This is a genomic window from Rickettsia sibirica 246, assembly GCF_000166935.1.
Taxonomy (GTDB): Bacteria; Pseudomonadota; Alphaproteobacteria; order Rickettsiales; family Rickettsiaceae; genus Rickettsia; species Rickettsia rickettsii.
Window position 1 is genome coordinate 461107 of the sequence record NZ_AABW01000001.1, and the last position, 461373, is coordinate 922479.

Below are 461373 nucleotides of genomic sequence, written 5' to 3' on the forward strand. Positions count from 1 at the left end.
TAACCTTTATTAATCCAATTTTAGACTTAAAAACATTTCTTTATAAAGACTTTACTTTTGGTTGCCTTTATTCGTTCGTTATGGGTATCGGATTATACGGGGCAGTATATATATTACCGCTATTTCTCTTTACTATTGCCGGATATGATACATTACAAATCGGGGCTACTATGATGGTGACGGGCGGAGCACAATTTTTATCTGCACCACTCGCCGGTAGAATGTTAGGGTTAGGGGTAGATTTACGCCTGATGCTTATTATAGGTCTTGGAGGGTTTGCTCTTGGATGTCATTTGAATAGTTTTCTAACGCCTGATTCTAAATTTGCTGCATTTGTGCTTCCTCAATTTGTTAGAGGGCTTTCATTAATGTTTTGTTTTATACCGACTAATAATATAGCTCTTGGCAATATGCCGAAAGAAAGAGTAGGTAACGCTAGCGGGCTTTATAATCTTACTCGTAATTTAGGAGGAGCGGTAGGGCTTGCAATAATCAGTACTATACTTACTAATGATACTAAAACCTTTATGCAATATTTATCGGAAAATATCTCGTCTACTTCTATAATGGCATTAGAACAACTAGATTCTTATACTGAATTATTAAGCGGAAAAGTTTTAAATCCCGAAAAAGCATCATATTTGTTATTAGCAAACAAATTAAATCATGATGCTTTTGTAATTGCAATAAATAATATATTTAATATGATAGGGCTGTTATTTGTATTTATAATGCTACTAATACCTTTTACTTCAAATATCAAATTAACCGAAAATGTTAATGCTCACTAAAATTAAATTTATATTATATTTTCCTTGGTTATTATTAGAAATATGGAAATCGGCTTTCGCGGTTATTAAAATAATTTGGCAAAGAAAGATAGGAATAGAGCCAGTTTTTGAATGGGTTGACGCAGAAGGGCTAGAAGAAATAGGCGAAATAATTTATGGTAATTCGATTACTCTAACTCCAGGTACAGTAACACTTGATATAAATAATAATATGTTATTAGTGCATGCACTCAATAAATCATCAATTACCGACCTACAAAGAGGTATAATGATTAAAAAAATTAAGCAGATATTAAAAACAACTTGAAGCAGAAAATGATATCAGATATAAACGCTCTAAAGTATAAAAAAGTTTTACTTAAAGTGTCAGGGGAAGCTTTAATGGGAGATAAGCAATTTGGGCATGAATATGACGTAATAAAAAAGATTGCCATCGATATTAAAGAAGTTATCGATTTAGGAGTAGAAGTCGCTATTGTAGTCGGCGGTGGAAATATTTACCGCGGGATTAATGCAGCACTTGTCGGTATGGACCGAGCTTCAGCGGATTATATAGGTATGCTTGCAACGGTGATTAATGCTTTAACTTTACAAAACGTTATGGAAAGCCTCAATATCTATACAAGAGTTCTATCGGCTATTCCTATGATGAGCGTGTGCGAACCTTATATTCGCCGCAAAGCTAAAAGACATATGGAAAAAAAGCGTGTAGTAATTTTTGCCGGCGGTACGGGTAACCCGTTTTGTACAACCGATAGTGCCGCAGTACTTCGCGCAATCGAAATGAATTGCGATATTTTATTAAAAGCAACTCAGGTTGACGGTGTATATGATTCCGACCCTAAAAAAAATCCGGATGCTAAAAAATATTTCACTATTAGCTATAAAGATGTTATAACTAATAACCTGCAAGTCATGGATACGGCAGCTATTGCAGTTGCAAGAGAAAATAAATTACCTATAAGGGTATTTTCGATAAAAGAACAGGGAAATTTTGCTAGAGTAATACAAGATAAAGGGGAATATACGACAATTGAGGAATAATATATTGTAGTGTGAATTGTTGTATGATTTTTATGTCATTTCCGCATAGGTGTTATTGTGTAGAGACTAAATCGTCATTGATTCTGTAGATCAGAATTTTTTACTAGATTGCTTCGTCAAAACTTATAGTTTGTCCTTGCAATGACGGAAAAACCAATCTACGCGGGAATTACATCGGGGACATTTCCTAATACATATAACAATGTCTCAATTCGTGTACTAATAATATATGGATAAATAAAGATGGATAAAGAGCATTTAAAGAAAAACTTACAAGAAAAGATGGAGAAAGCTCTAAAAGTTTTAGATCATGAGCTTAAAGGGCTACGTACCGGTAGAGCTTCAGTGAATTTACTTGATAGCGTAACCGTGGAAGCTTACGGGAGTAAAATGCCGCTTTCACAAGTTGCTTCTCTATCCACCCCTGATGCACGAACAATTAACGTGCAGGTTTGGGATAAATCTATGGTATCATCGGTAGAGAAAGGAATTACGATAGCAAATCTTGGCTTAACTCCTGCAACGGACGGTCAATTAATCAGACTGCCGATACCGGCTTTAACTGAAGAAAGACGTACAGAACTGGTAAAACTTGCTCATAAATACGGTGAAGATACTAAAATTTCATTACGTAATATTAGAAGAGACGGCAATGAAGCACTTAAAAAGCTAGAAAAGGATAACGTTATCGCAAAAGATGAGCATCATAGCTTATCTGAACAAGTACAAAAGCTAACCGATGATTATAGTAGTAAAGTTGACTCGGTAATAAAACAAAAAAAACAAGAAATAATGACTGTTTGATTTTCTATGTCATTCCTGCTTTAGATTTGTTTCGTGGATACTAAATCATCATTGCGAGGAGGCCATTGTTGCGTGGACCGGTAAAATCCACTGTGTCACCCCGTGGCTTGACCACAGGGTCTATAAAAACAATAAAAAATACTAATAATTTTATAACTGGATCCCACAATCAAGTCGCGGAATGACAGCAGTGGAATTGATCCATGCAACAATGCTACGCGAGAATGACATACATTGAATCTATACTGACAAAATAAAATGACAAAATTAGTTAGAGATTTAATTCCAGAAATTATCTTAAAATCAGGCAGGATACCAGTTACTCATATTGCTGAATCATATGAGTATAAAGAATTATTAAAAAATAAACCACTAGAAGAAGTAGAGGAAATTTTACAAGATGAGTATATGGAGAAGTTACCGATATATTAGAAATACTTGAAACAATCTGCAATATTAATGGCTATAAACTAAAAGATATATTAAAAATTAAAAAACAAAAAAAGAAAGTTAATGGTAGTTTTGATAATAAGATAATTTTAGAAAAAATAACTAATTAGCTTTTTTGCCTTAATAAAATAAATGAGTCATGCAATAAAATCGGCTATAGAACCTTGTATCATAGGCTGTATCCAGGATCTAGCTCACAAGTCGCAGGACGACAGAAATACCGTTACAAACAGGCAAGCCTTCACAGGAATAACATCAGACTATACCACTCAAAATAATAAAACTATGATAACAAAAGAAGAAGCACAGAAAATAGCAAAATTAGCTAGATTAAAATTTGAAGAAGATACTGTAGAAAAATTTTTTACTCAGCTTAGTACTATTATGGATATGATCGATATTTTAAATGAAATAGATTGCAAAGATATAGAGCCTTTAACTTCGGTTTGTAATATGAATGCTAGAATGCGAGAGGACGCCGTTACAAGTTCTGATTTATCAAGTGAGTTATTTGATAATGTAAGTGGAAATAGTGCTCAGCTGGCTAAAGAAGTAAAATATTTTATCACTCCAAAGGTTGTTGAATAATTATGACGGAACTAAACAAACTAACAGTAGCAGACAGTATAAAAGGTCTCAAAAATAAAGATTTTACAAGTACGGAATTAATAGGTGCACATATTAAACAAATAGAGAAGCATAGAAACCTAAATGCTTATGTTACCGACACTTTTGACTTAGCTTTAAAACAGGCTGAAGCAGCCGATCAAAATTATGCTCAAAATAACGCAAGAACCCTTGAGGGTATCCCGTTTGCCGCTAAAGATCTTTTCTGCACGAAAGGAATTAGAACTACGGCATGTTCTAATATACTGAAAAATTTTATACCTAATTATGAATCAAGTGTTACACAAAATATTTTTGATAAGGGCGGTGTGATGCTCGGCAAAACCAATATGGATGAGTTTGCTATGGGTTCAGCAAATATCACTAGTTGTTTTGGAAATGTAATTAGCCCTTGGAAAGCAAATGATGATAATGCTGATTTAGTTCCAGGCGGTTCTTCAGGCGGTTCAGCTGCAGCAGTTAGCGGGTTTATGGCATCTGCTGCTCTTGGTAGCGATACGGGCGGCTCGGTACGTCAACCTGCAAGCTTTACAGGTTTAGTCGGTTTTAAACCGACATATGGTCGTTGCTCAAGATACGGAATGATATCATTTGCTAGCTCCCTTGATCAAGCAGGAATATTTACTAGAAGCGTTTTAGACAGTAGCATTATGCTTGAAGCGATGATGGGGTTTGACGAAAAAGATTCTACTTCGATTAAAACAGAAGTTCCAGAGCTACAATCCGCTATCGGAAGTTCTATGAAAAATATGAAGATAGGCGTACCTCTTAGCCTTGGTGAGGGCAGTATTATTGAACCTGATATTATGAAAATGTGGCAGGATACCATAGAACTACTTAAAAACGCCGGTGCTGAAATAGTTGATATTACTTTGCCGCATGCTAAATACGGTGTTGCTGTTTATTACGTAATAGCCCCGGCTGAAGCTTCTTCAAATTTATCTAGATATGACGGCGTTAGATACGGTCTTCGAGTAGAACATGAAAATATGACGCTTGACGAAATGTATGAAATGACTAGATCAACTGGATTTGGGGAGGAAGTAAAACGTCGTATTATGATTGGAACATATGTGCTATCATCTAGTGGTATGGATGCATATTATCTAAAAGCTCAAAAAGTACGTCGTTTAGTTGCAAACGATTTTAATAATGCTTTTGCAAAAGTTGATGCCATTTTATTACCGGCTGCCCCGACTGCAGCTTTTAAGATTGGTGAAAAACAAAATGATCCGACTATTATGTATTTAAACGATTTATTTACTATTCCTGCAAGTTTAGCCGGTTTACCTTGTGCATCGGTTCCTGCTGGATTATCGGCACGCGGTTTACCTCTTGGGATACAGATTATAGGTAAACAATTAGACGAATATAATGTTTTGAAAGTAGCATCGACAATTGAGTCAGGTGTAAAACATATTAAATTTGAACCAAAGGGTTTTTAATTATGGCATATATTGAAGGTAATACGGGGAAATGGGAATATGTAATAGGGCTTGAAATCCATGCTCAAATTTCCTCAAAATCTAAGCTTTTTTCAGGAAGTAGTACTATTTTTGCAGCAAATCCAAATTCGCAGGTTTCCTATGTCGATGCAGCAATGCCCGGGATGTTACCGGTATTAAATAAGCATTGTGTACACCAAGCAATTAAAACAGGGCTTGGACTTAAAGCTAAAATAAATAAATATTCGGTATTTGACCGTAAAAATTATTTTTATGCCGATCTGCCGCAAGGTTACCAAATTTCGCAATTTTACTATCCTATAGTACAAAACGGCACTATGGAAATACCGACTAGTACCGGCGATCTTAAAACTATTCGTATTAACCGTTTGCATTTAGAGCAAGATGCGGGTAAATCTATTCATGATCAATCACCACATTACAGCTTTATCGATTTGAATCGTGCCGGTATTGGACTTATGGAAATTGTGACCGAACCTGATATATCATCACCGGAAGAAGCAGCTGAATTTGTAAAAAAGCTAAGAAACTTGTTACGTTATATTGGCAGCTGTGACGGTGATATGGAAAAAGGCTCGATGCGTTGCGATGCTAATATTTCAGTAAGACGTAGCGGCGAACCACTCGGCACAAGATGCGAAATTAAAAATATTAATTCAATTCGTAACATCATTAAAGCAATAGAATTTGAAGCTAAAAGACAAGTTGACTTGCTTGAAAGCGGTGAAGAAATAATTCAAGAAACACGCCTATTTAATGCCGATAGCGGCGAAACAAGAACTATGCGTTTAAAAGAAGAAGCACTTGATTATAGATATTTTCCTGATCCCGATTTATTACCGCTTGTTATTTCTGATGAGTTAATAAATGAGCTAAAAGCAAATTTACCTGAGCTACCTGATCAAAAGATTGAAAAATATACGAAGGAATTTAGCTTAAGTAAATATGATGCCGAAGTAATAGTAGCCGATGAATCGGTTGCTGAGTATTTTGAGAAAGCAGCAAATGAATGTAACCCTAAAATGCTTACTAATTGGCTAACTAGTGAATTATTTGGCCAATTAAATAAAGCATCGATAGGAATAAATGAATGCAAAATTACCCCCAGTAACTTTGCAAAACTGGTAAAATTAATAGAAAATGATACTATTTCCGGTAAAATTGCAAAAACCGTTTTTGAAATTATGTTTGAAACCGGTAAAGCACCTGATAAAATAGTAGAAGAAAAAGGACTTGTACAAGTTTCGGATAATAACGTGCTAAACACGGTAATTGACGAGGTAATAGCTGAAAATCCTGAATCAGTAGAGGGTTATAGAAGTGGTAAGGATAAATTATTCGGTTTCTTTGTAGGACAGGTAATGAAAAAAACCGGCGGTAAGGCTAATCCGACGCTTGTGAATCAGCTTTTAAAGGAGAAATTGAGTTCTTGATGCTATTCCTTTGAAGATATTGCCCGAGTGGATAGATTTTTCTGTCATTGCGAGTAGCCATAGACTTTGTTGCATGGCTCGGTTTCATCGTCATTGCGAGCAGCCGTAGGCTACATGGCAATCTCGCCAAATATCCTGAGATTGCTTCGTCAATTACTACGTAATTTTCCTCGCAATGACGATTTGATATCCGTACAACAAGGGCAATGCCTCGTAGGATGACACAGAACATACTCAAACTTAAAACATTATTTTTATGAAATTTCTGAAAATATTTTTACTATCTTGCTTACTAGTTGCTTGTGAAAAAAAAGAAACAGAAAAAACTTTAATAGTCGGTACTGCCGCAGATAATCCTCCTTATGAATTTATCCAAGACGGAGAGATTGTTGGGATTGATATTGATATTATCAAAGCAATAAGCGAACGTCTAAATAAAAAAGTTATCATAAAAAACTTCGACTTTAACGGTTTACTTGCAGCTTTGGTTAGTGAAAATATTGATGTTGCGGTGGCGGAGCTTTCCGTAACACCGGAGCGTGCTGAATATATCAGCTTTTCCGATAATTATGCTACTGCAAGATTTGCCATAATATATAGAACAGGTGATAATATACAAAATAGCAAAGATCTAGAAAATAAAATAGTAGGGGTACAGCTCGGTAGTGTTTTAGAAAAAAAAGCACACGATCTATCACAGACGATAAATATTAAAGTTCATTCTTTAGCAAATCATTTAATGTTGGTTGAAGAATTAAAAGCCAGAGTCATAGATGCTATTATTTCTGAGGAATTTCAAGGCAAAAAATTAAAAGAAAATAATTCAAATTTAGAAAGCAGTACTTTAGAAGAATTTTCATCCGATTTTGCTATAGGCATGTCTAAAAACTCAGGACTAATTAATGAAATTAATGAGGCAATCGATTCATTAAAAAAAGACGGAACCATTAACAAAATTATGAAAAAATGGCTGGGACAGTAACAGAAAGTCAATTTAAAGATGCTATGAGCCGATTCCCTCAGGGAGTGACTATTATAACAACAAATTGCAATAACGAACTTTTTGGCTTTACTGCTAGTTCTCTTACTTCCGTATCTTTAAAACCGCCGTTAATATTATTTTGCCTTAATAAAAATTCTTTTAGTATCAACAGTTTTCAAAAAAGTGATAAGTTTGCAATTAGTATTTTAGCAGAGAATCAAATGGATATCTCAAAACATTTTGCTAAATCACAATCTAATAAATTTACAAAAATTGATTATGAGCTTGGTAATAAAACTGATTGCCCTTTAATAAAGGGTGCAACTTATCATATAGAGTGTAATAAATATGCTTCTTACGATGCCGGTGATCATGTTATATTTATCGGTGAAGTAATAAATACCACTATTAAAAATGATTTAAAGCCTCTATTATATTTTCATAAATCGTATACAAAGATTTAATTTTGGTTATTTTTTGCTGCAAATTATAAGATTTTTTGAAATATAAGTAACTATTCCAGCAAAAATCTTATTAATTTTCGCTAAAAAATACCTCAAAATAGCCAATCAATTAGAAATATTCACAGAACCTAGTTTACTTTGAAAAATTGGCGTCGTATAATAAGATCTGCGGTTCAAGGACTTGAGATGCCTTGCTCTTGTCCAAATTAAACTTCGTCTACTTACTGTTCATTTATTAGGAGTATACATTGCCAATATGTTAAATATCGGTCTTAGTGGTTCTACCGGTAAAATGGGAGAAACCATTCTAGAGAGAATAGATAAATTTAAAGATTGCAAAATTGCAGCAAAATTTAATAGTACTAATAATTTAGATGATTTAGATAATTTTTGTAAAAATTCTGATGTGATCATCGATTTTTCTACCCCTGAAATATTAGAAAAATTAATTAATTATGCATTAAAACATAATACAAAATTAGTAATCGGAACCACAGGTCTCCAACCTCAACATTTTAAGCTTTTAGAAAAAGCAGCTCAAACTTTACCTGTTTTATATTCTGCAAATATGAGTATAGGAGCTAATTTGCTTAGCTATCTAGCTAAAGAAGTAACAAAAATACTAGATGATTACGATGTTGAAATTCTAGAAACGCATCACCGTAATAAAAAAGATTCACCCTCAGGAACTGCTATTATGCTTGCTGAAACAATTGCCAGCAAAAAAGGATTAAATATAACATTTAATCGTGGTAATAGACTAAGAAGCGAAAAAGAAATAGGTATTTCCTCGCTTCGTGGTGGAAATGTTCACAGTATACATGAAATATCTTTCCTAGGTGACGATGAAATAATCACCTTAAAACACGAAGCTCTGAATAAAAATTCTTTTTCTATTGGTGCAATTAAAGCCGCTATTTGGCTACAAGATAAACCTTCTGCTTTATATTCAATGCAAGATATTTATAAAATATAATTAATATAGCTTGAAAAAATACCTTTAAGAGGCTATATTTTATTATGTAAATAACATAATCCTAAGGTTACTTATGATCGATTATACAAAAACTTTAACTGCCGCCTCAAAAAATAAAACTTTTGATGAAGGCTTAAGACAATACATGCTTAAAGTATATAATTATATGGCTTTAGCACTTTTACTAACCGGTGTAGCAGCCGTAACGACTATATCAGTTGAGCCTATTTATAATTTAATGTTTCAAACAGGTTTCGGTACTATTATAATGTTTGCTCCGCTCGGTATTGCTTTATATTTCTTTATGGGCTTTGGACAAATGAACCTGCCAACGGCACAAATATTATTTTGGGTTTATGCCGGTTTAACCGGTATGTCGCTTGCATATTTAGCTCTTATTTATACCGGTGCATCAATAGCTCGTACTTTCTTTATTTGCTCTTCCGTTTTTGGAGCAATGAGTTTATACGGTTATAGCACAAGTAGAGATTTAACATCTATGGGTTCATTTTTTGCAATGGGTCTTATAGGTCTTATCATTGCTTCATTAGTCAACTTGTTTCTAAAAAGCTCGGCTCTTTCTTTTGCTACTTCTCTTATTGGAATAGTAATATTTATGGGATTAATTGCTTGGGATACTCAAAAGATTAAGTCTATGTATTACATGGCAGGAAACGATGAAGTAGGACAAAAGCTTTCTATTATGGCAGCCTTTACTTTATATTTAGATTTTATAAATCTTTTCCTATATTTAATGAGATTTTTAGGCAATAGAAGAGATTAATTGGTATCATTCTTGCAAAGTCATGATTTTTATTTCATTGCTTCGGTTTTTTCATTGTTATATCACGATCAAATCTATAGTACTGAATAGTTTTTAAAAAGACCTGGATGTCATATCCCCGCAAAAGCGGGGGCTTTGTTGCACGGCTTCAAAAACTTATTCAATGTCATTCCCACTTGGCATTGTTGTGTGGATACTGAATCATCATTACAAACGGCCGCAGCGAACTCGGCAATCCAGAAAAAAAATCAAAATGTTTACTGGATTGCTTCATCAATTACTGCGTGGTTTCCTCACAATGATGAGGATTTTGACCCACGCAACAACACTTTTTCACTATTAGTTAATATTAAGCAGGTTATTTTTATGTCTCAAGAGAAAACTCAACAAGAATTATTATTACAAGAGCAACTTTTTAAAGCCCTGAAAACTAATGATACAGAATTGAATGCCAAAATATCTAGAACCTGCAAAGGCATTGCCGAATCTGTTATTGACCTTTCTAATGACCGATCTCCTACTGCTGAAAGCCTATATATTAGCTATATGACCCTAGCCGATTTAAACACTAAGGATTTAGCTAAAGTTACAACAATAATAAAAAACTCGTTTCCAGGAGATAAAAACAAGAAATTAAGGGAAATAATCGATGCACCTCTTTTAGAGCACTTAGTTATGATAGAGGCAATCGAACGACAGGTTGGATTAGATGATAGCCGATATAACGCAGATTACAGAAAACTTGAAGAAATAAGAAATCCTAATGACCCTAAAAAAGTAATTGATGCTATGCTACGTGATAAGAGGGTGGCACAGCAAACTGAGTTTGAGGAGAAAGGAAAAAAGGCAGCAGGCGTCTCAGCCGGTTATGTTGCTAAAGATAACGCCGGTAATACTTTTATTTTAAAACATTTTTATAAAACTCATGCTGCATGCCAAAAAATACAAGGTAAGCATGAACAAAGACAGGCTATGGCTGACCGAAGAGACGGAGTACAAGAATTAATAGGCTCTACCATGTATCAATTTTTATTATATGATCGCGCACCAAAAGAAGGGCTGGTAACAGCGGATGAACAACACCCTGATTCACTTTATGTACGTTCTAAATTTTTTGATAATGCTGTAACACTAACAGAATTTTCTGGTTTATCAGGTGAAACTAGAGTCAGAGATAATGATCAAAATTTAAAAAAGTTGGAAGGATTTGAAAAAGCCATAGCTGCTTGTCATATGCTGGGGGAAGTAGATTATCATGCTGGTAATTTAATGGTACAGGATGGTAAAACAGTAACCAAAATTGATCATGGTCGCTCTTTTTTAGCATTTCATAAGAATTTTAGCAGTATGATTCAATCAACAGCTGAAATGTTTACACATCCTGGTGTTGGCTACAGTGCTGCTATTAAAGCAGGTAATTTCTCATTTAGTATCGATAAATATAGCGAATCATTAAATCAAATGATAAGTCAATTTGATGAGAAACAGATGGAAGCAATAGTTGATCAAAAAATTGATGAATTAAAAAAAGCTGGGTTTGATCCAAAAAATATTATGTTATCCACTAATATTCAAAATTTTGATGATTTGAGAAAACACTATAAAAGCAGTATAAAAGAAAATCTTGTTAATATGCAAGAAGTGGCCAAAGGAGCTGAGATAGTAACAAAATTCAGTAATGTTTCACCTGAATTTAAAAATGGTGGTTGGTTAGAGGCTTTCGCTAATTCACCTGTAAAAGACCCGGTACTCTATGCAATAGATAATAACATTACAATTGAAGGTAAAGATGCTAAAGAGTGGGCGTATGAAAATAATTACCAAATTAAAATTTCTATAGGCTTGAAAAAAGAAACAATCAAGGAACAACAATGGAGCAAAGATTTGGACGGAAAATGGAAAGAAAAAGAAGTTGAGGTTAAGACAGATAAAGTAGAAGTACAAATTTCTGATCCTGCAAAATCAATGCGTATACAAGACAAATCTACAGGCGAAAAATTGGCATCATTAATTGTTGATTTTACAAAGCAGATAACAACTAAAAACGTAACCGATAAAGCAGTAGCAAAATTCTACGACAATATAATGAAAGTGCTAAAAAAAGAAAATTATCTTACCGAGCAAGATATTAAGGGTATAAAGAAAAATTTAAAATATCAGGATAACATCGAAAACACGACCAACTTATTAAATGCTAAATCTTTCAAGTTAAATTCTAAAGATACTATATATTACAAGGTAGGAATTTTTTGTGAAAAGAGAGGTTTACCTAGTATCTCAAATTATTTTATGAAACAAATTTCTCCTGAGCATTTAAATAAAATTCATAATACAGAAAAACTTATAGCAGAAAGTATAAAAATTGGTAATATACTACAACAGAAGAAGCAAGAAAGACTCCAAACAAAAAGAGTAGAAACGGTAAAAGCGATCGCATTCTCTCAATTACAAGCTAGGAAGGAAAGACATCAACAAAGATAAGCATTGTTGAGTATATGCCTTAAACGTCATTGCGAGCAGTCACAGAGTCGTTGCATAGTCCTAATGTCATTTCTAGCTAAAAGCGGAAAGCCAGTAACTATTAATCTCATCCTGCGACTTGATCGCAGGATCTAGTCTTGTTTAAATTTTTTTCTCGATACCGTGGTCAAGCCACGGTATGACAGCGAAAAGTACTGGATTTCCGCTTTTAGCTAGAAATGACATACTATAGGCCAAGTGGCGGTATGACATAATAACATACAACAACTATAAATTCTTATTCTTTTTCTGCCTTTTTTCTAGCAGACGGTGAGAGCATAATGCTTAGCTCTTTTAGAGCTTTATCCTCTACATAGCTTGGGGCGTTCATTAGTAAATCTTCAGCCTGCTGGTTTAAAGGAAACGCAATTATTTCCCTTATATTTGTTGCTTCCGCAAGCAGCATAACGATTCGGTCAATACCGGGGGCTATTCCACCATGTGGTGGAGCTCCAAACTTAAATGCTCTAATCATCCCTCCAAATCTCTTATCAACTTCCTCTTCACTATAACCTGCTATGGAAAATGCTTTATACATAATTTCTGGCTTATGGTTTCTAATAGCACCGCTGGACAGTTCAATACCGTTACAAACAATATCATATTGGTATGCGGTAAGTTCTAATAACTCTTCAGTGGTTTTAGCTTGCTCTAAAGCATCTATTCCGCCCTGCGGCATAGAAAACGGATTATGGCTAAAATCAATTTTTCCTGTTTCTTCATTTAACTCATAGAATGGAAAATCGGTAATCCAGCAGAATTTAAAACAATCTTTTTCAAGTAAATCAAGCTCTTCACCAAGTCTTATTCTAACCTTACCGGCAAGTTTAGCAGCTTTCTCTTTCTTATCGCTAGCGAAAAATACAGCATCACCGTTACTAATACTAGCTGTAGCTTTTAGACTCTCTAATTGCTGCGGGCTTAAGAATTTTACTACCGGTCCCTTTGCTTCACCGGTTTCACTAAACTGAATATAGCCAAGTCCACCTGCTCCTTCTGATACCGCAAACTCTATCATTTTATCGAAGAAACTACGAGGCAGTGCAGCTGCCTTAGGTGCAGGAATTGCACGCACTATGCTACCTTTTTTAATATTCTCTCTAAAGATTGTAAAATCGGAATCTCTAAATATCTCAGTTACATCGGCAATTATAATAGGGTTACGCAAATCAGGCTTATCAGAGCCGTATTTTAGCATAGATTCATTATATGGAATACAAACAAAAGGAGTCTCTGATACTTTCTTATCCGTGAATTTAGTGAATAAATCATACATCACAGGCTCAATAGTACTAAATACGTCTTCCTGTGTAACAAACGACATTTCTACATCTAGCTGATAAAACTCGCCGGGTGATCTATCGGCTCTTGCATCTTCATCCCGAAAACAAGGAGCAATTTGGAAATAACGATCAAAGCCTGATACCATCAATAACTGCTTGAATTGCTGAGGTGCTTGCGGTAATGCATAGAACTTACCCGGATGCATTCTACTAGGTACTAAAAAATCCCTAGCCCCCTCAGGTGAGCTTGCTGTTAAAATCGGAGTTTGAAATTCGGTAAAACCGCTTGCCGTCATCAAATGACGAATATGAGCAATAATTTGTGAGCGGAGTGTTATATTATTATGTAATTTCTCACGCCTAAGATCTAAAAAGCGATGTTTAAGCCTAGACTCTTCGGGAGCGTCTTTTTCAGTATTAATAACAAAAGGTAGAGTGTCCGCAGCTGACTCAACACTAAATTCCACAGCTAGCACTTCAACATGACCTGTCGGAAGCGTATTATTAATCGTGTCCTCTGATCTTGCTACAACTGTACCCCTTACCGTAATTACCGACTCATAACGCAAACGACTTGCATCCTCCATAAGCTGAGGATTTTGATCGGTAAACACGATTTGAGTTATACCGTAATGATCACGTAAATCTATAAAAACTAGATTCCCGTGATCTCTTCTTCTATGTACCCAACCGGATAGCTTAACTTCTGTTTCTACATCGGATATTTGTAATTCGTTACAATTATGAGTTCTGTATTTATGCATTTTTATTTTTTTATTATACGATTTCCCCATTATATACATAAAATCACAAATTTTCGCAAATAAAAACTAAAAATTTATCTTGCCAAAGTTTTATCTTGATATTGCAGCAGCTTTTGGCTTTGATGGGCGTTGCTGATAATTTTGTTGTTGAGGTTTTACTTGATTTAACTCACCTTTAATCCATTCATATATTGCTTTCTTAGGATTTTTAATTATCTCTGCAACATTTTCGACTAGATTTATTATTCCTTTAACTAACGATAATACATCTTTTGCTATTTCACCTATAGAATTATTACCTGCTTGTAGTTTTTCTTGGTCTTGCTTAGACAAATTACTACGTATCCTATTCATTCTTGATTTAAGCTCATCTTGTTCTAGCTCTTCTTTTGTAAAATGTGACTTAAGTTTTCTATCAACAATTTTTTGTTCTTCCGGAGTTAAATTTTTATATTGATCAACAAGCTTATTAACTTTCTCTTGTTCTTCCGGTAGTTTTGAAATATTTTCAGCAATATTTGACATTTGTTTCTCTTCTCTTATAAAGTTAAAACATATTAATTTACATTATATATATTTTTTTATACAAGAAAAACTTTAATAGAAATTAACCTTTGAACGCAGCCTTAATACCTAAAAAGTCTAAAAAATTTCGTAATTCTTGACGTGCAAGCACGTGTGAGCTATTAAATGCTCTATCATATTTTGCAGTTTTTAGATCAAGTAATGTTAGACCTTGTAAAAATAACTCCCTATATATTACACGTTCACTAAATCCTTCTGCGAGTTTAAAGTTAATTCTTTTAGCAAGTTTAGCTAATACATTTCCTACACGTCTTTTATTTAATGCATCAAGATTACTTAAACGATTACGAAGTATGACCCAATCTATACTAATTCTATCACGACTAGCACGTTCCATTTTCTGCTCCCAAATCATTTGACTATATATTGATGGGCTAATAATTTCATCCTTGCTATCGACTTTTGCTATTACGTCTAAATCTAGAAAGCTATCATTAATCGGTGTAATAATTGTATCGGCGTAAGAATGAACAACCCTTGATAAAGGAGTATGACTGCCTGGGGTATCAATCACTATATAATCGACATCCTGATTATTTTTGAGTATCGGCTCAAAACTCTTTGCTTGCTCTTCTACTTTGCTTTCCGATATATGAAAATGTTTCGGTACTAATACAGGTTTATCAGGATTGTGTTTATTATATAAATCTCGATTTTTTAAATAATTCGTTAACGAACTTTGACGTGAATCGGTATCTATACTTACTACCGAATAATTTTGATAAAGCAGAGCGATTATTAGATGCATAGAACAGGTAGTTTTACCTGCTCCGCCTTTCTCATTACCTATAACAAATATATAAGGTTTATTTATTGTGTTCATAATTATATTCAGAATAAACGAATAGTAAATAGACGAAGTTTAATGTCATTCTTAGCTCAGTATTACACATGTGGATAGTTTTTTCCGTCATTGCAAGAAAATGACGTAAGTAATTGACGAAGCAATCTCAGGATATTTGACGAGATTGCCACGCAGCCTAAGGCTGCTCGCAATGACGACTCGGTATCCATGCAGGCAATGCAACGCAAGAATAGCATTTAAGTATATTCTTTGATAAATTTCTCTAGTAATCTCACGCCGTATCCTACTGCCCCCTTAGGACCGAGTGCTGAAGCTTTATTACTATTTGCAACGCCTGCTATATCTAAATGAGCCCAATCTACTCCATCTTTAATGAAACGTTTAATGAAATGTGCAGCTATGCAGCTTCCGGCAGCTCTCGGTACGTTCCCGATATTTGCCATATCGGCTATGTCGGAGTTAATCATTGCATCGTACTCATCATGCAGCGGCATTCTCCAAAGTTTTTCATTAACTTCTTCCCCTACTTTTATTAACTTATCAGCTAACTCATCATTATTGGAAAAACAACCAGCATATGTATTACCAAGTGCTATGGTTATTGCTCCTGTTAGAGTTGCAACGTCAATCACGCATTTAGGCTTAAATTTTTCTTGTGCATACCAAACAGCATCAGCAAGTACTAACCGCCCTTCTGCATCGGTATTTAAAACTTCGGCAGTTTGCCCTGACATGGTAGTTACTACATCCCCTGGACGCTGTGCATTACCGGACGGCATATTTTCGACAAGCCCTACAACACCGACTATATTTATAGGTAATTTTTGACCAGCAACTGCAATGATGGTACCCACAACTGCTGCAGAACCTCCCATATCGTATCGCATTAAGTGCATATCACTTGACGGTTTTAATGAAATACCGCCTGTATCAAAAATCACTCCTTTACCGACCAAAGCAATAGTCGGAGCATCTTTACTGCCACCTTTATATTCCATCACCACTAACTTTGACTCGTTTTGTGAACCTTGCCCCACACCAAGTAATGCTCCCATACCAAGGTTTTTCATCTCACGTTCACCGATAACATCAACATCTACCCCTAGCGGTTCAAGTCTATCAACTATTCTTTCGGCATAAACTTGAGGAGTTTTAATATTTGACGGTTCATTACTTATATCTCTTGTAAAAAATACTGCTTCAGCAATTAATTTTTTGATTTCAAATAATTTTGCCGTTTCAGTGCTATTATCAGTAAAAATTTCAATTGACTCTACTGCAAACTTCTCTGCTTCTTTTAAGGTAGTTCTATATTTATCAAATCTGTAAGAAGCAAGAAACGCACCGCTAGCAACTAAAGATGCAAATGTTTGAGATGTAAACCTGCTAATTCTATTTGTAAGTTTTAAGCCAATAGTAGAAATTTTACAACCGGTTGCATACTGTAAGATTTTGCCGCCTAACTCTTCAATTTTTGCTTCAGTTAATTTTTCTTCATTCCCAAGACCTGCTATTATCAAATATCTAACCTCGCCTGATTTAATGACGGACGGAATAACCTTGATCTGTCCATATTTACCGGTAAATTGCAGTTTATTCTGAATAGTTTTAGAAATTAATCCATGATGTTGTTGATCAAGTCCTATTAAATTACTATCAAGCTTTAACTGTTCATCAATAAAAACTACTAGACCTTGATTAGTAGATGATTCTTCATTCACAAAATTTACGTTAAGCATATTTACTCCTTATATTATTTTTGACTTTGATTCTATTTATCTTGATAAAACTTTGCAAGTATTATATATATTGATTTAAAATAAAGTCTCATTAAATAGCATTTGACAAATGTTAACGTTTTTTATATTTTACTGACGAATTAGTTAAATTTAAGTAATAATATGCCAGTATATGACATCACTTCTCATTTAATTAAGCAGAAGTATACAATGATTAAAGCATCATGTGAGTTAAACCAAGATATGGGTAAGATTTATAGTCTCACTCCTCATCCAATACGATATAATTGCCTTAACTATTTAAAGTTATTATCTCTACCTATATCGCTAGCATTTTATATAACAAAGCTTTGTTTTACGGTTAATCCGTCATGGACATGGATCGGGGTTAATATTTTGCATGAGAAGATGGGCCAAGCAACAGCAAAAAAAATACTACACGGCTTACCTGACGAAGTAGAACCAAATCAAAATATACCTAAAATTGTTGAGTATGTATTTAGACAATATGAAGAAAATCCTACATTAACCCCTATTATTGAACCTACATTTATACAAAAATTTTTAGCAAAGGCCAATAAATATATTCCTGTTTTGTCTAGAATAGTAAAGTTTTGGAATGAAGGAGGAATTAACTATTCTGATGAAATACAAACAAAACGAGCATTAATTGACGTTATTTATAAACAGATTATTACTAAAGCTTATGAAGTAGGTAAAAAAGGAGGAAAACTTGAAATAACGGATGTGACAGCACTTTTCCCAGAGATAAATTTTGAAGAAAAAGTCAATACTGCATCAGCAAATCTTGAAACAGAGAAGGTAGAAGTAAGCAATGAAGAGTCTTTAATTTCTGAATTGCCTGTTAGACATCTTTCTAAACCAGCTTATAGAGAGGAGTTTAAAAGAGATACGGAACACAGCACCGCAGCGTATATAGACATACGTGAGGATGCGAGTACCGGATCGACGTCTAAATTACCTCTAGAAGTGAAGTTTGGAAAGATGTCTATTGATCAAAAACACGAAGAAGCTACGATTACTACTAATGCAAATAATAGTATTAACCCATTAGTAAACTTACTCATGTTAAAAGCTTTACATGATGCAATTCGTCAAGAAGTACTGAAAACTTATGTTGAACATTGTTTAGCAGAAATTCAGATATCTAAAAATCAAGAAACACTTAAAAACTTCCAATATGACGATTCTCTAGCAAAATTACAATTATACGGTAATTATGATAACAATAATACGTATATCTTTGAACAACCAGTATCTTATTTAGGTCAAACCTACGAGCATTTAACAGCACCGATTGCTTGTTATTAAAGCGTCATTTCTGCAAGTGGGCAATAAGGAAAAGCCTATAAAAAACTTGGTTTTTTATAGGCTTTTTTTTGTCAATAATGCGTAGTAAGGTTATTTTTCTGGATTCCCGCTTCTGCTAGGAAGGCATTGTTGCGTGGATACCACCTCGTCATTGCAAGGACATTACAAAGTAATTGACGAAGCCAGCTCAGGGGAGTTTGTTATTATTTCATGAGATTGCCACGCCAGCATAAATGTTGGCTCGCAATGACGGGTTTTTTATAAACTATCCGGTACGTACGAAGATCAACTTGGAAAAGAGCAAAGGGTCTGTAAATCGAGGAGCGGAGCGTATATTAAACGTTCAGCATCCTACGACTTACAAAGACGACACAGCCAATTTTTCAAGTTCTATCTTAGTATATTTATACATTCTCTTCATCAAGCTTTGCGGCTGCTTTACGCATTTTATCCATAAAGTAACCGGTTCCAGCAGGTACTAATCGTCCAACTATCACGTTTTCTTTTAGTCCTCGCAACTTATCTACTTTACCAGCAATAGCTGCTTCAGTTAAAACTCTAGTAGTCTCTTGGAATGATGCCGCGGAGATAAACGATCTAGTTTGCAGAGAAGCTTTAGTAATACCTTGTAATATTAATTGTGCTTCAGCAGGTTTTAGACCATTTTTCATAGCTTTTTCATTTATCTCATCAAATTCATGTCTATCTATTTTTTCACCTACTAATAACGTAGTTCCGCCTGAATCCGTAACCTCTACTTTTTGTAACATCTGACGGATAATAACTTCTATGTGCTTATCATCAATCTTTACACCTTGTAGACGATAAACGGCTTGAACCTCATTAACAATATAATTTGCAAGAACCTCTACGCCCATTACTTTTAAAATATCTTGAAGTACCGGATTACCGTCAATCAATAAATCACCTTTTTTAACAAAGTCACCTTCGTTAACTACAACATGCTTGCCTTTTGGTACCATATACTCAATAGACATTGTTTCATCAATCGGATGTATAACAATACGTCTTTTAGATTTATAGTCTTTACCGAATTCTACTCTACCGTCAATTTCGGCAATAACTGCATGATCTTTAGGGCGTCTTGCTTCTACAAGCTCGGCAACTCTTGGTAAACCACCTGTAATATCTTTAGTAGTGGTTGATTCTTTCGGTATACGTGCAATGATATCACCTACCGATATTTGTACTCCGTCTTCTACGCTTAAAACTGCTCCAACCGGCAAGTAATATCTAGCTTCTAAACCGTTTGATAAGGTGATAACTTCACCTTTAGCATCTAAAAGCTGTATACGCGGACGTAATTCTGCACCACGTGAATATTGCTTTGATTCAATAATAACTTTACTCGGTATTCCGGTAGCTTCATCAGTTACATCACGAATAGAAATACCCTCAACCATATCTTTGAATAAAACTTTACCTGACTTCTCCGTGATAATCGGTATAGTATAAGGATCCCATTCTGCTAGTTTTTGAGTTTTAATCACCATATCACCGTCATCAACAAGTAATCTAGCACCGTATGGAATTTTATGACGAGCCTTTTCATTACCGTTATTATCAAGCAATAATAATTCACAATTTCGGCTCATAACAATTTTGCGTTCTTCAGAATTAATCACAACGTTACGACTGATAACTTTCACTTTTGCGTCATAGGAAGCGTCTACGGAAGAAACCTCAGCACCTTTTGTTGCCGCTCCTCCAATATGGAAAGTTCTCATTGTAAGCTGCGTACCCGGTTCACCGATAGATTGAGCAGCAATAACCCCGATTGCTTCACCCTCCGATACTAATGTACCGGTAGCAAGATCCCTACCGTAACATATGCTACATATACCGGTAGTACTTTCACAGGTTAATACGGATTTAATCATAATTCTGTCGAATCCTGCCGCCTCAATCTGCTCTAACTTTGCTTCATTAATAAGCTCGCCTTTATTGAGAATTAGATCATTAGTTACCGGATGAAATATATCAATAGCAGCAGTACGACCTAAAATCTTTTCCGCTAAAGGTACTATAACTTCTCCACCTTCAATAACACTCTTAACTTCAATTCCTTTATCAGTTCCACAATCTTTTTCAGTAATAATACAATCTTGTGCAACATCTACTAATTTTCTTGTTAAGTAACCTGAGCTTGCCGTTTTTAAAGCCGTATCTATTTGCCCTTTACGCATTCCGTTAGCAGAATTAAAACACTCAAATTCAGTTAATCCTTCCTTAAAGTTAGAGATAATAGGAGTTTGTATAATTTGACCGTTTGATTTGGTCATTAAACCTCGCATACCGCCTAGCTGCTTAATTTGCTGGAAAGAACCTCTTGCTCCGGAAATAGCCATCATATATATAGCATTTATTTTCTGATGATTTGGAGCATCATTAACCGGCGGCATAGCAATCTCTTTCATCATGTCGTTTGCTACTCTATCGGTACATCTTGACCAAGCATCGACTACTTTATTATATTTCTCTCCGTAAGTAATTAAACCGTTTGAATATTGTTGTTCAAATTCTTTTATTTCAAGCTGAGTTTCGTTGATATGAGTACTCTTAGATTCGGGTACTACCATATCGTCCATTCCAAAAGAAATACCTGAAGAACAAGCATATTTAAAACCTAGTTTCATTAGCTGATCGGCAAAAATTACCGTAGCTTTTTGACCGCAGTGACGATAAACTAAATCTATAACTAATGATATGTCTTTTTTAGTTAGTTGTTTATTAATACACTTGAATTCTATATTAGGGTTAGAAGGCAACAACTCACCGACCATTAACCTACCGTAAGTAGTATCAATGATAACAGGGACCATTTTACCTTCGGCATTTAACTGATTTCTGCGATATTTTATCTTTGTATGAATAGTTATAAATTTATTATATAAAGCATGTTCCATCTCAGCTAAATCTGAGAACATCATCCCTGCACCTACTTCATTATCAAATGCAAGGGTTAGATAATATAAACCAAGCACTATATCTTTATCCGGTACAATGATAGGACGACCGTTTGCGGGGCTTAAGATATTATTTGTAGACATCATAAATACCCTAGCTTCAAGCTGTGCTTCAATCGATAACGGGATATGTACTGCCATCTGATCACCATCAAAATCCGCATTGAACGCAGCACACACAAGCGGATGAAGCTGGATCGCTTTACCTTCAATTAATAGCGGTTCAAATGCTTGAATACCAAGCCTATGTAACGTCGGAGCCCTATTCAGTAAAACCGGATGCTCTCTAATTACCTCTTCAAGCACGTCCCACACTTCGGATTTTTCAGCTTCTACCATTCTTTTAGCGGCTTTAATAGTTGTAGCGATGCCGTACAACTCAAGCTTAGAATAAATAAACGGCTTAAATAACTCCAGAGCCATTTTTTTAGGTAAACCGCACTGGTGAAGTTTAAGCTCAGGTCCTACCACGATAACCGAACGTCCTGAGTAATCAACCCTCTTACCTAGCAAGTTCTGACGGAAACGCCCCTGCTTACCTTTAAGCATATCACTTAATGACTTAAATGGACGCTTATTAGCATTTTTCGCTGCTCTACCGCGACGACCGTTATCAAATAATGCATCCACCGCTTCTTGTAACATTCTTTTTTCGTTTCTGACTATTATATCAGGAGCTTTTGACTCTATTAATTTCTTTAAACGATTATTTCTATTAATTACTCTTCTATAAAGTTCATTTAAGTCTGAAGTAGCAAATCTTCCGCCGTCAAGCATAACAAGCGGTCTAATTTCAGGAGGAATAACCGGTAAAACATCCATAATCATCCATTCCGGCTTGTTTTCCGACTCTAAAAAATTCTCTACTAATTTTAAACGCTTTACTAATTTTTTCTTTTTGACTTCTGAAGAAGTGGTTTGTAATTCCTCGTATAACTCTTGCTTTAACTTTGAAAAATCAAGCTCTTTAAGCATTTGTTGTATTACTTCTGCACCTATAGAGGCAGTAAATGCATCTTCACCGTACTTATCTTTTGCTTTCTGTAATTCTTCCTCTGTTAAGAGTTCGCCTTTTTGTAAAATCGATAGCCCTGGGTCAACTACTACATAATTTTCAAAATAAAGAATCTTTTCTACATCTCGCATTGTCATATCAAGAAGTGTACTAATTCTTGAAGGTAGCGACTTTAAAAACCAAATATGAGCAACGGGAGCTGCAAGTTCAATATGCCCCATTCTTTCACGTCTTACTCTAGAAACCGTAACTTCAACGCCGCATTTCTCACACGTAATGCCACGGTTTTTCATCCGCTTATATTTACCGCAGAGACATTCATAATCTTTTACCGGACCAAAAATTCTTGCACAAAATAAACCATCTTTCTCAGGCTTAAAAGTTCTATAGTTAATTGTTTCAGGTTTTGTTACTTCACCAAAAGACCACGAACGTACCTGATCGGGACTTGCTATATTAATCCTTATCTGATCAAATTGTTGAGTATTACTTAATTGTCCGTAAAAATTTACTACGCTCATAAATACTTTTCCTTAAAAATTACTCGTATATACTCAGTGAATTTCAAAAATTGGCGTTGTCGTTCTACAAGTTCTGCGGTGCTCACGTATTAAGTATACGCTCCGCTCCTCGCCTTGTGAACTCCTAGCTCTTTTTGAAATTGACCTTCGTCTACCCAGAGTTCTTATTGCACCCTATATGTCATTCCTGCAAAAGCGGGAATCTAGTAAAACAGATAAAAAACTTGTTTTTTATCTGTTTAAATGACCTGTCTTTCTTAACTTGAAGTTACTTCAAGCTTTACGTTAAGACATAAAGATCTAAATTCTTTTATCATAACATTAAATGATTCAGGAATGCCTGATTCAAAATTATTTTCACCACGTACTATAGAATCATAAGTTTTGATCCTACCGTTTACGTCATCCGACTTAACCGTTAACATTTCCTGTAACGTATAAGCTGCACCGTAAGCTTGTAATGCCCAGCATTCCATTTCTCCGAAACGCTGTCCGCCGAAATGAGACTTACCTCCAAGCGGTTGCTGCGTTACTAAGCTATAAGGTCCTATAGAACGGGAGTGAATTTTATTATCGACTAAATGATGCAATTTCAGCAAATATTTCTGTCCGACGGTCACTAGACGGTCAAAATATTCACCGGTTCTACCGTCAATTAATTTCACTTGTCCTGAAGGGTCTTGACCGGCAAGCTTTAGCATATCTTTAACGTCCTGAACTTTTGCTCCGTCAAATACAGGAGTTGCAAAATGTACGCCTTTACTTACTTTCTTACAAAAAGAGATAATCTCTTCTTCCGGTCTTTCAAGTATAGAATTAATATTTTCTCCATACAGTTCAATTAAGAATTTCTTAATCTGCTCAATACCTATATGTTTATTTTTATATTCCTTTACTAAGGTAGATATTTTTTTTGCTAAATTTATTGATGCCCACCCAAGATGCGTTTCTAAAATCTGTCCTATATTCATACGGGACGGAAGACCTAGAGGGTTAAGAACGATATCTACCACAGTTCCATCTTCTAAAAACGGCATATCTTCTTCAGGTACGATACGTGAAATAACACCTTTATTTCCGTGTCTTCCTGCCATTTTATCCCCGGGTTGTAATTTATGCTTAGTTGCAATAAATACTTTTACTACTTTTAAAGCTCCCTGAGGTAAATCATCACCACTTTGCAATTTCTCTACCTTAGTAGCAAATCTTTTATCAAGAGCCTCTTTTTTCTCATCATAATGAGTCTTTATCTGCTCTATTTCATTCATTACATTTGCATCTTCCACGATAATCTGCCAAAATTGCCCTTTAGATAAGCCTTTTAGCATTTCAGTAGTAATAGTTTGTCCTACTTTTACTTGCTTAGGACCGTTAATAATCACCTGCCCTACTAAAAGCTTTTCAAGCCAACTAAACACAAAATGCTCAATAATTTCTAATTCATCGTCTCTGTCTTTTGCGAATTTTTCAATTTGTTGTTTTTCAATAGCAATAGCTCGCTGGTCTTTTTCTACACCTCTACGAGAAAATACCCTTACTTCTACTACAGTTCCGCTCACTCCGGAAGGTACATGCAGCGATGAATCTTTTACGTCAAAAGCTTTTTCCCCGAAAATAGCACGTAGTAGCTTCTCTTCAGGAGTAATAGGCGATTCACTTTTTGGTGTTACTTTTCCAACTAAAATATCACCAGCTTTTACTTCTGCACCTATATAAATTATTCCGACCTCATCAAGATGACGCAACGCTTCTTCACTTACATTCGGTATATCACGGGTAATTTCTTCAGGACCAAGGCGTGTATCTCTAGCGATTACTTCAAACTCTTCAATATGAATAGATGTAAATACATCCTCTTTTACTATACGTTCGGATATTAAAATGGAATCTTCAAAATTATAACCGCTCCAAGGTAAGAAAGCCACAAGCACGTTTCGACCTAAAGCAATTTCACCGTTATCCGTACTAGGACCGTCAGCTATAATATCGTTTTTCTTAACGTAATGACCGACCTTAACTAAAGGCTTTTGATTTATACAAGTATTATGATTGGATTTTTGGAATTTTAGTAAGTTATAAATATCAACCGAAGGAGAACCGTCAACTTTTTGTTCTAGAGTTCTAATCACGATTCTATTTGAATCTACCTGCTCAACAATACCGTCATGTAATGCAAGCACTGACGCTCCGGAATCTTTAGCTACTACCCCTTCAACTCCGGTACCTACAAAAGGTGCATCCGTTTTAATTAAAGGAACGGCTTGTCTTTGCATGTTTGAACCCATCAAAGCACGGTTAGCATCATCGTTTTCTAAGAAAGGTATAAGAGAAGCCGCAACCGATACTACCTGCATAGGAGTCACATCAATGAAGTCTACCTCATACGGTTCTACCATTACAAAATTACCGCCTTCAACACGGCAATTAATAAACTCTCCTTGCAGCTTTCCGTCTTTATTAATTTTAGAATTTGCTTGTCCGATTTTGTATTTACCTTCTTCAATAGCAGAAAGATATACCACTTCATCGGTTACACATCCATCTTTAACTCTTCTATACGGACTCTCTATAAAACCATGTTTATTTATTCTAGCATAAGTAGCCATAGAGTTAATTAACCCGATATTCTGACCTTCAGGTGTTTCAATAGGACAAATACGACCGTAATGAGTCGGATGTACGTCACGCACCTCAAAACCTGCTCGATCTCGACTAAGACCTCCGGGACCGAGTGCCGACAGCCTTCTTTTATGAGTTATTTCCGATAATGGATTTGTTTGATCCATAAATTGGGATAATTGGGAGGTACTAAAAAATTCTTTTACTACTGAAACTAAAATTTTAGAATTTACTAAATCATGAGGCATTACGGTATCAACATCACCTGCCGACATCCTTTCAATTACAGATTTTTCCATTCGGACTAAACCTATTCTAAATTGATTTTCTATCAATTCACCTACCGATCTAACCCTTCTATTACCTAAATGATCAATATCGTCTATGATACCTTTACCGTCTTTAAGCTCTACTAAAACTCTTACGATATTTTTAATATCATCAACTGTTAAAACCGTAACTTCTTCAGAAATATTCAGCTCTAACCTAGAATTCATTTTTATTCGCCCGACTTCTGACAGATCATATCTTTCCGTATCAAAGAATAAATTATAAAACAGGCTTTCAGCCGCTTCGATATTAGCAGGTTCGCCTGGTCTTAGAACTCTGAAAATATCATATAATGCTGCCTCACGATCCTGATTTTTATCAGCAAATAAGGTGTTCCTTATATATGGACCGGATTGAGGATTGATTACTAATACGTTAACATTTTTAATTTTAAGATCATTAATAACATTTAGCATATCAGCAGTAATCACTTCACCGATTTTTGCTAATACTTCATCGCTTGCAGGATCTCTTAAATCTTCGGATAGATATTTGCCGATTAAAGTTTCATGAGCTACTAAAATATTATTAAGCCCTTCCCCAAAATATTTTTTAGCCAAACGCGGAGTAATTTTTTGTCCTGCTTTCAGTAGAATATTTCCGGTATCTGCATCTACTAAATCACTTGTTAAACGATGAGCAGTAATATGCTGAGGTATAAATTTAACCGCCCAACCTTTATTTTTAACAAGCTTATAAGTTACTGAGTTATAATAAAATTTTATAATTTCTTCAGTACTCATACCTATAGCTCTAAGCAAAGTAGTAGTATAAAGCTTTCTTTTTCTATCAATCCTGAAATAAATCACATCCTTAGCGTCGAATTCTAAATCAAGCCAAGACCCTCTATATGGAATAACACGAGCAGAATATAAAAGCTTGCCGGAAGAGTGGACTTTTCCTTCATCATGATAAAAGAATACACCAGGTGAGCGATGCATTTGTGATACAACTACTCTTTCCGTACCGTTGATAATAAAAGTACCGTTTTTAGTCATTAATGGGATATCACCCATATATACTTCTTGCTCTTTAATTCCTTTAATTTCTCTAGTACCGGTATCCTCATCTATATCCCAAATACTTAATCTTAAAGTAACTTTAAGAGGAGCAGCATAACTTAAACTTCTTTGACTGCACTCTTCTACATCATATTTTGGAGTATCAAATTCATATTTTACAAATTCTAAATTAGCAATATTGGAGGAATCTGAAATAGGAAAAATCGAGTTTAATATAGATTGTAAACCTTTGTTTTTTCTTTCAGAATCTTTAATATTTAACTGTAGAAAGTTTTTCTCATATGAATTTTTTTGAATTTCAATCAAATTCGGTATATCTGCTACTAAATTTATGTGACCGAAATTTTTTCTTATTCTTCTATTATGTGACAAGGGTTGTGCTTCTATATTATCCCTTAATGAAACCATATAATCTCCTGACTGATAAAATTACTGCCCGTATTACAGTGATTAGGTCCTATGCACTTTTAATAGAATAATCATAATTATGGCTCTTTTTAGCTGTAAATCATAAGATTTTTTTGAAATAGTAATAAACTCTCCTCTCAAAAATCTTATTAATGTTCGCTTAAAAATATCTCCTAATTAATAATCATTAATCAAAAGTGTTCAGAACCTAGGTTCTGTATATAAAATTTAAATTATTTATATTTTAAACAATAAAGTTTTTATTGGAATAGATACCTATTTCAATAAAATACTTATAATTTGCAGTAAAATACAATATACTGTTTTAAAATTTTTCACATAAAACTTAAATTAAAGAAACCTAGTAAGTTTCTTATTTAGATCTTGTGTAGGCTCTACGAACATTTCCAAAAAGATTTGATTTTGGTTATTTGTTTGTTGCAACAAATTATAATATTTTTTTAAAATAGGTAGCTATTCCTTCAAAAATCTCATTAATTTTCACTAAAAATCAATTATAAATGTTCACAGAACCTAGAAAATTTCAATAATTTAAACTTCTAGACGTATGGTACATTAACAAAATTATTTTAATCAATAAGATTGTTAATGTAATAGCTTTATCCTATTGCAAAAAAATAACTTAAATTAGCTTTAAATTAACCTCTTAAAATCCAAAAAGCCTTATTTAGTAATTAAATTTGAATAAGGCTTTTTGGATTTTAAGAAGTTAATTTAAAGCTATAAAATATTTCATCTGTAATGCAAAAACATTAGGTCCTGTAAAAAAATTAATCTATACTTAGTTGTTTTTGATTGAAAATTATAAGATTTTTCTTGGAATAAAAACAACTGTTTCAACAAGAATCTTATTAATTTTTACTTAAAACTATCTAAAATACGAATAATTCAACTTTTCTTTACAGAACCTAGTGCAGAAATAATTATTTTAATTCAACTTTTGCTCCAGCAGCTTCTAACTTACCTTTGATTTCGTCTGCTTCTGCTTTTTTCACATTGCTTTTAATCGGCTTTGGAGCTTCATCAACTAATTTCTTAGCTTCAATTAAACCAAGACCTGTGATATCTTTCACAACTTTAATTACTTCAACTTTCTTATCACCGGCAGCTGTTAAAACTACTTCAAACTCAGTTTTTTCAGCTACTGCTTCAGCTGCAGGAGCTGCAGCACCGGCAGCTGCTACAGCTACAGGAGCTGCTGCAGATACACCCCATTTTTCTTCTAGCATTTTCACAAGCTCAGCTGCTTGCATTAACGTTAATGATGATAATTGTTCTTCAATTTTAGCTAAATCTGCCATAATTTTTTCCTTTTTACTTTTTTTATATTGAGAGATTACTACATCAGGCATTTTAAAGTTAATTAAATTCTTTTGTGCTTCAAATTATAAGACTTTTTTAAAATAAGAATAATATCCTATAAAAAACCTTATTAATTTTCACTATAACAGCTCTTTAATTATCAATTAAAATACCTGATGCAGTAACCTTTAAGTTAATTTTTACTAGCATGTGCTTGTATTACTCTCGCCATACTCGAAGATGGGGCTTGTAAAACACCTACAACCTTAGTAGCCGGTGCTTGTAATAACCCAACAATTTTACCCCTAAGCTCATTAAGTGTAGGTAGCTTAGAAAGTTCTTTTATTGAATGTTCATCTAATACGTGATTATCTACTATTCCACCAATAATCTTAAGATTATCATTAGCCTTAGCAAAATTAACTACTAATTTTGCCATCTCAACCGGTTCTTTAGAATAAACAATAGCAGTAGGACCCGCAAATAAATTAACAATACTATTAAGCCCTGTTTGATTTGCAGCTATTTTTGCTAAAGTATTTTTAACTACTTTAAAACCTGCTTCTTTAGATTTAAGTGATTCTCTAAGCGAACTCACTTGACTAACGGTTAACCCGTGATAATGAGTAATAATTATAGAGGGCGATTCTTTATAAATATTTACAATATCCTCTACTGCTACCGGTTTTTCTGATCTTAACACCTTTTAATTCTCCTTTTATAATACAGTTTAATATATTTAAACTGATACAAATGCTTAAAATAACCGTTAAACGGCTATAAAAATTATGCTATACTAGTTAAATCTATTTGTACCGATGCTCCCATAGTAGAAGATAAATACATTGCTTTTAAATAACTTCCTTTTAATCCGGCAGGTTTTGCTTTAATTACTGCCTCAATAAACGCATTTAAATTTTTTAATAAATCTTGGTCTGAAAAAGATAATTTTCCAAGCCCTGCATGAATTATACCTGCTTTCTCTGCTCTATATTCTACCTGACCGCTTTTAGCATTTTTAATAGCATTTTTAATATCTAAAGTTACGGTACCAAGTTTAGGGTTAGGCATTAAACCTTTTGGTCCTAAAATTCTTGCAACTGAACCTATAGCTACCATCATATCGGGAGTAGCTATACATACATCAAAATTAATTTTCCCTGCTTTAATTTCATCAATAATATTTGTTGAACCTACTAAATCTGCTCCGGCACTTTTAGCTTCTTCTTCTCTTTCTTCTTTACAAATAACGGCAACTCTTACGGTTTTGCCTGTACCGGCAGGTAAATTAACTACACCACGTACCATTTGATCGGAATGCCTAGAATCAATTCCAAGCTTCATAACTATTTCTAAGGTTGGATCAAATTTAACATATGATGCTGATTTTAATCGTTCAACTGCATTTGTTAAATTATATAAAGTATCTGATTTTACTTTTTCTCTAGCTTCTCTTATTTTTTTACCGCCGCTAATTTTTACAGCAACATCTTTCTTATTTGACATAATAATTAATTCCCTACTACTTCAAGTCCCATAGATGCAGCACTACCACAAATAATTTTTGTTGCTGCTTCAATATTTTTTGTATTTAAATCAGGCATTTTTAACTTTGCAATTTCACGACAATCATCCATAGTAACTTTACCTACTACGGCTTCTTTTTTAGTAGCACTAGAACCTTTAGTAATTTTAGCATATTTCTTTAAAAAGTAAGAAGCAGGAGGAGTTTTTATTTTAAAAGAAAAACTACTATCTTCATAAACGGTAATTACGGTTGGCAGAGGTATTCCTTTTTCCATACCTTGCGTAGCATCATTAAAATCTTTACAAAATGCTGCAATATTAACTTTTCTTTGTCCTAGGGCCGGTCCTATAGGAGGTGCAGGAGTGGCTCCAGCAGCTGGAATTATCAAGTTAATATAACCTTTTATTGCTTTCTGAGACATTTACAAATATCCTTATTTTTCTCTTAAATTAATATTACTTTGTAACAATTGCATGGATCTTGTTTCCCATCATTGCAAGAAAAAGCTGTAAGTTTTGACAAAACAAGGAAGAAAAAAAATTCTGTAAATCAGAAGTTTTTTATTATTTCTCCTAGATTGCCACTCAGCCTACTGCTGCTTGCAATGACGACGCATTATCCCGCAACAATGACATCCCGAACATTCGTACAATACAGCTTAAGTAATTTATAAACCGTATTTAGTCCAACTTTTAATCATTTTTCTTTACTTGATTAAAATTTAGTTCTATTGGAGTTGCTTTACCAAATATTGCAACTGAAACTTTTAACCTATTTTTTTCTTGATCTATTTCTTCTACTGTACCCATGAAAGTTTCAAAAGGACCGTCTGTAACAGTCACTATTTCACCAACTTCATACAATTTAGAATTCTTTGCTTCTTTAGCTTCTGCTTCCAAATTATTAAAAATATTTTGTATTTCACTTTCTGTAAGAGCTTTTGGTGTGGTTTTGCTTCCTAAAAAGCCGGTTACTCCAGATATATTTTTTACTAAATGCCAAGATTTATCAGTCATATTCATCTTTATCAAGATATAACTCGGCATTAGTTTTTTTTCTACCTTGACATCTTTACCGCGTTTAACTTCAGAAACTCCAAAAACAGGTATTAATATATCTTCAAAAAAATCCGTCATGTTCTGTTTAGCGATTTTTCTAAGCATATCTTCTTTAATGCGTTTCTCTACCCCTGATGCCGTATGTACTACATACCACTGCTTTACATTTTTTTCAGAAGAAGGCAATATATTATCTATACTCTGTGCTGTCACAATTTATTCCTTATACTATTTGCCGATATTAAGCAAAAGCTGCATTATGTTATGTATACTATAATCAAGTACCAAACAAATTAGGCTAAAAATAAAAACTGCTACTACCACTACTAATGTTGAAGCAACAAGCTCTTTTCTAGTTGGCCAAACTACCTTATAAGTTTCTTGTTTAACTTGTTCAAAAAACTTATAAATTTTATATTCTTTAAACATATTTTTGTAGGTAATTTATTAGACTTCTTACAAAATGCTACTTCTAGAGGCAATTGAGACGATAATCCAGCACTGGAATTCTCACATACTAGTATGTACGCTGCGATTCGAGGTGAAGTACCTCTTTCAAATTTCTCTCTATAAGCAAATTTTGTAAAAATTCTATATTTTATAGCACAAAAGCTCTAAGCCTATAATGGCAGGAGCGACAGGTATCGAACCCGCAACCTCCGGTTTTGGAGACCGGCGCTCTACCAATTGAGCTACACTCCTATCATATTTTTAATAAAAAATCAATAAAAGTTATTAAAAATATTTGTTATTATTAAAAAATTACTATAATAAACAGTACTGTTAATTTATAAGCTGCCACGGCAAAACAACATTTATTTCTGTAAGACGTGACACCTCACCCCTAAATTATTTTTTAGCTTTAATAATATCAGCTACTTGACTCGGCACTTGATCATAATGAGAGAATATCATACTAAACTGAGCTCTACCTTGAGATAAAGACCTAAGCGTATTAACATAACCAAACATTTCCGCTAAAGGAACATTCGCAGTAACTACTTGAGCATTCCCTCTTGGATCCATGCTTTGAATTTGTCCTCTACGACTATTTAAATCGCCTATAATATCACCCATATATTCATCAGGAGTGATAACTTCAACTTGCATAATCGGCTCAAGTAATTTAGGATTACCTTTCGGCATCCCTTCTCTAAATGCTGCCTTTGCAGCAATTTCAAACGCAAGTACACTAGAATCTACATCATGAAACGCACCGTCAACTAAAGTTGCTTTAAAATCAATCATAGGATAACCGGCAATAACACCGGTTTCTCTAATATTATTTAATCCTTTTTCAACACCTGGTATATATTCTTTAGGCACGGCACCGCCGATGATTTTACTTTCAAAGACAAAATTTTTATTTTTATCTTCATCTTTTAGATCTTTTACCTCTTTTAGAGGCTCAAAAATAATTTTTACACGAGCAAATTGTCCTGCACCGCCGGATTGTTTCTTATGGGTATAATCAATTTCACAAACTTTTGTTATAGTTTCACGATATGCTACTTGAGGAGCTCCAATATTTGCTTCGACCTTAAACTCTCTTCTCATACGATCAATGATAATTTCTAAATGGAGCTCTCCCATTCCTTTTATCACTGTTTGTCCTGTTTCATAATCAGTTGACACTCTAAATGATGGATCTTCAGCTGCTAAACGAGAAAGCGCGAGGCCCATTTTTTCTTGATCGGCTGTTGATTTAGGTTCTACCGCAAGCTCAATTACCGGCTCTGGAAATTCCATTCTTTCTAAGATTACTTGCTGATCAATATCAGATAACGTATCACCTGTGGTAGTATCTTTAAGACCTGCTAAAGCTACTATATCACCTGCTGATGCTTCTTTTACGTCTTCACGATTATTAGCATGCATTAATAGCATTCTACCGATTTTTTCTCTTTTATTCTTTACGGTATTAATAACAGTTGTTCCTGAAGTAATTTTACCTGAATATATTCTAATAAAAGTTAATGAACCGACAAATGGGTCATTCATAATTTTAAATGCTAAAGCTGCAAAAGGCTCAGTTACCGAAATAGGGAAATCTTTTTCTGCACCGGTACTTACTTCCATACCTTTTACTATACCTATATCAATAGGCGAAGGTAGGAAATCTACTACGGCATCAAGTAAAGGCTGTACCCCTTTATTTTTAAAAGCACTACCGCATAAAACCGGATAAAATGCTGCTGAAATAGTACCTTTTCTGATTAATCTTTTAATTTCTTCTGCTGTTACTTCTTCACCTGATAAATATTTTTCCATAACATGATCATCTAACTCAACAACCATATCAAGTAATTTAGCACGATATTCTTCAGCTTTATCTTTCATATCAGCAGGTATATCTTCTTCAAAATACTCAGCTCCAAGTGCTTCATCTTTCCAAATCACTGCTTTCATTTTAATAAGATCAATGATACCTTTAAAATTTTCTTCAATCCCTACAGGCAACTGAATAACAAGCGGTTTTGCTCCTAAACGATCTTTGAGCATTTCCACGCATCTATAAAAATCTGCTCCCATTCTGTCCATTTTATTGACAAAACACATTCTAGGAACATTATATTTATCTGCTTGCCTCCAAACCGTTTCTGACTGCGGTTCAACACCTGCTACACCGTCAAATACTGCAACCGCACCGTCAAGAACACGAAGCGAACGCTCTACTTCGATAGTAAAGTCAACGTGTCCAGGAGTATCGATAATATTAATTATTTTATCTTGCCATCTACAAGTAGTAGCAGCTGAGGTAATGGTTATACCACGTTCTTGTTCTTGTTCCATCCAATCCATGGTAGCACCGCCCTCATGAACTTCACCTATTTTATGCGATTTACCGGTATAATATAAAATACGTTCGGTAGTTGTAGTTTTACCGGCATCAATGTGAGCACATATACCGATATTACGAATATGCTCAAGTTTATTTATTTTACTCATTATACCCTACCTTATTTCATTTTTTTAGGGCTAAAATGAGAGAAAGCTTTATTAGCTTCGGCCATTTTATGAGTATCTTCTTTCTTCTTAATGGCAACACCTCTATTATTAGAAGCTTCAAACAGCTCTTCGGCAAGTTTATCAATCATCATTTTTTCAGAACGTTTTGACGCAGCATTAATAATCCAACGGCTAGCAAGGGCATATCCTCTTCTTTCATCAACATGCGTCGGAACTTGATAATTAGCTCCTCCAACCCTAACCGAAGTTACTTCTAAATGCGGCTTCACGTTATGCATAGCATTATTAAAGGTTTGATACGGATCAACTCTATGCTTCTTTTCAATTTTATTAAAGGCTGAATAAACAATTTTCTCTGCAAGGGCTTTCTTCCCTTCTTTCATAATATTATTGATAAATCTTGACAGTAAAATACTGTTATATTTCATATCAGGTAAAATTACTCGCTTCTCTGCGGCATGACGACGTGACATTTTATTTTTTCTCTCTAACTAATAATTTATTTTTTTGTAACTGCAACTTGTTTACGAGGAGCACCGTAACGTGACCGACCTTGCTTACGTCCTTTAACTCCGGCAATATCATAAGCACCGAGTACGATATGATATTTCACCCCCGGAAGATCAGGAACCTGACCGCCTCTTACTAACACCCTATCATGTTCCTTCACACTATGCTTTTCACCAGGAATATATGCATTTACGGTTCTTTTATTACTTAAACGCACCGTTGCAATCTTACGAAGTGCAGAGTTAGGCTTTTTAGGGGTAACGGTTTTTACAACTAGGCAAACACCGCTTTTAAAAGGATTGGATTCTAAGGCAGGAGATTTGGTCTTACGAGTTTTTGACTTTCTCCCAAAACGTACTAATTGATTATATGTCGGCATTAAAAAAAATACTCCAAAAAAAACTTATATATACGATAATTAAAGGGTGAAAAATACTTCCACCCTTTATTTTCAATCATTTCTAAATACAAATTATAAGAATTTGTAAATTACACTAAATTTAAATTATAATTACTTTTTCCATAAAAGCAAGTATGTTTTAATTAACAATCATTTTTTTCTCAATTATTTTTGCTATAAAGCTGATTAACATCACTAAAATATAGTAACAGCACGCAGCAATAAGCATTGGAAAAAAATAATTATATGTTTCAATTGATACAATTTGTGCTCTACGCATTAAATCCATTTCTCCAAGCATAGAAATAATGGCTGATTCTTTAATCAAATTTACAAGCTCATTTACTAATGACGGAAAAATATTTTTAACTGCTTGCGGCAGAATTATATCTTTCGTTATTAAAAACTTTGGAATAGCAAGAGCTTCAGCCGCTTCAAACTGCCCTTTATCAACTGCATTAATCCCTGCCCTGATTACTTCGGAAACATATGCTCCCGAATTAAGAGAAAAAGCAATAGCTCCCGCCATAAACACACTAAATTTAATGCCTATGATATAAGGTGAAGCAAAATAAATAATACTTAATTGAATTAATAAAGGCGTTCCTCTGAAAATAGAAGTATAGAAATTTGCAAAAAGCCTTAAAGCACGATTTTTATTTACCTTACAAATAGCGAGCAGCATCCCTATTACTAAACCGAATATAACGGCAATAACGCTATATTTTAAAGTTACCAAAGTTCCCTCTACAATAAAAAAGATTTTTGGATAGAATTTTATTAAATACTCAAACATATTTTATATATATTTTTTTCTGTCATACCGCGGCTTGACCGCAATATCTAAAAAATAAGCATTTTTGGATCCCGCGATTAAATCGCGGGATAACATTAAAGGTTTCTAGATTCCTGCTTTCGCATGAATGACATAAGAACATTAATCAGTACACTCTCTTCACCGGCGGGACTGCTGTTACTTCATCGGTTAAAGTAGTTAAAGTCACAGGTTTATAATCAAGAACTACTTTACCTGCTTCATCGATAGAGCTAAGAGTATGCTTCATCCAATCCTCATCATTACGATCAGGATAATCTTCACGTGCATGAGCTCCTCTGCTTTCTTTTCTTGCAGCTGCCGAATATACCGTTACTAAAGCTTGATCAAGTAGATTATCTAGCTCTAAGGCTTCCACCAAATCGCTATTCCAAATTAAAGATTTATCGTTAATTTTTATATCTTTATAGCCGCTTCTTATTTCGCTAATCATTCCTGCCCCTTCATCTAGTACCTCTTGAGTTCTAAATACCGAAGCATGGCTTTGCATAGTTCTTTGCATTTTAAGCCTTAACTCTGCAACTAAAATATTACCGTTAGCGTGACGGACTTTATCAAATCTATTTATAATTTTTTCAAGGCTTTCTTCTTTTATAGACTTGTGGGGACTCGCAGACTTAATAAGCTCGGCTGCTTTTAATGCAGAACTTCTACCAAATACTACTAAATCAAGCAAAGAATTTGATCCTAATCGGTTAGCACCGTGTACCGATACGCAAGCCGCTTCACCGATTGCCATAAGCCCTTTTACTACGCTATTATGATTTTTACCGTCTTTAATTATGACTTGACCGTGATAATTCGTCGGTATCCCGCCCATATTATAATGTACCGTAGGAAGTACCGGTATCGGCTCTTTAGTCACGTCAACACCGGCAAAAATTTTAGCCGTCTCAGAGATACCGGGCAAACGACTATGTAAAATCTCCGGCGATAAATGATTTAAATGTAAAAATACATGATCTTTATGCTCGCCGACTCCTCGCCCCTCTCTGATTTCTATAGTCATTGCTCTTGAAACTACATCTCTTGAAGCTAAATCCTTTGCAGCAGGAGCATAACGCTCCATAAAACGCTCACCGTTTGCATTAACGAGATATCCCCCTTCGCCTCTTGCCCCCTCGGTAATAAGACAGCCGGCCGAATATATACCTGTCGGATGGAACTGTACAAATTCCATATCTTGCAGTGGAAGACCGGCTCTAATCGCCATGCCGCCCCCATCACCAGTACAAGTATGAGCAGACGTCGCCGAAAAATAAGCACGCCCGTATCCGCCCGTTGCAAGCACTACATTATGCGCTCTAAAACAATGCAGACTACCGTCATCTAAATTCCACGCAACTACACCTCTACATTCACCATCTTCCATCAATAAATCAATAGCAAAATACTCAACGAAAAACTGTACTTTATGTTTTAGTGACTGTTGATATAAAGTATGCAGTATGGCATGCCCTGTACGATCTGCCGCAGCACATGTACGCTGAGCTGCTTTTCCTTTGCCGTACTCTGTTGTCATTCCTCCAAAAGGACGCTGATAAATTTTTCCCTCTTCAGTTCTTGAGAAAGGTACGCCGTAATGCTCTAGCTCTAAAATCGCATCGGGAGCGTTTTTGCACATATACTCAATGGCATCCTGATCGCCTAACCAATCAGAACCTTTGACCGTATCATACATATGCCAACGCCAATCATCTTCGCCCATATTCCCAAGAGCCGCACTAATTCCGCCCTGAGCAGCCACAGTATGACTACGGGTTGGGAACAGCTTAGTTATACAAGCGGTATTTAGCCCTTCTTTAGCCATACCGAATGCAGAACGAAGACCTGCTCCGCCTGCACCTACAACTACTACGTCAAATTTATGATGAATGATATTATACGCTTTGGTCATTAAATTAATTTTTTACTATTTTGATACGTGAATTGTCTACCTCTGTCACCCCATGGCTTGACCACGGGGTCCAGTAATTCAATACACAATATTGTTTTCTGGATACCGCGGTCAAGCCGCGGTATGACAATTTTTATCCTTTATAAAACAGCACTACTACAAAAGCTACAATAGTAACAATACAAAATAATTGCACTATTATAATCAATGTATTACGTAATTTGTGATAACTTATATAATCTTCAATTACTACACGCATACCAAGCATCGCATGATACAACGAAATAACCACCGTAATTAACAAAGCTACTACATTAAAAGGCTTTTTAAGTTCCCACAACATAATAATATTTATATCATTATTTTTGTTGGTTAACGTAAAATATATTAGCCACACAGAACATAAAGCTAATATAATCCCCGTTACTCTTTGCAATAACCAATGATGAGAACCGCTTTTAGCAGAACCGCTATTTTTTGCTTTTACAATTTCTGCTTTAAAATCATATACCATTAATTTTCTCTATTATTTGTTTTAGCTTTTCGTCATTGCGAGGAAATTGCATAGCAATTGACGAAACAATCTCAGGCATTTGTTATTATTTCTGAGATTGCCACGTCGATGCTACGCATCTCCTCGCAATGACATTTTTAATTACTACACCCATAACAATACCGTTAATAATACAGATCCTACCACTACACACCAACCGGTGATATTAACCAATTTTATAGAAAAACCGTAACCGATATCCCAAAATAAATGCCGAATGCCGTTACATAAATGATAAAACCAAGCGTAGCTAACAGCTACTAAGCATATTTTTATAATACAGCATTCAGCAAGCTGTAAATAATTATTGTCATATTGACTAAGAATCAACCACCACACCAAGATTGACACCGCAAAAAACAAAGCTACGCCGGTCATACGATACAAAATTGATAATGTAGAACTTATTTGCGGCTTATATATAGTTAAATGCGGTGAAGTTGGACGCTTATTATAAATTTCTTGTTTGGTTTTAGTCATATATTTCTAATAAATAAACAAAGGGTTATGTCATTCCCGCGGAAGCAGGAATCCAGTAATTAAAAAATACAAATATACTGAATTTTTAAAATTAAAAGCTCTCTTTTTTCTGGATGCCCGTTTTCGCGGGAATGACATACTACACGTTTCAATCGGTCAACGACATCTATCTCTGCAACCAATGTCTTTCTACAGGCGATAAATCATCTGTCACTGCTCTCCTATCATCGAAGACAAAACATTCACCTTGCCATAAATTGTTCTTGTTTTGTGTATCTTCTAGATATTGCAGTATTCCACCCTTTAAATGATATACCTCATCATAACCTATGCTTTTAAGTAAGCTGGTGGATTTTTCACACCTGATACCACCTGTACAAACCATAGCAATTTTCTTACCTTTGAGCAATTCTTGATTCTGCTGAACCCAAGCAGGAAATTGTTTAAATGTTTTGGTATTAGGATTAATTGCTGATTTAAATGTACCAAGCTCTACTTCATAATCATTTCGAGTATCTATTACTATAACATCTTGTTTTGTGATAAATTCATCCCAATCTTTCGGCTCTATATATTCGCCTTTAAACAAATCAACATTTAAATCATCAACGTTCATTGCTACGATCTCTTTCTTCAGTCTGACTTTCAATTTCTGAAAAGGATGAACATCACTATAATTTATTTTAACGTTAACATCTTTGGGACCGGTCAGCTTTATCAATTCTTCAAGTACAAGATTTACATTTTCATATGAACCTGAAAAAGAACCGTTAAAGCCTTCATTAGCTAATAAAATAGTACCTCTAACATATTTTCTTTTACCTATAAGTAAAAGTTTCGGTATCAAATTCGCCGGTTCTTCTATATTAACAAAACTATATGCACTTAAAATTGCTATTTTTTCATTCATACATAAATTATTTAGGTATTATTTTTACATTCTATGTCATTCCCGCGAAGACGGGAATCCAGCAAAAGCTATAAAAAACTTATTTTTATAGCTTTCTTTTATTCAATATGTAATTTTTGTATCAATGTTAAGATTATTTTTCTGGATTCCCACCTTCGTGGAAATAACATAGAAAACTACATAACCTGCAATGGTACGAACATATTACTACTCCCCCTTTCAATCAAGAGCAAAATATTTTGCTTATCTGATTTTTTAGCATTTTCATATAATTCTTCTAGCTTACTTATATCGTCTATGCTTTTCTGATTAATATTGGTTATCAGATCACCAATTTTGAAGCTACTTTCTTCTTCATCAATATTGGTTATCACTATTCCCATTTTATCTTGAGGAATAGTATATTTTTGTCTTAGTTCTTCAGTCAAATTACCAAAAGTAATATTATTTTTAGTAATAGATAAATTATTTTCTTCTTTATTTGTTATTTCTTTCTTATTGGTCTCTTCTGTAGAATCTTTGGTAACCTCTTCATTATCCGAAGTAATTTTAATAGGTAACTCAAGCTCCTTTTTATCGCGAAGTATTTTTACTTTTACTTCCTGATCAATAGGAGCATCTGCAATAATTACACGTAATTTTTTAGTATTTTTAACCGGTATATCTGCAAACTCTATTATTATATCACCTGTTTTAATTCCCGCTTTATCACCTGGACCATCTTCTTGTACTTTAGCTACTAACACCCCTCTAGTATTTTTAAGTCCTAGCCCTTCAGAAATTTCCTCGGTTAAATCTTGTATTGTTACTCCAAGGCGCCCTCTACTTACTTTTCCATCTTTCTTAAGACGTTCGATTATAGGCTTTGCAGTATTTGACGGTATTGCAAAACCGATACCTATATTAGTACCGAGCGGTGAAAAAATTGCCGTATTTACGCCGATTACTTTCTGATCCAAATTAAACATAGGACCACCAGAATTACCGTTATTAATTGCAGCATCCGTTTGAATAAAATTATCGACTATATTATCCGTATCTATATCGATATCCCGCCCTTTAGAAGAAATAATACCACTTGTCACCGTACCACCTAGATTACCGAACGGATTACCGATCGCAATAACCCAATCTCCTACTCTTGCATCATTTGAATCTCCAAACTCAACAAAAGGTAGAGGTTCCTCGCTATCTATTTTTAAGAGAGCTAAATCGGTTTTAGTATCGTTACCTATTAATTTAGCCGATAATTCGGTATTATCTGCAAGTTTTATATTAATTTTATCAACATTTGCAATTACATGATAGTTTGTCACTATTAAGCCGTTAGGTTCAATAATAAATCCTGAACCAAGCGGGACACTTTTTGGAGTTTGATCAACCTCTTCCAAATTCAGCGGTATATTAAGCTTTTCTAAAAAATCATTAACTTTTTCTTGCAGAGGATCTTTCTCGGCGTTTTCCGATTTACTATTAACATATTCTATTGTTGAAATATTAACGACTGCAGGAATTAACGGTTCAACTATATCGGCAAAGCTATAACGAGCGGCTTCACTTACTTTTAAAGGAGCAGAATTTATTTCCGTAAATTCATTCTCTTCTTGAGCTGCTACCTTTAAAGACCTACTATTTTCTTTTGCTAGAACAACGTTACTTGATATTAAAACTATTATAACAATAACTATTTTCAGATTAACCATATACTCCAAGTAAATAAAAAGTAAATAGACTAGTATACTACTTAGTGAGATTTAGATATTTTAAAACTTCAGCATCCGGTGAAATTACAAAATTAGTATTCTCTTTCTTTAAAGAATTTTTATATACTAAAAGTGATCTATAAAATTTATAAAATTCCGGATCAACTGAATAAGCAGAATTATATATTTTTGCCGCTTTCTCATCGCCGTCACCTTTAATAATTTGTGCATCTCGATAAGCTTTAGCAAGTATTATTTTACTTTCTTTATCTGCTTTTGAACGAATACGCACGCTTTCTTCTTGTCCTTCCGCTCTAATTTGGGTTGCTTCTTTTTCACGTGCCGTTTGCATACGACGATAAATAGCCGCACTATTTTCTTTTGGTAAGTCTGCTCTTAAAATTCTAACATCTACAACATCAATACCGAAGCTTTTAGCTTCACCGTCCACTTGATTTAAGATATTTAACATTACATTACTACGTTCCTGACTTAAAAGGCTACTTAGCGAGATTTTACCTATCACCTTACGCATTGACGATTCAAGATTACGAGTCAGCCTAATTTTCACACCTTGATAATCATGTACCGTTTTATAAAACATTACGGGATTATTAATTTGGAATTTGGCGTAGGCATCAACAATAACTCGTTTACCGTCAGCAGCCGTTAATTCTTTTGCCTCAACCTCAACATCTAAAAGACGCTTATCAAAAAATTCAACATTTTGAATAAACGGGATTTTAATATTCAGTCCTGGATTTTCTATAGTTCTAACTGCCTCACCAAACTGGAATACTACTGCAGATTGGCGTTGGTCAACTGAAAATAAGGAGCTAGAAATCAGTATCAGCCCAAAAACAATTGTAAAAATTATATAATAAATCTTTTGTTGCATTTAATATTCCTTGTTGTTTAGATGTCATTTGTGTATAGCGTGAAAAACACGCTTGATGTCATTCCTGCAAAAGCGGGAATGACATAGCACCCCTATGGTTTAATAGCCATGTGCGGCAGTAGTGCATTATTAATAATCGTTTTATTTGAACCGCCTAATATCTCTTCGACTACTTCTAAATATAATCTATCTCTAGTTACTTGCCTACCTGTAGCATATTGTTTATAAATAGCATTAAATCTTTGGCTATCACCTTCTGCTTTCGATATAACTTCTGCTCTATAACCTTCTGCTTCTTGTATAATCTTTGCAGCCGCTCCTCTAGCTTCCGGCAAAATCTTATTATTATAGGCTTGAGCTTGATTTATTTCTTTTTCTTTATCTGCTTTTGAAGTTTGCACGTCTCTATAAGCGTCTATTACTTCGGCAGGCGGCTCGGCTTTTAATAATTGTACTTTCTCAATCATAACGCCGGCATTATAACTATCCAATATCTTCTGTGCTAATTTCTCTATTTTATAAGTAATCTCCTGCTTTTGATCGGATAATACCCAAGAAATAGGAGTATTGCCTATGACTTCCCTAACGGCACTCTCGACTGTTGCTTTTACTGTTTCTGCAGGTCTTTGTACGTTAAAAATAAAATCTTCAAGATTATTAATATGCCACATTACGTCACAATTTAAAGCAATGATATTTTCATCACCGGTGAGCATTATACTTTCACCGGCAATATTTTTAGTATTATCGCCACCGCTACGCAGAGAGCTATTTGTACGATAACCAATCTCAATCCGACGTGATTGTTTAACTTTCTCAACTATTATCTTTTCAAAAGGTGCCGGTAAATGATAATTAAGCCCGGGGTAGCCCTTACGCACAAAACGCCCAAATCTTATTACCGCTGCTTCTTCGCCTTCTTTTATTTCATAAATACCCGAAGCGAGCCATAAAGCAACCACTGCAACAACAGCTAAAATTATTGTTTTAGCATTGAAATTAAACGGGAATTGAAATTGATCAAAATTAAATTGATTTTTACGCGGTCTTGTGAATATGTTATCTTCTTTATCAGAATCAAAATCTTTCCATGGGGATTTTTTTAAAATTGAGATATGTTTTTTATTAAGCATTTGCTTTATTGTTTTATATTATTTTTAAAGATGAGATGATTATATATATTATAGTATATAACGTCAAGTTACGAGCTTAAACAGCTTTAAAAAGGAAATTTAATATGGCGAATTTACACCAACGACAAATTATAGATAAAATTCAGCATATTACCTTTAAAGACGGTACTTTTTTAAATGAAGTTATATCGGACATTATAATTAAAGGTAATAATATCGGTTTCTCAATAGATATATCAGGTAAAAACAAGTTAGAAGCCGAAGAAATTAGACTTAAGGCAATTAATAAACTTAACGAGATTTCGGCAGTAAATAAAATAACAATTGTTTTTACCGAAAGTAAACCGATGGAGAAAAAAGTTCAAAAACCAAAACATTTTGTAGAAAATGTAAAAAAAATTATCTTAGTAGCGTCAGGTAAAGGCGGAGTCGGAAAATCTACAATATCGGCTCTTATCGCTCAGCAGTTAAGTCTAGCAAATTACCGAGTCGGGATAGTAGATGCGGATATTTACGGTCCGTCAATTCCGCATATATTCGGCATTAACGAAGTACCGCAAACGAAAGATGGACGAATAATACCGGTACTTGCTCAAAGCATCGAAATTATATCTATAGGCTTCTTCGTTAAAGACCACTCGGCAATTATTTGGCGTGGTCCTATGGCGAGTAAGACTATTTATCAATTATTATCGGTAACAAAATGGGATAATTTAGATTATTTAATTATCGATATGCCGCCGGGAACAGGTGATATTCATTTAAGTATACTAGAAAATTATCATTTAGACGGCGTAATAATCGTAACTACACCACAAAAAATATCAGAAATAGACGTAATACGTTCTATAGATTTATATCAAAAACTAAATTTACCTATTTTGGGAATAATTGAGAATATGAGCTATATGCTTAAAAATAATAGTGGCGGACATTTATCACAAAAATATAATATACCACTAATCGCTCAAATTCCGATCACACCACAAATAGCCGAGGCTTGCGATAAATCACTACCTCTAACAAACTTATTAACATTACCTTTAGAGAAGTATTTACAATGAAAATACACGTATTGGAGGATGATAGAACAGGCAACACCCATCAGGCTATTGCACTTGCTGAAAAATTAACGGAAGAATATACAACAATTAAGCTTGAATATAATTGCTTAGCTAAGCTACCGAACTTTTTACTAAAATATTATCCTATTCATATAAAAAGTGAGCTATTGCAGTATCTTTTGGATAAGTCCCCGCCTGATATGATAATTACCGCTGGAAGAAGAACGGCAGTACTAGCATTTTATTTAAAAAAGAAATTTAAAGATATCAAGTTAATACAAATAATGCAGCCTAATCTTCCTTACAATGCATTTGATGCCGTTATTCTGCCTTATCATGACCAACGTCATTGCGAAGCCACAAAGTGGCTGAAGCAATCTCAGGGCTTTTTTACTAGATTGCTTCGTCAATACTTCGTATTTCCTCGCAATGACGACTTTAAAAACATCATCCCCATCAACGGAGCTATCAACAACGTAACTGAACAGTTCGCCGCAGCGAACTTGGAACTCCAAAAACATTATCCTAATCTTAAACAGTTTATTGCAGTGATAATCGGTGGGAATAATAAAAAATTTAATTTCCATGAAGATGAAGCAGTTTTATTCGCTTCATTATTAAATAAAATATATACTAATCAAAAAATACCTTTTTTCATTAGTTTTAGTAGACGTACACCACACACTGTAAAATCAATTATTAAAAATAATATGCCGTCCTCCACAATTATTTATTACCCGAACGAAGACGCAGGCTATAATCCTTATATAGCTATGCTCTCCAAGGCAAAATATATAATCTCTACGGCCGACTCAATCTCAATGTGCAGTGAAGCAGCTTCAAGCGGCAAGCCTCTTTATATATTCTGCCCACCAAACTTTAATTCGTCAAAGCATAAGATTTTTATAAAGCAGTTAGTAGAACAGAAGATAGCAAGAATTTTTGATAAGTCGGCTATTGCTCTAGAAGAATATAGCTACAAACCCTTAAATGAAGTAGAAAGAGTAGCTAAAATTATTAAATCTTTAATCAAAAGCTGGTAATTATATGGATAAAGATATACAATCATATATATTCATTAATAAGCTAAAATCTTTACCGTTTGTCAATGAAATATGGCTTTTTGGTTTCTCGTGCTAGAGGGGATAACGATGAGCGTTCTGTATCTGCCCTAATATTCCAAGATCAAGAATGGCTAGCAGTTATTTCTACTATAGAGAATGCCGACACGCTTTCAAAAATAGATTGTGTAAGGTTTGAAAGTACTAAAATAAGCTCTGAACTTTATAAAAATATATTAAAAGAAAAAAAATTATATATGTCAAAAATAAACCTTAAACTTGAAAAATTTCGTAAAGCTTTTATGAAGCTTGAAGATATTTATTTAAAACCGACAACAGAAGATAGGGCTTATATTGATGCCACTATACAAAGATTTGAATTTACTTTTGAACTCGCTTGGAAGTTTTTAAAAGAATATTTTTCTCAAAAAGGCACATTTCTTCACTATCCTAAAGAAGTGATAAAGGAAGCTTTTGTTGCCGGTATTATAAATGATGAGAGTTTATGGATTTATATGCTTACTGATCGTAGTAATATGATATCTTATACTTACGATAAAAAGCTTGCTGATGAAATATATAACCGAATAAGAACTTATGTTCCTGAACTTAAGAAATTACTAAATATCATTGATTTAAAGATTTAATAATACCTTGCAGAGTTTGGACTTCAGGGGAAGAGAGACTATTTATACGTGTAAATATATTAGTGATATTTTGTTGCATAACAGTTTTTTTGTCGGGAGCCTTGAAGAATCCAGCTTTATCGAGTTTGCCGAATAAATTTACTAAAAAATGCTCTATTTCTTCTTTAGTAGCTAATTTTTGAATGTTATGTACATCCTATCCTCTCTGGGCGTAGAATTACGCAACAACTCATAGCATATAATAATAACCGCTTGAGCAATGTTTAATGAGCTAAATTCGGTTGTATTAATAGTGATAATCTTAGTAGCAAATGCGATTTCTTCGTTGCTAAGCCCATTATTTTCCCGTCCGAACATTATCCCAACTTTTTCAGAATTTGGATAATCTAAAGGTAAATTTTGTGAAAATACATAATCTTTATTCATAGCCCTTTTAATGCAAGTAGTAGCATATAAATATTCGAGGTCTTTAATGCTATCCTCTAGGCTATCAAAAATTTTTGCATGATCTATAATATTAACCGCTCCGACTGCATTACTACGTGCTTGCTCATTAGGCCAGCCGTCTCTTGGAGCCACGATTCTAAGCTCATTTAAGCCAAAATTCTTCATTGCTCTTGCAGTAGCACCTATATTCGCACCCATTTGCGGGGTAACTAATATTATTATTGGATTCATTTTAATAATTTTTTGTAACTAAGCAGGTATAGGCAATCGCTACGGCGTCAGCTTCATCAGAATTGGTAATTAAGGCAGTGCCAGACAGCAAAAGCTTTATCATATGCAACATTTGGTCTTTCTCTGCATGCCCATATCCTGTTACGGTTTTTTTTACCGTATTTGGCTTAAACTCTCGCATGTCCAAATTATATCTACCGATCAGCGACATTATCGCCCCTCTAGCATATCCAAGCTTTAAAGAAGTCACGCTATTAGTATTAACAAATGTTTCTTCAATCGCTGCCATATTTGGTTGATATTCTAATATTACTTTTTCTAATGTACTATTAATAAAAGCAAGTCTATGATGAATTGCATCCTTACTATTTGTTCTAATAATACCACTAGCTAAATATTTCAACTGTGCGGTCTCCTTTGCCACTACTGCCCATCCAAGACTCCCAAGTGCCGGATCAATCCCAAGTATTATCATGATTATTTAATGTTATTTTTATTGGCATTATTATATGGCTTTTATGTCATTCCCGCTTTCGGGGGAATGACATCGAAAACGATCCAACAAAGCCTGTCAAGCCACAGGGTGACAGCTTTATATCTTCATATACTGATAAAATTCTTGATTATTCTCCCACATCTCACGCACCTTAACGAATAAAAATAAATGAACAGGAAATCCAAAAAATCTCTCCATTTGCATTCGGGATTTTGCTCCTATTTCTTTGATTTTAGAGCCATTTTTACCGAGTATTATAGTTTTATAGCTCTCTCTTGAAACTACTATAACTTGATTAATCTTTACGGATTTGTCTTTAAGATCTTCCCATTTTTCGGTTTGTACGGTTAATTTATAAGGGAGTTCTTTCTGCAAATTTAAAAATAACTGCTCTCTTGTAATTTCTGCTGCAATAAAACGCATAGGTAAATCCGTTATGTCGTCTTCCGCATAAAGCCAAGGAGAAATTTTGGCCTTACTTGTTATATATTCAAGTAATCCATCAATATTTTTGCCTGATAAAGCAGATATAGGAAAAAGCAAACTATCAGGATGATTTTCTGTTAAAAAAGCTTTAATGTCATTTAGATATTTTGATTCGATGTCTATTTTGTTCAATAAAAATATCGGAACAATATTAAGTGAGCGAAGCTTATCTACAATATTATGCGTTATATCATCAAACGACTTTAGACTATCAATAATTAACAGAACTAAATCCGCACTATGCAAACTAGACCACGCACATCTTACCATTGCTTTCTCTAAGCTCCCTTTCGGCTCAAATATACCGGGCGTATCGTATAAAATTACCTGTGTATCTTTTAAGGTAATAATACCAGTAATAATTGACCTAGTAGTTTGAACTTTTGGGGTAACGATTGAAAGCTTCTCACCGATTATTCTGTTTAATAAAGTTGATTTTCCGCTATTAGGTCGCCCGATTATACAAACCGATACCGTTTTCTGATTAGACATCTTCCCAAACTGCACTTCTAGAGGTAATTGAGACGTCGATCCAGTACTCGCATCCTCGCGTACTGCAGCGGCCAGTGCTTCCGTGTCTCCTTTAAATTCCTCTCTATAAGCAAATTTGGCAAGATGTCTATTAGTCATTTTTAAGTCTATGCAATAAGCTGCGTGCTGCGTTTTTCTCTGCTTCTTTTATTGCGTGACCAGTGCCTGTTTGTTCATAATCTTTTACTTTTACAAGAACCGTAAAAGTCGATGAATGGGAGGCTCCTTCTCTTTTTATCAGACGATATATAGGTAGGTGATGATCACTAGCTTGAGCCCATTCTTGTAAAGCAGTTTTTGGGTCATAATCCGTTAAATTCTGAACTTTTATAAATTCTGCCCATAACTTCTCGATAATATCATGGGTTGTTTCAATATTGCTATCAAGATATATAGCTGCAATTAAAGCTTCCGTGGCATTTTCTATATTATTAAGATTATCACGCCCACCTGCTACTTCTTCGCCATGAGTCATAATTATATAATTTTTTAAAGTAAGTTTAGCTCCAACCATGCATATTGTTTCTTTGCAAACCAAATATGATCTAATTTTAGCTAAATTCCCCTCATTATAATTTGCAAAATTTCTAAATAAAATTTCTGTGATTACTAAATTTAATACAGCATCACCTAGAAATTCTAATCGTTCATAATCTTTATCATCCTTGTACTCGTGATGTTGCCTTAAAGACGGGTGACTCAACGCCTCTATTAAAAGCTCTTTATTTTTGAAACTATAGCTAAGTAGCTTTTCTAACTTCTCAAATGATTCCATTACGCATCCGTGTTATAAAGATTTCTGAAAATTCGATTTAACCTAACAGATTCAATCCATGGCTTTAACTTTAGTACTAGATTAATAACTCCTATATCATTATCCCACCAAGTTATTTTTGTTGAGAACCAAATAAATTGTGCTTTAGCAATAAAATTTTCAAACGGTACAAATCCAAGATTTACTCTACTATCATTTGACTGATCTCTATTATCCCCTAAAAAGAAATATTGCCCTTCAGGTACATAAAAAACATCCGTATTACCGTATCTATCATTATATATAACGCCATAAATAGGAGCAAGCTTATAAGAAAAATATGTTCTACCGTTTGGCAGTATTTCTTTAAACTTTAAATATTTTATTCCCTCTTCGCTTATATAAGTTCCAACTTCCGTGCGTTCTATTTTTTTGTCGTTAATATATATTACGTCATCAATCAATTGAATTTTATCACCGGGTAGCCCTATTAAACGCTTTATATATCTAACACTCATATCGTTAGGCGGACGAAAAACTACAATATCGCCACGCTCCGGTTCACGAGCAAATATGCGCCCTTTAAAAAGAGGAATAAAATCAAAAAAAGATAAAGAATAATTACTATAACCATAACTATATTTCGTAGAAAATATATAATCATTCTCAAGTATGGTTGCTTTCATAGACCCGGTCGGAACGGTAAACGGCTCCATAATAAGTATTCTAATAAGTAAAGCGATACATATTACAAAAGCAAAAGACCCCCACTCTTGCTTAGCTGTTTTATTAGTGTTTGATTTTGTATTATCTGTTTGCATAATCTCTTAATTATTTATAAATTGGAATCGTCATCGCGAGGAAATTACAAAGTAATTGACGAAGCAATCTCAGGAGTTTGTTATTATTTCATGAGATTACCACACTCCTTTCTCCTTTCAGTCGCTTGCAATGACGGCTTAGTATCCACGCAGGCAATATCTCCTCGCAATGACGATAAAAAGTCAAACCACACTATCACTCTTTATCCTTGCCTCAATCTCGCTTCTAAAATGGCGTATCAGCCCTTGAATCGGCCAAGCTGCCGCATCACCTAAAGCACAGATAGTATGCCCCTCTATTTCTTTCGTAACGTTAAGGAGTTCGTCTATCTCAGATTTTTTGACATTACCTTTAACTAGTCGCATCATAACTCGCCACATCCAGCCCGTACCCTCACGGCAAGGAGTACATTGCCCGCAAGATTCATGCATGTAAAATTTACTAAGCCTTGCTATTGCATAAATAATATCGGTAGATTGATCCATAACTATAATACCGCCTGTACCAAGTCCAGAACCTGCTGTTCTTAAACTATCAAAATCCATATCCACTTCACATAATGACTTAGGAAGTAAAGGCACGGAAGAACCGCCCGGGATTATGGCTTTAAGATTATCCCATCCACCACGAACACCACCCGCATATTTCTCAATCAATTCTTTTAACGAAATGCCCATTGCTTCCTCAACATTACAAGGCTTGTTAACATGCCCTGATATGCAGAAAATCTTAGTGCCCGTATTGTTAGGTTTACCTATACCAGCAAACCAGCTAGCTCCTCGTCTTAAAATGGTTGGCACTACTGCGATAGACTCAACATTATTTATAGTAGTCGGACAGCCATATAACCCAAAGCCGGCAGGAAAAGGCGGCTTTAAACGAGGCATACCTTTTTTGCCCTCTAAGCTTTCAAGCAATGCCGTTTCTTCGCCACAAATATAAGCACCCGCCCCACGATGTAAATAAATATTACAATCAAAGCCCGAACCGCAAGAATTCTTTCCTATTAACCCTTCTTTATAGGCTTCATCTAAGGCACGCTGAACATTAGAGGCTTCATTATAAAATTCACCTCTAATATAGATATAACAATTATTCGCTCCTATAGCAAAGCTTGCAAGCAAGCAACCTTCTATTAATTTGTGCGGCTCAAACCTTAATATATCACGATCCTTACAAGTGCCAGGCTCAGACTCGTCGGCATTTACTACTAAATAGCAAGACTTCTCTAAATTTTTAGGCATAAATGACCATTTCATACCGGTAGAAAATCCGGCACCTCCTCGCCCTCTAAGCCCTGATTTCTTAACCTCTTCAACGATGAAATCTCTACCTTTATCAAGCAAAGCTTTAGTATTCTCCCAATCGCCTCGCTTCTTGCTAGATTTCAAATCATGGCTTTGCTGCCCATGCAGGTTAGTAAAAATTTTGTCTTCTTCTTTTAGCATAAACTATTCTCGTTATGGCTTAAAAACGTCATTGCGAGGAAAAATTGAAAATTTTGACGAAGCAACCTCGTGCCAAAATCCTGAGATTGTCATGCAGGCCACGGCCACTCGCAATGACAATAAAGCCGGCCCAAGCAACAATGCCTGCTCGCAATGATGATTCTTTACCTTTCTATTACTTTTTTATTAAACTTCCTATTAACAAACATTGTAAGTATCGGAGCAGAGATAAAAATTGAGGAATAAGTACCGGCTATTATCCCAAAAAATACAAGTACGCTAAAACTACGGATTGCCTCACCGCCAAAAAGAATAAGGGCTAAATTGGCAAGTAGCGTGGTAATGACAGTTAAAATAGTTCTTGATAAAGTCTCATTAATACTTAAATTTATAATTTCCGTGATATTTTTTTTATGATATTTACGTAAATTTTCTCTAATCCTATCATATATTACTACCGAATCATTAACGGAATAACCTATAATAGTTAACACTGCAGCAATAGTACTTAAGTTAAAATCAAGCTTTGTCATACTCATAAACCCAAGAGCGAGTATTACGTCATGCACTAAGGCGATAAGTATACCAAGACCAAAATACCACTCAAAACGCACCCAAATATAAACCATAATCGCTAAGAAAGAGAATAGCATCGCCATAGCCCCCGCTTCTATTAGCTGCCTACCGACTTGCGGACCGACAAAATCTACCTTACGATATTCAAACTTATACGGAAAATTACTTTGCAAAAATCCTTTAATTAACTCAATATTTTTCATGAGATTTTCTTCACTACTACTACCGAATCTAATCGATAAATCACGCTCACTACCGAAATTCTGTAAGACCACCTCACCTATTCCAAGCTTGCCTAGAACCCCACGCATTTTTGGCAAATCAGGAGCTTGATCAAGCCTTACTTCAATAACTATACCGCCGGCAAAATCAATACCGAAATTAAATTTATATATACCGATCGAAATAAAGCTAATGAGTGATAAAATAATTGAGAAAGTGTAACTAACTTTTTTAAAATTCATAAAATCAAAATCGATTTTATTAGGTAAAAGTCTTAAAGGATAAATTTGCATTATTATATATTTTGTTGAATAAGGATTATATTTGTATTATATAGTAAATTCAAAAAGGTTAAATGATTTTTTATGTCAGAAGTAGTAGTAAAAGAACAATTAGAGCAATATATAAGCAAAATAGAAAGATTAGAACAAGAAAAAGCTGATTTATCTCAAGAAGTAAAAGATATCTTCCAAGATGCTTCTTCACATGGATTTGATGTTAAAGCTATGAAATCTATATTGAAACTAAAGAAATTGGATAAAGATAAACTTGCCGAGCAGGACGCTATGCTTGAGCTTTATAGAGATACTTTAGGGATTTGAGGCATACGTCATTGCGAGGAAATTACGCAGTAATTGACGCAGCAATCTAAGGAGTTTGTTATTATTTCATGAGATTGCCATGCAGCCTACGGCTGCTTGCAATGACGTATTTAGTATTCACGTAGCAATGCACTCTTTCGCAGTAATGACATAAGAGATACAAATATATTTAAGCTTTTGCTGCCTTAGTGTTAGCAATAGGGATATGTCTCTCTTTAATTCTAGCCGACTTACCGCTTCTATTTCTTAAATAATAAAGTTTAGCACGACGAACTACTCCGTATTTTACTACATCAATAGAGTGTACTATCGGCGAGTAAGTCATAAAGCGTCTTTCGACTCCTTCACCGTGGCTAATTTTACGTACTAAGAAAGATGAAGTAATACCGCGATTTCTTTTTGCGATAACTACACCTTCATAAGCTTGAAATCTTTCCGTTAATTTTTCCTTACCGTCTTTCTCAATCGATCTATCAATAATTTTAACAGTTACCTTAACTGTATCGCCGGCTTCAAAATCAGGAATTTTTTTATTTGCAGTACGCTTTGAAATATTTTCCTGTTCAAAGCGGTCAATAATATTCATTTTTTAACTCCTTAACTCTATAAATCTTTAAGTAACTCCGGACGGCGTAATTTAGTAATCATATGTGATTGCTCTTTTTTCCATTCATTAATTAGCCTGTGGTTACCGGATAACAAAACACTCGGTACAGCTCGATCACGCCAAATTTCAGGTCTTGTATATAGACTGCATTCAAGCCCGCCCTTAAATTCCCCGTCTTCTTCAAAAGACTCAGAAGATAAGGTATTTTGGTTCATTAAAACACCTGGCAGTAGTCTAATTAAGCAATCGAGAATGGTGAGGGTAGGTATTTCTCCGCCGGATAAAATGTAGTCGCCTACACTAATTTCTTTAACATTATACTCTTCAATTACACGTTCGTCAATCCCTTCGTAACGTCCACATAAGAATATGAGGTTTTTATTTTTTAACATCTCTTTAGCAAAGCTTTGGGTAAAGACTCTACCGCGAGGTGAAGGATAGTACATTTCAGCATTAGGATTTAAAGCAAGAGCATGATCTATGCTACTGCCTAGAACATCAGGACGCATTATAAGCCCGTTACCACCGCCATAAGCCTCATCATCAATATTTTTATGCTTAGTTAAACCGAAATCTCGAATATTAATAACGTCATATGACCAAATATTTTTATTTAGTGCTTGTCCTGCTAAAGAATGTCCTAGAGTCCCAGGAAACATTTCAGGAAAAACGGTTAAAATTGTGGCATGAAGTATAGACATACGTTTAAAATAGTAGACAGTACTAATTAACGCAATAAAATTATAATTTAATTATTTATCCCACCCACCTGTCCTATAATCTTCTTTTCTTTGTTTTTTAGCAGCAGCTGTTGTACCACTCCTAAATGCTTCAGCTTTTTATTGATGCGTTTTATGAGCTTGATCACTTTGAAATTTTTGAAATCCTGCTTTCTTAGCAGCTTCTATATTAATGGACTTGTTATTTTCTCTAAGCATCTCATAGCATCTTTATCTAAACTAATACCTGCTTCTTTTGCTTGCTGCTCTATTTTTAATGCTGTCTTATAACCTGCTGCTGCGTTTTTAGCTATAACTTGCCTCTGCATCAACCCACTTTTCTAGAATCTTTCTTCATTGCATCATTATATGGATTTATCTTATTATTTTTAATATCCTTTATTTGTTTTTCTGCTTTCTTTTTATCAAAAAATCTTCTGGCATAACTTCCCCCCAAATTTAAGTTAAAAATATATCTATAGTTGCATATATTTCAAAAAAAGTTAATAAAGAAAAATAGAGGTATAAGTAATTAAAAATTAACCAATTTGTGTTATAAAAACTTCATCACTTCCTCAGCGATGATTAGCTCTTCGTTTGTCGGCACAGCGAAAACTTTAACCTTACTGCTTTCAGCACTTATTAGATGCTCATTTTTTTGGTTTTTTGTATCATCTATTTTAATGCCTAGCCATAAAAAGTTTTTCAGTAATCATTTCTCGTATTACAGCGGAATTCTGTCCAACACTGGCAATAAAAATTAGACAATCAACTCCCTCAAGTGCAGCAGTTAGCTTACCTATTTCAAGTACAATGCGATACACAAATAAATCTATAGCAAATTTAGCATCAGGTGAGTTATTGGCAAGCAAAGTACGCATATCGGAGCTTTCACTGGACATACCGAGTAATCCTGATTTCTTATATAGTAACTCGGTTACTGCTTTCGTAGTCATTTGCTCATGATCGATAAGATATAACACTACTCCAGGATCAAGGTTACCTGTCCTTGTACCCATCATAACACCGTCAAGTACGCTAAAGCCCATGGAACTTGTTAAACTAAGACCGTTTTTAATAGCACATAGACTACTACTGCGTCCTAAATGAGCTATAATAGTCTTTGTAGGTAAATCTTCCTTTGTCATTTCGTTAAAATGGCTGCTAACATATTTATATGATAACCCATGAAAACCGTAACGAATTATCCCTTTATCATAATATTTTTTCGGTAAACCGAAAGCTTTTGTAATAGGAGGATTGGTAAAATGAAACGACTTATCAAAACAAGCTATATGTGAGATTTTATTTTTGAAGAAATAAAGCCAGTACCTGCAAATTATAAGGTTGATGCAAGGGGCTTAGAGGTATTAATGGTCTTAAATCTTCACTAACTTTTTCATTAACAATAACCAGTTTATTAAAAATTTTCTCGCCATGGACAATACGGCGACCGGTTGCAATTAACTTGAGATTTTGTTGTTTTTTCCACCAATCTTCAAAAAGATCAATAATCATTTCAATAGCATCATCTTTAATGTCGGTAGCAGATGCCTGTGTTTTATTTATATGAAATAATATTTTATTATCATTTTTTCTAAAAAAATATTATAAATTTTATCCTTAACTTTTTCATTCTGCATTTCAAAAATAGAAATTTTCAAACTAGATGAGCCGGCATTAGCTATTAAAATAACATTTTTCATTATTTACCTGCTTGGATATGTAGCTTCACCTTAGTGTGATTATAAATAAATGAAGCAAGTACACAGGAAATAAATACGTATATCCATAGGATCGGCTCTACTTGTTAAAATAATAGGCACACGGGCTCCAAGAACGATACCCGCCATAACCGCTTGACCCAAATATTTTAGCTGCTTTGCAAGCATATTGCCTGATTCAAGATCAGGTACTACTAATATATCAGCATTTCCTGAAACTGAAGAGCTAATGCATTTTGCTTCTGCAGCAAATAAAGAAATAGCATTATCAAACGCAAGCGGTCCGTCAACTATAGCATTCGTAATTTGCCCTCTATCTACCATTTGCGATAAAGCAGCAGCATCAAGGGTTGTAGGGATTGCAGAAGTTACCGTCTCAACTACCGATAATACCGCAACTCTAACCTGCGTGTCTTCTCTGATCATATGCATTAAATCAATAAGCATTCTGCACTATATCACGCTTATCTTCTAGAGTAGGACGAATATTAATAGCAGCATCGGTAATAATGAACGGTTTTGGAAATGTAGCAACTGCCATTAAGAAAGCATGGCTTATACGACGTTCAGTACATAGAGTCCATTCTCCTTATAAACTACCACAGACATAAGCTTATCAGTATGAAGCGCCCCCCTTTGGCATAATAGCCGCAACTTCCCTTTTCTTCGCAAGCTCTACGGCTTTTTTTGCTGCTTCGTGGCTATGCTCAACATTAATTACTTGATAATCCTCAAGATCGACATTATTAACTTTTGCTACTGATTCAATTTTATGTTGTGGACCAATCAAGACCGGTTTTATTACATTAAATTGTGCCGCTCTAACTGCACCAAGTAATGATTCTGTATCGATCGGATGAACTACTGCAGTTTTAACAGGCTTAAAGCCGTCGGCTCTAAATAATAGATCGATGAAATGCTTTGCTGCTTCATCACAGTCAGGATCGTTGATTTCTTTTGGAGGAGTATAAGTAGTACCTAATTTCTTAGCTAGAATGGCATCTAAAAAAGTCTCGTTTATTATATGTTGCTTCTTCATAAACCCCTTAATAAATTAATCACTAACTTAATTAGATCGTATATAAGTTAATTAATAAAGGGAAAACTAATTATTGTTTTTAGCGGGCATTTCTTAAATGCTATTAACGCAACAGTGTATATTCGAATTCCGTGTAGGCATTGTTGCGTAGTTCGGAAAATACCCTTATAATGTCATTCCCGCAGAAACGAGAATCCAGTCAAACATAAAAAAACTTGTTTTTTTATATGCTTATTTTATCAAATATGTAACTTCTGTATCAATATTGAAGTTATTTTTCTGGATTCCTGCTTTCGCAGGAATTACATAAGAGCTATATATCAATCATTTAAATAATTTCCAATTTCGTTCTTGCGGTGGAGAATCTTCTCTTCCTTCAAAAAAAAAATCATTAGTAGGATTTGAGCTTAGTTCTGTAAATAGTTCTTCCCAACTTTTTGCGGTTTTAAGCTTTTATCTGATGATAAATACTTGAGTTCTTCAGAACCATTTTTAGTTTAATCGTTCATCAATATGTTTGTTTTTACATATTCTATATACTGTAATTGTTTAAAAAAACAATTATTAGTTATTCTACTTCATATTTCTTAAATGATCTTCTAATTTTCTTAGCTTTCTACCCTCGTTTACTATAGGCTTTACATAGGTTTGCATTTTGGCATTTTCTCTATATTTATTAATCTTATCGATCTGAGCATTGACTTCATCGGTAATGACTTGCTTTCTATCCTCTATTTTATTTAATACTTCAGTACTATATTCATAATTTTTAACATCAGCATTAAAGTTATTAAGCTCTTCTGTAATCTTTTGGTCTATTTCAGCTCCCTCGGCGGTATCTTTAACTTTTTGTGCTATTAATGCCGGCATTTCTTCGATCTTGATATCATCTCTTTTGAAATGATCTTTAAGCTCTTTATAAGTTTGCTCTAAATTTTCCTGGGCTTTCTCGTGCATAATATCATAATGCTCTTGGCGACGAATATATCGATCTCCATCTATAAATTCTGCATATTTTCTATGAGCGTTATCTATCATATCGCGCATCTGAGAATCAGTAGCTTTCTCACGCATAAATCTGTCGCCCATCATTACCGGTTCACCTTCCTCAAATAACCTACCATGCACCTCATGAATAAGCTTTCTTTGAGCTAATTCTTGATAATATTCCACATCACTATGTCTACCTGCTTTTTCTAGTCTTGCTAGATATTCCGGTGATAATATATCTGCTTGAACAGCTAGCGCCTCCTTATTAATATGCATTTGGAGCTCTTCATGTTCTCGTGCTTTTTCATCATCTTTTAATTTTTCGCTATAAGTTCTAAGCCTTGGATCGTTATATTCAAAATCATGCCATTCGGCACTGGTTAGATTACCCTCATAAGCATCACGTAAATCTTTACCGACTATTGCAGTTAAAGCTCCTCTTTTTATTCCTGTATAACCTGCATATATTTTTTCGCCTATACCTACACGCTTTTCTTCTTTTAATTTACGTTTTGTATCAACACGATGCTTTATCTCTTGCCAACTTCTAAGCACTCCTATATTCTTACCGAACAGACCAACACCTCGCCCGGACATTTCTTGGTGAGCATTTTTATAAGCATCTTGATAATCTCTAGTAAAGTTTGCATCGCTAGCGAGTTCACGTAAGTTAGCATCTTTTAATGACTTATCAAGCTCAGCTTTTTGTTCTTTACTTAAAGCAGCGTAATCTTTCACTCCATATTTATTTGCAGCAATTTTATCTCGAAGCTGAGTAAACTTCATTTGCGATAGTTCTTTTGCTTTTAATTCATTCCCCTTAGGTAAATTCTTTAATAATCCTGCAATACCGTTTTCATAATCCGTAATAGCATTCATTTTTACATCTTTAGAATCTATACCGTATTTTCTTTTAACCTCATTTTGTACGGTTTTATTTGCTGAAGAACCGAGAGCTTGCTTTTCAAGCCTTCCCATCATCATATTTTCAAATTTCTCGGCAAAAAACATACTAACTTGCTCTTTCCCTGCACTTACACGGCTAGTTACAGGTGCACTTACCGTCTTAGCCACATAATTTAGCGGTCTATTCATTTGTTTCGCTGCAGATTCATAAGATTGCTGATTAACTTTTTGTATTTCTGTTAAATTACCTGAAGTACCGGCAATAAATTGTGCCGTCGATATAGCAGTATCGTTAAATTTACTTAGCAAATAAATAGACACAAAAATTAGTAATATCCCGTCAAGTTGGACAAATTTCCCATTTATAAAATTACTAATTCTTTTTGCATCTTTAACTAAATCTAAAAACGGTAATTCAATATAGCGTTCATCTATACACTCATACGCAGCACAATGCTTACATTTATCAGGGTCATTCTTACAAGAATCATCTACTATTATATGATCTTTAGGAACTAATATATTTGCTTTGTGGAAATTATTTATACCGCCTTTCATCGGTACTGGGAACCACCAATAAAATATTGAATGACCCAGGCTTGGATCTATATCCTCAAGGAAGCTACCGAATATTTCATTTATCGGACCTAAATTAGGAAAATCATGTTTACATACTGCAAAACCAAGCGTTGAATATATTTCGGTTCTGATGATCATTGAAATAAAAGCGATACCGGTAAATAAAATTATAGGCTGTAATGCATATGATATTAATTGTCTTAACCAATTCTCAAATAACGAACGAGTTATATTAAACAACATGAAACAAATAAATATCGGTCCCATAATTATAATCATACCGATAGTTATAAGAGCGGTTAGATAGGTAATAGTGGCTTTAAATATAAGAAAGAAAATAAAATATAAGGCTATTAAATATAGAATTATATATATAAAACCAAGCCAATCAACAAATAGTAAAGAAAATAATTTAGATAAAGTTTGAGGAGAAATAAGTAACCCAAGCAAGCTTTGAGAACCGGGACCGGTAGCCGAAGCTTCATTAATTATTTGCAGTATTTGCTGAACCCCATCAATAAAAAATACGAATAAATAATCATGAAAAAATGTCCAAGCTTTATCAGTACTTAATAATATTGAGACTATACTAACTTTTAATATTCTAACTATAAGTTCGACATGAGTAAGGTTTATATTACCTATTAAAAAGGAAAAACCTGTAAACATTATGTATAGAGTTAAAATAGCCGAGACACTCATCCTATAACCCGACGTATCAATTATTTGTTGATAAGTTTTCTTTATAATCCCATCCTTACCAAATAATACTCCTTTTATTAAATCCGTTAAAAATTGTAGCGGATCGGGTCTAGTATCAGTAACTCCAGACTTTATTACTAATCTATATTGCCCGCTATTATCATTATAAAATTTATCTATAATCTTAAAATAAAGAGGAGATTGAGCATATTTTGACTTATCTTCACCTTTATATTGATAATTTATACCGCCGGCTTCCAAGAATTGTCCTGTACTACTAGTACTATAAAATTCATAGCCCGAAGTAAGCTCCTCTCCTAAATGCTGAGTTATACCTTGCGGTTTACTCTGTGAGTCCGGTGAAATATTGGGATCGGTATTTTTAGCGGCAATAAGAAAATAAAGCCCGACACCGTTTGTCATTATACATGGAGCATTACTAATCATTGCATCATTTTGATTTGCGGGATTAGGAGTACACATATCAAGTCTAGTATTATCCCAAAAAGTACACGGTTGTAGCTTAACGCAAAAAGCAGCCAAAGTAGTTGTGTTATTTTTTTGACCATACCATGGACACCATGCAGATAACTGACCTGAAGTATTTTTATCGCCAAGTATATAACTCCACGGTCTTACCATAATGGTTAAAGGATAGCCGTTTACTTTATAAGTACTATCACGCCATGGTGCTACCTGATTACCTTCCTGTCTTGAAGTAATTTCTTCCGGATCATATCTAGCAGAGACATTGAATTTGATAAAACCGAAATCATCAGGGTCAATACAAGTATCGCCGGTACAACCGGAAAGCAGCAATAGCGATATTAATAATGTAATAAAAATATTTTTGTTCATTTATTATGTGTTATTTCCATATGTCTTAATTTCAATGTCATTGCGAGCGACCATAGGGAGCGTGGCAATCTCATGAAGCAGTACTAAATTCCTGAGATTGCTTTGTCAATTGCTATGCAATTTCCTCGCAATGACGGTGAAAATATTTACAATTATTCTTTCTTCTCTCCTTCCTCTTTCTTCACATCATTACGCTCAGCAAGAAATTTATTTGTAAATTCACCACCTACTTCCGGTTTTCTAGCTTTATAATTTTGATCAATTATCTTGTCTTTGAAAACTCTAGCCGGAGCCATTGCAACCTTTTTAATCGGTTTTGTTACTGAATCTATATCCTGCATAACGGCTCCCACAGGATCAGAACGTTCTTGATAATTTCCTGATATTCGTGCCGGTGTAACATTTGTAAGCATTCCAACTACTATATTTACAAAAGTTACTAAACTATATGACATCAAGCAATATGAATAAAATAATAAAGCCGTAGTAAATAATACTAAGAAAGTATTAGCATTGTTCGTTAGAATATTCGAGCTACTAATTTCTGGAACATCCGGTACATAGAAAGGTATTCCGGGTAAGAACGGTAATGTAAAAGAGAAATTAATCGGAATACCAAGATGTGTTAAATCAAGCCCTATTTTTATTGGTATAAGAGTATCCCAACAGGCTCTAACTACCACTTTTAAAAGCTGCTCAGATAAAACCTGATCTATCAATAAAAAGAAAATCAATAATATTGTCGGCTGCACTACATAGCTAAGCAATGTCGATATCCAATTATCAAATAAACTTTTAGTTTTTTCAAATAACATTAATATTATAAAAAACGGTGCCAATGAAATCATAACAGTTACCCCTATGAATGCAATCACATAACCTATTATAACTTCTAAAATAGCTCTAAAATAAGTAATAAGTGAATAAATGGTTATAATAGCGATAAATGCTAAACCATTATGTATTTGTAATAATTCAATAAATAGTAATCCCCAAATCCTACCGTTAGTATATTTATCAAATATAGGATCAATAAAGCCAAAAATATTAGATCTAGAGCTTGTAGCACCTACTACGTTAGTTACAAAGAAATCAATACCGTCAGTAAATGCACTAAAGAAGTATGTATTAAAGAAGCTCCAACTTTCTTCTCTAATTAAAAAAGCTACTATAGCTATTTTGCATATACGTGTTATTACTTCTACGGCAGTTAATTTTAATGCTCCTGTAACGAACATTAGCCCAAATATAGTAACATAAAGGGTTAATGCAGTTTTAGCTAAATTCTGCACTGCAGAATTTTTAACTAACTTAATATAAAAGTTTTGACTAAAAGTTCTAAACTGATCGGTAATAGGTTTAATAGCACCGTTATATATTATATCAGAAAACCAAGTTGTACCGGTATAATTAGCATAATTTACACTAACTACCCCTTGTATATTACTATTAGGATTTACCACCCTTAACCATAAATATCCATCCTGCGGGGCATCAGTCGCAAAGTTATAATCTACCGGCATACCATGAACAGATGGATCAGGTAATGTACCATCAGACGTTATTAAATATTCTAACTTTATATTTTGTTGATCATCAGGATTAATTAAATTTGCCCCATTACCTATTTCAACAATCATCGAATAACAACCAAAATATAAAAAATTAGCTGACCAATCATTCTTATTTATATAATCTACAAAACTAGCATAATTTGAAAAATTTCGGCTCCAATCACTCATTAAAACTGAATTACTAAACATGTTACTAACTTGCCAATCGCTAGTAAAATCCATAGTACCACCGCTAGTGGCTTGATAATATATAAAGCTACTTTGAGTACTGCCTGAATTTACAAAACTCTGATCTTGTCCCTTAATAACCTGCCCGCCTACTTTAATTATCATCCCTCTACCTTGATCGTAATAGCAAGCAGGGCTAGTATTTATACCGGCATTAGCAGGACAAGCCTTAATTAAGCCCATGAAATACTGTACCGCTCCCGTTATCATAGGCTTACCGACTATTACTCCATTATCGGTATTTTTATACTTTGTAGCAGTACCCGTGCCGCTACATACACTTTTTCTTTCCTCATCTATCATATTACACACCTGCTCTGCAGAAGAGTAAATTATTCTATTATCAAAATCTCCAAGGTTACTTTGAGTATAAAGTGCAGAAGCAGCGAATATCGAGCTATCAAGTTCCTGTGTTAAAATATTATCTACGGTATTAGGAAGTTTTAGAGTATTAGGGCTAAAAAAATTATCTTTACCAACTAAACTAATATTTACTACATCGCCGGCCTTAACTTCAATTCTCGAATTACCGTTAGAATAGTTAAAATATTTAACAAAATCAGACATTTTAGTAAATGAAAGTGCATCAAGGTCTTTATCAGGCGGTATAGTCCCCGGTGTTTCACTGTTATTGTCCGTAACAAAACGAGGAAATCCTAAAGCTTCAAATTGTAATTTAGAATAATTATAAGTTTTAATGAAAACTTGCGGCATACTAAACCTTGGATCAATTCTATATAATACTAGATATTTTCTAGGTTCAAGAGTAATACCTGAAGTAGACCAATTTATTTTTAACAATTTACCTTTCTGAACAGTATTACCTGTTGATTGCCAAAGTCCGGCTGTAGATACACTAATTCCTATATTACCCTCTTTAAAACTTGTAAATTTAGGCACTTCTAAACAACCGAATAAGCTTTTTAACCCGCTAAAACTGGTTGACATCCATGAAAAAGCATCATCGGCTTTAGCTGGCATCGCCATAAACAAAACTAATAAAACTAAACTCTTAAGAATTTTCATAATTTTAAATTGTTATCCAACACGTCATACCGTGGCTTGTCCATAGTATTAAATAGTAAACCCGTCATTGCGAGCAACTGTATGGCTGCGCGGCAATCTCATGAAATAACTCCTGAGATTGCTTTGTCAATTATTTCATAATTTCCTCGCAATGACGATTTTCGATTCACCCTCTATTTCGGTGTTTCAGGTTTAGGTGGTTCTTCATTTGTCTTCTCGCCCCCTTCTTTTGACGTATTTTTCCTATTTTTCTCAGCCTGATCTAATATCTTATTGCGTTGTTTTAATCGTGCTTCCGCTCTGCCGGTAATACCTTGTCTTGTTTTATCATCCATTCCTATTGAACTTAATGCTTTTTGTCCTGCATCATGAGACATTTTACCACCAATTTCAGTAGCCGAAGGCCCAACAGCACTAGTTAATTTTACTACCATACGTCCTGAAAATTCGACATAACCATACATACCGTAAGCAATAATAACTAGAGCTACGATATTTTGCATATTTACTCCCATCATACCCGACATATAATCCATTCCCCAAGGGGCAAACCAATTAATACAGAAGATAGGTACATTCAGCAAGGCAATAGGTAAAATAGTACCGATAAACGGAATTTTTATCGGTAAAGCACATTTCCAACACACGCTATAACCTAAAACAAAATCTAGATAAATGGTAAAGAGTTGTGTTAGCACTATAATACCTGCCATCATAACTACCGGTTCCATCATATAGCGGATCGTAAACCTCACCCAATTATCAAATAAATACCTAGTAAAATCAAATAATAAGAAACTAATAAATAAAGGAGCTATACTGATTAGTATACAAGTTGCCATAAATGCCATAATATAAACGGCAACAGCTCTAAGCGCCGTAATAATTACTATACAAACCGCAATAAAAGTAATTATAAAATATATAATACCGCTAAGCCCAAGAGAAAGAAGTGCAAGTAATTGAGCGATAAAGGTTTGACTAAAAAATATTTTACTCATTACTGCATCTAAAAACATGAAAGGATTAGAAATAGTATTAGTAGAAGTAAACAAACTATATCCACTCATATTAGCAATAATTGAGTCTGAAAAATTGGTAATTGCATCAAAAAGATAGTTATTGAAAAATTCAAATGTATTACCGTTCATAAGTCCGCTAACTACCCCGATTTTTGCTATTCTAATTACTAGCTCTTTTTGGTTTATCTTAGCAAAACCAAGTAAAAACATTGCTCCGTAAGTCATCACATACAGAATTAAAATTGCTTTAATATAGGTAAAAAAGTTAGTACAGGACGAACTATCATTAGCTTTATAACATACCATATTTTTAAAAATAGAAGTAGCAGCCCCTTGCACTTTAGTTTTAAATAACTGAAGTAACGGATTCATTACTTTAATAGTAAAACTTCCTACTTTTAAGGATGTTGAGAAATGTACTTTATAGCTACCTTCACTATCTTTATAGTCCCTTAAATTATTACCCGGATCATTTAGAATTTTCATCCATATATAACCCGCCTCATTTGCGTTAAAGCTATATTTACCTTCACTATCAACGTTAATTCCTTGAGGTGAATAGGTTTTACCGCTAGTATTCGGGTTTTCCGAAGGCTTTACTATGATGTATTGCACTCGTCCTCGATCATCAAAAGTATCGTTAAAACTATTACCGTTTTCTCTATAGCATTTAGTCTGTTTAATATTTAAAACGTATCCTCCCGTATTCTTACTACTATCTTGTGAGGTAGGCGACCACAGCCTATATTGTAAATAACTTTTTGCAATATTACTGTTAAAAGGTATATTATATATAACTTTATATAAATATTTACCGTCTTTATCTTTATAGTCAGACGGTTGATCTGTATCTGCAACAAATTTAGCAAATTCTAGCTTAGAAGGCAGAGCTTGACTTACAGAACCCGCATCATTCATTTGATATATTAACCCAGTTGGTCCTTTGCCTCCTTTACCGTCCGCCGTATACCAAAATCTCCGATTCTTTTGAAAATCTCCATCGCTACATATGCCCGAAGTACAATGTACACCTCCAATATAATCTTTATCTTTTGTACGACGATCGTGAACAGGATCAGGACATTGATCAACTGGAGGAATATTAGCATTATAAGAACATTGAAGGGCTGAATAGTCGATAAATAATTTACCTGTGTTGTCAGACCACGAAAATGTAAAACTCCCATCATCTAGGTAGTTTTCTGGTGCTGGTCTCGTTATATTAACCCAAGCCATACATTTCGTTGTACATTCTGGTATCTTTTGACAAGACGCAACACAGCCCAATGCTCCCCAGTCGCAACCTGCTTGCTCATACCAGTTAGGGCACCTCCATGTGACGTTACAATTCCAATACTGCTCTTTTAACTCGCAAGCATTGACATACTTACCTGAATAAACAGAATATTTTCCACAAATTGGATTATAAGTAGTTTTATTCTCTGAACAATCTTGCGTAACTTCAGCACCTTTAAAAGCATCTTTAACTGTCGCATCCGTATTGGCAAAATTAGGAGATACGGAAACTAAAACTCTATCATTGGCGTATAATTCGGCAATATTACGCCATTCATTATTTTTTGCATCCATTATTAGAGAGACAGGTGGATTATTTGTATCGTTAATACGAGGAATCGGGATCATTTGACCGTTATCGTCTAAATTAGATCCAGCCCCTGTACGTTGTAAATTATCTTTCGGTATATAAGCTAAACACAAACTAACCTGACCGACCACTTGTAAATTCACCGGTTGGCTGTTTTCTACTAGCACCTGAGTATTTAGCCATTCACCGTAACGAGTAGGATCAGGAACAAGCAGAGTCGTGCCGTCGGACAACATCTTAGTAGTGTTTACATAATTAGCATTAGCATTAAGGGTTACAGTACCGGTTATTGAATCCGTTCCTCCTTGACCGTCCGACGCATATCTCATGTAGCAGCTGTCACCGACTTTTACTGCTCCTATCATACCAAGTGCTGCAAAAATAAAGCAAACTAACGTTGCTACTATAGCAAGTACTCCTAAAACTTTTAATAAGTTACCCTGCATATTCTATCATTTACCTCCACCCGAACCGCTTGCTAAATCCCCGCCTTGCTGCTCTCCCTCTTTACGCTTACCTCCAACACCCGGCTTATCTCCTACCAGCGGCTTACCTCGCAAAGCCATAGCAGCATCCTTAAGGAAAGCTGCTCTTTTCTTTACTAAACCAACGATTTTAGTGGGACTTGCCGTTACTGCATCCATATTAGGACCATTAGTTAAATCAGAAGCAAATCGCCCTATAGATTTAGAGAAGTAATAAAAAATAACCGAAAATACTAATACGCATAAAAGTTCTGCTAAAATAGATACAACATCTCTAACAATTGATTTTATTGGAAAAAGTATCAATAAATGCTCTTCCCAACCTTTACCTGCATAATATTCTAACATTTTATATCCAAAACTTTCCTGACATTGATCTGCCCCGCCAACAGGAAGCCTTAACTCAAAAGTACTAAATCTAATATCCCCTTTTTCATAATCATATCTAAGGAATTCACAATTTTTAAATATTGCGGAATCATACATAGTTATTAATAAAGCTATAAAACCTGCTACTACTGCCGGCTGCAATGCACATGAAATACATACTTTTAGCCACCCGTCAAAATAAGCTTTTGTACGAGTAAATAGAGCCATAGGAATGAATATAGGAGAAATATATGTCATAACGTAAATAGTAATCATGCAAACTAAATAATGCGTAATAAAATATAAAAGTATAGATAAAAATATTACAGAAAATACTAAACCTGCTGCAAGTATAATAACATTTCCGGCCATAAAGAATCCAAACATAACGGTAAAAAATCTAAGTGCTCCTGCTTTACTTAAATCCTTCGGTCTGTCATTTTTGCCTTCAGGATCAAAATTAGGTATAGGTGTATTATTACCACGGGGACCATTGCCGACCACATTCCCTAACACTCCATTCTTATCTATATTATAAAGTAAATCCAAGCCAAGATAATAACCTATACGGCAATCAATCGCGTCCCATAAACCGTAAAATTTATAACCGTCCTTATACTTTGAATTATCAAATTGACATAATCCTCTAGAACCTGCTGCATTAAAGATCATCTGTGCAAAGTCCGGTGCTGCTCCTGTCAAAAGAGGTAATCCATATTTTAACATACCGTTTTCTTTTGTCGGCTGACCGCCGCTAAAATCTAAAGGTCCAAGACCGATAGAAAAATAAGCAACAAATAAGAATTTTATTACAAAAAGAGCTATTTTTTCAGTACTTGCATATTCTGTATTTAGAGCCATATTAAAGGCAAAAAACATAGTATAAAGAATTAATGCCGCACCTATAATTCTCTTTAAATAACCTTGAAACGTAGAAAAAGCAGCAAGATTAGTTATTCTAGAATTTTGATCTTGAACACTACAACTCTTTCCAGCAAAAAATATTTTATTAAGCGTTTCACTCAAACACTGAACTGCAAGACCGGAAAAATTAATTAACGATTGACTATAATTTGCTCCCGTATAGCAACTTTTTCCTATATTACAATTCTCATCCTCAGAAGGAGGTGGAGTCGGTGTAGCACTCAAAGATTTACATGCTACCGGCATCGGTCCCCTTGACGTAGGCATAACTAAACATAGATCATTATCCCATTTTTTAACCGTTAAAACGATATTCTTTAATACAGGATTTGCTCCAAGATCAGGATTATTATCGGTACTTAAATCACTAATCTTTTTAGATTCACCTTCATTTAAAGTATACATGGTGCAAGGGCTACTACTACCTTCTACATTTTTAAAACAAAACGTTATACTAGACGCAACTGAGTTACAATTACCTCTCGGATCCTTCATATCAATATTACGAATTATATAGCCATATGCCGTGTCCGTTTCTAAATACCCATCTGAAGTAGTCGGTAAACTAGAACATGATTCTCCAAAGCCGGCAAAGCTAGCTAAGCTTACAGATGCTATACAAACTGTAATAAATATCTTTAAGGTTTTAAGAGTTTTCATTAGAACTATTATCTTTTTTTTCTGTTACTACGCCGCTTTTTACTAACTCATCCCATGCCTTTTCAGCATTTGCACGTCGTTCTGATATTTCTCCTCCTTCTTGTTCTCTTACTCTTCCTCCTCCGGTTGCTACTAGTTCATTCCATGCTTTTTCTACTTTTACACGTTTATCTCGAATCTCTGCATTTTCCCGTATCTGTTTTACGCCTGTCGGATTATCATGTTCCTTTAAGTTAAAACTATAATCAATTACTCCTGTACCTTTACTTGTGCTGTCAACTTTTTCTTGTGGAGCTGCATTATCAACTTTTTCCTGTGAAGGCGGAGTATTATCAATCTCTTTTTTACTTTCTTGATTATTATCTCTTATGATTTTTCCAACACGTGGTGCAGGTGTAGAAATAGAAGTTCTAATACTAGCAGACGGTGGTGCAACAGCTTCTGTAGGAGCAGGAGGAGTAACAACATCTGATGCTTCACTACTTACAGTTTTTGGGCTAGAAGTTGCTACAGAAGACGAAGCTGTCGGCGTTGTTACCGCAGGTGCCGACGTACCTCCGCTTGCAGCAATATTATCATTTGGTAGTCCGCCTTTCCCTACCTCTAAATCACTTGCTCCTCCACCTTGACCAGCTTTTAAATCACCAATTCCTCCTCTACTTGCTATCTGATCGCCCCCCTTAGTTGCAGCACCCGCAGTAGCAAGTACTGCCATAGCTGCCTTAAATATTGCTTGCGGTTTTATAGCAACATTATTAAGAGCTACTCCTTCCGTCATATCTGCAGCAAATTCAGCTAGCTGACTACTAAAATTATACATCAAATACAATGTAAAACATGCCATAACTAACGCAAGCAAAATATTTTTAATTTTCTCAAAAAGCACTTTTGGAGACATGAAAAACATTCCGGGCCCTAAAACTACTCCTGATAAAAACTGGAATTTAGCAAGAAATTTATCGGTAGGGGTATTACCCGGTTTACTATCGACAATTTCACTTACACTATCTTTTGTAAAGTTAAATACCGTGGTAATAGGGTTATTTAACATATAACCTAAACTATTTTGACAGCTTTCTACGGCATCTTTATCAGGATACTGTGACGTATCATCCCAATCATTATTAATGTAAAATATTAAAACATCCCTCTTAGAAGTAATGCCACCTTGAATTTTGTCTTCTATACTATTGTGAATTAACTTGCTCTTATATTGACATTTACCGTAGAAACCATAATCATATACCGAAAACATCGTGATCATAAAAGTAACTACCACCATAGGTTGTAGCAAGAACGAGATCATTAGTTTAACCCAGCTCTCAAAATAATTTCTTGTATATGCGAATAAAAACATAGGTACAAAAAGAGGAGCCAAAATACCGAGTATTACTATAGATATCATACACATAATCGTTGCATTAACCATAAAGGCAGCAACCGAAATCACAAGTAACGGATAAGAAAGAGCGAGTGACACCAACATCATATTACCGGAGATTATCGCCGGAATTAGCAAATAAATATATGGTGGAGCACTAAAACTAAAGAAATCAAAATTTAAAAAATCATGACTGCGATAAGCATTTTCGACAAGTAACGTAGATAATATATCAAGCCCTAAATAATGAGCTACCCTACAATCTAATGCATCCCATAATGCAATATAAGAAACGGTACCGTCATAAGAAAGATTGTTAAATTTACATAAACCGGACGGAGCAGCATTCATAACCCAACTTGCTAAACCGTTTATACCGTCAAGTAAGAAAGGAAACGCCCACTGAATCATGCCGTCTAACCGGTCATACGGAGAACCATTACCAGGGGTTATATTAATTCCTATTGAAAAATAAGTTACGAATATCATTTTCAATATAAAATTTATATACTCACTTTTTGGCGGCACTTCACCTGCAAGTAATAGTTTAAAGCCAAAAAACATAACATATAAAGTTAGAAAAGCCGTAACTATTTTATACATTCCTACTTGAAACTGAAAGAATACACTATCTTGCCTTGAAACCAAATTAACCACTTGGCTTACATTATCAAAACTACAAACATCTTTACTAATTAGTAATCTAGCAATCATTTGCCTCATACATTCTATAAGAGGAGAAGTCATGACTACTGCAGTTTTTGAAGCATTATAAGCTTTTTGATAACATCCATCACCCGCTGCACTACAGGAAACTAAAGCTAAAGGATCGGTAGGAGTTTTATTTGGATCCTCAATAAAATCCTTATCTGCTACATCCATAAAGCTATTATACATGGATTTTGGAAACGGCTCTTTCATATATTTACAGCCAACGGGAACGTCTCCTGTAAATCCTTTTGTCGATACGCATATTCTATCTTTATCTTGAATAACTTTCCAATATATTACAGGAAAGCCTAAATCAAATGCAAAACCGTCATCACCGGGCTTACCACTATATGGAACATGATATTCCTTTTTTTTATTTGCCCACGCTGTCTTTATATCATCCCAAGGGTCGCTCCCTGTTAAGACGGCTTTAGCAATAGCAAGTGCCGATTCTGCAACAGATTTTGCCCGAGATACAATTAATTTAGCATTATTACATAAAGCAAAGCGTAATTCTGGATTTTTAGGATCAATTCTGTTTTCACGAGTACATTGACCTCCGGGAAAATTCCCAAAGTTACTATCGTTAAATAAATCACTGTCGTTTATTTTAAGCTTTAAAAACGTATTCATGTATAAAACGGGAGAGACAAGATTCATTACCGCAAAAGTAAAGAACGGAGCAACAATACATGTATGAGAAAATTCAGTACGCAGCAAATCACCCACGCCTTGGGTTTCGCAAGTTAAGCCACTCAAAATATCTACAATGCTATCAAGAGTATCTTTAGCATGAGTTTTAGTAACTATCCCTAAATTTAGGGCAAAGCTTAATACTAATGTTATAAGTATACTACGAGGAAATAATTTCATAACTAGTTACTTGCCTCGCATTGTAAAAATGTCATCCCGTGGCTTGTCCACGGGATCTCAGAATACAGTCTGTGAGACAAGATCCCGCGGTCAAGCCGTGGGATGACAGACAGGCATTTATAATGTTTTAACTGCTGCATAAAATATAGGTAACCATTTATCCGGATCATTGCCGTGTTTCTCTCTAATTTGATCGAGCAATATTACAGTCTCAACTCTACCGGATAAAATACTGATTATGTTATCCATACCATCCAAGCTAACTTTTGCCACTACGGCATCTATTCCTTGTTTTATTAAAAAATAACGTGTAGTAGGGTCGGTAGTTTTAATTAAAATATATTCTCGTTGACTTAACATAAATGCACTACGATAAATATCCGTAGCTTTCAAATTAGGTAAAAAAATCTGCGTAGCTGTTTGTTGAATCAACGTATCACTAATTCTACTTTTTGCAGCATCTTCGACACTCTGCGTAGCAAATATAACAAAAGTATTTAATTTTCTCAACACTTTTAACCAATCTTTGATCTTAGGTGCAAATACCGGATTATCGATTAAAGCCCATGCTTCATCAAGTACTATCATAGTTTTCTGCCCATCTAAAGAGATATTAATACGATGGAAAATATATAGTAATACCGGTGCAAGACTTACAGGATCTTTAAGTAATTCAGTCATATCAAAACCGAATACTCTTGCTTTTTGTAAATCAATATCATCTATTTCATTGTCAAATATCTTAGCGTGTGAACCTTTACCAACCCACATTGCAATCCTACTTGCCAAACTATTCGGTGTATCAATACCAAGAAATGCTATAACATTACTAAGCCTTCTATCTTGTTTTGCTAATCTAAAATTACCGCTTACCGCTTGAGATAAGATTTTATTATCTTGTGCAGTTAAACTTTCACCGTTAGAAGTTACAAGCACACGAAACCACTCTAAAATAAACGTTCTATTCTCACTAGTATCTTCAAGCTGTAAAGGGTTAAAGTTGCATTTTAAACCCGGATCAATTACTGTATAAACTCCGTTTAAAGCACGTATAAATATTTCTGCTCCTCGATCTTTATCAAAAAAGAACATACGAGGTTTGAATTTTTGTGCTTCAGCACATAAGAAATTCATAAGAACTGTTTTACCGGCACCGGTTGGACCGATAATGAGAGTATGTCCAACATCCCTTACATGGAAATTAAAATAAAACGGTGTACCTGAAGTAGTATCAAGTACTGTGACATATTCTCCCCAATGGTTATCGCTAATTTTACCAAGCGGATAATTATGTTGTGAGGCAAAGCTAGCCATATTAAGAGTATTTATAGTGGATTTACGCACTATATAATCCATATTTCCCGGCAACTGTCCCCAATAGCTAGGTTCCATGTTAACTTTTTCTCTAACCGGCTGAATTCCTGAATTAGAAAGCTCAACTGCTGCCATTGACAATATATCTTCCAAAGCTTTAATATTATTTGCGGAACATAAAAGCGATAAATGATGCTCACCGAAAGCGATATCACCGCTGGTGGCCATATCAAGGGCCGTATTAATTTCAGCAATTTGTGAAGTAGCTTTATCACCGGATTGTATCATTCTATTTTGCTGTAATTGCATTTTACCGATCGCTACTGTTCTATTAACAAAGACAAAGCTTTGCGTCATAACAAATTCAAAAGGCATTTGCAGGAATCCGTCAAAAATTCCTGCCGAAGTATTAGGACCGTATTCAAGTATACTGATCATTCCAGCATATTTCTTGCCAAGCGGACTTCTTACTTCAATAGTACGAGAATCAAAAAATAAGCGATGAGTCGGTAAATACTCGTCAATAGTACCACGCGGTAATGCTATAGGACCCGGTGAATCGCCGCAATTGATTAAAGATGAAAGGAATTCTAAAATTTCACAATAACTACCTGACTGCGTTTGACGAACTCCAAGTAATCTTGCTCCGTAACTTCTGAATGTATTAATCACTCTAGTTGACATTTCTTGAAGATTTTCTTTCATCTCTTTCATGTCGTTTTCCCAAGCGGTTTTATTAGATTTCTGTCTAAGCTTCTTTAGAAAATACTCAACTATAGCAACACCGCCAGTATCAGGCTTATATAAAATACTAACATATAATTCATTAAAAAACGACCTAGCCCCAGCATGTTTCTTACGCCATTCTGCACCTAAATAAGTAATAAAATCATTAGGGACTTTTACGGTAGGATCATAAGTAAATTCCGTATCGTCAAATATTACTGCTTTACGTCTTCTAATAGTATGGAAATACATAACGATATTTCCCGAGGCCATATTTTTAAGTAAGGCATTTCTGATATTCTTTTTAATGTCTAGATCTTCATCATCAGCAGTTTCAAAAGAAAATCCATTTATTTTAATAACTTGTAATAAAGAATTATCTTTTGTTAAAATAGTATTACTATCCCAATGACATTTATAAGGAATAAAATGCGAAGTGGGTCTTTCTTGTTTAGACCTTAATTCTTTAGCGGCTCTAGTTCTAAATAATTTCATTACCTCACCTGATTTAACTATTTTGATTTATTTTGTCAGTTATACCTCTTTTTTTGTCATTCCCGCGTAAGGCGGGAATGACATAAAACTCAAATATTATACGAATTTGCTCCGTAGTAAAATTTATTAGGACATTGGCTAGTTCTTGACATTTTATTTAAATATAGCTCTATGAATCTCGGTTCTTTAAAACATATAATATAAGCTACCACATGCAAAGCAGCTGCAATGAATAAAATCATAATGCCGTTATTCCAAATAAATACTATCATCGTCATTATCATATTTAATGCAGCAAACTTAATACTTACTCCAAATATCATCGGCGGTCTAGTTAACCCTACAAATAAAAGATCGGATGCTAATGCTCCTGCCATAAAAAACCTCTATTAATTTATATTAATATCAAACATAGTTGACAATATTGAATGCGGTGCTTCACTATTCACAAAATGTACGTAACCATTATTATTTTCAAGGGCATTAACTGCTATCTTAATTAATGCTTCTTCGATGAAATTATTACTATCATCTAACATTGATTTCAACAAGTTAATATCTCGTATTTTTATATTATACGGAAACGTCTCGGATACCTGTAATATCTCATATGGCAATATTAAATGTTCTGCACTTAATGCAGAAGCAATTGTTGCTAACGTTAAGTTAACATTTAATAAATGCGTTTTCTCCTGATCGCCGCTCGCAAACGGTGCTATCACGGGTATAATATTATTATCTGCAAAATTTAATAAAATTTCTGGATTAATCATAATAGGCTCGCTTAAAAAACCAATATTTATAACATCATGATTTACAATTTTTCGGTAAGATAGTTTTGATTTTTTTGCTTGCAGTAAATTAGCATCCTTACCTGAAATACCAACTGCATAACAACCTATACTACTTAACTTTGTTACTATAAGCTTGTTAACGTAACTGGATAAAATTTCCATAATAATAGGATTATTTAGAGAACTATAGTCGCTTATTTTACTAATTTTTTGACTAAAATTTTCATCTATTTGTGATATTAAAGACGAACTTCGTAAATCAATATGATCATGTACTATATATATTTTAGCACCGCACATCTCAAGCAATCTAACAGATTCAATAAAAGCCGTAAATAATTTATCGTCAATAATAATAGTAGCAGGTAATTTTAGAACTATTGCTTGATTCTTCAACTCACTACTACACTTTATTATATTCTTAATTATAGCAATGTTATTTAATGAAGAAATACTATCTACCTCTTTATTTTTGAGGTTTGATGCATTTTGCCAAACTAGCTTTAAGTTCTCTTGCACCTTCTTTACTCCTATTGCTTACATACATAACATTACATGAGTAGTTTAAAGTTGCAAGAAAATTCTGTGCTTCATCGTGAAGGTTTTTATGATCCGTAACTTTATCGGATTTTGTGAAAATAATTTGAAATTCTCTTTTATTTGCAAGTAATAGATCAGCTACTTTCTTATCATTTTCTTTTATACCCCTTCTTGAATCAATCAATAAGTTAACTAACCTTAAATTATAACTATTTCGTAAATAATAACTAATTAACACTCCCCACTGCTCTTTGACTGATATAGGAACATTAGCAAAACCATAACCGGGAAGGTCAACTATAATAAGTTTATCTGCAAGGTTAAAGAAATTGATTTGCCTAGTACGCCCTGGAGTATTAGAAACTTTAGCAAGATTTTTATTATTACATATCGTGTTTATTAGGCTTGATTTGCCGACATTTGACTTACCGACAAAAGCAATTTCCGGTAATGAAAAATTGGGGATTTGATTTATATTCATAGCACCGGCTACAAATTTAGCTTGATGACGAAAAAGCTTACTGCCATCAGTTGATTTTGTAGGCACTATTTTCTGAGTAGTCATAATTTGCTTTCGTATCGGATATAAGGCATTGCCTGCGTGAATACCAAGTCGTCATTGTGAGAAGGCATTATTGCGTGGTTCGGTAAAATTCGCTGTGTTACCCCGTGGCTTGACCACGGGATCCAGTTAAAAATACTATATTAGTATTTTTTATTGTTTTTATGGACCCCGTGTCAAGCCACGGGGTAACACAGCGAATTTTACCGAACCACGCAATAATGCCTTCTCACAATGACAGGAAAACCAAACCATGCAACAACACTGAGTTAGGAATGGCATCAGCAGACTTCAATAACGCTATAAGTGAGCTAGCATGACATTAAAAAATATGGTAGCGGGGGCTGGATTTGAACCAACGACCTTCAGGTTATGAGCCTGACGAGCTACCGAGCTGCTCCACCCCGCAATAATTGAGAATTGACGATTTATCTGTGTTATATTTTGTTGTTAGTGTCATTCTTGCGTAAATACCGAGTAGTCGTAGACTGCACGGCAACCCAGAAAAAATAATAAAAAAATTCTATAAATCAAAATTGTTTACTGGATTGCTTCGTCAATTGCTATGCAATTTCCTCGCAATGACGATTTGTTATCCACAAACAAAGCCTAGCTAGCTTCTTTCTTACTACCGAAAGAAAGACCTGAGAATCTTTTATTGAAATCACTAACACTTTTGTTCGATTGATTTACTACATTTCCGGAATCTTTATTCCATGCCGGATGCTTTCTAAAATCAACATCCATTAAAATTTCACCTGTAGGATGAGTAGACATTGTTTCAAAAACATCGCTTCCTACTTTAATCAAAAACTTTTTATATTCTGGATGTATACCGCTTTTCATAATGATTTTGCTGTTTTAGTCTGAATTATTTTTTTCTTAATAGCTCTAGCGTTACTTGATAAAACATTATCATCGGCTTTTAGAATATATGCATCAAAACCCCCAGCTTTTTCCACTGAACTAATACATCTAGCATTAACCGATAATCTATATTCCCCGGCTGTTATATCACTTGTAAACTTAACCGATCTTAGGTTAGGTTCAAAACGTCTTCTAGTTTTACGCTGAGAATGTGATACATTGTTGCCGTATAAAACACCCACACCTGTGAGTTCGCACTTACGAGACATAAGCTAAATACCTTAAAACTTATAAAATATACTTCAAGTAAATGAAGAGTCATATACGAAGATCAACTTCAAAAAGAGCTAAGAGTTCACACGCCGAGAAGCGGAGCTTATACTTAACAAGTGAGCACCGCAGATCTTGTAGAACGACGTAGCCAATTTTGAAGTTCATCCAGTATATACAATAGATAAAGAATATAAAGCAATACTCCCCTAGTGTCAAGAGATAATTATTTTGTAGCTAAGTATTAGCTAATGCTTGATTTTTATTAAATAACAGAGTTTTATATAAAAATATAAATTAATTAAACTATTATAAATCTATGCTTATTAATGGGAAGCCAGTTCAAGGTAATATCACCAGACTAATTACCGGACTAATTAAAAAATTAAAGTTTTCCTGAATATATTAGTAATCTTAATCCAAAACCATTAAGTACAAAGGAGCAAATTGATCATAATCAAGCAGCTTTTTGTATAATGAAGGATTAAAATTATCTTATTGCTCTTAAACAACTATAACAAGCTGAACAAATTGCTATAGGTCAAACTGACAGTAATTTTCTTTCCTACTTTCCTATATTAATACTATGATAGGACGTAGCTATCAACAGCTAGGACTGTTTGATAATGTTATTCAACAATTTCAAGATAGCATAGAGAATTCTTTTGAAGCAAAACAATATTATAATGTCGAAAATTCATACAAAGAATTAGTCACTGCACATCAACCACAAGGAACATTAGCCAAGCTAAAGAATTAATGGCAAGATTAGCTTTAGGAGCTGCTTATAAAACTCAAAACCGTAAAGAAAATTCAATAGCGCAGTATGCATATGCTTACTCATTACAGCAAGGTATAGTTGATTATGAAGCTGTTCGTGTGGAACAGCATAAAGTTGGTTTTTCTGATAAAGAAAAGATAGGCACTGATAACATTCAACAATGCGTTGCTGTAATTTTACATGATCCATTAACTAAAAAAACTGCATTAGCCCATGTTGACAGGTTTACTGATGCTGTTTCTTTAACACATGATGTAATAAGCAACTTTCCTCCTAATACTCAATTAGAAGCTTATTTAGTAGGAGGGCGTGATAGATCTGCAGTATCAATTTCGGTATCAGATGGTAATATTCGTAAAGTAACACAAGAATTAACTAACCACTTTAACGTAAATATAAAATCTGCAGATATAGAAGACAAGGGAGCCCCATTAGGAATTATATTTGATCCAATAACAGGTAACTGTTCCGGATAGAGAGGATAAAACAACCACTGCTAGACAAGTACATTTAAGTATAGGAAGTAATACTCCTGTACTTTATAAAGCTTTTGATTTCACTAAAAATAAAAATATACCTAATCGCTCTTTAAATGAAATCCAACAAAAACATATTATTCAGCAATATTTATTAGGATCTAATCAAAATCCTAATTCTATGGACACATGGCAATCTAATCAAATATCAAGACCACTTACTAAAGTAGCAGAGGAAATTCAAAAAACTAATCCAAAATTAGTAAAAAATGTAGTAACTAAAAATATTAGTAATCGAGTTCACGCATTGAATCTAAAGGATCAAGAACAAACAAAAATTGTAAATAATTTAATAGCTAAAACTGATTATTTATTATCTAATAATTTAAATCCGTTGGAAAGTGTACGTTCAGAAATTAATAAAACATTAGCCTTACTCATTCTACCTACCAACAAGATAGTAATATTAAAAAATCCTGGATACAAAAAAGTATACAAAAAATAAAAGATTTGTTCATAAATATTTTTAGGTAGTAATAAAACCAAAAATGAACCAAAATTAAACTTAACAAGTGATAAGATATTAAAAAAATATAAATACTAAGACAAAAATAGCTGCACCTAGCTATACTCTCCCCAATAAAAATATTGCTTTACACAAAAATAATCAACAAAGTAAATAAACTATGCAAGTTGAAATTAACTCACAAGAATATAAAATTTTTGATATAAATGATGATTTAGTAATTTATACTAAAGATTTAAATGAAGAGATTGCCTGTAGTTTCTTTTCCGTAAAATGAAATAAAATAGCATTAGCTAGAAATATTAATTCACAACAGTTAGAGCAATTAATTACTGACTTTAATCAGAATGAATTGATAGAACAAGATTTAATAAAAGTACGAATAATTGGAGGTAATGATTCGCCTGAATCATCTAAATACTTGGAAGATATTCGTACTACTTTAAATGGTATTGATAATAATACTAATATGATTAATATAATAGGTTTAGATGCATGTAAAAATATACATCCCAATTCTTTTGAATTAGATGGCTATCACGGGGGAGTTAGAGCTTTAGATTAATTGTAGAATATTAAATTGATACTATTAGAAGAGAAAATAGCTGAGATGTGGGGCGTCACTAATAGCAATATTTATCTTTATGGTCCATTTAGTAAAGAAATAAAGATAGGTACGATGTATTTATACGTGAAATAGGCACAAGACAAGCCTAACATAGTACCGATAACGATTATACGGAATTTTGCAGGACTAAAAATTAAAATAACTATTCCAAGAATAATTACTATTTTTATTATATCATCTGTCGTATAAGAGCTAGAATTTATAGCATAAACATTTAGATTTATACCTAGAAATATTATTATACATAATAAGTTCTTAAACATTTTATACCTCTATAGGCCCAGTAGTTAATCCATTTATAAATTGTTTTAAATAAGGATTATCACTATTACGCATTTCATCTTTACTACCGTACCATTTAATTTTTCCTTGATAAATCATAGCTACTTCTTTAGCTATTTTTGCGGCACTAATCATATCATGAGTTATAGTAATCGTAGTTGCCTTTAACTCTTCTTGGATTTTTATAATTAATTCGTTGATAACATTTGCCATGATAGGATCAAGGCCTGTGGTCGGTTCATCAAGAAATAAAATCGACGGTGTACTACAAATAGCCCTAGCAAGGGCTACTCTTTTTTGCATTCCTCCCGATAATTCGGCAGGGTAAAGCTCGAGTATTCTAGGAGATAAACCAACGGCATTAAGCTTTGCACCGGCAAGGTCGTTTTTTTCTTTCTTAGATAATTTTTTAGTCTCGAAAGTAATATTATCACGTATATTTAAGGAGTCAAATAATGCTCCGCCTTGGAATAAAAAACCTATACCATCCATAATCTCAAATTTTTGTTTACTTGAGATATCTTGGATTTCTACATTATCAATAAAAATTTTACCTTTATCAGGTTTAATCAATCCTACTATATTTTTAATTAGAACTGATTTGCCACTACCAGAACCACCTAAAATCACTAATGAACTGCCCTTTTTTACATCCAAATCTATTCCGTCTAACACCTTATGATTAGCAAATGATTTATATAATGACCGAATTTTAATTTTAAATTCTTCTACACTCATGCATACTCCAAATAAACAAAAAAAACTGTATACTCGTTTAATTTGGAAAAGAGCTAGGCGTTTTATATTTTTTGACCGCAGCGTACATAAACGTACGTGAGGATCAAAAAATATAAAACAACAAAACCAATTTTTCAAATCAAACGAGTATACCTATACTTTAAAAAATAATTCGGTTATTAAATAATTACTGATTAAGATAAGGATAGAAGAATTCACTACTGCCGAGGTAGTTGCTCTTCCAACTCCCTTAGCCCCTTTACCTGAATAATAGCCGCTATAGCAACTTATTATAGAAATAATAAACCCAAAAACTCCCGCTTTAACAAGACCGGAAATTACGTCAATCGGTTCTAAATACTGAAAAGTACTGGTTAAATAAGCTGCACTATTAAAATCAAGTTTATATACCCCTACCAAATAACCGCCCATAACACCAATTATATCCCCGATTAAAACAAGACAAGGCATTGTAATAATAGCTGTTATTACTCTTGGAAAAACTAAATATTTAATAGGATCGGTAGATAAAGTATATAAAGCATCTATCTGCTCCGTTACTCTCATTGTGGCTATTTCGGCGGCGATTGATGCCCCAACTCTTCCCGCTACCATTAGTCCAGCTAAGACAGGTCCAAGCTCTCTAGTCAGCGACAATACTACTACCGTTGCAATAGAGCTTTCAGCTGAGAAACGGGAAAAACCGATATAGCTCTGTAATGCAAGTACCGCCCCTGAGAAAAAAGTCGTCATCGCAACAACCGGAAGCGAGTGAAACCCGATAAATAATAATTGTCTGATAATTAAACTCAAATATAAAGGCGGTCTTATGATACTGCTAACGGCAGCAAAGCTAAATAGAGAAAAACTACCTACACTTTGCGCAAACTTTACAGTACGTTTACCGACCGAATTAGCTATATTGAATAACATTTGTATTTTTTCTATTTAATTTAAGTACGCTATGTCATTTCTGCGCAAGCAGGAATCCAGTAACCTCTAATGTCATCCCGCGACTTGATCGCGGGATCCAGTCTTTTTTAATTTTTTTCTGGATACCGTGGTCAAGCCATGGTATGACACAGATATCTACCCGATATACTTTCTTTTATATCTACTACCAAGGTTAGTTAATACCTCATACCCGATAGTACCTATAATACTCGCTATTTTATCGGGCGTGCAATAATTTCCGATAATTTCCGCTTCCTGCCCTAGAAAAATCTCGGATGGTGGTAGATCGGTAACATCGATATTTATTAAATCCATCGATACTCGCCCTACTATAGGAACGCTGCGACTGTTAATAAATACTTCGCCTTGATTGCTAAAATTACGACTAAACCCATCGGCATAACCAAGCGGTAACGTTGCAATGACACTATCACGCTTAGTTGTAAAAGTCATATTATAACCGATATGGCTATCTAGTGTCAAATTCTGTAAGTGAATTATAGGAGCTTTTAAGGTTACGGGATTCTTTGTTAAGGGATTAAGACCATATAAGGCTGCCCCTGGTCTTGCTAAATCAAAATGGTAATCCTGTCCTAAAAATATGCCGCCGGAATTAGCAAGGCTTGCTTTGACGTTTGGGAAATATTGTAAATAAGCTTTAAATCTGTTTAATTGTTCTAGATTATAAGGATTATCTATTTCCTCGGATATAGCTAGATGGCTTATAATATATTGTAAATCTAGCCCTTTTAACAAATCACGATCATTAATGAGCTGCTCTATCTCATCAGAGCTCAAGCCAAGACGATTAATCCCCGTATTGAAATGTAAATAACAAGGCAATAATCGGTTTTTCAAATTACTAAATTTTTGCCAAATTTCTATTTGTTTTAAGTTATTTAGGACAGGTGTTAAATTATATTCTATCAGCTCTAAAGCATCATGTTCAAAAACGCCGTTAAGAACTAAAATATTAACATCTAATCCTAAAGCGTTGCGTAAATTCACTCCTTCTTCACTTGAGGCCACAAAAAAATGCCTACAATTTGCTTCTATTAAAGCTTTAGAAATTTGTACTGCTCCAAGACCGTAACCGTTAGCTTTAACGGCAGCACCGACTAATGAGGTTTTGCAAATATCTTGTAATAAAAGGTAATTATTTTTTATTGTAGATAGATTTATTTCTACAGTACACAAGCTCATAGTATATTTATTAACTCTTTTACAATGATAGACAATACGGGTATTATATGAAATTTTGTAGATAAGTCACTTGTTTCTAGTATCCGTGATAAAAATATTGTCTATTAGACCTCTTGCATAACTTGCTTCTAAAGGTAATTTGTACGTCAATCCAGTACTCGCATCCTCACGTACTAAAGTGTACGCTGCGGTGCTGCGTTCCGTGTTTCCTATAAATTCCTCTTTATTAGCTTCGTTCTCCAAGAGGTCTATTATCGAATTTTTAGAACCGGCCGGCAGAAAACACTGCATGAGTTATAAAAGCACTAACCGATAAAGCCGAATGTTCTTTTAAAAATCTCGCTGCTTTTACGATTGTTTCTCCACTATCTATAATATCATCAATTAATATGCAATTTTTGCCCTCTACACTACTTGTGATTGATATCAATCTCGCAATTATTATTTATATCCCTTTCTTTGTTTATATAAGCTGAATCTATATTTAGTAAATTACTAATTTTTTGAACTCGATTGATACTTCCTTTATCAGGTGTAACTATAACGAAATTGCTATAAGTGCTTAAAAACGGGATATATAAATTTATAGGTTCAAGATTAGAAACAGGAATATTAAAAAATTTCTCTATTTTATCGGAGTGTAAATCAATAGTATAATTACATGGTTTACTCCGAACTTCTCTAAAAAATCTGCTATTAACTTAGCAGGAATTATATTTTGAGAATTTATATTATCTTGCCTTGCATAACCAAAATAAGGCATTACTCAAATTATTCGATTTGTGCTCCCGCTTTTTTTGCTGCATCTACTAGCAAAAACAACTCAATTAAGCGATCATTAACGGGTTTTGATGTGGATTGTACGATTATATCTTCATTATGAAACGATTTTTGAATTTCTACTTTTATTTCGGAATCATTGAAATAGGTAATTTTCGGCTCAATATATTTAATATTTAATGCTATAGCTAAACGCGTTGCAAGTAACTTATTACTACTTGCCTGCTAAGATTTTCATGTGAGTGATTTATGTTGTTCAACGCTATTAGCGAGCGGGCTTTGTTGCGTGGATATCTAATCGTCATTGCGAACAGTCGTAGACTGCGTGGCAATCTCATGCAATAATAACAAACTCCTGAGATTGCTTCGTCAATTGCTACGCAATTTCCTCGCAATGACGACGAGGTGTCTACGCAACAATACCTCCTCACAATGACGATTTAAGATGAAAGTGAAATAAGCTTAAGAACGACTTTCTAATTTTTGTATTAGTGCCTTAAAGCCTTGATTTTTTAAAGTATCAGTAAACTCGTCTTGTTGAGCTCCAATAAGACTTACACCTTCCGTAATTATATCAGAAACTTTAAAAACGTCTTTTCCGTTTCCTTTCATTTCACGTACAAGATATTCTACTTTAATAGGGTCTTGCTCTTTATTACTAATGATATTCATAGCAACCATAAAATCGGTTGAGCTTAAAGGACGAACTCCTACTATTTTAGGCTGTTTGCCTTTATAATCTTTTATTAAATCAGTATAAGATTTAGTAACATATTTAGAGTAAACTTTGATGAATTCCTGAACCTGCCCACCTGATAAAGTTTTTATCCCATTTCTGCCTAATGTATATTTAGCCATCCAATCAAAATCTAGGTTCTGAGACATTAACTCACGTGCTTTAGCAATTTTTACTCGCTCAGATAACTTACTATCGTTTAATATACTAGAAGCTTCATTTACTAAATTAGTAACGTAACTGTTCAAACCAGCAGGCACTTTTTCATTAGAATAAGCGTAAAACGTCATAACTAATAAAAATAAACCTGTAATAATTTTTTGCATATAATCCTCTTTAATTTCATTAATTCTTGGGTTTAGGACATTTAAAATTTTCAGGATATTGAACCGATGCTTCACGAACACGATGTAATGCTGATCTAATAGCCACATAAGGATCGGTAGAATTCTTCATCACATAATCACTAAACGGTAATACAACATATCGATCGTTTATTTTACTAACTGCTAGTACTCCTAAGTCAAAATCATTATGAGTGTAGTACATTAATGGATTAAGAGCATAATTAGTAATTACCGAATCCATCATATCTCTTGCGTTAGTACTACCGATTATCGGCAATACTAAATAAGGACCTGGGGCAACTCCATAATGTGCGAGGGTACTACCGAAAGTTTGACGATCAGACGGCAAACCTACTTTACCTGCCACGTCAAATAAACCGCCTATGCCAAGCGTCGTGTTAATGAGAAACCGCCAAACGCTTTTCATAGTTTTATCGTAATTTAACTGAAGCCCGTAATTTACCGCCGTAAGTGGTGTATCGACATTACTGACAAAACTATTAACGCGTGCTTTCACGTAATCATTCGTGATGTTCTTATAACCTATCGCTAAAGGACGCAATATTATATAATCTAACACAGAATTAAATACAAACACTTTACGGTTAAATTTTTCATATGGATCATAAACTTCCACGCAACCATTTTCATTGCTTCCACCATTATAGTTATATATTTCATTATCAATATATTCAAGATCAGCTCTTATCGATAATGAACATAAAATAATGGATAATATAATTAATATTCTCATTGATTTATGCTGTTTTCTTACAAACAATAATACTATATTTATTGTTTTCCGCTAGTATTATTTCTTCCGAAGTTAATATAGTAAAATTATTTTTTTGTAAAAAATTATTTATTTCATTCAAGTTAAAAATAAATTCTTTGCGTTTTACTGAAAATTGTGTCTTCGTCGCATTCGGTAAACAAAGGGCAAAATACCCTTGTTTATTAAGAGATGAGTATATTAAATTAAAATATTCTATTAAATTGTTAGTAAACGATAATCCGCAAAAACTAAAAATAATATCAAATTTATTAGAGTTTTGTTTTAAAAATTCATCGATAGCAATATTATATATTTGATCGTAAATTTTAGTGTTCGGGTAATATGTTGCTTGTAACTTATTCATTAAAGCAGAAACTTCTACACCGGTTAAAGTCAAACGTTCCGGAAAACGTTTTTGTATTTCATAACCTACAAGCCCTATATTACTTCCCAGTTCCAAAATAGAGTAATTATCCGGTAAATCAGATATCTGCTTAAGTGCTTCATTAACAAACCTATACGGAAGATGGATATTTTTATCGTTATTAAAAATAGTAGGATAATATTGTGCAGTTAAATCACGATATTTTCCATAAATTTCTTGAGGTATTTCAGCAATATCCTTATAATTTTTCAAAAAATTTATAAATATAGGTTTATATTTTTCATTAGATTTTTCTAAATATTCTATAGCTTGACTGTAATTATTTTTTAAAAAATAAACCCATCCGAGTTGAGAATATACTTTAGAATCATTAGGATTAAAAAATTTATTGACTAGTTTAAACCTAAGTAATGCATCACTTAAATTACCTCTATATAAATGATCGAGTCCAAGTTGATAATTAGTTTCGGTTAAATGAGAGAATTTATATTTACAATCACTTATATAATTTTTAAATTCTAAAATTTTATTCTTAATAAAATTCGGTACATTTATTATAGTTAAGCAATAATGTTTGATTTTGTCTTTTATTTTACCGAGCATAGTTTAATTACTAAATTAATATTACTTACTATAATAAAGCATATCTTGATAAATTTTTAAATAAAATAATAATTTTACTTGTGAATTAATGGTATTGAAGCTAGGATGTACATGTTATTATATGTACATCAGTAGGTAGCTCATGAACTCAATTAGCGGCACTTCATTTAGAAAAAACTTAAGCTCTGTACTAAATACCGTAGAAAACGATTATGTCCCTTATCTTAATTAAAAGAAAGAATCATAAGAATATTATTCTTTTAACCGAAGAAGAATATGAATCTACAAAAGAAACATTATATTTATTATCTAATCTGGGGCTAATGCGAATCGAATAAAAAAATCTATCGAACAAGCAAAAAGAGGAGAGTTTGCTAAAGTTAATTTAGATGATTGAGATTGAGTAGACACTAGAAGCAGCGGAGGATTTAGCGTATTGGAAAAAATACGATATTAAAAAATATGAACGTATTAAACTTCTAATAAAAAATATCCAAGAAGCACCGGTTACAGGTATAGGTAAGCCCGAATCTTTAAAACATATATTATCAGGTTTATGGTCACGTAGAATTAACCACGAACATAGACTAATATATTCTGTCAATACTAAACAAATTATAATATATAATTGTAGCTTTCATTTAATACGGACTCAAATTATGTCAATTATTTCTACGAGGCTAAGTTCTATAAAACCGTCGCCGACCCTTGCAATCGTTAAAAAAACTCTTGAACTTAAACAAGCGGGAGTTGATATTATCACACTCGGTGCCGGTGAGCCTGATTTTGATACGCCTGACAATATTAAGGAAGCGGCGATTAAAGCTATTAAAGACGGCTTTACTAAATATACTAACGTTGAGGGTATGCCTCTTTTAAAGCAAGCAATAAAAGACAAATTCAAACGTGAAAATAATATAGATTACGAACTTGATGAAATAATAGTAAGCACCGGCGGTAAACAAGTTATATATAATTTGTTTATGGCATCTTTAGACCAAGGGGATGAGGTAATTATTCCAGCACCCTATTGGGTTTCATATCCTGATATGGTTGCACTTAGCACAGGAACACCTGTTTTTGTAAATTGCGGAATTGAAAATAACTTTAAATTAAGTGCAGAAGCTTTAGAACGTTCAATTACGGATAAAACTAAGTGGCTTATTATTAACTCACCTAGTAATCCAACAGGTGCAAGCTATAATTTTGAAGAACTAGAAAATATTGCTAAAGTTTTAAGAAAATATTCACATGTAAACATAATGTCCGATGATATTTACGAGCATATTACTTTTGATGATTTTAAATTTTATACATTAGCCCAAATAGCACCTGATTTAAAAAAGAGAATATTTACCGTAAACGGAGTATCTAAAGCTTATTCTATGACGGGTTGGCGTATAGGCTACGGTGCAGGCTCTAAAACTTTGATTAAAGCAATGACTATTATTCAGTCGCAAAGTACTTCAAACCCTTGTTCAATAAGTCAAATGGCTGCTATTGAAGCATTAAACGGTCCTCAAGATTATATAAAGCCTAATGCTTTAAATTGTCAAAAAAAGCGTGATCTTGCTTTATCAATTTTGAAAAGAGTAAAATATTTTGAATGCTATAAGCCGGAAGGGGCGTTTTACTTATTTGTTAAATGCGATAAAATATTTGGGCATAAAACTAAATCAGGAACAATTATTGCAAATAGTAATGATTTTGCCGAATATTTACTTGAAGAAGCAAAAGTTGCCGTAGTACCTGGTATCGCTTTCGGCTTAGAGGGATATTTTAGAATCTCTTATGCTACTTCTATGGAAGAGCTAGAAAAAGCTTGTATTAGAATTGAGAGAACAATTGATGTCATTCCTGCTTAAGGCTTTACATGGATACCAAATCGTCATTACGAGCAGCCATAGGCTGCGTGACAATTTCGTCAAATATCCTGAGATTGCTTCGTCACTTACTTCGTAATTTCCTCGCAATGACGGAAAAGTTAAAAAGCCACCTAAACCAACAAAAAAATAATGCGGAAAGTTTTTAAAAAATTTTTAAAAAATAATAAATACGTACTTAGTATAATTACTATTTTACTATATTGGTATTTGCGTTTTGTTTACTTTACTTCAAAGCAGAAATTTATATTTTACGATAACGGCAATAAGGAAAAATTCCTAAACGAACAAGGGGTAATCTTTGCATTTTGGCATAATATGCTTGCCTTAAGTCCGTCTATGTTTATAGGACATAGAAATATCTATGCTTTAATATCACCGCATTTAGACGGAAAAATTTTAAACGATCTAGTAGGAAAATTCGGTTGCAGAGTGATAGTAGGTTCTACTAATAAAAATCCAATTGGAGCTTTACGTAATATTATAGGTAAGTTATCTCAAGGTGCAAATATAATAGTCACGCCGGACGGTCCTAAAGGACCGGTATATAAAGTAAATAGCGGTATTACCGAAATTGCCTATAGATATAACACAAAACTTATTACCATAGTCAGCTCCACTTCTAGATGTTTCAGATTAAAAAGTTGGGATAAATTAATAATACCCCTACCGTTTGGTACCATTAAAATCATAGTTGGCTCGCCTTTAGAACTCACAAATGATAAAATACAAAACCATATAAACCTTGAAAAACAATTAGCAAGCTTAACAGAAAGTTTAAAGAAATGATGTTATTATATTATGCTTTAAGCTTTATATTATTACCTGTTTATTTTATCATAATTCTTATACGTTTATTAATAGGTAAAGAAGATATAAGACGCATCCAAGAGCGTTTTGCTATTGGCAAACACAGACAAGACGATTCATTAGACTTCATGCAAACGTCCGCTAATAAAGAGAAATTTAAAGGAGACACTTCACTGCGAACCACAGCGTATACACTAATACGTGAGGATGAAGGGTTAGGATCAACGTATAAATTACCTTTAGAAGCAAGTGATGCACGAAGGCTGATATGGATTAATGCAGCAAGCATTGGCGAGTCTATGGTAGCTTTAACATTAATACATAATATAAGTAAACGCTACCCTGACGTTCGTTTTCTAGTAACTTCTTGGACTAACAGCTCCGCTAAAATATTAACTGCCAAATTACCTAAAATAGCAGTTCACCAATTTTTACCGATAGATAATATTATTTTTACTCGAAAATTTTTAAGAAATTGGCAACCTGATTTAGGCATTTTTATAGAATCGGAATTATGGCCGTGTACTATTAATGAGGGAGCAAAGCAGTGTAAATTACTACTAGTTAATGCTCGTATTTCCGATAAATCGTTTAAAGCTTGGCTACAAAGAAAAAGCTTTTTTCAGCTTATTCTCAAAAATTGCAGTAAAATTATCGTGCAAAGCGAACGTGACTTACAAAAATTCAATGAACTTGGCGTATCAGATGCAGTGAATTTAGGCAATATTAAATTTGCCAACGAAAAACTTCCGGTTAATCAAGACGAGTTATCAAAATTAAGCTTACATTTAGACAATAAGCGAGTCGTGCTATTTGCCAGCACTCACCCCGAAGATGAAGAGGTGATTTTGCCTATAATCAAAAACCTAAAAGAGCAGTTTTTAGACTGCTATATTATCTTAATTCCAAGACATCCTGAGCGAGTTAAATCAATTATCGATAATTGTAAGTCACATAATTTATCCGCTACCGCTAAGTCGCAAAATGATTTACCTGTTTTAAGCGATGATCTTTATATAGTTGATAGGTTCGGCGAAATGGGACTATTTTTTTCTGTAGCTACAATTTCTTTTATCGGCGGTTCTTTTAAACAAGGCGGGCATAATATTTTAGAAGCAGCATATTTCTCTAATTGTATTATATTCGGTCCCGATATGAGCAAAAACACCGATATCGCTAAAGGCGTACTGCAAAATGAAGCAGCTATCCAAATCAAAAACGGTGAAGATTTACTAACTAAACTAACATATCTACTCAGGTCTAATAATGCTCTAGAACTTACAGCTTACCGCGAAAATGCTTTAAAATTTATTAAGGACAACCAAAAAGTCCTAGATGAATATTTAAACGTAATTACGCAGTTTCTTTGATAGAATTTAACTAAAAACTCTTATTCTTCTAAAAGCCCTATAGTAAATTCAGGATCTACGTGACTGATTTCTATACTTCCGTTATTTTCTAGTATTTTCTTATTCAAATACCTATAATACCCACTATTTATAGGCAAAGAACATCATTCACCTTTATAAACGGTTAAGGCCGGATACCATTGGTTATGAAAAATTATAGGTGGGTTTGGCAACGATAACTTATTTAATTTTCCGTCTCTACCGTAATGTATCTTTAAAAAAGCAGGATCTGCTTTAGGCATATTTGCCCCATCAGAATATTTTAAAATTAGCGAAATATCAAAAGTTTCTCCTGTATCTTCTGTAGTATCAGGGACAATCATGCTTCTAAATTCTTTAATCTTAACTATACGCTTGTTATTTAATCTTAATGTTAAGGAAGCTTCAATTGTCTCTTCCAACACAATACCGCACTTATAACCGTTTTCGGTTTTAAATTCTTTTTGAACAACTTTAAGCTTAGTAGGTTCAGAAAATATAAATTTTTCCTTACCGGTGCTGTTAAAAATCACTTCCTGGACCGACGACTTCTATTGTACCGATTGTCACTTTATAAGCGTTTGAAAGGGTTTTAGCTCCAATCTTTGCACTATCTACCAGTTTTTTTCCGTATATTTTAGCCTTTTCTCTTTTAGAGGTAGGAGTATTAGGGGAAGTTTGCTCTAAAGGATCTACACGATTAGTTGTCATCGACTGAGTGGGAGTACTCGTATTACCTCGAGACGAAGGATGCTTTGTTATATAAGTTATTTTACTTTCAGCATCAATACCAAGTACTGCTATTTGTCCACTTCCTATCTTATAGGCGTTTTCTATAATTTTACTTCCTGTGACGGTAACTTTTACTGCCCCTTCTACTGCTTTATAACATGCATAACCGACACATACTATAATAACTTCAAGCAATTCAGCATCATTATCACTATAATTAGCTTGTTCTCCTACGATGCTCTTCGGCAGCATAAATTTGTGCAGCATATTCCTCTTGTGTCCTTGACATAAAATGCTCTTCATTTAAACTAATAATAACAATTAATGTAAGATTTTCTATGATTAAGTCAATATAAATCTTTTATTATAAAGTAAAAAACCGAAAATTATTTATTAATAGATAGTTTTGTAGTTAGAGAGATATTATAAATACGAGTTTAGAATAAGCACTTATCCTAAATTCGCCTTTGTTTGCTTTGAAAAGGTGTGAGTGAGTATTCACGAGTTTTTTACTGTCACCTAGTTCAATTGACCACGGGAAGGTATTATTGCGTGGATAGAAAAACGTATTCGGTGTCATACCGTGGTTTGACCACGGTATTCATAAAAATAACTAGTATTAGGTGTTTTTATATTTTTACTGGATCCCGCGATCAAGTCGCGGGATGACAGGATAGAATTGTGTCTGCACAACAACGCATGCTCACAATGACGATTTGGTATCCACGCGGGAATGACATTGAAGCTATGAAACAAGCCCATTAACCTTGCGTAATGGCAGCTACTTCATCGGCAAAGTTTTTTTCTTCATGTTCTATACCTTCACCAAGTTCGTATCTAATAAATTTGGCAATTTTAATTTCTGCACCGAGTTCTTTTTCAGCATTTTTAATTACTTCCGCAACGGTAAGTTTAGGTTCAAATAAGAAATTTTGCTGAAGTAATACAACTTCCGAGAAGAATTTACGTATTCTACCTTCTACCATTTTTGCTATAATATTATCAGGCTTTCCTTCTTCTTTAGATTTTTCAAAAAATACTTTTCTCTCACGCTCTACGAGTGCTTGATCCAAGCTTGAATCATCTATACTTTGCGGGTTATTTCCTGCTACATGAACAGCAATTTGTTTAGCTAAAGCTTCTAGTTTTGCTTTATCTTTTGCGTTAGACGCAAGACCTACTAATACGGAAATTTTTCCTAAATTCGGTACAACTTCATTATGCACGTACGAACCGATTGCTCCTTCAGATATCTCTAATATATCCATACGACGTAATGTTAAATTTTCACCGATTGTAGCGATATTTTCTATAATTTCTTCTTCAACTGATTTACCACTTTGCATTTTAAATGTTTTTAGCGTGTCTATAGTTTTTGCAATTACTGCAAGATTTGCAATATCTTTAACTAGATCCTGAAACTGCTCATTTCTAGCAACAAAATCCGTTTCGGAATTTACTTCAATTACCACTCCGGTAAGCCCATCAACTTTTGCAGCCGTTAAACCTTCAGAAGCAATGCGTCCGGCTTTCTTTGCAGCAGCAGCTAAACCTTTCTTACGAAGAAAATCAATAGCTTCTTCAAAATTACCGCTGGTTTCTATTAATGCTTTTTTGCAATCCATCATACCTGCACCGGTTTTTTCTCTTAATTCTTTAACTGCTGCAGCACTTATATTTATTTCACTCATACCTTACTTTCTCCTTAATTATTATATTTGGCTTGGGTTGTAGCTCGAAGAACGACCCCGGTGTCACCCCATGGCTTGCTCCTGGGGTCCATAAAAACAATTTAAAATACTAATATTAATAATATTAGTATTTTAAGCTGGATCCCGCGATCAAGTCGCGGGATGACAATGGGAAATCCGATCCATGCAACAACACTTATGCATTATCAGAATTTTTATTTTCATCGGCATCATTTAATGCTTGCTCAAATTCTGTATTTGTCTCTTCATCAATATTTTTCGTTTTAGAGAATTTTTTAGCTTGTTTTAATTTAGAAACATTTTTAGAAGTTAACCCCTTATCTGTATGCTCTTGCATAGCACCCATATCAACTCCTGAAGCTTTCATTGATTCTTCAAGTCCTTGTAATGCCGCATCTGCAAATAAACTACAATAAAGTCTTATTGATCTTATAGAATCATCATTACCCGGAATAGGATAATCTACATTATCAGGATTAGAATTAGTATCAACTACTGCAACTATAGGAACATTAAGCTTTACCGCTTCATTAATTGCGATATGCTCTTTATTAGTGTCAATAACTACTAGAAGATCAGGTTTAGAATTAAGATTTCTAATACCAGCAAGAGATAGAAGTAATTTATCTTTCTTACGGCTCATATTGAGTATCTCTTTCTTAGTATAACCCATAAGTGCTTCTTCGTTTTCTAAGGTTTTATCTAACTTATTTAGCTTTTCTATTGAACCCGCAATAGTTTTCCAGTTAGTTAGCATACCACCAAGCCATCTATGATTTACGTAATACTGCCCGCATTTTTCGGCATATTCCGCTATAATATCGCTTGCCTGTATTTTAGTACTTACAAATAATATTTTACCGTCTTTTTTTACAGTTTCATATATTGCATTCAAAGCAACGCTCATTAAAGCGACACTTTGTCTTAAATCGATTATATGAACATCATCACGTTCACCATATATATAAGATGCCATTTTAGGATTCCAGCGTGAGGTCTTGTGACCGAAATGCACGCCCGCATCTAATAATGCTTTAATGTTAACAGATGGTATTTTTGACATTTTTAAATTCTCCTAATTGTTAGTTTATACCTCCGTAAGATGTCCATTCTAATGAACTAACATATATCTTACGTGTGAATTTTTTGCTTAAGTTTTGGATAATCGTCATTACGAACAGCCGTAGACTGCGTGGCAATCTCATCAAATATCCTGTGAGATTGCTTCGTCAATTATTACATAATTTCCTCGCAATGACGACTTACAAGCCCATAAATTATATACGCATATTGCGTAATTTACAAGCTTTTATTCTTTTCGCCAAATAGTAGTACCATCAGATCGATCTTCTAGAATTATTTTTTCCTCTAATAACTGGTTACGAATTTGATCGGCTAATAACCAATTTTTTTGTTTTTTTGCTTCCAAACGCTTATTTACAAGCTCATTTACATAGAGTTCATCCACACCGCTATTAAACCACTCGTGTGGAGTCTTATTCATTAAACCAATAAAATTAGCACAAGTAATAATAGCAGAGGCGTTAAGCTGCCTTTCTTCTTCAGTTTTAGAACTAAAAACACCTTTAGCGTAGTCATTAATGATTTTAACGGCAAGCGGCGTATTCATATCATCAAGTAAGCTTTGCATGAAATCATGAGGTAAATCTATTTTCTGCACATTAATATTTTCTATAGCTCTATACCAATAATCTAAAGTTTTCTTAGCATCTTCTATAGCTTTATCATTATAATCAAGAGGACGCCTATAGTGACTACTTAATAAAAATAACCTTACTACTTCTCCTTGAATTTGTTTATTCATTAAATCCCTTACAGTAATAAAATTACCAAGAGATTTACTCATTTTCTCACCGTTAACCGTTAGAAACCCATTATGTACCCAATATTTAGCATAGGTAGAACTTGGAAAAGCACATCTACTTTGAGCAATCTCATTGGTATGATGCGGAAAGATTAAATCTGCTCCGCCGCCGTGAATATCAAAATTCTCACCTAAATATTTGTAGCTCATGGCTGAACATTCAATATGCCATCCAGGGCGACCAAGTCCCCAGGGGCTTTCAAAATTCATATTTGCCGATTCATTTTGCTTTGCCGGTTTCCATAATACAAAATCTTGTGGATTTTTTTTGGTTTTACTATTTTCTACATGCACTCCCTCAAACATTTCTTCTAAATTTCGGTTAGATAATTCCGTATAATTTGGCGCTGATAAAACATCAAAATAAACATGATTATCAGCAATATATGCGTGATCTTTTGCTATTAAGCGTTCTATTATTGCGATCATTACATCAATATGCTTTGTAGCTTTCGGCTCAATACTAGGTAGCATACAACCTAAATATGCCATATTTTTATGAAACTCTTTCGTAACTTTATCAGTCAACTCATCAATAGTAACACCAAGTAGTGCAGCTCTATCGATAATTTTATCGTCAACATCCGTAATGTTACGTACATATTTTACTGCCTTCTCACCGAATATTTTTATAACTATACGATAAAGTAAATCATATACTACTCCCGACCTACTATTGCCTATATGAGGATTATAATAAACAGTCGGTCCACATACATACATTTTTACGTTAGCTTGATCTTGAGGATTAAAAACCTCTTTAGTACGACTAAGAGTGTTATATAAGTGAAATTGAATTTGCATATTTTATATTTACCAAAAACTGAAGTACATTTCTTTCAAAAGTAGTATTACATACTCCTTTTGAAAAAAGTTTAAAATTCGGAGTATACATTAGCTTGTGATATATTAAACACATTTTGGCTAAAAAATTTATTGGTTAACAAAAATTAGTCATTAATAGTTCACATAAGTTAACAAAAATTATATAATCCGGCTCGTTTGTATTTAAAAAATAATAACTAATCGAGGTTTGAATGAATCTACAAAATTCCCACTCAAAAAAATATGTTTTAACTTTTTTTATGTCAACATGTTTGTTGACTAGTAGCTTTTTAAGTACAAGTGCTAGAGCGGCAAGCTTTAAAGATTTAGTTAGTAAAACCCCGGCATGGGAAAAGCACAATTCAACACAGCAACAAAATATTTGGAAAGATTTGACTCCAAATGAAAAAATCAAAAAATGGCAAGAAGCAGCTTTAGTTCCTAGTTTTACTCAAGCACAAAATGATCTAGGAATAAAGTATAAGGAAACAGATTTATCAAGTTTTTTAGATAATACTAGACATAAAGCAAGACAAGCAAGAGCTGAAATTTTATTATACATCGAAAGAGTAAAACAACAGGATTTTGATACAAAAAAACAAGAATATATTAATCAAGGTGTAGTTCCTACAGATATAGAAGCAGCAACAAATCTTGGAATAAGTTATGACCCTAGCAAAATAGACAATAATGTAGAACACGATCAAAAGGTACGTCGTGCAGAAAAAGACAAAAAAGCAGTAATCGAACTATATATCAGCTCAATAAACAGAGATATTAAATACAAACATTATGTTGATAATGATATTATCCCTGAAATGCAAGAAGTAAGGACTGCTCTTAACATGAATAAAGATGAGGCACAATCTTTTGTTGCTTCAATAAGAACTGAAATTATGGAAAACGCAAAGGGACAATATATAGCCGATAGCCATATTCCTACAGAAAAAGAGTTAAAAAAGAAGTTTGGTATATCTCGTGATGATAATAGAGACGGCTATATTAAGTCAATAAGACTTAAAGTTATGGACAAAGAAAAGCCACAATATATAGCCGATAGCCATATTCCTACAGAAAAAGAGCTAGAGCAGAAATTTGGTGCTGATAAAGGTGAGGCAACAAACTATATCGCATCAATAGCAACTCAGATGATGCTTGGTAAAAAATCGTACTATATAGATAATAATATTATCCCTAACGCTGACGAATTAATGAATGAATTTAAGATAGGGCCAGTAAAAACAGCTTCTTATATAAACCAAATAAGAGCCGGAATAGAAGCAAACCAGTTTCTAAACAACAATGATACTACTAAACCATCTACCGGACGCTCTCAAAAAAAGAGCGGAAGCAAAAACGACCATTGGTATATGTCAAATCAAAGTATACATAATACAGGAACATCTTCACGGATTTTCACGGGTAGAGAAAAGAAACAACGATATTTTTTTGATCCTATAAGTACTTTTAAAACTCACTTTAATACTAAAGCAAATAAGGGTAATTTAACGCAGTCTCAACACAGTATAAATAGAATAATACAACAAGAAGAAAATATTGAAGAATTTAAAAATCTTATTAAAACAGATCCTATAATAGCATTAACTCTTCAAGTAGATAGTAGTTATAAACAAGAAGCAGTAACGACTATCTTAAGTGATTTTAATGATGATACTATTCAAAGGGTATTATTTAGCAATGATAAGGGACAATTAGATTTCAATACCAATATTGACGTTAAAAATAGACCTATTTTACAAGAATTACTAGAAAATAGTTCTTCTGAAGAAAAAACTAAATTTGCTGAAAGAATTCAAGACTATGCAACACGAAATATATCTAATAGTCAATTTGAAGAAAAGGCACGATTAGATCTTATCAAACTAGCAGCAAGTAAAGATAAGAGTTCAGTAGAAAACTTTTTAACTCTGCAATTAGAGTTAAAAAACATAATGCAACCCTATATTGTAAACAGCGTCTATATTTTAACACCAGAAATAGTAAAAGAAATAAATATAGAACTAAAAAATAAAGGGCTAATAAGAGATAGTTTAACTAAAGACTATATGATTAAACTAGCAAAAGAAGTAAGTAACCACACATTAAATTCAGTAATTAAAGTAATATTATCTGATAGTAACATACTCAGCAATGAAACCAATAAAATTTTAGGGTTAGCAGTAGGTAATAATGCAAATAATTTAGAACAAACACAAAGCGGCATTCCGAATCCACCACCTCTACCGCTAAATGGGGGTATTCCAAATCCGCCTCCTCTACCGCTAAACGGAAGCATGCCACCACCACCACCCTTACATTCTCAAGGCTTTAGTAGCAACTCTAAACATTTTGATTTAAATCAGTTACAAACAGAATATCCTCACATACATTCATTATATATTCAGTTTACTCACAATACTACTGTTCAATCAAAAGCACCACTTCAACCTACAGCTTCTAGTGCAACCAGCACAGTCAGAAGCACGCCAGAGACAGCTTATGCCAAACTATATGCAGAATATAGAACTGAGACAGGAGGTACAAAAGCTAATGATTTACAAGATCAGCTTATAAAAAGACAAGCTGATCTTACAAATGTTATACGTCAAATATTAACAGAATCATACGCCAACCAAGGAGCTGACGAGAAAACTCTTTTAAATTTATTTAGCATTTCAACCCCTGAAATCGCAGAAAAAGCTAAAGAAGCTTTTAACACCCTTGCTCAAGACCAGTATATAAAAGATATAACCGTAAATGGTAAGAAAACAATAACAAGCGAAGAGATAATTAAAAATCTTTTCAATGAAGACACTGATGATGCAGTAAAACGTATTTTATTATCGTCATGTAAAATATCTGAAGAATTAAAGAGACCTATTAAACTTCAATTCAATCAATCAGAATTGATTAGAGAGTTACAGGGCAAACAAAATCCGTTTGAACAATTAGAATTTGCCTATATTAATGCAAAAAACTTCGATCAAGATATATTTGGCAATAGAGTCGACGAGTTAATTAACAACCCTAATATATTAACTATAGTACAACAAGCTACTTTTTTAATAACAGAAGATACAAACTTAAGAAAAACAATTAATTCTGATCAAGCACAGGCTAAACTTGATGATTTAAGAACAGCTATTTTAAGCACAATAAAATTTGAAGAATTAATTACAGCAAATTTACCTCAACATGATTTTATTGCTATAGTAAAGGAAAAAGACCCCGAATTATTAAAAGAATTTTTAAAAGCTACTACTCTCAAAGTAACAGGTAATAATAATTTAGATCAATTAAGATTAGCTTTGCCTTCATTTAAAGGCATGAGCAATGAACAAATAAGAATTCTTTCTAATAAATTAAAGATGCCTATAATATTAAAAGCTCTTAAAGAGTGCTCGCAAGAAAAAGCTACAAAATACATACATACCGGAAACATGCCACCACCGCCACCGCCACTGCCTGATTCACAAGATTTGGAATTAGCTTATCTAACAAGTTTAGGGATTACTAAATTCAATGCAAATACATCTACTTTAAAAACAACTCCAAAAACTTATCACTTTAGCTCCGATATAGCTTTAAGATATAAAGAATTTACTTTATCAGGACAAAAATCAGCAGGATATAAAGCAAAATACTCCGATGCCGATTTATTGAAAAAAGCTATAGTGGAATCAGTAGCATTTGAGCATTCAAAAAATTTATCTAAAGCTCATCAAAATAATAAGTATTTTGAACAAATCCAAGAAGCAGTCGACACTATGTACTCTAGCTTTATAGGTCCTAGAACTGAAATAGGACAAAAAATACATAATATTTATACTTCTAAACTTTTGGAATTAACAAAAGATAAAGAATTTATTAAATATGTTGAAGATAATATTATACTTAGCAAAAAATTAACGGAGGCGTTTACTTCCGCTGACTCTGATTTTATAGATTCTAGAACTGGACTAGGACAAAAAATACATGATATTTATATACAGCAATTGACAAAATATCCAGAGGAAGAGGTAAAAGAGGCATTTAATACTGCTAACCCTGATTTTATAGGTCCTAGAACTGAAATAGGGCAAGAAGTACATAATATTTATAAATCTCAACTTTTAGAGTTAACAAAAGATCAAGAATTGTCTCTATTTACTCAACAAGTACTAGCAGAGTCTACTGAACTAGAACGAAAATATGGTAGTGATATTCAATCAGGAAATAGTAACAATGAAAAGAAAGTAGGGCGTTTAGATCAGGAAAAATTACAATCATTCAAACAAGAAAACGAAGCTACAAATGACGCATCCTCAACAAAGGATGATACACAACCTGAAGATAGCAATAAAAAGTCAGAGCAATCTGATTCAAAAACCGCTTTATCACCGAGATTATTGAGTTCTAACGATAGCAAAAATGATAAATCATCAGATGACAAAAAATCACTTCTAGCATTAAGATCTAGTGATGAAGACGATACAGGGTATGCAACTGATGAAGAAGAATTAGAAGAAAGCAATAGCACCACTAACGAAGAATTAGAAGAAAGCAATAGCACCACTAACGAAGAATTAGAAGAAAGCAATAGCACCACTAACGAAGAATTAGAAGAAAGCAATAGCACCACTAACGAAGAATTAAAAAAAGATGTAGTTTTAGAAAGCGAAGATGAAGCTATCGATGTGTCATTCAAAACTGAAGCAATTACAGAACAAGATGAGGTGACACAGAGACAACAGATATCTGATGATACTAGTGGGAAAGTAGCAATATTAGTTCAGGCGACTTCAACTCTTCACAAACCTGTTCACTATAATATAAATGATAGATTAACGGTTGCTGCAATAGGGGCCGGTGATGAAGAAACTAGTATAAACAGAGGGGTATGGATTAGCGGCTTATACGGCATCAACAAACAAAGAATTTGGAAGAATATTCCAAAATATCAAAATCGTACAACCGGCATAACCATCGGGATTGATGCTGAATTCATCAATAGTCATGATGTTATAGGAATAGCTTATAGCCGTTTGGAATCCCAAATTAAATATAATAAAAAACTAGGGAAAACAACAGTTAACGGTCATCTTTTAAGCATTTACAGTCTAAAAGAACTAATTAAAGGTTTCTCATTGCAGACTATAACATCTTACGGTCATAATTATATTAAGAATAGATCTAAAAATATTAATAATATAATTGGAAAATATCAAAACAATAATTTAAGTTTTCAAACTTTATTAAATTATAAATATCGTACAAAATACGATTTACATTTTATTCCTAATATCGGTTTTCAATATGATTATTCAAGAGCTAGCAACTATAAAGAGTATAATGTAGATATAGAAAATCTCATGATTCAAAAGAAATCAAATCAATTATTTGAAAGTAGCCTTGGCGGTAAAATAGTGTTTAAGCCTATAGTGACCACAAACAATATAGTATTAACACCAAGTTTGTATGGTAATATTGAGCATCACTTCAATAATAAAAATACAAAAGTTAATGCAAAAGCGACTTTTAAAGGACAAACATTACAAGAAACAATTATTACACTAAAACAACCTAAGCTTGGATATAATATTGGTAGTAATATACTTATGAGTAGAAAAAATATCAATGTTCTACTTGAGTATAATTATTATACGCATAGAAAGTATCAAAGCCATCAAGGACTTATTAAACTAAAAGTCAATTTGTAAATCACCAATAGAAAATTTAAATAAGGATAAGCTTTTCCTAAGAGCTTATCCTTTCTTAATGAATAAACTTATTAACCAAACTCCTGCATAGAATACTGGAGTACTAAATATAGTAAAAAATAAAATGAATAGCTATTAAGTACAAGATGACCTAATTGGTCAATTGTAATTGGTATAAGGAAAAATATTAAATAAGCTCATAATACCAATTACAATAAAAGTATCGATAAATAAAGAAATTGCCGTACTAAAATTATTTCTGATCCATAAATAGATATTAATATCAACAAGTTGAGCTATATAACAGACAAAAGTTGATACTAAAAAAGATATTAGTAGCTTCCAATTTATCCATGAGACTTATTATTAAAACTACTATTATATTAAAAATAATAGCAAGCTTTACACAAAAATTGGCTCTTTCTTTACCGTAAAACTCAGCTATTAAATCCGTTAATAAAAAAGTTAACGGGTAAAAAATTGCTCCTATAGATAATTCAAGAATATAAAAATTAAAAATATTAAGGTAAACAAATTTTTGCTATATTAAGTTTCCTACTATAATAAGGACTGTAAAAAACGTACATAAAATGATATAAATTTTTTCTTTTATATTAAATTCTATAGACATTTCTAAAATTATTTTAGGTGCAAAAATATTGCTGTACTCTAATAATATATATTGGGAGTTCTGAAAACTATACTAAATTCTCTGATGTCATGCCATTGATCCATAGGTGTTGTTACATGACTCCTGTTATGTCATTCCCGCAAAAGCAGGAATCCAGTACTTTTATCTGTCACCCCGTGGCTTGACCACGGGGTGACACAGTGGATTTTACCGATCCACACAACAATACCAACAAAGGTAGACAATGACAAGTATGAGAGATATTACTAAGATAAAACTGTAACTATTTAGCTATAGGTAAACTATTTTCTGCTTGATTTTCTTCAATTTCATTAATCTTAGAAACTAAATCAGATTTCTTTTTTGAGGAAAGGTTAGCAAGTACTATTGCATTTATTAAAAATAATGTTGTAAGTATTATAGTGCTTTTAGTAAGAAAATTACCGACTGTTTTAGCACTGACTACTCCCATATTATTACCGCCGCTTATACTACTAATTCCATCCGATCCACTACGCTGCATCAGAATAACTATAATTAGCAATATTGCAATAGTAATATGTACAAAAAGAAGAATGTCTATCATATAATAAAATAATCGTTACCGTATTTTAAATGTAAATCATACATTAGTTTTATATTATTTGCAACTTAGCTTTTAAAATAAACATAATACTATAATAGTATCTGACAGAAACTAGACTAAAATCAGCATATGAGTTTTTCAAGAAAGGTTAAAAACTCACAAAGCTTAGGATGTGTGGTGGTGCTACTAGGGGGAATCGAACCCCCGACCTCTTCATTACCAATGAAGTGCTCTACCCCTGAGCTATAGTAGCAAGATTATTTCAAACCCTTTTTGCCACATATTTTTCATTAAATCAAGAAAAATTTTGGAAATTCGTTTACTCTTTACAAAAAAGCTCTTATTCGATCTCTTCATTCGCTCCACTTATATGTACCCCATCATAAGATGCTACTGTAGTTTCATTAGCATGCATCCCAAATTCTTTCTGTAAATAATCACTTAAAATCTTTAGTGTTGTTTCTTTGGTTGGGCATGCTTTTTATTATCTTGTACTAACTTGTGTAATTTGGGTATCTCTTCTGCAGTAACAAGCCTCATTGCCAAACAACCATTTTCTTCTTATTGTAGAAGGTCAGCCGTTACACTCGTAGTAACTCTATGACATGTACCGAATAAGTCTAGATCTATCCTTGAAATTGCTTCGTCACTAGTTACTGCTTTAAAAGTTCTGGAATGATTGATGTATCCTCAGAAATACTGGCAAAGACTAATCCCTTTTCAGTTATTTTATGTTCACAAGCATCGCCATAGTAATAACTCTTTTAAAGACTACAATTTTGTTATTAAATTCAACTAGGTTTGCAGGTTTTGTAATTTTTTTCATATTTTATCTAAACTTCTATTTTTGTAAAAAAATAAGGCAATCAATGCAAAAATACAGCTTAATATGACATAATAAACTGCTGAGGTTACATGCCCTGTTTTGTGTAGTAAATATTCAAAGACAAGAGGCGTAGTACCACCAAAAATACTTGTAGCAGTGTTATATGAAATAGAGAGAGCAGTGTTACGTATATTTGTAGGATACAATTCTGCTTGTAATGCCGGTTCAGGACCGATATAGCTAGCAGCAAGTATAGCAAGTATCAATTGTGAGATAATTACACTTGTGAAGGCTCCATGCTCAAAATTATTAAGTAAAAATGGCGTTGTTACAATAATTATTATCAGATTAATTACAAAAATTTTCCTGCGACCTATAATATCGGATAGATAACCACTTAATAAAGTTACGGCTATCATAATCACGTAACACACGCTAGCAAGGCTATTTACCTCATTTTCAGTAAAGTTGCGGCTGATTTTTAAAAACGATACCAAGTAAATTGTAGTGAGATAGAATATTATCGAACCGGGAGCATTGATAAAAATCGAGATTAATATATCAAACCAATAATTGGTAATGACTTTTTTTAACGGTGATTGTAAAATCTTTTTCTGCTCTCTTAGATTTTTAAAATTCGGTGTTTCGTGTGTATTTTTTTTAATATAAAATGCTGCAAAAAGAATAAAAAAACCAAGTAAAAAAGGTATTCTCCAGCCAAAACTATCAAATTGTAAAGCTGTTAGGATATTCTTAACGATATAAGAAACAAAAGAACCAAGCAATAAACCGGAGCATATACTAGACATTGAAATACTACCGGTGAAGCCTTGGTGTTTATGACTAGTATGCTCAATAACAAAGGAAATAGAGCCGGTCAAAACTCCCCCCATTGATAATCCTTGTAGAATTCGTACACAAATCATTAATATAGTCGCAGTTATACCGATAGTATGGTAAGTTGGTAATATTCCTATTAATACGGTTGGGGCAGACATGCAAAATAACGCACTAGTTAAGGCTACTTTGCGTCCAAATCTATCACCGATAACACCAAAAAATATGCCGCCCAACGGTCTTGCCAAATAACCTATAGCAAATACTAAAAAAACTTGCAGTAAAGAAGTATTAGCATCATCATTTGGAAAAAATTTTGTTCCTATTATGGGTGCAAAATAACCGAATAATACATAATCATACCATTCAAAAGTGTTAGCGATACCGCTTGAAAATACCAGTTTACTGCGATTCATGTTTTCTATTCATAGCTTTTTTTTCGGAATATATTATAAACAAGGTGGTAGGAATTATTATTACTGCTCCATGAAGTGTGCTTTTATCAGGAAATTCGTTAAATATGAAATATGCCGCTATTACCGAAATCACCAGCTCTAAATATCTATAAGGAGCGGTAGCGGTTGCATCTACCATAGAAAAAGCTTTAAGCAGAAAGAATAATATTAAGCTTCCGCTACTACCGAGTACAAACAATAAAGCTAATTCAAAACTACTAGGAGTTAGCCAATACTGCGATGCTACAGGTAACGACACTATAGCAGTTACTATTGCCGAATAAAATAGCATGCTAATCATCGATTCTTTTATTACGAATTTTTTATTAATAATATCAAGCATAGCAAATGAAATAGCGGCTAATACAAAATACAAAATTTCTGGGTTAAAATCCTCGGCATGCGGTTTAAGAGTAACAACAAGTCCTATAAATCCTACTACGGTAACTACCCATCTTGGCCAAATAATATTTTCGTTCAGAAAAAATACGGCAAGTATTAAAGTAAATAAAGGAATAGAAAAACTTACGACTGTTGCAGTAGTAACGGGAGCTATGGTAAGACCGTAAGTCCAAGAAGTCATACCGAAAAATAATAATAACCCTCTTAATATATGTACAAAAGGACGACTTGTTTTTAAAGTATTTTTACCATAATAAACAACAAAAGGTAGTAAAACTATGCTACTGAAAAAGAAGCGGAAAAAAGCTACTTCAAAGCTATGTAAACGAGTCCCAAGATATTTAGATATTACATCATTGGCACTACTACTTACTAAACTAAGTAAAAACCAACCTATACCGGTTAAATATGTTTTTAATGCATCATTCATTAATATGTTCCAATAATTTCTATAATTTTACTTAAATGTCTTGACTTTTAGCATAAAAGAATTCTATCTTTTATGACAATGGTATAAATATATAAACAAAAATTTTATATAATAATACGGTAATCAATTTTAAGCAAGTAAAGGTTATAATTATATGTTAAGAATAGTGAAAAAATTAGGGATAATTTTGTTTGTATCCACCATAAGTATTAATAGTTTTGCTAAAAGTATGTATGATGATGTAGACTCTGCTTCTGACTATGATAGTACACCGTATTACGAAAACGAAGGCAGTTTAGTTTTCAAGATGCGTCTAGGAGGTGTTGTTTCAAGTGCTAAGCAAAAAGGATTACCTACTCCTACCTCTCCTCAACCTGTTTCAGTAGGAGAAGTGGCAAAAAACGGTTATGGAGGTGATGCGTCCACTACTATATTCTTTAATAATTATTTAGCTACTGAATTATCACTTGGCTTTAATGTTTTACGCACTAAATATACATCCCTTGCAGCCGTTGCTCATAATTATGGCGTTGATAATGTTAAACTAGGAAAAAATAAACCTATTCATATGATTCCTGCAACAATTACCGGACAATTTCATATAGCTCCTTACGGTGGAATAAGACCATATATAGGTATAGGTTATCACGGTTCTTATATGCTTACTCAAGCTACCGGTCTTAAAATTAGAAACGGACACGGTGCCGTAGGACAAATAGGTGTAGATTTTTATGCTAAAGACGATACTTTAATCAATATTGACGTAAGACAATTTTTCTTAAATCCTAAACTTGAGTATAAACCGAATTTAGTAGGTAATAAAACCATGACCTCTAAAGTTAAACTTAATCCTTTAATAGTTTCTATAGGTATAGGATTTACTTTTTAGCCTTGTTGCATGGTTCTTGAAGCGTATTTGTCATCCCGCGACTTGATTATCGCGGGATCCAGTTTTTTTATTTTTTTTGGATACCGTGGTCAAGCCGCGGTATGACACTAAATAGCTAATAATATAAATATACATTCACCTATGTCCCTACAAATTATCCAGTTATTATACTTAGTTGCGGCTGTTTGCTTTATTCTATCACTCAAATTCTTATCCTCACAGAAACAAGCACATCTAGGCAGTACCATAGGTATTTTGGGGATGGCGATAGCAGTCATCGTTACTTTTTTCCTACCGGATTTTACTCATAAATTACCCATTATAGCAACCATCTTATTAGGTGCTGTAATCGGCGGGATTATCGCACTTAAAATCTCCATGACGGCAATGCCTCAATTAGTAGCGGGATTTCACTCTTTTGTCGGTCTTGCTGCGGTATTTGTAGCTTATGCTACAGTACTTGCTCCTGAAAATTTTTCTATAGGAATAGCAGGAAGTTTACCGATTAATGCATTAATAGAAATATCAGTAGGCGTCTCTATCGGTGCTTTAACTTTTAGCGGTTCGATTATAGCTTTTCTAAAACTACAAGGCTTAATGAAAAGTAGCCCGTTAAAATTCTACGGTCAACAATATATATGCTTATTAACGGCAATAATATTGGTTATTCTAGTAATATCGTTTATTCGTTCAGAGAATATATTTTTATTTAATCTAATAGTCTTTTTATCACTGTTAATTGGAGTATTACTAATAATACCGGTAGGCAGTGCAGATATGCCTGTTATAGTCTCAATGCTAAATTCTTATTCAGGTTTTGCGGCAGCAGGTATAGGCTTTACGCTTAGCAATAGCCTACTTATTATTACTGGAGCATTAGTCGGTAGTAGCGGAGCTATACTTAGCTATATAATGTGCAAAGCGATGAATCGCTCATTAATTAAGGTTATTTTTGGGGCGTTTTTGCCTGCACCTACTGGAATTAACAAGGATATAGACGACGATAAAATAGCAAAAACAAGCTGCCCTGAAGATGCGGCACATTTACTACTTAATACATCATCGGTGATAATTGTTCCCGGTTACGGTATGGCAGTAGCCCAATCTCAGCATATCATAAAAGAGATGGTTGATATATTAGAACGTTCAGATATTAATGTACGTTTTGCCGTACATCCGGTAGCAGGTAGAATGCCGGGGCATATGAATGTTTTACTTGCAGAAGCTAATATAGATTATGAGAAAGTACTTGAGCTTGAAGAAATTAATAGAGATTTTGCTACCACTGACGTAGTGCTTGTGATTGGTGCAAATGACGTAACTAATCCTGCTGCTAAAAATGATCCGAACAGTCCAATTTATGGTATGCCGGTACTCGATGTCGAAAAAGCACGTACGATTTTGTTTATTAAACGTTCTATGGCATCAGGATATGCAGGTATAAAAAATGCGCTATTTTATCACGATAATACTTTTATGTTATTCGGCGATGCTAAGAAAGTAGTTGAGGAGATAGTTAAGTTTCTAAATGAAGATTGACTTAAATAACTCTATTTGTTATAACTTCTTAAATTAAGCCAAAAAACAATTATCATGAATTCACAAAAAACATTACCGCTTCTGCCAAAAGCCACGGCTATATGGTTAATTGAAAATACTTCTTTAACTTTTAAACAAATTGCCGATTTTTGCGGTATTCATGAATTTGAAATAAAAGGTATGGCTGACGGTGAAGTAGCACAATCTATAAACGGTTTAAATCCAATTGCAAACGGTCAGTTAACTTTAGAGGAAATTGAGCGTTGCAGTAAAGATCCTAATGCTAATTTACAAATTTCATATAGCCCTGCTTATGAATTGATGAAAAATCAGAAAAAAAAACGTGCTAAATACACTCCTATAGCAAGACGTCAAGATAAACCGGATGCTATATATTGGTTATTGTCTAATTATCCGAACATCCAAGACCATCAAATAATTAAATTAATAGGTACTACTAAAATTACTATAGATGCTATTAGAACCCGTAGCCATTGGAATATGAATTCTATTCGTCCTCGTGATCCCGTATTACTGGGGATCTGTAGTCAAATAGACCTAAATAAAATAGTAGAAAGCCTAAAGCCTCCACAAAATCCTACAAAAGAATCATAAAATTATACTAACTGCTATCCTGCGAAAAGCTTGCTTACGTGAATTATTTTTGATTGTTACCCCGCCTTGATCAGCGTTATTGCGTGGCTTGTTTATGTCATTCCTGTATAGTCAGAACATTGCTGGATAGACCGGTAAAATCCACTGTGTCAAGCCACGGAATGACAACGGATGCGTTTTTCAATCCACACTGACAATACTTTTCGCACAAACGGATTTTTTTATGGATTAGAAAAGTGATTATTGCCTAATAAATCGTTTATCGCTAGGTAAAGTATAACTTTTATCGGTAGAACGATAGGGACAAATATCAATGCCTCCACGCCTAGCATATACTATATAAATAGAAAGAAAATCAGGACTTATAGCATTTTTAATATCTGTAAAAATACGCTCAGCACACTGCTCTGCAAACTCATTACAATTTCTAAAAGATATTAAATATTTCAGAAAAGAATCATATTTTAACTTTTTTCCTTTATATTTTATAACGATTGTACCCCAATCCGGTTGACCGGTTACTAGGCAATTTGATTTAAGTAAATTAGAATTAATCTCTTCTTCTACCAAAACATCTTCATACTCAATTAAACTATTATCGGGTGCACCGTAATTATTGCATACTATATCTAAATCATCGATATTTTTACCGCTTGGAACACCAAATTCTACTTTTGTATTTATAGGAAATATACGTCCTGTTACTTTAGCGTGTGTAACATTACTTAGATCCTGCAAGATAATTCTTTCTAGTTCTTTTACTGATTCAACAACAAAGTTATTAAAAGAATTTAGATATAATTTAAATGATTTTGATTCTACTATATTTTCAGAATCCGTCGGTATATAAAAAGTGCCTACTCCAACCCATGGCTTACCGTTCTTATTAAGACAAGATAGTTCATATGTATTCCAAACATCTACACCATAAAACGGAAGATTATTACTATTTATTCCAAGTTCGTTTCGATTATTTATACGTGGAATTTTAAATAATAAAGTTACATCATAACTATCTTTATAAGTACTTTTTTTACCAAGTAAAGAAGTAGATAAAGGCATTAATTATGCTCCTTGTGCTAAAATTTCTTTTTGTTGTAACTCATCATATTCTTTTAGCATATAACCACGTCCCCATACTGTGTCGATATAATCTCTACCACAGGCAGCATCACTTAACTTTTTACGAAGTTTACAAATAAATACGTCAATAATTTTCATTTCTGGTTCATCAACACTACTATATAAGTGATTTAAGAACATTTCTTTAGTTAAGATAGTTCCTCTTCGGAGTATTAATAGCTCTAAAATAGCATATTCTTTGTTCGTCAAATGTACTTTTTTGCCGTCAACTTCTACACTTCTAGTATCTAGGTTTACGCTAACCTTATCAAACCTAAATACTGATGCTGCATGACCTTTAGAACGTCTAACTATAGCTTTAATTCTAGCAATTAATTCCTCTCTCACAAACGGCTTGGTTAGATAATCATCGGCTCCGGAAGAGAAACCAGTAATCTTTTGATACGTATCCGTTAAGCTAGATAAAATTAAGATTGGGGTTTTTATTTTTGCAGCACGCAATCTTAGTAATATCTCAACACCATTAATATCCGGTAACATAAGGTCTAAGATTACTAGATCATAACCACCAACTTTACCAAGTCTTAAACCTTCTACACCAACTGAAGCTTTATCGCAAACTATCCCTTCTGAAGCTAAAGTTAGTTCAATTAAGTTAGCCATTTTCGGCTCGCCTTCAATTAACAAAACTCTCATTATTTTTCTCCATAAAATTCAATTTTTATATTGTGCTATAATTTAATTACAGTTAATTATTGTTAACTAAATTATAATTTTTTATCTAGTGCTTTATACATTCATTAATAACATAAGTAAAGAATATTTAATCAAATTGATAAAATTTTTACTATCAAGTTCTATCTGTGGTTTAAAAACCATGGCGTTTAAAATGAAATTTATTAAATAATTAAATGATTTTCTTAGTTTTGATGCTCTGACATTTTCTTATGATATAAGGCACCAAAATCTATAGGATCAATCATTAAAGGCTGGAATCCTGCATCTTGAGTACAGCTAGCTATAATTTTTCTGGCAAATGGAAATATCATTGCCGGACAATGAACGGATAATAAAACCGGATGTTGTTCAGAATCAATATTAATTAAATTAAATACTCCAGCATATTTTAATTCTATCTGAAATAATTTATATTTCTCATTTCTTGCAATTGCCTCGATATTTAACTCTACTTCATAGAAATTTTCTTCCGATAAATTAGTAATATTTATATCTAGAGATAAATCAATTTGAGGGCGTTGATCCAAAGCCGCAAGAGAAGACGGGGCAGAAGGGTTCTCAAGAGATAAATCTTTTATATATTGTGCATTAACGGAAATATGCGGCATTGTCTCATTAGTATCAGTGTTTATTGTACTCATAAAAATCCTTATTAAAAATTTAATATAATTTTCTACACAAAAAAGTTATGTTAGCGGTAAAGTTACGCCTACTTGTTTCATATATTTTCCTTGGCGATCGGCATATGAAGTATCACAAATTTGATCACTCTTTAAAAATAAAAATTGACAAGCTCCTTCATTTGCATATATTTTAGCAGGTAATGGAGTAGTATTAGAAAACTCTAAAGTTACATGTCCTTCCCACTCCGGTTCTAACGGAGTCACATTTACTATTATACCGCATCTTGCATAAGTAGACTTGCCGACACAAATAACTAATACATCACGCGGTATTTTAAAATATTCTATAGTTCTGCCAAGGGCAAAGCTATTAGGTGGGATAATACACACATCTACTTCTCTATCAACTAAATTATATTCACTGAAATTTTTTGGATCAACCGTAGTAGAATTTATATTGGTGAATATTTTAAATTCATTAGATACTCTAGCATCATAGCCGTAAGAAGATAAGCCGTAAGAAATAATCTTTTCTTTATTATGCACTCTTACCTGCTTTTCCGCAAAGGGCCTTATCATACTGTGATTTATAACAGCCTCTTTTATCCACTTATCTGACATTATAGCCATAATCAAAACTTGATTTAATTAGTAAACTAATGATTATAAATCATAATTATTTACAATACAAAATTTTTCTTTAAAACTATAAGTCTGAGACTATTTGAATAATGATAGTGATAATAATACAACCTTATATACTTAAAATTAAATTATTACAAATTAAAATAGTTTTTTATTGTCAATTCTGAAAAGTATTATTATATTATATTATATTATAGCATGGTTGATTTATATTTATTAATACTAAAAACTTACTTTGTATAGTAAATATTTATTTAAATTTATAGGAGCTTATATTAAAGTGAAAAAATTATTATTAGCTGCAAGTATTATTTGCCTTGCATCGGCTGGTCTTGCCGAAGAAAATCCAACACCTGTTATTTCTAATTCTGATACTGAAATAAAATTAGAAGGATTCTATTTATTTGAAAACGGTTATATTAAACAGGATCATTTAATTTTATTTGATAAAAATGTAACTGATAACAGGAAAAAGTTGGGGTTTTACACGGAAGCAGCGTTTGCGGCCACTATTGCTAAAACTATCAATGATGTAATAGCAGGTGCTAAAATAGTCCTTCAGCCTACTACAAGAGCAAAAACCTCTACAAGTTATAATGGATCACATATATTTATTGAAACTAGTTACGGTAAAGTAGAACTAGGCTCTCCTGCTGATGCAAGCGCTAAGTTGCGTATTACCGGTAGTCAAGTAACTGCAGGTACCGGAGGATGGTCTAGATATGCTCTACTTGACGGTCAATATATGCGATATAATAGTTTAAAATCGGATTTTGATACTAATGCTAGCTTTTATCTTGAGTCATACTCTAATTCTTTTGATCAAATCAATGATAAAGCTGAGAGAGCTAGAAGATTGAATTTTTTCACGCCTAAAATGAAAGGCTTCCAAGCCGGAGTTTCTTATACTCCCGATACTGCTAATACAGGCGGTAATAGAGATATAAATAATTTAACGCTTGCAAGCTCAGGCAGAAACGGAGTTAGTGTTTCTAAAACTGGAATAAAGACGGTTAAATTAGAGAATAACGAAACCATGACTATTAATCAGAATATTAGGGATGCTTTTTCTGCTGGCTTAACTTATGAACATGAAATTAGCGAAGATGCAGACTTAAAACTATCTGTCACCGGAGAATACGGTAAACCTGCTCGTCGTCTTATTCATGCTAAAATGGACGGAACTACAATTCAAGTGCTTAATACCTATAAACTTTCTAATTTAAAAGCATATAATCTTGGAGCTGTATTTACTTACGGTAATTTCTCTTGTGGTGCTTCTTACGGTAATTTAGGTAAAAGCTTAACCGCTAAGGAATATTATAAAGTCGGTCGTGATACCTATTATTACAATGGAGCAGTTGCTTATGGGCAAGGACCTATAAAAACAAGTCTTGAATATCTTAAAACTTCAAGATATAAAAACACCGTTGATGCTGTAAGCCTCGCTACTGAATATAAGATCATGCCTGGTTTATTACCATATGCTGAAATTTCTCATTTCCAAGCTAAAGGTAAACCTGTATATTACCCTGAAGCACCTAGTAAAACAACACGAGGTACTGTTGGCCTTATAGGTACAAAACTTAAGTTTTAATTATTTACAAATTAATTGCCATCACTATTATAATCAAGGCTTAGAGTAATCTTATGCCTTGATTATTATATTTTTTTTAATTGAACTATCAATAAACTTTATAGTTCCGTCGTTGTAATAATCTTGTTTTCTCTTCTGTTAAATCTTTAAACCATTCTATTAGCTTACAGTGCTCTAATTCTTGTCAAATTATGCTTAGCTTTTGTACTTCAAGTACCGACCCCAAACCTTGAAAAATTTATGCTATACTGCCTTTTGATTAAATAAAATTATATATTTTACTTTTTTTATTTTTAGATATTGATTTTCTCTGATTACCATATATTGGCAACCACAATATATGGTAATCATGTGATATATGATTTTTATTATTTTAAAACAGAAGTAACACTATGAATCATGCTCAATTTACAAGCTCAGGATATTCCTTTGTAAATGGATTAAAAGCAGTTACAAGATATGCAACCGCTTCTAAATTATTATTTAAAGATGCATATAATTTTGTTTCTAGTTCCAACTTAAAAAATATTTACAATATTACATGCTTTAAATATTCAGAAAGTCTATACAAAAGACAGGGATTTTGAGACAGCATTGAAGTTTTTTAATATGCAACAGGATAATTCTCTAAAGATATGTAACTCAGAACATCGAAAACCAGCAGCAGAGGAAAATGAAAATCTTTTCCCTCCTATATTAATATGATGAAAATCTATTATTTTTTGGGAAGCCCATAGGAGGTAATTTACCGGTACTACCTCTTTTGCCTAAAAATGCAACAATGTTTTTCTCAAGTTTTACTTTTCCATTGTTATTCCAACCTAAGCCGTCTTCTTTATTGAATATTTTAATATCTAGAAGCTTAGCATTCTTAAATTTTTGCAGCGTTACACCTTGCCCTTTTTTCATTTCAGGTATTTCATCTATATTAAATACCAGTAATTTACGACTTTCACCGATACAAGCAATACTATCACCGTTTACAGGTAAACAAGCTATACACACATGACCATCCGGTACATTCATAATTTGCTTTCCTGTTTTTGTTTGAGCCATTACTTCATTTGAATTAACTAAAAACCCCTTACCTACACTACTTGCAAGTAATAAAAGCTGATCAGGTTTATAGACTAAAATATTCGTAATATCGTTATTACCTATATCCACAAGTAGTTTTATAGATTCCCCTGTTCCTTTACCTTTGGAAATATTATCGGCAAGCAAAGTAAAAAATCTGCCTTCTGAACTAACTATTAATATTTTATCAGTCGTGTAAGCTTCTAAAATAAATTTTTCTGCATCACCTTCTTTATATTTGATAGTCGATAAATCGGTGTTATGACCTTTTAACGAACGCACCCACCCCATTTTTGAGCAGATAATAGTAATCGGCTCTTTAATAATGAAAGCCGTTATATCAACTACTTGATTGGTAAGTGTTACTTCCTCAAAGCTTGTACGCCTTGCTCCTATTACCGTATTTAATCCAAATTTCGTTTGTACTGTTTTGATTTCTTTTTTAACTATTTTCCATAGTTCTTTAGGATTATTTAGAATTTCTTCTAATATAGCTTGTTGCTTCTGCAAATTACTATGCTCATTAATAATTTCCTGCTCTTCAAGCTTACGAAGCAAGCGAAGACGGGTATTTAATATCGCTTCTACTTGTATTTCGGTTAGTTTAAACCGCTCCATCATTATCGCTTTTGGCTCATCTTCTTCACGAATAATTTTAATTATCTCATCAAGATTTAGATAAGCTATCCTAAGCCCTTTTAGAATTTCTAAACGATGCTTGATTTTGTTTAAAAGATAAGTTGATCTGCGAGTAACAATATTTTGTCTATGATATAGAAACTCTTGTAAAATCTCTAAAATATTCATTACTCTCGGCACGTTATTACTGCCGATCACATTCATATTTAACTGAATGCGGCTTTCTAAATTCGTTAGCTTGAATAGAGATTCCATAACTATTTGCGGATCACATCCCCGATCTCGCGGCTCTATAACCAACCTTATAATGTCTGTTGATTCATCTCTAATATTGCTAACAAGGGGAATTTTTTTATCCTTTAGTAATATTGCTATTTGTTCTATAAGTTTTGATTTCTGAACCTGATAAGGTATCTCGGTTACGACTATCTGATATGTACCGTAACTTAGCTCCTCTTTTTCCCATCTGCTTCTTACTCTAAGACTACCGCGTCCAGTAGTATATGCAGCATTAATAACTTCAGCTTTATCAATAATTATGCCGCCGGTCGGGAAATCAGGACCTTTGACAAAGTTTATTATATCGTTAATTTCAGCTGTCGGATGGTTGATTAAATGTATTAGAGCATCACAAAGCTCATGTAAATTATGCGGCGGTATATTGGTTGCCATACCGACTGCTATCCCTTCAGAACCATTAGCTAGTAAATTCGGAAAACTTGCCGGCATTATTACCGGTTCTAAATCGGAACCATCATAAGTAGGGCGAAAATCTACCGTATCTTTATCGATGTCCTTCATTAATAACGTACATATGTCCGTCATACGTGATTCGGTATAACGCATAGCTGCTGCATTATCACCGTCGATAGAGCCGAAATTACCCTGCCCATCAATTAAAGGATAACGCAACGAAAAATGCTGAGCAAGGCGTACCAAGGTATCATACACTGCCACATCACCGTGCGGGTGGTATTTACCTATTACGTCACCGACCACCCTCGCACATTTCTTATAGCCGGAATTCGGCTCAAGCCTTAACTGTAGCATTGCGTATAATAACCTACGATGTACAGGCTTGAGTCCGTCACGTACGTCAGGAAGCGAACGTGACATAATTGTTGATAACGCATAAGCAAGATAACGCTCTGATAATGCATTACCAAAGTCAATATTTTCTACTTTAGCTTCTTTCATAAGTTATTTAGTTTTTATTTATAGTCGTTGTTGCGTGGTTCTCTATATCATTCCTGCGAAAGCAGAAATCCAGAAAAAAAGTATAAACACAGCAAATTCTTAAAATTAAAAGCTCGCTTTATGATGGATTTCTGCTTTCGCAGGAATGACATAAGAGTATACAAATATCACTTCAACACACAACTCTGCTTATTATAAGCTAATTTCTTACAAACCGCTTTAGCTTGACTAAGACTACCATAATCACCGGCTAAGATTAAATAGAAAAATTTGCCGTCGTCATATTTAACTTTTTTGGTTGTGATAACAACATTTTTAAGAATTTTCGGGAATTGCTTTTTTATTCTTTCCCCTTCTTGCATTGCTTCTGCTTCAGATTTTACCGAACCTAGTTGTACTTTATAACTTTCATTATTTTTACAATTTTTAGCATTACTAACCTTATCTTTACTTACTTTTTCAAGCTTTATTATATTTAAATCCGTTTCATTTTTGGCGTTATTATTTGGCTCTATTAATGCAATAAGATTAGATATTTCATCAAAAGATTCATCGCTTTGACTTTGGTTGCGAGAATCTATACTCATAGGTTTCTCAGGGTCAGGAAGCAATTTTACGGTTTTAATATTTGTATCTTTAGCAATAAGATGTTCATATATCGTACTATGTACTGCGGCTATTTGGTTATTTTCTATTATAGACGGTTTTATTTTTGTAGGCAGCTCATCAGGATAAATAGTAATTACCGGCTTGCTATTCTGATAATATTGATAACCAAAATAAATAGCGGACATACATACTAAAAATACTAGAAATATTTTAATAAAAATATTATTGATCATATTTAGTAATTTGATAATAGAAAAACGTCATTGCGAGGAAAAATTGTAAGTTTTGACGAAGCACTCTCAGGAGTATTATTTCATGAGATTGCCACGCAGCCTACGGCTGCTCACAATGACAACTCGGTATCCACATGAGCAATACCTCCTTGCAATGACGATGAAAACCTAACTACATTTTGTTCATTGGTTCTACACCTATCACTTCGAGACCGCTAGCTATAACTTTCTGTATGGCACTTGCAAGAGCAAGGCGTGCTAGAGTTAATTCTTTATTGCTCTCAATTACAAATCTATAATCGCTATTTTCTTTACCGAAATTCCACATAGAATGAAATTTTGAGGCTAAATTTATTAAATAAAATGCGATGCGATGCGGTTCAAAATATTTTGCAGATGCTTCTAATGTTTTTGTCCAGCTAGCCAAAAGTTTTATAATCTCAATTTCTTCTTCAGAGGATAATAAAGATAAATCATACTTACCTGATTCAAAGTTATTATAAGATTCAGGCATTAATTCTTTAGCTTTTGATAAAATAGATATCGTTCTCACATGTGCATATTGTACATAAAAGATAGGATTTTCTCTTGATTGTTCTTTCACTTTTACCAAATCAAAATCAAGTGGCTTATCATTTTGTCTAGTTAACATCATAAATCTTATGATATCTTTCCCCACCTCATGATTTACGTCTTGCACACTAGCAAAGCTCCCAAGACGTTTTGACATTTTAACCGGCACACCGTTTTCAACGAAATTGACCAATTGACAAATTTTAACGTCCACTTTAACCTGCTCCTTACCTAAAGCTTTAACTATTGCTTCAATTCTTTTAACATATCCACTATGATCGGCACCAAGTACATAAATTAAGTGATTCGCTCCCCGCTCTATTTTATCCTTAGCATATGCAAGATCAGAAGCAAAATAAGACCAACTTCCATCAGCTTTTTCTATAGGACGATCTTGACTATCACCGTACTTAGTAGATTTAAATAATTTTTGAACTCTATTATCCCACTCTTCGTGAATTTTACCTTTAGGGGCAGGTAACGTACCTTCATAAATTAGCCCCATACGCTCCAGTAGTTTAACTGTTTCCTCTATCTCACCTTTATCATGCAATGATTGCTCAGAAAAAAATATATCATGTTTAATCCCTAAATCTGCTAAATCTTTTCTATTTAAATCAAGCATTTTTTCTACGGCAAAACTTTTAATTATTTTGAACCTTTCAGCATAGTTCATCGTTAATAATTTATTGCCGTATTCTTTCGCTAAAATTTGTCCAAGCGGAATTAAATACTCTCCCGGATATAACCCGGCAGGGATAGTAATTTGCTCACCTAAAGCCTCTTTATAACGTAATAATACCGTACTAACTAAATCATTTATTTGTGAGCCTGCATCATTAACATAATATTCTTTTGTAACGGAATAACTTACCTTTTGCAAAATCCTTGCTAGCACATCACCATATACCGCACCCCTAGCATGCCCTATATGCATTGGACCGGTGGGATTTGCCGAAACATACTCGATGTTAATATTTTTGCTTTTATCTATATCAATTTCAAAAAACTTTTCTTCATGCTGTAAAATATCCTTTATTGATGCCTGCCAACTATCAGCTTTTATAGTAAAATTAATAAAGCCAGGTCCTGCTATTTCTATACTTGCAATATAAGGTAATGTTATAAGGACTTCTTTAAATTTTAAAGCTACTTCCCGAGGAGCAATACTTTCTTTAGCTGCAATAATCATTGCAATATTACTTGATAAATCACCGTTAAAACTATCTTTCGGTATTTCAATAGTAGCAGTATTTGCTATTTCTTGATTATTATATAATTGCCTGCTTGCCACAATTATATCTTGTTTCAATTGATTAAATATATTCATAATTATTAAATGTTATTAAAATTCAGCGAATAGCATTCTTACAAACACTTGCTAATAAGGAGAAATTTGTAGGAGACACAGAACGCAGCACCGCAACGTACACTTTAGTACGTGAGGATGCGAGTACCGGAGCGACGCACAAATTACCCTTAGAAGCAAGTTATGTAGGAAGTCGAGCAGAGCTGATTATATTCCTGAATGGCAAAACGGTCAGTCATCCCTGCTATATAATCAGCAACAACTCTAGCTTTACTATATGTTTCATTAGAGTCTATTAGCATTTTCCAATTAACCGGCAATAAATTAATATCATCCATATAAACCTTAAACAGCCCTTGTACGATTTTAGTACATTTAAGGCTGATGGCCGTAATTTTATTACTTTTATAAACTCGCTCATGAAGAAACTTCTTAGTTTCCTTAATATTTTTATTAGTTTTTTCCGTAAAATCCACTATCTGATAATTTAAGTTACGTATCTCATCTATGTTAGTAATTTTTTCTTTATTTAAATTTTCTTTTGTTTGCCATAATAAATCGGTAATTAACTCATGTATTAGCTTACGTACTAACTCATAAATCAGACATGAGGAACTAATATTTTTAAATTTTGACTTGAGTTCAACAACATGTTGATCAATATATTTAAGTTCAGCAAGACTATGAAAATCGATAATTTTAGCACCGATACTATCTTCCAAATCATGCGAAATATAGCTAATATCATCGGCAAGAGCTGCTATTTGAGCCTCTGCTGATGCATAGGTACTAAGTTCTAAATCATTTTGCTTATTATACTCTGCTATATATTCATTTATCTCGCCTAGTATAGGACCGTTATGTTTTACTATTCCTTCTAAAACTTCCCATGTTAAATTTACTCCATTATAAGCCGCATATCTTTTTTCAAGTAATGTTAGTATCTTTAAAGATTGAGCATTATGAGAAAAGCCGTTATACTCTCTCATACATTCATTTAAAGCCCGCTCTCCCGCATGACCGAAAGGCGTATGCCCAAGATCATGAGCAAGTGCTATTGTCTCAGCTAAATCATTTGATAAATTTAAAGTACTAGCGACCGAACGTGCAACAGTCGAAACCTCTAGAGAATGAGTTAGCCTATTTCTGTAATGATCTCCCTCGTGATTAATAAAAACTTGAGTTTTATATTGCAAACGCCTAAATGCATTAGTATGTATAATACGATCACGATCACGTTCAAACTCGTTTCTATAAGAGGTCGGGATTTCCTTATATAATCTTCCCCTACTTTTAAGAGGATCAGAAGCGTATGAAGCAAGCATCGTTATCCTTTATTTTGAAAGACGTTGTTGTGGTTCTAACTTTTCGTCATTGCGAGGAAATTGCATAGCAATTGACGAAGCAATCTCAGGAGTTTGTTATTATTTCATGAGATTACCACGCAGCCTACGGCTGCTCGCAATGCCGATTGGGTATCCACACAACAAAGCCAACTTGAAAAATATCAAGATATACTATATAATTTATGAGACTTTTACAAGGTAATTTTAAGTGACGATAACAATTACGGATAGAGCTTTTGAACGGGTTTGCGAGTTAGTAAAGCTAGAAAAAGATAAGAATTTAGTACTGCGAATTTCGGTTGATAGCGGCGGTTGCTCAGGACTTATGTATAATTACGAACTAGTCTTAAAAGATAATATAGAGCAAGATGATTATGTCATTACTAAACATAATGCTACAATTATTATTGATCCTATCTCTCAAAAATTTATGCTAGATTGCACTCTTGATTTTATAGAAGAACTAGGCAGTTCATATTTCAACGTTAGTAATCCGCAAGCTAAAGCAAAATGCGGCTGCGGTAATTCTTTCTCGGTGTAAATGCAAGTATTGCGAGTGGACATTGTTATTAGAATGCCGATGTCATTCCTGCAACAGCAGCAATGACATCGCAACGTCAAACTTTTAATGTTAATCATTAAGTTGCATAGTTGCTCCACCTACCTCAACTTCGTCATTATTATCATAAGGAGGACGCTCTACTTCATTACTATTAACGTTATTATCTTTATCTTCTTCGTTATCTGAAGTATTACTATCTAATGTTAATATAAACATGTTGTTCTTGGACTTGTTGAGAGCTATTAAACTTTGTTTTAATGTTTCAGCTTGAGATTGTCTTATTAAATCATCGCATACCAAAACTCCGTAATCCTAAGTATTTCCTTCTTCTTGTTGTTGAGTTTTTAAATCCATTATTTCTGCATCAGAGCAAACCTCGGTAATAAGTTTTATTAAGTCAGGACGATCATTTAATGATCTGCCCAAAGGATCATTATAAGTAAATATTATCTTATTTGTATCATTATCTCATATTTACCCAATGCCTATGTCCTGTATTAATTGGCATTTGTTTACTTCTTGTTGATTATTAGTCAATTGCTCATTTTGATTTTGTTGTACTTCTGGCCACTCCTTGGCTTGCAGCTCCGGCAGTGAAACAAAATCATTCATTATAGTCTGTGTATCACTTAAAAATTTTGTTCTGTCAGCCTCTTTAGTAACTATACTCAGATCTTCCATCTTACCCCTTTGTCAAGCATTGAGCGTATAAAAACAGTATTTTCCTCCATCTCCGTACTATAAACTTTATGAACTTTTAACAATAATTTTTGTTCTTCCTGAGGGCTAGCTATACTTGCAGCCTTTAAATATTCAAAAGCAACTAGCGGTATTAAATTTAATTTAAATAAAAATTCTTCTAAAGATATATAAAGATCTTTTTTTAAAGATAGATACTTCTCTACTTCTTTTTTATTCTTAGGGATGTTAAAAATTTCTCTAAGAATAAAACTACACTCTTCTATCGGGTCTATACTTAAACTTACCTTGAAATATTGTATTGCTTCAAGAAGCAATTTAATTACTATTTCGCTTTTATTTTCGTCCTTATAGAATCTCCCTAAATTTAAAATAATCCACCTATTTTTTTACAAATATTGCTAAAAATGTACGGAATTGTATCATGGTTATAGAGAAAGTTAAAATCTTTCTCAATTTCCAGAGTACTAATATATTCTCTTATTGCTCTAAACCAATCTAATTCCGATTTACTATTTTCATAAATCATACCTAAATAATAATGAGCATTGGCTTTTATTTCATTTATAGATATAATAATATACTCAGCTTGCGATCCCGTAAGTTTATCAAGCCATTCTAATGCTTCTTGATAATATTTTTTTTGTTCTTTATTAGATTCTACATTATCGGTTACTTGATAAGGTTTTAATTTTATATTATTATTTACTCCGTCAAAAAATCATTTATATTTTTCTGTTTAGGACTACTAAGCAGTGTACTGCCAACTGCTTTTATTTGATTCCATATAATAATTATACCTATAAATTATTTGCATTTATACAAATAAAAACATTTTTGATCTATAAGCTGAATAAATTAATATTAATACTATTTAAAAAAATTCTCAATAAGTAAATTTACAACAAAGATTTAAAGGCGAATTTGTGAAATTCTAACGATAAGAAAGTTCTATTTTTTTATATTGTAAAAAATTATTACTTCTATTTTAAAATTGAATTAATAGGGGATATTTATATATATTTTGAAAGGTAAAATTTAAAGTTATTTTTCTTTTGTAATTTTATCATATTTTTTTAGTTTGATAAGAATAGACTCTAGATTATCCAACTTCATCATACATGGACCATCGCTTGGAGCGTTATCGGGGTCTTGATGTACTTCCATATACATACCGGCGATACCTACAGAAGTTGCTGCCTTTGCAAGTAACTCTACATATTTTCTTTCTCCGCCGGTACTGCTTCCTAGCCCGCCCGGTTGCTGAACGGAATGTGTGGCATCAAAAACTACAGGTACATTTAACTCTGCCATTATTGCAAGACTACGCATATCAGATACCAGGTTATTATAGCCAAAACATGCTCCTCGCTCTGTAAATAATATATCCTTTACTCCAAAAGCTTCTAGTTTTGTTTGTACATTTTTCATATCCCACGGAGCTAGAAACTGTCCTTTTTTTACTTTTACTATTTTACCTGTTTTTGCTGCAGCTTGAAGCAAGTCGGTTTGTCTACATAAAAATGCCGGAATTTGTAAAATATCTGCTACTTCGGCTGTTTCAGTACATTGACTCTCTGAATGAACATCAGTAACAATAGGGCAATCGAATTCAGATTTTACTTTTGATAAAATTTCTAAACCTTTCTCAATACCAACTCCTCTAATCCCATGTACGGAAGTTCTATTAGCTTTATCAAAAGAAGATTTATAAATAAATGGAATCTCAAGCTTGCTAGTTAATTTAACAAGTTTTTCTGCCATAAACAACGCATGATCTTTTCCTTCAATCTGACAAGGCCCTGTAATTAGAACAAACGGTAAATCATTTCCTATTTTGATATTGTTAAGTTTTACTACTTTTTGCATAATTCTTAGATTTAATCAATTGAACGAGGTACGGATTAGTGTTTCTCTGTTATATCAGGTACTGATTCATTTTCTATTAAGTCATTATTAATTATTAGTGTATAATATTTTTCTTTTATTGTCGTTAAATCATAACTACCATGATAATAACCTTCTAGGTTAATAATTTTTTTTAAATAAAAATTTACCTGCTCTGTTTCTAACGGTTCATCTATATTTTTTACAATAGATGACTTAATATTAATTAAATACGCTTTTATTTTTTTTAATTCTTTAATAATTATAAAAATATCATGCGGTTTTGTTACCAATATTCCTACAAACAAAATTAATAATATTTGTGTTAAAGACATATTTATATTAATTTCTTATGTTTATATTTTGGATTTAAAATACTTTCCCCATTAGTACTTAGCATATATTCATGATAATCTTGATAATTTCCTTCAAACCATGTAGCATTATTTTCTTTATCATATGATATAATATGAGTGGTTATTCTATCTAAAAACCATCTATCATGACTAATCACTAATACACAACCTGCAAAATCTAAAATAGCATCTTCAAGTGCTCTTAACGTATCAATATCTAAATCATTAGACGGCTCATCTAATAATATAACATTTGCTCCTTCTTTTAGTAATTTTGCCAAATGTACTCTGTTACGTTCTCCACCTGAAAGTTGTCCAACTTTTTTTTGTTGATCACCGCCTCTAAAATTAAAAGCTGCACAATAAGCTCTACTTTTAATTATTCTATTACCAAGTTGTAATTCATCTAGACCTTCTGAAATTTCTTCCCATATAGTCTTATTATCATCTAAATGATCCCGTGATTGATCGACATAACCTAATTTGACCGTTTGACCAATTTTAATAGAACCACTATCTGGCATTATTTTACCTGTAATAATATTAAACAAAGTAGACTTACCTGCTCCATTCGGTCCAATAATTCCTACAATAGCTCCACGTGGAACTTTAAAACTAAAATCTGATAATAATATTTTATTATTAAATTTTTTAGCTATATGTTCTGCTTCAATAACAAAATCACCTAAACGAGGTCCGTTAGGTATAATTATTTGAGTAGGATCAGTTTTTTGTTCTTGTTGTTTATTTAATAACTCTTGATATGCTGTAATACGTGCTTTATTTTTTGATTGTCTAGCTTTTGGAGTTTGACGAATCCATTCAAGTTCACGATTCAATTGTTTTTTTCTATCATCGTCTTCTTTACTTTCTAAAGCTAATTTTTTTTGCTTCTGCTCAAGCCAAGAACTATAATTTGATTCCCACGGTATACAATTTCCACGATCTATTTCTAATATCCATTCTGTAACATTATCTAAAAAATAACGATCATGGGTAATTACTATTACAGTACCTTCATAATGCTTTAAATAATCCTCAAGCCAAGAAACTGATTCTGCATCCAAATGATTTGTAGGTTCATCAAGTAACAACATATCAGGTTTCTCTAAAAGCAATTTACATAAAGCCACTCTTCTTTTTTCTCCACCGGAAATTTTTGTAATATCTGCTTCTTTTGGTGGGCAACGTAAAGCAAGCATTGCGATCTCTATTTCACGTTCTAGATTCCATCCATCACAATTGTCTATTTTTTCTTGCAATTCTGCTTGTTTATCAAAAAGCTTTTGCATTTCTTCATCAGCGATTTCAGCAGCAAATTTGTTACTTATATAATTAAATTCATCAATAAGTTTTTTCTTTTCATGAAGACCTTCTATGATATTATCAAAAACATTTTTACTAGCATCAAGATACGGTTCTTGAGGTAAATATCCTACTTTTATACCAATTTTAGCTGTTGCTTTACCTTCAAACTCTTTATCAATACCTGCCATTATTTTTAATAAAGTCGATTTGCCTGCTCCATTTGGACCTATTATACCGATTTTAGCTTTTGGTAAAAATGATAAATTTGTTTCTTTTAAAATTCGTTTACCATTTATAATTTTGCTTAAACCAACCATTTCATAAACATATTGATATGACATAAATTACTTATTTCCTTATATTATTATTTTACACTGATATATATATTTACTACTGTATTGTATGAATTTATTGCTCTATGATCATATAATTCAAAATTAGACATTGTAATTTCTATCATTGTGTTTCTCGTTTAGATATTTATTTTAAGAAATAAAATGCTGTATATATACTTTAATTTTAGCAGCTTGAGGATTGTGTATACTTTTATACTTATAATTTTTCCATATGCATTTTAATTTAATTTTAACAATATCAAGTCTAATTCTTCCAAATCTTTATAATGAAATATTAATTTTCCACCTAATGGATAATTTTCTATTGTTATTTTTATACCAAATTTTTCTGATAAAGCTTTTACTAATAATTCTAGATCATTATCCGTAGCGTTGTCCTTTAAAAAACGCTTTCCTATTTTGTTATTATTGTTCGGGGATTTTGTATACTCATTTTTATACCATTGTCTTACTAGTTCTTCTGTTTGACGTACATTTAAATCATTATTTATAATATAATCGGCTATTACTTCTGCATGTTCATGATTTACTAAACACCGAGCTTGACCCATACTTAGTATATTTTCATTTACTTTATCTTGAATAGACTGCGGCAAATTATTAAGCCTTAATAAATTAGCTATATGACTACGACTTTTACCAAGCCTTTCAGCTAATTTTTCTGCCGTATAATTAAAATTTTCTATTAAATATTTAAAGCCACGAGCTTCTTCCATCACTGTTAAATCAGTTCTTTGTATGTTCTCAATTAATGCTATTTCCATACTCTCTCTAGCATCTAAATTTTTTATAATTACCGGTATCTCTAAAACTTTTGCTAATTTACATGCACGCCAGCGTCGCTCTCCTGCTATAATTTGGAAATTATTATCAACAATAATAGGCTGTAATAAACCATTATTCAATATAGAATCTGCTAATTCTTTTATTTTATCATATTCAAAGTTTTTTCTAGGCTGATTCTCGTTTGGTCTTATTTTATCAATATTTATTATTTGTACTATTTCTGATTCTATAGAAATAACTTCTTCTCCAAGTAATGAAGATAATCCTCTTCCTAGTCCTTTATTTTTCGCCATATCTTTCTAAGATTTCTTTTGTAAGTTCTATATATGCAACTGCTCCCGAACATTTATAATCATATATAATAGCCGGTTTTCCATATGAAGGAGCTTCAGATAGTTTAATATTTCTTGGAATAACGGTTTTAAATACTAATTCTCCTAAGCATTTTCTAACATCATCTTCTACTTGTTCCGTTAAACGATTACGCTTATCATACATTGTAAATAATATACCTGCAATCTTTATCTTAGGATTTAATTTTTTCTCTACAATTTCAATTGTTTTTAACAAATGACTTAATCCTTCTAAAGAATAAAAATCACATTGCATTGGAATCAGTACTTCATCGCTTGCAACTAAAGCGTTTACCGTTAATAAATTTAATGAAGGAGGGCAATCAATAATTATATAATCATATAATATTTTTATTTCTGCCAATAGCTTCATTAAAATATATTCTCGGTCCTTTAATTTTGTTAAGTCTAATTCAGCCGCAGATAGATTAGTGTTTGAAGTAATTATTTCTAAATTTGGTATATCTGTAGAAATTATTGCATCTTGCAATTCTATTAAATTTGTTAATACTTGGTATATAGTATTTTTGCGTTGTTGCTGACTAATTCCAAAACCGGTACTACTATTCCCTTGAGGATCAAGATCTATAACTAAAATTTTTTTATTTATAGCAGCAAAAGCTGTAGCTAAATTCACAGTAGTTGTAGTTTTAGCTACCCCTCCTTTTTGATTAACAATAGCAATTACTTTCATATCATTTTTGTTAAATTACTAACTTCTAGAATTTTCCCTTCTTCACAAGTAATACTTTGATGTATTAAATAACCAAATAACCATCTCTCTTTAGCTTCTACTATTTCAGTTAAATAATTTTTTCCTTTTAATAACAAAAATTTTTCTCGTACTGAAATATTTTTTATGCAATTAAATATTGTATTTAAGTTAGAGAAAGCTCTACAAGTTAATATACTACAATCTATTTCTACTTTTTCTATTCTTTGATTGATTATTTGTATGTTATTATTTGATATCTTTGATGCTTTTTCTAAAAATATACATTTACGTAAATCAGCTTCTATTAAACTTACTTGCGCTACCCCCGCTATAGATAATACTATACCAGGCAAACCGGAACCGCTTCCTATATCAACCAAATGTATTTCTTTATTATCAATATATTGTATTAATTGTAATGAGTCTAATATATGACGTTGCCAAAAATTATGTATAGTATTATCCGATACAAGATTGATTGATTTATTCCATTTTTTAACTAACTTTTGAAAAATTTCTAACTTTTCAATTATTTCACGTGGAACTTCCATCACTATATTTAGTTTTTAAATAAATTATAATAGCCGTAATTGCTGCAGGTGTAATCCCTGGAATTCGACGTGCTACACCAATAGTAGTAGGTTTATGGGAAGAAAGTTTTTCCTGTATCTCTAATGATATACTTGGTATTTTAAAATAGTCAATATTTTTAGGTATGAACTGCGCCTCTTCACTTTGAAATAAATTAATATCTGCGTGTTGTCTAGTTAAATATGAAGCATATTTTGCTTCAATATAGAGTAATTGCAAAATGTTATTATTTTGTGTTTCTTTAAGCATAGGAAAAATTTTAATAGCTTGTTCAACATTAAAATTAGGTATTTTAAATAAGTCTAATACTGTTTTATATGTACCATCCTGTGCAACCTGTATACCCATTTTAGCAAGTTTACTAGTAGTTAAAGACAAGGTATTTAATAATGATTTTATTTTTTCTATGTCTTCACATTTTTTTGTGAATATTTTTTTACGTTTTTCTGATACGACTCCAATGTTCATCCCTAATTCCGTTAAACGTAAATCAGAGTTATCTGCTCTTAAAGATAATCTATATTCTGAGCGAGAAGTAAACATACGATAAGGTTCTATAGTACCAAATGTTGTTAAATCGTCAATCATTACTCCAATATAACTGTTTGCTCTTGTTAACATAAACGGTGCTTGATCTTTTACTGCTAAAGCAGCATTTATACCGGCTATTATACCTTGCCCTGCGGCTTCCTCATATCCTGTAGTACCGTTAATTTGCCCGGCCAAATACAATCCAGCTATTTTTTTTGTCTCTAGCGTAACACTTATTTCACGTGGATCAACATAATCATATTCTATAGCATAACCTGGACGTAAAACCTTTACATTTTCTAATCCTGGTATTGTTTTGATTAATTTATGTTGCACATCTTCAGGCAAAGAAGTAGAAATACCGTTTGGATAAATCGTATAATCATCTAACCCTTCAGGTTCTAAAAATATACGATGTTCTGATTTTGTACTAAATCTGACTATTTTATCTTCAATAGAAGGACAATATCGTGGTCCTATTCCTTCTATTTGCCCTGAATACATTGCGGATTTATCAAGATTCTCACGTATAATATCATGAGTTTCTGAGGTTGTTTTTGTGATAAAACAATTTATCTGAGAAACATTAACAATATTTGTTAATTCAGAAAAAGGACGAGGAATTTTATCACCGGGTTGTAAAATTGTTTTACTATAATCAATAGTACGTCCATCAATGCGAGGCGGTGTACCTGTTTTTAAACGAGCCAGTTTAAAACCTATTTGTTTTAATGTATTTGATAATCCATACGAAGGCTCTTCATCTACTCTACCTGCAGGAATTTTTTTTTGTCCAATATGAATAAGACCTGATAGGAAAGTACCTGTAGTTAATATAATTTTTTGACAAAGAATTTTGCTACCGTTATTTAAAATAACCGCTTCAATTTTAGAAGATTTAATTTCTATATCTTCCACTTTTCCATATAATATATCTAGATTAGGATAATTTGTTAATATTTGATACATTGCTTTTTTATAAAGCTTTCGATCAGCTTGAGCTCTAGGTCCCCAAACTGCTGGTCCTCTAGTCTCATTCAGCATTTTATAATGTATACCGGCTTGGTCTATAACATAACCCATTAACCCATCAAGTGCATCTATTTCTTTAACTAATGTGCCTTTTGCAATGCCACCGATTGCTGGATTGCAAGACATTTCGCCTAAATTTTCCGGTTTTAACGTAATTAAGAGAGTAGGAACTCCAAGACGTGCAGAAGCAGCGGCTGCTTCTACGCCTGCATGTCCACCGCCTATAACTATTACGTCATATTTTAGCATTAATTATTCTATAATTTCAGATTTATTAAAGAAAAATTCGATTTCTCTTTTCGCACTATTTTCACTATCTGAACCATGAATACTATTAGCCTCAATTGATTCGCCTAAATCTTTTCTAATAGTGCCTGCTTCAGCTTCAGCAGGATTAGTTGCACCCATAACGGTACGGTTTAAAGTTATAGCATCCTCTCCCTTAAGCACTTGAAGTACTACCGCTCCTGAAGTAATATATTCAACTAAGCTATTAAAAAACGGTCTTGCTCTATGCTCATCATAAAAACATGCAGCTTCATATTTAGTTAAAAATTTCATTTTCTGAGCCACTATTTTTAAACCGGCATTTTCTAAGTAAGTATTAACTTGCCCTATTTTATTCCTTTTGATAGCATCAGGCTTAATCATTGAAAAAGTATATTGTATTGTCATTTTGTAACCTATTTATTATAATTATTAAATATATTTTTTAGCTGAACGATTCCATATTAAAGCAAATAATCCTCCTCCTAAAAGAGCAGAAATACTGAAAAATATAAATACCCCATTCCAACCATAATTATCGCTAATCCATCCTACACCGACTCCCGCAATAGCCGCTCCTAAATAACCAAATAACCCTGATAATCCATTAGCCGTACCGACAGCCTGACGGGTACTAAAATCAGCAGCTGCTATACCTACAAGGAGCTGAGGTCCTGAAACAAAAAAGCCTATTAAAGAAAGAATTACTATACTTAATAATTCACTGTGAATAGGAAGTTTCCAAAACAAGACTAACAATAAGCTAAGCAATACCATACATATGGATGCAACAGGACCTCGACGACCTTGAAATAGTTTATCAGATAAAACACCTGCTATTAATGCCCCTGGGATACCTATCATTTCATATAAACCGATTTGTAAGCCTGCATTTGCAAGACTTATATTACGTAAATCTTTTAAAAATGTTGGAGCCCAATAAATTACTCCGGAACGTATTATATAAACAAACATGTTTGCTAAACAAACATACCATATTAGCTTATTACAAAAGACCATTTTAAGTAATTGTGGAGTTAATAGCTTCTCATAATCTCCTATAGCTTCAAGCGGATATTCTTTATATTCCTCTACGGTAGATAAACCTACTTCTTTTGGAGAATTACGAAGCCTATTATATAAAAACAGCGATACTACACAAGCAACTACACCTGGAACAAAAAAGGCAGCTCTCCAATCAAATTTATCGATTAAATAACCGCAGCTTATCATAGCAAGGGCACCACCTATTTGATTAGAAGTTGCACCCATAGCCCATTTAGTTCCAAGTTCTTTTGAAGCGAACCAGTGAGTAAGCATCTTTGTTGCAGGAGGCCAGCCCATAGATTGAAACCAGTTACTGGCTATCCATAAAATTCCTATAAACCATAAAGAATCTGAAAAACCTATTAGCATAGTAATGATCCCGACAAATAAAAGACCCAAAACCATAAATATCCGAGCATTAACTTTATCGCTAATAAATCCGTTACACGCTTTACTAACTCCATACATAATAGATGAAGCAGTTAATATCCAGCCAATTTGCGTTTTAGTAACCCCAAAATATTCTCTTATAGCAGGAGTTGCTATATTAAAATTCTGACGACAAAAATAAAAAGTTGCGTAACCTATAATAATAGAATACAAAATCCTTACTCGCCAACTATTATATTTTTTTACATATGGCGATCTTGGAGTTTTAATTTTGGATCTTGTATTTGTCATATTATAAACTCTCCGATTATAAACAAAGCAAGTTTAAGAGTCTAGCAGNAAATAAATTTTCATTAATAATTTTTGTTTATAAAATTAAATTTTAACAAATTCTATTTTCGGTTTTATTTACCAAAACTTTATACTCTTTATTTAAACCTTTAACGGCATACATCCATAATATTACTATTACAAAGAATATAGAAGCAAAATAAGGAGTTGCCTCTACAAAACCAAATGCAGGAAATAAAATAAAGAATGTAGATTGAATAATAGCACCGCCTGATTTACCAAATCTTCCTCCGATAACTTCAACAGCAGCTTGCCCTTTTACTCGTAAATCCTTATCAAGCGGAATATACGCCATGTTTTTAGTGGCATCAAATAAAGAATATTTTACACCTTTACTTAAAACATTTTGAATCATACCGATCATAACAGCAAGTGCTAAAGGACTTGAAGCAAGAATACCTGTTAAATGCATAGCAATAACACTATCAAAAAAGATAAATGCAAAAAACGCTGCACCGGTAATTAACATCATTAATGGAGTTATCATAGCTGCAGTTAGCCATGATACTTTTCTTAAAATATTACTACCTATAAGCATGAAAGCAATTGCAACCCAACCCTGATAAAATTGGAACTTCCCCATATATATAGTGTAAGCCTCTTTCGTCGGATATAATTCTTTTACTTTGGATTTCCAAACACCTTCAACTAAATTTACTGAAACACCATAAGCAATAAGTAACAATGCAATATAACCTACATACTTAGAAGTAAAGATCATTTTAAAACTGTCTATTAATGACATTTTAGCTTTAGCTTTCTTTTCTTTTACTAATGCCGGATCATAAAGTCTAGGATCGGTTAGAACGTTTTTATTCATCCATCTATATGTTAATATTACCAAAAAGCTACTTGTTATCATTATAACAAATAAAGGCACAAATTTTAGATGTTCTGCAACTATTTGAGTTTTTTCATGCAAGCAATATCCAATAATTACGGATGTTACAGGCAATGCTAAATTAGCAAGTAAACCAAACATTGAGTAAAAACGTTTAGCTTCATCGGTTTTAGTAATTTGGTTAGCAAATTGCCAAAATAATAAACTAAGCATCATTGTTCCCCAAAGCTCTGCCATAGTATAAAAAGATGCAAAACTCCATTTCCCAACTATTCTTATAAACCATTTGAAATTAGGATAAGCTACACTCCAAGATTCTATGGTTTCAGGATCAGGATGAACTAAATCAGGGTAAGGGTAAAGAACAAACGCAAATAATGCAAAATACCCTAAGAAAAATGAAGTAATAACATAAAACACGTTTTCTTGCTTTAAAATATCGCAGAGCTTAACATAAATTACCATAGCGATTACGGCAGAAGGTAGTACTATATATGTTTTTAAGAAACTTATTGCTTCTGCTCCTATATCCGTTACTACAAACCCGTCTTTAATTGAACGAAGCGTTGAGTAGTTTAATAAAATACAGAACATCATAAACGCCATAGGAAGAAACTTCTTATTTTCATATCTTTCTATAGGCCAAATTACCTTGCTTAGTTCCGAGAGATAATTGTCATTTTTGGGAGTATTCATAAATTAAATTTTTCTACTTATTTTGAAGATGAATATTATACTAGAATATGTTAGAAAAGTCAAACTTATTGATTTTTCTCAAAAGAAATTAAATAAAATTATTAACTATAGGATGCGTAAAAGAAATATGACAATTTATTTACTTGATTTTAGTTTCTATCTATAATTTTCTATTTATAAATTATTATAATAAAATATATGTCCAAATTAAAAACAGCTCTATTATTAACTGCTATAATTTTTATAACAGGTTGTAAAAGTAATATGAAAAATGAAAACAATATTTCATTACCGCAATATGTAACTTTGAACATTCAAACCTTAAATAGTTCAGAGGATAAAACTATTAGAATAAAGGCAAAAACTTTAAACTTTCCGTTATCTTCAGAAGATTTACGTGATATATCTATTTTAGAAAAGAAATATGATCAAGAAGACAATTGTGCAGGACTTGCTGCACCGCAAATAGGCATATCAAAATGTATAATAATATTTGCAGTACATGAAGATGCAGAGTTAAAAAAATGGCATCCTGACCTTAAGGATACAATGCCTAAAACTATTTGGATTAACCCCTCATATAAACCGATAGGTATTGATAAACATGAAGATTACGAGGGATGCTTTTCTGTTGAAAATGCTACAGGACCGGTAGCAAGATTCAAGAAAATTCATTATCACGCATATGATATAAATGGCAATCAAATTCAAGGTATCGCAGAAGGATTTTTAGCAAGAGTTATCCAGCATGAAATCGATCATCTAAACGGAAAAGTATTTTTAGATTATGTAGCTCCCAAAAAAATAATGACTAAAGAAGAATATTTAGAAATGCGTAAAAAAGCAATGGAGCAGGAAAATATAAAATCTTAGAGTTCTCTAAATCTCAAATATCATTCTAGCTAAAATTTGAGTATGTCATTCCCACGAAAATTTACTTTATATTATTTGGTATAATACTATTGAATCGGATACGGGACGCACGCGATGTTCGCCTAAAGCTTCATCTTCATCACCTGTTACATTATTTATAATTTTTCCGCCCATGAATAATGTAGAAGAACCGCCACCGTCTCAATTGATTGCCGATTCATATCCAAGTTAACATATAATCTGCAAGTTCTGTTTTAGTTAATCCTATCACAGTATAATTAACAAGGTGTTGTTCTAAAATTTTCAAAGCTTCAGGGATTATTAATTTATCAACATTTATTTCTTTCTCTTGCCGTAATATTGATCTTACTTGCACAAGCTTAAGGTCTTTTACATGTTGCTTATAAATATGCTCGACTACAACTATAACTATAGTGCCGTCATTACACACTCCTAAGGCAGTACGAGCATGAGCCGGATCATCTTGCTTTGAATTATCTACAACATTTTTACCGTTTTGAACCAATAAGGGAATACCGGTTACTATTGAAGCAGTGTTACTTAAATTTATAAGCTTACCGTCTTTATCGATAAATTCCAAAATTAACTTTACAGAATCATTTATATTTACTACCGGCAAACTTGTTGCTTGTGGAAAGGACCAATATAAAGCCTTTCTGTAGGATTTGATTATCACCATGCTTACTTATTGCCGTAACAATAAAATTAGACCTATTCTGATCAATCAAAATTTCTTTGTTAGTTATACGACGTTAATGTGGTAGACGCCCAAACATCATTATAGAAAGTAATATCTTTTAGGTTTGAAAAATAATGAACTTGATTTGGAATAACAGATTTATCGCCTATTGCTACTAAAATTTTTGCACTAGCCTTGGTAATTTGAATATTGCCCTGATCTATAATTAACAAACTTTGTAGTTGTTTTCTAAGGCTAAATAGCTTGCTATCTATCATTAAAGTAAGACTTGGTCTGCCGTCATCACCACCAGCGATTTCAAAGAATCCGACATTAATAGCAGCAGCTGCATTAGTGCGGTATACCATAACGTTTACTGTTTCTCTGCCTTATCACCTGATTATGAGCTTTAACTAGTTTTAACCCAAAATTCTTAGGATCAATAGTTAAGACATGAATCACATGCTTATCTTTTTCATAACGATTATATTTTAAGCCTTTATATTCCTTTATATTTTAAAACTGATTATTAAAGCAAGCAATAAGTAAACTAATCTAATCATATTGTTTTACTTTTTTTAACAATAAAATTTAACCATAATGCCTCTTTACTTGGAGAGAATCTCTTACTCTTTCAAAAAGCCTGTTAAAATAAGGTTTTATTGTATCTTCATGCATATTGTAAAAATCGCGATCATCACGTTGTATAATATCTGAACCGTATCCGTAAGAAACATAAAAAATGCCTTCCGGCTTTAATGCAGCATGAATTTTTTATACACATTGATTGTTTCATTATAAGGTACATAAAGGAGAGTTGCTTGAGCCCAAACACCATCAAACGACTCCTTAAAATCAATATCTTGAAAAGTGGAGTGCAGTACATCTATTCCGGTTGCTTTTGTAGCTCATTTAACCATTTCGGTTGAACCGTCAAAAGCAGTAACTTGATATCTTTGACTTAAACAATATCGTGTATCACGACCAACTCCGCAACCTGCATCTAAAATATAAGCTTGTTCAGGTAAATAGCTAGTAAATGCTTTATAGTTATCAGACAAATCTGCATTGATTGTTCTGCTATAAAACTCTTGAGCGTTATTATTATAATATTGTATATTTTTCCCAACTATTAGTATATTTATACTCACCAAACAATAACATACAAATAGAAAATACATATAATTTCTATTATATAATAGACTTCTTTTCGAACTCGCTTATAGGGAGGAATTTGGAGGAAACACGGAACGCAGCACCGCAGCGTATAAAAAAGTACGTGAGGATGCGAGTACCGGATTGACGTATAAATTACCCCTAGAAGTAGAGTTCGAAAAGAAGTCTATTGACTATTAGACTTAAAAATGGTCTACTTATCAAGAATAAGTCTTAAGGTTTATATGATAAAAAAAATAATATTTGGAATAGCTATTTTACTTAGTACAAGCTGCTTTGCCAATAGTACAACTTCTGACGGCTCAAAAAAAGATGCAGCAAAAACTAACGATATTACAACACAAAAAATTATAGATGATTTTTCTGCTTACGCCGGTACTATAAAACCGGAAGTACGGGAGGAAATACAAAAATATAGAGTAGCAATAGTCAAGATTAATAAGAAGAAACGTGAACTATATAACAGGCTTTCCAAAGAGGCTCAAAATTTTTTAGCAGAGCAACAAAAATATAAACAAAAACTATCTATCTCTAAGCTACGGGTAGAAAACAACCAAAAGAATAATACTGCTGATTCTAATGATAATAAGAGCCAAAATACAAAATAAATTACTTTTCTTAGCCGTTATTGTGCGGGTCAAAAATCGTCATTGCGAGCAGCCGTAGGCTGTGGCGGCCATCTCATGAAATAATAACAAACTCCTGAGATTGCTTCGTCAATTGCTACGCAATGTCCTCGCAATGACGGATAAACCTATCCATACAACAACTCCACTTTTAGCTAGGTATTTCATAAATCTGCTCTACTACACCATCAAGACCCATTAAAAAAGTATAAACTTTTAATTGGGGGAATTTTTCTTTTATTATATCACGGGCCTTGTTTAAAATTGCTGCATGTGCTGCCGTTTCTTTTTCCTTGGTATTTAGCTGTTCCTGACCTATAAGTATTTTATAAGCTCCACATTCTCTATGATCAAGAAAAACAATTTGTTTTATGTTATGTAATTCTTGCAAAATCTCAATAGTATCTTCTATTGTTTTTCCCCAATAAGTATATTTGTCGTTAATGAGAGCAAGCGATGCACCGGGCAGTGATACTTTATCAAAATTATCTTCTAATCCTAATTGCTTCATTAATTTATCTGTTTCGTCTATTAATCTAAAATCTACACAACTAATTAAAAGAGTAGAAGCTTCATTTAATGTTTTTAAATGTTCATTACTTACTTCTACCTTCACAACTTTCTTATTGGCAATTATATCATTGTTAGCAGCGTAAAGATTTAAACTAGACACCATAATAAACCCTAAAATTATATATTTTACATGTATCATAAAATTCTCCTATTTAAAAATATTTCTTATAGGCTTTAAAATAAGAATAACCTGTAATGATTGTTAAAAAAGCGGCAATCCATAAAATTATTTCCCCTACTATATCTAAATAAATAATTCCTGAACCTTTTGAGCCTAGTATCAATATCGATAAAGCAAACATTTGTAAAAACGTTTTTACCTTAGCAAGTCTCGATACAGGCACACTAACCTTTACTAGAGTTAAAAATTCCCGAAGACCGCTAACTAAAAATTCTCGTGCTAAAATTAATAAGCAAGGTATCTCATCTACATTATCTTTTTTTAGTAGCATGATAATAACGCAACCTACAAGTAGCTTATCTGCTATAGGGTCAAACATCTTACCGAAACTTGTAACTAAATTATATTTTCTTGCAATATAACCGTCAAAAAAATCCGTAATACTAGCTAAAACAAATAATAATGCCCCAAGTGTACGTGCAAGTGAATTATTTATATAAAATACCAGTATAATAACTGGAATTACCATTATTCGAGCAATAGTTAAATAATTAGGTAAATTTTTATCTATTCTCATTAATTAAATTTATTAATATAATATTGTTGAATGATGGATAGAATATTATTCCAAGACCAATATATTAAAAGTCCCACAGGAAAACTACTAAACATAAATAAAAAAATTAGCGGCATAAATTTCATTACTTGAGCTTGCATCGGATCCGCAGGTTCAGGACTCATTTTTTGCTGTAAGAACATAGTAATAGCCATTAAAATAGGCCATGCTCCAATCATTAAAAATGACGGCGGCGAAAACGGTAATAAGCCGAATAAATTAAAAATAGTAGTAGGGTCAGATGCAGATAAGTCTTTAATCCAGCCGTAAAACGGTGCTTGCCGCATTTCAATAGTTACATACAATACTTTATAAATGGAGAAAAATACCGGAATTTGAACAAGTATAGGTAAACAACCAGCTACCGGATTTACTTTTTCTTTTTTATATAAAGCCATAATTTCTTGATTTAAACGTGCTTTATCATCACTGTATAAATTTTTTATCCTATCGATTTCCGGCTGTAAATTTTTCATTTTTTTCATCGAACGATAAGACTTATTGGCTAAAGTAAACATTAATAGCTTAATTATAACCGTAACAATTAATATACTAACACCGAAATTACCGACATAGCCATAGAAAAAATTCATGGCGTAGAAAACCGGTTTGGTAATTATATAGAACCAGCCGAAATCAATAGCTCTATCAAATAATTTAATATCATATTGCTTTTCATATTTATCAAGCAAGTCTACTTTTTTTGCTCCAGCAAAAATTCTGCTTTTAATTGAAAAATTTTCGCCAGGCTTTATTATTTGTACCGGTGAAATAAAATCTACCTGATATCTTTCAGTCCCTTGCTTAAGAGCATAATTAAAATTCGAGCTGTAATTACTTGATTTATCCGGAATCAAGGAAGATAACCAATATTTATCGGTAATCCCTATCCAATCAACCTTACTTGCTGCAAATTTTTCACTTTTCTTATCTTTAATATCATCATAAGAATATTCTTTAAGATTCTCGTCTATACACCCGATAGGTCCTTGATGTAATATATTCACCGCTTTCTCTACGGCAATATATTTACGATTTATTAAACCGTAAGATTGCACAGGAAGTTCTTTATTACTATTATTAACGATGGTTTGCTCTATAGTAAATAAATAGTTTTCATCGACAGCAATAGTAACTAAAAATTTAACTCCGTCTTCATTAACCCAAAATAAATGCACAGGTTTTTCAGGGCTTAATATTTCACTATCACTATTCCATATAGTATCGTTGTTAGGGAGTTTTACACTAGATAAATTACTAACTAAACCAACTTCAGCAAAATATGCATTTTCTGTATTAGCCGGTGAAAATAATCTCACTTCAGGACTATTTTTAGATAAATCTTGTTTATATTTCTTTAATATTAAATCATCAAATCTAAGTCCTTTTAATGAAATAGAACCGGTAAGTGATTCAGATTCTATTTTAATACGCTGTACTTGACTTTCTGCTTGCACAACAATACCAGTTGCAGGTTCGACTAAAGCTTTTAACTGTTGTTTCTTTAAATTTTCTGCTTTCTGCACTGTTATTTGCTGTTGCTGTTTTTTTTGTTCAGGTTTTACAACAAAATACTGCCAACCGAAAATTATACTTAAAGACAGTATAATAGCGGCTATTAAATTAATTATATTATTATTCATTCCTAGGTCTTAAATTTTAATATTTTTAAAGCTTTAAGTTTTAAAACATTTAAAGCAAATAATCAAGTAGTATAATATACTTCTTTGCTTTCAAAAGTAGTAAATATCCAAGCTGAAAGACAACTTCCATCTTGGATACAAATTTAATTTATTTTTACTACTTTTCATTTTACTTCGGATATATTATACCACTCCTACATTCTGAAATATTTTTAATTTAAATTCAGGAAGTATAGAAATGAAATGTTCAGAAATATTGTCCTGTATATTTTCATAACCTACTAAATTTACTTCTTTAACAAAGATATATATTTCTATAGGCAACCCATTAATCGTAGGTTCAAGCTGTCTTACTAGAAAAGTAAACCCTTCGGTATAAACTGCTGGATTATTTTTTAGATATTCCTGAATATATAATTTGAATAGTTTAATGTTGGTTAAATCTTTCTCTTCTTTATCAAGAGTGATTTTATCTATTACATCCTTTGATATATAAGGAGATTTTTTTAGTGCTTGTAAAATAGTAGCATCACAGAAGTTAATAGTTGCCATATTAATATTAAATACTCTCTTTATCCTTCTTGCTCCTGATTCACTAATTCCTCTATAATTAGTTACGTTAGAATTTAAAATGCTGTAAGTAGGAACTGTGGAAATAGATTGGTCAAAATTCCTAATTGTTACTACGGAAATAGTAATTTTTTCAACTGTTCCTTCAATTGCGCCTATACGTACCCAGTCTCCAATATTAATAATTTCTTGAGTAGTTAGTTGCAAGCTTGCAAGTAATCCTAAAACGGTATCTTTGAAAACAAATGTTAAAAGAGCTGCGGCTGCACCTAAGCTTGTTAAGAATGTACTAAGCGAAATATTTAATATATATGAAATAGTTACCATTGCTGCAATAACTATGATAATAATTTTTAATATTTGAAAATATAAGCCAAGCGGTGCATTTTTTGTAACGGCTTTGATTCTATTGTGATACAGATCCGCAAAAGCATCTATAAGCGTTAATAATAACATCGTCACAGATATACCAGTATATAAGATTACTATAGTATCTTTGATTCCCAGTAATACATGTGCTTTAAAAGAAGTAGGATGAAAAATCTTTCCCCAACATACAAAGTAAAGTGCTAATAAAGTATGTAATAAATAACGAAATATAGGATATTTTTTTATCCTTTCATAATCATCATAATGATGTCTAGTTAAATAATTTTTTACCGGAATAAAAATTAATCTTTTAATTAGAAATATCACCGGTATAAGAGATACTAACATAACAAACAATAATACTAACTCAGTACTTGAGGTATGATATAGATCCATTAAATATTGCATATTTTACCTATCATTATTATTATAAATATAAATCTTTTTTATTATTACTAAGAATTTTATTTTTATCAATAATTTTAACTCAAAAGAATTTGGTATTGCTAAGCAAATATAGATACTGTCATTGCAAAGCCACGAAGCAGCTGCGGCAACCCATAAAAATAATAAAAAACTGAATTGCCTAGTCAATTACTTACGTAATTTTCCGTAACTCAGACTTTAAATGAATTAAATAACTTATTTATCTATGACATTTCCTAATATCAATCCAATTATTTTCTCTATAGGTCCACTTGCTATCTCTTGGTATTCTCTTTCATATGTAATAGGAATTTTGCTAGGCTGGTTCTATGCAAATAAAATTATAGAAAAATTTAAGCCTCAAATTACCAAAAAAAATCTAGAAGATTTCATTACTTATGCCGTTATAGGCATAATAGTCGGAGGCAGACTAGGGTTTGTTTTATTATATAACCCTTCTAGATATTTTTCAAATCCAATAGATATCTTAAAAACTTATGAAGGCGGGATGTCTTTCCATGGCGGAGCTTTAGGGGGGATTATTACTGCTTATTTGTTTTGCCGAAAATATAAAATTAATTTTTTAAGTCTCACGGATATAATAGCCCCTGTAGTACCTATCGGATTATTTTTAGGTAGAATCGCTAATTTTATTAACGGCGAACTATACGGACGTATTACAAATTCTTCTTTTGGTATGATTTTTCCGAATAGCGATTTGATGCCAAGACATCCTAGTCAATTATATGAAGCTTTTTTTGAAGGTTTAGTATTATTTAGTATCTTAGCATATACAACATTTAAGCACAAAACTCTTAAAAAGTGCGGTTTAAACTCAGGAATATTTTTCACATTTTACGGTCTTTTCCGAATCACTATTGAAATATTTAGAGAACCCGACATACAAATCGGGTTTATTTTAGATAACTTAACTATGGGACAGATTTTATCTGTACCTATGTTACTTTTAGGAAGTTATTTAATATGTCAATCGAATCCAAAATAAGACAATTAATTGATCAAAACGGTTATATTACTTGCGATGTCCTCATGCAGGAGGTATTAAACTTAAATCCTACTTCCTATTATAAGCAAGTAAAATCATTAGCTAATGAAGGTGACTTTGTTACGGCTCCTGAAATTTCACAGCTATTCGGTGAAATTATCGGCTTATGGTGTATCAGAGAGTGGCAAAGAATTGGCTGCCCAAAAAGTCTTAGTTTAGTAGAGCTTGGTCCTGGTCGAGGTCTATTAATGCGTGATTTACTACGTACTGCAAAATTAGTACCGGAATTTTATAAAGCCTTATCAATTGAACTAATAGAAATTAATAAAAATTTTATTGCTTATCAAAAGGCTAATTTACAAGATATTAATTTACCGATTAGTCATCAATCATTTGTAGAAGATATACCAAAAAAACCTACTATAATAATAGCTAACGAATTCTTTGATGCTATACCGATAAAGCAATATATTAAAGTCAAGGAATTATGGTATGAAAGAATATTTGTAGTGCAGCCGGTAGACGAAAGAATTAAATACGATAAAATAAGCGTTAATAAGCAACTACAAGAATATCTGCTGCGTACTCATATTGAAGCAAAAGACGGGGCAGTACTTGAAGAATCTTATAAATCGATAGAAATTATAAAATTTATAGCGCAGCATCTAAAAAGACTAAGCGGCAGTGGCTTAATAATAGATTACGGCTATGATATAGCTCCGAATGGTAGAACTAGATATCAATATAATCAAACATTACAAGCGGTTAAAAACCATAAATATTGCCCCATCCTTGAAAATCTTGGAGAAGCTGATTTATCGGCACATGTGGATTTTTATGCATTAAAGACGGTAGCTAAAAACAGCAAAATAAACGTAATAGATACAATATCGCAACGAGATTTTTTAATAGAAAATGGAATCTTATTACGTAAACAAACATTGCAAGACAAGCTTAATGATAGACATCTTGCCAAATTCGCTTATAGAGAGGAATTTAAAGGAGACACGAAACGCAACACCGCAGCATACACTTTAGTACGTGAGGATGCGAGCATCGGATCGACGTATAAATTACCTCTAGAAGTAGAGTTTGGAAAGATGTCTGAGCAGGCACAAATAATAGAAAGACAGGTAGAAAGACTAATATCACCGAAACAAATGGGAGAATTATTTAAAGTATTACAAATTATGAATTAATTTAGGTTTTGTGGACATTTCTAAAAAGATTTAATTTTGGCTATTTGTTGCTGCAAATTATAAGATTTTTTTGAAATATGACTAACTATTCCGCAAAAATCTTATTAATTTTTGTTACAAAATACCTCAAAATAGCAAAGCAACTAGAAATGTCCACAAAAAAACCTAGGTTCTGAGTCTTGATTATAAATGGACAACTTAAGTCCCCTTCTTCACATTTCAGCATGGCTTCAAATTCTTTTTTATACGCATCTCGGTACTTAATCCATAAATTTGGGGATTTTTTAAGTAAATTAACTTGTTCTCGTTTGTCTGAAATATGTTTTAATATTTCTTGGTATATTTGATTTAGTTTCGTATCAACTTTCTTATATTCTGCAGCGACACAATAATTCATATCACCTTGTATCATGGTATTATTACAATCAACAGAAAATAATTGCTTTTTTCATTATTTTATCATTTTTAAAAATAATTAATTAAGAATCACAAACCGTGACGTTCTGCAATTAAACTTTTTATTTTACCGATAGCTTTAGCAGGATTTAAGCCTTTCGGGCAGGTCTTAGTACAGTTCATAATCGTATGACAACGGTAAAGCTTAAATGGGTCTTCTAAATCTTCAAGACGTTCACCGGTATTATCATCCCTTGAATCGGCAATCCATCTATATGCTTGTAGTAAAATCGCAGGACCCAAATATTTATCACCGTTCCACCAATAGCTAGGACAAGAAGTAGAACAGCAAGCACATAATATACACTCATATAAACCGTCAAGCTTTTCTCGGTCTTTAATCGACTGTAACCTTTCAGAGTTTGAAGGGGTAGGGCTATCGGTTTTGAGCCAAGGTTCTATAGATTCGTATTGTGCATAAAAATGCGACATATCAGGTACTAAATCTTTCACTACTTTCATATGAGGAAGCGGATAGATTCTGATATCGCCTGATATATCTTCTATTGGTTTTATGCATGCTAAAGTATTTGTACCGTCAATATTCATTGCACAACTACCGCAAATTCCTTCCCGACAAGAACGCCTAAAAGTTAAAGTAGAATCGATTTCGTTTTTGATTTTAATTAAAGCATCTAAAACCATCGGTCCGGTTTTGCTTAAATCTATCTCAAAACTATCGATAGTAGGATTCTTATCAAGATCAGGGTCATACCTATAAATTTTTATCTTTCTAGGTTTAAGCATTTCCTCTTGTTCTTTATGCTCTCTACCTTTTTTTACTACTGAATTTGGCGGTAATCTTAACTCTGCCATTTTAAGTACTCTCTTAAAATTTGTTTTTAGAACTATACAAAATAATTAGCTAATTCACAATCTTTCATACCTGTTACGTGGATGACATTAATGTCTCTAGGTTGCCATGCTACTTACAGTTACTCACAAGGTATTGCCAGCGTGGATACCGATGTCATTCCCGCAGCAGCAGGAATCCAGAAAAAATAGTCTTAGTACTAACAAAATAAACCTAAAAAAACAAATTTTTTGTAGGTTTTACTGGATTCCCGCTTCTGCGGGAATGACATCAAGAGCATTTACTGGTCCACGTAACAACGCCTACTCACAATGACGATATTTATAGTTAGCAATCCATATACGAAGATCAACTGCAAAAAGAGCCAGGAGTTCACAAGACGAAGAACGCAGCATATACTTAATACGTGAGTACCGCAGTACTTGTAGAACGACTTAGCCAATTTTTGAAGTTGATCGAGTATATTACATTATCCATTAAACTGCTCTTTTATTGAGTCATATATATTTTATAATCTCATCTAATTTTTTAGTTTCAATTACGCTGCCATTATTAATATTCAGAATATTTTTAACATTCTCAAGCAATAATATATAGGGTTTGTGATATTGTACTATTCTGATTACTTCATACAAAAGTCTACATCTCCTATACCAAGCCTCTTACCTGAAATACTAAAAGATTGGCAAGGAAAACCGGCACATAAAATATCATGTTTAGGGATTTTGGTTTCTGATATTTCCGTAATATCACCGTATGGCTTATCACCGAAATTTCTTTTATATGCTTCTTGTACGTCTTTGTCTATGAAAAAACACATTCAAGACCCTTTATTTCCAAGGCTTTTCTAAAACCACCGATACCACAAAATAAATCTATAAATTTATACATAAATTATACTACTAAACTTAGGAAGCGTAATTTTCTTTTTTAGCTTTAGTTGTTTTTGTTTTCTCAGGTGATTTGTCTTTATCTATTTTTATAGTAGATGAATCATTAAAAGGAAATTTATTCTCCTCTTCTGAATCTAAAGCTCTACCACTAAGTAAATTTTTAATTTGCTGACCGGACAATGTCTCATATTCAATTAAAGCATTTGCTAAGGTATGAAGTTGATCTATATGTTTTGTTAAAATATCTTTTGCAAATTCATATCCTTGCGTAATAATTCTTTTAACTTCAGCATCAATTAACTCTGCAGTAGCTTCCGAGGTTTCATTATTAGGTTGTCTACCATACATATCGTCACCACTTGAACCGTGAAATATTGGTCCTATTAAATCACTTAAACCTGCTTTTGTAACCATCGCTCTGGCAATATTAGTTGCACCTTTTATATCCGACGAAGCTCCTGAGGTAACTTTATTTCTACCGAAAATAATTTCCTCCGCTACTCTTCCTGCCATATAAACTGCTATAGATGATTCCATCTGTTCACGATTCTGAGAATATTCATCAGTTTCAGGAAGTCTTTGTACCATCCCAAGAGCATTACCACGCGGTATAATCGTAGCCTTATGAATAGGCGATGCTGCAGGACAATAAAGTCCTACTAATGCATGGCCGCCTTCATGATATGCAGTCAACCTTTTTTCTTTCTCCGACATTGCAATGGAGCGACGTGCAACTCCCATCAGCACCTTATCTTTTGCCTCTTCCATGTCGTGCATATCTACTTCTTTCTTACCAAGCCTTGCAGCAATAAGAGCAGCTTCATTAACTAAGTTAGCAAGTTCAGCACCGGAAAAGCCCGGGGTACCGCGAGCAATAATTCGTGCTAGTACCGTACTATTATATTTAATTTTCTTTAAATGTACTTTTAGAATTTGCTCACGACCGTTTATATCAGGGTTTGCAACGGCAATTTGACGATCAAACCTACCGGGACGCAGTAATGCACGATCAAGAACGTCAGGACGGTTTGTAGCTGCAATGATCACAACTCCCTCGTTTGCTTCAAATCCATCCATTTCGACTAACATTTGGTTTAAGGTTTGCTCACGTTCATCATTGCCGCCACCCATACCGATACCTCTATGACGACCTACCGCATCAATTTCATCGATAAAGATAATACAGGGAGCATTACGTTTACCCTGTTCAAACATGTCACGCACACGGCTTGCACCGACACCTACAAACATTTCAACAAAATCAGAGCCGGATATGCTAAAAAACGGAACATTAGCCTCACCTGCAATTGCTTTAGCAAGAAGTGTCTTACCGGTTCCGGGAGGACCTATAAGTAAGCAGCCTTTCGGTATTTTACCACCAAGCTTTTGGAACTTGCTTGGATCCCTTAAAAAATCTACTATTTCAGTTAATTCTTCTTTTGCTTCATCGATACCTGCTACATCTTTAAAGGTAATTTTTGGTCCTTTATCTGATAGCAACCTAGCTTTAGATTTTCCAAACCCCATGGCTTTCCCACCTCCATGCATTTGACGCATGAAAAAAACCCAAACACCTATCAATAAAAGCATAGGAAACCAAGAAATTAAAAAGCCTAAAAAGGTATTCATTCTTGTTTCAAGAGGCACTACTTCAATATTAACGTCATTGCTAGTAAGACGATTTACTAAATCAGGATAATCAGGAGCATAAGTATTAAAAGTAGAGCCGTCATTTGAAGTGCCTTCAATTACTCTACCCTGAATTTTTACTGAATTAACGGTCTTTTCATCAACTCGTGTTAAAAAATCCGAGAAAGTTATATTATTTCTTCCACCAAGTAAACTGTCAGATTGGAACACATTAAAAAGTAATATTACAAAAATAAAAAGTGCTGCCCAAGCTAAAATACTTCTACCTTGATTATTCATCGATATAAAACCTAATAAAAATTTTTATTGGTATAAGAGAGGTCTGTAAATAAATTTTATCGTTAAAATTTATTCACAAATAACCTCTTAAATACCGGTGTTAGCAAAAATGGGTGAAACGAGATACAAAATTTGGAGAAAAAGATACTTCAAAGTTCCACATGTCATTATCATAATATGATATATGTGGTATTGCTATAACTTTTTCAAGTATTTTAATGATAGGTAAGGTCAATAAAACTGCATTGTGGTTTTTGCAGGATAGATTTTTCAAAGGTTCTAAATCTAATTGTTTCTTTATTATTTTATAATCTTTTAACGATAGATGAGTTACAAAACAATTTGGAGTTTCTTGATTTTTTGTGATACAAAATCTATTATCCCAAATAACGGATTTATCTAGTAATATTTTACTCTCAGGCAATTTTTTGCCGAATTCCCTGTATATAAGTAACTCGTTTTGTATGCGCTTAATTATACAGCCATGAAGTGTATTCTTAAAGTTTACGTCTTGAGTAATTAATTTCAAAATAGGTTCTACCGAATAAAAACGAGCTGCTCTAGATTGTCCACTAATTATTATCAGTAAAAAATTAATTATTTGTACTTTCACCTCATTTGAAAACTTATCAAATTTAACTAAATCAAGAAAAGCAAAGCCATATTCAAAAATCTTGACCGCTTCAGCTATCGCCGATATTAATTCAGGCTTAAACTCGTTTTCTATAAGTTTGTTGGTTTTAAGTTGTTGTGAGATTATTGCGGCTTTAGACATCTTTCCACACTTCGCTTCTAGAGATAATTTAGACGCCGTTCCGGTACTCGCATCCTCACATACTACAGTGTACGCTGCGATGCTGCGTTCCGTGTCTCCTTTAAATTCCTCTCTATAAACTGGTTTGGAAAAATGTCTAATATAATCTGCACCTTTAGCTAATTTTTGCCTAATAACATTTCGTCTATATTTATCAGATGAATTTGACTCATCTTCAAACCATTTTATATTATGCCTGACTAAATATTCTACTAATTCACTTTTTGGAATATTATATAGCGGTCTAATTATTTGTATATTATTATACCAATTGATATTACTGCTACTAAGTCCAAATATACCGCTATTACGCTCTAATCTTAAACAAAAATTTTCTACGTAATCATCTTCATGGTGAGCAGTTAAAAGTACTAATATATCGAGTTCTAGACATAGATTTGTCATCAAATCATAGCGTCCTTCTCTTGCTCTTTCTTGTAAATTGGAAAAATTATTTTGATGGTCAAAAGATAAACTATAATGCTTGCGATTTAGACTATTACTGATATTTTGGATATAATGGGTCTCTTGCTTCGACTGTTCCCGTAAGTTATGATCAACCGATATAACAAATAATTCTATATTATTTTTCTCTGCCCAAATATTAGCAAGATAAAGAAGTGCTACCGAATCGCTCCCACCAGATACTGCAATCGATATTTTAGATAAGCCAAAATTACCTATTAGATTATTGATATTATACTCAAATTTTTCATATAGCATGGTTGAAAAATGTTAGTATTGTAAAGTGTTTGGATATTGTGGTCAAACTTAGTAGTATGTCATTTCCGCGTAGGCAGGACGTTGTTGCATGGCTCTTATGTCATTCCTGCGAAAGCAGGAATCCAGAAAAAAAGTATAAATACAGCAAATTCTTGAAATTAAAAGCTCGATTTATCTTGCTTTATGCTGGATGCCCGCCTACGCGGGAATGACATCGAGCAAGTTTCTCAATCCATACAACAATGCTCTACTTTTGCAATGGTAACAAAAAACTACACAATTAGATGATAAAAAAAATTTATGCTGACTCAGCTAAATCTTCTGAAGTTTCAGTCTTTTGTTCGCGTAAATAATCTTGTGCTTCTGATTCTGATCTTGCAACAATAACCGTAACTATAGCATTAAGCTCTGCATGGAGTCTTATTTCAACTGTATAAATTCCGGTAGATTTAATTTGTTTATCAAGAATAATATTTGAATGAGAAATATTATAAGATATATTTTCAGATAATTTATCGGCTATTTCTTTATTAGTAACCGAACCGAAAAGTTTACCATCATTTGATGTTTGACGGATAAAAACTAATTGTTGATCTTTAATAAGAGCATTAATTTTTTCTACTTCTTCTCTTATTTGCTTATCTTTTGCTTCAAATTCGTGTTTTTGTTTAACTATTAGCTCTTTATTAGGCTCAGTAGCTCTAATAGCTAATTTTTGCGGTAAAAGATAATTACGACCAAACCCGTCTGCTACTTTGAGTATGTCGCCAATTTTACCTAATTTTCTTACGGGTTTTATTAATATAATTTCCATGTACTATGCCTTTATTTAGCTTGAAATACAAAAGGTAATAACGCTAAAATTCTTGCAATTTTAATAGCATTATTTAGCTTTCTTTGTTTCTTTGCACAAACATTTGTGATCCTGCTTGGTAACATCCTACCGCCTTCAGAGACAAATTTTATTAAAAGCTCAGGGTTTTTATAATCAATAACAGGTGCATTAGGCACAGAAAGAGGGCATCCTTTACGTCTTCTAAAAAATACTTTTTTAGCAGTTTTATCTCCTACCTTGTGAGCAGCTGTTTCACTAGCATTATTACTTTTTAACATTCTTTAACCTTAATTCTTACAAATTTAACTATTAATCGTTACGTCAATTACCGGAGTATTCTCTGTACTTTGATTTTTTAATATCGGTGAAGGTTCACTACTAATTGAATCTGCTTGAATTGTAAGAAATCTAATGATATTTTCGTTAAGCTTCATTTTTCTTTCTAGCTCTTCTTTTACATTACCAGTAATATCTAGACCTAAAAAATAATAATGTCCTTTTTTGTTATTACCGATTTTGTAAGCTAAAGTTCTTAACCCCCAATATTCTTTTTTTATGATAGTGCCATTATTATCTTTAATAATTTTAGCAAAATCATCAACGATTTTATCTATATCGTTTAATGATACGTCTTGACGTATAATAAAAACTGATTCATAAAAGCTCATGATATATAAGAATCTCCAACAAACAAACTTTAAAATAAAGCTACTTATAGCAACTAAAACTATTAAATTCAAGTATTATCTTTAAAAAATTATTATTTCTGTTTCTTTTTATAAAAAGTTTGCTATAAACCCTAATAAATTAGAAAATTATTACAAAAATTTTTAATTATTTACTAAATATTAATGAAGATTAATTCAGTGTTTGATAAGCTATTACCTGAAGTTTTAATTATAGAAGAAAAAAATAAAAAAGTATTAATATTTCTTTAAGTAATTGATATAAGAGAGAGCAGGATTTAATATAATGAGGGCTTCAACTCTAGAAAAAGCATTAACTTATTTTTTTTAGTCAGCTGCTTGTTGTCATGATTATTAGTGCAGAATTACAAGAAAATCCTTTAATAACAATAAATAACTAACAAAAATATAACGTACTATTTTTTTATAAGCCCTTCTTATCTGAGCAAATAGTAGGTGTAGGTACTTTAAAGAGCTTATTGAGACGTTTCAAGTCAGTTGTACAAGATAATATTATTAAATTTAAGAATCTAAATATTGACTTAAATACTGAAAAAGTATACAAAGACGGACTGAATATTCCTCTAGGTCCTACTGAGTTTAAAATTTTACAACTTTTTTTTCAGGTTCCAAATGAAGTATTTTTGCGTCAAGAAATAATAAAATATTTATGGGAAAGTGAAGAGACCTTTAATGAACGTCTCATAGATGTTCATATAAATAGGATTAGAGAGGTCTTAGGGAAAGACAATTTAATTATTACAACCGTTCGTTTATCGGTTATTGTCTAAATAAAAGATAACTAGAATTTTATTGTCAAAATTTTCTTTGTATTTATGCATTAAGTATGTTAATATCTATTAATATTGATGTATAATAATTTTATTCGTTGCCGATTTATATATTTTATAACTAAAAATTGTAAATTTTATGTTAAGTAAACTAAATAAGCCCGCTTTATTTGCTTTAATATTTTATCCTATTTTTATTATATCTCTTGTAGTTAAATATTCGTTTGATTATGGAATAGGGCTAACTGAAGTTATTTTTATAATTGCTAGTTATTATATTAATAATATTACCGTTGGGATCGGTCTGCATAGGTTATGGTCTCATAATGCCTATAAAATAAATAAATATGCCGAGTTTGTCTTAATTATGCTGTCTGCAGGAACATTACAAGGACCAGCTTTATCTTGGGCATCGAATCATTATAAACATCATAGATATACGGATCAAGACCAAGATCCACATACTCCTTTAAAATTTGATAATAAATTTTTAGGCTTTATGTGGTCTCATATAGGATGGATGCTAGTCGGAAGCGGTAGCTATAAGTCTATTGATCGCATTACTTGGGCTAAGCACGGGAAAAACAATTTATTAAAATGGCAGCTAAAATATTATTGGCAAATAGCAGCTTTTATGAATATTGTCGTGCCTTTATTTATCGGTTACTTAGTCGGTGGTACTATGCAATCGGCATATGCAGGATTTTTATTTATGGGGCTCGGTAGATTCCTACAGCAGCAAGCAACCTTCTGCGTTAATTCTTTATGCCACTTTGCCGGTAGTAAAAAATATTACAAAGGCACTGCTGGAGATATTTGGTGGATGGCATTATTCTTACTCGGTGAAAATTGGCATAATTACCATCATGCTTTTCCTTCAGATTATCGTAACGGTGCAAAATGGTATCATTTCGACGTTCACAAATGGATAATATTTTTAATGAGTAAAATCGGTTTAGCTTCAGAACTTGAACGTACTACAAAAGTACGTATACAGGCAAAAATGCAAGAAACTTTAAGCTATCTTAGTGAAAAACAAAAGCAAAAATTGACTTTAATGCAAACTAAAATAGATCATTTATTAGAAAATCTATGCTTAAAAATTAAAGAGCTTGAAGAATCATCTATTACTATCAAAGAACAATTTAAAAAATCTTTTGTAGAAATACAAGAATCACTTAAAAATTTAGCGGAGCAAGTAAGTGCTGCAACGCAAATAACAGAAAAATCTTCGGAAAAACTATTAAAAATAATTAATAAAAAAATTATTGATGCCGAACAATCTATTTATAAGCTGTATAATAAATTAAATACCTTAAAGGTATCTAATTAGGCATTATTAAATAAAGATAGATATCGTGATTGTAAGCGGGTGTTGGTGTTGTCACAATGACGCAAACTATCATTTTTTACTTAACAACGCCTCTAATTAGTTTCAATTTAAATGATAAAAATTTTAGGTATAGAATCAAGCTGTGATGATACAGCTGTTTCTATAATCACCAAAAATCGAGAAATCTTATCTAATATAATCATTTCACAAAATACAGAACATGCAGTTTTTGGAGGGGTAGTACCTGAAGTTGCTGCACGTTCTCACTTATCGCATCTAGATAAAGCATTAAAAAATGTTTTAAAAGAAAGCAACACTAAATTAACGGACATTAGTACAATTGCTGCAACTTCCGGTCCAGGTTTAATCGGCGGTGTTATAGTTGGCTCAATGTTTGCAAGATCACTAAGCAGTGCTTTAAAAAAACCCTTTATTGCAATTAATCATTTAGAAGGTCATGCTTTAACCGCAAGACTAACCGATAATATTCCTTATCCTTATTTACTCTTGTTAGCTTCGGGCGGACATTGCCAATTTGTAGCAGTTTTAGGTCTCGGAAAATATAAAATACTAGGATCTACTATAGATGATGCCGTAGGCGAAGCCTTTGACAAGGTAGCCAAAATGCTAAACTTAGCTTTTCCCGGAGGACCTGAAATTGAGAAAAGAGCAAAACTTGGCGATCCTCATAAATATAAATTTCCAAAACCTATAATTAACAGCGGTAATTGCAATATGTCCTTTTCAGGACTTAAAACTGCCGTGCGTACTTTAATAATGAATTTAAAGGAAATTAATGACACTGTAATCAATGATATAGCGGCAAGTTTTCAATTTACTATAGGAGAAATTCTAAGTAGTAAGGTACAAGATGCTATTAGAGCATATGAACAAATAACAAATAATTTTGATAAGCAGAATATAGTTATTGCCGGCGGTGTCGCTGCTAATAAATATTTACAAAAAATATTAAGTAGCTGTGCTAAAACATATGGTTATCGGCTTATTTATCCACCTATCCACTTATGCACCGATAATGCTGCAATGATTGCATATGCAGGACTTGAGCGTTACAATAATAAGTTATTTACTCCTTTGAATTTCTGTCCAAAAGCTAGGTGGAGTTTAGAGGATATTAGTAATTAAAATTTATTTACTGATATCCTCTAAGAAGAAATATAATTTTTTAATATTGACACTTCTTAATTTAGTAGTATGATATGTAATTACCATGAAACATGGCAATTACATATATAAAAAAGAGGTAAGTTTATGAGCAATAGCAATTATGAAAACATATACAAAGCATTTTATTGTTTTTCAGAAGCAACCAATTCTGCCTATTCAGCCATAAATACTTTTTTAGAACTACCTAATGTATTTAATAAATATCCTACTGTTATTTCTTTAATTTTTTCTAAAACAGCAACATTAGACTCTAATATAACCAATATAATTAAAAACGGTGTTATTATATATGATATATCAACAGCCTTAATAGGGGCCGTAAATACTTTTTATAAAGATAAAAAACTAGTCGATAAAATATTAAAAGACGGACAGAATGCTATTGATAAGCTTATTGAAACAACAACCTATTTATCGCCAATAGTTACAGATATTACAAATTCTTACTTAGTTGATCCGTATAAAGAAGAAAACGCACTATTATTTGACTTACAAATTCCTAACTCTACTAGTAGTGATTATTATAAATTATCAGGTACTGAAAGTATAACATTATCTGAAATTGAATATTAATACTAATTTATAGAATTTTCGTTTTGTGTCATTCCCGCTCCTGCAGGAATGACATCAAACGCGGTTTTTGAGCTATGCAACAAATCTTTTAATAGCTCGCAATGACAAAATCAATAATTATTAAACAGTGCCTTTAACAAGAATAGTGGATTATGCGATAATTCGTTATTCGGAAAAAATTAATCAACTTATTGTTACCTTCAATTCTTTATCCTTTGAATTTATTTTAACCGTTTTACCGCTACTTATTTCGCCTGCTAAAATCATTTTGGCTAAATTATTTTGTATTTCCCGCTGGATAAGACGTTTTAAGGGTCTTGCTCCAAAGCTTGGATCATAACCTTTTTCGGCTAAATAATTTAATGCAGATTCATCAAATTCAAGAATAATATTTTGTGCTAGTAAAATTTTCTTTAAACTTTCAAGCTGTATCTTAACTATATCATGAATATTATTACGATTTAGGCGATGGAATAATATAATCTCGTCTAGTCTGTTTAAAAACTCAGGTTTAAATACTGCTTTTACATATTCCATAACCTCATCCTTTACTTTATATGTATCTTCGTCCTCTTTCTGATTAACGAGTATCTCAGCACCTAAATTAGACGTTAAAACTATTATAGTATTCTTAAAATCAACCGTTATACCTTGACTATCTGTTAATCTTCCCTCATCAAGTATTTGCAGCATAATATTAAATATGTCGGGATGGGCTTTTTCAACCTCATCAAATAATATTACCTGATAAGGACGGCGTCTTACTGCCTCCGTCAACACTCCGCCTTGATCATATCCGATATAGCCGGGAGGAGCTCCTATCAGGCGAGAAATAGCGTGCTTCTCCATATATTCCGACATATCTATACGAAGTATTGCATTACGGTCATCAAAAAGAAAACCAGCTAAAGCTTTGGTAAGCTCGGTTTTACCGACTCCGGTCGGTCCTAAGAATAAGAACGAACCAAGTGGGCGGTTAATATCTTGAATCCCTGCACGTGATCTTCTTACCGCATCACTAACACCTTTAATTGCCTTATCCTGCCCTATTACCGATTCTCGTAATTTCTGCTCCATCACAAGCAGACGCTCACGTTCACTTGATAGCATCGTATCAATTGGAATACCAGTAATACGAGAGATAATACTTGCTATATCGCTTTCCGATACAATTTCTTTTAACAGCCCTTTATTATCCATACTTTCGGCTTCCTGAATCTTTTTCATAATCTCAGGTATAATTCCGTATTTTAGCTCACTAGCTTTAGCGAGATTAGCATCACGTTCGGCACGTTCAAGCTCGTTTCGGCTACGGTCTAGTTCTTCTTTGAGCTTTTGTGTTTGCTGTAGTTTAGCCTTTTCAGCTTGCCATTTAGCTCCCATATCATAGGATTGAGACTCTAATTTTTCTAATGCTGTAGTTAAATGCTCTATTTTCTTTTTAGAATGCTCGTCATTTTCTTTTTTAAGTGCTGCAAGCTCTACTTTTATCTGAATAATACGACGGTCCAGCTCATCAAGCTCTTCTGGTTTACTTGATAGCTCTATTTTCATACGGCTACAAGCTTCATCAATCAAATCAATAGCTTTATCAGGTAAATAACGATCGGTAATATAACGGTTTGATAACGTCGCTGCTGCAACTATTGCACTATCGGAAATTCGCACTGCATGATGCAGCTCATATTTTTCTTTAATTCCTCTAAGTATTGATATAGTATCCTCAACCGTCGGCTCACTCACGTAAACAGGCTGAAAACGACGAGCAAGTGCCGCATCTTTCTCGATATATTTACGATATTCATCTAGAGTAGTAGCACCGATACAATGCAGCTCACCACGAGCAAGCATCGGCTTTAATAAATTCGAGGCATCCATAGCACCGTCGGTTTTTCCCGTACCGACTAATAGATGCAATTCATCGATAAATAAAATAATTTCACCGCTTGATTCTTTGATTTCGCTAAGCACTGCTTTAAGACGTTCTTCAAATTCGCCTCGATATTTAGCTCCCGCTATTAAAGCTCCCATATCAAGCTCAATAATACGGCAATTAATAAGCGATTCAGGTACGTCCTTACTAAATATTCGTTGTGCAAGCCCCTCTATTATAGCAGTTTTACCGACTCCAGGTTCTCCAATCAATACAGGATTATTTTTCATACGTCGTGATAGTACCTGCACCGTTCTTCTTATTTCTTCATCACGTCCGATGATCGGATCAAGCTTACCGCTTTCGGCAAGCTCTGTTACATCTCTGCCATATTTCTTTAAAGCATCGTAACTATTTTCTGCCGATTCGGTATCTGCTTTTTTGCCTTTACGAAACTGTAAAATAGCTGTTGCTATTTTTTTATTATTAATTCCATTATTCGTTAAAATTTTACCGGCTATAGTATTATCATACGTTAATGCTTCAAATATACGCTCTATGGTTACAAAGCTATCCCCACTGTCTTTAGCAATGCTACTAGCTTTTTCTAAAACTTTAAGAGCTTCAGCAGAAGAATAAACTTGTCCCCCTCCCTCAACCTGAACTTTTGGGATTTTATTTAGTTCTAGCTGAACTTGATCTTTTAATAAGTTTATATTACCGCCAGTATTATTAATAAGGGTTTGAATTATACCTGTTTCTTCACTTAAAAGACTAGATAATAAATGCAAAGGTAATATTTGCTGATGATCATTTTTAGCAGCAAGTGATTGGCTACTAGCTATCACTGATTTAGCATGTGCAGTAAATTTATCAATATTCATATAAATAATATATTTTAATTAATAAAGTTAAATATTTTTAACTAAACTATTTTTATATAATAATTTTTAATTAAAATAACAAGAGATGCACAACTACATATAGAATTTTATAATGCTTTCATCATTAAAAAAACAATTTGATAACGATAAGGAGTTTTTATTAAATCATACAAAAGAATTTTTAACCACACCCGGAGTAGGCGTTACTTTAGAAACAAATAGAGCGAAAATTGAAGGAAAAAACGGTGAAACTCCAATATTAATACGTGACGGTCGTAACAATCCCAATGAAAAAATTGTTTTAGGCACTAAAGCTTTTGAAATGCAATATTTAAATGCTATCAGAGGAGCGATAAACATAGCAAAGGGCAAAATAAACCTGAGCTTGTGCTGAAATTAAATAAAAAAACAGTAAAATTTATTAATAGTTTTAATGCTTTGAATATGGAAAAATCACAAGAAAACATCTCAAAAATAGGCAAGCTGAAATTGACAGTGTTGCTGAATTGCTAGGAAAAAATGATATTAAAAATGCTCATAAAAAATTAAATGTTGCTAAAGATTTTCAAAATTTCAATGATGAGCATTGTAATATAGTCACTTTGTCAAAAGTCATCAATGATGAGGGAAAAGAGCATATTGTAGTCGAAGCGGAAGTAGCTTTTAAAGACTTGACAGAAGAACAAAAGCAAGAATATCAAAATAGAGACGGTAAAAACTGGTATAATGTAATGCCTGAATGCGAGAGGAAGCTTGTTGATCAGTATACTGATACAATTTAAAACGGTAGGCATGTTATCCCAACCCAGTTACGACAAATTGTTGGCATGAAAAACGCCTTTGAGAAAATTGGGGCAATAACCGACAAAGACGGTAAAAATTTTGAAACATTGCTTATATCTAAACATGCAGGTACATTAGCTTCGATTTCAAATGATATAGATTCTAGACAAAAAATTACCAAATTAAATGCACGCCAAGTTCAAGAATGGCTTGAAGACGGCGTTATTCTTCATACTAATACATTAAACTCAGGTCCTATAGGAGCTGGCAATGATCCCACAATTGCTGATCAGACAAAAAAATCTATGGAAAATGTCGGTGGGAAAAATACTAATACTCCTCTTAATTTATTTAGGCTTATAGGAGTAACAAATAACTTTGCAGGAGTGAGTGATACTTTAAACAAAATAGCAAAAAATTTACCGACTGAAAAAGGAATTGATGAATTAAAAGCACATATTAAACCGAGAAGCAAATTTGAACATTTTTTTAGGATAAATAAACCTAAAGGAAATGCAGCAGAAACAATTAACAATGCAAATTTAACGGATCAGGAAAAAGAAATATTAAAAAAAGCTGTAACATTAAGAAAAAATATTGAACAAGCAGATATTCCTTTTAGAGTATCCTTCGAGACAAAACTTCCTGTTATATCTTTTGATAAAGAAAATATTAATCTAAATATATCAGATGTCTTAAGTAATTTAACAGCAAAAATAAGACAAAATAAACAAGAAACTAAAACCACTAGTTTAATAAATTTACCTCAGGAAGAAATATGCACAATGTGTGCCAGCGGTAAAGATAGAGAAGGGCTTAATGAACATAATAAAATATCTCAAGCAGTATCAAAAAATATACCGGTATAAAAAGAAACAGACATCGATAAACAATTACTTAAAAACTGTCATATTACTCAGCAAGCAGGTAGTATTTATGTAGGCGGTGCAACAATAGGTTGTTACGGCACTATAAAAAAGAAAATAAAAGAGTCATTCCAAAAAGTAGAAAAGAAACACTTGCTGCTATAATGGCATTAACTGCTAAAACTAATAAAATTGCAGACAAAAAAAAGATGGATAAAAGATAGATGCAGAATATGAAAAAAATCACCCTAGAGAATCTATCGCAATACGCAGTGATAGGAAAGTTGTTAAACCGTTAACTAAATCGGTATCACAGCTTAAACTAAGTATAACCCCACCGGTTAAATTTAATAAAAGTCAAAATATAGGTATGGAGCAATAATGTTAGAACTTACAATTGTAACAGGTGGTACTAGAGGAATAGGTAAAGCTACCGCTTTAGAATTAAAAAATAAGGGTCTTACGGTAGTTGCTAATTTTTTCAGCAATTACGACACTGCTAAAGAAATAGAAGAAAAATACAGTATAAAAACCAAACGCTGGAATATTGCGGATTTTGAAGAATGTAGAAAAGCAGTAAAGGAAATTGAAGAGGAGTTTAAAAAACCGGTAAGTATTCTTGTAAATAATGCCGGTATTGCCAAAGATAAAATGCTACATAGAACGAGTCATCAAGATTGGAATGATGTGATTAACATTAATCTCAATTCTTGCTTTAATATGTCTAGTAGCGTAATGGAGCAGATACGAAACCAAGATTACGGTCGTATAATAAATATCAGTTCAATTAATGCTCAAGCAAGGCAGGTTGGGCAGACTAATTACTCTGCTGCTAAAGCTGGAATTATCAGCTTTACTAAGGCCCTTGCTCGTGAAACTGCTTCTAAAAATATCACCATTAACTGTATAGCTCCAGGGTATATTGCAACCAAAATGGTAGGAGCAGTACCCGAAGACGTGCTTGTTAAAATCGTTAATAGTATCCCCAAAAAAAGACTAGGACAGCCGGAAGAAATAGCTAGAGCCGTGGCATTTTTAGTTGATGAAAATGCCGGATTTATCACAGGTGAGACTATTTCTATCAACGGCGGCCATAATATGATTTAAACAATTAACTAATAATAGATTAGAATATGAAAGAGATCGTAAACCAATTAATCTCTAAAGGAAGAGAACTTTTAAGTAAAAATGAATATAAAGAAGCACTTAATATATTTACCTTAAATTAAATAATATAAAGGTTTTCTACACATCTATTATTATGAAGGCATCACTTACTTGTGTTGGGGAGAGTATTATAATAATGTTGAACAAACAGACCTTTTTACCTTAAGGCAGTAGCTTCATTACGACAAACAGCTCTATATACATCTAAACCTAAAGATACTGATATTTTATTAGGAAAAGCTTTTTATAAAGCAGGCAAATTAAGCGAAGCTGGTACTGTACTTAACAAATATATATATATCTTGTCCAGAGAATGAGGAAGAATTTCAGGAAATTCTCAGTCAAATAACTCCAGAACTTAATAAAACTAATAATTCACCGATGTTATCGAGAGATAGTAGTCAATTAACTTCGTTTAATAATAAAGATTCGCATGATATAATAGAAGTGAGTCAAACATTAAATGCATTAATAAGCATAATAGCTAAACATGACCACGATATAGCTCGACATGCGCAAGCAATTGCAGACATAAAAAAATGTTACAATCTGCAAATGTTGGGTATACTGCAGATATAAACAACCAAATTAAAGAATTGAAAGTCATTAACCCTAAATTAGAAGAATATTATAAATGTTTTAATATGGCTTTACAACAATGTATGTATTGCTGCTAGTGCTGTAAGTAGCGGTCTAGTAGTTCCTGATGCAGGGTATTTAACGTGTGAGTGCCTCTTCTCTTATAAAATGGGTTTGTTATCTTGGCGACATAGCAGCGTCTGGTTTTTTAAATTCTATTGCCACTGCTCTAATAGCAGTTCTGCATGATGCCGGTGATAATATGTTTAACTCTAAGGAAGAAAAAAAGCTAGTAGATGTACTTACTAAATTTTGTAAAATGATTAATAAACAATCTGATATAACCGTACCTGTAGGACAAGATCTACAGAAATTAGCTTTACTTTTTGCTAATTTAAGGAGTGTAGAAATCAAAAAAAAATAATGAGACAGATTTCAGTAATTTCTTTACGACTAAATTGCCAATGCACAATAAATTTTTTCGTTATGATACCAAATAATATCAAAGAAATGAATAGTAATCCTATGGAAAAATTAGCGTTTCAAGATGCTATTTCTTTGATTAGTTATATGTATCATCATGCAGAGGATATATTAAAGAGTTCTAAATCGTTGTTAAATCAAATTTTAACTACTACAAAAGAAGAATTAAGCACATCATGGGATGATATAAAGAAAACTACTTCCGGCAATGTAGAGTACGATTTATGGCAAATGGAAAAGCAAGTACCTGAATCTGAAATAATAACTGAGAAAGCAAAAAGCGGACAGCTGCGAAGTATAAAGATATCTTGCTTTTCGGTTGATTGCTCAAAACCACTTTAAAAAAATAGCGATTTCTTCAACCGGTATCAGAAGAGGAGTTGAAGATTTTCTTAATCAAAAATATTTTGCTGATAAATTTACTGAAGAAGAACAAGGTTGTTTTGTCTTATTCTTAGCATATAAAATATTTAGATATGGTAATAAGGTATGTCTCAAATATTTTAGCGAGCAACAGCCGGAGCTAATTACAAAAATTTTCGATGATTATCCTCATTTATTTTTTAGGAGAGAGGCAATTAACATATATATTAAAAATAAAGATGGTAGACAAAAAGCATTAGATGCAATAAAGTTAAAATCGTCAAATAAATTTTTTAAAGATTGCTTTGATACAGTATTCCCTAAGGTAGATGTTGTTGTAAACCTCATATTTGAAGAAGAACCTAAACCGAAGCACGTACCTAATGAACCTGAGCTTGTATTTAACTTAGAGCTCATACCTTTAAATATAGACGAAAATGATGATGTACTACCAACAAGTAATGTAGAAAATAACCACTAAATTTTTAAAATGACTAGCATATATCACATTCTTGACCGTGTTCCTGCTATTTATAAGCAGGACATGGAAATAGAGTATGAGCATTTGGCTATGCAATTAATTAAGTCCGGTAAATTACGGATAGATACCGATGATTGCTGCAATTTTGCAAGGTTTACCGAACCTGCTCTTAATATAAGCTTAATGGTTAGTCAAGAAGAGCTAACAAGCCCGCATTTAATCCCTGAAACTACCAAGCTTTTTCAAAATTTATACAAAAATTCCGCTTCAGATCAAAAAATAAAATCAATTTTCGATAATTTAAAAAAGCAAATACAAAAGCTACAGCCGGTTAAGAAAGAAGTAACCGAAATGCTAGCACGTATTTTTGTTCAGTCGGCTCATCCGATCGTAATAAGGTGGCTTCTTCTTAATAAGACGGAAGTATTTCTTACCTACTCACATAATATCGGCGATATGATGGATATGGTTAGCTGGCAACGAGTAGGCGGTAATAGCGGTATGCAAAGCACTAACGGCAAGGACGTAGCTATTTTTGTTTCATGCGGCGGTAATCCTTTTGCTGAAAACAATAAAGATCATCCGACTTACGGCAACGGCTTTGCTGCGGCAGCAAGACTTCAGATTATCGCAGCCCAAGAGCTTGGGCATTTTGCCGATATAAAGAGAGATGATAAAGGCAGGCAAATAACTCGCCATTCGGCTAATTTTTCCGGTACTAAAGCTACCGATAAAGTACGAATTGCTAGAAAAAATGACATAATACATTGTCATAATTTGCTGAGTAAGCTCCTTAAAGCAGGTATGAAAAAGCAATTAGATTATGAAACGAAACTTAAATTTTATAATGCAAATAAAGTTAGTGGCTTAAAAGTTTATGCTATAAAATTCATGATTTTTATATATAAATTTCAGCTTCTAAATTATAGCAGTAGGAATAATCTAATATTTGTAAGAAAATTTAAAACTGATGAATATATGGCATTAATGATTGATGCTATGTTTAAAGATATGCAAGCTAATTTATCACCGGCAGCTGACGTGTATAAAAATAAAAACCCTGAAATTGAAGAAGCGATAGCCTGCATTGAAGCCTTAGCAAGAGTACCGCAACAAACCGTAAAATGGGGATATTTAACTACCAAAGAAACTATGCATGACCTTTATAAAATATATTATAACGAGGTTATACCTTCTTTAATTACTAGCTATAATGCTATCACCGGTGAAAATTATCAACGTGATTTTAAAAAGCCAAAAAGTAATTTCTTTTCTAAAATCAATATCTTTAGTAACAAAAAGTTAGTACTAAAACCGGTTAGGGAATTATGAGTATACTGATGTGAAATGAAGAATGGTAGACGAAGATTAACTTCAAAAAGAGCAAGGAATTCACAAGGCGATGAGGCATTGCTGCGTGGATATTTGTTTTTGCGTCATTGCAAGGAAAATTACAAAGTAATTTGACGAAGCAATCTCAGGAGTTTGTTATTATTTCATGAGATTGCCACGCAGCCTACGGCTGCTCGCAATGACGATTTGGTATCCCGCACAGGAATGATATTTTTAGAACAATATCTTTAACTTTATGAACCTTTGGTGGCTAGTATATTTGCTGTGTAAATTACAGTTATACGTTGCAAATAGCTCAATATTCTTATGAGCGGTAAGTAAACTTGTACCTACATTATAGCCGACTTTCGGTGTGCTGCTACTTGTAGTGTTCTCAAAGTAATTATCTACCCAAATAAATCTAGCTTTCACCTTAGGTTGCTTATTGCTAAAGCTATTTTCTACAGAAGCATGTAGTCCCGGTACTATTTGAGTATCGTTTGATAATCTCTTAGGAGCGGTTAATTTTATGCCTGCAATCCCTGTAGTTAAGTTACCGGACTTACCAGTGACATACATATCATTCACACCTGTACCGGTTTGCTGCAGTATAAGTATATCCATTAGGAACAAATCCATCTCCATTACTCATCCTCAAAATTGATAGGGCGGCTACATCATTCGCCGTGTGAACCCTATTAATATTAATCACAATATTTGTACCGAATGCCGTAGGGAGATTTTGAAAAACTATACCGCTTTCTCCTAAAGCATTTATAGTAATATTACCTTCAAGTACTACATCACCGGTAAGAATTACGTTACGTCTAAGATCGAATGTCGAGCCATTAACGTTACCGTTAATTGTAATATCCTGCGTGCAAATATTATAAGTTCCCGAATCAAAATTAGTTTGTCTAGAATGAATATCATTATGCAATTTGTGTTCATGATTACCTTCAAACATCACTTTAGAAACTTGTTTGGTTTGTGAGCCGATTTCATAAATATCAGGAATCTTTACGAAAGTTACCTCTCCTCTCATACTAATAGTTTTAGTATTAGTAATATTACCGGTAAAACCTTTATTAACCCTTACCTTCCCAAAACTTATAAACTCTAAATTCCCTGTATCTATTACACTGCCGTTGCGATGTTTCATATCAACTTTTTCTTTAAATACAAGCTCAATAGATTCAACGGCACTAATATCATTACCGGTAATGGTTAGCTCAGAACCTGTTCCATTACCGCTTATAAGCTTTAGCTTTGCTTTTGCATTATTATTATTGGCGCCATATGCAAGAGGTGCTCCTAAAGCATTTTGAACTGCCCTTTGAGTTTGCAGATTGTCAACGTTAGTTATATTGTTAATACTAACTCTTGTAGTTGGATTGCCTTCAATAATAGTAAATACCCCATTAAAACCATAAAGATTAATATCATTAATATTTGGGGCAAAATTAACCATATGGTTATTTTCTGCGATAATAATATTGTCATTATCTTGTGGAAGATAATGGTTGTGATTATATCTTCAATTATTCATCGTACCTATATTAGAAGATGGATTTCCCGCCGGAATAATATCCGCCGCAAAGCCTCCCATGCTTGCAAGCAGCCCAATAATACTACTGGTTGCTAGTAAAAGTTTATTAAAAAAAATTTTGTTCTTATTAGTTATAATTTCCCCTATAACTTATTGCTTTTAATGATTTTACCACTTAACTTATCAGTCATTATACACTATTTATTTACAACACATAATAATTAATGAATAAATTTACTATTAGTTAATATTTATTAATTATTTACGATGGCGTGATTTATGAAATTTAAGGGAAATAGGCTGGTTTAATGAAAGGTAGGGGTTATGGTGTTTGTTTGGTAGGTAATCATCATTGCGAGCAGGCATTGCCCGTGTGGATCAGTTTTCCGTTGTCATCCCGTGGTTTGACCACGGGATGACACCGAGTGCGTTTTTCAATTCGCACAATAATGTCGTAATTTCCTCGCAATGACGTCAAAATAACATCCTATTCATCATCATCATCGTTAGAATCATTCGATTTCTTAAGAGAGTTTTTGAAATTATTTAGGTCTTTATTTTCAAATATTTCAATAGATTTTAAAGTCTCGTTTGGAATTATAACTATAATATTTTTACTTAATTCATCTAAATAATCAGTGGTAACGGCAACTTTCAGTACTCCTCCATATTTGCTCTGTTTGCTACTTACTACAAAATCTTTTAAAGATTTACTTTTAAAATAGTTTTCAGAAGTAAAGATCATTGTTATAAAAAATAGTACTAACGAGATAGTAGTACCTACGGCAAATCCTGCTAATAGCCCTAAGAATCTGTCAATAAAACCGTTTCTCATAAATGAAATTATAGCAAGAAATTTATAAACTATAAAAACACATAAAATTAAAGCAATAACATAAGATATAACACCGGCAATAATTATTCTTATAACCTCATTATCCATATATTTCCCGATTAGGTCAGAAATATATGGATATAAAAAATATCCTAACATTATAGAAGTAATAAAACCGAGTATTCTAGTTGCAAACCCGATTATGCCTTGATATAAGCCGAAAAATGAGAAAAGAGTAATAATAGCAAAAATAGTAATATCAAAAAATGTGACCATTATTGTTAACTTCTATTGAATAATTGGATTTAAATCTTATATATTATATAATTAAAGTTTAATTTATGGGCGATAAAATTTTTCATAACTTATCCGGTAAAACACTAGTTGCTACACCGCATGTAATTACAAAAGGCATTTACCATAAATCCTTAATTTATATGTTATCACACACGGAAGAAGGAGCAATAGGATTAATATTTAACCGCTTAGTAAATCATATAGATTTAAAATCGTTTTTTAAAATAAAAAATGACAAAATAACAACCCCGGTTATGGTTCCTATATATCTTGGCGGACCCGTAGAACATGAAAAAGGGTTTTTTCTTCATTCTAGCGATTATAATAAAAATTTGTTATTGGATTTCCATAATGATTTAGCAGTAAGCTCTAATTTAGAAATTTCAGAAGATATAGCTTTCGGTAAAGGACCTAAAAATAGCTTATTCATTGTCGGTTATACAGCATGGAAACCAGGGCAACTTGAAGAAGAATTAGAGACAAATCTATGGCTGGTTATGGATTGTAATAAAGAATTTATTTTTGCCGATAATCCTGAAAGTAAATGGCATAATGCATTAAAACACTTAGGCATTGATGAAATACATTTCTCATCACAAATAGGAAATGCTTAGAGATTATCTGTTAACCATTTTTCGGTAAGCCTAAGTAATAATGCTTTAAAAATTTTCCCTGACTGCTAATTAAATACACAAAATTAGAATGTTGTAATTCATATTTGTTTGTTTTTACATCAAATATTTTGGATGTATAGAAGACCTTAAGTTGATCTGCTAATTGTTCAATATCTTGGACTCTCCCTGTTAAACCTATAAAATTATCATCTATTTTTTCTAAATATTTTTTTAATACTTCACTTGTATCATGCTCAGAATCTAGAGTAATAAAAACTACTTGTACTAAAATATTCTCTTTCTTCAAAATCTTAATAATATCTTCTACTCTTTTTAGTGTTTGATTGTCATATAAGGAATAGGTAGTACCAAAATAAATCAAACTTAAATGACCTTGCAAATGGGTACTATCAAATTTCTTTCCTTCTTGATCTATAAGAGTAAACTTAATTTTAGGCGAATCGTCCATATTACTAGTTTTCGCACCAATCTTAAGCTGAGACGGAGTTAATGAAGAATACAATAAACATAAAAATATTATGCCCGTAATCATAGCTAGGGCTATAAAAATTTTTATAATATACATTTGGTTTTTATTATTTCTCATAACCTAAGTAATTATTAATATTTATTTATAATAAAACTTATTCTTATCATATATGCAATAAAAATCATCTTTCAGTATATTAAATATCGTAATATCTAAATTGTGATATTTTTAGTTAAAATTAATTAATTTATTAACTAAATTGAAATTTTTTGAGTTAAGATTATTAAATAAAAAACAACTAAGAAACGGATTAATTATGTACAATTATACCGTTTATGTAAAACGTTTAAATGATAAATTTAAAAAACAAGAACATACGGAAATAGTAGATAGTACTATTTCAAATACTAAATGACAACAACAATGCAACTCAACCGATACAAACACACTCCTAAATCAAAATTCGTTTGAAATAACAAATAATATTGAACACAATAAAGCAGAAAATATGAGGGATATAATGATGTTGAAAAAAGAAGAAATAAAGGAAGCAGAAATGGAACATTTTATATCCAATATGTAAAGGATAAAAATTTTATCGACTTAATAATAAAGATAATGAGAAATATGAATCTATTATTGATAGGAGTAATAAAGCTATAATTATATTAGGGCAAGAGAAAGAAGATTTAAAGCTCATAGCTAATTTTCTTAAAGACGGTGAATTAATATTAGAAAGTAATGAGTATGGAGATTGGGACTGCTCAAAAAAAGTCTAACCACAAGTTCAAATATTTTAGATAGTTTTTATATAAAAAACGCAAAATATTTAACATATAACAGTTCTTATTTGGATGCGGCTAATTCATCCTCTGAATCTACTATTGACAAATTTTTCCTACAAAAAATTCTAACTTTTCCCTTGTCAAAGCCAATGTCGGTATATTTGAACAATTTACTAAATTATATTGATATAAATGAAGGTAATTTATCTATAGTAGTGACTGATAGCCCAAACAAGCAATAATCATACTCGTATATCTAAAATTATTGATGAAACTATAAAACTCGGTAATTTTAGCGATGAACAAAAGAGTATCATTAATAAAATAAAAGATTCTATTTTTACTTCAAGCTAGCGAGCAAGCAAAAGACTATACAAAGCTATTAAATATTAGAGATGATAATTATATCATTCTAGATGAATATAATAAAATAACAATCGACGGCGAAAATTTAACATATATTTTAAATTCTATAAATATAATTAATAAAGAAGTACCAATTAGTATCAATGAGCTTAAAACATATATAGAAAATAATTTAAAGTTTTGAAGATGTTTTGCCTAAAACAGACAAATTGAAACAATTAATAGATATAGTAAATTATTATAAACAGTTAGAAGACAATGCCAAAACTATAGGAAATTTCTTAGAAACCGTTAAAAAATTAAATCAGCTTTTAGAAACACCGAAATCAGAAAATAAATTAGAGAATCTTCTAAATCACCTTAACTATATTTATCTAACATCAAATTTTCCGAAAAAGAAAATTTGGTTACACTTAATTCTGCAAAATGGTTTAACGATTTATTTACCTCGGGGCATATAATATAAAAGAAAAGTTATTAGAATCATTTAAGCATACAATATGCAAAGATAAAGATTCATTTTATAACAAATTAAATGAGACTATTGAAAAATTTTATGAAGATATCAAAAATAACGATGTTTTAGACTTAAAAGCAATCAATAATATATATAAAAACTTTTTACAGCATATTAACAATTCTAGCACTGATGTTGAAAATTTAGATAATATTAAATTATTTTTAACAAAGAGCTTTAAGAATTTTAATAATATATTAGGTATAACTATAAATAATAGCATTAGTAATTTAGAAAAACTAATAGGCTCAGTCAGCAAGCAAGAAGCTAAATCTCTTTGGAAGTATATTACCGCCTCTAAATCTATTACAGAAATATCTCAAAATCTCGATAAAGTAATATATGATAAGCTTTTACATCAGCCTGTGTTACCTGATCAAGCGCTACCTATTTATAATTTATTAGGAAAATTACTAAAAGAAACTCACAAATCTATTAATGATTGTTATAAAAACGAAAACTTATATAAACATCAATTAGCAAAAATTTATTGTCAACAAGCACAAATCTGTACACCTAATGGCTCAACAAAACTATCTAAAAACTCAATAGGATTGTATGAAAACGCTGCTAGCCTTGGTTCTGAAGAGGCAAATATAAAACTTGGGAAGATTGAATTTAAGAGCGGAAATTATGTAAAAGCTTTAGAATATTTTAAAAATACTACTCATATATCTTATGCAAAAGAAGCTTTTAATGAATTATTACATCTAAAAGAATCAGAACTAAAAAAGAAAATACAGCAAAAGAAAATACAGCAAAAGAAGCTAAATTAGCATCAGAAATAATTGAATTATATTCAAGCCAAGGTGATTTTTATAACCAATATAATCTAGATATATCAGAAAAAAGTCTGCAAGATTCACTAAAAGTATTTTGTCTTAATACGAAAGCTCTCATAGAAGAACAAGGAAGACCTAAACCTTATGGAATATTATATGATTTGTCTAAAGAGTTAACATCAATAATTTCTTCACCGTGTAGTCAACTTAAATTTATACAAAAAACTGAAAAATATAAAAATTTAACAGAAAAATTATACGAATATTACGACAAACCGGTCACATGATTCATACTTTAAAGAACCTTTACTGAAGTTCGATGATTTACACCTTAATTCTTCATTTAGACCATATTATAATAATAATGAAGATTCTAGCAATATGTTAGGTGCTTGTTATAATTCCTCAGAGTTAGCCTCAATGAGAAAAATTTAATATCTCTTAATACAATTTTTATAGACAAGCAGAAATGTGGTGCTAGTATAAAAATAGCTATATTTAACGATGAATTAGATTATGACAAATAATCAATTTTCTGAAGATACCAAAAAAATTGCTGATCAAATAAAAGATGCATTAATGGGTATTAGTGACGATCTTGTACTTGAAAGTAAAGAGGTAGAGGAAATTTTTGAAGAATTAAGCCAAAATGAAGAATTTGAGCATGAGATGGAACGAATGCTTTCTATCTTAAATGAACAAACTATGGATCTAACTCAACTGCAAAGTCGGATTATCTTATTAATCCGTAAGTATTTAGGTAAAACTAAAAACTTAAAGCTTAAAATGCTTAAAATGGATGAGAAACTCATTAACAAGAATGTTGCCGAAGTCAGTAATTATTTAATGCATCAGCATTCTAAAATAGTTAGAGATGCTAATAAAAACCTTACAAACCCAAAAGACAAATTACAAGGTTTAACCAAACAAGCTAGAATAGACTTAAAACGTTTATTAAAAAGCTTTGCCGTTTACCAAATTTATATGTTTATGAACCCAAAAAGAATAGCAGGCGAAACGAAGCTAATGAACTTCGCCTATAATATGATCAAAGGGGGCATGAAACTCGCTAAAAAATATGAAGGCGGCAAGGAACAAGAAATTAAATCATATTCACCTAGACTTATTAAAAAACTTGAAAAATCTCATGTCGGCTTTAAAAAAAGTGGCGGTATATCAATTTAACTATTGTATCTTTTTATAAAGAGCTTATACTAAACTAACATTAATATTATGATAGGTATTAAGCTTTCAACTTAAATTATGTAAACTTAATATTGCGGAACTAATAACTTGGGTACATCTTGGCTGCAGTACTCAAGAAAAACACCACGCTCAACCTGTAAAAATTAACATAAAACTCTTTCTCTCAACTCCTCCCCTTGCTACTGTAACGGATAATATAAATGATACTGTTTGTTATGCAAAAATCGTACGGCTAGTACAAAAACTTTCTCAAGAAAATCACTTTAATCTTATCGAGTATTTAGCCGCACAAATATATGTGATATTATTTATCAAAATTTTATCGAATCTAAATTAGAAAAGATTTTTCTAAAGTAACCGTTACTAAATTAAAATCACCGGTTTCAGGAGTGCATGGCGGAGTTTCTTTTTCTTATTCAGGAAAGGAGACACTATGATTTATATTTCTATAGGCAGTAATTTAGGTAATAAACTTTTAAATATTAAAAAAGCTCTAAATTCACTAAAAAAGTTGTAATTTTATATCGCTTAAGCAAGCTATTATTTTTGAAACACAAGCTATTCTACAACCTAATGCAGATAAAGCTTGGGATAAATCATATTTAAATATGGTGGTGCAGGGCAAAAGTACTTTAACGCCTAGTAAACTTCTAATTGAGCTTAACAAAGATTGAAAAACAACTAGGTCGAGCAAGCTCTTACGATAAATGGTCTCCAAGAGTTATTGACTTAGATATCCTACTTTGGAATAATTGCCATATAGATTTACCTGATTTAAAGATACCGCATCCTGAAATATTAAACAGACCGTTTCTTATTCATCTAATTGCAGGTTTAAGCTTGGAATGTCGTTATTCATGTCCGATCAATAATTTTTACAACAATAAAACCTTTGCAGAAATAGCACATTTAATTGAACATCAAGGAGTTATACGCTCTCTTGTTTTAAATCCTCAATTTGTCCTTATTTTAAACATTACTCCTGATTCTTTTTCTGATGGAGGATTGAGTTTTCATAAAGAAGATGCCGTTAGAAATTTTGTACGCTTGATAAATGAAGGGGCTACAATAAATTGAGCTTGGATCACAATCAACACGTCCTTCTGCTTTAATTATTAATGAAGATGAAGAATATGCAAGGCTTAATAATGTTCTTGAAGAGCTTAAGGAAGTTATAAAGGAAAAAAAAGTTATAGTCAGTATTGATAGTTTTACTCCTGAAGTAATTAAACGTGTTTTAAAAAAAATACCCTATTTCCTGTATCAACTTGGTTAAAAATAATCTAGATGATTATACATTACGATTAATTGCCGATTATAATTGTAAAATTATTACTATGCATTCATTAACCGTTCCACCGCAAAAACAAAAATGTCTTGATTTCGATAAATCTCCGCTTGCTAGCTTAAATATATGGACAGAGCAAGAAATAACAAAATTAGAAAAATGTGGATTTGATAGAAAAAATATCATTCTTGATCCTGGAATTGGTTTTGGAAAATCCGTTTATCAAAATTTATATATTACAATATATTAAAGAATTTAAAAATCTAGGATGTGAGATATTGTTAGGACACTCACGAAAATCTTATATTTCCGCTTTTTATAATTCCAAAGCATCGGAAAGAGACTTAGAAATAATAGCAATATCAAAATATTTAATGGAAAACGTAGTTGATTATTTACGAGTGCATAATGTTATAGAGCATCAAAAATTTTTTGTAGCAGACCATATGATTAACTATATCTTATGAAAAATAGAAAAATCATCGGTATAATGGCATGTGACCCACAAGGGGTGATAGGTAATAAAGGTCAGATGCCTTGGTCTTATACTAAGGAGTTTGAATATTTTTATCAGACGGTAAAAAATAATATTATAGTCATGGGACGAAAAACCTTTGACTCTATACCTACAAAGATTTTAAAAAATTGTATTTGTATTGTTTTTTCAAGAAATACACCATTACAATCTTATAATAATATATTTTTTATTAAATCCTTAGATGATTTTTGGCAGGTAATAAAACCTTTTACTGATAAAAAAATTTTTATGGTTGGAGGGACAGAAATAGCAACTCTTTTCCTAGAACAAAATCTTATTGATGAATTTTTACTTACAAAAATAAATAAAAATTATGATGGAGATACTTTTTTGCCTCTTAATCTTTTAGCAGAATGGCATTCTGTAATAATAGATAAAACAAACAATTATCAGATTTATAAATTTACTAAGAGGAGGTAAGATGAAATTTTTAGCACAGCTTAATATAAAAATCTTGAGCAATATAACCTCTTAAATCATCCATTTTTCAATTATGGCATATGGGAAAACTTACTCATTCTACTTTACAAATTTACACAAAAGAATATTATCATCACGTTACAGCTTTCCCACGTTATATTAAGTGCAATACATTCCAAATGTAGTGATATACTACAAGCTAGACAAATATTACTTGGTAATCTTATAGAAGAAGAACAAGGTGAAGAAAATCACCCGGAACTATGGAAACGTTTTGCTAAAGGACTTGGATGTTTAAGAAACCAACGCACTTCAGAACCTAAATTAGACTCAACTCAAAAACTTGTTCAAGGTTATTAAATTAACAGAGGAATCTTTTTCTATAGGTCTTGGAGTACTTTATGCTTATGAGCGTCAGACTCCTAAAGTATCTGACTCTAAAATTCAAGGATTACAAAAATTTTATGGAAATTCAGATTACAGAACTTTACAGTCCTTCATTGTTCATAGTAAAGTTGATCAATGGCATACACAAGAATGTGCAAATTTGATTAATAATTTAAGCTCAAAAGAACAAACATTAGCATATCAAGGAGCAAAACTACTATGGCAATTTCTAGAGGGTATAAATGCAACGTATCAATAATTTAACTATTATTCTTTCATAAAATGAAAAATATCTTCCTACATTCCTTAAGTCTTGAGAATTATCGTAATTTTAAAAATCTTGAACTAAAAACAGATAATACACCAATAATTTTAATAGGTGAAAACGGTAGCGGTAAAACTAATATTTTAGAAGCTATATCGCTATTTTATCCAGGAAGAGGGCTGAGATCAGCAAAACTTGCCAACGTATGCAAAACTTCAGAAGATCATTGTCTAGTTAAAGCTCTATTGCAAAGTAAGCTAGGACTTGCAGAATTTACCACCCAATTTAAACGTAGTTCTAATAGAAGGATAACTGAGTATAACGAAAGTAAAATAGCCAATAATGAGTTAAATAAATTCACTAGCATGGTATGGCTGACTCCACACATGGAAGGAATCTTTACAAGCGGTAGCAGTGATAGAAGAAAATTTCTTGATAGAATAGTTTATAATTTTGATCCAAAGCATGCAGAGCTAGTTAGTAAATACGAATATTACATGCATGAGAGAAATAAAATTCTAGTAGAAGATATAAGAGATGATAATTGGCTTAAAATTATTGAAGAAAAGATGGCTGATATTTCTAACCATATTGCTAATAATCGCTTAAAAACCTTAGAATTTATGCAGCAAGCAATAGATGACCTTGAAAATGAATTTCCAAAAGCCGATTTATCGATTGACGGCATTGTTGAACAAAAAATATTAAACGGCAAAAAAAATATTGTTAGTTTTATTACTGCAGAACTTTATCAAACAAGAAGCAAAGATAAACTACTTGGTCGCACTAGTTTTGGAGTTCATAAAAGTGACTTTTTAGTAAAGCATCAAAAGAAAAATATCTTAGCCAAATTCTGTTCTACCGGTGAACAAAAAGCTATATTAATTGCAATAATCCTTGCTGAAATGAATTATGCTATAAAGCTAACTAAAATAGCACCGATTTTACTTTTAGATGAGGTCTTTGTGCATTTAGACGACAAAAGACGTCAATATTTAATCGAATTTTTGACCGGCTTAAACATGCAACTATGGGTTACCACTACCAATCTAGAGGGAATAGAAAATTTTGCAACTAAAGCACAATTGATTAAGTTATAGTTTGTTTAATAATGTCATTCCTGCGAAAGCAGGAATCCAACATAAAGCGAGATAAATCAAGCTTTTAATTTCAAAAATTTGCTGTATTTAATACTTTTTTTCTGGATTCCTGCTTTCGCAGGAATGACATTGAACACTTTTCTCACACCATGTAACAACGCCCGCTAAAAGCGGGAATGACATCAAGTGTATTTTCTGATCCATACAATAAAGCACTATCCCAATCAGATTCACAAGAAAAATTTCATCCTTCTTGATTTTTATCGCACCTCTTAAAAAACCAAAATAACTATTATTATTTTTCATAAAATAAACTTACACTTCACTTACATATTATTAGTTAAATTTAAAGTTTTTTGTATATAAATATATTGCTTAATCTTTTGAAACTGCTTAAAATTGATTTTTAATTTAATGTAAATACTATGACAAAACAAGCTAATAAAATATCCTATGATGAAGTACCTTATTCTCCATTTACTTTCAGTTATACCTCCCCACCTTATTTAAGAACTATCGGCAAGCTATTCGGGCTAAACCCTCCACCTCTTGAAACTGCTAAAATACTTGAACTCGGTTGTGGAATCGGTGTTAATCTGCTTAACTTTGCTGAAACATATCCTAAATCACAATCTCTAGGTGTTGACTTATCCAAAACACAAATAGAATTAGGTAAAAAAATTATCAGTGATTTGAAAATAAAAAATGCCGAACTAAAGGCATTATCTATATTGGACCTTGATGAGTCATACGGTAAGTTTGATTACATAGTTTGTCACGGCGTATATTCATGGGTACCTGAAGAAGTACAAGATAAAATACTCAAAGTCTGTAATAAACTGCTAAATCCGAACGGCATAGCTTTTGTAAGCTACAATACGCTCCCGGGCTGGAATATGCAGAGAACAATACGTGAAATGATTATGTTCCATTCAGAGCTATTTAATACTAGCCATGATAAATTACAGCAAGCTAAATTACTTTTAAAGTTCATCAATGACTCATTAGAAAGCTCCACAACGCCTTATTCTAATTTCTTACGAGATGAAACAAAATTATTATCTGCATATACGGACTCATATGTATTACATGAATATTTAGGCGAAATTAATACAGGTATATATTTTCACCAATTCATAGAAAAAGCTCAAAAAAATCATCTAAATTACTTAGGTGATACGTCGCTTACTGCAATGTTTATCGGTAATTTACCTACTCAGGCAGCAGAAAAGCTACAAGCCGTTAATGATATTGTTCGTACTGAGCAATATATGGATTTTATCACTAATAGAAAGTTCCGCTCGACATTATTATGTCATCAAAACATACCTATAAACAGAAAAATTGAATTTAATAATTTAAAAGAGTTTTTTACTAGCCTTAATATTAGACCGGTAATTCTAGAAAAAGCTGTTGATTTAACTAACGAACAAGAAAATGTTAGCTTCTATTACGAAAATTTACCTGAGCCTTTTATTTCAACCACTTCGCCAATCATGAAAGCTATTTTATATGTATATGCCGAAAATATTAGCAATCCGATAAGCTTAGAACAAGTAGCAAAAGAAGCTTTTAAAAAGCTTGGTAAATATCAATTACAAGATTTCTTAGCAGCATTAGAACAGCATTTTATCATATTCATTTTTCAAGGTTATCTCAAAATATTTGAGACAAAACCTCATGCTATAGCAACTATCACCGAAAAACCTAAAACTAGCGAATTTGCAAGATACCAAGCAAAACAAGCATATTTTAATAATGTAACTAGCGTGTTTAGCGTCACTAATAGACTTAACGATATGGTAGGTATACCGATACATGAAAAATATATTTTAGAAATGTTAGACGGTACGCATAATATTGATGATATTAAGAAAGGTGTTCTTGAAAAAATTAATTCAAAACTTTTAACTGCTCGTGACGATAAAGGACAGGAAGTAACAGATCCAAAATTATTAAAAGAATTTGTTGACTATGTAGTTAATACATCCCTTGAGAAATTCCGGATAAATTATCTGTTAGTAGAGTAATTAAAATGTTCGTGATCAAGTCTGCTTTGTTGCATGGATTAGCTTTTTCGTTATTGCGAGTAGTCGTAGACTACAGCCAATCCATAAAAATATAATCTGAGTAAATGAAGGGTAGCTATACGAAGCTCAACTTGGAAAAGAGCAAGGAGCCTGTAAGCCGAGGAGCAGAGCGTATACTTTTAATACGTGAGTATCCGAGGACTTACAAAGACGACACAGTCAATTTTTCAAGTTGAACGAGTATAACTATGCTACTAATTTTTCACGCAATACTTCAACTAACTTATTAATTGCTTCGGTTGGGTGGATGTTTTCAAGGATAGCAAGCTCGCCTGCAAGTCTATTTAAAGCTGATTCATAGAGTGTTCTTTCACTGTAAGAACGATCATTATCAACATTTTTATGTAAGTCCCGTAATACTTCGGCTATAGCTACAATATTACCTGAGTTAATTTTGCCTTCATATTCTTGGGCTCTTCTACTCCACATTCTATTTCCTTGTTTTGGTTTACCTTGAAGAGTTGAATATATGACATCTAAATCTTTTCTGCTTGCAACCGCTCTAAGACCAACAACCGCAGCTCTACTAACAGGCACTTTTAATGTCATTTTATCCTGCGAAAAGGAAATTACATATACTTTAATTTCAGTACCTGCAATAGTATAATATTCTATATTTGTTATTTCACCAACTCCATGTGCAGGATAGACAATTCTCTGCCCTATTTTAAACTCAGATTTTTGTTCGGATTGTGTTGTATTTGCCATTATTAATTCCTCCGTAGTGGTTTTAGTGCCTAAGAACTTAATGTTAGACTATTATTTCTATAGCATAGCACATTTTGCTTTTATTATAAAGTAGAGATTTTTATTGAAATAAAATTGATACGATCTTATTGTAGATAATATTAATAAGTTAAAGGAATAAATATGCGAAGTATTTTTATTATACTAATATTTTTATTATTTTTGAGTAGCTGTTCAGAAGAAAAAGCACAAGATAAGAACCATGAGGAAAAACAAATAATAGAGCACGAAACTCAAAATAACGAAACTTCTAAAGCAACGAATCAGGAAGCCGTAAATTCTGAAAATACGGCTGAATCAATAGTTCCTGCTAATGATAATAATCAGACTGATGAAGTATCAACGCCGGCTTCACAAAAACAAAAAAATCCTGCAATAAAACCTGTTAAAGTCACTTTTAAAGTTGATGATAATGATATGGTTCTTGGTAACAAAAAATCAAATGTTATAGTAGTCGAGTATTTTTCTCCTACCTGTCCGCATTGCGCTTATTATCATCAAACAATTTTTCCGGAACTTAAGAAAAAATATATTGATACTAACAAAATTGCATATGTGGTTCGTGAATTTATTGCTACTAAACAAGATTTAGATGCTGCAATTTTAGCCCGCTGCAAGGGGGATACAAATAGTTTTACACAACTTCATAATATCATATTAATACAACAAGATAAGTGGGCATATAGCAATAAATACAGAGAATTATTAACTGATATAGGACAACTTGGCGGTATTTCTCCGGAAGAATATAAACAATGTTTAAATAATGATAAAATTACTGCAATACTAATTGCTAATACCAATTTTGTAGCAAAAGCACCCCAATTTATAGGTACTCCTTCTTTCTTCGTTAACGGAGTACAAACAGGAAGTTATAGCATAGATACTATTTCCACAGCAGTTGATAAAGCTTTAGAGGAGCAGAAAGAAAAAGCAAAAAATGAAATGAGCTTGTAATTTAGATCGTCATTGCGAGCAGTCGTAGACTGTGCGGCAATCTCGTTAAATATCCTGAGATTGCTTCGTCGACGGCTATGGCCTCTTCTCGCAATGACGGAGATAAACTAATGAATACGGAAAAACTAAAAGATATCAAAGCAAGAATTAAAGACTTAACAACCCCTAAGTTTTCTAATCCTAAAATTCGGCAAGAAATTAGCCCCTTCACTATCGCTGTAGATTTAGTTTCAGGTACAATGATAGGTGTCGTAATTGGAATATTTACGGATAAAAATTTTAATTCTAAACCTTTATTTCTTATTATATTTACAATAATAGGAATGATTGCCGGCTTTAACATTATAAGGAAAAAAGTAAATAATAAAAAGTAAGGAAATGACTCATAGCCCTTTAGCACAATTTGATATCAAAAAATTAATAGACATCAAAATGTTCGGTTTTGACGTCAGCTTTACTAATTCGAGTATCTATATGTTACTTGCTAGCATCTTAGCTCTAACTTATTTTTACTTAGCTTTTTATAACCGGAAATTAGTACCTTCTAGATTACAAGTGAGTGCTGAAATAGTTTATAATCTTGTAGCTGATATGTTAAATCAGAATATAGGAGTAAAAGGACGTAAATTTATTCCGTTAGTTTTTAGTTTATTTATTTTCATTTTATTCTGTAATTTACTTGGTATGATACCTTATAGCTTTACTACTACTAGTCATATTATCGTTACTTTTACCTTGGCAATTCTAGTATTTTTAATGGTAACTATAGTCGGTTTTGTAAAACACGGCTTACGTTTTTTAACCCTTTTTTTACCACATGGTACTCCTTTATGGTTAGCACCGTTGATGATAGTAATTGAACTATTTACATATTTAGCAAGACCGGTTAGTTTATCATTGCGACTTGCCGCTAATATGATGGCAGGACATGTTTTATTAAAAGTAATAGCCGGTTTTACCGTGTCATTAATGATTTACTTGAAATTTCTGCCAATCCCTATTATGGTGATACTAATTGGGTTTGAAATTTTTGTTGCAATACTTCAAGCTTATATTTTTACTATTTTATCTTGTATGTATCTTAATGATGTTATTAATTTACACTAGGCTTTTTGCACAACTTGCTTCTAAAGGTAATTTGTACGTCAATCCGATGCTTGAATCCTCACGTACTTTTTTGTACTCTGCAGTTCTGTGCTTCGTGTTTTCTGCAAATTCCTCTTTATTAGCTTCATTGTGCAAAAAGCCTATTATACAGATAATTAGATAAAATTTTTTGATTAATTAAAAGTGAGTTTTTTTATGGACATGGTTTCTTTAAAATTTATTGGTACAGGACTTATGGCTATCGGCATGTATGGTGCAGCTTTAGGCGTTAGTAATATATTTAGCTCTCTACTTAGTTCAATAGCACGAAACCCTTCGGCTACAGAAAACTTACAAAGAATGGCTCTGATCGGTGCAGGTCTTACTGAAGCAATGGGACTTTTTTCCTTTGTAATTGCTATGTTACTTATTTTTTCTTAAAATTCATTTTTAAATAAGATGCCTCAATTTGATATTGCTACCTATTATTCACAAATTTTTTGGCTTATCATTACTTTCGGCTTATTGTATATCTTTGTTTATAAATTTATAACTCCAAAAGCTGAAGAAATTTTTAATAATAGACAGACAAATATTCAAGATAATATTACGCAAGCCGATACATTGACCATAGAAGTAGAAAAGCTAAATAAATATTATAACGAGGAAATAGACAAAACAAATGCTGAAATAGATAGACTAAAAAAAGAAAAAATAGACTCTTTAGAATCAGAATTTTTAATTAAAAAAAAGAATCTAGAGCAAGATTTAAAAAACGCTATAAATCAAAACATTGAAGATATAAATTTAGCTGCTAAGCAATTTAGAACTAATAAAAGCGCAGCAATCATAAAGCTTGCCGTTAATATTATTGAAAAAATAGCTGGCACTAAAGCAGATATGAATTTACTACAAAATATAAAAGTAAAATAATGAATTTCCTAGATGAGAGCTTCTGGCTTGCCGTTAGTTTTGTAATTTTTTTATATTTAGTTTATAAACCGGCAAAAAAAGCCATTTTAAATTCTTTAGATGCTAAGATTTTAGAAGTCCAAGAAAAAGTTCTACAAGCTGAAAAGTTAAAAGAAGATGCTGCTTTGCTCTTTAAACACACCAACGCACAAATAAAGAAATTAGAAACTTTACGCTCTCAAATGATAGAAGACAGTAATGAAGTTACCAAGAAAATCATTCAAGAAAAAACTAAAGAAATTGAAGAATTTTTAGAGCATAAAAAATCTGATGCTATACAGTTAATGCAAAACCAAAAATCAACCGCAAGTAAAGAGCTACAAGATGAATTTTGTGATGAAGTGATAAAACTTGTATCCGAATATTTCCAATCAGTTAAGCTTTCAGAAAGCAACATTGCTAAAAATTTAATGGATAAATCTGATTTTCCTCAGGATGAGGGTAAAGCTACATAGCCACACTAACCACTAGCTAGCAATTTATTTAAAATTGCTTCATCATTAACACATACCCGTAATATTGAGCCATCAATAAAATATTCAGGATGTTCGTTTGTTATCTTATTTGTTAATTCAGGATAGGCTCTAACAAATTCTTTTACACAAGTGAAGTTTTTGCTAGAGCTGTTAATCGCTACTAAGCAAATCGCTTCAAAACATAACATTTTAGCTATTTCTATATTTTTAAGGTCAGATAAAACTCCTAGTTGTTTTGCTATAAATATCTATCACCTAAATAGCCTTGCACCCCCAATTTCCTAAGATTGAGAACTTACTATTCCACTTATCTTTAGCAACATTAATATATATTTTATTTAAAACATTCTTTTGTATTTTTTGTTTAATTTCTAATGTAACTTCCTCAAAATCGCCTCTTTACAATATAAACTCTCTAGTTTCATTATTTTTTATAAATTCTGGTGCAATTTTTTTGAGATAAGTTTTTAGCCTTGTAGTGGCCTAAACCTAAAGTTTGACGTACATTAAATAAGGTTGTTTATAGAACTCTATAGCTTCGTATGTATTATCTAATTTTCATAAATCACTCCGATATTGAGAGCTAGCAATAAAAGAAGGATGAACTAATTCTTGATCGATTTTTAAAGCTTTCTTATAATATTTTAACGATTCTTCAAATTTACATAATATATATTCATTATAATAACCCATTTTTTGATATAAATTTGCCTTTCTACATTTATCCATTTCAATATCATCATTTAATATTTTTACTACATGGGGATAAAATATTTTAGAATTTTCCCAGTCTTCACTTGGAACATCTGTTAATATTGGAAATAAATCATCTAAGATTTCTACTAGTCTTGTATAAATCTCTTTTTCATCTATCGCATGTTCTTTATTTTATTTATATATTGCTTTGTTATAAATTGCATTAATCTATGTAATTGTAAGCCGGCTTGTCTATTTTGGTATGTTAGATTCATTACCGATAATGCTTCTATAACCTTTTTATAGGTTCTTGTAGCTTTTCTTCATCTATTAAAAATAATTCTTCGAAAATCTCTATACTGATAAACTCAGGGTCTAAATCTGCAGAATATTGTAAAATATCTGCCAAGCTAAAGGTGATTTTTCTAATAATTGTAGTAATAAAACGGTTTCTATATGATCATCTTTGCTATTTTTAAAGTAATTAATGTTAATCATTTACTTTAAGTAATTTATTTGCTTTTAAATATGCTACTGCTTTAGATAGCCTATAAGGTGATGCAGCATCGTTACTACCAAAGTCTTCTACTAATTTATCAATATCTTTCTTGTTTAATCTATTTTTTAGAGATTTCTTTAAATATAATATCGCTTCTTTTTTACTAAAAGACTCTACTAATATAATATTTTCTATATCATCACTTAAATTATTATTTTTAGTAGTAATTATCACTTGTGCCATTAAGTATATTAATTATACTGTTAAGATAAGGCTCTATATCTTTATGATCTTCAACATTATCAAAAATAAATAATATAGCTGAATTTAAATTAGCAATCCTTTCATGGACTAATCTTATTATGTTTTCTTCCTTTTCATCTATTACGTAAATAGTAAATTCTTTAGCAAGTTGTCTATATGCTTCAAGGACTTTGTCTGCAGAATCTACGTTAATAAAACGTACTATTTTCTTTTTCGCTTGTGTTTGTCTATCTCCATATTTTATAGCTAGAGTGGTTTTACCGGCTCCAGCGAAAGCACTAATTGTTACAAATCGTTTTTCGTTTAAAGTTTCTTCTATTTGTTGTAATATTTCAGTATGGACAATCAAATTATAAGTTGATAAACTTACTTCAATTAACCTTAAAATTTGCTCTCTTAAATCATCTACTTTAACTTTAGGTAAGTTTGTAAAGATATAATATTTGCCATATTGAGGTTCATATAGTTTTTTTATTACTTTTAACTATTGTTTTATTAAATTTGGTATTTCTTTTTTATCTATACTCAATTTGCTCAACTGTGCTAGATACCACTACTGCCCTTATTATTTGTATTTGCTATATCTACAGACAAATTTACTTCTTTTATACGATAATGACCTTCGTAAAAAAGTTCAAATGTTCCCTCAGGGGTTATGATCTCTTTTGATGGGCAACCTTGTACGGCATTATTTTCTAAATGCTTATAAACCTCTAAAAATTGTCCGGTTGCAATATTACCCGCTTATAGGCTGATCGATTACCTCTAAGAAGCTTCCAAAGGTAATAAATATCAAGTGCTTTTATTAATATGCGGATTACAGACATTTACAAAATTTGGAGCTGATAAATAAGTTGTTATATTTAAAATTTTTACGTCAAAGGTAGTTTCATGGCTATACATCTGCGGCTAAAGATTTTCTGTAGCTAAATCCGGGCTATCAAATGTAATTGCCTTTGCTTTTGGATAATGAAAATCTCTATGAGCAAAATATAAACTAAGCTCTGCGAGCCATACACCTAAAGAATGACCTGTGAAAGATAAATTATAATTATTCTCTTCAGCATATTTGGTAATCTCCTTTGTAGCTTCATATGCGGCCGCTTGCTGTGCCACTATCTGTCCACCTAAAATACTTTTAAAATGAGCTTTAAACGGTGAATTAGTTTTGAGCAAATCTAATTTTTCAAATGTAGTACCTCGATAGGTAAGTACAATTTGTTTTACTTTTTCATTTACATATGCTACTGCGTAATATCTACCTATTTCAGGCTCAAGTCTTTTAATTGTTCATTTCGGGTTTTGACCTTTTCATTATTTTCTTTTTCTACAGCAAACTCTACAATATAATTTTCCGTAGAATCCATATAAGCATGTAAACTAAATAACCCATGGACAAAGTCGGTAGGGTGGTGCTTTATAGTTTTGATTATTTAAGATCTTATATTATAGGAAAATATAGAATGGTGACCCCTACGGGACTCGAACCCGTGTTCCCACCGTGAAAGGGTGGTGTCCTAACCGCTAGACGAAGGGGCCTTAATTTTAAAGTAAGCAATATAGTTAGTCATACCGTGGCTATGACCACGGCATGACATTAAGTTAGAAGTTTTATATAACACCTTTGCAAATATTGCAAGTATAAAAATTATAGGTTTACCTTAAGCTTAACACTACCTTGATGACTTCTATAATGTTTATTTAGATAATAATTATAATCCAACGAAATAGTAGTATTTTTGATACTGCCTATAATACCCGTTCCTAAATTATAGGATGTTTTCGGTTGCTTCGGTATTAGATAATTATGTTTGAATGTATTATCAAATATTTTAACAACTCTATTTATTCTTTGGGTTTTCTCTTTAAAATTATGTTCTACCGCTCCTTGGAATGTTAGACCTAAATTATTAAATTTTAGAGCATCTTTTAAAGGTACTGTGACTTTAGTACCGACAATTCCAGACAATATATTATTCTCTTTCATTGTAAGAGCTATTTCTTGTACGTTAACACCGGTTTCATTATATACCCCGTCTCGTGACTTCCCGTATCTTAAGCCGATATTCGGGGTAATAACGAACTTGCTCTGCAAAAGATAATTATAATGCAGTAATGCTTCCGCATTATAACTATGATTACGATGTTTTACATTACTTTTAATTTTAGTATCACCATATGAATAAGTTGTTTTATCTTTAATAAAGTTTTTAGAAGCAGATACTAAAGCTTGTAGTGCAAAATTCTTCGGTAATTCTTTTTGTCCGTAAATAGAAACCACATGACTATTAATAAGTTCTTTATCATTATTTTTACTATTTTTAAATTTAAATACTGAATGAACATTACTATAAGCTATACCTACGATATTATTGTCGATTTCAGCATCGAACCCGATAGTAGCACCTTTGTTAGTACCTCTATAACCGGTCATATTCTCAACGCGTCCATGATTATTAGTGCCATACATACCACGCATCCACAAACCTCTTTTTATATGAGACTCTTCTTCATCACCGGCTCCCACTGCTACCATATTATTAGACATATTCATAGATGCATCTAATCTGTTACGAATCATATTATTTACAATAGTATTAACAACTTTCGCTTGATTTAAAGTAGGAGCGTTTTCTGAAATTTGCGTTTGCATTTCTTTTTTTGCTTCCTGTTCAAGAGGAATAACCGTATCAACTTCTGTTATTTTAAGATTACCCCCATCGGAATCGGATAATTGCCCTATTGTTTCTTCTTCCTCTTCAAACCCTGAATCATAACTTTCTTCATCTTCGCTACTATCGCCTAATGCTAAACATTCCTTTTCTCTATCATCACTTAATGCTAATGCACTCTCATTACTTGATGCAAGTGCAGGTAATGAAGATAATTGTCTACTTACTTCTGTGTCTTCTTGTTCTTCATCTCCTGCAGGTAAGGTAGATTCTGATTTACCATCCGACACTAACATTTCTTGTAGCAATAACTGAGCAAGAATATCTGTAGCTTCTTCGCGAAGTAACGAAGAAATTTTTTCATCATGTTCTTGTAATTGTGCATTTATTGCTAAAAGCATTTTTTCATCTAATTCCTCTACATCCTGTATACGATTACTTATATAAGCCATTGCTTCTTTAATATGATTAAGTTCCTCACTTCTAGAACTTGAGCCAGACAATTCTTCTATTTTTTGTATTTTATTGCTTAATACTCTTATATAGGTATCTACATAATCTTTATTAATTTCTATATTTAGAGTATCTACCGGAGTTACAACATCACGACTACTCAAATCATCATCATTAGAGAAGCTGTTTATGCTACCAACTGAAGATGAACATGAAAATACCGGCTTACTCTCAGTTACCTCAGGTTTAGATTCAGTATCTAAATGCTTTATCTTCCCTTCTAACAAAATCTTTTCTTTATTTAAAGTATCTAACTCCAATTCCTTATTATAATCATTGGCTATTTTTTCATGTTTAGATTTTAATTCCCCTAATTGCATAACATTAGAATTGTTTAAATCCTCTAAGCCACTAACCGAAGGTGAACGGGATAGATTTGATTCTGCATCACTAAGTACACCGCTTATGTCATCAATTGAATAGGAACGTAATATTGATACATCTGTGCTTGAAGACTTTTCATTTAAAGAAAATTCTGCTTCTATGGCTTTCCTTTTTTGTTTTAATTGTGATTCTTTTGAAGATAAGTCTAGTGCTTCCATAGCTAACCGCTTAAATTCTAGGTTTTCTGGATCTTGATATTGATTCAATTTGGCAATAGCTTGCTTTTCCTTAACTATTCTAGCTTCCTCTACTTCTAATAGTTTATCTTCTAAATCCAAATACTCTAATTTCTTCTCAAGCTCGGCACTTCTGAATAATGGTATAGGTAATTTTCGTTTACTAGTATTCGTGTAACTTATAGATGGCTTAGGTTGCTCTGTCTTATATATTGTTTCTGATGCTAAATTCTCATAACTAACCGACTCATATATAGTAGATAAATTAGATAATGGCTGTGTACCTTTTTTAATGGTACTATCAACCAAATTTAGTCTACCTTGTGATCTATCATTTATTATATTTTTATGATCTTCTCGAAATTGTTGAGCTTGCGGAGAGTTATATAGTGACCCTACATTTATAGGTGGGGTTACAGCTAAATTTTTTGGTAAGCTATCCATATTAGCAGTCGGCATAGAATGACTATTTCCCCCATTTGGATTAAATCCAACATCTACATCTGTTTCTATATTATTAAAGTGTTTATCTGCTCTGCTTTTAATAGCATCCAATTTTTTTTCTGCTTTTGCATTATAAGCTTTTATATCTTCCGGTTTGCGTATTAATACCTGCTGTAATTTTTGAGAGACCTTAATTGCTTCTCGGTAATCATTTTCTATTTCCTGTAAAACTAAACTAACTGATCTTCTTTGTGAAGGACTGGTTGTTTGCAGTATTGCGGTTCTCTTTGCATCTAAAAGGCTTATAAGCTGAGTTGCCTTTTCTATGCATCCACTAACTACACTTAAATTAGACTCCTTATGATTCTCATTTCCCCAAGCGTGGCCAAATTCTCCCTCTTGATCTACTGTTCTTTGCTTTGAGGTTTCTCCATCTCTTTTCCTTCTTCTGTTCTCTGCATAATTTGTTTGCAAAATTGAATCTACTTTTGATAAAGCTCTCTTTATTATATTACCTTGTTTTTTCTTACTAGAAACTAAATAGGTACTTTCTTCAGTTAAAGTGTCTTGAGGTGCATAATATAAATCTAGTCCTAGATCATCCTGCACACCTAAAGTTTCTGTACGCATTTTTTCTGATTGCAGTTGTTGTATCTCCGAAATACTTCCACTTACATTATTTTTCCTCGATGAGTCACTTTTAGCAACAGTTGTATTTTGTGTTGGCGTTATTAAACCAAGAGTTTCTATAGTTAACGTATCAGGTTGTTTTAGATTCTGAACGAACGCGTCGCCAGCTAAATCTAAATATTCTAATCCTCTTTTATCAAGCTTTGGACTTGAAGAATATGGTGCAGAATTTTTCCAATTGTTGTCAGATCTCAAGCTTTCATCTGTAGTTGTGGTTTGTAACAATGCTGATTTTTCTTCAAAATTTACACTTTTAGCTGAAGACGAGCGTGATAATACTGGAGTACTGCTTTTTCTTGAATTCTGTTCATACTCTGCATAAGACTGAGATATTTCCGCTTGCTCATATACTTTTTGAGTTTCTAGAATTCTAGCTTGCTGAATTTCATATAACTTATCGAACAAACCTTCATATGCCTTTATACTGGCAAGATGTGCAATCTCACCTAATTTTTGACTAAATTGATCCGCACTAAACTTTCTCATTTCTGTTGCTAAACTATCTATTACACTATCTATTTGAGCTTGATTTGACTGATTTGGCTGTATGCTATTCAAATAATTAATGTATTGTGAAACCTTAGCCTCATAAATATCTTTTGAATGACTTGGAATAGGGTCCTCTATTTCTTGATAAGGTTGCTGCTGAACTTTTATTGCCACTAAGTACCCCTCTTCATCCTCTGGTTGTTCACCTAAAATTCTCTGAACCCCATGACTTAATGGTATAGTTGGCTTTGCTTTTGGCGACTGCTTATAAGTAGGACCGGTAGAACTATTATAAACAACAGGAGTTAATAACTTTAGATTTTCCTCTATCTTATTTAATTGTTCAGAATCACCATTCATTTTATCTTGCATGGCTCGTAATGCCGTTCTACTTGTTTCTTTTTTCGCACTAGCAGCTACTTCTTTAGCTTTATCTGATGCCGTTTTTATAGATTTTTCTTGTTTCTTTATTTCTAATAACTGCTTTTGTGCTTCTTGTTTTTTCTTTTCTCTTTTTGTTCCAGCACTACTTTTTCTTACATTATCTCCGCTTAATTTATTTTTATTAAATACACCTTGCCGAGCCTCATTAATTCTTGCTTGCTGTGCTTGAAACGCACTAACTTTGGTTGACGCCGTTGTAACCGGAACTGTTTCCTGTGATTTTATCGAAACTTTATTTGCTGGAATATCTATTTTTTCTATTTTCTGAAATAATCTATCTGCTTTATTGTTTTTACTTGTTAACTCTTTTTCAAGTTTCTTTATTTTACCTTTATTTTCACCTATTTTGATTTTTGTTTCTATCTCTTCAGCTCTTGACTTGAGTGTTTCTGTTGTTTTTTGTGTTGAAGTTAGCTGCGTATACAACTTCTGCAATCGTTTTTTATCTTTTTTATCTGTGGTATCTTTAATAGCCTGTGTTACTTCAGCTAACTTGATTCCTATCATCTCATTAACTCGTGATATATTACTTACCATTCCTGCTACAATTTCAGTACTGCTTTTTTTTATAGGCAACGGTACAAATGTCGGCTTCGGAGGAACTTCTGATTTAACCTGTGAGCTAGATTGCACTGCCTGTTGTTGCGGGTCGCTACTGCTAAACAATAATCTTCGTGCTGCCTTTGAGTTTGTGTTTATGTTTGGTGGTGTATTAGCTCCTAAACTATCATTTGGTTTAGAATCTGAAGTAGACTGATACGGAGTCGCCGGTGTTGATGATGGAGTACCAGGTGCCGTAGTATAATGTTCAGGTGATGTCAGGGTAGTATTTGGTGTATTAGGTGCAGTGATAAAACTATTTGAAGCTGGGCTAACAGTAGGCGAAGACGCTGTTATTATAATCTCTGGTTTTTGAGGCATTTGTTCTGTCGATTCAGGAGTATAAGTATTTTGACTTTGTTCTGTTTTTTCAATGCCTGCAAATGTTTTGCATCTAGTAATTGGTCGTACTTTTCTTGATTTCCTGACATCAGACTTACTACGTGCTACCACTTTATAATGATCCTCTATAGGAACATCTTTTAATGGATTATATGCCTTAGGTTTGTTAGATATTTTCATTTCTCTTATTTCAGATGGAGTATATGTGTTTATTTCTGGTTCCGATACAATTACTGTTCCTATCTGCTGCGGGGTATTTGTCGTATCTTTGTGTCTGTTTAATTGTGACACGTGATTCAACAATTTATTACTGAGATCGATACGAAATGCTTCTTTACTCATCGCCATACCCTCAAAAGGTATTGCAGCTCCTACTGAAATAGAGGCAAGCAGAGAATATTTTAAAAATCTTGATTTTTTTAGTAAATGTTGTTCTGTTAACTTATTCATTACAAATATCTCAATTTAAATTAAAATTTCATGTACATAACGTTGGACATTATAATAAATAAGTTAATAAAAAGCAATATATAAGTTAATTTATCTTAACTTATAATTACAAGAGAATTTTGTTCTAATTATTGAAAATATAACTGATATAACGTATAATGCATTTTTTATAATGCATTTTTAACTTTTGATAGAAAACACTATGATCTTTTAAAATAACTTTGGAAACAAAGTATAATAATTTAAATATTTGGTATTTTGTTAGTTTTATTTACGGTATTATTGTTTATTTTTCGCTTGATTTTGAGCTTTCATTTACAACAATTTTTTTCATTTTTTGTGTTTGTTTAATATTAACCTTTACTAGAAATTCTAATATATTTTTACAGTTTACTTACTGAATGATTATTGCTTTTATTTTTGGCATATTCATCTCTAAATATCGTGTAACAAATTTACATAGCGAAATGCTTTATAAACCTATCATCACTAAAATTAGCGGTAAAATAGAATCGATAAAACCGACTATTATAGGAGGATAAGTAGTATTAAGTCGCATAAAGATAGAAAAAATTAATCGTAACTTACAAAAAGTTAAAAAATTAGTATACCGAAAAAATATATACAAGAAATTAGGGTAAATAACCGAATTACTTTGCTTGCTAAGCTCTATAAGCCGCAAAATAGTATACTACCCGAAGGTTATGATTTTGGTTTTTACGCTTATCTATCGGATATTGGAGCAAACGACTATGCGATGTCTGAGCCGCAAATTATAGAACGTAATGAAACAAATTTTGATAGTTTTACTTATAGAGTGCGTTCCTATATTTATAATAATTTAATAGAAAAGATAAAGGGAATTTTGCAGCTGCAATATTACTTGGCAAGACAAAAGGTTTAAACAGGCAAATAATGCAGGATATGAGGCAAAACGGTATATCACACGTGCTTTGTGTTTCAGGATTTGCATCTATCTTTAGTTGTGATGATTATTTTCCTTACTACAAGGTTTTTATTAAATCTTTCAAATTATTTGGCATATAATTTCAATATAAAATTAATCTCTGCTTATTGTTCGCTAATAGGAAGCTTTGGTTATTTAGAACTAAGCGGTATGCAAATAGCAGCGACTAAAACTTTTATTACTGCTGCAATTTTTATTTACGGTATTATATTTATCGGACGCTCTTGCGCTTTCCCCTTCATTCACTTGCAATTGCGGCTTTTATAATATTATCGTTAAATCCCGAATATATTTTTCATCCAAGTTTCCAATTATCTTTTATCGCCGTATTATCGCTTGTTGCCGGTTATGAATTTTACTTAAAGAATTCATGGTTACTTGGAGAAAAGAAAGGCATTTTTGGAGCAGTAAAATTTTATACAGCCTCAAATATTTATTCAAGCTTCTTAGCAAGCATCATAACGGCACCTGTAGTAATTAATCAATTCTTTATATTTGCTACTTACTCAGTACCAGCTAACCTCATTGTCGTTCCGATAACGTCATTTTTTCTTATGCCTCTTGCTTTGTTATCTCTGCCTTTTACCATGATCGGGTTTGATAACTATATCCTAAAGCTTATAGGATTCTTTATTGATATAATAATAAAATCAGCCACCTATTTTAATAGTTTACCGGCTGCTGTATAGTATTTCAGTTATATTACCAATTTCAGCATATTACTCTTTTTTATTCGGCTTTTTTGGCTTTATATATGGAAAACTGCTTGGCGTGTGCTTGGTCTTGCAATCATGGCAATATCTTTTATATTTATGTCCTACTCGCCAAAGCCGGAATTAATATTTGATGCAAATCATATGGCGGTAGGCGTTAAAGATAGAGAAAATAAACTAGTAATACATGCTGATAAAACACCTGCTTTCAATAGAACTTACTGGGCTAATTGGTTTAGACCAAAAGATAGTATGGTGTTACCTTTAGAGAATAATATTTTTTAACCAACTACGGACAAAAAATTGTCATTAATAAAGATAATCATTGTGAGAAAGCCGAAATTCATATTAATCTCAATTATAAATCTAAATGCCGCGAGAGCTTAATAACGATTAATAAAGATTAAAAAAAAAGCCCTATTATACTTATCTTTTGCAATAAAAAGGAATGTACGTAAAATCTTAGTACCGGACTGTTCTTGTTCTATGTCATTCCCACTTGGCATTGTTGTGTGGATACTGAGTCGTTATTGCAAGCAACTGTGTAAGGAGCGTGGCAATCCAGAAAAATAATAAAAAAATGTTAAAAACTAGCATTTTTTACTGGATTGCTTTGTCAAAACTTACAGTTTTTCCTCGCAATAACGACTCAGTATCCACACAACAATGCCAAGTGGGAATGACATAAACGAGCCATATAACAAGGTCCAGTTTTTAGCTAGGATGACATCAAAGTCTTTTTAAAAACTATCCGATACTTTAGGTAAAATCGAATAATGCAAGTTACACACAAAATACTAAAAATCCCCTCAAAAGGATATAGAAAAATCTTGAGTCTCTTAAATGAAAAAGGACAAGCAAGGCTTATAGGCGGCTGCGTACGTGATGCGTTACTAGATCTCTTGCATAACAAAACTAATAAAGAGGAATTTGAAGGAGACACGGAACGCAGAATCGCAATGTACATAAACGTACGTGAGGATTCGAGTACCGGATCGACGTACAAATTACCTTTAGAAGCAAGTTATCCAAGAGATCGACTTGAGAAAGGTAGCTGCGATATAGATATAGCTACTAATTTGACACCTAGTGAAGTAACAAATATTTTATCTGGAGCTAAAATAAAAACTATTCCGACCGGTTTAAAATTCGGCACGATTACGGCTATTTTAAATAATGAAAAATTTGAGATCACGACTCTTAGGAAAGATATTGAATGTAACGGCAGACATGCCAAAGTAATATTCACCAACGATTTTGCCGAAGATGCCGCAAGACGAGATTTTACTATTAATGCTTTAAGCTATTGTCCCTTTAAGAACGAGATATATGATTATTTTGAAGGATTTAAGGATTTGCAGCAGGAAAAGGTTGTATTTATAGGGGAAGCTCTATATAGAATTAAAGAAGATTATTTGCGAATTCTACGCTTTTTTCGGTTTTCTAGCTATTATGCGAATCAGCTTGATGATGGCAACTTTAAAGCATGTAAAGCTTTAAAAGACGGCTTAAAAACTTTATCACGAGAGCGAATTAAAAGCGAAATGGATAAAATTATTGTTTCAAAAAGAGCAGCACAAATTTTAAAAGCTATGTTTGAAATAGGAATATTAGAACTAATATTCTCTATCCAAAATTATGAAATAAAATTTTTTGAGCAGGCAAATGATTTTAAATTAGAGTTAGTTACTCGATATGCACTCTTATTATATTGTCAAAAAGATTTAAATTTAAAGGTCTTTCTAGATTGGAAATTCTCAAAACATGAAGCAATGCAAATATTATCAATAACGAACTTTCTGAATGACGCTAAATTTAACATGAAAAAAATTTGGTTTGAAAAAAAGAATTATAAGGAATATTTATTAGCAGCTAGAATAATCGGTAAATTAAATCATTCACAAGTAAAAGAATTTATTCTTAAATATGATGCGTTATTACGTCCTAAATTCCAACTAAACGGTAATGATTTGTTAAATATGAATATAGAAAAAAAAAAAATAGGAGCAAAACTAGAATATCTAAAAAATTTTTGGATAGAGCAGGATTTTAAACCTAGTAAATTAGAGTTGTTGGCGAAATTATGAGAGCTAGTACGTCAAACCGTCATTGCGAGGAAAAATTGAAAATTTTGACGAAGCAATCTCGTGCCAAAATCCTGAGATTTCCACGCTCCTTTCAGTCGCTAGCAATGACGATTTGGTATCAACGCAAGCAAGCCTTCACAGAGATGACATACCTAGCATTACTATTCCTTACATTCCTCAGCCTTACTAGCTATGCTAAGCCTAAGATAGTTGTAAGTATTACGCCAATCGGCAGTATTGTTTCGATGCTTGTTAAGGATAAAACGGATATCGAGAGCTTAGCTATTAGTAGTGACTGTCCACATCATTATAATTTAAAACCTAGTGATTTAGTAAAAGTCAAAAATTCTGATATAGCAATTTATATTAATGAACAATTTGACGGTTTTGCCGAGAAATTAATTGATAATCATAGCAAAAACATTATAAAAATCAGTGATATTAAATCTTTAACCACTATAAAAGATAATTGGCATATTTGGCTTGATCTTAATAATGCTGTGATTTTACTACAGGAATTTGCACAAATATTTAGTGAAAAATTTCCTGAGCTACAAGAAGATATTAATAATAACCTTTCAACAACACTTAAAGAATTAAATAAGCTACAAGAGATTAAAAATAATGAGCTTGCAACGATAAAAGACGTAATTTTATTAAGTGACAGTAGCGAGTATTTTTTTCTTAATACTAATATTAAAACTGCAAAATTATATAGCGAAAGTCAAAAAAGCCTCCGATATATAAGCAAGCTAGAAGATTTAATTAAAGAGTCTAATAACAAATGTCTTGTTTTAAGTAATGAACAAAATTCACGATTATACGACAAATTAAACGCTAAAATAATAATATTAAATAGCGAAAACTGGAATGTGCAGAATATAGGTTCCAACACTTTTCAGAATCAATATTTACAAATGATTTATCAAGTTAAAAAATGCATACACTAAATAGCGAAGAAGAGACAAAGAAGCTTGCAAAGCTTTTAGCACAAAGCTTAAAACCAAATGATATAGTTTTACTTAACGGTGACCTTGGAGCAGGTAAAACATTTTTTTGTCGTGAAATTATTAAATATTTTTGCGGTGAAAATACAAGCATTATAAGCCCTACTTTTAACTTACTGCAAACTTATAAAGCATCTAACTTCACTATATATCACTATGACCTGTATCGTCTTAAATCACCTGAAGAAATTTATGAACTTGGATTTGAAGAGGCATTAAACGGCAATTTAATTTTAATAGAATGGTCTGAAATTATTAAGCATTTACTTACTCCGCCTTTAATCGAAGTAAATCTAGAAGTATTAGATAATAATAAACGTTTATGTAGTATAATAACAAATCATAAAGAAAATTCACAAGAATCTTCCCTTATTGATTTTTTACAAGATTCTCCGCTATTCGATACAAAACTTGATATTCAAAGAGATAAAAGCCCTACTAGAAAAGTTAAGTTATAATTATGAACTATTTAATTTTTCTTTTAACTAATTTATAAACTTTTCCATCATTTCTTTTTCCTATAAGAAAGATATTTAATATCTTATTTAAAAAATCCTTACTCTCTTCCTCTGATAAAAAACCACTTTTACTCGCATTTTTTGCTTGCATTGCCCAATACATATCTTCAAGCTGATTAATTTTCTCATATTCTTCATGTGATATAAGAACAACTATGAGCTTACCGTATTATTAATATCTAACTAATCAATTGTCATGTAATAAAAACGCCTTTTCAATAGGAAGTAATTTTAATTCCGGTAACATCGGCATAATTAAATCTATTCCGGCTTTTTCGTTACTATTACCGTGTACCAATATAAAAGAACCATTTTGAACTTTTTCGCCTTTAGCAAGCCATGCATTACTCCCAAGCGGAATAAATCCCAAATCTTTTAATTTTTCTATTAATGTTTGATCGGAAACTAATCCAGGAAAACGAAAGAAAGGTGACGGAGCAATATTATAACTTACTAATATTTTCCCTGCTTCTAATACTTCATTTTCAAAATCATCTTTATTGGAAAGAAGGAAATTATCTTCAAGAGGTTTATCTTTAAAATAAGGATGACTAAATGAATGATTAACCCATGTTATTTGTAAATAACCGTTTTCTTGTTGTTTTAATAACCATAAGAATTCTTCTGTATGCTTATTAATCCATAATCCTGAAACACATATAGCAATCGGAATAGGTTTATTTAGTTTGATCGATAATCCTACGAGCTTTTTAAAAAAATCTTCTTCAAAGCTTTTGGAAGAAGGACACATGTCAATTGTCAAGAACTGTCCTTTTACTTTATACATGCTACTCGTAGCACCGTAATTTTGTTGTATATAAGGTGTAGAGCTAGAGCTATATTTATTTAAAACTTTAATATACGGAGTTTTACTTAATTTTTTTAGAAGATTTTCTTTTTCTATTTTATTCGTAGGTAAAATTACCAGCTCTTGTAGGGCTATTTCAGTTTTAAAAGAATTCGGATCTACTAAAACGAAATATGATTTTTCATTATTTAAATAAGAACGAATAGCAATTCTTATTTTTTTATTTTCAGCAATTACAGGCAAAAATACCGGTTTATAATCAGTTATAATTACTGCTTTTTCACTTGCATAGCTTAAACTAAAAAACAATATTACAAAAATAAAACTTAAAATTCTTTTAATTTATTTGTCTCCATAACGCTCGTATAAAATTCCGCAATTTTCTCTTTTACAGCTAGAGGATCGTTCATTAAATTAACAGCACCTCTAAACTCTGCTGAATTCGGTAAACCGCTACTATACCAGCCAATATGCTTACGTGCAATAGGTACGCCCACAGATTCACCATAATAATCAAGTATTGCCTCATAATGCTCGGTTACGATATCTAGCTGCTCTGCTATAGAGGGAGCAGATTTTTCTTCACCTGTTTTAAGATAATGATCAATTTGTGAAATAAGCCAAGGTTTGCCATATGCTCCTCTACCGACCATAATACCGTCTGCACCAGATTTTTGTAGGGCTTCTTTTGCCTTAGCAAAATTAGTAATATCACCATTAGCAATAACCTGAATCTTTACCGATTCTTTAACTGATCGTATAAAATCCCAATCGACATTACCGGAATAAAACTGGCATCTAGTTCTACCATGAACGGTAATCTCATCTGAACACCTGAGCTTTCAGCAATTTTGGCTAAAGTCGGAGCGTTTTTCGTATTATCATCCCAACCCATACGCATTTTAACAGTTACCGGCAGCTTAACCGCTTCAACGGTAGCTTCAAAAATTTTAGCTGCCAGCTGCTCATCCCTCATTAGAGCCAAGCCTGAATAACCCGCCTACTACTTTTTTCGCCGGACAGCCAAAATTAAGATCGATAATTTTTGCTCTCACACCCTCATTCATTTTAGCAGCTTCTGCTATCACATTTGGCTCACAGCCTGCTAGCTGTACGCAATCACTTGTTGCATCATCACGCATAATGGCGCTTTTTTTTAGTGACTGCCTAGATTCCACAATCATTGCTCTACTTGCTATCATTTCAGAAACTACAAGCCCTGCACCAAATCTTTTCACTAATCTTCTAAATTCCAAATCCGTAACACCTGACATTGGAGCTAGTATAATATTTGAAGAAAGCTCAATATTGCCGATTTTGATCATAAAAACCGTTATAAAAATAAACACTCATGATATCATAATTAAGTATTTTTGTCTAATATTACTAATTAAGAATAGACAAAAGCCGATTAATCTATTATAAGCTTAAGTTATATTTCCTTACACCCTAATAAATGAAAGAATAGTATAGACGAAGATCAACTTGGAAAAGAGCAAGGAGTCTGTAAGCCGAGGAGCGGAGCGTATACTAATACGTGAGCATCCGAGAACTTACAAAGACGACGAAGTCAAATTTTCAAGTTCATCGAGTATATACGGCCACGTAGCTCAGTCGGTAGAGCAAAGGACTGAAAATCCTTGTGTCGTTGGTTCAATTCCAACCGTGGCCACCACTATTCCTTACTTTAAATCCCGTTATTTTATATCTTCAATTAAATTTCTATTGCATCTGTAAACTTATTTTTGTAATTTTAATTAACTTTAGGTTAATAAGGATAAATTATATTGATAAGATTTGTACTAAAATAGCTACTTCTATTTCAAAAAAGCTTTATAATTCAGTAACAAAAAATAGCTACAATATATTAATTTAATTCTTCTTAATAAAACGTAAATTAATATTTGTGACTTTTTATCTATTTTTTTCCTAGATCTTACAATCAAGTAGACGTTGTTGCGTGGATCGGTCTTTCCGTCATTGCGAAGAATTTGCATAGCAATTTACGAAGCAATCTCAGGAGTTTGTTATTATTTCATGAGACTGCCACGCAGCCTACGGCTGCTCGCAATGACGACATCATTCTTTACTTAGCAATACCTTTTATTCCACCTGTAAATTTTGTTGCATAATAAAACTATCACTTATATACTGTCGCTAATGATTAATTTGCTTAAAGTTATATGGTAAGTAGTAATTTTTATAAAAATCTAGGGCCACGAAAACTAACAGCAATTATAGATTTTTTACACGATATTATAGCACCTCCTAAGATTCATGAAGATATAGCTATTCATGATATTAAAATTTTGCAGGAAGCATCACCAAATGATATTAGCTTTTTAAGCAATCCTAAATACTCCGAATTTTTAAAAACTACCAAAGCTGCTGCTTGTATAGTGCCGAAAAATTTTACGGGAGAAGCAAATCCAAATACTGTTTTATTACACGCCCAGAACCCATATTTTGCTTACGGCAAATTAATAGATTTTTTTTATGTTCCTATTAAATCATACCCTGCTAAAATAATGAAATCCGCTATTGTTGCAGATTCGGCAACTATCGGAAAAAATTGTTATATAGGTCACAATGTAGTTATTGAAGACGATGCTATTATAGGTGATAATAGTATTATAGAAGCTGGAAGTTTTATAGGTAGAGGAGTAAATATCGGCAGAAACGCTAGAATAGAACAACATGTTTCAATAAATTATGCAATTATAGGCGACGACGTCGTAATACTTGCAGGTGCAAAAATTGGACAGGACGGGTTTGGATTTTCTACCGAAAAAGGCGTACATCACAAAATATTTCATATAGGAATAGTTAAAATCGGCAATAATGTTGAAATTGGTGCAAACACTACTATTGATAGAGGATCACTTCAAGATACAATTATAAAAGATTTATGCCGCATAGATAATTTAGTACAAATAGGGCATGGCGTCAAAATAGGTAAAGGCTCTATTATCGTAGCACAAACAGGTATAGCAGGAAGTAGCACGATCGGTAAATATTGTACTCTTGGAGGGCAAGTAGGAATCGCCGGACATCTAAATATAGGCGACGGGGCACAGGTAGCGGCACAAGGCGGTGTAGCACAAAATATAGAAGCAGGTAAAATTGTCGGCGGCAGCCCTGCAATTCCTATTATGGATTGGCATAGACAATCTATTATTATGAAACAATTACTAAAAAAGTAGCTTGCTATTGAAAAGAGCTTTGTTGTTGCATGAATACCTGAGTCGTCATTGTGAGCAGCCATAGGCTACGGTGGCAATCCAAAAAAATTAGCAAAAAGTGCTGATTTTAGTACTTTTTACTAGATTGCTTCGTCAATTATTTCATAATTTCCTCACAATGACGGAAAATTTACATTAAAGAAGAGATCTAAATAAATGATCATAGATATTACCGAAATCATGGATTGGATACCTCATCGCTATCCATTTTTATTAGTAGATAGAGTACTTAAAATCGATCCTAACAAATCAATAACAGGTATTAAAAACGTTACTGTTAACGAACCGCAATTTACAGGACATTTTCCGGCAAGGCCTGTTATGCCCGGTGTTCTAATGGTTGAGGCTATGGCACAATTAGCTGCTATATTAGTTGCTAAATCTTTAGGTTCTACTAAGAATAAAGAAGTGTTTTTAATGACTATCGAAAATGCAAAATTTCGTAGAATTGTTCAGCCGGGGGATACTATGCATATCCACGCTGTTATTGATCAGCAAAGAGCTAACGTATGGAAATTTTCAAGTACGGTTACGGTCGAAGGTGAAATAGCTGCAGAAAGTAAGTTTACCGCAATGATTAAAGATAAAACATAGGGACAATAGTGTCAAATTCTAATATCCATACTACAGCTGTAATTGCAGAAGGTGCAAAGCTTGGTAAAAACGTAAAAATCGGACCGTATTGTATTATAGGTCCTGAAGTTGTGCTTCATGACAATGTCGAGCTAAAATCCCATGTAGTAATTGAAGGGATTACCGAAATCGGCGAAAATACCGTAATCTATCCTTTTGCATCAATAGGTCAACCTCCACAAATCTTAAAATATGCTAATGAGCGATCAAGCACGATAATTGGCTCTAATAATACTATTAGAGAATATGTTACGGTACAAGCAGGAAGCCAAGGAGGCGGAATGATGACAAGAGTAGGAAATAATAATTTATTTATGGTCGGCGTCCATATAGGTCATGATTGTAAAATCGGCAATAATGTAGTATTTGCTAATTATGTAAGCCTAGCAGGTCATATTGGGGTAGGTGATTATGCAATAATCGGCGGACTGTCTGCCGTACATCAATATGCTAGAATCGGTGAATACTCGATGATCGGCGGGCTATCGCCGGTCGGAGCAGATGTAATACCGTTTGGGCTTGTAAGTAGCAAACGTGCGGTGCTTGAGGGCTTAAATCTAATCGGTATGAATAGAAAAGGGTTTGATAAAGTAAAGTCTTTAAGTGCTTTAAAAGCTATCGAAGAAATCTTCTCAGGTGAAGGTAATTTTGCTGAGCGTATAAAACAAGTTGCTGAGAAATATAACAATAATTCTATAGTAATACAAATTATCGATTTTCTTAATCAAGATAGTAGTAGAGCATTTTGTCGTTTTGAGAAGTAAATTTATTTAACTAGCGATATGTAACACTTTGTGTTACAATTAAATATTATAAGGAGGATAAAAATGACAAATAAGTATTACGACTAGTATACGCTTAGAAATAAATTTAAGTAAAAAACTTGAAAAAGCAACTTATGATTTACACCGTGAAAAAAGCTGGATAATTAGTAAAGCAATACGTATATATCTTAAACAACTAGAAAATTCAGACCTAGCCAAAGAAGCTAAACGTCAATCCTTATTAGCTAGTAAAGAAAACAATCCTGACGCCAACTTATGGTTAAAACACAATGAAGAAAGTTGGTTAGATGAATGGAAATAATAGAAATTAAAAAAAGATATATTGTTGCTTGGTGTAATATCTGGAGATTATGGTAAACCTCGCCCCGCTGTTGTTGTTCAATCTAATTTATATAAAAATCATCCCAGTATAACAGTTTGCCTTCACAACGGATTTAATAGATGCCCCACAACTTTTCACCTGTTATTAACTCCTACAGAGCTAAATGGTTTTAATTTAGAATCTCATATTATGGTTGATGAAATTAGTGCTATAAAATTGGTGAATTATTACCTGAACAACTAGAAGAGTTAATTGAAGCTTTATATTAAATTATGGATGAATTAGCCACTAATTTTCTCATTTTTTCTTGCAAAGAGTTTTGGCGTAAACGAGTTTTCAAGCTCTTAAAATCAACTATTTCTGCATTTTGATTTTGCTGGCTACATGCAAAAATATATTTCTGCTCTCCTTTAACTTTTTGAATACATTGTCCGCAAATTCCTTTCATCATACATTGCATCGATGAATTAACGCTAACTATTATTTTTGTATTTTCACTGAATATTTCATTTTTTAGACTTTGCAATTCTTCTATTATTTCAGGAGAAGCATTAATTATTACTATATCCACTGAAACTAATTTACGGATTTTTATATCAGGATAGGTAACAAATATAACTTCATTATTATTTTCTTTTAGAACTTTTAATAAGCCTATATTACCGACTTCGAAATCAACAATAACTATTTTTTTATTTTGAGGTATTTCTAGCGGCGAACCTGTCGGTCCCATTAAAACTACTTTCTCATTTTCAGATAATGTTTTACATAAGCTAGTAGATTTACCGACTTCAAAAACTATAAAGTTAATTAAGCCTTTTTCTACATCAATATCGATAGGGCTTAAGGCTACAGGCTCTATTAACTTAGCAGCATCTTCAGAATAATTTTGTAAGCGAAAAAACTGTCCGAACTTAAAATTTTTAGCAGCAAGCGGCGAATGAATTATCAACTCAAAAGTTTTATCATCTAAAATATTTATTTTATTAACCCTAGAAGTCAGCAAATAATCAAGCTGCGTACAAAAATCTTTATAACTACCTTTAAAGCTAGGATTATTACTTATAAGCTTTTTGTTAATAGTGTCGTACCCTTCTTTGGTACTAGCAAGAGCCTTCACTACACTACCCGAATATTTAGGATTACAATCACCGAAATAGCTATATTTATCCTCATTGAATTGAGTGTTATTTTCTATACCGATTGCCATAATCACGGTTTTGGTTTTGATGTCATTGCGAGGAAATGCGTAGCATTGACGCGGCAATCTTGTTAAGCCAAACTCCTGAGATTGCCACGCAGTCTTTGACTGCTCGCAATGACGGTTTCGATTCTCAAACTCCACAGATTCCACATGACCGTATTTATCAACATTAATCCTTAAAGGTTGCATATTTTCCTTAAAATCAACACCGAGTGCTAATGTATATATTAGCTCCTCGTGATTTAATTTATATGCCGGCGAATCTTGCAATCTTCCACGATAGTAAACAGTAGCACCCCCAAGCTTATTAAAAACCTTTCTTAATTCTTCATTATTCTTAGCTTCTTTAAACAATTTTGCATGAGCAATAAATTCTTCAGCTATTTCTTTATCTTCCTCCGTTAAATCTTTTTCTATATAATCTTCGGCAAATTCCTCTACTTGTTTTTTATAGTAATATAAACTTTCCGCTGCTGCGTCTAAGGAAGTAAGACCGCCGCCTATTACCGCAATCGGCATCCTAATTACCATATTAGTACTAGAATTTTTCAAAAATGCCCCTCCGTTTTGCAAAGTCATTAAGAAATCAGAAGCCGTTTTTACGCCCTTAGCTTCAAAATTTTCTATATCCAAAACTTTCGGCTGACCTGCTCCAATGCAAAAAGCTATATAGTCAAAACCCAAATCGAAAGCTTGTTCTTTCGTTATATTAAAATCTAAAGCTACTCCGTCATAATATTTGAAATTATTATTTCTCTCTAATATTAGCCGCAATATATCGAGATTGTTTTTATCCCACCGAACGGTAATCCCATATTCCGCTACCCCTCCAAATCCTCTTGGCATTCTTTCCGATAACAAATTTTTATATTCATGCCAAAATTTTATAGGCTTATGAACGTCAAAAGGCAGTAGAGTAATTCTTAAACCGTCAATAGCCACAACATTATGACCTGACCGTAATAAATAATAGCTAAGACTAAAACCTGCAGGACCAAGACCGGTAACTAAAATATTATAATTAGTAGGTTCTTTCGGAAGCGGTGCATAAATATTAAGCGGATTCCAACGAGTAAGCAGTAAATATATCTCTAAGCCGTAAGGTAATTTAAGTGTTTCTTCTAAAATATTTGATTCTATTAATGGGATATTTACCGGATCTTGCTTTTGGTAAATACAAGCTTTTGAGCAATCATTACAAATTCTATGACCTGTTGCTGCAACCATCGGATTATCAATAACGATAATAGCAAGAGCACTTAGGTTAAAACCTTGTGCCTTAACATAGTTCATTTCAGAAATTTTTTGTTTTAACGGGCAGCCTTGTTTTAAATTCGTCATTGCGAGCGACTGCAAGGAGCGTGACAATCTCGTCAAATCTCCTGAGATTGCCACGTCGCTTCGCTCCTCGCAATGACAATTCTGAGGTTGCAGTAATCCCTTAGAACAGCTATCCTTATCTTGCTTATGGCAATAAATACAATAATGAGAATGGTTTAAAGCTTCATCTAGATTTAAAAAAGAATCTGTATAGTCAAAATCTACTCTCTCATTTTTTTGATATTTTAATATTTTTTTATCGTCTATTAGATTTTCTTTATCTAGTTTTTGTGGGAGGTTAAATAGGATGTTATCCTGTGGCTTGATACCCTCACACAAATAAACCCTATACGCAGCATACCTAGCTGCTATGTCTAATTCTTCTGCAAAACTTTCTTCTGCCTGTTGCCATATAATTATTTGTTTGGCAAATTCTCTAGAAGTAAAATTCGCACCTATTAAATCAGTTAGTTTTAAATACACATCTTCAAAATCAATATCTTTTATTTTTTCCGGTGGATATTTTTTTACGGCAACACGTTGAACAAATTTTCTTTTACATTCATAAATAATATCAAAATCTTTATGTTTTAACCTTGATATCGTTATTTCTTTTGAAATACAAAATAACTCTGCTAAAAAATCGTCTAAATGAGGGGAAATTTTTAGCAAAAATTCGGAATAATCTTTTGGAATAATGGAGAGAGGAGTCGATCTAAATAACATTAAATCTTTATGCAAAGATCTATCAGCTTTAAAGAGATAATCTAAAAATATTTGATCTAATTTTTTAAGTCCGGTTAAATCTAATTCATTAAAATCTAGATTAAAACCAAGTTTCATAAATAATAAATAACTCTTTTAGAAAATTGTCTATAAATTAAATAACTGATACAAACAGTAATAAATGCAACTATAATAGACTTAACTATCAGCATCATATCCGGTAATGTTCCGTCAATCACCAACGCTTGTACGGGTCTTATAACTAAAAAGAACGGATTAAATTCAAAATATATCTTTTTAGACTCCGGAATTAGCGAATATGGATAAACTATCGGTATACTCCAATAAATAACTCCAAGAATAACACTCAACATTTGCGGAATATCTCGAATATACGGCGTTAAAAATGCTACTGCGATAGAACCACTAATCACACATATTATTAAGGGCAAAATTAATATCGGCATAAATATTATTTGCCAAGAAAATTTTTCTGGAAATAATAAAATAAAAGCAAAATACATTGCCGAAAATGAGCAAATTAAAGTATATAATTGCCCTAAACTATCCGCAACAGGAAAAAAAGTCTTAGAAATTCTAACTTTTTTTATTATTTGATCACGTGTAACTAAAGAACTTGAACAAATCGTTAAGCTGCTTACTATAAAACTCCACAAAGGAATACCGCCGACTAAGTTCATTACCATAAATTCTCTCGGCTGTCTTAATAAAAAACCGAAAAAATATGAAATTACCATTATGTGAATAAAAGGCTGAATTAAACTCCATAAAGAACCTAAAAAAGAATCTTTATTTTGCCTAATTATAGAAGCTTTAACTAGTAATGCTATTGCTCGCCAGTATTTTTTAGAAAAAAAATACTTTATCATTTATGAATTTCCTTGTTGTTGGTTATAGATTTTAAACATTTCCGATGGTGTACCATCACCTATAATATTGCCGTCTTTTAATAAAATACATCTATCGCAATTATCTTTTATAATTTCTTCTTGATGGCTTACTATTATTGAAATAGGAGTATTTTTAAATTTATTCTTCATTAAACTAAGAGATTTTTCTATAAAATAGCTATCGCCTGCCGCAAAAACTTCATCAAGTAATAGAATCTGCGGATTTTGAAATATCGATACAGAAAAAGCAAGACGTGATAACATACCGGAGCTATAAATTTTTATCGGTAAATCAATTTTACTACCAAGTTCTGAAAAATCTATAATTTCTTTTTCAATTTTTTTGCTATATTTATCCAGCATATTATTATATAGCATTAACATTTTTATATTTTCACGACCAGTTTGCTCAGACTCAAAACCAACTCCCATATCTATAATTGCCGCAATATCTCCATGAACTTTGACTGTACCGGATTTTAACGGATATATTCCGGCGATTAACTTTAGAAACGAACTTTTTCCCGAACCGTTACTCCCTATAAAAGCTATTTTTTCTCCCTCATAACAAGAAAAATTAATATTGTTTAATATAGGTATATTTGGAGAAAGAGAGACTCCTTTTTTCAAGAAGAAATGCTTTAAACCTTGAGCTCTTTTATGAGTATCAATACCTTCAACATAACCATTAGTTATCTCTATAAATACTTTTGGATAGCTAAGTGACATAAAATAAATATTAAATAGATTTATTAATCCAATCTAAAAGAGAATTTTTTTGTTGCAAACCTATTTTAGTATCTTTTTGTTCACCATTTTTAAATAACATTATCGTTGGAATACTACGAATACCGTATTCTGAAGGAGTGTTAGGATTTTCATCAATATTCATTTTAAGTACTTTTACTTTGCCTTGTAATTCTTTACTGATTTCATCTATTATCGGTGTTAACATTTTACACGGTCCGCACCATTCTGCCCAAAAATCAACCAGTACAGGTAAATCCGATTCTAATACTTCCTTTTTAAAAGAGCTATCCATTACGTTATTTGCCATAAATTCCTCTATGTTTTTGTAGCATTGTCCATATAGCTTTTATGTCATTCCCGCGTGTAGGCGGGGATGACATCGAGTAGGTTTTTCAATCTATGCAACAAAGTCACTTTTAGCTAGGAATGACATAGTGTTGCTTTCGGATTCATATGGACAACATCTATATTTATAAATAAAATTATAAAGTACAGGCTTCTACTTGTAAATAATGAAAATCTTTTTATTTATTATATTTATTTTTTCTATTATAATATATTCGCATTATTAAAGCTGCTGTTTCCTCTATTGATCTAGTCGACACATCAATTACCGGCCAATTTCTTTGATCACAAATTTTTCTGACTTTTAGACACTCTTTTTGTACTATATTAAAATCCGTATAGCTTTTATTTTCGTTAATTTGTAATAGATTTAATCTAGCTTCTCTTATCTCAATTAACCTATTTGGATTAATAACGAGTCCTACTACCAATTGATCTATATCTTTTTCTATAAAATCAGGAAAGGGGCAATTATAAACATAAGGAATATTGGCAGCTTTTAAACCGTTATACGCTAGAAATACGGAAGTCGGTGTCTTAGAAGTTCTAGAAGGACCTATTAATATTATATCAGCCTCTGATAATTCATTAAGCATTTGTCCGTCATCATGTCTTATAGCATAATCTATGGCATTAAGTGTATCAAAATAAGTTTTATCAAATTTATAATTGTAATTCTGTTCTTTTTCTATTTCAATACCTGAAAAAACAGACATTTCTTTAATAATTTTACCTATTACAGAAATACATGGAATTTTTAATTCATAGCAAAATTTCGTTAAAGTTTTTCGGAGTTCTTGATCGGCAATCGTGTATAATACTATCCCATGTTTATATTCTATTTTACTTAATACTTCATTTAGCAATTCCAAATTTCTAATCATTGGCCAATGATATAATTTTGGTTTTACGGAAGTAAATTGTGCAAGGGCAGAATTTGCTGTACATTTTGCAGTTTGCACGGAAGAGTCTGAAACTAAGTGAATAATTAGCTTTGTCATACTTTACACATGTAATTGTGGATAAATTTTTTAATAACTTATTATTTTTCCTATTAAAACCTATTAAAAATTTCCTCAAATCCTTATTAAATCAAGTAAATCTAGTGTATTTTCTTTTAAATAAATAGTTTGTGGATAAAATTGTGAATAAATATCATTTTTCTTTGAAAAAATAGTCTTTTCTAAGCTATAAATGAATTTTACACTTAATTATCCACTTGTATAAATTCATTACAAACTTATGTGAATAATAATTAAAAATACCTATATTTTTAAGAAAATTTTAATGAAAATTTTGTTGATAACTCTGTTTAAAACACTTAATCTACATAATTCTATTTATATAAACAACAAATAATAAATATATTTATTATTTTAATATTTTTAGTAATAGCATGAAGCAAATTATAAATCCGTTAAAAGGAAATAATAATAAAGTACCTATTTGGTTTATGCGTCAAGCAGGTAGATATTTGCCGGAATATAAAAAAGTAAGAGAAACAACAAAAAATTTTCTAGATTTTTGTTATGATGTTAGCAAAGCAACAGAAGTAACCTTACAACCGATAAAACGTTATGGATTTGATGCAGCTATTATTTTTTCCGATATATTAGTTTTACCTCATGCTCTTGGATGGGAAGTGGATTTTAAAGAAAATATAGGGCCTATATTAAAGCAGTTCAAATCACAAGAAGATTTTAAATATCTGCAAATCAATCCGAATTATAAATTAGAAAAGGTTTATGAAATAATAAAAAAAGTAAAAAAAGAATTACCATCCCCCATTTCTTTAATAGGATTTGCAGGTAGTCCTTGGACAGTGATGAGTTACATGCTAGAAGGGAAAGGAAAACAGGATTTTAAAACGAGCAAAAAATTCATATATGAAAATAAAATACTTGCTGAAGAATTATTAAATTTTATTACGGAAAAAACAGCTGATCATCTTATAAATCAAGCAAAATCTGGAGCAGATGTTTTAAAGCTTTTTGATTCATGGTCAGGAGTACTTGCAGAAGAGGAATTTACTGAATTTGTAATAGAGCCGACAAAAAAGATTATACTAAAAGTAAAAGAAGTTTTTCCAAAAACTCCTATAATTGCTTTTCCTAAAGGAGCAGGATTATTGTACGAAAAATTTATAAAAGAAGTACCGATAGATGTTTTAGCCGTAGATCAAATGGTCCCTCTTGAAAAAATGAAAGAGTGGAGTGATAAAGTAATAGTACAAGGTAATTTAGATCCGGTTGTATTATTAACTAATAAAGAAATTATTAAAGAAAAAACTTATAAAATTCTTCAGGTAATGAAAGGAAAGAATTTTATCTTTAATTTAGGACATGGTATTTTGCCTGAAACACCTACGGAAAATGTAGAATTTTTGACAGAATATGTTAGGTTATATGAAGAAAAGAATAGCAATAGTACTTTTTAATTTAGGCGGTCCAAAAAACCTTAAATCAGTGAAGCCTTTTCTATTTAATCTATTCTATGACAAAGCTATAATTAATCTACCAAATCCTTTGCGTTATATTATCGCTAAAATAATTTCTATTACTAGAGAGAAAAAATCTCAAAAAATTTATTCTTTAATCGGTGGTAAATCTTCTTTACTTCAGGAAACAGAGGAGCAGAAATTAGCACTAACCGAAAAGCTAAAGCAACTTATAAAAGAAGATTTCGCTATTTTTATAAATATGAGGTATTCAGCACCGTTTGCTAAAGAAGTAATAGGTCAAATAAAAAAATATAATCCAAGCGAAATAATATTATTGCCTCTATATTCTCAATTTTCAAGTACTACGACAGGATCATCGGTTAAAAATTTTTTACAAAACCTTGATATTGATATTCCAATTAAAACAATTTGCTGTTATCCTCTAGAAAAAGATTTTATAAAAGCCCATGTTTCATTAATTAAAGAAAAACTATACGATAAAAATTTTCGTATATTATTTTCTGCTCACGGGTTACCCGAAAAAATAATAAAAGCAGGCGATCCTTATAGTTTTCAGATAAAAGAAACAGTACAAGCAATAGTTAAAGAATTAAATATAAAAGATCTAGATTATAAGATAACTTATCAAAGTAGAGTAGGACCTATAGAGTGGTTAAAACCGAATACGGAAGATGAAATAGAGCTAGCAGGAAAGTTAAAAAAAGACATAATTATCGTACCTATATCCTTTGTATCCGAGCATGTTGAAACACTAGTAGAGCTTGATATTGAATATAAATTAATCGCAGATAAATATGAAATTCAATATACCCGAATTCCGACACTTGGAACAAATAAAATTTTTATTAATAGTTTGACAAATATATTGCTGCGATTTATTAATAAGGTTGATACTAATTTAGTTATGAGTAGCTCTAGTACAAGAATATGTCCAAACGAATTTACTAAATGTTTGTGTAAATTAACAAGTTAATAAGGAAAAGAATGGCAAGTTACTATCTATGGTTTAAGTCAGTTCATCTGATATCTGCTATATGTTGGATGGCAGGGCTTCTTTATTTACCTAGAATATATGTTTATCATATCAAAGCTAAAATAGGTAGTGAGCTAGATAGTACTTTACAAGTAATGGAACTAAAATTACTCAGGTTCATTATGAATCCAGCAATGATTAGCACATTTATTTTTGGTTTAATAAATGCTCATATTTACGGATTTGTTGCTCTTGATACTTGGTTTCACATTAAAATGTTTGCAGTATTAGTTTTAGTGATATTTCACGGTTTACTTGCAAGATGGCGAAAAGATTTTGCAAATGGTAAGAATGTCCATTCAGAAAAATTTTATCGCATAGTTAATGAGATTCCGGCTATTTGCATGATTGTTGCAGTGATTATGGTTATAGTGAAACCATTTGACTAGTATACTCTTTGTTATTTGAAAAGGGATTGTTAAAGATATATCGTCATTGCGAGCAAGAAATAATAACAAACTTCTAAGATTGTGTTTCGTCAATATTTTCTTTTGAAGTAAACTCTGCTACGAGTTCAGGTAGGCTCTTGTTAGTTTGGTTGGATATGTAGTTACTCCCGATTAATTAAACTAAAGCATTGCTTTTAAGCTCTGGACATTCCTATTATAGCTGACTTTTGGTAGAGATTGCTAAACCCCGAAATAGTGTTTTACTATTTCAGTTAAAGTTTATACCTAACTTCCTTTAAAAGTCAATCTATAACTTATTTTAAACTAATAATTTATTTATCTAAAAGATTTTTTATTTCTAATGTAAAATTTATTTAGAATATCTATAATTCATAAAAAATAATATGGAACATTATGAATAATAGCGATAAACTTAATAAGTTAGTAATCTTTAAAGATAAAACCATTAGAAGAATTTTGCATAATAACAAATGGTGGTTTTCAATAGTCGACGTAGTAGGAGCATTAACTGATAGTAGTGACCCTGGAGCTTATTGAAGAAAACTAAAACAAAGGTTAAACGAAGAAAAAAGTGAGGTCATGACAAACTGTCACGGACTGAAATTAACTGCCACAGATGGAAAAAAATATATAACAGACTGTATTACTGGAAAAACCATGAAGTAACAAAAGAGAATGAATTTGCTATATTAACTAATATTATTTATCAAGAATGGGCTGGTATAACTTAAAGAACACAAAAAAATATAAAGGGCTTAACAAATCAAAATTTACGTGATTACATGAATGAAGTAGAATTAATTTTTACTGCTCTTGCTGAATTATCTACTCGTCAGATAGTAGAAACTAATAATGCAACAGGAATGGAAGAAAATAAGGTTACAGGTAAAATAGGAGGAAGTATAGCTAAAAACGCTAAAACGGTCTTGGAAAATAAAACTGGTAAAAAAGTAATCTCAACAGAAATGGGTTGGCATTCGCTATATCCTTAAAAAAATAAAATATTTCTTATAAATATCACCTATTCAATGTATTTCACTATAAACCAAGGATTGCATTGGTTTTGTGGAAAATACTCTCACTTTTGACAGAAGTTTCAACACACCGAAATAGCATTTTGCCATTCCGGTTATGATTTTAAAAAAGTCAATTAAACTTTACTTCAGGTGGCAACGACATTAATATTGCTTCGACATTTCCATCGGTCATTAAGCCGAATTTAGTACCGCGGTCATATAGCAAATTAAATTCTACATATCTACCTCGCCTTATAAGCTGGTATTCTTTCTGCTCAGCTGTCCAAGGTAAAAATAACTTACTTCTAACGATTTCAGGATATACCGACAACAAAGCCTTACCTACGTCCTGTGTAAAGGCAAAATCCTGTTCAAAATTACCGTTATTTAAGTAATCATAGAATATTCCGCCTACTCCTCTCGGCTCTTTTCTATGCTTTAGATAAAAATATTCATCACATTGCTTTTTGAATTTAGGATAATAGCTAGAATCATACTTATCGCATGCTTCTTTAAAAGCTGCATGAAACTTTACAGTTTCGTTTTTTTCCGGATAAAAAGGTGTTAAATCGCCACCGCCGCCAAACCAACTTTTAGAAGTTTCTATATAACGAGTATTAAAATGCATAGCGGGAATTAGCGGCGATTTAAGATGTGCGACTAATGAAATGCCTGTTGCAAAGAATTTCCCGTCTAGCTCTGCTCCTGGAATTTCGTTGCGGAATTCGGGAGAAATTTTACCAAATACGGTAGATATATTAACCCCGACTTTTTCAAATACTGCTCCTTTCATGAGAGACATGACACCGCCACCGCCGCCATTACGTTGCCAGCTTGAGCGTACAAACTTAGCCGGTTTTAAACCTTTGGTTTGTGCATATTCTTCTTCGATTTTTTCAAATTCTTTGCACAATAAATCACGTAAATTAGTAAACCAACTACTTGTTATTTCTTTATTTTCTATGTTCATAATTATTAAGCAACGATTTAATTACTTTCCTCATAATATACATAATCACTAAAAATACGGCAGCAATGATCATAATATAAAAAGCCGGAGCATAAAATAAGCCTGTGCACTCTACAAGCCAACGAGAAATAATAGGTGAAGTTCCGCCGAATACCGCTATTGCAAAATTGTAGCTGAAAGCAACACCGGTAAATCTTTGTTCTGCCGTAAACAAGGATATAACGAGTATATAAGCTGTACCTGCTATGCTTCCTGCGAGCATACCAAGCATTGTAAGAGCTATAATTTGTTGCCACATCTCTTCTGTCGACATAAGTAACATGGTCGGTAAAATCAATATCAAGATAGCAACACCAACAAGTATTGCCATTTTAAATTTTCCGATAATATCGGCAGTACCGCCGGCAAGCGGCATCGCTATCATCGCAATAAACGAACTATACGCTAAATATGATAAAGCAATAGTATTACTAAGATGCATTACATTATAATAGAAAACATTTATATATGTTTTTACTAAATACATAACGCTGCTAGCGATAGCACCTATACACATAGTTAAAAACATCGATCTCCAAGCAGTTCTAATTACATTGGAAAAAGGTGCTTTAAGAACTTGTTTCTTTTTCTCAAGCATTTTAAAAATCGGTGTTTCCGATACGCGCAATCGCAAGTAAAATCCTGCAAGACCCATAAATCCGCCAAGCAGAAAAGCAAAACGCCAAGCAAAATCTATATGAGAGAAATAACGTTCTATTATAATACCGATAAATGTTGCAATTAAGGTACCGGCGATATTTGAACCATGTACTAAACCTGCCGTAAAACCCGGTCTTAAATTTTGACTATGTTCAAGGATAAAAATAGCCGCTCCCGTTCCTTCACCACTAATACATAAACCTTGAATAAGCCGCATTATAACTAGAGTTATAGGGGCATAAATCCCAATACTTGCATATGAGGGTATGAGACCCATAATAAAGGTCGGAATAGTCATACCTAGCATCGAGATTATTAAAGCGATACGTCTACCGTATCTATCACCGATATAACCGAATAATATGCCTCCTATCGGTCTTGTCAGAAAGCCAACCGCAAATACTCCAAGGCTTAGAAGAATTCTAATGAATTCTGATTCGCCTGGAAAAAAAACTTGTCCAATAATCAGCGAAAAAACTGAATATACCGTAAAGTCATAATATTCGAGTACATTACCTGAAATAGCAGATAAAAAAATGAACTTAGACCTATTATTCATCGAGCTTTAAATAACTTAATTACTAATTAGTTATTATAGACAAGTTACATAATTTATAAAGTGTAATTTATAATATTTAATTGTCGGCATTTTAATTCTTGTGGTGATAGTAATATGTTTTTGTGGTTATAAGTTCTTGTTTAATAAACAACCTGAATCAGTTGCAAATGATTTTGAAAAAGAATTAGCAGAATGTGATAAAGCTATAAAACAAAATCCGAATGATGCATATATTGGATATGGATTTAGACTAAGAATACTGGGACTTAGATTTCCTGAAAAATATGAGTTGGCCCTTGAAGTTTATAAACAAAGCAATTGCACTAAACTCCAATCATTTTCAGGCTTATCTTAATAAAGGAGCGGTAATTAATCCTTATGCTTATAACAATAAAGCAGAAATATTAAGAAAGCTTGAAAAATACGAACTAGCACTTGAAGCATACAATAAAGCAATTGAAATTGATCCTAATTATTCCGATGCTTATTTTAATAAGAGTAAATTATTCGATGAACTTGGAAATTACGAAGTAGCTCTTGAGGCATATGATAGAGCACTCACATATAGGCATGATGACGATTTAGATTATTCTGACATATATATAATATAGGAACAATTTTGAGTAGGCTTCAAAAATATGATTTAGCTGTTAAAATGTATAATAAAACAATACAGCTTAATCCTGATGATTTTAGAGCTTACGTGAATAAAGGAATAGTTTTAGGAATTCTTAAAAAATATAATTTAGCATTAAAATGATGCAGCACTTAAATTAAATATCAATGATTATAAAGCACATCTTAATAAATGCCTTACTTTGGAAAAATTAGGCAAATACGATTTATCTCTTGAATCATACAACAAAGCATTAGACATACAAAAGGCTAAATAATAGTCATAATTTATTATGACTATTATAACGTACATATTAATTTGGTCATAATTATTATAATATACACGTTATAATGGTCAAGCACTTATAACCTAGTTATCCTCTAGTGGTACCGGAATTTCTACTTTTGTAAGTTTAGCTCCTTTTGGCTTTTTAATTCCTGCAAATTTCTGTTCTTCTTGTTGTTTTCGTAGTTTTTTTCCTATTTTTGCAGCTTCTCTGCTACCTTTAAGAGCACTTTTTCGGGCTTTGTGTTAATATTCGTAACACCTTTTGAAGTCTTAATACTTTAAATCTTTATCAAAATATTTTACGTTTGTAGCAATACTTAAATGGTAAACTCCGCTACCTTTTTGTATAAACTGATTTTGATTTTGTAAAGCTTTACCTTCTAAATCTAAGAATTTACCATCTTTACCAAAATCACCTACTTCTCCAACTTTTGTACCACTAAGATCATATGCGTAAAGTTTTTCTTCATAGAAATCTAGGTTGTTTAAAAAGTTCTCTATAGAATTCTTATCATTAGTAAAATTGCCTAATTCATGGGTGCCTATAATTTTCTCTTCTTTGCTTACTACTTTTTAATAATTCCAAGATAGGCTAGAGCTTTTTTAAACTTACCCAAATTACACTTTACCTCAACTTCTACGGGTCTAGAAAATTCTTTTTCTTTTACTTCTTCAACTTCTCCTATAACTAATTGCCCATCTATGGGGCTGCCCAGTTCATCTTTAAAATGAATTAATTTGGCATTTTACTCTATTTAAGTCAGTTTCTTCAGTTTGAAAATGTAGATGTTTTTTTCTGGCATAAATTCCTCCTTGAATAAATTGTGGTTTATTTCAAATGTAAAGGAGTAAATTAAATTTTTGCAAGAAGTTTTTATTGTTAGTTATTTCTCAATAAATAACAAATATTAAGAATTAAAAACTACTGTGCCATCCAGCCGCCATCTATCAAGAGTCCACTACCTGTTATTGATGATGCTTTTTTGTCACATAAGAATATTACTAAGTTTGCTATTTCATCAGCTTCTACAAATTTTTTCGTAGCTTGAGATTTAAGGATTACATTAACGCTGATTCTTCACTGATATGTCTAGCTTTAGCAGTATCTGCTATTTGATTCCTTACTAATGGTGTGTTGACGTAACCAGGACAGATAGCATTAACTGTAATATTATTCTCAGCCACTTCTAAAGCAATGGTTTTGGTAAGTCCAAGGATACCATACTTTACTGCTACATATGCCGACTTGAAAGGTGATGCGACATATGCATGAGCGGAAGCGATATTAACAATTCGCCTGAAGCCGTTTTTTCATAATCTGTATTGCGTATTTTATAGTATAGAAAGATGCTATTAATCTATACGCAAAATTTGCTCCCATTTATCTTCAGGAAATTCATCGATAGGAGCAACATGCTGAATACCTGCATTATTTACTAATATGTTTATTTTACCGAATTCTTTTATTATCCTCTCAAACATAGAATGAATTTCATCAGGTTTTTCCAAATTTATTCCTTGATAAAATACAGCCCTTGCCCCAAGTTCTTTCAATTCTGCTGAAATTGTGGCTACTTCATCTTCTTTTGCAAAACCGTTTTTGCAAAATGTTTTGCTATCTCAAGCCCGATACCGCTAGTAGAATCGGTAATAACTGCTACTTTGTCTTTCATTTTATCTCCTTATAAAATATGTACTGTCATACCGTGGCTTGTACCAGCCAGCTAAATCGTCATTGCGAGCAGAGCCATAGGCTGCGTGACAATCTCAGAACTTTGGTACTAGATTGCTTCGTCAATTACTTACGTAATTTCCTCGCAATGACAAGAAAATTAGAACCATGCAACAAAGCTGATCAAGTCACGGGATGACATATTTAATCAAGTAATATTTGTCTTTTATTTAAAAGTAACTTATATTAGATTACACTTAAAGAAATAATGTATAAATCTATGGAAATTGTTAATAGCGTTGATGCATCTGTATCTTGCCAGGGCAAAGAACTTCCATATGACCATCCGAAAGTTTATTTAGAGATAGATAAAAAAAAAAAAGAAGTTATCTGCCCATATTGTAGTAAGAAATTTAAACTAGTAACAAAATGACTATAAAATTTCTGTCAGAAAGTACTATCAACCGAATTGCTGCCGGTGAGGTTATAGAAAGGCCCGCATCGGTAGTAAAGGAATTAGTTGAAAATGCTGTTGATGCAAGTAGTACTAAAATAGATATTATTTTAGAACGTGCCGGTAAAAATCTAATCATTATTTCCGATGACGGTATCGGTATGACTGATAAGGAATTAGAAATTGCTGTTGAACGTCATACAACTTCTAAGTTTGATGAAAGCGATTTTCTAAATATTAATACTTTTGGTTTTAGGGGTGAAGCACTGCCGTCTATTGCTGCTATTAGCAAAATGCTAATTACTTCTAAAAAACGAGATGCCGACAAAGCATTTCAGATTAAGTTAATCGGCGGCAATGAAAAACAAGTTACTATTTCTGTTCATAATGAAGGTACTAAAATAGAGATACGTGATTTATTTTTTGCAACACCTGCACGTTTAAAATTTCTTAGAGCCGATAAAACAGAGCTTGCAGCAACTGTAGATGTAGTTAAGAAAATCGCTCTAGCACATCCTAAAATTTCTTTTAGTTTAACACATGACGGCAAGAATTTATTAAAACTAAAGGGACAAAATAAAGATGCTGAAACTAACCTAAAACAGCGTATAATTGATGTAATAGGTGATGATTTTATAAAAAACGCTGCTTATATAGACTTCAAAACACCTGATTTCTCTATTTGCGGCTATACTAGTAGCCCGACATATAATAGAGCTTCAAGTGAAGATCAGTTTTTATTTATTAATAATAGACCAGTAAAAGATAAATTATTACAGGTAGCTTTAAGGGTAGCATATCAAGATTATTTAGCTCGTGATCGTTATCCGATATGTGCTATATTCTTACAAATCGATCCGCAACTTGTTGACGTTAACGTACATCCGGCAAAAGCAGAGGTTAGGTTTCATGACCCGAATTATGTGCGAAACTTATTAATAGAAGCAATTAAAAATGCTTTAACAAATAAAAGCCATGTTACTTCTACTACTATCGCCTCTGATGCTCTTGAGTTATTTAAAAATCCTTTAGTTAACAAACAATCGCCAGTAAGTAAAGTTATAAATGTTAATAGTAAATCGGCAGATTATAGACCTACTACTCATTCTACACTTAATATAGTTCCTCAAAATCATGTTTGTCAAAAATTAATCGATACATTATCACATGCTAAAATAGAACAAGAAGTAGAAAATCGTATAGAACATGAACAGCAAACCCGTAAACAATATAAACTTGGGGCAGCTAAGGCACAACTTCATACGAATTATATTATTTCACAAACCGAAGATAGTATAGTGATTACCGACCAACATGCAGCACACGAACGTTTAGGGTATGAAAAAATAAAAGATTACCTTAAAACGGAAGAGTTAATCAAACAGCGTTTGCTTATCCCTGAGATAGTAGAACTGCCAAATGAAAAAAAAGCAGATTGTTTATATGACCATAGAGAAAAACTATATAAACTTGGTTTAACTCTAGAAAAATTCGGCGAAAAATCTATTATAGTAACTGAAATTCCAAATATCCTTGGAGATGTAAACGTACAAAAGTTAATTCAGGATCTCGCCGATCATTTATCGGATTTTGGCAAGAATATAGCTTTGACAGAGTTAATCGAGCATGTAACGGAAACTTATGCCTGTCATTACTCTATTAGAGCAGGACGAAAATTATCGGCAGATGAAATGAATGCCTTACTGCGTCAAATGGAAAATACGCCGCTTTCAGGTCAATGTAATCACGGCAGACCTACTTATATTGAGTTGAAGCTTAAGGATATCGAACGCTTATTTGGACGGTAACTCGTTTAATTTGAAAAATTGGCGTCATTGCGAACGACTGCAAGGAGTGCGGCAATCTCGGGAAATTAAAACTGGATTGCCACGCTCCTTATTAGTCGCTCGCAATGACTTATCTCTCTTTATTTTGCAATGCCTAGTTTTTACTTGACTATTTTTCAATTTCATTTTATTCTGCTTTTCTTAGAATAATAAAATAATATCTTGATTTAAGGTGTCAGCTAATGGCAAAGAAAAATAAAAATGTTTTGGTAAGGCTAGTAAGTACTGCCGGCACAGGTGTTTTTTGGGTAAAGAAACGTAATCCGAAGACCCAAACCGAGAAGCTTTCTTTTCGTAAGTATGATAAAGTAGTTAGAAAACATGTTCTTTTTAAAGAAGAAAAAATAAAATAATTGTAAGTAATATAATATGGCAGTAAAAATTCGTTTAGCTAGAGGCGGTGCTAAAAAGCGTCCTTTTTACCGTGTAGTAGTAGCTAACGCAACAGCACCTCGTGACGGTGACTTTTTAGAAAAAGTCGGAACTTATGATCCAATGCTTGCTTCAGATAATAGTGAGCGTGTTGTTTTAAAAAAAGATCGTATAGAATATTGGCTTGGCACCGGTGCTAAACCAACTGAGCGAGTCGCAAAATTTATTGAGCAAGCGGGTGTTACTCTTCCTGAGAAAGTTAAAAAGGAAATGGAAGTGAAAGCAAAAAACCGCAAAGCTAGACTAAGTAAAAAGGAAGCTAAAGAAGCTTAGTTTATAGTGTATTTTCGTCATTGCGAGCAGGCATACTGTGTGGATCAATTCAGCCCCTGTCATCTCTCGCTATTTGATTGCAGGATTTAGTAAATTTGACTATTACAAGTTATTTTTCTAGATATTGTGGTCAAGCCACGGGTATGACAGCACATATCTCTTCTCTATAATCATATTAATATGCCGGATTAGCTCAGTGGTAGAGCAACCGCCTTGTAAGCGGTAGGTCATCAGTTCAAATCCGATATCCGGCACCATCAAAATTTTTCTTGTTATACTGGGACTATCTTTATATAGATACCAAATCGTCATTGCGAGCAGCCGTAGGCTGCGTGGCAATCTCATGAAATAATAACACACTTCCTGAGATTGCTTCGTCGAATTACTGTGTAATTCTTCTCGCAATGACGATTTACCGATCCATGCAAGCAAGCTTTCACAAGAATTATATAGAAAAAAACATACAATAGTGACATCCTTTAAAGTTTTTATATATGATAGTAATCGATAAAACATCTTATAGAGCTGTGGGATTTGATAAACGTATTAAATTCCTAGTGCTACATTATACACAGTGTGATTTTAAGCAGTCTTTAGATTTTCTAACCGGTGAAAAGTTAAGTAGTCATTATTTAATAAACAATGAAAACCCTGAACATATATTTCAATTAGTAGAAGAGCGTGATAGAGCATGGCATGCTGGAGTAAGTTACTGGCAAGGTCATGAGCGTATTAATGATACATCAATCGGTATTGAAATCGTAAATCCTGCTTTTGAAGTAAATGCAGAAAACAATGATATAGTTTGGCTACCCTATTCGGAAAGGCAAATTAATAGTGTTATAAGTTTGTGTAAACAGATTATTGCTAGATATGATATTAAACCTACTAGAGTAGTTGGGCATTCTGATATTGCTCCAGGTAGAAAACAGGACCCTGGCCCGCTATTTCCTTGGAAACTATTATATGATAACGATATTGGAGCTTGGTATGATGAACAGGTGTTTAACGATCTATTGCCGCAAGTCGACATAACCGATATTGCAGCAATTCAGCAAAAATTTATTACATACGGTTATAAACTTGAAGTTACCGAAATTTTAGATTCTAAAATGAAAGATATTATAATTTCGTTTCAAATGCATTTTCGTCCTAGTAATTTTTCTGGCGATTTGGATGCTGAAACCATAGCAATTTTAGATGCATTAATATTGAAATATAAATCTGAATTAATATGATAAGATTTATAACTATACCGGATTTTGTGGATTATCAAGTTACTTTGAAATTAATGGAAGATTACGTTAACAAAGTAATTAGTGATCATGAGCCGGAAATTATTTATTTAGTTGAACATTTGGAAGTATATACAGCCGGTACTAATTATAAACAAGAAGAATTATTAAATTATGGTGATATTCCGGTAATTTACACAGGACGTGGCGGTAAATTTACTTTTCATGGACCGGGTCAGCGTGTTATTTATCCAATTCTTAATTTAGCTTCACCAAATCGACACAAAGATTTAAAGCTATATATAAAAATGCTTGAAGAATGGATTATAAGTAGCTTAAATTATTTTGGAATTAAAGCATATCTTATTAAAGATAAAGTAGGAATTTGGGTAAAAGTAAGGAAAGATGAATTTGCTAAAATTGCTGCAATAGGTGTTAGAGTAAGAAAATGGGTTACATATCACGGTGTAGCTATAAATATTTCAACAGATTTAAGTAAGTTTAGTGGGATTATTCCTTGTGGACTTGAAAATTCTTTAGTAACATCTTTAAATCAGTTAGGGATTCATGTTGAAATGTCTGAATTTGATAAAATTATTCAAACTGAATTTAATAAAATATTTAAATGATCAGAAAATTTTTACTCACAATTTTTGCCCTTTGGGTCGGTGGTTTTGGTTATTATTTATATTTAATAAATTCTTATAAGCTTAATAGTAATACCACTAATGCAATAATAGTATTTGCAGGAGGAGGACATAAAATTGAAACCGGTATTGCTTGGCTTAAGGCAGGTTATGCACCTATATTATTTATTACTGGTATAGAATCTACAGAGCAATTAAAAATTTTGTTAAAGGAACGTAATGTTATAGAACAGCAGGTAATATTTGCTCCGAATAAAATAATGTCTGAAGAAGATAATATTAAGAAAGTGGTTGATTTTATTGTAACTTACAATCTTACTTCAATAATTTTAGTAGAGCATAATTATAATATGCCTTTTATGCTAAATAAGCTTGAAAAAGCGATTCCTTCTTCTAATAATATCTATATAGTACCATATCCTGTTTTTTTCAAACAAAAATATGATGTGTTATTAAAATCCTATCATCGTTATTTAATGAGTATACTCGTTTAATTTCTTCTTTACTCTTTTCCAGTACAATATTTTAGAACGGCTACGCCAAATAATGCAGAAATTAAAGAGTCTATTATTACTGCAGCTCTCATAGAGTTTGAAGGGCAGCTGCTCTCAAACGTAAAATACTACCTATAAATAAACTTAGGGTAAATCTAATCCCTCCAAGTATAGCTATAGAATAAAATTTTAACCATGAAGTATCACTTGGTAAGTTACAGAGTTTAAATTTTACAAATGGATATGAAAATAGCATAATACCTAATTGCTTACCTACAAATAAACCAAATATTATCCCATAAATTAAAGCAAGTATTGAGTTGGAACAAATGCCTTTAAATGCAAAATATTCTAAAAGGATACCGGAATTCATAAATACAAAAAGCGGTAAAATAAAGTAATTTACAAAAGGACGAGTTAAGTTTTCAAGTTTTTTAAAAGAAGTGTTAAATTCTCCTTTTATATTAACAGGTATAAAAAGTGCTATAATGGCTCTGCATAAGGTATCGTGAATACCTGGCTCCACCATACTAATCCATAATAATAAACTATATAATAAAATAATTGTTTAACTTGTCGATAATTCAATATAAACAAGATGAATATAATTATAGAGGAAATTAATAATGCCGGAGTATTGATTGTTTTAGTATAAACTAGCATAATTAACGCAAAAGCATCGTCAATTAATGAAAAACCTATAATAAAAGCTCGTAATTCTAAAGATATATGTCGGCTGAAAAAAGATAAAATACCAAGGACAAAAGCAGTATCAGTTGCGATAGGAATAGCCCATCCTTTTATTAATCCCGGTTTATCGTAATTAAAAAACATGTATATTAGAATTACCACACCTCCAAGGGCTGCCGCTGCAGGTAATATTAGTTTTTTTATTTTTATATTCACCTTCTATTAGGTGAAATTTCATCTCTAAACCTATTAATAAAAAGAAGAAAGTCATGAGACCGTCATTAACTAACTCTATAAAAGTTGTTTTTTGTACTTTTATAAGCTTGTATAATAAGTGTAAGAAGATATAATTATTAATTACAAAAAAATATCTAAGCAATTCTTATGTTAGCAGAACAGCAAACCGAATGGATTATCAGCAATAACCTTGTAAATAAGGGATTGCATATAGATAATGATACTAAAAAGAATGTTTATTTCCAAAAACCAAAATCAAAAACAGAACAGACAAGATTAAACGGAAAAAGACCTGATCATATCTTATATGAAAGTAATAATGATAAACCTATTGCAATAATAGAAGCAAAAAAGCAGGAGTGGATTTAAGGCAAGCTTTAGATCAAGCAACGGAATATGCAAAATTGCTTGATGTACCTATAGTGTTCGCAATGAATGGAGCTTACTGCGAAGCTCGTTTTGTTGCTAATAATAAAGAGCTTATATTAAATCGGTGATGAAGTAAGGGAATTACTACATGAAAAAGAATTATTATCTGCTTTTTTAGAAGCAAGCAGTAATGAAGTTTGGACTATACCGAAAGAAATTAAAATATCACGTGAAGAATTAATATTAATATTTAAAAACTTGAATAATCTTTTAAGAAATGAAGGGCTCCGAGCAGAAATAGAAAGATTTAGCGAATTTGCAAATATATTATTCTTAAAATTATTAAGTGAAAACAACGAAAAATCCTGGTGGAATAATATCAAAGCACAATCAAACGATGATATTATCGGTTACATTAATAGCTATGTTATAGAACAAATTAAGAATAAATACGGTGGTGATGTTTTTACGCCTATTTCTCTAGGCAATTACATTACTCTCCGCCACATTATCGATGCAATTGATCCTCTGATTTTATCTACGATAGATACAGATATAAAAGGTGACGTATTCGAGTATTTCTTAGAAAAAACTACATCAACGGAAAAATGATTTAGGCGAATATTTTACACCGAGAAATATCGTTAAAACCATTATTAATTTGGTTGATCCTAAATTTAAAGAAACAATTTATGATCCTTTTTCGGTATCGGTGGGTTCTTAACTGAAGCTTTTAATTATATCAAAGAAAATAATATAATTAATACCGATGAAGATTTAGAAAAATTAAGATTTAATACATTATATGGGTGAGAGTTAACCAAAACCGCTAGAATCGCTAAGATGAATATGATTTTGCATGGTGACGGACATAAATAAATAGTCTTGAGAACCCTAATGATGTTAAACCCTTAACTGATCAGCAGTTAAAGTTTGATGTAATTGTTACTAATTGCCATTTTCTCAAATTATCACTAAAAAAACTAGCAAAAACGGCAAAACTATAACAGAAAATCATATAACTTCTCTTTTTAATAACGGCATTGCAAAAAATAACGGTGATGCTGCTTGTGTTTTGCATTGCCTGCAAAATTTAAAAGAGGGTGGTAGAATGGCATTGGTAGTACCTGAAGGGTTCTTATTCAGAAAAGACACCGCTGCTGTTCGTCAATTTTTACTATCAAAAGCAAAGCTGCAACTCGTTATCTCTCTACCGCAAGGTACTTTTTTACCTTATACAGGAGTAAAAACGTCAATACTTTATTTTATCGATGTACATAAACCGAATAATCAAAAAGAATATTGGTTTTATGAGGTTAAGAATATCGGCATTACGTCTAGACAATAAAAAAAGAAAAATTGTCGGTATAAATGATTTAAACAGGCGAGGATGGAAAATTAAATTTATCTAAAATTCCTTTTATAGATCTCGATTTTTATCAAATAGCTAAAAAGGGTTGGTGAAAAACAATGATATTTTAATGTGTAAAGACGGAGCATTAACGGGTAAAGTGTGTTTTGTAGATAATAAAATTTTACCGCAAATAGAAGTAATGGTTAATGAACATGTTTATATTTTTAGAGGGAAACCGAATATTATACATCAATCTTATTTATTTTATTGTTTAAATAGCGATATAATTCAAAATCAAATTTAAAGAACTTAGCTTATAATAAAGGTGCTCAGCCTGGTTTAAATAGAGAACATATAAACTCAATTTATATTCCTCTTCTGTCTCTAGAAAAACAACAGAAAATTATTGAAGAATTGAATAGCTATCAAAAGATAATAGAGGGGGCAAAACAGATAATAGATAATTGGCATCCTTATTTTGAAATAAATAAACAATGGGAAATTGTTAAATTTGGCGATATCGTTATCAATAAATTAAAAAGTAATATTTTATCTCTTGAGCATAAGGAGTATACAACATTAATAGTAGGTAAAAAAGGTAAAATGATTAACATTAATACTGCAATTAAGGGGGATATTCCAGTAATAGCATCTGGTAGGGTTAGTCCTTATTCACATAATCAATATAATTTTAACGGTAACATAATCACTATTTCTTCATCGGGAGCATATGCTGGATATATTTGGTATCATAATTCACCAATGTGGACTTCAGATTGTAACGTAATCTATTCAATTAATGAAAAACTATTGTTAACTAAATATCTATATTATATTTTAAAATCTCAGCAAAATATAATATACCAAAAGCAAGCTGGATCAGGTCAACCTCACGTTTATTTGAAAGATTTAGAGGATTTACAAATTCCTATCCCGCCTCTTGAAGAACAGCAAAAAATGGTAACAGAGCTTGATAATAATCAAAGTAAGATTGACAACCTTAAAAACTATATAAAACAATTTGAAAACAAACTAAAAACCACATTAAATTCTCTTTGGCAATAATTGATGTACATTAACTACTTAAAAGATTTGATTGGTTTTAAGTCTGTAACTCCTAAGAGCGATGGGGCTATTGAGTATATTAATGATTTGCTTAAACAGCACGGCTTTAAGACCGAAATAAAAATATTCGGTGATTCTAAAAGTGAGCAAGTCACTAATCTTTATGCTGTTTTCGGTAGCAATGAGCCTAATATTTGCTTTGTTGGTCATGTAGATGTAGTGTTGGCAGGTAATCATGAGCTTTGGCATAATGCGAGTCCATTTAAAGTTAGCCAGCAAGATGGTAAGATATATGGCAGGGGTGCGGTGGATATGAAAGGGGCTATAGCGTGCTTTCTAGCTGCCAGTTTAGATTTTATAAAAAATAATACCGATTTTAAAGGTTCCATTAGTTTCTTACTTACTAGTGATGAAGAGGGAAAAGCAAAGTATGGTACTAAAGAAATGCTGCAATATATTTATGATCAAGGATATAAGATAAATTTTGCTATTGTCGGTGAACCTACTTGTGAAAAAGAAATAGGCGATGCAATTAAGATTGGCAGAAGAGGAAGTGTTAACTTTAAATTAAATATAGAAGGCTTAAGCGGGCATGTAGCTTATCCTCATAAAGCAAATAACCCATTGCCTTGCTTAATAATAATATTGAATGAGTTAACAAATATAAAACTTGATGAAGGTACTGAATTTTTTCAACGTTCAAATCTTGAAGTAACGAATATCGAGGTCAGTAATAATACTTCAAACGTAATTCCGGCAAGTACGGAAGCATCTTTCAATATACGTTTTAATAATTTACATAGTGCAGAAACTTTAGCAAAACAGGTAGAAGAAATTATTAAACAGCATTGTAAAGAATATAAAGTAGATTATAAGTTAGAATATAGTAGTTCTGCTGAAAGTTTTATTCAGAACCCTAGCGATAAAATAAAAGAATTTGCTAAAGTAGTAGAGCATACGCTTAAAATAAAGCCTGAATTCTCTACAAGCGGCGGTACGTCGGATGCAAGATTCGTCAAAAATTATTGTCCGTTAGTAGAGTTTGGTTTATTATCCGAAACGGCACATAAAATAAACGAATACACAAAAATTAGCGATTTACAAAAATTATATGATGTGTATTATAACTTTTTGATGGAAATACTTTGATGTCATTCCCGCAGAGGCAGGAATGACATAGAATCCATGCAACAAGGCCACCCTTTTACAGGAATGGCATTACCATACGCGGATGTGATGGAACTGGTAGACATGCAAGATTTAGGTTCTTGTGCCGTGAGGCGTGGGGGTTCAAGTCCCTTCATCCGTACCACTTAAATTTTCTCATAAAAAATAACATAAAATTTTTATGCAGCAATTTAGTATTTATCAAACAAGCGATGAATTGCTTCTAAAATCGATATTGCTTCTGATAGAAAAATGCTATCACTCTGATCTTAAAAGCGTGATATTAACTGCAGATGCAGATCAACAAGAAATGCTCAATAAAAATCTTTGGACTTATTCACGTAAGCAATTTATACCTCACGGTAGTAAACTTGACCCGCAGCCTGAAAAACAGCCGATTTATATTACTGATGAGTTACAAAATCCTAATAATGCTAGTGTGCTTGTTATTATTTCGCCTACAGATATAGGAAAAATTTTACAAGCAAAAGAGTATATAAGAGTTTTCAAAAGGATAATTATAATAACTGATTTACCGGAAGATTTAAAAGAATTAACAGTTAAAATAAATAAATTTACCGGACAGGAAAACAAAATAGATTGTTTTACTCAAAATCCTCGTGGAGCTTGGAATAAAGTAGTCTAATAAATTTATATTCTTTTACGTACAAATAAATATAATCCGATCGTTAAAGCAATAACCAAATTGAAATAACAAGCAAAAATAAAATCTAGATTTTTTGAAGCAAAATTTTGTAATATAAAATGAATTGAAGTAACTAGCAATACTGTTAAGGCAGAAAATAATACCGGCATAAAAGTTGTTTTTTTTCTATAAGGATATCTCAAAAAAACTGCAAGTGCTACAAAAGGTAATACAAAATTGTATAAAGGCCAAATTATTCTTTGATGTGCTTCAGCAATTAATTTAATTTTTTTAGTAATAGCTAAATCATGAGGAGGGGCAAGTAATTCGCTTATATAATATTCGTTTGCTTCTTTATTATGTTTAGTTCTTTGCGATACTAAAGGATTATCATTTTGCAGTTTTATCATTAAAGAATCGAAAGTTAACTGAGTTAAATTACCGTTTACGTCATATTCTTGTCTTATGCCTTTATTAAGTTCAAAAATCGGGCTATTATCATATATATTAAGAGTACCTGAACCCGCAAATACTACTGATGGGTTATCAGCGTTGCGATTATCAAATATTATTACGCCGTTCATAATATTTCCTGCTGATTTTTTATCTATAAAAACAGTGATATCTTTCGTTACTTTATTAAAAGTTTTCTCTTCAATCATACTTGAGATATAATTATTCTTTATAAAGTTTAAACGTGATTTTAAGTTTATATGAGATAACGGCAGGATGTTAGAAGATATATAATAAGCAAGTAGCATAACTATTAATGCGACATATAAAGCAGGCAGTGCTAGCTGTACATTATTAACTCCTGAAGTTTGTAATATAATTAATTGTCGCTCGACTTTTAAATTATTATAGATATAGATCACGGTAATAACCATTATTACCGGTAACAGAATAAATAATAAAGTAGGAAGTACTAAAACTATTAAACTGAAGAAGTCCATAACTTTTATACCTTTATCAAATAAATATAAAAGTTTTAATATTTGCGTTATCCATACTATACTAGTCACTGAAAAAGTAACGACTATAAGCAGCGGTAAGATATTTTTTATAAAGTATTTTCGGTATAGTAGCATAATGTTTGTTTGGTTTTTTGATGTCATTCTCGTTTTTAGCTAGGAGCGACATCAAACGCTTTTCAAAAACTGTCCAGTACGTTTAATCGTTCTCATTTAAATCAGATAACAAATTATTGATATTACCAACATGAACTAATTTGCTGCTTCTTGCAGCTTTCATAGCTTTAATTGTTTCATCATTTGGGATAAGTGGCTCAAACGGCAATGCTTTTTCACGAGCAACACGAAATAACAGCATACGAACAGCATCAGATAAAGTAAGTCCCATAGCAGCAAGCACTAAAGCTGCTTCTTCTTTCACGTCTTCATTAATACGGGCTCGCACAATAGAATCAGCAGACATAAAAATCTTCTTTCAATAATGTGGCTACATTGTAGCGTGCATATTAAAAACTTTCAAGATTAAAAAACAAGTTTTTTATATGTTTTTTCTTAATTACTGCCTCATTAATAGAAAATCCCCGATCTTTCTTATTATATTATTATATGATTTGCAAAGATGCGATAAATTAACTTACCTATCAGTATTGTTATAAATGTAATAATAATGCCGTAGATTATATCACTTGGGTAATGCATAGCAAGGCTTATACGAGATAAAGACACGAGCATAATAACACAAATCATTAAGATTTTTAATGGTAATTTTATATAATTCCAAGCAAAATACGTTACTAACACGCTAAGAGCTGCGTGGCTGCTTGGAAAGCTTGAAAAGCATCTTTCGTTTGCAGTATTTATTATGGTCATGAAACTATCTACAGGAAGACTGCAATAAGGGCGAGGGAAATTAACTGAAAATTTAAGAGCGGTAAAAATTAAACCGAATACCCCGTATATTATACCGATTTCAACTAACTTATTATAATTGTGCCAGAATTTATTTTGCCGCTTCTTATCATTTTTGGTTTTCTTTAATTGAATATAAAAATATATACAGTATAAAATATATATTAAAGCGAAATTAGCGATATTAAAACAAAACGAAATTATTTTAAAAAAATAAGGTATAAAGCCGATATTAGTAATTTTATTCAAAAATAAGAATATTTCTTGATTTAAGCCGCAAAAATTATAAAAAACTTCAAACATTATTTTAAATATTTATGTTACAAGTAACAATACTTGGGTGTGGAGCATCTATAGGCGTACCGGTGATCGGGTGCGATTGTAGTACTTGCACATCTCCTTCAAAGTACAATAAAAGGACTAGATCAGCAATATATATTAACGATGAAAATAGTCAAATATTAGTTGATTTCGGTTTTGATATTAGAAATCAACTATTACGAGAAAAGATAAATAAGCTCGATTGTGCTATATTAACACATTATCATTCCGATCACGTTAACGGCATCGATGATTTACGAGTATTTACTTTTATGCAAGGCAAGCCATTTGAAATCTATACAGATCACGATAGTACGGCAAAGCTCCATACAAAATTTGATTATCTATTTAACAATAAGTTATTTAAGCTTGGGCGACTATTCACAACTCAATCTGTTAGTTTTTTTGATAAAATTAAGGTTAATACTATTGAAATACAATTTTTTAGACAGCATCACGGTCCTATAGATAGCTTGGGCTTACGTATGGGTGATTTCGTTTATTCGCCCGATTTAATCGATTTTCCTCCTGAATCAGATAAATTTTTAAAAGATATAAAAATATGGATATTAGATTGTATGGATTATAAATCAAATCCGAATCATGCAGGGCTTGATAAAGTTCTAGAATGGCGTGAAAAATATAAGCCTGAGCAGATATTATTAACCAATATGAGACACACGATAGATTATCATGAGATTACGAAAATGCTTCCAAATAACGTTAAGCCGCTTTATGACGGTTATAAATTTACGGTTTAGTTTATGATTATTTTAGAAAAAGTTTGTAAGCGTTATGGCAAGAATTACGCAATTAAGAATATTGATTTAAGTTTTACTACTAAGGAAACTACTGTAATAATCGGTCCTTCGGGAAGCGGTAAAACTACTCTGCTTAGAATTTTAAATAATTTAGAAGAACCAAGTAGCGGTACTTTTTTGGTAGACGGGAAGAAGCTACTGCTTAAAAATAGAAGAAAGCTTCTTTTAAAAGTTGGTATGGTTTTTCAAAATTTTAATCTATTCCCGCATTTAACGGTAGGAGAAAACCTAATCTATACGCCGGTAAATGTTTTAAATTTGCCAAAAGAACAGGCAATTTCTATGGCAAAGGAATTGCTTGCAAAATTTAAGCTAACGCAAAAATTTGACTCATATCCGGCAAGCCTATCAGGAGGGCAAAAGCAACGCACCGCAATAGCAAGGGCTTTAATGATGAAGCCGAAAATTTTGTTATTTGATGAACCGACTTCGGCACTCGATCCTGAAAATATTAAAGATGTTATAGAGAATATAAATTTATTAAAAGATCAAATGAGCATGGTAGTGGTTACGCACCATTTGAAGTTTGCAAAATTAATAGCGGATCGTGTTATTTTTATGGATCAAGGACAGATTTTAGCAAATCAGCCTGCCGAGGATTTTTTTAATAAACCGGCATCGCATCGAGCTAGGTTGTTTTTAGAGAATATCAGCGATTTAAGGTGATTTTCTTGATAAAGATAAAATGATAGCCTATAATTAGTATTAATTATAGGTATCCTCAATGAACTTAAAAAAAACTGGCTACGAAATAAGTTCGCAGGTAGCCACGTATTAAGGATACGCTCCGCTCCTAGTCTTGTAGACTCCTTGCTCTTTTCCAAGTTGATCTTCGTATAACTTTCTTCGTTTACTTGGAGTCAATAATGGAACATATTTATGCAAATCTAGCAGTTAGTATATCAGAATTTAAAAAGCCCTACTGCATTATTGGATAAGGCAAGTGGTGAGCCTGTTGCCTTATTAAATCATAATAAACCGACTGCTTATCTAATTCCAGCTGAATTATATGAGCAAATTATTGAAGCTTTAGATAACAAATATTTATTAGAGCTTGCTACTATTAGATTAAAAGATAAAGAAAAGGCAATAGCGGTTAATTAGTATATAATTTGTTTAGAAAGCTGGATTCCTGCTTTCGCAGGAATGACATAGAATCAATAAATAATATCGCCATATGAATAAAAAGCTTATCCTATTTTTTAGTATAATGTTACTATTATCACATCGTACAGTTTTGGCATAGACATGAGTATAATGACCGCAAAAACTAAAAAGCTTGAATTACAAGGAGGAGCAATTGCAATTTTATACAAAGGTGAAGTTATTTATAAAACAACGTTTGGAAATCAGAAAGGTAATAGTGGAGTTATTTATGGATAAAACTTTATTTCCTTTAGCATCGGTTTCAAAAGCTGTTTCAGCAACGGCAATTGCATTAATGGTAGATCAAGAAAGTTGAGATTTTGATGAAAAATTCAAATTACCATACCTAAAAATGCTATTAGTCTTAATAATATTTTAAGCCATACAACAGGTTATCAATTCTCAGGAAATATTGAAATTGAGCAACGTTGCTAAAAAAACAACAAGCTAGTTGTAAACCCGGGCAATGCTATAAGTATAGTAACATATTTTAGTTTACTTGAAGAAGCTTTAAATTGTAAAAAATCAAGTTTAAATGCTGCAATAGATAATTTGCGTACAACGCTTAAAACGCAAGATATACAAATATTACCGTTAGGGCCGAATGTACAACTTGCTTATCCGCATTCTAAAGCAATAATAGACGGACAGGAGGTAATAACATTGCTGTCGTTTCCGCCTTATTACTCAAAGACGGTACCTGCATCTGTCGGTATTTTTGCATCGATAGATGGAATGATTGAAATATTCACACTTAGTTTTGGTTATAAACCGAATCTTATTGCTAAAAGTACTTTAGATCGTATGTGTAAAATAGTAAAATCAAACAAAGATGTTTTTGGATTTAAATGGTAACCGATTTGGCCTATTGATCAAAAAATGATTGAGTCATATTATGATCTTGGATGGCGTATTCTTAAAGTAAAAGGATGCTCAAATAAGGATTTAATTTTTCACTTAGGCTATATAATTAACGGTATTAATTCTTTTATTGGCTTTATACCGTCAGAAGAACTTGGAATTATTATTCTAGTGAACCAAGAAGGTAGTTTTCCACTTAAAAATGGGCTGGGACTTTGGTTTGATTATATAGATTAAAATTTATATACTCAGATAGAACTTCGTATACCTATTCTTTATTTACTTGTAGTATATTATATGAATAAAAAACTCATAAAACTTATTTTTATCATTTGTAGCACCGTAATTGTAACCGGTTTATTATACAAATATATCAATCAACATTATCCAAAATTTTTTAAAGCACCACAAAATATAGGGAGTTTTTGTGCGTCATTATTAATATTATTTAGTATAATTTACAGTACTATTAGCCAAAATGAAATACGCAGATTTTGTTTGCAATTAGCAATGTGGGCAGTAATTTTCTTAGTTATAATAACCGGTTATGCTTTTAGGTTTGAGCTGAACTACGCTTATCATAGAGTAATGTCTGCTTTAATTCCATCATATAAATGGTCTACTGAAGTCGGAGAAATTATTATAGCCCGTAACAGAGATGGGCATTTTTATATCAATGCTTTTGTAAATAACGTTAAAATAAAATTTATGGTAGATACAGGGGCAAGTGATATAGCTTTAACTAAAGAAGATGCTCAAAAATTAGGCTTTGACTTAACTAAATTAAAATATACTAGAACTTATCTAACAGCTAACGGCGAAAATAAAGCCGCCCCTATAACCTTAAATAGTGTAGTAATCGGTAAGGAATTTAAGAACATCAAAGGACATGTAGGTCTTGGTGACCTTGATATTTCGCTTCTTGGTATGTCGCTACTTGAGCGTTTCAAAGGTTTCAGGATTGATAAGGATTTATTGATCTTGAATTATTAAACTTCTTGCATAACTTGCTTCTAAAGGCAATTTGTACGTCGATCCTAATCCCTAATCTTCACGTATGTCTATATATGCTGCAGCGGCAAGTGCTTCCGTGTATCCTTAAATTCCTCTCTATAAACTGCTTTGGAAAGATGTCTATTTTTTACAAATTTCCTTTTTATTAAGAAATAGTTAATTTATTAATTATTTCTTGGCCTTTATATCAAAAAGTGCTAACATGCCTTTTTTAAATAAAAGGGGTTTTGTGTATAAATCTAAATATGACGAAATCAATTTGTTTAATGCTATTTACAATGAAGACATTAAGAAGATCAAAGAACTTGTCAATAATAAGATTATAATATTGATGTTGTTAAACTTTATCTACAAGATGCTTGTAATTTGAAAAATTTTTTAGAAATCGGTAAAAAAGAGCTAACAGAAGAGTAAAAAGAAAAATTAGATAAACTAAACGATATGATTACCCCTTCTCTTAAGGATAAAATAGGGATAAAACGCTATTGAAATATAAATAAATATATAATGATGACAACAATGAAGAATATCTCAAATATTAAAAGAGAAACTTAAAGTTTTGCCTGAGATAGTGCAAACAGAGCTTAACGAGATGTTGGGGATAATACATCTTATTGTGATGATATTTTGTGAATAAATATGGATACCAAATTGTCATGAGCTAAGGGACTAAAGACGTTGTTGCGTGGAGCAGTTTTTCCGTCATTGCGAGGAAATTTACAATAGTAAATTGACGAAGCAATGGGAAGAATTCCTGAGATTGCCACGCTCACTAACGTTCGCGTGCAATGACGACTTGTATCCACTCAACACGATCTTTGCAAGAATGACATAAGAGCCGTGTTAAAACGGCATTTTAAAGCCTGGTGGTAATCTCATACCGTTTAAAGCTCCTGATAAAGAATTTTGAGAATCTTCATCACATTTTTGTTGAGCATCATTAAAGGCAACTTTAATTAAATCCTCAAGCATTTCTTTTTCTTCTGCTTTTAATAAAGATTCATCAATTGAAATCTTTTCAACTTTGCCTTTACCGGTTGCAATAACCTCAACAAGTCCGCCGCCGGCTTTACCGGTATATCTTGCATTTGCCATTTGCTCTTGAGCTTCTTGCATTTTCTTTTGCATTGATTGGGCTTGCTTTAGAAACTGATTAAAATTTACCATAATTCTATCCTATATATTTTTAGCTTTTAAGTAAAATATCCGAAATTGTTATATTTGGGAAATGTTTTTTAATTAAACCAAAATCGTTACTTGCTTCAATCTTACCAATTAACTGATTCTTTAAGGTTTGCTTGTTCTGCTCTTTTATTATTACTATCTCAAACTTTTCATTAGTAAAAGCAGCTAACAAATCGTCTATTTGTCTTTTTATTTTGCTTGTAACTTCAAGACTTACGAACTCTAATCTATTATTACTGAGATTTTTAAGTTCCGTATGATTGAGCAGGAAATAATATATATCTATCTCATTATTTTTATATAAATATTCAAGAAAATCTACAATTTCAAATTTTTTTTTTATTTCCGGATTAATTGATTGATTTAAATTTTGATTATTACCGTCAAAATCTGTAAGCAAGGGTAGCGACGTCGAATATATAGATTTTATAACTAACATTTCCGTTTCTGTTAGTTGGTTATAGGAAATTTTTATTTCCCCTACTCCCTTATTATATATTTGCCATAAGATTGATAAGTGCGGCAAGCTGGTTTTATCTAATATGTTTTTAGTTCTATCATTAAATGATTCATATATAGGCAAACTATAATTAGGTAACATTTTTACTTTATTAAGATAAGCAATAAAATCTGATGCCGATTCTATAAACATCTCAAGATTAACCGAAGAACCGTAAAGTTTATTTATTAAATTTATAGCTTTTTCCGTCTCTCTGTAGATAATACATTCGACAAATTCTATTATAACCGAACTATCGACAAGCCCAAGCATTTGATTAATTACTTGAGGACTAATTATATTGTCAGATTTCACCGACATACTAGCTGCTTGATCTAAAATAGAGACTGCATCACGTGCCGACCCTTCCGATTTGTAAGCTATAATTCTTAGTGCTTCTATATCGGTTTTTAAATTTTCTTGCTTAGTTATATATTCAAGTAGCTTAAAAATCTCTTCAAAACTCAACCGCCTTAAATCATAACGTTGACATCTTGAGATAATAGTTGCAGGTATCTTTTGTACTTCCGTCGTTGCAAAGATAAATATTATATGAGGTGGTGGTTCTTCCAGTGTCTTAAGAAGTGCATTAAATGCCCCTTTAGAGAGCATATGCACCTCATCAATAATGAAGATTTTATGCTTACCTTGTAGGGGCTTATACTCGGCGGATTCTATAATTCTACGTATGTCATCTACGCTAGTTTTACTTGCCGCATCAATTTCGATTATATCAGGGTGATTATGATTATTAAAGCTGATGCAATTCGTACATTGCTCGCATGTTTTAATAGTCGTATTTTCGGTAATTAAAGCAGAACAGTTGACGGCTTTAGCAATAATTCGGGCGGAAGTAGTTTTACCGACTCCTCTAATACCTGTTAAAAGATAGCCTCCGGCGAGCCTATCGTTTAAAATAGTATAGCTTAAAACTTTGACTAATACCTCTTGCCCCTGAAGCTCGGCAAAGTTACTAGGACGATATTTCCTTGCAAAAGGAATATATTGATTTGATGAATTTATATCTAGCACGATAGTTATAAGACTTTATAAAAAATTTATTTTGTACATGTTTTACTGAGAATTCCTGCTTTCGCGGGAATGACATAAAACGAGCCGCCTTGTTGTAGGAATGACATCAAAATTAGAATAATGCTAGTAATGACCCATCGAATCCCACTCTGGCTGCTTCTTTTCAGACCTGACCGACTAAACAGGTACAATGCCCACTACTAGCATAATTAACATAACCTGTTTATTTTCAAGAAACAATATATTTTTTTTCTATTTCCGATTTTGTTAATCTTTTAGGAGGACCGAATATTTCAGGGTTTTTTATTTTAAACAAATCATCGGAAAATTTTTGTACTTTAGCTATTTTATCAAAAGTAATAGTGACTATATTATTATCTTCAAATATTTTTAATGCTTCAATTTGTTGAGTAGCGTTATTAAAAGTAATTTCGCTACGTTTTTCCGTTAGAGTATGATAGATAGTAATTTTAGAAATATTTCTTGCGTTAATTACCGCTTCAAAAACAAAATCCTTGTCAAAATGCTCATTATCTTCTAATAAAAAATTAAATGTATTTTCGCTTCTATTAATACGGCTTACTTGCTCCATATCATAATCATACATCGATACGAAATTTTTAGTACCTATTATAACTAAAGGGAAAGGAGGATAATAATTACATCTAAAATTATAAGGTTTATGGATCAGTAATTTTCCTTTAACTATTTTACCGTACGAATCTTCTTGAGTAAAATCTATCGCAACCGATTTTATCTTACGTAGATAAGTTTTTAGTTCCGAAATAGCTGTTTTATCATCTGCCCCAAATGTTAAGCTTGAATTCACAAAAAGATAAATAATGATTAGAAAAAATATTTTTTTCATTTTCGTTGTTTTATATTTTAAATTATGTTTAAAATACCTTATGTATTCAGTTAATGCAAAATATAATTAGTATTTATGAAAATCGTTGCTTTAAAAGAAAAAGCCAAGCATGAAACACGAGCCGTAATAACTCCTGAAGTAGCAGGATTGTTAGTCAAAAAAGGCTATACGGTTATGGTAGAAAAAGATATAGGGCTTCATGCCGGTTTTCTTGATGAAGAATATGTTGCTCTAGGTGCTAAAATATCTTCGGTACCACTCGAAATTATTTCTGATGCTGATATTATATTAAAGGTGCAACCTTCATCCGTTACGGATAAATATAGTGAGCTTGAATTTGCAAAAAAAGGAGCAATTATTGTAGGATTATTATCGCCTTATTTAAATCATGAATATATAAAAGCGGCAGCTAAAAAAAACCTTACGACTTTTGCTATGGAGTTTGTGCCGAGAATTACTAAAGCTCAAAATATGGACGCTTTATCTTCTCAAAGTAACTTAGTAGGCTATAGAGCGGTAATTGAAGCAAGCTATCATTATACAAGGGCTTTTCCTATGATGATGACGGCAGCAGGGACGATTTCACCGTGTAAAACTTTAGTGCTTGGTATCGGTGTTGCCGGTCTTCAAGCTATTGCAACGGCAAAAAGGCTTGGTAGCATTGTTGCAGGATATGATGTAAGAGCTGCTACCAAAGAGCAGGTAGAAAGCTTAGGAGCTAAGTTTGTTTCACCGGAATTACAGGAGGATTTACAAGATAAATCAGGCTATGCTCACGAGAGTTCGGAAGATTATAAAGCTAAACAAGAAGAGTTTTTAGCAAAAATTATTAAAGGATATGATATAGTGATTACTACTGCACAAATTCCGGGAAAAAAAGCACCTCTGCTTGTTACGGAAAAAATGCTAGAATCTATGAAGCGCGGCTCAGTGATTGTTGATATAGCGACTAGTACAGGCGGGAACGTGGAAGATTCAGAACCGGATAAGATCGTTACTAAGCACGGAGTTACCATAATAGGTTTATCAAACCTTGCTACTAAAATTGCTACCGACAGCTCAAAATTATATGCTAAGAATTTGTATAATTTTCTAACCTATGCATTGCAAGACGGTAAGTTTAATATGGATGATGCGTTAGTACGTGAGATGTTGATTACTAAAGACGGAAAAATTGTGAGTGAGAAATTAAATATATGAATCAATTACCGACGATGGCTAAACAGGCTGCTGAAATTGCCCATAATGCCCAAGAATTATCAGATAAATTAAAAGATTTGGTAATAGATACTAGTTGGCAAACAAACACAAGTACTATAGATCCGCTAGTATTTGCTATAACTATTTTTGTATTAGCTTCTTTTGTGGGCTATTATGTTGTGTGGAAAGTAACGCCTGCACTCCATACTCCGCTTATGTCTATTACTAACGCTATTTCAGGTATTATAGTTCTTAGTTCTATGATTGCTGCAAGTAGCTCTGCTTTTGGGTTTCCCGGTCTACTAGGGTATTTTGCAACGCTGCTTGCTTCTATAAATATCTTCGGCGGATTTATAGTAACAAAAAGAATGCTCGAGATGTTTAAGAAGAAGTAATTAATAATGTCATACCTGCGTTGTTGATATCCAAATCGTCATTGCAAGGAGCAGGGGAGGGGGTGTTGCATGGATCGAAAAACCTACTCGATGTCGTTCCTGCGTAGGCGGGAATGACATAACAAGCCATACGGTTAACGTTTATAGTGACAAAAAAATCAAATTAAAGTTCTAGTTCTTTATATTCAACGGTAACTACTTCGTATGATTTAGATCCTTTCGGTGTTGTAACTTCTACAAAATCACCTACCGATTTTCCAATCAAAGCTTTTGCTATAGGAGAAGCGATTGAAACTCTTTTTCTAGTTATATCAGCTTCATATTCTCCTACAATAATATATGTTACTTCTTCTTCAGTATCGTCGTCGATCAAAGTAACCGTAGCCCCGAATTTTATGTTATCTCCCGATAATTTACCAATATCAATAATTTCCGCTCTTGCCGTCATATCTTCAAGCTCTTTAATACGCCCTTCTATAAATGCTTGTTTCTCACGTGCCGCTTCATATTCCGCATTCTCGGATAAATCGCCGTGTTCTCGTGCTTCGGCTATATCTGCACTAATTTTTTTACGTTCTACATGTTTTAAATGTTTAAGCTCGTGTTCTAATTTTTCAAAACCTTTAGCAGTGATAGGAAATTTTGTATTCATAATTATATTGTATAGATTTAGTAATTTTAGTATACTATTTTCAATAATATAGATTTCAGCAAGTATATTTGTAATAGTGAAATTTGTCAAATAAGCCTTTTTAATTATTTGGCATTGCCTAAATATCGTCATTGCAAGTGGTCCTTGTCTAAGCGGATTCTGTTATGTCATGCCTGCGAAAGCAGGAATGACATCGAATACTGTTCGCAATGATGTTGGCATTATTTTTCATATAACAATAGCAACAAATTAGTAATCTTATGGAAATTAAAGATTTTGACTTTGAGAAAAAGCGTAAAATTTTCCACCTATCGGCTATAATATTTCCGCTGCTTTATTTATTTATTCCAAGAACCGCTATTACGTTATTATTATTTATAATAACGGCTATTACATTATATTTAGATGTATCACGTCATAATAATGCAAAAATTAGTGAATTTGTAACTAGATTTTTTTCAAAAGTTATAAGGCTTGAAGAAAATAACGGTTCTTTTGCTTTAAGCGGCGTTAGCTTTATGATGATCGGTTTTTTCTTAACTGCTCTTCTTTTCCCTAAAAATTTAGTGATTTGTTCGTGGTTGATTTTAATTATTTCAGATTGTTTAGCGGCTCTTGTCGGCGTTAAAATAGGAAATAGCTTAGGTAACGGTAAATCTATAGCCGGTTCTATTACCTTTTTAGCTTCTGCAATTTTTATAAGTATATTAGTGTATTTCTATTTAGGATATAATACAAGTTTTATTATTATTATTATAAGCTGCATAGGGGCTACAGTAGCTGAATTTTATTCAAAAGATTTAAGAATTAACGATAATTTGTCTATACCGCTTTCTTATTGTCTTTCTACAGCTATTCTTTCCTACATATTGTAATATAATGAGAGTTGCACCGGAATTTTATGAGTTCTTAAGAAACCGTATTAACATATCGGATGTAGTGCGGCAAAAAGTAGCTTTAACTAGAAAATCCGGTAACTATGTAGGTTTATGTCCCTTCCATCAAGAAAAGACCCCATCTTTTACGGTTAGTAATAGTAAGAGATTTTTCTATTGTTTTGGTTGTAAAGCAGCCGGTGACGTTATAAAATTTACTTCTAATATTAGCGGTTTATCTTATAATGAGTCTGCTATAAAGCTTGCAATCGATTACGGTATAGAGATACCGAAATTAACTGCAAAACAGAAAGAATTTTATGAAGAATCCGATGAAATTCTAAATATTTTAGAACTCGCCAATAAGTTTTTCAGGACACAATTAACACCTGAAATATTACATTATCTACATGAAAGGGGTATTACCGAAGAAACAGTAAAAGAGTTTTCAATAGGTTTTGCCCCGAAGAATAATAAATTTGAAAAATTTTTTCACGATAAAAATATAGATATTATAAAGCTTGGTAAAGCAGGGCTAATTGGCAAGCGAGAAAACGGTGAAATATATAATTTATTTTCTAACCGTATTACTATTCCAATTAGAAATATTTACAATAAAATTGTAGGCTTTGGCGGTAGAGTACTAGGGGAGGGGCTGCCTAAATACTTAAATTCACCTGAAACTACAGTATTTCAAAAAAGTGAAACTCTATACGGTGAGCATAAAGCGATAAGCAGTAGCTATAAAAAAAATCATTCGATTTTAGTAGAAGGTTATTTTGATGTTATAGCACTACATCAAGCAGGTTTTAGTGAAACGGTTGCGAGTCTCGGTACTAGCGTTACTGAGAATCACTTACATAAATTATGGCGTGCTGGCGATGAAATTATATTATGTCTTGACGGAGATAATGCAGGCATAAAAGCTAGTATAAGAACTATTAACTTAGCATTACCGCTTATTAATAGTGAAAAGAAAATTTCTTTTATTAGGTTACCAAGCGGACTTGATCCCGACGATGCAGTAAATAAAAACGGTGCTGATTTTTTTGCAAAGCTTATAGATAAAAGAATAAGCTTATCAGAAATGATTTGGCATATTGAGTATAGCGGCAAGAGTTTTAAAACTGCGGAAGAAAAAGCTAATTTAGAAAAAATTTTAAAAAATTATTGCAGCAAAATATCGGATAGTGATTTAAAAGTAAGTTATTACAGGTTTTTTAAAGATCAAATATGGCAAAATTTAGTTACAACGCAGAAGAAAGCTACAACTAAAAACTCAAATTTGGCTCCTATAATTTCAAGTCACGGCTATTCGGAGCTTGAAATACTAGAACACGCTTTTTGTGCTTTGTTGGTTAAATTTCCTATAATACTTGAAGAAAAAGATATTAGAGATTTCATCTCAAATTTAAATTTTAATAATAAATCGCTTGAAGAATTCCGTAATTGGTATTTAAACGAGATTATAGATAATAACGTAGAAGCAAGTGAAATTACTGCAATTGTGGAAAAAACTAGCTTTTTTGATATTTTTTTATTATTATCAAAAACGGATAATTTGTTTTTAGATATCTCATTTAATAAAAATAATATCAGACTGGATTTATTATGGCAGTGGCTACATAAGAAATATTATCTAATAAATTTACAACAAGAATACGCTATTATCATAAACAGTACTGACAATCACGACTTTGAAAAAGTTTTACTATATAAAAAAGAAATTCTGAAGATTGCAAATGAACTGCAAGTTTTAAACGAATCTTTTATTAATCACACGATAACTTAATTATTTCAAACTTCTTTTAAAAGAAAAAAGCATATAGGTATTTAATGAGCAATAGCAATATAGACAATGATCTAGATAAAATAGATAGTTTACTTAAAAAAGCTAAATCTAAAAAGATACCGGTCACTTATGATGATATAAACAACGCTCTTCCTCTTAATAAAAATCCTTCAATAAGACAATTAGAGGAAGCTATATTAAAATTTTCCGATGCAGGAGTAGATATTTTAGAATCTAATGAAGATGATGAAATTAAGCTTGATATCGGAATGGATGAGGAATTTAAGCTATCTACCAATGTTGATAATGAACCTGAGGATGAGGTAGAAGAAGAAAATATAGGTACTACCGATGATCCTGTAAGATTATATCTTAAGGATATGGGGGGAGTCGATCTTTTAACTCGTGAACATGAAGTAGAAATAGCAAAAAGGATTGAGGAAGGACATAAAACAATGACTGCTTCCTTATGTAGAAGCCCTATTGCTATGCGTTGTTTTATAGTATGGTATGAAGATTTAGTTAATGAAAAAATGTTACTACGTGATCTGATAGATTTAGAAGCTAACATGTTACATGACGAAACACCCGAAAATGATGAAGAAAATAGTAGTGAGACCGAAGGAGAAGAGCATGAGGATAATCACTTATCTATGTCTAGAGTAGAAACGCAGATATTACCTAATGTTATAGAGCGTATGAAAAAGATTGCTTTTATCTGCGAAGAGCTACTCATTGAAGCTAAAAAATGTTATGAGAAATCTTTTGAGCCGAAGGTTTTACAAAATAGCAAAAAATATAATAATTTGGAATTATTAATAAATGAAGTTTCGGAAATACATTTTAATTCTAAAAGAACGGAAGAAATTTTAGGTAAGATGTATGGAATAAATCGTGATTTAATTAATAAAGAAACAGCTTTTTTAAAACTTGCTGAAAAATATGGAGTAACTCGCCAAAATTTCCTTGATGAATATATAGGATCGGTTATCAATGCAGCATGGAAAGAAAAAATGCTGAAAAATAAAAAAGTCGCTTGGAAAGAGTTAATGACTAAAGAATCGGATTATATAGATCAAATGATTGCTGAATTATCGGTTATAGAATCTAAAACCGGTCTTTTAGTTAATGATTTTAAAAAACTAGTGAATACTATACAAAAAAGCGAGAGACAAACGCTACAAGCAAAAAAAGATATGATAGAAGCGAATTTACGTTTAGTTATATCTATTGCTAAAAAATACGCTAATAGAGGATTGCAGTTTTTAGATTTAATTCAAGAAGGTAATATAGGACTTATGAAAGCGGTGGATAAATTTGAATATCGCCGTGGTTATAAATTCTCTACCTATGCTACGTGGTGGATTAGACAAGCTATAACAAGAGCTATTGCCGATCAAGCAAGGACTATACGTATTCCTGTGCATATGATTGAAACAATTAATAAGATACTACGTACTTCAAGACAAATGCTTAATGAACTCGGATACGAACCAACAGCAACGGAAATCGCTAACCGTCTTTCAATGCCGCTTGATAAAGTGCGTAAAGTCATGAAAATAGCTAAAGAACCTATAAGTCTTGAGAATCCAGTAGGTGATGATAGTGACGGCGGTCAATTAGGCGATTTTATCGAAGATAAGAATGCAGTAGCACCGATTGATGCGGCAATTCAGTCAAATTTACGAGAAGTTACCACTAGAGTACTTGCAACCCTTACGCCTCGTGAAGAAAGAGTGCTTAGAATGCGTTTCGGTATAGGTATGAATACTGACCATACATTAGAAGAAGTAGGGCAGCAATTTAAAGTAACTAGAGAACGTATAAGACAAATCGAGTCAAAAGCTTTAAGAAAGTTACAACATCCTATTAGATCCAAAAAACTTAATAGCTTTAGAAGCGGAGGAAAGCGTGGTGACGGTAATCCATCGGATTTACTAGAAGCATGATAATACTTATACTGTCATCCCGTGATTTGGGGTCTCAGGACACGGGCTGTGATACAAGATCCCGTGGTCAAGCCACGGGATGACAGCGGGCTATTATGTATCGATATAAAATTACCATTGAATATTTAGGCACGGATCTTGCAGGTTGGCAAAGACAAGCAGGAGTAATGTCGGTACAGCAGATATTAGAAGAAGCGATTTATAAATTTTCCGGTGAACAGGTGATATTGTTTGGGTCAGGAAGGACAGATGCCGGTGTTCATGCTATAGGTCAAGTAGCACATTTTGATCTTTCAAAATATTTAGAACCTCACAAAATTATTACAGCTATCAACTATTTTGCAAGACCGTATGCCGTAGGAGTATGGAATTGTGAATTAGCCCCCAATAATTTTCATGCTAGGTTTTCGGCTACTTCTCGTTATTATATATATAGAATTATTAATAGACCTTATCCATCGGTAATTGATTTAAATAGAGCATGGTGGATTAGTTCACCTTTAGATGTTCCGGCTATGCAACAAGCTGCCGTTTATCTATTAGGCAAACATGATTTTACTTCATTTAGGGCTAGCTCATGTCAATCAAAATCATCGATTAAAACTTTAACTGAACTTAATATTATTAAAGAAGACGAAGAAATAAAATTATATCTTTCAGCCCCGTCATTTTTGCATCATATGGTACGTAATATTGTCGGCAGTTTAGTACTTGTTGGTAAAAATATTTGGCAGGCAGAACAAATTAAAGATGTTTTAGAAGCCAAAGATAGAAAAGCCGCTGGTCCTACTGCTCCCGCCTCCGGTCTTTATTTTGTGAAAACAGCGTATTAACAACCATAAATTTTGTCATTACAATGCCTCCCTGCATAGGCATTGTTATGTGGATACCACCTTGTCATTGCGAGGAAATTACGAAGTAATTGACGAAGCAATCTGAGGGTATTTGACGAGATTGCCACGCAAGTACTACGGTTGCTCACAATGACAACCGGGTATCCATCTACAAAGCACACTCGTAATGACGTCCTAAATTAGTACACTACGACACTGTCAATAAACTGTATAATTTTTCATGGATGTTAGTTAGCTTACCTATATCATTTCCACCGGCTTGAGCAAGGCTTGCTTGTCCACCTCCGCCGCTGCCACCTAAGAATAAAGAAAGTTTTTTTGCAATTATATCTGCATTGTATTTGTCTGTTATAGCTTTACTCACCGCAACCGTAATAGATAATTTACCAATTCCCTCGGCAATATATACCATTATCAAATCTTCTACTTTTTTTGTTAAATTTTCGGCAGCTTGACGTAATATTTTATTGTCTATATTTCCTACTTTTTTATATAATAGTTTTATTCCTGTTATTTGTGCAGCTTGCTTTTCAATTTGCTCTATACTTAAATCTAAACTAGCTAAAAGAGTTTTTTCTAACTCTTTCTCAACTTCCTTGTTACGCTCTAAGATATTATTAACCTTAGTAATAAGTTCATTTTTATTAGTTTTGAAACTGCTTTCTATCGATTTAAGTAAACTATCCTTTTCTCTCATTAATGTAATTACGAATTCACCGCAAACTGCTTCAATTCTACGAACACCTGCTGCTATAGCACTTTCGCTTGTGATTTTAAAGCAACCGATGTCACCGGTACGTCTGACATGCGTACCGCCGCATAATTCTAAAGAAGTCTCACCCATCTTAACTACTCTTACTTCAGAGTCGTATTTCTCGCCAAAAAGTGCCATAGCTCCTTGTTTAATTGCATCTTCAGTTGCCATTAATGTAGTAGTTACTTCATGATTATCTCTAATAATCTCATTTACCTTATCTTCGATTAAAGTGATTTCTTCATTAGTCACAGCTTTAGAATGGCTAATATCAAAGCGTAAATAAGTCGGAGCGACTAACGAACCTTTTTGAGTAACATGTTTCCCAAGTACCTCATGCAGTACTGCATGTAATATATGCGTTGCCGAGTGATGAATTCTTAAATTTTGCCTATATCTTATGTCTATACTAAAATTAGCATTCTCGCCTACGTTAATCTGCCCCTTTTTCAAAATACATTTGTGGATTATAATAGAACCTAAATATTTTAAAGTATCTATTACTTCTACTTCAGAATCTTTTGCAAATATCGTTCCGATGTCACCTATTTGACCGCCTGATTCACCGTAGAAAGGAGTTTGGTTGCTGATTAGTAGGAATTGTGTATCTATTTCTTTTATATCATTAACTAAATTATTATTTTTGATTAATGCAATTATTTTACATTTTGCTTCATTAAGTGTATATCCTAAAAACTCCGTGCTACCATGTTGCTCTTTGATATCAAACCACAACTGATCGGTTTTTGATTCACCGGAGCCAAGCCAAGATTTTCTAGCACGTTCTTTTTGCATAAGCATTTGCTCTTCAAACCCTTTGTGATCAACGGCAATATCACGGTTTTTTAGAATATCTTCGGTTAAATCAAGCGGAAATCCGTAAGTATCGTATAGTTTAAATGCTACTTCTCCTGATAATTCATTACCTTTTGTTAGTGTTTCTGTTTCTTCGGTAAGAAGTTTGAGACCACGTTCTAATGTGGCTTTAAATCTAATTTCTTCTTGTTCTAAGATACTGCTTATAAAGCTTTCTGCTCTTTTAAGTTCAGGATAAACATTCCCCATTAAATCAACAAGTTTTGGCAGTAATTTATACATTAACGGTTCTTTTGACCCAAGCATATGAGCATGCCTCATGGATCTTCGCATAATGCGGCGAAGTACGTAACCACGCCCCTCATTTGAAGGAATAACGCCGTCAGCTATTAAAAAGCTACTTGCTCGTAAGTGGTCGGCAATAACTCGGTAAGAAAATTTAGCTTCTCCCTCTACTTTCACTTTTACTATATTTTCGGTAAAATTAATTATTTCCTGAAATAAATCTATATCATAATTGTTGTTAACATGCTGTAATACTGCCGTCATACGCTCAAGACCCATACCGGTATCGATAGATTTTTGCGATAATTCTATGCTAGTATCTTTATCGATTTGTTCATATTGCATAAATACCATATTCCAAATCTCGATAAATCTATCACCGTCTTCATCTTTAGTACCAGGAAGTCCGCCATATATTTGTTCACCGTGGTCGTAAAAAATTTCGGAACAAGGACCGCAAGGGCCAGTATCACCCATTGACCAAAAATTATCGTTTGTTTTGATCTTTATGATGCGATCATCCCCAAAACCTGCTATTTGTTTCCAATAAGCAGCTGCTTCGTCATCAGTATGATAAATTGTTGCATAAAGTTTGTCTTTTGGGAGTTCAAATTCTTTAGTCAATAAATTCCAAGCGTAATATATGGCTTGTTCTTTAAAATAGTCACCGAATGAAAAATTACCTAGCATTTCAAAAAAGGTATGATGTCTTGCCGTATAACCGACATTCTCAAGGTCATTATGCTTGCCGCCGGCTCTAAGAGACTTTTGACTAGTTACCGCTTTGTTATAAGGTCTTTTTTCTTGTCCGGTAAAAACATTTTTAAATTGTACCATTCCGGAATTAACAAACATTAAGCTAGGGTCATTGTGTGGAATTAACGAGCTAGCCGGTACATGTATATGATTATTTGCTTTAAAGTAAGTTATAAATTTACTTCTAACTTCTTCGGTGGTAAATTTAGTCATGGTAAGATATATTATTTAATGTTATGTCATTCCGGAGAGGATCATTTTTCGTCATGGCGAGGAAAATTACGTAGTAATTGTACGTACGCAATCTCGTACCAAAGTCCTGAGATTGTCACGCTCCTTATCAGTCGTTCACAATGACGGTTCGGGTATCCACGCAGAAATGACGTCCAGTATAGTAAAATACACTGAATTATGATTAAAATAAATTTATTTATGAAAAATATTTTTGATTCGATCAAATTACATTTTGTTCAATTTGCTACAAAATTAAAAATATTTTCTTTCAAAAGAAAAAAGATTGTGGTGTTACTAGGTAATAAAGGTGTATTTCTTAGTACTTTTCTCGATAATAAATTATTAGATAAATTATTTATCCCTACTCGGGAACAGATAGACTTAAATCCTTATAAAAACTTTTTTAGTAAATTTCCAAAAAGCGATATTTATTTTTTACTTGACGGCAGTGAATGTAAAACACGGCACGATCAAATACCTATATTACAGTCAATAGTTAAACTTGATCCTATTGAACAATTTATTGAAGGTTATTTTAATAAAGAAGACATTATAGCACATTGTGTTTACGAAATTACTACTACCCCAAGTGAAATTTGGTCGACTTTAATTATGTCGTGTCCATTTGAAACACCTTTAAGTGATATAATTTCATGCGTTATAGATAACAGATCTCTTGATTTAAAAGGAATTTACTTTTTAACGTTAGAGCTAAAAGTTATTATAAATAAAATAGTGCAGAATATAGAAAATGATAAATATAACGATTATTTTCAAATTTGTGTATATGTATCACAAGCTAGCGGTATAAAATTTATTATCAAACATAAAAATAATATAATAACAATTAGAAATCTTGAGTATCCATTTGATAAAACAACCGGCTATGTTCAAGGTATTATAGAACAAGAAATTAATGATTGTTTGATATTATTTAAAAACTATATAAGTAATCTTGACCAAAGAGTCTGTATAATTCTTATAGTAGATGAAGAGTTAAAATCTTTATTAGAATCAACAAACTTTGAAGAACGCCCTGTAATCTTTATACCGGTTGATAATATACTAAATAAGCCAACTCTAGAAAAAGAAAGATTTATAGATACGAATATTAGTAGACTGTTTCTAGAATATAAGAGTTTTCCCGCTTATAATAATAATTTAAAATCAATAAAAAAACTAGTTACTATAAAGGATCTGACATTTAAATTATATAGTGCATTACTTATAATATTAATATTAGTGGTCGGTATTATCAAATATAATACAAAACAAAATTACAAAGACATAAACTCTATTAATGAAAAATATTATGCAACAAATCAAGAATATGATGATATAAAATATAAATATCCTTATATTAAAAATACTACTAGCCTAGCTGATTTATATGTAATAGAAAAATTACTAGAAGCACCGGTACCACTGCCGTTTGATTTACTTAAAAGGCTAATAATTACTTTAAATCCGGCTTTTAAATTAGAAGAAATTAAATGGGAATTAACAAATATAGATAATATTTTGTTAGTTTCTAAGAGACAATTAATAATCAAGTTAATACTTAAATATCATACTAATAATCTATCGGTGGATGAATCTCTAAAGATGCTAGATGATCATATAACAAACGCAAAAAATAAATTATCTAATTTGCAGATAGATTATGTTATATATAAGGATAAAATACTTGATATATTCGGTAAGGTAGTAATTCCTTTATCGGTTAATATAGTTGATAATAAAACGTAATATTCCATGTCATTCCCGCCTACGCGGGAATGACATAAACCATGCAACGGCACTAATAACCCAAGGTAAAAATAATGTTTGAAAAATATATTATGTATTTAAAGAATCTTATATTTTTTCAATTTATTATATATTTCTTCTTTATTTCCTTAACTATTTGGATAATAAAAATTTTTCAGCAAGAATACAGTAAATCTATTCTTGATAAACAAGTTTTACAAGAAAATCTAACAGAGGAAGTTTTAAAGCTTTATTCTGTCATTAACTCTAAAGAAGAAATATTAGAATTATACAAAAAATATGTAGATTTAAGCGTGCCAAGTAGTGTGAGTTGTTTAAATTATCAAGAACTAATTCCTAAAATAAAAAGCTTAAGCAATAAATATGATTTAGTAGAACCTATAGATGTATTTATAAATTCAGTATTTTTTAAAAATAATGTTCAGGCGATTGAAGGAGAAGGTGAATCGATTCATGTAAATAATTATAGCATAAATATAAAATATGCATGTGCAGATTTTTTGACTTTTCTAAAAATATTCTCTGAAATTTATTCTTATATGCCTCCTAATACTCTTATATCTTTTGTACGAGTACGTAATGAAGAAGTGTTAACACCTAAGAATATATATAAACTTTCAGTAAATCATGCTCCTAATCTTATTTATGCTAAATTGATATTATATATCAGAGAATTAGCCTCAAAATAAATTACCAAAATGAATAATGCAATAGTACTTAATAACGTAAATACTAATTTATTTAAAAAAGAGATTGTTAATAATTTTGTCAATAATCTTATGAAATCTACTTGCTCTACTATTGCAAATATGCTTGCTATAGATTATACGCTAAGGCTTAATTCTAAACCAGAGGCTGAAAAATATATTAATAAATGTATTTCTAGACTCAAAAATTATTTAGGTATGCGGGTTATTAACGATGATAATTTTTCCGTAGCATTAGAGTTATTTGCAATAATGATTACTTCTGAAGACGAAAATGAGCAAAATAAGAATAATATTTTAGAGCAATCACAAGATATAATAGCAGAAAATCTTGTAGAAGTTTATTTTGGAGATGAAATAAATAGTACCGAAAAAGAAAAAATTAAAAATATATTTAAAACTCTTTTAAAAGAGAAGAATTTTGATAAAATAATAAATTATGCGGAGTCTCACAAAAAATTATTTAAGGTTTCTGTAATGTATGCCATGAAGAAATATAATAATATTGATAAAGCAACCATCTATATAAAGAAAGAATTTAATAAAATATTAGAGATGTCTTTAGTATTTACACAAAAAAGTAATATGTTTAAACAAGCAACTGGAAAAATCGCCGGTGCTGTTTGTGCTTTATTAGTCGGAGCAATCAGTGTTGCGACTGCAGGAGCGGCTTTTTCTATCATAGTTGTACCGGCATCAATTTTTGCCGTCAGATATGCACCTGAACTTGGTGAAAAAATTGGAGGATTAATTTTGAATAATGATAATGCAATAAAACTAGAACAAAGCAATATAGATAAGTTTATGAAAACATTACAAAATGATAAAGAAAGTCTTCTATCTCAAGAAAAAACAAAAAACATCAAACAAAATATTAAAGTTTCTCCTTTTCAAATCAATGTTAAATTAACTAAGAAAGTGGTTAATGACAAACATAGATAGGGTATAGTCATTGCGAGAAGAATTACGCAGTAATTCGACGAAGCAATCCAGTAAAAATTCTGTAAATCAGAATTTTTTTAATTATTTTTCTAGATTGCCACATCTCTACGCTCCTCGCAATGACGACTACGGTATCAACGCAAGCAAAGCTATTTTTACTTGAGAATATAAAATATTTAGTATCTTTTTTTTAAAATCAATAAAATAACTTAATGAGAAAAGTAGTAATATCCGGCATGATCGGCAACGCTTTAGAATGGTATGATTATACATTATATGCGCAATTTGCTTTATTATAGGGCAGCATTTTTTTCCGGATCCAGAAATGCAAGAGACGTTAACTTTTGCGGTATTTGCTGCAGGCTTTGTAGTACGACCGCTCGGCGGTATTATTTTCGGTAATATAGGTGATAGATTCGGTAGACGTACTGCTTTGGTGATGGGTATTATAGCTATGGCAATACCGACTGCCGGGATAAGGGCTCTTACCACGTTATAAAACTATTGGAATTGCCACTCCTATTATTTTAACTATTATCAGACTCATACAAGGTTTTTCTTTAGGAGGGGAATTTAGCGGTTGTATTTCGTATATTGTAGAACATGCTTCGTTCGAGCAGTGAGGACTTGCGGGGAGTAGCTCATTTGTTAGTATGTGCGGCGGTATGCTGCTTGAACTTGGTACAGCAGCCGGTTTTTCTTATTTTATGCCTGCCGATATGCTATTTGAATGGGGTTGGAGGATACCTTTTATTGCCGGTTTATTTATTAGCTCCGTAGGTTTATATATTAGAAAAAACCTAGCAGAAAGTCCTATTTATAAAAAAGCTAAGGGAACAAGGCGTTGAGTACGTTTTCCTTTACGAGAAACATTAACAAAATACCCAAAAGAACTAATTATCGCACTTGGTCTGTATATTACCGTAACTGCTTCTTTTTATACTTCTAGGGTTTTTATTGGTAATTTTATGCAAACACTCGGTTATACTAATCAGCAAAGCACAATTGTTAGTAGTATAATATTAATCGTAATAATGATAGTATTTCCTATATCTGCGTATGTTTCGGATAAGGTGGGGCGACGTCCTGTACTAATATTGGGGATTATCTTGTTAATTTTATCAGTCTATCCTATTTTTGTAGCCTTAGGGTCGATGAATTTTACTTTAGCTATAATATCTCAAGTAATATTTGCTGGAGTTATTAGCATCTATATGGGGCCTATTCCAACGGTTTTAGTAGAGATATTTCCGACTAGCATAAGATTTACCGGTGTTGCACTTTCATACAACCTTGCAGCTGCTATATTTGGCGGTACTGCTCCAATGTTAGCAATGATATTAACGAAAGTTACCGGAGACAATTATGCTATTGCATATTATTTAATTGCACTTGCCTTGTTATCTTCTATAATTCTAAAATTCTATAAAGAAACCTATAAAAAGAATCTAGTAAATTAATATGAGCGAAGTTTTTGAAATACCAAACGGTGAAAGCAAGGTTTTACTCCATTGTTGTTGTGCTCCTTGTGTTGGCCCTTTAATGGAAAAAATGATCGATACCGGCATTAAGTTTATGCTTTTTTTCTATAATCCTAATATTCATCCTAAAAAAGAATATGAGCTTCGTAAAAACGAAAATATTAAATTTGCCGAGAAACATAATATAGAATTTATCGATGCAGATTATGATCCACAAAATTGGTTTAGGCGTGCTAAAGGGATGGAGCTTGAGCCTGAGAGAGGTATACGCTGTACAATGTGTTTTGATATGCGTTTCGAGCGTACGGCTTTATATGCTTATGAGAACGGCTTTAAAGTTATAACTAGCTCGCTTGGTATTTCTAGATGGAAAGATATGAACCAAATTAATGAATCAGGAACTAGGGCGGCATCTCATTATGAAGGGGTGACCTATTGGACTTATAATTGGCGTAAAGATGGCGGTGCTAGCAGAATGTACGAAATTGCAAAAGAAGAGCACTTTTATAAACAAGAATTTTGCGGCTGTGTTTATTCTTTCCGTGATACTAACGATTGGCGAGTAGCAAACAATCGTCCTAAAATCGAGATCGGCAAGGAGTATTATTAAGACCTCAAATTAATAAAAAAATATTTTATTTTTTTGCATCTTTATATTATAATAATCTGGACAATCTAGCTATATGAGGATTTTATATGAATAAATGGCAGTTACACGAAGCAAAGAATAAGTTAAGTAATATTATTGATATTGCAATGCATGGTACCCCTCAATGTATTACAAAAAGGGGTGAAGAAGCAGTTGTAATTATTAGTATAAAAGACTATAAACAACTTACTAAACAAAAACCTGATTTCAAAGAATATTTATTGAGCATACCTAAGACAGATAATTTGGATATTCAGAGAGCAAAAGGATATGCTAGAGATTTTGAATTATGAAATATTTATTAGATACTAATGTTGTATCTGAAATTCAAAAGAAAAAATCCAATTCTCAAGTAGCAGCATGGTTTTCAATTATTCATTCTAGCCAGTTATACTTGAGTTGTATTACTATCGGCGAAATAAGAAAGGGAATATCAAAATTAGCAAAGAAAGATAAAATAACAAGTTTGAAATTAGAAAAATGGTTAGAAAGAATAATAATAGATTATAATGAAAGAATTCTTAATATTGATAAAGAAATATGTGAGGAGTGGGGTGAATTAATGAGTATTGATAGTACAAATGCAATCGATGCTTTAATAGCTGCACAGGCAAAACAAAGTAATATGATACTAGTTACTAGAAATATTAAACATTATAATATGTTTAATATAAAAATATTTGATCCTTTTAACTGATCAAAATTTTCTTTCCCAATAATAATACCCTATGAAAAAACTATCATTTCAGCAAATTATTCTGACATTACAAAATTATTGGCAGGATTATGGCTGTGCAATATTGCAACCTTACGATGCCCATGTTGGAGCCGGTACGTTTCACCCTGCAACTGTACTTCGCTGCCTTGGTACTAAACCTTGGTCTGTTGCATATGTTCAGCCATCAAGAAGACCAGGGGATAGCAGGTATGGCATGCATCCTAATAGAATGCAGCATTATTATCAGTTTCAAGTTATCTTAAAGCCGTCTCCAGATAATATTCAAGAGTTATATCTTAAAAGCTTAGAATGTTTAGGCATAGATTTAAAAATTCATGATATCAGATTTGTTGAAGATGATTGGGAGTCGCCAACCTTAGGTGCTGCCGGGCTTGGCTGGGAAGTATGGTGTAACGGTATGGAAGTATCGCAATTTACTTATATGCAGCAAATCGGTGGTATTGAATGCCGTCCCGTTGCCGGTGAAATCACTTATGGACTCGAGAGGCTTGCTTTATATATTCAAGGTGTTGATGCAGTAAGAGAGCTTGATTGGAGCGGGCAAGTAGGCGAAAAAGCTTTAAAATACGGTGAAGTGGATTTCGAAGCTGAAGGGCAATTTTCAAAATATAATTTAGAGCTTGCCGATAGTGAAATGTTACTGCGACATTTCAAGGATAGCGAAGACCAGTGTGAGAGATTAATCAAAGCTAATTTACCTATGCCGGCTTATGATGAATGCCTTAAGGCAAGTCATGCATTTAATCAACTAAATGCACTTGGAGTAATCAGCGTCACTGAGCGTGCTTCTTATGTTTTAAGAGTGCGTCATTTAGCTAGAATTTGTTGTACAAAATGGTTGGAGATGAACAAGTGAGCGAGTTATTATTAGAACTATTTAGCGAAGAAATTCCGGCTTTTATGCAAAAAAATGCTGAAGAGGGTTATTTAAATATATTCACGAAAATTTTTGAAGAAAACGAAATATTTGCAAAAGTACAAGTATTCGCGGGACCTCGCAGGATAACGCTGCATGCTACCCATTTGCCAAAGATAACTTTGCCAAAAGAGGAAGAAATTAAAGGACCAAGCATAGAAGCTCCGGAAGCCGCTATTAACGGCTTTTGTAAAGCTCATAATGTTAGTAAATTAGAGCTTCCTACTAAATTAATTAGTAATCAGCTATATTATTTCTTTGTCAAAAAAACAGAAGAAAGAGAAATAAAAGAGATTTTGCCGGAGATTATTATAGAGGCTATTAATAAATATAGCTGGGCAAAATCGATGTTTTGGGGTGATTACAAAATAAAATGGATTAGACCTCTGCGAAATATTTTATGCATATTTGACGGCGAAATATTACCGATGCAATTTGGGCATTTAACCGCTAATAATATTACGTATGGGCATCGTCTTACTGATAATAAAAAATTAGAAGTAACAGATTTTGAAGATTATAGAAATAAGCTTTTAGAAAATCATGTTATTTTAGAAAGAGCAAAGAGAGAGGCAATAATTAAAACCGGTTTACTGGAACTAGCAAATTCTCATGAGTTAATTATAAAAGAAGATAATCGTTTAGTAGAAGAAGTAGTAGGGCTTAGCGAATTTCCTGTTGTGCTGCTTGGAAAAATACCACAAAAATTTTTAGAGTTACCTAAAGAAGTACTTATTTCTTCGATGCGTACGCATCAGAAATATTTTTGTTTATTTGATAAAACAGGAAATTTCACACCGTATTTTCTCTTTGTCAGTAATGGCAGATTTACAAATGCTGAACTAGTTATTCAAGGTAACGAGAAAGTTCTATCGGCACGTCTTTCGGATGCTTTATATTTTTGTAAGCAGGATATAGCTAAAACTTTAGAATCAAGATTAGGCCAATTAGAAGCCGTAACATTTCATGCAAAGCTTGGTAATTTAAGAGAAAAAATTGAACGCATAACCGATATTTGTAATTATATAGCTCCAAATAATAAGGATTTGATTACAGCAGCTAGACTTTGCAAAAGTGATCTTGTTTCTGAGATGGTTGGAGAATTTCCTGATTTACAGGGGATTATGGGTTATTATTATGCAAAACATGAAGGGCTAAATGCAGAAATAGCCACTGCAATTAGAGACCATTATAAACCGCAAGGTTTGAGCGACAATTTACCAAGTGGAAATGCGGCTTTACTTGCTTTAGCCGATAAGCTAGATAGTTTAGTAGGTTTGATGATAGCAGGGGAAACACCAACAGGCTCAGGTGATCCATATGCCTTAAGACGTCAAGCTCTTGGTATAATAAGAATAATACTTGAAAATAAATTAGAGCTAAATTTTGATGATTTAATTAATTTTTCTATAAACTTATATAAAGATTCATCTGACGAAAATAAGAATTTAATAATATCTTTTTTTGAAGAAAGAGCAAAATTTTACTTTAAAAATGACTATGATATTGTGTTAATTAATGCAGTTCTTGACTTAAATTTAGTAGATACAAACTTTAAGCTTGATGCGTTAAAAGAATTTTTAATAGAAGACGCAGGCAAGCAATTATTAAATGCTTACAAACGAGCTAGCAATATAATTGGTGATCAGAAAATTACCGGCTTAGTTGATGCGAGTCTCTTTAGTACACAACCTGAAAAAGAATTATTTGAAGTAATCCAAAAAATTTCTCCGCGAATTATAGATAGTATAGCTGATAAAGATTATAAGAAAGCATTAAATTTATTATCGTCTCTATTAACTCCCATTACTAGCTTTTTTGATAATGTACTCGTTAATGACTCTGATCCAAAGATCGCTCAAAATCGTTTGTCGTTATTACAGAATATTTGTGAATTATTTGATAAAGTAACTAAGTTTAACCGCTTATGATAAACAAAGCAGTTCAATTTATAAAATCAGGTAAAGTGGTTGTTTTTCCGACTGAAACAGTCTATGGGATTGGTGCGGATGCCACAAATAATGAGGCGTGTTTAAAGATTTTTCAGTTCAAAGAGCGTCCTGCTATCAATCCGCTTATCGTGCATGTCTCCTCCATAGAGCAAGCAAAGGAAATAGGGGAGTTTGACGATTTAGCTACAAAAATAGCAGAAAAATTTTGGTCTGGGCCATTATCTATAGTTGTCCCTTTAAAAGAGAATGCAAATATTGCTCCTAGCGTAACAGCAGGACTAAATACCATAGCACTTCGGATACCATCTTATCCTGTAGCGTTAGAGCTTATCAGACAATCAGGCATACCTATAGCTGCCCCAAGTGCTAACCCTTCAAACTATATTAGTCCGACTAACGCTGAGCATGTCACAAAACATTTTAAGGATAATCAGGAAATTTTTATTTTAGCACCTGAAATCTATCAATCTAAATATGGGCTAGAGTCAACGATAATTGATACAACAACTGTTACTCCTACTATTCTTAGAGAAGGGTTTATAACTGCTGAAATTTTAGGAGAAATACTAGGGATAGAAGTTTTAAAAGCATCAGAGACAAGTACTATAAAAGCTTCGGGAATGCTTGCAAAACACTATTCACCAAAAGTACCGGTTAGGCTAAATGCTATAAATTTAGAGGATAAAGAAATCGGATTAAATTTTAGCAATAGCAATCTTACAGGAAGATTTTCATTAAACTTAAGTGTAAAAGGTGACTTTATAGAAGCCGCTGCAAATCTTTATGCTTATTTAAGAATACTTGACGATTATGCTGCATCTCATGATGTAAGAGGTATAGCAGTTAGCCCTATACCTCAAGTGAATATAGGGGTTGCAATTAATGATCGCCTAAAACGTGCCGCAAAATCATAAATTTCGGCGTTCTATTCGCCTTAATAGCTTTTTGATGATATTTGGTAATTACATAGTTATTGTGCGGTTTTAAATAATCATTTTTATTTATAATTTCAAAATTATCGTTCTGCTGTATTAACTCTATTGCTTCATAAAAATAATTTTCGATATCGGAAGCAAATACTAAATTACCGTTGTCTTTTAGCTTATCTTGTAAAAGCTTAAGTCGTTCTTTATTGAAAATACGTTTCTTTTTTTGCTTATTTTTTATCCATGGATCGGGAAATAAAATATAAATTCCATCAAGGCTATTACTTGGTATCTCATTTAATATTAAATCCAAATTATTAGGGAATAATAAAAAATTCGTGATATTTTGTTCGCCTGCAAGCTTTAAAACATTTGCAACTCCGTTTAAATATACATCTATCCCAATAAAAAGTGCATTAGGATTCATTTTAGCTTGATTAATGAAATGCTCACCCATACCAAAGCCTATCTCAAGAAATACTTTACGTTTTTCATTTACAAGCTTTTCTTTAGAAAATAAATATTTTGGTAGTTTGTTATCTAATAAATTCTTTTGCACTCCTGATAAGCTTTTACCGATACGTCTTGCATATGACCGATTGAGATTAATAGGAGAAAATAATATTACCCTACTGTGACCTTGTAGATCCTTATAAACGCTTTCAATATTATAACCATGATCTAAGAAAATTTGGGTTACCGCTTCTTCCTGTTTAAACCCTATTTCTAATATAATCTTACCGTTTGGTTTTAAGAATTGTTTGGCATTTTCGGCGATGAGAAAGTAAGCTTGCAGTCCGTCTTTTTCAGCAAATAAAGCAATAGACGGTTCATAATTGATTGTTTCAATTGCCATCTCTGATTTTTCGCTGTGAGCTATATATGGCGGGTTGCTAACGATAAAATCAAATTTCTGAGTTTCAATATTCTCAAACCAATTACTGTGAATAATCTGAATGCGATCCGTTACCTCATATTTTGCCGCATTACTTTTGATAATGTCTATAGCATCAAGACTTATATCGGTTGCAATTACATTAGCATGCGGTAACTCACATAATAGACTGATAGCAATGCAGCCGCTACCTGTGCCAAGTTCTAGGATATTTAAGAATTTGTCATTGCAGTTTTCGCTTATGTCATTCCCGCGAAAGCAGGGATTCGGTTGCTTTTTTTCTGGATTCCCGCTTTCGTGGGAATGACATTGAAATACAACATCCACCAAAACTTCAGTATCGCTTCTTGGAATTAATACATGTTTATTAACAATAAATTCACGTGAGTAAAATTCTTTAACACCTGTAATATATACTATCGGTTCATGCTTTAATCTTCTCGCTAACAGTTTTTCAAAAGCTTCTATCTTGGCTTCATTTAACTGTTCATCAAGATTAATAAGTAAATACTCAATAGGTTTATTTATAACATGCTGTAGTAAAATTCGTGCTTCTAATTGCGGCGAACTAATACCTATTTTATTTAATTTATCTGTAGCGTCACTAAGAATTTGCTTTATAGAACATTGCATGGAAAGTTTTATTTTCTGCCAAAATTTTTCATTTCTAAAATCTCATCTACACTACCTAGCGGTGCTCGTTTTTTAAGTTCAGTAAATTCACGAAATATATTATTACCAAATTTATTCTTATAATATTCGGGTTCCAGAGTTATAATATCTATTTTAAGATAATTTTTGGTTTTAGGTATTTTAATTATTTTCATAAACCGTTTTATGTTATTATATCACCAATTATTTCTGAATAATATCTATATAGCTATTTTTAAAGCTAAGATTTGCTAATGTTTCTAAATCACAAGTGATTAAAGGTTCTTGTTCGTGTTGATTTTTTAATAAATAAGGACTAGTACAAAATCAAGCGAACTCTCCTTTTATCTGGTCAGCAGTTAGTTTATTTAGTACTTCACCATTTTTCCCATACAAAACCAAGTCAGAAAAAGCACCATATCCTGCTTCGGTAAATTTTATGGGAGCTTTCTTCTCACCTAAAATTTGTTTTTTCTCATATTCTTTAATAATAATATGAGTTATATTTTTTGTTGGAACAGTAATCATATATTCTTTTTTGTTAGGATAAATAATCTCTGCACATTTAGCAATAAAATTATGAAGTTTAAGCGAAAGACTAGAATGTTTTTTAGTATTATTATAGTCATATATTGGAGCTTTAAATAAAATTTGCGTTCTAGAAGTTGCCATAGTTGTGATCATTTCTACCGATGGTATATCAATACTACTTTTCTGTTCCCATGCTTTATTATAGGTAAAAACTACATATACATCTGTTAAATCTTGGTCATGATATTCTATTGCTAGAGTCAAAAGCATCTAGGCCCATAAAAGCTTTGCTATATTCTTTTTCCCGGACTGGTTTATAAACTCCCCCTGTTTCTTTGAGAAATTTTGCCAAGTAGTTACATTTACTCCATTAACTTTTACCATATAAAAATGTAAATCATCTTCTACTTCATAATGATAAATTTCTGATTTCACTTCTTGTGCTTTATATAGCTTTGTAAAAAGATGTTGTAAATTAGAATATTTTTCATCTATTTTACTGAAATCAAATTCAGAGAAAATCCGCAGAGCTTGCATATATTGCATGTCTATATTATCAGGTGCTTTTGCTTCTTTGCATGCAACTTTTATAAATTTATTTAATTGTTCTTCTTGCTCATTAAAATCATTTTTTTTAAATTCTTCTAAAAATTTTTTTAATAAAAGTTCTTTCCTATAATTTGCATCATCAATATACGTACTATTATTAATATCTATACCTGTTTTTAATCTTAGAGAAAGAATTTCATTGACGAATTCAGAAATTTTAATTTCATGTTCTGTACTAATATTGGGAAGAGCTAGCAATTTTTATAGATTGCGGTTTAAAAGATAAATTATTACCTAATTTTAAAATAAAATCTTTTACTTCTGGCCAATCTCTATAATTTGATATATCTAAGGAAATAATTTTGTCTGTGGCGGTACTTAAATCTTGCAGAAAAGTAAAAATCTTTTCTAAGCTCGCTTTTTGTTTTTAAGGTTTAAAATACCCTCTTCCATAGAATAATAGAATATAAGACTTCTTCTAATTTAGCATTAGCTTTTTTCATTTTATAAATAAATATTAATTTTTAATATAATATTAAGGATTAATATTTTGTCAATTATAAACTAATTATCTCTTCCATATCCCTTGGCAACTCACAAGAAAATTCCATAATCTCATTACTAGTCGGATGAGTAAAACTTAAATACCAAGAATGCAGGGCTTGACGTTTAAAATCAATTAATTTTGCTTTTAGTTCAGGGGGAGAATGAGCAATTTTTCGGTCGTTATTGCCGTAAGTTTGGTCGCCGACTACCGAATGCTTTAAATGGCTTAGCTGTACTCTAATTTGGTGAGTTCTACCCGTACTAAGCTTGCACTCCACCATACTAATACTACCTTTATAAAATAATTCTAGAGTCTTATAATGTGTAACGGCTTCTTTGCCGCCATATTTTAATATGGTCATTTTTTGGCGATCGCTTCGGCTGCGACCTATATTATTCTTAATGATTCCTTCTAGCGGATTTATTACTCCCCACACTAACACTTTATATTTCCGTATTACCTGCCTTTGTTCTATCTGATTTGCAAGTAGCATATGTGCTTTATTATTTTTAGCAACTACCATCAAGCCCGTAGTGTCTTTATCTAAACGATGTACTATCCCGGGTCTTTCTGATGAGCCGATATCCGATAAGTTTTTTGTATGATGTAATAAAGCATTAACAAGCGTATCGTCATGATGCCCTGCTCCTGGGTGTACAGTCATACCTGCAGCTTTGTTAATTACTATCAAATCATCGTCTTCATATATTATATCAAGTGCTACATTTGCTGCTGCAATTTTTAGCTCTTCAGGTTCTTTAAAAGAAAATAATATAATATCATTCTCCTTGACCAAAACATCAGGATCAGAAATAATTACATCATTAACTAGTACTTGCGAATCTTTAATAGCTTTTTGGATTTGATTCCTTGAAACATTTTCAAGAAGCGATGATAGAACTTTATCAAGCCTTATGCCATTTAGTTCGTGTGGTACGGAATATTTTAACATATTTTATTTTAAGATAATGAATAATACGCTTAAATGGTTAAGTGCAATCGGTGTTGAATATTATTGCCATGAACATCCACCGCAATTAAAGGTACGTAATAATACTGAACTAACTGAAAAGCCACAAGTAAAACTTATGTCTACAAAAGAAACTGCATTCAATATGAATGATAAAGTTCATGATAATATAACCCTAGCAAGATCTCTTGCTGATAAAGCTAATAATATCGAAGAACTAAAAGAATCTCTACTAAATTTTAATGGTTGTGAACTTAAGAAATTTGCTACTAATACGGTTTTCGGTGACGGTAATTTGGAAGCTAAAATTATGTTAATAGGCGAAGCCCCGGGAAGTACCGAAGATTTGAAAGGAATACCTTTTTACGGCGAAAGTGGCAATTTACTTGATAATATGCTACATGCTATCGGAATTTCACGAAAAAATAACGCTTATATTACTAATACGGTATTTTGGCGTCCTCCTGCTAATAGACAGCCGACGTTCGAAGAAGTCGATATTTGTAGACCTTTTGTCGAGAAGCATATTGCTCTTATTAACCCGCAGCTAATTATTCTAGTCGGTAGCACGGCTGCAACTAGCTTACTTGGAAAAAATTCGGGTATTACTAAAATTAGACAAGAATATTATTTTTATACCAATAAATATCTATCCGCTCCTATTCAAACTACGGCAATCTTCCACCCTGCCTATTTACTCCGCCAACCTATGCAAAAACGCACCTCTTGGTATGATTTACTCAAGATTAAGGAGTATTTAGTCAATAATAGACTTCTTGCATAACTTGTACATTAATCTAGTACTAACAACTTCACGTACTTTTCAAAATAATTTTCTACTGGACAATTAGTCGTATATATGCGACAGTGTAATCATCTCTAGTTAAGCTTAATATGCAAAACACTAAACAAATACAATTTTTATAACAGATATTCTGCTATTAAATGCAGGTAATAAAGATACTCAAGGTAAAGATATTAAAAAAGCCTTAGAAATAATAGAAGAAGTTTATAAACGAAATTGAGGGTGTTATATGGAAAGTTTACAGATTATTTAAAAGAAAAATTACAACATGAGGAAATATTAGTAGGGTATATTAATGAAGCGTTAGAGCAATGGATCATAATAATGAGCTATAATGGCTATTTTAAAAGAAGCCATTATAGCAAGAGGAGGTAAGCAAAAATCTCTAAAGAAGCTCATATAAATAGGCAACATACATACATATATATATAATATTATCTAGCAAAGGTAATCCAAGTGTCGACAATATAGGATCTTTATTAAACGCTTTAGGCTTGCAGTTGAAAGTAGAAGCATGTGCGTTTTTAATTTTCATTAACCTTGCAAGTTGAGCAAGATATCAAAGAAAATTTTTAAATCCTAATAAATCATAATGCATTTCTAATTTCATTAAATTAGGGTTATACTTACTGATGTATTAAAAATAAGGTATATCCATATGACCAATGAAAATAATAATGATTCAGAATTTGCTGAATTAAAAATCAGAGGAAAAATATTTAAATTACCTATACTTAAAGCAAGTATCGGTGAGGATGTAATCGATATAAGTAGGGTATCTGCGGAAGCCGATTGCTTTACTTACGACCCGGGTTTTATGTCTACTGCTTCTTGTCAGTCTACTATCACCTATATAGATGGTGATAAAGGAATCTTGCGGCATCGAGGATATGATATTAAAGACTTAGCTGAGAAAAGTGATTTTTTAGAAGTGGCATATTTACTGATTTATGGGGAACTACCAAGTGGCGAGCAGTATAATAATTTCACTAAACAGGTTGCTCATCATTCATTAGTGAATGAAAGATTACACTATTTATTTCAAACCTTTTGTAGCTCTTCTCATCCTATGGCTATTATGCTTGCGGCTGTCGGTTCTCTTTCGGCATTTTATCCTGATTTATTGAATTTTAAGGAAGCAGATTACGAACTTACCGCTATTAGAATGATTGCTAAGATACCTACCATCGCTGCAATGTCTTATAAATATTCTATAGGACAACCGTTTATTTATCCTGATAATTCGTTAGATTTTACCGAAAATTTTCTGCATATGATGTTTGCAACGCCTTGTACGAAATATACAGTAAATCCAATAATAAAAAATGCTCTTAATAAGATATTTATCCTACATGCCGATCATGAGCAGAATGCTTCTACTTCAACAGTCCGAATTGCCGGCTCATCCGGAGCTAACCCTTTTGCTTGTATTAGCACGGGTATTGCCTCACTTTGGGGACCTGCTCACGGCGGGGCTAATGAAGCGGTAATAAATATGCTTAAAGAAATCGGTAGTTCTGAGTATATTCCTAAATATATAGCTAAAGCTAAGGATAAAAATGATCCATTTAGATTAATGGGTTTTGGTCATCGTGTATATAAAAACTATGACCCGCGTGCCGCAGTACTTAAAGAAACGTGCAAAGAAGTATTAAAGGAACTCGGGCAGCTAGACAACAATCCGCTCTTACAAATAGCAATAGAACTTGAAGCTATCGCTCTTAAAGATGAATATTTTATTGAGAGAAAATTATATCCAAATGTTGATTTTTATTCGGGTATTATCTATAAAGCTATGGGTATACCGTCGCAAATGTTCACGGTACTTTTTGCAATAGCAAGAACCGTAGGCTGGATGGCACAATGGAAAGAAATGCACGAAGACCCTGAACAAAAAATCAGCAGACCTAGACAGCTTTACACCGGTTATGTACATAGAGAGTATAAGGGTATTCGGGAGAGGTAAACATTTTCGTCATTGCGAGCGACTGCAAGGAGCGTAGCAATCTCAAGAGATTTGATGAGATTGCCACGTCGCTTTGCGCCTCGTAATGACGTTGAAAATATAAATCATATGCATTTTATTGATGAAGTTAAAATATATATAAAAGGTGGGAACGGCGGCAATGGTTGTGTTAGTTTCCATCGTGAGAAATTTATTGACAGAGGCGGACCGGACGGTGGTGATGGTGGACGTGGCGGTAGTGTTATTTTCAGGAGTAATCACCATCTTAATACGCTAGTAAATTATCGATATAAACAGCATTTTACCGCAGAAAACGGCGAAAACGGTAAAGATTCAAATAGAAGCGGTAAATCAGGAAAATCATTAGTTCTTGATGTTCCGATCGGTACTCAAATCTTTTCCGAGGACGGCAATATATTATTTTATGATTTCACTGTGGATGATCAAAGCTTTGAAATAATTAAAGGAGGAAGTGGTGGTCTTGGTAACAGCCATTTCAAATCGTCGGTTAATCAAGCTCCAAGAAAGCGTACGGAAGGAGAAATTGCCGAAGAAATGTGGATTCATTTAAGTTTAAAACTTCTCTCTGATGTTGGGCTTGTGGGGCTTCCAAATGCCGGTAAATCTACTTTTTTATCCGTTGTAACGGCAGCCAAGCCTAAAATTGCCGATTATCCCTTTACTACTTTAGTGCCAAATCTTGGAGTGGTATATGTTGATGACGAAGAGTTTGTCATAGCCGATATTCCTGGTTTAATTGAGGGGGCTCATCAAGGTCACGGACTTGGCGATAAATTCTTAAAGCATATAGAAAGATGTAATGTATTAATACATTTAATAGATGGCTCTAGTAATGATGTAGTTGCAGATTATAATACGGTACGTCTTGAGCTTGAATTATATTCCGATTATCTAAAAAATAAAATAGAAATCATATGTCTTAATAAATGCGATGTTCTCACAGATGAGGAAATACAGGAAAAAATAAATAAGCTGCAGAAAGTTACTAATAAAGAAATTTTTCCTATCTCTACCTGCACTAATGCTGGAGTAAATAAAATAGTTAAACTTGCTTTAGAGACTATAAAAAATCAGGAGTAATACTACTAGGTATTGCCTGCGTGGATACTGAGGATTGTCATTACGAGGATTCCTGAGATTGCCACGTTCACTAACGTTCGCTGGCAATGACAATGAATAAGCTTTAAATTAAAGTAATACGTTGCTCTTCTGCTTCTAGATATTTCTCTAGCTCTTCCTTAGTATATTTCTTTTCTTTAAGCTTTATTTCGTGATTAAATATATATTGTACAGCTTTATCTTCTAAGGCAGGACCTTTAAGTTCTTCAATTGCTCTAGGATTATTTTTATAAAAATCAAATATCATATTTTCCTGCCCAGGAAAATTACGTGCTTGTTGCATAATAACTTTTCTTAAATCATCAGGCTCTAATTGCAAATTTTTAGATTTTGCATATTCAGCAAGTAATAAGCCTATTCGCACACGGCGTAGGGCTAATTTATTATAATATGCTGTTATTTCTTTAGAGGATTTATCTTTCAATAATGATTCATCTTGTTCATTTTTATCGGTTCCGGACTTTAGAATATTTTTTTCTTGCTCTAATAAAGATTCCGGTACATCAAAATCTAACAATTTTTCTAACTTATCAAATAAGTTCATTTTCATTATAGTATTAATAGCTTCTTCCGACTCATTTTCTATTTGTTTAGTAAAATGTGTACGCAATTCTTCAAGGCTATTACTTTGGAATTTTTTAGCAAATTCGTCATCGATAACGGTAGGTTCTGCAGTATGTACTGCTTTAATTTGTACTACAAAACGAGCATCCTTACCTGCTAAATCTTTAGCATGGTAATTTTCAGGAAAAGTAACATTAACATCTACTTCACTACCTGTTTTAGACCCTATTAATTGTTTCTCAAAACCGGGAATAAGTGCATTACTACCTATTATTACCTTAAAATCATTTAATTTACCGTCCTCAAAAGCTTTCTCCTTGATGTACCCGATTGCATCAATAGTAACCTGATCTCCGTCTTTTATTTTTGCTTTACTTTCTTTAGTATAATTTTTTGTTAATGCAGCAAGTTTTTCTAGTTGTTCTTCAACATCTTTAGAGTTTACTTCTAATTTTGGACGATCTAGTGAGATTTTTTTTAAATCCGGAATAGTAATTTTAGGTAATAGCTCTATTTTTACGGTAAATTCTAAAGCTTTATCAGATTCGTTTTGTAATTCTTCAATTTTAGGTCTACCGATTATATTTAGATTATGCTCTTTAATAACGTGATTTACTGAATGGTTAATTCTTCTTTCTATTATATCATTCCTGACGGAAGTACCGTATTTTTTCTTAACAATTGAAACCGGTACTTTACCGGCTCTAAAACCTGCTATTTTAACTTTTTTGGTTAAATCAAGTAATTCTTTTTGAATATCGTCATCTATCTCACTTAAAGGAGTAGAAATTCTTGCATGAAAATCCAATCCTTCGTTTTTTAATATGGTAATTCCCATTTTAATAATCCATTAATTCTGTATATAGTTTGCTAATCAAAATAAACTAAAGAGCTGCAATATGCAATAGTTTTTGTAAAATCCCATTAGGATTAGGCATTGCTAACTGTGAGTTTCGCAGAACTCACCTTTGCTGGCATATAGTCGTCTATTTTTGCAATCACTAACTATTTCGCGTTAGCACTTAACAGCAATTGAGCCATTTCCATAGCAGTAAGCTCCTGCTTCTTATAATTTTCAATGGCTTTAATAATTTTGGGTATATCAAATATCTTATCGGTATTATTAATATAACAATATTTAGCCCGATTTCCCTTTTTTATTGTATTAATGTTCGGTTCGATGTTATAGTACGTAATAACCTTAATTTGTGTCTATAAATCATTATGATAATTTTTTTCTGCTACTTTATTATTAGTGCTAAGTAATCGTTTGCCGTTGCTTGTTTGTACTTTTCGTTTTGTTTCATCAGGATAAGTATTAAGCAATCCATGTAGGCTATTTGAGCATTACTAAATTCTTTCCCTGGATGAGCTTTAAGGAACTCAATAACTGCATTTTTACGGTCAAATTTTTTATTATAATATACCTCATTATAATTAACCGCTCTATTAGTATTATTAACATAACAATATTTAGTCAAAAGCCCTTTTTTTATTATCTTAATGTTCGGTTCTATTTGTTGTATAGCGTTCAATAGCTTATTCAATTCATTTCTATAAATCATGATAATAATTTTTCTCTTTCTTACTTTGCTTTTAGCATTAAGTAATCGTTTATCATTGTTTGCTTCCTCTTTTTTCTTTGCTTCTTCAGGATAAGTATCAACTAGCTAGGTTGCTATTTTAGAAGCAGTAAACTCTTTGCCGGCATGAGTTTTAAGAGTTTAATAATTGCAGTTTTGCGGTCAAAAAAAGACATATTCGGTAATTATATTAAGTTAAAATTCATATTACTTTATTTTTTAGACATTGCTAAATTAAAGATGGATATTGTCATGAGCTAAGCGACTAGCCGTAGTCGATTTTGTAGAAGTACTTTTTTCTTTTTTGTTATTGCTCTTTTGTTCTTTATCTGAGTTAACTTTAAAAGCTCAATAATTACAGCTTTGTATTGAAATTTTGCAGAAAAAATAAATTATAAATTCTTCAAAGTAAACAAATTAATTATATAGAAATAAAAAATTAATATTATAGTGGTATAAAAATACAACTATTTTTTAAATTATATAAAGATAAGGTATTTATGGGGTAACCCTTTATTTTTTAAAAAGAATTTAAAGGGTTATATCTTACTTTTTTAGAGTATATTGCAATAAACTAGATGATTTAGGAGCAAAAGCAAGTAAATAAATTGGGTATAAGATTTGTGGCATTGTTAACCAAAGATAGATATCGTTATGAGCTAAATAACTGAAAGTATTGTTGCGTGGAGGCCAAATCGTCATTGCTAGGCGCGAAGCGACGTGGCAATCCAAAAAAATAATTAAAAAAATTCTGATTTACAGAATTTTTTACTGAATTGCTTCGTCGAATTACTACGTAATTCTTTTCGCAATGACGGAAAACCAATCCACGCAACAATGCCACGCAGGAATGACATTAAGAGCATTTTTTATTAGACCGCTTAGTCAATTACTGAGTAATTTTCCTCACAATGGTGTTAAGCAATAAGATTTAAGCGTACTTCTTCGTTCAGTTCTTTAGCAGAAGATAATTCTATATCAAGTTCGGCAAATATCTGCACTAAAGCTACAGATAAATCATTGATCATTTTGTCGGTATGGGCAGGGGTTGGGATGATGCGGAGGCGTTCCGTACCCCTCGGTACGGTTGGAAAATTGATATGTTGAACGTAAATACCGTATTCATTAAGGAGCATATTTGAGGCTTTCGCCGTTTTAATCGGATCACCAATAATTATCGGCACTATATGACTTTCATTTTTCAAATAAGGTATATTAAAACGTTCAAAAGAATTTTTAAGTTTTGTAACTACTTCTTGATGTTTTATTCGTTCTTCATTCGATTCTTTAAGATGTCTAATACTATGCGTTGCAGCGGTAGAAATTACCGGCGGCAATGAAGTAGTGAAAATAAACCCTGGAGCGGTTAGTCTTATAGCATCGACTAAATTATGGCTGCTAGTGATATAACCGCCGATAGTACCATATGCTTTGGCAAGTGTCCCTTGAATAATATCGATTTGATCACTACAATTAAGAAGCTCGGCAATACCGCCACCCTGTTTACCGTATAAACCGACCGTATGAACTTCATCGATAAAGGTTAAAGCATTATATTTTTTGGCTAAGTTGATTATATCTTTGATAGGTGAGAAAAAACCGTCCATAGAGTAAGCCGATTCAAAAACAACAATTTTCGGTCTATTAATATCGACTGATTGTAAAAGCTCTTCTAGATGCTTAACGTCTAAATGTCTATATATATATTTCTCGGCTCTTGAACTTGTAATCCCTGCAATTATTGATGCATGATTTAGCTCATCGGAGAAAAATACTATATCCGGCATGATTTTAGCAAGACTTGCAAGCGTTGTATCATTTGCAACAAAACCGGATGTAAAAACTAAAGCTGCTTGCTTTTTGTGTAAATTTGCAAGTTCTTTTTCAAGCTCAAGAATGGCAATATTATTACCGCCGATATTGCGAGTTCCACCTGATCCAACACCGTATTTTAGCAAGGAATCTATAGAAGCGTGCATTACTTTTGCATGTTTACTCATACCCAAATAGTCATTAATGCACCACATAACTATTTGTTTATTAGCGTGTTCTGCAAAAGGAAAATTATCGGCTTGTCTTTTTAAGGCCTTAAATTCTCGATATCTTCCTTCGCTTTTGATCTTATCTATATGTTTGCTAAATATAATATCGTAATAAGACATTTTCTCGATGTCATTCCCGCGTAGGCGGGAATCCATTTTATTAATTATAAAATTCTATAATCAGATATTTTGAATGTTCTTTCTAGATTCCCGCCTACGCGGGAATGACATCGAACAGAACAATACTTCCAAACTCACGTTTGCAACTATTCTACATTAAAATTAAAAAAGTTTAAAGTTATAATATGGCTTTTTGTACAATATCGTTTAATCTCTTTGAAAATGCACCTGTATCAGCAACCGGTTCACCCTCTAAAATACAGGCTTGATCAAATATTAGATTAACCAATTCTTCATTATTTTTATTATTTGCTTTTAAGTCGTTAAAGATTTTCTCTATGATTTTATTTTTAGGGTTTAACTCTAGATTTTTAGCTGAGGCATTAGCTATTTGTTTCTGTTCAATCAAAAATCTCTCCATACGAATATCCATAGCAGCGTCGCTAACGGCAAGACAAGCAGGACTTGAAGTAAGTTTTTTAGAGATCTTAACTTCTTTTACCAACTCCCCTAGTGTCTCTTTAAAATAATCTGTTAGCAATTTATATTCATCATCGGATTTTTTACTATCTGTATTTTTCTCCTCAGATTGTGAAGTAGTTTGCTCTACATCGATATCGCTTCTTGTCGCTGATTTAATAGCATGTTCTTTATATTTGCTATTAACATTTACCCAAAAATCATCCACTGTATCGGTAAAAAGTAATACATCGATTTTTTTACTTAACAACCCTTCGATTTGTGGGCTTGAAAGTAATTTATCGGGGTTATCACCGCTTAAATAATATATAGTACTCTGCCCTTCTTTAAAATTCGCTATATATTCGTCAAGGCTGATCATTTTATTATGCAAGGCACTTCTGAATATGCATACCTCTAATAATTTTTCATGGTTGGTAGTAGCCTCACATAAACCCTCTTTTAAAGCACCGCCGAAATTAGCCCAAAACTTATTATATTCTTCAGGTGATTCCTCTTTCTTTTTTCTAAGCTCGCCAAGCACTCTTTTTGTAATAGCATTTTTGATTTTCTCAAGCACGCTATTATGCTGCAGTGATTCACGGCTAATATTTAGTGGTAAATCTTCTGAATCAACCACGCCTCGTAAAAATCTTAAATATGACGGGATTAAATCTATATTCTCATCAGATATAAATACTCTTTTTATATATAATTTTACTCGCCTTTTGCGATCAGGGTGGAATAAATCAAATGTTTTGCTTGATGGAATGAAAAGTAGGTTAGTAAATTCTATAGCTCCCTCGTTTTTATTATGCATAGTTATCCAAGGGTCATCAATGGCATAAGATAGACTTTTGTAGAATTCTTTATATTGTTCTTCCGTAATTTCCGATTTCGGTCTTGTCCATAATGCAGAAGCTGAATTAAGCTGGATTTCATTATTACCAGCTTCATCAAAGAAATATATTGGTACTGCTATGTGATCGGAATAGCTTTTAACGATGTGTTTTAATCTAAAATGATCAAGGAATGTATCTTCTTCCTTTTTGATATGTAAAACGATTTCCGTGCCTCTTGTGAACTCTTTATCTGAATCTGAGACAGTATATTCACCAAGCCCGTCTGATTCCCAAATATGGACTTTATCTTCCCCAGCTTTTCTTGAGGTTACAGTCACTTTATCGGCTACCATAAAGCTTGAATAAAATCCAACACCAAATTGACCGATTAGCATATTGTCTTTTTTAGAATCACCGGATAGGCTTTTAAGAAAATTTGCCGTACCCGATCTTGCAATAGTACCAAGATTTTCAATTAAATCGTCTTTATTCATGCCGATGCCATTATCACGGATAATGATTTGTCTGTTATCTTTATCGACTTTAACCGTAATTTTAAAATTGCTATCGCCAGCTACTAATTCACTATTACTTTGAGATAAATAACGTAATTTATCACAAGCATCCGAAGCATTGGAAATTAACTCCCTCATAAAAATCTCTTTATTACTATAAAGAGAGTGAATCATTAAATTTAAAATCTTGCCAACCTCGGCATCAAATTTCTTTTTTTCTTGTATCATAATTATTCCAGTTAATAAATTATTTTTTTGTCATATGACTGCTTATGTCATTCCTGCGGAAGCAGGAATCTAGAAAATAATAAATATAAACTGGATTCCCGCCTATGCGGGAATGACATTGGAAGTCTAGCAACAACTGCACCTTATTTAATATAGGAATTAATAATCAAATTTAAATAGTCTTCATTAATATTTTTTATCAATATCGTTTTTAAGCTATGAGTATGACCTTTAATAATTTCGATATTACTACGTGATAATTTCCATTCTTTTGCTAAATAATTTATGATTTCTTCATTCGCTTTACCTTGTTCCGGTATTGCTTTTATAGATAATTTTAGATATGGGATATTATTAATAATTACAAAATTGCTAATTAGATTTTGTTTAGAATTAGGCTTTACTTTAAAACTAAGTAAAGCCTGATGTGAAGAAGAATTGTAATTGTAGAATTTATCCATGAATATTTTTTATCATATTTGCTTATTATTTTTAATAAAAAAATAATCCTTGAAAAACTTTGCTTAAACTGATATTATGTTTACCATAAATGTTTAGCACCCTTAGCTCAGCTGGATAGAGCAACAGATTTCTAATCTGTGGGTCAGAGGTTCGAATCCTTTAGGGTGCGCCATTCTGCATTTCTCGGTACTTCTACAAACGTATCAAACCGCAGATGCAGCATAAAATCAAGCTTTTGACCGTTTAACTGAATATTAATTGTCTTTCACCAAGTCTCTAAACTAAGCAGCTTTTCTCTTTCTGCTAAATAGTAAATTTATCACCTTATAAAACGAAATATTAAAAACATTTCTCAAGTTTATTAATTAAAGCTTTAATTTCTTTTGTGTTAACTAATATTTAATAATCATGATATCACAAGTATCGCTCCATATTTAGACATAAATATGAAAATTTGCTTAATGGAGCTAATAATGGATTAAAAGAAGAAATGATTATTAATACCCTCACAGAACTATCATCAGACCATTCTGGTGTAATGCTTAATTTAAAACCGAGTAATAACGAAAAAGAGTTTAAAGAAAAATTAGAAAAGATTATTAATACTTATGAAAAATGGAAGGAAAATCCTGAAAACAAAAAAGCAATTTCTCAATAACTCAAAAAAGAATTAGAGAATCTAGATATATGGTGCAAAGAAACAGCTAAAAAAGATAATTCGCATGTTTTTAAAAATATTGGACAAGTTATAAAACATAGTTTTAAAGCTTTGGCTAACATAGGAAATAAAGAAGCTTTCAAAAAAGAACAGAAAGAAGTAGGTATTTTATATGGATGCTATAACACATGCTAATAAAAATACTAAACAAACACTAGATAGAACGCATAAGGGCTACTATTAACAAACATAAATCTTCACTTCCTCATTTCTTATTACTACTCCCAAGAATATATCGCAAAAAAGCAAGCGAGGATCTGTAGAAAGATAAATAATAATTACTCGAAGCTGGTAAATGTATCGATAATCGTCCACTAGGGTGTGCCATTAACCGAAAACCAACAAGCCGCCTTAATCTCGTTTATTTTCAACTGTGGGGCTGGGGCATTTCAAGCATCAACATTGCAGCAAAAGCTAAACTGAGGTGAATATGCAAACGCTGCTAACGAGTTATTGCGATGGATGTGTGCTAAAGGCGGTCTTAAGCTGCAAGGCTTAGTGAAACGTCGGCAATATTATAGATTATAATTATTACTAATTATTAAAACTTTTGATTATTTCCTGTGATTCTCTAATAATACGCTTAAACTAAGAGATATTACAGGAAACCTGCTATAAATATTTATCAATTAAGCAGACATCACCGGAGAAGGAGCAAAAGATTTTGTCGGATAATTTCCACTTTCTTTCTCCAATTTTTCAAAATGAAATATACCAAATCCAATACTTGTTGGAATCATAATAATTAATACTTCCCAGTTTCTAAAGGTTTTTATTAAATGAGGAAAGCCAAAAGAGCTAATAACATACATACAAGCAGCTGATACAGCATATGTAAATGTTACGGAAGTAAAGCGTTTAAAGATTGGAAAATGTCTAAAACAATTTGGTACAGCCGGCATAACATTAAGGGCAAAAGCCATGATAAGTGCTTGAATATAAATTAATAATATTTCCTAATGCCTAATTACAAATCAGAGGAATATCTAATATATTAGACCAAACTTTATCCCAACCTTTTGTATGAGAAATATTAGGAAAAGTTTGCTTTTTTACACACGGTGAGTTACTTGTTTTTACGTAAAGTGCTGCTATGAAAGGTGGGACTCTTTTGTCATCCATGCCGGAGAGATGTAATTGAGGGATATTATTAACCTGTTTTGCATAATTTATCGGGTTTAAGGATTTAACTAAGTAACCACGATAATTATGATATTTATCAAACTTTTTAGTATCTAAATTACCGGCAATCGTTATAATATCTTTAACATTACTATTTTGAGCGGCAATTAATATTGTAAGCCCGCCACCACCGGAGAAGCCGACTAAGCTAAATTTTTGTCCGTTATTGATAATATTTATGACATTGTTAATTGAATCTACGACTTCCTGCCCCATTCTTTTATCTAACCAATAATCGCTAATGCATTTTGAGTTCATTTCTAAAGGAGTATATTGGCAAGGTCTTGCTATATAAACAATATTCGGTCTTTTATCCATTGTAGCAAGCTTTAAGAGCATCGGATTAACGGGAGTAGGGTTGTCGGAATTAGCAGATCCATCCGCAAGATGTCCATCTCCCTCAATATAGAATACAAAAGGTAGGTTACGGTCGGTAATACGCTGATAAGTCGTAAGAGTAAAATCACCACCGTTTACTAGCCTCATCTGAAAGTTATTTTGAGTTGCTATATCTTGCGAATGCTTTACCCTTCTAGCTACATCATGAGTAGTAGAACACCCTGAAAGAAATATTGGTATTAAAAATATTATTGCCCAAATAAAATTTTTCATAACAATTTTGATTAAAACGGTATTTCGTCGTCTAAGTCGCTATGGTCAAAGGAATGATTTTTAGTTTCAGGATATTTATATTCGCTATGCCCTGAATCTTGATTATGATTATTAGAGTTTTTACTATCTAATAATATTAATTGTGAATTAAAGTTTTGTAACACAACTTCCGTGGTATATTTTTCTTGACCTGAATTATCATTCCACTTACGGGTTTGCAATGAACCTTCAATATATAATTTGCTACCTTTTGTGACATAGCGTTCTACAACAGATACTAACCCTTCACTAAATATCACTACTCTATGCCATTCAGTTCGTTCTTTTCGTTCGCTGGTAATGCGATCTTTCCAAGTTTCGGTTGTTGCTAAGGAAAGATTAATGATTTTTTTTCCTTCGCCCGTAGTTCTCATTTCCGGATCACGCCCTACATTACCTATTAATATTACTTTATTTAAACTACCTGCCATAGATTACTACCTACTTTAAAATATTACTATTGCAATAATAAAATAAAAGAGCCTATAATACTACAGGTTTTTTAAAAAATATCTCAAAAATTTTGTAGTGAAGTGATTATGAACCAAGAATATATTAAGGTACGCGGTGCTAAAGAGCATAATCTAAAAAATATAAATGTTAATATTCCAAGGAATAAATTTGTTGTTATCACCGGTCTTAGCGGTTCAGGCAAGTCTTCTTTAGCGTTTGATACTATTTATGCAGAAGGTCAAAGGCGATATGTTGAAAGTTTATCTTCATATGCAAGGCAATTCTTACATTTACAAAATAAACCTAATGTAGAATCTATTTCCGGATTATCGCCTGCTATTGCAATTGACCAAAAAACTACTTCCAAAAATCCACGTTCTACGGTTGGAACTATAACGGAAATTTACGATTATCTTAGGTTATTATATGCAAGGGTGGGTATTCCTTACTCTCCGGCAACCGGTCTTCCGATACATAGCCAAACAGTTTCCGAGATGGTAGATATAATTAACGAACTACCTAAGGGTACGAAAATATATTTACTCGCTCCTATTGTTAGAGGACATAAGGGTGAGTTCAAGCGTGAAATTATGAATTTGAAAAAGCAAGGCTTTCAGAAATTAATAGTTAACGGGGAAGTTTGCGAAATTGATGATTTACCGAAACTTGATAAAAATAAGAAGCATAATATAGAAGTGATCGTTGATAGAATAGTTCTAGACGAAAGTTTAGGTAATAGACTTGCAGATAGCTTAGAGAGTTCGTTAAATCTTGCCGAGGGTATTACTTATTTGGAAATTGTAGAATTACCGCCGGCAGTTAAGAGCGAGTTTGAAAAAAATCAGCGTATTACTTTTTCCGAGCAATATTCTTGTCCGGTATCGGGTTTTCAGCTTACTGAAATAGAGCCTCGAATCTTTTCTTTTAATAGCCCTTTTGGAGCATGTCCTAAATGTGAAGGGATAGGTAAGGAGTTTTTCTTTGATAGAGATTTAATAGTTCCGGATCAAAGAATTGCTATTAAAGACGGTGCAATAGTGCCTTGGGGTAGTACAGCTTCTAAATTTATCCTAGAGACATTAAAGGCTCTTGCCGATCATTATAAATTTTCTATTGAAGTACCTTTTGTAAGTTTATCACAAAATGTTAAGGATATTTTATTTGAAGGTTCAGGAGAAGAGGCAATAAAGTTTGAATTTCACGATGGTTCTAAAACGCAAATAATAAAACAACCTTTTGCCGGTATAATACCAAGTTTGCAAGAAAAGGACCGTACTATAGAATCGGTTTTAATTAAAGAAGAACTAGCTAAATTTAAGTCAGAGCATAAATGTACTGCTTGTTCAGGGTTTAGATTAAAAGACGAAGCATTATGCGTTAAAATAGCAAATTTGCATATAGGCGAAGTAGCAGGTATGAGTATTGCAGCCTTGCAAAAATGGTTTAGTCACTTAGAAGAAAAATTAAATAAAAAGCAATTATTTATTGCTGAGCGTATACTCAAAGAAATTACCGAGAGATTAAAATTTCTTATGAATGTCGGGCTTGATTATCTAACGTTATCACGAGAAGCAGGTACTTTATCGGGGGGGGAAAGTCAGCGTATTCGTCTTGCATCTCAAATAGGTTCAGGACTGAGCGGTGTTTTATATGTACTTGATGAGCCGTCTATTGGTCTTCATCAACGAGATAATACAAGATTAATTGAGACACTAAAAAGGCTTAGAGATTTGGGTAATACCGTTTTGGTAGTCGAGCATGATGAAGAAACAATATATGAAGCAGACCATATTATTGATATAGGACCGGGAGCCGGTATTTACGGTGGTCGTGTTATTGCGGAAGGAAATGTTGAAGAAATAAAGAATTTTGAAGAAAGTATCACAGGTAGGTATCTAAGTGGTCGTCAAACAATCAAAGTGCCGTCTGAAACAAGAGTAGGGCATGATAATAGGGCAATTGAATTACTTGGGGCGGTTTCCAACAATTTAGATAATGTTGATATCAAAATTCCGCTTGGTACTTTTACCGCTATAACGGGAGTATCGGGAAGTGGTAAATCAAGCTTGATGATTCATACTCTGTATAAAGCGGCTCTAAAGCATTTAGAGCCAACTAGCAAAGTATTTCCTGGCAAATATAGAGAGTTAAAAGGACTTGAATATATTGATAAAATTATCGATATTAATCAATCTCCGATAGGTAGAACTCCTCGTTCAAACCCTGCGACTTATACAGGTGCCTTTACCCATATTAGGGATTGGTTTGTGGAGTTACCTGAATCAAAAGCTAGAGGGTATAAAGTAGGCAGATTTTCGTTTAACGTTAAAGGTGGTAGATGTGAAGCATGCCAAGGTGATGGGCTAATAAAAATAGAGATGCATTTCCTACCTGACGTATATGTAAAGTGTGATATTTGTAACGGGCACAGATATAATAGAGAAACGCTTGAAATAAAATATAAAGGTAAATCTATTGCCGATATTTTGATGATGACTGTAGAAGATGCGATGCAGTTTTTTGAAAAAATACCGTTAATCTATGAAAAATTAATTACCTTAAATGAAGTGGGTCTAGGCTATATTAAAATCGGTCAGTCTGCTACTACTCTTTCAGGTGGTGAAGCACAACGCGTTAAGCTTGCTAAAGAATTATCAAGACGTTCAACCGGTAAAACGCTTTATATACTTGATGAACCGACTACGGGATTACATATCGACGATATTAATAAATTGTTAAAAGTGTTACATAAACTTGTTGATATGGGCAATACCGTTTTAGTTATCGAGCATAATTTAGATGTTATAAAAACTGCAGATTATATTATTGACGTCGGTCCTGAAGGTGGCGACAAAGGTGGTAAGATAGTTGTATGTGGCACCCCTGCCGACATCGCTGCCTGTGAGGAAAGCCATACCGGTAGATATTTAAAGCAATATTTGGTGTGATCTAATATAAATAGCAAGTTACTCTATATAATTTGCTATTTGATATATTTCTAAATTATCCTTAACACTCATCCCTTGATTTCGTTAAGAAAAATTAATCTAATCCTTGCTATTTTCTAAAAATTATCATGTTTTATGGTTTTCTGTAGAATAATTATAAAAGAAGAAATTAATGAAAGTTATATTTAATAGTATTGAAAAAATTTATAATTTATTAACTACCGAGGAATGGATAGATAAATAAGATCCAAAGCAACGCTTGGAACAATTAAACAAAAAACTAGCAAAAGCTAGTGATCCAAAAGAAAAAATTAATTTAGAAAAGGCCATAACAACCTTAGAAGAAAATGCTAAAAGTAATCCCATGACTTTAAAAAAAGCTGGAATAAACCAAGACGATGCTGAAATATATTATATAAAGAGGGCTTTAATAAAAAGTCTAGTGATACATTAAAAGCATTATTAGAAAATAATTTTGATCAATTAAATACTAATGATGTTTTTGAAAAAATACATAAGCAATATTTAAGTACAAATACACACCTTAAAAAAAATCTTATTAGTAAAGACTATGTAAGGAATATTGCCATATTGTTGAAAATCGCTGACTTATATACGGAGAATGGCGGTTTAAATTCTTTAGAAATGGCTAAAAAAGTATCTACTTACTTTGGAAATTTAGAAGATATAAAAAGTTACTTAAAAACTGTTAATTATGATACAAAAGAAACAATAGAATTGAGTTGTCAATTTAATTTACCACAAACATTGTCTTCCAAAACATTAGAATTTTTTCAAATTTTAAATAAAGCTGGAAGAGACTCATTATATATTTTCAGTAATGCACACTTACTGGAAAAAACTGAAAAATTTCAAAAAATTCTTAAAGAAAATAAATTAAATGATTTTCAGCAGATAACTAAAAATGATTTAAAGAATTAGTAAATCAAGTAACTGAAATAGTAATTAAAGAATCTTATAAGTACAACGAAGAAGAATTATCAGAAGAAAATAAATTACATGCAAAAAATTTAGCTAATTTTTCTTTAAAAGGAAAACTAGATAATAATAGTTTTCAAAAAGCATTGAACTTTATAAAAGAATATTATATGCCTGATATTAATTTTGATATAGAGGTAACAGGCAAAAAGTATAATTTTCCTAAATTACCTGCCGATGATATGAAAGGTTTTATGCTTGGTAAATTTAGTAATTCTTGCCAATCTATAGGACATGATTCCGAAAGATGTATTTTAGACGGTATGAGTAAAGCAAATGCCGGTTTTTATATAATTACGGATGATGAAGGAAATATAAGAGCTCAGTCATATGCTTGGCTTGCTGGAGAGGGAAAAAAGAATGAAAAAGCCACTTCTATGTATGGTACTTAGATTCATTTGAGCATTTAGGGAAAGACGATAAATTATTATTTGTACCTATAATAAATAAATTGAGAGAAGCATTACAAAAACAACCATTAAATTTATATGTAGGATGTGGCGGACAAACTCCTAAACTTGATATAAACACTATACTTCATCCAAAACCAATTGAGCAAGATTTATATATATGGCGATGCAACAAATGTGTATCCTATTACAAGAGAAGTACCAACAATAGAATTAAACTTAGGAAAAAATGCTAATAGCCAGGTTAATCAATATTCTACTATTGAAGAGCTAAAAACTGATAGTAAATTACTACAACAAATTATAATAAGTAAGCAAATTAACCGAGATTTAACAGAAGAGGAAATATCGTTGCTTAACATAGGTTTTACTTTTGCACAAATTTCGAATATAGAAAACAATAAACAAGAATTCTTTGTTGAAAATGACGATAATATAAAAAGTTTGACTGACGCCGGTGTTAGTGTGAAAGAATTACTTGCAATGGAACCAAGTCAGCAGAAACTCTTTATTGAAAATAGTTATAAGGTAAAAAGCTTATCTAAGGCCAGGCTCATTACGAAAGAATTGTTTAATGTGATAACAGGCCAACAAGAATCAGGTAATACAAATGAAAATGATTTAACTCAGTTCGATAATACGGATCACAATGCATTAAAAGTAGAGTTGATAGGTGATGCTACAGAACAAGCTTAGGTGAGCGTGGAATACAATTCAAGTATAATAGAATGCTTGCATAACATAGCTAATAAGGAGAGATCCTTTTGGAGACAAATAAGTTATGCAAGAATTCTAATGCTTATGGTCATGGTGGTGGGTATAGAAGCCTAGAGCAGAAAGTGCATTTGAGAATTTAGAGTTAGGAGTTATTTCATTTGGTATTCCGCTGCAACATATGTGACCGTTTAAGCATATCACTTGATCAGAGTTTTTTATTACGGTAAATAAATCATGAGAAATCATAAAAACCGTAATATTGAGCTTTTTACGAATCAAATTAATAAGCTGATAAAATTCTTGTTGGCTTGTTACGTCTAAAGACTGTAACGGTTCATCTAAAATAATTAAGTCGGGATTATTAACTATTGAACATGCAAGAACTACCTTTTGAAACTGTCCTCCTGAGAGCTTAGAAATTTCTTGATCTTTTATATGTTCCAAATCAATAAATGAGTTAATCTCTTTAATATTGTTATTAAAATTACTCGGTGCTAACAACTCTAAAAAATTTTTTACTGTAATAGGTAAATCAGGGGGTAATCCGAACTTCTGCGGTACATATCCAATTTTTAGTTTGGGATCAATTATAATCTCGCCGCTTGTAGGTTTTTCAAGTCCAAGCATTAAGCGTACTATGGTAGTTTTACCTGCACCGTTAGGTCCGATTAAAGTAGTGATATTATTTTTTTTGACAGTGAAACTAACGTTATTTATCGGCAATTTATTACCGAATTTTTTAGATACGTTACGAAACTCGATTATAGGTTTTTGCATGTGTCAGTTCACTTCTGTCATCCCGTAGCTTGACCACGGGATCCAGTAATAAATACTAAAGTTATTAATGTTTTAAGTTATTTTTCTAGATCCCGTGGTTAAGCCACGGGATGACACAGTGGGCAATAAATAGCATTCATTAAATAGAATAAATGCCGATTAGTGCTGCCTTGGCAAGTAAATGCTTTTGCAGGGCAATACTAAATCTGGCTTGCTAGCATTCTCATCAAGCTCAAGATAATCATTTAGGGCATATAGTTTAAAAAAATAACGATGAGGCTTGCCGGCAGGTGGACAAGGACCGCCGTATTTTTTTTCTTGCCAGCTATTATTTAAAATTTTAATACTACTATCTATTTGTCCTTCTGAAAGTAGTAATAGAAGCAGAAATATTATATATTACCCAATGATCCCATATACCGTGTGGCGGTGCTATTTCTACCGGTGCATCCGGATCTCATCCATTATAAGTGCAAAAGATTTAGTATCTGAAGGAGCATTACTCCATTCTAGATGCGGTGAAACATTTTGTCCTTTACAAGTAAATTTATCAGGAATGCGATCATTATGTTTAAATGCCGTATTTGTTATTATGAAAGTCATAGGTTGCTCTTTTTGTTATAACGTCATTGCGAGCAGCCATAAGCTGCGTGGCAATCTCATGAAATAATAAAATTCCTGAGATTGCTTCGGCAATTACTTCGTAATTTTCCTCGCAATGACGTTTTGTCTATCAATTCACAACTTGCCATTGTCCGTCAGGTTGGCGGCATGCATTACCGTATGCTTTTTGTTGTTTTCCGCCTATTACAACTGTTTGAGTGTACTCACGGCAATATTGACCAGTGCTATTTCTATAAGTTTTATTAGGTGTTACGTAACCGTAATTGCCGTTATCCGGATTACGCCATTCTACGTTACTACCACTAGGAGCTGTTTCTAAAGCTCTCTGTGAGGTAAGCTCTGCAAGTCTTCTATCCTGTTCATCCATACCTGCACCGATTTGTCCACCAAGAACTGCTCCAAGTAATGCACCTACACCTACTCCAACAAGCTGTCCTTTGCCCTTACCGAATTGAGAACCAAGTAATGCGCCGCCAGCACCGCCAAGAAGTGTTCCTGTACCTTGTTTATTCATACCGCCTGGACCGTTACAGGCTTGTAACATAGAAGTTGCAAGAGCTATAATCATAATTTTAGATAATAGTTTCATATAATTCTCTCTAAATTAATATATAATTAATAAGTATATGGTTTTTAGAATTTTGTAAAGCTAAAACTAGATTCTGTAAACAAAATTTAAATTATTTGTATTTTAAAATATTATTTTTAATTTTGTTCACAGAACCTCATTATAATTGAATTTTATATTTTCTTTGTTAAACTACAAATAAATAAATTGGAAAGATTTGTCATGGATACTAATAGCCGTAATCGGTTAATAAAATCGGCATCTTATTTATCGGTTACTACGGCATTAATTATTTTAAGTATAAAATTATATGCTTGGGTTGTTACCGATTCGCAATCAATCCTTGCTTCTTTAATTGATTCAATGCTTGATATAACTTCCTCCTTTATTAATCTAATAGCTTTAAGATTTGCCCTGCAACCGCCGGATCATCATCATCGATTCGGGTATGAAAAACTGCAGGATTTAACAATTTTTTCTCAATCGATATTTTTCTTTGCTTCAGCTTTTTTTGTAGGCTTTTCTTCGGTTAAATCTTTATTTGAAAAAACAAACCCGGAGAATATTAGCGACGGTACTACTGTAATGTATGTATGTATATTCTTAACAATTATTTTAGTGTTTTACCAAACTTGTGTAATTAAAAAAACAGGATCGGAAATAGTAAAAGCCGATAAGCTTCATTATTTCACGGACTTACTAACTAATGTTATAGTAATTATCTCTATAAATTTAAGTGATTATTTTTGGTTTGTTGACCCATTATTTGGTGTAGTTATTTCGTTATATATATTTCACTCTTCTTATTCTTTATTTAAAAAGGCATTTAAAAATTTAGTAGATCATGAATTACCCGAACAAGACAGACAAAAAATTATCTCGATAGTTAATAACCATTTAGGGGCAAAAGGTATGCACGAAATGAAAACTAGATATGCTGGTCAAAAAGCTTTTATCCAGTGTCATCTGGAAATGGACGGCAATATGTCGCTTTATAGTGCTCATAAAATTAGCGATGAGATTGCTTTTGAAATATTGCAGGAATTTCCGGAGGCTGAAATAATTATCCACCAAGATCCTTTTGGAATCGAAGAACACGTAAAGTACCGTGAATATATTGTTAGATAAAGAAGCTAATTTTAATAATTTTTTCATGGAGCAAGCTTTAAAACAAGCAAAGATTGCTTTTGATAAAAATGAAGTCCCGGTCGGAGCGGTAGTTGTAGATAGGTTAAATCAGAAAATTATTGCTAGTACCCATAACAATACGGAAGAAAAAAATAACGCTCTTTATCATGCTGAAATTATTGCTATTAATGAAGCATGTAATCTTATATCTTCTAAAAATTTAAATGATTATGATATTTACGTTACTTTAGAACCTTGTGCTATGTGTGCGGCAGCTATAGCTCATAGCAGGTTAAAACGTTTATTTTATGGGGCTTCTGATTCCAAGCACGGAGCAGTCGAAAGTAATTTGCGATATTTTAACAGTAGTGCTTGTTTTCATAGACCGGAAATATATAGCGGAATTCTTGCCGAAGATTCGGGGCTATTAATGAAAGAGTTTTTTAAGAGGATAAGAACTGTTATTTCTAGCCACAGAATGACATAAAGAAGTAAGAAAACATGCTAAAACTATTAACCCCCTATTATTTTAATAAATTATCAAAGGTTATAATACCTATATTAGCTATATCTACTTGTGTAATGATGATTATAGGTCTTTATTTAGCCCTCATAGTTTCGCCGGTAGATTATCAGCAAGGTGATTTTGTACGCATTATGTATGTTCATGTCCCTGCCTCTTGGATGGCTCTTGGTGTTTATGTTTTCATGGCAGTATGCAGCTTTAGCTATTTAGTATGGAAAACTACTATTAGCTATTTGCTAGCCGTAGCTTCTAGTTACGTTGGGGCTACTTTTACTTTGATTAGTTTAGTAACAGGTTCTTTATGGGGAAAACCTATATGGGGGACATGGTGGGTTTGGGATGCAAGACTTACCTCCATGCTCATATTATTTTTATTATATTTAAGCTATATTATTATAGTGAATAGTGCGGATAATATAAGAAAGGCACAAAATCCTTCTTCTATTATTGCTCTTATCGGACTGATTAACATACCGATAGTAAAATTCTCGGTAAATATTTGGTATAGTCTGCATCAGCCTGCTAGTGTTTTAAGGCTAGGGAGTCCAACTATTCACTCTTCAATGCTAAAGCCTTTAATTATCATGTTTATTAGTTTTATATTATATTTTCTATTAGTATTACTTTTAAGAACTGCTATATTAATCGACAAAATCAAAAACAGATAATAAAATGACTTATGTTGTAACCGATGAATGCGTAAAATGTAAATATACCGATTGTGTTGAAGTATGTCCTGTAGATTGTTTTTATGAAGGTGAAAGGGAAGATGATTTTATGTTAGTCATTAACCCCAATGAATGTATAGATTGCGGCGTTTGTGTTCCTGATTGTCCTATAGGTGCTATTAAACCTGAATCACCGGGGTTAATAGAATGGGTAGAACGTGCAAAAGATTTTATAGAAAATAAAGGATGGAAAAATATTACAAAAAAAAAACTGCTTTGCCTGATGCCGATAAATTTAAAGATGAGAAAGATAAGTTTAATAAATACGTATGAATTAACTATATGTGTTTATTTTGTCACAAAACTTAATAAAAGCTTTATTATATGAATCTAATTGCCGATTAAATATAGAACTAAAAAATATAATATGTTATATATGCCATTAAGATAATTTAATTATTTAATTTGAGGTGCTAATCATGAAAAAGTTACTTTTAATAGCTGCTACAAGTGCAACAATTTTGTCTTCTAGCGTATCATTTGCTGAGGGCGTGGATCATGAGTGGTATTTAAGAATAGATACCGGTGCAGCAATGTTTAATGAAGAAAAAGATAAGGCAACCGGTGTTAAATTAAAATCTAATACAACTGTTCCAGTTGCTTTAGGTATCGGTTATTATATTTCCGAAAACTTTAGAGCCGATTTAACTTTAGGTACTATAATCGGTGGTAAGTTAAAGAAATCCGGAGCTGCGACTAATGCACCTTTTACCCGTACTAATGTTTCAGCAAGCCATAAACCTACTATTACACGTTTACTTATTAACGGTTATGTAGATTTAACTAATTTTGATATGTTCGATGTTTTTGCTGGTGCCGGTGTTGGTCCTGCATTAGTTAAAGAAAAAATTACATATAATGGGATAACCGGTCTTTCATCTAACACTAAAAACAGAACTAATATTTCTTACAAGCTAACTTTAGGTACTTCTGCACAAATTGCCGACGGTGTTAAAGTAGAACTAGCTTATAGCTGGATAGATGATGGTAGAACCAAAAGTAAGAATGTAATTTACCAAGGAACAAGTGTACCAACCGGTGGTATGCATTATCAAAGCCATAACTTAACAGCAGGTATAAGATTTGATATATAATTAACAAGAATATATTAATAGTTTTAGGTAATAACCTAATATCATACCGTGGCTTAACCACGGTATCTAGAAATAAAAAAAAAGACTGGATTCCGGTGGTTAAGCCACGGAGTGATATTAGATGACAACTCAGAAATGTCACTTAAAGCTGTTTTTTATCGAATTTAGGTAAAAATTGTAAAATTATTATCTAATATCGTTTTTACTAACAACTAATAAAATTTAAAGGAAAAATTTAACAATATGAAAAAATTACTTTTAATAGCAGCTGCAAGCACAGCACTTTTAACTTCTGGTCTTTCATTTGCTGATTGCGATATGAATTCTTCTGTAGATTCATCTACTAATTCATCGATGTCATCATCTGTGGAAAATCAATGGTATTTAAAACTCAATGCCGGCGGTGTGATTTTTAACAAAACAAAACCTAAAGGAGCAGATTTTAAGTTAAATAATATAAAGTCTAATACAGGATTTACAGGTGAGATCGGTGCGGGTTACTATATAATGGATAATCTAAGAACCGATTTAACAATTGGAGCGGTAGCAAGTAGTCATTTAAAGAAATCAAAAACTTATCCAGACGGTAATTCTTTCTCAGTAAAAAATAAACCTACTATTGTAAGTGTATTACTTAACGGTTATGTTGATTTCGTCGATTTAAGCATGTTTAAAGTATTTGCAGGTGCAGGTGTTGGTGCTGCTTTTGTAAAGGAAAAAATTAACTCTAAAGATATTAAAGGTGGTGTAACTGACACTTTCAACGGTACTACTAAAAACAAAACTAACTTTGCTTATCAATTATCTTTAGGAACTTCATTTGAAGTTGCACAAGGTGTAAAAGCTGAACTAGTTTATAGCTGGAGAGATTACGGTAAAACAAAAAATACCACCAAAACTATTAACGGGGATAAAGTTAAATTTGGTGGAACCCATTATAAAGGTCATAACTTAATGGCAGGATTAAGATTTGATATGTAATTAGTCTTAAATCTTTTTACAAGCTATTAACACGAAAAAGGAGTCTGTATTAAAGGCTCCTTTTTTTGTTTGTATGTCTTGGTATTGCCTACGTGGATACTGAGACGTCATGAGCTAAGCGACTGCAAGGTATTATCGCATGATTCAGCTTTTTTGTCATTGCGAGGAAAATTACGAAGTAATCCAGTAAAAAATTCTGATTTACAGCATTTTTATTATTTTTCCTAGATCCTACGGTTGCAGAGTTGTTGTATGGTTAGCCCGTACGATGTCATTCCCGCTTCCGCGGGAATGACATAAACTGAGCCAGGCAACAACACCTACAAGTTTGCAGAGTTATAGTAGAGATGGCATTGGATATTCATGCCAACAAACTCTTAATCTAAAGACTCTTTTTGCCTTTATAAAACGTTACGTTCATTTGATGTATTGCTGCAAAGCCTAAATAAATTTTAATACGTTCTAGAATAATATCTTGATAATAAGGTAATTCTGCTGCAGTAGCATTATCTTCAGCTTGTATAAACAGCGTATTAATCTTTTGTTTTTTATAAGTATAGGTGGTGATTTTTAAAGGTAATGCTTTAGTGCTGAAGTTAAACCCGACTATTTTATTCCAGTTAATCATGATTTCAGGCAGCAATGGATGTTGTTTAGCAAATATACGTCTAACTATTTTATCGATATCCTCTTTAATTAGCTTCATTTTAATAAACTCTGCACTGTTAAAGTTATGACTGCTAAAGCAAGCATTATAGATATTACGGGAAAATGTAAAGATGTAACCGATATGATCATTAAAAATATATTACAAACTGCTATAATCGATACTACTTGTTTATGAGATTTACCTTTTTGTACTGCTTTTTGAAAAAAATGTTTTAAATGAGGCTGCCAAATTTTTTCTTTATTGAGTAGCCGAATTAATATGGTTAGCACTGCATCAGTGATGTAATATAAGCTAGCAATAGCACAAGCTATAAATAAATTAGTGCTTGTAAGAGCCAGCAGGAGCAAACAAAGACCCGTTAAGAACCCAAGACTAATACTTCCCACGTCTCCTAAAAATATTTTTGCCGGATGCCAATTAAATATTAAAAAACCACAAGAGCCACCAAGAATAATAACATTTACACTAGCTATAAAATATGGATTATTAATAGTCGGAAATTGTAAAAAACATAATATAAGCATAGTGCTAGATAGATGGATAGATTCCACACAACTCATACCGTCTATACCGTCCATAAAATTATATATATTAATAAAACCGCTTAAAGCTATAACTAAAATAGAATATATTAGTATATGTACAGAGTTTAGCTGCGAAAAAAGAAAAATAGCAAAAGCTGCACAAATTAAGTGGACTATTAAACGAATTAGAATAGGTACGGCTTTTAAGTCATCTAAAAAGGAAATCGAAGCAATTGCCAATAATAACGGTAATATTTTTATTGAATTAACAAAGTTATTGCTCGTTATATATTCAAACCCGCTCAAAGCAATCATTACAACAACTACAATAGCAAGACCGCCGCCGCGCGGTGTTATCTTATCATGAGAACGACGGTTACTTGGTATATCAACTAAACCGATAGTAGGAAGATATTTAGTTAATATATATGTTAATATAGCGGTGGATATAAAAGAAAAAATAAATAATGTGCTGTAGCTATTTATATTCATAGGAACATATTAGATTTAAAACTATAATATTTACGGTTTGGCATGTCTCTACTATCTTATTTGTCATATGAATGTTGGCTTTTGAAGGTTCAGGGCTACCGCTTGGATGATGATGCACAAGTATAAGGCTGCTTGCTTCGTTAAATAAAGCTCGTTTAATTATCTCACGTGGATATACCGCAGCTTGGTCTATAGTTTCTTGACTTAAAACCTCATCAGCAATTAAAATATTTTTCTTATTCAAAAATAATATACGAAATTGCTCGAGTCGCATATTGCCCATATTAACTTTTAAATAATCAATCCAAGAACTCCAAGAAGCATTAATATTTTTATTTATTATTTTTTGTTTCAATACTCTAATTTATCAGCTCACGTAGAGCAAAATTGATATATAAATTTTCATTGGTGCCTTTAATACTAAGTAGCCTTTCCTTATCAAGGTTAATTAAATCCGTAATATCAAAATGATCAAGTAATTTTTTAGCAAGAGGTTTTATGTCTTTATGAGGGATAGCCGAAAATAACATTACTTCAAGTAATTCGTAATCAGAAAAATGTTCTGCTCCAGCGGCAACGAAGCGTTCTTTTACTCTTTTACGGTGACCTATATAATGAGGCGTATCTATTATTTCATCATTACTAAATTCTAACAAATTATTTTCTAACATTTTTTATGTTTATTCAAATTATAAATAAGTAAAATGTTGCTGATGTCATTCCTAGCTAAAAGCGGGAATCCAGTAATCTTTAATGTCATCCTAGCTAACTTGATCGCGGGATCTAGTCTTTTTAAATGCTTTTTGGATCCCGTGGTCAAGCCACGGGATGACACTGAGTGCGTTTTTTGATCCACGCAACAATGTTCCGCGGGAATGACATAGATAGCCATACAACAAAATCAAGTTTTACCCTACAGTTTAGTATGGAGGATAATCAAGTTTTTTAGGTGATAACGTAAATATTTCAAAACCGTCTTTAGTCACGCCTATAGTATGCTCAAATTGAGCCGATAATGATTTATCACGTGTAGTAACTGTCCATCCATCTAGTTTACTTAATATAGTGTCATAATTACCGGCATTTATCATAGGTTCAACGGTGAAAAACATCCCTTCTTCTAACGTTAGACCCGTGCCGCTGCGACCGTAATTTAATATTGACGGTTCGTCATGAAAAACTCTTCCGATACCGTGACCCGTATAATCTCTAACCACAGAATAATTATGTTTCTCGGCATAGCTTTGAATAGCATGTCCGATATCACCGAGTTTAGCACCGGGTCTAACTACTTCAATCCCTTTCATCATTGCATCATAAGTTACTTGAATAAGACGCTTTGGCTTAATTGCTACGTCACCGACATAATACATACGGCTAGTATCACCGTACCAACCGTCTAAAATTACCGTAACATCAATATTTACTATATCACCGTTTTTTAACGGTTTATCGTTTGGAATGCCGTGACAAACCACATGATTTATAGAAGTACAAATCGATTTCGGAAAGCCTTTGTAATTTAAAGGTGCAGGAACGGCATTATGAGAAGTAATAAAATTATGACAAAGGCCATTTAAACTATTAGTAGTGACATTCGGTTTTACGTGATCAGTAATAAAATCGAGCGTCTCTGCAGCTAATTTTCCTGCTGCCCGCATCTTTATGAAATCTTTTCCCGTGTGGATTTTTATGGTCATGAATTTTGGTTACCTTTCCCTCAAAAAAATATATTTTCATAATACAAAATGGCTCTTTTAATGTAAATAACTTATCCTATTATTGTGAGAAGTGCTGCTATGTTACTTGATGTAGGTTTTGGATATTATATAATTGCTAATATAATTATTATTTAACATAATGGGTGTAGTGAGGTTATTATTTGCTCTTTCTGTTGTGGCTGCACATTCAACTTCTCATCCATTGCTTAAATTTATAGGTACAACAATTGCAGTACAATCTTTTGTCATGATTTTCGGCTTTTATATGGCTATGATTCAGAGCAATTATACAAGCAAAATAAAATTTTGGAAACGTAGATATTTAAGGCTTTATCCTACTTATATCTTTTGTATTTTAGTTACTTTCTTCTTGCAGCAAAAATTTTCTTTTTTAAGCAATTGTGTCATCTTCCATTTCCGGCTGGTTTTTTTAATTTTTGCAAACCTAACAATGTTGTTGCAAGATGTAACAATGTTTATTGGAATTAATAATAATACAGTACATTTTACAAAATACTTTATTGACTCCACGCCTCCTCTTTATCAATTTTTGTTGATACCTCCTGGTTGGTCAATTGGGCTAGAAATTTCTTTTTATTTAATGGCACCTTGGATTCTAAAAAAGAAAAATATCTATATTTTATCCATAATTTGTATATCTTTAATTACTAGAATTATTCTTCAGTTTAATGGATTTATAGGAGATTCTTGGTCTTATAGATTCTTTCCTTCTGAACTTGCAGTTTTCTTAATTGGTAGTCAAGCATTTTATATTTATATTAATCAAGAAATAAACGAAAAAAAGTCTTGGCTTAGTCAATTACTCTATTTATATATTATATTAATAATTATTACTTTTCCGTTTATCCCAATAGAGCCTCAACTAAAAAAATTACTTTTTTATTGTTTATTTGCTCTATCTTTAGGAAAAATATTTGACTTAACCAAAGATAATAAGTTAGACAAATTAATTGCTTTACTCTCTACCCAATATATTGTTGTCATTTAATTGTCTTGTATAATAGATTACCTGCTATTTCATATTGGGCTGATAATGGGACATTTCTTAATACGTTGGTTACTTTTATAACAGTAATAATTATTTCTTTATTGAAAAGCCTATAGAGTATTATAGAAAAAGATATAAAACTCATAATTTAGCTTAATATTTAAAACTATGCTATATTACATAAATAAAATTCTTTCAAACAATAAGGTACAAGCGGTTATCTTAGGGATAATCGGGCTTGGGATTGTTACTGTTCTCACGTCATATAATATAGACGATCCGTCATTTAACTCGGTCACAACAGAGTACCATAGTAATTTAGTAGGAATTTTTGGCTCTTATTTATCGGATTGTTTATATCAATTTTTTGGGTTGGCTGCTTTTATCATACCGCTTGCTTGTTTTGTTTGGGGGAGAAATTGTTGGTATGGAAGATATCGCGGCTCATTTATCCGTATGTTTGTAATGTTGCTTGCTCTCGTTAGCAGTAGCACATTATTATCTAAGATTAAGCTAGAATTCATACCGGCAAATGCAGGTGGAGCTATCGGAATAATAGCTTCTAATTTTCTTGAGCGATTTACAAATCAACTATACTTACTATTAATATTTTTTACCTTTATTATATTAGTTGTTTTATTTGAAATTAAATTTACTTTTTTAAGTAATTTTATTATTAAGCTAGGGAAATTTTTAATCTATCGGATACAATCTTTTTTACATAATATATTTTCACGATTGTCGTCAATAAGATTATTCCCTACTAAAAACAATGATAAGATAAATATAACTTCTTCTTACCAAAAGTCTGTAAGTGAAAAAGTAAAATTTCCTGAAGAAGCGAGATCCATACCTGCAAATCCTATAAAATTCTTTAGCAAACCTGTTAGCCCTAAAATATCTCAAAGCGAAATAGCAGAATTGCCGCCTATTTCGTTATTACGTGATCCTGAAAAACATCATGTAAAAGGAGCTTCGTCCTCAGAGCTTAAACAAAAGGCTGAAGAGTTATTAACCGTGCTGAATGATTTTGGAGTTAAAGGGCAGATAATTAATATCAATCAAGGACCGGTGGTAACTCAATATGAATTTGAGCCGGCAGCAGGTACGAAAACATCAAGGGTAGTAGGATTATCTGACGATATAGCACGCTCACTATCTGCTTTATCAACAAGGATAGCAGTCATACCCGGCAAAAATGTACTTGGTATTGAGCTTCCTAATAAGCAGCGTGAATTCTTTTGCTTAAAAGAACTTATAGAGACCCCAGAATACCAAGACAAATCAACTTTATTGCCGTTAGTCTTGGGTAAAGATTTAGCAGGTAAGCCGCTGATTGCCGATCTTGCTAAAATGCCTCATTTATTAGTAGCAGGAACCACCGGCTCAGGTAAATCCGTCGGTATTAATGTGATGATTGTGTCGCTCTTATACCGCTATACTCCCGAAGAATGTCGCTTTATCATGATTGATCCGAAAATGCTTGAATTATCGGCTTATGATGGAATACCGCATTTGCTAACTCCTGTGGTAACCGAGCCTTCTAAAGCGGTAGTTGCTCTTAAATGGGCAGTTAAGGAAATGGAAAACCGTTATAGAATGATGAGCAATATCGGTGTTAAGAATATCGCAGGTTATAATGCAAAAATCTTAGAAGCGGTTAAAGAGAATAGGGTAATTGAGCGTTCGATTCAAACTGGTTTTGACCCTGAAACAGGTAAGCCTATTTACAAAACCGTTACAATGAACATGGCAAAACTGCCTTACATAGTGGTTATTGTTGATGAGATGGCTGATTTAATGCTAGTTGCCGGTAAGGATATTGAAATGCTGATTCAAAGGCTTGCTCAGATGGCAAGAGCGGCAGGCATCCATATTATTATGGCAACGCAAAGACCTTCTGTAGACGTTATTACTGGTGTCATTAAAGCCAATTTTCCAAGTCGTATTAGTTTTAAAGTTACCTCTAAAATCGATAGCCGAACGATTTTAGGAGAGCAAGGCTCCGAGCAGTTACTCGGTATGGGTGATATGTTATTTATGGGGAGTACTTCCAAGATAAGTAGGGTACACGGACCGTTTGTTAATGAAGCCGAAATTGAGCAAATTACGGAATATTTGAAAGAGAGCGGTACGCCTGAATATATTTCTGCCGTTACCGAGCAACCTGAAGAAGACGATAGTAGCATTGATATCGGTGACGGCACCTCTGATGAAGTGCTTTACAAAAAAGCTGTGCAGATAGTGCGTGACGAACGCAAATCTTCCATTAGCTATATCCAAAGGTCGCTTAGAATTGGCTATAACAAAGCTGCCAACTTAGTTGAGAAGATGGAGAAAGAGGGAATAGTCTCATCACCGAATCATACAGGTAAAAGAGAGATATTATTGCCTGAGAGGTAGGGTATTTTTTCGTCATGCGCTACGCAGCCGTAGGCGTTGTTGCATGGCTCTTATGTCATTTCTGCAAAAACAGAAATCCAGCATAAAGCGAGCTTTAAATTTCAAAAATTTGGTAGAAACTTTATTTATATAGTAAAGGTGTTGATGCCCAGTACAAAGACCAATTAGGACGTATAGCTCTGCATCATGCTATAAAAGCTAATTGCGGTGAAGAATTAATACAGTTTTTAATTAAACACACTGCGTATATTAATTATCGTGATAAATCAGGTCTAACACCGCTGGCTATGGTGAAGAGTAATCATTGTGTCCCGGCTACAGAATTATTGCTCAAAGCTAATGCTTCTGAATATTATATGTATGATGTGTTATTAAGGTGTTAGGAGAATATGGATACTAAATAGTCATTGCGAGCGGGCATTGTCCGCATGGAGCGATTCCCTTTCCCTGTCATCCCATGGTTTGTCCACGGGATGACACCCAGCAGATTTCTCGAGCCATGCAACAAGGCCAACGTCGCTACGGAATGACAATCTATACATAAAAATATCATCTATGTTATTAATTATAGACATACTAAAAAAGTTGCGTTATAACACTTTTTAAGTGAGTTAATTTTTATTAAGGTTTACATATATGGCGAATATTTCTCCAAAATTATTTCAAAAAGCAATACAACAAGGTCTTAAAGCCGCTTTATTCACCACCTCAACCGCAGCGATAATGCTGAGTAGTAGCGGGGCACTCGGTGTTGCTGCAGGTGTTATTGCTACTAATAATAATGCAATATTTAGTGATAATGTTGGCAATAATAATTGGAATGAGATAACGGCTGCAGGGGTAGCTAATGGTACTCCTGCTGGCGGTCCTCAAAACAATTGGGCATTTACTTACGGTGGTGATTATACTATCACTGCAGATGCAGCTGATCGTATTATTACGGCTATAAATGTTGCGGGTACTACTCCCGTAGGTCTAAATATTGCTCAAAATACCGTTGTTGGTTCGATTATAACGGGAGGTAACTTGTTGCCTGTTACTATTACTGTCGGCAAAAGCTTAACTTTAAACGGTAATAATGCTGTTGCTGCAAATCATGGTTTTGATGCTCCTGCCGATAATTATACAGGTTTAGGAAATATAGCTTTAGGGGGAGCGAATGCTGCACTAATTATACAATCTGCAGCCCCGGCAAAGATAACACTTGCAGGCAATATAAATGGGGGAGGTATAATAACTTTCAAGACAGATGCTGCCATTAACGGAACAATAGGTAATACAAATGCATTAGCAACAGTGAATGTAGGAGCAGGTGTAGCCACGTTAGAGGGAGCGGTTATTAAAGCTACTACGACTAAATTAACGAATGCTGCGTCGGTATTAACCCTTACAAATGCAAATGCAGTATTAACAGGTGCGATTGATAACACCACAGGCGCTGATAATGTAGGTGTCTTAAATTTAAATGGTGCATTAAGTCAAGTAACCGGGAATATAGGTAATACAAATTCATTAGCAACAGTGAATGTAGGAGCAGGTGTAGCCACGTTAGAGGGAGCGGTTATTAAAGCTACTACGACTAAATTAACGAATGCTGCGTCGGTATTAACCCTTACAAATGCAAATGCAGTATTAACAGGTGCGATTGATAACACCACAGGCGCTGATAATGTAGGTGTCTTAAATTTAAATGGTGCATTAAGTCAAGTAACCGGGAATATAGGTAATACAAATGCATTAGCAACAGTGAATGTAGGAGCAGGTGTAGCCACGTTAGAGGGAGCGGTTATTAAAGCTACTACGACTAAATTAACGAATGCTGCGTCGGTATTAACCCTTACAAATGCAAATGCAGTATTAACAGGTGCGATTGATAACACCACAGGCGCTGATAATGTAGGTGTCTTAAATTTAAATGGTGCATTAAGTCAAGTAACCGGGAATATAGGTAATACAAATTCATTAGCAACAGTGAATGTAGGAGCAGGTTTGCTACAAGTACAAGGCGGAGTGGTAAAATCGAATGCAATAAACTTAACGGATAATGCGTCAGCAGTGACATTTACGAATCCTGTAGTGGTGACCGGAGCGATAGATAATACCGGTAATGCAAATAATGGTATAGTAACGTTTACCGGTAATAGTACAGTAACTGGCAATATAGGTAATACAAATGCATTAGCAACAGTGAATGTAGGAGCAGGTTTGCTACAAGTACAAGGCGGAGTGGTAAAATCGAATGCAATAAACTTAACGGATAATGCGTCAGCAGTGACATTTACGAATCCTGTAGTGGTGACCGGAGCGATAGATAATACCGGTAATGCAAATAATGGTATAGCGACGTTTACCGGTAATAGCACAGTAACTGGCAATATAGGTAATACAAATGCATTAGCAACAGTGAATGTAGGAGCAGGTTTGCTACAAGTACAAGGCGGAGTGGTAAAATCGAATGCAATAAACTTAACGGATAATGCGTCAGCAGTGACATTTACGAATCCTGTAGTGGTGACCGGAGCGATAGATAATACCGGTAATGCAAATAATGGTATAGTAACGTTTACCGGTAATAGCACAGTAACTGGCAATATAGGTAATACAAATGCATTAGCAACAGTGAATTTAGGAGCAGGTATAACATTACACGCTGGAGGAAGTCTAGATGCGAATAATATAGATTTTGGAGCCAGGAGTACTTTAGAGTTTAACGGACCTCTTGATGGTGGTGGTATCCCTTATTATTTTAAAGGAGCTATAGCAAACGGCAATAATGCTATATTAAATGTTAATACAAAGTTACTTACGGCATATCATTTAACTATAGGAACAGTTGCAGAAATCAATATTGGAGCCGGTAATATTTTTGCAATTGATGCAAGTGCTGGTGATGTTACTATATTAAATGCTCAAGATATTCATTTTAGAGCTCTAGATTCTACTTTAGTACTTTCTAACTTAACCGGAGTCGGAGTAAATAATATATTATTAGCAGCTGATTTAGTAGCTCCCGGTGCTGGTGAAGGTACGGTAATCTTTAATGGTGGGGTTAATGGTCTGCATATTGGGAGTAATGTAGCAGGTACCGCTAGAAATATCGGTGATGGAGGCGGTAATAAATTTAACGCTTTACTTATTTATAATGCCGTTACAATAACTGACGATGTAAATTTAGAAGGTATACAGAACGTGCTTATTAACAATAATGCAGATTTTACTAGTAGTACAGCATTTAATGCTGGTGTTATACAAATACAAAATGCTACTTATACGATTGATGCAAATAATGGTAATTTAAATATACCGGCAGGAAATATTCAATTTGCACATGCGGATGCTCAATTAATATTACAAAATAGTTCAGGAAACGACCGTACGATCACACTAGGTGCGAATATAGACCCTGATAATGACGATGAGGGTATAGTAATATTAAATTCTGTAACTGCAGGAAAAAAATTAACGATAGCCGGAGGCAAGACGTTTGGTGGAGCTCATAAGTTACAAACTATAGTTTTCAAAGGAGCGGGAGATTGTGGCACGGCAGGTACCACTTTTAATACAAAAAATATAGTGCTTGATATTACAGGTCAATTAGAACTTGGAGCTACTACGGCAAATGTAGTTTTATTTAAGGATGCTGTTCAATTAACTCAAACCGGTAATATTGGAGGTTTCTTAGATTTTAATGCAAAAAACGGTACGGTAACATTAAATAACAATGTAAATGTTGCGGGAACAGTCCAAAATACCGGTGGTACTAATAACGGTACGTTAATAGTTTTAGGTGCAAGTAATCTTAATAGAGTAAACGGGATTGCTATGTTAAAAGTAGGTGCAGGAAATGTAACTATTGCCAAAGGCGGTAACGTTAAAATCGGCGAAATCCAAGGTACAGGTACAAATACTTTAACATTACCTGCACACTTTAACTTAACAGGCAGCATAAATAAAACCGGTGGTCAGGCTCTGAAGCTAAACTTCATGAATGGCGGTAGTGTTAGCGGTGTTGTAGGGACTGCGGCTAATTCGGTTGGTGATATCACAACGGCAGGTGCTACAAGTTTTGCAAGCAGTGTTAACGCAAAAGGTACCGCGAAACTTGGCGGTACTACAAGTTTTGCCCATACATTCACTAATACAGGTGCGGTTACTTTAGCCAAAGGTTCTATCACTAGTTTTGCTAAAAATATAACGGCTACCAGCTTTGTAGCTAACAGTGCTACTATTAATTTCGGCAATAGCCTAGCCTTTAATAGTAATATAACAGGTAGCGGTACTACACTTACTTTAGGTGCAAATCAAGTAACATATACTGGTACCGGTAGCTTTACCGATACGCTAACCTTAAATACTACTTTTGACGGAGCAGCTAAGTCAGGTGGTAATATCTTAATTAAATCAGGTAGTACTCTTGATTTATCAGGGGTTTCAACTTTAGCACTTGTTGTTACTGCTACTAATTTCGACATGAATAATATAAGCCCAGATACAAAATATACGGTAATATCTGCAGAAGCAGCAGGTGGTTTAAAGCCTACTCCTAAAGAGAATGTTAAAATAACTATTAATAATGACAACCGTTTTGTTGACTTTACTTTTGATGCATCGACTTTAACGTTATTTGCAAAGGATATAGCTGCAGATGTTATAGATAAAGATTTTGCACCGGGTGGACCGCTTGCAAATATCCCAAATGCTGCAAATATAAAGAAATCGCTTGAGTTAATGGAGGATGCTCCCAATGGTTCAGATGCACGTCAAGCTTTCAATAACTTTGGTCTAATGACACCGCTACAGGAAGCAGATGCTACAACTCATCTCATGCAAGATGTTGTAAAACCTAGCGACACTATAGCTGCCGTTAATAATCAAGTTGTAGCGAGTAATATATCAAGTAATATAACTGCTCTAAATGCTAGAATGGATAAAGTACAAGCAGGGAATAAAGGTCCTGTTTCTTCTGGTGATGAAGATATGGATGCTAAGTTTGGTGCGTGGATAAGCCCGTTTGTCGGTAATGCAACGCAGAAGATGTGTAACAGTATAAGTGGTTATAAGTCTGATACAACTGGTGGCACTATAGGTTTTGACGGCTTCGTTAGCGATGATCTAGTACTCGGACTTGCATATACAAGAGCCGATACTGACATTAAGCTAAAAAATAATAAAACGGGCGATAAGAATAAGGTAGAGAGCAACATCTATTCTTTATACGGTTTATATAGTGTACCTTATGAAAATCTCTTCGTTGAAGCTATAGCATCTTACTCAGATAATAAGATAAGAAGCAAATCAAGACGTGTTATTGCAACGACACTAGAGACTGTCGGTTATCAAACTGCAAACGGTAAGTATAAATCCGAAAGCTATACAGGTCAGTTAATGGCTGGTTATACCTATATGATGCCTGAGAACATTAACTTAACACCGTTAGTTGGGCTTAGATATTCGACTATCAAAGATAAGGGCTATAAGGAAACCGGTACTACTTACCAAAATCTTACCGTTAAAGGCAAGAACTATAATACTTTCGACGGTTTACTCGGTGCTAAAGTATCAAGTAATATCAATGTCAATGAAATAGTGCTAACACCTGAGCTTTACGCAATGGTCGATTATGCATTCAAGAATAAAGTTTCGGCGATTGATGCAAGATTACAAGGTATGACTGCTCCTCTTCCAACCAACAGCTTTAAGCAAAGCAAAACAAGTTTTGATGTTGGTGTTGGTGTTACTGCTAAGTATAAAATGATGGAATACGGGATTAACTACGATACCAATATCGGAAGTAAGTATTTCGCTCAGCAAGGTAGTGTAAAAGTTCGTGTTAATTTTTAATTAACCGTTCTATAATCATAAAAAAAGCCTATATAGTTTGACTATATAGGCTTTTTTGCTTTATAATGTAGTTTTGAGAGGCGTCATTGCGAGGAGCGAAGCAACGTGGCAATCTCGTCAAATATCCTGAGATTGCTTCGTCACTTACTTCGTAATTTCCTTGCAATGAAGATAAAAACTTAAATAAAAAATTATGTTAGATAATATTAGAAAAACTGCCGATAGTTTTATAATGCGGGTTTTATTCGCAATGATAGCTTTTGCTTTTGTCGGCTTTGGTATTAAAGATGTATTAAATGGAAGAAGAAGCGGCGATATTGTTACTTTTTCTCATGTGAAAAATATCTCCCAGGAAGATTTTTTGAGAGCAAAATCTTTAGAAATTAATGTTATAAGTAAGCAAACGGGAACAAGTTTAACGGATGAAGAAATAGCACAGTTAAATATTGATAACCGAATCCTAAAAAGGCTTGTTTACGATAATGTCTTAGATTATTTAGTGAGTTATTATGACTTAGATCTAAGTGATGATACAGTTAAAATTTTAGTTAAAGAATCACCGGTTTTTAAAAATGAGCAAGGTGTTTTCAATATAAAAATTTTTAAAACTTATTTTAGAAATTCTTATATGGATGAAGAAAAATATTTATTAAACTTCAAAGAAAAAGCTCTAAAAAATATTTTTGTTGGTACTTTTATAAAAAGTTTCTATGTTCCTAAAGCTATGATTGACAATATAGTAGATTATATGGCTGAAAAAAGAGAAGTAGAATTAATACAAATAGATTTACAAAATAAACCGAAAGATTTACAAATCCCTACTCCTACCGGTCAGCAATTAAAGGATTTTTACCAAGATAATAAAACCGCGTTTGAGGTACCTGAGAAACGCAGCTTTTCTTATATTAAAGCTAATATTAAGGATTTAAAAGTCTCAGTTACTCAAGATGAGTTGTTAGAATTTTATAATGAAAATAAAGATGAATTTGGTGATCAAAGTTTTGAAGCGGTACAAAAACAATTACATGATTTATTAAAGGCTCAAAAAATCGACATACTTAATATGGAGTTTGCTAAAAAGCTGGAAGATGAGACGGCAGCTGGTTCTAGCTTAGTTGAAATTGCCGAAAAATATAAGCTACCGATACAAAACGTTAACTATATCAGTTATGCAGAGCTTATTGAAGATAAAATAATTGCTGAAAGTGCCGATAGTATTTTTGAGCTTTCGGAAGGTGAATTATCTTATCCTATAGAAACAGAGGATAAAAGCTATCTTATATTGGTAGAATTAAAATCTATTCAGCCGGCAAAAATACCTGAATTTGATGCTATTAAAGAGCAGGTAAATAAAGCTTGGATAAAGTGGAATATTGCAGATGTAAACTTAAAAATTATCAAGGATTTAGCAAAGGAATATAATTCAGATCAAGAGAACATAAAAGAGCTTAAAGCTACCGGAATAAAAATAAGCAAAAAAAGCTATATTAGATCCGAAATGGAAAATGATCTAACACTAACTCCTGAAATATTATTATCAATTTTTAATACTACAATAGGAAGTAATACGCCTGTATTTCAAGTAGGTGATGAAGTATATTTTGCACATATTAAATCTAGCAGTATCGATGAATTAACAGCTAAAAATATTCATGTCAATTCAGAAAAAAATATAATATATAATATTAAAAATTCTGTAATTGACGAGCTAATTAACTACACAATTATTCAGAATGATATGCAGGTAAAAGCTAATTTTAGTAAGTAGCGAAATCCATCAGGTCATACCGTATCGTCATTGCAAGGAAATTACGAAGTAATTGACTAAGCAATCTCAGGATATTTAATGAGATTGCCACGCAGCCTATGGCTGCTCGCAATGACGATAAAATAAGCCGCACATTATAAAAAAAAACTATGAGCTTTAAAGATTTACCGGAGTTTTTAAAATTTTTAGAAAAAAATGGTGAGTTAAAGCGTATTGCTCTTGAGGTTAAAACTGACTTAGAAATTACTGAAATTAGTAGAAGAGTATTAGCACAAGGCGGACCTGCATTACTTTTTGAAAATGTTATAAAAGTCGACGGCATTAAGTCCGACATACCTGTTCTAACTAATCTTTATGCTAGTATAAATCGTATTTGTATGGGGCTTAAACTTAAGTCACCCAAAGAATTAAGAGAACTTGGCGTTTTACTAGCATTCCTTAAACAGCCGCAACCACCCGCATCTTTTAAAGAAACATTGTCAATGTTACCGCTTGCTAAGCGTATATTTGCTATGTCTCCTAAAACCTTATCAAAAGCAGCTTGTCATGAAATCGTCATTGACAAACCGAATATTAATATATTGCCGATCCAAAGATGTTGGCCGGATGATATTTCGCCTTTAATTACTTGGGGTATAGTATTTACTAAAGGTCCAACAAAAGATAAAATCGATAATTACAACCTTGGCATATATAGAATGCAGGTTATTTCAGAAAATAAGCTATTGATGCGTTGGTTAAAGTTACGGGGGGGAGCAGAGCATCATAAACGTTGGAAAGAAGCAAAAAAAGAACCTTTTCCTACTGCTATCGTTATCGGGGCAAATCCAGCGGTAACTTTGGCAGCAGTTATGCCGATACCTGAGAATATCTCGGAGTATAATTTTGCTGGTTTACTCGGTAATAAAAAAGTAGAGTTGGTACAATGCAAAACTATTGACCTCAAAGTACCTGCACATAGTGAAATAGTTCTGGAAGGCTATGTAAGTTTAGAGGAGTATTTGCCTGAAGGTCCTTTTGGGGATCACACCGGATATTATAATGATGTTGAGGAATTTCCTGTATTTACGGTTACCGCAATAACGATGAAGAAAAATCCAGTATATTTAAGCACCTATACAGGAGAACCGCCTGATGAGCCATCAATCTTAGGTGAAGCATTAAATGAAATTTTTATTCCTATATTACAGCAACAATTTCCGGAAATAGTCGATTTTTGGCTTCCACCTGAAGGTTGTTCATATAGAGTTGCGGTAGTATCGATTAAAAAATCCTATCCCGGTCATGCTAAAAGAATAATGCTTGGGATTTGGTCTTACTTACGGCACTTTATGTATAGTAAGTTTATTATAGTTGTAGATGACGATATTGATGTTCGTAATTGGCAAGAAGTAATTTGGGCAATAGCAACAAGAAGCGACCCAAGGCGTGATACGAGCTTTATAGATAATTCCCCGATAGATTATTTGGATTTTGCATCTCCTGAGTCAGGCCTTGGTAGTAAAATGGGAATAGATGCAACCGATAAAATATACCCTGAGACAAATAGAAAATGGGGTAAAAAAATAGAAATGAGTCAGGAAGTTATCGACAAGGTTAATAGTATGTGGAATAGTTTAAAGATATAAGATATACTCGTTTAATTTGAAAAATTGGCGTCGTTGTTTCATATTTTTTGATCCTCACGTAGGGCTAATGATTTAATTTGGACGTTTTTTGTCAATAATTACTTACTCGGTAAAAAACGATGCCTTTTGATTTGCTATATTGGAATGCGGATTCTACTAATTTGCTGGCAAAAATGTATGAGGAATATTTACAAAATACATATTGCAATAACTTGCTAAAAGAGTCTAATAATTTAGAGGTACTCTGAACAAAAATAGATCTTGGAAAAGTTAATTGTAATTCTTTTTTCGTAGCCGCAAAAGAAGATCATATAACTCCATGGCGTTCAATATATGATGGAGTAAAATTATTAAACGGACATAAGATTTTTTGTCTCACGGATTCAGGGCATGTAGCAGTTGTAGTTAATCCTCCCGCTAGTGCTAAATATAATTATCGGTTTAATGACGACTTAAGTTTAAGTAGTCATGAGTGGCTTATGAAAGCTACGGAATATCAAGGCTCATGGTGGAATTATTGGCTTAATTGGCTTATAAAAAATAATGATAATAAGCTAGTAGATTCTTTAGATTATCAGAATCTAGAGGTTATTGAAGAAGCTCCAGGAAGTTACGTAAGGAAGTAGGTGTTGTTTGTGGGGATACTAAATCGTCATTGCGAGCAGCCATAGGCTGCATGGCAATCTCATGAGATTTTGCTTCGTCAATTACTTTGTACTTTTCCTCGCAATGACGGAAAAGCCGATCTATGCAATGCCTAAAATATAAATAAGTCATGAAGAGAAAAAATAATAAATTTATAGAAATATCTATTGCCTTTATTTTGGGAATTGCTTTAGGTCTTTATGGACAGAATCCGGGTTATTTTATTAATTTAATAAGTCAAAAATCATTAGCTTTATCTGCTCTGCAAATAAAGCATTACAATATTTCAGAACTTTCAAGAGGTAAAGTTAGTACATGTTTTACTCCGCCTGCCGGTTGTACTAAGTTTATAGCCAATCAGATAGATAAAGCTGAAGAATCTATTTATATGCAGGCATACGGTATGAGCGATGCGTTAATTACTACTGCACTTATTAATGCACAAGCGCGAGGAGTAAAGGTTAGAATATTGCTTGATCGTAGTAATTTAAAGCAAAAATTTTCTAAATTACATGAATTACAACGAGCAAAAATTGATGTAGATATAGATAAAGTACCGGGAATCGCTCATAATAAAGTTATAATTATTGATAAAAAGAAAGTAATAACCGGTTCGTTTAATTTCACGGCTGCTGCCGATAAACGTAATGCTGAAAATGTAATTATTATAGAAGATCAGGAGCTAGCAGAATCTTATTTACAAAATTGGTTAAACAGAAAGGCGAGCAACTGAGAGGAGATTCCCACTATGTCATTCTTGCGAAAGCAGGAATCTAGTAGCTAAAAGATATAAATAGATTTTAAACATTTTTGATGACATTCACTAGCTTGTTTGAAATCTTTAGAAGTTGCTGCTTCTTTAGTAGTATTCAAAATAGTATTAACATTATTTTGTATAATTTCGGAATTTTTCTTAAGCAAAGATTGCATGCTTTCTGTAGCAATTTGGTTAGTTATTAAAAGAATATTCATAGCTCTTTGCATTGTATTTGTGATAGATGCAAGATCTACACTAGGGATATTTTTCATAGAACTCATATAAAATTCTGGATTCATATAGGATTTCATTAAAAATTGTGTATTATTTCACATTATTCATTATCCTAAAAAATTTTTTGTGTTTTATATGTAAACATAAACCCTCAATTCATGCTCACATTTATAAAATTATGAGTCAATAATTGTTAGCATTAAGAATAATATTAAAAATAGTTAAGTTTTTATAAATGTTAGATACATCAATTCAAGCATTAATAAATAAGTGGCAAAAATACCTCGTTTTGCAAAGAAATTACTCTAATCATACAGTAATTTCTTATAATAATGACCTTAAGCATTTTCTTGAGTTTATGAATTATTATAATTCAGAGCTTGTAACGATAAATCATATTAAAACCGCAGATATCAGATTAATCCGAAGTTGGCTTGCAAAACGTAACTGTGATAATTTTACCGCTTCTTCAATTTCACGTGGTTTATCTGCAGTAAAAAATTTTTATAGGTTTTTAGAGAAAACAACACAATTAAATAGTCATATAATTTTTTCTATAAAATCTCCTAAAAAGACTAAATTGTTACCAAAAGCTTTATCGGAAGATGATGTAGTAATATCACTTGAACATATTGAAGAATACGGGAATGTTAAGTGGGTAGAACTTAGAAATAAAGCCCTACTTGTCCTTATATATGCTTCAGGTCTACGTATATCGGAAGCATTATCAATTACGAAACTTCATCTACAAAATCTAGAATTTATAAGAATAATAGGTAAAGGTAGTAAAGAAAGAATAATTCCGTGGTTACCGATTGCTAAAAATTTAATTACCCAATATTTAGAAATATTGCCGTATAAGTTAGGTGATAATGAACCCATATTTAGAGGAAAGCAGGGTAAGAAATTGCAACCACCGGTATTTAATCGTGAATTAATTAAATTAAAGCATTTTTATGGTTTACCGCAGCATTTAACTGCTCATTCATTTAGACATAGTTTTGCTTCACATTTGCTTGAGCATGGTGCAGATTTACGCTCTCTTCAAGAACTATTAGGTCATAAAAGTCTATCTACTACACAAAACTATACTAAAACAAGTATAAAGCATTTAGAAGCTGTATATACTAACGCATATCCAATTAAAAAATAAAATATATTAATATTCATAATCTTCTTGCATTAATTTTAAGTTATATATTATTTTAAAAACTTTATAAACATAATATATTAAAGTTAATATTGAGATATTAATATGCTAGAAACACCTAAATTACCTATGGGATATAAACCTTCTCAAGATGAAGAATATATGTGTCCTAATCACCTAGAATATTTTAGACAAAAACTTTTAAGATGGAAAGAGGATTTATTAAAGGAATCTCAAGAGACTTTAAATCATTTAAAGGAAGCAAATTTAAAAGAATCCGATCTTAACGATTGTGCTACTCATGAAACAGAAAGAGCTTTTGAGCTTCGTAGTAGAAATAGATATTGTAAATTAATGAGTAAAATAGAAGAAGCATTATCACGTATTAAAAATGGAGAATATGGTTACTGTGAAGAAACAGGCGACCCAATAGGTATAAAAAGATTAGAAGCACGACCTATTGCTGCATTATGTATTGAAGCTCAAGAGCGTCATGAAAATTATGAGAGAAGTCATTTGGATGAGCCTGGGAATTAAGTAGCTAGGTAATTTATGTGCGTGGATCACAAGAATCCAAAAACATTTAATGCCACCCCGTGGCTTGACCACGGGGTCTAGAAAGAAAAACAAATTATTATATTAATAATTTTAGTATTTTTAACTAGATTCCGTGATCAAGTCGCGGAATGACAATAATTCATTTTTGCAGGCATGATACTTGAACATCTAAAACCTAAAGAAGTTAGAGCATTTACTGTTTCAAATAAAGGTAATCCCATAACATTTGAATATGAGCCGGAAATAAATGAGATAAAAGCTTCTGCATAACCGGAAATTTTACATCCGCCGACTTTATCTATTCCCTCATCCAAAGAACAATAAAAATTAATCTCTTCATCACTTAATTTTTTGAACTTAACAATAGTCTGAACTATTTTTTGTCTAACTGTAAGCTGATCATTCTCTTTTTTGATAATACATAAACCGGTATAGACACGATGACGACGCCCGGATAACATCTTAATACAATTCTTGACTTCTTCATAAGTAGTAGCTTTCGGCAATATTCTTCTACCTACTGCCGCTACGGTATCGGCAGCTATAATTATAGCTGATTCCTCTATTTGAGGTGCAATTTTTATAGCTTTTTCGTAAGCAAGTCTTATGGCTAAGGGAGTGGGTAATTCACGCAAATTAGGTGTTTCGTCTATATCTGCCGGAATAATTTGTGAAGGGATAATTTTGATTCTGTTTAGTAACTCAATTCTTGCAGGAGAGTTTGATGCTAATATAATCGGTAGGTTTTTTCTGTTCTGCTTCATACTTATAAAGACTAGTGACGATGAATCACACGCCCCTTAGTTAAATCATAAGGAGTCATTTCTACCATAACTTTATCTCCTAGTAATATTCTGATACGATTTTTACGCATCCTACCGGAAGTATGAGCAATAATTACATGATCATTCTCAAGCTTTACTCTGAAAGTAGCATTAGGTAAAAGTTCAAGTACTGTACCTGTAAACTGAATGAGGTCATCGTTTGACATTATAATTTATGTTTTTATGGTCGGGGCGGAGAGATTCGAACTCCCGACCCTCTGGTCCCAAACCAGATGCGCTACCAGGCTGCGCTACGCCCCGATAATTAATTATGTCTATACTATATACTCTATTATTCGTAGCAAATCAATTTGTTTATATAAAAATTTATAGATTTTACCTAGAAAAAGTGGTTTTGTTAGGTTCTAAGCGTCATTGTATTAGTCCTGCGGCTTTGTTGTATGGCCCTTATGTTCATACCCGTGGAAGCGGGAATCCAGTCTTTTTTGCTGTTATACTGTGACTTGACCCCGATCTTGTATAACAGACTGTGTCCTGAGATCCCGCAATCAAGTTGCGGGATGACAAAGATTACTGGATTCCTGTTTTCGTAGGAATGACATAAGAGGTACAAAAATTAATAAAGTTTTGCGGTTTTCACTAAGAAGCTAAAATAGATAGGTTTTACCATTGTATTTCTTAAGTTTTATATACGATTTACCGAATTTCTATAAAGAGTACATAAAGTTTAATTTATTTTAAACAAGAAAAAGTAACCATAAGTTACTTTTCTATATAGAAAATACCTTCTTTATAAGTATTTTTTATAGATATTTTTAGTATTAATTGATGTTTTTCAATTAAAAGTAATATGTTATTTATATAACAAAATCATAAGTTAGAAAAATTAAGCCCAAATTTAGGAGATATTATTTCAAGTCAACGATAAAAAATTTAATAAAAAAAGGCATGTTTACATCAATTGCGGCATTGATGCTTGCTAGCACTAGTTAGTGCCCTTGGTATTGCTAACCGAATCGTAACAGTAGGAGGTGGCTCAGTAGCTGATGGTAGTGCTTTTGGCGGAGGAGCATATGTACCAGGTTCATTTGTAACCCTTGGCGAAGTAAATAATTTTACTGCAGATGTGCCAGCAATGCCTGCTATATATTGAGATACCTTTAATAATGCAACAATGACTGTGCCAAATAACATATTTTGGACCGGTTATACCTGTTGATCTTACTAAAGAAAATGTCGGGCGTGTTGTAGATGTCCCTAACGCTATAAACATCACTTTAACAGGTACGCCAGTTACAAATGCACAAGCACTTGCAGTGGTTTCTCCTTTTGCTCCAGGACCAGGAGAAGCACCAGGGAATACTTACTATTTTAACAGCTTTAATTTTAACGATTTAGCTAGTACTTTGATTTTTCAGGCTACATCACTTTTTCCTTCTACTGGTGATAATAGAATCGCCTTTATCTCAGGTCCAGGTAGTATAGTAACTTCTGTTCAAGGCCAGGCAGATCTTACATTACAGATTGACACTGACTTTCAATTTAAACATCCAAGTTGGATTAAGGCAAAAACTTTTAATATTGCAAATAATAAGCTACTTAATTTTGCTACTGATACTTCACCAGCCGCAGGTCTTTACGTTAATGAAGTTATGGATATACAACCTATAGACATAGTATCAAGTGCTGCGGCCAAAATGCTACTTATGACGTAAGTAATGAATCGCCAAATGCTGCAGAATTTGTGGCTAGCTTCAACCTAGTTCCAGCAAATGATGTAGATGGTCAATTAAGAGTACACGTGGCTTCCGGTAGCCGAGAAATTGCACTTAATGCAGGTAGCGGTAATGGAACAGGAGGGACAATAAGGCTTAACAAATTTTTAACCGATGGGATAGGAGCTCCTCTAAATCATACTCCAGCTACAATTACAGGAACCATCTTTGCCCAAACTATTCAGATAGGGCACCAGTATCAGCCTATTAATATAAGAGTAGACACGCCGTATGGTGTGGATTGGATACCGGCGCGGGAGGATTAGTACAATTTACGCAGAACTCGTTAGTACGATTTCAGCAAGATGTAATTTCTGATATAGATTTTAACGGTACGGCCGCACAAGTAACAATCGCTGATGGTAAGAATGTTGGTGGGGCTACCGGTGGTAATATAGATAATAAATTAGGAGGAGGTGTTAAATTTTGTCGGTAATAGTACGGTTATCGGTAATGTAGGAGCTACAAATCCGGTTAATATATTAAAATGTTCAAGGAAATAATGCCGGTACAATAAACCTTGCTGCGGGCGGTAATTTAGCGGCAGTAACAAGTAGCGGAGGTGTTAACGGCATTGTTAATGTTTTAGGAGTAGGTATGCTTGGACCTGTAACAGGTATTGTGGCTTTGAATCTTAACGGAGCAGGGAATGTTATGATAGTCGGAGCATCTAGTGCAACTACTCTTACCATAAATAATGCAGGTGTGGTAGCTACAGCTGCGGGTGGTTTTACCAGTAATGCTGCGGTCGGAGTAGGCCAACTTACAACAAATACTATGGGTAATGTTACTGTCGGAACAGGAACATATACAGGCAATATTACCGGTAATGCAACTTTTGGCGGGGCCGGAGAACTATTAACACAACAGTTATTACAGGACAGACTGATTTTAAAGGGTCTGCAGGTACGGTTAACGTTAATGATACCGGTACTTTAGCAGCAGTGACAAGTAGTGCAGCAACTAACAGTAATTTAGTATTTTTAGGAGGCGGTAACGTTACCGGAGTCATAAATAATATTGGAGCAATTACTGTTAATGCAGCGGGTAATAAAACGGTTATCTTGCAAAAAAGTGTATCCGCTACTTCTTTAACACTTGGTAACAATGCTGTGGCGAATTTACAAGACTCGCTTACAAAAAGCGGTAACGTGGATTTTACCAATGGCGGTGTTTTAGAGTTTTCGGGAGCAAATCCTGCAGGTTATTTACTTAACAGCCAAATCAAAAACGGGAACACAGGAACATTAAACGTTTATACTACCGGTACTACTTTAACGGCTACTGATTCAAGTATAGGTATGGTAAACACAATTAATATCGGGCAGGGAAATGCAGTCGCGGCATTTACGATAGATGTATCTAACAAGGCTTTAACGCTAGGAAGTGATATTAATTTGAATTAAATCCGTATTTGGTTTAACTACTAGCAAAAATCAACAAGTTACCTTTATGAATAGTGTCGATGGTTTTGCCGGTGGAGGCGGTAGCATCAATTTAAGTAGTACTTCTAGTACTATACCTAATAATAATGTGTTAACTTTGCAGGGTAATTTGGGTAATGAAACTCTTGGCACAAAGGCAAATCCCCTTGCTGTTATAAATGTTAGTGGTAATGTCGGCGTTGTTGGTACTAATGCTATGTTAGGTACAAATGGACTTGATATGAGTAATACTGCAGTGCTTAATATTGCTGCTGGCGGGGTTTTTGCCGATGCATCACTTACCTCGGCTAAGATTGCCAAAATTAATATTGGTGAGGTTAATGCTGGACCAGTCGTTTATGCCCTTGATGCATTAAACGGTGATTTTCCATTAGATGCACCAGGTGTTACATTCGTGAATTCCGCATCTGTTTTAAAGTTAATGACTACCGTAGCTAGCTAGCGGCAAAAACAGTACTATAGAGTTAACAGGTAATATAGAGCCAGTTGTTCCAAATACCGGTGTAGTTGAGATAAATGCAAGAAATGCTAATACCAAGTTAACAATAAATGGTATGGCTAATAAGTATGCTACCGGAACAAAAGCAAATCCGGTGAGTAAAGTACAACTTACAGGGCACGGAACACTGGTAATAACTGCTCTTAATACCCCAAATATCGACGTATCCGTTGCAAAAGTTGCTATAGGATCACAGTTTGGATCAAATTTTTTTCTCCACTCCTTCCGGTTCTATTAATAGCGAGCTTGGGGCTGTAAAGATTGACGGTAATATGAATTGCCAAAATAATGCCGGTACCGTAGCAATATTTGCTAGTGATATAGCAAATAATATAACATCAGCTATTACCGGTAATATAACAAGTACCGGAGGTACTAACGGTACTATAGGTACAGTTGACGGTAATGGAAACTTAACGAATACAATTACGAACCTTGCAATGTTAAAAGCGGGTGTTGACAACAGCACCGTTACGATTAACACCGGCGGTAATATGTCAATTGCTGAAATCCAGGGAACCGGCACGGGTAATAAGTGTTTACTCAAGCAACTAATTTAACCAGTGGTATTAACATCACAGGCGGTAAAGATGTGGATTTAATGTTTACACCGGTCCAAGCAGTGTTAGTGGAGCTATAGGTAGCAGTACTTCAAAAGTGGGTGATATAACTATTAGCGGTGATGTATTAAATTGTACCGGAGGTATTAATGCAGGATATGTAATATTAATAAATGGTGGCGACATAAAATTTAAGGGAACAACGAATAGTTTAGATATTTCTAAAGGATCAAGCTTTTCTCCTTTTGCTTTTAAATCCTGAGGATAGAGCATGGTGATTTTTGATGAATTTACTGCTATTACTTATTCCGGTAGTATAGGTACTAAAGGAATGGTCGATATAGTTCAAATAGACAGGGGTGATGTTATACAATTCAAGGTACCGTGAAAACAGGCTCGATTTCATTTACTACTGCTCAGTCTGCAACTTTAAGCCTTAATAATACAAGTATAATAAATGAATCAATTACGACCACAGGTAATAAAATCCATACTCTTGCAATATCAAATGATTTAACAACTGGAGCTAGCGGTAGTGGTTCGGTAGGTTCAGACTCAAATCACCTTAAAACCGTTCAGTTCAACGGTGTAGACAGTAAAATCACAATCGATAGCGAAGATTTTTACTCGAGTATAACAACCAAGACTAATAATCAAGGTACGGCAATATTTAACGCTAATAATGGTTTGACCGATGATTTAGGTGGTGAGAATTTAAACCTTAAACTAGTTCAGTAGTAATAAAGACACAGTAAAAGGGGATACCTATGCTAAAACTATTGATGCCGGTAAATCAGCGGTATTTACCGGTTATAACAGTAGAAGTTTAGACATTTCGTCAGCCACGGTCGGCGGTGTTAAAGTGCCAAGAGCAACAACAAAATTTCATTACAAAACAAAAATCGTTTCAGAGAACTTCAAAGGGAGTAGCAGCAACTCTTCAGCGGAATACATTAATGCTGCACTTGTACAAGCACCGATTAATGGCGGTAGTCATAAATTCGATGATGATGTATGGTTACAAAAAGCGGTAACAGGCACTAATACTATTACTTTTGCACCGAAGAAAATCGGTTTTATTATTGCATCGGATTTAGGAGCAAATACTATAAGTTGCCGATCAAGCAACAATGATGTCTACCTGTGATAATACTAGTGTAAATGTCGGGGGCAATATCTCAGGAAGTAATATAACTTTCGATCTTGGTAATAATAAAGTTACTTATACAGGCTCTGCTACTCCTACCGGTGAGCTTATTATAAATGTCTTCTATGATACTATAAATGCAGGGCAAACAGGCAATGCTAATAGCGGTAATATAGTACTCGCAAGCGGTAGTACCTTTGATTTATCAAATGTTTCTTCAATTAAAGTATTTTTAACTGCACAAAATAATCCGTTTGCTATTGAGCAAGGTAGTGCTTATCCTATCATCACCACGGCAGGAGGTAATATCATGGTTGGTAATGCTGTAAGCTTACCGTTTAATGTAACCGCTAATGAAGGTGGTTTTGTCAGATGGCAAATTACAGGTAATTCCTTTGTACTTTTGATGATAGAACCAACAGGAGATGTAACAATAGATAATATCATCAAAATTTTAATAAATACTCCTGTTGGTAATGTTATAGTAAATACCCTTGTAGGGCAAAGATGAGAAGTCGTTGAACATCTATTACCTATAATTCAAAGACCTTCAAATGAAATACATAGAATAACTACTCCGCTTATTACCCCAATGGGGTCCTTCCGTCGGTTCGAGTGTTGGAGGTTTTAGCCCTCTACAGCCGCCACCAACTAGCGGTAGTGTAGTTAACAATATATATGTTCCGCCTACCACTCCGGGCGGCTACGACGTAACACCTAGCAATCCGGCAGGATATAATACTCCGACTACTCCGGTTACAGGCACAGGCGGATTTGGTTCTAACGGACCTGGTACAGGAGGTAATATTGGTACAGGCGGCGGTAGCCCATCAGTTGGTACCGGTGGTTTTGGTCCTAACGGGTCTGCTAATGTCGGAGGCAATCCTTACGGTCCGAATGCTTCGGTCGTAACGATTCCAACCTCAAACGTAGGCGCTAACCAGTTATCAACTGGAGGAGGCGGTAGCTTTGGAGGTACTACGGGTTATGACAGTCCGTCAACAGGTGGCTCAAGCTACAATAGTCCAGTTTTCGGTTCGGATGTATACAGTCCATCAACGGCTTCTAGTGGTTAGAGTGGTGCCGGTGGCTCAAGTTATAATAGTCCTGCTGCAACCGGTATTGCTCCTGCTAATAGCAGTAACTCTTCAGCACAAGGGAGCAGTTCTAGTTTGGGAGGTACAACTAAAGGCGGTGTAACCAACAGCGGAAGTAGTCCATACGGTAATAGCTATAATCCTAAAGCAACAGGTATTTCTCCCGCTAATAATAGTAACGGCATGGGAAGTAGTTCCGGTAGCGATATGTCTGCTATAGGTAGTAGCCGAGATAATTCTGCAGGTACAAGTAGCGGTGGAAGCTCAGGTAGCGGAATAAGTCGTGCTAAAGCGAATGACGGCTTTAATGTTGCACAAGATAATACTAGTATCGGTAATCAGAAAGTAAGGGAGAGAATTAAGGCTCTTGAAGATGAAAATAACAATGCTACGAATCCTACAGCAGAAGATGCTATATCACGTAAGAGAGGTGTAGCTGTCGGAGGCGGTGATTGTGAACTTGATGAAAGTAAAGCTAATAATTCCATTTACGGGGTATGGGCTAGCCTATATTACGGTAAGGCAGTACAAAAAGCCTTTAACGGACTTTATAAAGCTAAATCTACTGGTGGCTCAATCGGGATTGATACCGTTATAAACGATAATATAGTTCTGGGTGCTGCTTATTAGAGTCGATACGAAGTTACGTAAAATGCTAAAGCCGGCAATACTACTAAGGTCGGAACTAATATGGGCTCTATATACGGTTTATATAGCTTTATAAATAACCTATTTATAGTAAGGCGTAACCACGCACGAAGTGATATTAAAACTAATGAACTACGTAATATTATAGGCGGTTATGAAACAGCACACGGTAAATATAATTCAACTTCTTATAGTGGTCAAGTAGTTGGGGGTTATAATTATCTATGGAAAGAAACTTCATTTGCACCGATGGCAGGAATCAGGCTTACTAAGATTAAAGATTCCGGTTATCAGGAATACGGTACTTCTTTCCAAAACCTAACTATTCAGAAACGTCAATATAACAAGGTTGAAGGTATACTCGGCGGTGAAATTAAGACAACCTACTATAAGGATGAATTCATAATTAGACCGCAAATTCATGCCTTTATTAATTACGATTTCAAAGGTAAAACACCGGCAATTGTTGCAGATCTTAACGGTCTTAATGAGCCTCTACCGGTACTGGCACCTAAACCTACTAAAATGCTATATGATTTAGGGGCAGGTGCAGTAATTAAGAAGGGTAGAATGGAGCACGGAGTGCAGCATTACAGTCTGAACTTAGCTAAAAAATACCATGCCCAGTCCGGTACGCTAAGATTTAAAGTAAACTTCTAAAAACCCGTATCAATTAAGAATAAGGATTTTAAAATCCTTATTCTTAATTACACACCGAATAGCGGATTACTATATAATCAGCTGTTTGCATAAAATTAAATAATAAGTTGAATTTATACAAGGATTATCATATTAATATTTGTAATTATTTTTCGGGAACTGCGATAGTTTTTATGGTAATTGCATGTAGTTTTTTATTTAATATTTCAGACAGGACGTTTTTTACTAATTTATGTTGATTAATTAAAGAAAGTCCATTAAATTGAACATCTGATATTTCTAAGGCATAATGGTCTTGATCTCCTACTAAATCAGTAATTTTCATTGTACTGTTCGGAAATGATTCTTTAAGTATTTTTTCTAACTCTTCTACAGATATTGCCATTATTTTATCAATATTAATTTAAGTATTAATTAAAGTTTTTTTGCTTAAAGTAAAGCTTTATATGAATTTTTATTATAGAATTTTAAACATTCATTGATAAAATCGACTCTTATGCATATAATAATTAATATTATTATGTCATTCTATTAATTATTATGAAAAAAGAAACTGAAGAATTAAAATTATTTATCTTAGAATGTTTAAGTGAGAAAAAAGCAGAAGATATTGAGGTAATTGATTTAACAGGAAAACATAAATTAGCCGATTATATTATATTTGCTAGCGGTCGTTCGACTAAAAATGTTGGAGCAATTGCTGAATATGTAGCTTTAGAATTAAAAAATAATGCTGGTATAAATAGTAATATTGAGGGGCTTGGTAAATCAGAATGGGTACTAATAGATGCAGGTACTATTTTAATTAATATTTTTTATCCTGAAGTACGGGAGCATTTTAAGTTAGAAGAAATTTGGAAAAGATGAACGATCATATTCTTATTAACGTTATAATTTTACTCGGTACTGCGGTTTTTATCGTGGCTATACTTAAGCGTCTTAGATTAAGTCCGGTACTTGGTTACTTAATTGCCGGAGCTGCAATAGGTGATCACGGTTTAAAAATCGTAACATATGACCAAACTAAGTTACTAGGTGAACTTGGTGTAGTATTTCTATTATTTGCGATAGGACTTGAGTTATCCTTCGAGCGATTAAAAGCTATGAGACGATATGTATTTGGTCTCGGTAGTTTGCAAGTTTTAACAACCGCTATAGTAATTGCCGGTGCAATGGTGCTTATAGACGGCAATAGTAGTGCGGCTATTATTACCGGCGGTGGTCTGGCCCTTTCATCTACAGCACTTGTTATGCAGGTTATTGAGGAAAATCGTAGTCAATCAACGCAAATAGGAAGAGTTTCTTTAGCTATTCTGTTACTACAAGATTTGGCCGTAGTGCCATTGCTTGTGATAGTTCCGTTACTTGCCGGTAACAATAAAGCCTCGCTTGTAGCGGCTCTTGGTATTGCACTCTTAAAAGCCGTAACGGCCTTACTTACAATATTTATTGTCGGTCGTGTTTTTCTTCGTCCTGTATTTTCATTCATTTCATCAGAAAGTAATAATACAAGCGAGTTACCTATTTCGATGACTTTGTTAATAGTACTTTCTGCTGCTTGGGCTACCGAAACATTTGGTTTATCTTTAGCTCTAGGGGCATTTGTTGCCGGAGTATTAGTTGCAGAAACTGAATTTAGATTGCAGGCAGAGGAAAGTATTTATCCTTTCAAAAGTTTATTTTTAGGATTGTTTTTCATGACCGTGGGTATGAATATCGATGCCCTAGAAATGTATGAAAAAATATCTCATATTCTTACTTTATCTATTGCTTTAATAGGTATAAAAACCTTAATCATAACGGCTTTTTGTATTTTATTCGGTTTTAATAAAGGAGTGGCTTTTTATTCAGGCTTATTATTATCGCAAGGTGGAGAGTTTGGTTTTATATTATTCAGTTTAGGTAAAGATAGTGGAGTATTAGAAGAAAGTACTGCCGATATATTATTACTCGTAGTTACTTTTACTATGGCACTTACTCCATTACTCGCAGCTTTAGGGCAAAAGATTGCTGAGAAAGTTGATAAAGGACTTGGTAAAACTCCGACTCAAATGATTGAGCTTGGGGCAAGAGATTTAACAAACCATATTATTATTGCCGGACTCGGTAATACCGGTAAAATGGTAGCAAGAGTTTTGGAAGCGGAAGGTATAAGTTACGTAATACTTGATTTAGATGATGATAGAGTAAAAGAAGAGCTATCAAACGGTTTGCCGGTTTTTAAAGGTGATGTATCGCAAGCCGATACTCTAAAGGCATTAGGTACGGAAAGAGCATTTGCTATAATACTTACTATGAATAATCAAGTAACTATCAAGAAATCGCTTAAAACAATTAGTGGTAATTATCAGGATATACCGGTTGTCGTTAAGTTAAAAAATTTAAAAAATGCTAGAGAGTTTTATGATTTAGGTGCCACAACTATTATTCCAGAAAGTTATGAGACTGGATTACAAATAGGTGGAACAGTCCTAAAAAATATAGGTATTAGTGAGCAGGAAATTAATAGAATAAAAGTACAATTTAGGCTTGGTAATTATATAATAGCAAAAAAAGAGGATGCTTTATCTGAAGCGGAAGATAATGATTAAAATTCTTATTACGTTAATTATTGTAATATTATCAACAACAATTAATGCCGATAATAAAAAATTGCCTATTCCGAGATTTGTTTCAATAAAATCTAATGAAGTAAATGCAAGGAGCGGACCAACTACTAAATCTGCCGTAGAATGGGTTTTTGTTAAAAAAGGCGAACCGGTAGAAATAACTGCAGAGTACAAGCAATGGCGACAAGTACGTGACATTAACGGCGAAGGCGGTTGGATACATTCAAGCGTTTTATCAGGTAAAAGATCAGTAGTTATTACTTCTGATAAGGAAATAGAACTTACCAAATCCGCAGACCATAAAAGCCGAGTTATAGCAAAATTAATGCCAAAAGTTCGTTGTAGTTTAAAAAAATGTAAAGAACAATTCTGCCAAATTACATGTAAGGATTACACAGGTTGGATTTCCAAGAAAGTAATTTGGGGAGTGTATGATGATAATGATAGGTATTAATAGGCTTCTTGCATAACCTCCTTCTAAAGGTAATTTGTATGTCAATCCGGTACTCGCATCCTCACGTACTTTTATGTACGCTGCAGTGCTGTGTTCCGTGTTTCCTTCAAGTTCCTCTTTATAAGATAGGTGATGCAAGAAGCCTAGTACCGATAATAAATTGTAAAAGTAATTTACTGCCTGAAGTTAATTTGCTATGTATAAAAACTTACCAAAGATATAATTATTTATCCAAAGATATTTAGACGGTACAAATGATGTCGCATTTAAAAAACTATTTAGCGATAAAGTAAAATTAATAAATTTATTGAACTCTCTTCTTAGGTTATCGCAAGGAGATAGAATCATAGATTTAAGCTATATAACTACTGAACAGTTACCTGTATTTCTTGAAGGGCAAAGAAGTTTGTTCGATATAAAAGTTAAAGATGAAACCGGTAGATGGTATATAATCGAGATACAGCGTAAAATGGAGAAAGATTATCTTAATAGAACGCAGCTTTACGTTTGTTATACCTACGTTAGTCAAATTAAGAAGGGTATGAAACATAAGGATTTATTGCCGGTAGTAATAATTTCTATTCATAGGAGCAAAAGCTTTGCCTGATGAATTGCCGTATATTAGCTATCATCATATAAAAGAAAGCAATATACATAAATAATATTTGTTTTCATTAACTTATGTATTTATTGAACTAGGGAAGTTTAAAAAAATGATCTTAAAGATGATACCGATGAATGGTTGTATTTATTAAAATATGCTTCGCAAGAACAAGAACCGCCAAAAGAGATTAAAAATGAAATTGTGTTATCGGCATATGCAAGTTTAGAGCAATATAAATGGACAGAACAAGAGCATGATGATTATTTTAGAGCTGAAATGGCTATATAACAAGAAATAGACAAGTTTGAAGAAAAGTTTAATGTCGGGATGGAGAAGGGCATAGAAAAAGAGAAAATTGAAATTGCAAAAGAAATGCTAATAGAGAATGAACCTATAGAGAAAATAGCACGATATACTAAGCTTACAATAGAAGAAATAAAAAAGCTAAAAGCAGAAAAATATAAAGTATAGATATTTAAATGAAAACCACCTTACCCGAACGTTCTCTTAAAATTAGAGTAAGGCTTAATTTTATAGTGCAGCAGATTTTAGATATTGCACAGGAAAAATCGCTATGATTATCTTGTACGGCTCTTTTGCTAGAGGCGATTGGGTACATGATCTACCTTACGGCTATCATAGCGATACTGATATTTTGATAATTCTGAAAAAAGGTAAATATAAAGGATACACTGCTTTAAGATTAAAAGATAATATAAATATATAAGATTAGAAAACACAGGAATAATAAACCCTAAGCAAATTATTCCGTATGATTCAAGAATATCGATAATTCTAGAGTCAATAGAGGAAATAAGTAGGCAGTTAGAAAAAGGACGTTATTTTTATACCGATATAAAAAAAGAAGGGAATTTATACTTAGCGAGGCTAAAGATTTATCTTGGAGCGATTGGTAGAGGTAAAGGTTTTTTAAAAGGGGCAACTACTTATTTAAGCGATTTGTAGTATGCTTTTTATCAGCCTTTGCCCTTCATCAAGCTACGGAAAGTCTTTACAGTACTATTTTATTAGTTTCCTCAAACTACAAACCTAAATTACATAATTTACAAGAACTAGGTAGTATGGCAGGAAATTATGACAATGAATTATGGAGTGTATTTCTTCAATTAACCGAAGAACAAAAAAAGTGTTTTGAGTTTCTTGAAAAAGCTTATGTTGATGCAAGATATGATAAAAACTATAAAATTACTAAAGAACAGCTGCTTTGTCTTATTGAAAGAATAGAAAAATTAAAAGAAATCACCGCAAGAATCTGCACAGCAAGAATTAATCCGTAAGGATTGAGTGTCATTCCTAACTCAGCATTACCTGCGTGGATACCGAGTCGTCATTGCGAGCGACTGCAAGGAGCGTAGCAATCTAGCAAAAATAATAAAAATCTAAATATTAGCATTTTTAACTGGATTGCTTCGTCAAAACTTGCAGTTTTTCCTCGCAATGACGGGGCTTTTAAAGATATCTATAGTTATTGAGCAATGCCCATCAAGGTTTTAGTTTAAAGATTGATATAAATATAGTATAATATAAAACTTTAGTATATTCGATGAACTGCAAAAATTGGCTGAGTCGTTCTACAAGAGCTTCGGTTCTCGCGTATTACGTTATACGCAGCTCATCTTGCCTTGTGAACTCCTCGCTCTTTTTGAATTTGATCTTCGTATACTAGGCTTTTAGTTTAAAGATAGATATATATATAAAATTATGAGTAAGAAGCTTTATATTAAGACCTACGGATGTCAGATGAATGTTTATGATTCCGTTAAGATGCAGGATTTGCTTTATCCCTTTGGCTATGAACCTACTGAAAATATTGAAGAAGCAGATGTTATTATTCTAAATACTTGTCATATCAGAGAGAAAGCAGCTGAGAAAACTTATTCTGAACTCGGTCGTATTAAGAAACTACAAGATACCAGAACAAAACAAGGTTTAAGTTCTGCAATAATAGTTGTAGCCGGTTGTGTTGCACAGGCGGAAGGGGAGGAGATTTTTACAAGAACTCCTTATGTTGATATTGTTGTCGGTCCGCAATCTTATTATAACCTACCGGAATTAATCTCAAAAGTTGTTAGACACGAAAAGCACTTAATCGATCTTGATTTTGTTGAAGAAGCAAAATTTGATCAGCTACCTGAGCAATTATATCCGCAAGGAACAAGTGCCTTTATATCGGTACAGGAAGGGTGCGATAAATTTTGTACTTTCTGCGTAGTACCTTATACTAGAGGTGCTGAATTTTCAAGAAATGTAGAGCAGGTTTTCAGAGAAGCACTAAAAGTAGTTAGTAGCGGTGCTAAAGAAATTATGTTACTTGGACAAAATGTCAATGCATATCACGGTAAAGGTCCTGCAGATAAAATATTTAGTCTAGCCGATTTACTCAAACATCTAGCACAAATTCCCAATTTAGAGAGATTACGTTATACCACCTCACACCCGATAGATATGAATAATGATCTAATAAAGCTGTACGGCACCGAACCTAAATTAATGCCGTTTCTACATCTACCGGTGCAGTCAGGTTCAAATAAAATATTAAAAGCCATGAACCGCAAACATGATCGGGAATATTATTTTGATATAATTCATCGCTTAAGAGAAGCAAGGCCTGATATAGTTTTATCCTCTGATTTTATTGTCGGGTTTCCCGGTGAAACAGATGAAGATTTTGAGGGTACATTAGATTTGGTCCGTAGAGTAAAATACGGTCAGTGTTATTCGTTTAAATATAGCCCACGTCCCGGCACACCTGGTGCAACTAGAACCGACCAAATACCTGAACATATAAAATCAGAGAGGTTAACTATATTACAACAAGAACTCATGGCTCAGCAACTAGCTTTTAATACAAGTTGTGTTGGTAGTACTATGAAAGTTCTATTTGATCGCAATGGTAAATTCGACGACCAGATAATAGGTAAAACTCCATACATGCAGTCCGTATATATCCAAAACCCTAATAAATCTTTACTTGGTAAAATCATTGATGTAAAAATTACTAAGGCTTCACTTAATAGTTTAACAGGCGAAATATTATAAGTCATGTATAAATCTCTTCTTTTTTGTTTAAAAATTTTTGTCTTCCTTATTTTAGTAGGTTGCGGGATTACTGCTTATATAATATACCACTATTCACGTGATTTGCCTGATTACTCACAGCTTGCACGTTATTATCCGCCGTCGGTAACGCGTATTTATTCCCGTGACGGCAAATTAATGGAGGAGTACGCTTTTGAACGTCGTGTATTTGTACCGATTAATAGCGTACCGAGTTCGCTAATAGAAAGTTTTATTGCAGCTGAGGATAAGAATTTCTATAACCATCCCGGCGTTGATTTGTTTGGAATAGTTAGAGCGGTATTTTTAAACATATCTAATTATTTACATCATAGGCGTATGGAAGGAGCGTCTACCATTACTCAGCAAGTGGTTAAAAATTTTCTGCTAACTAACGAAGTTTCTCTTGAACGTAAGATTAAAGAAGCGATTCTTTCTTATATGATTTCAAGAGTATTTACTAAGGATCAAATTTTAGAATTATATCTTAATCAAACATTTTTTGGTCGTGGTGCATACGGTGTTGCGGTAGCTGCACAAAATTATTTTAATAAATCCGTAGAGGAACTTACTATTGCAGAATCAGCTTTTATTGCGGCACTGCCTAAAGCCCCTTCCGAACTTAATCCTGAGAGAAATTATGCTAGAGTAAAAGCTCGTCGTGATTACGTAATAGCACGTATGTTTGAAGATGGTTATATAACAAGAGACGCTGCGAAAGAAGCTATGGATAGCCCGATAGTTTTACGTAAACGAGCTAAGGAAGAAACTGTTACGGCAGATTATTATGCTGCACAGGTCAGAGAAGAAGTAATTAGGATGTTAAATAGTAAGGAAGAATTTTATACCGGAGGTCTTACTATCATTACTTCTTTAGATGCAAAGATGCAGCAATTAGCTGAAAACTCTCTAAGAAAAGGTCTAAGGGAGTTTGATAGAAGGCGTGGTTTTAGAAAGCCTATAGCTAATATTTCTCTTGATAATTGGCAAGGAGAGCTAAAAAAACTACCGACTCCTCCATCGCTTTTAGAGTATAAATTAGCTGTAGTTCTAGATGTAGCCGATAATCATGTAGAGATTGGACTTATAGACGGCAGCAAATCTAAGATGCCTATAGCTGAAATGAAATGGGCAAGAAGTAATTTTAAATCAGTTAAGACCTTGCTTAAAAAAGGTGATGTGATAGTGGTTGAGGCTATAAAAGAGGGGTATGCTCTTCGTCAGATTCCTGAAGTAAACGGTGCTATTATGGTTATGAACCCAAATACCGGACAGGTACTTGCAAGCGTCGGCGGTTATGATTTTTCCACAAGTAAATTTGATAGAGTAACTCAAGCACTGCGTCAACCCGGTTCTTTGAGTAAAACCTTTGTTTATTTAGCAGCTCTTGAAAACGGTGTTAAGCCGAATCAGATTTTTAATGATGGACCTATTGAGATTTCGCAAGGTCCAGGGATGCCTAGTTGGCGTCCTAAAAATTATGAGGGTAAGTTTTTAGGTGAAATCACTATGCGTACTGGTCTTGAAAAATCTCGTAATCTTATAACCGTAAGAGTTGCAACTGCCGTAGGACTTACAAAAATCGTTGATATAATTAAGCGTTTCGGTATTAATAATGAACCAAAAAAAGTTTACTCTATGGTACTTGGTTCCATTGAAACCACACTTAGCAGAATGACTAATGCTTATGCAATTATTGCTAACGGCGGTAAAAAAGTTGAGCCTCATTTTGTAGAATTAATTAAAGATCGTAACGGTAAAATTATTTATAGGCGAGATGATAGAGAATGTCTTGCTTGTAATGTTTCGGATAGTAATTTAGATACCGCAATATTAGAAATACCGAAAGAATATATCTATAGAGTTACGGATGAAGCTAGTGATTATCAAATTACTTCGTTTTTAACCGGAGCAATAGATAGAGGTACCGGTTATGCTGCGAAGAAGTTAGGGAAAATTATCGGCGGAAAAACCGGTACTAGTAACGATAGTAAAGATACATGGTTTGTAGGTTTTACACCCAAAATAGTAGTCGGCAGTTATGTGGGTTATGATACACCGAAAGAGCTTGGAAAAAGAGCAACAGGCTCAAACGTAGTATTACCGATTTTTATTGATTTTATGAGTAATGCTTATAAGGATAAGCCATCACTGCCTTTCAAAGTTCCAGATTCAATTAAGCTAATCGCCGTAGATAGCACAACTGGTAAAATTACACCAAGCGGTACTGTTATAGAAGCATTTAAAGTAAATAATGTTCAGATGCTTGAGAATGAAGATATGATTGATAATCAAGATAATAATGATATTTTTGATTATGTACCGAGTAAGGAAGATCAATCGCAGGAAATTTACTAAACTGTATAATTAGTTTAAGCCGATGTCATTCCCTGTTCTCTATGTCATGCAACAAAACCACCTATTTTTATTTGAACCTATGAAAAAATTATTTTATATCTCACTGCCCTAATATCACTTACTATAACTTTTATAATTCAAGCGGATTGTTTTTTAGTTAATGAAAATTATAAAACAAGAAGGTGATTGTGAGTCTCGTTATGCTCCATGCTCAACATTTAAAATTGCTATAAGTTTAATGGGTTATGATGATGGGTTTTAATTGATGAAACTCATCCAAAATTACCTGTTAAAGAAGGATATGCTGACTATCTTGAAGTTTGGAAACAATCCCAAACACCTAAAGATTGGATGAATAATAGCTGTGTTTGGTATTCTCAGATTATTACTCAAGAATTAGGTATGGAAAAATTTCGTGATTATGTAACATAATGTGATTATGGTAATCGTGATATTTCAGGAGGAGATAAAGGAAGGAATAACGGTTTAACTAATGCATGGCTTTCTAGTTCTTTAGAAATTTCACCGTAAGAACAATTAGCTTTTCTTCAGAAACTGGCAGAGAATAAATTGCCTGTAAGTGTTCAAGCCCAAGAAATGACTAAAAATATTTTGTTTATTGCAGATTTTGTAGATTGTTGGAAGCGTTACGGTAAAACAGGCAGTGGTAATAAACTTAGCCAAGATAGAACTGTAAAGTTAAAGGATCGTAAAATCGGATGGTTTATAGGTTGGCTACAAAAAAATGACAGAACAGTTTTCTTTGTACATTTCATTGAAAATAATAAAAATTATGATTCTTATGCAGGGCAACGTTCTAAAGAAGCAGCGAAAGAAAAGCTAAAAGAATTGATAAATCAAGAATTGAAATAAATCTCGATTTTTATTTTCGAGGAACAACCAACAGTGAATTTGCTATTGGTTGTTGATTAAAAAGCAATACTCTAGGTTATCTATACTAAAGTACCTTCTTCTTCATAGGAGACTCCGGTCATATCTACCACAGCATGATCATTATCAAGTAGAGTGTTATTTTCAGTAGTAACATCTTCATTAATTTCAGCAGCAAGTTTTTCAGCTTCAATTTCATCAATATATTGTTTTAATTTAGCGTTTGTTGCGTTTTTATTTCTAACATACCAAGTTACCACTACACCTATTATAACAGCTATGGAGGCAACTACAGCTGTGCCAATGCTTATATGTTGAGCAACCAAGGAATTATCGTTATCACGCTCATCAAACATATTTTCTTGAGAGTTGTAAGTTGTATTGAAAGCACAGTATTAGTAAGGTTTGCTACGGTGTTATTAATTAAATTTATTCCCGTTTCAGTCTAACTTTCGGTGTTATCGGAAAAGATTGATTCAGAAATTTCGGCAGTAGAGCTTGTTATTGTGTTATTAATCGGATTAGCTGCGATTTCAGATAAGTCTTTTGTTATGAGTTCTAATAAGTTTTCTATTGTGTTAGTACCTTGAGTAGTGCTAGATATCGGGTTAGATATTAAATCCTTTATTTCTGAAGAAATTCCATTCAAATTATTTCCTTTAAGTACCTCAAATATTTTGCATCCTTTACTATAACCTATAGTAATAGGGTTATTAGTTGCTGCAGTATTAAGTATATACTCAATAGTAGGGTTTTAAATTTTAGTATAATTTTGTGGATCAAAATAATAACGAAAATTTTCTTGACATATTTTCATCAATGCTTCCTCATACATAAAAGTATTATCACCTTGTTTTTTTTATATATAATCTTGTATATCGTCTCCATTATCATTAACTGCAGTAATAATAGCCTCGTCTATAGTTAGTTAACGCTTTCTTTATTTTGAAAAACCCTCTAAATATTAGGTTCATGATATCGTTATTTAATAATTCAATTCTTTTGCTATACTCCATCGCTGCCATATTATTTTTAGGACAATTTGATACAATTAAATTTTTTGTAGTAGGATCTATATAATAATTTTCTCCGTTATATCCTATTTGAAGCATATTATATTCTTGATCTCCAATTGTTGCTCTTGCTGTTTGTAGTAATTCTTGCCACAGTGGTTAAAAATGAAGTTAATTGATGTATCATTTTGCTATTCCTTTGGATTTTTAAAATTGAAGGGCATAATCAGCAGTACTTATTTGATAGTCAAGAAATTATTAACAAAAATTAATAATTAATATATAATCATTGCAATTAGGTGAAATTATATAAATTTCAATATCACTTGAAGTATCTAAAGAAATGTTATAAAGTCAAAAAGTTCATAGAAATTTAAGGGTATTATGCAAGTAGTAAAAGCTTTAGAACAAATTTTAGCAGATAGCTATGCTTTATATTTTAAAACACAAAATTATCATTAGAATGTAGAAGGAGCAGAGTTTAGAAGTCTACATTTATTATTTGAGGGGCAGTATGAAGATTTAGCTGAAAGTTTAGATGAGCTTGCTGAAAGAATAATTTAAATGCTAAAGTTCCCGCATTATCAGATTTAATAAAACTTGCATCTATAGATGAGGCAAATCTAAACGCAACGGCAAATGAAATGCTGAAAAGTCTAACAAAAGATCAAGATATTATTAGAGATACCTTATATAAGGGACTCAAAGTAGCACAAGCAGAGGGCGATGAGGGTACAGCCGATATGATTATTGGACGAATTAAGGTGCATGAAAAGAATAGATGGATGCTGAAGAGTAGTATACTCTAGTGTCATTTCCATTTTCGTCATTGCAAGCGACTGAAAGGAGCGTAGCAATCTCAGGAGATAGTGTATGATTCCTGAGATTGCTGCGTCGATGCTGTGCATCTCCTCGCAATGACGTTAATGTGCATAACAAACTAACAAAATAAAAATAAAATGGAACAATATGATGTAGCCGTTATAGGCGGTGGTCCAGGTGGATATGTTGCAGCAATTAGAGCAGCACAATTAAAGAAAAAAGTTGTATTAGTAGAAAAAGAGCATTTAGGTGGGGTATGTCTTAATTGGGGTTGTATACCGACTAAATCCCTGCTTAAATCTGCTGAGGTTTTTGAATATATAAAACATGCTAAAGACTATGGAATTGATGCTAAAGGTGCTGAAATCAACATTAAGAAAATAGTCGAACGCTCAAGAGAGATTTCAAATAAACTTGCAGGCGGTGTTAAGTTACTACTGAAAAAAAACAAAGTGACCGTGATAGACGGAGTAGCAAGTCTTGCAGGAAATAAGGTAATAAATATAAATGATAAACCTACAGTAAAAGCAGGAAATATTATTATAGCTACCGGCGCAAGATCTAGGGTTTTAAAAGGCTTTAAGCCTGACGGTAAACAAATTTGGACTTCTAAAGAAGCTATGATACCGCAGCATGTGCCGAAATCTATGATTATTGTCGGCTCAGGTGCAATCGGTATAGAATTCGCTTCGTTTTATAATAGTATTGGTGTGGATGTTACCGTAATTGAGGCACATAATAGAATATTGCCTGCTGAAGATATGGAAATTAGCGGAATCGCTCATAAGAACTTTGAGAAGAAAGGTATAAAAATTATTACAAATGCTAAGTTAATTAAGCAAACAAAATCAAAAGATAAGATAGAAGTTGAGTTAGAGTTAGCAGATAAAACACAAAAATTACAAGCTGAAATTTTACTTATGGCAGTAGGTATTACAGCTAATACGGAAAATTTAGGTCTTGAGAAAACAAAAATTAAAGTAGAAAACGGCTATATAACTACTAACGGGTTAATGCAAACTGCGGCATCAGGAATTTATGCTATAGGCGATGTAGCAGGAGTGCCTTGTTTAGCTCATAAAGCAAGCCATGAAGGTATTATTGCAGCGGAAAGCATAGCGGGCTTAAAACCGCATACTATTAATAAACATAATATTCCTGGTTGCACTTATTCTTCGCCGCAAATAGCAAGCGTCGGTTTGACTGAAGAAGAAGCAACAACCTTAGGTTATGAACTTAAAATAGGCAGATTTCCTTTTATAGCTAACGGTAAGGCTTTAGTAAGTGGTGATAGCGATGGCTTAATTAAAACTATATTTGATGCTAAGACGGGTGAGTTGCTTGGAGCTCATATGATAGGTTCGGAAGTTACGGAATTAATACAAGGATATGTGGTTTCAAAAAATTTAGAAGGAACGGAGTTGGATTTAATTAACACTATCTTCCCGCATCCGACTTTATCGGAAATGATGCATGAATCAGTATTCTCTGCTTATGATAGGGCAATACATATATAATACTCGATGAACTTCAAAAATTGCCTACGTCGTCTTATAAGAGTTGTGGTGCTCACGTATTAAGTATATGCTCCGCTCCTTGCCTTATAGACTCCTTGCTCTTGTTGAAGTTGATCTTCGTATATACGTTTCATTTTACTTCGGAGATATAAATTAAGAAAATGAACAAAGGTAATTTAATCAAGAATTATGCAGTAGCGTTATTAAATAACGCTATGGTTGATAATATACAAGATAAGATCTTTGAAGAAATTACTTCTATAAACCGTATAATTACCGATAATTTTGATATTAGAGAGTTCCTATTTTCTCCTATAGTAAATAAGAACGACAAAATTAACGCAGTCAATTCATTAGCAAAAAATATCAAAATTAGCACAATAGTACAAAATTTTTTATTGTTATTGGTAAAAAATTCTCGTACTGCTATTTTATCTAATATAGTAGATGCTTATAATACTTTACTATATGAAAGTAAAAACATAAAGATAGTTCAGGTTATTTCTGCAAATAAATTACAACCTAAAGAGCAGGAGTGGATTAAATCTCGTATAGAAAAAGAATTAAATCAAAAAACAGAAATATTATTTGATATAGATAATACTATTATTGGCGGTATTGTAATTAAATATGATAGTATGTTGCAAGATTACTCAATAAAAGGTAGTTTAGAGAAAATAAAGAAAGCTTTAAAGACAGTTAATATTGCTGTATAGATATTTATATAGTCATTGCGAGGAAATTACGAAGTAATTGACGAAGCAATCTCAGGATATTTTATAAGATTGCCACGAGGCCTACGGCTGCTCGCAATGACGACTCGGTATCCACACGGGCAATGCTCGTTCGCAATGACAAGAAAATTAGGAGACATAAACCACATGAAACTAAAGCCTATTGAAGTAGCTGAAATATTACAAAAGGAAATAGCTAATATTAATTGCTTAAGTGAGCTTGAGGAAGTAGGGCAGGTAATAACCGTCGGTGACGGTATAGCCCAAATTTACGGTCTTGCTAATGTAAAATCCGGTGAAGTAGTAGAATTTAAATCCGGTGTTAAGGGCCTTGTTTTAAACTTGGAAAACGATAGTGTCGGTGCTGTAATTATGGGGGATGATAACCAAGTACAGCAAGGTGATAATGTCAAAAGAACTAAAGCAGTTTTAGAAGTACCGGTAGGAAACGCTTTGCTTGGTCGTGTTGTTGATGCTCTAGGTAATCCTATTGACGGCAAAGGCGATATTGCAAGTAAAGAGTACAGACATATCGAGATGAAGGCTCCGGGGATAATAGAAAGAACGAGCGTGAGTGAACCCGTACAAACCGGAATAAAGGCTATAGATTCGTTAATCCCAATAGGTAGAGGACAAAGAGAGTTAATAATCGGTGATAGGCAAACTGGAAAAACGGCTATAGCCGTTGATACTATTATTAATCAAAAACAAGCTCATTCACTTACTAATGAAAGTGATAAAATTTATTGTATTTATGTAGCTATTGGGCAGAAAAGATCAAGTGTTGCACAAATAGTAAAAAAACTAGAAGATGCCGGAGCCATGGACTATACACTTATTGTTTCGGCTACTGCTTCGGAAGCTGCAGCTCTTCAATTCATTGCCCCTTATTCTGCCTGTAGTATGGGCGAATATTTTCGTGATAACGGCATGCACGCACTTATTATTTATGATGATTTAAGTAAGCATGCCGTTGCATATAGACAAATCTCATTATTACTTAGAAGACCTCCCGGGCGAGAAGCCTATCCCGGCGACGTGTTCTACCTGCATTCAAGGTTGCTTGAGCGTGCTGCTAAAATGTCAGAGGAAAAAGGCAGCGGTTCACTTACTGCTCTTCCTATAATCGAAACGCAGGCAGGTGACGTATCCGCATATATCCCAACAAATGTTATTTCGATTACCGACGGTCAAATTTTCTTAGAAAGTGAGCTATTTTATAAAGGCGTAAGACCTGCCGTTAATGTCGGTATTTCGGTAAGTCGTGTTGGTTCTGCAGCACAAATAAAGGCTATGAAGCAGGTAGCAGGTTCGGTAAAGCTAGAGCTTGCTCAATTTAGAGAGCTTGAGTCTTTCTCGCAATTTGGATCAGATTTAGACCCTGCCACTAAAGCACAAATCGATCACGGTAAAAGATTAGTTGAGATATTAAAACAAGCTCAATATCATCCTTTTCCGGTAGAAGAACAAATAGTAAGTATTTATGTCGGAACTAAGAAATATTTAAATGATGTCCCGCTTCAGAAAGTAAAAGAATTTGAAGATAAAATGCTTACGGAGATAAGGTTAAATAAAAAAGATATTTTGGAATCAATAAAAAACGAGCAACGTATAACCGAAGAAACCGAGCAGAAACTGAAAGCATTTTTAGAAAATTTCGTTAAGGAATTTGTTAAATAAGATGATGTTGTTTTTGTGTGGATACTAATCGTCATTGCGAGTGACTGAAAGGAGCGTGGCAATCTCAGGATATTTGACGAGATTGCAACAAAGCTTCGTTCCTCGCAATGACATAAAAATACTAAATAAATATGTCAAATTTAAAGCAGTTAAGAACTAGAATTAAAAGCGTTAAATCTACACAAAAGCTTACTAAAGCAATGCAACTAGTATCAGCTTCTAAAATGGCAAAAATAAAGAGTCAAATAGCCAATTCAAATTTTTATATTGAGGCTGTTAGTAAAATGATGTCTGCTATATTATCAATTGATATGTATGAGTTATCTATAGAAGAGCAGAAATTTTTTAATACCGTGCCGAATAAAGCAAATTTATTGATAGTTATGACATCACAGCGTGGTTTATGCGGAACGTTTAATTACAGTATAATTAAGCAAGTTAAGAATGATATTAAAGAGTTAGAAAATAAAGGCGAACAAATAAAACTTATCATTATTGGAAAAAAAGGTTACGAAGCACTAAAAAGGCAATATGTAAATTATATTGATAGTTATTTTGAGTTACCCAAAATTCATGATGAAAATCTGATGCTACAAGTAAAACAAAAAATTATGTCGGCAGTAGAAAATCTAGAAGTTAGTAATTGTGTTATATATTTTAATAAATTTAAGAACGCAATGACTCAAATTATGACTAGACAACAGATTTTACCAGTAGCAAAATATCAGGATGATTCTATGATAGATAATCCTATAGTTAATTTAGTCGGATTCGGATACAAGGAACGAGGAGTGAAGCCTATAAATAATAGGAGAGCGACGAGTGACATAGTAGGCGAGTCCAAATCAATTGACTATAATTATGAATATGAGGGAGAAAGTCTCATTTCTAATCTAATTAATTTATATGTGAATTCCCAAATAAATTATGCTTTACTACAAAGTAGAGCAAGTGAGGAGGGAGCTAGAATGACCGCTATGGAAAATGCAACAAATAATGCTAATGATTTAATAAGCAAGTTAGTTTTAAAGCTCAATAGATCAAGACAGGCTATTATTACTACGGAATTAATAGAGATTATAGCCGGTTCAGAAGCAGTTTAGATATACTCGTTTAATTTGAAAAATTGGCGTCGTTGTTTCATATTTTTTGATCCTCACGTACTAGTATATACGCTCAAAAAATATGAAACGCCTTGCTCTTTTCCACATTAAACTGCGTCTATCTGTTCTTCATTTTATTTGTATTATATTTTTTAACAAAAGAAAAAATCATGACAAAAAATATTGGAAAAATTACTCAGATTATTTCAGCGGTGGTGGATGTAAAATTTACGAATAACGGTAAGTTACCGGAAATTTTAAATGCTCTAGAGTGCTATAACGATAAACAAAGGATAGTCCTGGAAGTAGCACAACATATAGGTGATGATACAGTGCGTTGTATTGCTATGGATTCTATGGAAGGGTTAGTGCGGGGCGTAGAAGTAATAGATACAGGCAGTCCTATTCGTATTCCTGTAGGTACTGAGACGCTTGGGCGTATTATGAATGTTGTAGGTGAGCCGATTGACGGTAAAGGAGACATTAAAAGCTCAAATATTTCTTCTATATATAAGCCTGCTCCTGATTTTACCAATCAGTCAACCGAGCGTAATATATTAGTAACTGGTATTAAAGTTATTGATTTACTTGCTCCTTATACTAAAGGCGGTAAAATAGGACTATTCGGTGGTGCAGGAGTCGGTAAAACCGTGCTTATAATGGAGCTTATTAATAACGTGGCTAAAGCACACGGCGGTTATACGGTATTTGCAGGAGTTGGTGAGAGAACTAGAGAAGGTAATGATCTTTACCATGAAATGATTGACTCGGGTGTTATTAACCTTGCAGAGCCTGAAAAGTCAAAAGTAGCTTTAGTTTATGGACAAATGAACGAGCCGCCGGGAGCAAGGGCAAGAGTTGCGTTAAGCGGTCTGACCATTGCAGAGAGTTTTAGAGATATGAATGAAGGGCAAGATGTTTTGTTTTTTGTAGATAATATTTTCCGTTTTACTCAAGCAGGTTCTGAAGTATCGGCGTTACTCGGTAGGATTCCGTCAGCGGTAGGGTATCAGCCTACTCTTGCAAGCGATATGGGTGAGCTACAAGAGCGTATCACCTCTACTAAGTACGGCTCAATAACTTCCGTGCAGGCTATATATGTACCGGCGGATGATTTAACTGATCCTGCTCCTGCTACTTCTTTTGCACATTTAGATGCTACAACGGTACTTAGCCGTCAGATAGCTGAGTTTGGGATTTATCCGGCAGTTGATCCGTTAGATAGTAATTCGCAGGTACTTGATCCGATGATTGTTGGTGAAGAACATTATAGTGTAGCAAGACAAGTGCAGCAGGTTTTACAAACTTATAAATCGTTGCAGGATATTATCACTATTTTAGGTATGGATGAGCTATCCGAAGAAGATAAACTAACCGTGGCACGTGCTAGAAAAATACAGCGTTTCTTATCGCAGCCTTTCCATGTCGCTGAAGTATTTACCGGAGCTGCAGGCAAATTTGTTAATCTAGCCGATACTATTGCAGGCTTTAAAGGACTTGTAGAGGGTAAATACGATGATTTACCGGAAGCTGCTTTTTATATGGTCGGAACTATAGACGAGGCTATAGAGAAGGCGCAGACGTTGAAGTGACGTTGATGTCATTCCCGCGTAGGCGGGAATGACATAGTAATTTTACTATATTATTCTATGAACGCAACAATTCTAGTCAAAATAATTACTCCTTTAAGTATTGCATTGGAAAAGCAAGCTAAAATGGTAACAATGTCGGGTGAGGAGGGGATGTTTGGAGTGCTGCCGAGTCACGTTCCGATGATTGTTAGTTTAAAAGCCGGTTTAGTGCAGGTTTATATAGATGATATGCATAAATCCGAAAACACTTATCTTATTTCCGGCGGTGTAACCGAAGTAACGGCAAATTATATTAATATAGCTACGGAAACGGCTATTAACGTTACGAATTTAAGTGAAGCGGAAATAGCAACTAAGCTTCTCGATCTTCAAAAAACTTTATCAGATCAACATTAATTTGTTTGAAAAATCTACGTTTTGGGATAAGGTTATTTTAATGTCATTGCAAGGCTTTTTGCCGTCATTGCGAGGAGCGAGAAGCGACGCGGCAATCTTGTCAAACTTCCTGAGATTGCCACGCAGTTCTACGGCTGCTCGCAATGACGATGTTTATTCCACATAATCAAGTGAGAAACAAATGTCAAAAGTACATAATTCAGAATATATACAAGAGTTATCAGTCGATAATACTTCATACAAAATTTACGATATAAATAAAGCGGCAAGCGATATAGATCTTCCCTTAAAAAAGCTTCCATATAGTTTAAGAGTATTATTTGAGAATGTATTACGTTCTAATGGTTCAAAGCAAAGCTTACTTGTATTTAAAGAATGGCTAAAAACTAAAAAATCTGATGCGGAAATAGATTTTATGCCGGCAAGAGTTTTGATGCAGGACTTTACCGGTGTGCCTGCTATTGTGGATTTGGCGGCTATGCGTGATGCGATGAAGAAAATAGGAGGTGATCCGTTAAAAATTAACCCGCTTATTCCTGTTGATTTGGTAATAGACCATTCCGTAAGCGTTGATTCTTATGCAGCTAAGGATTCATTCAATAAAAATGTTCAAATGGAAATGAAACGTAATATAGAGCGTTATGCATTTCTTAAATGGGGGCAGCAAGCATTTAATAATTTTAAAGTAGTGCCGCCGGGTACGGGTATTTGTCATCAGGTAAATTTAGAATATTTAGCAAAAGTCGTGTGGCATAAAGACGGCACCCTTTATCCTGATAGTTTAGTTGGAACGGATAGCCATACAACTATGGTAAACGGTTTATCGGTGCTTGGTTGGGGAGTCGGCGGAATAGAGGCAGAAGCTGCCATGCTAGGTCAACCTCTTACTATGATTCTGCCGGAGGTAATTGGGGTAAAACTAACAGGAAAATTAACAGGTATAGCTACCGCAACCGATTTAGTTTTAACCGTTACCGAGATGTTGCGGAAAAAGAAAGTAGTAGGTAAATTTGTCGAGTTTTTCGGTGAGGGTCTTAAAAACCTAATGATTGCCGATCGTGCTACTATTTCTAATATGTCGCCTGAATACGGTGCTACTTGCGGTTTTTTCCCGATTGATCAAGAAACTATAAAATATCTAGAGCTAACAGGTAGAGAAAAAACGCAAATCAGATTAGTAGAGCAATACGCAACCGAGCAGAATCTTTGGTATGATTTTGAACATGCGGTAGAATATACTGAGGTTTTAGAGCTAGATTTATCTATGGTACATAGTTCACTTGCCGGTCCAAAACGTCCGCAAGATCGAGTAAACTTAAATGATGTAGCAAGTAATTTTAAATATGAATTACCGAATTTTGCTTTAGACAATAAAGACATTGATAAAAAATATGCCGTAGCAAATCAGAATTACGAAATTGGTAACGGCGATGTGGTAATTGCAGCAATTACTAGCTGTACTAATACTTCTAATCCTTCGGTTATGATTGGTGCAGCACTTCTTGCTAAAAAAGCACTAGAACACGGGTTAAAGGTAAAACCTTGGGTTAAAACTTCTCTTGCTCCTGGTTCAAAAGTCGTAACGGAATATTTGAAGCTTAGTGGTCTTGATAAATATTTAGATGAATTAGGGTTTAATCTAGTAGGGTACGGCTGCACTACTTGCATCGGTAATTCCGGGCCTCTAAATCCAGAAATAGAGGAAACTATTAACAAAAACGGGCTAGTTGTTGCTTCTGTTTTATCTGGTAATAGGAATTTTGAAGGGCGCATTAATCCGCTTACTAAAGCAAGCTATCTCGGCTCGCCTATTTTAGTCGTAGCATATGCACTTAGCGGCACTCTTAATATAGATCTAACAAATATGCCCATAGGAGAAAATATTTATTTAAAAGATCTTTGGCCAAGCAAAGAAGAGATAGATGAAGTTATTGCAAATTCAATTAATTCCTATATGTTTATAGAAAAATATTCTGATATATTTAGCGGAACGAAAGAGTGGAAAGATTTACAGGTTACTAATAGTTCTACTTATAACTGGAATAAGAATAGTACCTATATTAATAATCCGCCTTATTTTAAGGATATAGGCAGCAAGAATAATATACAAGATATAAAATCTGCAAAAATTCTAGCAATTCTCGGTGATTCTATTACTACCGATCATATTTCGCCGGCAGGTAGTATTAGTAAAACCAGCCCTGCTGCTAAATATTTAACGGACCATCATATAGAGCCTCTAGATTTCAACTCTTACGGATCACGTAGAGGAAATCATGAAGTAATGATGCGTGGCACATTTGCTAATATTCGTATAAAAAATGAGATGTGTAAAGGTGTAGAAGGCGGGTTTACCATAAACCAGTTAAACGGCACGCAGCAAACTATCTACGATGCAGCTATGGACTACAAAGCTCATGATGTATCGGTAGTGATTTTTGCAGGTAAAGAATATGGTAGTGGCTCATCTAGAGACTGGGCAGCAAAAGGACCTGGGTTGCTTGGTGTAAAGGCAGTGATTGCCGAGAGCTTTGAGCGAATACATCGCTCAAATTTAGTAGGTATGGGTATTTTACCGCTAACTTTTACCGGCAATAATACAAGATTAGATTTAAAGTTAGACGGTTCAGAAACTATTGACATTACAGGCTTAAGCGAGAATATAAGCTCTTATCATCCTGTTAAATGCGTGATAAAAAAACAAACCGGTGCAATAAGAACAATCGATTTAATATTGCAAATATTTACGGATAATGAGATAAATTATATAAAGCACGGCAGTATTATGCATTTTGTGGTAGAGAGTTTGAAGGGGTAGTTTGCTGGTATCGTCATTGCGAGGCAATTGCGTAGCAATTGTACGTACGTAATCTTGGGAGTTTGTTATTATTTTATGAGATTGCCACGCAGCCTACGGCTGCTCGCAATGACAGCTCAGATAGCCATGCAACAACGCCACATGGGAACGACATAAAGAGGTAAAAATATGGACAAGCATCTTAAAGAATATACCGAGAGTGGTAAGAAAAATTTAATAGTGGTATATATATTATATTTATGCGGGATCGTAGCTCCGATATTGCCGTTAATCGGGGTATTTTTTGCATATCTTAACAAAGATAAAGGCGATAACTTTGCAATTAGTCATTACGTGTTTTTATTTCGTACTTTTTGCCTTGGGGTTCTTGGGTGGATTGTATGTTTTATATTTACGTTTATCATGATTGGAGTAGTACTATACGTTATACTCGCTGTTTGGTATATACTGCGTGTTGCCATCGGTTTTAAATATATGATAGAAGACAAAGCATACCCAAACCCTATGACTTATTGGATAAAATAAAAATGATAAAGCTGAACGTAGACGGTTCTGAAATAGAAGTATCAGAAGGTAGCACCGTTTATCAAGCCTGTACACAAGCAGGAAAAGCAATCCCTCATTTTTGTTATCATGAGCGTCTAAAAATTGCTGGTAATTGCCGTATGTGCTTGGTTGAAATGGAAAAATCACCAAAGCCTATAGCTTCTTGTGCTATGCCGGTAAGTAACGGTATGGTTATTCATACCGATACGCCGATGGTAAAAAAAGCACGTGAAGGGGTAATGGAGTTTTTACTGATTAACCATCCTTTAGATTGTCCTATTTGTGATCAGGGCGGAGAGTGTAATTTACAGGATCAGGCTTTCAGATACGGCAAAGGTACTAATAGATTCCACGAAAATAAGAGATCTATTAAAGATAAATATATGGGACCGTTGATTAAAACAGCGATGACTAGGTGCATACAATGCACAAGATGTATTAGATTTGCGAGCGATATAGCGGGAATAGAGGAAATAGGAGCTATTCACCGTGGAGAACACATTGAAGTAACTTCATATTTAGAGCAAACTTTAGATTCCGAAATTTCCGGTAATATGATCGATATTTGTCCCGTCGGTGCTTTGAACTCTAAGCCTTATGCTTTTAAAGCTCGTAAATGGGAGCTAAAACATACCGCTAGCATTGGAGTGCATGATGCCGAAGGCTCTAATATTCGTATTGATAGTAGAGGCGATGAGGTAATGAGGATATTACCTCGTGTTAATGAAGAAATAAATGAAGAGTGGCTTTCGGATAAGAATCGTTTTAGTTATGACGGTTTAAAATATCAGCGCTTGGATCGTCCTTATATCAGAAAAAACGGTAAGTTAGTAGAAGCTAGCTGGAGTGAAGCTTTAAAGACAGTAGCGGATAAAATAAAATCCGTAAAACCAGAAAAGATTGCTGCTATTGCTGGTTCTCTCTCTTCTGTCGAAGCAATGTTTATGTTAAAAACATTATTGCAAAAGCTTGGCTCTAATAATTACAGCGTTAATCAGTTTGACTATAAACTAGATACCATGCAGCGAGGTAATTATTTATTTAATACTACTATTGCAGGGATAGAAAAGGCTGATTTATGTCTGCTAATCGGAGCAAATCCAAGGCAAATAGCTCCAGTATTAAATAGTAGAATAGGTATGCGAGTACGTGCCGACTCACTAAAAGTAGCAAGAATAGGTGGGGGGCATAACCAAACCTATAAAATTCAGGATTTAGGAAGTGATATTAAGATTATTGAGGAGCTAGCCATTGGTACTCATGAGTTTACGAAAGCCTTAAAAGCAGCAAAATATCTGATGATTATAGTAGGTGATGGTGTATATGCAAGAGATGACGGATATGCTATATTGTCGCTTATTCATAAGATAGTGACTGAATATAATATTATGCGTGATGATTGGAAAGGTTTTAATATATTGCATAATCACGCTTCTATAGTTGGCGGTCTTGATATTGGTTTTAATACTCCTATTAAGCTCGAAGAGTTGGAACTCGCTTATTTACTTGGAACGGACGTCATCCCATTTGATAAGCTGAAATCGACTTTTATAATATATCAAGGACATCACGGGGACGCAGGTGCTAGCAGTGCTGATGTAATTTTACCTGCGGCTGCTTATACCGAGCAGAGCGGAATTTACGTAAATTTAGAAGGTAGACCGCAAATAGCAGAAAAAGCAGTATCGCCTGTAGGGGTAGCTAAAGAAGATATAGAAATTATTAAAGAGCTTGCCGGTTATCTAAAAATAGATATCGGAATGGATAATTTGCAAGAAGTAAGAGTAAGACTTGCTAAAGAATATAAGGTATTTGCTAGTATTGATAGAATTATAGAAAATAAATTTAGTAAGTTTAGCTCTAAAGATAAGTTATCAAAAGAGCCTATAACTGCAGAACCTATTAATTATTATATGACTGACGTGATTAGTAAAAATTCGGTCACTATGGCTAAGTGCGTTGAGGCTAAGGAAGCAAGAGACGAAGAGGTGGCATGATGAAAAATATGCTATTCTCACCCCGTATTTCATTCCTGCAAAAGCGGGAATCCAGCTCTTTTTTTGTAAATTATTTTCTGGATTCTCACTTTTGCGGGAATGATATAATAAGAGTACAACCATGCTAGAACTCTTTTTTGAATATATTTTTCCGTTAATTATCATCGCTCTAAAGGTAGTTGCAATTACTATCCCTTTAATATTGTGCGTTGCGTATTTAACATATGCAGAGCGTCGTGTTATTGGATTAATGCAGCTTCGACGAGGACCTAACGTTGTCGGTCCGTTTGGATTACTTCAGCCTATTGCCGATGCGGTTAAGCTCTTATTCAAAGAGCCGATCATTCCAACCAATTCCGATAAAATATTATTTATTTTAGCACCGATGATAACTTTTATATTAAGTTTAATCGGCTGGGCAGTTATACCCTTTGCAAAGGGCGTAGTTCTGGCAGATATTAATGTAGGTGTTTTATATATTCTTGCTATTTCTTCTTTAAGTGTTTACGGCATTATTATTGCTGGCTGGGCTAGTAACTCAAAATATGCTTTTTTAGGAGCTATACGTTCCTCTGCCCAAATGATTTCTTATGAAGTGTCGATGGGGCTGGTTATTATTACCGTGCTACTTACTACCGGTACTCTCAATTTAAGTGAGATCATTGAAGCACAAAGAACAATGCCGTGGTGGATTGATTTAATGCTACTACCTATGGGTGTCGTGTTTTTTATCTCGGTGCTTGCCGAAACAAATAGATTACCTTTTGATTTACCTGAAGCAGAATCGGAGTTAGTTGCTGGCTATAATGTTGAATATTCCTCTATGGGATTTGCTTTATTTTTTCTAGGTGAATATGCTAATATGATATTAGTTAGTGCAATGACTACGACTTTCTTTTTAGGAGGTTACTTGCCGCCCTTTAATATATCGTGGTTAGATTGTATTCCGGGGTTCTTTTGGTTTGTATTTAAGGTCGGATTCTTATTGTTTTGTTTTTTATGGATTAGAGCGACCTTACCAAGATATCGCTATGATCAATTAATGCGACTTGGCTGGAAAGTATTTTTACCTCTAACTTTATTTTGGGTAGTGTTAGTATCAAGTGTGCTTGTTTATACAGATAATTTACCGAGTATTTAGGTGTTATTATCATTGTTGCTTGATCGGTTTACCCGTCATTGCGAGGAAATTACGAAATAATTGACGAAGCAATCTCAGGATATTTGATGAGATTGTCACGCAGCCTACGGCTGCTCGCAATGACAACTCGGTATCCATGCGGGTGATGCCCCGCAGAAATACATCGATCTTTAATATATAATTTTTATGATACACTATTTAAAATTGTTTTTTCTATATGAGATAGTAAGGGGGATGGCTTTGACTTTAAAGTATTTCTTTAAGCCCAAAGTTACCATAAATTATCCTTATGAAAAAAGCCCTATTAGTCCAAGATTTAAGGGTGAACATGCCCTGCGTCGCTATGAAAACGGTGAAGAACGCTGCATTGCGTGCAAACTCTGTGAGGCGATTTGTCCGGCACAAGCGATAGTAATTGAAGCGGACGAACGAGAAGACGGCAGCAGGCGTACTACTCGTTATGATATAGATATGACAAAATGCATTTATTGCGGATTATGTCAGGAAGCTTGCCCTGTAGATGCAATAGTTGAAGGTCCTAATTTTGAGTTTGCAAGTCTAACTCATACCGCACTTATTTACGATAAGGAAAGATTACTGCAAAATGGCGATAGATGGGAACAGGCACTCGCTAGTAAACTACACAAAGATTACGAGTATAGGTAATATACTCGTTTAATTACTCTTCATTTATTCGGAATATATACGTATATTATGCTATTGTGATTCTGTTAATAGGTTCATTTCAAAAAAGTTAAATTAAAAAAATATATCATGAAAATTCGAACCTTGCATTCGAGATTTCATAAACCTTTGTAATTTAATTATTGCTTTTCTTTTTTTTGACTTTTATTCTCTTAATTATAAAAACTAAAAAACTATATTCCTACTGGAATAAGAGGAACTCATAAAATATATAGTACTAATGAGCAATATTTAAAGCTAAAATCATATGATAAGGATTTATATGAACAATTAAAAGCCTCCAAAAGAGCTAGAAGACAAGAGAATTAGTTATAAGAATAATATATAAAGTTACTAAAACACATGCTGTAAGTACAATAATTAATTGTTCAATTTGGATTATAGTAGCCTTATATTTTTTATTGTACATTGGGAGATTTATAAAAATACGCAAAACAATAATAATTAATCAAGCCGTAATATCTGTGCAGATTTTATAGAGCTTTCTAGATGAGAGGATAGAAGAACAATACCGCCGCTATTTGCTTTCATGACAATTAGATTATTGAGTAAAGCCCTATTTTCTTTGCTTAAGTTAGTTTCAACTTCATCAAGTAGCCATAGGTCAGATTGGCAAGCAATAAGCCTTGTTATGGCTACGATTTTCTGCATTCCGCTAGACAAACTATAGCATTTTTTATCTAATAAGTCGTGTAATTTGAAGTAATGAATAGCAGCATATAGGGTTGCAGCGGAATTATAAATTTCTGACCAAAATTTTAGATTCTCAAAAACAGTCATTTCTGATTTTAGACCTAAATTATGACCGATATAAGTGCAGTAAAGTTTAGCGATATTGTTAATATTACAGTTTCTATAGTAGATATGACCGCTACTCGGTTGCATAATTCCTGCTATCATTCGTAGCAACGAGCTTTTCCCACAACCGTTAGCTCCTTTTATATATGTTATAGAAGAAGGAAGAAAAGTAATATTTAGATCAAATAAGTTTTTAAAGTGTAATTGATGAAGTGATAGCATGTCCTTGTTATACCGTAGCTTGACCACGGTATCCATATAAAAGCAATTCAAAATACTAATAATTTCACTAGATATCGTGGTCAAGCCACGGTATTACATCTGTTGCTTTTTAATAAATTTAATTTTCATGATGCTCTTCTGGTGTGGTCCGTTAATTCTGTATTATCTTGTTGATTATTATGACCAATTCCAAGTTTCTCACGAGCATCTCTTCAAGCTTCTTTATGATCTGATGCATCAGGATTTACCACATGACTTATATCTATGCCTGTTACCTTATTAGCTTCTTGACCTAGTTTTTTAGTTGCGTTGTTTAATTCATGGTTTATTTTTTTAGGTTCTTTTGCTATTTTTCATATAAACCTCACTTTTAAGTTCTATAATTAGAGTAGCATTTATATTTTTTGTAAGCAATTAAAATTTTACCAGCAAATTTCCCACCGATAAGCTAAATACATTTAAAATAGAACTCGGCATTAGACCAAAGTAAATAATTAATAATATTAAAGGAGCTATTGAGATGATTTCGTATTTATATAAATCTCTGAAATGCATAATTTCTTTATTGGTAATTTCACCGAGCATTACTTCTTTGTATAATTTCAGCATATAAACCGCCCCGAAGATTATGCCGAGAGCTGCTATAAAGGTTGCTACTACATTCACCTTATAAATCCCAAGCAGGCTTAAAAATTCTCCAATAAATCCACTAGTTCCGGGTAACCCGACAGAGCCGAGCATTGCAATCATAAAAAATGCGGCAAGCACCGGCATTTTACTTGCTACACCACCATATTTAGCTATTTCTTTTGTATGTAATCTTTCGTACAAAGTACCGACTATTAAGAATAGACATGAAGAAATCACACCGTGGCTAAGCATCTGAAATATTGCTCCGCTAACTCCGGCTTTAGTAAAGCTAAAAATACCTATCGTAACATATCCCATATGTGCAATAGATGCATATGCTATCATCTTCTTCATATCTTTTTGAGCAAGCGCAACGAGTGATGCATATATTATAGCAATAACGCTAAGGTAAATTACGTAAATTGCAAATTCTTGTGATACACTCGGACATAGAGGTAGTAATACTCTTAAAAAACCGTAACCGCCGAGTTTTAGCAAAATACCGGCAAGAATAACCGAGCCGCTGGTTGGAGCTTGTACGTGTGCATCGGGTAGCCAAGTATGAAAAGGAATAATAGGGATTTTAATGGCAAAAGCAATAAAGATAGCCCACCATAAAATTTGCTGAGCAAATAATGGAATATTATCGGTAAGCTGAAAGATATAGGTTAAATCAAAGCTATGCATTTTGCTATAAATATAAATTAATGAAAGTAGGAAAAATACAGAACCAAAGAACGTGTATAAGAAGAATTTAAGAGCCGCATATATTCTATTCTTGCCACCCCATACGCCGATAATAATATACATCGGCACTAATATTGCTTCAAAAAACAGATAAAATAATAGTAAATTTACCGAGGTAAATGCCCCTATACAAAAAGATTCCATTAATAAGAAACATACCAAATATTCTTTAATATATTTTTTAACGGTAAATAAGCTTCCAATTATACAAATAATAGTAAGAAAAGAAGTTAGAACCACAAAAAATATTGATATACCGTCAACGCCTACATGGAATTCAAGCCCGATCTTATCAAGCCAAGCGTAGCGTTCAACGAATTGATAAGCGGGGTTTGAGGAGTCAAACTCTATTAAAATATAGATAGTTGAGATGAATGTTAAAACAGAACTAAGCACTGCAACATACATTAAATATATCGGTTTATCTGCTTTTTTACTTTGACTAATAAACAGCAAAATATATAGCACGCTTATTAGCGGCAGAAAAATACTGATAGATATAATAGGTAATTCTAACATTCTTTAAGATTTTATGAGTTTTTTTCGGTCATGGCGAAGCAAATTACGAAGTAATTGACAAAGCAATCCCAGGAATTTGTTATTATTTTATGAGATTGCCACGCTCTTTACGTTCGCTCGCAATGACGGTTTTAGTTTTTAACGCAAATAACATCAATACATTATGTTTTTCCAAACAAAATAACTAATTGTTACAACAATAAATGATACTATATACAAAGCATAATTAAAAACATATCCTGTTTGTATTTTGCCGGTAAGAACGCTAAAGCAATTAACGACTCGTGAAAAACCGTTTGGTCCAAAACGATCGATTATTTGCTGATCGCCAAGATAAAATAAAGAAGCTAAACAGTTAATAGGTTTCACAATTAAGCAATTATATATTTCATCGAAGTAATATTTATTGCGTAATATGTTGGAAATTAATACAAGGGGTGTCATCCCGCGGCTTGACCGCAGGATCCAGGCGTTTTTAATATTTTTACTGGATTTCCGCTTTTGCGGGAATGACATAACAGTACTTGACTTATATAAGTAAATCCCAGTAACAATTCCCACTATACCGACTGCCATAGGTAGTAGCTTAATATATAAAGGCGGGTGGCTAATTAGTAATTTATAAATATGTAAATTAAATAGGCTTGCATGGAAATAACCGTTTGGTTTGTCCATAGCAAGTAAATAATAGCCGATCATACCGCTAAAAAAGCTCCCGGCGACAAGTAATATAAGTGGATTATTCATTACTTTAGCCGGTTCGTGAGCATGCTCAAAAACATCTTTTTCTAGCTTAGTTTTGCCATGAAATACCAACATAATAATCTTCATTGAATAAATAGCGGTAAGTATTGCTGCTGCTATTCCAAAAATAAACATAAACGAGCCGCTACTATAAGCCGCTTCTAAAATCGAGTCTTTAGAGTAAAATCCTGCCAAAGGATAAATCCCTATTAGTGCAAGTGAGCCGATTAAGAAGTTGCCATAAGTTACCGGCATTTTATTTCTTAAATCACCCATTTTAAAAATATCCTGTTCGTGAACGGTATGTATTACGCTGCCGGCTGATAAGAATAATAAGGCCTTAAAAAAGGCATGAGTTACTAAGTGAAATATTCCGCTATTATAGGCAGATACTCCGCACGCCATGAACATATAACCAAGCTGACTGCAAGTTGAGTAAGCAATAATCTTCTTGATATCGCTGTGCATAATAGCAATGCTTGCAGCAAAAAGACAAGTAACACCGCCGATAATCGTAATAAATTGTAGAATTAAAGGGCTATATTCAAATAAATATGAGCAGCGTGCTACTAAGAATACTCCTGCCGTTACCATGGTTGCTGCATGAATAAGTGCAGATACCGGAGTCGGTCCTTCCATCGCATCAGGAAGCCATACATGTAAACCGATCTGTGCAGATTTACCCATACAACCGATGAATAATAATAAACAAATAATGTCTAGAATAGAAAAATGTAAAAATATTTTTATATTAGATAATAATTCTGCAGATGACAATACATCTTTGTAATTTGCTGAGCCACAATAAACAATAATCGTCATTACGCCTAAGATAAAAGCAAAATCGCTGGCTCTATTTATTATAAAAGCTTTAATCGCTGCTTTATTGGCTGATTCTTTTGAATACCAAAAACCTATTAGTAAATATGAGCAAACGCCGACGCCCTCCCAACCGAAAAATAACTGTAAGAAATTATCGCTAGATACTAGCATTAACATAAAAAAAGTGAATAAAGAAAGAAAAGACAAGAAGCGTATAATCCCCTTATCTTCGGCCATATAGCCAAGCGAGTAGATATGCACGATGCTTGACACCCATGTTACGGCTATAAACATTATGCTAGTTAGCTGATCGATGTAAATCGACCAATTTATTTTAAAATTTCCAACCTCAATCCATGGTAATAATTTAATATGGATTATATTCCCGTCTAAGCCTGCATCGCAAAATATTATTAATGAGAATAAGGCAGATAAAGATAAAAAGCCGGTTGCAATTACTTGCGCTAATTTTTTGTCTATTACCCTTACGAATAACCCGTTTATTATGCTAGATGCAAGCGGTAACATGATGATCATTATGCAAATATTTTGATACATCATTATCCCCACATCTGATTAATGTCAGTAATTTTAATGGAGCCTTTATTACGGAAATATATTAGTAATATTGCAAGCCCGATTGAGGTTTCGGCAGCTGCTACGGTTAAGAGTATAATACTAAAAATTTGTCCCGATAATTCTTGCATATGTACGGAAAATGCAACAAAATTTATGTTAACTGCAAGCAGCATTAACTCAATAGACATTAATATATTGATAATATTTTTGCGATGCATAAATAATCCAAACATTCCGATAGTAAAAACTAAGCTGCTTAAGATTAAATAATGATTAAGCGAAATATATTCATTCATATTTAATATTCTCAACACCTTTATTTAGAATAGGCTTTGTCATTAATACGGTATTTTCTTTATTGTGACGTAGTTGTTTTGATATATCTTGACGTTTTACTCCCTCACGCTTCTTTAGTGTTAACGTAATACATGCAATCATAGCGACAAATAATATAAGGCCCGCCATTTGAAACGGTAGCATAAAGTCTGTGTAGAGTATGCCTCCTATTGCTTTGGTATTTGAGATATTATTTGTTATGGTAAACGATACATTGGAGTTGAAATTAATATTTTTAGTACCAAGTAAAATAATTATTACTAAATCGGCAAACATAATCAAAGCTATAAAAATACTTAAAGCTAGATTTGCTTTTAGCTGCGTTATTGTCTTATTAAAATGCATATCTAGCATCATTATCACAAATAAGAATAATACTGCTACAGCTCCAACATAAATCACTATCAGCATCATAGCTAAAAATTCTGCTCCAAGCAAAATCATAAGCCCTGCACCGTTGATAAATGCAAAAATTAACCATAATACCGAATATACGGAATTTTTGCTTAAGACAACGCATACGCTACTGATAGTTATTAATGTTGCAAATAAATAAAAAAATATAGGCATGGTGTTTATATAGGTTGTGTCTTATCTCTATTTTATCCTCGTAAAACTCGTTTCACAACATTAGGTTCTTTCTCAATAATCTTAAGAAGTAATTTTGCAGCTCCGGTAGGTAATCTTCTGCCTTGTTCCCAGTTTCTTAAAGTTGCAACACTCACTCCAAATGTTGTAGCAAATTGTTGTTGTGTTAATTTTAACTTATCTCTTGCTTCATGCACGTCTATATTAGATAATTTTATATCATGTTTATTTGCTTTTAATTTTCCTTTAGTGTATAAAACAGCCTCTTGCATTCCAATTAATATATACTTTTGTCGGTTTGATTAGTATTTTTATTATTTATTTTTGCCTCGTCCGACATATAATTTTCCAATTCTTCAGTTAGTTTTTTTAATTCATTACAACTATTATGATTAATATTTTCCATCTTACTTTTTATAAAACCGGTTATTAAAAATACCGGCATATTTTCATTGTAGTAAAAATAAATTATTCTTATACTGCCACTTTTACCTTTATTATTACTACTTAAAGTAAATCGTAACTTTCTTCTTATACCTCCAGTGCCTTTTATTATATCACCTTGGTCAGGATTAGCAGCAATGTAATGTATTATTTCAAAGCATTCTTTTTCATTTAAATTATTCTTAGCGAATTTTTGAAACTCTAGAAGCTCAACAACTGAAATCAGTTTTTTACTCATAATAATTATACGCCATTGGCGTAGGAGAATCAATAAATAATTTTTGTTTAGTATCATGGATACCGTGGCAAGACCACGGTATGACAGAGTGCAAATTGGCTACACCAACAAAGCATTAGAAGAAAATTTCTTGATCATCGGAATAAATAAGCTTTCTAGTTCTTTGCGTATTTCTTCCTTGTTTTCTACTTTTTGACCTTCTTTACTTAAAGTTAGCTCGCCTTTTTCTACATGACCAAGTACAGCCTCAATGATTGCTTTTTTATCATGTTTACCATCCATATATCTAAGTGCAAACTTCTCAAAGAAATTAACGCCGATCGGTTCATGTTTTAAATTTGTAACCCACATAGAAGGTGTATGGGTTGCTTGATGTATCACCATTTTTGTTGTTTTAGGCTTATCAAGCTCAGGGTTATTTCGATGCTTCTGATTTGTAATACTAATATAACCTTGTAGTACTAGCTTCATTGCATTATTTAAAAGCTCAGCTTTGATTTCGTTTAATTTAGTATTATGTAGCTTTTTATTAGCTTCAGTGGTTATTTTCTCAAAGCTTAACGGATTATTTAGATTTTCGCTGAAAGTGTATAAAATAGCTTTCATATAAGGCGAACTAGTTGTTAAGTTAGAGTCTTGATTGCCGTTTAAGAAGAATTTTAAATTTTCGGAAGCATTATTAAGATCTACTTCTTTGAGTGGTTTTTCAGGCACTATATTAAAAATTATATTAAATTTCGTTATATCATCATTGTTAATATTTCTATTAATTTTCACATCACTATGACATAGTAAAGTGGTTCTAAAACGACGATTCGTAATGAAATCCATATATTGTTCGGTTCTAACTATATCGTTTACCGCTTTTAACTGCTCTACTACTTTCGGCGGCATATTACCGAGATACATAGTCGAAAGATTACAATCGGCTAAATATTGTAAATTGTGCTTTCTTGCTTCATTCATAAATTCATGGAAGTAGAATTGAGCATTTTCTTCTTCTAGATGATCATGACGTAAATAATGATCGGTTTGTTTAGCAAGTAGCCCTGCTTCGGTTTTTAATGCTTCTGCATAAGGAGTTTTAGAGTTTTCTAAGCTATCCTTAACAAATTCTAGTAACAATCTAGATTGAGCTATTCTATCCCGTACATTTGCAAATGAGCTAGAATGATACATCATCATATCTCTAATAGTACGGACCATATTCCAGCCAGGGAGGGTATTATAGCTAATATATGCTATTCCGTTTGGACTAAGATTTTTATTACAAACTTCAAAAATTTTATCTCTAACGGTTTTTGGTACCCAAGAAATTACGCCATGGCAAATTATATAATCAAACTTACCGAAAGAATCGTTAATATCAGTTATCGAACAATGATGGAACTCTATATTTTTTAATCCTAGTGCTTTAACATTTTTATTTGCTTCGTCAATTTGTACCTTAGACAAATCAACCCCAACAAAATAAGCTTTTGGATAAAGAACTGCATGTGGTATTAAATTACCGCCTGCTGCACAACCAAGCTCTAATATTTTTGCATTCTCGACTTCAGGAGCATTTACACCGAAAAGAGTTGCAAGTGTACTTAAGTGATAAGGATTTGTAAGAGCATATGGGTAGCTTTCATACGGTATTTCATCATAAGTGTTATGATCTGAAACCGCACCGTTAACAACGGATTGTGCGGAATGTGTTTTTTTTGCCATCTTATCATGACCGTTAGGGGTAGAAGAAGAGTTAGTAGCTTTTGGAGACATATTTTTCCCTTATGTAGTTGAATTATTCGTGTCATCCCGCGGGATGATGACATTTGTAGCTTTCATATAAATATTTCACAGAATTATTAAAATGGCAATCTATAAGTAAATCCTATGCCAAATTCTCCAACGGCTATAGTTTTTTTGATAGGATTTGTTGGCACGAATTGCCCCGTTTTCATATCAAGCGTATCATAATTAATTCTTACTCTATATGCCGTTTGTAATTTTGCAGTTGCATCAATACTTAAATTTGAAGTTACATCTTGTGAAATTCCAAGACCTGCTTGCCAAGCAACACAATTTTTATGAGTTTTTCTTACTTTAAAATAATCGCTATTTATAACACTCCACCTAGAAGAGGTAGGCTTAACTTTTACTTGTGCTATTCCACCTCCAAGTATTACAAAAGGTGTGAAAGTTTTTATTTTTTCTAAATCATAAATAAGATTTAGCATATATAGATTTGATAATACGGTAGTATTACCTGGGGTTTTAGGAATAGTGAGACCATTACTTAAATTTTGCTGAGGTAATACGTAATGCAGACTATATTTAGGTTGATAAGTTGCTGAGAATTCAATAGCTATCTGTGGATATATTATATAGCCTATTTTTCCACTATACATACTTGATTTTTTTAAAATTATTTCGGTATTTGAGTGTTTATGTCGGAATTTACTAACGACCGGTTCAATTATTCCGCCTTCTACTCCTATATAGAACCCTGTTTCTTTTGCGAAAGCAATGTTATTAAAAATGATGATAGTAATAAAAAATAATTTTAGTAATTTAGTCATTATAATTGCTTAAAAAATAAAAAAATATTATATACCCCCTTTATTAATGGTCAATCATATTTTTCCTAATTATGGAAGCAATTATACCAAATAGTAATAAAGTAATAGTTACAGTGAACGCAACATATTCCGGAATCGTTATATAATGATGAATAAATATTTTAAAGCTGATAAATATTAAAATTAAAGCCAAAGAATATTTTATATAACTGAAACGTTCTACAATTTCTGCTAAACAAGAGAATAACGCTCTAAGCCCTAAAATAGCAAAAATATTTGAAGTATAAATTATATAAACATCATTAGTAATTGCGAATATTGCCGCTATACTATCTATAGCAAAGACTAAATCTATTGCTTCTATCAGTACTAGAGATATAAAAAGGGGGGTGCAATATAGTTTGTTATTACGTTTAACAACAAATTTATCCCCTTCAAGGTTAGGGGTAATATTTAGATTTTTTATTATTGACTTGTAAATATAAGAATTCTGTATATCAAAAGTTTTATGTGATACATAGAAAGTTTTTATACCTGTAGCAATAAGTATTACGGCAAAAATATATAATAACCAGGCAAATTTATTTATAAGAATAATACCGCCGTAAATCATTACAGCTCTGAATATTATTACGCCTATTATACCGAAAAATAAAACACGATGTTGATATTGCCAGGGAATTTTAAAAAATTGGAAAATAATAGAGATAACAAAAATATTATCAAGTGACATAGCTTTCTCAATGAGAAAGCAAGTATAATATTCACGAGCATGATCTGCCCCCGTATTATAGTAAACATAGATACCGAATAAACAAGCTATTACAAGATAGAAAAGACTAAAAAGTACGCTTTCTTTAAAGCTCATTATGGTATTTTTTTTGTGTATTATTCCCAAATCCAGAATCAGTAAAGCAGCGATTACCGTATAAAAAATAATCCAACTCATTTATTTATCTCTTCATTTTATATTGCATGTGGAAATATAGTCCTCCATCAAACATAACTCTTAGCTGGAATCTTATAGTATTTTCTCCTTGTTTTAAATAACGCTTTATATCAATCGGTAAATTTTTAGCTTGTAATGCTTGACCTTGGTCATTTCCATTGTTACAGTACCTTTTCTCATCTAAAGAATCAATGTTAGTAGGGAAGCTAAGTAACTTTGTGCCGTTGACATATATTAATGTGCAATCATCATACCATAAATCTTTTACTTTAAAATACTCAATATCGTCCATTATTGCATCTAAAGTTACTTTGAATTCTACAGTATGCAATATTGTATTGTCCGGTTTATTTGTTGCAGTTATACGTGCTCCATCCTTTGGAAATGCCATAATGCTCCCATGTGGTACCGGTTTTTTGTTGAAGATATAGTCACCTATTTGAGTTACCGGATTATAAGGGGTCTCAAGTAATTGGTCTGATGGAAAGTCGTTATAACCAACTTTTATGGGGAATCCTTTAAATTTTCTACAGCCGACATTGTGGCCTAAAGGTTCAAACTCGACAACCTTTCTATCAAAATATGATAAACAATGGCGTTCTAAAGGTTTATTAGGATCAATAGGTATCCAATTCGTCGGGCATTTTCCTTTTGCAAGTTCTCCTATATCGCTTTCAGGCCATTCTGCATTACCGTGATTGTTACCGGAAGGAGCTTTCTCTGTGCTAGGAATTTTAGCACAAGTAGGTACTAATATAGGAGCACAAAGATTTAGCTCTTGCCAAGTTTTATCTCTTACATCCTCAGTCTCAGCGTTATATGTCGGCTCAGGAGGAGTATTGTTATCTCCTTTTGTATATGTCACTGTATAATATTTTGAAGGATCTACCGGTACTAATATTGGTCCTATGTTAGGTTTCGGCTCGATTCTATCTGTATAATCCCTACTTAAAACACATATTGGAGTATTAGCCTTGTCGTTATTGGTATAGCATTTACTCGGAATCTTATTTATATTGCAAGTATAAATTGTAATACCTCTTCCTGGACCTGACACTGTTTCTTCTAGAGTACAGCGCGTTAGATCTATATCTTTTTTACATAAGCTAAGATTTGGATATTTAACGTTATATTTATTTTTAAAATCTTTGCAATTTATAGTATCGTTGTTGTTGAGTTTAGCAAGTACACAATTTGTTGAGTCATGATTGTAACCGGGCATAGGTGATCCATCAGGTAAAGTAGGACGCAGCATAGGGGTACAATGTTGGAAATTTTTCGGCATCAAGCAGGCATGCGTTCCACCTTGGATATATTTACCATTTATATATTCTAAATATTTTAAATATACCGCACTTGAGTCAGGATTTCCATTACTATCATAAGGTGCTTTATCGTCTTTATATTTACCGTGAATAGTCAACTGATTTAGAGCATTCTCTCCTGAAAACGGCATAGCAATATATTTATCTTCCTTTGGATCTTTAGGTATAAACACAACGGAAGAACTATACTTATAACCGGCAAGCATTACTATGCTTTCTGTGTCAGTGGGGTTGGGAGGTGGAGGTCCGGCGTATGCTAACGGCGTTACAAGAGTGCTTGTTTCATCTATGATATTGTCGCCTTCTCTTACTTGTACTGACGCAATGAATTGCGGTTTATAATAAGCATCGTTGGGATTGCTATTATTAGTACAGGTAATTCCGGCATATTGCTTTGCACATTCATAAGCAGCTAAGCTGTAAGAATGATTTACTCGCGGTACACAATCTATTAAATTACCGGACTCAAATAAGCAAATATTATTAGGATTTTGCTTATCGTCTTCGGTATTACTAATAGAGACATAAAGCTTTCTATCTTTACCGTTGTTGTCTTTTAAGATGACATCTGTCTTTATAGGCATTAAGCTAGTTATATCTTGCTTTTGTACCTCAGGAAATTTTACGCTTACATCCTTAAATTCACCGATATTAACTCCCCACACTTTTTGACAGGTAGTTGAATTAGAACTTGGACAGTCCGGTATATCGCTTATGTAGTAATCGCTGGGTGTTTCTACATTTCCAATTTTCTGCGAATATACTATTCTAAATCCCTCATTACAACCGTTAGCCGTAACACTACATGGCGTAGAAATTTCTGTATTAATACATGGAGTGTTGCCTGAAGTATTCTTACACGATTTAATTAAATCTTTAAAAGCCGTATTAGTATGAGTAATTTTTGCTGAAGAAAAATCTATATTACGTGGTTCTACACAAGTTTTGAGGTCAGAACGAGAACTCGTGCAAAGCGGAACAAGATTGCTAAAGCTAACACGTATGGTATTATTAACAATATTGTTTTTAACATTAATATTAGATGGCACTACACAAGCCGGATTAGTAGAAGATTGGTCAAACTGGCCGCTTGCATCTTTTATGCTACATACATTATGAGCACTCGCACTAGTGCTAATATAATCTAAATTTGGACAATATGGTGGTGGAAAAGGCCCTAAAGGTAATTGTACACAACCAAAAGAATAGCTATCTACAGCACCGTTTAATGACCCAAGTGCTTCAATAATTTTTATTATTAAAGTAGGAAAAAAATTAAAAATCTCTCCTATTGCATTAAGTATTGATTGAAGTACTTTTATAAATTCTGAATTTTGATTTATCATACCAAGAAGCTGCCCTAATAAACTTGGTAAACTTACTCCTTTTATCGTTTCAACTAAAAATTTTAATATTTTTGCAATAGGGCTAAGTTCGTTAGTGCGATGAAGAGGTTGACGATTAGGATTCCAGTCCATCGGATCAAGATGTACACCAGAATCTGAAGCAAGGTTAACAAGTCCAGGATCGCTATAAGCACAAAGTTTAGGAGGTTTTAAAGTAATTATTTTTCCGTCTATACCGATTATCTTATTATCAGTTTCTGTATAACCGACTTTATTGAGATGTACTCCATCGGTATAACCTGGATCTGCAGGGGAAGGTGGGGCATTTATCCCGGGAGGTGGAGGCATATCCGGTACGGCAATTCTAGCACAGACTCTAGTTAGAGGTATACCGTAACCTGTAGGCCATAATACACATTCTCCATCCCAATGTAAAGTAGAGTTTTGGTGCCAACAAGCTATGGCATTACAGCTTTGAATTCTAATACGAATTTTTGGAGTAAAGTAACTACTATCAGGAGCTTCTTCTGCACATCTATTAAGTAAAAAACCGATAAATATACCTGGGTAATCAAATTTTAATAAACAAGTATCATTATTACGACCGTCACTTTTATTCCAAGGAGGACATAATGTGCCTGGTTTAAAAGGTCCTCTTGGCTTTGCATTGATGCCTCCATCCTTATTCCAAATTTCCGTTCTCTCACTTTGACCGCAATTACATGGATCGCTAAGACAAGTGACTATATCATCCCAAATAGATGCATATACATTAAATGAGAAAAATGAAAATAAGAAAAATAGTAAATATTTTTTTAACACTTTGAGTATTCTTTATGCTCGTTGTTTTTATAGTTCATAATAAATTATTGTCATCCCACGAGCTTGTAGCGGGATCCAGTCCTTTTTAATTTTTTTTGGATCCCATAATAAATCACGGGATGACAGAGTGAAATATTAGTCCGTATTTAACTCATTATATAGGTAATTAACCCAATTATCCGGAGGACCTTGGTGTTGTTCAAGTATTTTTTTATAAATATCCATTTCCTCCTGTCTGCTTGATAAAATACGGACAACTCCTATTAAAGCGGCAATACTTAATTCAGAAGCTATCGATTCATTATCCTTACTAATTAAGAACATTCTTGCAGAAAGTATTAGCTGTGATAATTTTCGTATTTCCGGCTTGCTTAAACCTAAAATTTTATCTAAATCTTCTATTTTAACGTCAGACGGTAGAATAATTTTAGTATTAATTAAATCAAGCCAAGGTTTTATAGTATATTTTGGATATGACTTAAGATAAATAAAATTGAAATTACTGACGAAAATACCGTTATTTTGAGACAAATTATTATAGATTAAATTTATATTATCATAATAAATCTCAGGTCTGTAAAGTTTATCAAAATTATCGGCAGCAAATATTTTAGGTTTTGTGCCAACTAGACTTAAATGATAAGTAAAAGCATAAATTACTGCTGCACTAATACTTTGGTGTTTCTTTAAATTATTATTAAATTGTTCTAAAAATTTTCTCTCCGTCGGGTAAAATTGTTTAGAAAACGGCTCATCAGAAAGTTTATATAAATTAAACCCTATAACTTTCCCTTCTTCAATGTTAAGAGACGATCCGTCAAATAATCCGGAATATAATTGTTCTTCAGTAAAAACTTTAAGTTTATCAAGTATTTGTATTCCTCCTTCCTCCTTAAAATCTTCTAATTTTAAAATATCGGAAAAAATACGTTTTTCTTTTTCAATTGATAAAATTTTATTTTTTAATTTCTCTAGAAAGGATATCTCTATTTCGCTAAGAGGTGAAATATAATGACCACTGATTAATTTTAAAAATTCTAAAATGAATGCTTGTGATTTTTCTGTATCATCTACTAAAAATGGATTGATAATTTGTTTGTCCGGTTCTAACCATTTGCCTTCTATTGCCTCGATAAAAATTTTAGAATCATTATTATTAGAGATATAAATTATTGTTGGATCGTATTTAGTCGATTCTGATATTAAAAAGTTCAATAATACGGTTTTGCCGGTTTTCCCCGTACCAAAGATGCAAGTATTACCTTTATTCGTTTTATCATGAAAATTCATGAAATATGGAGTACCTTTCTCGGTTCGCAGTAAAGTTATAGCCTTACCCCAAGGATTATATTGATTACCGAGTGTAGTATTATGAAGAGCGGTAAGAGAAGCAATATGCTCTACGGATAATGGCGACATTCTACGTATAAAGGCAAAGTTAGCAGGTAATTGCGACCAAAATATTTGCTCAATATTAATATCTTCTTTTACATGAATAATACCAAGTTTAAAAAGTTCGGTTGATGCTTTAGCTACGGCTGCATCTAGTTTATTTTCATCTTCTTCTATAACGGCAATTGAAATTTGCTGATTACAAAATTGACAATCTAAATTAGCTGCATCAAGCTTATTAATCCCTTTGTGATTAAGTAAAGTTGAGTCGTTAGTAATTTTTAGAATATAATCTTGACCACGCAATTTGGATATTACTTGTTTTTTGCTAACAAAGTAAAATATTTCAGTTATTATGAATTCAATCGGTAACTGTAAAAATTTATCCAGTGTATGAGAAGGAGTTTCATGATATTCTTTTATAGATAGTAAAGAAACGAATTTATTATTTTTCTCATGATCCGTAACTACCATTTTATCGCTGCTAATTGTATAAATACTTCTACCTATTGCATCGGATAAATCTATTATAGGTACCAAACAATCATTATTATTAAGGTTAGCTATGCGATTATATAAAAATAAAGGATTAGAAAAAACATTATCATTTTCAAATATTATACCGAGTTTTTCAGCACTGAATTCGTTTAAATCATTTAAAATATTATTAGTGATATTGTCTAATTTTTGAAAAGCTGAATCTAAGTAGTTATTTTCAAAATCAGTAATTAATTTATGAGATAAAGAATTTATTAAAGAGTTAAAATTTGTGATGTTAACTTTAGCAGAATCATGTACTATAGATATATATAAAGTATTAACGAATTTATCATTCCAATGGTTTTTTCTTTGCCATAAGGTATGAATATTTGCCGGTAATAATTTTTTGTAAGGAGTTGAATCGTCTAAGTTTTGTTTTTCTCGTATTGTATGTAGCCAAAAAGCAAAATCATAATCGGTTATATTCTTTTTTATAGAAACTCTAACCATTTCACGTAAATTTTGTATGTTATCACTTATTTTCTTTGAGGTAATGCCGTGTATTTTGATAATTTGTAGTAATTTACCGTCTTTGGTAAGTAAAGTATTTTCATTATAATGACATGCTATAGGTATAAAATTAGGAGCATTATAATTATATATATCTTTATCAAATTTTCGTAAACCACTAAACACAAATAACCTGAATTTAAATTATCGTTTTGTATACTCGTTCAACTTGAAAAATTGGCTACGTCGTCTTTGTAAGTCCTCGGATGCTCACGTATTAAGTATACGCTCCGCCCCTCGGTTTATAGACTCCTTGCTCTTTTCCAAGTTGAACTTCGTATAATAACTCTTCATTTCACAGGAGTATATACTAATGAACTTTGCCTGCGTGGATGCTAGAGGCGTCATTGCCAGCAGCCGTAGGTCTCTACTCGATGTCATTCCCGCGAAAGCGGGAATGACATAAGAGCCATGCAACAAAGCCAATTTAACAACAACTAGAAACTTTATATTTTATATTTAATAAACAATTATTCACTATAGGCAATGATTTTTTGTAATCCTCCCATGTAATTTATCAAGACATCCGGTATAGTTATTGATCCATCTTCATTCTGATAATTTTCAAGTATTGCAACCATAGTTCTTCCGATAGGTAATCCTGAAGCATTTAAAGTATGAACTAAGGTAGTTTCGTTACTGCCGAATTCTTTATATCTTGCTTTCATTCTACGTGCTTGAAAATCTCCACAATTAGAACAGCTAGCAATTTCGCGATATTGCTTTTGTCCCGGAAGCCATACTTCTATATCATAGGTTTTTTTTGCCGCAAATCCCATATCTCCGGTGCAAAGTAACATAACACGATAAGGAAGATTCAGTTTTTGTAAAATAGTCTCTGATGCATTAGTTATATATTCATGCTCATTTGTTGATTCTTCAGGGGTAGTAATAGATACTAGCTCAACTTTACCGAACTGATGTAATCTAATCATACCTCTTGTATCTCTACCGCTACTACCTGCTTCTGATCTAAAGCACGGGGTGTAAGCAACATAACGTATCGGTAATTTTTCTCTTGGTATAATAGTATCGGCGACCATATTTATTAAAGATACTTCTGCGGTTGGAATTAGTCTGTAACCATTGGTTGTTGCAAAAGACTCTTCGGCAAATTTAGGTAGTTGTCCTGCATTATACATAGCATTATCTCGAACTAATACCGGAGGTGATATCTCAAAGAAATCCCACTCTTTAGTATGAACATCAATCATAAAATTAATTAAAGCACGTTCTAGCTTTGCTAAATCACCTTTTAACGTTACAAATCTAGTTCCAGAAATTTTAGCAGTTTGTTCAAAATCCATTAAATTTAATTTTATACCTAGTTCAAAATGCTGTTTATTCAAAGCATTTGGATTTGTCTCTCCGTAAGTACGAACTAATTTATTCATACTTTCATCCATTCCGTAAGGTACTTCTTCGTCCGGAATATTAGGCAACATATTTAATAGTTCATTTAATTCGTTATTATTATTTAGATCCTGTTCAAGTGCTTCCAACTTCTCATTTATATGTTTGACATCTCTTTGTAACCCTTCAAATTCTTCGCCGCTTTTAGAGGCCATATTACCTAAAATCTTTGATTTTACCTTACGTGCATGCTGAAGTTCTTGAATTAAACTCGTAATTTTTCTTTTCTCTCCGTCGAGCATAGCAATTTTACTAGACATAGGTTCAATAAATCTTTGGCTAAGCTTTTCATCGAACAATTCTTTATTTTCTCTAATCCATTTGATATTTAACATTTAGTGTCCTCAGTTTTTCTATAAAATTACATATCATTATTGAAGTTTCATATAATAAAAGTAGCGGTATTGCAAGAGCAAACTGGCTTAAAATGTCAGGAGGCGTTAATATTCCTGCAATAATAAAGTTAATTACCACGGCAATGCATCTTTTTTGCTTAAGTGTTTGTACCTTAACTATTTTTAGTATATTTAATATCATTATCACAACTGGTAGTTGAAAGGCGACTCCAAAAGCAATAATTAAATGAATAACTAAATTTAGATACTCGCTAATTCTTGCTTCCAAAACTATCGGTACGATCATATCACGTTTTTCAAAACTAAGAAAAAAATTCCAAGCTTTCGGCATTACAAAGTAAAAAACAAAAATACTACCGCACCAAAATAAAATAGGCGACATAAAAAGAATAAAAGCGATAATTTTTTTTTCATGGCGGTGTAACCCGGGACTGATAAATAAATAACACTCCAAAGCAATTATAGGTATAATAATAGTAAAAGCAGTAAAAGCTGCAAGTTTAATATAGGTAAAAAATGCTTCTGTAAGCCCTGTATAAATTATATTTCGTACCGTATCACCGCTTAGCTTAGCAAGCGGTTTTAATAAAACACTATAAATATTGTCGCTAAAATAATAGCAAATAGCAAATATAATTATAAAAGCAGTAAATATTCTAAGAAGCCTTATTTTTAATTCTAATAAATGTTCTTGAAAACTATATAGTTTCATAAAAATTCTGACTCTTAATTTCGCAGAAATATATATATCAATATTATAAACTTTTTTTAATAATTGTCATATCTTTTTAGAAATATTCACAAAGCCTAGTTTCTTTCTATATATTTTATAAAATATCGGGATAAATAACATGCTAAACAGAGTATTACCTAAAAAGAATACAGGCCAAGTAAGATATTTTGCACAAATACCGCCAAGGCTAGCTAGAATAATACGGCTAAGCGAGCTAAAAGATGCAATAATAGAATATTGTGTGGCAACAAATTCACTATTGCAAAGGCTAGCAAAATAGATAGAGATAATAGTTCCTGCAAAGCCTGCACAAAAATTTTGTACTGTAACAGTTATTATAAATGTCTTTATATCATAGCCGATAGTAGCAAGAATCATAAACATAAGAGGTGACAATAATTGAATAACTCCACCAATTAAGACACTATGAAATATACCCATTTTTGCAGCTAAAACGCCGCTTAAAGCTCCTCCGACGATCATGATTAGTAACCCGTAAGCTTTGTAAATAACGGCAATTTCATGAGTAGTAAAACTTAAATCGAGCAATAAAGGCGAACTCATAGCCATAGGTATAGAATCCGCAGCCTTATATAAAAAGATAAACAATATAATTAGCAGTAAATATTGCTGTTCATTTTTTAAGGAGATAATACTTTTTTTAATAACTTCAAAATATTGTTGTAATCCTATTAAATGAGTAGTTGTATGGTGTATTTCTTTTGATTGTGGTTCTTTGATACATAAAATTACTATAGGTCCAATTAGAGTAATGAATAGAGCCGATTTATATACTGTATTCCAGCCGAAAATAATTGATGAATATAAAGTACCGACGCTGCCAAGTAACATACCTAAACGAAACCCTATGCTACTAAAGGTAAAAGCCATTGAAAGCTCTTCTTTAGATGTAGATCTCTCAATTCTATATGCATCAAGTACAATATCTTGTGTAGAACTGCAGGATGAAATAATAAATAAGATAATTGCAGTAATATATAAGTTATTACAAGGGCTTATGTTTAAGAACCCCGTCATCGCTAGGATTAAAAATATTTGTGATACCAATGCCCAGCCACGCCTGTGACCGAATTTAGAACATAAAAAAGGTATAGAGTATTTATCTATAAAAGGTGACCATATGACCTTTAAGCAATACGGAAAGGCAGCTAGTGATATCGAACCTATTATATCAGTGGTGTATTTTGCTTCGGATAATTGATATGGCACTGTAAAAAAAATTAAATTGAACGTCAGACCGGAAATTAAGCCTAAAAGTAAAATACCGATTAAATATGTATGGTTATTTATGTCATTCTTGCATGAATTGATCTTCAACGTCATTGTGAGGAAAAACTGTAAGTTGCGACGAAGCAATCCAGTAAAAAATTCTGATTTACAGAATATTCTATTATTATTTCTGGATTGCCACCACGCTCCTTGCAGTTGTGGCTTTGTTGCATGGCTTGCTTCCACTTCTGTCATCCCGCAAGTTTGTAGCAGGACCCAAATACTAATATTGTTAGTATTTTTAGTTGTTTTCTGGATACCGTGGTCAAGCCATGGTATGACACCGAACACGTTTTTTGAGCCATGCAACAACGCTTTCAGTCGCTCGCAATGACGATTAGGTACACACGCAATAATGCCTCGCAGGAATGACATAAAGGAATGATTAAAAATTTTGTACATGAAATCTAATAGCTTTAAATAGTTACTTAATATTTCATTTTTAGGGAGTAAGGAGCGACTTTGGAAAATATTTTACCGACTACCGGTATTTTAGTTACAATAGTGCTGATTAAGAAAAAGGAAGGAATAACATTTCCTTTAACCATAATTAATTGCTGCTTGGTATCAATATTACCTGTCATAGTAAAATCAAAGAACGGTCCATGTGCTTCCGTATCAAAAATTGTAATTATATTTCCTCTATAATTAAATTTACCGCTCATATCTTCAAATAAAATATGTTTATTATTAGTTATTGAACTAAGAAAACCCGGCAACGAAACAAAGGAAACAAGCCGTGTTAAAAAAGGAGTATCGACTACCGTAAAATGTTTTATAGAAAATTTGCCGTCTAATATTGGCACTATTTCACCTTTTTTTACTTCATATCTTTTTGTATTTAAGTTGATGTTAATTTGACCGTTTTGCATAGTGGTATACATTCCAAGTCCCTTAAGCAATGCTCCGGCATTATCGGATTCAATGAACCATTGTTCAAAAGTTTCCTTAGCAGTAAGCGACATCTTAACTTTTTTATTATCAATATTAGCATTTAGAAAGCCGGAGAAACACCGCACTTTATCACATTTAATTGCTAAATCAAGATTACCTAGAATTATATTATTCTTTAAAAGTATTTTTGATATATTAGTTTTTAAATTAATATTACGTGTAGAATCTCCCGCTTTTTCTAAAAACTGCATCATATTAGCATTTGATAAATCTAATCTGTTTCCATAAAGTGTCGTATTAAGATTATGGTTATCTATGATTATGTTTCCTTTTAAATCCGTATGATTATGTTTAACAGAGGCTAGATTAATATTATAAATATTGTTCTTAATTACGGCATTACCGTTAATTTTTAGATTATCCTGCCCTGAAAGGTTAAATACAATATTTCTATCGAAATTTTTATCATTTAATTTAGTATATAAATATAAATTGGCTTTTTTATATAATTTTTTATGAATAGATACTTTATCTATATAAAATTCTAAATTATTAAGATTAGAATTAACGGTAATAAAACTCTCATTAGTATGCTGTTTTTTATACTCAAAATTTAAAACGGTGCTGCCTGAAATTAATTTAAATACTCCAAATCTTTGATTATTTGCCGCAATATTGCTTTTTATTTTAAGTAAACACTCATTATTTTTATCCGATATATCATGATCATAAGTAAAGCTGCTTGCATAATTATTAATGTTACCTTTACCGCTAATATTTAGTTTATTATCTTTAAAACTACCTTTGGCTTCACCGTTTTGTAATAGGATATTATTGTCTAAGGTGTTAAAAGAGATATTTGTTAATGTCGACAAAACATTATAGCTATTAGGGATATTGGGGCTAATAGGAATTATTAGCTCTATTATTGAATTTGCCGTTCCTTTGATTTTTTTAAGATCAATATTTTGAGCTTTAATATTTTGATATGCATCATTTGGAACAAAGGCAATTAAGTCATTAATTTCACCTTTAGCAGTAGCATTAAAAACAAATTGTGATTTATCCAGTCCTTCCCATTTGAAAGTCATAATACCGTCTGAAACGACACTTTTACCGCTATATGCTTCATTAATTAGAAATTTTATTTCCGGTCCTGAAATGATTATATTAGTATCAACTTTAGTCAAAGGTGGTAAATCTGTATGATATTTATATTCAAAATTCGAGATATGTAAATTTGCTTTTAAATTATCTTCTACTAAAATATTTTTTTTTAAAAATTTTTTATCTAATTTAATATTTAATTCTCCGTTTTGGATGTAACCTTGTTTTATATGTTCTCGTAAATATGAGATTATAGGATTATCCGGAATGATTTTTTCGACTGTTTGATAAATTATTAAAGGCATATTTGCGGCAGCTGCACTTGCATCGATATTTTTATCGGTTATTATACCGCTTAGTGATAAAAAAGCTTTGTTCCCAAAGGTGAGTTTGCAATTAACAGTCTTTGGATTATATTTAGAATAGGTGGTTTTATATGAGCATAAAGCATTTCCTAGAGGTAAGTCTGCTCCTTGCTCATCAGTTAGGATATCACTTTTTATTGAAGTTAGTCGTATGTCGGTTAGGGAATTTTTTTTAATTATATTTAACGAATAATCACCGGTCGTTGAAGTATTTATAATCTCTTCATCGTTATTTGAAATTACGGAAATTTTATCGATATTAAAATTAGCCTCTATTAACGAATTAGAGAAGAAGTTTTTGAAATTAAAGAAAAGATTAAAATCGTTAATTTCTCCTCTAGCATTATCTATAAGACTTAAGGAAATTTTATCTATGGATAATTGGTTTTCTTTAAATTCTAAATTATGTAGTACAGCCTTTATATCATTTTTACTTAAATAAAATTCAATTATTTTTTTCAAAGGTTCATTTAAGTGTCCTTTATTTGCACTATAAACAGTTAGAGTTATAGCCAAAGATAATGAAATCAGAATTATAAAAATACTAATAAAGGTTTTTTTAATAAAATTCATTTGAGCTTGTAAATCTATTGAAATATGATAAAAGCTTTATATACTCGGATAGAACTGCAAAAATTGGCTACGTCATCCTACAAGTACTCCGGTACTCACGTATTAAGTATACGCTCTGTTCCTCGTCTTGTGGACTCCTTGCACTTTTTGAAATTGAGCTTCGTCTATACTACTCTTCATTTATTTGAGGTATACACTTGGAATATAACGTATAATTTAAAAATTTAATATAAAAATCACAAAAAATTATGAATATTACATTTATCGGTAGCGGATATGTGGGATTAGTCTCAGGTATTATTATGGGCTATTTAGGTCATAATGTTACTTGTCTTGATAATGATGAGGTTAAAATATCCAAATTAAATAAGCAAATATTACCGATTTATGAAGCTAAACTTGATGAGTATCTTAAGCAAGCTTTAGAATCTGATAGGTTAAAATTTACAAATATTTATAATAATGAACTTCAAAATGCTGATGCAATATTTATTACGGTCGGTACACCTTCAAAAGGGTTGGGAGAAGCGGATTTAAAATATGTTTATGATGCTATTGATAAAGTTTTCGAGCATATAAATAAAGATTGTTTAATAGTCATAAAATCTACCGTTCCGCCAGGTAGTTGCAGTAATATTATAGCTTATTTAAAATCAAGAGGCTTTTCATTTAATGTTGCTTCTAATCCTGAGTTTTTAAGAGAGGGTAGTGCGGTAGAAGATTTTTTATATCCTGATCGTATAGTTATCGGTGTAAATAATAAAGAATCAGAGGAAATATTGCGAAAAATTTATGCACCTTTACAAGGTGTAAAGTTTGTGGTTACCGATTTAGTGACGAGCGAACTTATTAAATATGCTTCAAATAGTTTCTTAGCTACCAAAATTGCTTTTATTAATGAGATGGCTGATTTATGTGAAAAAATCGGCGGTAATATTAAAGATTTATCTAAAGGTGTAGGACTTGACCAAAGAATCGGTCAAAATTTTTTAAATGCAGGACCTGGTTTTGGCGGTTCGTGCTTTCCAAAAGATATTCTAGCATTAAATAATCTTGTAGAAAATCATCATATAGATTGTAGGATTCTTGAGGCAGTAATTAAAAGTAATAAGCAGCGTCCAAGTAATATGGTAGATAAAATAGCTACTTTGTTAGACGGAGATTTAAAAGGTAAAAATATAGCAATTTTAGGCTTAACATATAAAGCAGGAACAGATGATGTAAGAGCAAGCCCTGCCATCGCAATTGTAAAGATCTTATTAAATAAAGATGTATATGTTAAAGCATTTGATCCTATCGGTCTTGAAAATGCTAAAAAGAATTTGGAACATAAAAATTTGCTATATTTAGATTCAGCAGTTGACGCCTGTAAATCAGTAGATATTATAGTTATTGCAACTGAATGGTCAGAATTTAAAGAACTTAATTGGCAAGAAATTTATGATTTAGTAAAATCCCCGATAATCATTGATTTTAGAAATATACTAGATAATGAAGCAATGAAAAAAATCGGTTTTAGATATTATGCAGTCGGAAGTAAAATTTAGTCTTGTCGTTAAGGCTTCCGATGTTATTCCCGCCTACGCGGGAATAACATAAAAAGTCTACGGGAATGACATAAGGAGTCATACAGTAAGACAATAAACTTTAATATTAATTTAAAATGCGACCTGAATTTATTCATTTAAGAACTCAAAGCTCTTATTCTTTTCTAGAAAGTGCATTAACGATTGAGAAGGTAGTAGAACTTGCTTCATCGAATAAAATGCCTGCTATTTGTTTGGCAGATAAGGGAAATTTATTCGGCTCATTAGAGTTTGCATTATGTGCAGTAAAAAAAGGACTGCAGCCGATACACGGAGTTATTCTAAATATAAAATATGATATAGATATTTTTGCTCAAATTTTGCTTATAGCTAAAGATGAAACTGGTTATAAAAATTTACTCAAACTATCAAGCCTTACTTTTACTAAAAATGATCGTAAGATATGCGATCACATTGGTTTTGAAGATTTAATCGAATATCAAGAAGGATTAATAGGATTATGCTGTTATACCGACGGTATTGTCGGAAAATGCTTGCTAGCTCGCAACGAGGAGCAAGCGATGCTATTTGCACGTAAATTACAGGAAATTTTAGGAGATCGTTTTTACTTTGAGATTATGAGACATGAGCTACCGGAAGAACAGTTTATTGAGGATAGTTATATTAGAATTGCTGCCGAGCTTGCTATTCCGCTTGTTGCTACTAATAAAGTTTTGTTTAGTGAGAAAAGCATGCATGATGCACATGATGTATTGTTATGTATATCAGCCGGTGTTACTAAAGAATATCTGGATCGAAAAACAGTTAGCGAAAATTGTTATTTTAGATCACCGCATGAGATGATAGAGCTTTTTTCCGATTTACCTAGTGCCATCCAAAATACCGTGAATTTAAGAGAGCGTTGTTATTTTGCCGCACATGCAAACCCGCCGATGCTGCCTAATTTTGCCACCAAAGATATTAGTGAAACGGATTTAATTAAAAAAGATGCAAAAGAAGGGTTGCTTGCAAGGCTTGCTACAAAGTTTAAATCTGAAAATATTGCGTTAGAGAATCAAGAAGCATTGAAAACCGAATATTTTGCTCGTCTTAATTATGAGCTGGATATTATCTGTAATATGAATTTTGCCGGTTATTTTTTGATTGTATCTGATTTTATTAAATGGAGTAAAAAAGAGGGTATTTTAGTTGGACCGGGTAGAGGATCGGGAGCAGGCTCGGTTGTTGCTTGGAGCTTGCTTATTACTGATCTCGATCCGATTAAATTTGGCTTATTATTTGAAAGATTTTTAAATCCTGAACGTATTTCAATGCCTGATTTTGATATTGATTTTTGTCAGGAAAGGCGTGAGGAAGTAATTAATTACGTACGTTCCAAATACGGTAATAATAGAGTAGGACAGATTATAACTTTCGGTAAGATGCAGGCAAAGGCTGTAATTAAGGATGTTGCTCGTGTGCTTAGCTTACCTTATAAATTCGCTGATTATCTAACGGAGCTTGTCCCTTTTAGTGCAGTTAATCCAGTTAGCTTAGAACAGGCAATGCGTGAAGTTCCGGAGCTTGCAAATGCCGCTAAAGGTAATGGGCTGTATAATTTAGACGGTGAAGCAGAGTTAATTAAGTTAGTGATTGATACTTCGTTAATTCTTGAGGGGCTGCATAGGCATTCCTCAACTCATGCTGCAGGAATCGTAATAGCAGGTACTGATTTAGTCGATATAGTACCGGTATATAAAGATGCTAACTCCGATATGCTGGTAGTCGGTTATTCTATGAAATATTCCGAGATTGCCGGTTTAATTAAATTTGATTTTTTAGGGCTACAAACCCTAACGGTTATTACCGATTGTAAGAAACTGCTTAAAGAGCAAGGGATAGAAGTAGATTTTAACAATATGACGTTTGATGATAATAAGACTTATCAAATGTTGTGTAAAGGTAAAGGAGTCGGCGTTTTCCAATTTGAAAGTATCGGGATGAAAGATGCACTTAGACGCCTTAAACCTGATTCTATACATGATTTGATAGCTCTTGGTGCGTTATACCGTCCTGGTCCTATGGAAAATATTCCTACCTATATAGCTTGTAAGCATAAATTACAACAGCCTGATTATTTACATGAGCTATTGCAACCAATCTTAGAAGAAACTTATGGAGTGGTGATATATCAGGAGCAGGTACAAAGAATTGCTCAGGTTCTTGCAGGTTATACGCTAGGAGCTGCCGATTTACTTCGGAGAGCAATGGGTAAGAAGATAAAAAAAGAAATGGAGGAGCAGGAAGAAATTTTTGTTAAAGGAGCAATTGCTAATAATATTTCGGAATCTCAAGCTAAATCCATTTTTGCGACCGTGGCTAAATTTGCCGGATACGGTTTTAATAAGGCACATGCTGCGTCTTACGGTGTTATTTCATACCAAACTGCATATCTTAAAGCTAATTATCCTGCTGCATTTTTAGTAGCATGCTTAAATCTTGAATTGAATAATCACGATAAAATTAATTTATTTTTACAAGAAGCAAAAGATAACGGCATAAAAATTATTGCACCTAATATTAATATTTCTGAAGGGTATTTTAGTGTAAAGTTTTCGGACACTGTCATCCCGCATAGCGTAAAGCCTGTCATCCCGCGACTTGATCGTGGTATCCAGGAAATTTCAAAAGATACCGTGGTCAAGCCACGGTGTGACATCGCGGGTGCAATAATCTTCGCCTTAGGTGCTATTAAGGGAGTTACGCCGAATTTCGGTAAGTTAGTAACGGATGAGCGAAAAGCAAGAGGGGCGTTTAAATCAATTACTGATTTTATTGAAAGATTACCCCCAAAATCTATTAACAGTAAATTATTGGAAAATTTAATCAAGTCAGGCTGTTTTGATGAGCTGCATGATAATCGATTGCAATTATTGTCAAGCATTCCAAAATTGCTTTCTTATTCAACTGCATATCACGAAGAGCAGGAATCTAATCAATTTAGCTTAATTAAAGTTTCTAGTTTAAGTCCAACTATTTTAGTATCAAGCGATTATGCCGATAAAAATACTTTAGCCTTTTATGAATTTGAGGCTATGGGTTTATTTATCTCTAATCATCCTCTTACGGAATATCAAGAAATATTTAGTCGTTTAAATATTTTAAATATTGCGGATTTGCATAATAACTTACCTGATGGTACTAACCGAGTAAATCTTGCCGGTGTAATACAAAAAAAGGATTCTCGTATGTCGGCAAGAGGTAGGTTTGTGACGCTCGTGCTTTCCGATCCTGAGAACATCTTTGAACTTAGTATTTTTAGTGAGGAAGTTTTAAAAGATTATGTACATTTACTTGATGTTAAAAGTTTGGTAGTTGTTAACTGTGACATAGTTAAAGATGAGGGAGGAATAAAACTAACGGCAAAAAGCTTTTCATCAATTGAGGATGCAATTAATAATAAACAATTTGAACTACAGTTTTATCCACAAAATCATGAAGAATTACAGCAGATAGTAACCTTGCTTGCAGCTCGTATAAATAATGAAGATCAGAGTAATGCTAAAGCTACAATCTATTTACAAAGCGCAGATGTAAAAAATTTTGTAGTAAAAATTACATTACCTGAAAAATTCTTGCTCCAAGGGCAAGATTTTGAGATTTTAAAAGGATATAGTAAATAGCGTAGTTGTTGAGTGGTTCGGTTTTCCACTGTCATTCCCGCAAGGCATTGTTATGTGGATATCGGGTTGTCATTGTGAGCAGCCATAGGCTGCGTGGCAATCTCATGAAATAATAACAAACTTGAGATTGCGGACGTACAATGACTTCGTAATTTTCCTCGCAATGACGAAAAAACCGAACTATGAAACAAAGCCAATGCCTCGCAGGAATGACATCGAAACCTTGAGTCAACTTTTTATAGGCAATACCTGAATTGACAGTAAAATGAATCTATAATTGATATAATTGAGTAATATTCTTTGATGTTTTTTTACCGCTAAATACTGCATTATTATTTTTATTATCGCTAAGTTCCATATATTTTGTTAGTCGATGTTTGTCTGCTATTAACTTTGCTTCTTTTGCTAAATTGATATTTTGCTCAAGATTTGGGTCTTTAATTAATTCTTTAAAATAATTACTTATGGATTTTAATCCCAATTTTCTCGTTAATTTACTTAAATACTTATAAAATTTATTTTTGATAGTTTGTTTTTTAGGTTCTGAATTTTTATTGAATGTATTATTGGTTTTAACTTCTTATTTTTTATCTTCTAATACTCCTGTATTAATTGATCTTTTGGTGTTTGATTTAGTTTTGAATTATCTGCTCTTATCCCAGCACCGGCATTATATATATACGATAATTTTTTCCGTTTTCTTTAGAATATTTTATAACATTTGTATGTAATCCTGTATTAGTAGGAGCATTAGAATATGATAAATATGCTTCTCCGGTTTTTTGCAGTTTATCATATATTTCATTTGTAGTTTTTTCTAAAAATTTTTTTAACTGTTCTGCTGGTGGTAATTCAGTTGAGCTAGTTAATTTACGTAAAAAGGATTGCTTATAAATCGCATCTAAGCCATCCATAAAATGGTCTAATTTTTTACCTGTATTTTCGTCAGGATTTAAAGCTTTATACGCTTAGCCGTTATAAAATGAACTGAGCCTAAATTATAATCTTTTGTGGATTTATCATAGGTACGGGTATCGTCAAGCATTTCGCAGTACTGAGTTGCTTTTGCTGCATACTCATATTTCCGTATGTTATTTAAGGTTTGAGTGATATTTTCATAATGTTCTTTCAGCTTATTTTGGTTATTCTTGTTTAGAGCAGTATTTGTAAGTTGATTATCATAATTTTCTAAGTTACCGAACTTTCTATTATTATTTACATTCTCAACCATATTTTCAACTAATTAGTTAAGCAGGGATCACAATAATCATGTATTACGAATAAATGTCAATAATTACTCACCTCAATATATCTACTTTATCTAATTGTTCCCATGTAAAATTTGCGTCTTCTCGGCCGCAATGACCGTAAGAAGCCGTTTTTTGATAACATGGAGTGCGAAGCTTAAGATGTTTAATAATTCTTCCTGGACGCATATCAAAATGCTGTGTTATGAGCTTAGTAATTTGTTCGTTGCTTAATGTGCTAGTACCGCAAGTTTCAGCATAAACAGATACGGGAGCAGCTACGTCTATTGCGTAGGATATTTGTATTTCACAGCGATCGGCAAGTCCTGCTCCTACTATATTCTTAGCAATATAGCGTGCCATGTAAGCAGCCGATCTATCTATTTTTTGTTGGATCTTTTCCAGAAAAGCAACCGCCGCCGTGTCTTGCCATTCCTCCATAGCTGTCCACGATAATTTCCCTACAGGTTAAACCGCAATCTGCAACGGGACCGCCTATAACAAACCGACCCGTCGGATTAATTAGGTATTTAGTGTCTTTATGAAGTAAATTGCTTGGTAATGCCTGTTTAATAATTTCTTCCATTACTGCTTCAATAAGGTCTTTTTATTGTATTTCCGGATGATGCTGAGTTGATAAAACTACTGTATCAATGGCAATTGGTTTATTATTTTCATATCGTAACGTGACTTGAGATTTTGCATCGGGTCTAAGCCAAGACAAGATATTTTGTTTACGTAAATATACTTGCCTTTTCATTAATAAATGAGCGTAGTAAATCGGTGCGGGCATGAAACTATCCGTTTCATTACAGGCATAACCGAAAACCATACCTTGGTCTCCTGCACCTATTTCATCGTCATTTGCATTGTCAACACCCATAGCTATATCGGGTGATTGTTAATGATAGCTGAAATTACGACACAACAGCTACCGTCAAATCCATAATTTGGATTATTATAGTCGATTTCTTGTATCTTGCTACGTACTATTTGCTCAATATCCACATAGGTACTAGGCCGCTCACTAGAACTAGACCGGTTGTTACAAATGTTTCACAGGCAACACGACCGTTAGGGTCTTGTTTTAGAATCTCACCAAGTACCGTATCTGAAATTTGATCGACAATTTTGTCCGGATGTCCTTCAGAAACTGGCTCAGACGTAAATATAAAATTTTTCATACATTACGCTCCTTTTAAAATTCTTCAAATGTTATATTAATATATGATTTTTTATATGCTTATTTTATCAAATATGTATGCTGTATTATATGTTGAAGTTATTTTTCTGGATTCCCGCTTTTGTGGGAATGACAGCAAGTCATGCAATAACGCCGCCTTTAGCTAGGAATGATACACCTTCAATGAATTTCCATCCAGTTATTACCTGCTCTAATTTCGGTTATAATCGGTACAGCCATATTAGTAGAATTTTCCATGATTTTTTTAATAATAGGTGTTATAATTTCTACTTCATCAATCGGTGCTTCAAATAGTAATTCATCATGAATTTGCAGTACTAATCTTGTTTTAAGTTTACGTTTTTCTATTTCTTGATCTAGATTGATCATAGCAATTTTAATTATATCGGCATTAGTTCCTTGAATCGGAGCATTAATAGCCGCACGTTCTGCGAATTGTTTAAGCTTTTTATCATGAATTAGAGGTACAAAACATTTTCTGCCAAAGCAATTTGTGACATAGCCGTTGCTACTTGCAAAAGCTTTTGTTTGCTCCATATATTCTTGCACTCCTTTATATTCAGCAAAATATTTCTTGATATATTCGGATGCTTCGCCGTTAGTAACGTTTAATTGCTTAGCAAGCCCAAAAGCACTTATACCGTAAATGATACCAAAATTTATAGCTTTTGCTTTACGCCTATGTTCGCTAGTTAGTTCGTGTTTTTGTAAGTTAAAGATCTGACAAGCAGTTTGAGTATGGATATCGTCTTTATTGATAAATGCTTGTTTTAGTGCATCTATATTTGCGATATGGCTTAATATTCTAAGCTCAATTTGAGAATAATCGGCAGATATTAATTTATAACCTTCTTCAGCAATAAAAGCTTTTCTGATTTGATTCCCCTCACTAGAGCGAATAGGTACATTTTGTAGATTAGGTTCCTGTGAGCTAAGTCTTCCTGTAGTGGTAGAAGTTTGTAAAAATGTCGTATGTACTCTATGTGTTATATTATCTATCTGTTTCGGCAAACTATCGGTGTAGGTATTCTTTAATTTTGTTAGTTGCCTCCATCTTAATAACAAATCTGCAATATTATATCCATGCTCACTAAGTTTTTCTAGTATTTCCGCTCCCGTTGAGTAAGAGCTTGCTTTAGCTGAAGCTTTACCGAAAGGTAATTGCATTTTTTCGAACAAGATTTCGCCTAATTGTTTTGGCGAACCAATATTAAATTTAGTTCCGCTAAGAGCAAAAATTTCTTCTTCAAGTTTTAGAATTTCTGTTCCAAATTCAGCGGATAATTGTTTTAGGTAATTAGCATCTACTGTAATACCCACTTTCTCCATTTTATCTAAAATAAAACAAATAGGTAAATCAATGTTGCTATAAAGTCTAAAGGTTTTGTTGTCTTTAAGTTCCCATATAGTTTGCTTATAAAGTGCGATAAAGTTTATTACTATTTTTGCTGATGCGATAATTATATTTTCTATCCAAGTTTCTTTCAAAACTTCTTTAAATAAATTTTTCTGTGATAAACCAGCAGATAATGCATACTGCATTAATTCTAAATCTTCTATAGCCGTAATGTCATGAGATTGGTTTGCATAAAATTTAAGTAGAGGTTTAAGAGAGTAAGTAATTTTTTTTATGGATTTATCGGTTAGTAAATTGAAGATTATATCCGAAAACCAGTTGTTATTACTTTTAGTATTATAAGAAAATAGATTATGAGAAGTGTTTGAAATTTTAATAATATAGCTTTGGTTTTGCAGTGATAAAATAAAAGCAAGATTAGCTCCTTTATGCTGTAATAAATATATCCCGAATATTCCTATTTTCGTGGCTTCTTTAGCAAAGTCTGCTAACTCATTAGCATTATTAATTTCTTTTATTTCCGTTACTTTATTATCTGCTATCTCTTTGTGGTCGTTAATTTTAATATCCAATAAATTTTCTACTCTTTTATATAAAGATCTAAAACCGTATTCCTGTAAAAATCCTGTTAATTTATCGCTATTTGGAGGTGACCATTCTAAATTATTTAGCTGAAAATCTAAATCAACATTAGAATTAAGCCCTATTAACTGCCATGAAATTAACGCCGCTTCTCTTGAATTTTGTAAAGTTTCACGTTGTTTTACGCTTGAGACTTGGTCTAAAGAGTTAAATATATTTTCTACAGAACCAAATTGTGTTATAAGACTACTTGCAGTTTTTGGTCCAATAGATGGTACACCCGGAATATTATCCGATCTATCGCCGATTAAAGCCATTACTTCACGTAATTTATCAGAAGTAGTGCCAAATTTTTTAACCACATCATCCTCCGTAATATATTTCCCTTTTAACGGATCATATATCTTGATGTTTTCAGTCATTAGCTGTAATAAATCTTTATCGGAAGAGATAATGACTACATGTGCGCCAAGTGCAGCAGTTTTAGTAGCAAAGGTTGCGATAATGTCATCGGCTTCATAACCGTTCTTCTCTAGAATAGGAAAATTTAAGTTACTTGCAACATCACGAACTAAAGGTAATTGTATAATTAAATCTTCAGGGGGTGGAGGGCGGTTAGCTTTATAGTCGGGATAAATCTGATGGCGAAAATTTTTCCCGCCGCTGTCAAATACTACAGCGACATGTTTAGGCTTAAAGTCGCTCAGTAATTTTAGCAGCATTGAAGTAAAACCGTAAAGAGCACCGACAGGCTCGCCTTTTGGTGAAGTTAAAGGCTGTTGTGCATAATAGGCTCTAAAAACAAATCCGTATCCGTCTATGAGCAATAAGGTATTTTTTTGAGTCATTTTATGATTTTATTTTTAATTAGATCGTCATTGCGAGGAAATTACGTAAGTAATTGACGAAGCAATCTCAGGAGTTTATTATTACTTCATGAGATTACCGTGCAGCCTACGGCTACTCGCAATGACGACTCAATATTCGTGCGGGTAATGACGTAGCAAAACCTCACAACCCCACTAGATTTCTAGCAAAATCATGTTGGTTGAATATTTTTAAGTCCTCTATCTTCTCGCCTATACCGATAAAGTATAAGGGTAAATTAAATTTTTGTACTACTCCGACAATTACGCCCGCTTTAGCACTGCCGTCTAGTTTAGTCACGATAAGCCCCGTCAAATTAGTAGCATCATTAAAATGTTCTACTTGGTTATAGGTATTTTGTCCGGTAATAGCATCAATGACTAAAACGCTATGAGTGGGGGCATTCTCGTCTAGTTTTTTTATAACTTTTACAATCTTAGACAGTTCATCCATCAAATTTTTCTTATTATGAAGCCTACCTGCTGTATCGATAAAAAGTATATCGATATTTTGTTTTATCGATTCTTCCATCCCGTGATAAGCAACACTTGCGGGGTCAGCCGATTCTTCACCGGTAATAAGTAGTGCATTTGCTCTATCTGCCCAAGTACTTAGCTGATTTACAGCAGCTGCTCTAAAAGTATCGCAGGCTGCAACTGCTACTTTTTTCCCTTGTGCCGAGTACATTGCAGCAAGCTTACCTATAGTCGTGGTTTTACCTGCTCCGTTAACACCGCAAACTAAAATTACATTTAATTTATTTTCGCTTAAAGTAAAAGGAATTGCTGATTTTGATAGCTGCTGCTCTATTAATTTAGCAAGGGCTTCTTTTACTGTATCACTATCTATTTCTTTGTCAAATTTTACCTTTTTAAACTCTTCAATAATATTAGTTACTACCAAAACACTCATATCACTTGAGATAAGTAGCTCTTCTAGCTCTTCTAGAGTTCCTGCATCTAATTTTTTCTTGTAAAATATTTTGTCGATACCTTCCGATATTTTATTAGAAGTTTTAGATAAACTTTGTTTTAATTTACTAAATATCGAAATCATATTAGATAGTTTTTTGTTTTATGGGTGTTGGTGTTACGCCTGCGTGAGTATCAAATCGTCATTGCGAGGAAATTGCATAGCAATTGACGAAGCAATCTCAGGAGTTTGTTGTTATTTCATGAGATTGCCACGCAGCCTATGGCTCGCAATGATGATTAAGGTACTTATCTCTTTTTCTTATTTTTGCTTTTGTTTTTATTTCCGTCAGTGGTTTTATTGAATCTACCTAAATTTTTAACAAATTTTTGTAGTCCGTTAAGTTCCGTTCCATATGTCCTAGTATATTCATGGACTATTTCTATATCTTGTCTATGAGAATCATCTATTGCTACTACTTCCTGCATAAAATTATTAGCATCAAACGTAATTTTTACTATCTTCTGCTTTTCAATTTTTGGATTGAGCCAAGCTCTTTGAGACATAACTCTTTCAACATAATACCAGGTATTTTGGGAATATTCCGGTACTATAGTAGGTGTACCTATTAACTCTACGACTTCTGTTTTATTTAGTTTTTTAGACTCTAATTTTACAAGTGCCGAATCATCTATAGATTGCCCTCTATTTTCGATAGTTTTGCAGCCGCTTAAGGAAAAAAAGGCTAATATACTAAAAATGTATGTTATAAAAATTTTCATAAGTTTAATTTTATCTAGATTTTATTACAAGATTATAATATACTGCTTCACTAATTTGACAAATACTTTTTAATTTATATTTAGAGAGGCTAATAATGGCAGTTCCAAAGAAAAAAACATCAAAATCAAGACGTAATATGAGACGTTCGCACTTAGCACTTGGCAAAGTTAACGTAATAGTTGATTCGCAAACCGGTGAATATAAGCTTCCGCATCACGTTTCTTTAGTCGACGGTACTTATAATAATCGTCTAGTAGTAACAAAGAAAATTAAAACTGAAGAAGAAGTAGCCTAAAAGATTTATGACCTGTAAAATTATTGGTTGCGGCGGGTATCTTCCTTCAAAAATAGTTAGTAATGACGAGCTTGCAAAATTTGTAGATACTAACGATGAATGGATTAGAACAAGAACAGGTATTACGCAGCGTCATATAGCAGGTGATACAGAATATACTTCCCATCTTGCTTTAAAATCAGCTGAAAAAGCTATAGCAGATGCAGGGATATCGGTAAATGATATTGATTTAATTATTACATGTACTACTACTCCCGATAATAGCTTCCCTTCGGTTGCCTCTAAGCTTCAAGGTTATCTTGGTTTAACTAATATACCGTCTTTTGATTTACAAGCAGTATGTGCCGGCTTTGTTTATGGTTTACAAGTAGCAAATTCTCTTATCTCATCAGATAAATATAAAACTATTTTGCTTATAGGAGCCGAGAAAATGACGTCGTTATTAGATTGGAATGATAGGACTACTTGCGTTTTATTCGGTGATGGGGCCGGTAGCGTAATATTACAGCGTAGTAGTGATGATTCCGGTTTAATAGATAGTAATATCTTCTCAAGCGGGGCTGATTATGATGAAATATTATACACAAACGGTGGTGTAAGTATGAACGGTATTAGTGGCAAAATAGTTATGCAGGGGCAAAAATTATTTCGTCATGCAATAGAAAAAATGCAACAATCTATAAACGATTTACTGCATGCTAATCAATTCAGTGTAAGCGATATTGATTATTTTATACCTCATCAAGCAAATATCCGTATTATAAATAAACTCGCTGAACTATTAAATATAGAAGAGCATAAAGTAGTGAAAACCGTAGACAAACATGCTAACTGCTCTGCTGCTTCTATTCCGCTTGCTTTGAGTACTCTCAAAGCATCAGGCAAAATAAAAAAAGGTGATATTCTACTATTTTCAGCTATCGGTGCAGGTCTTACTTGGGGCAGTGCATTCATTAGATGGTGAATATACTCGTTGTATTACATCTTCCGAAACTCTACTACTAGAGGTAATTTGTACGTTGATCCTGTACTCGAATCCTCACGTACCTCTATGTACGCTGCGGTTCTGTGTGCCGTGTCTCCTTCAAATTCCTCTCTATAAGCGAGTTTCTGAAGATGTCTATTTGAAAAATTGGCAACACTACTTATTTGCTTATAATTCTCACATATTATATATACACTGCGGTTATAAGCTTCAAAATCGATTCCTCTTTTCCCCATTAAACTGCATCTATCTATTTATTCAAAGTATATACTTGTATTAAATGATATTTTTACCACATTTATACATGAGTAATTGCATTTTATAATATTTTAGCCTTTAAACTAATAAAATAATGATATATACTAACTCACATAGCTTTTGGTTAGTTTAGTTTTATGACTAGCTAAAATGAATTCAATATTAATAAATTATAATCTCAAGGAGTTTAATTATGAAAACAAAAATTACATTAGCTTTTCTTACATTATTTGTGCTTGCAGGGTGTAATACAACAAAAAGAGCACCGCAATTTGACGGTAATATGAACCAAAGTGAAGAAACTTCATTAATGAAAGATTTCGAGAAGCATGCAGGAAATGCAGTATGGTTTGCTTTTGATAGCTCTGCTTTATCACCAAAGGCTAAAGAAGAACTAGAGAGACAAGCTTGCTGGTTATCAAAGCATCCTGAAGTAAAAGTTACTATTGAAGGACATTGCGATGAAAGAGGTACCAAAGAATATAACTTAGGTTTAGGTGAAAGAAGAGCAGCAGCAGCGAAAAAATTCTTAGCTCATAAAGGAATCGATCATAACAGATTAAATACAATCTCTTATGGTAAAGATAGACCTGCTATGATGGGTAATACTGAAGAAGCTTTTGCCTATAATCGTAGAGCTGTAACAGTTGTACACCAATAAAATTATTTACTAATTATAGTATCCTAAAAGTCGAGTTTACTACTCGGCCTTTTTTTATTTATAACTTGATGTTATTATTGCGAAAGCGTTGATGCGTGGATACCAAACCGTCATTGCAAGCCATAGGCTGCGTGGCAATCTCATGAAATAACAACAAACTTCTGAGATTGCTTCGTCAATTACTTTGTAATTCCTCACAATGACGAAAACACTGAACCATATTGCCCTGTTTTTTAGGCGATACCTCAAAAATATAAAATTTTACTAGACTTAACTGCATAATAATTATATAAATTTCAAATGAAAAGGGGCTGTAGCTCAGTTGGTTAGAGCACGCCGCTCATAACGGTGTAGTCGTAGGTTCAAGTCCTACCAGCCCCACCACACAAATTCTTATTTAAATTCGCATTAGCACTGAATTTATAATGATTAATCTAAAAACACTTTCTTGGTATCTTACTAAATTATATTCTAAGTGTTTCTTTATTATATTATTTCTTTTAATCGGGCTATTAATTATCTCAAATGTTTTTGATCTTTTACAAAAATTCAAAAATATTTATGTTCCTTTTAGTTTTTTTTGGAGACTTATCTTATATAAGATTCCTTATTTACTAGGTCAAGTATCTTCATTAATTAGTTTTACCGCTATGTTATTTTTTCTTAGAAATCTAACAAAAAATAATGAATTAACGGCTATGTTATCTAGCGGTATTCATATTTGGCAAGTGCTTGTTATTCCATGTATTGTAACTTTAATGTTAGGTATAGTTTTTACGACTATATTGAATCCTATCGGTACTATAGGCTTACAAAAATATGAGTTATTAGAAGCAAAACTAACTAAAAAAGCCTTGAGTGAGGGTATAATATCTAAATCAGGCTTATTATTTTTTGAATCTTTAAATGATAAAACTCAAATTATCCAAACACAATTTATTAATGTTGCCGAGAAAAAATTAAATAATATTACAATTTTATTTGTTGATCATAATAATTCTTTTTTAAAGAGAATTGATGCATTATACGGTATTATTGAAAATAAAATGTTACATTTAAATAGAGTTAAGGTTTTCACAAAAGAGGAAACTAAGGCTTACAATAATTTAACTATGCAGACAAATTTATCAATTAATAGTTTAGTAAATAAATTTATTCGTCCTGAAATGGTTTCTATTTGGGCTTTACCTAAATTAATTAATGAATTATTAAATTCAGGTTTACCGGCTATTAATTATCAAATTTATTATTACAAGCAATTATTTAAGCCTATAATGATGATGGCAACCGTAATTTTAGCAAGTTGTTTTATTAGTCTTAAACAGCGTGATAATTCCCAAGAAAAAATACTGCTATTAGGTTTATTTTCAGGTTTTATAGCATATTCGTTATCAGAAATATTATTAAAAATACTTACTTATAATAATTTGTCTTTAATTGCTGCTATTTTATTACCTAGTATGCTAATATTTTTTATTAGTAACTTTATTATGTTACATTATAAAGAAATTTAATATAGACGAAGTTTAATTTGAAAAATTAGCATCGTCGCTTCTCATTGTTGATCCTCACGTAGTATTTTACGCTGCGGTCAAAAATTTCGAGGCTTCTCGCTCTTTTCCAAATTAAACTTCGTCTATATTAAATTTTTATTTACTATGGGACTGTTTATTTTGTTAACAGTTCTATAGAAGTGTTTTTAGAATTTAGAGAGAAAAAATAAAATGATAATGAAATTTTTGGAAGGGTTTTCTTCCGGTATGGCCATAGATCTTGGTACGGCAAATACTATTGTCTATCAAAAAAATTGTGGAATTGTTCTAAGGGAACCTTCTGTTATTGCGTTAATAAAAAAAGACGGTGCTTTTGTGCCTTATGCTTATGGTCATGAAGCAAAAATGATGCTTGGGCGTACTCCTACGGATATTGAAGCAAAAAGACCTTTAAAAGATGGTGTTATTGCCGATTTTAAGGGTGCAGAGGAAATGATAAAGTATTTTATTAGAATGGTACATAATCGTCGCTCTTTTTTTGGGCCGACAATTGTTATTTGTGTGCCTTCCGGTTCTACGCCGGTTGAGCGTCGTGCTATCCAAGAAGCGGCAGAAAGTGCAGGGGGTAGGGATGTCTATTTAATTGAAGAACCTATGGCGGCAGCGATCGGGGCAGGGCTACCCGTAACGGAAGCAACCGGTTCGATGATTGTTGATATTGGAGGAGGCACTACCGAAGTTGCAGTTTTGTCACTAGGGGGCATAGTATATGCAAGGTCGGTAAGAGTCGGCGGTGATAAGATGGATGAAGCTATTATCTCATATATAAGAAGGCACTATAACCTATTGATAGGTGAGGCTACTGCTGAAAAGATAAAGCAAGAAATAGGTACGGCTTATGTAGATGAAAATGTTGAGCCGAGAAAGATGGAAATTAAAGGACGTGATTTAATTTACGGTATTCCTAAAGAAATGATATTGAACGAAAGACAAATTGCTGATAGTCTAATTGAACCGGTAAGTCAAATTGTTGAAGCGGTAAAAGTAGCACTAGAAGCAACACCTCCTGAATTATCTTCAGATATAGTTGATAAGGGAATTGTTTTAACAGGCGGCGGCTCATTATTACGAAATCTTGATTTTGTTCTTAGTGAAGCCACTAAATTGCCAGTAATAGTTGCAGATGATGCCCTCTCTTGTGTGGCACTTGGAACAGGAAAAGTACTTGAAGATTTTACAAAGCTAAAACATGTACTATTTAAACAGGATTAAAAATGGCAATACTTGCAAATAGAGTAAAAAATTCTTCAAATTCATTAGAATTAATAAGAATAATATCAAATACTCTTAAGCGTTTTTTTGTTATATTTGGGCTTGGGTTGTCTGTATATTTATTTTTTGCTACACCTAAAAAAATATCTAGTATATCACTTGAAGTAACCGGTAGTATAGTATCAATCGGTTTAGCAGTGTATGAAGATATATTTGAATATATAAATTCAATAACACAAAAATTTGTTTATTTTCAAGATTTAGAACGAAAAAATATAGAACTTAAACTTGAGATAGCAAGATTACAACATTTACAAAGTGAAGTAGAATTGGTAAGAGCCGAAAACATCGCATTAAAAGATTTGTTAACGATTGCTGAGGAAGAAGAATTTGAATATATTACTACTAAATTACTGAGTGTTTCCTTTAATCCCTTTTCTAGAACTGCTTTGATTTCTGCAGGTAAAAAGCAAGGCATTGAACCTGATCAAATCGTTGTTAATTCAGGAAAATTAGTAGGAAAAGTAATAGAAGTGAGTAATAATTATGCGAAAGTAATGTTAATTAGCGATGTTAATTCTAGAATACCTATTAAAGCTAATTCTTCAAGAGAACAAGGTATTTTAGCAGGTAATAATAATAATAGTAAAATTTTATACTTGCCTAACAATCATTTAGTACAGAAAGATGAGGAGATAGTAACCTCTGGACACGGTAATATTTATCCTGCAGGTATTTTAGTGGGCTATGTGTCTAAAGTGACAGAACATGATGTTATGGTAAACGTAGCAGCTGATCTATCTAAAACGGAATTTGTACAAGTATTATTGCCTAAGGAGTAATTTCTGTTTTTTTTTACTCTATGTCATTACCGCGTAGGCATTGTTGCATGGATCGGTACAATCCCCTGTGTGTCACGTCACCCCGTGGCTTGACCACGGGGGCCAAACAACAATAAACAATACTAGCAACAAAGCTTTCCCGTGTAGGTGGGAATTCAGCAAAATAACTTCAATATTGCTACAGAAGTTATATATTTGATAAAATAACCATATAAAAACTTGTTTTTATATGGTTTTACTAGATTTTTGTTTATGTGGGAATGACATTGAGTCGGCTTTTCGATCCATGTAACAAGGCTGGTAATACTCGACTTTGTATATATCTATCCTTTATTTATTCAGAGGTTATTAATATGGCACTTGCTACTAAAGTAAAAGAATTTTTAGAAGAAAAATTAAAACAAGAAAAGATAGATCGTAAATATCTTGCTGAAGTCACTAATATCCCTTATACTACTGTTAGCAGAATTATGAGAGCGGAAGCTAATCGTGAATTCAACCCTGAAATAGATACTATTTTAAAAATAGCAAAATATTTTAATTGTACTATGGATGAGGTAATAAAAAGAAAAGTACAGAATAATTCATAAAGCTTGATACAAGCGAATTTTGCATGACTCACCTGTACTCACTCACGTAGTTTACCTACTGCTTTCGCAGGCTTGCATTTAAATGCATCTTGTCTAAATCTTGCTGAAATATGCTGTACCTACGAAATAAAACATAAAATATGACAACAAAAAATAAAAGAGTTCTTCAGAAATGCGCTTATAGAGAGGAATTTAAAGGAGACATGGAACGTAGCACCGCAGCGACGTCTAAATTACCTCTAGAAGTAGAACTTTCGAGGAATTCTAGAGGACTGATTATAATTTTATCTTCCCCTTCAGGTACAGGTAAGTCGAGTTTAGCTAAAGCATTATTGAAAATAGATAATAATTTGCGTTTATCTATTTCGGCAACTACAAGAAAACCACGTTTAGGAGAAGTAGAGGGCATAAACTATTACTTTAAGACCGGTCTAGAGTTTGAAGAATTAGTTAAGCAGAATAAATTCCTTGAATATGCTAAAATATACGATAATTATTACGGTACGCCTAAAGAATATGTCGAAATGTTATTAAATCAAGGCTTGGATGTTTTGTTTGATATTGATTGGCAAGGAGCAAGGAGTATTAAGAAAAATGCTACTAATGTTGTTACTATATTTGTATTGCCTCCTAATATTGAAGTATTGGAACAACGCTTAAGAAATAGAGCGACCGATAATGAAGAAGCAATAAAATTACGTATGCAGTTGGCACAAAACGAAATATCACATGCTAATGAGTATGATTATGTAGTTACTAACGATGACTTTGACCGGACGCTTAAAAAAATACATGCGATTATAGTTGCAACACGAGACAAAGCGTTTTGACTTTGTCGTTTTTTCTTTCTATTTTCTATACTGAGAATTAGACGTTATGTTTCTAATTTTCAGAGTACTAATTTAAATGCTTAGAAAAGCTTAGAAAACAATTCCTTTCATCAATAATAAAACATTTTAAAACTCATAAAGTTTGTGCCTTGTTAGGACCAAGGCAGTGCGGAAAAACTACACTTTCTAAACAATTCGTAGAAGCTTATAATATTCCTAAAATCAATATTTTTGATCTTGAAAATCCTTTAGATGTAGCAAGATTAAATGAACCGATGCTTGCTTTGTCTGATCTAAAAGGATTTGTTATTATTGATGAAATTCAGTATAAACCGAATCTATTCCCTATTTTAAGAGTTCTTGTTGATACAACTGATATTAAATTTTAGTACTAGGCAGTGCATCAAGAGACTTAATTAAACAAGGTTCTGAAACACTAGCAGGTAGAATAGGTTATATTGAAATGACACCGTTTACCTTATCTGAAGTGTCAGGTACTCAGCAATTATGGATACGCGGCGGATTTCCTTTATCATATCTTGCAGATGATGAAGAGTTAAGTGCTTTATGGCGTCAGAATTACATTAAAACATTTTTAGAAAGAGATATACCAAATTTAGGTTTTACAATTCCGTCTATGCAGTTACGTAGGTTTTGGTTAATGCTTTGCCATTATCACGCTAATATATTGAATGCTTCAGAACTTGGAAATTCTTTCTCTATCTCATATCATACCGCAAAGCATTATTTAGATATTTTAGAGGGAACTTTTATAATCCGTATTTTGCAGCCTTGGTATGAAACCCTTAAAAAAAGATAAGTTAAGACTCCAAAAATCTTTTTTAGAGATAGTGGAATATATCACGCTTTATTAGGCTTAAATAATTATGAAGCTTTAAGCACTCATCCTAAAATAGGTGCATCATGGGAAGGATTTGCCTTAGAACAAATTGTTAGATATTATAAAGCCGAACCCGAAGAATGTTATTTTTGGTCATCTCATAATGGAGCGGAAATAAATCTTTTAATTTTTAAAAATGGAAAACGTTTGGGGTTTGAAATTAAATATACAAATACACTGAGGATTACAAAATCAATGCAAATATCTTTAGAAGATTTAAAACTTGATCAAATTAATGTAATATTTCCAGGTGAGATTAGCTTTAAACTGTTAGAAAAAATACAGGCAATAGGTCTTTCGAGCTTAATTCAAAATGATACAAAAGCTGCAACTATATAGTTACAGCTTTTAGAATGTTATATTATTTCACATACGCCTTTAGAAGATTTACCGGCAAGTTTGATATCTTTGGAAGTATTATCCACAAAATTACCTAAATCTTGATTATATTGGTGGATTTGACTACTCGCTTGCATAGCTTCTTTAAATATTGCGTTATGTTTTTGCTGTTGTTCTTCAAATTGTACTTTTGCAGCTTCTAAAGCTGCTTTTCTTTGTTCAGGAGTTAATTTTTTAAATTTAGACATAATAATTACTACTTTAGTTAAATTCCTCTCGTTTTATTATTTGTAACTTTAATATTAGGAGTACGAGCAGGAGATAAACTCCTAGTATTAGTATCTTTTACTTGTGTTTGTTCTCTGATTTTTTTAGCTAAAGATTTAGTTTTATCCACGTTAATTTTATTTAGTACTTTATTATGATGCTCTATATCTTTTACAACGCCGTCTGTCTTAATTGCTTTATGCTGATGTTTTAGAACTAAATATTTTTCATATGCATCTAAATATTTTTCTGGTTCTTTTTTATAACGCTCTTTAATATCACTTCCTAATTTCTTTATTTTATCTTTATTTATGTTGTGTGCTTTTTCATGTTTAATAATTTCTTGATCTAATATTTTTTTACTATTTTCAATCTTCTCTACATGTGCCTTATGTATTTTTAACATTTCTTGGTGAAATTCTAATTCTTCTTTTAATTCTTTAACTTTTTTTGGTGCTAAGCCTTTTTCTTGTAATTGTTGTGATAAATTCGTTATTGTTTTATTTAATTCATTTAATTCTGTATGTGCTTGTTTGTGTTCTTCAGTTATTTTTTTATGGTTTTTATGTAATACTTTATACGCTTGATTTAGTTTAAATATTTCTTCATGAGTTAATATTTCACGATTTAACTCTTCATGATCAATAATGTTTTCCTTTTCTAGTTTATTTATTATCTTATCTAAACGCTTATTACTTTCTTCAATTCTTTTAGTATCTTTAGTAATATTTTTTATGAATTCATTATGCAAATTATTAAGTGCAGCAATTCTTTGTGCGATTTCTTTTTCTTCTTCGGCAAGTTTTATTGCTCTTTGTGATTTTAGAAATTCTTCTTCTTGAACCCTAGCTTTCTCAATAGATTGTTCTACTTCATAGTTCTTGATCTTAGTTTCAGCAGTCTCTTTTAGCTTGGATATGTCAAAATTCAAGCCATATGAAGCTGCTTCGCTTTGTAAACTACTCAATTCTCCTAGAATTATTTCTCTTTGAGAGCGAGAATAAGAATTGTTAAGATGCTCTTTTAAATTATCGAATTTATATTTTAATGTAGCTGTTATATCAGACATGCTCATCATCTTTAATATTAACGCCAAGAAACGTTAACAAAAGTTAATAATTAAGTCAAGAAAATTTTAATAAAAATTAATCTTGTATTTCTAGCCATTGATTTAATAACTCGTCTAGTTTCTTTTTATCATTAATTAATTGGCTAGTAATGCGGTTATATTTTTGAGGATTATCTAAATATAGATTAACGTCTTCAAGTTCTTTTTCTAAGTGTTTGATGGATATTTCTAGCTTTTCAATATAGTTGGGTAATGTTTCAAGCAAACGCTGATATTTATAAGATAGCTTTTTATTTAGAGGTTCTTTTTGAGAAGTTAGTGGTAGTGGTTTTGAAGCTTTTTTGGCTATAGGAGAGGTAGTAAAATACTGCTTATAATCTTCATAACCTCCTGTTAAATCATGAATTTTACCTTGAGCGAAAACTAAAGTTCTAGTAACTAACCTATCTAAAAAGTCACGATCATGGCTCACGACTATTAAAGTACCTGAATAATCTGTAAGTATATCTAGTAAAATTTCCAGACTATCCATATCGAGGTCATTAGTCGGTTCATCTAAAATTAACAGATTGCCAGGGTTAATTAGAATTTTTGCAAGTAATAATCTATTAGCTTCACCGCCTGATAAAATAGCGGTTTTTGCATTAAGTAGTTTAGGATGAAACATGAATTGTTTTAAATAACCGGCAACATGCATGGTTTTACCGTGTGGCAAAAATACTTGATCACCGCCTGTAGGACATAAAGTTTGTTGTAATGTATGATTAGGCTCTAGTTTTTCTCTATGTTGATCAAAATATGAAATATCTAAATTACCGCCATATATAATTTTGCCGCTTTCAGGGGTAAGCTGTTTTGTTAGTAGTTTGATAAAGGTAGATTTGCCTGAGCCATTTGCACCGATTATACCAATTTTCTCGCCGTTTTTTACACGAAAGCTAAAATTATTGATAATTTTAGTATTTTTATAACTAAAAGTAATATTATCTGCTTCAATAATGAATTTACTTTTAGCTATATTTTCGGCAAGTTCTGCCCTAACTCTTTGTGTTGAACTAGCTAGTTTTGCAGTCTGTTCTTGTGTTATTGCTCTTAAAGCTTTCAAATCCGCAAGTCTCTTTTGATTTCGTTTACGTCTAGCAGTAACACCGGCATTTAACCATTCATTTTCTTGAGATAATTTTTTATTTAATTTCCGAAGAGCGGCTTCTTCTTGGTCTATGATAATTGTTTGCCATTCATCAAAAAATTTAAATCCTTTATCGGATTTACGTAAAATTCCTCTATCAAGCCACCAAATTTTATTAGTAACATTTGAGAGGAATGTTCTATCATGACTAACGCAAATAATAGCACCGTTATAAGATTTAACAAATTCTTCTAACCATTCGATTGTTGCAATATCTAGATGGTTAGTCGGTTCATCAAGTAATAATATTTCCGGCTCTAATATTAAAGCTTTAGCAAGGTTTGCTCTTCTCAGTTGACCGCCTGAATAGGTGGATAAATTATCTGTTCCGTTGATTTGTAATTTTTCTAGAATTATATCGATTTGGTATTTATCTATTTCTTTTGTACTATCTGTTTGTTGTAAAACAAAATCATAAACAGTTAGATGAGTTTTTATAGAAATATCTTGTCTTAAATAACCGGTTGTAACTAAAGGATCTTGAAATAATGCACCGTTATCTAACTCATAATCACCTGATATGACTTTCATTAAGCTTGATTTCCCGCAGCCGTTACGTCCTATAAGACAAATCTTATCGCCTTTGTACAAATAAAGCTCTAAATCAGATAAAATTACTTTATCCGCAAAACTTAAGTTACCGTCTTTAATGTAATAAATTGGGGTCATAGTTGATTATTGGCTAGTTTTAATGTCATTCCTGCGAAAGCAGGAATCTAGAAAAATAACCTTAATATTGGTACAAAATTACATATTTGATAGAATAAACATATAAAAATAAGTTTTTATATGTTTTACTGGATTCCTGCTTTCGCAGGAATGACATTAAGTTAAAGGTTGGTAAACGAAGTTTAATTTGGAAAAGCACAAGGAGTCCATAAGACGAGGAGCGGAACGTATACTTAATACGTGAGTACGGTGCTTATAGGACTTTGTGCCAATTTTTTAAATTAAACGAGTATACTCTTAATCACTAAACTAGCATTAGTACCACCGAATCCGAACGAGTTGGAAAGCACGTAATCTATCTTAGTTTTCTTAGCTTTAAGTGCAACTAAATCTATATTCACCTCATCCATAGGGGTATCTAAGTTTAAGGTTGGCGGTGCAATCTGGTCTCTAATTGCAAGAGCTGAAAAGATAAACTCAACACTTCCTGCCGCACCAAGCAAATGTCCTATTGATGATTTAGTAGAAGACATTAAAACTTTGGGATTCGCTTCTAAAAATAATTTTTGTACGGCTGCTAATTCTATTCCATCACCAAGTGTAGTAGAAGTACCGTGTGCATTAATATAATCAATCATATCGGGCGTGATAGTTGCATCTAGCATTGCATCTCTCATCGCTCTATAAGCTCCTCTACCTTCAGGATGTGGAGCTGTCATATGATAGGCGTCACCTGTAGAGCCGTATCCTATAACTTCACCGTAAACTTTAGCCCCTCGATTTAAGGCATGCTCATATTCTTCTAAGACTACAACGCCTGCTCCTTCACCCATAACAAAGCCGCTGCGGTCTTTATCCCAAGGTCTTGAGGCTTTTTTAGGATTATCGTTATATTTAGTACATAATGCTCTAGCAGCAACGAAACCTGCAACTCCGACAGGTGTAACTGGAGCTTCCGCACCGCCTGCGATCATAACATCGGCATAGCCGTGTTTTATCATACGCATAGCATCGCCTATAGCATGTGCCCCTGTAGAGCAAGCTGTTACTGCCGTTTGGTTTGGACCGCTAAAACCGTATTTTATAGAAACAAGACCGGATAAAAGATTAATTAATGAAGCGGGGATAAAGAAAGGACTAACTTTGCCGTTATTTTCTTGATAAAGTTTGATAGAGGTATCTTCGATCATTTTAAGCCCACCGATTCCTGAACCTAATATCAAGCCGGTTCTATCACGAGATTTTTCATCGTCGGGTAACCAGCCGCTATCTTCAACTGCTTCGGTTGCGGCTGCTACTCCGTAATGGATAAATTTATCCATTTTACTTAGTCTATTAATATCATCTGCTTGTATGAAATTTTCAAGTTTAAATCCATCTTTCTCAGAGTTATCTATAAGTCCGGCAATTTTACACGCAAGTTTAGAAGTGTCAAATTCTGTAATAGTTTTTATACCGCTTACTCCATCTACAATATTTTTCCAAGATGAGCTAACATTAAGCCCAACAGGAGTAACAAGTCCAAGTCCGGTAATAACTACTCTTTTATTTACTCTTTGATTCGACATTTTTATTATCTATTAGGGATTTTTTATGCAGATTAAGATTGGCGTTCTTTGATATATTTTATAACATCGGATACGGTTTTAATTTTAGTGGCTTCATCATCAGGAATATCAATACCGTATTCAACTTCTATTGCCATCATTAACTCTACGGTATCAAGGCTATCAGCTTTCAAATCTTCTATAAATCTTGAATCCGTAGTTATTATCGATTTATCTTTATTGAGCTTTTCAGCAACCATTTCAATAACTTTCTGTTCGATCTTATCCGTTGTACTCATAATTTTGAACTCCATAAATCATTTAATTTTATATGCCGTATAATAGTGGTTATTCAGCTATTAGACTTTATTTTAACTGTTGTATGAATATTTATTTAAAATATTCATTGCATTTTATCTTTAAAAGAACTTCTAGCACAAAAAATTATTTTATGCTAGCACAAAATAATCTTATTAATTTTTATACCATTAACATACCACCGTTTACATGTATAGTTTGACCGGTAATATATGATGCCTGATCGCTTGCTAAAAATGCAACTGCGTTTGCCACGTCTTCCGGCATACCGTAAGTGCCTAGCGGAATTTTTTGTATTATAGCTTCTCTTTGTTTTTCATTTAGTTTATCGGTCATATCTGATTTAATAAATCCTGGAGCTACTGTGTTAACCGTAATGCCTCTGGTTGCAACTTCGTAAGAGAGCGATTTGGTCATACCTATTAAACCTGCTTTAGAAGCACAATAATTAGCTTGCCCGGGGTTACCTGAAATTCCTACTATTGAAGATATGTTAATAATACGTCCATACCTGTTTTGTATCATTTTTTTTATTGCTTCACGATTTAAAATAAAATTTGCTTTTAAATTAATATCAATAACTTTGTCAAAATCTTCATCTTTCATTCTAATTGCTAGCGTATCGCTAGTAATACCGGCATTACATACTAAAATATCTAACTTTGATGCTTTAGATATTAAATTGCTACATTCTTCCTTATCGGCAAGATTACATACTTCTATCGTATAATTATCTTTTACAACCTTTCCAAGGGCTTTTAATTTTTCCTCATTACTACCGCTAATAATTACATGGCTTCCGAGTTTGTGCAGTAACCTCGCTATAGCTCCGCCTATGCCTCCTGAAGCTCCCGTAATTAAGGAAGTTTTACCTGTTAAATCAATCATTTTCTTCCTCCGTTTGGTCAAGATTTATATTAGTAATTTTTGACGATTTTTCACGTATTATTTTCTCAATTTCGTTGGAAATTTGTGGATGTTCTTTTAAATATTGTTTGACGTTTTCACGCCCTTGACCTATGCGTACGTTCTTGTAGGAAAACCAAGAGCCGGATTTCTCAACAATATCAAGCTTAACTCCAAGGTCGATTATCTCGCCTTCTTTTGAAATACCTGAACCGTACATTATATCAAAATCTGCAGTTTTAAATGGAGGAGATACTTTGTTTTTGACTACTTTTACTTTGGTTTGGCTGCCTATTACTTCTTCTTTATCTTTAATGGAGCCGATTCTTCTTATATCGATCCTAACAGAAGCATAGAATTTTAAGGCATTACCGCCTGTCGTGGTTTCAGGACTACCGAACATCACACCTATTTTCATTCTGATTTGATTGATGAAAACAGCAATACAATTGGTGCGATTAATTGATGCAGTAAGTTTACGCAAAGCCTGGCTCATTAACCTTGCTTGAGAAGCCATTTGAGCGTCACCCATTTCGCCCTCAATCTCTGATTTCGGTACTAAAGCCGCAACACTATCTATTATTATCATATCAATACCGCTGGAGCGAATTAACGTATCGGCAATTTCTAGGGCTTGTTCACCTGTATCGGGCTGTGAAATAATAAGCTCATCAATATTTACGCCTAATTTTTTAGCATAAGCAGGGTCTAATGCATGCTCGGCATCAATAAAAGCACATGTACCACCCTTTTTTTGAGCTTCTGCAATTAAATGCAATGTTAGAGTGGTTTTACCTGAGCTTTCAGGACCAAAAATTTCGATGATTCTACCTTTGGGAACACCGCCGATTCCAAGAGCTATATCTAGCCCAAGTGAGCCGGTTGATACGGCCTCTATATCAACATGCGGACGCTGCCCTAGTTTCATTACCGAACCTTTACCGTAGCTTTTTTCAATTTGTGCGAGTGCTGCGGCAATGGCTCTTTCCTTATCTGTATTTGACATAAATTTCCATATTATAAACTTACCAATTAAAATATAAGCTTGAGAAAGAAAAAGCAAATTTTATTTATGTTATTGTGCTTGTAAGATTAAATCTTGACTTCCATACTAGGTGATGCTTAGATGTTAAATTTACTTGTGTTATGGTTAATTGATTTGGACTTGCTTACTATGTTACCAACTGAATTAACCTAGGACTATTAACAAAAGAAATTTTAAAGCTAATTAAATTACTTGTTAACAGTCCCATAGTTCTCGAAAAAGATAGATTTAGTAAAACCCTTATTAAATAACTTATCACATATGGTACCACAATTTCCGCAAACTGAATATATCGCTAAAGATAATTCATCATCTATATCTTATAAATTTAGATGGCATATTTTAATTATTTTAAGCATTTGCTTACTTTTGGTATCGATGGATGCTACAGTCTTGTATGCTGTTATTCCTACTATAATCCTTGATTTAAAACCATCTAATTTACAACAATTATGGATAATCAATGCATATGCATTAGTATTATCAGGTCTTCTCATTACCGCAGGTGCATTAGGAGATAGATTTGGTCGTAAAAGATTATTACTTTGGGGGCTTTTAGTTTTTTCCATCGCTTCAATGTTAGTTTATGTATTTGATAGCTCATGGGGATTAGTATTATGTCGTGCTTTACTTGGGTTAGGAGGATCAGAGATGATGCCTTTCACTTTATAATACACATGAACGTATGATCGCAATATCCGTGTGGGGAATAATGGCAACCGTAGGAGCAGCTATAGGACCAGTACTAGGAGGAGTATTGGTTGAGCTTTTAAGTTGGCAATTTGCATTTTTTAATAAATGCACCTATTGCATTAGTAATTATTGCTTTTGGTATAGTTTGGATTCCTAAATCATCTAATCCTAGTAATGAACCCATGGGATTGGATAGGAGTATTTCAATCGTTTTTTGGGATGGCAGCTTTAGTTCAAGACATTGAGATATTGGCTAAATACGGTATTATGAATCTAGCATCCGGCGGAATGCTATTAATTGGCATTGTGTTACTAATAATAGTTACCTTACGTTATGCCAACTTAAAAGTGATGATCCATTAGTGGATATGCGTTTATTCTTAATTAGCAATTTTAGTATAGGAGTAATAGTTTATTTGCTGATTACGTGTGTCTTAGGATCCATAATGTATCTTATGTCCTTATGGTTACAGTTTATCAAAGGGTTAAGTCCTTTGTATGCAGGTCTTTATATGTTGCCTGCAGCAGTTTTTGCTTTAATTGCATTTTTAGTTATGCCATATTTACTCACACGATTTATCGCACGTGTAATAATGTTTAGTGGGCTTATCTTTACTACTATATCATTGATTTTACCTAGTATATTAGACTATAGAGATTTATTATCGAATACTATGTTATATATCTTGGATTGCTTGGTATAGGAAGTAGTCTATGTCTCTCTACACCGTAACAGTTATGATGAATGCAGCAGTACCGGCAGAGAGATCTGGAGGTGCAGCAGCATTACAAGAAACAGCATATGAATTAGGTAATGTATTAGGTATAGCTGTTATTGTGAGTATTACGTCTTTATATATAGTAACAATCTAGTAATGCCTCACGGTGTTTCTGTATCAATTGCAGAAATAGCTCATGACTCAATCGGTGAAGGAATAATTATTGCTCAACAACTACCACCTTCGTTTGCTTACGAATTAATTAAGGATGTTAATATTACTTTTATAAATGCATTTAATATAGTAGGTATTATTCTAGGAATAATCATGCTAATATTGGCGGGTGTGATTATGTATGTTCTTCCTCCTTTTAAAGTATCTACCTCTCTACATTAATATGATGAAACTGGTATAGAAAACTTACCGTCTTTTGCTATTTTTGCACTATTTACCATAATGGTTAATAATGATCTTAGTGCTTATTTTTATAGTAGGTAGTTAATAAAATGAGATGATGATATTTTCAAGGCTATAAATCATTACTAAATATTTTTTCTAATTCTGTTAAGCGTTGTTCTATTCTTTCGATATCGCTTTTTGTTATAGGTCTTTCTAGTAAATCTGCTATCTTGGCTCTTAGATTTTTTTATTTTCATTTAAAATAAATTCTATGATGAGTCTTGAGATGGTTTTAGTATTGTGGTCAGACATATTTGTTCCCGATTAATTAAACTTACACTGCTTAAGTTTCAACCACCGAAGAGAAATAAACTCTTAGTGGTCGGGGGAGTAAGAAAACCATCAACGATAGCCATAATAGCCTTTAGGTTCTAAGCTTAAGCTTTAAACCTTGGACATAGCTATTATAACCCCGATCGTGAAGTCGAGGATTGCATCAGTTTTGTAAGAAATGTTCTCACTTTTGGCAGAGGTTTCGACACCCCGAAATAACACTTTGCTACTCTAAGCATCATTTTATATATAACTTTCAAAAAGTCAATGATGGTTTGTTATGGTACTAACAACGTTCTATGCTTCTATACCTAAGGAGTTATATGGTGATGATACATCGGCTAATAACGGCATTTCGCAATTTTGATAGTCAATATCTGTGTAACAAGGATTAAATATCTCAAATATTTCTATAATGCTTTCTTTATATTCTTCAGACTTGGGATTTGTTGTTCGTATAATTGTTATTAAGCGTGCAAAGTTGCTGATAGTCTGAAAACTATCATCACCGCCAAGACTCTTACATATTTCATGCAATATTCCGCTTGAAGAATCTAAGTTTACTGCTATAGCGGATGGGGAATTTAATTTTACAATTTCATTATTTAAATTAGTTAGTGGTAGTATTGAGAATTCATATTCCTTAATAGATTTTGCTAGTTTTATAATATCATGTAAATTATTTATTTTTATAATTTCATCGAATATAACTGCATTCTTCTTAAAATTTTCATATAGTAGTTCTACAAATGCTAATTCTTTATTCTTCATTATTAAATCTAAATTTTCATTTTGTATATTTCTTCCCTTATACCAATCCCATCCATATTTAATACAATACCCTAAGATCGTACCTACAGCTAATGTTCCTAATGCTATTCCAGCTATATAAGCACCGCTGCTATATCCACCGTCATTTGTATCATCGTTAGGTCTTTCTGTAGTAGTAGGGTCAGTGTAAGCTTTACCGAGTTGATCTAAAATATTTTTACCTATTTCTGTAGGAGAGACATTATCTAAAGAGAGACCTAAGTGATTTAGAGTATTTTCAAGAGTATTTATAAACGATTCACGAGGGATTAAAGTTTCTTTATAAGCGTTATAGTTTTGTAAAGCACTCATAGCTTCTTCTTTAGTGCATTCATTTAAACCTAAGAAATCAGCTCCGCTAGTTTCGGTAATATTGCCTTGAGAGAATATATAATCATTTATTACTTTATAAAGTTGACTAAGAATACTAGCCGTACCGTTTTGATGAGGTGTTACGGCTTGTTGTAAAAGTATATGAGGATTATTTTCAGCATCGATAAAAATATTATTTATTGGAATATTTAAACCATTGTTGCACTCTTGGTATAGTATTGAAAAATCATTTGGGGACTCATTGAAAGATTGTTCAATGTTTTTCCAATTACACTGTGTATGATCGACTATATAACCTTTTTTAAAAGCTCCTTCAACAGTACTATATACTGATGAAAATATAGTACTGCTTAATTTATGAATGATGTGGTTTACATTACCCGGTAAACGGCTTACTATTTCATTGCTAAATATAGGCATAACGCAGTTAAAATTTATATTTAATACAGATGCCATAATGTTACTCCTTTAATTAATAAAACGTGGTTTCTAAAGTATGTTAATGTTTTTGTCAAGATAAAGTTAAAATAAATTAATATATGGAAAGATTTGAGAAAGATGATTGTTATGCTGTAATGTTTCGTTTTTTCGTCATTGCGAGGAGAGACAAAGCCTCGACTTGGCAATCATTTTGTACTAGACTTCTTGCATAACCTATCTTATAAAGAGGAATTTACAGGAAACGGATGTGAGCACCGGATTGAAGTACAAATTATCTTTAGAAGGAGGTTATGCAAGAAATCTACTGTTTCATGAGGTTGCCACGCTCCTTACAGTCGCTCGCAATGATGATTTAGTGTCCATGCAATAATACCTTGCGGGGATGACATAGAACGAGCTATACAATATTACTTACCTATGCAGAAATTTTTAAAGATCTCGCCTAGTATTTCTTCTACGTTGATAACACCTGTAATTGCACCGATGCAGCGTGCCGTCATTCTAATATCTTCAGTTGCTAGAACTAAATCATTATCTAAGCTAAAAGCCGTTAAATGTGAGAGAGCTTGTTGTAAATAGTTACGATGACGCTGATTTGTTATATAAGGAGTTTCAGTAAATCCTGCCATATTTTCGGCAATATTTTCAATATTTTTTAATATACTTGAAAGAGCAATATTATTTTTTACTGAAACTCTTAAGCATTTATATTTATTTTCAATAGAAAAGATTTTACTAGCTTCGATTAAATCGATTTTATTAATTATTGTGATAGTATTTTCATCAATTAAATTAATAATATCTTCATTTATAGAGGAGTCTAATTTTTCGGCATCAAACATTATAATTTTAATATCTGCTGTTTTAGCTGAATTTATAGCTCGTTTTATACCTTCCTGCTCGATAATGTCACTACTTTCTTCTCTTATACCTGCTGTATCCTGTAAAATAATAGGATAGCCGCCAATGTCTAAATGTCCCTCAATTATATCTCTAGTAGTTCCTGCAATATTTGAGACAATCGCTATATCTCTCTGCATTAAGAAGTTTAGTAAGCTAGACTTACCAACGTTTGGCGGACCGATAATTGCAAGCTTAAGACCACTTCGTAGTAATTCTCCTTTTCTGTTATCATTAAGATATTCCGATATTGTATTTACAAGAATTGTATGAGTATTAGTAACTTCATTAAGGACGGTATCAGGTATATCTTCATCCGGGAAATCTATATAAGCTTCAAGCAGAGAGATCATTTTTAAAAGCTGACTACGCCAATTATTATATAATGCTTCAAGTTTGCCGCTTGCTTGTCTAATTGCTTGCTTATGCTGCATTATAGTTTCGGCATTAATTAAATCGGCTATCCCCTCTGCTGCTGTTAAATCAAATTTGTTATTTAAAAAAGCTCTTTTGGTAAACTCTCCTGCTTCTGCCAAACGAATACCAGCTATATTTAATAATGCATTTGTCAGCATTATAGATATAGCTTTACTGCCATGCGTGTGAATTTCGACTACGTCTTCCCCGGTAAAGCTACCAGGTGACTTAAAATAAACAACCATAACATTATCGATTAGCTCCTTAGTTTCAGGGACTGTAATTTGTTGATAATACATTAATCTTGATTTAAAGTCCTTTCTACCGGTAAGTAGCTGTAAAACTTCTAAACTTTTAGGACCAGAAATCCTAAAAACTGCTACGCCTGCTTTACCGAATGCAGAGCTTTGTGCAAATATCGTTTCCACTTATTTTCTATGCCTCTTGCTTAAGTTATTTTATATAATATAATAACAACAGAAATAATCATATTATTATTAATTAAGAAAATCATGACCCCAAAAACAACCTCTTTAAACTTTAGCCGTTTAAATTGTCAAATCCCGAATTATAAAACTAAAATTCTAGAACTTAGCAAGGAACGTGAGTCAAGTTCCATATATATAGATTTTGTTCAAAAGTTTTTAAACTATATTCCGATAGATTATGATTTTGAGAATAGAGCAAAATTATTCCAAAATTTTGCAGATGAAGCCTTTAAGTTTTTTAAGCAAAGGATAGCAAGAACAAGAAAAATAGCAATAACAAAGGCAGTTATCGAAAATGATCCGGCAATAAATGTCTTGATATTACTTGATAATAAGCCGCATATTGTTGATTTTATCATATGTCTGCTTAAAAATATGAATTTGCAAACTAAGTTTTTACTCCATCCGGTAATAAACTGTGTCCGAAATAGTAAAGGAGAATTAGAAAAAATATTAGCAAATTCTGTGTCGGATGAAAAATCAGAATCAATGCTACATTTAACCATTTTAGGAAATTTTGACGATAAAACTACTACATTTTTAACCGAGGCTATAAATGAAAGATTAGAAAAGTTAGAGCAAAGCTATAGCTATTTACCGCAATTACGCACAAAATTACAAGATTTATCTAAAAATATAATTGATAATTATAAATTAAATTTTAAAGAGGCTAAAGAATTCTTAAATTGGTTACAAAACGATAATTTGGTTTTATTAGGGACTCTTGATTTTGAAGTAAAATCTTTAAAATTAAGCAATGAAATAGGAGCAACAAAAATATGGCAAGAAGTAAAAGACGAGATTGATGATATTATAAAATGTTCTGCTAATCCTTTATATCAAAATCAATTAATAATACTCGGTAAAATAAATAGTGCGTCGCTTATCCATTCAGATAATTTAATCGACTATATCTTAGTGAAAAATTTTGACTCTTCGGGTGAATATATTTCGGGAAGTATAATTTTCGGTATATATAATTCAAATATGTATTACCATTCAATAAGTAATATTCCAATCCTACGACAAAAATTTAATTTTGTAATTGAGAAAGCCGGTTTTGCATTATCTGGTTATAATGCTGATAAGTTAAGAATTTTAATGGAGTCGTTACCGAGAGAAGCTTTAATACAAATTGATCAAGGTGATTTATATTGTATGTGTTTACATATGCTCTCAAGTATGATGAGTAAGAAGCTTAAATTATTTATTCAATATGATTGGTCTAGTTCTTTTCTTAATATCATAATTTTTCTGCCACGAGAACGTTTAACGGCTGAAATCCATAATATGATAGATTGTTATTTAGCAGAAAAATTTGGTAGTAAAATTTTATCCAACTATATCACCGAAGTAGCCGGTAATTTTTCTTATCTTTTTGTAACGCTTGAAGCACAAGGGGAACATAAAATAAATTTTGAAGCAGAAATAATACAGCACGATTTAGATCGTATCTCTACATGTTGGAGTGAAGATTTTTATTTTAAGTTTTCTAAAAAATTCGGCGAATATCAAGCGGGTATTAATTTAAAGCTTTTTGATAATGTTTTTTCGGCAGATTATCGGCAAAAATTTTCTCCGGAAATAGCTTTAGTAGATATTGAATATCTAACGGAAGCAAGTAAGTCACAAAAATGTATGTTTAATCTAGTTTCTGTAAATGAAACGGAATTTTACTTAAAAATATATAGTCCAAAAGTAAAACTTGCACTTTCTAACATATTGCCGCCAATAGAAAATTTAGGTTTTAAAGCAATTGATGAACAAACTTTTGCAATTAAGGAGGCTCTCGAAATCAAAGAAAGCTGGATATATAATTTTATCTTAACTTCTATTGTACCTGTAAAGGATAATATTACCGAATTAAAAATAAATGTTGAAGAAGCTTTAGACAAAATGGCACTTGGGATGCTTGCTAATGATTCTTTAAGTAAATTAATAGTGCTTGCCGGTTTTAATTGGAAGCAAGTTAAACTCGTCAAAGCTTTAACAAGATATTTACATCAAACGGGATTTAGTTACGGTAAAGGCTATGTACAGTTAACGTTACTTAAACATCCCGAATATACAAAAATGTTGGTAAATCTATTTGATATAAAATTTAATCCTAAACATTCGGATAATAATTGTGACGTAATTAAAGATAAACTAAATAATTACTTAGTAACCGTTGAGATGAGTAGTGAAGATAAAGTACTACGTAATATGCTTGGTATAGTTAATGCTATTACTAGAACAAATTACTATCAACCACATAAACATATTTTTTCATTTAAGTTTGATTCTTCAAAAGTACCGGATTTACCTAAACCTGTTCCGTTTGCCGAAGCATTTGTTTATTCTAGAAATTTTGAAGCTGTTCATTTAAGAGGCGGTCCCGTATCACGCGGAGGGCTTAGATGGTCGGATAGAGCAGAAGATTATAGGCTTGAGGTCCTTGGGCTTATGAAAGCACAAATGACTAAGAATTCTGTTATTGTCCCTGTCGGTTCTAAAGGTGGATTTTATGTTCATTTTACTGAGGAAGGGCTTACTCGTGATGAATATATGGAAAAAGTGGTAGAGTGCTATAAGAATTTCCTTAGAGGTTTATTAGACATAACTGATAATATCATTGACGGTAAAGTAGTACATCCAAAAGACGTTATTATTTATGATAAAGAAGATCCTTATTTAGTGGTTGCTGCCGATAAAGGTACAGCCTCATTTTCGGATTATGCTAATAGTGTGGCAAGAGAATATAATTACTGGCTTGATGATGCTTTTGCTTCCGGTGGTTCTGCAGGTTACGATCATAAAAAAATGGCTATTACTTCCAAAGGAGCTTGGATTTCCGTAACTAATCACTTTAAAACTTTAGGGTTAGATGTCCAAAAAGACCCTATTACCGTCGTAGGTATAGGAGATATGTCGGGAGATGTGTTCGGTAACGGTATGCTCAGATCAGAGACTATTAAGTTAGTTGCTGCCTTTAATCATAAACATATATTTATTGATCCTACTCCTGATCCTTTATCAAGTTTTAATGAGCGTTTGCGTTTATTTAATTTAAAGGGGTCTAATTGGTCTGATTATGATTCTAAGCTTATTTCTAAAGGAGGCAAAGTATTTGAACGCAGTAGTAAATTAATAAAATTATCGCCAGAAATTAAAAAATTACTTGATATAAATGATAATGAATTATCACCGGAAGAATTAATTAAAGCTATTTTAAAAGCAGATGTTGATTTATTGTGGAATGGCGGAATAGGCACTTATATCAAAGCTAAAACGGAAAATAATTTAGAAATCGGTGATAAAGCAAATGATAACCTTAGATGTAACGGTGAAGAAATTAGAGCAAAAGTTATAGCAGAAGGCGGTAATGTTGGGGTATCACAGAGAGGTAGAGTTGAATATGCTAAAAAAGGCGGGCGCATAAATGCTGACTTTATTGATAATTCAGCAGGTGTTGATTGCTCCGATCATGAGGTAAATATCAAGATTGCTTTAAGTAGTGCGATAACCTCAGGAAAAATTACTTTAGAAGAACGTAATAAACTTCTAAACGATATGACAAAGCAAGTTGAAGAGTTAGTATTACTTGATAATTATAAGCAAACCGAAGCAATAACAATTATGCAACTATCTCCTACTTTAACTGTTAATATACTTAGTCAATTTATAGATATTTTAGAAGAAGAAAAAGTATTAGAGCGGGAAAATGAATTCTTGCCTAGTGCAGAAGAATTGAATAGCAGAGCTATGAGCGGTGAAGTATTAACTCGTCCTGAGCTTTGCATATTGCTATCATATAGTAAGAGATCTGCTTATCATGAGTTAATTAATTCTACTTTTTCCCATGATCAATATTTTGATGCATATCTTATAGATTATTTTCCTGAAATGATGCAAAAAAAGTTTCGTAATGAAATTTTATCTCATCCACTTAAACATGAGATTATTAAAACCGTTACTATAAATAAAATAATGAATCAGCTTGGAGGACCGCTTATTAGTATTGTAAAGCGTGAGATTGGGGCTCCTCTTTGTGATATAATAAGGTCATATACCATTATTTGTGAAATTTTTGATCTTGATGATATATGGGAAACGATAAGTAAGCTACCTACTAATATTGATTACAATGTAAAAATCGACATGTTTACCGAAATAACGAAATTAATGCGTCGAGGTATTTCGTGGTTTATTAAAAATTTAAAACATCCTATTAATATTAGTGAAACTATAGAAGAGTTTAGAGTTCCTGCACAAAACTTAAGAAAAACGGTAGATACTTTATTAGTCGGAGAAACTAAAATAAGATTTGAAGAAAAATTAAATTATTATACCACTAGCGGGGTAGAGGAATCATTGGCTGCTACTATCGCTACATTTGACAATTTAATTTCAGTATTTGACATTATATATGTAACAAAACAGACTTCAGGGAATAATAAAGAGATAGCAAAAGTTTATTTTGTTATAAGTGATATGTTTAGTCTTGATTGGTTACGTAAAGCTTGTGATAGGCAATTGAACGATTCATTTTGGCGTCGCTTAGGTATTCAATCGCTAAAAGATGATTTATATGACAAACAACGTAGATTATTAATAAAAATAATTAATAAATCTAAAACAACTATTGATTTAGATTTATGGATTGATAATAATAATAACTTAGTTAGAAATTTGCTTGATTTTATTAAAGAAATGAAAGCTCAAGAAACTATAGACTTAAATATAATTATTTTAGCAAACAAGAAATTTGAAATATTCTTACAGAAACTTGAGTAAATTATGTCGTCAATGCTTAAGCAAATTAGGTTAGATTTAGGTAAAACTTTAAATCAGGTATCTAGTGATTTAAAAATTAGAAAAAAATATTTAGTAGCTTTAGAAGAGGGTGATTTTGATGTTTTACCGGGAGAAGTATACGTAAGAGGTTACTTAAAATTATACTTGGATTATCTTAATGTAAAAGATAGAAATGCAGAGCAGATAGAAGCTACTAAACAGAACGAAACCGAAAAATTATTAAATAATAAAAGAGCTACGGTGATAAATTATAAACGTAAAAAACAATTAGTACTTATATCTATTATAATGTTATCAATTATTATTGTAAGTCATCCATTCATAATTAATGCTTAAACGAAAATGGATAATGAAATATTAGACTGCTTACAGAATGAAGCTAATAAAGAGGCATTTGAAGGAGACACGGAACGCGGCACCGCAGCGTACATAGACGTACGTGAGGATGCGAGTACAGGATCGACGTACAAATTACCTTTAGAAGCAAGTTATGTAAGCAGTCTAAAGAAATTAATGGAAGAAGTAGAACATAAACTCGATGATTTGTTGAGTATGCTTGTAAATAATCAAAATGAAGTTCAAAAATTACAAAACGAAAATAAAGTATTAAAAGATAATTATATAATAATGCTAGATCGAATTAACACTTATATTAATGAACTTGAAGAAATAAAAAAACAGCAAAAATAATTATGTCAATTGTTACGGTAACATTAAATAACAAGAGTTTTCAATTATATTGTAATAATGGAGATGAGGAAGAATTACTATCTTTAGCGAATAAATTGAATGATAAAATAGCGGAAATTAAACTTGGTAGTCCCACAGCCTCTTTTGAGCTATTATTAGTTATGGCATCACTTAATGCACAAGCTGAAATAGCTAGTCTAACAGAAAAACTTAATAAAAATGGTCTTCAAAAAAATCATCCCGACGAAGAAAAATTCGCAGAAACCTTAACTACTATAGCAGGTTACCTAGAAAACCTTGCACGTAAAATGGGAAAGTGATATATTAACTATTAGCTGCTTGGTTCGTGAGCTTAATATTAACCTAGGACTACCACTAACTTTTAGGACATCGTCCCTGTCTAATACTAATTCAGTTTAGATATATGAAGTCCACCTTTACATAAAGGTCTTTGAAGGATTTTAAGTAACGGCCAAAGCGGTCATGTATACTCGTTTGATTTGAAAAATTGGCTACGTTGTCTTTTGCTGATAATCCTCACGTACTAGTATGTACACTGCGGTTATCAGCTTCAAAACGCCTTGCTCTTTTCCAAATTAAACTTCGTCGTCTACCTACTTTTCGTTTACTCACAGTATACCTTTAAAATGAAACAAACAAAATCACGCAATAAAGTTCTCGGTGCTTTTTTAGGCACTATTATTGAATATTACGACTATAGTTTATATGGTTTTTCAGCGGCAATTATCGCTGATAAATTCTTTTCAGCCAGTACTGATCTATTAACAAAGCTTGTAAATGTTTTTGCCGTTTATGCAGCAGCATATTTATCAAAGCCTATGGGTGCTTATATTTTTGGACGTATAGGGGATATATACGGTCGAAAAAAAGCCTTAAGTTTTACGATTATCGGTATTGTAATCCCTACCTTAATAATAGGTTTATTGCCCGATTATTCCTCGATAGGAGTTTGGAGTACAATAATTTTAGTTTTATGTCGCTTCATGCAAGGTATTTTTATTGGAGGGGAATATGACGGTGCAGCGATTTATGTTATTGAACATTTAGGAGCAAAATACCGATTTACTGCCTCGGCAATAACTAGATGTACAGGAGTAATGGGTTTATTATGCGGAATCGGTGCAACTAATTTCTTTAATTCTCATATTTTTCCGGAGTGGGGTTGGCGTATTCCGTTTTTACTAAGTTTACCACTTGCATTAATAACTCTTTATTATCGCCGGAAATTTGATGAAACACCGGAGTTTAAAAAAGCACACTATAGCCAAGATTCTATTGAAAAACTTAGCTCTATAATTAAAAAGCAATGGAAAAATATTGCACGGTTAATATTTTTAGCCGGAGGTTTTGGAGCAACATATCAAATTGCGATCATCTTTATGAAGCAATATTTACCGATCGTATTACCTTCAGTCGGTATTATTATGAGTGCTTTTTCGGTCTTAATAGTAATATGTTTTGCTGTTTGCATGCCGATTGCCGGTTTTATTGCCGATCGCTTAGGAGTTAATTCAGTATTAAAAATCGCATTTATATGTACTATTACAGCAAGTGTATTTTTTGTGATAGCAGTAAAATATCAAATGACTAATTTAGGGCTTGCAGCTAGTTTAATGTTAGCTGCATCAGTTGCACCTTTTAATTCTCTTGCTCATAGTATAGTTATTAAGTCTTTTGTAGTTAAAGAACGCTATCGTGTTATAAGTTTAGGACATAATATCGGCTCAATGTTAATGTCCGGTACTGCTAATTATATTTGTGCAAAGGTAATAAAATCATTTGATTTTAACCTATTCCCGATTTTATATCTTTGCATGTTTGCCGTACTTGCTTATTCTATGACCATATTATTTAACCGTAATAGGTAAAAAATAAATCTTGACGGTAACTTTAAATGTTATGCATAAAATTTTTCATAAATCTATAATTTTTATTATCTTATGTATACAAGGAAATATTAGTTTTACCGATGCAAACGGAAGTATATACGTTAGATATTGGTAATTGCAAAGAATGTAAATATAACTATGAAGATCATTTGGAAGAATTGTTGAAGCAAGAAATTTCTTTAGCAATGCAGAAGAATGGTTTAAGAGTTAAGCTATTGCACAACAAAGATATTAGAACACAAAAGCTTGATGATTTAGTATCTCGTTTCCGTAGCTCCTATAATAATACTTATACTGCTTTATATACGCCTTTATTATGGCCTGAGGTGAACCTGTTATAATGTTAGGAGAAAAAACAGGAGCTGATATATTTGTATTACTTAATTATGTGCAAATGATAAAGACTAATGGAGCTCGTACACATGACTTTTTAATGAGTGCTTTGGGTTGTTCAGTAAGTAATGCAGATAATATATTTATGTCTATAGGAATAGTAGAAGCAAAAAGTGGTAGAATATTATGGACAAATGCAACGCCCCAAGCACAACCATTTAGTAGCTCTATTTTCTCTTCTTGTGATAAATCAGAAATTGGCAATTTTTATTCAGTAATAAATATGCTTTTATCTCCATTATAAACTGAATTTTGTGTCGTTCAGGGTTGGTTGGTGTGGCTTATTATTCCTCTCTGTCATTCCGTGATTTATTCACGGGATCCAGTAAAACATATAGTATGGGTAGACAAAACACATCTAATTTAAGTGCATAAACTATAAATCATTTTTATCAAATAGGAAAAATTCACCTATTTCAGGGGTAATCAACTTATTTTCATCAATATTATGTTTTTTTCCGATCTCTTTAAAAAGATTATCGTTATAACCCGAATCACCTATAAAACAAATATCTCCTATCTTAGTTTTAATGATCAAAGTTCCCCATAATGCTTTATTTTTATCAAATATTCCTCTAGCCGACCAATGCTATGTCGGTTCTAAATAAAATTCTACATCGCCTTTAATTTCATCTTCTTAGAAACTTTTTGAATTTAGCTGTATTTCTTGTTCTTTATATGACTCTTCCCACCCTAAGGTAACAATTTCTGCATCGGTAATATGTTTTTTGATTATTACGTCATTCATTAGCGGTGTAATAATCTTAGGGTTATCCTGTACCCATAAATCTTTAATTGTTCTGATGTCTAAATGGTCATAGTGATTATGGCTTATTAATATAACATCTATTTAAGGTAAATTGGTAAAATTAATACCGGGTTTTACCACTCTCGTTGGTCCTGTAAAAGTAAAAGGACTAACCCGCTCCGACCATACCGGATCGGTTAAGATATTTAAACCGTCTATTTGAATTCAAAAGGTTACATGTCCTACGTAGGCTACTCGTACAGCGTCATCTCGATCGCTTGATACTAATGAATTTCGTGGAACTCGTCTGTATCACGTACTAATGTACACTGTGCAGACTCGTCCTTAAATTCATCTTGTCTGAAGCGATCGAGATTTAGCTGTGTATTTTTACTGCTAGTTATTTTTTGTGGTGGAATATCAGTGGAAGTAAACAGCAGTGTTGTCGGCCATTTTGGTCGTTTTGAAGTTATTTTCCATTTTAGAATATCAAGTAAGGTTTTAAGTTTTATATTAGGCTCAATATTGAAAAACATATTTGTATTTAGATAGACCTTCCTTTCGGTTTATTAGAGCTTTTAACTTGTTCAGCAAAAGATTTTGTCTTTTTATTTGTTGGTTTATGAATAAACCCTCTAGTTTTGTCTCCTATCAACATGGCTTCTTGCAGTATATCTTTTGGTAGTTTAGCTATAGATGCCGATATTTCCGGAGTTTGTTTTATTTCTACCGTTATCTTTTTTGCTTTATTTATATCTCTGCCTATTACTTCATCTAGTGGAACATTTTTATAATCTGCAAGAGCAACAATTGCTCCCATATCAGGCATTTTTGTACGACCATCTAGAAAATTTTTCCACGCTGTTTCATGAGTACCTGTTTTTTCACTTAACTTATACGGGGTTATATTGTCTGTTTCTAATATATTCAGTACAAATTTTTTAAAATTATTTCTAATTTCTTCTGGATCATCTTTATTTGTTTCTGATATATCGTTAATCCGATTAAATCGTTCTTTTGACCTTATATCTTCACTCATTATTTGTTCCTGTAAAATTTACTCCTAAAAATTGAGAGTTAAAATAACTTCATAGATAGTCTCTTAGACTTATTTATTAATATATAACTAATAAATAGTAAATAGAAGATAATTATAATGAAAATAATAAATTTAAGCTATTGAATTAAGTATTTAGGTCTTATATATGAAATTTAAATTAATCTATTTTCACTTTTTTTGTCACAAATTATAAAATTTTTCTGTAGTATGAGCCATGTCTGTTCCACTTCTTTTTCTATAAATTAAATTTCAGATGCAGAATCTAAGATATTTTAAAAAGATTATATAAATTAAAAATTGTTTTTTCTGCATCTTGATCATTTATGAATAAGGTAATTTTAACTTCTGATAATTGTATCATGTGAACATCTATATTATCGTTCGTTAACTTTGATAATATCGTTTCAAGTAATTTACAATCATTTTTAATCCCATAACCAATAAGAGAGATTGTAGCAATTTCGGTATCAAAAGTAAAATCTTGTATCTGCTTATCCTCTTTTAAATTAGTCAGTAAAGCTTGTAAATTATTTTTATCGGTTAAATTTGTAATAAAACTATATTCTTCATTATTTGTTTGCATAAACTCAATATGATTATTATTTTGTGTAATCATATTTGCAACTTGCAAAAAACTTAAAGATATGCTCTTTACAAATATTTTTAATAAATTTTTATTAGAAGTAATGCTGTTAATAATCCCATTCTCCATATTTTTATCCTTTGAAGTGATTAACGTACCTTCTGTATCCGGTGAAAATGTTGACAGAACACGCATATCTATTTTATACCGCATTACTAACTCTCCGGCTCTAGGGTGTAGTACTTTTGCTCCACTTGATGCTAGTTCTAACATTTCTAAAAAATCTATTTCTTTTATCTTCTTGGCATTTGGAATAATTCTTGGATCAGCAGTAAATATTCCCTCTACATCGGTATAAATATCACATCTATCGGCTTTCATAGCTGCAGCGATTAAGGCGGCAGTAGTATCAGATCCTCCTCTGCCCAAAGTAGTTAACCTATTGGATTTGTTAATTCCTTGAAAACCGGCTATTATAGGGATGGTATTTAACTGTAAATATTTTTCTAGTAAATCTGTAGTAATTGATTCTACTAAAGCTTTACTATGATTATTATCGGTGAGCATCGGTAATTGCCAAGCTAGAAATGATCGCGCCTTTATATCTTCTTCTTGAAGAGCGAGTGCTAGTAATGAAGCAGTGACTATTTCACCGCTAGAAAGTGCTACATCATATTCTGCAAATTGAGAAATGTTATTAAGGCTTGATACTTCATTACACAATGTGACAAGTTGATTAGTAACACCTGCCATAGCCGAAACTACTACAATTACTTGGTTATTTTTAGCTATTTCGGTTTTTATGATAGGAACGATTTTTTTTATTCTATCAATATTTGCAACGGAAGTGCCACCGAACTTTTGAATTATTAAGGCCATAAATAAAGAAAGCCTAATAGAATATTATGTTATATAATTAATTTCCGCCTGTCATCATCTAGCGCACTTACAGACATTATTGTGTGGAACGGTTTTCAATTGTCATCTCGCGACTTGATCGCGGGACCCAGCTTAAAATACTAACAATATTAGTACTTTAAATTATTTTTATGGGCCCTTTAGTCAAGCCACGGGGTAACCAAGTGGACTTGACCAATCAACGTAACAATGCCATAAAAAGCATTTTTCGTTCCACGTAACACTAGTAGATCAAATCGCAATACTTAAGTACTTGCAATTTCTTTAACATTCACGATTTTATGATTTCGCTTAGTTAAAAATTCTACTCTACCTTCTATCAAAGCAAATATTGTATGATCTTTGCCAAGCCCTACATTCGTTCCAGGATGAATTTTTGTGCCGCGTTGTCTAACTATAATATTACCGGGTATTACATATTGTCCATCGGCTTTTTTAACTCCCAGCCTTCGACCGGCCGAGTCTCTTCCATTTCTAGAACTACCACCGGCTTTTTTGGTTGCCATTTTATAATTCCTTTTAAGTTATTATTATTGTTTGGTAATATCTAATATTTTTAATTCCGTCAATTCTTGACGATGACCGGCTTTACGACGATAATTTTTTCTACGCTTTTTCTTAAAGACTATAATTTTATTATCTTTAAGTTGGTTAGTAATTTCAGCCGTAACGACAGCCCCTTTAACTATTGGAGTCCCAATAAAAGAAGGCTTTGAGTATTCGCCAATCATTAAAATTTGATCAAACTGAATTTTAGAGCCAAGTTCTCCATCAATTTTTTCGACTTTAATAATACTATTTCTGTCTACTTTATATTGTTTTCCACCTGCTTTTATAACTGCGAACATGAAAACTATCTCTTTAAAAATTTATAAATATTTATCGTATCATATTATTATATTAGAAATTAGTCAATGATCTTTTTTTATAGCAAATCTATTGTCGAATATCTATTAACACAAATATAATTGCGTATTGAGTTACCGCAGCAAATATTGCGGCTAGCAAATCATCAAGCATAATGCCGATACTGCCCTTAATATTGTTGTCCAACCAATTAATAGGCCAGGGCTTTACTATATCAAAAAATCGGAATAGACAAAAAGGTAATACGAAAAGTAATATAATATTTATTGTTAGCGGACTAAAATATTTAATTAAATACGATTCATTAGCAAATAAAGCGGAAAAAAATACTAAAACAATAGTTAGTATTTGCCCTACTACTTCATCAATGACCACTTCTTTAGGGTCTTCTGAATTTGTATAATTTAAATATATTTTAGTAAAATAAGTGCCGAGTATTAAGAGTATCAAACATAGGCTAAAGCTTATAATAAATATACTGACAAGTTGAGCTTCACCGAGAGTAAGACTTAAGAAAGGAATGATTATTTTGTTATTAACAATAAAATATATTAAGAAATAAGTTAGAGGGAAAGCAGCAATCGATCCAAAAGTGCCTGGGCAGTATTTTATTTTCCCGATATAAAAAAAAGTAGCAAAAAATTCTGAAAATTGTTTTTTAGTAAACATTTCTTTAATTATTTTATCCTAGATTAGAGTTATAATATCTTATATAATTAAATTTTAACTTATACAGCAAAAAAAATATCATGGGAATGAGCTTTAGCCATTTATTAATAGTTTTATTAATTATTTTTGTATTATTCGGTGCCGGCAAATTACCGCAAGTCATGTCCGATCTTGCTAAAGGTCTTAAAGCTTTTAAAGACGGCATGAAAGACGACGGTAGTGATAATGATAAAAATAAATAATTAATCTTTAGTTAGTGTCCCTTTGTCATCCTGTGGCTTGACCAGCCTTGTTGCATGGCTTGAAAAACCTACTCAATGTTTATTCCCGCTTCCGCGGGAATGACATCCTGAACATTCGTACAACACATGGTCAGGTCACTGAGTGACCAAGATACAACAACGCCCTAATTTCCTGAAACAGTAGAATATATCCCATTCTCTTTCCTAATAATATCATATCGTCTCTGAGCTACTCCATCGATGAAATAAATATTACCGGATAAACCTATATAAGGTTGTCTACTGTTCATTCTATTTAAAAACCTTTCAGATGCAAATTCATTGCCTATATAGTTTGCAGTCATACGTCCTAAATCATAAGAAAGAAGATGCATGAAGCCTATATGGTTAATACCTAAGTCTTTTGCCCTATCCGGAACGTTGCTATTGAGTAAATTTAAAGAGCCGGTAAAGCTAATATCGATATTTTCAGGGTAATCGATATCAATACGATGATCACCGATTAAAATAGCCTTTTTATCTAAATTATATTTACGAATACTATCAGCAAGTAGGTTTAAATTTTTTGGATCGTCTGATAGATAAATAACCGGTTTTGTCGTGTCGCTATGTTCATTTATAATATCGGTATTGTCTGAAATATTTCTTGCGGCTTTTGCTATAGATTCAGGATTATCCTCATAAAATTCAGTGCGTGATAATGATGCATTGTTCTGAATCAATATATTTTGCATTACTTGACTAATAGTTTGCGAATGCTTCCCTTTAGGTAATAATGCCATAAAATCTTTATGGTTGTTACTTGCGTAATAATTAATGATACGTATCAGTGGTTTTAAAGGTGCATGACCGAATACAAATAATTTATCTTCTGCAAGAGCCGGATTATTTGACATAGTTATTATAATAATATCATTTGCCTTTGCTTTTTCGGCTATTAGAGAGGTAAAGTTAGAATATAGAGGACCTAAAATAATCTTAGTTTTACGTGCTACTATTTTATCCATAGCAGCTAAAACGTTTTTTTCGTCTGAACCATCGTAAGAAGTAACATGTATGTAAGATTTGATTCCGTCGTTAAGTCCCATTTTAATTAAATCTTTATATTGTTTCCCGACAATACTATCAGGACCCTGATTTGGCATTAAAATTGCAATCTCAATTTCTGTTTGTTCTTTTTTAGGAAAACTTATAGGTTCTTCTTTAGGAGTTTGACAGGACGTTAAATATATCAAGCAAAAAAATGATAGAACGATTCGTAGTTTATGTTTTATACTAGCCATAATGTTACTTAAAATTAAAAAACTATGATTAGATATCTTTCCAAACCGGGATTATATATTGTTTCAACACCGATCGGTAATTTTGAAGATATAACGCTTCGTGCTATATCGACTTTAAAAAATTCGGATATTATCTTATGCGAGGATACTAGAATATCACAAAAATTGCTAGCAAAACATGATATTCATACAAAATTACAAATTTATAATGATCATAGTGACGAGAAAGATAGAGAAAATATCATAAGTTTAATAAAATCGGGCAATATAATAAGCTTAATTTCTGATGCAGGGACTCCTTTAATTTCCGATCCCGGCTATAAGTTAGTTAGAGGTATACGCAATCTTAATTGTCATATAGACGTAGTACCGGGAGTATCTGCACCGGTTACTGCTCTAACTTTATCGGCTCTTCCTACTGATCAATTTTTATTTCACGGGTTTTTACCTAAAACTATAGAAAGTAAGAAAAAGATTTTTTCTGAACTAGTAAATCTTAAGGCTACTTTGATTTTTTTTGAAACGGCTCCTCGTTTGATAAATACTTTATCGGTAGCTAAGGAAATACTAGGAAACCGAGAAATATGTGTAGCTCGTGAGTTAACTAAACTGTATCAAGAAATAAAAACAGGGGATATAGATGAAATAATAGAGTTCTATCAAAATAATATTTTAAAAGGTGAGATAGTATTGTTGATTTCAGGAAATATACAGGAACAAAACCAATACAAAAATTTAGAAAAATTTATAGAATTTTGCTTAAGTAAAAACTTAAGTAGCAAAACTACTACCGAACTTGTTTATGACAAATTCAAAGATGTTTATAGTAAAAAAGAGATATATAGATTGGTGAATAAGCAAAAGATTTAATATAAATTTATAGTAGAATATTTACCTCAGAATATGCTAAAATAAAGAGAAAATCACATTCAGTAACATAATAATATGTCAAAAGTTAATCCGAGAGTAGATTTAGCATTTAAAAAAATCTTCGGAGTAGAAGAGAATAAAGATTTATTGATATCGCTTATTAATTCGATAGTAAGTGAGAAAGATCAGATTGTAGAAGTAACATTACTTAATCCGTATAATCCAAAGCATTTTAAAGCCAATAAACTATCTATACTTGATATAAAAGCCAAAAGTAAAAGCAGTAAAAGGTATAAATCGAAATCCAAGTAACCGATGAAGTGGATTACGATAAAAGAGCTTTGTATTACTGGGCGAAAATGTATACGGAGCAACTGAAAGAGGGATCAGATTATGTGGCATTAAATAAAACAATAGGGATACACATACTTAACTTTACCAGTATTACAGATACAGATGAATATCATAATTCTTTTCAGTTAAAGGAAATAAAAAGTGGTTTAGTATATTTTAAAGATATAGAGTTACATACGATAGAGATTAATAAATTTGCTAAGCATCCTAAGGAGGAGTTATCTGATGTTGTCAGGAAAGTTAAAAATGCTTTAGATATATGGCTAGCATTTTTAACACGTAATGATTTATTAAATAAAGATAATTTACCGAAAGAATTGGATAATGATGTATTGAAAAAAGCATTAAACGTGCTTGAGGTAATAAATTTAAATGATGCAGAAAGAGAGGAATATGAAAATCGTTTAGAGTGGCTTAGAATTGCAACTAGTGCTTTTAAAAAGATGAAAGAGGAAGGAAGAGCTGAAGGCGAAGCTAGAAGAAATATTGAAATAGCAAAAGAAATGCTAATTGATAAAGAGCCTCTAGAAACAATAATTAAATATACTAAACTTTCAAAAGAAGAAATAGAAAAGCTAAAAGCAGAAATCGATGAGGCGGAAAAATAAAAAGTCGTCTGCGATATATACTCCGAGTAAATGAAGAATCGGCAGACGACCCATTATAAAAAACAGTATATTTAGTTAGCTGAGCTGTGAGGACAGCCGCAACCTTTTTGAGGCTTATTGCTTTCTGCCGAATCTTTAAGTTTTTTACCGGCTGCCTGTATATCTTGACCTGCACCTTGCATTGTATTACAAGCACTTGTTAAGAAAGCTACAGCTACTAATATAGAAGTTATAAGTGCTGAACGCATAAATTTTACCTTTATCAAATTGAGCCTAGATCTAGATATTATGAAGTAAGCAAAAAATTGTCAACTTGAAAATATATTAAAATTTAAAGTATTTGTACACATCACTTAGCCGTATCTTTATAATCACATAAAATATTTTGTTGATAAAATATTAATTTTTAATATTTCTTTAAGAATTAATATTTAAAAGATTTATAAAATGAAAGAAAAATCAACGATCAATGGAAAGACGTACTATCTTGTATGAAAGACGGTGTCTTAGATTGTACAAATTTAGAGGGAATAAGCTTACAAGAGATTTTTAATTTTCTTCAAAATCCTTATATAGTAAAGGATAAAATTATCGCTCTTGATATATCAACTTATGAACATTGGAAAGAAGTAAATGATTTTATTTTGCAATTAAATGATAATTCATCTTTTAAGCCCCAAACTATAGAAATTTATACCTTCTAGATATATGGAAGATATTTTGAATTTAAGATTAAAAACAGGCATAAATATTACTAATCATATTGATGTTAATATGACAGATCGCAGAAAAGAGGCTTTATTAAAAAAATTCTTAGAGAAATTTAAAAAAAATAATTTTACTAAAGATGAAGAACAGTTAAGTCAAATTATAAAAGCTGTATGTAAAGAAGATAAAACCCCGGATGGAATCGAAATGCAATATGGGCGAGCTTTACGGCTTGGTTCTAAGTATAATTTCAGTAAAATAGATAAACAATATTCTGATGGGTATTTTTAAAAAGTTACAAGAGACACAAATACAAAAAGTAAATTCAGAAATTCATCATTATAAACAGGAAGATGATTTACATTTTTATATGGTAAAAGTTAACGGAGCGAATATGTCTGCTTGGCAAGATTTTTTGGGTAAGCAGAGTAGCTTTCAAAGTTCTTATCAAGGTAATGATCTGGTGATAAAAATTTTTAAGGGGAAGTATGCCTTTTCCGCTAGCTTAGATTATCATGATCAAGGCTTAACCGATGTATTATGTAGCCGTTGTTTCCAATAAAATATGACTCGCGTGATACTTCATCTATAGAGATGTTTATAACCATGCTGACTTCTCAAAATGCAAGCTTTATTTCGCATTCTGGTATAGCAAGACTTCCAATATATCAAGAAAAACCTTTTATTATAAAACATAAAAATCTTGCAGTTAAACTTCATAGTTTTATTGCCGCCTGTGCCAAAGATATTTATTCTAATAAAAAAGAATATATGATTACTGTACCGGTACAAGAAATGACACAAATAATTCTTAAAGAATATGAGAAAAAAGGAGTTTTAGATAAAATATATATAGGACATCAGCAAGAAAATTTAGATAATAAACAAACCCCTATAAAACTTATTGAGGATAATGACAAAACTTTATTTAGTCTTTATGATAAAAACGGTAATATATTACATGAATTAACTAGTGCACAAATGGAAGGAGAATTCGCTTGGTTTTGCAAACATCCGTATCTATGCAGGGGGCAAGGTAAAAGGTGCACCGTTCGTTACTTGTCATTTAGAAACATTAGCAACACTTGATCCTAAACCTAATTCTATAGAACATGAATATTATTCAGAAATAATTGGTAATTTATAAGATTTACTATAACTCTTATTTAAGGTTAAAATAATAATCGCAATACTCTTTAATAGGGCAGATGTCGCAATCGGGTTTTCTAGCTTTGCATATATATCTGCCGTGCAGAATTAGCCAGTGATGGGCATGCGTTAGCCATTTTGTATCGATAATCTGCAGTAGCTCTTTTTCTACTATTTCAGGAGTACCGCCTTTAGCAAGCCCGATTCTGTTGGCTACTCTAAAGACATGTGTATCAACTGCCATTGTAGGCATGCCGAATAAGCAATTTAGTACAACATTAGCAGTTTTTCTGCCAACGCCCGGTAGCTTAATTAATGCCTTAAAATCATTCGGTACTGAAGCTTGATAATTGCTTATCAATATTTTACATAATGCGATAATATTTTTTGCTTTGCTGTTAAATAGTCCTATAGATTTTATATATTTTTTAAGTCCTTCTTCGCCGAGTTCTAAAATTTTTTCTGGTGTATCATAAGTTGCAAATAAAGATTTAGTTGCTAAATTTACTGATATATCGGTGGCTTGAGCAGATAATATTACCGCTACTAATAAGGTAAAATCATTCTTATATATTAATTCGGTTTTCGGATTTGGATTATTCTTGCTAAAAATCTCAAAAATTTTATTAACTATTTGTGCTTGCATATATTGCTATAGAAAGTGTATTTTAGAAGATAAATTATTGAGTCTTAAAATGCTAGAAAATAAAAATTTTAAATTTATAGAAAATGAGATAAAAAATAATAAAGTAGTATTGTTCATGAAAGGTATTAAAAAGTCGCCTGCATGCGGATTTTCAGGAACCGTAGTAGCTATTTTGAATAAATTAGGTGTAGAATTTCGTGATATTAATGTACTTTTTGATGCTGAATTACGTGAAGATTTAAAAAAATTTAGCGACTGGCCGACATTCCCACAATTATACATTAACGGAGAATTAGTCGGCGGGTGTGATATTGTTAGAGAGTTATATCAAAGTGGAGAACTTGAGAAGATGTTGAAAGCGTATACTCGGTGAATTTCAAAAATTGGCGTATTCGTCTAGTAAGTTTTGCGGTGTTCACGTATTGAGTATACGCTCCGCTCCTCGCCTTGCAGACTCCTTGCTCTTTTTGAAATTGACCTTCACTACTACTCAACCTTAATATTTTAAGTACATAAACATATAAAAACATGAGCAAATATTTAGAATACCCCGAAGTAGAAAGTAAAGAGCAGCCGCCGAAGAAGCTAGTAGTATTACTGCACGGTGTCGGCTCGGACGGACATGATTTAATAGGACTTGTGCCTTATATCAAAAATTATTTACCCAATTGTCATTTTATTTCCCCGCATGGTATCGAGGCTTATGATATGATGCCTTATGGTAGACAATGGTTTAGTTTGCAAGACCGCAGCCCGCATATTATGGCAAAGCTAATTGCAAATAATATTTCTAAGGTTGAAGATATAATAAAGCAAAAGCAGGACGAGTTAAATCTAACCAACAAAGATACTATCATTATTGGCTTTTCTCAAGGTACGATGATAGGATTATATTTAACACTAGTTCAAAAAGAGCCGTTTTGCTGTACTATAGGTTTTTCGGGTGCATTAATTCCACCTATGGAAGTGAATAATAAGCTTACTCCTATATGCTTGATTCATGGGGAATTAGATGAGGTGGTCGGTGTTAGCGAGATGTATAATGCTTCAAACTATTTATCTAAGCTGCATATAGAGCATAGCGGACATAAATTAACGTCTCTTGCTCATTCAATAGATGGACGGGGGCTTGAGATTGCGATTAATTTTATAAATAACCGTCATTGCGAGCAGCCGTAGGCTGCGTGGCAATCTCAGGATTTTGGTATGAGATTGCTTCGTCAAAATTTTCAATTTTTCCTCGCAATGATGATTAGATATCCACACAACAAAACCAAAAAAATATGAGGATAAATGAATATTTTTAATAATAATTTACACGAAACGGATAAAGAGATTAATGAAATAATAAAGCATGAAAAGCTGCGTCAAAGTAGCGTAATCGCGCTTATTGCATCAGAAAATTTCGTAAGTCCTGCTGTGCTTGAAGCTCAAGGGGCGCTTCTGACTAACAAATATGCCGAAGGATACCCAAGTAAGCGATTCTATAACGGTTGCGAGGAAGTAGATAAAGCTGAAAATTTAGCTATAGAACGAGTAAAAAAACTCTTTAACTGCAAATATGCAAATGTCCAACCTCATTCAGGATCACAAGCAAATCAGGCTGTATATCTTGCTTTATTACAGCCGGGTGATACGGTTCTTGGTATGTCCTTAGATAGCGGCGGGCATCTAACGCACGGTGCAGCTCCTAATATGTCTGGTAAATGGTTTAACGCCGTTTCTTATAGCGTAAATAAAGAGACTTATTTAATCGATTATGATGAGATTGAACGCTTAGCGGATTTGCATAAACCAAAATTACTTATAGCCGGTTTTTCTGCTTATCCTCGTAATATTGATTTTGCAAAATTTAGAGAAATCGTGGATAAAGTAGGAGCTTACTTTATGGCAGATATTGCTCATATTGCAGGACTTGTTGCCACAGGTGAGCATCAAAGCCCTATTCCTTATGCTCACGCTGTTACCTCTACTACTCATAAAACACTTAGAGGTCCAAGAGGCGGTTTAATTTTATCTAACGATGAAGCGATAGGTCACAAAATAAATTCTGCATTATTTCCAGGACTACAAGGTGGTCCGTTAATGCATATAATAGCTGCAAAAGCCGTAGCTTTTTTAGAAAATTTGCAGCCTGAATATAAAAGTTATATTCAGCAGGTAATAAGTAACGCTAAAGCTTTAGCAAGTAGCTTGCAAGAAAGAGGATATGATATATTAACAGGTGGTACCGATAATCATATTGTTTTAGTGGATTTGCGTAAAGACGGAATCACGGGTAAGCTTGCCGCAAATTCTTTGGATAGAGCAGGGATTATGTGTAATAAGAATGCTATCCCGTTTGATGAAACTTCGCCTTTTATCACTTCAGGTATTCGCCTTGGTACTCCCGCATGTACTACTAGAGGCTTTAAAGAAAAGGATTTTGTATTAGTCGGTCATATGGTAGCAGATATTTTAGACGGCTTAAAAAATAATGAAGATAATAGCGCTCTTGAGCAGAAAGTATTAAATGAAGTGACAAAATTAATTGAATTATTTCCGTTTTATGGCTAATTTAAATAAACGACCTGATTGGATAAAAGTAAAAGCTCCTAATTCTACAGAGTACTATAATACAAAAGATTTAATAAAGAATCTGAGATTAAATACTGTGTGCGAGGAAGCTGCTTGTCCTAATATTGGTGAGTGCTGGTCAAAAAAACATACAACTGTGATGATTTTAGGTTCGGTTTGTACTAGAGCTTGTAGGTTTTGTAACGTTAAAACGGGTAGACCGGATTTACTTGATCCGTATGAACCGCAAAGGTTAGCGGAGGCGGTACAAAAGCTAAATCTTAAGCATGTAGTAATTACTTCCGTCGATCGTGATGATCTTGAGGATGGCGGAGCGTCACATTTTGCGGAGTGTATTAGCGAAATCCGAAAATCATCGCCAAATACTACTATTGAGATTCTAACACCCGATTTTTTAAGAAAAGAAGGAGCAGCTGAAATAATAGCAAACGCAAAACCTGACGTTTTTAACCATAATGTCGAAACAGTACCGTCTTTATACAAAACGATTAGACCAGGGGCTAGATATTATAATTCTTTAAGCTTACTTCATAATATTAAAAAATTATCTCCTGAAATTTTTACAAAATCCGGTATGATGGTAGGACTTGGGGAAGAAATAAATGAAGTAGTACAGGTTATAGATGATTTAAGAGAAGCAAAGGTTGATTTCCTAACTATTGGGCAGTATCTGCAGCCTACCAAAAATCATGCTGAGGTCGCAAAATATGTTACGCCGGAAGAGTTTAAATATCTAGAGCGAGTAGCAAAAACAAAAGGATTCTTGATGGTTTCAGCAAGCCCGCTAACCCGTTCTTCATACCATGCCGATGAGGATTTTCAAAAATTAAAAGAGAATTACCAACAAAAACTGGTGTCTTAAAATATCATGCTTATTGCCTGTGTGGTCAGTTTTCATAGCTATTATCTTTGTTTACTAAAGTAAATAATCCTTATGTTGATTAATTTATATATATGATATCATACGTGTAACACACGTGTATACGAGTATTTTATGCAGAAGAAATGACAATTACTATAGATGAAGCGGTTTATTATAGGCTTTATTCTGTAATAGGTGAACGTAAAATTAGCAAATTTATTGAGCAACTTGTTGTTAAAACCTTATGTAATTAATGAGAAGCTTGGCGCCGCTTACAAAGCCATGGCTCAAGATACAAAAGCTGAGGAGAAGGCCAATGAGTGGGTAGAAGGGTTAATAGAACGCGATTTTTATGAAAAGAGCTGAGGTATGGTGGTCGACTTTAATCCTTTGTTAGGTGAGAAGTCGCTAAGGTAAGACTGGCAATAATTACTCAAATGCTTCATTAAATCGTGTGCAAGTAATACCTTTAACTAGTAACATCGATAAATGCTATCCTTGTGAAGCCTACGTAATGATAGGTAGCACAAAAGGTAAAGCCATGACTGATCGAATAATGACAGTAAGCACATTAAGATTAAAATCTAAAATTAACGTTATCTCTAATGAAGATATACAGCTTTTAAAATATGCTCTTAAGTTACAGCTAAGTCTATAACGACTATTTATTCAATATTTGGTACAATGATAAACGTAGAAATTGTAAGAAACTACAACAAATGGCGTGAGCATAAGCAGATAAATAAGAGTTTAATCAAAAAAATAACTCAAAATATTTTATTGCGGTTTGATAATTTTAGTAAAATAAAACAATTTGAATTATCAATTTTACTAACAAATGCTGCAGAAATATTGACCTTAAACAAACAATTTCGTAATATAGAAAAAGCTACTAACGTTCTTTCTTTTCCAAGCAACGAATTAAATTGGCAGGATTTATATTCTAAACTTGAATTTTTAGGTGACTCTGATTATATGCATTTAGGTGATATAGCATTTTGTTATGAGGTAATATATAACGAATCGTGCGAGCAGCACAAAACTTTTGAGAATCATTTTATTCATCTTTTAATACATAGTATTTTACACTTAATTGGTTTTGATCATCAAAATGACACAGAAGCAAATATTATGGAAGATCTAGAAATTGAAATATTATCATATTTCGGTATTTTCCCCCCTTATTAACTAAATAAAAAAATTTATGTTAAAATCTTCAAAAAAAGAAGATTCTAGTAAAAAAAATCAAAATAATAAGTTAATTTTTACTGTACGAAAATTATTCTCTCCGATAAAAATTTTTTTTAGAAAAACAAAAACGCCCGATAATTTTTTTGGTGTCATAAAACGCCTTAAAATTAATAGCCAAAAAATGACTTTAGACGAGCTTAATATTTTAGCTAATTTATTGGAGCTAGAAGATAAAACTATTGAAGATATAATGGTACCGCGTTCCGATATTGCGGCAATAAAATTAACTACGAATCTAGAAGAATTAAGTGAGTCTATTAAGTTAGAAGTCCCACATACACGAACTCTTATATATGACGGTACTTTGGATAATGTAGTAGGGTTCATTCATATCAAGGATTTATTTAAAGCAGTAGCTACAAAGCAAAACGGTCGTTTAAAAAAGCTTATACGTAAGCATATAATTGCAGCTCCTTCTATGAAATTATTAGATTTGCTAGCAAAAATGCGTCGTGAGAGAACACATATTGCAATAGTTGTTGATGAGTATGGCGGTACTGACGGTTTAGTTACTATTGAAGATCTGATAGAAGAAATAGTAGGACGAATAGATGATGAGCATGATCAGCAATTAGATAGCGATAATTTCAAGGTTATTAATAACTCAACAATTATTTCAAATGCACGTGTTGAAGTAGAAGTGCTTGAAGAAATAATAGGAGAAAAGCTACACAATGATTATGATGAATTTGATACGATAGGTGGATTAGTATTGACTAGAGTCAGTAGTGTTCCGGCTATCGGTACGAGAATAGATATTTCAGAAAATATTGAAATTGAAGTTACAGACGCAACTCCTCGTTCTTTAAAACAAGTCAAAATTAGACTAAAAAACGGTTTGAATTGTCAATGAATACGAATTTAGAGTCGGTGTGTCCTCTAAATTCGTTAAAAATATTTTATTATTATATTGCAGCTTGTGCTTCATTTCCTATCATCGGACTTTCTTGCGAAGTTGCGTCTGTATAATGCTCATATGCTAGCATTGCTCCCATTGTTGCTACTATATCGGCACCACATTTGAGAATAAAAGCCGGAGATTTAAGTAAATCACCTGCTATCACATAAATTCCAACAGCACATGCTCTTACTACTGCAAGCTTACCATACCAAGGGGTTGGTATCATCACTTCTAAATAATTCGACTATTTTGTTAAGCATAAAAATAAACCTAATTAGTTAATATTAAATTTTAGTTATGCGATATATAACTAAACATTAACTAATTGTCAATGATAATTACCATGAAACATGGACAATATAATTTTATGCAATTATTGTTATTTGACTTAGCAGAGAAATTTGAGTTAAATATCAAAGCTCTATACATAAAAAATTATCATTATGAATGAATTATATATTAAACTACAAAATTACAGTAGTACATATCCTGAAGAAATTGTTACAAAAACAAAAATGCTTGAATTTTTAAATGAATATGAAAACCCTTTTAGCTGAGATTTACAAATAGGACATTTCACTGCTTCGGCTTTTTTACTTAATAATGATAAAACTAAATTTTTATTGATGCACCATAAAAAGCTTGATAAGTGGCTTCAACCAGGCGGTCATTGTGATGGAGATAGTAATATATTAAATGTAGGGGTTAAAGAAGCTATAGAAGAATCCGGAATTAATGAAATCAAAACGATAAATAAGGAGATTTTTGATATAGACACCCATTATATTCCGCGAACTCATAAGGAGCCTGCTCATTATCACTATGATGTACGATTTTTACTAAAAACAGTAAATAATGATAATTTTATAAAAAATAACGAATCGAATGAACTTAAATGGTTTAACTTTTCTGATTATTCAAAATTAGATATTGAGCTAGAACGTTCTGTTACTAGAATGATAGAAAAGTTTATGACAATTAACCATCCTGCTTGTTAAATATAAATTATTGCTCTATAATAAATAGCGTTTTTTAAATAAAATGTAAATCAAATGCCATCATCTAGAATTTTTTCATTCCGTAGTAAGAACAAGGAAGATAATACTCCAAAAAACCTAGAAATTACGCATCCAGATTCAATTAATAAGATCCGAACTCTCTAGCAGGCGAAGTTGTTACTATTAAACTTAAGGATTAACCTCAGCCTCATAATTTTATAAAGAGTGAAAAAGTTACCCTAACTTAAACCGCCTTCTTATTAAAGTAAAGACGATATCTTAAAGAATTTTGAGATTTTCTTAGATAATATAGAGACTAAAGCTTTAGGAGAGATTGATTCATAGTAACATCGATAGTTTTATGCTGTAAGGTTCCTAGCTAAAAAGGGCATTACCCGCGTGGATCAAAAAACGCGTTCGGTGTCATACCGTGGCTTGACCACGGTATCTTGGTCACAGACTTGTATTCTTAGATTCCGTGGTCAAGTCGCGGGATGACAATAATTTATTTTATGCTATTTTTTGATATTCAAAATATATTTTTCTTACTGCATAAATCCACGCTAAGCATACAAAAGTAAATACCACCATTAGAATTGGTGAGATTAAGGTAAAAGTAGCAGTTGGAACTAAAGTAAAAATAATAGATTGCACAAGACCGCTAGAGGATTTGCCGACTTTTGCACTTATCACGTCAACCGCAGCTTTGCCTTTGGTTTTAAGCTCCTCATCAAGAGGGATATATAACATTTCTCTTGAAGTATCCCATATAGAATATTTAGTACCTTTAGCTAAAATATTTTGAATACCACCGATTGAAACGGCAAGAGCAAGAGGTGACATTAAAATTGCTCCATCAAATAATGATAAAATTTGTTGGTCAAATACGATAAGTACAAAGAACAAAATGCCGGTTACCATTATTATAACCGGTGAAATAACTGCTGCTACAAACCAGTTGTGCATACGCATAATGTTATTACCGATGACGGTCATAACCATTATTGCCACGCCTGTCCAAAGTATATACAGACTGTTAAATTCAGCATAGGTATTTACAGTCGGATATAATTCCTTAATTTTTGCTTTCCATACGGCTTCGACTAAGTTAATAGCAAATCCGAAAGCTGCCGAACAAATTAAAAGTAGCCATAAATATTTTGATTTTGCAATATATTTAAAGCTTTTAATTAGCCCCATACGTTCTGAAGTTGAGCGACCGCTTTTTGCTTTAGCATAAAATAACGGATTAGTAAAAACGTTCTTGCTAATAAATCTAACTAACAAACAACAAATAATAGCAACAATTGCCACAATTGTCGTGGATACTTGAACTAAAGTGATTTTACTATCCGCAATACTCATAAACTTCTTAATAATAGTATCTTCCGATGATAGATTCATCATTAAAAAGCCGACTAATATTAAAGAAGAGTTGCCGAATAGCGAAAAGAGAGTATAAAATCTTTTTGCTTCTTCGGTAGTAGTAAGTTCATTAGCAAACTGCCAAAATAATAATACGTAAAAAATATTAGGCCAAAGCTCGGCAAGACTATAATATACTATATAACCCCAATTACCTACTAATGAGATGTACCACTTAAAATGAGGATAACGTTCCATCCAGTCAGTTAGATTATCGGGATGTACATGAAAAATATGAATATTAGGATAGATTACAAAAGTGAATAAAACAAAAAAGCTGATAAAAAATGCACTTAAATAATAAAAGATCTTTTCAAAAGTAAGATAATTAATCATTTTAGCATAAATAATCACGAATAAAGCAGCGGCAGGCGTAACGCAATAAACTTTAGCAAAACCTGCTATTTCTGCACTAATCTCGGAGATTAAAATACTATCTTTTAAGATTCGTAAAACATTTTGATTAAATAAAATACAAAACATTAAGGTACTCATCGGAATAAACTTTCCGAGTTCGTAATTATGCACAGGCCAAAATGCTGCTCTGAATTTGTTTTTAAACGATCGTGATGAGGTACTTAGCATTATAAATCCCTAAGGACAAAAAAAAAAACTTAAGCACTTCAAGATTTTATGAAAAGATATTGCCCCTAAAACTTTAGAGCCTATATACTTGTTATTACATTCTGAAGGTGCTGAGCTTATACAATATATTTAGCCTTTTGTCAAGAATTACTAGATACTCTCAATGCTAGATAGTAATAAACTACAGGAATATTGTGACCTTTATAGTAATTATACAAAGACACATAATTTAGGTAATTAATATTTAAAATCAGGTAAAATAGTAATGCAAACAGAGCATTATAGGGTGTTGTATTACTCGACGTTATCCCGTGGTTTGTCCAGAGATTCCAGTAAAAATAAATTAAAAATGGATTCCCGCTTTCGTGAGAATGACAAAGGGGAAGTCAGGAATGACATAGAAAGAAGTCAGGATGACATCACAACTTTCCTAACCATCCTCTCTATCTTCAACTCACTGGAAATATTTTTTTAGCTCGTGACAAAAGTTTTATTGAAACTTTGAGAAGCTACGGTGAAGTTTATTTAATAGATTGGCTAGAGATTGAGGAACCTAAATATTTACTAGACGACTATGTGCATAAAATAATCGAAGTAATAGATAATTTGAAAATTAAAGACATTAAGTTAATAGGTCATTGTATCGGCGGTAACCTTGCGATAGCTACAAACGTACTTATGCCTAAATTTATTAAAACTCTGACTTTACTTACCTGCCCGTGGGATTTTTCTCATTTTTTCTATATAAGAATGTTGCATCGATATTTAAAACTAGATAGTGGCATAGACAATTTACGATAATTCCTAAAATTCATATTCAAATTTTATTTTTTCTTTTATTCCCTGATTATTTCAATGCTAAATTAAAAAATTTTTTCTCTATAACTTCCGATAAGGAGCAAGAATTAGCATTGAGAATAGAGAATTGGCTTATGTCAGGTAATAGTATATCTAAGGAGGTTTATAATCAAATTATACAAAATATATTAGATGAAAATATGTTTATAAATCTTAAATGGAAAATCGAATAATTTTATTATTGATCCGAGTTTAATTCATTGTCCTGTGTATATATAGTAGCAGCAGAAGATGATCAAATAGTACCTAAATTTTCCATTTTACCTTTGCAAAAATTATTAAAAAACTCTAAGCTTATAGATGTAGCAGGCGGACATATTAGTTATTTAATAAATGATAAACTAGATAAATTGTTTAAGGAGTACACATTATAACAAAACTGGTTTATATAACTTATGCGAAAAGGACTACTTTCGGCTCGTTTATGGGTAGCATTAGTACAACGGCTGCACCTATGCTTGCTGTTCATTTAATAAAGGATATACTGCAAAACAGCAAAATCGATCCAGCTTTAGTAGGTGAGGTAATCCTTGGACAGGTAATAACCGGCGGTAGTGGGCAGAATCCGGCGAGGCAAACTCTGATTTATGCGGGAATACCGAAAGAAGTGCCGGGCTATACGATTAATAAAGTATGCGGCTCAGGTCTTAAAAGCCTAGTACTTGCAGCAAATTCAATTATGATGGGTGATAATGAAATAGTTATAGCAGGTGGGCAGGAGAATATGTCGCTCTGTATGCACGGTAGCTATATCAGAGCAGGAGCTAAATTCGGCAATATTAAAATGGTTGATCTAATGCAGTATACGGATTAACCGATGTATTTTCAGGAGTATTTATGGGTATTACAGCCGAAAATATCTCGAAACAGTTTAATATTAGCAGACAACAGCAGGACGAGTTTGCCTTAAGCTCTCACAAGAAAGCAGCTAAAGCACAGCTAGCAGGAGTTTTTAAAGATGAAATCTTACCTGTCGAAGTAACGATTAAAAAAACTACTAGTTTGTTTGATCATGATGAAACAGTAAGACCTGATATCAGCCTTGAAATTCTGAGTAAATTACGTCCTGCTTTTGATAAAAACGGTGTAGTTACATCGGATAATGCTTCCTCTATTAATGACGGTGCGGCATGTCTTATGGTAGTTTCCGAAGAAGTTTTGAAAAAGCATAATTTAACGCCGCTAGCTCGTATTGTTTCTTATGCTTCAGCCGGTGTTGATCCAAGTATTTATGGGTACTGCCCCTGTTCCTGCATCCAAAAAAGCTTTAAGTAAAGCAGGTTGGAGCGTTAATGATTTGGAAGTTATCGAGGTTAATGAGGCGTTTGCCGCTCAAAGTATTTATGTAAACCGTGAAATGAAATGGGATATGGAGAAGGTTAATGTTAACGGTGGAGCAATAGCCATCGGTCATCCGATCGGGGGCAAGCGGCGGACGTGTACTTATTACTCTGATACACGGCTTACGCAGAGCTAAAGCTAAAAAAGGCTTAGTTACTTTATGTATCGGTGGCGGTATGGGTATGGCTATGTGCGTTGAAGCGGTTTAAATGTGCATTTGACTATATAGGCATTCATTGCTTTATTTGCTAAAGAAGAAAGTTGTATTCATCTGAATTCACTATAGTTCATTGTAATATATATCTGATCTAATATCTCTACAACCTAATAATGCATCATTACAATGTGTTATTGTATTTATAAACTCATGAAAGGTAGAAAAATGAGAGAATGCCTCCGGTTCATAACTCTCCCAATAATTTTCTGCTTCTTCTTCCGTACTTTCTTTTATTACTAAAATTAGTTGATTATATTTTAGCTCATCAAGCTTGAGGTTTTGCTGTTGTTTTTCTTGTTCTTCCAATAGTTTTCTTTTTTCTTCCTCTACTTGTTGTGTTTCTAGTTCTTGCTTTTGCTGTTCTTCATATTTCTTTTCTGCTTTTTTTGGTTATAGTTTTATTTCTGTCTGTACAGATATTCATTAATTATTTTAAATGTTGCCTCGCCTATGTTGTTCCAAGGAAGATAAAGCGACGTTAAAGATCTATTAGCTTTAAGTGCTGCAGCTAAATCTTTTGCTTGTTTATCAGTTATATTTTTATTACTAAGGTCACTTGTTGTACTTTCGGATAATCTTTTGTGCCAGTTTGTTTTAAAAATGTTTAGTATGAACATAATTATATTCTTATTAAATTCTATACATTTTAATATTTTGTTAAAAATGAGCTATAGACATAATAAGAAACTTTAAGAACGCAATAGAAATTTAACTAAAAGCATAAATAAATTGGAATTGATTTAGGGAATTTTTGAATATATAGAAGATTAAGAGAGATTATTTTAATAAATGATAATAATTACAATTAGTAATTTAATATATTAGTTAATTATTTTAAACAATCAGTTACTACATTTGCAGCAACCGCAATCTCATTAGCAATTGAGGTTGTGTCTGTTGCACTTAAGGACAATGACCGCTCTATTTGCCGGCGTGTCACTAAGTATAGTACCGGACAATTTTTAAAAAGCCCTAGATGTCATCCCTGCGAAAGCAGGGATCCAGGCTAAAAAATCTTAATTTTAAAGATTTTTTATTATATCATTTTTTTCAAGGTAAAACTTTTAAAAAAGCTTTAAAGTACTGGATTTCCGCTTTCGCAGGAAGGCATTGTTGTGTGGATCAATTTCACCTCTGTCATCCCGTGGCTTGACCGCAGGGTCCATAAAAACAATAAAAAATACTAATAATTTTAGTATTTTTACCTGGATCCCCTGGATCCCGCGGTCAAGCCACGGGATGACAGAGGTGAAATTGATCCACACAACAATGCCTCGCGGGAATGACAGTAGCACCTCAAATTGTTTGATTAAATCAGTCATAATTTAATCCTTTAAATAATATCTCAACTACTAAGCTATAATTATTGTAAGTTGAGTATTGAAGTGTTATAATATCTTATGTGGGTTTGTCCTTTCCCACCAATGAGCTGAAGAGGTCGTTTACTGGGTAGCGGGATACGATTTTGTATGTTGTGATTGCGTAGTTAACGCCTTAGATTTATTCCTTAATTTCTGCTATTTTGCATCTCGATTATATACCAGCTGCCGGCTTCATCTTTAACTTTTAAATCAAATATGCTTTTTTTCCTTTATTGAGCATAGGTACTTGCTCTATGGGCATAAACTCTATTTCTTTAATTCTAAAACCCTCCTGAAGTTCAAGAACTGCATTGATACATTCCTTTAATCTCTCTAAATCACGAAAGATTTTTTTAAACAAACTATCATTCGTTGGGTCTAAATATCTTTGCATATTAATTACTACTTTTAGTATTGCTTATATTATTTTCTATATTTAGTAATTATGGCTTTTGATATCTTACTTATGTATTTTCCGAATAAACCGTAATTTTTTGGTGTGTAATTGCTACTCATATATAAATTCTATTAAACCTAAGGTTACAGGAGATAAACCTTATATTTATATAGTGTATTATAGGTTTTCCTACTTATGATTTAGCAGATTTGTATAATTTATGTTGTAATCAAAAGCTGAAATAGCTAGGTTATTTTGAATAAATAGAATTTAACTATTGTAAGAAGTAAAAAATGAAAGAACAAAAATTATTTATAAATGAGATGAATTATATAAATCAACACTTGGAAATACAGAAGGAGTACAAGGTTGGTGTTGGGGTTTGTTTCACAAATACGATAGTAGTTTACCTTATGTTTCTTGGCGTACTAATGAAGATATAAATGATATAAGAAGGACAGTTTCGCAAGGCGTAAATAATATATTTAATGAAGTAATAGATGGTTTTCGCAACATAAGTGATATAAAATTGGCTACCTTAGAGGAAGTAACACAATTAAAAGATTTAGTAGCAAATGATAAAGTAAAATTAGGATGTACCATGTGTAATAATGGTAGCACAGACTGTAGTAATAAAGAAGAAACATTGAAATTTTTAAACCTTTATATTTCTGACCCAACCCTTGAGCTTTATTTAAGTCCTCACTCAATTCTGGTAATAGGTGCAATTTTTATACACAAAAACTGAAAAATTTTGGTATAACCAATTAATTCTATTAAAAAAAATTTTTACAAAAAGCCCTCCAATCCCTTATTTTACGAGGAATAGCCCCTAGTTTGTATAGCGTACATATTTTTAGAAAAAAAATGGCTAAAATTGGTGAAATTTGTAGAAAATAACGTATAAGTAACAGAAAATATTAGAGAAAAGTCTAGCATAAACTAAAATATGAATAGCATAGAACATATTAGTAGGTTTGTATTAAGAGCTGAAATCCTTGTTAAATCAAGGCAATAAGGCGATAATGTGTATTTGCGAACCTAAATTTGAAAGGCGGAAATCTTGATTACTCCTTGGCTTTTCCATTCGATAAACTACAAGAATTGGCTAACTATCCAGACTGGCGGAGAGAGAGGGATTCGAACCCTCGATACGGTATGACCCGTATAACGGTTTAGCAAACCGCCGCCTTCGGCCACTCGGCCATCTCTCCGGTTATGGCTTTACTTTATATCATCTAATAAGCACAATTTCTAGAATTATTTTATAATTTTTCTAACTAAATATAATCATTTTCCGGCTTTACGGAATTGCCCATAATCAAAGCTTCCTTATCACATCCGGATGGCCCTTTAAAGTCCATATACCAATAACTAGGTAAATATCCCAACTACGGAAATATTCAATATATTTGTAAAACTGTTTAGCCTTGGCTTCGAGAGTTTTAATATCCGTGTTATCATCACAAATATCAAAAAGTTGTTGGGTTATGTAATAAATAGATTTAGTATCATTTTTGTATTTATCTATTAAGTACTCTATCATTTCGATTCGCTTGTTTAAGCTAAGATTATAAGAGTCTGAAATTAACAATTTTACAAAATTCTCACTATCACTACAGATGCTAAATAATATGTTCTGAATGTTCTCAAATAATTTCTGATATTTAACTAAAAATCTATTCCAAGTTATTGCTTTAAGATTGACAAAACTCTTATAGTCTTTTGGTTGGCATTCGGGAATATATTTTTATAACGGAAAAATTGAGGTTATCTAAATTTTGATGAAAATTGTTTAATTCTTCAAAATATGCAGCCATAAAAATGATTGTACACTGAGTAATAAGAAAATCTACAAAATAACATTGATAAATAAATTTGATGATATTTGAATATCTGCTACTAACTTGCTGTCTAGTTTTCTAATATCATTTACTATATCACCTATATATTTTAACTCTTCATTCGTGTGATCTACATATTTAATATTTAAATCTTCAAAGGTAATAACTTTACCTGCGGCTATTTTATCTATTATTGTATAGTTTTTAATTATAGGTTCTTCATAATTAGCAATAATATAAATTTCCAGATTATATATATCTTTGAAGTTATTTCGCAGCATATTTTTTACTGCTTTTACCGTATTTTGATTTAGATAATCAAGCTCTAATATATGAGAATATTGGTAAGTAATAAACTTGCATGATCTATTTTATTAAAAGGAGCAACATACCATGGATATTCACCTTCTTTAATGTTTTTTTGGATAAGAGCAATTATAACATTCTTCTTTTAAAAATGTGTCATTAGTATCTGTTAAGGCTAAATTTTAAAATCTTCTATTACCTTGTCTAAATAGCTCTGCCAATCACTAGTGAATAATTCTAGTAATTGTTTAAAAAAACTAAAACTAATTTGCATATAATAATATTAGTTAATTTAAAAACTTTATGAATCAGAAGTTATTAGAGACAGTTATTGACTAATGTTATCTAAACAATGCTGTAGTTCTTCTAAATTACTTATATTACTTAACTTATATGGATAATTAATTTTCCGGAGCATATTTGTTAGTACGCTTCCTGCCCCTATTTCTACTATATGAGCAATTTCTAATTTGTGAAATAGTTCTAAAGTTTCACGCCATCTAACTCGCCCGCATATCTGAAGCATTAAATTGTGTTTGATTTCTGTAGGATCTAGAGTAGGTTTTGCGGTATAATTTTGGATTATCGGTATCAGAGGTTTATTAATTACAGCTTTATCAAGAGCTACTCGCATTTTTTCTTCTGCCGGCTTCATTAAGCTACAATGAAATGGAGCACTGACTTTCAGCTTTATTGCTTTATAACCTAAATCTTTAATTATACTAATAGCATGATCTATAGCTGTGGTCTTGCCGCTAATAACTATTTGTCCTTCGATGTTATCGTTGGCAATTTGGCATAAATTTATTTTGTTGATCTCTTCTAATATTTCTTCAAGTTTTTGAAGCGGAATATTGATACAAGCCGCCATGCTTCCCTCACCTTCAGGACATGCTTCCTGCATAGATGTACTACGTATATGAAGTAGTTTTGCTGCTGTCTCAAGGTTAATACTTTCGGTGCTACATAAAGCACTATATTCACCTAGCGAATGACCGGCAGCATAATCGCAAAGACTATCCAAACTTTTACCGGTTTCAGCTTTGATAATATTTATTATTGCCATAGATACTGCCATTAATGCCGGTTGTGCGTTAGTGGTTAAGGTAAGTTCTTCAGAAGGTCCATTAAAAATTATATCAGTGAGTTTTCGGTTTAGTACTTCATCAACGATTTGAAAAGTTTCTTTGGCGGGTTTAAAATTATCATAAAAATCTTTTCCCATGCCGATCAATTGCAACCCTTGACCGGGGAAGATAAAAGCTGTTTTCATATTTTGTATTATCGATTGAGTTTATTAATAGATTTTATTAAAATTTTCTAAAATAGTCAAATTATTTTAAGCATTTTAACACTGTTTTTCAATTTTCACGCTATATATAATTTTTACAAAAGTATTAATTTTTCTTAGCTCTATAACTTGATTACTTCCAACTAGTACTATAAATTAAACTAAGAAAATATAAACAAGGAAATTAGTTATGAAGTTAAAAGAATATTTTAAAAAGTTAGAAAGTATAGCTTGTGGTCCGTGGCTTGCTGCATTTAAAAAATTATTTAGTAAAGAGGCATTAGAAGAGGAAATACTGAATATAAAACTAAAGGAATCTGAAAAGCAAGAGGTTAATAAAAAAGATTTAGTTATTTTATCTAATAATGTTATTGAAATTGGACAAAAAGATACAATAGCGCATGAAATTTCAAGAGTTAACCAATATAAAGAAAATATAGGTTTGGTATTTACTCTAATTACCAATATTCAATTAGAAAAATTTGCAGAATTTATCTCTAATTTACCGAAAAAACATAGTGAATTTAAGGATTACTTTCGTAGAGAAGAACAAAAAGATGGGTTTTTTAAAGAAGATGCTTATAAAAAAGTTGTTAATAAAGGTAAATTAGTTGAAAAATTCCAAAACTCATATAAATATAATTATGAAAAAATAGAACAAAATGTTCATGAATTACAAGCTTATTTAGATTCATATGAATATAATTGTGGTATTCTTAAATCTGATTTATTAAGGCATGATTATTATCATAATGCATAAATTATTATGCTATCTATTTTAGAAGTAGCGGTTTCAATAAAAATCTTATTAATTTTCTTATGACAATATCTATAAATGATTTAAATTTAAGATATAGGAGTTAAATTGCAATAAAAAATATTTAAGTTGAAATTCAAATAAATGTTACTACTATTATGTAGTATCTAACTAAATTCTGTGAAATTAATGATGTTTGATCAGTTAAATATCTTATATCCTCTGTTAATAAGTATTTTTATTTTTCTTGTTGTGGTTGTTATTTCTAAAATAACAAAGTATAAACAAGCCTTAAAAGAAAAAAATTTAAGTATTATTCCTTATGACCTTTTTCATAAGCATAATGCAGGGATGGTAATTGTTTAACCTTTCTATTTTAATTCTTGCTTTATTTTCAAAGAAACTTTCTAAAATTTTTAACATAAGATGCTATTTAAATATATGTGCGTCTTAATAGTCTATTATATTTAATATAGCAGCTACTAATTGAGAGATTTATCGCAAGTTTGTTTGGCTATTTCATACCAGCAATTTTCAGGAGTGGTAGATTTATTACTAAAACCGCATATAATCAGCCTGTCTTTAGCTCTTGTCATTGCAACGTAGAGTAGTCTTATATATTCTTGCAAATCTTTTAATTTTTCAGCTTCTTTCAGCTCTTGCAAAAACTCAGGAGTATCGGCAGCATTAGCAGAGAAAAACATTTCTCCTTTATCATCCCAAATAAATTTATTGCTGCTTATCGGTAAAGTAGTAGAATCGCATAATATAACAATAGGAGTTTCAAGCCCTTTAGAGCCGTGGACGGTCATTACTCTTATTTTGTCTGAATGCTCTATATCACGTTTAATATAGATATCGTTATTCTCAAACCAAGCAACGAATCCTTGCAGTGAATTATCTATATCATTTGCATAGTTTTTGCTTAATGTTAATAGCTCATTTATCATATCATCACTATCATCATCGTAAAGCTCTCGTAAATTTAGATTATGTACCACTAAATCAAAGAAGTTCTCAACAATAGATATTTTATAAATTTCAATTAGAGAATCTAACTTATTATATATCTCCTCATGTGAAGAGAGTATATCCCATAAGCTATTCTCACTTTTATTTACAAGAAGTTCATATAATTGCTGCTCGCTTATTCCAATAATCGGTGATTTTAGTAAACCGGCAAGATTTAAATCATCATCAGGTAGTAACACAAATTTAGCTAATGAAATTAAATCCATTATAGTTAGATTTTCCTTAAGGTTCATTCTATCGCTTACCTCAACTTTAAGCTTAGCTTTGCTAAGTTCTTTGATCAGATTATTACTAAATTCATCTCTCTTTCTGACTAATATCATGAAATCTTTTTCAGATATTCTGTTTGCAGTAGATGGTAAAATTTCTTCGCTTTCTATTTGTTCTTTTATAAAATTTACGATTTTTTCTATGAGTAAATCGGCAGCAGATTTAGAATTTTCATAATCTTCAGGTAGTGCCCAAAAAAGCTCTTCTTGTTTTTCACTCGTCACTAATGGCCAAACCGTTACAGAGCCTTGATGTGTACGAAATGAGGATATTAAAGGATTATTCGAAAGGAATAAACCCGGGTAATTGGATTTTATATTTTTTAAAACATTATAAGTAAATTGTAAAATCTCTGTACATGATCTATAAGAATATTCAAGGGTGATATTTTTGAATTTCTTATTAGCATTTGTAAGATTTGCTTTTAGTCGCTCATTTACTAAGTTGAAATTACGAAGATCAGCCCCTTGAAAACTGAAGATCGATTGTTTATCATCGCCGACTATGAAAACACTATTATTTGGCCTCTCTACAGCATTAAACTCTGTTATTAAAGTAGTAATAATATTCCACTGCGAGGGGCTTGTGTCTTGTGCTTCATCGACAAGAATATGATTTATCTCGCTTTCAAGCTTATGCAGCAACCACTTATGAGTAGTTTTATTATTTAGTAATTTCTCGGTGTAGTAAATTAAATCGTCGTAATCGAGTAAATTATTTTCTTCCTTATATGAATCGTATTTTTTTAAAATAATATGCGCAAGTTTAGTAAGTAAGTTCGTATGATATTCTAGCTCTTCTATGCGACGCAGCTCATCTAATCGGTAAATTTCAGAGGTAATTTTTTCTAGCTCTAGTAATAATTTAGGATATTTCCTTATTAATTCTTTCGATAAAAGGCTTTTTCGTTTTGTCCCATCTTTGGTAAAAAAAATTTCTTTCGGTGCTATCTCCACATCATACTCGGCAAATAAGTTTTTTACCTTATCGTAAATATTATTTAATTCCCCTAACGCTAATCTTTTATTAGATATTTCTTTGGGAATTTGCTTATTTATAAATAACTTTCTGAATTTAATTTTCTGCTCGATTATCTCGGTAAAAATATCTTGCAGAGTTATTTCATGAAATCGGTTAAGTAAAATTTTCATTAAGTCATTATGTTCATCGCTTAAGTAAATTTCGTTTCTGATATTTAGGAAGATATCTTGTAATTTAGTTTCTTCAAGGATTTTAAATTCTGGTGTTATGCCGGCTTCTAAGGGAAAAGTGTTAAGGATTTTTTGACAAAAAGCATGTATTGTATAGATATTTAAAAGCTTATTGCTATTTAGTATTTTATCATATAAAGTTTTTGCGTTTTCTGTGTCTTGCGGCGATGGCTTATTGCCGCTCATTAAGAAAAGTGCTTCTTCTAGTTTCTCGGCGTTGCAAAGAGAAAGATATTTAAGTCTGCTATTAATCCTTACTTGCATCTCTATAGCTGCAGCATTAGTAAAAGTAAGGCATAAAATATTGGAAGGCTCTACGCCCGTTATTAACAGACGTAAAAATCGATCGGTTAGGATTTTGGTTTTACCGGTACCGGCAGATGCCGATACCCAAACGGAGTAATTAGGATCGGATGCTTCTCTTTGTAAGTCACTCATTTATGTATCGATTTTCTACTGTTACCCCGTGGCTTGACCACGGGGTCCAGTCTTTTTAATTATTTTTCTGGATCCCGCTACAAGCTCGCGGGATGACATCCACAGCCATATAACGACGCCGATAAATTACATATATTACGATTAAAGAAATAGCAAGTCCAAACCAAGTTAGGGCGTATTCTAAATGGTCATTTCTGATTGCTGCTAAATGATTTATTGCAAGAGGTAATAAAATATCTAGATTGCTAATATCTTTTCCTTCCGCAATAATATAAAAATTCTCAAGATCTAAGCCTAACACTTTGGATGTTTCTTTTAAATTTAGCGTTAGCCACACATTATTTTTTATATCGTTAGCAGGTAAGTAGATACGAGTTTTTTCTGATGGCATGGTAACACCGATAATCTCGTGCTGCCGGTCGTTTGTAGCTTGCGTGATAATATTTTTATTGCGATTACTGAACCAACCTCGTGCTACTAAAATAACTTTATCTTCTATGGTTTTAAAAGGAGTAACTAAATAATATCCGTCTTTTTCACTCGACATTGACCTTCTACCGTATAAATATATGTCTTTATTAGGCAAAAATTGACCGGTAATTTTTACTTTGTGATAAGGTAAACCGTCTTGAATTTCTGCTAAATTAATTGCAGGTGAGGTTAGGTTAGCTTGCATTGAAGCTAAAAATAATTTCTTTTCTTTTAAACGACTAAGCTGCCAAAAGCCTAAAGAGATAAGTATTGTAAAGGTTATAAATACAAGAAAATTTGTTTTCATAGATAAGGGGATTGTTGATAATCGTCATTGCGAGCGACTAAAAGGAGCATGGCAATCTCATGAAATAATATAAAATTCCTGAGATTGCCACGTCGAGGCTTTGCCTCTCCTCGCAATGACGTTTTACTAAGCAGTTTTTAAAATCCTACTGAGAAACTCTTTATGTTTTTGCAGCTCTTCTTTTGTAGGTTTAATAACAATAGTAGTTTGCTCTGTTTTGTTATTTACTTGATTAGTTGCTAAATTATTTATTACGGCAGATTTATCAACCATTTTAAAAGCGGATTGTCTACCGCCCATTAACTCTACATATACTTCTGCAAGTAATGCGGCATCTTTCAAAGCTCCGTGAAGCTGCCTACCTGAATTATCAACTTTAAATCTTTTACATAATGCATCAAGATTATATTTTGAGCCTGGAAATATGCTTCTAGCCATTACTAAAGTATCAATAGTATTTGCTAGTTCCAAGAGTTTAATGTCGGTTCTTTTTAATAATGATAATTCGTGATTTAGAAATTTAATATCGAAAGGAGCATTATGAATAATCAGTTTGCTATCTGAAATAAACTCTAAAAAATCATCGGCTATTGTATGAAATAGAGGCTTGTCTTTTAAAAATTCGCCGGATATGCCATGAATTCTATAAGCCTCAAACGGCATATCTCGCTCAGGATTAATATAAAAATGAAAATTCCTGCCTGTTAATACCTTATTTACCATCTCAATAGCACCGATCTCAACGATTCGATGACCTTGTCGTGGGTCAAGTCCCGTAGTCTCGGTATCTAAAATTATTTCTCTTAAACTCGACATTCCAAATCCTTTATTAGCTTCGCTATTTGTTTTTCCAAGTCTAACATATCAACGCCGCTATTTATAGCAAAATCTGCTTTTGCTATTTTGCTTTCTTGTGATAGTTGAATTTCTTTGATTTTATTATAAATTTCTATATCAAACGAAGATCTCGTTATTGCTCTTTGCATTCTTATTGCTTCAGAGCAGTATATTGTTACGACAAAATCAAAATATTTCTCAAATTTAGCTTCATAAAGCAGCGGTATTTCGGCAAAGCCAAATTTGGAATTAGCATTTTCTTTTTTAAATAAAATGAGTTTATCTATTAGTAAGGGGTAAATAAAATTTTGTAGTTTTTCTCTAGCTAGGTCGTTATTGTAAATTAAATTACTGATTTTTCTAATATTGAAAGACTCAAGTTCAGGTAGTAATTTTAAAATCTGAGCTTGCAAAACTACATCTTGATATAATTCTTTTATGCATCTATCGGCACAAAAAGTTTTATATCCTTTTTCTGTTAAATAATCCAACATAAAAGTTTTACCCGATGCATAGCTACCGGTAATACCTATTGCTAACATTTTGTTATAAAAATTTTATGTTCATTAGCGAGTTTTATAGTTAATTCCTCTTCGACTATAATTACGTTATTTTTTTGAATCGCTACCCCTTTGTAATTATATTTAGCAAGATTCTTTATAGTATTAGGACCGATCGTCGGCATATCTAGTCTATTATCTTGACCTAATTTCGCTATTTTTACTAATACTCCTCCATGAGGATTTTTACGTAAATCTGCACATCTCGTTATTAAATTATCCGTTCCTTCGGCAGCCTCTATACCCAGTATATAGCCACTTTCAACTATAACCGATTGTGCGATATCGAATGCACTTAGATGATTCAATAATTTTATTCCAAGCTCAATATCATTTTTATCTGAACTTATAGGGTGAGTATTGGTTATAATATTGGAGTTACCTTGTTGATTTTTATATATTTCATTACTTGAAATTACCTTGAAACCGTAACTTTCAAAAAAATCCGCTACTATTTTTAGCAAACTATCATCTCCTCGAATTTTTTGCCCAACTATTTTGAAAAGCAATAAACCGCCTATTTTATCTACGGCTAAATTTTTAAAATTCGGTCTATTAACTCCACCGATAAAAATAATATTTTTTACCTTATGCTCCTTAAAATATTTTATAGCTTCCCCGACCATACCGATTTTTAAAATCTTATATTCAAAATCTTTAATTTGCTCTATATCAGCTTCGTCTTTAATTGCTGCGATATAGCAATTACCGCCTTGCTTTGTATAATTACCTGCTATTAAGTAAGGTAATGAACCTCTGCCGGCGATAATTCCAAGATTTGGTAGCATAATTAAGTTTTTAATTTAGAATTCTAACCATTTATTATAAGTCCATTTTTAATATAAATCTAGAATTCTTATTTGACCTTTACATTTTAATCAAATTAAGGCATAATATTTGGTGCTAATATAGCTATAGTAATAAACGTAATTTAGAATAGAGGTTGCGGACTCGGGGGCAGTACCCGACGCCTCCACCAAAACTTTCTAAATAACTTGCTCCTAAAGGTAATTTGTACGTCGATCCGGTATTCGAATCCTCACGTTACTTGCGTGTACCCTGCAGTTCTGCGTTCCGTGTTGCCTTCAAATTTCTCTTTATTAGCTACGTCATTTAGAAAAGTTTAAATATGTAATAACTCTTAAAGAGTAGACAATACGAAGTTCATCGAGTATTTTTGGGGGGCGAAATAGGATCGACGTGCCTAATAAAAAGATTGCTTTTACTCGGGATGATTCCGCCGATGGCTTGTGCCATATGGGTCAAAACAAAGAAACGCAAACGATAATAATCGTTCTGTAGGTCATTTAGCTTTAGCAGCTTAATCCTACGCGGCTGGAGGGTGTGCCGGGCAACAGAACAACCCTCACTTATACTTGTTTAATTTGAAAAATTGGCATTGCCTAAAAACGGTTGATCTTGTCATTGCAGGCGAACGTAGAGAATGTGGCAATCTCATAAAGTAGGACTCCTGAGATTGTTTCGTCAAAACTTACAGTTTTTCCTTGCAATGACTTAAACTGTTCAAATTAAACTTCGTTGACTTATTTTTATTTATTTTTCTCGTATGAATATTGAATATAAAAAATTTGTGCATGAATATATGCTAGAATTTGTGAAAAAAATTCTAACAAAAATTCAGCATGAAAATTTATATTGGGATCAGTTAATATACATATCGTACAGAACCGATAACCCTGCAGTAATTTTACCTTCAAAAGTTAAACAGGCATATCCGAAACAGATAACAATAGTACTGCAATATCAGTTTGAAAATTTAATAGTAAATGATACGGGCTTTTCTTTAACGGTAAGTTTTGACGGTGTTAAAGAAATAATTTACGTACCTTTTGATGCACTTATTAGCTTTGTTGATTCCAATAATAATTACAGTCTCACTTTTAATCAGTCGTTAAATATACATGAAAATCCTCAACATGAAGAGGCAATAAGTAATAATAAAAGTGATCAGACTTCATCATCTTCAAGTCCAAATGTTATAATGTTAGATAAGTTTCGTAATTCTTCTAAACCTAGTTAATGCATATTATGGATTCAAAAGTAGTGATATATACTGATGGTGCATGTGCAGGTAATCCAGGTCCCGGAGGGTGGGGAGCTTTGCTTCAATTTAATGATACTAGCAAAGAAGTATTTGGGTATGAGTTAGATACGACTAATAATCGTATGGAAATTACGGCAGCACTTGAAGCCTTGAGGATTTTAAAAAAATCTTGTAATATTGAGATTTATACCGATAGTAAATATTTGCAACAAGGAATTACCGCTTGGATTCATAATTGGATAAAAAATAATTGGTGTAAAAGCAACAATGAACCCGTTAAAAATGCCGATTTATGGCAAAAATTATACGCAGAATTGAGTAAACATACTATTATTTGGAAATGGGTAAAAGGTCATGCAAATAATAGCGGTAATATTGCTGCCGATAAACTTGCAGTGCAAGGAAGAGAAACTGCTATAGAAATTTTAAAATGTCGTGGATAGATAAGTGTTTTATTACTTTTTTTCACAAAAAAGTAGGAGAAGATGAGTTTTTGAATCAATATTATGAAAGCCGTAATATTGATTATTTAGGGCGTCCAAGGAGGTTTGTTATTTATAAAAATGTAAATGAACCTACAAAAATTCCGCCAAGTTGGCACGCTTGGTTACATCATTTGGTAAATGAGATACCAAAAAATATTCAGCTTTTTCCATGGCAAAAGAATAATAAAATAGTTAAAAAGCTGCCTAAAACATCAAATCTTAAATATAATAGATGGCAACCGTAATTAATTAATAAAATATAAAAAACAATGCAACAGAACATTATTGAAACAATTATAGGCTTTGTAGTATTAATTATTGCTTTGCTATTTTTGATTTTTGCCTACAAAACAGGTAGTTCTATAACTAGCTCAAAAGGATATCAGGTAACTGCTCATTTCCAAAGTGCGGAAGGGATAGCAGTTGGAAGCGACGTAATGATTTCAGGTATAAAAATCGGTAGTGTAAAGCAAATTACTTTAGATCCAAATAGTTTTGATGCAAGTGTATATCTAAATATTAATGATGATGTTAAAATACCTAAAGATTCTAAAGCCCAAGTAGTCACCAGCGGGTTACTTGGAGGTAAATATATTTCAATTGTACCGGGTAATGACGATGAAAATTTAGCGGCTAATGAAGAGATAAAATATACTCAATCAGCAATTAATATTGAGTCATTAATTAATAAAATTGTTTCTTCATTCGGTAGTAAGTAGAAGTAATACGAAATAAAAAATCATTAAATTTAGCCGCATCTAGTTTAGATTCGGTTTTTTTATTGTTTAAGCTATTGTAAAGTTCTTATAAGAGGAGCATCGTATAAGTTTTGTAGGCAAAATAATTTGCTTAACAAAATGTAAACTAATAAAGGAGTAAATTATGAAAGAATCAAATTCAAACTCTGCTAAAGCAGATGTCGAAGGTATCAAAAAAGATATTGAAAGCTTAGTGTCAAGATTACGTAATTTAAAAGGTAATCCAGAGATATTCTAGATGAGCAGTTAGGTAATTTATCATCCCGTTATGGAACATTATAAAGATAAAGGAATGGATAAAGGTAAAGCTAATGTAGCGGATTTATGTGAGTTGACACGTGACCACCCTTTGCGGAATCTCGCTTACGCTTTTGGTGCAGGTGTATTGCTCGCTATTCTTATGAAATAGGTAATTCCATGTTAAAATCTCTAATATATTAATTATTAAAAAGTAGCATTAAGCAAGAAGAGAAATCTTATGGCAAACCATTTGTCTATTTTTTTAATATTCTAGGTTTAGTTTTAATAATTATTGCTAATTATTGTTATTGTTCGGATAGTCTAGAATTTTATTTTCTTATGCAAAGCGGAATAATTTCTATTATATTTTCTATGGTTATTGAAGCTGTTAGATGTTATTTAAAATACAAAAATAGATATTGTACTTTAGATTGTTTAAGATCAAAAAGTAGAGAGTTAGTAGAGAGCATCAGTACGTCGTTTACTGACTTAGTCTCAACTAAGACCTTAATAAGATATTTACCTACGATAATTCGCTATGTTCCAAGTACCGTACTGACATTTTTAGTATGTACTTATATTAAAAGAAAATTCTTAAAAAATGTTACATATCCACTGTTAGGTAAGTAGTAATTTATCTCTCGGTTTAGGTAACTCTAAACCGAGCTTTAAATAACTCTGTCTTACTTAAAAATATAGTTTCAATATTAAGCTCTTGATACCGAATTTGGTAAGATTCGCTTATACGACTTCGTTAAGCTCACTCTTAAATTTGTTATTTGAGTGTCTAATTTTGTTTTTGGGAAATCTACATTATCTTAGCCAAGTGTATGAAAGTGTTTAAGCTTTCTTCGTCGTCTTTGGTCATTATATAATGCACTTTGAAATATATAAGCATTTGATGTGTTTTGTCCGATATTTTATTTTTCTCTAAAAACGCATATGATTTATGAGTATTGTTATGTTCATCTTGTATACTAAACACTTTATTTACTGTAACTGATTTATCGGATTTTGATATAAAATCATCAATAAAATAGTTTAAGGAATCTCTAAATAATTCGCTTAATTGCTTATCATTTTCAAGTTCTTCATATGATAACGATCTTGCGGTTTTCAACTTAAAATATGATTTAATCATTTCAAGAGCAGAATATCTATCGCAGTTATTATTAAGAATTTTATATAACATTTTTTTATCAAAATATGCAGGTATTATTTTTACATCCTTATTAATAATTTGCTGTTTGTAATAAGATAATTGACGCATAAACACGATAAAAGTAGCTGTAAGACCTGCAACTAAGATAGAGTATAAATTTAGTGATTGAAAAAGCATATTTTGAATATATTTAATTATAACTACCAATGATAGTATAGTATTTTTGCTGTTCAATCTAAAAATGAACCATTATTACTGTACATTATTTATTTTTTCTTTCAATTAGTTTATTTATCACATATCTATCCATGCTAATAAAATAAAGTAAATTTAAAGTACTAATTGTTAGTTTGTTTCTTGCTTTTAACGTTACTATTTGCTGGGGAATACAGTTAAATCTATATAATTACAACTATAAAAAACATCGCAATATATTATAGCTTTTTTCTATCAATTCACGGCATATATTAAGTTGCACTTCCTTTTCTTATTTATCGTGTAAAGTGAAATTTTCTATTGACTTTTATATAAAACAGTATAAATTTCTTTACAATTTAATTTTTTGTAAAGAATTTATGCTAGGCTATGAAAAAGAACAGAGAAGTTTAACAAGCGACCAAAAAGCAGCCACGGGAATTTTCTCTACAGCTACTTTGCTTGAGTATTTTGATTTAATGTTGTACGTCCATTTAGCAGTATAAATGAATTGTTCTTTCCTAAATATGATGCGAGTGCAGCTGCTCTTCTCTCTGCCTTTACCTTTTGTTCTACCTTTATATTTAGACCACTAGGAGCATATGTTTTTGGTCGAATAGGTGATATAAATTAGGGCGAAAATCTACTATTATTATCTACCTTAATGGCTTTATCCTGTATAATTATGGCAAATGCTCCTACTTATGAGCAAGTAGGTTATTTTGCTGCTGTATTAATCACAATTTGCCGTGCAATTCAAGGTATAGCTTCTGTAGGTGAAATAGTAGTAGCAGAACTTTATTTAACTGAAATTACAAAACCACCTATACAATATCCCGTAGTTTCTTTTATCTCCGTAGCATCAGTAATTGGGACAACTGTAGCTTTAGCTATAGTATCTTTAGTTACTACTCAAGGATTTAATTGGCGTCTTGCCGTTTGGATAGATGCAATTATTGCAGTTGTGAGAGGTTACGCTAAAGCTCATCTTAGAGAAACGCCTGATTTTGTAGATGCAAGTGCTAGACTTTTACGAAAATATGAAAAAGCAAATATCAACAAAAAAGAATTAAAAAACGATGAGATTTTTTACCAAAAACCTAATAAGAAGACAACTATATATTTTTTCATAATGGTTGTGCTTGGCCCATATTTTCTACTATACTTATATTACTTGTGGTGAAGTTTTAAAGAATGCATTTGGATATAGTGCAGCTCAGGTTATTCATCATAATTTTATTATTTCAATGTTCCACCTAGCTAGTATGTCTTTAATATGTTTTCTAAGTTATAAAATATATCCTTTAAAAATTCTTAGAGTAAAATTAGCTTTACTCTTATATTTATTCTATTTGCACCATACCTTTTAAAAAGTACAACTCCACCTTTCCAGCTTCTTTTAATTCAAATAGGTTTGATAATATGTTCATTTGATACTGTTCCTGCTGTTTCAATCTTTTTTAGGCTCCGGTTTTTCAACGCTTTACAGTAGTATGATATATGCTGTTTCTAGAGCCTTAATGTGTATAATTACTTCGTTTGGAATTATATATTTAACAAAATATTGGGGTCAATATGGTTTGTTTGTTGTGATGATTCCATTACTTATAATTTGTATGTTTGGTCTAAATCATTTTCAGAAGTTGGAAAAAGAAACAGGTTATTCATAGTGAATAATGATATTTATTTTTGTTGAGAAAATTTATCTTTGTATAAAAACCTATAGCAAATTTCATTAAACTTTTCTTCAATTTCATAACACTCTAAATGTATAGCAACAACTAGAAACTTCTTAAATGTTTCCACAATGATCTGCTTCGCTTTTTCAGGTGATTTAGCTGCTAATGTTTGTACATTATGAATACGAAAATAATTTTATAAGTGCGGTATCCTATCTTTTTTGCTTAATTAATAGGTTTAAGCTTTCCTCGACACTGATTTGTCCGTGAGGTTTAATTCTAGTTAAACCTTCTACATGTTTTGCTATTTCTTTACCAAAAATTTCGATGATCAGCTTTTCAGTAAGTTCTGTATCCTCAATAGTATAGTGGAAGTAGAGCAGCATTTATCATATTAGAAGTAAAAAGCTTAGGCGCTTCGTCTGCTACAAACTTTGCAAGCATAATCGCTACTTCGATCGGGTGCGAATAATACGGATCACCTGACTGACGCATTTGTGAACCATGATATTTACGAGCGTAGTAGATACCTGTTTTAACTTCCTCTATATCAACAGGATTTTTTACTTTAGTGTTTAAATATTCGAGTTTATCAACTAGCTTTTTAGCGTAAACACAAATTTCAAACTTTTCTTTCCAAGATTTTATATCTTCCATAAAAGTTATTTTATTTATATTAATAATAGTTGATTACAATTAAAACAAAAGTGTAAAAATTGTAATAACAAATAATTTTTTAACTTTAAATAGATTGATAGTTTTTGGTTACATTGTATTTAAACAATTTCATTTTGTGTTATTATTTATTTTTGCTTCTTGTTCTTGCTGTAATTTATACCCTGCTGCTTTTTCTTCTATATAGTTAAAAAAGAAATAACAGAAAGTTAAAAAACTAGTGAGAATAATAGCAAATGTTATTAATATTAACTTAAGCTCTTTCCTTGCATTGTGAGCTTTTAAACGCTTTTCCTCCTCTTCATCTATTATTCACTCAAAGGTTAAAGTTTCTTCTTCTTTATTTTCCATATTTTAACTCTTATAAATTAAATTATATTATGAATGACAGAGTTTAATTATCATTTTTAAGAAAAGTAATCTATAAAGTAATTAAAATAAGTCAATGACTATAATTATTTAGAGTTGAAAAGATTATCATTACGCGGGAATGACATCGGAAGGCTAAATTACAGCATAAAACAACTGCTTTTAATCTTAATTTTTATATTCCAGGATAAACTATAGTATGCTAAGATATTACTTTTAAAAATAAGTGATTATCAGTGTCAAAATTTTCTTTTAATATTCATCATCAGCATAAAAAAGCTAGAAGTGGTATTATCGTAACCGCACACGGTGAGATGCGTACACCCGCTTTTATGCCAGTTGGAACTAGAGGAACGGTTAAGGCAATGCTACCTGAATCGGTAGCAGAAACGGGGGCGGATATATTGCTTGGCAATACTTACCACTTAATGCTTCAGCCGACTGCCGAACGTATAGTACAGCTTGGTGGCTTACATAAATTCATGAATTGGGATAAGCCGATATTAACCGATTCTGGCGGTTTTCAGGTAATGTCGCTATCGAAGTTATGCAAGATAACCGAAGAGGGAGTAAGTTTCAGCTCTCATATTAACGGCGATAAATATATGTTAACTCCTGAGCGTTCTACCGAAATACAATATCTGCTCGGTAGCACAATCACTATGGCTTTTGATGAATGTACGCCTTACCCTGCAACCTTTGAAGAAGCTAAAACTTCTATGCAGCTTACGACTAGATGGGCGAATAGATCACGTAATGCTTTTGTTAAGCGGGAAGGCTATGCACAATTCGGTATTATTCAAGGTAGCGTTTACGAAGAATTACGTGAGCAATCGGCTAAGGATCTAGTAGAACTTGATTTTGAGGGTTATGCTATAGGTGGACTTGCAGTAGGTGAGGGGCAGGAGCTTATGTTTAAAGTACTTGATTATGCTCCTGAGTTTCTGCCGCAAAATAAGCCGCGTTATTTAATGGGAGTCGGTAAGCCTGTTGATATTATAGGTGCGGTTAGCAGGGGTATAGATATGTTTGACTGCGTAATCCCGACACGTTCAGGTCGCAACGGTCAGGCTTTTACGAAATACGGTACGGTAAATATCCGCAATAGCAAATATGCCGATGATAACAAGCCGCTAGAACATGATTGCCTATGTCCTGCTTGTAGAAACTATAGTAAAGCTTATCTACATCATTTAGTTAGAATCGGTGAAATACTTGGCTCTATGCTAATGACATGGCATAATTTAACATATTTCCAAAATCTCATGAGCCGTATTAGAGCATATATTAAACTAGGTAAAGATTTTGATTTTGATTCTTAAAGTGACTAGTTATAAAACATGCCTTATTACATGTAAACGTACTTAAGTGTGTTATGTTATGAAAAAAGTTTGTGCAGATCACACTTCAGTGATTGTAACTAGATAAAAACAAAGACCGGTGGTTATTATGTCGCTTGAAGATCATAATGCTATGGAGGAAACTATACTTGTTAAAAAGTCCTAAAAATGCTGAAAGACTAAAACGAGCAATTAGCGATTTTGAAGAAAATAAAAATTTTAGGAATTGGATTTGATTGTAAATTAAAATAAAAGTATGAACTACTAATGCAAAATATTGATTTAATATCTGAAGAGGAAGCACAAAAATTACTAGAAGAACTCGCTGATAAAATTGCAGCGTATAACCATGCTTATTATATAGAAGATAATCCTTTAGTTTCTGATAGCGAGTATGATCAGCTATTTAATACCAATCTCAAGTTAGAACAAAAATTTCCTCATTTAATTTTAGAAAATAGTCCTAGCAAAAAAGTAGGGGCTAAAATAGCAAATAAATTTGCTAAAGTTACGCATCAAGTGCCCATGCTATCTCTCAGTAATGCTTTTGATGAGCAAGATGTGAGAGATTTTGTAGACCGTATAAAAATTTTCTTACGCCTTAATGAGTTTGCTCCTATCTTTTGTGAACCTAAAATAGACGGTTTGTCTTTTTCTGCTGTTTATAAACACGGGGTGCTTACAACGGGAGCTACAAGAGGTGATGGATATGTCGGTGAAGATATAACAGCAAATATTAAAACAATCAAAAATTTTCCTCATAAAATAGATAATGTTCCGGAGTTTTTAGAAGTACGAGGGGAAATTTATATTGAAAAACAAGATTTTTTAAATCTAAATAAAGAACAAGAAGAGCAGGGCAAGGATAAATTTGCCAATCCTCGTAATGCTGCTGCCGGATCACTTCGTCAGCTTGATTCTTCTATTACGGCTAAAAGACCGCTCAAATATTTTGTATATTCAGGAGGGGTAACTGAACAGAATCTCGCTTCTTCACAAGATCAATTACTTACAAAATTAAAAGAATGCGGCTTTAACATTAATGAAATATCTAAACTTGCGAGTTCTGAAGAAGAAATTTTCGCCTTTTACGAATATCTCAAAACAAATAGAGAAAATTTACCTTATGAAATTGATGGAGTAGTATATAAGCTAAATGATTTTGCACTGCAAAATAGAATGGGCTTTATTGCACGAAGTCCACGCTTTGCTACCGCTCATAAATTTCCTGCAATAATAGGACAAACAAAGTTACTTTCTATTACTGTACAGGTCGGTAGAACTGGTACGTTAACACCGGTAGCCGAACTTGAACCCATAGAAATAGGCGGGGTAACTGTTAGCAGAGCAACATTACATAATTTCCAAGAAATTGCACGAAAAGATTTGCGGATTAAGGATTATGTATTCCTGCAACGTGCTGGTGACGTTATTCCTAAAATCATGGGAGTTGATTTTGATAAACGTCCTAATGATACAGAAACGTTTGATACTCCTTTATTTTGTCTGTCATGCAATTCTAAATTGCATTATACGCCTGAAGATATTATTATACGCTGTGATAATGGCCTTAACTGCCCTGCTCAGAATTATGAGCGTATCCGTCACTTTGTATCGAAAAATGCTATGGATATTGAGGGGCTTGGGCGTAAGCAAGTTGAGTTTTTAATAGATAAGGGATTGATTAGTAATCCTTTAGATATTTTCTTTTTAAAAGAAAAAAATGACTCTAGCTTAGCAAAACTTGAAAATATGGATGGATGGGGTAAAAAATCAGTAGAAAATCTTTTTAAAAATATAGAAAAATCAAAAAACGTTAGTTTGCCAAGATTTATATATGCATTAGGCATAAGGCATATCGGTGAACAAAATGCTAAATTACTTGCTAGAGAATTTGGCAGCTATAATAATTTTATAGCTCAAATGGAATTGCTTAGAACAAATGAGCCTGATATTTATCAAAAACTAAACAATTTAGAAGGAATCGGTGATAAGATTTTAGTAGATATTATTGATTTTTTTGATGTTAAAGAAAATATTGAGCTTATCAAAAAACTTGGTGAAATATTAAATATTGAAGATTATAAAGAGACTAGAGAACAGAGTAGTTTAATGGACAAGATAGTCGTATTTACCGGTAGTTTACCGACGATGTCTAGAGCAGAAGCTAAAGCAACAGCTGAGAAGCTTGGGGCTAAAGTTGCAGTTGGCGTATCATCGAACACGGATTTAGTTGTAGTCGGCGTTGATGCAGGCAGTAAACTTAAAAAAGCTAAAGAGCTTAATATTAAAATTATTGATGAAGAAGAATGGCTTACGCTTATAAAAAATGTTTAAAGTAAGGCATTGCTAACTAAATGATAGTAAATAAAAAACTCGATGTCATTTCCACGAAAGCGGGAATGACATCGGAAAGCTAAACTACACTATAAAACAACTTTTTCTAGGCAATGCTAAACTTTTTGACAAAGATAGAACAGTTATTACAAAACATATTAATAAAATTCTAAAAGAAAGAAAACTAGACAATATAGTATGTGCAAATTTTGCACATACTGCCGCTGATGGTAAAACATACCAAGTAGAATACTATAATTTAGATATGATAACATCAGTAGGATATAGGGTAAATTCTAAGAGAGGGATCGCTTTCAGAAAATGGGCTACTAACTTACTTAAAGAATGTCTAATTAAAGGCTATAGTATTAATCTACACTGCTTTTACGAAAGATTGCACAGTAAAATTATACTATGATATAATATATAATTACTGTAGCTAAATTAGACGAGATGCCTAAATCTACTAATACGGGAAGCCATTAAAAATTATTTACGTGAACTAAAAGAAGATAGAGAAGATGCAGAAACTGCTTTAGCAAGAAGCAATAATAAAAGTGATAAATTACTTACTTCAGCAGAAGCAACGGAATGCTTAAAAAAGAAATATGGTTTATAAAGTATATGCTCTATGTCATTCCCGCGAAAGCGGGAATGACATAGAGCCATGCGTGCGAGTTGGTCATAGAAGTGAAATTTATGATTAATTTAAAATGAACTACAACTCAAGAAAAAAGAAAAACCTTTTGAGGTTTTAGATGCTTTTACTGGGCTAGGTCTTTACGATTTAAACTCGGAGGCGGCTTCTAAAACTCTAGAAAGCGATACGGGAATTAATAAATTACTGCAAGCTACCGATCCTATTCCTCAGCTCTTACAAACTTTTTTAAATATAATAATATAGCAGGCAAAAGTCACTACCCAGGTTCACCTTTTATAATTAAGCAATTATTAAGACCAAATGATCGCTTAATTGCATGCGAACTTCATCCAAGCAATTATTTAAGTTTAAAAAAATTATTACCAAATGATACGCATAATATAGATGCTTATAATGCTATCAAAGCTTTGCTACCATTTAAAGAGAATAGAGGATTAATTTTTCTTGATCCGCCTTTTGAAGTAAAAAATGAGTTTCAAAAATTACTTGAAGCACTTAAAAAAATTAAGCTACGAGTTCTTAATAATACTGTCTTAATTTGGTATCCTATAAAAGATTTATCTTTAGTCTGTGATGTTTACCATAATTACAAAAATATCGGATTTAAAGAAACTATGATTATTGAATATGAGCTTTTAAATAGTGATAAAAATATGGTAAAGTGTGGGTTAATGTTAATTAACCCTCCAAATATTAGAGGAGAATTAGAGAAATTAACAGAATATTTAAGTGGCACTCTTAATTTGAAATTTACATACATTTATCTTTAATGTCTTTTAAAAAATATATCTTTTTACTGTTTATAGTTTTTCTTGTTCAAGGTTGTAGCAGTATTAAAAAATCTAGTGATACTACGTTACTTGCTACTACTTCATCTCAATTAAAACAAAAATATAAAATCAGCCATGCGGATTTAGTAGTACAGTATGATTTAACAAACAAAAATAGCAAATGTATATATGCAAAAAACTTAGGTCTAATAATTAATAACCCTAAACAAAATAAGATTTTTTTACACAAATTACATAATAAAAACCTGGCAGAATTTAATAAAGCAGCCGAAATAAAAATAGCTAATATAAAGGCAGTTGTAACGAAACTACATTCAAAATATAAGTTTCTCTCTAAACCGGAAGCTAGCTATTTTGCAAAAAAACAAACTCATAGGAATAATATCTCAGAATTAACCAAGCTTGATAAAATAATTAGTACAATACCACTTATGATGCCGGAATATGAGCCGAAAATTACTAGCCATTACGGAACTAGGACAAGTCCTCATAAAAAGAAAAGAAAAAAGAAATGTTTCCATAGCGGTATTGATTTACAAGCTAAAAAAGCAGCACCGATATATGCAGCAGCAAGCGGAATTGTTATAAAAGCCGCTAGAGCACCTGATTACGGGAATTTTGTTGAGATTAAACATGGACGCAAATTTGTTACGAAATATGCTCATTTAAAAGAAATGTCAGTCAAGGAAGGAAATAAAATTAAGCGTGGTCAATTTATCGGTATACAAGGAAGCACTGGTAATGCAACGGGTGAACATTTGCATTTTGAAATTCTGTTAGATAATAAAGCAATCAATCCGTTTGACTTTATTTTTAACTACCATAAATGTTAAACTATGATCAAACTTTTATATCCTGAATTTTGGCAGAAGCGAAATATTATAGCTTATTTGCTTTTGCCTATAAGCGTGATATATCAATTTTTAGGCTATTTACGAGCTAGTTTAGCACGTCCTATTATGTTGCCTGCTAAAGTTATTTGTGTCGGTAATTGTAGCGTAGGAGGTACGGGTAAGACGCAGATAGTAATGTATCTAGCCAAATTACTAAAAGCTAGAAATGTAAGTTTTGTAATAGTAACTAAGGCTTATGGTAGTAACCTTAAAAGTGCAACTACCATACATCAAGGACATACAGCATTAGAGGTAGGAGATGAGGGGGTAATACTTGCAAAGTACGGAGCAGTTATTGCTACTAAAAATATTAAAGAGATTGTGCCGTTACTTAACGAGCTTAAACCTGATATAATAATAGTTGATGATTTCCTACAAAATCCTTATTTTCATAAAGACTTTACTATAGTCTCAGTAGATAGCCAAAGGCTTTTCGGCAACGGTTTTCTAATTCCTGCTGGTCCTTTAAGACAATATCCAAATAAAGCCCTTGATGCAGCTGATTTAATTTTTTTAGTCAGTAGCCACCAAGATAAAATACCAAATATTTTAACTCCTTATGTCAATAAGTTAATAAATGCTCAAATAGTTCCTTCAAATAATATAGATAAAACTAAAAATTATTTTGCTTTTAGCGGTATCGGTAATCCTGAGCGTTTCTTTGCGACTTTAAAAAATTACGGATTAAATATAACCGGTTACAAAATTTTTCCTGATCATTATAATTATTTACAAGCAGATTTAGAAAATTTATATTCATTAGCTAAAGAGCATAATGCTACCTTAGTTACTACAAGAAAAGATCATGTTAAGTTTAATGATTTAAATAATAATATTGTCTGTCTAGATGTAGAATTATCTATAAACCATCCTGATTTATTAAATGAAAAAATTTTTAAAAAAGCTTAGATATTTAATTGAGTATTTTATCGTTGTTATATTCCTGAAAGTAATAGGAATATTCGGTGTAGATAAAGCGGCGGATATTTGTAGTTTTATAGCAAGAAAAGTCGGTATATTATTTGCTGTTAATAAAATTGCTAGACGAAATATTAAAGTAGTATTCGGCGATATGTGTGATGTTGAAACAATCATAGATCAAACTTGGGATAATTTTGGTAGGTTTATCGGTGAATTTACATATGTTAGCAAGATGGATGAAGCCGAGTTAGAGCGTAGAATCGCAATAATCGGCATAGAAAATATTAAAAAACTTGAAGGACAACCTTTTTTATTATTTGGCGGTCACTTTGCCAATTGGGATATTAGTATTAAGATTCTTCATAAATTTTATCCAAAAGTTGCCGTAATTTATCGTAAAGCAAATAACCCGTATGTTAACAAGTTGGTTAATGCAAGTCGTGCCGGTGATAAATTAAGACTTATACCGAAAGGTCCTGAAGGTAGCAGAGCTTTAGTCAGGGCTATCAAGGAGAGTGAATCTATTGTTATGCTTGTTGATCAAAAAATGAACGATGGAATTGAAGTGCCTTTTTTAGGGCATCCTGCTATGACTGCAAGCGCCATCGCTAAAATTGCTTTGCAGTATAAATATCCAATTATACCTTGCCAAATCATTAGAACTAAAGGCAGTTATTTTAAAGTAATAGTTCACCCGCAATTAAAGTTTGAGCAAACCGGCGATAATAAAGCCGATTGCTATAATATTATGCTTAATATTAATCAAATGCTAGGAGAATGGGTTAAGCAAAATCCTGCTCAATGGTTTTGGTTTCACAATAGATGGAAGAAATGAAACGTCATTGCGAGCAGCCGTAGGCTGCGTGGCAATCTCGTCAAATATCCTGAGATTGCTTCGTCAATTGCTATACAATTTCCTCGCAATGACAAAAAAATGAGCCACGGTATGACATTTTAAGAAAGCATAGTCCGTAATTTCTCAAGTACTTCTTGAGCGTGATTTTTAGCATTTACCGACCGCCAAATATGCTTAACTATGCCTTCCTTATCAAGTAAAAACGTAGCTCTATCAATACCCATATATTTTTTACCGAACATTGATTTTTCTATCCATACCCCTAGTTGTTCGCATAAATTTGAATTTGCATCAGAGGCTAAATCAAATCCTAAACTATATTTTTCTTTAAATTTATCATGAGAGTCAAGCTTATCTTTGGATACTCCGATAATTACCGTATTAAGTTTATCGAATTCCGGTTTTAGCTTGTTAAAATCTTGTGCTTCAATAGTACATCCAGGTGTATCGTCTTTCGGATAAAAATATAATATTACGAATTTTCCTTTTAAATCCGATAGTTTAATTACGTTATCTTGACCTATGTGTAAAGATAAATCAGGAAGTTTTTTTCCTAGTTCTAATGTCATAACACCCTCAAATTTATTTGATATAATAACTATATATTCAATATGTACTTTTTAAAATTGCTTTTTATAATTATATTATTTATGATACCGGTATATAATATTTAAGTTTAATTTTTATTAACTATTTCAATAAATAGGTTTTATAAGAACTATAAGTGAAGCACTTGAAGAATTACATTTAAATCTTAAGGACTCTGCTAAAATTATTACTGTCGATTTTAATAAAAAATGTCATGAAGTAGCAGATAAATTATCCGTCAAAATTAATGATTTAGAGGAATATGCTAAGGATAGTAAAGACCATTCTTTAGAAACTATAAAAGCGCAATATAAAAATTTAACGAAAGAGTTACAGGATTATCAGAAAATTAAAGATGATAAAGTGGAAGAATATAGACAGACTCTTGTGAAAAAACTTGATGATTTAAGTAAGAAAGTTGCACAATATAATAATAAACATAAATAATTGGAGAATATAATGAAAAAATTTTTAATAACATTAGGTGCTACCGCTACTTTATTATTAACACCTAGTATTTTTGCGGATTTGCCTACCAAGGATGCAACAAAAGCAAATGAAGTGCAAACTGCAGAAGTAGCTACAAGCAGTACAAAAACAATTACCGAAAACTTACAGGAATTAAAAGACAATTTAACGAACCTAGCACAAACGGGAGCCGATAAATTTAATCAGACCTTAAGCAATACTTATGATCAGATAGCCCAAAGCGTTATAGAGATAAAAAAGAATGTGAAAGATCAGAAAGATAAAAAAGGTGAAGAACTGCAAAAATCTATAGATGCTGTAAAAGCAAAAATGGAAGCTTATAAAAAAGCAGGCAGCAAGAAGCAAGAAAAAATACGTCAGCACCTAGTGGATAAATTAGAAGAGCTAAATAAAAATATTAACGAATATAATAACGATAAAGAAAAAGCAAATTCGTAATTTTTTAATGTCATTGCGAGGAGATGCGTAGCATCGACGCGGCAATCTCATAAAGTAGGATCAACTTTTGAGATTGCTTCGTCGAAACTTATAGTTTCTTCTCGCAATGACTGCAGACAATATACCCTTAAAAACCGGTATTATTTATGACTATTACCAAAGCAAAAATTGCAGCTATGTTAAGCTCTAAATTGGGTTTTTCAAATAATTTATGCGAGGAAATAGTTCATACGGTTTTTTCTAATATTTTAGAAATAGCAAAAGAGCAAAAATTAACTTTAAAGAATTTTGGTAGCTTTGAGGTGAAACAAAAAAATCCACGTCCCGGAATAAATTTTCATACCAAAGCACCGGTAATTATAGAATCAAAAAAGCATTTACGTTTTGTCCCTTCTTCTAAATTAAAAGCTTTAATTAATGAATCTACTCGATGAACTTCGTTATAATTTGTTGGCTTGTTGTATGTCTCGGAAAATGCTTTTTATGTCATCCCCGCGAAAGCAGGAATCCAGTAAAACCTATAAAAAACTTGTTTTTTTAGGTTTATTGTGTCAATAATGTGTATCAATATTAAGGTTATTTTTGGGACTCCCGCCTACGCGGGAATGACATAAAACGAGCCATGCAACAAAATCTGTATTCGGAGTATATGACAAACAATAAGCTAACAAAAAAATATTATTCTGCTAGTGAAGTGATTAAGCATTTAAATATTGCTTTACATCAATTAAGATATCTAGAGACAAAAAAAACTGATTTATCTAATTATAAAATAAATAATAGAAAATATTATACTGCTAATGATATTGATCTACTCCAAAAATCTTTAAATAAAGATATTACATCTCTTTCTACCGCTAGAATCGATATATTACTTACCAATTTCCATAATTTGTCTCTTCAAATAAAAAAAATTCTTGCCGATTCCTCGATGACGTGCGTATAGTACTTGTCATATCACGTTTTAAAGAAAAGAAAGGACATATTATGACAATAAGACAAATGGTAAAGCCAGTAATTATAGGTATATCTGGTCCTGAATTAACCGATGCCGAAAGAGAATTATTTGAGGAGCATAATCCTTTAGGTGTAGTTTTATTCCGTCGTAATATTAGAAAGAATGATAACGGTGCGCAGGCTAAAGAAGCCCTTATTAAGCTTATTGCAGATATAAAAGAAGTATTAGGGGAAAATACTATCATCTCTATAGATCAAGAAGGCGGTAGGGTACAAAGGCTTATAGCACCGACTTTTTATGACGCTCCGGCTGCTCAAACTTTTACTGATCCCCAAGCATGTAAACAAAATTATAGTGATATTGCGAAAGAGCTGAGAGAAGTAGGCATTAATCTAGATTTTGCACCGGTAGCGGATTTGCTCCACGAAGGAGCAGACAAGATAGTCGGCGATAGAAGTTTCGGCGGGGAGCCGGAAGTAGTCGTGCCTTTATGTTTAGCTGCTATAGACGGATTACAAGAAGAGAAAGTCGGGGCTTGTATAAAACATATTCCGGGCCATGGTAGAGCTACGGTGGATAGCCATAAAAAATTACCGATTGTCGATGTTGATATAGAAGAGTTAGCAAAAACAGACTTTAAAGTATTTAAGGAGCTCGCGAAGCACGATAATATTAAACTTGCTATGACGGCACATATAATTTATAAAGCTCTTGATCCTGAGAATCCTGCCACCCTATCAAAAAAAGTGATAGACTATATTAAAAATAATATCGGCTTTAAAGGGCTTATTATTTCCGATGCAATAGATATGAAAGCTTTAAGCGGTAGTATGGGAGATATGACCAAAGAAGTGTTAGATGCAGGCGTAGATATAGTGCTTGAATGTACTGGAGAATTTAACAAAATGTCTGAAGTTCTATGTAGTGTTTCGGAAAATTCTATAGATAAATTTTCTGACTTGTTTATTGCGTAAGGCTATTATTCATTTAATGTCGTACCGCGGCTCGACCGCGGTATCTTAGGACACAGTCTGTGATGTAAGATCCCGTGGTCATAAAGCCACGGGATGATAACAGAACTGCACAACGGCAGGTATTTAGCCGTACAATGGCTATTAAGGAACTTATCCAATTAATCTAAGTTAAAATTAATTAAACAATTATATTGAAAAAATTTATTTTTACTATTAATCTGTTTTTTAATTTTTAGTTAAAGAATTAATTTTATAAATTAAGTTCTAAAAGCTATAGGTAATATTTACTAAGAATAGAGATATAGAGAATTTTAGGTAGCAGGAGGGGATTTGATTTGTGATATTATTAATCTGCTTAAAGAAGATTTAAATAAAGCAGATATAGAAAATGAGATATATATGCGTCTTAAAGAACCTTATTCTGTTTTAAAAAAGATGAAAAGGAAAGAAGTGCCGATTGATGCATTGAAAGACTTAATTGCATGTAGGATTATAGTTAAATCTAAAGCTCTATGCTATAATGCTTTGGACGTAGTTAAGAGTTCTCCGCATTTAGATTGGTTATACACCAAAGATTATATCAATAGACCAAAAAGTAACGGCTATCAGTCTCTTCATAATATAATGCAGCTTTTACACTCTAAACGTAATTTTGAAATACAGATAAGAAGTGAAAATATGCATAAAGATGCCGAGCTTGGTAGAGCAGCTCATTTAAATTATAAAGAAGCACAAGACCGTCATTTGCAAAAAGTTTTTGACGTTACTAATGACACGATACTTTCTAAAGCACGTCAAATGGTGAAACAATTTGAAGGATTCGAAGAGCAAATTGTAGAATATGAAAAAGAAATTATGCGTATTTGGCATACTAAATACGACGCAATGCTAAAATGGGCAAATACTGCTGAAGTGCTAATATTTAACAAAGATTAGGGGGATAATTAGTTCGTCATTCCGTGACTTGACCACGGGATCCAGTGCTTGGTGTCATACTGCGAGCTTGTAGCGGTATCCATCTAAAAAAATCAAAAATGTATACTTAATTAAGTTATTTTTTTTGGATCCCGCGGTCAAGCCACGGGATGACACTGATAAGGCATAACGCCAATGTGGTAAAAATATAACATTTATTAAAACTTTATAAAAAAACTATAGCGATGCTTGTAATTATATACAATATATAGTATGCTACAGCTCGTAGTTTAGAAACTATTGAAACAAAATATTAGGTTATTTCCTTATCAAATGTGGGATATCTTGACTCACGTTTGATTGTTTTAATACTAGGTACTAAATTTTAACTTAAATATAGGACAAAAATTATGGCTCAAAAACCAAATTTTCTAAAAAAATTAATTTCCGCAGGGTTGGTAACTGCTTCTACAGCTACCATAGTAGCCAGTTTTGCAGGTTCAGCTATGGGTGCTGCTATACAGCAGAATAGAACAACAAACGCAAATGCTACAACTGTTGATGGTGCGGGATTTGACCAAACTGCAGTTCCTGCAAATGTTGCAGTTCCTCTAAATGCAGTTATTACTGCTAATGTTCATAAGGGTATTAATTTAAATACTCCAGCCGGTAGTTTTAACGGTTTGTTTTTAAATACTGCAAACAATTTAGCAGTGACAGTGAGTGAAGATACTACCTTAGGGTTCATCACTCATGTTGTTAATAACGCTAACTTCTTTAACCTTACGCTTAATGCCGGTAAAACTCTTACTATAACAGGTCAAGGTATTACTAATGTACAAGCTGCTGCTACAAAAAATGCTCAAAATGTTGTTGTACAAGTTAATAATGGTGCTGCTATTGAAAATAATGATCTTCAAGGTGTAGGAACAATAGACTTCGGTGCTGCGGCTTCTACATTAGTATTTAATTTAGCAAATCCTACAACTCAAAAAGCTCCTCTTATACTTGGAGATAATGCTGTAATAGTTAATGGTGCTAACGGTACATTAAATGTTACTAATGGATTTATTAAAGTTTCAAGTAAAAGTTTTGCTACTGTTAATGCAATTAATATCGGTGACGGTCAAGGTATCATATTCAATACTGATGCTAATAATGCTAATGCTTTAAATTTACAAGCAGGTGGTACTACTATTAATTTTAATGGAACAGACGGTACGGGTAGATTAGTATTAGTAAGTAAGAATGCTGCTGCTACCGACTTTAACGTTACAGGAAGTTTAGGCGGTAATCTAAAAGGTATTATTGAATTTAACACTGTTGCAGTAGACGGTCAACTTAAAGCTAATGCAGGCCCTGCTAATGCAGTAATAGGTACTAATAATGGCGCAGGTAGAGCTGCAGGATTTGTTGTTAGCGTAGATAATGGTAAGGTAGCAACAATCGATGGACAAGTTTATGCTAAAGACATGGTTATACAAAGTGCTAATGCAGTTGGACAAGTAAATTTTAGACACATAGTTGACGTTGGTACAGACGGTACTACTGCCTTTAAAACAGCAGCTTCTAAAGTTGCAATAACCCAAAACTCAAACTTTGGTACTACTGATTTCGGTAATCTTGCAGCACAGATTACAGTTCCTAATACTATGACCCTTAAAGGTAATTTTACAGGTGATGCTAGCAATCCCGGTAACACTGCAGGTGTGATAACTTTTGATGCTAACGGTACTTTAGCAAGTGCTAGTGCAGATGCAAATGTTGCGGTGACAAATAATATTACAGCAATTGAAGCATCAGGTGCCGGAGTTGTCCAATTATCAGGAACACATGCTGCCGAGTTACGTTTAGGAAATGCCGGTTCTGTCTTTAAACTTGCTGACGGTACAGTTATAAACGGTAAAGTTAACCAAACTGCTCTTGTCGCCGGTGCTCTTGCAGCCGGTACTATTACCTTAGACGGTAGTGCTACAATTACCGGCGATATAGGGAACGCTGGCGGTGCTGCTGCGTTACAAGGCATTACTTTAGCTAACGATGCTACAAAAACATTAACACTTGGTGGAGCAAATATTATCGGTGCTAATGGTGGAACGATTGATTTCCAAGCTAACGGTGGTACTATTAAATTCACAAGCACTCAAGATAATATTGTAGTTCATTTTGATTTAGATATAATTACTGATCAAACAGGCGTTGTTGATGCGAGTAGCCTAACAAATGCTCAAACTTTAACTATGAACGGTAAAATCGGTACTATTGGAGCTAATAATAAAACTCTTGGACAATTTAATATTGGCTCAAGTAAAACAGCTTTAAGTGACGGTGATGTTGCTATTAATGAGTTAGTTATTGGAAATAACGGTGCAGTACAATTCGCTCATAATACTTATTTAATAACAAGAATTACAAATGCTGCCGGTCAAGGTAAAATAATATTTAATCCTGTTGTAAATAATAATACAACTCTTGCAGCCGGTACAAATTTAGGTAGTGCTACAAATCCACTTGCAGAAATTAATTTTGGATCTAAAGGGGTTAATGTTGATACTGTATTAAATGTTGGTGAAGGTGTAAATTTATATGCTACTAATATTACTACTACCGATGCTAACGTAGGTTCTTTCATCTTTAATGCCGGTGGAACAAATATAGTAAGCGGTACAGTCGGTGGACAGCAAGGTAATAAGTTTAATACTGTAGCATTAGATAACGGTACTACTGTTAAGTTCTTAGGTAATGCAACATTTAACGGTAACACTACAATTGCAGCTAATTCTACCTTACAAATCGGTGGTAACTATACTGCAGACTTTGTTGCATCTGCCGATGGTACCGGTATAGTAGAATTCGTTAACACCGATCCTATTACCGTAACATTAAACAAACAAGCTGCACCTGTTAATGCTTTAAAACAAATAACGGTTTCTGGTCCCGGTAACGTAGTGATTAATGAGATAGGTAATGCAGGTAATTATCATGGTGCCGTGACTGATACGATTGCTTTTGAAAATTCAAGTTTAGGTACAGTTGTATTTTTACCTAGAGGCATTCCATTCAATGATGCAGGCAACATAATTCCTTTAACAATTAAAAGTACCGTAGGTAATAAAACAGCTACAGGTTTTGATGTTCCTAGCGTGATTGTTTTAGGTGTTGATAGTGTCATCGCTGACGGTCAAGTAATCGGTGATCAAAATAATATCGTAGGTCTAGGTCTTGGAAGCGATAACGATATAATCGTTAATGCTACTACATTATATGCAGGTATCGGTACTATAAACAATAATCAAGGTACTGTCACACTTAGCGGTGGTATTCCTAATACCCCTGGTACAGTTTATGGCTTAGGCACAGGTATTGGTGCTTCAAAGTTCAAGCAAGTAACGTTTACTACAGACTATAACAATTTAGGTAATATTATTGCAACTAACGCAACAATTAATGACGGTGTAACTGTTACTACAGGCGGTATAGCCGGAATAGGTTTTGACGGTAAAATTACTCTTGGAAGTGTTAACGGTAACGGTAATGTAAGATTTGTTGACGGTATATTGTCTAATTCTACAAGTATGATTGGTACTACTAAAGCTAATAATGGTACTGTAACTTATTTAGGTAATGCATTCGTCGGTAATATAGGTGATTCAGATACCCCTGTAGCTTCTGTTAGATTTACAGGTAGTGATGGTGGTGCAGGATTACAAGGAAATATTTATTCACAAGTCATAGACTTTGGTACTTATAACTTAGGTATTTTAAATTCTAATGTAATTTTAGGCGGCGGTACTACTGCTATTAACGGTAAAATCAATCTTCTTACAAATACTTTAACATTTGCAAGTGGTACTTCAACATGGGGAAACAATACTTCTATTGAAACTACTTTAACATTAGCAAACGGTAATATAGGTAACATCGTTATTTTGGAAGGTGCGCAAGTTAATGCAACAACCACAGGAACTACAACCATTAAAGTACAAGATAATGCCAATGCAAATTTCAGTGGTACACAAACTTATACTTTAATCCAAGGTGGTGCTAGATTTAATGGTACTTTAGGAGGTCCCAACTTTGTTGTAACCGGAAGTAATCGTTTCGTAAATTACGGTTTAATACGTGCTGCTAACCAAGATTATGTAATAACACGTACTAACAATGCAGAAAACGTAGTTACTAATGATATCGCAAATAGTCCGTTTGGAGGTGCACCGGGTGTAGGTCAGAACGTTACAACATTTGTAAATGCAACTAATACTGCAGCATATAATAATCTTCTTTTAGCTAAAAATAGTGCTAATGCTGCTAATTTTGTTGGAGCTATCGTTACCGATACAAGTGCGGCCATAACTAATGCACAATTAGATGTAGCTAAAGGTATCCAAGATCAACTTGGTAACAGATTAGGTGCTCTTAGATATTTAGGT

458 protein-coding genes, 11 tRNA genes, 3 other RNA genes and 36 pseudogenes (2 of these 508 cut by a window edge) are annotated in these 461373 nt (G+C 32.7%); 268 read left to right on the plus strand and 240 right to left on the minus strand.

From position 1 onward, the window contains the following. From RSIB_RS03500 to risK1, 13 genes are all read left to right on the plus strand, one after another. A protein-coding gene (locus RSIB_RS03500) for a DHA2 family efflux MFS transporter permease subunit (RefSeq protein WP_004996605.1) crosses the window boundary here: on the plus strand, positions 1 to 791 show its 3' portion. 769 nt of this gene lie to the left of the window's left edge; only the last 791 of its 1560 coding nucleotides appear in the window; its start codon lies beyond the left edge, outside the window; it ends in the stop codon at positions 789 to 791. Beyond that, on the plus strand, positions 775 to 1098 hold the full coding sequence (locus RSIB_RS03495) for a monovalent cation/H+ antiporter subunit E (RefSeq protein WP_004996606.1): 324 nt from the start codon (positions 775 to 777) through the stop codon (positions 1096 to 1098). The genes RSIB_RS03500 and RSIB_RS03495 overlap by 17 nt, the downstream gene beginning before the upstream one ends. An 8-nt stretch (positions 1099 to 1106) precedes the next feature. Then, a complete protein-coding gene (gene pyrH, locus RSIB_RS03490; RefSeq protein ID WP_004996607.1) occupies positions 1107 to 1835 on the plus strand; it encodes a UMP kinase in 729 nt (242 codons plus the stop codon). A gap of 243 nt (positions 1836 to 2078) precedes the next feature. Further along, entirely contained in the window at positions 2079 to 2639 is a 561-nt protein-coding gene (gene frr / locus RSIB_RS03485) for a ribosome recycling factor (RefSeq protein ID WP_004996608.1), read from the plus strand. Between the two features lie 258 nt (positions 2640 to 2897). Next, the gene (locus RSIB_RS09120) at positions 2898 to 3071 is read left to right on the plus strand and encodes a nucleoside triphosphate pyrophosphohydrolase family protein (RefSeq protein ID WP_004996609.1); all 174 of its coding nucleotides are present in this window, start codon (positions 2898 to 2900) and stop codon (positions 3069 to 3071) included. 303 nt (positions 3072 to 3374) lie between these two features. Continuing rightward, positions 3375 to 3677 (plus strand): Asp-tRNA(Asn)/Glu-tRNA(Gln) amidotransferase subunit GatC, encoded by a 303-nt coding sequence (gene gatC / locus RSIB_RS05985; RefSeq protein WP_014410388.1) that lies wholly within the window; start codon positions 3375 to 3377, stop codon positions 3675 to 3677. A 2-nt stretch (positions 3678 to 3679) separates the two neighbouring features. Continuing rightward, positions 3680 to 5161, plus strand: coding sequence for an Asp-tRNA(Asn)/Glu-tRNA(Gln) amidotransferase subunit GatA (gene gatA, locus RSIB_RS03480; RefSeq protein WP_004996611.1), 1482 nt, complete (start codon positions 3680 to 3682; stop codon positions 5159 to 5161). 2 nt (positions 5162 to 5163) lie between these two features. Beyond that, positions 5164 to 6615: an Asp-tRNA(Asn)/Glu-tRNA(Gln) amidotransferase subunit GatB gene (gene gatB, locus RSIB_RS03475; RefSeq protein WP_004996612.1), complete on the plus strand. Its 1452-nt coding sequence runs from the start codon at positions 5164 to 5166 to the stop codon at positions 6613 to 6615. Between the two features lie 256 nt (positions 6616 to 6871). Continuing rightward, positions 6872 to 7597 carry an ABC transporter substrate-binding protein gene (locus RSIB_RS03470; RefSeq protein ID WP_004996613.1) on the plus strand — a complete coding sequence of 242 codons (726 nt, stop codon included), beginning with the start codon at positions 6872 to 6874 and terminating at the stop codon, positions 7595 to 7597. Next, entirely contained in the window at positions 7582 to 8061 is a 480-nt protein-coding gene (locus RSIB_RS03465; RefSeq protein ID WP_004996614.1) for a flavin reductase family protein, read from the plus strand. Before RSIB_RS03470 ends, RSIB_RS03465 begins: the two co-directional genes overlap by 16 nt. Before the next feature lie 256 nt (positions 8062 to 8317). Beyond that, positions 8318 to 9037 carry a 4-hydroxy-tetrahydrodipicolinate reductase gene (dapB, locus tag RSIB_RS03460; protein ID WP_004996615.1) on the plus strand — a complete coding sequence of 240 codons (720 nt, stop codon included), beginning with the start codon at positions 8318 to 8320 and terminating at the stop codon, positions 9035 to 9037. 73 nt (positions 9038 to 9110) lie between these two features. Continuing rightward, positions 9111 to 9821 (plus strand): Bax inhibitor-1/YccA family protein, encoded by a 711-nt coding sequence (locus tag RSIB_RS03455; protein WP_004996616.1) that lies wholly within the window; start codon positions 9111 to 9113, stop codon positions 9819 to 9821. Between the two features lie 366 nt (positions 9822 to 10187). Further along, on the plus strand, positions 10188 to 12302 hold the full coding sequence (risK1, locus tag RSIB_RS03450) for a T4SS effector phosphatidylinositol 3-Kinase RisK1 (protein WP_032850899.1): 2115 nt from the start codon (positions 10188 to 10190) through the stop codon (positions 12300 to 12302). A 277-nt stretch (positions 12303 to 12579) separates the two neighbouring features. Here the strand turns inward: risK1 and aspS are convergent, their stop codons facing one another. The 4 genes from aspS to RSIB_RS03430 all read right to left on the minus strand — a co-directional run bounded on the left by aspS (position 12580) and on the right by RSIB_RS03430 (position 17517). After that, positions 12580 to 14388, minus strand: coding sequence for an aspartate--tRNA ligase (aspS, locus tag RSIB_RS03445; RefSeq protein ID WP_026053093.1), 1809 nt, complete (start codon positions 14386 to 14388; stop codon positions 12580 to 12582). Positions 14389 to 14478: 90 nt separating this feature from the next. Continuing rightward, positions 14479 to 14913: a DUF3106 domain-containing protein gene (locus RSIB_RS03440; RefSeq protein WP_004996619.1), complete on the minus strand. Its 435-nt coding sequence runs from the start codon at positions 14911 to 14913 to the stop codon at positions 14479 to 14481. Between the two features lie 82 nt (positions 14914 to 14995). Next, positions 14996 to 15796 carry a division plane positioning ATPase MipZ gene (locus tag RSIB_RS03435; RefSeq protein WP_004996620.1) on the minus strand — a complete coding sequence of 267 codons (801 nt, stop codon included), beginning with the start codon at positions 15794 to 15796 and terminating at the stop codon, positions 14996 to 14998. 218 nt (positions 15797 to 16014) lie between these two features. Then, positions 16015 to 17517, minus strand: coding sequence for a leucyl aminopeptidase (locus tag RSIB_RS03430; RefSeq protein WP_004996621.1), 1503 nt, complete (start codon positions 17515 to 17517; stop codon positions 16015 to 16017). 162 nt (positions 17518 to 17679) lie between these two features. Here RSIB_RS03430 and RSIB_RS03425 point away from each other — a divergent pair, with 162 nt between their 5' ends. Beyond that, positions 17680 to 18849 (plus strand): palindromic element RPE1 domain-containing protein, encoded by a 1170-nt coding sequence (locus RSIB_RS03425; protein WP_016728172.1) that lies wholly within the window; start codon positions 17680 to 17682, stop codon positions 18847 to 18849. Between the two features lie 404 nt (positions 18850 to 19253). On the opposite strand, the gene rpoC is transcribed toward RSIB_RS03425, so the two are convergent. The 20 genes from rpoC to hflK form a co-directional block, all read right to left on the minus strand. Next, positions 19254 to 23372 (minus strand): DNA-directed RNA polymerase subunit beta', encoded by a 4119-nt coding sequence (gene rpoC / locus RSIB_RS03420; RefSeq protein ID WP_004996625.1) that lies wholly within the window; start codon positions 23370 to 23372, stop codon positions 19254 to 19256. Between the two features lie 257 nt (positions 23373 to 23629). Then, the gene (gene rpoB, locus RSIB_RS03415; protein ID WP_004996628.1) at positions 23630 to 27751 is read right to left on the minus strand and encodes a DNA-directed RNA polymerase subunit beta; all 4122 of its coding nucleotides are present in this window, start codon (positions 27749 to 27751) and stop codon (positions 23630 to 23632) included. Positions 27752 to 28695: 944 nt separating this feature from the next. After that, positions 28696 to 29073, minus strand: a complete 378-nt coding sequence (gene rplL / locus RSIB_RS03410; RefSeq protein WP_014273192.1) for a 50S ribosomal protein L7/L12 — start codon at positions 29071 to 29073, stop codon at positions 28696 to 28698. Positions 29074 to 29267: 194 nt separating this feature from the next. Then, the gene (rplJ, locus tag RSIB_RS03405; RefSeq protein WP_004996634.1) at positions 29268 to 29777 is read right to left on the minus strand and encodes a 50S ribosomal protein L10; all 510 of its coding nucleotides are present in this window, start codon (positions 29775 to 29777) and stop codon (positions 29268 to 29270) included. Between the two features lie 83 nt (positions 29778 to 29860). Beyond that, positions 29861 to 30580 carry a 50S ribosomal protein L1 gene (gene rplA, locus RSIB_RS03400; RefSeq protein ID WP_004996637.1) on the minus strand — a complete coding sequence of 240 codons (720 nt, stop codon included), beginning with the start codon at positions 30578 to 30580 and terminating at the stop codon, positions 29861 to 29863. A gap of 5 nt (positions 30581 to 30585) precedes the next feature. Beyond that, a complete protein-coding gene (rplK, locus tag RSIB_RS03395; protein WP_004996639.1) occupies positions 30586 to 31023 on the minus strand; it encodes a 50S ribosomal protein L11 in 438 nt (145 codons plus the stop codon). Positions 31024 to 31294: 271 nt separating this feature from the next. Next, the gene (gene nusG, locus RSIB_RS03390) at positions 31295 to 31873 is read right to left on the minus strand and encodes a transcription termination/antitermination protein NusG (RefSeq protein ID WP_004996640.1); all 579 of its coding nucleotides are present in this window, start codon (positions 31871 to 31873) and stop codon (positions 31295 to 31297) included. 15 nt (positions 31874 to 31888) lie between these two features. After that, a complete protein-coding gene (gene secE, locus RSIB_RS03385; RefSeq protein ID WP_004996644.1) occupies positions 31889 to 32089 on the minus strand; it encodes a preprotein translocase subunit SecE in 201 nt (66 codons plus the stop codon). Positions 32090 to 32286: 197 nt separating this feature from the next. Further along, positions 32287 to 32362 (minus strand) — tRNA-Trp (locus tag RSIB_RS05990). A 147-nt stretch (positions 32363 to 32509) separates the two neighbouring features. Next, positions 32510 to 34609 (minus strand): elongation factor G, encoded by a 2100-nt coding sequence (fusA, locus tag RSIB_RS03380; protein WP_004996645.1) that lies wholly within the window; start codon positions 34607 to 34609, stop codon positions 32510 to 32512. 11 nt (positions 34610 to 34620) lie between these two features. Further along, a complete protein-coding gene (gene rpsG, locus RSIB_RS03375) occupies positions 34621 to 35103 on the minus strand; it encodes a 30S ribosomal protein S7 (protein ID WP_004996646.1) in 483 nt (160 codons plus the stop codon). Between the two features lie 26 nt (positions 35104 to 35129). After that, positions 35130 to 35519 (minus strand): 30S ribosomal protein S12, encoded by a 390-nt coding sequence (gene rpsL / locus RSIB_RS03370; RefSeq protein ID WP_004996647.1) that lies wholly within the window; start codon positions 35517 to 35519, stop codon positions 35130 to 35132. 160 nt (positions 35520 to 35679) lie between these two features. Next, complete coding sequence (locus RSIB_RS03365; RefSeq protein ID WP_004996648.1) at positions 35680 to 36336, minus strand: amino acid ABC transporter permease; 657 nt, start codon at positions 36334 to 36336, stop codon at positions 35680 to 35682. A 145-nt stretch (positions 36337 to 36481) separates the two neighbouring features. Continuing rightward, entirely contained in the window at positions 36482 to 38272 is a 1791-nt protein-coding gene (sdhA, locus tag RSIB_RS03360; protein ID WP_004996649.1) for a succinate dehydrogenase flavoprotein subunit, read from the minus strand. A gap of 133 nt (positions 38273 to 38405) precedes the next feature. Then, a complete protein-coding gene (sdhD, locus tag RSIB_RS03355) occupies positions 38406 to 38786 on the minus strand; it encodes a succinate dehydrogenase, hydrophobic membrane anchor protein (protein ID WP_004996650.1) in 381 nt (126 codons plus the stop codon). A gap of 144 nt (positions 38787 to 38930) precedes the next feature. Next, the gene (sdhC, locus tag RSIB_RS03350; RefSeq protein ID WP_004996651.1) at positions 38931 to 39305 is read right to left on the minus strand and encodes a succinate dehydrogenase, cytochrome b556 subunit; all 375 of its coding nucleotides are present in this window, start codon (positions 39303 to 39305) and stop codon (positions 38931 to 38933) included. A 166-nt stretch (positions 39306 to 39471) separates the two neighbouring features. After that, a complete protein-coding gene (gene trhO / locus RSIB_RS03345; protein WP_004996652.1) occupies positions 39472 to 40215 on the minus strand; it encodes an oxygen-dependent tRNA uridine(34) hydroxylase TrhO in 744 nt (247 codons plus the stop codon). Positions 40216 to 40391: 176 nt separating this feature from the next. Next, a complete protein-coding gene (locus tag RSIB_RS03340) occupies positions 40392 to 41918 on the minus strand; it encodes a Do family serine endopeptidase (protein WP_004996653.1) in 1527 nt (508 codons plus the stop codon). A 37-nt stretch (positions 41919 to 41955) separates the two neighbouring features. Beyond that, a complete protein-coding gene (gene hflC / locus RSIB_RS03335; RefSeq protein ID WP_004996654.1) occupies positions 41956 to 42816 on the minus strand; it encodes a protease modulator HflC in 861 nt (286 codons plus the stop codon). A gap of 92 nt (positions 42817 to 42908) precedes the next feature. After that, the gene (gene hflK / locus RSIB_RS03330) at positions 42909 to 43949 is read right to left on the minus strand and encodes an FtsH protease activity modulator HflK (RefSeq protein WP_004996655.1); all 1041 of its coding nucleotides are present in this window, start codon (positions 43947 to 43949) and stop codon (positions 42909 to 42911) included. 104 nt (positions 43950 to 44053) lie between these two features. On the opposite strand from hflK, the gene RSIB_RS03325 reads away from it, so the two are divergent. The 3 genes from RSIB_RS03325 to RSIB_RS06000 all read left to right on the plus strand — a co-directional run bounded on the left by RSIB_RS03325 (position 44054) and on the right by RSIB_RS06000 (position 46721). After that, the gene (locus RSIB_RS03325) at positions 44054 to 45013 is read left to right on the plus strand and encodes an Mrp/NBP35 family ATP-binding protein (protein ID WP_004996656.1); all 960 of its coding nucleotides are present in this window, start codon (positions 44054 to 44056) and stop codon (positions 45011 to 45013) included. Continuing rightward, positions 45010 to 46056 carry a mitochondrial fission ELM1 family protein gene (locus RSIB_RS03320; protein WP_004996657.1) on the plus strand — a complete coding sequence of 349 codons (1047 nt, stop codon included), beginning with the start codon at positions 45010 to 45012 and terminating at the stop codon, positions 46054 to 46056. The genes RSIB_RS03325 and RSIB_RS03320 overlap by 4 nt, the downstream gene beginning before the upstream one ends. A gap of 65 nt (positions 46057 to 46121) precedes the next feature. Further along, positions 46122 to 46721: a nucleotidyltransferase substrate binding protein gene (locus RSIB_RS06000; RefSeq protein ID WP_004996658.1), complete on the plus strand. Its 600-nt coding sequence runs from the start codon at positions 46122 to 46124 to the stop codon at positions 46719 to 46721. Here the strand turns inward: RSIB_RS06000 and RSIB_RS06875 are convergent. From RSIB_RS06875 to secF, 7 genes and pseudogenes are all read right to left on the minus strand, one after another. Next, positions 46702 to 47399 (minus strand): annotated as a pseudogene (locus RSIB_RS06875) (RNA methyltransferase). The gene RSIB_RS06000 and the pseudogene RSIB_RS06875 overlap by 20 nt on opposite strands. A gap of 1 nt (position 47400) precedes the next feature. Then, on the minus strand, positions 47401 to 47874 hold the full coding sequence (gene ruvC, locus RSIB_RS03315; RefSeq protein ID WP_004996663.1) for a crossover junction endodeoxyribonuclease RuvC: 474 nt from the start codon (positions 47872 to 47874) through the stop codon (positions 47401 to 47403). A 117-nt stretch (positions 47875 to 47991) separates the two neighbouring features. Then, complete coding sequence (gene era, locus RSIB_RS03310; RefSeq protein ID WP_004996665.1) at positions 47992 to 49011, minus strand: GTPase Era; 1020 nt, start codon at positions 49009 to 49011, stop codon at positions 47992 to 47994. Continuing rightward, positions 49004 to 49687 (minus strand): ribonuclease III, encoded by a 684-nt coding sequence (rnc, locus tag RSIB_RS03305; protein WP_004996667.1) that lies wholly within the window; start codon positions 49685 to 49687, stop codon positions 49004 to 49006. The genes era and rnc overlap by 8 nt, the downstream gene beginning before the upstream one ends. Beyond that, positions 49687 to 50487 (minus strand): signal peptidase I, encoded by an 801-nt coding sequence (lepB, locus tag RSIB_RS03300; RefSeq protein WP_004996669.1) that lies wholly within the window; start codon positions 50485 to 50487, stop codon positions 49687 to 49689. The genes rnc and lepB overlap by 1 nt, the downstream gene beginning before the upstream one ends. Positions 50488 to 50670: 183 nt before the next feature. Continuing rightward, positions 50671 to 51936 (minus strand): NADH-quinone oxidoreductase subunit NuoF, encoded by a 1266-nt coding sequence (gene nuoF / locus RSIB_RS03295; RefSeq protein WP_004996672.1) that lies wholly within the window; start codon positions 51934 to 51936, stop codon positions 50671 to 50673. A gap of 164 nt (positions 51937 to 52100) precedes the next feature. Continuing rightward, positions 52101 to 53027 (minus strand): protein translocase subunit SecF, encoded by a 927-nt coding sequence (gene secF, locus RSIB_RS03290; protein ID WP_004996674.1) that lies wholly within the window; start codon positions 53025 to 53027, stop codon positions 52101 to 52103. Between the two features lie 72 nt (positions 53028 to 53099). Between secF and RSIB_RS03285 the strand changes: the two genes are divergently transcribed. Continuing rightward, positions 53100 to 53336 carry a DUF2312 domain-containing protein gene (locus RSIB_RS03285; protein ID WP_004996682.1) on the plus strand — a complete coding sequence of 79 codons (237 nt, stop codon included), beginning with the start codon at positions 53100 to 53102 and terminating at the stop codon, positions 53334 to 53336. Positions 53337 to 53505: 169 nt separating this feature from the next. Here RSIB_RS03285 and rplS read toward each other — a convergent pair whose 3' ends face one another. The 18 genes and pseudogenes from rplS to rpmB all read right to left on the minus strand — a co-directional run bounded on the left by rplS (position 53506) and on the right by rpmB (position 77886). Then, positions 53506 to 53922, minus strand: a complete 417-nt coding sequence (rplS, locus tag RSIB_RS03280) for a 50S ribosomal protein L19 (RefSeq protein ID WP_004996684.1) — start codon at positions 53920 to 53922, stop codon at positions 53506 to 53508. A 17-nt stretch (positions 53923 to 53939) separates the two neighbouring features. Further along, the gene (trmD, locus tag RSIB_RS03275; protein WP_004996686.1) at positions 53940 to 54644 is read right to left on the minus strand and encodes a tRNA (guanosine(37)-N1)-methyltransferase TrmD; all 705 of its coding nucleotides are present in this window, start codon (positions 54642 to 54644) and stop codon (positions 53940 to 53942) included. A gap of 203 nt (positions 54645 to 54847) precedes the next feature. Next, positions 54848 to 54994, minus strand: coding sequence for a hypothetical protein (locus tag RSIB_RS09125; protein WP_208853726.1), 147 nt, complete (start codon positions 54992 to 54994; stop codon positions 54848 to 54850). After that, positions 54991 to 55119: a hypothetical protein gene (locus RSIB_RS10205; protein ID WP_014410358.1), complete on the minus strand. Its 129-nt coding sequence runs from the start codon at positions 55117 to 55119 to the stop codon at positions 54991 to 54993. The genes RSIB_RS09125 and RSIB_RS10205 overlap by 4 nt, the downstream gene beginning before the upstream one ends. 96 nt (positions 55120 to 55215) lie before the next feature. Next, positions 55216 to 56368: pseudogene (locus RSIB_RS06885) on the minus strand (acetate/propionate family kinase). Continuing rightward, a pseudogene (locus RSIB_RS06890) lies at positions 56368 to 57425 on the minus strand (phosphate acetyltransferase). The pseudogenes RSIB_RS06885 and RSIB_RS06890 overlap by 1 nt, the downstream one beginning before the upstream one ends. 573 nt (positions 57426 to 57998) lie before the next feature. Then, positions 57999 to 61460, minus strand: coding sequence for a type IV secretion system protein (locus tag RSIB_RS03270; RefSeq protein ID WP_004996695.1), 3462 nt, complete (start codon positions 61458 to 61460; stop codon positions 57999 to 58001). Between the two features lie 152 nt (positions 61461 to 61612). Beyond that, positions 61613 to 64288 carry a TrbL/VirB6 family protein gene (locus RSIB_RS03265; protein WP_016728029.1) on the minus strand — a complete coding sequence of 892 codons (2676 nt, stop codon included), beginning with the start codon at positions 64286 to 64288 and terminating at the stop codon, positions 61613 to 61615. A 173-nt stretch (positions 64289 to 64461) separates the two neighbouring features. Then, on the minus strand, positions 64462 to 67362 hold the full coding sequence (locus RSIB_RS03260) for a TrbL/VirB6 family protein (protein WP_004996702.1): 2901 nt from the start codon (positions 67360 to 67362) through the stop codon (positions 64462 to 64464). A 6-nt stretch (positions 67363 to 67368) separates the two neighbouring features. Then, complete coding sequence (locus tag RSIB_RS03255) at positions 67369 to 69354, minus strand: TrbL/VirB6 family protein (RefSeq protein WP_004996705.1); 1986 nt, start codon at positions 69352 to 69354, stop codon at positions 67369 to 67371. Then, positions 69341 to 72319, minus strand: coding sequence for a TrbL/VirB6 family protein (locus RSIB_RS03250; protein WP_004996707.1), 2979 nt, complete (start codon positions 72317 to 72319; stop codon positions 69341 to 69343). The genes RSIB_RS03255 and RSIB_RS03250 overlap by 14 nt, the downstream gene beginning before the upstream one ends. A 117-nt stretch (positions 72320 to 72436) precedes the next feature. Then, on the minus strand, positions 72437 to 74854 hold the full coding sequence (locus RSIB_RS03245; protein ID WP_004996711.1) for a VirB4 family type IV secretion/conjugal transfer ATPase: 2418 nt from the start codon (positions 74852 to 74854) through the stop codon (positions 72437 to 72439). A gap of 89 nt (positions 74855 to 74943) precedes the next feature. Beyond that, on the minus strand, positions 74944 to 75231 hold the full coding sequence (locus RSIB_RS03240) for a type IV secretion system protein VirB3 (protein ID WP_004996714.1): 288 nt from the start codon (positions 75229 to 75231) through the stop codon (positions 74944 to 74946). 12 nt (positions 75232 to 75243) lie between these two features. Beyond that, positions 75244 to 76167: an amino acid kinase family protein gene (locus RSIB_RS03235; protein WP_004996717.1), complete on the minus strand. Its 924-nt coding sequence runs from the start codon at positions 76165 to 76167 to the stop codon at positions 75244 to 75246. Continuing rightward, positions 76115 to 76753, minus strand: a complete 639-nt coding sequence (gene yihA / locus RSIB_RS03230; protein WP_004996718.1) for a ribosome biogenesis GTP-binding protein YihA/YsxC — start codon at positions 76751 to 76753, stop codon at positions 76115 to 76117. Before yihA ends, RSIB_RS03235 begins: the two co-directional genes overlap by 53 nt. 329 nt (positions 76754 to 77082) lie before the next feature. Next, positions 77083 to 77159 (minus strand) — tRNA-Met (locus tag RSIB_RS06030). A 200-nt stretch (positions 77160 to 77359) separates the two neighbouring features. Then, a complete protein-coding gene (gene rpmE / locus RSIB_RS03225; RefSeq protein ID WP_004996719.1) occupies positions 77360 to 77596 on the minus strand; it encodes a 50S ribosomal protein L31 in 237 nt (78 codons plus the stop codon). Continuing rightward, complete coding sequence (gene rpmB / locus RSIB_RS03220) at positions 77593 to 77886, minus strand: 50S ribosomal protein L28 (protein WP_004996729.1); 294 nt, start codon at positions 77884 to 77886, stop codon at positions 77593 to 77595. Before rpmB ends, rpmE begins: the two co-directional genes overlap by 4 nt. A gap of 587 nt (positions 77887 to 78473) precedes the next feature. On the opposite strand from rpmB, the gene RSIB_RS09130 reads away from it, so the two are divergent. From RSIB_RS09130 to RSIB_RS03210, 4 genes are all read left to right on the plus strand, one after another. Next, positions 78474 to 78647 (plus strand): hypothetical protein, encoded by a 174-nt coding sequence (locus tag RSIB_RS09130; protein ID WP_004996733.1) that lies wholly within the window; start codon positions 78474 to 78476, stop codon positions 78645 to 78647. After that, positions 78647 to 79144, plus strand: coding sequence for a hypothetical protein (locus RSIB_RS03215; RefSeq protein WP_004996735.1), 498 nt, complete (start codon positions 78647 to 78649; stop codon positions 79142 to 79144). Before RSIB_RS09130 ends, RSIB_RS03215 begins: the two co-directional genes overlap by 1 nt. 181 nt (positions 79145 to 79325) lie before the next feature. Further along, entirely contained in the window at positions 79326 to 79649 is a 324-nt protein-coding gene (locus tag RSIB_RS07720; protein WP_004996736.1) for a hypothetical protein, read from the plus strand. 373 nt (positions 79650 to 80022) lie between these two features. Further along, positions 80023 to 80235, plus strand: coding sequence for a hypothetical protein (locus tag RSIB_RS03210; protein WP_004996737.1), 213 nt, complete (start codon positions 80023 to 80025; stop codon positions 80233 to 80235). Between the two features lie 77 nt (positions 80236 to 80312). Here the strand turns inward: RSIB_RS03210 and RSIB_RS03205 are convergent, their stop codons facing one another. The 11 genes from RSIB_RS03205 to RSIB_RS03170 form a co-directional block, all read right to left on the minus strand. After that, a complete protein-coding gene (locus RSIB_RS03205; RefSeq protein WP_004996738.1) occupies positions 80313 to 80561 on the minus strand; it encodes a DUF5510 family protein in 249 nt (82 codons plus the stop codon). A 1-nt stretch (position 80562) separates the two neighbouring features. Next, positions 80563 to 81318 carry an ABC transporter ATP-binding protein gene (locus RSIB_RS03200; protein ID WP_004996739.1) on the minus strand — a complete coding sequence of 252 codons (756 nt, stop codon included), beginning with the start codon at positions 81316 to 81318 and terminating at the stop codon, positions 80563 to 80565. A 153-nt stretch (positions 81319 to 81471) separates the two neighbouring features. Beyond that, on the minus strand, positions 81472 to 82251 hold the full coding sequence (locus RSIB_RS03195) for an MlaE family ABC transporter permease (protein WP_004996740.1): 780 nt from the start codon (positions 82249 to 82251) through the stop codon (positions 81472 to 81474). Positions 82252 to 82407: 156 nt separating this feature from the next. Then, a complete protein-coding gene (locus RSIB_RS03190) occupies positions 82408 to 83475 on the minus strand; it encodes an alanine racemase (protein ID WP_004996741.1) in 1068 nt (355 codons plus the stop codon). Positions 83476 to 83541: 66 nt separating this feature from the next. Beyond that, positions 83542 to 83766, minus strand: a complete 225-nt coding sequence (locus RSIB_RS03185; RefSeq protein ID WP_004996742.1) for a palindromic element RPE1 domain-containing protein — start codon at positions 83764 to 83766, stop codon at positions 83542 to 83544. After that, the gene (locus RSIB_RS07725; protein ID WP_026054928.1) at positions 83738 to 83905 is read right to left on the minus strand and encodes a phosphoribosyltransferase family protein; all 168 of its coding nucleotides are present in this window, start codon (positions 83903 to 83905) and stop codon (positions 83738 to 83740) included. Before RSIB_RS07725 ends, RSIB_RS03185 begins: the two co-directional genes overlap by 29 nt. Before the next feature lie 195 nt (positions 83906 to 84100). After that, positions 84101 to 84238, minus strand: a complete 138-nt coding sequence (locus tag RSIB_RS10210; protein ID WP_004996744.1) for a ribose-phosphate pyrophosphokinase-like domain-containing protein — start codon at positions 84236 to 84238, stop codon at positions 84101 to 84103. Positions 84239 to 84246: 8 nt separating this feature from the next. Next, complete coding sequence (locus RSIB_RS10215; protein WP_081440512.1) at positions 84247 to 84441, minus strand: ribose-phosphate pyrophosphokinase-like domain-containing protein; 195 nt, start codon at positions 84439 to 84441, stop codon at positions 84247 to 84249. A gap of 276 nt (positions 84442 to 84717) precedes the next feature. After that, positions 84718 to 85317 (minus strand): MlaC/ttg2D family ABC transporter substrate-binding protein, encoded by a 600-nt coding sequence (locus RSIB_RS03180; RefSeq protein WP_004996745.1) that lies wholly within the window; start codon positions 85315 to 85317, stop codon positions 84718 to 84720. Between the two features lie 19 nt (positions 85318 to 85336). Then, on the minus strand, positions 85337 to 86092 hold the full coding sequence (locus tag RSIB_RS03175) for an MlaA family lipoprotein (RefSeq protein WP_004996747.1): 756 nt from the start codon (positions 86090 to 86092) through the stop codon (positions 85337 to 85339). A gap of 4 nt (positions 86093 to 86096) precedes the next feature. Then, positions 86097 to 87101, minus strand: a complete 1005-nt coding sequence (locus RSIB_RS03170; protein WP_004996748.1) for a methyltransferase domain-containing protein — start codon at positions 87099 to 87101, stop codon at positions 86097 to 86099. 212 nt (positions 87102 to 87313) lie between these two features. Between RSIB_RS03170 and RSIB_RS10220 the strand changes: the two genes are divergently transcribed. From RSIB_RS10220 to waaA, 5 genes and pseudogenes are all read left to right on the plus strand, one after another. Continuing rightward, complete coding sequence (locus RSIB_RS10220; RefSeq protein ID WP_279624976.1) at positions 87314 to 87439, plus strand: type II toxin-antitoxin system Phd/YefM family antitoxin; 126 nt, start codon at positions 87314 to 87316, stop codon at positions 87437 to 87439. A 51-nt stretch (positions 87440 to 87490) separates the two neighbouring features. Further along, positions 87491 to 87751, plus strand: a pseudogene (locus tag RSIB_RS10225) (Txe/YoeB family addiction module toxin); the annotation flags it as partial. Between the two features lie 9 nt (positions 87752 to 87760). After that, positions 87761 to 88966: a pyridoxal phosphate-dependent aminotransferase gene (locus tag RSIB_RS03165; RefSeq protein ID WP_004996751.1), complete on the plus strand. Its 1206-nt coding sequence runs from the start codon at positions 87761 to 87763 to the stop codon at positions 88964 to 88966. Positions 88967 to 89116: 150 nt separating this feature from the next. Continuing rightward, positions 89117 to 89773, plus strand: a complete 657-nt coding sequence (locus tag RSIB_RS03160; protein ID WP_004996752.1) for a lysophospholipid acyltransferase family protein — start codon at positions 89117 to 89119, stop codon at positions 89771 to 89773. Beyond that, positions 89770 to 91164: a lipid IV(A) 3-deoxy-D-manno-octulosonic acid transferase gene (gene waaA / locus RSIB_RS03155; RefSeq protein WP_016728037.1), complete on the plus strand. Its 1395-nt coding sequence runs from the start codon at positions 89770 to 89772 to the stop codon at positions 91162 to 91164. The genes RSIB_RS03160 and waaA overlap by 4 nt, the downstream gene beginning before the upstream one ends. A gap of 143 nt (positions 91165 to 91307) precedes the next feature. On the opposite strand, the gene RSIB_RS03150 is transcribed toward waaA, so the two are convergent. From RSIB_RS03150 to cysS, 5 genes are all read right to left on the minus strand, one after another. Continuing rightward, entirely contained in the window at positions 91308 to 91715 is a 408-nt protein-coding gene (locus RSIB_RS03150) for a Sca4 family protein (protein WP_004996756.1), read from the minus strand. Continuing rightward, on the minus strand, positions 91705 to 92181 hold the full coding sequence (locus RSIB_RS06905; protein ID WP_237737616.1) for a hypothetical protein: 477 nt from the start codon (positions 92179 to 92181) through the stop codon (positions 91705 to 91707). The genes RSIB_RS03150 and RSIB_RS06905 overlap by 11 nt, the downstream gene beginning before the upstream one ends. A gap of 494 nt (positions 92182 to 92675) precedes the next feature. Beyond that, positions 92676 to 93605, minus strand: coding sequence for a translation elongation factor Ts (gene tsf, locus RSIB_RS03140; RefSeq protein WP_004996761.1), 930 nt, complete (start codon positions 93603 to 93605; stop codon positions 92676 to 92678). A gap of 196 nt (positions 93606 to 93801) precedes the next feature. Beyond that, positions 93802 to 94689 carry a 30S ribosomal protein S2 gene (rpsB, locus tag RSIB_RS03135; RefSeq protein WP_004996764.1) on the minus strand — a complete coding sequence of 296 codons (888 nt, stop codon included), beginning with the start codon at positions 94687 to 94689 and terminating at the stop codon, positions 93802 to 93804. A 246-nt stretch (positions 94690 to 94935) separates the two neighbouring features. Beyond that, the gene (gene cysS / locus RSIB_RS03130) at positions 94936 to 96315 is read right to left on the minus strand and encodes a cysteine--tRNA ligase (protein WP_004996768.1); all 1380 of its coding nucleotides are present in this window, start codon (positions 96313 to 96315) and stop codon (positions 94936 to 94938) included. A gap of 233 nt (positions 96316 to 96548) precedes the next feature. On the opposite strand from cysS, the gene RSIB_RS03125 reads away from it, so the two are divergent. After that, entirely contained in the window at positions 96549 to 102035 is a 5487-nt protein-coding gene (locus RSIB_RS03125; RefSeq protein ID WP_208853722.1) for an autotransporter outer membrane beta-barrel domain-containing protein, read from the plus strand. A gap of 45 nt (positions 102036 to 102080) precedes the next feature. Here the strand turns inward: RSIB_RS03125 and RSIB_RS10450 are convergent. From RSIB_RS10450 to RSIB_RS03110, 6 genes and pseudogenes are all read right to left on the minus strand, one after another. Beyond that, a pseudogene (locus RSIB_RS10450) lies at positions 102081 to 102666 on the minus strand (VUT family protein). Between the two features lie 283 nt (positions 102667 to 102949). After that, positions 102950 to 103252: a preprotein translocase subunit SecG gene (gene secG / locus RSIB_RS03120; RefSeq protein WP_004996773.1), complete on the minus strand. Its 303-nt coding sequence runs from the start codon at positions 103250 to 103252 to the stop codon at positions 102950 to 102952. Positions 103253 to 103430: 178 nt separating this feature from the next. After that, positions 103431 to 103505, minus strand: a tRNA-Thr gene (locus RSIB_RS06045). 87 nt (positions 103506 to 103592) lie between these two features. Continuing rightward, positions 103593 to 103798 (minus strand): annotated as a pseudogene (locus tag RSIB_RS07760) (hypothetical protein). Between the two features lie 276 nt (positions 103799 to 104074). Then, positions 104075 to 105331, minus strand: coding sequence for an MFS transporter (locus RSIB_RS03115; protein ID WP_004996774.1), 1257 nt, complete (start codon positions 105329 to 105331; stop codon positions 104075 to 104077). Next, positions 105318 to 106202 carry a DMT family transporter gene (locus RSIB_RS03110; RefSeq protein WP_004996775.1) on the minus strand — a complete coding sequence of 295 codons (885 nt, stop codon included), beginning with the start codon at positions 106200 to 106202 and terminating at the stop codon, positions 105318 to 105320. Before RSIB_RS03110 ends, RSIB_RS03115 begins: the two co-directional genes overlap by 14 nt. A gap of 154 nt (positions 106203 to 106356) precedes the next feature. Here RSIB_RS03110 and RSIB_RS03105 point away from each other — a divergent pair, with 154 nt between their 5' ends. The 3 genes from RSIB_RS03105 (at position 106357) to RSIB_RS03095 (ending at position 109245) form a co-directional block, all read left to right on the plus strand. Further along, positions 106357 to 107091, plus strand: a complete 735-nt coding sequence (locus tag RSIB_RS03105; protein WP_004996776.1) for an OmpW family outer membrane protein — start codon at positions 106357 to 106359, stop codon at positions 107089 to 107091. A 141-nt stretch (positions 107092 to 107232) separates the two neighbouring features. Then, entirely contained in the window at positions 107233 to 108630 is a 1398-nt protein-coding gene (locus RSIB_RS03100; protein ID WP_016728042.1) for an NAD(P)(+) transhydrogenase (Re/Si-specific) subunit beta, read from the plus strand. A gap of 54 nt (positions 108631 to 108684) precedes the next feature. Further along, a complete protein-coding gene (locus RSIB_RS03095) occupies positions 108685 to 109245 on the plus strand; it encodes a DUF1013 domain-containing protein (protein WP_004996783.1) in 561 nt (186 codons plus the stop codon). A gap of 240 nt (positions 109246 to 109485) precedes the next feature. Here the strand turns inward: RSIB_RS03095 and queF are convergent, their stop codons facing one another. The 4 genes from queF to dcd form a co-directional block, all read right to left on the minus strand. Beyond that, positions 109486 to 110307: an NADPH-dependent 7-cyano-7-deazaguanine reductase QueF gene (gene queF / locus RSIB_RS03090; RefSeq protein ID WP_004996784.1), complete on the minus strand. Its 822-nt coding sequence runs from the start codon at positions 110305 to 110307 to the stop codon at positions 109486 to 109488. A 3-nt stretch (positions 110308 to 110310) separates the two neighbouring features. Then, a complete protein-coding gene (ctrA, locus tag RSIB_RS03085) occupies positions 110311 to 111024 on the minus strand; it encodes a response regulator transcription factor CtrA (RefSeq protein ID WP_004996786.1) in 714 nt (237 codons plus the stop codon). A 224-nt stretch (positions 111025 to 111248) separates the two neighbouring features. After that, positions 111249 to 111707 carry a protein-export chaperone SecB gene (secB, locus tag RSIB_RS03080; RefSeq protein ID WP_004996787.1) on the minus strand — a complete coding sequence of 153 codons (459 nt, stop codon included), beginning with the start codon at positions 111705 to 111707 and terminating at the stop codon, positions 111249 to 111251. 45 nt (positions 111708 to 111752) lie between these two features. After that, on the minus strand, positions 111753 to 112319 hold the full coding sequence (gene dcd / locus RSIB_RS03075) for a dCTP deaminase (protein WP_004996797.1): 567 nt from the start codon (positions 112317 to 112319) through the stop codon (positions 111753 to 111755). A gap of 295 nt (positions 112320 to 112614) precedes the next feature. Between dcd and RSIB_RS03070 the strand changes: the two genes are divergently transcribed. Continuing rightward, positions 112615 to 113931 (plus strand): porin, encoded by a 1317-nt coding sequence (locus RSIB_RS03070; protein ID WP_004996798.1) that lies wholly within the window; start codon positions 112615 to 112617, stop codon positions 113929 to 113931. Positions 113932 to 114627: 696 nt separating this feature from the next. Here the strand turns inward: RSIB_RS03070 and parC are convergent. The 3 genes from parC to argS form a co-directional block, all read right to left on the minus strand. Beyond that, positions 114628 to 116844 carry a DNA topoisomerase IV subunit A gene (parC, locus tag RSIB_RS03065; protein WP_004996799.1) on the minus strand — a complete coding sequence of 739 codons (2217 nt, stop codon included), beginning with the start codon at positions 116842 to 116844 and terminating at the stop codon, positions 114628 to 114630. Positions 116845 to 117011: 167 nt separating this feature from the next. Further along, a complete protein-coding gene (locus tag RSIB_RS03060) occupies positions 117012 to 117686 on the minus strand; it encodes an SPOR domain-containing protein (RefSeq protein WP_004996800.1) in 675 nt (224 codons plus the stop codon). A gap of 172 nt (positions 117687 to 117858) precedes the next feature. Next, positions 117859 to 119589, minus strand: coding sequence for an arginine--tRNA ligase (argS, locus tag RSIB_RS03055; protein WP_004996802.1), 1731 nt, complete (start codon positions 119587 to 119589; stop codon positions 117859 to 117861). Between the two features lie 29 nt (positions 119590 to 119618). On the opposite strand from argS, the pseudogene RSIB_RS10455 reads away from it, so the two are divergent. After that, a pseudogene (locus RSIB_RS10455) lies at positions 119619 to 119825 on the plus strand (palindromic element RPE1 domain-containing protein); the annotation flags it as partial. Here the strand turns inward: RSIB_RS10455 and RSIB_RS03050 are convergent. Continuing rightward, a complete protein-coding gene (locus RSIB_RS03050) occupies positions 119739 to 120893 on the minus strand; it encodes a deoxyguanosinetriphosphate triphosphohydrolase (protein ID WP_004996803.1) in 1155 nt (384 codons plus the stop codon). The pseudogene RSIB_RS10455 and the gene RSIB_RS03050 sit on opposite strands and share 87 nt — an antisense overlap. A 229-nt stretch (positions 120894 to 121122) precedes the next feature. On the opposite strand from RSIB_RS03050, the gene RSIB_RS03045 reads away from it, so the two are divergent. After that, positions 121123 to 121455 carry an iron-sulfur cluster assembly accessory protein gene (locus RSIB_RS03045; protein WP_004996804.1) on the plus strand — a complete coding sequence of 111 codons (333 nt, stop codon included), beginning with the start codon at positions 121123 to 121125 and terminating at the stop codon, positions 121453 to 121455. A gap of 90 nt (positions 121456 to 121545) precedes the next feature. Here the strand turns inward: RSIB_RS03045 and RSIB_RS09135 are convergent, their stop codons facing one another. The 14 genes from RSIB_RS09135 to tlc1 form a co-directional block, all read right to left on the minus strand. Then, positions 121546 to 121692: a hypothetical protein gene (locus RSIB_RS09135; protein WP_016728049.1), complete on the minus strand. Its 147-nt coding sequence runs from the start codon at positions 121690 to 121692 to the stop codon at positions 121546 to 121548. A gap of 96 nt (positions 121693 to 121788) precedes the next feature. Then, the gene (locus RSIB_RS10590) at positions 121789 to 121902 is read right to left on the minus strand and encodes a hypothetical protein (protein WP_014410325.1); all 114 of its coding nucleotides are present in this window, start codon (positions 121900 to 121902) and stop codon (positions 121789 to 121791) included. A gap of 48 nt (positions 121903 to 121950) precedes the next feature. Next, positions 121951 to 122157 (minus strand): hypothetical protein, encoded by a 207-nt coding sequence (locus RSIB_RS08980; RefSeq protein ID WP_004996805.1) that lies wholly within the window; start codon positions 122155 to 122157, stop codon positions 121951 to 121953. Then, complete coding sequence (locus tag RSIB_RS03035) at positions 122145 to 122492, minus strand: hypothetical protein (protein ID WP_004996807.1); 348 nt, start codon at positions 122490 to 122492, stop codon at positions 122145 to 122147. Before RSIB_RS03035 ends, RSIB_RS08980 begins: the two co-directional genes overlap by 13 nt. A gap of 727 nt (positions 122493 to 123219) precedes the next feature. Further along, positions 123220 to 124044: a 3-deoxy-8-phosphooctulonate synthase gene (kdsA, locus tag RSIB_RS03030; RefSeq protein WP_004996809.1), complete on the minus strand. Its 825-nt coding sequence runs from the start codon at positions 124042 to 124044 to the stop codon at positions 123220 to 123222. Positions 124045 to 124079: 35 nt separating this feature from the next. Then, positions 124080 to 124397: a DUF2672 domain-containing protein gene (locus RSIB_RS03025; protein ID WP_004996813.1), complete on the minus strand. Its 318-nt coding sequence runs from the start codon at positions 124395 to 124397 to the stop codon at positions 124080 to 124082. Between the two features lie 2 nt (positions 124398 to 124399). Next, positions 124400 to 126067 (minus strand): energy-dependent translational throttle protein EttA, encoded by a 1668-nt coding sequence (gene ettA, locus RSIB_RS03020; protein WP_004996814.1) that lies wholly within the window; start codon positions 126065 to 126067, stop codon positions 124400 to 124402. Between the two features lie 233 nt (positions 126068 to 126300). Continuing rightward, positions 126301 to 127161, minus strand: coding sequence for a ParB/RepB/Spo0J family partition protein (locus RSIB_RS03015; protein ID WP_004996815.1), 861 nt, complete (start codon positions 127159 to 127161; stop codon positions 126301 to 126303). Further along, on the minus strand, positions 127148 to 127915 hold the full coding sequence (locus tag RSIB_RS03010; RefSeq protein WP_004996816.1) for a ParA family protein: 768 nt from the start codon (positions 127913 to 127915) through the stop codon (positions 127148 to 127150). Before RSIB_RS03010 ends, RSIB_RS03015 begins: the two co-directional genes overlap by 14 nt. After that, on the minus strand, positions 127912 to 128487 hold the full coding sequence (gene rsmG, locus RSIB_RS03005; RefSeq protein ID WP_004996817.1) for a 16S rRNA (guanine(527)-N(7))-methyltransferase RsmG: 576 nt from the start codon (positions 128485 to 128487) through the stop codon (positions 127912 to 127914). The genes RSIB_RS03010 and rsmG overlap by 4 nt, the downstream gene beginning before the upstream one ends. Further along, on the minus strand, positions 128471 to 130339 hold the full coding sequence (mnmG, locus tag RSIB_RS03000; protein ID WP_004996819.1) for a tRNA uridine-5-carboxymethylaminomethyl(34) synthesis enzyme MnmG: 1869 nt from the start codon (positions 130337 to 130339) through the stop codon (positions 128471 to 128473). The genes rsmG and mnmG overlap by 17 nt, the downstream gene beginning before the upstream one ends. A 3-nt stretch (positions 130340 to 130342) precedes the next feature. Beyond that, on the minus strand, positions 130343 to 130765 hold the full coding sequence (ndk, locus tag RSIB_RS02995; RefSeq protein ID WP_010976767.1) for a nucleoside-diphosphate kinase: 423 nt from the start codon (positions 130763 to 130765) through the stop codon (positions 130343 to 130345). A gap of 24 nt (positions 130766 to 130789) precedes the next feature. Continuing rightward, positions 130790 to 132085, minus strand: coding sequence for an MFS transporter (locus tag RSIB_RS02990; protein ID WP_004996825.1), 1296 nt, complete (start codon positions 132083 to 132085; stop codon positions 130790 to 130792). 91 nt (positions 132086 to 132176) lie between these two features. Then, positions 132177 to 133682 (minus strand): ATP/ADP exchange transporter Tlc1, encoded by a 1506-nt coding sequence (gene tlc1, locus RSIB_RS02985; RefSeq protein WP_004996827.1) that lies wholly within the window; start codon positions 133680 to 133682, stop codon positions 132177 to 132179. 198 nt (positions 133683 to 133880) lie between these two features. On the opposite strand from tlc1, the gene RSIB_RS02980 reads away from it, so the two are divergent. Further along, positions 133881 to 134555, plus strand: coding sequence for a peptide deformylase (locus tag RSIB_RS02980; protein ID WP_004996828.1), 675 nt, complete (start codon positions 133881 to 133883; stop codon positions 134553 to 134555). 217 nt (positions 134556 to 134772) lie between these two features. On the opposite strand, the gene RSIB_RS09765 is transcribed toward RSIB_RS02980, so the two are convergent. The 3 genes from RSIB_RS09765 to RSIB_RS02970 form a co-directional block, all read right to left on the minus strand. Continuing rightward, positions 134773 to 135255 (minus strand): phosphodiester glycosidase family protein, encoded by a 483-nt coding sequence (locus tag RSIB_RS09765; RefSeq protein ID WP_244261516.1) that lies wholly within the window; start codon positions 135253 to 135255, stop codon positions 134773 to 134775. 59 nt (positions 135256 to 135314) lie between these two features. Further along, positions 135315 to 135623, minus strand: a complete 309-nt coding sequence (locus RSIB_RS09770) for a hypothetical protein (protein WP_004996831.1) — start codon at positions 135621 to 135623, stop codon at positions 135315 to 135317. Positions 135624 to 136163: 540 nt separating this feature from the next. Next, on the minus strand, positions 136164 to 136406 hold the full coding sequence (locus tag RSIB_RS02970; protein WP_016728428.1) for a methyltransferase domain-containing protein: 243 nt from the start codon (positions 136404 to 136406) through the stop codon (positions 136164 to 136166). Between the two features lie 49 nt (positions 136407 to 136455). Here RSIB_RS02970 and RSIB_RS07790 point away from each other — a divergent pair. After that, a pseudogene (locus RSIB_RS07790) lies at positions 136456 to 136605 on the plus strand (palindromic element RPE1 domain-containing protein); the annotation flags it as partial. A 50-nt stretch (positions 136606 to 136655) separates the two neighbouring features. After that, positions 136656 to 137039 (plus strand): hypothetical protein, encoded by a 384-nt coding sequence (locus RSIB_RS02965; RefSeq protein ID WP_004996837.1) that lies wholly within the window; start codon positions 136656 to 136658, stop codon positions 137037 to 137039. A gap of 169 nt (positions 137040 to 137208) precedes the next feature. Here the strand turns inward: RSIB_RS02965 and RSIB_RS02960 are convergent, their stop codons facing one another. The 4 genes from RSIB_RS02960 to RSIB_RS02945 form a co-directional block, all read right to left on the minus strand. Continuing rightward, complete coding sequence (locus RSIB_RS02960; RefSeq protein WP_004996838.1) at positions 137209 to 137769, minus strand: carbonic anhydrase; 561 nt, start codon at positions 137767 to 137769, stop codon at positions 137209 to 137211. Between the two features lie 13 nt (positions 137770 to 137782). Then, positions 137783 to 138328, minus strand: a complete 546-nt coding sequence (gene pgsA, locus RSIB_RS02955) for a CDP-diacylglycerol--glycerol-3-phosphate 3-phosphatidyltransferase (RefSeq protein WP_004996843.1) — start codon at positions 138326 to 138328, stop codon at positions 137783 to 137785. Then, entirely contained in the window at positions 138328 to 140010 is a 1683-nt protein-coding gene (gene yidC, locus RSIB_RS02950; protein ID WP_004996845.1) for a membrane protein insertase YidC, read from the minus strand. Before yidC ends, pgsA begins: the two co-directional genes overlap by 1 nt. 183 nt (positions 140011 to 140193) lie before the next feature. Beyond that, entirely contained in the window at positions 140194 to 141357 is a 1164-nt protein-coding gene (locus RSIB_RS02945; protein ID WP_016728427.1) for a mechanosensitive ion channel domain-containing protein, read from the minus strand. Between the two features lie 244 nt (positions 141358 to 141601). Here RSIB_RS02945 and lgt point away from each other — a divergent pair, with 244 nt between their 5' ends. Together lgt and RSIB_RS02935 are read left to right on the plus strand one after the other, a co-directional pair. Beyond that, a complete protein-coding gene (gene lgt, locus RSIB_RS02940; protein ID WP_004996849.1) occupies positions 141602 to 142381 on the plus strand; it encodes a prolipoprotein diacylglyceryl transferase in 780 nt (259 codons plus the stop codon). Continuing rightward, the gene (locus tag RSIB_RS02935) at positions 142360 to 143580 is read left to right on the plus strand and encodes a class I SAM-dependent methyltransferase (protein ID WP_004996852.1); all 1221 of its coding nucleotides are present in this window, start codon (positions 142360 to 142362) and stop codon (positions 143578 to 143580) included. Before lgt ends, RSIB_RS02935 begins: the two co-directional genes overlap by 22 nt. An 85-nt stretch (positions 143581 to 143665) precedes the next feature. On the opposite strand, the gene RSIB_RS02930 is transcribed toward RSIB_RS02935, so the two are convergent. The 8 genes and pseudogenes from RSIB_RS02930 to rpsF all read right to left on the minus strand — a co-directional run bounded on the left by RSIB_RS02930 (position 143666) and on the right by rpsF (position 150712). Further along, positions 143666 to 143992, minus strand: a complete 327-nt coding sequence (locus tag RSIB_RS02930) for a lysozyme inhibitor LprI family protein (RefSeq protein WP_004996853.1) — start codon at positions 143990 to 143992, stop codon at positions 143666 to 143668. A 74-nt stretch (positions 143993 to 144066) separates the two neighbouring features. Next, positions 144067 to 144852, minus strand: a complete 786-nt coding sequence (locus RSIB_RS02925; protein WP_004996855.1) for a succinate dehydrogenase iron-sulfur subunit — start codon at positions 144850 to 144852, stop codon at positions 144067 to 144069. Between the two features lie 495 nt (positions 144853 to 145347). Further along, positions 145348 to 145741 (minus strand): annotated as a pseudogene (locus tag RSIB_RS09775) (DNA cytosine methyltransferase). A 17-nt stretch (positions 145742 to 145758) separates the two neighbouring features. Next, positions 145759 to 147672, minus strand: coding sequence for an ATP-dependent zinc metalloprotease FtsH (gene ftsH, locus RSIB_RS02920; RefSeq protein ID WP_004996856.1), 1914 nt, complete (start codon positions 147670 to 147672; stop codon positions 145759 to 145761). A 100-nt stretch (positions 147673 to 147772) separates the two neighbouring features. Further along, positions 147773 to 149209 (minus strand): tRNA lysidine(34) synthetase TilS, encoded by a 1437-nt coding sequence (gene tilS, locus RSIB_RS02915; RefSeq protein ID WP_004996859.1) that lies wholly within the window; start codon positions 149207 to 149209, stop codon positions 147773 to 147775. Positions 149210 to 149507: 298 nt separating this feature from the next. Then, positions 149508 to 150023: a 50S ribosomal protein L9 gene (gene rplI, locus RSIB_RS02910; RefSeq protein ID WP_004996862.1), complete on the minus strand. Its 516-nt coding sequence runs from the start codon at positions 150021 to 150023 to the stop codon at positions 149508 to 149510. 11 nt (positions 150024 to 150034) lie between these two features. Beyond that, a complete protein-coding gene (gene rpsR, locus RSIB_RS02905) occupies positions 150035 to 150322 on the minus strand; it encodes a 30S ribosomal protein S18 (RefSeq protein WP_004996865.1) in 288 nt (95 codons plus the stop codon). Between the two features lie 24 nt (positions 150323 to 150346). Further along, positions 150347 to 150712: a 30S ribosomal protein S6 gene (gene rpsF / locus RSIB_RS02900; protein WP_004996868.1), complete on the minus strand. Its 366-nt coding sequence runs from the start codon at positions 150710 to 150712 to the stop codon at positions 150347 to 150349. Positions 150713 to 151209: 497 nt separating this feature from the next. Here rpsF and RSIB_RS02895 point away from each other — a divergent pair, with 497 nt between their 5' ends. The 4 genes from RSIB_RS02895 (at position 151210) to RSIB_RS02880 (ending at position 154615) form a co-directional block, all read left to right on the plus strand. Then, on the plus strand, positions 151210 to 151521 hold the full coding sequence (locus tag RSIB_RS02895) for a winged helix-turn-helix domain-containing protein (protein ID WP_004996869.1): 312 nt from the start codon (positions 151210 to 151212) through the stop codon (positions 151519 to 151521). A gap of 139 nt (positions 151522 to 151660) precedes the next feature. Beyond that, on the plus strand, positions 151661 to 152854 hold the full coding sequence (locus RSIB_RS02890; RefSeq protein ID WP_004996871.1) for an acyl-CoA desaturase: 1194 nt from the start codon (positions 151661 to 151663) through the stop codon (positions 152852 to 152854). Between the two features lie 111 nt (positions 152855 to 152965). Next, the gene (gene tsaD, locus RSIB_RS02885; RefSeq protein ID WP_004996874.1) at positions 152966 to 154000 is read left to right on the plus strand and encodes a tRNA (adenosine(37)-N6)-threonylcarbamoyltransferase complex transferase subunit TsaD; all 1035 of its coding nucleotides are present in this window, start codon (positions 152966 to 152968) and stop codon (positions 153998 to 154000) included. 126 nt (positions 154001 to 154126) lie between these two features. Beyond that, on the plus strand, positions 154127 to 154615 hold the full coding sequence (locus RSIB_RS02880; RefSeq protein WP_004996876.1) for a DUF5424 family protein: 489 nt from the start codon (positions 154127 to 154129) through the stop codon (positions 154613 to 154615). Between the two features lie 183 nt (positions 154616 to 154798). Here the strand turns inward: RSIB_RS02880 and clpB are convergent, their stop codons facing one another. After that, a complete protein-coding gene (gene clpB / locus RSIB_RS02875; RefSeq protein ID WP_004996877.1) occupies positions 154799 to 157372 on the minus strand; it encodes an ATP-dependent chaperone ClpB in 2574 nt (857 codons plus the stop codon). A 112-nt stretch (positions 157373 to 157484) separates the two neighbouring features. On the opposite strand from clpB, the gene RSIB_RS02870 reads away from it, so the two are divergent. From RSIB_RS02870 to RSIB_RS02835, 9 genes are all read left to right on the plus strand, one after another. Further along, positions 157485 to 157766 carry a hypothetical protein gene (locus RSIB_RS02870; protein WP_004996878.1) on the plus strand — a complete coding sequence of 94 codons (282 nt, stop codon included), beginning with the start codon at positions 157485 to 157487 and terminating at the stop codon, positions 157764 to 157766. Between the two features lie 112 nt (positions 157767 to 157878). Then, positions 157879 to 158154: a hypothetical protein gene (locus RSIB_RS02865; protein WP_004996879.1), complete on the plus strand. Its 276-nt coding sequence runs from the start codon at positions 157879 to 157881 to the stop codon at positions 158152 to 158154. Positions 158155 to 158199: 45 nt separating this feature from the next. Continuing rightward, positions 158200 to 159024 carry a hypothetical protein gene (locus RSIB_RS09365; protein WP_004996888.1) on the plus strand — a complete coding sequence of 275 codons (825 nt, stop codon included), beginning with the start codon at positions 158200 to 158202 and terminating at the stop codon, positions 159022 to 159024. 378 nt (positions 159025 to 159402) lie between these two features. Then, entirely contained in the window at positions 159403 to 160128 is a 726-nt protein-coding gene (locus RSIB_RS02855) for an SDR family oxidoreductase (RefSeq protein ID WP_004996893.1), read from the plus strand. 441 nt (positions 160129 to 160569) lie between these two features. Next, on the plus strand, positions 160570 to 160767 hold the full coding sequence (locus RSIB_RS09780; RefSeq protein WP_004996895.1) for a hypothetical protein: 198 nt from the start codon (positions 160570 to 160572) through the stop codon (positions 160765 to 160767). 145 nt (positions 160768 to 160912) lie between these two features. Continuing rightward, positions 160913 to 161191 carry a hypothetical protein gene (locus tag RSIB_RS06910; RefSeq protein WP_004996897.1) on the plus strand — a complete coding sequence of 93 codons (279 nt, stop codon included), beginning with the start codon at positions 160913 to 160915 and terminating at the stop codon, positions 161189 to 161191. A 62-nt stretch (positions 161192 to 161253) separates the two neighbouring features. Further along, the gene (locus RSIB_RS02845) at positions 161254 to 161592 is read left to right on the plus strand and encodes a hypothetical protein (RefSeq protein WP_244261517.1); all 339 of its coding nucleotides are present in this window, start codon (positions 161254 to 161256) and stop codon (positions 161590 to 161592) included. Beyond that, positions 161570 to 162094 carry a hypothetical protein gene (locus RSIB_RS02840; RefSeq protein ID WP_004996902.1) on the plus strand — a complete coding sequence of 175 codons (525 nt, stop codon included), beginning with the start codon at positions 161570 to 161572 and terminating at the stop codon, positions 162092 to 162094. The genes RSIB_RS02845 and RSIB_RS02840 overlap by 23 nt, the downstream gene beginning before the upstream one ends. A 9-nt stretch (positions 162095 to 162103) precedes the next feature. Continuing rightward, the gene (locus RSIB_RS02835; protein ID WP_010976735.1) at positions 162104 to 163426 is read left to right on the plus strand and encodes a DUF2748 family protein; all 1323 of its coding nucleotides are present in this window, start codon (positions 162104 to 162106) and stop codon (positions 163424 to 163426) included. Between the two features lie 234 nt (positions 163427 to 163660). On the opposite strand, the gene RSIB_RS02830 is transcribed toward RSIB_RS02835, so the two are convergent. The 3 genes from RSIB_RS02830 to RSIB_RS02820 all read right to left on the minus strand — a co-directional run bounded on the left by RSIB_RS02830 (position 163661) and on the right by RSIB_RS02820 (position 166086). Further along, the gene (locus tag RSIB_RS02830; RefSeq protein ID WP_004996906.1) at positions 163661 to 164050 is read right to left on the minus strand and encodes an autotransporter domain-containing protein; all 390 of its coding nucleotides are present in this window, start codon (positions 164048 to 164050) and stop codon (positions 163661 to 163663) included. After that, positions 164007 to 164897 carry a hypothetical protein gene (locus tag RSIB_RS02825; protein ID WP_004996907.1) on the minus strand — a complete coding sequence of 297 codons (891 nt, stop codon included), beginning with the start codon at positions 164895 to 164897 and terminating at the stop codon, positions 164007 to 164009. The genes RSIB_RS02830 and RSIB_RS02825 overlap by 44 nt, the downstream gene beginning before the upstream one ends. Positions 164898 to 165462: 565 nt before the next feature. Next, positions 165463 to 166086 (minus strand): CvpA family protein, encoded by a 624-nt coding sequence (locus RSIB_RS02820; RefSeq protein WP_004996909.1) that lies wholly within the window; start codon positions 166084 to 166086, stop codon positions 165463 to 165465. 65 nt (positions 166087 to 166151) lie between these two features. Here RSIB_RS02820 and RSIB_RS02815 point away from each other — a divergent pair, with 65 nt between their 5' ends. After that, positions 166152 to 166721, plus strand: coding sequence for a YqgE/AlgH family protein (locus tag RSIB_RS02815; protein ID WP_004996911.1), 570 nt, complete (start codon positions 166152 to 166154; stop codon positions 166719 to 166721). A gap of 10 nt (positions 166722 to 166731) precedes the next feature. On the opposite strand, the gene RSIB_RS02810 is transcribed toward RSIB_RS02815, so the two are convergent. Then, positions 166732 to 167328, minus strand: coding sequence for an SCO family protein (locus RSIB_RS02810; protein WP_016728418.1), 597 nt, complete (start codon positions 167326 to 167328; stop codon positions 166732 to 166734). A 637-nt stretch (positions 167329 to 167965) separates the two neighbouring features. Here RSIB_RS02810 and RSIB_RS08985 point away from each other — a divergent pair. The 12 genes and pseudogenes from RSIB_RS08985 to RSIB_RS02760 all read left to right on the plus strand — a co-directional run bounded on the left by RSIB_RS08985 (position 167966) and on the right by RSIB_RS02760 (position 176895). Continuing rightward, the gene (locus RSIB_RS08985) at positions 167966 to 168238 is read left to right on the plus strand and encodes a hypothetical protein (protein ID WP_162009630.1); all 273 of its coding nucleotides are present in this window, start codon (positions 167966 to 167968) and stop codon (positions 168236 to 168238) included. A 315-nt stretch (positions 168239 to 168553) separates the two neighbouring features. Next, positions 168554 to 168823 (plus strand): hypothetical protein, encoded by a 270-nt coding sequence (locus RSIB_RS02805; protein WP_016728417.1) that lies wholly within the window; start codon positions 168554 to 168556, stop codon positions 168821 to 168823. A 421-nt stretch (positions 168824 to 169244) separates the two neighbouring features. Beyond that, a complete protein-coding gene (locus RSIB_RS02800; protein WP_004996918.1) occupies positions 169245 to 169655 on the plus strand; it encodes a hypothetical protein in 411 nt (136 codons plus the stop codon). A 522-nt stretch (positions 169656 to 170177) separates the two neighbouring features. Next, on the plus strand, positions 170178 to 170846 hold the full coding sequence (locus RSIB_RS02795; RefSeq protein WP_004996920.1) for a DUF5394 family protein: 669 nt from the start codon (positions 170178 to 170180) through the stop codon (positions 170844 to 170846). Positions 170847 to 170949: 103 nt separating this feature from the next. Next, a complete protein-coding gene (locus RSIB_RS07845) occupies positions 170950 to 171204 on the plus strand; it encodes a dihydroneopterin aldolase (RefSeq protein ID WP_231284276.1) in 255 nt (84 codons plus the stop codon). Between the two features lie 317 nt (positions 171205 to 171521). After that, positions 171522 to 171944, plus strand: a complete 423-nt coding sequence (locus RSIB_RS09370; protein WP_004996922.1) for a 2-amino-4-hydroxy-6-hydroxymethyldihydropteridine diphosphokinase — start codon at positions 171522 to 171524, stop codon at positions 171942 to 171944. Between the two features lie 37 nt (positions 171945 to 171981). After that, a complete protein-coding gene (locus RSIB_RS10230; protein WP_272942536.1) occupies positions 171982 to 172143 on the plus strand; it encodes a hypothetical protein in 162 nt (53 codons plus the stop codon). Then, positions 172136 to 172622, plus strand: a pseudogene (locus tag RSIB_RS09785) (dihydropteroate synthase). Before RSIB_RS10230 ends, RSIB_RS09785 begins: the two are co-directional and overlap by 8 nt. Next, the gene (locus tag RSIB_RS02775) at positions 172619 to 173113 is read left to right on the plus strand and encodes a dihydrofolate reductase (protein ID WP_004996932.1); all 495 of its coding nucleotides are present in this window, start codon (positions 172619 to 172621) and stop codon (positions 173111 to 173113) included. Before RSIB_RS09785 ends, RSIB_RS02775 begins: the two are co-directional and overlap by 4 nt. 343 nt (positions 173114 to 173456) lie before the next feature. After that, positions 173457 to 173759 carry an iron-containing redox enzyme family protein gene (locus RSIB_RS02770; RefSeq protein ID WP_004996934.1) on the plus strand — a complete coding sequence of 101 codons (303 nt, stop codon included), beginning with the start codon at positions 173457 to 173459 and terminating at the stop codon, positions 173757 to 173759. Positions 173760 to 173782: 23 nt separating this feature from the next. After that, the gene (gene recF, locus RSIB_RS02765) at positions 173783 to 174865 is read left to right on the plus strand and encodes a DNA replication/repair protein RecF (RefSeq protein ID WP_004996936.1); all 1083 of its coding nucleotides are present in this window, start codon (positions 173783 to 173785) and stop codon (positions 174863 to 174865) included. A 425-nt stretch (positions 174866 to 175290) separates the two neighbouring features. Next, positions 175291 to 176895 carry a methyltransferase regulatory domain-containing protein gene (locus RSIB_RS02760; RefSeq protein ID WP_004996937.1) on the plus strand — a complete coding sequence of 535 codons (1605 nt, stop codon included), beginning with the start codon at positions 175291 to 175293 and terminating at the stop codon, positions 176893 to 176895. Positions 176896 to 177141: 246 nt separating this feature from the next. On the opposite strand, the gene RSIB_RS02755 is transcribed toward RSIB_RS02760, so the two are convergent. Beyond that, the gene (locus RSIB_RS02755; protein ID WP_004996941.1) at positions 177142 to 177663 is read right to left on the minus strand and encodes a CarD family transcriptional regulator; all 522 of its coding nucleotides are present in this window, start codon (positions 177661 to 177663) and stop codon (positions 177142 to 177144) included. A gap of 162 nt (positions 177664 to 177825) precedes the next feature. Here RSIB_RS02755 and RSIB_RS02750 point away from each other — a divergent pair, with 162 nt between their 5' ends. The 3 genes from RSIB_RS02750 to RSIB_RS02740 all read left to right on the plus strand — a co-directional run bounded on the left by RSIB_RS02750 (position 177826) and on the right by RSIB_RS02740 (position 179766). Continuing rightward, a complete protein-coding gene (locus RSIB_RS02750) occupies positions 177826 to 178659 on the plus strand; it encodes a DsbA family protein (protein WP_004996943.1) in 834 nt (277 codons plus the stop codon). A 110-nt stretch (positions 178660 to 178769) separates the two neighbouring features. Continuing rightward, on the plus strand, positions 178770 to 179033 hold the full coding sequence (locus tag RSIB_RS02745; protein ID WP_026053137.1) for an AtpZ/AtpI family protein: 264 nt from the start codon (positions 178770 to 178772) through the stop codon (positions 179031 to 179033). Positions 179034 to 179037: 4 nt separating this feature from the next. After that, positions 179038 to 179766, plus strand: a complete 729-nt coding sequence (locus tag RSIB_RS02740; protein ID WP_004996951.1) for a F0F1 ATP synthase subunit A — start codon at positions 179038 to 179040, stop codon at positions 179764 to 179766. Here RSIB_RS02740 and RSIB_RS07870 read toward each other — a convergent pair. Then, positions 179761 to 179940: pseudogene (locus RSIB_RS07870) on the minus strand (palindromic element RPE1 domain-containing protein); the annotation flags it as partial. The gene RSIB_RS02740 and the pseudogene RSIB_RS07870 sit on opposite strands and share 6 nt — an antisense overlap. Before the next feature lie 21 nt (positions 179941 to 179961). On the opposite strand from RSIB_RS07870, the gene RSIB_RS02735 reads away from it, so the two are divergent. From RSIB_RS02735 to RSIB_RS02725, 3 genes are read left to right on the plus strand one after another with little or no spacing between them, the layout of a single operon-like run. Next, a complete protein-coding gene (locus tag RSIB_RS02735; RefSeq protein WP_004996954.1) occupies positions 179962 to 180186 on the plus strand; it encodes a F0F1 ATP synthase subunit C in 225 nt (74 codons plus the stop codon). A gap of 18 nt (positions 180187 to 180204) precedes the next feature. Next, positions 180205 to 180678 carry a F0F1 ATP synthase subunit B family protein gene (locus RSIB_RS02730; RefSeq protein WP_004996956.1) on the plus strand — a complete coding sequence of 158 codons (474 nt, stop codon included), beginning with the start codon at positions 180205 to 180207 and terminating at the stop codon, positions 180676 to 180678. Next, the gene (locus RSIB_RS02725; protein ID WP_004996957.1) at positions 180678 to 181172 is read left to right on the plus strand and encodes a F0F1 ATP synthase subunit B; all 495 of its coding nucleotides are present in this window, start codon (positions 180678 to 180680) and stop codon (positions 181170 to 181172) included. The genes RSIB_RS02730 and RSIB_RS02725 overlap by 1 nt, the downstream gene beginning before the upstream one ends. Positions 181173 to 181177: 5 nt before the next feature. On the opposite strand, the gene RSIB_RS02720 is transcribed toward RSIB_RS02725, so the two are convergent. From RSIB_RS02720 to RSIB_RS02700, 7 genes and pseudogenes are all read right to left on the minus strand, one after another. Then, a complete protein-coding gene (locus RSIB_RS02720; RefSeq protein WP_004996959.1) occupies positions 181178 to 181381 on the minus strand; it encodes a hypothetical protein in 204 nt (67 codons plus the stop codon). Between the two features lie 363 nt (positions 181382 to 181744). Then, a pseudogene (locus tag RSIB_RS08675) lies at positions 181745 to 181922 on the minus strand (tetratricopeptide repeat protein). A gap of 457 nt (positions 181923 to 182379) precedes the next feature. Continuing rightward, entirely contained in the window at positions 182380 to 182631 is a 252-nt protein-coding gene (locus RSIB_RS09790; protein ID WP_004996971.1) for a hypothetical protein, read from the minus strand. Beyond that, positions 182606 to 183001 carry an AAA family ATPase gene (locus RSIB_RS09795; protein WP_004996972.1) on the minus strand — a complete coding sequence of 132 codons (396 nt, stop codon included), beginning with the start codon at positions 182999 to 183001 and terminating at the stop codon, positions 182606 to 182608. Before RSIB_RS09795 ends, RSIB_RS09790 begins: the two co-directional genes overlap by 26 nt. A 560-nt stretch (positions 183002 to 183561) precedes the next feature. Continuing rightward, positions 183562 to 183828, minus strand: coding sequence for a lipase family protein (locus tag RSIB_RS02705; protein WP_004996975.1), 267 nt, complete (start codon positions 183826 to 183828; stop codon positions 183562 to 183564). Between the two features lie 288 nt (positions 183829 to 184116). After that, positions 184117 to 184191 (minus strand) — tRNA-Glu (locus RSIB_RS06075). Positions 184192 to 184300: 109 nt separating this feature from the next. After that, positions 184301 to 189856: an autotransporter domain-containing protein gene (locus RSIB_RS02700; protein ID WP_004996977.1), complete on the minus strand. Its 5556-nt coding sequence runs from the start codon at positions 189854 to 189856 to the stop codon at positions 184301 to 184303. Positions 189857 to 190257: 401 nt separating this feature from the next. Between RSIB_RS02700 and RSIB_RS09150 the strand changes: the two genes are divergently transcribed. The 7 genes and pseudogenes from RSIB_RS09150 (at position 190258) to tsaE (ending at position 195088) form a co-directional block, all read left to right on the plus strand. Further along, positions 190258 to 190398 carry a hypothetical protein gene (locus RSIB_RS09150; protein ID WP_014410261.1) on the plus strand — a complete coding sequence of 47 codons (141 nt, stop codon included), beginning with the start codon at positions 190258 to 190260 and terminating at the stop codon, positions 190396 to 190398. Between the two features lie 113 nt (positions 190399 to 190511). Next, positions 190512 to 190760 (plus strand): hypothetical protein, encoded by a 249-nt coding sequence (locus tag RSIB_RS02695; protein WP_004996981.1) that lies wholly within the window; start codon positions 190512 to 190514, stop codon positions 190758 to 190760. Positions 190761 to 190780: 20 nt separating this feature from the next. Next, positions 190781 to 191512: pseudogene (locus RSIB_RS10460) on the plus strand (ComEC/Rec2 family competence protein). 102 nt (positions 191513 to 191614) lie between these two features. Then, on the plus strand, positions 191615 to 191821 hold the full coding sequence (locus tag RSIB_RS02690) for a hypothetical protein (RefSeq protein ID WP_016728414.1): 207 nt from the start codon (positions 191615 to 191617) through the stop codon (positions 191819 to 191821). A 491-nt stretch (positions 191822 to 192312) separates the two neighbouring features. Next, complete coding sequence (locus RSIB_RS02685; RefSeq protein WP_032850870.1) at positions 192313 to 193623, plus strand: palindromic element RPE1 domain-containing protein; 1311 nt, start codon at positions 192313 to 192315, stop codon at positions 193621 to 193623. Next, entirely contained in the window at positions 193620 to 194573 is a 954-nt protein-coding gene (locus RSIB_RS06090; protein WP_016728413.1) for a metal ABC transporter solute-binding protein, Zn/Mn family, read from the plus strand. The genes RSIB_RS02685 and RSIB_RS06090 overlap by 4 nt, the downstream gene beginning before the upstream one ends. Then, positions 194561 to 195088 (plus strand): tRNA (adenosine(37)-N6)-threonylcarbamoyltransferase complex ATPase subunit type 1 TsaE, encoded by a 528-nt coding sequence (tsaE, locus tag RSIB_RS02680; protein ID WP_004996990.1) that lies wholly within the window; start codon positions 194561 to 194563, stop codon positions 195086 to 195088. The genes RSIB_RS06090 and tsaE overlap by 13 nt, the downstream gene beginning before the upstream one ends. 7 nt (positions 195089 to 195095) lie before the next feature. On the opposite strand, the gene RSIB_RS09155 is transcribed toward tsaE, so the two are convergent. The 3 genes and pseudogenes from RSIB_RS09155 to dusB form a co-directional block, all read right to left on the minus strand. Then, positions 195096 to 195251 carry a hypothetical protein gene (locus tag RSIB_RS09155; RefSeq protein ID WP_016728412.1) on the minus strand — a complete coding sequence of 52 codons (156 nt, stop codon included), beginning with the start codon at positions 195249 to 195251 and terminating at the stop codon, positions 195096 to 195098. Between the two features lie 84 nt (positions 195252 to 195335). Further along, on the minus strand, positions 195336 to 196298 hold the full coding sequence (locus tag RSIB_RS02675) for a polysaccharide deacetylase family protein (protein WP_100217527.1): 963 nt from the start codon (positions 196296 to 196298) through the stop codon (positions 195336 to 195338). Beyond that, a pseudogene (gene dusB, locus RSIB_RS06920) lies at positions 196283 to 197281 on the minus strand (tRNA dihydrouridine synthase DusB). Before dusB ends, RSIB_RS02675 begins: the two are co-directional and overlap by 16 nt. A 274-nt stretch (positions 197282 to 197555) precedes the next feature. Between dusB and RSIB_RS06100 the strand changes: the two are divergent. The 6 genes and pseudogenes from RSIB_RS06100 (at position 197556) to RSIB_RS07895 (ending at position 201181) form a co-directional block, all read left to right on the plus strand. Continuing rightward, positions 197556 to 197631, plus strand: a tRNA-Phe gene (locus RSIB_RS06100). 508 nt (positions 197632 to 198139) lie between these two features. Then, entirely contained in the window at positions 198140 to 199159 is a 1020-nt protein-coding gene (lpxD, locus tag RSIB_RS02670; RefSeq protein ID WP_004996997.1) for a UDP-3-O-(3-hydroxymyristoyl)glucosamine N-acyltransferase, read from the plus strand. Between the two features lie 195 nt (positions 199160 to 199354). Next, a complete protein-coding gene (gene fabZ / locus RSIB_RS02665; protein ID WP_004997000.1) occupies positions 199355 to 199792 on the plus strand; it encodes a 3-hydroxyacyl-ACP dehydratase FabZ in 438 nt (145 codons plus the stop codon). An 8-nt stretch (positions 199793 to 199800) separates the two neighbouring features. Continuing rightward, positions 199801 to 200595, plus strand: coding sequence for an acyl-ACP--UDP-N-acetylglucosamine O-acyltransferase (lpxA, locus tag RSIB_RS02660; RefSeq protein ID WP_004997001.1), 795 nt, complete (start codon positions 199801 to 199803; stop codon positions 200593 to 200595). Between the two features lie 63 nt (positions 200596 to 200658). Continuing rightward, positions 200659 to 200917 (plus strand): annotated as a pseudogene (locus tag RSIB_RS10465) (CopG family ribbon-helix-helix protein). Positions 200918 to 200941: 24 nt separating this feature from the next. After that, positions 200942 to 201181 (plus strand): type II toxin-antitoxin system PemK/MazF family toxin, encoded by a 240-nt coding sequence (locus RSIB_RS07895; protein WP_016728411.1) that lies wholly within the window; start codon positions 200942 to 200944, stop codon positions 201179 to 201181. A 22-nt stretch (positions 201182 to 201203) separates the two neighbouring features. Here RSIB_RS07895 and RSIB_RS02655 read toward each other — a convergent pair whose 3' ends face one another. From RSIB_RS02655 to RSIB_RS02635, 5 genes are all read right to left on the minus strand, one after another. Then, the gene (locus RSIB_RS02655) at positions 201204 to 204305 is read right to left on the minus strand and encodes an FAD-dependent oxidoreductase (RefSeq protein WP_004997004.1); all 3102 of its coding nucleotides are present in this window, start codon (positions 204303 to 204305) and stop codon (positions 201204 to 201206) included. Continuing rightward, positions 204302 to 205078 (minus strand): ABC transporter permease, encoded by a 777-nt coding sequence (locus tag RSIB_RS02650; protein WP_004997009.1) that lies wholly within the window; start codon positions 205076 to 205078, stop codon positions 204302 to 204304. Before RSIB_RS02650 ends, RSIB_RS02655 begins: the two co-directional genes overlap by 4 nt. Continuing rightward, positions 205079 to 205828 (minus strand): ABC transporter ATP-binding protein, encoded by a 750-nt coding sequence (locus RSIB_RS02645; protein WP_004997012.1) that lies wholly within the window; start codon positions 205826 to 205828, stop codon positions 205079 to 205081. It abuts the gene before it with no gap. A 10-nt stretch (positions 205829 to 205838) separates the two neighbouring features. Then, positions 205839 to 206156: a thioredoxin gene (gene trxA / locus RSIB_RS02640; protein WP_004997015.1), complete on the minus strand. Its 318-nt coding sequence runs from the start codon at positions 206154 to 206156 to the stop codon at positions 205839 to 205841. Positions 206157 to 206373: 217 nt separating this feature from the next. Next, on the minus strand, positions 206374 to 207195 hold the full coding sequence (locus tag RSIB_RS02635) for a pyruvate, water dikinase regulatory protein (RefSeq protein WP_004997018.1): 822 nt from the start codon (positions 207193 to 207195) through the stop codon (positions 206374 to 206376). A gap of 395 nt (positions 207196 to 207590) precedes the next feature. Between RSIB_RS02635 and hemE the strand changes: the two genes are divergently transcribed. The 5 genes from hemE to RSIB_RS02615 all read left to right on the plus strand — a co-directional run bounded on the left by hemE (position 207591) and on the right by RSIB_RS02615 (position 211090). Next, a complete protein-coding gene (gene hemE / locus RSIB_RS02630; protein ID WP_004997025.1) occupies positions 207591 to 208631 on the plus strand; it encodes a uroporphyrinogen decarboxylase in 1041 nt (346 codons plus the stop codon). Beyond that, a complete protein-coding gene (gene hemH / locus RSIB_RS02625) occupies positions 208588 to 209628 on the plus strand; it encodes a ferrochelatase (RefSeq protein ID WP_004997028.1) in 1041 nt (346 codons plus the stop codon). Before hemE ends, hemH begins: the two co-directional genes overlap by 44 nt. 11 nt (positions 209629 to 209639) lie before the next feature. Then, positions 209640 to 210077, plus strand: a complete 438-nt coding sequence (gene hemJ / locus RSIB_RS02620; RefSeq protein ID WP_004997032.1) for a protoporphyrinogen oxidase HemJ — start codon at positions 209640 to 209642, stop codon at positions 210075 to 210077. Between the two features lie 414 nt (positions 210078 to 210491). After that, on the plus strand, positions 210492 to 210635 hold the full coding sequence (locus tag RSIB_RS09160; protein ID WP_016728408.1) for a BRO-N domain-containing protein: 144 nt from the start codon (positions 210492 to 210494) through the stop codon (positions 210633 to 210635). Positions 210636 to 210880: 245 nt separating this feature from the next. Then, positions 210881 to 211090: a hypothetical protein gene (locus tag RSIB_RS02615; RefSeq protein WP_004997034.1), complete on the plus strand. Its 210-nt coding sequence runs from the start codon at positions 210881 to 210883 to the stop codon at positions 211088 to 211090. A gap of 154 nt (positions 211091 to 211244) precedes the next feature. Here RSIB_RS02615 and hemF read toward each other — a convergent pair whose 3' ends face one another. Both hemF and RSIB_RS02605 read right to left on the minus strand, forming a co-directional pair. Next, positions 211245 to 212084: an oxygen-dependent coproporphyrinogen oxidase gene (hemF, locus tag RSIB_RS02610; protein WP_004997036.1), complete on the minus strand. Its 840-nt coding sequence runs from the start codon at positions 212082 to 212084 to the stop codon at positions 211245 to 211247. Next, positions 212068 to 213342 (minus strand): MFS transporter, encoded by a 1275-nt coding sequence (locus tag RSIB_RS02605; protein ID WP_004997039.1) that lies wholly within the window; start codon positions 213340 to 213342, stop codon positions 212068 to 212070. Before RSIB_RS02605 ends, hemF begins: the two co-directional genes overlap by 17 nt. A gap of 136 nt (positions 213343 to 213478) precedes the next feature. Between RSIB_RS02605 and RSIB_RS02600 the strand changes: the two are divergent. From RSIB_RS02600 to RSIB_RS10595, 3 genes and pseudogenes are all read left to right on the plus strand, one after another. Beyond that, positions 213479 to 213953, plus strand: a pseudogene (locus tag RSIB_RS02600) (tetratricopeptide repeat protein). Between the two features lie 8 nt (positions 213954 to 213961). Then, on the plus strand, positions 213962 to 214102 hold the full coding sequence (locus RSIB_RS07900) for a tetratricopeptide repeat protein (protein ID WP_016926668.1): 141 nt from the start codon (positions 213962 to 213964) through the stop codon (positions 214100 to 214102). A 19-nt stretch (positions 214103 to 214121) separates the two neighbouring features. Continuing rightward, positions 214122 to 214235 (plus strand): tetratricopeptide repeat protein, encoded by a 114-nt coding sequence (locus tag RSIB_RS10595; protein WP_155809220.1) that lies wholly within the window; start codon positions 214122 to 214124, stop codon positions 214233 to 214235. Between the two features lie 933 nt (positions 214236 to 215168). On the opposite strand, the gene RSIB_RS10600 is transcribed toward RSIB_RS10595, so the two are convergent. Together RSIB_RS10600 and RSIB_RS09815 are read right to left on the minus strand one after the other, a co-directional pair. After that, the gene (locus tag RSIB_RS10600; protein WP_410527973.1) at positions 215169 to 215321 is read right to left on the minus strand and encodes an SDR family oxidoreductase; all 153 of its coding nucleotides are present in this window, start codon (positions 215319 to 215321) and stop codon (positions 215169 to 215171) included. Then, a pseudogene (locus tag RSIB_RS09815) lies at positions 215306 to 215800 on the minus strand (SDR family NAD(P)-dependent oxidoreductase). The gene RSIB_RS10600 and the pseudogene RSIB_RS09815 overlap by 16 nt, the downstream one beginning before the upstream one ends. A gap of 386 nt (positions 215801 to 216186) precedes the next feature. On the opposite strand from RSIB_RS09815, the gene RSIB_RS07915 reads away from it, so the two are divergent. From RSIB_RS07915 to RSIB_RS02565, 8 genes are all read left to right on the plus strand, one after another. Then, positions 216187 to 216351, plus strand: a complete 165-nt coding sequence (locus tag RSIB_RS07915) for a zinc-finger domain-containing protein (RefSeq protein ID WP_004997046.1) — start codon at positions 216187 to 216189, stop codon at positions 216349 to 216351. After that, a complete protein-coding gene (mutL, locus tag RSIB_RS02590) occupies positions 216348 to 218180 on the plus strand; it encodes a DNA mismatch repair endonuclease MutL (protein WP_004997048.1) in 1833 nt (610 codons plus the stop codon). Before RSIB_RS07915 ends, mutL begins: the two co-directional genes overlap by 4 nt. A 221-nt stretch (positions 218181 to 218401) precedes the next feature. Next, complete coding sequence (gene rpmG, locus RSIB_RS02585; protein WP_004997072.1) at positions 218402 to 218572, plus strand: 50S ribosomal protein L33; 171 nt, start codon at positions 218402 to 218404, stop codon at positions 218570 to 218572. A gap of 16 nt (positions 218573 to 218588) precedes the next feature. After that, positions 218589 to 218924, plus strand: a complete 336-nt coding sequence (gene rpsP / locus RSIB_RS02580; RefSeq protein WP_004997078.1) for a 30S ribosomal protein S16 — start codon at positions 218589 to 218591, stop codon at positions 218922 to 218924. Positions 218925 to 219106: 182 nt separating this feature from the next. Beyond that, positions 219107 to 219181 (plus strand) — tRNA-Thr (locus RSIB_RS06110). Between the two features lie 237 nt (positions 219182 to 219418). After that, positions 219419 to 220162 carry an N-acetylmuramoyl-L-alanine amidase gene (locus tag RSIB_RS02575; protein ID WP_004997081.1) on the plus strand — a complete coding sequence of 248 codons (744 nt, stop codon included), beginning with the start codon at positions 219419 to 219421 and terminating at the stop codon, positions 220160 to 220162. Beyond that, positions 220159 to 220788: a lipoyl(octanoyl) transferase LipB gene (gene lipB, locus RSIB_RS02570; RefSeq protein ID WP_004997082.1), complete on the plus strand. Its 630-nt coding sequence runs from the start codon at positions 220159 to 220161 to the stop codon at positions 220786 to 220788. Before RSIB_RS02575 ends, lipB begins: the two co-directional genes overlap by 4 nt. Further along, positions 220785 to 221300: a YdcF family protein gene (locus RSIB_RS02565; protein ID WP_004997083.1), complete on the plus strand. Its 516-nt coding sequence runs from the start codon at positions 220785 to 220787 to the stop codon at positions 221298 to 221300. Before lipB ends, RSIB_RS02565 begins: the two co-directional genes overlap by 4 nt. A gap of 88 nt (positions 221301 to 221388) precedes the next feature. Here the strand turns inward: RSIB_RS02565 and RSIB_RS09395 are convergent. Then, positions 221389 to 222261: pseudogene (locus RSIB_RS09395) on the minus strand (Na+/H+ antiporter NhaA). Between the two features lie 113 nt (positions 222262 to 222374). Between RSIB_RS09395 and RSIB_RS02550 the strand changes: the two are divergent. The 10 genes from RSIB_RS02550 to RSIB_RS02525 all read left to right on the plus strand — a co-directional run bounded on the left by RSIB_RS02550 (position 222375) and on the right by RSIB_RS02525 (position 226828). Beyond that, positions 222375 to 222596, plus strand: a complete 222-nt coding sequence (locus RSIB_RS02550; RefSeq protein WP_004997086.1) for a hypothetical protein — start codon at positions 222375 to 222377, stop codon at positions 222594 to 222596. Beyond that, on the plus strand, positions 222587 to 222724 hold the full coding sequence (locus tag RSIB_RS06125) for a hypothetical protein (RefSeq protein WP_016728405.1): 138 nt from the start codon (positions 222587 to 222589) through the stop codon (positions 222722 to 222724). Before RSIB_RS02550 ends, RSIB_RS06125 begins: the two co-directional genes overlap by 10 nt. A 130-nt stretch (positions 222725 to 222854) precedes the next feature. Beyond that, the gene (locus RSIB_RS02545) at positions 222855 to 223208 is read left to right on the plus strand and encodes a type I restriction-modification system subunit M (protein ID WP_004997087.1); all 354 of its coding nucleotides are present in this window, start codon (positions 222855 to 222857) and stop codon (positions 223206 to 223208) included. 40 nt (positions 223209 to 223248) lie between these two features. Further along, positions 223249 to 223320, plus strand: coding sequence for a hypothetical protein (locus RSIB_RS09825; protein ID WP_237737644.1), 72 nt, complete (start codon positions 223249 to 223251; stop codon positions 223318 to 223320). Between the two features lie 228 nt (positions 223321 to 223548). Beyond that, on the plus strand, positions 223549 to 223944 hold the full coding sequence (locus RSIB_RS02540; protein ID WP_004997089.1) for an HsdM family class I SAM-dependent methyltransferase: 396 nt from the start codon (positions 223549 to 223551) through the stop codon (positions 223942 to 223944). Between the two features lie 112 nt (positions 223945 to 224056). Further along, positions 224057 to 224254, plus strand: a complete 198-nt coding sequence (locus tag RSIB_RS02535; RefSeq protein WP_016728404.1) for a restriction endonuclease subunit S domain-containing protein — start codon at positions 224057 to 224059, stop codon at positions 224252 to 224254. Between the two features lie 110 nt (positions 224255 to 224364). Then, entirely contained in the window at positions 224365 to 225015 is a 651-nt protein-coding gene (locus tag RSIB_RS07930) for a restriction endonuclease subunit S (protein WP_004997092.1), read from the plus strand. 3 nt (positions 225016 to 225018) lie between these two features. Continuing rightward, entirely contained in the window at positions 225019 to 226164 is a 1146-nt protein-coding gene (dapE, locus tag RSIB_RS02530) for a succinyl-diaminopimelate desuccinylase (protein ID WP_004997096.1), read from the plus strand. A 78-nt stretch (positions 226165 to 226242) separates the two neighbouring features. After that, positions 226243 to 226327, plus strand: a tRNA-Leu gene (locus tag RSIB_RS06135). Positions 226328 to 226363: 36 nt separating this feature from the next. Continuing rightward, a complete protein-coding gene (locus tag RSIB_RS02525) occupies positions 226364 to 226828 on the plus strand; it encodes a DNA polymerase III subunit chi (RefSeq protein ID WP_004997101.1) in 465 nt (154 codons plus the stop codon). 5 nt (positions 226829 to 226833) lie between these two features. On the opposite strand, the gene RSIB_RS02520 is transcribed toward RSIB_RS02525, so the two are convergent. The 3 genes and pseudogenes from RSIB_RS02520 to RSIB_RS06925 form a co-directional block, all read right to left on the minus strand. Next, positions 226834 to 227916 (minus strand): LptF/LptG family permease, encoded by a 1083-nt coding sequence (locus RSIB_RS02520; RefSeq protein WP_026053134.1) that lies wholly within the window; start codon positions 227914 to 227916, stop codon positions 226834 to 226836. An 82-nt stretch (positions 227917 to 227998) separates the two neighbouring features. Then, positions 227999 to 228262: a type II toxin-antitoxin system RelB/DinJ family antitoxin gene (locus RSIB_RS02515; protein WP_004997105.1), complete on the minus strand. Its 264-nt coding sequence runs from the start codon at positions 228260 to 228262 to the stop codon at positions 227999 to 228001. Positions 228263 to 228355: 93 nt separating this feature from the next. Further along, a pseudogene (locus RSIB_RS06925) lies at positions 228356 to 229011 on the minus strand (phosphatase PAP2 family protein). Between the two features lie 14 nt (positions 229012 to 229025). Between RSIB_RS06925 and RSIB_RS02505 the strand changes: the two are divergent. The 7 genes and pseudogenes from RSIB_RS02505 (at position 229026) to RSIB_RS06160 (ending at position 232850) form a co-directional block, all read left to right on the plus strand. Beyond that, on the plus strand, positions 229026 to 229790 hold the full coding sequence (locus RSIB_RS02505; protein WP_004997108.1) for an MBL fold metallo-hydrolase: 765 nt from the start codon (positions 229026 to 229028) through the stop codon (positions 229788 to 229790). Between the two features lie 3 nt (positions 229791 to 229793). Next, positions 229794 to 230516 carry an amino acid ABC transporter ATP-binding protein gene (locus RSIB_RS02500; RefSeq protein WP_004997110.1) on the plus strand — a complete coding sequence of 241 codons (723 nt, stop codon included), beginning with the start codon at positions 229794 to 229796 and terminating at the stop codon, positions 230514 to 230516. Positions 230517 to 230716: 200 nt separating this feature from the next. Continuing rightward, positions 230717 to 230954: pseudogene (locus tag RSIB_RS06930) on the plus strand (type II toxin-antitoxin system Phd/YefM family antitoxin). A 196-nt stretch (positions 230955 to 231150) separates the two neighbouring features. Continuing rightward, a complete protein-coding gene (locus RSIB_RS08695) occupies positions 231151 to 231312 on the plus strand; it encodes a beta-lactamase family protein (RefSeq protein WP_162009631.1) in 162 nt (53 codons plus the stop codon). A 236-nt stretch (positions 231313 to 231548) separates the two neighbouring features. Continuing rightward, on the plus strand, positions 231549 to 231851 hold the full coding sequence (locus tag RSIB_RS09830) for a hypothetical protein (protein ID WP_004997111.1): 303 nt from the start codon (positions 231549 to 231551) through the stop codon (positions 231849 to 231851). Between the two features lie 24 nt (positions 231852 to 231875). Continuing rightward, a complete protein-coding gene (locus tag RSIB_RS06155; RefSeq protein ID WP_016728401.1) occupies positions 231876 to 232094 on the plus strand; it encodes a serine hydrolase in 219 nt (72 codons plus the stop codon). 60 nt (positions 232095 to 232154) lie between these two features. Next, positions 232155 to 232850, plus strand: a complete 696-nt coding sequence (locus RSIB_RS06160) for a TIGR02281 family clan AA aspartic protease (RefSeq protein ID WP_010977893.1) — start codon at positions 232155 to 232157, stop codon at positions 232848 to 232850. On the opposite strand, the pseudogene RSIB_RS10605 reads toward RSIB_RS06160, so the two are convergent. From RSIB_RS10605 to RSIB_RS02485, 5 genes and pseudogenes are all read right to left on the minus strand, one after another. Next, positions 232845 to 232943: pseudogene (locus RSIB_RS10605) on the minus strand (palindromic element RPE1 domain-containing protein); the annotation flags it as partial. The gene RSIB_RS06160 and the pseudogene RSIB_RS10605 sit on opposite strands and share 6 nt — an antisense overlap. Before the next feature lie 771 nt (positions 232944 to 233714). Further along, complete coding sequence (locus tag RSIB_RS02495; protein WP_004997115.1) at positions 233715 to 234038, minus strand: YbaB/EbfC family nucleoid-associated protein; 324 nt, start codon at positions 234036 to 234038, stop codon at positions 233715 to 233717. Positions 234039 to 234057: 19 nt separating this feature from the next. Further along, positions 234058 to 235587 carry a DNA polymerase III subunit gamma/tau gene (gene dnaX / locus RSIB_RS02490; protein ID WP_004997117.1) on the minus strand — a complete coding sequence of 510 codons (1530 nt, stop codon included), beginning with the start codon at positions 235585 to 235587 and terminating at the stop codon, positions 234058 to 234060. Positions 235588 to 235702: 115 nt separating this feature from the next. Further along, positions 235703 to 235796, minus strand: an RNA gene (ffs, locus tag RSIB_RS07935) — signal recognition particle sRNA small type. Between the two features lie 20 nt (positions 235797 to 235816). Then, the gene (locus RSIB_RS02485) at positions 235817 to 236455 is read right to left on the minus strand and encodes an outer-membrane lipoprotein carrier protein LolA (RefSeq protein WP_004997122.1); all 639 of its coding nucleotides are present in this window, start codon (positions 236453 to 236455) and stop codon (positions 235817 to 235819) included. A gap of 75 nt (positions 236456 to 236530) precedes the next feature. Here RSIB_RS02485 and RSIB_RS02480 point away from each other — a divergent pair, with 75 nt between their 5' ends. Together RSIB_RS02480 and RSIB_RS02475 are read left to right on the plus strand one after the other, a co-directional pair. Continuing rightward, positions 236531 to 237655 (plus strand): NAD(P) transhydrogenase subunit alpha, encoded by a 1125-nt coding sequence (locus RSIB_RS02480; RefSeq protein ID WP_004997124.1) that lies wholly within the window; start codon positions 236531 to 236533, stop codon positions 237653 to 237655. Continuing rightward, positions 237652 to 238050: an NAD(P) transhydrogenase subunit alpha part 2 gene (locus RSIB_RS02475; protein ID WP_004997126.1), complete on the plus strand. Its 399-nt coding sequence runs from the start codon at positions 237652 to 237654 to the stop codon at positions 238048 to 238050. Before RSIB_RS02480 ends, RSIB_RS02475 begins: the two co-directional genes overlap by 4 nt. Positions 238051 to 238213: 163 nt before the next feature. Here RSIB_RS02475 and greA read toward each other — a convergent pair whose 3' ends face one another. Beyond that, complete coding sequence (greA, locus tag RSIB_RS02470; RefSeq protein WP_004997127.1) at positions 238214 to 238702, minus strand: transcription elongation factor GreA; 489 nt, start codon at positions 238700 to 238702, stop codon at positions 238214 to 238216. Between the two features lie 260 nt (positions 238703 to 238962). On the opposite strand from greA, the gene RSIB_RS02465 reads away from it, so the two are divergent. The 4 genes from RSIB_RS02465 to truA all read left to right on the plus strand — a co-directional run bounded on the left by RSIB_RS02465 (position 238963) and on the right by truA (position 244151). Continuing rightward, positions 238963 to 239577, plus strand: coding sequence for a diacylglycerol/polyprenol kinase family protein (locus tag RSIB_RS02465; RefSeq protein ID WP_004997128.1), 615 nt, complete (start codon positions 238963 to 238965; stop codon positions 239575 to 239577). Between the two features lie 4 nt (positions 239578 to 239581). Further along, positions 239582 to 241369, plus strand: a complete 1788-nt coding sequence (gene dnaG, locus RSIB_RS02460) for a DNA primase (protein WP_004997129.1) — start codon at positions 239582 to 239584, stop codon at positions 241367 to 241369. A gap of 44 nt (positions 241370 to 241413) precedes the next feature. Continuing rightward, positions 241414 to 243318, plus strand: coding sequence for an RNA polymerase sigma factor RpoD (gene rpoD, locus RSIB_RS02455; protein ID WP_004997130.1), 1905 nt, complete (start codon positions 241414 to 241416; stop codon positions 243316 to 243318). Between the two features lie 95 nt (positions 243319 to 243413). Then, positions 243414 to 244151, plus strand: a complete 738-nt coding sequence (gene truA / locus RSIB_RS02450; protein ID WP_004997133.1) for a tRNA pseudouridine(38-40) synthase TruA — start codon at positions 243414 to 243416, stop codon at positions 244149 to 244151. Positions 244152 to 244359: 208 nt separating this feature from the next. Here truA and alaS read toward each other — a convergent pair whose 3' ends face one another. Then, positions 244360 to 246996, minus strand: a complete 2637-nt coding sequence (gene alaS / locus RSIB_RS02445; protein ID WP_004997135.1) for an alanine--tRNA ligase — start codon at positions 246994 to 246996, stop codon at positions 244360 to 244362. Positions 246997 to 247194: 198 nt separating this feature from the next. Between alaS and RSIB_RS02440 the strand changes: the two genes are divergently transcribed. From RSIB_RS02440 to RSIB_RS02400, 10 genes and pseudogenes are all read left to right on the plus strand, one after another. Beyond that, positions 247195 to 248766, plus strand: a complete 1572-nt coding sequence (locus RSIB_RS02440) for a hypothetical protein (RefSeq protein WP_004997137.1) — start codon at positions 247195 to 247197, stop codon at positions 248764 to 248766. Between the two features lie 74 nt (positions 248767 to 248840). Next, positions 248841 to 249476: a hypothetical protein gene (locus tag RSIB_RS02435; RefSeq protein ID WP_004997138.1), complete on the plus strand. Its 636-nt coding sequence runs from the start codon at positions 248841 to 248843 to the stop codon at positions 249474 to 249476. Between the two features lie 9 nt (positions 249477 to 249485). Further along, positions 249486 to 250436: an RP853 family protein gene (locus tag RSIB_RS02430; RefSeq protein WP_004997140.1), complete on the plus strand. Its 951-nt coding sequence runs from the start codon at positions 249486 to 249488 to the stop codon at positions 250434 to 250436. Between the two features lie 212 nt (positions 250437 to 250648). After that, positions 250649 to 251896: pseudogene (locus tag RSIB_RS06935) on the plus strand (MFS transporter). A gap of 1 nt (position 251897) precedes the next feature. Beyond that, positions 251898 to 252527 carry an epoxyqueuosine reductase QueH gene (locus tag RSIB_RS02425; RefSeq protein WP_004997144.1) on the plus strand — a complete coding sequence of 210 codons (630 nt, stop codon included), beginning with the start codon at positions 251898 to 251900 and terminating at the stop codon, positions 252525 to 252527. Positions 252528 to 252613: 86 nt separating this feature from the next. Further along, on the plus strand, positions 252614 to 252859 hold the full coding sequence (locus tag RSIB_RS02420) for a type II toxin-antitoxin system Phd/YefM family antitoxin (protein ID WP_004997145.1): 246 nt from the start codon (positions 252614 to 252616) through the stop codon (positions 252857 to 252859). Then, the gene (locus tag RSIB_RS02415; RefSeq protein WP_004997147.1) at positions 252856 to 253263 is read left to right on the plus strand and encodes a type II toxin-antitoxin system VapC family toxin; all 408 of its coding nucleotides are present in this window, start codon (positions 252856 to 252858) and stop codon (positions 253261 to 253263) included. The genes RSIB_RS02420 and RSIB_RS02415 overlap by 4 nt, the downstream gene beginning before the upstream one ends. A 31-nt stretch (positions 253264 to 253294) precedes the next feature. Then, entirely contained in the window at positions 253295 to 254161 is an 867-nt protein-coding gene (locus RSIB_RS02410; RefSeq protein ID WP_016728397.1) for a glycine--tRNA ligase subunit alpha, read from the plus strand. Further along, positions 254158 to 256152, plus strand: coding sequence for a glycine--tRNA ligase subunit beta (glyS, locus tag RSIB_RS02405; protein ID WP_004997154.1), 1995 nt, complete (start codon positions 254158 to 254160; stop codon positions 256150 to 256152). Before RSIB_RS02410 ends, glyS begins: the two co-directional genes overlap by 4 nt. Beyond that, positions 256149 to 257087: an L-threonylcarbamoyladenylate synthase gene (locus RSIB_RS02400; RefSeq protein WP_004997156.1), complete on the plus strand. Its 939-nt coding sequence runs from the start codon at positions 256149 to 256151 to the stop codon at positions 257085 to 257087. The genes glyS and RSIB_RS02400 overlap by 4 nt, the downstream gene beginning before the upstream one ends. On the opposite strand, the gene trmB is transcribed toward RSIB_RS02400, so the two are convergent. The 5 genes from trmB to RSIB_RS02380 all read right to left on the minus strand — a co-directional run bounded on the left by trmB (position 257053) and on the right by RSIB_RS02380 (position 261224). Continuing rightward, on the minus strand, positions 257053 to 258627 hold the full coding sequence (gene trmB / locus RSIB_RS02395; protein WP_004997158.1) for a bifunctional peptide chain release factor N(5)-glutamine methyltransferase PrmC/tRNA (guanosine(46)-N7)-methyltransferase TrmB: 1575 nt from the start codon (positions 258625 to 258627) through the stop codon (positions 257053 to 257055). The genes RSIB_RS02400 and trmB overlap by 35 nt on opposite strands. An 8-nt stretch (positions 258628 to 258635) precedes the next feature. Then, positions 258636 to 258821: a hypothetical protein gene (locus tag RSIB_RS02390; RefSeq protein ID WP_004997160.1), complete on the minus strand. Its 186-nt coding sequence runs from the start codon at positions 258819 to 258821 to the stop codon at positions 258636 to 258638. Between the two features lie 151 nt (positions 258822 to 258972). Next, positions 258973 to 259446, minus strand: coding sequence for a hypothetical protein (locus RSIB_RS02385; protein WP_004997162.1), 474 nt, complete (start codon positions 259444 to 259446; stop codon positions 258973 to 258975). After that, entirely contained in the window at positions 259447 to 259983 is a 537-nt protein-coding gene (locus RSIB_RS09835) for a hypothetical protein (protein WP_004997165.1), read from the minus strand. Positions 259984 to 260282: 299 nt separating this feature from the next. After that, on the minus strand, positions 260283 to 261224 hold the full coding sequence (locus tag RSIB_RS02380; RefSeq protein ID WP_004997167.1) for an RluA family pseudouridine synthase: 942 nt from the start codon (positions 261222 to 261224) through the stop codon (positions 260283 to 260285). Between the two features lie 16 nt (positions 261225 to 261240). Here RSIB_RS02380 and RSIB_RS02375 point away from each other — a divergent pair, with 16 nt between their 5' ends. The 3 genes from RSIB_RS02375 (at position 261241) to obgE (ending at position 265114) form a co-directional block, all read left to right on the plus strand. Then, positions 261241 to 262026 (plus strand): uracil-DNA glycosylase, encoded by a 786-nt coding sequence (locus RSIB_RS02375; RefSeq protein WP_004997170.1) that lies wholly within the window; start codon positions 261241 to 261243, stop codon positions 262024 to 262026. Positions 262027 to 262705: 679 nt separating this feature from the next. Further along, the gene (locus tag RSIB_RS02370) at positions 262706 to 264013 is read left to right on the plus strand and encodes a citrate synthase (protein ID WP_004997172.1); all 1308 of its coding nucleotides are present in this window, start codon (positions 262706 to 262708) and stop codon (positions 264011 to 264013) included. Between the two features lie 108 nt (positions 264014 to 264121). Continuing rightward, complete coding sequence (obgE, locus tag RSIB_RS02365) at positions 264122 to 265114, plus strand: GTPase ObgE (RefSeq protein WP_026053131.1); 993 nt, start codon at positions 264122 to 264124, stop codon at positions 265112 to 265114. Between the two features lie 103 nt (positions 265115 to 265217). On the opposite strand, the gene tig is transcribed toward obgE, so the two are convergent. The 5 genes from tig to RSIB_RS02340 form a co-directional block, all read right to left on the minus strand. Beyond that, positions 265218 to 266555, minus strand: coding sequence for a trigger factor (tig, locus tag RSIB_RS02360; RefSeq protein ID WP_004997175.1), 1338 nt, complete (start codon positions 266553 to 266555; stop codon positions 265218 to 265220). Positions 266556 to 266958: 403 nt separating this feature from the next. Further along, positions 266959 to 267282, minus strand: a complete 324-nt coding sequence (locus RSIB_RS09400) for a hypothetical protein (RefSeq protein ID WP_004997176.1) — start codon at positions 267280 to 267282, stop codon at positions 266959 to 266961. A gap of 935 nt (positions 267283 to 268217) precedes the next feature. Then, positions 268218 to 269462: a 5-aminolevulinate synthase gene (hemA, locus tag RSIB_RS02350; RefSeq protein ID WP_004997177.1), complete on the minus strand. Its 1245-nt coding sequence runs from the start codon at positions 269460 to 269462 to the stop codon at positions 268218 to 268220. A gap of 178 nt (positions 269463 to 269640) precedes the next feature. Beyond that, on the minus strand, positions 269641 to 271506 hold the full coding sequence (gene htpG, locus RSIB_RS02345) for a molecular chaperone HtpG (RefSeq protein ID WP_004997178.1): 1866 nt from the start codon (positions 271504 to 271506) through the stop codon (positions 269641 to 269643). Positions 271507 to 271649: 143 nt separating this feature from the next. Then, the gene (locus RSIB_RS02340) at positions 271650 to 271967 is read right to left on the minus strand and encodes an A1G_07140 family DUF167 domain protein (protein ID WP_004997180.1); all 318 of its coding nucleotides are present in this window, start codon (positions 271965 to 271967) and stop codon (positions 271650 to 271652) included. 96 nt (positions 271968 to 272063) lie between these two features. On the opposite strand from RSIB_RS02340, the gene RSIB_RS06180 reads away from it, so the two are divergent. The 3 genes and pseudogenes from RSIB_RS06180 to RSIB_RS10470 all read left to right on the plus strand — a co-directional run bounded on the left by RSIB_RS06180 (position 272064) and on the right by RSIB_RS10470 (position 273214). Further along, positions 272064 to 272140: transfer RNA gene (locus RSIB_RS06180), tRNA-Arg, on the plus strand. A gap of 282 nt (positions 272141 to 272422) precedes the next feature. Next, entirely contained in the window at positions 272423 to 272626 is a 204-nt protein-coding gene (locus RSIB_RS02335; protein WP_004997182.1) for a hypothetical protein, read from the plus strand. Between the two features lie 381 nt (positions 272627 to 273007). Beyond that, positions 273008 to 273214, plus strand: a pseudogene (locus RSIB_RS10470) (lysozyme). A 101-nt stretch (positions 273215 to 273315) separates the two neighbouring features. Here RSIB_RS10470 and RSIB_RS02330 read toward each other — a convergent pair. The 3 genes from RSIB_RS02330 to RSIB_RS02320 are packed head-to-tail and all read right to left on the minus strand — an operon-like array spanning position 273316 to position 274950. Continuing rightward, positions 273316 to 273609 (minus strand): hypothetical protein, encoded by a 294-nt coding sequence (locus RSIB_RS02330; RefSeq protein WP_004997183.1) that lies wholly within the window; start codon positions 273607 to 273609, stop codon positions 273316 to 273318. Between the two features lie 40 nt (positions 273610 to 273649). Beyond that, positions 273650 to 274480: an alpha/beta hydrolase family protein gene (locus tag RSIB_RS02325; protein ID WP_004997184.1), complete on the minus strand. Its 831-nt coding sequence runs from the start codon at positions 274478 to 274480 to the stop codon at positions 273650 to 273652. An 11-nt stretch (positions 274481 to 274491) separates the two neighbouring features. Beyond that, entirely contained in the window at positions 274492 to 274950 is a 459-nt protein-coding gene (locus RSIB_RS02320) for a single-stranded DNA-binding protein (protein WP_004997186.1), read from the minus strand. A gap of 108 nt (positions 274951 to 275058) precedes the next feature. On the opposite strand from RSIB_RS02320, the gene uvrA reads away from it, so the two are divergent. From uvrA to RSIB_RS06185, 5 genes are all read left to right on the plus strand, one after another. Continuing rightward, positions 275059 to 277920, plus strand: coding sequence for an excinuclease ABC subunit UvrA (gene uvrA / locus RSIB_RS02315; protein WP_004997187.1), 2862 nt, complete (start codon positions 275059 to 275061; stop codon positions 277918 to 277920). Between the two features lie 259 nt (positions 277921 to 278179). Then, positions 278180 to 278374, plus strand: a complete 195-nt coding sequence (locus tag RSIB_RS02310; protein WP_004997188.1) for a hypothetical protein — start codon at positions 278180 to 278182, stop codon at positions 278372 to 278374. A 137-nt stretch (positions 278375 to 278511) separates the two neighbouring features. Then, entirely contained in the window at positions 278512 to 278862 is a 351-nt protein-coding gene (locus RSIB_RS02305) for a hypothetical protein (RefSeq protein WP_026053129.1), read from the plus strand. A gap of 167 nt (positions 278863 to 279029) precedes the next feature. After that, positions 279030 to 279311 carry a hypothetical protein gene (locus RSIB_RS02300; RefSeq protein WP_004997194.1) on the plus strand — a complete coding sequence of 94 codons (282 nt, stop codon included), beginning with the start codon at positions 279030 to 279032 and terminating at the stop codon, positions 279309 to 279311. 195 nt (positions 279312 to 279506) lie between these two features. Further along, the gene (locus tag RSIB_RS06185) at positions 279507 to 280025 is read left to right on the plus strand and encodes a hypothetical protein (protein WP_004997196.1); all 519 of its coding nucleotides are present in this window, start codon (positions 279507 to 279509) and stop codon (positions 280023 to 280025) included. Positions 280026 to 280121: 96 nt separating this feature from the next. On the opposite strand, the gene RSIB_RS02295 is transcribed toward RSIB_RS06185, so the two are convergent. Next, positions 280122 to 280823, minus strand: a complete 702-nt coding sequence (locus RSIB_RS02295; protein WP_004997198.1) for an ATP-binding cassette domain-containing protein — start codon at positions 280821 to 280823, stop codon at positions 280122 to 280124. A gap of 159 nt (positions 280824 to 280982) precedes the next feature. Beyond that, positions 280983 to 281426, minus strand: a pseudogene (locus RSIB_RS10475) (YbhB/YbcL family Raf kinase inhibitor-like protein). 45 nt (positions 281427 to 281471) lie between these two features. On the opposite strand from RSIB_RS10475, the pseudogene RSIB_RS10610 reads away from it, so the two are divergent. Further along, positions 281472 to 281558, plus strand: a pseudogene (locus RSIB_RS10610) (lytic transglycosylase domain-containing protein); the annotation flags it as partial. On the opposite strand, the gene RSIB_RS02290 reads toward RSIB_RS10610, so the two are convergent. Next, positions 281557 to 282036: an RT0821/Lpp0805 family surface protein gene (locus RSIB_RS02290; RefSeq protein WP_004997204.1), complete on the minus strand. Its 480-nt coding sequence runs from the start codon at positions 282034 to 282036 to the stop codon at positions 281557 to 281559. The pseudogene RSIB_RS10610 and the gene RSIB_RS02290 sit on opposite strands and share 2 nt — an antisense overlap. Positions 282037 to 282237: 201 nt before the next feature. Between RSIB_RS02290 and RSIB_RS02285 the strand changes: the two genes are divergently transcribed. The 6 genes and pseudogenes from RSIB_RS02285 (at position 282238) to RSIB_RS02260 (ending at position 286472) form a co-directional block, all read left to right on the plus strand. Further along, positions 282238 to 283143, plus strand: coding sequence for a cation diffusion facilitator family transporter (locus tag RSIB_RS02285; RefSeq protein ID WP_004997206.1), 906 nt, complete (start codon positions 282238 to 282240; stop codon positions 283141 to 283143). Then, on the plus strand, positions 283124 to 283630 hold the full coding sequence (locus tag RSIB_RS02280) for a nucleoside deaminase (RefSeq protein ID WP_004997207.1): 507 nt from the start codon (positions 283124 to 283126) through the stop codon (positions 283628 to 283630). Before RSIB_RS02285 ends, RSIB_RS02280 begins: the two co-directional genes overlap by 20 nt. Before the next feature lie 14 nt (positions 283631 to 283644). Beyond that, positions 283645 to 284337, plus strand: coding sequence for a heme ABC transporter permease (locus RSIB_RS02275; protein WP_004997210.1), 693 nt, complete (start codon positions 283645 to 283647; stop codon positions 284335 to 284337). A gap of 4 nt (positions 284338 to 284341) precedes the next feature. Further along, positions 284342 to 284670, plus strand: a pseudogene (locus tag RSIB_RS02270) (ferredoxin family protein). A gap of 146 nt (positions 284671 to 284816) precedes the next feature. Further along, entirely contained in the window at positions 284817 to 285491 is a 675-nt protein-coding gene (locus RSIB_RS02265; protein ID WP_004997218.1) for an outer membrane beta-barrel protein, read from the plus strand. Positions 285492 to 285734: 243 nt separating this feature from the next. Then, entirely contained in the window at positions 285735 to 286472 is a 738-nt protein-coding gene (locus RSIB_RS02260) for an outer membrane protein (RefSeq protein WP_004997220.1), read from the plus strand. A 382-nt stretch (positions 286473 to 286854) separates the two neighbouring features. Here RSIB_RS02260 and RSIB_RS02255 read toward each other — a convergent pair whose 3' ends face one another. The 5 genes from RSIB_RS02255 to map all read right to left on the minus strand — a co-directional run bounded on the left by RSIB_RS02255 (position 286855) and on the right by map (position 289858). Then, positions 286855 to 287178, minus strand: coding sequence for a DUF721 domain-containing protein (locus tag RSIB_RS02255; protein ID WP_004997222.1), 324 nt, complete (start codon positions 287176 to 287178; stop codon positions 286855 to 286857). Then, positions 287175 to 288158, minus strand: a complete 984-nt coding sequence (locus RSIB_RS02250; protein ID WP_004997224.1) for an MraY family glycosyltransferase — start codon at positions 288156 to 288158, stop codon at positions 287175 to 287177. Before RSIB_RS02250 ends, RSIB_RS02255 begins: the two co-directional genes overlap by 4 nt. Beyond that, positions 288145 to 288513 (minus strand): JAB domain-containing protein, encoded by a 369-nt coding sequence (locus RSIB_RS02245; protein ID WP_004997227.1) that lies wholly within the window; start codon positions 288511 to 288513, stop codon positions 288145 to 288147. The genes RSIB_RS02250 and RSIB_RS02245 overlap by 14 nt, the downstream gene beginning before the upstream one ends. A gap of 4 nt (positions 288514 to 288517) precedes the next feature. Continuing rightward, a complete protein-coding gene (locus tag RSIB_RS02240) occupies positions 288518 to 288829 on the minus strand; it encodes a UPF0758 domain-containing protein (protein ID WP_004997229.1) in 312 nt (103 codons plus the stop codon). Between the two features lie 249 nt (positions 288830 to 289078). Next, positions 289079 to 289858, minus strand: coding sequence for a type I methionyl aminopeptidase (map, locus tag RSIB_RS02235; protein WP_010977838.1), 780 nt, complete (start codon positions 289856 to 289858; stop codon positions 289079 to 289081). Positions 289859 to 290018: 160 nt separating this feature from the next. Between map and RSIB_RS06195 the strand changes: the two genes are divergently transcribed. From RSIB_RS06195 to pld, 8 genes are all read left to right on the plus strand, one after another. Beyond that, a complete protein-coding gene (locus RSIB_RS06195; RefSeq protein ID WP_026053128.1) occupies positions 290019 to 290888 on the plus strand; it encodes an acyltransferase family protein in 870 nt (289 codons plus the stop codon). A gap of 168 nt (positions 290889 to 291056) precedes the next feature. Further along, positions 291057 to 293291 (plus strand): DNA translocase FtsK, encoded by a 2235-nt coding sequence (locus tag RSIB_RS02230; protein WP_016728389.1) that lies wholly within the window; start codon positions 291057 to 291059, stop codon positions 293289 to 293291. Between the two features lie 179 nt (positions 293292 to 293470). Next, positions 293471 to 293674 (plus strand): ankyrin repeat domain-containing protein, encoded by a 204-nt coding sequence (locus RSIB_RS07965; RefSeq protein ID WP_237737643.1) that lies wholly within the window; start codon positions 293471 to 293473, stop codon positions 293672 to 293674. Positions 293675 to 293927: 253 nt separating this feature from the next. Then, positions 293928 to 299132 carry an autotransporter outer membrane beta-barrel domain-containing protein gene (locus RSIB_RS02225; protein ID WP_004997237.1) on the plus strand — a complete coding sequence of 1735 codons (5205 nt, stop codon included), beginning with the start codon at positions 293928 to 293930 and terminating at the stop codon, positions 299130 to 299132. A gap of 193 nt (positions 299133 to 299325) precedes the next feature. After that, positions 299326 to 300900 (plus strand): SurA N-terminal domain-containing protein, encoded by a 1575-nt coding sequence (locus RSIB_RS02220; protein WP_004997239.1) that lies wholly within the window; start codon positions 299326 to 299328, stop codon positions 300898 to 300900. A 149-nt stretch (positions 300901 to 301049) separates the two neighbouring features. After that, on the plus strand, positions 301050 to 302528 hold the full coding sequence (locus RSIB_RS02215) for a UbiD family decarboxylase (RefSeq protein ID WP_004997240.1): 1479 nt from the start codon (positions 301050 to 301052) through the stop codon (positions 302526 to 302528). 479 nt (positions 302529 to 303007) lie between these two features. Beyond that, positions 303008 to 303154: a hypothetical protein gene (locus RSIB_RS08715; RefSeq protein ID WP_016728385.1), complete on the plus strand. Its 147-nt coding sequence runs from the start codon at positions 303008 to 303010 to the stop codon at positions 303152 to 303154. Between the two features lie 149 nt (positions 303155 to 303303). Beyond that, complete coding sequence (gene pld / locus RSIB_RS02210; RefSeq protein ID WP_004997242.1) at positions 303304 to 303906, plus strand: phospholipase D; 603 nt, start codon at positions 303304 to 303306, stop codon at positions 303904 to 303906. Positions 303907 to 303953: 47 nt separating this feature from the next. On the opposite strand, the gene RSIB_RS02205 is transcribed toward pld, so the two are convergent. After that, positions 303954 to 304229, minus strand: coding sequence for a phasin family protein (locus tag RSIB_RS02205; RefSeq protein ID WP_014411110.1), 276 nt, complete (start codon positions 304227 to 304229; stop codon positions 303954 to 303956). Positions 304230 to 304399: 170 nt separating this feature from the next. Here RSIB_RS02205 and RSIB_RS02200 point away from each other — a divergent pair, with 170 nt between their 5' ends. Further along, on the plus strand, positions 304400 to 305317 hold the full coding sequence (locus RSIB_RS02200) for a tyrosine recombinase XerC (protein WP_004997248.1): 918 nt from the start codon (positions 304400 to 304402) through the stop codon (positions 305315 to 305317). A gap of 102 nt (positions 305318 to 305419) precedes the next feature. Further along, positions 305420 to 305851 carry an RNA polymerase-binding protein DksA gene (gene dksA, locus RSIB_RS02195; protein ID WP_004997250.1) on the plus strand — a complete coding sequence of 144 codons (432 nt, stop codon included), beginning with the start codon at positions 305420 to 305422 and terminating at the stop codon, positions 305849 to 305851. A 137-nt stretch (positions 305852 to 305988) separates the two neighbouring features. On the opposite strand, the gene RSIB_RS02190 is transcribed toward dksA, so the two are convergent. The 3 genes from RSIB_RS02190 to RSIB_RS06210 form a co-directional block, all read right to left on the minus strand. Further along, positions 305989 to 306636 (minus strand): Maf family protein, encoded by a 648-nt coding sequence (locus RSIB_RS02190; protein ID WP_004997252.1) that lies wholly within the window; start codon positions 306634 to 306636, stop codon positions 305989 to 305991. Between the two features lie 11 nt (positions 306637 to 306647). Continuing rightward, the gene (gene infA / locus RSIB_RS02185; RefSeq protein ID WP_004997254.1) at positions 306648 to 306863 is read right to left on the minus strand and encodes a translation initiation factor IF-1; all 216 of its coding nucleotides are present in this window, start codon (positions 306861 to 306863) and stop codon (positions 306648 to 306650) included. Positions 306864 to 306880: 17 nt separating this feature from the next. Further along, positions 306881 to 306957, minus strand: a tRNA-Pro gene (locus RSIB_RS06210). A gap of 676 nt (positions 306958 to 307633) precedes the next feature. Between RSIB_RS06210 and RSIB_RS02180 the strand changes: the two genes are divergently transcribed. The 8 genes from RSIB_RS02180 to RSIB_RS02150 all read left to right on the plus strand — a co-directional run bounded on the left by RSIB_RS02180 (position 307634) and on the right by RSIB_RS02150 (position 310936). After that, positions 307634 to 307810 (plus strand): hypothetical protein, encoded by a 177-nt coding sequence (locus RSIB_RS02180; protein WP_004997256.1) that lies wholly within the window; start codon positions 307634 to 307636, stop codon positions 307808 to 307810. 163 nt (positions 307811 to 307973) lie between these two features. Beyond that, the gene (locus RSIB_RS02175) at positions 307974 to 308372 is read left to right on the plus strand and encodes a hypothetical protein (RefSeq protein WP_004997258.1); all 399 of its coding nucleotides are present in this window, start codon (positions 307974 to 307976) and stop codon (positions 308370 to 308372) included. 29 nt (positions 308373 to 308401) lie between these two features. Further along, positions 308402 to 308698 (plus strand): hypothetical protein, encoded by a 297-nt coding sequence (locus RSIB_RS02170; RefSeq protein ID WP_004997260.1) that lies wholly within the window; start codon positions 308402 to 308404, stop codon positions 308696 to 308698. Beyond that, entirely contained in the window at positions 308674 to 308868 is a 195-nt protein-coding gene (locus RSIB_RS02165) for a hypothetical protein (RefSeq protein WP_004997262.1), read from the plus strand. Before RSIB_RS02170 ends, RSIB_RS02165 begins: the two co-directional genes overlap by 25 nt. A gap of 161 nt (positions 308869 to 309029) precedes the next feature. Further along, entirely contained in the window at positions 309030 to 309371 is a 342-nt protein-coding gene (locus tag RSIB_RS02160) for a hypothetical protein (protein ID WP_004997264.1), read from the plus strand. Positions 309372 to 309376: 5 nt separating this feature from the next. After that, a complete protein-coding gene (locus RSIB_RS02155) occupies positions 309377 to 309838 on the plus strand; it encodes a hypothetical protein (RefSeq protein ID WP_004997266.1) in 462 nt (153 codons plus the stop codon). Positions 309839 to 309884: 46 nt separating this feature from the next. Beyond that, a complete protein-coding gene (locus RSIB_RS09840; protein WP_004997267.1) occupies positions 309885 to 310319 on the plus strand; it encodes a hypothetical protein in 435 nt (144 codons plus the stop codon). A 254-nt stretch (positions 310320 to 310573) separates the two neighbouring features. Then, positions 310574 to 310936: a hypothetical protein gene (locus RSIB_RS02150; RefSeq protein WP_004997269.1), complete on the plus strand. Its 363-nt coding sequence runs from the start codon at positions 310574 to 310576 to the stop codon at positions 310934 to 310936. Positions 310937 to 310981: 45 nt separating this feature from the next. Here the strand turns inward: RSIB_RS02150 and RSIB_RS09405 are convergent, their stop codons facing one another. Then, positions 310982 to 311209: a hypothetical protein gene (locus RSIB_RS09405; protein ID WP_032850873.1), complete on the minus strand. Its 228-nt coding sequence runs from the start codon at positions 311207 to 311209 to the stop codon at positions 310982 to 310984. A gap of 111 nt (positions 311210 to 311320) precedes the next feature. On the opposite strand from RSIB_RS09405, the gene RSIB_RS02145 reads away from it, so the two are divergent. The 3 genes from RSIB_RS02145 (at position 311321) to RSIB_RS02135 (ending at position 312594) form a co-directional block, all read left to right on the plus strand. Next, positions 311321 to 311674: a hypothetical protein gene (locus RSIB_RS02145; protein WP_004997274.1), complete on the plus strand. Its 354-nt coding sequence runs from the start codon at positions 311321 to 311323 to the stop codon at positions 311672 to 311674. 124 nt (positions 311675 to 311798) lie between these two features. Further along, positions 311799 to 312083: a hypothetical protein gene (locus tag RSIB_RS02140; RefSeq protein WP_004997281.1), complete on the plus strand. Its 285-nt coding sequence runs from the start codon at positions 311799 to 311801 to the stop codon at positions 312081 to 312083. After that, on the plus strand, positions 312070 to 312594 hold the full coding sequence (locus RSIB_RS02135) for a hypothetical protein (RefSeq protein WP_004997282.1): 525 nt from the start codon (positions 312070 to 312072) through the stop codon (positions 312592 to 312594). Before RSIB_RS02140 ends, RSIB_RS02135 begins: the two co-directional genes overlap by 14 nt. A 192-nt stretch (positions 312595 to 312786) precedes the next feature. On the opposite strand, the gene RSIB_RS06225 is transcribed toward RSIB_RS02135, so the two are convergent. Then, positions 312787 to 312966: a hypothetical protein gene (locus tag RSIB_RS06225; RefSeq protein ID WP_016728380.1), complete on the minus strand. Its 180-nt coding sequence runs from the start codon at positions 312964 to 312966 to the stop codon at positions 312787 to 312789. A 289-nt stretch (positions 312967 to 313255) separates the two neighbouring features. Here RSIB_RS06225 and RSIB_RS06235 point away from each other — a divergent pair, with 289 nt between their 5' ends. Together RSIB_RS06235 and RSIB_RS02130 are read left to right on the plus strand one after the other, a co-directional pair. Next, complete coding sequence (locus RSIB_RS06235) at positions 313256 to 313810, plus strand: hypothetical protein (protein WP_016728378.1); 555 nt, start codon at positions 313256 to 313258, stop codon at positions 313808 to 313810. A 39-nt stretch (positions 313811 to 313849) separates the two neighbouring features. Continuing rightward, positions 313850 to 314488 (plus strand): annotated as a pseudogene (locus RSIB_RS02130) (autotransporter outer membrane beta-barrel domain-containing protein); the annotation flags it as partial. A gap of 145 nt (positions 314489 to 314633) precedes the next feature. On the opposite strand, the gene RSIB_RS02125 reads toward RSIB_RS02130, so the two are convergent. Then, positions 314634 to 314873 (minus strand): BolA/IbaG family iron-sulfur metabolism protein, encoded by a 240-nt coding sequence (locus RSIB_RS02125; protein WP_004997285.1) that lies wholly within the window; start codon positions 314871 to 314873, stop codon positions 314634 to 314636. 155 nt (positions 314874 to 315028) lie between these two features. Between RSIB_RS02125 and rsfS the strand changes: the two genes are divergently transcribed. The 13 genes from rsfS (at position 315029) to RSIB_RS02085 (ending at position 324464) form a co-directional block, all read left to right on the plus strand. Further along, positions 315029 to 315355 (plus strand): ribosome silencing factor, encoded by a 327-nt coding sequence (gene rsfS / locus RSIB_RS02120; RefSeq protein WP_004997291.1) that lies wholly within the window; start codon positions 315029 to 315031, stop codon positions 315353 to 315355. Next, positions 315352 to 317079, plus strand: a complete 1728-nt coding sequence (locus RSIB_RS02115) for a cation:proton antiporter domain-containing protein (RefSeq protein WP_004997292.1) — start codon at positions 315352 to 315354, stop codon at positions 317077 to 317079. The genes rsfS and RSIB_RS02115 overlap by 4 nt, the downstream gene beginning before the upstream one ends. Continuing rightward, on the plus strand, positions 317072 to 317551 hold the full coding sequence (locus RSIB_RS02110) for an SH3 domain-containing protein (protein WP_004997294.1): 480 nt from the start codon (positions 317072 to 317074) through the stop codon (positions 317549 to 317551). The genes RSIB_RS02115 and RSIB_RS02110 overlap by 8 nt, the downstream gene beginning before the upstream one ends. A 307-nt stretch (positions 317552 to 317858) precedes the next feature. After that, positions 317859 to 318158 (plus strand): PD-(D/E)XK nuclease family transposase, encoded by a 300-nt coding sequence (locus RSIB_RS09845; RefSeq protein ID WP_004997296.1) that lies wholly within the window; start codon positions 317859 to 317861, stop codon positions 318156 to 318158. A gap of 135 nt (positions 318159 to 318293) precedes the next feature. Then, positions 318294 to 318443: a hypothetical protein gene (locus tag RSIB_RS09850; protein ID WP_016728376.1), complete on the plus strand. Its 150-nt coding sequence runs from the start codon at positions 318294 to 318296 to the stop codon at positions 318441 to 318443. A 39-nt stretch (positions 318444 to 318482) separates the two neighbouring features. Next, on the plus strand, positions 318483 to 318626 hold the full coding sequence (locus RSIB_RS09855) for a hypothetical protein (protein WP_016728375.1): 144 nt from the start codon (positions 318483 to 318485) through the stop codon (positions 318624 to 318626). 103 nt (positions 318627 to 318729) lie between these two features. After that, entirely contained in the window at positions 318730 to 318882 is a 153-nt protein-coding gene (locus tag RSIB_RS09180) for a nucleotidyltransferase family protein (protein WP_004997297.1), read from the plus strand. A gap of 295 nt (positions 318883 to 319177) precedes the next feature. Further along, positions 319178 to 319453: a HEPN domain-containing protein gene (locus tag RSIB_RS08730; protein WP_100217526.1), complete on the plus strand. Its 276-nt coding sequence runs from the start codon at positions 319178 to 319180 to the stop codon at positions 319451 to 319453. A gap of 424 nt (positions 319454 to 319877) precedes the next feature. After that, a complete protein-coding gene (gene miaB / locus RSIB_RS02095) occupies positions 319878 to 321215 on the plus strand; it encodes a tRNA (N6-isopentenyl adenosine(37)-C2)-methylthiotransferase MiaB (RefSeq protein WP_004997300.1) in 1338 nt (445 codons plus the stop codon). A 3-nt stretch (positions 321216 to 321218) separates the two neighbouring features. Next, positions 321219 to 323591 (plus strand): penicillin-binding protein 1A, encoded by a 2373-nt coding sequence (locus RSIB_RS02090; RefSeq protein ID WP_004997302.1) that lies wholly within the window; start codon positions 321219 to 321221, stop codon positions 323589 to 323591. 160 nt (positions 323592 to 323751) lie between these two features. Next, entirely contained in the window at positions 323752 to 323853 is a 102-nt protein-coding gene (locus RSIB_RS10480) for a serine hydrolase (protein WP_004997304.1), read from the plus strand. Next, positions 323853 to 324023 carry a penicillin-binding transpeptidase domain-containing protein gene (locus RSIB_RS10485; RefSeq protein WP_340139615.1) on the plus strand — a complete coding sequence of 57 codons (171 nt, stop codon included), beginning with the start codon at positions 323853 to 323855 and terminating at the stop codon, positions 324021 to 324023. The genes RSIB_RS10480 and RSIB_RS10485 overlap by 1 nt, the downstream gene beginning before the upstream one ends. Before the next feature lie 123 nt (positions 324024 to 324146). Continuing rightward, the gene (locus RSIB_RS02085) at positions 324147 to 324464 is read left to right on the plus strand and encodes a penicillin-binding transpeptidase domain-containing protein (RefSeq protein WP_272942535.1); all 318 of its coding nucleotides are present in this window, start codon (positions 324147 to 324149) and stop codon (positions 324462 to 324464) included. An 80-nt stretch (positions 324465 to 324544) separates the two neighbouring features. Here RSIB_RS02085 and RSIB_RS02080 read toward each other — a convergent pair whose 3' ends face one another. The 3 genes from RSIB_RS02080 to RSIB_RS02075 all read right to left on the minus strand — a co-directional run bounded on the left by RSIB_RS02080 (position 324545) and on the right by RSIB_RS02075 (position 325594). Continuing rightward, the gene (locus RSIB_RS02080; RefSeq protein ID WP_004997307.1) at positions 324545 to 324838 is read right to left on the minus strand and encodes a hypothetical protein; all 294 of its coding nucleotides are present in this window, start codon (positions 324836 to 324838) and stop codon (positions 324545 to 324547) included. 89 nt (positions 324839 to 324927) lie between these two features. Then, a complete protein-coding gene (locus RSIB_RS06250) occupies positions 324928 to 325131 on the minus strand; it encodes a hypothetical protein (RefSeq protein ID WP_016728372.1) in 204 nt (67 codons plus the stop codon). Positions 325132 to 325375: 244 nt separating this feature from the next. Further along, positions 325376 to 325594, minus strand: a complete 219-nt coding sequence (locus RSIB_RS02075; protein ID WP_004997309.1) for a hypothetical protein — start codon at positions 325592 to 325594, stop codon at positions 325376 to 325378. A 285-nt stretch (positions 325595 to 325879) separates the two neighbouring features. Here RSIB_RS02075 and RSIB_RS08735 point away from each other — a divergent pair. The 12 genes and pseudogenes from RSIB_RS08735 to nuoI all read left to right on the plus strand — a co-directional run bounded on the left by RSIB_RS08735 (position 325880) and on the right by nuoI (position 340507). After that, a pseudogene (locus RSIB_RS08735) lies at positions 325880 to 326304 on the plus strand (Dps family protein). Positions 326305 to 326454: 150 nt separating this feature from the next. Further along, positions 326455 to 327834 (plus strand): dihydrolipoyl dehydrogenase, encoded by a 1380-nt coding sequence (gene lpdA, locus RSIB_RS02070; protein WP_004997313.1) that lies wholly within the window; start codon positions 326455 to 326457, stop codon positions 327832 to 327834. Positions 327835 to 327995: 161 nt separating this feature from the next. Next, entirely contained in the window at positions 327996 to 328550 is a 555-nt protein-coding gene (atpH, locus tag RSIB_RS02065; protein WP_004997314.1) for an ATP synthase F1 subunit delta, read from the plus strand. A gap of 165 nt (positions 328551 to 328715) precedes the next feature. Further along, complete coding sequence (gene atpA, locus RSIB_RS02060) at positions 328716 to 330248, plus strand: F0F1 ATP synthase subunit alpha (RefSeq protein ID WP_004997317.1); 1533 nt, start codon at positions 328716 to 328718, stop codon at positions 330246 to 330248. Positions 330249 to 330379: 131 nt separating this feature from the next. After that, entirely contained in the window at positions 330380 to 331351 is a 972-nt protein-coding gene (gene atpG, locus RSIB_RS02055; RefSeq protein ID WP_004997319.1) for an ATP synthase F1 subunit gamma, read from the plus strand. 170 nt (positions 331352 to 331521) lie between these two features. Beyond that, positions 331522 to 332943, plus strand: a complete 1422-nt coding sequence (gene atpD / locus RSIB_RS02050; protein WP_004997321.1) for a F0F1 ATP synthase subunit beta — start codon at positions 331522 to 331524, stop codon at positions 332941 to 332943. A gap of 57 nt (positions 332944 to 333000) precedes the next feature. After that, positions 333001 to 333339 carry a F0F1 ATP synthase subunit epsilon gene (locus tag RSIB_RS02045; RefSeq protein WP_004997326.1) on the plus strand — a complete coding sequence of 113 codons (339 nt, stop codon included), beginning with the start codon at positions 333001 to 333003 and terminating at the stop codon, positions 333337 to 333339. A 181-nt stretch (positions 333340 to 333520) separates the two neighbouring features. Further along, a complete protein-coding gene (gene acnA / locus RSIB_RS02040) occupies positions 333521 to 336157 on the plus strand; it encodes an aconitate hydratase AcnA (RefSeq protein WP_004997328.1) in 2637 nt (878 codons plus the stop codon). 168 nt (positions 336158 to 336325) lie between these two features. Next, on the plus strand, positions 336326 to 336682 hold the full coding sequence (locus tag RSIB_RS02035) for a DUF4870 family protein (RefSeq protein ID WP_004997331.1): 357 nt from the start codon (positions 336326 to 336328) through the stop codon (positions 336680 to 336682). A 2-nt stretch (positions 336683 to 336684) separates the two neighbouring features. Continuing rightward, positions 336685 to 338700: an NADH-quinone oxidoreductase subunit NuoG gene (gene nuoG, locus RSIB_RS02030; protein ID WP_032850903.1), complete on the plus strand. Its 2016-nt coding sequence runs from the start codon at positions 336685 to 336687 to the stop codon at positions 338698 to 338700. A 121-nt stretch (positions 338701 to 338821) separates the two neighbouring features. Next, a complete protein-coding gene (gene nuoH, locus RSIB_RS02025; RefSeq protein WP_004997335.1) occupies positions 338822 to 339841 on the plus strand; it encodes an NADH-quinone oxidoreductase subunit NuoH in 1020 nt (339 codons plus the stop codon). A 186-nt stretch (positions 339842 to 340027) separates the two neighbouring features. Continuing rightward, the gene (gene nuoI, locus RSIB_RS02020; RefSeq protein WP_016728366.1) at positions 340028 to 340507 is read left to right on the plus strand and encodes an NADH-quinone oxidoreductase subunit NuoI; all 480 of its coding nucleotides are present in this window, start codon (positions 340028 to 340030) and stop codon (positions 340505 to 340507) included. Positions 340508 to 340990: 483 nt separating this feature from the next. Here the strand turns inward: nuoI and ccmA are convergent, their stop codons facing one another. The 17 genes from ccmA to RSIB_RS01940 all read right to left on the minus strand — a co-directional run bounded on the left by ccmA (position 340991) and on the right by RSIB_RS01940 (position 363392). Next, positions 340991 to 341566, minus strand: a complete 576-nt coding sequence (gene ccmA / locus RSIB_RS02015) for a heme ABC exporter ATP-binding protein CcmA (protein ID WP_004997339.1) — start codon at positions 341564 to 341566, stop codon at positions 340991 to 340993. 414 nt (positions 341567 to 341980) lie between these two features. After that, positions 341981 to 343462, minus strand: a complete 1482-nt coding sequence (locus RSIB_RS02010) for an NADH-quinone oxidoreductase subunit M (protein ID WP_004997341.1) — start codon at positions 343460 to 343462, stop codon at positions 341981 to 341983. Between the two features lie 153 nt (positions 343463 to 343615). Next, positions 343616 to 345589, minus strand: a complete 1974-nt coding sequence (gene nuoL / locus RSIB_RS02005; RefSeq protein ID WP_004997344.1) for an NADH-quinone oxidoreductase subunit L — start codon at positions 345587 to 345589, stop codon at positions 343616 to 343618. Further along, positions 345589 to 345903 carry an NADH-quinone oxidoreductase subunit NuoK gene (gene nuoK, locus RSIB_RS02000; RefSeq protein ID WP_004997347.1) on the minus strand — a complete coding sequence of 105 codons (315 nt, stop codon included), beginning with the start codon at positions 345901 to 345903 and terminating at the stop codon, positions 345589 to 345591. The genes nuoL and nuoK overlap by 1 nt, the downstream gene beginning before the upstream one ends. Further along, the gene (locus RSIB_RS01995; protein ID WP_004997352.1) at positions 345896 to 346513 is read right to left on the minus strand and encodes an NADH-quinone oxidoreductase subunit J; all 618 of its coding nucleotides are present in this window, start codon (positions 346511 to 346513) and stop codon (positions 345896 to 345898) included. Before RSIB_RS01995 ends, nuoK begins: the two co-directional genes overlap by 8 nt. A gap of 32 nt (positions 346514 to 346545) precedes the next feature. Then, positions 346546 to 346803, minus strand: coding sequence for a helix-turn-helix domain-containing protein (locus RSIB_RS09860; RefSeq protein WP_004997354.1), 258 nt, complete (start codon positions 346801 to 346803; stop codon positions 346546 to 346548). A 5-nt stretch (positions 346804 to 346808) separates the two neighbouring features. Then, positions 346809 to 347270 carry a type II toxin-antitoxin system RelE/ParE family toxin gene (locus RSIB_RS09865; RefSeq protein ID WP_081440475.1) on the minus strand — a complete coding sequence of 154 codons (462 nt, stop codon included), beginning with the start codon at positions 347268 to 347270 and terminating at the stop codon, positions 346809 to 346811. A gap of 42 nt (positions 347271 to 347312) precedes the next feature. Next, complete coding sequence (locus tag RSIB_RS01980) at positions 347313 to 348977, minus strand: methyltransferase regulatory domain-containing protein (protein WP_004997358.1); 1665 nt, start codon at positions 348975 to 348977, stop codon at positions 347313 to 347315. An 86-nt stretch (positions 348978 to 349063) separates the two neighbouring features. Further along, complete coding sequence (locus RSIB_RS01975) at positions 349064 to 349777, minus strand: outer membrane protein (protein ID WP_004997361.1); 714 nt, start codon at positions 349775 to 349777, stop codon at positions 349064 to 349066. A 43-nt stretch (positions 349778 to 349820) separates the two neighbouring features. Continuing rightward, on the minus strand, positions 349821 to 350726 hold the full coding sequence (locus RSIB_RS01970) for a TerC/Alx family metal homeostasis membrane protein (protein WP_016728362.1): 906 nt from the start codon (positions 350724 to 350726) through the stop codon (positions 349821 to 349823). 4 nt (positions 350727 to 350730) lie between these two features. Further along, positions 350731 to 354219: a hypothetical protein gene (locus RSIB_RS01965; protein ID WP_004997365.1), complete on the minus strand. Its 3489-nt coding sequence runs from the start codon at positions 354217 to 354219 to the stop codon at positions 350731 to 350733. A 135-nt stretch (positions 354220 to 354354) separates the two neighbouring features. Continuing rightward, complete coding sequence (locus tag RSIB_RS01960; RefSeq protein WP_004997367.1) at positions 354355 to 356787, minus strand: VirB4 family type IV secretion/conjugal transfer ATPase; 2433 nt, start codon at positions 356785 to 356787, stop codon at positions 354355 to 354357. Positions 356788 to 356871: 84 nt separating this feature from the next. Beyond that, positions 356872 to 357087, minus strand: a complete 216-nt coding sequence (locus tag RSIB_RS10490; RefSeq protein WP_081440476.1) for a palindromic element RPE5 domain-containing protein — start codon at positions 357085 to 357087, stop codon at positions 356872 to 356874. 44 nt (positions 357088 to 357131) lie between these two features. Then, positions 357132 to 358409 carry a serine--tRNA ligase gene (serS, locus tag RSIB_RS01955; protein ID WP_004997369.1) on the minus strand — a complete coding sequence of 426 codons (1278 nt, stop codon included), beginning with the start codon at positions 358407 to 358409 and terminating at the stop codon, positions 357132 to 357134. After that, the gene (tatC, locus tag RSIB_RS01950) at positions 358387 to 359142 is read right to left on the minus strand and encodes a twin-arginine translocase subunit TatC (RefSeq protein ID WP_004997372.1); all 756 of its coding nucleotides are present in this window, start codon (positions 359140 to 359142) and stop codon (positions 358387 to 358389) included. Before tatC ends, serS begins: the two co-directional genes overlap by 23 nt. A gap of 66 nt (positions 359143 to 359208) precedes the next feature. Beyond that, on the minus strand, positions 359209 to 360744 hold the full coding sequence (locus tag RSIB_RS01945; RefSeq protein WP_004997375.1) for an MFS transporter: 1536 nt from the start codon (positions 360742 to 360744) through the stop codon (positions 359209 to 359211). A gap of 137 nt (positions 360745 to 360881) precedes the next feature. Beyond that, complete coding sequence (locus RSIB_RS01940; RefSeq protein ID WP_004997378.1) at positions 360882 to 363392, minus strand: YhdP family protein; 2511 nt, start codon at positions 363390 to 363392, stop codon at positions 360882 to 360884. Between the two features lie 248 nt (positions 363393 to 363640). On the opposite strand from RSIB_RS01940, the gene RSIB_RS01935 reads away from it, so the two are divergent. Continuing rightward, positions 363641 to 364939 (plus strand): UDP-glucose dehydrogenase family protein, encoded by a 1299-nt coding sequence (locus RSIB_RS01935; protein ID WP_004997379.1) that lies wholly within the window; start codon positions 363641 to 363643, stop codon positions 364937 to 364939. Between the two features lie 116 nt (positions 364940 to 365055). Continuing rightward, the gene (gene dnaE / locus RSIB_RS01930; RefSeq protein ID WP_004997380.1) at positions 365056 to 368601 is read left to right on the plus strand and encodes a DNA polymerase III subunit alpha; all 3546 of its coding nucleotides are present in this window, start codon (positions 365056 to 365058) and stop codon (positions 368599 to 368601) included. 271 nt (positions 368602 to 368872) lie between these two features. Here dnaE and RSIB_RS01925 read toward each other — a convergent pair whose 3' ends face one another. From RSIB_RS01925 to RSIB_RS01900, 7 genes and pseudogenes are all read right to left on the minus strand, one after another. After that, positions 368873 to 369082 carry a hypothetical protein gene (locus RSIB_RS01925; RefSeq protein WP_004997382.1) on the minus strand — a complete coding sequence of 70 codons (210 nt, stop codon included), beginning with the start codon at positions 369080 to 369082 and terminating at the stop codon, positions 368873 to 368875. 172 nt (positions 369083 to 369254) lie between these two features. Then, the gene (locus RSIB_RS01920) at positions 369255 to 369515 is read right to left on the minus strand and encodes a hypothetical protein (protein ID WP_004997384.1); all 261 of its coding nucleotides are present in this window, start codon (positions 369513 to 369515) and stop codon (positions 369255 to 369257) included. 38 nt (positions 369516 to 369553) lie between these two features. Continuing rightward, positions 369554 to 369832 carry a hypothetical protein gene (locus tag RSIB_RS01915; protein ID WP_004997385.1) on the minus strand — a complete coding sequence of 93 codons (279 nt, stop codon included), beginning with the start codon at positions 369830 to 369832 and terminating at the stop codon, positions 369554 to 369556. Positions 369833 to 369899: 67 nt separating this feature from the next. Beyond that, positions 369900 to 371032: pseudogene (metK, locus tag RSIB_RS08750) on the minus strand (methionine adenosyltransferase). A 179-nt stretch (positions 371033 to 371211) separates the two neighbouring features. Next, positions 371212 to 373839 carry a DNA polymerase I gene (polA, locus tag RSIB_RS01910; RefSeq protein WP_004997386.1) on the minus strand — a complete coding sequence of 876 codons (2628 nt, stop codon included), beginning with the start codon at positions 373837 to 373839 and terminating at the stop codon, positions 371212 to 371214. 163 nt (positions 373840 to 374002) lie between these two features. Beyond that, positions 374003 to 374914: a signal recognition particle-docking protein FtsY gene (gene ftsY / locus RSIB_RS01905; RefSeq protein ID WP_004997389.1), complete on the minus strand. Its 912-nt coding sequence runs from the start codon at positions 374912 to 374914 to the stop codon at positions 374003 to 374005. Positions 374915 to 375078: 164 nt separating this feature from the next. Continuing rightward, the gene (locus RSIB_RS01900; RefSeq protein ID WP_004997391.1) at positions 375079 to 375552 is read right to left on the minus strand and encodes an outer membrane protein assembly factor BamE; all 474 of its coding nucleotides are present in this window, start codon (positions 375550 to 375552) and stop codon (positions 375079 to 375081) included. Positions 375553 to 375647: 95 nt separating this feature from the next. Between RSIB_RS01900 and rpmF the strand changes: the two genes are divergently transcribed. Next, positions 375648 to 375848 (plus strand): 50S ribosomal protein L32, encoded by a 201-nt coding sequence (gene rpmF / locus RSIB_RS01895; protein WP_004997395.1) that lies wholly within the window; start codon positions 375648 to 375650, stop codon positions 375846 to 375848. 7 nt (positions 375849 to 375855) lie between these two features. Beyond that, on the plus strand, positions 375856 to 376812 hold the full coding sequence (locus RSIB_RS01890; protein ID WP_004997396.1) for a beta-ketoacyl-ACP synthase III: 957 nt from the start codon (positions 375856 to 375858) through the stop codon (positions 376810 to 376812). A 14-nt stretch (positions 376813 to 376826) separates the two neighbouring features. Here the strand turns inward: RSIB_RS01890 and RSIB_RS01885 are convergent, their stop codons facing one another. Further along, positions 376827 to 377069: a palindromic element RPE1 domain-containing protein gene (locus tag RSIB_RS01885; protein ID WP_004997398.1), complete on the minus strand. Its 243-nt coding sequence runs from the start codon at positions 377067 to 377069 to the stop codon at positions 376827 to 376829. A gap of 215 nt (positions 377070 to 377284) precedes the next feature. Between RSIB_RS01885 and pal the strand changes: the two genes are divergently transcribed. From pal to RSIB_RS06975, 8 genes and pseudogenes are all read left to right on the plus strand, one after another. Next, positions 377285 to 377752: a peptidoglycan-associated lipoprotein Pal gene (pal, locus tag RSIB_RS01880; protein ID WP_004997399.1), complete on the plus strand. Its 468-nt coding sequence runs from the start codon at positions 377285 to 377287 to the stop codon at positions 377750 to 377752. Between the two features lie 307 nt (positions 377753 to 378059). Beyond that, a tRNA-Ile gene (locus RSIB_RS06275) sits at positions 378060 to 378136 on the plus strand. A gap of 41 nt (positions 378137 to 378177) precedes the next feature. Then, on the plus strand, positions 378178 to 379266 hold the full coding sequence (locus tag RSIB_RS01875; protein WP_004997400.1) for an LptF/LptG family permease: 1089 nt from the start codon (positions 378178 to 378180) through the stop codon (positions 379264 to 379266). Positions 379267 to 379476: 210 nt separating this feature from the next. Further along, positions 379477 to 380517, plus strand: a complete 1041-nt coding sequence (locus tag RSIB_RS01870; RefSeq protein ID WP_004997403.1) for a rod shape-determining protein — start codon at positions 379477 to 379479, stop codon at positions 380515 to 380517. A gap of 2 nt (positions 380518 to 380519) precedes the next feature. Next, the gene (mreC, locus tag RSIB_RS01865) at positions 380520 to 381359 is read left to right on the plus strand and encodes a rod shape-determining protein MreC (protein WP_004997405.1); all 840 of its coding nucleotides are present in this window, start codon (positions 380520 to 380522) and stop codon (positions 381357 to 381359) included. 260 nt (positions 381360 to 381619) lie between these two features. Next, entirely contained in the window at positions 381620 to 381949 is a 330-nt protein-coding gene (locus RSIB_RS01860; RefSeq protein WP_012720019.1) for a helix-turn-helix transcriptional regulator, read from the plus strand. A 140-nt stretch (positions 381950 to 382089) separates the two neighbouring features. Then, on the plus strand, positions 382090 to 382779 hold the full coding sequence (gene gmk / locus RSIB_RS01855; protein WP_004997410.1) for a guanylate kinase: 690 nt from the start codon (positions 382090 to 382092) through the stop codon (positions 382777 to 382779). 113 nt (positions 382780 to 382892) lie between these two features. After that, positions 382893 to 384019, plus strand: a pseudogene (locus tag RSIB_RS06975) (ATP-binding protein). A gap of 17 nt (positions 384020 to 384036) precedes the next feature. Here RSIB_RS06975 and RSIB_RS01850 read toward each other — a convergent pair. The 7 genes from RSIB_RS01850 to recA all read right to left on the minus strand — a co-directional run bounded on the left by RSIB_RS01850 (position 384037) and on the right by recA (position 390990). After that, on the minus strand, positions 384037 to 384267 hold the full coding sequence (locus tag RSIB_RS01850; RefSeq protein ID WP_004997418.1) for a hypothetical protein: 231 nt from the start codon (positions 384265 to 384267) through the stop codon (positions 384037 to 384039). A 17-nt stretch (positions 384268 to 384284) separates the two neighbouring features. After that, positions 384285 to 385355, minus strand: coding sequence for an actin-based motility regulator RoaM (roaM, locus tag RSIB_RS01845; protein ID WP_004997421.1), 1071 nt, complete (start codon positions 385353 to 385355; stop codon positions 384285 to 384287). Between the two features lie 76 nt (positions 385356 to 385431). Further along, positions 385432 to 387213 carry an ABC-F family ATP-binding cassette domain-containing protein gene (locus RSIB_RS01840; protein WP_004997423.1) on the minus strand — a complete coding sequence of 594 codons (1782 nt, stop codon included), beginning with the start codon at positions 387211 to 387213 and terminating at the stop codon, positions 385432 to 385434. A gap of 281 nt (positions 387214 to 387494) precedes the next feature. Then, a complete protein-coding gene (fabF, locus tag RSIB_RS01835) occupies positions 387495 to 388781 on the minus strand; it encodes a beta-ketoacyl-ACP synthase II (RefSeq protein ID WP_004997426.1) in 1287 nt (428 codons plus the stop codon). A gap of 32 nt (positions 388782 to 388813) precedes the next feature. Then, the gene (gene acpP, locus RSIB_RS01830; protein ID WP_008579292.1) at positions 388814 to 389074 is read right to left on the minus strand and encodes an acyl carrier protein; all 261 of its coding nucleotides are present in this window, start codon (positions 389072 to 389074) and stop codon (positions 388814 to 388816) included. Positions 389075 to 389240: 166 nt separating this feature from the next. Continuing rightward, positions 389241 to 389966, minus strand: a complete 726-nt coding sequence (gene fabG / locus RSIB_RS01825; protein ID WP_004997432.1) for a 3-oxoacyl-ACP reductase FabG — start codon at positions 389964 to 389966, stop codon at positions 389241 to 389243. Further along, positions 389959 to 390990 (minus strand): recombinase RecA, encoded by a 1032-nt coding sequence (recA, locus tag RSIB_RS01820; RefSeq protein ID WP_004997434.1) that lies wholly within the window; start codon positions 390988 to 390990, stop codon positions 389959 to 389961. The genes fabG and recA overlap by 8 nt, the downstream gene beginning before the upstream one ends. A 300-nt stretch (positions 390991 to 391290) precedes the next feature. On the opposite strand from recA, the gene RSIB_RS10240 reads away from it, so the two are divergent. The 5 genes from RSIB_RS10240 to RSIB_RS01805 all read left to right on the plus strand — a co-directional run bounded on the left by RSIB_RS10240 (position 391291) and on the right by RSIB_RS01805 (position 392837). Continuing rightward, entirely contained in the window at positions 391291 to 391701 is a 411-nt protein-coding gene (locus tag RSIB_RS10240) for an MFS transporter (RefSeq protein ID WP_004997435.1), read from the plus strand. Between the two features lie 40 nt (positions 391702 to 391741). Next, positions 391742 to 391879, plus strand: coding sequence for a hypothetical protein (locus RSIB_RS10245; RefSeq protein WP_016926570.1), 138 nt, complete (start codon positions 391742 to 391744; stop codon positions 391877 to 391879). 17 nt (positions 391880 to 391896) lie between these two features. Continuing rightward, positions 391897 to 392085: a hypothetical protein gene (locus RSIB_RS06285; protein ID WP_032850722.1), complete on the plus strand. Its 189-nt coding sequence runs from the start codon at positions 391897 to 391899 to the stop codon at positions 392083 to 392085. 351 nt (positions 392086 to 392436) lie between these two features. Continuing rightward, on the plus strand, positions 392437 to 392595 hold the full coding sequence (locus RSIB_RS09185; RefSeq protein ID WP_167316969.1) for a hypothetical protein: 159 nt from the start codon (positions 392437 to 392439) through the stop codon (positions 392593 to 392595). A gap of 2 nt (positions 392596 to 392597) precedes the next feature. After that, on the plus strand, positions 392598 to 392837 hold the full coding sequence (locus RSIB_RS01805) for a hypothetical protein (RefSeq protein WP_004997439.1): 240 nt from the start codon (positions 392598 to 392600) through the stop codon (positions 392835 to 392837). Between the two features lie 633 nt (positions 392838 to 393470). Here the strand turns inward: RSIB_RS01805 and RSIB_RS01800 are convergent. After that, a complete protein-coding gene (locus RSIB_RS01800; RefSeq protein ID WP_004997441.1) occupies positions 393471 to 394772 on the minus strand; it encodes a DUF5460 family protein in 1302 nt (433 codons plus the stop codon). 392 nt (positions 394773 to 395164) lie between these two features. Beyond that, positions 395165 to 396502, minus strand: coding sequence for a tRNA uridine-5-carboxymethylaminomethyl(34) synthesis GTPase MnmE (gene mnmE, locus RSIB_RS01795; protein ID WP_004997443.1), 1338 nt, complete (start codon positions 396500 to 396502; stop codon positions 395165 to 395167). Between the two features lie 84 nt (positions 396503 to 396586). Between mnmE and RSIB_RS01790 the strand changes: the two genes are divergently transcribed. The 8 genes from RSIB_RS01790 to RSIB_RS01760 all read left to right on the plus strand — a co-directional run bounded on the left by RSIB_RS01790 (position 396587) and on the right by RSIB_RS01760 (position 404596). Beyond that, positions 396587 to 401338, plus strand: a complete 4752-nt coding sequence (locus tag RSIB_RS01790; RefSeq protein WP_004997446.1) for an NAD-glutamate dehydrogenase — start codon at positions 396587 to 396589, stop codon at positions 401336 to 401338. Between the two features lie 3 nt (positions 401339 to 401341). Beyond that, positions 401342 to 401695 (plus strand): helix-turn-helix domain-containing protein, encoded by a 354-nt coding sequence (locus RSIB_RS01785; protein ID WP_004997448.1) that lies wholly within the window; start codon positions 401342 to 401344, stop codon positions 401693 to 401695. 6 nt (positions 401696 to 401701) lie between these two features. Next, entirely contained in the window at positions 401702 to 402049 is a 348-nt protein-coding gene (locus tag RSIB_RS01780) for a palindromic element RPE1 domain-containing protein (protein WP_004997450.1), read from the plus strand. Positions 402050 to 402051: 2 nt separating this feature from the next. Beyond that, the gene (locus RSIB_RS01775; RefSeq protein WP_004997454.1) at positions 402052 to 402369 is read left to right on the plus strand and encodes a cell division protein ZapA; all 318 of its coding nucleotides are present in this window, start codon (positions 402052 to 402054) and stop codon (positions 402367 to 402369) included. 9 nt (positions 402370 to 402378) lie between these two features. Then, positions 402379 to 402537: non-coding RNA, 6S RNA (ssrS, locus tag RSIB_RS08035), on the plus strand. A gap of 159 nt (positions 402538 to 402696) precedes the next feature. After that, positions 402697 to 403938 carry an MFS transporter gene (locus tag RSIB_RS01770; RefSeq protein ID WP_004997456.1) on the plus strand — a complete coding sequence of 414 codons (1242 nt, stop codon included), beginning with the start codon at positions 402697 to 402699 and terminating at the stop codon, positions 403936 to 403938. A gap of 101 nt (positions 403939 to 404039) precedes the next feature. Next, positions 404040 to 404300 (plus strand): hypothetical protein, encoded by a 261-nt coding sequence (locus RSIB_RS01765; protein ID WP_004997459.1) that lies wholly within the window; start codon positions 404040 to 404042, stop codon positions 404298 to 404300. After that, the gene (locus RSIB_RS01760) at positions 404300 to 404596 is read left to right on the plus strand and encodes a hypothetical protein (protein WP_004997460.1); all 297 of its coding nucleotides are present in this window, start codon (positions 404300 to 404302) and stop codon (positions 404594 to 404596) included. The genes RSIB_RS01765 and RSIB_RS01760 overlap by 1 nt, the downstream gene beginning before the upstream one ends. A gap of 132 nt (positions 404597 to 404728) precedes the next feature. Here RSIB_RS01760 and RSIB_RS01755 read toward each other — a convergent pair whose 3' ends face one another. The 7 genes from RSIB_RS01755 to RSIB_RS01730 form a co-directional block, all read right to left on the minus strand. After that, on the minus strand, positions 404729 to 404890 hold the full coding sequence (locus RSIB_RS01755; RefSeq protein ID WP_004997461.1) for a hypothetical protein: 162 nt from the start codon (positions 404888 to 404890) through the stop codon (positions 404729 to 404731). A 99-nt stretch (positions 404891 to 404989) separates the two neighbouring features. Next, positions 404990 to 405202, minus strand: coding sequence for an MBL fold metallo-hydrolase (locus RSIB_RS10495; RefSeq protein ID WP_340139616.1), 213 nt, complete (start codon positions 405200 to 405202; stop codon positions 404990 to 404992). Positions 405203 to 405644: 442 nt separating this feature from the next. Beyond that, positions 405645 to 406139: a helix-turn-helix domain-containing protein gene (locus tag RSIB_RS01750; RefSeq protein WP_004997468.1), complete on the minus strand. Its 495-nt coding sequence runs from the start codon at positions 406137 to 406139 to the stop codon at positions 405645 to 405647. A gap of 283 nt (positions 406140 to 406422) precedes the next feature. Then, positions 406423 to 407622 (minus strand): aspartate kinase, encoded by a 1200-nt coding sequence (locus tag RSIB_RS01745; RefSeq protein ID WP_004997471.1) that lies wholly within the window; start codon positions 407620 to 407622, stop codon positions 406423 to 406425. A 284-nt stretch (positions 407623 to 407906) separates the two neighbouring features. Continuing rightward, a complete protein-coding gene (gene rpmA / locus RSIB_RS01740; protein ID WP_004997475.1) occupies positions 407907 to 408167 on the minus strand; it encodes a 50S ribosomal protein L27 in 261 nt (86 codons plus the stop codon). 24 nt (positions 408168 to 408191) lie between these two features. Next, complete coding sequence (rplU, locus tag RSIB_RS01735) at positions 408192 to 408509, minus strand: 50S ribosomal protein L21 (protein WP_004997480.1); 318 nt, start codon at positions 408507 to 408509, stop codon at positions 408192 to 408194. An 88-nt stretch (positions 408510 to 408597) separates the two neighbouring features. Then, positions 408598 to 409197 carry a phosphatidylglycerophosphatase A family protein gene (locus tag RSIB_RS01730; protein ID WP_004997482.1) on the minus strand — a complete coding sequence of 200 codons (600 nt, stop codon included), beginning with the start codon at positions 409195 to 409197 and terminating at the stop codon, positions 408598 to 408600. Between the two features lie 80 nt (positions 409198 to 409277). Between RSIB_RS01730 and tatA the strand changes: the two genes are divergently transcribed. Next, positions 409278 to 409439, plus strand: a complete 162-nt coding sequence (tatA, locus tag RSIB_RS01725) for a twin-arginine translocase TatA (RefSeq protein WP_004997483.1) — start codon at positions 409278 to 409280, stop codon at positions 409437 to 409439. 164 nt (positions 409440 to 409603) lie between these two features. Here the strand turns inward: tatA and RSIB_RS01720 are convergent, their stop codons facing one another. Next, positions 409604 to 410722 carry a penicillin-binding protein activator gene (locus RSIB_RS01720; RefSeq protein WP_004997485.1) on the minus strand — a complete coding sequence of 373 codons (1119 nt, stop codon included), beginning with the start codon at positions 410720 to 410722 and terminating at the stop codon, positions 409604 to 409606. 24 nt (positions 410723 to 410746) lie between these two features. Between RSIB_RS01720 and rsmI the strand changes: the two genes are divergently transcribed. The 3 genes from rsmI to RSIB_RS01705 all read left to right on the plus strand — a co-directional run bounded on the left by rsmI (position 410747) and on the right by RSIB_RS01705 (position 412554). Beyond that, positions 410747 to 411592, plus strand: a complete 846-nt coding sequence (gene rsmI, locus RSIB_RS01715; RefSeq protein WP_004997486.1) for a 16S rRNA (cytidine(1402)-2'-O)-methyltransferase — start codon at positions 410747 to 410749, stop codon at positions 411590 to 411592. Between the two features lie 75 nt (positions 411593 to 411667). Beyond that, a complete protein-coding gene (locus RSIB_RS10250) occupies positions 411668 to 411904 on the plus strand; it encodes a PD-(D/E)XK nuclease family transposase (RefSeq protein ID WP_004997489.1) in 237 nt (78 codons plus the stop codon). Positions 411905 to 411912: 8 nt separating this feature from the next. Continuing rightward, positions 411913 to 412554 (plus strand): Rpn family recombination-promoting nuclease/putative transposase, encoded by a 642-nt coding sequence (locus RSIB_RS01705; RefSeq protein WP_279624975.1) that lies wholly within the window; start codon positions 411913 to 411915, stop codon positions 412552 to 412554. A gap of 71 nt (positions 412555 to 412625) precedes the next feature. Here RSIB_RS01705 and RSIB_RS01700 read toward each other — a convergent pair whose 3' ends face one another. Then, the gene (locus RSIB_RS01700; RefSeq protein ID WP_004997492.1) at positions 412626 to 412802 is read right to left on the minus strand and encodes an entericidin A/B family lipoprotein; all 177 of its coding nucleotides are present in this window, start codon (positions 412800 to 412802) and stop codon (positions 412626 to 412628) included. Between the two features lie 243 nt (positions 412803 to 413045). On the opposite strand from RSIB_RS01700, the gene RSIB_RS09880 reads away from it, so the two are divergent. The 4 genes from RSIB_RS09880 to RSIB_RS01695 are packed head-to-tail and all read left to right on the plus strand — an operon-like array spanning position 413046 to position 414351. Then, positions 413046 to 413258 carry a hypothetical protein gene (locus tag RSIB_RS09880; RefSeq protein WP_004997495.1) on the plus strand — a complete coding sequence of 71 codons (213 nt, stop codon included), beginning with the start codon at positions 413046 to 413048 and terminating at the stop codon, positions 413256 to 413258. Between the two features lie 4 nt (positions 413259 to 413262). Continuing rightward, complete coding sequence (locus RSIB_RS09885) at positions 413263 to 413553, plus strand: hypothetical protein (protein ID WP_004997498.1); 291 nt, start codon at positions 413263 to 413265, stop codon at positions 413551 to 413553. Continuing rightward, the gene (locus RSIB_RS06300; protein WP_004997500.1) at positions 413540 to 413824 is read left to right on the plus strand and encodes a hypothetical protein; all 285 of its coding nucleotides are present in this window, start codon (positions 413540 to 413542) and stop codon (positions 413822 to 413824) included. The genes RSIB_RS09885 and RSIB_RS06300 overlap by 14 nt, the downstream gene beginning before the upstream one ends. A gap of 44 nt (positions 413825 to 413868) precedes the next feature. Then, positions 413869 to 414351 carry a hypothetical protein gene (locus RSIB_RS01695; protein WP_192810440.1) on the plus strand — a complete coding sequence of 161 codons (483 nt, stop codon included), beginning with the start codon at positions 413869 to 413871 and terminating at the stop codon, positions 414349 to 414351. Between the two features lie 73 nt (positions 414352 to 414424). On the opposite strand, the gene nth is transcribed toward RSIB_RS01695, so the two are convergent. Then, on the minus strand, positions 414425 to 415057 hold the full coding sequence (gene nth / locus RSIB_RS01690; RefSeq protein WP_004997504.1) for an endonuclease III: 633 nt from the start codon (positions 415055 to 415057) through the stop codon (positions 414425 to 414427). A gap of 49 nt (positions 415058 to 415106) precedes the next feature. Between nth and grxD the strand changes: the two genes are divergently transcribed. The 7 genes and pseudogenes from grxD to tlyC all read left to right on the plus strand — a co-directional run bounded on the left by grxD (position 415107) and on the right by tlyC (position 420600). After that, positions 415107 to 415430 carry a Grx4 family monothiol glutaredoxin gene (gene grxD, locus RSIB_RS01685; RefSeq protein ID WP_004997505.1) on the plus strand — a complete coding sequence of 108 codons (324 nt, stop codon included), beginning with the start codon at positions 415107 to 415109 and terminating at the stop codon, positions 415428 to 415430. Between the two features lie 155 nt (positions 415431 to 415585). Then, positions 415586 to 416236, plus strand: a complete 651-nt coding sequence (locus RSIB_RS01680) for an alpha/beta hydrolase family protein (RefSeq protein ID WP_004997508.1) — start codon at positions 415586 to 415588, stop codon at positions 416234 to 416236. Positions 416237 to 416350: 114 nt separating this feature from the next. Next, entirely contained in the window at positions 416351 to 417613 is a 1263-nt protein-coding gene (gene glyA, locus RSIB_RS01675; RefSeq protein ID WP_004997509.1) for a serine hydroxymethyltransferase, read from the plus strand. Beyond that, a complete protein-coding gene (gene lipA, locus RSIB_RS01670; protein ID WP_004997515.1) occupies positions 417606 to 418496 on the plus strand; it encodes a lipoyl synthase in 891 nt (296 codons plus the stop codon). Before glyA ends, lipA begins: the two co-directional genes overlap by 8 nt. A gap of 436 nt (positions 418497 to 418932) precedes the next feature. Further along, a pseudogene (locus RSIB_RS06305) lies at positions 418933 to 419154 on the plus strand (type II toxin-antitoxin system PemK/MazF family toxin); the annotation flags it as partial. A 26-nt stretch (positions 419155 to 419180) separates the two neighbouring features. After that, entirely contained in the window at positions 419181 to 419684 is a 504-nt protein-coding gene (gene ybeY / locus RSIB_RS01665) for an rRNA maturation RNase YbeY (protein ID WP_004997526.1), read from the plus strand. Positions 419685 to 419700: 16 nt separating this feature from the next. Beyond that, positions 419701 to 420600: a hemolysin C gene (tlyC, locus tag RSIB_RS01660; protein WP_004997527.1), complete on the plus strand. Its 900-nt coding sequence runs from the start codon at positions 419701 to 419703 to the stop codon at positions 420598 to 420600. Between the two features lie 52 nt (positions 420601 to 420652). On the opposite strand, the gene RSIB_RS01655 is transcribed toward tlyC, so the two are convergent. After that, positions 420653 to 420874, minus strand: coding sequence for a hypothetical protein (locus RSIB_RS01655; protein WP_004997533.1), 222 nt, complete (start codon positions 420872 to 420874; stop codon positions 420653 to 420655). 217 nt (positions 420875 to 421091) lie between these two features. Here RSIB_RS01655 and RSIB_RS06310 point away from each other — a divergent pair, with 217 nt between their 5' ends. Both RSIB_RS06310 and RSIB_RS01650 read left to right on the plus strand, forming a co-directional pair. Continuing rightward, entirely contained in the window at positions 421092 to 421205 is a 114-nt protein-coding gene (locus RSIB_RS06310) for a hypothetical protein (protein ID WP_014411033.1), read from the plus strand. A 9-nt stretch (positions 421206 to 421214) separates the two neighbouring features. Then, positions 421215 to 421646: an NUDIX hydrolase gene (locus tag RSIB_RS01650; protein WP_081440479.1), complete on the plus strand. Its 432-nt coding sequence runs from the start codon at positions 421215 to 421217 to the stop codon at positions 421644 to 421646. 510 nt (positions 421647 to 422156) lie between these two features. On the opposite strand, the gene tlc5 is transcribed toward RSIB_RS01650, so the two are convergent. Continuing rightward, positions 422157 to 423656: a GTP/GDP exchange transporter Tlc5 gene (tlc5, locus tag RSIB_RS01645; RefSeq protein ID WP_016728342.1), complete on the minus strand. Its 1500-nt coding sequence runs from the start codon at positions 423654 to 423656 to the stop codon at positions 422157 to 422159. A 163-nt stretch (positions 423657 to 423819) separates the two neighbouring features. Between tlc5 and RSIB_RS10500 the strand changes: the two are divergent. Beyond that, positions 423820 to 424888: pseudogene (locus RSIB_RS10500) on the plus strand (alpha/beta fold hydrolase). Continuing rightward, positions 424885 to 426064 (plus strand): annotated as a pseudogene (locus RSIB_RS06995) (acetyl-CoA C-acetyltransferase). The pseudogenes RSIB_RS10500 and RSIB_RS06995 overlap by 4 nt, the downstream one beginning before the upstream one ends. Positions 426065 to 426135: 71 nt before the next feature. Here RSIB_RS06995 and RSIB_RS06330 read toward each other — a convergent pair. From RSIB_RS06330 to RSIB_RS01635, 4 genes are all read right to left on the minus strand, one after another. After that, positions 426136 to 426378 (minus strand): hypothetical protein, encoded by a 243-nt coding sequence (locus RSIB_RS06330; protein WP_016728341.1) that lies wholly within the window; start codon positions 426376 to 426378, stop codon positions 426136 to 426138. 92 nt (positions 426379 to 426470) lie between these two features. After that, positions 426471 to 426689, minus strand: a complete 219-nt coding sequence (locus tag RSIB_RS07000; RefSeq protein ID WP_004997552.1) for a hypothetical protein — start codon at positions 426687 to 426689, stop codon at positions 426471 to 426473. A 447-nt stretch (positions 426690 to 427136) separates the two neighbouring features. Continuing rightward, entirely contained in the window at positions 427137 to 427394 is a 258-nt protein-coding gene (locus RSIB_RS08990) for a hypothetical protein (protein ID WP_032850879.1), read from the minus strand. A 244-nt stretch (positions 427395 to 427638) separates the two neighbouring features. Next, positions 427639 to 427827, minus strand: coding sequence for a hypothetical protein (locus RSIB_RS01635; RefSeq protein WP_004997554.1), 189 nt, complete (start codon positions 427825 to 427827; stop codon positions 427639 to 427641). A gap of 385 nt (positions 427828 to 428212) precedes the next feature. On the opposite strand from RSIB_RS01635, the gene RSIB_RS01630 reads away from it, so the two are divergent. Beyond that, positions 428213 to 428578 (plus strand): hypothetical protein, encoded by a 366-nt coding sequence (locus RSIB_RS01630; RefSeq protein ID WP_004997556.1) that lies wholly within the window; start codon positions 428213 to 428215, stop codon positions 428576 to 428578. Positions 428579 to 428952: 374 nt separating this feature from the next. On the opposite strand, the gene RSIB_RS06340 is transcribed toward RSIB_RS01630, so the two are convergent. The 4 genes and pseudogenes from RSIB_RS06340 to fabD all read right to left on the minus strand — a co-directional run bounded on the left by RSIB_RS06340 (position 428953) and on the right by fabD (position 431253). Beyond that, a tRNA-Ser gene (locus RSIB_RS06340) sits at positions 428953 to 429044 on the minus strand. Positions 429045 to 429110: 66 nt separating this feature from the next. Continuing rightward, positions 429111 to 429424: pseudogene (locus RSIB_RS07005) on the minus strand (hypothetical protein). A 258-nt stretch (positions 429425 to 429682) separates the two neighbouring features. Then, a complete protein-coding gene (locus tag RSIB_RS01625; protein ID WP_004997561.1) occupies positions 429683 to 429955 on the minus strand; it encodes a hypothetical protein in 273 nt (90 codons plus the stop codon). 353 nt (positions 429956 to 430308) lie between these two features. Then, positions 430309 to 431253: an ACP S-malonyltransferase gene (gene fabD / locus RSIB_RS01620; protein ID WP_004997563.1), complete on the minus strand. Its 945-nt coding sequence runs from the start codon at positions 431251 to 431253 to the stop codon at positions 430309 to 430311. A 208-nt stretch (positions 431254 to 431461) separates the two neighbouring features. Between fabD and RSIB_RS01615 the strand changes: the two genes are divergently transcribed. Further along, positions 431462 to 432031, plus strand: a complete 570-nt coding sequence (locus RSIB_RS01615; protein WP_004997564.1) for a hypothetical protein — start codon at positions 431462 to 431464, stop codon at positions 432029 to 432031. Between the two features lie 186 nt (positions 432032 to 432217). Beyond that, complete coding sequence (locus tag RSIB_RS08770) at positions 432218 to 432394, plus strand: hypothetical protein (protein WP_012151244.1); 177 nt, start codon at positions 432218 to 432220, stop codon at positions 432392 to 432394. 116 nt (positions 432395 to 432510) lie between these two features. Here the strand turns inward: RSIB_RS08770 and RSIB_RS01610 are convergent, their stop codons facing one another. The 5 genes from RSIB_RS01610 to RSIB_RS01590 all read right to left on the minus strand — a co-directional run bounded on the left by RSIB_RS01610 (position 432511) and on the right by RSIB_RS01590 (position 437942). Continuing rightward, on the minus strand, positions 432511 to 434979 hold the full coding sequence (locus RSIB_RS01610) for a UvrD-helicase domain-containing protein (RefSeq protein WP_004997566.1): 2469 nt from the start codon (positions 434977 to 434979) through the stop codon (positions 432511 to 432513). A gap of 55 nt (positions 434980 to 435034) precedes the next feature. Continuing rightward, positions 435035 to 435757, minus strand: a complete 723-nt coding sequence (locus RSIB_RS01605; RefSeq protein ID WP_004997569.1) for an SURF1 family protein — start codon at positions 435755 to 435757, stop codon at positions 435035 to 435037. Between the two features lie 126 nt (positions 435758 to 435883). Then, positions 435884 to 436573: a DNA polymerase III subunit epsilon gene (gene dnaQ, locus RSIB_RS01600; protein WP_004997573.1), complete on the minus strand. Its 690-nt coding sequence runs from the start codon at positions 436571 to 436573 to the stop codon at positions 435884 to 435886. Further along, entirely contained in the window at positions 436561 to 437136 is a 576-nt protein-coding gene (coaE, locus tag RSIB_RS01595) for a dephospho-CoA kinase (protein ID WP_004997574.1), read from the minus strand. The genes dnaQ and coaE overlap by 13 nt, the downstream gene beginning before the upstream one ends. Beyond that, positions 437130 to 437942, minus strand: a complete 813-nt coding sequence (locus RSIB_RS01590) for an LpxI family protein (protein ID WP_004997575.1) — start codon at positions 437940 to 437942, stop codon at positions 437130 to 437132. Before RSIB_RS01590 ends, coaE begins: the two co-directional genes overlap by 7 nt. Before the next feature lie 74 nt (positions 437943 to 438016). On the opposite strand from RSIB_RS01590, the gene ssrA reads away from it, so the two are divergent. The 7 genes and pseudogenes from ssrA to RSIB_RS08070 all read left to right on the plus strand — a co-directional run bounded on the left by ssrA (position 438017) and on the right by RSIB_RS08070 (position 441332). Next, positions 438017 to 438525: a transfer-messenger RNA gene (gene ssrA / locus RSIB_RS08065) on the plus strand. A gap of 196 nt (positions 438526 to 438721) precedes the next feature. Beyond that, a complete protein-coding gene (locus tag RSIB_RS01585) occupies positions 438722 to 439195 on the plus strand; it encodes an SspB family protein (protein WP_004997576.1) in 474 nt (157 codons plus the stop codon). Then, a complete protein-coding gene (gene rnhA / locus RSIB_RS01580; protein WP_004997577.1) occupies positions 439195 to 439662 on the plus strand; it encodes a ribonuclease HI in 468 nt (155 codons plus the stop codon). Before RSIB_RS01585 ends, rnhA begins: the two co-directional genes overlap by 1 nt. Beyond that, positions 439650 to 439949 (plus strand): NADH-ubiquinone oxidoreductase subunit NDUFA12 family protein, encoded by a 300-nt coding sequence (locus tag RSIB_RS01575; RefSeq protein ID WP_004997578.1) that lies wholly within the window; start codon positions 439650 to 439652, stop codon positions 439947 to 439949. Before rnhA ends, RSIB_RS01575 begins: the two co-directional genes overlap by 13 nt. Positions 439950 to 439973: 24 nt before the next feature. Beyond that, entirely contained in the window at positions 439974 to 440423 is a 450-nt protein-coding gene (gene mlaD, locus RSIB_RS01570; protein ID WP_004997581.1) for an outer membrane lipid asymmetry maintenance protein MlaD, read from the plus strand. 163 nt (positions 440424 to 440586) lie between these two features. After that, a pseudogene (locus RSIB_RS10505) lies at positions 440587 to 440871 on the plus strand (hypothetical protein). A gap of 47 nt (positions 440872 to 440918) precedes the next feature. Then, a complete protein-coding gene (locus RSIB_RS08070; RefSeq protein ID WP_237737641.1) occupies positions 440919 to 441332 on the plus strand; it encodes a hypothetical protein in 414 nt (137 codons plus the stop codon). 178 nt (positions 441333 to 441510) lie between these two features. Here RSIB_RS08070 and RSIB_RS01565 read toward each other — a convergent pair whose 3' ends face one another. After that, positions 441511 to 442071: a hypothetical protein gene (locus RSIB_RS01565; RefSeq protein WP_004997584.1), complete on the minus strand. Its 561-nt coding sequence runs from the start codon at positions 442069 to 442071 to the stop codon at positions 441511 to 441513. Between the two features lie 368 nt (positions 442072 to 442439). Here RSIB_RS01565 and RSIB_RS09900 point away from each other — a divergent pair, with 368 nt between their 5' ends. Both RSIB_RS09900 and RSIB_RS09905 read left to right on the plus strand, forming a co-directional pair. Further along, on the plus strand, positions 442440 to 442565 hold the full coding sequence (locus RSIB_RS09900) for a proline/betaine transporter (protein ID WP_237737637.1): 126 nt from the start codon (positions 442440 to 442442) through the stop codon (positions 442563 to 442565). Between the two features lie 158 nt (positions 442566 to 442723). Then, positions 442724 to 443242, plus strand: coding sequence for an MFS transporter (locus RSIB_RS09905; protein WP_244261507.1), 519 nt, complete (start codon positions 442724 to 442726; stop codon positions 443240 to 443242). Positions 443243 to 444095: 853 nt separating this feature from the next. On the opposite strand, the gene RSIB_RS01560 is transcribed toward RSIB_RS09905, so the two are convergent. Both RSIB_RS01560 and RSIB_RS09910 read right to left on the minus strand, forming a co-directional pair. Continuing rightward, positions 444096 to 444395: a bifunctional (p)ppGpp synthetase/guanosine-3',5'-bis(diphosphate) 3'-pyrophosphohydrolase gene (locus RSIB_RS01560; RefSeq protein WP_004997586.1), complete on the minus strand. Its 300-nt coding sequence runs from the start codon at positions 444393 to 444395 to the stop codon at positions 444096 to 444098. 129 nt (positions 444396 to 444524) lie between these two features. Beyond that, complete coding sequence (locus RSIB_RS09910) at positions 444525 to 444725, minus strand: RP671a family tick cell line-upregulated protein (RefSeq protein ID WP_233417769.1); 201 nt, start codon at positions 444723 to 444725, stop codon at positions 444525 to 444527. A 293-nt stretch (positions 444726 to 445018) separates the two neighbouring features. On the opposite strand from RSIB_RS09910, the gene tgt reads away from it, so the two are divergent. The 3 genes from tgt to rhuM all read left to right on the plus strand — a co-directional run bounded on the left by tgt (position 445019) and on the right by rhuM (position 448877). Continuing rightward, complete coding sequence (tgt, locus tag RSIB_RS01555; RefSeq protein ID WP_004997587.1) at positions 445019 to 446104, plus strand: tRNA guanosine(34) transglycosylase Tgt; 1086 nt, start codon at positions 445019 to 445021, stop codon at positions 446102 to 446104. Between the two features lie 285 nt (positions 446105 to 446389). Then, the gene (gene ligA, locus RSIB_RS01550) at positions 446390 to 448459 is read left to right on the plus strand and encodes an NAD-dependent DNA ligase LigA (RefSeq protein WP_004997588.1); all 2070 of its coding nucleotides are present in this window, start codon (positions 446390 to 446392) and stop codon (positions 448457 to 448459) included. Positions 448460 to 448652: 193 nt separating this feature from the next. Further along, entirely contained in the window at positions 448653 to 448877 is a 225-nt protein-coding gene (gene rhuM / locus RSIB_RS09420) for a RhuM family protein (RefSeq protein WP_244261523.1), read from the plus strand. 71 nt (positions 448878 to 448948) lie between these two features. Here rhuM and RSIB_RS09425 read toward each other — a convergent pair whose 3' ends face one another. After that, a complete protein-coding gene (locus RSIB_RS09425) occupies positions 448949 to 449128 on the minus strand; it encodes a hypothetical protein (RefSeq protein ID WP_032850880.1) in 180 nt (59 codons plus the stop codon). 52 nt (positions 449129 to 449180) lie between these two features. Between RSIB_RS09425 and rlmJ the strand changes: the two are divergent. The 4 genes and pseudogenes from rlmJ to RSIB_RS01535 form a co-directional block, all read left to right on the plus strand. Continuing rightward, positions 449181 to 449890: pseudogene (gene rlmJ, locus RSIB_RS07020) on the plus strand (23S rRNA (adenine(2030)-N(6))-methyltransferase RlmJ); the annotation flags it as partial. Next, positions 449890 to 450744, plus strand: coding sequence for a M23 family metallopeptidase (locus RSIB_RS01545; RefSeq protein WP_004997590.1), 855 nt, complete (start codon positions 449890 to 449892; stop codon positions 450742 to 450744). The pseudogene rlmJ and the gene RSIB_RS01545, both read left to right, overlap by 1 nt. Positions 450745 to 450747: 3 nt before the next feature. Next, positions 450748 to 451713, plus strand: coding sequence for a tetraacyldisaccharide 4'-kinase (lpxK, locus tag RSIB_RS01540; RefSeq protein WP_004997591.1), 966 nt, complete (start codon positions 450748 to 450750; stop codon positions 451711 to 451713). After that, a complete protein-coding gene (locus tag RSIB_RS01535) occupies positions 451688 to 452560 on the plus strand; it encodes a lipid A biosynthesis lauroyl acyltransferase (RefSeq protein ID WP_004997599.1) in 873 nt (290 codons plus the stop codon). The genes lpxK and RSIB_RS01535 overlap by 26 nt, the downstream gene beginning before the upstream one ends. Positions 452561 to 452679: 119 nt before the next feature. On the opposite strand, the gene bcp is transcribed toward RSIB_RS01535, so the two are convergent. Next, complete coding sequence (bcp, locus tag RSIB_RS01530) at positions 452680 to 453150, minus strand: thioredoxin-dependent thiol peroxidase (protein ID WP_004997602.1); 471 nt, start codon at positions 453148 to 453150, stop codon at positions 452680 to 452682. Between the two features lie 478 nt (positions 453151 to 453628). On the opposite strand from bcp, the gene RSIB_RS01525 reads away from it, so the two are divergent. From RSIB_RS01525 to ompB, 6 genes are all read left to right on the plus strand, one after another. After that, the gene (locus tag RSIB_RS01525) at positions 453629 to 454096 is read left to right on the plus strand and encodes a hypothetical protein (protein ID WP_004997604.1); all 468 of its coding nucleotides are present in this window, start codon (positions 453629 to 453631) and stop codon (positions 454094 to 454096) included. A 146-nt stretch (positions 454097 to 454242) separates the two neighbouring features. Continuing rightward, complete coding sequence (locus RSIB_RS01520) at positions 454243 to 454530, plus strand: HU family DNA-binding protein (RefSeq protein ID WP_004997606.1); 288 nt, start codon at positions 454243 to 454245, stop codon at positions 454528 to 454530. 215 nt (positions 454531 to 454745) lie between these two features. Beyond that, the gene (locus RSIB_RS01515) at positions 454746 to 455042 is read left to right on the plus strand and encodes a MerR family transcriptional regulator (RefSeq protein WP_004997609.1); all 297 of its coding nucleotides are present in this window, start codon (positions 454746 to 454748) and stop codon (positions 455040 to 455042) included. A 41-nt stretch (positions 455043 to 455083) separates the two neighbouring features. Continuing rightward, positions 455084 to 456028: a beta-N-acetylhexosaminidase gene (nagZ, locus tag RSIB_RS01510; protein ID WP_004997610.1), complete on the plus strand. Its 945-nt coding sequence runs from the start codon at positions 455084 to 455086 to the stop codon at positions 456026 to 456028. Between the two features lie 330 nt (positions 456029 to 456358). After that, complete coding sequence (locus tag RSIB_RS06375) at positions 456359 to 456964, plus strand: HD domain-containing protein (RefSeq protein ID WP_016728328.1); 606 nt, start codon at positions 456359 to 456361, stop codon at positions 456962 to 456964. A gap of 389 nt (positions 456965 to 457353) precedes the next feature. Next, positions 457354 to 461373 carry the 5' portion of an outer membrane protein OmpB gene (gene ompB, locus RSIB_RS01505; protein WP_004997611.1) on the plus strand. It continues 945 nt past the right edge of the window, so the window shows 4020 of its 4965 coding nt (coding positions 1-4020); its start codon is at positions 457354 to 457356; its stop codon lies off the right edge, out of view.

What these genes read in the sequence shown, in the direction of transcription:
- RSIB_RS03495 (WP_004996606.1), top strand. Translation starts at nt 775, where the DNA reads ATGTTAATGCTCACTAAAATTAAATTTATATTATATTTTCCTTGGTTA.
- pyrH (WP_004996607.1), top strand. Translation starts at nt 1,107, where the DNA reads ATGATATCAGATATAAACGCTCTAAAGTATAAAAAAGTTTTACTTAAA.
- frr (WP_004996608.1), top strand. Translation starts at nt 2,079, where the DNA reads ATGGATAAAGAGCATTTAAAGAAAAACTTACAAGAAAAGATGGAGAAA.
- RSIB_RS09120 (WP_004996609.1), top strand. Translation starts at nt 2,898, where the DNA reads ATGACAAAATTAGTTAGAGATTTAATTCCAGAAATTATCTTAAAATCA.
- gatC (WP_014410388.1), top strand. Translation starts at nt 3,375, where the DNA reads ATGATAACAAAAGAAGAAGCACAGAAAATAGCAAAATTAGCTAGATTA.
- gatA (WP_004996611.1), top strand. Translation starts at nt 3,680, where the DNA reads ATGACGGAACTAAACAAACTAACAGTAGCAGACAGTATAAAAGGTCTC.
- gatB (WP_004996612.1), top strand. Translation starts at nt 5,164, where the DNA reads ATGGCATATATTGAAGGTAATACGGGGAAATGGGAATATGTAATAGGG.
- RSIB_RS03470 (WP_004996613.1), top strand. Translation starts at nt 6,872, where the DNA reads ATGAAATTTCTGAAAATATTTTTACTATCTTGCTTACTAGTTGCTTGT.
- RSIB_RS03465 (WP_004996614.1), top strand. Translation starts at nt 7,582, where the DNA reads ATGGCTGGGACAGTAACAGAAAGTCAATTTAAAGATGCTATGAGCCGA.
- dapB (WP_004996615.1), top strand. Translation starts at nt 8,318, where the DNA reads ATGTTAAATATCGGTCTTAGTGGTTCTACCGGTAAAATGGGAGAAACC.
- RSIB_RS03455 (WP_004996616.1), top strand. Translation starts at nt 9,111, where the DNA reads ATGATCGATTATACAAAAACTTTAACTGCCGCCTCAAAAAATAAAACT.
- risK1 (WP_032850899.1), top strand. Translation starts at nt 10,188, where the DNA reads ATGTCTCAAGAGAAAACTCAACAAGAATTATTATTACAAGAGCAACTT.
- aspS (WP_026053093.1), bottom strand. Translation starts at nt 14,388, where the DNA reads ATGCATAAATACAGAACTCATAATTGTAACGAATTACAAATATCCGAT.
- RSIB_RS03440 (WP_004996619.1), bottom strand. Translation starts at nt 14,913, where the DNA reads ATGTCAAATATTGCTGAAAATATTTCAAAACTACCGGAAGAACAAGAG.
- RSIB_RS03435 (WP_004996620.1), bottom strand. Translation starts at nt 15,796, where the DNA reads ATGAACACAATAAATAAACCTTATATATTTGTTATAGGTAATGAGAAA.
- RSIB_RS03430 (WP_004996621.1), bottom strand. Translation starts at nt 17,517, where the DNA reads ATGCTTAACGTAAATTTTGTGAATGAAGAATCATCTACTAATCAAGGT.
- RSIB_RS03425 (WP_016728172.1), top strand. Translation starts at nt 17,680, where the DNA reads ATGCCAGTATATGACATCACTTCTCATTTAATTAAGCAGAAGTATACA.
- rpoC (WP_004996625.1), bottom strand. Translation starts at nt 23,372, where the DNA reads ATGAGCGTAGTAAATTTTTACGGACAATTAAGTAATACTCAACAATTT.
- rpoB (WP_004996628.1), bottom strand. Translation starts at nt 27,751, where the DNA reads ATGGTTTCATTAAGGGATAATATAGAAGCACAACCCTTGTCACATAAT.
- rplL (WP_014273192.1), bottom strand. Translation starts at nt 29,073, where the DNA reads ATGGCAGATTTAGCTAAAATTGAAGAACAATTATCATCATTAACGTTA.
- rplA (WP_004996637.1), bottom strand. Translation starts at nt 30,580, where the DNA reads ATGTCAAATAAGAAAGATGTTGCTGTAAAAATTAGCGGCGGTAAAAAA.
- rplK (WP_004996639.1), bottom strand. Translation starts at nt 31,023, where the DNA reads ATGTCTCAGAAAGCAATAAAAGGTTATATTAACTTGATAATTCCAGCT.
- secE (WP_004996644.1), bottom strand. Translation starts at nt 32,089, where the DNA reads ATGTTTAAAGAATATAAAATTTATAAGTTTTTTGAACAAGTTAAACAA.
- fusA (WP_004996645.1), bottom strand. Translation starts at nt 34,609, where the DNA reads ATGAGTAAAATAAATAAACTTGAGCATATTCGTAATATCGGTATATGT.
- rpsG (WP_004996646.1), bottom strand. Translation starts at nt 35,103, where the DNA reads ATGTCACGTCGTCATGCCGCAGAGAAGCGAGTAATTTTACCTGATATG.
- rpsL (WP_004996647.1), bottom strand. Translation starts at nt 35,519, where the DNA reads ATGCCGACATATAATCAATTAGTACGTTTTGGGAGAAAGTCAAAAACT.
- RSIB_RS03365 (WP_004996648.1), bottom strand. Translation starts at nt 36,336, where the DNA reads ATGTTTGAGTATTTAATAAAATTCTATCCAAAAATCTTTTTTATTGTA.
- sdhA (WP_004996649.1), bottom strand. Translation starts at nt 38,272, where the DNA reads ATGACCAAAGCGTATAATATCATTCATCATAAATTTGACGTAGTAGTT.
- sdhD (WP_004996650.1), bottom strand. Translation starts at nt 38,786, where the DNA reads ATGGTATATGATTTTAAAGCAGAAATTGTAAAAGCAAAAAATAGCGGT.
- sdhC (WP_004996651.1), bottom strand. Translation starts at nt 39,305, where the DNA reads ATGACTAAAACCAAACAAGAAATTTATAATAAGCGTCCAACTTCACCG.
- trhO (WP_004996652.1), bottom strand. Translation starts at nt 40,215, where the DNA reads ATGAATGAAAAAATAGCAATTTTAAGTGCATATAGTTTTGTTAATATA.
- RSIB_RS03340 (WP_004996653.1), bottom strand. Translation starts at nt 41,918, where the DNA reads ATGGTTAATCTGAAAATAGTTATTGTTATAATAGTTTTAATATCAAGT.
- hflC (WP_004996654.1), bottom strand. Translation starts at nt 42,816, where the DNA reads ATGCAACAAAAGATTTATTATATAATTTTTACAATTGTTTTTGGGCTG.
- hflK (WP_004996655.1), bottom strand. Translation starts at nt 43,949, where the DNA reads ATGCTTAATAAAAAACATATCTCAATTTTAAAAAAATCCCCATGGAAA.
- RSIB_RS03325 (WP_004996656.1), top strand. Translation starts at nt 44,054, where the DNA reads ATGGCGAATTTACACCAACGACAAATTATAGATAAAATTCAGCATATT.
- RSIB_RS03320 (WP_004996657.1), top strand. Translation starts at nt 45,010, where the DNA reads ATGAAAATACACGTATTGGAGGATGATAGAACAGGCAACACCCATCAG.
- RSIB_RS06000 (WP_004996658.1), top strand. Translation starts at nt 46,122, where the DNA reads ATGAAATATGGCTTTTTGGTTTCTCGTGCTAGAGGGGATAACGATGAG.
- ruvC (WP_004996663.1), bottom strand. Translation starts at nt 47,874, where the DNA reads ATGATAATACTTGGGATTGATCCGGCACTTGGGAGTCTTGGATGGGCA.
- era (WP_004996665.1), bottom strand. Translation starts at nt 49,011, where the DNA reads ATGACTAATAGACATCTTGCCAAATTTGCTTATAGAGAGGAATTTAAA.
- rnc (WP_004996667.1), bottom strand. Translation starts at nt 49,687, where the DNA reads ATGGAATCATTTGAGAAGTTAGAAAAGCTACTTAGCTATAGTTTCAAA.
- lepB (WP_004996669.1), bottom strand. Translation starts at nt 50,487, where the DNA reads ATGCAAACAGATAATACAAAATCAAACACTAATAAAACAGCTAAGCAA.
- nuoF (WP_004996672.1), bottom strand. Translation starts at nt 51,936, where the DNA reads ATGCTAAAAGAAGAAGACAAAATTTTTACTAACCTGCATGGGCAGCAA.
- secF (WP_004996674.1), bottom strand. Translation starts at nt 53,027, where the DNA reads ATGCAAATTTATCCTTTAAGACTTTTACCTAATAAAATCGATTTTGAT.
- RSIB_RS03285 (WP_004996682.1), top strand. Translation starts at nt 53,100, where the DNA reads ATGTCAGAAGTAGTAGTAAAAGAACAATTAGAGCAATATATAAGCAAA.
- rplS (WP_004996684.1), bottom strand. Translation starts at nt 53,922, where the DNA reads ATGAATATTATTGACCGCTTTGAACAGGAAAATATTTCAAAGCGTACT.
- trmD (WP_004996686.1), bottom strand. Translation starts at nt 54,644, where the DNA reads ATGTCTATACTTCATGCCACAATTTTAACCGTTTTTCCTGAAATGTTT.
- RSIB_RS03270 (WP_004996695.1), bottom strand. Translation starts at nt 61,460, where the DNA reads ATGAACAAAAATATTTTTATTACATTATTAATATCGCTATTGCTGCTT.
- RSIB_RS03265 (WP_016728029.1), bottom strand. Translation starts at nt 64,288, where the DNA reads ATGAAAATTCTTAAGAGTTTAGTTTTATTAGTTTTGTTTATGGCGATG.
- RSIB_RS03260 (WP_004996702.1), bottom strand. Translation starts at nt 67,362, where the DNA reads ATGCAGGGTAACTTATTAAAAGTTTTAGGAGTACTTGCTATAGTAGCA.
- RSIB_RS03255 (WP_004996705.1), bottom strand. Translation starts at nt 69,354, where the DNA reads ATGAAAACTCTTAAAACCTTAAAGATATTTATTACAGTTTGTATAGCA.
- RSIB_RS03250 (WP_004996707.1), bottom strand. Translation starts at nt 72,319, where the DNA reads ATGAAATTATTTCCTCGTAGTATACTTATAACATTAGTATTAAGCTTT.
- RSIB_RS03245 (WP_004996711.1), bottom strand. Translation starts at nt 74,854, where the DNA reads ATGAAATTATTTAGAACTAGAGCCGCTAAAGAATTAAGGTCTAAACAA.
- RSIB_RS03240 (WP_004996714.1), bottom strand. Translation starts at nt 75,231, where the DNA reads ATGGCAGGAGCATTAGCATCCGATCTTTTATTTGTAGGGTTAACTAGA.
- yihA (WP_004996718.1), bottom strand. Translation starts at nt 76,753, where the DNA reads ATGACTACTCAGAAAATAGTGCCTACAAAATCAACTGATGGCAGTAAG.
- rpmE (WP_004996719.1), bottom strand. Translation starts at nt 77,596, where the DNA reads ATGAAAAGCGGTATACATCCAGAATATAAAAAGTTTTTGATTAAAGTA.
- rpmB (WP_004996729.1), bottom strand. Translation starts at nt 77,886, where the DNA reads ATGTCTCGTAAGTGCGAACTCACAGGTGTGGGTGTTTTATACGGCAAC.
- RSIB_RS09130 (WP_004996733.1), top strand. Translation starts at nt 78,474, where the DNA reads ATGATAGGACGTAGCTATCAACAGCTAGGACTGTTTGATAATGTTATT.
- RSIB_RS03215 (WP_004996735.1), top strand. Translation starts at nt 78,647, where the DNA reads ATGGCAAGATTAGCTTTAGGAGCTGCTTATAAAACTCAAAACCGTAAA.
- RSIB_RS07720 (WP_004996736.1), top strand. Translation starts at nt 79,326, where the DNA reads ATGGACACATGGCAATCTAATCAAATATCAAGACCACTTACTAAAGTA.
- RSIB_RS03205 (WP_004996738.1), bottom strand. Translation starts at nt 80,561, where the DNA reads ATGTTTAAGAACTTATTATGTATAATAATATTTCTAGGTATAAATCTA.
- RSIB_RS03200 (WP_004996739.1), bottom strand. Translation starts at nt 81,318, where the DNA reads ATGAGTGTAGAAGAATTTAAAATTAAAATTCGGTCATTATATAAATCA.
- RSIB_RS03195 (WP_004996740.1), bottom strand. Translation starts at nt 82,251, where the DNA reads ATGTTATTCAATATAGCTAATTCGGTCGGTAAACGTACTGTAAAGTTT.
- RSIB_RS03190 (WP_004996741.1), bottom strand. Translation starts at nt 83,475, where the DNA reads ATGAGCTTGTGTACTGTAGAAATAAATCTATCTACAATAAAAAATAAT.
- RSIB_RS03185 (WP_004996742.1), bottom strand. Translation starts at nt 83,766, where the DNA reads ATGCAGTGTTTTCTGCCGGCCGGTTCTAAAAATTCGATAATAGACCTC.
- RSIB_RS10210 (WP_004996744.1), bottom strand. Translation starts at nt 84,238, where the DNA reads ATGCCTTATTTTGGTTATGCAAGGCAAGATAATATAAATTCTCAAAAT.
- RSIB_RS03180 (WP_004996745.1), bottom strand. Translation starts at nt 85,317, where the DNA reads ATGCAAAAAATTATTACAGGTTTATTTTTATTAGTTATGACGTTTTAC.
- RSIB_RS03175 (WP_004996747.1), bottom strand. Translation starts at nt 86,092, where the DNA reads ATGAGAATATTAATTATATTATCCATTATTTTATGTTCATTATCGATA.
- RSIB_RS03170 (WP_004996748.1), bottom strand. Translation starts at nt 87,101, where the DNA reads ATGCTCGGTAAAATAAAAGACAAAATCAAACATTATTGCTTAACTATA.
- RSIB_RS10220 (WP_279624976.1), top strand. Translation starts at nt 87,314, where the DNA reads ATGTCCCTTATCTTAATTAAAAGAAAGAATCATAAGAATATTATTCTT.
- RSIB_RS03165 (WP_004996751.1), top strand. Translation starts at nt 87,761, where the DNA reads ATGTCAATTATTTCTACGAGGCTAAGTTCTATAAAACCGTCGCCGACC.
- RSIB_RS03160 (WP_004996752.1), top strand. Translation starts at nt 89,117, where the DNA reads ATGCGGAAAGTTTTTAAAAAATTTTTAAAAAATAATAAATACGTACTT.
- waaA (WP_016728037.1), top strand. Translation starts at nt 89,770, where the DNA reads ATGATGTTATTATATTATGCTTTAAGCTTTATATTATTACCTGTTTAT.
- RSIB_RS06905 (WP_237737616.1), bottom strand. Translation starts at nt 92,181, where the DNA reads ATGCTGCACAAATTTATGCTGCCGAAGAGCATCGTAGGAGAACAAGCT.
- tsf (WP_004996761.1), bottom strand. Translation starts at nt 93,605, where the DNA reads ATGAGTGAAATAAATATAAGTGCTGCAGCAGTTAAAGAATTAAGAGAA.
- rpsB (WP_004996764.1), bottom strand. Translation starts at nt 94,689, where the DNA reads ATGTCAAAAATACCATCTGTTAACATTAAAGCATTATTAGATGCGGGC.
- cysS (WP_004996768.1), bottom strand. Translation starts at nt 96,315, where the DNA reads ATGCAAATTCAATTTCACTTATATAACACTCTTAGTCGTACTAAAGAG.
- RSIB_RS03125 (WP_208853722.1), top strand. Translation starts at nt 96,549, where the DNA reads ATGAATCTACAAAATTCCCACTCAAAAAAATATGTTTTAACTTTTTTT.
- secG (WP_004996773.1), bottom strand. Translation starts at nt 103,252, where the DNA reads ATGATAGACATTCTTCTTTTTGTACATATTACTATTGCAATATTGCTA.
- RSIB_RS03115 (WP_004996774.1), bottom strand. Translation starts at nt 105,331, where the DNA reads ATGAATCGCAGTAAACTGGTATTTTCAAGCGGTATCGCTAACACTTTT.
- RSIB_RS03110 (WP_004996775.1), bottom strand. Translation starts at nt 106,202, where the DNA reads ATGAATGATGCATTAAAAACATATTTAACCGGTATAGGTTGGTTTTTA.
- RSIB_RS03105 (WP_004996776.1), top strand. Translation starts at nt 106,357, where the DNA reads ATGTTAAGAATAGTGAAAAAATTAGGGATAATTTTGTTTGTATCCACC.
- RSIB_RS03100 (WP_016728042.1), top strand. Translation starts at nt 107,233, where the DNA reads ATGTCCCTACAAATTATCCAGTTATTATACTTAGTTGCGGCTGTTTGC.
- RSIB_RS03095 (WP_004996783.1), top strand. Translation starts at nt 108,685, where the DNA reads ATGAATTCACAAAAAACATTACCGCTTCTGCCAAAAGCCACGGCTATA.
- queF (WP_004996784.1), bottom strand. Translation starts at nt 110,307, where the DNA reads ATGCCTTTATCTACTTCTTTACTTGGTAAAAAAAGTACTTATAAAGAT.
- ctrA (WP_004996786.1), bottom strand. Translation starts at nt 111,024, where the DNA reads ATGAGAGTTTTGTTAATTGAAGGCGAGCCGAAAATGGCTAACTTAATT.
- secB (WP_004996787.1), bottom strand. Translation starts at nt 111,707, where the DNA reads ATGAGTACAATAAACACTGATACTAATGAGACAATGCCGCATATTTCC.
- dcd (WP_004996797.1), bottom strand. Translation starts at nt 112,319, where the DNA reads ATGGCTATAATGTCAGATAAGTGGATAAAAGAGGCTGTTATAAATCAC.
- parC (WP_004996799.1), bottom strand. Translation starts at nt 116,844, where the DNA reads ATGAAAGAAGCTAAAGTAGAAAATATTGACTTTGGTAATGCATTATCA.
- RSIB_RS03060 (WP_004996800.1), bottom strand. Translation starts at nt 117,686, where the DNA reads ATGATCAATAATATTTTTATTAAAATATTTCTAGTATTTTTAGTATGT.
- argS (WP_004996802.1), bottom strand. Translation starts at nt 119,589, where the DNA reads ATGAATATATTTAATCAATTGAAACAAGATATAATTGTGGCAAGCAGG.
- RSIB_RS03050 (WP_004996803.1), bottom strand. Translation starts at nt 120,893, where the DNA reads ATGCTTGCTTCATACGCTTCTGATCCTCTTAAAAGTAGGGGAAGATTA.
- RSIB_RS09135 (WP_016728049.1), bottom strand. Translation starts at nt 121,692, where the DNA reads ATGTTTATATTAACATTAGATAGTAATACTTCAGATAACGAAGAAGAT.
- RSIB_RS08980 (WP_004996805.1), bottom strand. Translation starts at nt 122,157, where the DNA reads ATGGAAGATCTGAGTATAGTTACTAAAGAGGCTGACAGAACAAAATTT.
- kdsA (WP_004996809.1), bottom strand. Translation starts at nt 124,044, where the DNA reads ATGCAAAAAGTAGTAAAACTTAACAATATCAAAATAGGAAATGATTTA.
- RSIB_RS03025 (WP_004996813.1), bottom strand. Translation starts at nt 124,397, where the DNA reads ATGTCTTTAACACAAATATTATTAATTTTGTTTGTAGGAATATTGGTA.
- ettA (WP_004996814.1), bottom strand. Translation starts at nt 126,067, where the DNA reads ATGTCATATCAATATGTTTATGAAATGGTTGGTTTAAGCAAAATTATA.
- RSIB_RS03015 (WP_004996815.1), bottom strand. Translation starts at nt 127,161, where the DNA reads ATGGCGAAAAATAAAGGACTAGGAAGAGGATTATCTTCATTACTTGGA.
- RSIB_RS03010 (WP_004996816.1), bottom strand. Translation starts at nt 127,915, where the DNA reads ATGAAAGTAATTGCTATTGTTAATCAAAAAGGAGGGGTAGCTAAAACT.
- rsmG (WP_004996817.1), bottom strand. Translation starts at nt 128,487, where the DNA reads ATGGAAGTTCCACGTGAAATAATTGAAAAGTTAGAAATTTTTCAAAAG.
- mnmG (WP_004996819.1), bottom strand. Translation starts at nt 130,339, where the DNA reads ATGCTAAAATATGACGTAATAGTTATAGGCGGTGGACATGCAGGCGTA.
- ndk (WP_010976767.1), bottom strand. Translation starts at nt 130,765, where the DNA reads ATGACAATACAATATACTTTTTCAATGATTAAGCCTGATGCTATCAAA.
- RSIB_RS02990 (WP_004996825.1), bottom strand. Translation starts at nt 132,085, where the DNA reads ATGACAAATACAAGATCCAAAATTAAAACTCCAAGATCGCCATATGTA.
- tlc1 (WP_004996827.1), bottom strand. Translation starts at nt 133,682, where the DNA reads ATGAATACTCCCAAAAATGACAATTATCTCTCGGAACTAAGCAAGGTA.
- RSIB_RS02980 (WP_004996828.1), top strand. Translation starts at nt 133,881, where the DNA reads ATGTCCAAATTAAAAACAGCTCTATTATTAACTGCTATAATTTTTATA.
- RSIB_RS09765 (WP_244261516.1), bottom strand. Translation starts at nt 135,255, where the DNA reads ATGGTGATAATCAAATCCTACAGAAAGGCTTTATATTGGTCCTTTCCA.
- RSIB_RS09770 (WP_004996831.1), bottom strand. Translation starts at nt 135,623, where the DNA reads ATGGTATACCGCACTAATGCAGCTGCTGCTATTAATGTCGGATTCTTT.
- RSIB_RS02965 (WP_004996837.1), top strand. Translation starts at nt 136,656, where the DNA reads ATGATAAAAAAAATAATATTTGGAATAGCTATTTTACTTAGTACAAGC.
- RSIB_RS02960 (WP_004996838.1), bottom strand. Translation starts at nt 137,769, where the DNA reads ATGATACATGTAAAATATATAATTTTAGGGTTTATTATGGTGTCTAGT.
- pgsA (WP_004996843.1), bottom strand. Translation starts at nt 138,328, where the DNA reads ATGAGAATAGATAAAAATTTACCTAATTATTTAACTATTGCTCGAATA.
- yidC (WP_004996845.1), bottom strand. Translation starts at nt 140,010, where the DNA reads ATGAATAATAATATAATTAATTTAATAGCCGCTATTATACTGTCTTTA.
- RSIB_RS02945 (WP_016728427.1), bottom strand. Translation starts at nt 141,357, where the DNA reads ATGCAATATTTAATGGATCTATATCATACCTCAAGTACTGAGTTAGTA.
- lgt (WP_004996849.1), top strand. Translation starts at nt 141,602, where the DNA reads ATGACATTTCCTAATATCAATCCAATTATTTTCTCTATAGGTCCACTT.
- RSIB_RS02935 (WP_004996852.1), top strand. Translation starts at nt 142,360, where the DNA reads ATGTCAATCGAATCCAAAATAAGACAATTAATTGATCAAAACGGTTAT.
- RSIB_RS02930 (WP_004996853.1), bottom strand. Translation starts at nt 143,992, where the DNA reads ATGATACAAGGTGATATGAATTATTGTGTCGCTGCAGAATATAAGAAA.
- RSIB_RS02925 (WP_004996855.1), bottom strand. Translation starts at nt 144,852, where the DNA reads ATGGCAGAGTTAAGATTACCGCCAAATTCAGTAGTAAAAAAAGGTAGA.
- ftsH (WP_004996856.1), bottom strand. Translation starts at nt 147,672, where the DNA reads ATGAATAATCAAGGTAGAAGTATTTTAGCTTGGGCAGCACTTTTTATT.
- tilS (WP_004996859.1), bottom strand. Translation starts at nt 149,209, where the DNA reads ATGCTATATGAAAAATTTGAGTATAATATCAATAATCTAATAGGTAAT.
- rplI (WP_004996862.1), bottom strand. Translation starts at nt 150,023, where the DNA reads ATGGAAATTATATTAATAAAACCCGTAAGAAAATTAGGTAAAATTGGC.
- rpsR (WP_004996865.1), bottom strand. Translation starts at nt 150,322, where the DNA reads ATGTTAAAAAGTAATAATGCTAGTGAAACAGCTGCTCACAAGGTAGGA.
- rpsF (WP_004996868.1), bottom strand. Translation starts at nt 150,712, where the DNA reads ATGAGCTTTTATGAATCAGTTTTTATTATACGTCAAGACGTATCATTA.
- RSIB_RS02890 (WP_004996871.1), top strand. Translation starts at nt 151,661, where the DNA reads ATGTTAAGTAAACTAAATAAGCCCGCTTTATTTGCTTTAATATTTTAT.
- tsaD (WP_004996874.1), top strand. Translation starts at nt 152,966, where the DNA reads ATGATAAAAATTTTAGGTATAGAATCAAGCTGTGATGATACAGCTGTT.
- RSIB_RS02880 (WP_004996876.1), top strand. Translation starts at nt 154,127, where the DNA reads ATGAGCAATAGCAATTATGAAAACATATACAAAGCATTTTATTGTTTT.
- clpB (WP_004996877.1), bottom strand. Translation starts at nt 157,372, where the DNA reads ATGAATATTGATAAATTTACTGCACATGCTAAATCAGTGATAGCTAGT.
- RSIB_RS02870 (WP_004996878.1), top strand. Translation starts at nt 157,485, where the DNA reads ATGCTTTCATCATTAAAAAAACAATTTGATAACGATAAGGAGTTTTTA.
- RSIB_RS09365 (WP_004996888.1), top strand. Translation starts at nt 158,200, where the DNA reads ATGAAAAACGCCTTTGAGAAAATTGGGGCAATAACCGACAAAGACGGT.
- RSIB_RS02855 (WP_004996893.1), top strand. Translation starts at nt 159,403, where the DNA reads ATGTTAGAACTTACAATTGTAACAGGTGGTACTAGAGGAATAGGTAAA.
- RSIB_RS09780 (WP_004996895.1), top strand. Translation starts at nt 160,570, where the DNA reads ATGTTATCGAGAGATAGTAGTCAATTAACTTCGTTTAATAATAAAGAT.
- RSIB_RS02845 (WP_244261517.1), top strand. Translation starts at nt 161,254, where the DNA reads ATGATACCAAATAATATCAAAGAAATGAATAGTAATCCTATGGAAAAA.
- RSIB_RS02835 (WP_010976735.1), top strand. Translation starts at nt 162,104, where the DNA reads ATGACTAGCATATATCACATTCTTGACCGTGTTCCTGCTATTTATAAG.
- RSIB_RS02830 (WP_004996906.1), bottom strand. Translation starts at nt 164,050, where the DNA reads ATGGATATACTTATACTGCAGCAAACCGGTACAGGTGTGAATGATATG.
- RSIB_RS02825 (WP_004996907.1), bottom strand. Translation starts at nt 164,897, where the DNA reads ATGGTTAATTTTGCCCCAAATATTAATGATATTAATCTTTATGGTTTT.
- RSIB_RS02820 (WP_004996909.1), bottom strand. Translation starts at nt 166,086, where the DNA reads ATGGTCACATTTTTTGATATTACTATTTTTGCTATTATTACTCTTTTC.
- RSIB_RS02815 (WP_004996911.1), top strand. Translation starts at nt 166,152, where the DNA reads ATGGGCGATAAAATTTTTCATAACTTATCCGGTAAAACACTAGTTGCT.
- RSIB_RS02810 (WP_016728418.1), bottom strand. Translation starts at nt 167,328, where the DNA reads ATGAGAAATAATAAAAACCAAATGTATATTATAAAAATTTTTATAGCC.
- RSIB_RS02795 (WP_004996920.1), top strand. Translation starts at nt 170,178, where the DNA reads ATGACAAATAATCAATTTTCTGAAGATACCAAAAAAATTGCTGATCAA.
- RSIB_RS02775 (WP_004996932.1), top strand. Translation starts at nt 172,619, where the DNA reads ATGAAAAATAGAAAAATCATCGGTATAATGGCATGTGACCCACAAGGG.
- recF (WP_004996936.1), top strand. Translation starts at nt 173,783, where the DNA reads ATGAAAAATATCTTCCTACATTCCTTAAGTCTTGAGAATTATCGTAAT.
- RSIB_RS02760 (WP_004996937.1), top strand. Translation starts at nt 175,291, where the DNA reads ATGACAAAACAAGCTAATAAAATATCCTATGATGAAGTACCTTATTCT.
- RSIB_RS02755 (WP_004996941.1), bottom strand. Translation starts at nt 177,663, where the DNA reads ATGGCAAATACAACACAATCCGAACAAAAATCTGAGTTTAAAATAGGG.
- RSIB_RS02750 (WP_004996943.1), top strand. Translation starts at nt 177,826, where the DNA reads ATGCGAAGTATTTTTATTATACTAATATTTTTATTATTTTTGAGTAGC.
- RSIB_RS02745 (WP_026053137.1), top strand. Translation starts at nt 178,770, where the DNA reads ATGAATACGGAAAAACTAAAAGATATCAAAGCAAGAATTAAAGACTTA.
- RSIB_RS02740 (WP_004996951.1), top strand. Translation starts at nt 179,038, where the DNA reads ATGACTCATAGCCCTTTAGCACAATTTGATATCAAAAAATTAATAGAC.
- RSIB_RS02735 (WP_004996954.1), top strand. Translation starts at nt 179,962, where the DNA reads ATGGACATGGTTTCTTTAAAATTTATTGGTACAGGACTTATGGCTATC.
- RSIB_RS02730 (WP_004996956.1), top strand. Translation starts at nt 180,205, where the DNA reads ATGCCTCAATTTGATATTGCTACCTATTATTCACAAATTTTTTGGCTT.
- RSIB_RS02725 (WP_004996957.1), top strand. Translation starts at nt 180,678, where the DNA reads ATGAATTTCCTAGATGAGAGCTTCTGGCTTGCCGTTAGTTTTGTAATT.
- RSIB_RS02720 (WP_004996959.1), bottom strand. Translation starts at nt 181,381, where the DNA reads ATGTTATGTTTTGAAGCGATTTGCTTAGTAGCGATTAACAGCTCTAGC.
- RSIB_RS09790 (WP_004996971.1), bottom strand. Translation starts at nt 182,631, where the DNA reads ATGGCACAAGTGATAATTACTACTAAAAATAATAATTTAAGTGATGAT.
- RSIB_RS02700 (WP_004996977.1), bottom strand. Translation starts at nt 189,856, where the DNA reads ATGAATAAGTTAACAGAACAACATTTACTAAAAAAATCAAGATTTTTA.
- RSIB_RS09150 (WP_014410261.1), top strand. Translation starts at nt 190,258, where the DNA reads ATGATTATTGCTTTTATTTTTGGCATATTCATCTCTAAATATCGTGTA.
- RSIB_RS02690 (WP_016728414.1), top strand. Translation starts at nt 191,615, where the DNA reads ATGGCAATATCTTTTATATTTATGTCCTACTCGCCAAAGCCGGAATTA.
- RSIB_RS02685 (WP_032850870.1), top strand. Translation starts at nt 192,313, where the DNA reads ATGCAAGTTACACACAAAATACTAAAAATCCCCTCAAAAGGATATAGA.
- RSIB_RS06090 (WP_016728413.1), top strand. Translation starts at nt 193,620, where the DNA reads ATGAGAGCTAGTACGTCAAACCGTCATTGCGAGGAAAAATTGAAAATT.
- tsaE (WP_004996990.1), top strand. Translation starts at nt 194,561, where the DNA reads ATGCATACACTAAATAGCGAAGAAGAGACAAAGAAGCTTGCAAAGCTT.
- RSIB_RS09155 (WP_016728412.1), bottom strand. Translation starts at nt 195,251, where the DNA reads ATGTATTGGGCAATGCAAGCAAAAAATGCGAGTAAAAGTGGTTTTTTA.
- lpxD (WP_004996997.1), top strand. Translation starts at nt 198,140, where the DNA reads ATGGTAAGTAGTAATTTTTATAAAAATCTAGGGCCACGAAAACTAACA.
- fabZ (WP_004997000.1), top strand. Translation starts at nt 199,355, where the DNA reads ATGATCATAGATATTACCGAAATCATGGATTGGATACCTCATCGCTAT.
- RSIB_RS02655 (WP_004997004.1), bottom strand. Translation starts at nt 204,305, where the DNA reads ATGAAACTTGGTTTTAATCTAGATTTTAATGAATTAGATTTAACCGGA.
- RSIB_RS02650 (WP_004997009.1), bottom strand. Translation starts at nt 205,078, where the DNA reads ATGATAAAGTATTTTTTTTCTAAAAAATACTGGCGAGCAATAGCATTA.
- RSIB_RS02645 (WP_004997012.1), bottom strand. Translation starts at nt 205,828, where the DNA reads ATGTCACTTAGCTATCCAAAAGTATTTATAGAGATAACTAATGGTTAT.
- trxA (WP_004997015.1), bottom strand. Translation starts at nt 206,156, where the DNA reads ATGGCAAATAACGTAATGGATAGCTCTTTTAAAAAGGAAGTATTAGAA.
- RSIB_RS02635 (WP_004997018.1), bottom strand. Translation starts at nt 207,195, where the DNA reads ATGACAAAGCTAATTATTCACTTAGTTTCAGACTCTTCCGTGCAAACT.
- hemE (WP_004997025.1), top strand. Translation starts at nt 207,591, where the DNA reads ATGAAGCAAATTATAAATCCGTTAAAAGGAAATAATAATAAAGTACCT.
- hemH (WP_004997028.1), top strand. Translation starts at nt 208,588, where the DNA reads ATGTTAGGTTATATGAAGAAAAGAATAGCAATAGTACTTTTTAATTTA.
- hemJ (WP_004997032.1), top strand. Translation starts at nt 209,640, where the DNA reads ATGGCAAGTTACTATCTATGGTTTAAGTCAGTTCATCTGATATCTGCT.
- RSIB_RS09160 (WP_016728408.1), top strand. Translation starts at nt 210,492, where the DNA reads ATGAATAATAGCGATAAACTTAATAAGTTAGTAATCTTTAAAGATAAA.
- RSIB_RS02615 (WP_004997034.1), top strand. Translation starts at nt 210,881, where the DNA reads ATGAATGAAGTAGAATTAATTTTTACTGCTCTTGCTGAATTATCTACT.
- hemF (WP_004997036.1), bottom strand. Translation starts at nt 212,084, where the DNA reads ATGAACATAGAAAATAAAGAAATAACAAGTAGTTGGTTTACTAATTTA.
- RSIB_RS02605 (WP_004997039.1), bottom strand. Translation starts at nt 213,342, where the DNA reads ATGAATAATAGGTCTAAGTTCATTTTTTTATCTGCTATTTCAGGTAAT.
- RSIB_RS07915 (WP_004997046.1), top strand. Translation starts at nt 216,187, where the DNA reads ATGTATAAATCTATGGAAATTGTTAATAGCGTTGATGCATCTGTATCT.
- mutL (WP_004997048.1), top strand. Translation starts at nt 216,348, where the DNA reads ATGACTATAAAATTTCTGTCAGAAAGTACTATCAACCGAATTGCTGCC.
- rpmG (WP_004997072.1), top strand. Translation starts at nt 218,402, where the DNA reads ATGGCAAAGAAAAATAAAAATGTTTTGGTAAGGCTAGTAAGTACTGCC.
- rpsP (WP_004997078.1), top strand. Translation starts at nt 218,589, where the DNA reads ATGGCAGTAAAAATTCGTTTAGCTAGAGGCGGTGCTAAAAAGCGTCCT.
- RSIB_RS02575 (WP_004997081.1), top strand. Translation starts at nt 219,419, where the DNA reads ATGATAGTAATCGATAAAACATCTTATAGAGCTGTGGGATTTGATAAA.
- lipB (WP_004997082.1), top strand. Translation starts at nt 220,159, where the DNA reads ATGATAAGATTTATAACTATACCGGATTTTGTGGATTATCAAGTTACT.
- RSIB_RS02565 (WP_004997083.1), top strand. Translation starts at nt 220,785, where the DNA reads ATGATCAGAAAATTTTTACTCACAATTTTTGCCCTTTGGGTCGGTGGT.
- RSIB_RS02550 (WP_004997086.1), top strand. Translation starts at nt 222,375, where the DNA reads ATGTTAGCAGAACAGCAAACCGAATGGATTATCAGCAATAACCTTGTA.
- dapE (WP_004997096.1), top strand. Translation starts at nt 225,019, where the DNA reads ATGTACATTAACTACTTAAAAGATTTGATTGGTTTTAAGTCTGTAACT.
- RSIB_RS02525 (WP_004997101.1), top strand. Translation starts at nt 226,364, where the DNA reads ATGCAGCAATTTAGTATTTATCAAACAAGCGATGAATTGCTTCTAAAA.
- RSIB_RS02520 (WP_026053134.1), bottom strand. Translation starts at nt 227,916, where the DNA reads ATGCTACTATACCGAAAATACTTTATAAAAAATATCTTACCGCTGCTT.
- RSIB_RS02515 (WP_004997105.1), bottom strand. Translation starts at nt 228,262, where the DNA reads ATGTCTGCTGATTCTATTGTGCGAGCCCGTATTAATGAAGACGTGAAA.
- RSIB_RS02505 (WP_004997108.1), top strand. Translation starts at nt 229,026, where the DNA reads ATGTTACAAGTAACAATACTTGGGTGTGGAGCATCTATAGGCGTACCG.
- RSIB_RS02500 (WP_004997110.1), top strand. Translation starts at nt 229,794, where the DNA reads ATGATTATTTTAGAAAAAGTTTGTAAGCGTTATGGCAAGAATTACGCA.
- RSIB_RS06155 (WP_016728401.1), top strand. Translation starts at nt 231,876, where the DNA reads ATGATTGAGTCATATTATGATCTTGGATGGCGTATTCTTAAAGTAAAA.
- RSIB_RS06160 (WP_010977893.1), top strand. Translation starts at nt 232,155, where the DNA reads ATGAATAAAAAACTCATAAAACTTATTTTTATCATTTGTAGCACCGTA.
- RSIB_RS02495 (WP_004997115.1), bottom strand. Translation starts at nt 234,038, where the DNA reads ATGGTAAATTTTAATCAGTTTCTAAAGCAAGCCCAATCAATGCAAAAG.
- RSIB_RS02485 (WP_004997122.1), bottom strand. Translation starts at nt 236,455, where the DNA reads ATGAAAAAAATATTTTTTCTAATCATTATTTATCTTTTTGTGAATTCA.
- RSIB_RS02480 (WP_004997124.1), top strand. Translation starts at nt 236,531, where the DNA reads ATGAAAATCGTTGCTTTAAAAGAAAAAGCCAAGCATGAAACACGAGCC.
- RSIB_RS02475 (WP_004997126.1), top strand. Translation starts at nt 237,652, where the DNA reads ATGAATCAATTACCGACGATGGCTAAACAGGCTGCTGAAATTGCCCAT.
- greA (WP_004997127.1), bottom strand. Translation starts at nt 238,702, where the DNA reads ATGAATACAAAATTTCCTATCACTGCTAAAGGTTTTGAAAAATTAGAA.
- RSIB_RS02465 (WP_004997128.1), top strand. Translation starts at nt 238,963, where the DNA reads ATGGAAATTAAAGATTTTGACTTTGAGAAAAAGCGTAAAATTTTCCAC.
- dnaG (WP_004997129.1), top strand. Translation starts at nt 239,582, where the DNA reads ATGAGAGTTGCACCGGAATTTTATGAGTTCTTAAGAAACCGTATTAAC.
- rpoD (WP_004997130.1), top strand. Translation starts at nt 241,414, where the DNA reads ATGAGCAATAGCAATATAGACAATGATCTAGATAAAATAGATAGTTTA.
- truA (WP_004997133.1), top strand. Translation starts at nt 243,414, where the DNA reads ATGTATCGATATAAAATTACCATTGAATATTTAGGCACGGATCTTGCA.
- alaS (WP_004997135.1), bottom strand. Translation starts at nt 246,996, where the DNA reads ATGACTAAATTTACCACCGAAGAAGTTAGAAGTAAATTTATAACTTAC.
- RSIB_RS02440 (WP_004997137.1), top strand. Translation starts at nt 247,195, where the DNA reads ATGATTAAAATAAATTTATTTATGAAAAATATTTTTGATTCGATCAAA.
- RSIB_RS02435 (WP_004997138.1), top strand. Translation starts at nt 248,841, where the DNA reads ATGTTTGAAAAATATATTATGTATTTAAAGAATCTTATATTTTTTCAA.
- RSIB_RS02430 (WP_004997140.1), top strand. Translation starts at nt 249,486, where the DNA reads ATGAATAATGCAATAGTACTTAATAACGTAAATACTAATTTATTTAAA.
- RSIB_RS02425 (WP_004997144.1), top strand. Translation starts at nt 251,898, where the DNA reads ATGAGCGAAGTTTTTGAAATACCAAACGGTGAAAGCAAGGTTTTACTC.
- RSIB_RS02420 (WP_004997145.1), top strand. Translation starts at nt 252,614, where the DNA reads ATGAATAAATGGCAGTTACACGAAGCAAAGAATAAGTTAAGTAATATT.
- RSIB_RS02415 (WP_004997147.1), top strand. Translation starts at nt 252,856, where the DNA reads ATGAAATATTTATTAGATACTAATGTTGTATCTGAAATTCAAAAGAAA.
- RSIB_RS02410 (WP_016728397.1), top strand. Translation starts at nt 253,295, where the DNA reads ATGAAAAAACTATCATTTCAGCAAATTATTCTGACATTACAAAATTAT.
- RSIB_RS02400 (WP_004997156.1), top strand. Translation starts at nt 256,149, where the DNA reads ATGATAAACAAAGCAGTTCAATTTATAAAATCAGGTAAAGTGGTTGTT.
- trmB (WP_004997158.1), bottom strand. Translation starts at nt 258,627, where the DNA reads ATGCAATGTTCTATAAAGCAAATTCTTAGTGACGCTACAGATAAATTA.
- RSIB_RS02390 (WP_004997160.1), bottom strand. Translation starts at nt 258,821, where the DNA reads ATGAAAATAATTAAAATACCTAAAACCAAAAATTATCTTAAAATAGAT.
- RSIB_RS02385 (WP_004997162.1), bottom strand. Translation starts at nt 259,446, where the DNA reads ATGCTTTTGACTCTAGCAATAGAATATCATGACCAAGATTTAACAGAT.
- RSIB_RS02380 (WP_004997167.1), bottom strand. Translation starts at nt 261,224, where the DNA reads ATGTTAAAATATTCCGTACCACACGAACTAAATGGCATAAGGCTTGAT.
- RSIB_RS02375 (WP_004997170.1), top strand. Translation starts at nt 261,241, where the DNA reads ATGAATAATACGCTTAAATGGTTAAGTGCAATCGGTGTTGAATATTAT.
- RSIB_RS02370 (WP_004997172.1), top strand. Translation starts at nt 262,706, where the DNA reads ATGACCAATGAAAATAATAATGATTCAGAATTTGCTGAATTAAAAATC.
- obgE (WP_026053131.1), top strand. Translation starts at nt 264,122, where the DNA reads ATGCATTTTATTGATGAAGTTAAAATATATATAAAAGGTGGGAACGGC.
- tig (WP_004997175.1), bottom strand. Translation starts at nt 266,555, where the DNA reads ATGGGAATTACCATATTAAAAAACGAAGGATTGGATTTTCATGCAAGA.
- RSIB_RS09400 (WP_004997176.1), bottom strand. Translation starts at nt 267,282, where the DNA reads ATGATTTATAGAAATGAATTGAATAAGCTATTGAACGCTATACAACAA.
- hemA (WP_004997177.1), bottom strand. Translation starts at nt 269,462, where the DNA reads ATGTCTTATTACGATATTATATTTAGCAAACATATAGATAAGATCAAA.
- htpG (WP_004997178.1), bottom strand. Translation starts at nt 271,506, where the DNA reads ATGATACAAGAAAAAAAGAAATTTGATGCCGAGGTTGGCAAGATTTTA.
- RSIB_RS02340 (WP_004997180.1), bottom strand. Translation starts at nt 271,967, where the DNA reads ATGGATAAATTCTACAATTACAATTCTTCTTCACATCAGGCTTTACTT.
- RSIB_RS02330 (WP_004997183.1), bottom strand. Translation starts at nt 273,609, where the DNA reads ATGGCTTTTGCCCTTAATGTTATGCCGGCTGTACCAAATTGTTTTAGA.
- RSIB_RS02325 (WP_004997184.1), bottom strand. Translation starts at nt 274,480, where the DNA reads ATGAAAAATTTTATTTGGGCAATAATATTTTTAATACCAATATTTCTT.
- RSIB_RS02320 (WP_004997186.1), bottom strand. Translation starts at nt 274,950, where the DNA reads ATGGCAGGTAGTTTAAATAAAGTAATATTAATAGGTAATGTAGGGCGT.
- uvrA (WP_004997187.1), top strand. Translation starts at nt 275,059, where the DNA reads ATGAACCAAGAATATATTAAGGTACGCGGTGCTAAAGAGCATAATCTA.
- RSIB_RS02300 (WP_004997194.1), top strand. Translation starts at nt 279,030, where the DNA reads ATGCCTGATATTAATTTTGATATAGAGGTAACAGGCAAAAAGTATAAT.
- RSIB_RS02295 (WP_004997198.1), bottom strand. Translation starts at nt 280,823, where the DNA reads ATGCAAAAACCTATAATCGAGTTTCGTAACGTATCTAAAAAATTCGGT.
- RSIB_RS02290 (WP_004997204.1), bottom strand. Translation starts at nt 282,036, where the DNA reads ATGAAACTATTATCTAAAATTATGATTATAGCTCTTGCAACTTCTATG.
- RSIB_RS02285 (WP_004997206.1), top strand. Translation starts at nt 282,238, where the DNA reads ATGGATACTAATAGCCGTAATCGGTTAATAAAATCGGCATCTTATTTA.
- RSIB_RS02275 (WP_004997210.1), top strand. Translation starts at nt 283,645, where the DNA reads ATGCTAAAACTATTAACCCCCTATTATTTTAATAAATTATCAAAGGTT.
- RSIB_RS02265 (WP_004997218.1), top strand. Translation starts at nt 284,817, where the DNA reads ATGAAAAAGTTACTTTTAATAGCTGCTACAAGTGCAACAATTTTGTCT.
- RSIB_RS02260 (WP_004997220.1), top strand. Translation starts at nt 285,735, where the DNA reads ATGAAAAAATTACTTTTAATAGCAGCTGCAAGCACAGCACTTTTAACT.
- RSIB_RS02255 (WP_004997222.1), bottom strand. Translation starts at nt 287,178, where the DNA reads ATGAAGCTAATTAAAGAGGATATCGATAAAATAGTTAGACGTATATTT.
- RSIB_RS02250 (WP_004997224.1), bottom strand. Translation starts at nt 288,158, where the DNA reads ATGAATATAAATAGCTACAGCACATTATTTATTTTTTCTTTTATATCC.
- RSIB_RS02240 (WP_004997229.1), bottom strand. Translation starts at nt 288,829, where the DNA reads ATGTTAGAAAATAATTTGTTAGAATTTAGTAATGATGAAATAATAGAT.
- map (WP_010977838.1), bottom strand. Translation starts at nt 289,858, where the DNA reads ATGACCATAAAAATCCACACGGGAAAAGATTTCATAAAGATGCGGGCA.
- RSIB_RS06195 (WP_026053128.1), top strand. Translation starts at nt 290,019, where the DNA reads ATGGGTGTAGTGAGGTTATTATTTGCTCTTTCTGTTGTGGCTGCACAT.
- RSIB_RS02230 (WP_016728389.1), top strand. Translation starts at nt 291,057, where the DNA reads ATGCTATATTACATAAATAAAATTCTTTCAAACAATAAGGTACAAGCG.
- RSIB_RS02225 (WP_004997237.1), top strand. Translation starts at nt 293,928, where the DNA reads ATGGCGAATATTTCTCCAAAATTATTTCAAAAAGCAATACAACAAGGT.
- RSIB_RS02220 (WP_004997239.1), top strand. Translation starts at nt 299,326, where the DNA reads ATGTTAGATAATATTAGAAAAACTGCCGATAGTTTTATAATGCGGGTT.
- RSIB_RS02215 (WP_004997240.1), top strand. Translation starts at nt 301,050, where the DNA reads ATGAGCTTTAAAGATTTACCGGAGTTTTTAAAATTTTTAGAAAAAAAT.
- RSIB_RS08715 (WP_016728385.1), top strand. Translation starts at nt 303,008, where the DNA reads ATGAAAGCTACGGAATATCAAGGCTCATGGTGGAATTATTGGCTTAAT.
- pld (WP_004997242.1), top strand. Translation starts at nt 303,304, where the DNA reads ATGAAGAGAAAAAATAATAAATTTATAGAAATATCTATTGCCTTTATT.
- RSIB_RS02205 (WP_014411110.1), bottom strand. Translation starts at nt 304,229, where the DNA reads ATGAATCCAGAATTTTATATGAGTTCTATGAAAAATATCCCTAGTGTA.
- RSIB_RS02200 (WP_004997248.1), top strand. Translation starts at nt 304,400, where the DNA reads ATGTTAGATACATCAATTCAAGCATTAATAAATAAGTGGCAAAAATAC.
- dksA (WP_004997250.1), top strand. Translation starts at nt 305,420, where the DNA reads ATGCTAGAAACACCTAAATTACCTATGGGATATAAACCTTCTCAAGAT.
- RSIB_RS02190 (WP_004997252.1), bottom strand. Translation starts at nt 306,636, where the DNA reads ATGAAGCAGAACAGAAAAAACCTACCGATTATATTAGCATCAAACTCT.
- infA (WP_004997254.1), bottom strand. Translation starts at nt 306,863, where the DNA reads ATGTCAAACGATGACCTCATTCAGTTTACAGGTACAGTACTTGAACTT.
- RSIB_RS02160 (WP_004997264.1), top strand. Translation starts at nt 309,030, where the DNA reads ATGCTTGGACCTGTAACAGGTATTGTGGCTTTGAATCTTAACGGAGCA.
- RSIB_RS09840 (WP_004997267.1), top strand. Translation starts at nt 309,885, where the DNA reads ATGAATAGTGTCGATGGTTTTGCCGGTGGAGGCGGTAGCATCAATTTA.
- RSIB_RS09405 (WP_032850873.1), bottom strand. Translation starts at nt 311,209, where the DNA reads ATGCTCTATCCTCAGGATTTAAAAGCAAAAGGAGAAAAGCTTGATCCT.
- RSIB_RS02135 (WP_004997282.1), top strand. Translation starts at nt 312,070, where the DNA reads ATGTCTACCTGTGATAATACTAGTGTAAATGTCGGGGGCAATATCTCA.
- RSIB_RS02125 (WP_004997285.1), bottom strand. Translation starts at nt 314,873, where the DNA reads ATGGCAATATCTGTAGAAGAGTTAGAAAAAATACTTAAAGAATCATTT.
- rsfS (WP_004997291.1), top strand. Translation starts at nt 315,029, where the DNA reads ATGAAAAAAGAAACTGAAGAATTAAAATTATTTATCTTAGAATGTTTA.
- RSIB_RS02115 (WP_004997292.1), top strand. Translation starts at nt 315,352, where the DNA reads ATGAACGATCATATTCTTATTAACGTTATAATTTTACTCGGTACTGCG.
- RSIB_RS02110 (WP_004997294.1), top strand. Translation starts at nt 317,072, where the DNA reads ATGATTAAAATTCTTATTACGTTAATTATTGTAATATTATCAACAACA.
- RSIB_RS09855 (WP_016728375.1), top strand. Translation starts at nt 318,483, where the DNA reads ATGGAGAAGGGCATAGAAAAAGAGAAAATTGAAATTGCAAAAGAAATG.
- RSIB_RS09180 (WP_004997297.1), top strand. Translation starts at nt 318,730, where the DNA reads ATGATTATCTTGTACGGCTCTTTTGCTAGAGGCGATTGGGTACATGAT.
- miaB (WP_004997300.1), top strand. Translation starts at nt 319,878, where the DNA reads ATGAGTAAGAAGCTTTATATTAAGACCTACGGATGTCAGATGAATGTT.
- RSIB_RS02090 (WP_004997302.1), top strand. Translation starts at nt 321,219, where the DNA reads ATGTATAAATCTCTTCTTTTTTGTTTAAAAATTTTTGTCTTCCTTATT.
- RSIB_RS10480 (WP_004997304.1), top strand. Translation starts at nt 323,752, where the DNA reads ATGAAAATTATAAAACAAGAAGGTGATTGTGAGTCTCGTTATGCTCCA.
- RSIB_RS02080 (WP_004997307.1), bottom strand. Translation starts at nt 324,838, where the DNA reads ATGTTTGATGAGCGTGATAACGATAATTCCTTGGTTGCTCAACATATA.
- RSIB_RS02075 (WP_004997309.1), bottom strand. Translation starts at nt 325,594, where the DNA reads ATGCTTCAAATAGGATATAACGGAGAAAATTATTATATAGATCCTACT.
- lpdA (WP_004997313.1), top strand. Translation starts at nt 326,455, where the DNA reads ATGGAACAATATGATGTAGCCGTTATAGGCGGTGGTCCAGGTGGATAT.
- atpH (WP_004997314.1), top strand. Translation starts at nt 327,996, where the DNA reads ATGAACAAAGGTAATTTAATCAAGAATTATGCAGTAGCGTTATTAAAT.
- atpA (WP_004997317.1), top strand. Translation starts at nt 328,716, where the DNA reads ATGAAACTAAAGCCTATTGAAGTAGCTGAAATATTACAAAAGGAAATA.
- atpG (WP_004997319.1), top strand. Translation starts at nt 330,380, where the DNA reads ATGTCAAATTTAAAGCAGTTAAGAACTAGAATTAAAAGCGTTAAATCT.
- atpD (WP_004997321.1), top strand. Translation starts at nt 331,522, where the DNA reads ATGACAAAAAATATTGGAAAAATTACTCAGATTATTTCAGCGGTGGTG.
- RSIB_RS02045 (WP_004997326.1), top strand. Translation starts at nt 333,001, where the DNA reads ATGAACGCAACAATTCTAGTCAAAATAATTACTCCTTTAAGTATTGCA.
- acnA (WP_004997328.1), top strand. Translation starts at nt 333,521, where the DNA reads ATGTCAAAAGTACATAATTCAGAATATATACAAGAGTTATCAGTCGAT.
- RSIB_RS02035 (WP_004997331.1), top strand. Translation starts at nt 336,326, where the DNA reads ATGGACAAGCATCTTAAAGAATATACCGAGAGTGGTAAGAAAAATTTA.
- nuoG (WP_032850903.1), top strand. Translation starts at nt 336,685, where the DNA reads ATGATAAAGCTGAACGTAGACGGTTCTGAAATAGAAGTATCAGAAGGT.
- nuoH (WP_004997335.1), top strand. Translation starts at nt 338,822, where the DNA reads ATGCTAGAACTCTTTTTTGAATATATTTTTCCGTTAATTATCATCGCT.
- nuoI (WP_016728366.1), top strand. Translation starts at nt 340,028, where the DNA reads ATGATACACTATTTAAAATTGTTTTTTCTATATGAGATAGTAAGGGGG.
- ccmA (WP_004997339.1), bottom strand. Translation starts at nt 341,566, where the DNA reads ATGCTATCACTTCATCAATTACACTTTAAAAACTTATTTGATCTAAAT.
- RSIB_RS02010 (WP_004997341.1), bottom strand. Translation starts at nt 343,462, where the DNA reads ATGTTAGAATTACCTATTATATCTATCAGTATTTTTCTGCCGCTAATA.
- nuoL (WP_004997344.1), bottom strand. Translation starts at nt 345,589, where the DNA reads ATGATGTATCAAAATATTTGCATAATGATCATCATGTTACCGCTTGCA.
- nuoK (WP_004997347.1), bottom strand. Translation starts at nt 345,903, where the DNA reads ATGAATGAATATATTTCGCTTAATCATTATTTAATCTTAAGCAGCTTA.
- RSIB_RS01995 (WP_004997352.1), bottom strand. Translation starts at nt 346,513, where the DNA reads ATGCCTATATTTTTTTATTTATTTGCAACATTAATAACTATCAGTAGC.
- RSIB_RS09860 (WP_004997354.1), bottom strand. Translation starts at nt 346,803, where the DNA reads ATGCAAGAGGCTGTTTTATACACTAAAGGAAAATTAAAAGCAAATAAA.
- RSIB_RS09865 (WP_081440475.1), bottom strand. Translation starts at nt 347,270, where the DNA reads ATGATACTAAACAAAAATTATTTATTGATTCTCCTACGCCAATGGCGT.
- RSIB_RS01980 (WP_004997358.1), bottom strand. Translation starts at nt 348,977, where the DNA reads ATGTCTCCAAAAGCTACTAACTCTTCTTCTACCCCTAACGGTCATGAT.
- RSIB_RS01975 (WP_004997361.1), bottom strand. Translation starts at nt 349,777, where the DNA reads ATGACTAAATTACTAAAATTATTTTTTATTACTATCATCATTTTTAAT.
- RSIB_RS01970 (WP_016728362.1), bottom strand. Translation starts at nt 350,726, where the DNA reads ATGAGTTGGATTATTTTTTATACGGTAATCGCTGCTTTACTGATTCTG.
- serS (WP_004997369.1), bottom strand. Translation starts at nt 358,409, where the DNA reads ATGTTAAATATCAAATGGATTAGAGAAAATAAAGAATTGTTCGATGAA.
- tatC (WP_004997372.1), bottom strand. Translation starts at nt 359,142, where the DNA reads ATGAAACTATATAGTTTTCAAGAACATTTATTAGAATTAAAAATAAGG.
- RSIB_RS01940 (WP_004997378.1), bottom strand. Translation starts at nt 363,392, where the DNA reads ATGAATTTTATTAAAAAAACCTTTATTAGTATTTTTATAATTCTGATT.
- RSIB_RS01935 (WP_004997379.1), top strand. Translation starts at nt 363,641, where the DNA reads ATGAATATTACATTTATCGGTAGCGGATATGTGGGATTAGTCTCAGGT.
- dnaE (WP_004997380.1), top strand. Translation starts at nt 365,056, where the DNA reads ATGCGACCTGAATTTATTCATTTAAGAACTCAAAGCTCTTATTCTTTT.
- RSIB_RS01920 (WP_004997384.1), bottom strand. Translation starts at nt 369,515, where the DNA reads ATGGATGGCTTAGATGCGATTTATAAGCAATCCTTTTTACGTAAATTA.
- RSIB_RS01915 (WP_004997385.1), bottom strand. Translation starts at nt 369,832, where the DNA reads ATGGTTGAGAATGTAAATAATAATAGAAAGTTCGGTAACTTAGAAAAT.
- polA (WP_004997386.1), bottom strand. Translation starts at nt 373,839, where the DNA reads ATGACTCAAAAAAATACCTTATTGCTCATAGACGGATACGGATTTGTT.
- ftsY (WP_004997389.1), bottom strand. Translation starts at nt 374,914, where the DNA reads ATGATTTCGATATTTAGTAAATTAAAACAAAGTTTATCTAAAACTTCT.
- RSIB_RS01900 (WP_004997391.1), bottom strand. Translation starts at nt 375,552, where the DNA reads ATGAAAATTTTTATAACATACATTTTTAGTATATTAGCCTTTTTTTCC.
- rpmF (WP_004997395.1), top strand. Translation starts at nt 375,648, where the DNA reads ATGGCAGTTCCAAAGAAAAAAACATCAAAATCAAGACGTAATATGAGA.
- RSIB_RS01890 (WP_004997396.1), top strand. Translation starts at nt 375,856, where the DNA reads ATGACCTGTAAAATTATTGGTTGCGGCGGGTATCTTCCTTCAAAAATA.
- RSIB_RS01885 (WP_004997398.1), bottom strand. Translation starts at nt 377,069, where the DNA reads ATGGGGAAAAGAGGAATCGATTTTGAAGCTTATAACCGCAGTGTATAT.
- pal (WP_004997399.1), top strand. Translation starts at nt 377,285, where the DNA reads ATGAAAACAAAAATTACATTAGCTTTTCTTACATTATTTGTGCTTGCA.
- RSIB_RS01875 (WP_004997400.1), top strand. Translation starts at nt 378,178, where the DNA reads ATGATTAATCTAAAAACACTTTCTTGGTATCTTACTAAATTATATTCT.
- RSIB_RS01870 (WP_004997403.1), top strand. Translation starts at nt 379,477, where the DNA reads ATGATAATGAAATTTTTGGAAGGGTTTTCTTCCGGTATGGCCATAGAT.
- mreC (WP_004997405.1), top strand. Translation starts at nt 380,520, where the DNA reads ATGGCAATACTTGCAAATAGAGTAAAAAATTCTTCAAATTCATTAGAA.
- RSIB_RS01860 (WP_012720019.1), top strand. Translation starts at nt 381,620, where the DNA reads ATGACATTGAGTCGGCTTTTCGATCCATGTAACAAGGCTGGTAATACT.
- gmk (WP_004997410.1), top strand. Translation starts at nt 382,090, where the DNA reads ATGACAACAAAAAATAAAAGAGTTCTTCAGAAATGCGCTTATAGAGAG.
- RSIB_RS01850 (WP_004997418.1), bottom strand. Translation starts at nt 384,267, where the DNA reads ATGTCTAAATTTAAAAAATTAACTCCTGAACAAAGAAAAGCAGCTTTA.
- roaM (WP_004997421.1), bottom strand. Translation starts at nt 385,355, where the DNA reads ATGTCTGATATAACAGCTACATTAAAATATAAATTCGATAATTTAAAA.
- RSIB_RS01840 (WP_004997423.1), bottom strand. Translation starts at nt 387,213, where the DNA reads ATGACCCCAATTTATTACATTAAAGACGGTAACTTAAGTTTTGCGGAT.
- fabF (WP_004997426.1), bottom strand. Translation starts at nt 388,781, where the DNA reads ATGTCGAATCAAAGAGTAAATAAAAGAGTAGTTATTACCGGACTTGGA.
- acpP (WP_008579292.1), bottom strand. Translation starts at nt 389,074, where the DNA reads ATGGAGTTCAAAATTATGAGTACAACGGATAAGATCGAACAGAAAGTT.
- fabG (WP_004997432.1), bottom strand. Translation starts at nt 389,966, where the DNA reads ATGATTGATTTAACAGGTAAAACTTCCTTAATTACGGGAGCTTCAGGA.
- recA (WP_004997434.1), bottom strand. Translation starts at nt 390,990, where the DNA reads ATGTCAAATACAGATAAGGAAAGAGCCATTGCCGCAGCACTCGCACAA.
- RSIB_RS10240 (WP_004997435.1), top strand. Translation starts at nt 391,291, where the DNA reads ATGGTACCACAATTTCCGCAAACTGAATATATCGCTAAAGATAATTCA.
- RSIB_RS10245 (WP_016926570.1), top strand. Translation starts at nt 391,742, where the DNA reads ATGGCAACCGTAGGAGCAGCTATAGGACCAGTACTAGGAGGAGTATTG.
- RSIB_RS06285 (WP_032850722.1), top strand. Translation starts at nt 391,897, where the DNA reads ATGAACCCATGGGATTGGATAGGAGTATTTCAATCGTTTTTTGGGATG.
- RSIB_RS09185 (WP_167316969.1), top strand. Translation starts at nt 392,437, where the DNA reads ATGTCTCTCTACACCGTAACAGTTATGATGAATGCAGCAGTACCGGCA.
- RSIB_RS01805 (WP_004997439.1), top strand. Translation starts at nt 392,598, where the DNA reads ATGCCTCACGGTGTTTCTGTATCAATTGCAGAAATAGCTCATGACTCA.
- RSIB_RS01800 (WP_004997441.1), bottom strand. Translation starts at nt 394,772, where the DNA reads ATGGCATCTGTATTAAATATAAATTTTAACTGCGTTATGCCTATATTT.
- RSIB_RS01790 (WP_004997446.1), top strand. Translation starts at nt 396,587, where the DNA reads ATGACCCCAAAAACAACCTCTTTAAACTTTAGCCGTTTAAATTGTCAA.
- RSIB_RS01785 (WP_004997448.1), top strand. Translation starts at nt 401,342, where the DNA reads ATGTCGTCAATGCTTAAGCAAATTAGGTTAGATTTAGGTAAAACTTTA.
- RSIB_RS01780 (WP_004997450.1), top strand. Translation starts at nt 401,702, where the DNA reads ATGGATAATGAAATATTAGACTGCTTACAGAATGAAGCTAATAAAGAG.
- RSIB_RS01775 (WP_004997454.1), top strand. Translation starts at nt 402,052, where the DNA reads ATGTCAATTGTTACGGTAACATTAAATAACAAGAGTTTTCAATTATAT.
- RSIB_RS01770 (WP_004997456.1), top strand. Translation starts at nt 402,697, where the DNA reads ATGAAACAAACAAAATCACGCAATAAAGTTCTCGGTGCTTTTTTAGGC.
- RSIB_RS01765 (WP_004997459.1), top strand. Translation starts at nt 404,040, where the DNA reads ATGCAAACGGAAGTATATACGTTAGATATTGGTAATTGCAAAGAATGT.
- RSIB_RS01760 (WP_004997460.1), top strand. Translation starts at nt 404,300, where the DNA reads ATGTTAGGAGAAAAAACAGGAGCTGATATATTTGTATTACTTAATTAT.
- RSIB_RS01750 (WP_004997468.1), bottom strand. Translation starts at nt 406,139, where the DNA reads ATGAGTGAAGATATAAGGTCAAAAGAACGATTTAATCGGATTAACGAT.
- RSIB_RS01745 (WP_004997471.1), bottom strand. Translation starts at nt 407,622, where the DNA reads ATGGCCTTAATAATTCAAAAGTTCGGTGGCACTTCCGTTGCAAATATT.
- rpmA (WP_004997475.1), bottom strand. Translation starts at nt 408,167, where the DNA reads ATGGCAACCAAAAAAGCCGGTGGTAGTTCTAGAAATGGAAGAGACTCG.
- rplU (WP_004997480.1), bottom strand. Translation starts at nt 408,509, where the DNA reads ATGTTCGCAGTTATAAAAGCAGGTGGAAAACAATATAAAGTAGACAGA.
- RSIB_RS01730 (WP_004997482.1), bottom strand. Translation starts at nt 409,197, where the DNA reads ATGTTTACTAAAAAACAATTTTCAGAATTTTTTGCTACTTTTTTTTAT.
- tatA (WP_004997483.1), top strand. Translation starts at nt 409,278, where the DNA reads ATGGGAATGAGCTTTAGCCATTTATTAATAGTTTTATTAATTATTTTT.
- RSIB_RS01720 (WP_004997485.1), bottom strand. Translation starts at nt 410,722, where the DNA reads ATGGCTAGTATAAAACATAAACTACGAATCGTTCTATCATTTTTTTGC.
- rsmI (WP_004997486.1), top strand. Translation starts at nt 410,747, where the DNA reads ATGATTAGATATCTTTCCAAACCGGGATTATATATTGTTTCAACACCG.
- RSIB_RS10250 (WP_004997489.1), top strand. Translation starts at nt 411,668, where the DNA reads ATGTCAAAAGTTAATCCGAGAGTAGATTTAGCATTTAAAAAAATCTTC.
- RSIB_RS01700 (WP_004997492.1), bottom strand. Translation starts at nt 412,802, where the DNA reads ATGCGTTCAGCACTTATAACTTCTATATTAGTAGCTGTAGCTTTCTTA.
- RSIB_RS09880 (WP_004997495.1), top strand. Translation starts at nt 413,046, where the DNA reads ATGAAAGACGGTGTCTTAGATTGTACAAATTTAGAGGGAATAAGCTTA.
- RSIB_RS09885 (WP_004997498.1), top strand. Translation starts at nt 413,263, where the DNA reads ATGGAAGATATTTTGAATTTAAGATTAAAAACAGGCATAAATATTACT.
- RSIB_RS06300 (WP_004997500.1), top strand. Translation starts at nt 413,540, where the DNA reads ATGGGTATTTTTAAAAAGTTACAAGAGACACAAATACAAAAAGTAAAT.
- RSIB_RS01695 (WP_192810440.1), top strand. Translation starts at nt 413,869, where the DNA reads ATGCTGACTTCTCAAAATGCAAGCTTTATTTCGCATTCTGGTATAGCA.
- nth (WP_004997504.1), bottom strand. Translation starts at nt 415,057, where the DNA reads ATGCAAGCACAAATAGTTAATAAAATTTTTGAGATTTTTAGCAAGAAT.
- grxD (WP_004997505.1), top strand. Translation starts at nt 415,107, where the DNA reads ATGCTAGAAAATAAAAATTTTAAATTTATAGAAAATGAGATAAAAAAT.
- RSIB_RS01680 (WP_004997508.1), top strand. Translation starts at nt 415,586, where the DNA reads ATGAGCAAATATTTAGAATACCCCGAAGTAGAAAGTAAAGAGCAGCCG.
- glyA (WP_004997509.1), top strand. Translation starts at nt 416,351, where the DNA reads ATGAATATTTTTAATAATAATTTACACGAAACGGATAAAGAGATTAAT.
- lipA (WP_004997515.1), top strand. Translation starts at nt 417,606, where the DNA reads ATGGCTAATTTAAATAAACGACCTGATTGGATAAAAGTAAAAGCTCCT.
- ybeY (WP_004997526.1), top strand. Translation starts at nt 419,181, where the DNA reads ATGATAAACGTAGAAATTGTAAGAAACTACAACAAATGGCGTGAGCAT.
- tlyC (WP_004997527.1), top strand. Translation starts at nt 419,701, where the DNA reads ATGTTAAAATCTTCAAAAAAAGAAGATTCTAGTAAAAAAAATCAAAAT.
- RSIB_RS01655 (WP_004997533.1), bottom strand. Translation starts at nt 420,874, where the DNA reads ATGATACCAACCCCTTGGTATGGTAAGCTTGCAGTAGTAAGAGCATGT.
- RSIB_RS06310 (WP_014411033.1), top strand. Translation starts at nt 421,092, where the DNA reads ATGAATGAATTATATATTAAACTACAAAATTACAGTAGTACATATCCT.
- tlc5 (WP_016728342.1), bottom strand. Translation starts at nt 423,656, where the DNA reads ATGCTAAGTACCTCATCACGATCGTTTAAAAACAAATTCAGAGCAGCA.
- RSIB_RS07000 (WP_004997552.1), bottom strand. Translation starts at nt 426,689, where the DNA reads ATGTTCATACTAAACATTTTTAAAACAAACTGGCACAAAAGATTATCC.
- RSIB_RS08990 (WP_032850879.1), bottom strand. Translation starts at nt 427,394, where the DNA reads ATGACTGATTTAATCAAACAATTTGAGGTGCTACTGTCATTCCCGCGA.
- RSIB_RS01635 (WP_004997554.1), bottom strand. Translation starts at nt 427,827, where the DNA reads ATGCAAAGATATTTAGACCCAACGAATGATAGTTTGTTTAAAAAAATC.
- RSIB_RS01625 (WP_004997561.1), bottom strand. Translation starts at nt 429,955, where the DNA reads ATGCTGCGAAATAACTTCAAAGATATATATAATCTGGAAATTTATATT.
- fabD (WP_004997563.1), bottom strand. Translation starts at nt 431,253, where the DNA reads ATGAAAACAGCTTTTATCTTCCCCGGTCAAGGGTTGCAATTGATCGGC.
- RSIB_RS01615 (WP_004997564.1), top strand. Translation starts at nt 431,462, where the DNA reads ATGAAGTTAAAAGAATATTTTAAAAAGTTAGAAAGTATAGCTTGTGGT.
- RSIB_RS08770 (WP_012151244.1), top strand. Translation starts at nt 432,218, where the DNA reads ATGATGTTTGATCAGTTAAATATCTTATATCCTCTGTTAATAAGTATT.
- RSIB_RS01610 (WP_004997566.1), bottom strand. Translation starts at nt 434,979, where the DNA reads ATGAGTGACTTACAAAGAGAAGCATCCGATCCTAATTACTCCGTTTGG.
- RSIB_RS01605 (WP_004997569.1), bottom strand. Translation starts at nt 435,757, where the DNA reads ATGAAAACAAATTTTCTTGTATTTATAACCTTTACAATACTTATCTCT.
- dnaQ (WP_004997573.1), bottom strand. Translation starts at nt 436,573, where the DNA reads ATGTCGAGTTTAAGAGAAATAATTTTAGATACCGAGACTACGGGACTT.
- coaE (WP_004997574.1), bottom strand. Translation starts at nt 437,136, where the DNA reads ATGTTAGCAATAGGTATTACCGGTAGCTATGCATCGGGTAAAACTTTT.
- RSIB_RS01590 (WP_004997575.1), bottom strand. Translation starts at nt 437,942, where the DNA reads ATGCTACCAAATCTTGGAATTATCGCCGGCAGAGGTTCATTACCTTAC.
- RSIB_RS01585 (WP_004997576.1), top strand. Translation starts at nt 438,722, where the DNA reads ATGAATATTGAATATAAAAAATTTGTGCATGAATATATGCTAGAATTT.
- rnhA (WP_004997577.1), top strand. Translation starts at nt 439,195, where the DNA reads ATGCATATTATGGATTCAAAAGTAGTGATATATACTGATGGTGCATGT.
- RSIB_RS01575 (WP_004997578.1), top strand. Translation starts at nt 439,650, where the DNA reads ATGTCGTGGATAGATAAGTGTTTTATTACTTTTTTTCACAAAAAAGTA.
- mlaD (WP_004997581.1), top strand. Translation starts at nt 439,974, where the DNA reads ATGCAACAGAACATTATTGAAACAATTATAGGCTTTGTAGTATTAATT.
- RSIB_RS09900 (WP_237737637.1), top strand. Translation starts at nt 442,440, where the DNA reads ATGCTAGGCTATGAAAAAGAACAGAGAAGTTTAACAAGCGACCAAAAA.
- RSIB_RS09905 (WP_244261507.1), top strand. Translation starts at nt 442,724, where the DNA reads ATGGCTTTATCCTGTATAATTATGGCAAATGCTCCTACTTATGAGCAA.
- RSIB_RS01560 (WP_004997586.1), bottom strand. Translation starts at nt 444,395, where the DNA reads ATGGAAGATATAAAATCTTGGAAAGAAAAGTTTGAAATTTGTGTTTAC.
- ligA (WP_004997588.1), top strand. Translation starts at nt 446,390, where the DNA reads ATGCAAAATATTGATTTAATATCTGAAGAGGAAGCACAAAAATTACTA.
- RSIB_RS09425 (WP_032850880.1), bottom strand. Translation starts at nt 449,128, where the DNA reads ATGGCTCTATGTCATTCCCGCTTTCGCGGGAATGACATAGAGCATATA.
- RSIB_RS01545 (WP_004997590.1), top strand. Translation starts at nt 449,890, where the DNA reads ATGTCTTTTAAAAAATATATCTTTTTACTGTTTATAGTTTTTCTTGTT.
- lpxK (WP_004997591.1), top strand. Translation starts at nt 450,748, where the DNA reads ATGATCAAACTTTTATATCCTGAATTTTGGCAGAAGCGAAATATTATA.
- RSIB_RS01535 (WP_004997599.1), top strand. Translation starts at nt 451,688, where the DNA reads ATGAAAAAATTTTTAAAAAAGCTTAGATATTTAATTGAGTATTTTATC.
- bcp (WP_004997602.1), bottom strand. Translation starts at nt 453,150, where the DNA reads ATGACATTAGAACTAGGAAAAAAACTTCCTGATTTATCTTTACACATA.
- RSIB_RS01525 (WP_004997604.1), top strand. Translation starts at nt 453,629, where the DNA reads ATGAAAAAATTTTTAATAACATTAGGTGCTACCGCTACTTTATTATTA.
- RSIB_RS01520 (WP_004997606.1), top strand. Translation starts at nt 454,243, where the DNA reads ATGACTATTACCAAAGCAAAAATTGCAGCTATGTTAAGCTCTAAATTG.
- RSIB_RS01515 (WP_004997609.1), top strand. Translation starts at nt 454,746, where the DNA reads ATGACAAACAATAAGCTAACAAAAAAATATTATTCTGCTAGTGAAGTG.
- nagZ (WP_004997610.1), top strand. Translation starts at nt 455,084, where the DNA reads ATGACAATAAGACAAATGGTAAAGCCAGTAATTATAGGTATATCTGGT.